The following is a 457,031-nucleotide window of genomic DNA, read 5'->3' as shown; positions in this document are numbered from 1 at the left end:
GGACTCTTACTCATCCGATAAGACTCGCATGCAAAACTGCCCGATCACGGTACCCGAAGGGCCACACGTCACTCCGGGAGTAGTACTAGTACTCGATCCCGGCCTCAGCAGGTATGTTCAAGGCAGACCCCTGTTGCGACGTCCGTGATAAACCGCCCCGGACTTACTGGGTGCCGAGCCCCGGTGGCGCCTGCGGAGCCTACGGCTACCCGAGCCCCGGCGTAGCCGGCGTAGCCGGTGTAGCCACAGCCGCAGCCGGCGCCGGCCCGGTGGAGGCACGGACCGTAAGGTGGGTGGGCATCACGGACCGGCTGCGGGTGCCGCCGCCGGCCAGCGGGTTCAGCTGGGCCAGCAGCATGGACACCGCCACCCGGCCCGCCTGTTCGATCGGGGACGCCATGGTGGACAGCGGCGGATTGCAGAAGTCGGCGCCGAAGATGTCGTCGCAGCCCACAATGCTCATGTCCTCCGGAACCCGGATGCCGCGTTCGCGAAGGCGTTGGAGCATGCCGATGGCGATGAGGTCGTTGAACGCGATGCAGGCCGTCACTCCGCTGTGCACGGCGGCGTCCGCAGCGGCTGCGCCGGACTGCGTCTTGGGGGCGAAGGGTCCCAGCCGGCGCACTTCCACGCCGCGTTCCTCGGCAGCGACGGACAGTGCGGTCCAGCGGCGTTCGCTGGACTGCGAGGTGGGTGGCCCGGCCATGTAGGCGATGCGGGTGTGGCCCAGCGAGATGAGGTGGTCCAGGGCCTGGCTAGTAGCTGACGGGGTATCTATGAGGACGGCGGGGACGCCGGGGACGTCGCGGTTGATCGTCACCATCGGCATCTTTGCCGCAGCCGCGAGCAAGGCGTCGTCGCTCAGCCGGGAGGCGGCCACCACAATGCCGTCGGCACTCTTGCGCAGCTGCTCCATGGTGCTGGCCTCCACCTCGTCGGATTCCTCCGTATCCACCAGCAACTGGGTGTAGCCGGCCGCCTTGAGCTGGAGCTGGGTTCCCCGGATGAGGTCGAAGTAGAACGGGTTGGTGATGTCCGGGACCAGCACTCCCACCGCGCCGGTGCGGCCGGAGCTCAGTGCCTTGGCCTGGCTGTTGGGGATGTAGTTCAGCTGCGCTGCGGCCGCCTCGATCCGCTGCCGCGTCCTGATGTTGACGCGGTCCGGCGTGGAGAGGGCCCGGGACACAGTGGAGGCCGCCACGCCGCAGAGCGCGGCAATGTCGTGGATGGTGGGCGGACGGTCCACAGCTGCTGGTTGCGTCGTAGCCACGGCGCTCCTCTCTGAACGTGGTGGCCGGGTCGGGTGGGTGGGCCTGTGACTGCCACCACAGAACCGTTCTGCAAAGAATGCCATAGATTGTCAAAGTTTGGCAACCGGTTGTCATTGATGACCAGGCTGGCTAAACTGGGCTGGACACCGTTTGTGAACTGCGTCACCGCACTGGAGCCTGATCAAGCTGCCCGGCGCGGCGGCCGCGAACCCCAGGAGATCCGCGTGAGCGAAACAACAACCGCAGTCTGGCCCCTCTCAGGTTTCGGGGACGAGATAGATCCGGATCCCGCGGTGCAGGCGGCGGTCCTGCTGGCGCTGGGCGCCAGCCACATCGAGGTGCGCAGCGCCTGGGGCACCAACGTCTCCGAACTTGAAGCGCCGCAGGTCGCGGCCCTCAGGGGCATCCTTGATGAGAAGGGCCTCAAGGTCTCGGCAGTCGCCAGCCCCATCGGCAAAGTGGACGTGAGCCTGCCGGTGGAACACGAACTGGACCGGCTGCGCCAGATCATTTCCGTGGCCAAGGGCCTGGACACCAAATACATCCGGATCTTCTCCTTCTACCGCGCCGAGGACCAGAGCGCCGAAGACATCCGCGACGACGTCATGGTCCGCATGGGTGCGCTGGCAGCGCTGGCTGCGGAGTCCGGCGTCGTACTCCTGCATGAAAACGAAAAGGGCATCTTCGGTGACACCCCCGAGCGGGTCCTGGACATCATGAAAACCGTGGATTCCCCGGCGCTGCGCATCGCGTGGGACAACGCCAACTTTGTCCAGGTGGGCGTCAAGCCGTACACCGACGGCTATGCCATGCTGCGGCCGTACCTTGAGTACTTCCAGGTCAAGGACGCTCTGGCCGGCACCGGCGAAGTGGTTCCCTCCGGCGAGGGCGACGGCGAACTGGATGCCACCATCGCCGCCCTGAAGGCGGACGGCTTCACCGGCTTCGCCTCGCTGGAACCGCACCTGGCCAGCGCCCACGAGCTGGGCGGCTTCTCGGGCCCGGTGGCGTTCGGCATCGCCGCCCGGGCCTTCGCGGCGCTCGCTGCCAAGAACGGGGTTGAACTCTCTTGAGCACGACGGCGGCAGTCATCGGCTGCGGCGATGTTTCCGCCGTGCACTTTGAGGCGGTGGCAAAGCTCGACGGCGCCACGCTGGTTGCGGTCTGCGATTCGGATCCGCAGCGGCTGGCCGCCGCGGTGGCCGCCTACGGCGTCCCCGGCTTCGCCGACCACCTGAGCCTGATCGACGCCGTCCGGCCCGACGTGGTGCACATCTGCACCCCGCACGACCAGCATGCCTCGCTGGCGGCGGACTGCCTGGAACGCGGCGTCAATGTGATCGTGGAAAAGCCGCTGGCCCACACGCTGGCGGAAGGCCGGCGGCTGGTGGGGGCCGCCTCGGCGGGCACCGCAAAAATCGCGGTGTGCTTCCAGAACCGGTACAACGCGACGTCGCAGGCCATGCACTCGCTGCTCCGGTCCGGCGAGCTGGGCGCGGTGGTTGGGGCGTCCGCAACGGTCATGTGGCAGCGCTCCGCCGAGTACTACGAAAGCCGGCCGTGGCGCGGAACCTGGGCGGGTGGCGGCGGCGGGCTGATGATGAACCAGGCCATCCACACCGTTGACCTGCTCCAATGGCTGGTGGGCGACGTTGTCAGTGTCACCGGCAATGCCTCCACGCGCTTCCTCGGCGGCGCCATCGAGGTGGAGGACACCGCGGAATTCGTGGCGGAACATGCCAACGGGGCCCGGAGTGCGTTCTATGCCACCCTGGCGAATGCGTACAACGCGCCCGTGACGCTGGATGTGGTCACTGAAAAAGCGGTCCTCAGCCTGCGCGGCGACCTCACGGTGACGCATGCGGACGGACGCGTGGACGTCATTCCGGAGCGCACCAGCGAATCCGGCGGCAGATCCTATTGGGGAGTCTCGCACGAGCTGCTGATTGACGACTTCTACGCTCGCCTGGACGACCCGGAGCCGTTCTGGATCAGTCCGGCGGAGGCCGAAAAGTCGCTGGGCATCATCAAGGATGTCTACCGGCAGAGCTACCCGGAGTCGGCCGACCACGTGTCTTGAAGCCATTGAAGCAACCGGTTGTCGGACATCAGATGGCCTGAGAACGTTTCATTCCAGCCCTCGAAAAGTAATTCTGCAACATCTTTGACAATCGGTTGCCAAACGAAGCAACAATGCGTACTGTGAGTCTCACAAGGCCGGTGTGGCCCACGCCACACCGGCCTTACTCTGCAAGTCTCCCGTTCCACAGATCCAAGGAGCCAACAATGAAGTTAGGTCCCAAGGCGGTAGCAACCGCCCTCACCGTCAGCGCGGCGCTCGCCCTGACCGCATGCGGCGGAACGGCAAACTCCGGCCCGAAAGCCGCTGCTGCCACTGCGCTGACCATCGGCACCATCCAGGACGTACGCTCCTGGGACCCGGCCCAGGCCCACGTGGGTCACGTCCTGCAGCCCTACCAGGCTGTGTACGACACCTTGATCCTCCGCGAGCCGGACGGAAAGCTCAGCCCGATGCTTGCCACCGAGTGGAAGTACAACGAGGCCAACACCAAGCTGACGGTTGACCTGCGCACGGACGTCACCTTCAGCGATGGCGCCAAGTTCGACGCCGAAGCTGCCAAAGCCAACATGGACCACTTCAAGAAGGCCAACGGCCCGCAGATGGCCCAGCTCGCATCAGTCTCCGACGTGGCCGTGGTGGATGCGGACACCATCGACATCAACCTTTCCGTCCCGGACCCTGCCCTGGAGTACTTCCTCAGCCAGGCTGCCGGCCTGATGGGCAGCCCCAAGGCACTCGGTACCGAAGGCATCAAGACCGAGCCCGCAGGCTCGGGACCGTATGTCATGGACAAGGCCGCTTCGGTCAAGGATTCCCAGACTGTGTTCAATGCGCGCAAGGACTACTGGAACAAGGACCTGCAGAAGTACCAGAAGCTCACGTTCAAGATCCTGACGGACATCACGGCGCGCACCAATGCACTGGTCTCCGGCCAGGTGGACGCCACCATCCTGGACCCCAAGACGGGCAAACAGGCCGAGGGTGCCAAGATGAAGCTCGCCGCCAACGAGGTGGACTGGCAGGGGCTGCTGCTGCTTGACCGCGACGGCACCAAGAACCCTGCGCTCAAGGACGTCAAGGTCCGCCAGGCCATCAACTACGCGTTTGACCGCAAGACCATCCTTGACCAGGTCATGCTGGGCCAGGGCACTCCAACGTCGCAGCCGTTCGGCAAGGCCAGCGGAGCCTGGACCGAAGAGCTGGAAAACCACTACAGCTACGATCCTGCAAAGGCCAAGCAGCTCCTCAAGGAAGCCGGCTACGAAAACGGCTTCACGATGGAAATCCCCGCCGTCCCGAACTTCGAAACCCAGATTTCCGTGGTCAAGCAGCAGCTGGCTGACGTGGGCATCACGCTCAATGTCGGCGCTGCGATCACGAATACCTTCACCTCGGATGTTGCAGCCCAGAAGTTCACCACCATGTACTTCTCCCTTTTCCAGGGCGAGCCGACCGTTGCCATCAACCAGATCATCTCCACGAAGGCGCTCTACAACCCGTTCAAGAACGCCAACCCGGAGCTGGACACGGAGATCGAGGCAGTGCGCGCCGGTGGAGCCGACGCCGGCAAGCTGGCCCAGGACGTCAACAAGTACGTGGTGGAGCAGGCATGGTTCGCGCCGCTGTTCCGTGTGAACCAGATGTACTACCACAACTCCAAGGTTGAGGTAACGCCTCAGATCCAGCAGGCTGTCCCGTCCATCTACAACTACTCACCCGCCAAGTAGGGCACCATGATCAGGTTCATTGCGAAAAGGCTGGGCAGCGGGGCGGTGGTGCTGCTTGTTGTCTCTGCGCTCACGTTCTTCCTGCTGTATATGTCCAGCGGCAGCATCGCCCGGAACATCCTGGGCGACCAGGCCACCGCTGAACAAGTGGCCTTGAAGGAACAGGAGCTGGGCCTGGACCAGCCACTCGTTGTCCGCTACCTCGCCTGGGTGGGCGATGCCCTGACTGGAAACCTTGGCGCATCCTGGTTCACCTCCGAACCGGTGGCCAACTCCCTGGCCAGCCGGATTCCGGTCACCATGACCATGGTTTTCGTCGCAATGATCCTGATCGCCATTTGCGCCGCACTGATCGGTGTAGCCGCTGCAGTCAAGCGCGGCTGGGTGGACAGGGTGGTCCAGGTTGGCGCCATCATCGGCGACTCCGTTCCGGGGTTCGTCATCGGCGTCATCCTGGTCACCATCCTGGCCATCCAGCTGGGCCTCTTCCCCGCCACGAGCACCATCTCACCGGACTCCGGCGCAGACGCCTGGGTCTACTCGATGTCCCTCCCGGTGATCGCCCTGCTGATCAACGGAGTCACCGGCGGCGCGCAGCAGATCCGCAGCGCCGTCATCAAGCAGCTCGAGCGGGACTATGTCCGCACGCTGCGAAGCCGCGGCATCGGCGAGCGCGAAATCCTGTTCAAACACGTGCTGCGGAGCGCCGCCCCGGCCGGCCTGACCGTGCTGAGCCTGCAGCTGATCGGCATGCTGGGCGGCGTGGTGATCATCGAACAGATCTTCGCCCTCCCGGGCATGGGGCCGATGGCGGTCACGGCAACCACCCAGACGGATCTTCCGGTGGTGATGGGCGTCGTGATGTACACGGTGGTCGTCGTCATTGTGGTGAACCTGCTGGTGGACATTCTTAATGGCTGGCTCAACCCGAAGGTACGTGTGTCATGAGCGAAACTGTAGAAACAGCGGCTGTCGCCGACGGCACCGGCGCCGTCGCCCCGCCCACGGGCCAGTCCGGCACCGTGGTCCGCTCCACCGTGATCCGGCGCCTGGTCAGGAACCCGCTCGGCATCGCCGCGCTGCTGATCCTGGCGACCATTTCCGTGCTCGCCGTCCTGGCTCCCGTCCTGGCGCCGTTCGATGAGAACTACGCGAATATTGCCAAGACCCTGGCCGAGCCGGATTCCGTGAACATCCTCGGCACGGACAGCGCCGGCCGCGACGTCTGGAGCCGGCTGCTCTTCGGCGCCCAGCTGACGCTCCTTTCCGCCTTGCTCTGCGCCGGGGTTGCCATCACCATCGGCCTGCCGGCCGGGCTGATCGCCGGCTACTACTCCGGGAAATTCGAGGCAGTCTCTAACTGGATGGTCAGCATCACCATGAGCCTCCCCGGCCTGATTGTGTTGCTCACCATCCGGGCCGCTTTCGGTCCGTCGGTTTGGATTTCCATGATTGCCTTCGGCATCCTGATCAGCCCGGCCTACTTCCGGCTGACGCGGACCGCCGTCCAGTCGGTCCGCAACGAGCTGTACGTCGACGCCGCCCGGGTATCAGGGCTGTCTGACTGGAGCATCATTGCCCGCCACATCTTCTCCGTTGTCCGGGCACCGATCATCATCCAGACTGCAGCCATCGCCGGCGTGGCCATCGCCATCCAGTCAGGCCTGGAGTTCCTTGGCCTGGGCGACCCTTCCAAAGCCACCTGGGGTGTGATGCTCAGCGAGGGCTTCAAGAACGTCTACCTGAACCCGACACTGCTCTTCTGGCCGGCGCTGGCCATGGCGCTCACCATCGGCGGCCTGGTGCTCCTGGGCAATGCCATCCGCGATGCCCTGGAAGACGGCGAGAAGATCAAGCACCGCAAGAAGAAGGTCCATGCAGCCGAAGACGCTGCTTCAGCCAGCGCCTCGAAGGTAGCGCGCAAGACCCTTGCCGCCGTTGAAGCCGGAACCGAACACCACCTGGTCAAGGTGACCAACCTCGGCGTCGGGTACCCGCAGGCGGACGGCTCGGTCAAGAAGGTAGTGGACGACGTCTCCTTCCACGTGGACCGCGGCGAAATCCTGGGCATCGTGGGCGAGTCCGGATCGGGCAAGTCCCAGACGGCGTTCTCGATCCTTGGCCTGCTGCCTGACACCGCCCGTATTGTGGGCGGCGCCATCCAGTTCGACGGCAACTACACCGTGGCCCCGGGCGACGACAAGGTCAACCAGGACCGGCTGTCCAAGCTTCGCGGCAAGCGGATCTCCTACATTCCGCAGGAACCCATGAGCAACCTGGATCCGGCGTTCACGATCGGCTACCAGCTGGTCACGCCGATGGTGCGCGTCCTGGGAATCTCCAAGGCGGAAGCCGCCGAGCGTGCCATGAAGCTGCTGTCCGACGTCGGAATTGTCCACCCCGACCGCACCTTCAGGGCGTACCCGCATGAAGTCTCCGGCGGTATGGCACAGCGTGTGCTCATCGCCGGCGCCATCAGCTGCGAACCGGACCTCATCATTGCCGATGAACCCACTACGGCCCTGGACGTCACCGTGCAGGCCGAGGTCCTGGACCTCATCCGTGACCTTCAGCGCCGCCTCGGCGTCGGCGTGATCCTGGTGACGCACAACTTCGGCGTGGTGGCCGACCTTTGCGACCGCGTGGCCGTGATGCAGAACGGCCGCCTGGTTGAGGAAGGATCCGTCCGCGACATCCTCCGCCACCCGAAGGAGCCCTACACCCAGACCCTCCTGGCGTCGATGCTGGAAGGCAAAACCCCCATGTCCATGCTTGTATCCAGCCAGAAGGAGCCGGTCGCGTGAGCACTGTTGAAGTCAACGAAATTGCCCCGCTCCCGACGGGCCCGCTCCTGACGGTGGACAACCTGGTTGTCGAATACCTCAGCAAGAAGTTCCGGGCCAAGCCCTTCCGGGCCCTGACTGACATCAACATCACCATCGGCCGGGGCGAGACCCTCGGCCTGGTGGGGGAGTCCGGTTCCGGCAAGACCACCCTTGGCCGTGCGGTCCTGGGCCTGGCCCCGGTGACGGGCGGCAAGATCACCTTCGAAGGCAAGGACATCAGCCACGCCACCCGCAGGCAGCGGCGGACCCTGAGCCGTGACCTGCAGGTGGTGTTCCAGGACCCGTACACCTCGCTCAACCCGGCCCTGGAGATCGGCGCCATCCTGGCCGAACCACTTGGCGTGCAGGGCATGGAACAGGCTGCCGCCAAGAAGCGCGTCAAGGAACTCCTGGACCAGGTGGGGCTGCCTTCGGATGCCATCCACCGCCTGCCGCGGGAGTTCAGCGGCGGTCAGCGCCAGCGCGTGGCCATTGCCCGGGCACTGGCCCTTTCGCCCAAGCTGATCGTCTGCGACGAACCCGTCAGCGCGCTTGACCTCTCCACCCAGGCACGCGTGCTGGACCTGTTCCTTCAGATCCAGAAGGACACCGGAGTTTCGTACTTGTTCGTCTCGCACGACCTTGACGTGGTCCGGCACATCAGCCACCGTGTGGCAGTGATGTACCACGGCGAAATAGTCGAGCAGGGACCTGCCGAAGTGGTGACCCGCGACCCCGAACATCCCTACACCCAGCGTCTCCTGCTGGCGTCCCCAGTACCCGATCCGGACCGGCAGGAACAACGCCGGGCGGATCGCCACCGCCTGCTGGACATCCAGCGGCAACAGACCGAACAGGCCGGCGCGCTCGCCTGACACCGGGCGTCAGCCACGGCAGCAGCAGCAAGACCAGCAAAGCGGCCCTCGAGGGTCCGGAACATTACGGAGGAACACAGTGGCCAAAATTGGCGTACAGGCGATGATGCTCAAAAACAGCTTCGCCGAGGTGGGGGCGTTCGAGACGCTCCGCAAGGTCAGCGCGATCGGTTACAACGCCGTCGAGATTTCCCAGATCCCGATGACCCCGGAGAACGTCGCCGAGCTGGACCGCTCCCGGACCGAACTGGGCATGGACATCGCGGCGCTGTCCGTGGCGACGGAAACCCCAAAGGGCCGCCCCGGCGACTCCCTGGCAGAGCACTTCGACAAGATCGTGGACGACGCCAAGCGGCTGGACTCAAAGCTCCTGCGGATCGGCATGCTGCCCTTCCCGGCCATGAAGTCGATCGGTGCCGTGGTGGATTTCGCCAAGCAGGCCAACGAATACGCTGAGCGCCTGCAGGAGCAGGGCCTGGGCCTGTACTACCACAACCACCACATCGAGTTCGCGAAGTTCGACGGTAAGTACATGCTGGACATCATCGCCGAGAACTCCCCGGCCATGGGCATGGAAATCGACGTGCACTGGGTGCAGCGCGGCGGGCTTGACCCGGTCCGCACCCTGGAAAAGTACGCCGGCCGCACCGCCATGGTGCACCTGAAGGACTACCGGATCGGCGAGCTGCCCGAAGCCTCCTTCGACATGCTGGATTCCGGAGACATCATGGGGTTCATGGCCGAATTCAAGAACGTTGTCCAGTTCGCGGAAGTGGGCGAAGGCAACCTCGACTTCGCCTCCATCATCCCCGCCGCGCAGGCTGCCGGCGCCAAGTACATGCTGGTGGAGCAGGACGAGCTCTACGGCCGCACCGTCTGGGACGCTTTGCAGACTTCGTACGACAACCTCGTGGCTCTGGGCCACTCGAACCTTTTCTAGACCCCACCGACTGACTACGGAGAATCAGCACATGAGTAAGAAAGTACGCCTCGGCATCATCGGCCTGGGCCAGCAGGGCGGCGCCTACGCCAAGTTCATCACGGACGGCATGGTCCCGAACATGGAGATCGGCGCCATCTGCGACACCGACCCGGCGAAAAAGGAAGCCGCTGCGGCCACGTACCCGGACGCGCCGTTCTACGACGACTACATCGCCATGCTGGAAAGCGGTGACGTGGACGCCGTCGTCACCTGCGTGCCGCACTTCCTGCACCCCGAAATGGGCATCGAGACGCTCAAGCGCAACATCCACGCCCTCGTGGAGAAGCCGGCCGGCGTGTACACCAAGCAGGTCAAGGAGCTCAACGAGTTTGCCGCGAGCAAGCCCGAGCTGTCCTTCGCCATCATGTTCAACCAGCGCAACAACCCGCTGTACCGCAGGCTCAAGGAGATCGTCGAAAACGGCGAGATCGGCGATATCCGCCGCACCAACTGGATCATCACCAACTGGTGGCGTCCGCAGGGGTACTACAACTCCAGCGAATGGCGCGCCACATGGGGCGGCGAAGGCGGCGGCGTCCTGGTCAACCAGGCACCGCACCAGCTGGACCTGTGGCAGTGGATCTGCGGCGTCCCCAAGTCCGTCTACTCCAAGGTTGCCTACGGCTTCCGCCGCGACATCGCCGTGGAGGACGAGGTCACCGCGGTGGTGGACTACGGCAACGGCGCTACCGGCGTCTTCGTCACCGCCACGCATGACATCGTGGGCACCGACCGTTTCGAGATCCTGGGCGACCAGGGCAAGATCGTCGTCGAAAATTCCAAGACCGCAACGGTGACCCGCCTAAAGAAGCCCGAACGTGAACTCAGCGACGCCATGGACATGGACGATGTCCGCAAGCTCTTCATGGGCGAGCTGAATCCCGAGGAGTACTACAGCACCGAAGTCATCGAGTTCGAGTCCGTCTGGGGCGGCCAGCACGCCGGTGTCCTGGAGAACTTCGCCGCCAACATCCTGGACGGCACCCCGCTGCTTGCTCCGGGATCGGACGGCATCAACGGCGTCCGCCTGGCCAACGCCATCCACCTCTCCAGCTGGACCGGCACCGAAGTGGGCCTCGACTTCGACGAGGACGTGTTCCTGGCCGAGCTGAACAAGCGCATCGCGGACGAGGGCAAGTTCCCCGAGCGTTCCTAGCCCAACGTTCTCTCACTTTTCGGCGCCGTAACGCCAACGGTCTCTCACTTTCCTGACGAAAGTGAGAGACCGTTGGCGTTAAAGGCACCGAAAGTGAGAGAGGGTCTGGCAACCGTCCTGCTGTTTGTTGCCATGCCGCACTACGATGGAGCCGTGACTGAACCCAAGACTCCGGCCGCTGCCGCAACAACAGCGCCCGCCAAAAAGCACTCCCGGGACGGCAAGCCCAACGCCACGATCTACGACATTGCCAAGGTGGCCGGCGTCAATCCGTCCACGGTGTCCCGTGCGCTCAGCAAGCCGGGCCGGGTCAGCGCCAAGACGCAGAAGCTGATCGAGGACGCCGCCGCGGAGCTGAACTACCAGGTCAACCCGTTCGCCCGGGCGCTCCCCACCGGCCGCACCAACACCTTTGGGCTGATCGTCGCGGACATCACCAACCCCACCTTCTTCGACATCATCCGCGGAGCCGAAACCACGGCCACCCTGCGCGACTACACCCTGGTGCTCGCCGAATCCGCCGAGTCCGCCGTCACCGAGCTGACCGCCGCCCGCCGGATGATGGCCACCGTGGACGGCCTCATCCTGGCCAGCCCGCGCATGGACGACGACGACATCCGCACCCTCGCCCGCGACAAACCCGTGGTGGTCATCAACCGCGAAGTGGACGGCGTGCCGTGCGTGGTTCCCGACGTGAACAAAGGCATCAGCGAGGCAGTCCGCAGCCTGGCCGCCAACGGGCACACAAAGATTGCCTTTGTTGCCGGGCCGGCGCAGTCCTGGATGTCCGCCCGCCGCTGGGAAGGCGTCCAGGCAGCCTGCGAGTGGTCCCGGCTCGAGGCCGTGCGGCTGGAATCCACCAAACCCACGGTCGACGGCGGCCGCCAGGTGGCGCGCGACGTCCGGGCCAGCGGTGCCACGGCCGTGCTGACCTACAACGACCTCCTGGCCATCGGACTCATGCAGGAGCTCCAGGCAGCGGGCATGGTGGTGCCGGACCAGATCAGCATCGTGGGCTTCGACGACATCTTCGGGGCGGATTTCACCACGCCGCCGCTCACCACCGTCCGCTCGCCGCTGGGGGAGTGCGGCTCCGGTGCCACCACCCTGCTCCTTGACCTGCTCCACGGCACGGGGGAGCCGGCGGGGACGCTGCGCGTCGAAACGGAGCTGGTGCTGCGGGGCTCCAGCGGACGGCTCCTCCCCGCGGGCTGAGGCCGGGCAGCCCCGCCACGCCGGCCGCCCGGCCGGGGGCCGTTCCCGCCACCCACCCCGACCACCCCGCAACTTAATGGCAATTTATGGCAACCGGTTGACAAATGCCCTTGGCAAGCCGGACCATTGACCTATGTCACAGTCGATTGCCGCCAACCCAGACCGGCTCCTGCCCGCGGATCCCGGAACGCGCAGCATTGCGCGCGACCTCCTGCAGCGAGTCCAGGACCTCCCCATCATTTCCCCGCACGGGCACGTTGACGCCGCTGTCATCGAGCACAACACCCCCTTTCCGGACCCGGCAGCGCTGCTGGTCAGTCCGGACCACTACGTCACCCGCCTGATCCACGCCAGCGGCGTTCCGCTGGACCGGCTCCGGGACTCCAACACCACCCAGCCCGATTCCCGCGCCGTCTGGCACGAGTTCTGCAAGGCCTGGCCTCTGTTCGAAGGCACCGCCTCCGGCTACTGGCTCCGCACGCAGTTCGACAGCGTGTTCGGCCTCCAGCAGGAGATCAGCGCCGAGACCGCCGATGCCAGCTACGACGCGATTTCCGCCAAGCTCCTGGAACCGGGCTTCCGGCCGCGCCAGCTCTTCAAGGACTTCAACATCGAGGTCCTGGCCACCACCGATGATCCCCTGGACAGCCTGGCCAGCCACAAGGCAATCGCCGACGACCCCACCTTCCACGGCCGCGTCCTGCCCACGTTCCGGCCGGACCAGTACCTGAACATCGCCCACCCCGCGTGGTCCGCCAACGTTGACCGCCTCATCGCGGCAGCGGGCGACGGCGGCACCGGCTATGCCGGGTACATCACCGCGCTGGAAAACCGGCGTCGTTATTTCGTGGAGCACGGCGCAGTTTCCGCGGACCACGGCGTCCGCACGCCGTCAACGCTCAAGCTTGACGCCGGCGATGCGGCAAAGCTGTTTGACCGGGCCCGCTCCGGCCAGGCCACTGCGCAGGACCGCGAAGACTTCGAAGCCCACATGATGTACCAGATGGCGCGGATGTCCGTGGAAGACGGCCTGGTCATGACCATCCACCCGGGCTCGTACCGCAACCACCACGAACCCACCTTCAACACTTACGGCGCGGACACCGGCCACGACATCCCGTTCGCCGTCAACTACACCGAGGCGATCCGCCCGCTGCTGCAGGACTTCGGCACCGCCAAGGACTTCCACCTGGTGCTGTTCACCCTGGACGAGACCGTGTTCTCCCGCGAACTCGCGCCGCTGGCCGGCTTCTACCCGTCCGTGTACCTCGGCGCCCCGTGGTGGTTCCTGGACGCCCCGGACGCCATGCTGCGCTTCCGCTCGGCGGTCACCGAGACCGCCGGCTTCTCCCGCTCGTCCGGCTTCATCGACGACACCCGCGCGTTCTGCTCCATCCCCGCCCGCCACGACGCCTCCCGCCGGATCGAGGCCTCCTTCCTGGCCCGCCTGGTAGCGGAGCACCGCGTCAGCGAGGACCGCGCCCACGAACTGATCGTCGACCTCGTCGACGGCTCGCCCCGAAGGGTCTTCAAGCTGTGAGCACCGAACTGCAACCTGAAGCGGCCGTAGAAGCTGTGGACCTGCCGCGGCTGAACCGCCGCCTGCGCCCGTCCGCCAAAGCGCCCGTACGCATCGTCCACCTGGGGCTGGGCGCCTTCCACCGCTCGCACCAGGCCTGGTACACCCACCAGGCGTCGGACGCCGCGGACTGGGGCATCGCCGCCTTCACCGGCCGCCGCCCCGATGCGGCACTGGCCCTGGCCGAGCAGGACGGGCTGTACACCGTGGTGGAACGGGCCGACGGCGGCGACACCTTCGCCGTGGTCAGCAGCATCGTGGAGGCCATCGACGGCGCCGACGTCCAGCGCCTGGCGGAGCTGATCGCGGCTCCGGCCACGGCCGTCGTCACCCTGACCATCACCGAAGCGGCCTACCGGCTCGGCGCGGACGGGCACCTCGACGCCAAGGCGCCCGACGTCGTCGCTGACCTTTCGCTGCTGGCCGGCAACGGATTCCCGACGACGCCGCTGGGCCGGCTGGTGCTGGCCCTCGCCGCCCGCCGGGCTGCCGGAGCGGGACCGCTGGCCGTGGTCTGCTGCGACAACCTCTCCAGCAACGGCACCGTGGCGCACAACGCCGTGGTGGGCATGGCCGGCGCATGGGATGCGGGCCTCGGCGACTGGATCGATGCCAACATCAGCTTCGTCAGCACCTCGGTGGACCGCATTACACCGCGCACCACGGAGGCGGATGTCGCCGCCGTCCAGGCCGCGTGCGGCTACTGGGACACTTCGCCCGTGGTTGCCGAACCCTTCGCCAACTGGGTGCTTAGCGGGGATTTCCCCGCCGGCCGTCCCCGCTGGGAGGACGCAGGCGCGGTCGTCGTGGCGGACATCGAGCCGTACGAGAACCGCAAACTGTGGCTCCTGAACGGCGCACACTCACTGCTGGCGTACGCGGGCCAGCTCCGCGGCCACACCACCGTGGCGCAGGCCCTGGCGGATCCGCTGTGCCTCCGGGCCGTGGAAAAGTTCTGGGACGAAGCCGAAGCGAACCTCTCCGGGCCGGGCGGAAACGCCGCCGAGCTGCAAATCCCGGAGTACCGTGCCGCCCTGCTGGCACGCTTCAGCAACGCCAGGATCGCCCACCACCTCGCGCAGATCGCCATGGACGGCAGCACCAAGCTCCGGATGCGCGCCGTTCCGGTACTGCAGGCCGAGCGTGCCGCGGGCAGGACCGGGGCGGCCGCCGCCCTCATGATTGCCGCCTGGATGGACTACAGCGCGGCCGCCGCCGCGTTCCAGGATCCCCTGGCCGAGGCCGTGGCCGCGGCCAACCTGCTCGACGGCACCGAACGGATCCGCGCCCTGCTGGACATCGTGGATCCGGTCCTGGCCGGGGACGGCGCCGTCGTTGAGCTGATCGAAGACCTGTGCGGAACGTTCGGGGAGCTGGCTGTCTCCCGTTAGCGTCCTCCGCACGCGCCGCTGCCCGGCTCCCGGATCCCCGGGACCCGGGCAGCGGTGTTTAATGAACTTTCAACAAATATTATGGCAACCGCTTGCCATTTGATTGCCAAGTGATTAGGATTACAACAAGAGCAAGGACCGGCGCACCGCCGGACTCCCCAGAATCCCCCTCCCGGCAGAGACCGCAAAGACGCGATAGGACCTCCAGATGCTGAAGCCCCAAGCCAGCGAAACGCGCGAACTGGTCAACCTCGACGGCCTCTACGCTTTCAAGGTGGACTTTGACCGCGCCGGCCACCGCGAGGAATGGTTCAAGGCGCCCCTGGACACCGGGCTGGAAATGGGCGTCCCCGCCAGCTACAACGACGTCTTCCCGGACAAAGCCATCCGCGACCACGTGGGCTACGTCTGGTACCAGCGCGAAGTCCGCGTCCCGCGCGGCTGGGCAGGGGAGCGCGTCCACCTCCGCCTCGACTCGGCAACGCACGAGGGCATGGTGTGGGTGGACGGGATCCTCGTAACCCGGCACACCGGCGGCTACATGCCGTTCAGCGCGGACATCACGGACTACGTCACCCCGGGCAAGACATTCCGGCTCACCGTTTCCGTCAACAACGAGCTCACCCAGGCCACCATTCCGCCGGGCAGCATCACCGTCACGGAAGACGGCCGACGCCAGCAGAGCTACCTCCACGACTTCTACAACTACGCCGGCCTGCACCGCAGCCTCTGGCTGTACAGCACCCCGGCGGTCACCGTGGACGACATCACGGTGGTCACCGGCTTCGACGGCCCCACCGGCACGGTGGACTACACGATCGCGACGGCGGGCACCACCGCTGGCGGGACGGGTAGCGAAACGGTGACCGTTACGCTCAAGGACGCCGACGGCGTCGAGGTTGCCCGTGCGGACGGCGCCAGCGGCGCGCTGGTGATCAACGACGTCGTGCTCTGGCAGCCCGGCGCCGCCTACCTCTACAGCCTGACCGCCGAAATCCGCGAAGGCGGCCGGCTGCTGGACAGCTACACGCTGCCCGTCGGCGTCCGGACCGTGGAGGTCCGCGGCAAGGAATTCCTGATCAACGGCGAGCCCTTCTACTTCACCGGCTTCGGCATGCACGAGGACCACGTCACGGTCGGCAAGGGCCATAGCAACGCCCAGATGGTCAACGACTTCAAGCTCCTGGACTGGGTGGGCGCCAACTCGTTCCGCACCTCGCACTACCCCTACGCCGAGGAAGTCATGGAGTTCGCCGACCGCCACGGCATTGTGGTCATCGACGAAACCGCGGCCGTGGGCCTCCACCTCGGCTTCGGCGCCGTTTTTGGCGGCATCGCCAAGAAGACCTACGAGGACGGCGGCGTGGACGCCAATACGGCGGCCAACCACCGGCAGGCGATCACCGAACTCGTGGCCCGGGACAAGAACCACCCGTCCGTGGTCATCTGGTCCATCGCCAACGAACCCAACGGTTCCGAGGAAGGCGCACGCGAGTACTTCCAGCCCCTGGCGGAACTGACCCGCGAGCTGGACCCCACCCGCCCCGTCGGCTACGTCAACGTCATGTTCGACACCCCGGACAAGGAACTGCTCGGGGACCTCTTCGACGTCATCATGCTCAACCGCTACTACGGCTGGTACCTGAACAACGGGGACCTCGAAACAGCGGAACAGGTCCTGGAAAAGGAACTGCGCGAATGGGAAGCCAAGTACGGCAAACCCATGATCATGACCGAGTACGGCCCGGACACCATGCCCGGCTTCCACTCCATTTATGAGCAGCCCTGGAGCGAGGAATACCAGGCCGCCTTCCTATCCATGTACCACCGGGTGTTCGACCGGGTGGACGCCATGGTGGGCGAGCAGGTCTGGAACTTCGCGGACTTCCAGACGTCCAACGGCATCATGCGCGTGGACGGCAACAAGAAGGGCGTCTTCACCCGCGACCGCCGGCCCAAGCCCGCCGCGTACGCCCTCCGCCAGCGCTGGACCGCACTGGCCGGCACCAAGAATGCCGCCCCGAACAGCAGCATCACCACCCCGTAGCATTTCTGACCATTTTTTCGCCGGCTCCACGGAGGCGGCACCGGGTAAAGGAGCCCAATCATGAAAAAACCCAGCAAACTAGGAAAGCTCAGCATCCTCGGCTACGGCGCCGGCGATGCCGCCAACAACCTCGCCTTCACCACGGCCACCATGTTCCTCCTGGTCTACTACACGGACGTTGCAGGAATCTCGGCCGCAGCGGCAGGCACCCTGCTGCTGGTGGTCCGGATCTTCGACGCCTTCGCCGACGTTTTCGCCGGCCGCATGGTGGACCGCACCTTCAGCAGGCGCTTCGGGAAGTTCCGTCCGTTCATCATGTTCGGCTCCATCCCGCTGCTGCTCCTGAGCGTGGCAACTTTCTCCGTCCCGCAGCTCGGCGAATCCGGCACCCTGCTGTACGCCTACGTCACCTACGCGGCACTCGGCCTGGCCTACAGCCTGGTCAACATCCCCTACGGCTCCCTGGCCGGCGCCATGACCCAGGACCCGGGGGAGCGCGCCAAGCTTGGCTCCGCCCGCATGGTGGGCGGCCTGCTGGTGGGTTCGGCCCTCGGCATCTTCGTGGCACCGCTGATCAAGCCGGGCGCTGACCTGCAGTCAACCTTCACCACCATCACCCTGGTGTTCGTCGTTATCGGCGCAGCCCTGTACTTCTTCACCGTCATGACCGCCAAGGAACGCGTCCACCGCGCCGTCCCGAACGTTTCGGTCAAGCAGAGCATGGAAACCCTGAAGGGCAACAAGCCCCTCCTGATGCTGTGCATCAGCTCGTTCTTCTTCCTCTCCGGCTACCTGGCACTGACCTCGGTGCAGCTGTACTACCTGCGCGACGTCCTCGGAAACCTGGGCCTGTACCCGGTGCTGTCCATCATCCAGCTGGCCGCCACCTTCGTGCTGGCCGGGTTCATGCCCAGGCTGGTCCGCTCCATCGGCAAGAAGCGCGTCTACATCTACTCGTCGGTGCTCACCGTCATCGGCGGCACCATCATCTTCTTCACCCCCGCCAGCCAGGTCTGGATCGGTTTTTCCGGCCTCGTGATCAGCCTCGTGGGCGTCCTCGCCGTCAACATCGTGGTGTGGGCCCTGGAAGCCGACACGGTGGAGTACGGCGAATGGAAGACCGGCGTCCGCACCGAGGGCATCACCTACGCGCTGTTCTCCTTCACCCGCAAGACCGGCCAGGCCGTAGGCGGCGCCCTCGCCGCCTACGCCCTGGCACTGGGCGGCTACAAGTCCGGCGGTGCACAGACTGCCGACGCCCTCTTCGGCATCCAGCTTGCAGCCGGCGCCATCCCGGCAGTGCTGACTATCCTCGCCGTCCTGGTCATGTCCAAGTACAAACTGACCGACGCCATGCACGCCGAGATCCTCAACGAAATCCAGGCACGCCGCACCGGCGAAGAAGCCGCAGACGCCGCCAAGCCCCTCACCACCTCCAACTAAGCCTCGACCTACTCCTCGACCCAGCCCCGCTCGAAAGGAACAGCTGTGAAAATCATTGCCGCGGAAGTCTTCGTGACAAGCCCGTCCCGTAACTTCGTGACCCTCCGGATCACCACGGAGGACGGTGTGACCGGCATCGGTGACGCCACCCTGAACGGCCGCGAGCTCGCCGTCGCCGCATACCTCAAGGAACACGTCGCACAGCTGCTGATCGGCAAGGACCCGCACCGGATCGAGGACACCTGGCAGTTCCTGTACCGCAGCTCGTACTGGCGCCGCGGCCCGGTGACCATGGCCGCCATCGCCGCCGTGGACATGGCGCTGTGGGACATCAAGGGCAAGGTGGCCGGCATGCCGGTGTACCAGCTCCTGGGCGGTGCCTCCCGCAACGGCCTGCGTGCCTACGGCCACGCCTCCGGCGCGGACATCCCCTCCCTGTTCGACTCCGTCCGCGAGCACCTGGAACTCGGCTACAAGTCCGTCCGCATCCAGACCGCCGTTCCGGGCATCAAGGCCGTTTACGGCGTCGCAGCCCAGGCCCAGGCCTCCGGCGAACGCTACGACTACGAGCCCGCCGGCCGCGGCGCGTTCCCGGTGGAAGAGGACTGGGACACCCGGGCCTACCTGCGCCACCTGCCCACCGTGTTCGAGGCCGTCCGGAACGAATTCGGTCCGGAACTGCCGCTGCTGCACGACGGCCACCACCGCATGACCCCGATCCAGGCCGCCAAGCTGGGCAAGGCCCTGGAACCCTACGACCTGTTCTGGCTCGAGGACTGCACCCCGGCCGAGAACCAGGAAGCCCTGCGCCTGGTCCGCCAGCACACCACCACTCCGCTGGCCATCGGTGAAATCTTCAACACCGTGTACGACTACCAGACCATCATCAAGGAACAGCTGATCGACTACGTCCGGGCAGCCTCCACGCACTTCGGCGGCATCTCACCGCTGAAGAAGGTCATGGACTTCGCCGCGCAGTACCAGATCAAGTCCGGCTTCCACGGCCCCACCGACATCTCCCCGGTCGGTTTCGCCGCGCAGCTGCACGTGGGCCTGGCCATCCACAACTACGGCATCCAGGAATACATGCAGCACTCGGACAAGACCAACGAGGTCTTCCAGCAGTCCATGACCTTCAAGGACGGCTACCTGCACCCGGGCGACAAGCCCGGCATCGGCGTCGAATTCAACGAGGAGGCAGCGGCCGCGTTCCCGTACCAGCAGGCCTACCTGCCCTACAACCGCCTGGTTGACGGCACCGTCCATGACTGGTGAGGCACGAGTCGTGACAGAACACCCCGTGACAGGACACCCCGTGACACAACACGGCAGCACCAAGCACCGCATCATTGTTATGGGCGTCTCCGGCTGCGGCAAGACCACCATCGGCGACCTGGTGGCCCGCGAGCTGGGCGTGCCGTTCCTCGACGGCGATTCGCTCCACCCCGTGGCGAACGTCGCCAAGATGGCCGCCGGCACGCCCCTGACGGACGAGGACCGCTGGCCCTGGCTGGCCACCGTGGGTTCCGAACTCGCAGCCGCCGGCAACGGCGGGCTGGTGCTGGCGTGCTCGGCGCTCAAGCGCAGCTACCGTGACGCCATCAGGGAACAGGCGCCGGACACCGTGTTCCTGCACCTGCACGGCAGCAAAGAGGTGCTGAGGTCACGGACTGAAGGCCGCTCCGGGCACTTCATGCCGCCTGCCCTGCTGGATTCCCAACTCGCAACGCTGGAACCGCTCGACGCCGACGAAGCCGGCATCGTGGTGGACATCGCCGCGCCCGTGGACCACGTGGTGGCCGAAGCGCTGGCCGGGATCGCCGCCGTCGTGCGTTCCACCGCTCCGGCGGGTACCGCCGACGGTGCCGCGGGCACCCAGCCGCGCCAGTTCGACGTCGACCTCCAGGCCGCGCCGTTCAACCTCGACGACGCAGCGGTCCAGTGGGTGAACAGCACCCTGGAGTCGATGAGCCTCGAGGAAAAGATCGGCCAGCTGTTCATCAACCACAACAACGACTACTCCCCGGAGTACCTCGACGGTGTGCTGGAGAACTACCACGTGGGCGGCATGCGCTACCGGCCGGGCCCCTCCGCCGCCGTGCAGGAGCACATCCGCTACGCGCAGTCCAAGACCCGGATCCCGCTGCTGGTGGCTTCCAACCCGGAAATGGGGGGAGCCGGAAGCTGCGACGACGGGACGTTCGTGTCGACGCACCTGCAGGCCGGCTCGCACCCGGACAAGGCCATCGCCCGGCAGATGGGCCAGGTGGCCGGCGTCGAAACCGCCGCACTGGGCTGCAACTGGGCGTTCGCGCCGATCGTGGACATCCACTACAACTGGCGGAACACGGTCATCTCCACCCGAGCCTTCGGCAACACGCCGGAGATCGTGGTGGAGCGGGCCAAGGAGTACTTCGACGGCATCAGCGAGTCACCCACCGCCTGCGCCATGAAGCACTTCCCGGGCGACGGCATGGACGAGCGCGACCAGCACGTGGTCACCTCGTACAACACCCTCGGCTATGAGGAGTGGAACCGGAGCTACGGGCACGTCTACCGGGAAATGATCGGGCACGGCGTGCAGTCCATCATGATCGGCCACATCGGGGCGCCGGAACTGTCCCGGCACTTCCGTCCCGGCCTGGCGGACAAGGACATCCGCCCGGCCACGCTGGCGCCGGAACTGCTCCAGGACCTGCTCCGCGGCGAACTCGGCTTCAACGGACTGATCCTCACCGACGCCTCACAGATGATCGGCCTGACCCAGGCCATGAAGCGCCGTGACCTGGTGCCGGCCACCATTGCGGCCGGCTGCGACATGTTCCTGTTCTTCCGCAACCCCGCGGAAGATTTCCAGTACATGCTGGACGGCTACAAGTCCGGCGTCATCACCGAGCAGCGCCTGCATGACGCGCTGCGCCGGATCCTTGCCCTCAAGGCATCGCTCGGTTTGCACCGGAAGGCACGCAACGAGCTAGTGCCGCCGGTGGAAGCACTCGCCGTGATCGGCAGTGACGCCCACCGCGCTGTCGCAGCCGACATCGCGGACAAGACCGTCACCCTGGTCAAGGACACCGCCAACAACCTGCCCATCACGCCGGCGACGCACAAACGGATCCGCCTGTACGGCATCTCCGGAGGTTCGGACTTCACCCGCGCCGACCCGCTGGCCTACCTGGACACCGTCAAGGCGGAGCTGGAAAACGCCGGCTTCGAGGTGCACCTGTTCAAGACGGCGGACCAGCGCGAGGCGGCAGGGGAGACCGGCGTGAACTTCATGTCGGTCATCTCCGAGGAAGCCACCGGCGACTACGCGGACAAGTACGACGCCGCGTTCGTGTTCGCCAATGTGAAGGGCTTCGCCCAGGAGGCAGCCATCCGGATCAAGTGGTCCACCCCGATGGCCGCGGAGATCCCGTGGTACGTCACCGAGGTCCCCACCGTGTTCGTCTCGCTCAACCAGCCCAACCACCTGATTGACGTGCCGATGGTGAAGACCGCCATCCACGCCCACGCAGGGTCGCCCGAGGCCATTCGGGCGACCATCCAAAAGATCATGGGCAGCTCGGAGTTCCAGGGAACGTTCAACGAGAACGTGTTCTGCGATTCCTTCGACACCCGGCTCTGATCCGGTCCAGGCAGGACACCAAGGCCGCACGCGCAGCAATTGCGCGTGCGGCCTTTGTGTGTCCGGCGTAGCGTGGGTGCATGGAGCAAACGGGGTGCGTTGTTGCCGGCGGAGGGCCGGCGGGGATGATGCTGGGCCTATTGCTGGCCCGGGCCGGTGTGGAAGTCACGGTGCTCGAAAAACACGGCGACTTCCTGCGGGATTTCCGCGGCGACACCGTGCACGCCTCCACCATCAGGCTGATCGACGAACTGGGACTCGGCGACGAATTCCGGAAGCTCCCGCAGAGCAGGTTGAACGCCGCCGCCTTCCCCCTCCCCAACGGCGGGATGCTGACGCTCGGCGATTTCGCCTCCTTGAAGCCGCCGTACAACTACATCGCCATGATGCCGCAGTGGGACTTCCTGAACTTCCTGGCCACCGAGGCCGCGCGCGAACCCACGTTCCGGCTGCTGATGAGGCATGAAGCCACATCGTTGATGTTCGACGACGGCCGCGTCACCGGCGTCCGCTACCGGACCCGTGGGGGCAGCGAAGAGGCAAGTACCGAGGGAGCGATCCACGCGGACCTCGTGGTGGCCACGGACGGGCGGCATTCGGTGCTGCGCCGCTCCGCCGGCCTGCAGTCGAAGGAATACCCCGTTCCCTTCGACACCTGGTGGTTCAAGCTCCCGCGCCACGCGTCGGAAAAAGGCGCCGTGGCGGGCATCGTCCCGGCCTTCCGGGGCCGCGAAGCCATGATTGCGCTCTTCCGCGACGACTACTACCAGATGGGGTACCTCGGCCCCAAGGGAACGGATGCCCGGATCCGTGCCGAGGGAGTGGAACGGTTCAGGGAACGCGTCGCCGCGCTGCGGCCGGACCTGGCAGACCGTGTGGATGCCATCCGTTCATTGGATGACCTTCACTTCCTGGATGTGCGGCTGGACCGGCTGCGGCGCTGGTACGTGGACGGGCTGTTGTGCATTGGCGACGCCGCCCATGCCATGTCCCCGGCAGGCGGGGTGGGCATCAACCTGGCCATCCAGGACGCGGTGGCCGCGGCCGCGCGGCTGGCCCCGGGCCTGCTGCAGGGGCGGGTGACAGTGCATGATCTCGCCGCGGTGGAACGGCGGCGCCGGATGCCCACCGTTCTGCTCCAGACCGTCCAGCGCGTCATGCACCGGGCGGTTTTCGTCCCCCTGTTCGCCGGGAGGAGGGCCGGGGTTCCGTCAGTGGTGTTGTTCCTTGCCAGGCGCGTTCCGGCGCTGACAAGGCTCATGCCGCGGCTCATCGCCTTCGGGCCAAGGCCGGAGCACGCGCCCGGCTTTGCCCGCCGGGCCCAGCGCTCAGCCGCGTAAGGCGACGTAGTCGATCAGGCCCTTCACCGTGGCCACGGAGGCGTAGTCGCGTTCAGGGATGTCCACGCCTGTGGCCTCATCGATGGTTTCCACCAGCCTCAGGAAATCCAGCGAATCCAGCTCAAGGTCCTGCCGCAGCCTGGACCCTTCGTCGAGGCCGTCCAGCTCCACGTCCGGGGCCACCTGGTTGATGGCCGCGCGCACGGCCTGCCGCGCCTCCTGCTCATTCATAGCTCCTCCGGTTTTTGCAGCAGTTCGTCGATCTGGGCCAGGAAGCGGGCACCCCGGAGTCCGTCGCTCACCCGGTGGTCGGCGGACAGTGTGGCGGTGACGGCGGGCCGCACGCCCAGCATGCCGTCCTGCGCCCAGGGCTGCTCCACCACCTTGCCCAGGCCCACCATGGCCACCTGCGGCGCGTAGATGACGCCGTACACAGACTCCACTCCAAGATCGCCCAGATTCGTGACCGTGATAGTGGGATCGGCCATTTCCGCGCGCTGCAGGCGCCCCGCCCGGGCCCTGCCCACCAGGTCCCGGAGCTTCTGCATGAGCACGTCCACGGCCAGGGTGTCGGCATCGTGGATGGCAGGTGCCACCAGGCCTCCGTGCCGCAGGGCCACGGCCACCCCGAGGTGCACGGTGCTGCTCGGCCGGAACACCCCGTCCGTGAAAAAGCCGTTGACTTCCGGGATCTCGCGCGCGGCCACGGCTGTCGCCTTCAACAGCAGGGCGGACGGAACCAGCCGCGAGGCCACCGGACGCTGTTCGTTGACCTGTTGCATCCACCCGATGGCGGCGCGGAGGTCCAGCGTGGTGCTGACGTAGTAGTGCGGGATGGACTGCTTGGAACGGGTCATAAGCGAGCCGATGGACCTGCGGAGGCTGGACAAGCGGTCCTGCGCGTCCGACGGCGGCGCCTCCTCCGCGGGCTGCGCCTCTGCTGCCGGCGCCTCCGCTGCCGTCGCTTCCGCCGAGGCGGCACCTGCCACGGAGGCGGGTGCCCCGGCTCCCTGCACGGCGCGCTGGATGTCAGCTTCGGTGACGGCGCCGTCCGGGCCCGTCCCCGGCACTGTGCCGATGTCGACGCCGAGCTGGTCCGCCAGCCGCCGTGCCCGGGGCGAGGACCGCACCCGGGTCCCGCGGGGTGCCGGGCCAGCAGCCGGAGCCGGGGCAGCTTCAGGAACCGGCGCGGCTTCAGGAACCGGCGCGGCTTTTGGCACCGGCCCGGCTTCAGGAACCGGCCGATCCGGCTGCACGGCCGCCGCGCGTTCCACGTCGGCGCGGGTGACCGCGCCGTGCTTGCCTGTGCCGCGGATTCCGGACGGGTCCACACCAAGCTGGTGGGCCAGGTGCCGGACCGGGGGAGGAACCTGTGCCGCGGCTGCTTCCGGACCAGCCTGTGCCGCCGGCTGCCCCCCTGCCTGGCCGGCGCCGTCGTCCGGGGTCTGGGTGATCCGGGCCAAGGGGGTGCCGATGGGAACAGTGGTGCCAACATCCACCAGGAGCTCGGCCACCACGCCCTCTTCGAAGGTCTCCACGTCCATGACGGTCTTGTCCGTGTCCACCACGGCCACCACATCTCCGCGGTGCACGTAGTCGCCGGGCTTGATCAGCCACTCCACCATCTTGCCGTGCTCCATGTCCGCGCCCAGGGACGGCATCCTGAAATCACCCACGCGCGCCGACCGCCTCGCGGGCCGCGGCGGCGATGCGTTCCGCCGTGGGCAGTGCAGCCAGCTCCAGGTGTTTGGCGTAGGGCAACGGCACTTCGGCGCTGCAGACGCGGCCCACCGGTGCGTCCAGGTCGAAGAAGGCGTTCTCGGTGATCCGGGCGGACAGCTCTGCGGAGATGCTGCCGCTCCGCCAGCCTTCGTCCACCACGACGGCGCGGTGGGTCCGGGCCACACTCCCCAGGACGGCGGCGTCGTCGAGCGGGCGCAGCACGCGCAAATCCAGCACCTCAGCGTCGATTCCCTCGGCTGCCAACTGCGTGGCGGCGTCGAGCACTGCCGGCAGCGTTCCGCCGTAGGTGATGAGCGAAATGTCCTTGCCGGGGCGGCGGACGGCGGCCGTGCTGATATCCACCGGGCCGGCGTCGTCAGCGAGGTCTCCGGCCACGTTATACAGGGTTCCGTGCTCGAAGATCAGCACCGGATCCGGGTCTTCCAGCGCCGTCCACAGCATCCCGCGGGCGTCCTCGAAGGTTGCGGGGGTGAGGATCCGCAGCCCCGGGATGTGGGCGTACCACCCCTCCAGGCTGTGCGAATGCTGGGCTCCCAGCTGGCGCCCGGCGCCCGTGGTCATCCGGATGACCAGCGGCACGTTGAACTGCCCGCCGGACATGTGCAGCAGAGTAGCGGCGTTGTTGACCAGCTGGTCCAGCGCCAGCAGGCTGAAATTGACGGTCATGATCTCCACAATGGGCCGCATCCCGCCCAGGGCAGCCCCGATGCCGGCGCCCACAAAGCCGGATTCGGACAACGGAGTGTCCCGGATCCGCTCCGGACCGAACTCCTCGAACAGGCCAAGGCTTACGGCGAAGCATCCGCCGTACGCGCCAACATCCTCGCCCATGAGGAACACCCGCTCGTCGCGCTGGAGGGCGTCCCGGATGGCTGCCCGCATGGCTTCGCGGTAGGTGGTCTTCATTGCGGGCGCCGTTCGCTGTACACGAACCGGGTCAGTTCCTCCACCGGCTCCAGCGTGCCGGCTTCGGCAAACTCGACGGCGGCCTTCACCTCCGCGTCCACGTCCTGCTGGATTTTCTTCCAGTCCTTCTCCGTCAGCTGGCCGGCGTCTTCCAGCGCTTTCCGCAGCGTGTTGATCGGATCGCGTTCCATCCAGCGGGAGACCTCCGTTTTTTCCCGGTACCGTTCGGGATCGAACATGGAGTGGGCCCTGAACCGATAGGTCCTGAGCTCGAGGAAGTGCGGTCCGCCGCCGGACCGGACGGCGTCCACGGCGCGGCGAGCAGCCTCTTCGACGGCGAGCACATCCATCCCGTCCGCGGACCACGAGGCGATTTCGTAGCTGGCCGCCTTGAGGGCAATATCGGTCTGCGATTCGGAGCGGGCCAGGGCCGTGCCCATGGCATACAGGTTGTTCTCGCAGCAGAACAGGACCGGCAGCTGCCAGAGCGCGGCGAGGTTCAGGCTCTCGTGGAATTCCCCTTCGGCAACGGCGCCTTCGCCGAAGAAACAGGCGGTCACCCGGGAACGGCCGGACATCTTGTCCGCGAGCGCCAGGCCAACGGCCAGCGGCAGTCCGCCCGCCACGATCGCGTTGCCTCCGTAGAAGCGGGTGGCGGCGTCGAACAGGTGCATGGAGCCGCCGCGGCCGCGGCAGCAGCCTTCAACATAGCCGTACATTTCGGCCAGGATGGCGCCCGCGGACACGCCGCGCAGCAGCGCATGGCCGTGTTCCCGGTACGTTGCCACCACGGCGTCGTCCGGAGCCAGGGTGCTCATCACCCCCGCGGCTACCGCTTCCTCGCCGATGTAGACGTGCAGGAACCCGCGGATTTTCGCGGCACTGTAGAGCTCCACACACTGCTCTTCGAGCCGCCGCACCCGCAGCATCTGATGGAGCAGGTGGCGTGTATGGTCGGAGTCCGCGCTTCCGGATCCCCGCGCTGCTGTGCCGCTCACGCCGGCGCTCCGGGGTAGGTGCCGGCCGGCGTCTCGATGGTTGACGTGTCACCCTCGGGGAGGCCGAGTTCGCGGGCTTTCAGGAGCCGCCGGAGGATCTTGCCGCTCCGGGTCTTGGGCAGCGCGTCGGTGAAGTCCAGCAGCCGGGGGGCCACCGCCGGGCCGAGCCGTTTGCGGGCAAAGCCGATGATGTCCAGCTTCAGAGCCTCCGAGGGCTGCCACCCGGTGCGGAGTTCCACGAAGGCCTTGACCACTTCTCCGGCAACGGCATCGGGCACGCCGATCACCCCGGCCTCGGCCACCGCTTCGTGCTCCATCAGCGAACTCTCCACCTCGAACGGTCCGATCAGGTGCCCGGAGGACTTGATGACGTCGTCGCCCCTGCCGACAAACCAGAAGTACCCGTCGGCGTCCTGCCTGGCCAGGTCTCCGGTGAGGTACCAGCCCCCGGCGAAGCAGCGCCGGTACCGTTCGTCTTCATGGAGGTAGCCGCGGAACATGGACGGCCAGCCCGGCCGGAGCGCCAGTTCGCCCACCGCATCCGGTTCGGTGAGCAACACGGCCTCGCCGTCCCGGAGCACCGGTTTGCCGTCCGGGTCCCGGGCCACAATCGCGGCCTCAACGCCGGGCAGGGGCCGGCCCATCGAACCGGGCCGGATCTCCATGGCGGGGTAGTTCGAAATCATGATCCCGCCGGTTTCGGTCTGCCACCAGTTGTCGTGGACGGGCTGGCCGAAGGCTTCCTGTCCCCACACCACCACTTCGGGATTGAGCGGTTCGCCCACGCTCGCCACAAACCGCAGGGCGGACAGATCATGCCCGGCGGCGTGGCCGGCACCGGCCTTCATCAGCATGCGCAGGGCGGTGGGGGCGGTGTACCAGACCGTGACGTGCTGCTCGGCGAGGATCCGGTACCACCGGTCCGCGTCCATCTCCTCTTCGTCCACGATCGTGGTCACGCCGTGGGTGAGGGGAGCGATCACACCGTAGGAGGTGCCGGTGACCCATCCGGGGTCCGCCGTGCACCAGTAGATGTCGTCCGGGTGCAGGTCCAGTGCAAAGAAGCCGGTGGCGCGGTGGGCGGTGACGGCGTCGTGCACGTGGATCGCCCCTTTGGGGGTGCCGGTGGTGCCGCTGGTGAAGTGCAGCAGGGCCATTTCTTCGGCGCGGGTGGACGCCGTCTCCAGCGGCTGCGCGTCCCGCATGAGTTCGGCCAGGTCCAGGGTGCCGGGGTCCGGCTGGCCCTCGGCATCGATCAGGAGGACGTGCTCCAATTCCGGCAGCAGGTCCCGGATCTGCAGAACCTTCCGCCGGTACAGCGCCCGGGTGGTGACCAGGGCGCGGCCGGCCCCCAGCTGAAGGCGCTGGCGGACGGGTTCCGGGCCGAAGGCGGAGAACAGGGGGCAGAAAACGCTGGCGTTCTTGAGCGTCCCCAGTACCGCGACGTACAACTCCGGGCTGCGGCCCATGAGCGAAAAGACCCGTTCCCCGCGGCCGATTCCCAGCCCGTGCAGGACGCCGGCAAACCGTGCGGTCTGTTCGGCAAGTTCCGCGTAACTGAGGGAGCGTGCGGTGCCGTCGGCGCGGATGAACCGCAGGGCTTCGTGGCCGGCCCGTTCGCCTGCGGCATGGCGGTCCACGGCCTCGAAAGCTATGTTGACGCCGCCGTCCGGCAGCCCTGCCAGCTCATGGCGCGCCTCATCCCAGGAGAAAGCGGCGCGGCTGGCGTCGTAATCCACCATGTTGGGGCGGACGGCCAGGCCAAGGACGTCCTTCGGGATTGCGGGCCAGCGGGTCGATGGAGCGGTTCCGGCCGTCATGGTTCAATCGGACTCCTCGCCGGGAGAACTGGATAGAGTAGAAAGTCCCGTGGGACGCCCCCTGCCCGCTCTCCTCCCTGTTCTCCTGCCTGTTCTCCTGCCTGTTCTCTGCCGGGGCAGGACGCGCCGTCACAAACCGCGGAGCCACTAAACTGGACCCCATGACTGCCACCAGCCCCCGTGCAGCTGACGCTGCTGCCGCCCGTGCCCGCCTGCTTGAACTCATCAAGGAACTCGCCGTTGTCCGCGGCAAGGTGATCCTGTCCAGCGGGGCCGAGGCTGACTACTACATCGACCTCCGACGTATCACTTTGCACCACGAGGCGTCCAAGCTGGTGGGCCAGGTCATGCTCTCGCTGATCGACGACGCCGGCATCGACTTTGAGTGCGCGGGCGGCCTCACCATGGGCGCCGATCCGGTGGGCACCGCTGTGATGCATGCCGCCGTGGATGCCGGCCGCACCGTGGACGCGTTTGTTGTGCGCAAGGCCCAGAAGTCCTACGGCATGGGCCGCCAGGTGGAAGGACCCTCCGTCGAGGGCCGCAAGGTCCTGGTGCTCGAGGACACGTCCACCACCGGCGGATCCGCACTGACCGCCGTCGAGGGTGTCCGCAAGGCCGGCGGCAACGTTGTGGCTGTCGCCGTGATTGTGGACCGCGACACCGGCGCCAAGGAAAAAATTGAAGCGGAGACCGGCGTTCCCTACCTGTTCGCGTTCGGCAAGGATGAGCTCGGCCTGAGCTAGCGTGCGGGCCGGCGGCAGCGCGCTCTGCAGCAGCGCGATTCAGCTGCATGATTCAGCCGGGAGCTAACCCCGCTTGAATGGCCTAGAGGCGGGACCCTACAATTTGCGTAGCTCAAATTCAAGTCACGCACCTGGAGAGACCGCGCCATGCTCCCGTCCAACCCAGCACCGAACCCAGTTCCCAACACCGTCGAACAGATCCAGAACCTCATCCTGGAGAGTGCCGACTTCGAGGAATTCCTCAACGAACTGGCGCGGTTTTCCGCGCACCAGATGGCGGGCGACGGTGACGACGCCCTCTGCGGCATCACGCTGCTCCGGGATCGCAAGGCGGCCACCATCGGCTGGAGCAGCGATTCGGCGCGTGAGGTGGACGAGATCCAGTATTCGCTCTCGCAGGGGCCCTGCCTGACGGCTGCCGAGGAGGAGCGGGAGGTCCACGTCCCGGACCTTTTCGAAGAGGACCGCTGGGGCCCGGACTACGCCGACGCCGTTGCCTCGCACGGACTGCGTTCGGTGTTGTCCCTCCCGTTCCACCTCCAGGGCGATGCGAAGGCCGCCCTGAACCTCTACTCGGATGTCCCGCACAAGTTCGATGAGAAGGCGGCGGCGCGCGCCCGGGGGTACACACGCGAAGTGTCGCAGGCGCTGCGCCTGGCCGTCAGGTTTTCGCTGCACACGGACAGCGCCACCAACCTCCGGGCAACGCTGGAGTCCCGGACCACCATCGACATCGCCGTGGGCATCGTGATGGCGCAGAACCGCTGCAGCCAGGAAGCGGCAGTGCAGATCCTGACGGACGCGTCCAGCAACAGCAACGTCAAGCTGCGGGACATCGCCAAGTCCCTGGTGGATTCCGTCGGCGGGGCGGGCACCCGGACCCACTTCGAGGAGCCCAGGCAGGGCAAGTCCCGGGTGGGCTGACCGCAGGCAGGCCCGGGACAGGCTGACCCGGGCCGCACTGCGGGGCTTGTGTTGCCGGCGCGCGGAAGCTACGCTGTCCGAGGTTGAGCCGTCGGCCATAGACACCCTTTTTTGGAGTACCTATGGACCGCAAACTTCACGCCCTCGTTAAGCTGGACGTCGCCGCCGACGTTGTTCGGATCGATGTCCGGGGCAGCCTCAACCAGGAATCCCGACCCGCCTTAGTGCACGTCATCCGCCGTATCCGCCGGATGGGTGTCACTGCCCACATCCGGGTGGATCTCTCCCAGGCCGCGTTCGTGGAATCGCCCGCTTTGGTGGGGCTCCGCAACGACCTCAACGCGGTCGACGGCGGCACCTCCGACGGCGGTTCAGCAGCGGGTTCCGGCGTTTCACTCGAATTCATGCCCAGGCTGGACAGCATGGGCCCTGATGCCGGACCCGGTGTGAAGACTGTTGAAATCACCGGTGAATTCGCCGCCTCCATCGACCCCTCCGGTTGCGGACCGCTGGCCCAGTACTCCGACGACGAACTCCTGGCTGCCAGCGACTCGGTCTTCGGGTTGCTGGACGATCCCGCTGCCATTGCCGGAACAGAGTTGCTGGCACAGTATGACGCGATCGGGGTGGAAATTTCGCGGCGGGAGAATGCAGAAGCCGGCCGGAACGCCGCATCGGAGGCCCTGCGGGCCCTTCCGGCCGAGCCCGCGAACTAGCCGGTTTCGCTCGTTTCATATCCGGCTTCCGCTGTGGCTACGGTAGAGGTGTGCCGCAAGTCCAGGAGCCACCACAGCCTGAGGGCGGCCCCGGATCAGCCGAGGGCCGCCTCCTCAAGCATGCAGCAGAACTCAGGCGGTTTTCCCGGCGCAACTTCCTGGCGGGGGCGGGTGCGGCAGCGCTGCTGGCCACCGACATGTTTTTCACCCGGTACGTCCAGGCCGAGCGCCGCACCAACAGGATCCTGACGGTGGGCGATGATTTCGCGGAGAGCTACTACCCGAACGCCAGCTGGATCCTGTTTCCCGGCTACAAGACCAGCTGGGAGGAAGCGCAGTGGATCCTCAATTCCCTGCGCGGTGCACTGCGCCAGCGCGGCCAGCTGGCCGCCGTCGGCTATTCCAACCAGGGGCTGGACATTGACCAGATCGTGATTGCGGTGATTGAGCATGTCCGGGCGAAGCAGCTGACCAGCCTGTATTTCTATGGCCACAGTTTCGGCGGCATGGTGGCAACCCAGGTTGCTGCCCGGCTTCGCGAACTGCACGGCGTGGAGGTGGAATTCATCCTGCTGGACTCCAGCCCGTACAGCAAGTACGACGTCCTGGACCAGAGCTGGTTCGAAGGCGTGGTGGTGCTCTACGAGGGCGGATTCCGGGTTCCCACGGTGCTGCGCGGCGGGTACGAGCTGGGCGAACGCATCGTGCACAAAGATGAACGGTCCTGGCGCCAGGTGGTGGACCAGAGCCTGGAGCAGCTTTCACCGATCGCGCCGTCCAGTGTGCTGATCCAGTCCGAATCCGCCTACATCTACCACTTCGACGCCACCCGGTTCGCGGACAAGCTGGGCGGGACGCGGATGGCCTTCATCGGCAATCCCCGGGACGGCACCGTGAATTACCAGACAGCCCGCGAATCGTGGTCGCGGACGTTTGCGGCCAACATGGTGTCCAATGACCGCCGAACCGACGACGCCCTTCCGGCGCATGCCAGCCCCCAGTGGAACCCGTTTGTCTACCGGCCCATCCTGGAGGAGTTGCAGGATGAGATCTTCCCGCTGCCTACCGGCGGCCCCAAGATGACCGCATTCTGACCTGCTGCCCGGATCCTGCCCCCGGAGCCTGGCTAGATCTGGCTCTTGAGGTCAGCCACCGAGTTCAGGATCTGGTTGGGCCGGAACGGGTAGGCGGCAATGTCGTCCTTGTGCGTGATTCCGCTGAGGACCAGCACGGTGTGCAGCCCTGCCTCCATCCCGGCGATGATGTCCGTGTCCATCCGGTCGCCGATCATGGCGGTGGTCTCGGAGTGGGCGTCGATCTGGTTCATGGCCGAGCGGAACATCATGGGGTTCGGCTTGCCCACAATGTAGGGTTCGCGGCCGGTGGCCTTGGTGATCAGTGCTGCGATGGCGCCGGTGGCGGGCATGGGGCCGTCCTTGGACGGGCCGGTGGCGTCCGGGTTGGTAGCGATGAAGCGGGCGCCGGCAAGGATCAGCCGGATCGCCATGGTGATGGCCTCGAAGGAGTAGGTGCGGGTTTCGCCGAGCACCACGAAGTCGGGGTTCTGGTCGGTGAGGATGAAGCCGGCCTCGTGCAGCGCCGTCGTGAGTCCTGCTTCGCCGATGGTGTAAGCGCGGTTCCCGGAATCCGAGCCGCGCACCTGGTCCTTCAGGAACTGGGCGGTGGCCAGTGCCGAAGTCCAGATGTTCTCCTCCGGGATCTCCAGGCCGGAAGACTTCAGCCGTGCGGCCAGGTCGCGGGGCGTGAAGATGGAGTTGTTGGTGAGCACCAGGAAGCGCTTGGACGTGTCCACCCAGCGCTGGATCAGTTCCGCGGCGCCGGGGATGGGCTGGTTTTCGTGGACCAGCACGCCGTCCATGTCCGTCAGCCAGCATTCGATCTCCTGGCCGCTCCGGTAGAGCGCTGCCGATGAACGTACTTCGTCTGACTTTGCCATGCTGATCCTCCAACGGTGATGGGCCGGTTCCGGCTCCCAGTCTGTCATTTTTGGCGCGCCGGAACATCCGGAACCGAAGAATGACGGACCGGGCCGGCCGCTGGAAACTGGACGGCTACGCCGCGGCTAAAGTTGAACCGTGACTGACCCCCAGACCCCAGCAGCGCCCGCCTCCCCGCCTGGTTCCCCCTCCGGCGAGGAACCGGAGCCCAAGGCGGAGGTCGGCGTCGGGCCCTGGGAAGGCGAGCTTCCCGAAGGGGAACACTGGGACCCGGACCTCCTGGCCGACGGCGACCGCCGCAACGTGGTGGACAAGTACCGCTACTGGAAGCACGAGGCGATCGTGGCGGACCTGGATTCGAAGCGCCACGACTTCCACATCGCGATCGAAAACTGGCAGCACGACCTCAACATCGGCACCGTGGTGCGCACCGCCAACGCGTTCCTCGCCAAGGAAGTGCACATCATCGGACGACGCCGGTGGAACCGTCGCGGGGCCATGGTCACCGACCGCTACCAGCACGTCCGCCACCACCCCACCGTGGAGGACTTCGTGGCGTGGGCGCAAGGGGAGGGGCTGGCGATTATCGGGATCGACATCTTCCCCGATTCCGTGCCGCTGGAAACCTACGACCTCCCGAAGAACTGCGTCCTGGTGTTCGGCCAGGAAGGTCCGGGCCTGACACCGGAGGTCCACGAGGCGGCCCTGGACACCCTGTCGATCGAGCAGTTCGGCTCCACCCGGTCCATCAACGCGGCGTCCGCGGCCGCCATCGCAATGCACGCCTGGATCCGACGGCACGTCTTCAGTCAGTCCGTCTAGTCCCTTCGAAGTGCCACCTCGCGGAAGCGGGCCAGTGCAAAGTGTTACCCGGCCAGTGACCCGAAACACTGCCGCTTCGCAGAAATGGCTAGGATGGGTGCTAGCCGACGAGGTTCACTCCAGGGTCAACACAACCCGTAGACGAAATTCACTTTAGGAGTCAGCATGCCCATTGCAACCCCAGAGATCTACTCCGAGATGATCGACCGCGCCAAGGCGGGCGGCTTCGCATTTCCGGCCGTGAACGTCACGTCCTCGCAGACGCTGAACGCGGCCCTGCGCGGCTTCGCCGAGGCTGAGTCCGACGGCATCGTCCAGGTTTCCACCGGCGGTGCAGCCTACTGGTCCGGCGCCTCCACCAAGGACATGGTTGCCGGCTCCCTGGGCTTCGCCGCGTTCGCCCGCGAAGTCGCCAAGAACTACGGCGTGAACATCGCGCTGCACACCGACCACTGCCCCAAGGACAAGCTGGACGGCTTTGTCCTGCCGCTGCTGGCAGCCTCCGAGGCCGAGGTCAAGGCCGGACGCAACCCGATCTTCAACTCGCACATGTGGGACGGCTCCGCCGAGACGCTGCAGGAAAACCTCCGCATCGCCCGTGAACTGCTCGAGCGCACCGCTGCTGCCAAGATGATCCTCGAGGTCGAGATCGGCACGGTCGGCGGCGAGGAAGACGGCGTCGAGAACGAGATCAACGAAAAGCTCTACACCACGGTGGAAGACGCCCTGGCCACCATCGAAGCCCTCGGTGCCGGCGAGAACGGCCGCTACATCACGGCCCTGACCTTCGGCAACGTACACGGCGTGTACAAGCCGGGCGGCGTGAAGCTGCGTCCGGAAATCCTCAAGGACATCCAGGCCCAGGTCGGCGCGAAGATCGGCAAGGACAGCCCGTTCGACCTGGTCTTCCACGGCGGTTCCGGTTCCTCGGACCAGGAAATCGCGGACGCCGTTTCCTACGGCACCATCAAGATGAACATCGACACCGACACCCAGTACGCCTACACGCGCCCCGTGGCGGACCACATGTTCAAGAACTACGACGGCGTGCTGAAGGTTGACGGCGAGGTCGGCAACAAGAAGACCTACGACCCGCGCGTCTGGGGTGCCTCCGCTGAAGCCGGACTCGCCGCCCGCGTGGTGGAAGCCACCAAGCAGCTCGGCTCGGCCGGAAAGACGTTCTAATCATGTCCGACGAATTCCGCAGGAACCTGATGGGCCCGGAGCCCACGCTCCTGCCCGCGGAGTCTGAGATCTACCAGCACCTGGCCCTCGGCCAGGAGGCACTGGATCTTGTGGCGAAGCACCCCACGTCCTCGCTCCTCTGGGCCATCCTGGCCGAGGAAGCCTGGAACGAGGGCCGGGTTGTCGACTCCTACGCCTACGCCCGCGTGGGCTACCACCGGGGCCTGGATTCGCTGCGGCGCAACGGCTGGCGCGGAGTGGGACCCATCCCGTGGGAGCACGAGCCCAACCGCGGCTTCCTGCGCGCCCTGTACTCCTTGGGCCGTGCAGCGTCCGCCATCGGCGAGGCGGAGGAACCGGAGCGCATTGAGAAGTTCCTCAATGACTCCGATCCCACTGCCAAGGCAGCCATCGGCGAAAACCTCAACTGAACAGACGACGGCGGCTCCCCACCTTTCCGGGTGGGGAGCCGCCGTCGTTGTTGGTCCAGGGGGTGCTAGTTCGCCTTGGTGAGGCCGGTGCGGGCCATGGCGTCAGCGTACGCAACGTGCATTTCGTCGAGGTACTGCTGCTGGCGGGCCTCGGTGCCGGCAAAGGCGCGGCCGCTGAGTGAACGGACCTTGTAGGTCTTCAGGCCGCGGCGCCAGAGCAGCGGCACTTCGGTCTTTAGGAGCAGCTGGGCCAGGCGGTTGGCCTCGGTGCCGTGCGCCACGATGACGGAGGCGCGGGGCACCAGTGCGAGGAACTTCAGCAGCGGCTTGAGGCCGGCCGAAATCTGGTCAGGCGTGAACTTGCCGTTGGGCTCGCCGGGAATGTGCCACGGGTGTACGTTCCAGGGCATGACGAATTCGGGGCGAAGGCCCAGCTTCCACTGCACGCCGAGCATGCGGGTGGCGGCTTCGCTGTCGCCGGCGGTGATGAAACCGGATTCATCGGCGGTGCCGATGTTGGAGTACAGGCTGATGATGCGGCACTCGTCGACGTCGTGCATCGGGTCCACGTACGGGACCACGGTGTCCGGCTTGAGGCTCTGGAAGGTGTCGCACAGCTCGTTGACAACTGCGACGTTGGGTTCGTAACGGCGGCTCAGAAGCTGCTCGCGGAAAGATTCAGTAGCCAGGGCTGTCATGTATTGCTGTGTCTCCTGCGGGATCGGTGACGCTGCCAGACCGGATTAAGGCATGCCAAGTACCGGGCACGCCATATACGGTGTGGTTTGAAAATGTGGTGAGTGGACCGATTCCTGATCGATCCTTACCAGTCTATCAAGCCCAGCGAAATGCCGGGCGGCGGCAGCGCCTGGGCACTTTGCCGCCCCCGATGCAGGCTCAAATCCCGGCCCCGGCGGGAAGCCGCTCCGCCAACAGGCGAAAGCGGTGCTTGTCACTCATATCGGCTAAACTTGGGTGGTAAGAGCCCCGGAACTCTTGCGTTGCGCGTGACGGTCAGCAGGCCGGAAAGGCGCGGCAGTGGAATTCGGGGCATTCTCATGAACGGCGCTGTCCCCTGGCGGTCACCTCGGTGAACCGGCTGCGGTGCGGCCCGAACGAATGGGGGAGGATCCCATGCCAGCAATCGTGATCGTCGGAGCCCAGTGGGGCGACGAAGGCAAAGGTAAAGCCACTGACCTGCTTGGCGGCCGCGTCGACTACGTGGTCAAGCCGAACGGCGGCAACAACGCCGGGCACACCGTCGTCGTAGGCGGTGAGAAGTATGAGCTCAAGCTCCTTCCTGCCGGCATCCTGAGCCCGAACGCGGTTCCGATCATCGGTAACGGCTGCGTGGTGAACCTCGAAGCCCTGTTCCAGGAAATTGACGGCCTGGAGGCCCGCGGCGCCGACACCTCCAAGCTCCGCGTCTCCGCCAACGCCCACCTCGTGGCCCCGTACCACCAGGTGCTGGACAAGGTCACCGAGCGGTTCCTGGGCAGCCGGGCCATCGGCACCACCGGCCGCGGCATCGGCCCGGCGTACATGGACAAAGTGGCCCGCCTGGGCATCCGCGTCCAGGACGTTTTTGACGAGTCCATCCTGCGCCAGAAGGTGGAAGGATCGCTCCGCCAGAAGAACGAACTCCTGGTCAAGGTCTACAACCGCCGCGACATCGAGGTCGAGGAGATCGTCAGCTACTTCCTCTCCTTCGCCGAACGCCTGCGCCCGCTGGTCATCGACAGCACCTTCGTCCTGAACAAGGCACTGGACGAGGGCAAGGTTGTGCTCATGGAGGGCGGCCAGGCCACGTTCCTGGACGTGGACCACGGCACCTACCCGTTCGTGACGTCCTCAAACCCGACCGCCGGCGGCGCGTCGGTGGGCTCGGGCATCGGCCCCACCCGGATCTCGCGCTCCATCGGCATCATCAAGGCGTACACCACGCGTGTGGGCGCCGGGCCGTTCCCCACGGAACTGTTCGACGAGATGGGTATGTACCTGCAGAAGACCGGCGGCGAGTTCGGCGTCAACACCGGCCGCCCCCGCCGCTGCGGCTGGTACGACGCCGTGCTGGCCCGCCACGCCTCGCGCGTGAACGGCTTCACCGACTACTTCGTCACCAAGCTGGATGTGCTGACCGGCATCGAACAGATCCCGGTCTGCGTGGCCTACGACGTGGACGGCGTGCGGCACGACGAAATGCCCATGACCCAGACCGAGTTCCACCACGCCAAGCCCATCTTCGAGTACTTCGAGGGCTGGACCGAGGACATCACCGGTGCGCGCACCCTGGAGGACCTCCCGGAGAACGCCAAGAACTACGTGCTGGCACTCGAGAAGCTGTCCGGCACGCGATTCTCGGCCATCGGCGTCGGCCCGGACCGCGACCAGACCATCGTGGTCAACGACTTGATCAACGACTAACGGCTCTGAACTGACGGGCACGTATGACGTTCGACGGCGGCGGGTCACCTTGAAGGTGGCCCGCCGCCGTCGTTAACCCGTCTGCCGGCAACCGTGGGTGCCGGCTAGGCGTCCGACTGCTTGTTGCGGATCTGAAGCAGGTGCTGCTGCAGTTTTGCTTCGGCATCCCGCCGCCGGCTGGCCTGCTCGCGCATGGCCCGCGTCGCGGCGGAACCCAGTGGATTTATCAAACCGGTCACATGTTTGGGGGTCGCTGCCGGACCGGCGGCAGGGACGGCCATCACTTCCTCGCTCATGCCGGTATCCTGACACCCGCGCCCGCCCCACGAAACCCCCGGCACGGGAGCGTTACAGGATCGGAACCTGCCCCCGGTCCGGACGAGCCGCGGCTACCCATGCCGCCTGCTGCGGGGTGATGCGTAGTGGTGCTCATGATGCAGGTGGTGGCGGGTGTGTTTCGGGTAGCGGCCACTCGTGACCGTCCCCGCCCTTCCTCCCTATCTTGGACTCACCGGCGCTGCGCTGGAAGTGGACTTCCACAGGCAAGTCGCCGGACCGCTAACGGGAGGGGATGGACGTTATGGGTCTCAGCGTGAAGTCAGGAAAGAACAAGACCGCTCCGGAACCAGGGCAATCTGACCGGGCCGCAACGCTGGAGCAGGGGCCGCGGCGGTACCGAGCCCGCATCAACAGGGCCCCGGTCCTGGACCCCATGCGCGTGCAGGAGCTTGCCGGGGACATCCATTCCCAAAGCCGGCTCCTTGAATTCCTTAACCTTTTCCTGGTCCTGCTGCCCTCCAGGGTGAACAATGTGGCAGGTGCCTTGGCCAGCGGAGACCCTCAGGCTGCGAGCGCGGCCGCCCAGAGCCTTGCATCGTCCGCCGCGATGGCCGGAGCAGCCCGGCTGGAACTCGTTGCCCTGCTCGTCGACAGCGATCTCCGCATCGGCCGGATGGACCGGGCCCGCGAGACCGGCCGGCGCCTCGGACCGGACGCCGCCGAGCTGGCATCAGCCCTGTCCCGGCTGCTGACAGGCCGCTGACAGGCCCTCAGGCAGCAATCCGGAGCTGCCCGGAATGCTGGTGCTGCCCGCGCTGCGGACCCTATTCAAAGCGTGTGGCCGTCACCGCTGTGTTGCCGCGGATGAGGCTGAATGTCGCGATGACCGCTCCGAGGGCCAGGACCAGGCTGAGGCCCAAGGCCAGGAAATACTCGGGCGCAGGCCACGTCACCCGGTACGTGTCGTCAATGAAGGCCACCATGAGCCAGGCCACGAGGAACCCCAGGCCGACCGAGAGAAGCACCACGGTCAGGAGCGGGACGGCCGCCTCACGCGTGATGACCCGGCGCAGGACCGAGACGGGCATCCCCATCAGCCGCATCAGGCCGAGAACTCTCTTCCGGTCCAGGATGGCGGAGGCGGTGGCGACGGCCAGGGACAGTCCGGCTATGGCGATTGCGACAAACATGCCGAGGTAGGCGAGCACCGCCAGGCCCTGGACCAGGCGCGTGGAGGACTGCAGTTGGAGGTCCAGCCGGGCAGTGGCCGGGATGGCCGTGACGCCTGACCCGTTCAATGCCGTGCGGCCGCGGTCCATGGCTTCGGGGGTCCCGTCGGTGCCGAGCACAATCACCACCGGCACCATTCCGTCCAGGGTGGCGGCCGGCGCCGGGGTCAGCGCCAGTGGCTGCGTCGTCCAGTACTGGAGGAACGAGGAATCGACTGCGACGGTTTCTGTTGCCGGGATGTCCTCGAACCCGAGACCGGGAGCGTCCGCGGCGCGAAGGTAGATTTCCGGGCCGGCATCCCGTTCGGAGAGGGCTGCCGGGCCGTAGCCGATGGTGGCGTTCCGGATTCCCGGCAGTTCCCTGGCTGCGCGGACGGCGTCCGCGACCTGGCCAGGAGTGTGTCCGGCGGCCACGGTCGCGTGGAGGCTGGTGGGCTGGAGGAGGCCGGGCCGGGCAGGAGGCGCCTCCGTTGACTCGACGATGCTGGATCCTCCGGCGAACACGGACACGACGAACACGGCGATCACTAGCCCGGATACGGAACGGAAAGTCGCCACCGGGGTCTTTTGGATCCGGCTGGCGGCAATGACTCCCGCCGCGCTCCGTGCCCGGCGCAGCCCCAGCCGGCTCACCAGCCGGGTAAGCCACGGGCCGATGACCACGATGCCGACGAGGACCAGCACGAAGCCGCCGATAAGGAGCGGGGACTCCAACCACGGCAGCCGCACCGCCATGACCCGGATCATCAGTACAGCCGTGATCATGGCGGCCAGGCTGGCCAGCAGGGGAACGCTCCGCCACCTGGTGGGGGTCTTTTCGTGCACCGCCCTCGTCACGCCCAAGGGGCCGATGCCTGCATGGGCAGTGCGGTGCGCGGCGACGAGCGCCGAGGCGGTGACCACCACGGCGACGACGGCTGCGGTCACCGCCCAGCCGGGGGTCAGGTCCGCGGCGAACATCCTGCTGCCGTTGACCGGTATCTGTGCGGCAGCTGGCCGCAGGACGGCGGCCAGCACGACGCCGAGGACTGCCCCGATCAGGCTGGGGACAGCGGTTTCGACGGCGGCGATCCCGGAGATTGCCTGCGGGGAAGCGCCAATGAGTCGCAGGGTCGCGAAGCGTTCCCGGCGCTGGGCAGCACCCAGGCCGGTGACAATGCTGATCAGGAGCAGAACGGGGAAGAACACCGCGATGGCCCCGATGGATAGCACGGTGTTGTAAGCGGCGGCGCTGCCACCGTAGGGGTTGGTCGTGAAGTCTGACACCAGGAAGGCCCTGCCGTTCTGGCGGAGGTGGGCTTCCCCTGTTCCCGTGACGATGACCAGGGAATCAGGTCCCGGCAAGGCAGCATCATCGATCGTGCCGGCGAACGTCCCGAAACGGTCGCCAAGCTCGTCCCGGGGAGTTGACTCGATCAGACCCTGCAGCGCCGGGGATGCAAAATAGCTCCCCGGCTCCGGAGGGCTGCCGATGCCGGGGATCTTGACGGTGGTCGCTTCGAGGCCCGCGACGTCGCGGCGGTTGATTAGCCGGTCGCGGAAGACCTCCACCGGGTTCGCCTCCATGAGCACCGTGTCCGCGGTCAGCGGCACCGGCGTCGCGGGCGCCGAAGCGGTCGGATCGTCTGTCAGGGGAGCGGCCACGGAAGGCAGGCCGGTTTCGCGCAGCCAGGCGCCGCGGTCATCACGTGCGCTCAGCCCGTTGGCGCCGCCCCACAGCAACAACAGCAGGCAGACTCCGACGGCGACCCCTCCGGCGATTCCGGCGACCCTGCCGTAGGCGGACCGGCTGCCGACGACTGCCAGTTTGAGCAACCCGGGATTCACGCCGTCACCCGGTATCCCGCACCGATACCGCCGTCCCGCACGATGACCTCCCGGTCAGCGTAGGCGGCGGTACGGGCATCGTGGGTGATCATCACCACGGTGGTGCCCGCTTCGCGGACAAGCTCGAGCATAAGAGTCAGCACGTTTTCGGAAGCGAGGGAATCCAGCGAACCCGTGGGCTCATCCGCGAACAACACGGCAGGGGATGTCACCAGGGCGCGGGCAACGGCGACGCGCTGGGCCTGGCCTCCGGACAGTTCGCCGGGCAGCCTGGCGGCCATCCCGTCCAGGCCGAGGCGCTCCAGCAGTTCCGTGGACCGGCGCAGCGCCTCCGGCCGCCGGGTCCCGGCCAGCAGGAGCGGGAGGCTGACGTTGTCCGCCGCCGTGAGCTCCGGCAGCAGCTGGCCGAACTGAAACACGAACCCGAAATCGGTCAGCCGCAGCCGGGTCCGTTTCGGCTCCCCGAGGGCGCTGGTCTCCATCGGTGACCGACCGGCGGGGCGGTAGGTCACCGAACCGCCGTCGGGGACCAGGACACCGGCCAGGCAGTGCAGCAGCGTGGATTTGCCGGACCCTGAGGGGCCCATGACGGCGAGCACTTCGCCGCGCTGGACGTCGAGGTCGATTCCGCGCAGGGCCCTGGTCTGCCCGAAGGAGTGGTGGAGGCCGCGGGCACTGAGAATAGGTGACGGGGTGCCAGTCATGCGCTCTGGAGCTCCTTCTTGAGTTGGGCCAGGCGGGCGCCCGTAAGGTCGATCCAGCGCAGATCGGCTTCGATGTGGAACAGGCCGTGGTCGCACATCAGGACCTGAAGCAGGTCCGCGTCCTTTTTCAGGCGGGTCAGCTCACGCATACGGGCCATGTGTTCGCTGCGCTGCACATCGAGCAGCCGGTCGGCGTCGTCGTCGAGCAGTAAGGCGATCACGGTCTTGGCAAACAGGTTGCTTTGGAGGGACTCCGAGGGAACGTCGGGCGTGAACAGCCACTCGTGCACCTTGACCTGGCCGGCGGCAGTGATTTCGTACTTCTTCCGGTCCGGTCCGGCGCCAGTCTCCCCGCCCAAGGCGTTGATCAGTTCGTCGCGAACCATGCGGGCGAGGGTGGAATACACCTGCCCAAAGGCCAGGGCCTTCCCGGTTCCGAAGTAGCGGTCGTAGGAATGCTTGAGGTCGTAGCCGTAGCTGGGCTGGCGGCTGAGGAGGCCCAGCAGCGTGAGGGAGTTGTTCACACGTCCATCTATACACTGAGTGCATACCTGAATGCCAGCATGCGATGAGGCGGTTCCGGCCGTGTCGCAGGCAGGCTGTTCCGCCCCTGATCCGGCGCCGGAACGGGGCCCGGACGGGGGCTGAAAACTTTTTTGAAAGTTTTTTGGATTCCGCGTAACCCTGGACCGTGCCGTGACGATTACCACTATGAAAGCGCCGGGTTCGAAGTTGTCCCCCATCAGGTTCGAACCTGGCGCTTGACTGCAAAAAGAGAGCCGGGCCGGAACTGTCCCCCATCATGTTTCCGGCCTGGCTCTTTTTTGTCCGGGGCCGGTTCAGCAGGGCGCCTGCCCAGGAGTGCGCGGTCTTTGTGGGCTTTCCCCTTCTTTACCCGGGGTAAAGTTGTTGAGCGGGTTCAACCCACAGCCGCCACATGATGGCCATACAATGATGTAGCCATCTCCCTTGAACGAAAGCCCACGTCCGTGACCGAAGCACTGACCGACGATGCCTTGCGGGCCCTCAAGGGCCGAGATGGCGAGTTGTTCAACCTGGTCTACCGGAGCTATGCGTCGCAGGTACTGGGATACCTGACCGCACGTGGCGTCGAGGATCCGGAGGCCACCATGCAGGATGTCTTCCTGGCTGTCCTGCCCCGGATAGACACCATTAGCGGCGGCGCCAGCGGGCTGAGGACCTTCCTGTTCTCGGTGGCCCATGCCCGGATGGTCGACGATCACCGAAGGCAAAGCCGGACACCGCCGAAACAACCGTTCGAACCGGAATTTGACCGGCGGGAAGCCACCTCGGCTGAAGCCGCGGCAATGCTGCTGGTAGCGCCGGGAGAAGTGCTTGAGCTGCTTGGGGTCCTGGGGGAGGACCAAAAAGAGGTGCTGACCCTGCGGATCATTGCTGATCTTACGGTGGAGCAAGTGGCCGAAATCATGGGGAAGAGTGCCGGAGCCGTCAAACAGCTTCAGCGACGTGCTTTGGACAGACTCCGTGAACATTCGGCCGTAAAGGACTATGTAGCGCCATGACAACCAGGGATGACTTTTCTGGTGGGACCGTTGACCGGCTTCTCCTCGACGCCGGCCACACGGACGTGCCCGAACTCAGGGCCGCCCTCCTGTCCATAGCTTCGCTGGCACAGATGCCGGTTCCCGCTCCCGGGGCCGAACTTGCTGCCATGCTGGCCGGTCCGCGGGATGAACTGACCCGGAAGCGTTGGCTGCGCCAGCACCGCCCCACGGTCGTGGGCCTTGCCGTTCTTGCCGGCATGGGTCTCGGAGTGACCGGTGTGGCCGCCACCAGCCAGGTATCGGAAGACGGCTCCGGCCTCTGGTCCGTCCAGCAGCTGACGACGGACTGGGCCCCGGACTGGACGCTTCCCCTCGCCCCGGCCGCTACTGGCCAGGACGGACCGGCGGGGTGGGTTTCTCCGCTCTTCCTGCAGCTTGACCACGAGGGTCCTTCAGCCGTAGACGGGCCGGCCGAACCGCCGGCAGCCCCGGCGGCCCAGGAGCACGCCAAAGGACAATCGGCAGCAACGCCGCCCGATACCCGCGAGCTTCCGCCTGTGAAGGGTTCGGATTGGGCTCCCGGCGCGGCTTCCGGCCATGGCAAAGCAGGGCAGCCGGATGCCGACAGCCCACGCGCAGGCAAGAGTGATGCTTCAGCGGACGAACAGTCCGGTCAGGGCTCCCTGCAGGAGGGTGGCATGCTCTCGGAACAAGCCGCTCCGGCTCCGGAGGAAGGCAGTGAGGTTCGCGGCGAGTCCGGCCGGAAGAAGGAAAAGTCCAGCACGGGCCTGCTCGACTCCGCGCTGGACTCTTCCCTGGATCCGATCAGCCGCTGGCTCGGCAAGCTGCGGTAGACGCCAGGCGGCGGGGGCCGCTTTAGGCCAGTACCTGCCGCTTGGAGGAAATAACGCCTGTGTCGAAGCCTGCCAGGTGGAGCCCGCCGTGGAAGCGTGCGTGCTCGATCTTGACGCACCGGTCCATCACGACGTCGAGCCCGGCGGCTTCGGCTTCCTTGGCCACGTCCTCGTGCCACGAGCCCAGCTGCAGCCAGAGTGTCTTGGCGCCCGCGGCGACGGCCTCGTCCAGGACGCCCGGGAGGTCGTCGTGCTTGCGGAACACATCCACGATGTCCGGGCTCTCGGGAAGGTCGGCCAGGGAGGCGTAGGTAGGCTGGCCAAGGATCTCCTTAACAACGGGGTTCACGAAGTACACCTTGTACCGCGTGGAGGACTGCAGGTACGTGGCCACGAAGTAGCTGGCCCGCGACGGCTTGTCAGAGGCGCCCACAATGGCAATGGACTTTGCCTGCCGGAGCAGGTTCAGCCGTTCCGGGGCGGTAGGGCCTTCCCAGGTCCTGGATTCTGCGCTCATGCGATTGCTCCGATCGTGCAGGTTTCGACAGGCTCAACCACCGAGGAGGACGCCGCCTCCAGCGCCTGGTCCAGGTCCCACAGGATGTCGTCGATGTCTTCCAGGCCCACGGAGATGCGGACCAGGTCTTCGGGGACGCCGGCGGATTCGAGCTGAGCGGGGCTCAGCTGCTGGTGGGTGGTGGAACCCGGGTGGATCACGAGGGTCCGCGAGTCGCCCACGTTGGCCAGGTGCGAGGCCAGCTGCAGGGACTCGATGAACTTCTGGCCCGCAGTCCGTCCGCCCTTCACGCCGAAGGAGAATACCGAGCCGGGCCCCAGCGGCAGGTACTTCCGTGCCCGCTCAAAGTGCGGGTGCGAGGGCAGTCCGGAGAAGTTCACGTAGGCCACCCGCTCGTCGGCCTCAAGCCATTCGGCCACGGCCTGGGCGTTCTTCAGGTGCTCGTCCAGGCGCTGGGGGAGGGTTTCCACGCCCTGCAGCAGCTGGAAGGCGGACTGCGGTGACAGGGCCGGACCGATGTCGCGCAGCTGCTCGCAGCGGAGCTTGGTCAGGAAGCCGTACTCGCCGAAGTTGCCCCACCAGGAGACGTTGCCGTAGGAGGCCACGGGCTCGGTCATGGTGGGGAACTTGCCGTTGCCCCAGTTGAAGCGGCCGCTTTCGACGATCACGCCGCCCAGCGTGGTGCCGTGTCCGCCCAGGAATTTGGTGGCGGAGTGGATCACGATGTCCGCCCCGTGTTCGATCGGCCGCACGAGGTACGGCGTGCTCAAGGTGGCGTCGACCACGAGGGGGATGCCGGCGTCGTGCGCCACCTTTGCCAGCCCGTCAAGGTCCTGGACTTCCGAGGACGGGTTGGCCACCACCTCGACGAAGATCGCCTTGGTGTTCTCCCGGACCGCGGCGGCGTAGTCCGCCGGATCCGTGCCCGGGACGAACGTGGTGTCCACCCCGAAACGGCGGAGGGTCACATCGAGCTGGGTGACGGTGCCGCCGTACAGCTGGGAGGCCGCCACGATGTGGTCGCCGGCCTGGGTCAGTGCGGCGAAGGTGATGAATTCCGCGGCCATGCCGGACGACGTCGCAACAGCGCCGATGCCGCCCTCCAGGGAAGCGATGCGCTCTTCGAACGCGGCCACCGTGGGGTTGCCGATGCGGGAGTAGATGTTGCCGTACTTCTGCAGCGCGAAGAGGTTGGCGGCGTCCTGGGTGTCCTTGAACACGAAGGAGGTGGTCTGGTAGATCGGCACTGCCCGGGCGCCGTGCTCGGCGTCAGGGGTGCCGCCGGCGTGCAGCGCGCGGGTGCGGAAACCAAACTTGCGGTCAGCCATTACGCGGCCACCCCCACGGAAGCAACGGGGGTCTGGGAAAGGTCCAGTTCGGTGCCGTGCTTACAAGCAAGGTCCGCCTCGAGTTCGCGGACGATCGGCAGGATGTCCTGGCCGAAAGCGGCCACTTCCTCCTGGAAGTGCAGGTAGCCGGTGAGGAACAGGTTCACGCCGATCTTCTTGTACTCCACGATCCGTTCGGCGATCTGCTCGGGGGTGCCGATCAGCTGGGTCTTGAAGCCGTCGTTGTACTGGACCAGGTCCTCGAAGCTTGAGTCGGCCCACATGCCCTTGCCGTCCTTGGTGGACGCGCCGGCTTCCTGGACGGCGTCGCGGAAGCCCTGGACTGCGGGCTTGTGCGCCTTTTCCACGATTTCGCGGAGGGTGTCGCGGGCTTCCTTCTCGGAGTCGCGGGCGATGACGAAGCCGTTGAGGCCAAACCGCGGAGAGGGCAAAGCGGCTGGCAGACCGCCCTCGGTGCCGCGCCGGGTCTCACCGGAAGCAGCAACCACGCCCGCAATGTTCTCCTTGAAGCCCTCCAGGTCCTTGCCGTTGGAGAAGTACCAGTCGGCCACGCGGCCGGCCGTGGCCTGGGCCGCCGTGGAGTTGCCGCCGAAGAAGATCTCCGGGTGGGCCCGGCCCGGAACGTCCACCGGCGCCGGGTTCAGGGTGAAGTCGGTGATGTTGTAGTACTTGCCGGACTGGCTGTATTCCTGCTCGGTCCAGAGGCCGCGGAGCACCTTGATGAATTCCTCGGTGCGGACGTAGCGTTCGTCGTGTTCGAGCCATTCGAGGCCGAAGTTGGTGAACTCGTTCTTGAGCCAGCCGGAGACGATGTTGACGGCGGCGCGGCCGTTGGAGATGTGGTCCGCGGTGATGATGTATTTGGCGAGCACACCGGGGTGCCACATGCCGGGGTGGACGGCCGAGATGACCTTGAGCCGCTCTGTCGCCGCCAGCAGCGCCAGGCTGAAGGACGTGGCTTCGTGCTGCTTGTCCGCACCGTAGGAGGCGGCATACCGGGTCTGCGTCAGGGCGTACTCGAAACCGGAGTTTTCGGCGATCCGTGCAAGCTTCTTGTTGTAGTCGAAGTCCCAGCCGGTGCGCTGTTCGATCGTGGAGACCACCAGGCCGCCGGAGACGTTCGGCACCCAGTAGGCGAACTTGAGCGGCTCGGAAAGACGGGCAACGTTGCTGATGTCGTTCATGATGTGTCCTTTACTTCTGTCCGTTGAGGGGAGATGCCGGGACGGTGGCGGCGTAGCCGGCCAGGGCATCCTGGATGCCGGCGATTGCCGGCTCGTTCTGGAGTGAGGTGGTGTCGCCGAGGGCGGTTCCCTCGAAAAGCTGGGTGAGCAGCCGGCGCATGATCTTGCCGCTGCGGGTCTTGGGCACGTCCGGAACCACGACGACGTCGCGCGGCTTGGCGATGGGCCCGATCTCTTTCGCGACGTGGTTGCGGAGGTCGTTGGCCACCTCTGTTGGAACCCCGCCCTTCAGCACCACGAACGCGACGATCGCGTGGCCGGTCTTGGGGTCTGCCACCGGACAGACGCCCGCTTCCACGACGGCCGGGTGGGAGACGAGCGCGGACTCGATTTCGATCGTGGACAGCAGGTGGCCGGAGACGTTGAGGGTGTCATCCACCCGCCCCAGGATCCAGATGTCGCCGTCGTCGTCGTATTTGGCCCCGTCTCCGGCGAGGAACCAGCCCTGCGCGGCGTACTTGCGCCAGTACGAATCGAAGTAGCGCTGCGGGTTGCCCCACACGGTGCGGGCAATGGCCGGGCCGGGGGAATCCACCACAATGAAGCCCTGGACGCCGGGCGGCACGGTGTTGCCGGCGTCGTCCACGATCCGGGTGCTGACGCCGGGCAGCGGACGGGCGGCGCAGCCGGGTTTGAACTCGGTGTCCGTCGGGGCGGGGGAGAGGATGGTGGCGCCGGTTTCGGACTGCCACCAGGTGTCCACCACGGGGGCGGTGCCGGCGCCGACGTTCCGGCGGAGCCAGCGCCAGGCCTCGGGGTTCACGGCTTCGCCCACGGTGCCCAGCATCCGGATGGAGGAGAGGTCGTAGCTGTCCGGCACGCCGTCCGGGAACCAGCCCATGAGCGAGCGGACCAGGGTGGGCGCGGTGTAGTACTGGGTCACGCCGTAGCGCTCGATGATCTCGAAGTGCCGGCCCGGGTGCGGAGTGTTCGGGGTGCCTTCGAAGATCACCTGGGTGACGCCGTTGGAGAGCGGGCCGTAGATCTCGTAGGTGTGGGCCGTGACCCAGGCGAGGTCGGCGGTGCACCAGTGCACGTCCCGGTCCCGGAGCGCCGGGTCCGGGTTGCTGAACAGGTGCTCGAAACTCCAGGACGCCTGCGTCAGGTAGCCGCCGGAGGTGTGCACCAGGCCCTTGGGCTTACCGGTGGTCCCGGAGGTGTACATGATGAAGAGGGGCGTCTCGGCGTCGAACGCTTCGGGTTCGTGGTTGTCGGAGGCCTGCCCGACGGCGTCGTGCCACCACACGTCGCGGCCGGCGGTCATGGGGACGGTTGCGAGCTGTTCGGCAGGGGTGGTGCGGTTGACCACCAGGACGTGCTCGATTGCGTTGTCCCCGGCCACAGCGGCGTCCGCGTTGTCCTTGACCGGCACGGACACGCCGCGGCGGAACTGGCCGTCCGTGGTCACCAGCAGCTTGGCCCCCGTGTCCTCGACGCGGAACTTCAACGCCTCGGCGGAGAAGCCGCCGAACACCAGGGAATGGATGGCGCCGATGCGTGCCACGGCGAGGGTGATGATGACTGTTTCGGGGATGACCGGAAGGTAGATGACCACGCGGTCGCCCTGGGCGATGCCCAGTGCCAGGAGCGCGTTGGCAGCCTTGGCCACTTCGCGCTGCAGTTCGGCGTAGGTAATGGCCCTGCGGTCGCCGGGCTCGCCCTCGAAGTGCAGCGCCACCTTGTCGCCGCGGCCTGCCGCAACATGGCGGTCCACGCAGTTGTAGGAGACGTTGAGTTTGCCGCCTTCAAACCAGGTGATGTCCGGGCCGGTGCCGGCGTCCAGGTCTGCCGGCACGCGCCGGTGGGCTGTGTGCCAGGGCTCAGCCCAGTCGAGGCGGAGGGCCTGTTCTTCCCAGAATTCAACCTGGGTGGTACTGCGGTGACGCGCCGGTCCGTCAATGGGGACGCCGTGCACTGCGCCGTCCGTGGGCTCGGTCAGGGACCATCCCGAAGAGCCGCGAGAGGAGCCGGGCGCGTCACGCAGCCCTGCTTCGTTCGCCGTCGCGTCCGAAGTGGATTGTGGGGTTGCCTCGGACGGAATCCGGGCAAGGGTGGGCAGGGCGGAAGAAATCTCTGGGGTCATTGCAGCACTCCATCGGTCCTGGCAGTAGCACCCGTAGTTCCCTTGGTTCCCTCGATCTTCATCGAAAGAGAATGGAACAGTTCCGTGGGAATGGTCGTCTCACGTCACCGGGGGTTGCTGCGGCTTCATCGATCCAGGTCTCTCGGCCGCTCGGGATGGTCATTACCTACTAGAGCCGAGATGCACGATTTCACAAAATCCGGGGCTTTCGGGCTGTAATATTCGTTCATCGCCCGGGCATGCCGGTTCCATTCATTCATATATTCGGGGATTGGCCGGAATCGCCGCAGGAGTAAGGTTGATACATGGCCCACGTTAACGATCCGGCAGTCATTGAGCGACTCATGCGAACCAAAGGCACCTGGGCGGTGGTGGGCCTCACCACCAACGAATGGCGCTCGGCGTATGACGTTTCCCTCTACATCCGTGACCGGATGGGCATGGAAATCATCCCGGTCAACCTTCCCGGCGACGACGTCCACGGCGAGAAGGGGTACCGATCGCTGGCGGACATCCCCGCGGAAAAGCATCCGATCGACGTCGTGGACTGCTTTGTGAACTCCCACAGGGTGGGGGCCGTCATCGACCAGGCCATTGCCGTGGGTGCCAAGGCGGTGTGGCTGCAGCTCGGCGTCTTCGACGACGCCGCCGTGGAGCGGGCGAAGGAAGCCGGGCTGGACGTGGTGGTCAACGAGTGTCCCGCCCGCGAAGGCTGGCGCGTGGGCATCTGATGCCCTGTCTGATCCACCAGGAGTCCGGATAGGCTCGTGCCATGGACGTTGCCACCCTCCGCGCGATCTGCCTGGGCTTTCCGGGCACTTTTGAAGACTTCCCGTTCGGGCCTGAAACATCAGTCTTCAAGGTGAGGGCGGCGGTGCCGGGCGGGGCGCGGCACGAGGCCAAGATGTTCGCGGCGTCCGCCATGGACCCGGCGGACTGGACCGTGAGCCTTAAATGCGAGCCTGCGCTGGCCGAACAGCTGCGGGCGATCCACCCTGAGATCACCGGTGCCTGGCACATGAACAAAACCCACTGGAACGGGGTCAGGCTGGACGGATCACTGCCGGACGACATGATCCGGGACATGGTGGAGGACTCGTACGACCTGGTGGTGGCCACGCTGAGCAGGAAGCAGCGCGAGCAGCTTGGATGGGCAGGGCTCGCCCGGGGTGACAGCGCATGAGGCGTGGCCGCGGGGAGGGCCGAACCGGCAGCCTCCGCCTGGGTCGCGGCGCCCGCCGTTTTGCCCGGGGCGGCCTGGATTACCCCGGCATCGGGTCCACCGAACATGGCCGGCCGCCGGACGGCATGCCCTGTGTGGTCACGCAGGCCTACCTCGGCGAAGGGCCGGCGCTTTACCGGAGGGTGGCCCAGGGCATCCTGGCCTGGCAGCTGCAGAAACGGTCCGGGCTGCGCGTCCGCACTGATTCCGACACCGTGAGGCCCGGCGCTCGCGTGGTGAGCGGATTCGGCGTCGGGCCTTTCCGGATCAACGCTCCCTGCGAGGTGGTGTGGGTCCGGCGCCCGGTGCCCGGCGGCGGTCCGCAAAGCGCCGGTTTCGGCTACGGAACGCTGCCCGGCCACCCGGTGCAAGGCGAGGAAGCATTTGAAGTGGAGCTGGACGGCCAGGGCCGGGTGTTCCTGAAGATCACAGCGTTCAGCCGGCCGTCGAACTGGTTTTTCGCTGCCGGCAGCGCCGTCACGGCCCGTGCACAAAGGCATGTCACTTCCCGATACATTGGGAGTGCACACGAACTGGCCGCAGGTGAAAGCTGAGCAGGAGCAGGTGGATGCTGGAACAGAAAACCCTTGACCAACTGTGGAATTTTGATGACCCCGCCGGATCGGAAGTCCGCTTCCGGACGGCCGCTGCAGACGAACAGTACGACGCCGACGAACAGGCGGAACTCGCCACCCAGGTGGGGCGGGCGATCGGCCTGCAGGGCCGCTACGAGGAAGCCGATGCGCTCCTGGATGCGATCGACGCCGACGAGCCCACCGTGGCCGTGCGGGTGCTGCTGGAGCGCGGCCGGCTGCTGAACTCCAGCGGCCATGCCGCAATGGCCGTTCCGCTGTTTGAACAGGCCGCAGAACTCGCGGACCATCTCAGCGAGGAATTCCTGGCCGTTGACGCGCTGCACATGCTGGCCATCGCCGACCCTGCGCATGCCGAGTCCTGGACCCGCAGCGCCCTCGAGTACGCCTCAACGGTTCACGAACCGCGGACCAAGCGCTGGATGGTCTCGCTGCACAACAACCTCGGCTGGACGCTGCACCAGGCCGGGCGCTTTACCGAAGCGTTGGTGGAGTTCCAGCTGGCCGAGCAATGGGCGGAACGCATCGGCACTCCCCAGCAGCAGAAATGGGCCCGTGAGGCGATCGAGGAGTGCGAGCACTCCCTTGCCGGCGGCCTGACAGCAGAAACACAACGAAAGGCATAACCCCCGTGATCTTTATTGTCGTCAAGTTCAAGGTCAAGCCCGACTGGTCGGAGAAGTGGCTGGGCCTGGTGGAGGACTTCACCCAGGCGTCGCGGCAGGAGCCGGGAAACCTGTGGTTCGACTGGTCCCGCAGCGTGGATGACCCCGACGAGTTCGTCCTCGTGGAAGCCTTCAAGGACGACGCCGCGGGCGACCACGTCAACAGCGCACACTTCCAGAAGGCCATGGCGGACATGCCGCAGGCCCTCGCGGAAACGCCCCGGATCATCAGCCGCCAGCTCGACGGCGACGGCTGGGACCGGATGGGCGAACTCACCATCTGACGTCATCGTTTGCGAGGCGAGGATGCCGGTGGGGGGCAATGGATAGGCTTATGGCATGTGGATCGGATGGATCGAATTCGACATTCTCCTGGGCGACGTTCACAGCCTCAAAGAGAAGCGTTCCGTGGTGCGTCCCCTGCTGGCGGAGCTGAAGCGGCGCTTCGAGGTTTCCGTTGCCGAGGTGGGTGACCACGAACAGTACCGGCGGACACAGCTGGGAGCGGGCCTGGTGGCAGCAGACCGCGCGCACCTCGTGGAGGTGCTTACCGCCGTCGAACGCTTCGTGGCCTTCCGCCCGGAACTCGAGCTCCTCAGCGCCCGCCAGCGGGAGCTCCGCAGCGACGACTGACCAGCCCTTAAGCGCGAACGGACACTTGAGGCCCTGGAACAAGGGGCCTCAAGTGTCCGTTCGCGCTTAGCCGTTCGCGCTTGGTGGTGCAGCGGGATTAGTCGAAGTACTTCGGCAGCGTGGCCTCGTGGGCTTCGCGGAGGGCGGCGAGGGACAGGGTGTCCACGCCGTTGATCTCCAGCTGACCGCTGGCTGCGTCCACCACGCCGATGCGGGTGTGGGCGAAGCCGCGGGCGGTGCACATGTCCGTGAAGCGGACTTCCTCGGAACGCGGCACACCAACAACCGCGCGGCCCTGCGTCTCGGAGAACAGCGCCGTGAACAGGTCCACGCCGTCGCGGTCCATGACGTCCTGCAGTGCAATCCGCGCACCCACGCCGTAGCGCAGCGAGGACTCCACCAGGGCTGCCGCGAGGCCGCCTTCGGAGAGGTCGTGGGCGGAGTCCACCATGCCGTCACGGGAGGCGTTGATCAGGATTTCACCCAGCGCGCGTTCGGCGGCGAGGTCAACCTTGGGCGGCAGGCCGCCGAGGTGGCCGCGCATGTTCGCCCATTCGGATCCGTCCAGTTCTGCCGCGGTGGTACCCAGCAGGTAGATGGCCTGGCCGTCCTCGCGCCAGCCCGACGGCGTGCGGCGGGCGACGTCGTCGAGCTTGCCCAGCACTGCCACCACGGGGGAGGGGTGGATCGGCGTGGTGCCGGTCTGGTTGTACAGCGAGACGTTGCCGCCGGTGACCGGAATGCCCAGCACCATGCAGGCGTCGGACAGGCCGCGGATGGCCTCGGCGAGCTGCCACATGACATCCGGATCCTCGGGGGAGCCGAAGTTCAGGCAGTCGCTGACGGCCATCGGAACGGCGCCGGAGGTGGCGACGTTGCGGTAGGCCTCAGCCAGGGCGAGCTGTGCGCCATGGTACGGATCAAGGTAGGTGTAGCGGCCGTTGGCGTCGGTGGCCAGGGCCACGCCCAGTCCGGTTTCCTCGTCCACGCGGACCACCCCGGCGTCGTCCGGGAACGCCAGCGCGGTGTTGCCGCCGACGTAGCGGTCGTACTGGTTGGTGATCCAGTCCTTGCTGCACATGTTCGGCGAGGCAATGAGCTCGGTCACGGCAGCGGCCAGTTCCGCGGAGGCGGCGGGCCGGCCGGCGTCCTGGACCGATCCGGTGAAGGAGTCGGCCTGGACGGAGTCCTGCCATTCAGGGCGTGCGTACGGACGGTCGTATACCGGGCCGTCGTGGGCAACGGTGCGCGGGTCGACGTCGACAATGACTTCGCCTTCCCACGTGATGATCAGGCGGCCGGTGTCGGTCACCTCGCCCAGCCAGGAGTACTCCACGGCCCACTTGTCCATGACCGCTTCGAAGGCGGCGATGTTCTCGGGGGTCACCACGGCCATCATGCGTTCCTGCGACTCGGACATCAGGATCTCGCCCGGGGTCAGCGTGGGGTCGCGGAGCAGCACCGAGGTCAGCTCGACCTGCATGCCGCCGTCGCCGTTGGAGGCGAGCTCGGACGTGGCGCAGGAGATGCCGGCGGCGCCGAGGTCCTGGATGCCCTCAACGAGGGAACCCTTGAACAGCTCCAGGCAGCACTCGATCAGGACCTTCTCCGCGAAGGGGTCGCCCACCTGGACGGCCGGGCGCTTGGAGGGCTTGGTGTCATCGAAGGACTCCGAGGCCAGCACCGAAGCGCCGCCAATGCCGTCGCCGCCGGTGCGGGCACCGAACAGCACCACCTTGTTGCCCTTGCCGGAGGCGTTGGCGAGGCGGATGTCCTCGTGGCGCATAACGCCGACGGCCAGCGCGTTGACCAGCGGGTTGCCCTGGTACACGGAATCGAAGACCATTTCGCCGCCGATGTTCGGCAGGCCCAGGGAGTTGCCGTAGCCGCCGATACCGGCGACGGCACCGTGCATCACGCGGGCGGTGTCCGGGTGGTCGATGGCGCCGAAGCGCAGCGGATCCATCACGGCCACCGGGCGGGCGCCCATGGAGATGATGTCGCGGACGATGCCGCCGATGCCGGTGGCGGCACCCTGGTAGGGCTCCACGAACGACGGCGAGTTGTGGGACTCGATCTTGAACGTCACGGCCCAGCCGTCGCCCAGGTTGGTGACGCCGGCGTTTTCGCCGATGCCCACCAGCATGTCCTTCTTCATCTCGTCGGTCACCTTTTCGCCGAACTGGCGCAGGTGGTTCTTCGAGGACTTGTAGGAGCAGTGCTCGCTCCACATCACGGAGTACATGGCGAGCTCGGCGCCGGTGGGGCGGCGGCCCAGTACCTTGACAACCTCGTCGAACTCGTTCTGCTTCAGGCCCAGCTCGGCCCAGGGGAGTTCGGTGTCCGGGGTCTTGGCAGCGTTCTCGACCGTGTCGATGTTGAACTTCCTGCCAACGGTTTCAGCTGAGGTACTCACTTGGCGCCTCCCACAATCTTGTTCAATACGGAGGTGAAGAATCCGAGGCCGTCGGTGTCGGAACCGCCGACCCCGTCGAGGGATGAGGGGCCGAAACCGGCCTCCACGGCGTGCTCCGGGTGCGGCATAAGGCCCACCACGTTGCCCGCGGCGTTGGAGATGCCCGCGATGTCGCGGCGTGAGCCGTTCGGGTTGAAGCCCACGTAGCGGAACACCACGCGGCCTTCGGCCTCCAGGGCATCCAGGACCTTCTCGTCCGCGATGTACTGGCCGTCCTGGTTCTTCAGGGGAACGGTGATTTCCTGGCCGGCCTCGTAGTCGAGCGTCCACGCAGTGTTGCTGTTTTCAACCCGCAGGACCTGGTCACGGCACATGAACTTCAGGTGGTCGTTCTTGATCATGGAACCGGGCAGCAGGTGCGATTCGGTCAGGATCTGGAAGCCGTTGCAGATGCCCAGCACGGGCAGCTTGGCGTCGGAGTTGGCCGCGTCGATGATCTTGGACATCAGCGGCGCAAAGCGGGCAATGGCGCCGGCGCGGAGGTAGTCTCCGTAGGAGAATCCACCGGGAATCACGACGGCGTCGACGTCGCCCAGCGCGCTGTCCGCGTGCCAGAGCGGCACTGCGGTGCCGCCGGCCAGCCGGACTGCACGGGCGGCGTCGCGGTCATCCAGGGTGCCGGGGAAGGTGACGACGCCGATCTTCGCACCGGTGAGCTTGCGAACACCGGAATCGTGCGCGGCGACGGCGATTGCCTCGCCGATCAGGGGGAGTTCAGTCATCTCAGGCCTCGACGACCTCGACGTTGACGACATCCTCGATGACGGGGTTCGACAGCAGGGTTTCTGCGGCGTTCCGGGCCTGGGCCAGGATTTCCTCGGTCACCTCGCCGTCGACAGTGAGTTCAAAGCGCTTGCCCTGGCGGACAGAGCTAAAGGCAGTGAAGCCCAGCCGCGGGAGTGCACCCACGATGGCCTTCCCCTGCGGGTCCAGAATCTCGGGCTTGGGCATGACGTCGACGACGATCCGGGGCATCCGGTAACTCCTGTGCGTGAGCGTTGGGTAAGGGCGCAGCGGAGTGATGCCGTCTCACGCCGGTCTGCTGCTGTATTCACAGCCACTGCGGACTCCAAACATAAGACCAGCGGCATCAGAACAGCGGGGAACGAGCGCTCCGCGAGCTTGCCTGCCCATTCTACCGGGCGCAATGCGTCAAGCCGCATTCGGCCGTGGACTGTGAAATGGGGCACTCGCCGGAGTGTGAAGAACGACGCCGGCTCTGGTGGTGCGCTGATGCGCTCAGTAGGATTGCGGCATGGCTCAGAAACCCAGATCCGTCCTTCTTCCGGTCATGGCCGCGGCAGTGTTCGCAGGCCTGGGCCGAATGGTCATCCAGAAGATCAAGGCCGATCGCGCGGCCCGCGAAACAAACGTCGCCGGCCCCATCGACGAGAAGACACGCGAGTGGATCAGTGAGGTTGTCAGGACTCCGCGCCAGTAAGGCCCGCTTCCCGAAGTCTTGAACTGAACTTCTGAACTGAATATTTGACGTGAACTGAGGGCGGTTTCCATCGCGGAAACCGCCCTCAGCCATGCCCGGGGCAAGCCTCGAGATGACAAAAGCAAAACGATACTTGTGTCCTATGTCATATCCGGCTCTCACTCTGTACTGTTTGACTCGGCTGGTCTCGCCGGATGACAGGAACTGTCGATCCGGCTGCCATTTCCCAGCTGACCGAGTCCGGCCGCACCGCCGGACCCGTACCTCATGAAAGGTTTCAGTCGCTCGTGAAATCACACAGAATAAGCCTTGTCCGGGGCGGGGGACTCCGGAAGGCTGCAGCGTTGGCTGTTGGCCTCCCGCTGCTGCTCTCCTCCGTTGCAGTGGGTCCCGCTACCGCGGCGCCCGCCGAACCCAGCGGGGTTGAACAGGCAAAAAACGTCAACCCGACAGATTACAAGGACGGCCGCTACATCGTCGTCCTGGCTGAGAAAGCCGCGGCCGCCTACGAGGGCGGAACGGACGGCATCGCGGCAACTAAACCGCAACAGGGCCGCAAGCTGGATGCCGGGAGCCAGAACTACAAAGCGTACGACGCACACCTCCGCAAGGCCCAGCGTGACGTCGCGTCCAAGCAGGGCGTCACCCCGTCCAAGCAGTTCACTGGCGCGCTCAACGGCTTCGTCGCTGAGCTCACTGCGCTGCAGGCAACCGAACTTGCCAAGGACGCCAATGTGCTCCTGGTGGCTCCGGATGTGGAGAACGCCCCGGACTACACCACCACTGACTTCCTGAAGCTCACGGGCAGCGAGGGCGCCTGGGCGAAGCAGTTCGGCGGCGAAGCCGGTGCCGGCAAGGGCGTGGTGGTCGGCGTGATCGACTCCGGCTACGCCCCGGATAATCCTTTCCTGCAGGGGGATGCGGTGCAGCCGCTCAAGGGCAAGGCCGAGGTGGGCGTCCCCTATCTCACGGCGAATGGCACGATCGCCATGCTCAAGTCGGACGGCACCACCTTTGAAGGCGAATGCCAGAAGGGCATCGAATCGGGGGCCTCGTTTGACGGCACGCTCTGCAACTCCAAGGTGGTCGGCGCACGCTACTTCGCCGACTCCTTCCGTCAGTACGTGACGCCCGAACACCGGGCCCCGGAGGAACTGATCTCCCCGGTGGACGTTGGCAGCCACGGCACGCATACGGCCACCACCGCTGCCGGCAACGCCAACGTGGAACAGGTCATCGACGGCGCCAGCTTCGGCAAGAGCTCCGGCGTTGCCCCGGCCGCGAAAGTCTCCGTCTACAAGGTCTGCTGGGAAGACGATAATCCCGCAACGGGCGGCTGCTACTCGTCCGCCTCGGTCGAAGCTGTTGACGCGGCCATCAAGGACGGGGTGGACGTCCTGAACTACTCCATCTCCGGAAACACCAACAGCACTTCGGATCCCGTTGCGCTGGCCTTCCTGAACGCAGCCGCCGCCGGTGTATTCGTTTCGGCCTCGGCCGGCAACTCCGGCCCCACCGTTTCCACCGTGAACCACGCCTCGCCGTGGCTGACCACCGTCGCAGCCTCCACCTTCCCCAGCGACCTGCTGGGCACGGTCAAGGTATCCGACGGCAGCATGTACCGCGGTGCGTCCATCATGAAGACCGAAGTCAAGGACGCCGGCGTGGTGGTTGCCGCCGACGCTGCGGCACCGGATGCGCCAACGGCCGCGAACCTGTGCGGCCCGGGAACCCTGGACGCCGCCAAGGTCAGCGGCAAGGTCGTCGTCTGTGACCGCGGCGTCGTGGACCGCACGGCCAAGAGCCTCGAGATCCAGGCAAAGGGCGGCGTGGGCATGATCCTGGTCAACCTGTCCTCCAGCTCCGAGGATGCAGACAACCACGTCCTGCCCACCGTCCACGTCAACGCCCCCAAGAGCCTGGAACTCAAATCCAAGCTTGCCGCCAATCCGGCCCTGACGGTGAGCCTCCTCAAAGGTGACCTCACCGGCCAGCCGCTCTCCCCGGCGCCCCAGGTGGCAGGATTCTCCTCCCGGGGACCCAGCCTGGCCTCCGGCGGCGACCTCCTGAAGCCGGACATTTCGGCTCCCGGCGTGAACGTCCTCGCGGGCGTTTCCACTATCGGCAACAACGGCGCGCAGTTCGGCTTTATGTCCGGCACCTCCATGGCTGCCCCGCACATCGCCGGCTTCGGAGCCCTGGTGCTCAGCAAGCAGCCCAAATGGTCGCCTGCCACGGTCAAGTCCGCGATGATGACCACCGCCTACCCGCTGGTCAACGCCGACGGCACTCCCAACCGGAACCCGTTCGAAGGCGGCGCCGGACATATTGACGCCACCCGCGTCCTGGACCCGGGACTCGTGTACAACTCGGACATCAAGCAGTGGCTGGCCTTCCTGAACGGCCAGGGCGTGGCGACCGGTGCACCCCAGGCCGGCACCATTGCCGCGCGCGACCTCAACCTGCCCTCCATTGCACTGGGCAGCCTCGTGGGCGAGATCCAGGTCAAGCGCCAGATCACAGCTCTGGTGCCGGGAACCTACCGGCCCGTGGTAGACATGCCCGGCGTCAGCGTCCACGTGGAGCCGCAGATGCTGAACTTCGCCAAGGCAGGGCAGACCCGCGAGGTCACCCTCACCATCAAGAACGTCAGCGCGCCGGTGGGCAAGTTCACCACGGGCACCCTGACGTGGAAGGGCCCGCGCACGGTCAGCTCGCCTATTGCCGTCCGTCCGGTGGACGCGCAGATCGCACCGTCATTCGCGTTCAGCTCGGCCACCGGCACCGGCAGCGGAACCTTGGACCTGGTTTCCGGCTCGGACGCCCCCATCGCGGTGGGAGTCGAAGGGCTTGCGCCCCTGGCCGAGACGGCCATCACCAAGACGCCCGGCGCCTACGCGGCCAAGAATGACGAGCACAACGCACTCGTCAAGGTGGACGTTCCCGCCGGCGCCACCTTCGCCCGGCTGGGCATCCAGGCCGGAACGGACGACGTCGACTGGGATATGGTGGTCTACGCGCCCAACGGGAGCGGCGGCCTTGTAGCAACCCAGGTCGCAACGGCGTCCGCCAGCGAGTTCCTGGATCTTGAATCGCCGCGTGCAGGCACCTACTACATCGTGGCGAACCTCTACTCCACCCCGGACAACGGACCCGCTTCCGCGGTCGTCCAGGCGGTTTCGTTCCCCGGAAAGCCGGAGACGAAGCTCGCTGTCAACCCGAATCCAATCGTTGCCCCCAACGGCACGGCCACCACGGCGACAGCCAGTTGGACCGGCCTGGAATCGGGATCCTACCTGGGACGCCTGAGCCTGGGCGGAAACGGGATCAAGACGTGGGTCAACGTCAAGGTGGGTGCCGCAGCGGTGTCCAACCCTGCCGGAGCTCCGGCGATCACTGCCGCTGACGCCGTTCCGGGGTCCTAATCCCGAACACCTACTGTAAGCAGCAGTAAGGAACGTCCCGGCAGCCGCGAGGCTCCCGGGACGTTCCTGTGTGGTGCGCCTGTTCGCTCAGACCTGGCCGGTGGATCCGGGTGTGCCGCCGAAGAGCGGCGCGAGGGACCGCCAGCGCGCAATTTCGCACCCGTCGGTCAGGCTGAAGTGACTGTTGACCGGGCGGCCATGGAACATCCCCGTCACCACGGCAACCTGCGGGCCGCCGTACTGCTGGGTGCAGAGCATGTCGGCCCGCCGCGGCGTGAAGAAGGCTTCCTCACCAAAACGTTCGACGGCGGCAATCGCCGCCGCAGGGTCCGGTACCGTTGAGCCGGTGGCCGCAGTGTCCGGCACCGTTCCCCGGCGCACCACCAGGCGGAACTCATGCGCCGGCGCGCCCGGAGCCTCGGTGAGCCGGACCGTGAGGTCCACGTCCGGGTCCGCGCCGGCCGTCATCCGCCGTCCCCAATCCGGTCGAGCAGCGGCGCCAGGGCGTCCAGCAACCGGCCCCGCAGTTCCTGCGCCTCGGCGGAGAATCCCCGCTGGTATTCAACGTACTCCGCCTTGCCGGCGGCGGTTTCAATCGGAATGGGCGGGTAGCCCCACTCTTCCAGGTCGTAGGGGGAGGCCTGCATATCCATGGCGCGGACCCGCCACGACAGTTCAAAGCAGTCCATCACGAGGTCACTGGGCAGGGCAGGCGCCAGTTTGTAGGCCCACTTGTAGAGGTCCATGTTGGCGTGCAGGCAGCCGGGCTGCTCCATGGACCGCTGGTTGTCGCGGCTCGGAGTGAGTTCGTTCAGGGGTGTGGCGTCGGGCGTGTAGAAGCGGAAGGCATCAAAGTGGGAGCACCGGATCCTGTTCTCTTCCACCACCTGGTCGGTGCCTGCTGCCCCGAGGCGCAGCTTCAGGTATTCGTGGCGGAGCTCGAACTTGTCCTGGCGGTACACCATCGCCCACTCGTGCAGGCCGAAGCAGCCAAACTGGGCGGGTCGCAACGCGGTGCCGCGCAGGATGATCCCGGCGAACTCCAACGCTTCCCGGCGCTCGGCCAGGAACAAGGCGAGGTCAACGGTCGCGGCCGTGGTCCCGGCCGGCAGGCCTGCGGCGGCAAGGCCGCCGTCGTCGAGCATTTTGTAGTATTTCCAGCCGGAGCGGGCGGCGGCTTCCGGCCCGGTCAGGACGACGCCGGCGCCCGGGTGCCAGCGCAGGAGCTGGCCGGGTTTCTGGGTGTAGTAGGTGAAAAGGAAATCCTCAACAGGGTGTTTCTTGCCCGCCGAACGGCGGGCAAGGTAGGGGTCGGCATAGCGCTGGACCCGGGCCTGGTGGGCTTCTTCGAGGTGCTGCCAGGCGTCCGCCGGCAGCGCCTTCTGCTGGCCGTGCTTCAGAATCTGCATCAGCCTAGGAAACTCCTCCTGCGGAGCCCAGGATGTCCTTGGCCGCGTTCCACAGGCCGATTTCGCAGCCGTCCCTGCGGGCGAAGGATGAATCCACCGGGGACCCGTCAACAATCCCGGTGACAGTGGCCTCCTGCGGGCCGCCATATTGCTGGGTGCAGGCCTGGTCGGTGCCGCGGGGAGCGGGGCTCAGGACAGCCGGGTTGTCCTTCAACGCGGTGCAGGCCGCGGCGGCTGAGGGGTGGCTGCTTTCGTCGGTCGGAACGCCGTCTTTACATACGAGTGTGTAGTTCAGTGCGGCTTCCGATTCCGACGGCTTGACCATGATGGCGAGCTCGGCGTCCCCCTTGCCCGGCCCTGACGTGGCGGCCGCCGACGACGGCGGGGGAGAGGGTGCCGGGACCGTTGTTTCGGTGTCCGGTGACGGCGTGGCAGTGGGGCTGGCAACGCTGGAGGTGGCCGAGGGGGAAGGTGTCGGGCCGCCACCGCCCGGCGAGCAGGCAGCGAGACCGGCGACGGATACCAGAACGAGCGCGTGAATCCATGCCTTACGCATTACCGGTCCTCCTCATTTTGGTCCATTCTATCGCCGCAGCCCCACGATGAACCCTGCCGTTCGGCCCGGCCGCCGCGGTGTGCCCCCGGCCCAGGCGCACCGTGGGGGCCGGGAGATTAAATCTGTCCCGAACATCTCGATTCCGCGGCCCCACTCCGGTATGTTTCTCACATCACTGGATGTATGGCCTCACGCCCACGTTTCGCCGACGTGGACGGATGCATCCGGGAGGTGGGACCGGCTATGCCCCCGGTCCGGCAACCTAGGAGGCCGTACATCATGACTCACCCGCCTGTGGACTCCCGCCTTCAAAGCAGAAAACCGGCCATGCGCCTTGGCGCCGCCGTCGCGTTGGGAATCGCACTCATGTTCGGCCAGGGGCTGGCGGCGCCAGTGCGGGCGGCCGCGGACCCTGTGGCGGAAGACACGCCGTCACTGGAGGCCGGCCGCTACATCGTGATGCTGAAGGACAAACCCCTGGCTGCCTACACGGGCGGCATCGAAGGCATCCCCGGGACGGCAGCGTCCAACGGCAGAAGGCTCGACGCCGACAGCGCTGAGTCCCAGCGCTACTCGGCACACCTGGAGTCAGAGCAAGGCAGACTGGCCGCGGAGGAGGGCGTGGCCATCGACGACAGCTACACACTGGCGGTGAACGGCTTCAGTGCGGAGCTGTCCGCAGAGCAGGCCAGCACACTCAGCAAGGACGGAAGCGTCCTTGCTGTCGTTAAGGACAGCCTGAACAAAATTGACTACTCCAGCACCGAGTTCCTGGGCCTGCCCGGACCCGACGGGCTCTGGGCGCAACAGTTTGCCGGCGCAGCCAACGCCGGCAAGGGAACTGTCGTGGGTGTCCTGGATACGGGCTACACCCCGGGCAATCCGTTCTTTGCCGGCGAACAGGTGAAGCCGCTGGCCGGAGCGCCCCAAGTGGGCGAACCCTACCTGTCGCCCACAAACCAGATCACCATGCTGAAAGGGGACGGCAGCAATTTCGCGGGCGTTTGCGAGGCGGGCGTCCAATTCGCCGGAACAGAGTGCAACAGCAAGGTTATCGGCGCCCGGTACTACGATGAAGCCTTCAAGGCAGGCGTACCGCCGGGGCTGCGCTCGCCGAAGGAAACGTTCTCGCCACTGGACATCAACAACCACGGCTCACACACCGCCAGCACCGCCGCGGGAAACACCGATGTCAGCCAGGCTGTGGGCGGCCGGGACTTCGGCAAGGGTTCGGGCGTTGCCCCGGGCGCAAAGCTCGCCATCTACAAGATCTGCTGGGAGGGTGCCAGCCCTGCAACTACCGGCTGCTTTGCCTCCAGCGCAGTCGAGGCCATTGAGGATGCGATCAGGGACGGCGTCGATGTCCTGAGCTACTCCATCTCCGGCACCAACAACTCCGCTGCGGACCCGGTGTCCATTGCCTTCCTGAACGCCGCAGCGGCCGGGATCTTCGTGGCCGCGTCGGCCGGCAACTCCGGACCGGCGGCCGGCACCGTCAACCATGCCGCTCCTTGGATTACCAGCGTGGCTGCCTCAACCCACAGCAGCAGCCTCCGCGGCACAGTGGAACTGTCCAGCGGAGAGAAGTTCGCGGGCGCCAGCATCATGGCCACTGAGGTTGCGGATGCGCCGATCGCGCTCGCGGTGACGGTGAAGGCCGCAGGTGCCCTCGACGCCAATGCCGCACTGTGCGCGCCCGGCACGCTGGACCCGGCCAAGACAACCGGGAAGATCGTAGTCTGCGACCGCGGCGTGGTGGACCGGACGGCCAAGAGCATGACCGTGGCCCAGGCCGGCGGCGTCGGCATGGTCCTGGTCAACCTGACAACCAACTCCCTGGACGTGGACCTGCACAGCGTTCCCACGGTCCACCTCGACGATCCCGCCATCAAGGAGGCGGTAGGGGCGGACGCGACGTTGACGGCCAGCCTGGTGTCCACCGACACCACGGGCCTTGACCCGCCGCCGGTCCCGCAGATCGCCGGGTTCTCCTCCCGCGGGCCCACCCTTGCGGCCAGCAGCGACCTCTTGAAGCCGGACATTGCAGCTCCCGGCGTGGGCGTCCTTGCTGCTGTCTCGCCGGCCGGTTCCAACGGGCAGAACTTCGGTTTTCTGTCCGGAACGTCCATGGCAGCGCCGCATATTGCCGGTCTCGGGGCGCTGTTGCTGGGCAAGAACCCCCTGTGGTCCCCGGCGACGGTCAAATCAGCGATGATGACCACGGCCTACGATCTGGTGGATGCCGAGGGATCTCCCGTCCACGACGTCTTTGCCCAGGGTGCCGGACAGATCGATCCGGCCCGGATGGCAACGCCGGGGCTGGTGTACGACGCGGGCCCCAGCGACTGGCTCGGTTTCCTGCAGGGCCAGGGCTATCAGCTGGGCGTTGCTCCGGTGGCCGCCAAGGACGTGAACCTGCCCTCTATTGCGATCGGCGGGCTCACGGGCACGCAAACCGTGACGCGGACAGTGACCGCGCTATCGGCCGGAAGCTACAGCGCGGAAGTCGACGTCCCCGGGATCACGGCTGAGGTCACCCCGGACGTGCTGACCCTGGCCGAAGGAGAAAAAGCCACCTTCACGGTGCAGTTCACGAATTCCGGCGCCGCCCTGGACACCTTTGTGGGCGGATCGCTGACCTGGACCTCGGATGAAGCCACTGTCCGTGCGCCGGTGGCAATCCGTTCAGTGACCGCTGTTGCGCCGGCGGTGGTTAATGCCGCTTCCGCCGGCGGCACGGGCAGCATCGTCATTCCGGTAACGTCCGGCAGCCCCGAGCCGATCGACGTCACCGTAAAGGGGCTCGCCAAGGCAAACTCAACGGCGATCAGCCTGGTTCCCGGGCCGTACACCGGGGTCAAGGACGCCGCGAACGACGTGCAGATCGTCACCGTTGCGGCAGGTTCCTCCCTGGCCAAGTTTGCCGTGACCTCCGCCAACCCGGCAGCGGACTTCGATTTGTACGTGGTTTCCCCGGCTGGGCTCCTGTATCCGGGGGCCACGCCTGCTGCCAACGAGGCAGTCACCATCACGGATCCCGTGGCGGGCGACTGGAAGGTGACCACCAACCTGTTCGCCAGCCCCGGCGGCGCGGCGACGGCAGCTTCGGTTGAGGTGATGGTCCTTGGCGGAGACGCGGGAAACCTGACGGTGAGCCCCAACCCCCTCAGCATTGAAAACGGCACCACCGGTGAGCTCACTGCCAGTTGGGCCGGACTGGCGGCGGGCAACTGGGTGGGCCTGATCAAGTACGGAACGGGGCCCACAACGCAGCTGAACGTCGGCGTAACAGCGCAGTGATTGCCAGCCGCACTGCCTTCCTGGCCGGGGGGCAGGGCGGGCGGGGCGGGGCTAGGCCCCGGCGGTATCCCCGTCCGTGACCAGATCGGCTGCGTCCCGTTCGCCTGCATCCCGTTCGGCTGCGGACCTGGTGGCGGCGATCAGGTCCATCATCGCCTGGTGTAGTGCGCCTACCTGGTCGCGGGTCAGGCCAAGGCGTTCCATCATGGTGCCGGGAACTGCCGTCGCCCGCTGCCGGAGCGCGGCTCCGCTCGGTGTCAGCCCCACTGCCAGTGCGCGCTCGTTGCCGGCAGCCCGGCCGCGGGTGATGTAGCCGGCTGCTTCGAGGCGGCGCAACAGCGGCGAGATGGTGGCCGGTTCCTGGGCCAGCGCATCGCTGATGTCCCGCACCGTGCGGGGGCTGGATTCCCACAGGCACAGCATCACCAGGTACTGCGGGTGGGTCAGTCCCAAGGTGTCCAGGACCGGCTTGTACGCGCCCACGACGCTACGGGACGCCACCGTGAGGGCGAAGCAGAGCTGGTGTTCCAGCAGGAGGTCTTCGTCAGGGGCTTCGATGGCTTCGGCCGAGCGCTGGTTCATCGGCGTCCTCTCAATCGTTAGTGGGCTAATCATTAGCGTACACTGGATTGGACTCGACCGTTCTGAAGGGAACCCGCAATGGCTAACAAGGAAAACGCCTCCCAAAGGTTCATGCGCGCCACCGGCAAGCTCCGTGCCATCTTCGGGCCGGCCAACCGCAGTGCCCTCGGCCATGAGATGACCGACGAGAACAAAGCCCTGCTTTTGCGCCGGGAAGCGGAGTCCCAGCAGTGGGAAACGATCCGCAGGCCGGACGGCAGCACGTACGTGGTGCCCAGGAATCCGGAGGACAAGTCCCTTCGCTAGTCTGCGAACCGCGCTAGTCTGCGAACCGGGGTGCCGCACAGTGGCGTGCGGGCCGGGGCCTTTTTCTGTCCCCGGGCGTAAAATATGGGCACAGATACCAACCGGCCAATGCATCACTGCTTGACCCGAGCAAGGGAAAGGGGGTGGGAATTGTGGCAAAGGCGATACAGCGCTTTATGAGGAAGACTGACAAGCTGCGGTTCTTCTTTGGACCCGCCACACGCGGTGATCCAACAGTCCCCGTTGTTCACAGGCACGACGACTTTGAGGCTGCTTCCGAAGAGGACCTGGCCCATTTCGAGGTAGAGACAGACTCTGAGGGACACCACTACGCAGTCCGCAAGGAAGACATCACTTAGCCCCCTTGCGGCGCAACGGAACTGCGACCCCGTTGTGCAGCACACCAACGCCAAAAGGAACGGCACCGCGGGATTTCCGCGGTGCCGTTCCTTTTTGGCGTACTTCAGTGCTGGTCCTGGGACCGGGGCGGGCCTGCCTTAGCGGCCGGTGCCGCCGTAGACCGTTGCTTCGTCTTCGCTGTCCAGGTCGAATGCCTTGTGGATGGCCCGGACTGCATCATCCAGCAGGTCGGCGTGCGTCACCACGGAGATGCGGATTTCCGACGTCGAGATCATGTTGATGTTGATGCCGGCATCGGAAAGCGCCTTGAAGAACGTGGCGGAGACGCCGGGGTGGGAACGCATGCCGGCGCCGATCAGCGAAAGCTTGCCGATCTTTTCGTTGTACTCGATGCTTTCGAAGCCGATTTCCGGCTGGGCGGCACGGAGGGCGGCGAGGGCGTCGGCGCCTTCCACGATGGGGAGCGTGAAGGAAATGTCCGTCCGGCCCGTGCCATGCGTGGAGACGTTCTGGACGATCATGTCGATGTTGGAGTGTGCGTCGGCGATCACCTGGAAAATCGCGGCGGCCTTGCCCGGGATGTCCGGGACGCCCACCACGGTGACCTTGGCTTCGGAACGGTCGTGTGCAACGCCGGAGATGATTGGCTGCTCCAAGGCAACTCCCTCTTGAGTCTTGATCTTGTCGTCGGCTCCGGGCATGACCCAGGTGCCTTCGTTCTGGCTGAATGACGAACGAACGTGCAAGGGCACGCCGAATCGCCGCGCGTATTCCACGCAACGCAGGTGCAGGATCTTGGCGCCGGACGCTGCCAGCTCCAGCATTTCTTCGCTGGAAATGCGGTCGATCTTCTGGGCGGAGGGCACAACGCGGGGATCCGCCGTGTAGATGCCGTCCACGTCCGTGTAGATCTCGCAAACATCGGCGTCCAGGGCTGCGGCCAGCGCCACGGCGGTGGTATCGGATCCGCCGCGTCCCAGGGTGGTGATCTCGTTGGTGGTGCGGCTCATTCCCTGGAAACCGGCAACGATGGCGATGTGGCCCTTGTCCAGGGCGGTGCGGATGCGGTGCGGGTCGACGTCGATGATGCGCGCCTTGCCGTGGATGCCGTCGGTGATCATGCCGGCCTGCGAGCCCGTGAACGACTGGGCGGAGGCGCCGAGCTTGTTGATGGCCATGGCCACCAGGGCCATCGAAATGCGCTCACCGGCGGAGAGGAGCATGTCCATTTCACGTGCGGGGGCAGCATCGGTGACCTGTGCGGCGAGGTCCAGCAGTTCGTCGGTGGTGTCACCCATGGCGGAGACCACCACGACGACTTCATTGCCGGCCCGCTGAGCGTCGACGACGCGCTTGGCAACCCGTTTGATGCCGTCAGCGTCGGAAACCGATGAGCCGCCGAACTTTTGCACGATGAGCTGCTTGGTGCGGGCGGTAGCGACAGGCAGCACGCCGGGCTGGTTCTCGGTTTTCACTTCGGTAGTGGGCATACTCATGCGCGCACCCTCACTGCATCAAATCGGGGTTCCGGGGCCAAGCAACCAAAAACGGCGCGACGGCGTAACTGATGTGCCCAGTTTATCGCCGGGAATAGCGCCGCGCTGAATTGTGACCGCATGGTGGCCTCCCGTTAGTCATCTTCAACGAGGTGCCACGCCGCACGGTCAAGACGGTAGCGCCACGAGGCCAGCCCCTTGCCATGGGTATCCTGGGCGGCGGTGAAGTAGTGATCCTGGACGAAGCCGAGACCTTCCAGGAGGCGCCGCGAAGCAGTATTCGGTTCGTAGACGCCGGCGTAGATGGCGTTCGTTCCTCGCCTGGTGAAGAGCCAGCGGACCAGAGCCCCGGCGGCTTCGCTGCCGTACCCCTTGCCGTGGTGGTCCGGGTGGATGAGGTAGCCGAGGCTGGCAAAGTCCGCAGGAATGCCGCCGGGCAGAGGCGGCTCGGCTGTGTTCCATGTGCGGGCGTCGCCGATCACCGTGCCGGTCGAGCGGAGCACCACCGCCCAGGCGTAGTGGAACCAATCGGCCGTGGAGCGTTCAGCACGGACCAGGAGTTCAGCGAGGAGCCGGTCTGTCTGCCCCGCCGTCAGAGGATGGTGCGACAAATAGCGGACCGCGCCGGGATGACCCCGGAATCCTCGGAGCGCGGCGGCGTCGGCTTCCGCCACGAGGCGCAGTTCCAGGCGTTCAGTGACGATGGCGGGAAACAGTTCCATGGTGTGCCGTCGCTATCCGGATCAACTCAGGGCGTTGCGGCGGCCCTCGAAGGCGCGCCCCAGGGTGACCTCATCGGCGTATTCCAGGTCTCCGCCCACCGGCAGGCCCGAGGCGAGCCTGGTGACAGTGATGCCGATCGACTTCAGCATCCTGGCCAGGTAGGTGGCGGTGGCCTCGCCCTCGAGATTGGGGTCGGTGGCGATGATGATTTCCTGGATGGCGCCGTCGTTCAACCGGGTAAGGAGTTCCCGGATGCGCAGCTGCTCCGGACCGACTCCGGCGATGGGGTTAATCGCTCCGCCCAGGACGTGGTACCGGCCCCGGAAGGAACGTGTGCGCTCGACAGCCAGGACGTCCTTGGACTCCTCCACAACGCAGATGACCGACGGATCCCGGCGCGGGTCGCGGCAGATGTTGCACAATTCCTGCTCCGTGACGTTGCCGCAGACCGTGCAGAACTTCACCCGTTCCTTCACCGTGGTGATGGCCTCGACGAGCCGCTTCATGTCCTGCGGGTCCGCCTCGAGGATATGGAAAGCTAGCCGCTGGGCGGATTTGGGCCCCACGCCGGGGAGCCGGCCCAGTTCGTCGATCAGCTCTTGAACTGCACCTTCGTACACAATGTCCTCGTTCGTTTGACTCGTTTGTTGGAAGGATTCCCGGATATCCCGGGTGGCAGTCTAGAAGCGGGGCGCGATCGGGCTGCCGTCCAACGACCGCTCCTCCACCAGTTTTCCGCCCAGAATACGCTCGACGGCGGCGCGTCCAAACACGCTTGATTCCTCGATTGTTTCGTCGTCCGGGCTGGGTGTGTCCTGGACATAGGTCTTGACCGCCTCGGCCTGCCGCGCAGGGGCCTTGGCCCGGCCGGCTTCGGCCTCGGGGCTGTTGGACAGCCGCTGGTACAGGCTTTGCTTCACCGCGCCGGGCGCGGTTGCGGGGGCCGGGGCAGCCTGGGCGGGGGCGGACGCGTATGACGACGGCGCAGCCGCGGGCGCGATGCTCCGGACATCCGGGCCGGCCATTGCTGTCGACGGGTCAGTGGCCGCGGCCGGAACATACTGCGCCGAGGTTGCCCAGCCTGCACCGGCGGAACTGTTCGCACCAGCAAGTGCACCCACCGGCTGCCGGATTTCGGCCGGGTGCGGGGAGTCGTCCGGTTGGCGGGTCGAAGCGTCGTCAGGCATCCCGGCGGGCCGGGGGAACTGGGCCGTGGCCGGCTCGTATCGGGGCGCCTGGGGTTCCGGAACCACGGGCATGCCGGCGCGGTCCGGATCTTCCACGGACTTGCCGACGTTCGACTCGGCACCCACGGTCCAGACGCCCGGAGCCTCTTCCTTCGCACGGGACCATGGATCGTCGTTCGACAGTTCGGCTGCGGCACGTGAAGAGTCTGCGGCACTTGAGCGCCCGGAAGGCTGTTCGCTGGAGTTCCCGCTATTCGTGCGTGCACGTTCCGGTGCGCCGGGAGAGGTCCTGCGGGACTGCGCCGGAGCGGACTGCGCCGGAGCGGACTGGGCCGGACCTGGTTGCGCCGGAGCGGACGGAGCCCAGTCCATGGGCGGCTCCTCGTCCAGCGGGGGAGCGTCTTCGTCCAGGGGCGGGCCCCAGTCATCGTCGGGGTAGCTGTAGGAACCGGACGCGTCATCTTGCGGCCGCGGTGCCGGGGGGACCTGCGCGGACTCACGCTCGTTGGCAGCGCTGGCAGCGCTGGCAGCGCTGGCAGCGCTGGCAGCGTTGGCAGCGTTGGCAGCGCTGGCGGCGTTGGCCATGGCGGCCGCGTTGACCGCGTCGGCAGGTTCGGCTGCGGCGGCGGAACGGGCCGGAGGTGTGTCCGCGGCCTGACCGCCGGCAGGCGTGGCGGCCGGGCGCTGAACCGCAGGGCTTACCGCGGGTCCGGCGGCCGGCGCGGCGGGCGCCGGGGCAAGACCCCAGGCAACGTCGGCGGACGTTGCCTGAGCTTGCTGGCTGAGTGCCGGAGCTTCCGGGCTAGCGGGTGCTTTTGGGTTTGGCTCAGAGCTCGCTGAGCTGCTGGCGCCGCCGGCCACTGCATTGATCTGGCAGTCGATCCCCACGGTCTTGTGGATTGCCTGCCGAAGATTTTCTGAATGGTCGGCCCGGCCGAAGGCCCCGGCCAGTCCGGACGTGGTGAAGGCCAGGGTGAGCACTTGGCCGTCGAACTGGCTCACCTGGGCGTTGGGTTCCACAAGGGCCCAGGTGCTGCGCTTGATTTTGCTCAGGGTCTGCAGGACGTCAGGCCAGGCGCGGCGCAGTACCTCGACGTCGCCGGCGGGACCGTGGGCTGCAGGAATGCCTGCCGCAGCCGGCTGGCCCGCTTCGGACTTCAGGGGTGTGCGCTCAGCCGCCGCCGGTTCAGCCGGTGTTGGCGTTGCGGGCGTGGAAGCCGCAACAGCCGCAGGCGGGACCTGCTGAGCGGCGGAGCGGGAGGGAACCTGGCCGGCCGTGCCCCGATTTGCCGCGGAGGGCTCGTCAACGGGCCAGTCGGTGGTGGAAACCCGCGGCGGAGTGATGGTTTCGCGCGCGGGCGCCTCGCTTCGTCCGGCGGCGGGTTCCGCCACTCGGCCGGGTGCCTGAACCGGCGGTGCCTGAACCGGCGGTGCCTGGACGGGCAGGGCCTGGACGGGCGGTGCCTGAACCGGCGGTGCCTGAACGGGCGCGGCCGGAGCGGGTTCCGGTGCGGCGGCCGGCGCTGGGGAGGCTGCAGGCCCAGCGGAAGCCGCCGGGGCGGCAACAGGTGCCGCTGCGGCTGCGGCCGGCTGTGGTGCGGCCGGCTGTGGCGGGGCCGACGCCGAAGCGGCGGCGGGGGCACCGACGTCGTTCCCGCCGTAGTTCAGGCGCCTCTCCACGCGGTCGATCCGGGCGGCGATCCCGCGTTCGGTCTGCTCGGAATTGGGGAGGAGGATTCGGGCGCACAGCAGTTCAAGGTGCAGGCGCGGCGACGTTGCCCCGGTCATCTCGGTGAGCGCAGTGTTGGTGACGTCAGCCGCCCGGGACAGCTCGGCCGCGCCCAGGTTGTGGGCCTGGTTCTTCAGCCTGGCAATCTGGTCAGCTGGCATGCCGCGCAGGATCGACTGGGCACTCTCCGGCATGGCCTGGACGATGATGAGGTCGCGGAAGCGTTCCAGCAGATCCTCCACGAAACGGCGTGGATCGTGGCCGGTCTGGATCACCCGGTCCACGGCGCGGAAGACAGTCGCGGCGTCCGACGCTGCCACGGCCTCCACGACGTCGTCCAGCAGGGACGCGTGGGTGTAGCCCAGCAGGGCGACGGCGAGTTCGTAGTCCAGTCCCGTGGGGCCGGCACCTGCCATCAGCTGGTCCAGGACCGAAAGCGAATCCCTGACGGAACCGCCGCCGGCCCGGATAACCAGGGAGAGCACTCCCGGCGCCACGGGAACGTTTTCCTGGTTACAGAGCAGCTCAAGATAGGCCATGAGGGGCTCGGGCGGGACCAGCCGGAACGGGTAGTGGTGGGTCCGCGAACGGATGGTGCCGATCACCTTGTCCGGCTCCGTGGTGGCAAAGATGAACTTGATGTGTTCCGGCGGCTCTTCCACGATCTTGAGCAGGGCGTTGAAGCCCGCCGAGGTGACCATGTGGGCTTCGTCGATGATGAAGATTTTGTAGCGGTCCCGGACCGGAGCGTACGTGGCGCGTTCGCGAAGGTCGCGGGCGTCGTCCACGCCGCCGTGGCTGGCGGCGTCAATCTCGATCACGTCGAGGGAACCGGAGCCGCCGCGCGCAAGCTCAATGCAGCTGGGGCATGTGCCGCAGGGGGTGTCCGTGGGGCCTTCGGCGCAGTTCAGGCAACGGGCCAGGATGCGTGCCGAGGTGGTCTTGCCGCAGCCGCGCGGACCGGAAAACAGGTAGGCGTGATTGACGCGGTTCTTGCGCAGCGCCGTCATCAGCGGCTCCGTGACGTGTTCCTGCCCGATAACGTCAGCAAAGGAGTCTGGACGGTATCTGCGATAAAGGGCGGTTGTAACACTCACAGAGAAAACCCTACCAATCCGGGCTGACAGTTTGCCGCCCTGTGGGGGAATAGTAAAGACCCCCCATGCACCCGCCAGAGCCCATTTACCCTTGCTACCTTCCGGTCCTGGGGGAGTTCAACAGGATGACGCCACATGAGGGGCCGTCAATGAGTTTACCCGATGATTTGGTGTGCCCCGAATCGGCGCCTGGAGGCCCCCTGGAGGCCCGCCGCCGCCCGCTCCGGCTACCTCCGGGGCCCCTCCCGGGCTGTTGAGGAGGGGTGCCCGTTGACCGCCCAGCTCATCAGCGCGGGCTCCTCATAGGGGTGGGCCAGGCGGAGGGCGGCCACGACGGCGTCGAGCATGTCTTCGTCAACAACGCATTCGATCCTTACCTCCGGGACCTGCTCGCTCCGGCCTTCCGAGCCGATAAACGGGCGGGAGTCGGCGAGCGGAGTGAACCGACCGGTGCCGGGGGAGGTGAACGCACAGTGTGAATAATTCCCGATCCTCCCGGCGCCCGCATCGCCCACGGCAGCAAGGACAGCCTCCGCGTGGTCTGCGGGAACGTAGGTCACCAGGGCATGCAGTTGCGACATCCAACCATCTTCTCAGTACCCCGCAGAAGGGCAGCGGCGCAGAGGGGATAACGCCACAAGTCGGTAACGGTCCGCCGATAATGCGGTAGGAACCCTTGCTTATCAAAGGCACAAAGCGGACGATGGATATGTACACCGATTGGGGCAATCTCAACTTGAACTCAAGGTTGTGAGCTGCAGGGCCTGGCGCGAGGGCCGGACCCGGCAGCTCAACGGTGTTCCGGAAGAGTGGGCGCATTGGGGGCGTCCATTTTTGCGTTAAGCGGCGCTTTCGGTCAGCCGGATTGGCCTTGCGGCGCAGGGGCCTGGGCGGCCACCGGCCGTGCAGCCTTCACGCTCAATCCGGCTCAATTGGGTGATGCCGGGAAGTTCAGGTATTCTAGTATCTGCTTTTGATTCAGAAGCTACTGGAGAATTCGCCTAGCGGCCTATGGCGCACGCCTGGAACGCGTGTTGGGTTAACGCCCTCGGGGGTTCAAATCCCCCATTCTCCGCGTATTGGCCCCGGTCCTTGGACCGGGGCCTTTTTGCGTTCCGGAGCCAACCGGCAAATCCCCGTCGGGACCCAACCGGCAAACCGTTCCGGACTTAGGCGGCAAATCCCAGGCGGCGAAGCCGCCGTCGTGCGGCCTGCTCGCTCGGTCCCATCCTGCCGCCTGGACGGACCCCGCCCAGTGCCACCCCGACGACGGCAAGCGTCACTTTGGTGCCGAACCTCACCGGAAGCGGAACAGGGCCCAGCCGAGGCGCCCGAAGTCCCAGCATGTCCCGGTATTTCGGTTCGAGGCTTGAAACCGCGGCGGCAAACAGCATCCGGTATCCGGGCCGCAGTGACGGGTGAAGCGGCGGATTACGGATGAAGGCCACAATTTCGGCCACCCTTTCATCGGAGCGGAGATCGCCGGCGTCGTACCAGCTGTCCAGCTGTGCCCGCATCTCCGCCTCGCTGAGGGGCGGCGAATCCACTCCCATCAGCCGCCCGGCGTGAGCCCACTCCCGGACGTAGGCATCCGGGCCGCCGGGGATGGGCCGGCCCCAGATCTTGTGTGCCGAGAGAAACGCGTCAGTGAAGGCGATGTGCACCCATCGGAGCAGTTCCGGGTCGTTGGCCGCGTAGCTCCTGGCGATGCCATGGGCGTCCACGTAGTCTCCCTGCACCGATTCGTGCAGCCGCAGGACGAATCCGGATGCCTCATGCGCGGCGGACGTGGAGCCATAGGACACGGTGAAAATCCAGCGGATTGTTCCGGCAAGCCGCCCCAGCGGATCCTCGCGGAACCGTGAATGGTCCTGGACGCCGGCAAGGGCGCCCGGGTGGAGGGCCTGCATCAGGAGGGCGCGGATTCCCGCCACAATGGTGGTCATGGAGCCGTGGACAGCCCAGACGGCGGATCCCGGAAGGTGATAGCCGGCGTCGTCACCCTCTTCCAGCCGGGGCACCCAGCCCGGCACTGCACCCCGCGTTCCGGTGAATGTTTGCCGGAGCTCGGCCCGCCACTCCCTGAGGACATTGCGCATGGTCCATTCTTGCGCATTTGGGTCCCAAGTAGTCGGCCGGAGCCCGCAACGGCGGATCCTCAACAACCCCGGCACCTGTGAATCAGCTGGGAATTCCGGCCGGAATTGGCGGAATCCCGGGGGAGCGTAGTGACCGGCACGATGTTGGGGGTTCACAGACGGGAGGGGGCTGTGTTCCCATAGGAATCGTAAGTCCGTCGAGATTGGGGTCTGGCGGGCCTATCGCAGGAGTCAGCACGTGGGAAATCACTGGGGATATGGACACGACGAACATCCCGGCAGGCCTTGCCTCGTCGCTGCACGGATACTTGGCGTCTGCGCCGTTTCCACGCTTGGCGTGATTGCCTTGGGCCTCCAGGGGCCCGCCTCGCCGCCGTCGGCAGCGGCTGGTGCAATCGCCCAGCAGGCCCCGATGGGCGGTGCGGGAAATGCGCCTTGGTGGCCGGAGGCCTTCATGAAACCGCTGGGCATCGCGCCGGCGGCAATCAACGTCAATGCGAATGCCCTGATTTCCTACAGCCGCAGCGACATCCGGACCATCTCCAAGAGCGGCAAGCGTGAACTGAACGTGGCCTCCGAAGAAGCGCGGCGGCCACCCGCCGGTTCTTTGATGGCCCCCCTCGAAGTGCTGACCGAAACCTCAGGCTTCGGCCTCCGGGTCAGCCCTCTGACCGCTACTGCGGGTGAGTTCCACTGGGGGCAGGACTTCGCGGCTGACTGCGGCACCCGGGTCTACGCGGCCGACGCCGGTGTGGTCAGGGCCGTTGGCTGGCACCCCTGGGGCGGCGGCAACCGCGTGGAGATCGACCACGGCAACGGGCTGATCACCACCTACAACCACCTGGAGGGGATTGCCGTCAAGAAGGGCGACTCCGTCCAGGTGGGCGAGGTCATCGCGAAAGTCGGCACCACAGGGTCATCCACAGGGTGCCACCTGCATTTCGAGACCATCCTCAACGGCGTCCATGCGAACCCGTTGGACTGGACGCTCCTGCCCACCAGGCAACTGGATGAGCTCGGGAACATCGACATGATCAGTTACGTCCCCGGGGCTGGCGCCCCTGCGGGTGATCCCACCTGGGCCATTCCCGTCTCTGCGAGCACCTCGCACGCGGTGGAGGGCGGGGACGCGGAAGCACCCGTTCCGGGGACGCCTTCAGCGCCGGCCACTGCGACGCCTTCCACCTCGGCAACGCCTTCGCCGACTCCTAGTGCAACGCCGAGTGCGACGGCGACGCCGTCGGCCACTCCGGGAAGTTCGACGACGACCACAACGCCTCCACCCACGGGCAGCACGACGGCAACACCGTCAGCCACTCCTTCACCCACTCCTTCACCCACTGAAACGCCCTCGCCAGCGCCGTCGCCCACCCAGACCGAACCGTCCACCGCGACGGCGACTCCGACGGAGACCGTGACGGCTGAGCCCCCGGCCGAGCCCACGTTCACGCCCCCGGCCGAGCCCACGTTCACGCCTCCGGCCGAACCCACGCTCGCGCCGACCGCCGAGCCCACTCTCGCCCCGACTGCCGAGCCCACGCTCACCCAAACAGCAGGGCCCGAGCCGACAGCCACTGCGGAACCGTCGCCAACCGGGACAGCCACCCCCACGCCCTGACAGCATCTCCTATCACCGGCTGAAAGCCGGCCGCCGAACTCACTCCGGGCACCAACCCATACACTTGGCCGTTGTCAACGAATAGCAGCCATGACCAGTTTCTTAAGGAAGCCCTCCGTGAATTCGATCCACTCCATTCCGCTGACCCTCAACGACGGTACGAAGACTGATTTTGGCCGCTTCAAGGGAAGCGTGGTGTTGGTGGTCAACGTGGCCTCCCAATGTGGTTTCACGCCGCAGTACGCCGGCCTGGAACTGCTGTACGGGAAGTTCCGCGACCGCGGATTCGAGGTCCTGGGCGTCCCGTGCAACCAGTTCGCCGGGCAGGAGCCGGGCAACGACGACGAAATCGCCGAGTTCTGCGAACGCAATTTCGGTGTCACCTTCCCGCTGACTGCGAAGGCAGACGTGCGCGGCAAGGACCAGCACCCGCTGTACACCGAACTCACCCGGTTTAAGACCGGACTCCTTCCCGGCCTCGTGAAGTGGAACTTTGAAAAGTTCCTGGTAAACCGCGACGGCGTGGTGGTGGCACGCTTTGCTCCCACGGTGGAGCCCGACTCACCCGAGGTCATCGCCGCCATTGAAGATGCACTGGCCTGACCGGCTCCGGCCGGAGCGGGTCGGCTCCGGCCGCTAGGGCCCAACGGCCCCTGTTCCTAAGTATGCTTACCGCCTAGACTGGCCGAACCCTCCCATCTGTCCAGCACGGCCGCGGCTTCCCGGTGGCGGCACTGCGGACGGCGCGGCCGGTCAATACCTGCCCGGGAGGGCGCATCAAAACTTCGTGAATCACACTGGGCACCCTTCGTGGCGCCGTGAAAACAGGAGGAAAGAGATGACAGGGAACAAAGCCGTTGCCTACAAGGGACCGGGCAAAGTCGAACTGATCGACATTGACTATCCCAGCTTCGAACTCAAGGACGGGCCGGGCGTCAACCCCGCCAACGTGGGCCGTTCAGTACGTCATGGCGTCATCCTCAAGACCGTCGCCACCAACATCTGCGGCTCCGACCAGCACATGGTTCGCGGCCGGACCACTGCGCCGGCAGACCTCGTGCTGGGCCACGAAATCACCGGTGAAGTGGTGGAAGTGGGGCCCGACGTCGAATTCATCAAGGTGGGGGACGTTTGCTCCGTTCCCTTCAACATCGCCTGCGGCCGCTGCCGGAACTGCAAGGAACGCAAGACCGGCATCTGCCTCAACGTCAATCCGGACCGTCCGGGAAGCGCCTACGGCTACGTCGACATGGGCGGCTGGGTGGGCGGCCAGGCCAACTACGTCCTGGTGCCCTATGCGGACTGGAACCTGCTGAAATTCCCGGACAAGGACCGGGCCATGGAAAAGATCCTCGATCTGGCCATGCTTTCGGACATCTTCCCGACGGGATTCCACGGCGCAGTCAGTGCCGGCGTTGGCGTGGGTTCAACGGTCTACATCGCCGGCGCGGGCCCGGTGGGCCTGGCAGCGGCGACGAGCGCCCACCTGCTCGGCGCCGCCGTTGTGATCGTGGGCGACCTGAATGAGGGTCGGTTGGCGCAGGCGCGCAGTTTCGGCTGCGAAACCGTCGACCTGTCCGAGGGTGGCCCCGCCGAACAGATCGAACAGATCCTGGGTGTTCCGGAAGTCGACTGCGGCGTCGACGCGGTCGGATTCGAGGCCAGGGGCCACGGACACGACGCCAAGGAGGCTCCGGCCACGGTGCTGAACTCGCTGATGGAGATCACCGCAGCCGGCGGCGCGCTGGGCATCCCCGGGCTCTACGTCACGGGAGACCCGGGCGGTGTTGATGAGGCTGCCAAGAAGGGCGCGCTGTCCCTCAGCCTGGGAACGGGCTGGGCCAAGTCGCTGAGCTTCACCACGGGCCAGTGTCCCGTCATGAAGTACAACCGGCAGTTGATGATGGCGATCCTGAACGACAAGGTGCATATCGCCAAGAACGTTAATGCCAAGGCAATCACCCTGGAGGAGGCGCCCAAGGGCTACGCCGAGTTCGACGCCGGCGCCGCAACGAAGTATGTCCTGAACCCGAACGGCTACCTGAGCTAAGCCGTCAGGGATCGAGTAACCACGTGCCGGCGGACACATTCTGAGCACGGAGTGTGTCCGCCGGACTACTCGTTTTTTCGGTATTTTCAAACATGCCTACTGGAGTTTGCACATTGTTGGCCGAATGTCTGGTTGGATAGATCTTACTGAGAGGGACACTGGAAGCACCGGCTTCCAACCAACCACGAAGGCAGTAATGGAGCTCATCGAGGCCGAACACCCGCGGCCGCGTCATTTTCTTCTCCACCTGAGCGACCCCCACCTGTTGGGAGGTCCGGATCATCTTTATGGCGCAGTAGACAGCGAAGCCCGCCTGAAGCAACTTTTTGAGGAAGTCATCGCCTCAGGTGCCCGCCCGGAAGCCGTGATTTTCACCGGCGATCTTGCCGACCAGGGTGAGCCCGAGGCCTATGCGAAACTCCGGGCCATCGTTGAACCCGCGTGCAAGGCAATGAACGCGCAGGTCATCTGGGCCATGGGAAACCACGACGACCGTGAGAATTTCCGGACCGGGCTGCTGGGCCAGACCGGCAACGACGCACCGGTGGATCACAGCTACTTCATCAACGGACTCAGGGTGATCACCCTGGATACCTCCGTGCCGGGATTCCACCACGGCGAACTGAGCCAGGCGCAGCTCGACTGGCTTGCCGAAGAGCTCTCCACACCCGCCCCGGACGGCACCATCCTGGCCCTGCACCATCCTCCGGTGCCGTCAGTGCTGGACCTTGCCGTCCTCGTCGAACTCCGGGGCCAGCCGGCCCTCGCTGCAGTGCTCCGCAACTCGGATGTCCGCACCATCCTGGCCGGGCACCTGCATTACTCCACCACTGCCACCTTCGCCGGTATTCCGGTATCGGTGGCCTCCGCCACCTGTTACACCCAGGACCTGAACGTCCCCGTGGGCGGCACCCGGCCGCGCGACGGCGGACAGGCTTTCAACCTGGTGCACGTGTACGAACACACCATCGTGCATTCCGTGGTGCCGATCGGCAGCGCGGCGGCAGTGGGCGAAGTGGTCAGTGCGGCCGAAACCCAGCGCCGGCTGGCCGCGGCCGGCATCCGGATCCCGCGTCAGGCCAAACACGGCAACCCGCCAACGCAGACCATCCCCATGATCAGCGCGGGCCGCTGACCAGCCCTGGCCTGACCCGTCCTGCTTTTTCGCCCTACTTTTCCCAGGGCGCCTTGATGGGGTAGTACTTTTCCAGGAAGTCCGTGACCAGTTCCGCGCGCTCCTCGGCCTCCACTTCGGGGAAGCTGCCGTCATTCAGGCAGAAGAAGTCCATGTTGCGCTTGGCCAGGAGCTTGGGCAGGTAATTCAGGCCGGACCGCATGGTGGTGTCCACGTACCGCACCTTGGCCGCCGTCTGGGTCACCGCCCGTCCGGTCAGCAGAGCGTAGTAGTGGTAGAACGAATTCGTCACGGAGATGTTGTCCGCCGCCCGGAACCGGCTGGCGGCCGTCTTGGCGAACTCCTGCGGGAATTCCTTCTCCATGGTGGCCACCACGCTGCGCCGCAACGGAGCGGCGGTGTGCTCCAGATGGCGGGTGGTGATGCGGCCGAACCGGTCCCACAAAAGCTTGCGGTTCACCCTGGCCGCATTTTCGAAACCGCTTCGCTCGGCGTCGTTGTCCCCCAGCCCGATGCGGGTTTCCGCCTCGATGAACTTGGTGACACCGCCCGGGGTGAAGAACATGTCCGGGCCCACGGCGCGGCCAAAGAACATATCGTCGTTGGAGTACAGGAAGTGCTCTGAGAGTCCTTCAATGTGGTGCAGCTGGCATTCGACGGCCTGTGAATTGTGCGTCGGGAGTACGGACGGGTCCGCGAAGAACTCCTCGCTGCGCACAATGGTCACTGAGGGGTGGTCAGCCAGCCACTCGGGTGCGGGCGAGTCCGTTGCGATGAAGATTCGCCGCACCCACGGCGCGAACATGTACACCGAGCGCAGGGCGTACTTCAGTTCGTTGATCTGGCGGAAGCGGGCCTCGTGGTCATCTCCTTCGCCCACCACGACGCCGGCCATCCGCGCCCGCCGTGCCGCGATGTACTCCGGCGAGCTGCCGTCCACCCAGGAAAACACCATGTCAATATCGAAACTGATGTCGCTGGCGTGGTCAGCGAACATGTTCTCGATGGTGGGCCAGGTGTGGCCGTACCGCTCCACGGTGCCACGCTTGGCATCGGTGGTGAGCATGGTGCGGCGGGTGAGCGAGTTTTCGATCGGCAGGATCAGCTGGTTGCCTTCGAAGCTCCACAGTTCGATCTGCACGCCGGCGGACGACCCGAAGTCGAAGCCGCCTTCGGGTTCCACGCGCGGGCGGTAGAGCCGGAAGATCCGTGCCTGGCGGTTGGGGGAGAGCTCGCCGTCGGCAACCAGGACGGAGGATTTCTTCTTGGCATCCACCGTCATGGAGTAAACCGGCTCGTCCCGGCATGCCTCAACGAGCGCGTCCCGGAGCTTCTTCCGGTTCTCCCAGTCCAAGGCAATAACGGGCCGGTGATTGTTGCCGCGGACCAGCAGGTAGTCCAGGCCCGCGTTGGCGAGGACGCCGCGGATGAACAGCAGGTCCTCCACCATTGCCTGGTACGGGGTGCGGGTGGAATTGATCAGCGCATAGCGCCCCCGGTGGCGGACCACGTCGGGGCGGTTTTTCAGCCGTGCGACAGCGGCCGCCGACGTTATCTCGGCATGGCTCCTGCCGTCGTCGGATGGCTGGCCGCCGTAGTAGATCTCATCCTGTACCAGTGCGTCTGTAATGGTGTTTCTCCGAGCTTTTGTTTATAGAGGTCCTACCTGCATGATAACCCGCCTAAAAAAACTGGACTAATCCGGACTTAGCCAGCCAGCGCGTCCCGCCAGCTGCGCAGGAACGCCCCGCCGGCGTCGTCGTGGATCACGTCGTCTGCGAGACCCAGATCGGCGGCAGTCAGTACTTCGTACGGCTTGACGGGCACTCCGTCCGCGGGGCGGACGTCCACATGCTTCACGTCGTGGTCGTTGTGGTGCAGCCAGTCGGCCATGGCGTAATCGGTGCGTGAATCGCCCACCGTGCGCCATGCGAGGGGGCGGATGCCCTGCGCTGCGAGCATTTCGACGGCCCGGCTGGCTCCCAGGTCCTTGCCCAGGCGGACAGACTCGATGTCCGTGGAAATGATGGTGGGGTCGACGCGGTAATCCACCTGGTCGTCCGAATCGGGCGCGTGGTGGTCCAGCCGCACCACGCCCAGGCCGTGGCGGGCCATCAGTTCCATGGCGTCGGCGTCGAACAGTTTCTGTTCTTCGAGGTAGTCCTTGCTGGCCACCTCGATATGCTGCTCCACGGACACCATGGCACGCTTGGTTTCGTCGTAGAACATGTGTTTCGCGTAGTCCTCGGAGACCAGCCGGCGGACGTCATCGCCGTAGGCGCGGGGGACCGCGAGTTCGTGGTCCACATGGACGGGACCGGGTCCGGCGGCCGTGTAGCTGAACCAGACGGCACCCTTTTCGCAGATGGCGTGGATGATGGTTCCGGCGGGCATCCCGGCAGCGATCATCGGTTCCATCACCTGTTCGCGGATGAACGCGTCCGAGCGTCCCGTGTTGAAGATGACGGGAATTCCCGCGGTGGCCAGCGCCACCATGTCCGCAATGATCTCCGGTTTGACGTCGCGGGTGACGGGACTCGCCACCGGACCGTCGACGTCGAGCAGGAGGGCAAGGGGAGGGGCCGACGGCGACGCGGCCGCCTGGTTTTCGGGTGCAGTCATGGCTCCATTCTCTCAGCCCGGGGCGGCCCGGCGCAGAATGTTGCCTTGAGGTTTGCGGCCGGCCAATGGTCACTGTTTGGCTACAACCTTGGAACTGTGCGCGGTCATTCGTTCCCTTGGGCGGGCAACGTCCTTAGGCTTGCAGGGTGATATTCAAAGCTGTGGGCGAGGGCCGCCCTTACCCCGACCATGGTTACAACACTCCCAAGGAGTGGGCCGCCCTTCCTCCGCGCCCTGTCAGGCTCGATGAGCTGGTGACCACCAAGCGCACCCTCGACCTCGAGGCCCTCCTCGCCGAGGACTCCACGTTCTTCGGCGACCTCTTTCCCCACGTTGTGCAATACCGGGGAACCCTCTACCTCGAGGACGGCCTGCACCGTGCCGTCCGGACCGCACTGCATCAGCGCACCGCCATCCACGCCCGTGTGCTGGTGATAGATGGCTAGGAAACCCAAGGACATCACCGTCCTGCACGGCCACCGCGTAGTCTCCGGGCAGGAACTCAGGGCCACGTTCGTTGAACATGACGACACCGAGGACAACCCTGTCCGGCTGCGCCGGCGGATCCTGCACGGAGTGGTGCTGGTCCTGCTGGTGGGGCTGATCATCTCCGCGATCGTCGTAGCGCTGGCCATTATCAACGGACAGATCAAGCTTCCGACGGCGGAGCGGAGCCCGTCTGCCGTCTCGGCGTGTCCCGCAACAACGTTCGACTACACACCGAACGACAAAGTCAGCCTCAACGTCTACAACGCCACGAACCGGCCCGGGTTGGCGCGTTCCGTGGCCGACGAGTTCCTGGCCAGGAAATTCGCGGTTGCCGTGGTGGACAACACGCAGTCCGGTTACCGGGGTGTGGCCGCAGTGGTTTCGGGGGCTGCCGGCCAGGCGGCCGCCTTCAGTGTCCAGCGGAACCTGCCCAAGTCGGACTACTTCCAGGACGGCCGTTCGGACGGCAGCGTGGATGTGATCCTCACCGGAGAATTCAAGGAACTGACCGCGCCGGCCCTCGTGGACCAGACGCCCGGCCGGCTCAGCTGCCCGCGGGAGAGCCGCCGGATCGTCGACAGCGCCAAGTGGCCGGTGATCCCGAAAGCGGGCTGAGCCAGGATGCCGAGCCTGGGAGGCTGAGCCAGGCTACGGTGCGGTGAGCCTGACGGGGCGGCCGTCGTCGTCGAACCGTGCCCCCGCGCCCAGCTGGATGAACCGTACGGTGCGGAGCACCGCTTCGGGGGTGCCGTCGCCGCGGGCGGCACTGGAGGACAGCGTGCCGTGGATGAGCTGCGCCAGCTGGGTGATGTCCGCCTCGGGAAGGTAGCCCTGCGCCATCGCGTCCCGCAGGATGTCCTGCAGGAGGAGGCTGAGTTCGCCCACGTGGTCCGCCAGCTTCGAAAAGGACGTCGGCGACAGCACGGCGGCCATGGCCGGACCCGGCGGCAGGTGGCGGCGGCTCAGGTCCTCCACCTGGGTCCGGACGTACAGCGCCAGGCGCTCCACCGGGTTCTCCAGGGACTGCAGCGACTCCCGCAGGCCGTCGAGGAAGCGCTCGGTTTCATCCAGCGCGTAGGCGATCAGCAGCTCTTCGATGTCCGCGTAGTAGTTGTACACGGCAGTGCGTCCGATGCCGGCATGGCGGGCAACATCGGTCATGGTGAGCCCGGGCAGGCCGTGGGTGAAGAGGAGCTCGCCGAAGCCGGTCAGGATGCGGCGTTGGGTCTCGGCTCGTTGGGCAGCATTCGTGGCGGCCGAAATCCTAGGCATACAGACACTTTACAGTGATCTGTCAGCAAACCACGGCCGCCGGCGCCGGGGAGTCAGATGGCGCAGCCGTCGGGGCCGCAGGCTTCCGCGCCGCCGTCGCTGCCATTGCCGCCTTCGCTGCCCGGAGCGCCGGCGCCGGCCATGACCAAGGGCTGCTTTTCCTGCCATGCCTGGTTGAGCGCCTGGCTGAACATCGCCGACGGCTGGGCGCCGGACAGGCCGTACTTGCGGTCGATCACGAAGAACGGCACGCCGCTGATGCCCAGGGCGCGGCCCTCTTCGAAGTCGAACCGGACGTCGTCCGCGTACTTGTCGGTGGTGAACAGCTCGTCCAGTTCGCCGGCGTCGATCCCCAGGTCCTGTCCCAGGGACGTGAGGTATTCGCGGCTGCCGATGTCCTTGCCGTGCTCAAAATGGTCGCTCAGCAGGCGCTCTTTGGCGGCATCCTGCTTGCCGTGGGCGGCAGCCAGGTGGATCAGCCGGTGGGCCGTGAAGCTGTTGGCAACCACGACGGCGTCAAACCGGTAGTTGAGGCCCTCGCCCTTGGCCTGTTCCGCCACATGGTCGAACATCTGCGAGACCTGGGCCGGTGCCATGCCCTTGCGGGTGCTGAGGTACTCCAGCTCGGTACCGTCGTAGTGCTCGGGAAGGGTGGGGTCCAGCTGGTAGCTGCGCCACTGCACCTCCACGGACTCGCGGTGCGGGAACTCGGCCAGGGCGGCTTCGAAACGGCGCTTGCCGATGTAGCACCAGGGACACGCGACATCGGACCAGATCTCAATCTTCATGCTGGCGACAACCGCGTGCTTACCGGGTCCATTCCCCGGCAGGCATGTCACGTTCGTCACTGGGCAGCTTGGGGGTGGGGGACCGCCCGCTCCATCACGAAGTCGTGCTCCACCGTGGTTCCCAGGTTGAACGATTTGGTGCCGACCTTCCGGAAGCCGGATTTCTCGTAGAAACGGATGGCCTTGGCGTTCTGGCTGTTGACGCCCAGCCACATGCCGCGGGCTCCGGATGCTGCGGCCTGGCCGAGGCTCGCGTGCATGAGCTCGGCCGCGGCACCGAGCCCGTGATGGTCCGGGTGGACATAGCATTTGCTGAGCTCCGCCGAGGGCAACAGGGTCAGCGCGGCGGCAACGTCCGGATCAGCGGCCGGCCGGTCCACGAGCATGCTGTAACCGCGGAGGTCCCCGTCGGAATCGATCACCAGGACCGTGATGCCGGGGTCCGCCAGATAGCTCCGGAAGTTCGCCTCGCTGAGGGTGTTGGCAAGGTGCGCCGCGATATCGGCGGGGGAGGACTGCGGCGGGCAGGCCAGCGGAAAGGTGACGGCGGCGAGCCCTGCCAGCGACCCGGCGTCGTCCGCTGTTGCTTTGCGGATGGTGTGCGTCATGCCCAAAATCCTAGCCCGCGACCTCCGCGAGGTAGGTCCTGATGCTGTCGACCACCAGTTGATGGTCGTCGTCCGAGGACAGCCCGGAGGCCGTGACTGCGGCCACGACGCCCGTGCCCCGCACCCGGACAGGGAAGGAGCCTCCGGCCAGCGTGTAGTCCTCCGGCGTGAGCCACCCTCCTTGTGTGGGATCGGAGGCCTTGGCCGAGAACTCCTCGGACAGCAATGCCGTGCTGTGCTCAAAGCGCAGCGTGGACGCCGCTTTGCGGCGGATCCATTCCTCCTGGTCGGCTGTGGCGCCGGGCAGGACGCAGCGGAACAGCACTATGTTGTGGCGCCGGATATCGATGGCCACGGAATGGCCGGCGGCGATGGCGCGGTTGGCGATGAGGGAGCCGAGGCGCCAGGCGTCGTGATGGTCAAAGCCCGGGAAAACGAGCTCTTCCTCGTGCCGGCGCAGTTCGGTGATCCGCGGTGATTCGCTGTCAGTCATTAGGAGTCCCCTGAACGGCAACGTCGGCGTCGTAGCTGAGCCCGATCTGGCGGCGGATTTCGTCCATCGCCGCCATAACGGCCACTGATTCACTTGGAGGAAGGATGGTGCCGGCGGTATCGCCCGCTCTGATGAGGCGTTCCAGCTCTGCAGCCTGGTACTGCATGCCGCGGCTGGCGACGGGCTGCTCGTAGCGTTCAATGACGCTGCCATCCACGGCATGAACGGTGAAGGGCACGGGGTTGTACCAGGTGGATTCGAGGTCGATCCACCCTTCGGTCCCGATGACCATGGCCCGGTTGGCGCTGGCGGCGTCCAGTTCGCAGTCCACAATGGCCTGCTGACCGCCGGCATAGTCAAAGATCGCTGCAGTCTGCCGGTCCACACCCGTCGCGGTCATCGAGGCACTGGCGCGAATGGTCTCCGGGGTGCCCAGGATGTCGAACGCAAAGGAGACCGGGTAGATGCCGAGGTCCAGCAGCGCTCCGCCGCCCAGTGCAGGATCGTTTAGCCGGTGCGCAGGATCCTTGGGCAGGCTCTGGTTGTGGCTGGCCACCACTTTCCGGACCTCGCCGATGGTGCCTTCCTGGATGATTTCGCGGAGGCGGACCATGTGCGGCAGGAACCGGGTCCACATGGCTTCCAGCGCCACGAGTCCCTTGGATTCCGCGAGGCCAACAATGTCCCGGGCCTCGCGGGCGTTCATGGTGAACGACTTCTCCACGAGCACATGCTTGCCGGCATTCAACGCCAGTAGCGCGTTCGCGTGGTGGAAAGGGTGCGGCGTGGCGATGTAGACCACGTCAACCAGCGGGTCCGCCACCAAATCCTCATAGCTGCCGTGCGCGGTTGCCACGCCGTACTGCTCGGCAAACGCTTTGCTCGAGTCCAGCGAGCGTGACCCGACGGCCTGGACCGTGAAGCCGTTCTCGTTCAGGTCCTGAGCCTGCAGCCCGGCGGTGAAGCCGGTGCCAAGGATGCCCCAGCGGATCGCTCCGTCGGAAGTGCCGGTGGGTTGATTAGCCACGAACGTTGTCCTTTGATGGGTTGGTGTTGGCCAGCGGGTACGCCACAAACGCAAAGCGCCTGGAATCCGGCGACCAACTGTTGACGTTGAGGGTTCCCTGGCCGCCGAAGAGGGGCCAGATGTGCAGCGGTGCGGTCCAGTCGCCGGTGGAGACAAGCACGACGGCGACCGGCAGGTCCGCGGGGTGGCCCTCCGTGCCTGCGGGGAAGCGGATGTAGCTGGCCAGCTCGCCGTTGTGGGAGAGATGCGGGAACCAGTCGACGGTGTGGCTTTCAAGGAGGCGTTCGAAACCGCTGCCGTCAACCTGCACGCGGGCAAGCTGTGCATGGCCGGGGAGGGCGCTGAAGGACTCCGTGTTCAGATAGAGCCACTTGCCGTCGGGCGAATATTCCGGCCCGTCGCAATGGCCGGGGCCGACATCAACGCCGGCGGTAGCGCCGCCGTCGGACGGTATGGTCCTGAGCCGGCCCGGCAGCGTAAAGTCGCCCGCCTCGATACCCACGTAGGCTAGTTCGCGGCCGTCCGGGCTGACGCCGTGGAGGAAGTGGAAGGAGCCGTCGTCGTCGGTGATCCGCTCCGCCTCGCCGCCGCCAAGCGGGGCACGGTAGATGTGCCCGTCGTTCGCCGAGAGGTAGATCGCCTGCCCGTCGGGCGCCAGGACGTGGTCGTTGTTGAGATCCGGGCTGCCGCCCAGGGGGACGTGGCTGAGCCTCCCGTCCGCCACATCGAAGCTCCACAGCTTCCCGTCCCCGTTGAGGATCAGGGCCGAGCCGTCCAGGGTCCAGTTCGGCGCTTCGAGGAGGAGTTCGTCGGTGCTGTAGACAAGTTCGGATTCGCCCGTGGCGGACGCTATCCACACTTCGCAGCGCTGGCCGGGCTGAAGGGTGCGCAGCATGCTCAGAGCTCCTTGATCCGGATGTTCCGCCACCGGCACTGCGCGCCCTTGCCCCAGCGGGCTTCGCCGAACATGGAGTCGTTGTCGTGGACTTCCAAGGCGATATGCCCGCGCTCGCCGAGGACACCCAGGACATCCGCCGGGTTGTAGTTCGGCGAGTCCAGCGTGGCGGTGTCCAGTTCGGCGATCTTGAGTCCGTTGACCCAGGTGGTGATGACCGGCAGGGCACCGACGCAGCGGATGCGGAGTTCGTTCCAGCCGCTCCAGCGCCAGACGTCGAGGAAGTCCCCGACGTCGGCGGCGTGCTTCAGGCGGGCACGCTTTTCCTCCGTAACAGGCTCCACCGAGGTGGCCGGGTTGTCCGTAATCAAACCGGTTGGCCGGCCGTCAGCGTCCATTGCCACATTGACGGCGAAGGGGACGGCGGAGAAGCTCGCCAGCCCGTTGCCGAAGAACCCGCCGATGCCGCCGGAGGGGCGGTGGTCCACGAGAACCTGGAAACCTTCCCATGTATCCGGCCGGCGCCGGATCATCACGCCGGTGTCTGCCGGCCAGTCAGGGCGCATGTCCAGCACGAGTTCGAAGTCGCCGAAGGCCTGCTCGCTCACCAGGTAGCCGCCGTAGCCGCTGCCGGGGGAGTCCTGCTCGCCCACCAGGACGCCGTCTTCCACGAACCAGCGGGCCGGGTGCTTCTCGGGTTCCACAGGTGGGGTCAACCCCAGGGCGGCAAAGCGTTCCGAGAGGGCCGGGCCGCCCGGATACTCGGTGCCATAGACGCGTGGCACGGATCGCCACCCGGCCAGGGTGGTGCCGTCGAACAGCGGCACAAAACCGTCGTCGCCATCGTGCGTTGCAGTGCCTGCCATGAACTAGTCCTTGCTGCTGAAGGCGGCGTCGAAGCTGGTCTGGGAGGCGGGGAAGTCGAACTTTTTGAGGGCGGCGAGGGCTTCGGGGGCGCCGTGGAGGCGGTCCATGCCGGCGTCTTCCCATTCGACGGAGATCGGGCCGTTGTAGCCGATGGCGGTGAGGGCGCGGAAGGACGATTCCCAGGGCACGTCGCCGCGTCCGGCGGAGACGAAGTCCCAGCCGCGGCGCGGGTCGCCCCAGGGCAGGTGCGAGCCCATGACGGTGTTCCGGCCGGTGGGGCGGAGCTTGGTGTCCTTGCAGTCCACGTGGTAGATCCGGTCCTTGAAGTCCCAGATAAAGGAGACGGGGTCGATGCCCTGCCACATGAAGTGGGACGGGTCCCAGTTCAGGCCGAACGCTTCGCGGTGTCCGATCGCTTCGAGGGTGCGGACGGTGGTCCAGTAGTCGTAGGCGATCTCGGACGGGTGGACTTCGTGGGCGAAGCGGACCCCGCATTCGTCAAAGACGTCCAGGATGGGGTTCCAGCGGTCCGCGAAGTCCTGGTAGCCGGCCTCGATGACCTTCTCCGGCACCGGCGGGAACATCGCGACATACTGCCAGATGGAGGAGCCGGTGAACCCGACGACCGTGTCCACGCCGAGGGCTTTGGCGAGCCGGGCAGTGTGCTTCATTTCCTCGGCGGCGCGCTGGCGGACGCCTTCGGGGTCCCCGTCACCCCAGACTTTGGACCCGACGATGGCTTCGTGACGGAAGTCGATCGGGTCATCGCAGACGGCCTGGCCCTTGAGGTGGTTGGAGATGGCCCAGACCTTCAGGTTGTACTTCTCCAGGACGGCGAGTTTGGCTTCGACGTAGCCGGGTTCGTCCCAGCGCCAGGCGTCCAGGTGGTCCCCGGAGACGGCGATTTCGAGGCCGTCATAGCCCCAGCCGGAAGCCAGCTTGGCGACTTCCTCGAACGGGAGGTCTGCCCACTGGCCGGTGAACAGGGTGTACGGGCGGGGCATGTCAGGCTCCTTCAATGGCGGGGACGGGGGAAGCAGTGAGCTGGATGATGGAGGACTTGGCGTTTGCGGATTCTTCGATGGCGGCCAGCACCCGCTGCACGGCCAGGCCCTCATCGAACGACGGCGAGGGCGGGGTGCCGCCGTCGATTGCGGCAAGGAAGTCGCGGATTTCGTGCGTGAAGGTGTGCTCCCAGCCGATCACGTGCCCCTGCGGCCACCAGGCGGCCATGTACGGGTGCTCGGGTTCGTTGACCAGGATCCGGCGGAACCCCTGCTCGCGGACCGGGAGGGTGGCGTCCAGGAAACCGAGTTCGTTGATGGTTTCCAGGTCGAACAGGAGGGAGCCCTTGTCCCCGTAGATTTCCAGCTTCAGGGAGTTCTTCTGGCCCGTCGCCATGCGGGAGACCTCCACCGAGGCGATGGTCCCGGAGTCCAGGGTCAGCGTGGCCCAGGCGGCGTCGTCGACCGTTACCTCTTCGGGGCCGTCCGCCCCCGGGCGGCTGTTCACGAAGGTGTGCAGCCGGCCCGAAACCTCCGTGACGGTGCCGCCGAGCAGGAACATGACCTGGTCGATGGCGTGCGAGGCGATGTCGCCCAGCGCGCCGGACCCGGCGGTTTCCTTGTTCAGCCGCCACGTCATGGGGGAGTCCGGGTCCACCAGCCAGTCCTGCAGGTACGCGGCGCGGACGTGCCGGACGGTACCGAGCCGGCCTTCGGCGATGAGCTCTTTCGCGAGGGCCAGGGCCGGGACACGGCGGTAGTTGAAGCCGATCATGGACTGCACACCGCGTTCCCGGGCGGACCGGGCGGCATCCGCCATGGCTTCAGCCTCGGCCAGGGTGTTGGCCAGGGGCTTCTCGACCAGGACGTGCTTGCCGGCCTCCAGCGCCGCGACGGCGATCTCGGCGTGCATCCAGCCCGGGGCGCAGATGTCCACGATGTGAATGTCGTCCCGCTCCAGGACCGAGCGCCAGTCGGTCGCTGTTTCCGCCCAGCCGTATTTCTCGGCGGCGGCCGCGACCTGCCCGGCGTCCCGGCCGACGAGCACTTTCTGCTCGAAGGCCGGGACGTCGAAGTAGGACGCGACGTTCCGCCAGGCGTTCGAGTGGGCCTTGCCCATAAACGCGTAGCCGATCATCGCCACACCCAGCGGTGGGTTGTCGGGATTGGTGCCGTCCGTGCTTTCGGGGGAGTTCATTGCCTGGTTCCTAGAGGGTGGAAGCGGTGGGGTCCCAGTCCTCGGGGAGGGCAGGGGACGCGGGCGCGGAGCTTTCGACGTTGACAAAGGCGCCGGACTCAACGGATTCGGAAATCGAGACCATGGTGTCCAGCACGTGGTAGGCCAGGTTGCCCGTGGCGCGGTGCGGAACCCCGGCCCGGATGGAGCGGGCCATGTCCAGCACGCCCATGCCGCGGCCGTTGGACGGTCCCGTTGCGGGGACGACGGTCCACTCCTCGTCGCCCGCGCGCCAGAGCCGCACGTCGCCGTCGAAATAGTTCGGGTCCGGGAGGGAGATGGTGGCTTCCGTGCCGGTGATCTCCACGAAGCCCATCCGCTGGCGGGGTGACTCGAACGAAAAAACGCTGTGCGAGGACTGGCCGCCCTCGAACTGGGCCATCGCGGACACGTGGGTGGGGACCTCCACGGTGAACTCCTCGCCCAGTTTGGGTCCGGACCCGATGACGCGGACTTCCTTGGCTTTGGAACCGATGGCCGCCACGCGGCGCACGGACCCGAAGGTCTGGACCAGCGCGGTGAGGTAGTAGGGGCCCATGTCGAACAGGGGGCCGGCGCCGTACTGGAAGAGGAACGCCGGATTCGGGTGCCAGGATTCCGGTCCCGGGGTCTGAAACGTGGTCATCGCGGTCAGCGGGGTGCCGATGTCGCCGCGTTCAATCAGCCGCCGGGCGGTCTGCAGCCCCGCGCCGAGGAACGTGTCCGGGGCGCAGCCGAGCCGCAGCCCCGCAGCGTCGGCTGCTTTGAGCAGCCCCAGCCCCGATTCGCGGTCCAGCGAGAACGGCTTTTCGGTCCACACGTGCTTGCCTGCGTTGACGGCGGCCGTTGCCACCTCCACGTGCGCCGCCGGGATGGTCAGGTTGACGATGATTTCGACGTCGGGATGGTTCAGTGCCGCGTCCACCCCGCCGGATTCGGCGATCCCGTATTCCTTTGCCCGGGCGGCCGCGGCATCCTCGAACAGGTCGGCGATGACGTGGACCTTGAGGTCCGGGAAGGTGGTCAGGTTGTCCAGGTACTGCTTGCTGATGTTGCCGGCGCCGATGACGGCGACGCCCACCGGACCTCGCTTCGTGGAGGGGGTGCTCATGCCCGTGCTCCTTCACTTGCTTCGGTGTTTGCTTCGGTGTTCAGGAACGCCAGGGACTGGGCGATGCCGTCGAAGATGTCGCCGGAGTAGTCGTCGAACTCCACGACGCCCACTTCGAGGGACTTGGCGGCCCCGATGACGTCCCACACGGCGATCTTGCCCTGGCCGGCGGGCTGCTGGGCCTTGGTGTCGGTGGTGGCCGGGCCGTCCTTGATGTGGATGAACTTCACCCGGTCGCCGAGTTTGGCGAGGATGTCCACGGGATCCTGGCCGCCGACGGCAACCCAGTACGTGTCCACTTCCAGGACCAGTTCGGGGTCCAGGAGGTCAGCGAAGTATTCCAGTGCCGTACGGCCGTCGATGATGGACTCCAGCTCCCAGGCGTGGTTGTGGTATCCGACGCGGATGCCGTATTCGGCGCCCTTCTTGGCTGCAGCGTTGAGCTTTGCGGCGGTGGCCTGGATGTCCTCGGCCTTCTGCCAGTGCTCGGCCGGCAGGTACGGATCGATGACGGTGCTGATGCCCAGTTCCCTGGCAGCTGCAAAGATTTCGTCCTGGTCCTGGCTGAGCAGGGGTGCGTGGCCGGACGGTGCGGTGAGGCCGTTCTCCTTGAGCGCGGCACCGAGTTCGGCTGACGTGGCCACGAAGTTGTAGGGCTCAACCTGGGTGAAGCCGATCTCAGCTACCTTCCTGATGGTGCCGGGCAGGTCTTCCTGGATGGCATTGCGCAGGGTGTACAGCTGAAGCGAGTAAGACATGATCGTTCCTTTGCGGGAGTTTTCTTTTCGGAAGTGCGGTTCTGGGGGAGGGCCTGGACCTAGCGGCCGGCGAGGGATCCGCCGATGCCGCCGACGCTGAAGTACTTGTTCAGGGTGGCGAAGACGATGATGGGCGGGAGCATCATGACCACGGCGAGTGCCATAACTGAGGTCCAGTCGGTGGCGTTCTGCTGGAAGAAGGACTGCACGCCCATGGGGAGGGTGAAGATCTCGTTGGAGCGCAGGAACACGATGGCTACGAGGTAGTCGTTCCAGGCCAGCAGGAAGGCGAAGATCGCTGTGGAGAGGATGCCGGGAAGCGAGTTGCGGAGTACCACCTTGGTGAACGATCCGAAGACGGAGCATCCATCGATCCAGGAGGCTTCTTCGAGGCTGATCGGGATGGAGTCGAAGTAGGCGGCCATCATCCACGTCGCGACGGTCATGGTGGAGCCGACATAGATGATGGTGATGCCCAGCAGGTTGTCCACCAGTCCCATGGCTGCGAAGAGGATGAACAGCGGCACCACTGAGGTGATGATCGGCAGGGACTGCATGACGAACAGGAGCAGGGAGTAGCCGGAGACCGCTTTGGACCGGCCGCGGGAAAGGACGTAGCCGGCGGGTGCGGCCACGGCTACGGATACCAGCACTGTGGACAGGGTGGTGATCAGGCTGTTCTGCAGCCAGGTGGCGGCGAGCGTGCCGGAGAAGACGCTGGCGAGGTTCTCGAATGTCAGGCCCGTTGCGGTGCTGTTGGGTCCGGGGGTGAAGGCGAGCACCACCGTGACCATGATCGGAACCAGGACTATCGCGGTGATGAGCAGGATGGCGGTGAACCGCCACCAGCGGCCGCGATCGCCCGCTTCGGAGAGGACGCGCTTGTTCTTGGCTGGTCCGGCGACGCCGAGGACGGGCCCGGACTGGGGATGGGCGTGGACTACTGCGCTCATTATTCGACGCTCGACTTTCGGATCTGGCGGTACAGAAGAACGGAGATGACAACCAGGGTCATGGTCATGAGGAAGGCGATGGCCACGCCGGGTCCGGTGGCGAAGTCCTGGAAGACCGTACGGTAGGCCAGGACCACCAATGAGGTGGTGGCGTTGACCGGGCCGCCGCCTGTCAGCAGGTAGATGGTGGGGAAGTCATTGACGCAGAAGATGGTCATCAAGATCCAGGAGATATACGTGGACCGGGCGATCAAAGGAAGCGTGATCTGGCTGAACTGCTGCCAGCGCGTGGCGCCGTCCATGCTGGCCGCTTCGTAGACGGTGCTGTCCACAGAGGCGAGGGCCGCCGAGATCATCATCATCATGAACGGGAAGCTGACCCAGACTTTGAACACCATGACCGTTATGGCCGCGAGGTTGGGATCAGCCAGGAACAGCGGAGTGCCAAGCCCCAGATTGCGGAACAGGGACGGAATCAGGCTGTCCGGGGTTGCCACCAGCCAGTTCCACGCGGTGGAGGACACCACGATCGGCACCACCCAGGGCAGCAGGAGGAGGACCTTGAAGGTGCCGCCGGCGGGGATCTTCGTCCGCAGGAGGAGAGCGAGTCCAAGGCCGACCAGCCACGATCCGAAGACACCCACGATGGTGAACATCAGGGTGAATTGCGCCGCTTTCCAGAATGCCGGGGAGGACAGGACCTTGGCGAAGTTATCGCCTGCGACGAAGTCTCCAGTTTGCAGGAGGTCTCCGTCATGCGTGGCTTGGACTGCCGCGTGGATAAGGGGATAACCGTGGATCAGGACCAGCAGGACCACGGACGGGAGCAGGAGCCAGAAGAAGGTCCTGGTGGTTTGAGCGGACAGCTTGCTCTTGCGGTTGCCGCTCCCGGTCCCGCTGGGAGCGATTCCCTTGCGGGCCCGGCTAAGTCCGGACTGCGCTGTAGTGGTTGTCATGTACCGGCCGCTCTACTTTTTCAGAACCGATTCGAGGGCGGACTGGAAGGTTTGCAGCGCGGTCTTGGCATCAGACTTGCCTGTAATGATGGTCTGGCTGAACTGGTTCAGTGCCTGGCCGCCGTCGAGAGCTGCGAGGTTCGCGTTCAGCGTGTTGCCCTGGGAAGCGAAGGTCTTGGCGATGGGCTGCCAATCCTTGACGATCTTCACGTTGTTGGGGTCCGAGGCAAACTCGGGCAGTTCGGTGATGGACTTGAAGACCGGAAGGGCGGACATGAGCTTCTGGCGCCACAGTTCCTTGAGCTGGCCCAGGTAGTAGACCAGGAACGCCTCGGAGGCCTCCTGCGACGGGGTGTTCGTGTACATCATGATGTTGTTCGGGAAAACGATGGTTGCCTTGTCCCCGTGCGGGCCTGTGATGGGGTCCGCGACGAGCAGATCACCGGAGGTGTCGCCGACGCGCTGCGGGACATTGGCCTGGAACAGGCCGTATCCGGCCTTGCCGTCCTTCCACTGGGCGGACATGTTGTCGGTGGTGTAGCTGACGGCAGCGGGATCGACGATTCCGTTGGACACCAGTTCCAGGACGAATTCCATGGCTTCGACGTTGCGGTCGTTCATCAGGTCAAGTTCGCCGTCCTTGGTGAAGACACCGCCGCCGTTGTTGACCATCATCATGATCATGGAGTGGTTGGCGTAGTTGTTTCCTGACCCGGCACCGGTGGTGAAGCCGAACGCGCCGACCTTCTTGAGTGCCTTGCCGGCTTCGAGGAGGGACGGCCAGTCGGTCGGAAGGGCCACGTTGGCCTTCTCGAACAGCGACTTGCGGTACCAGAACACCCGCATGTCCAGCTGCCACGGAACGGCTACGTACCCCTTGTCTGACTTGAACGGGTCCAGCACACCCGGCAGGAAGTCGTCGAACTGGCCGTTCTTCTTCAGCGTCTCGATGACCTTGTCCGCGTAGGCAATCTGGCCCTGCTTCTCGAACTGGAAGGCCTGGAAGCCGCCGCCGGTGGACACCGCGGGGCCGGTCTTGGACGCGATCGCCGAGGAGAACGTCTGGTAGAAGTTGTTCCACTGGATGATCTGGTAGCTGGCCTTGCTGTTGGCTCCGGAGAAGCCTTCGGCGATCTTCTTGGCGGCGTCGTTGTAGGCGGGGGTGGCCCACGGCATGTCCCAGAACTTGATGGTTCCGCCGGCTCCGCCGCCTCCGCCCTGCGAAGCTGAACCGCCGCCACAGGCGGCGAGGAGGGGAACGGAGGCCGCGGCGGCAGCGAAGCCCAGGAACCCCCGCCGGGAGAAGGCGGAAGATGCGATGGAGGGTTTGGTAGACACGATGGTTTCCTTTCAGGGCCCGGAGTGACTGAATGCCCGGGCCCTTCTCGACAATGAGTGGATGCTGACTGGAAGAGCGGGAACTGCTGGTGGTTCGGTAAGGCTGTCTAGCTGGTGAGTTGGCTGACGAGGGACAAGACAGTGGAGAACTGGGCCAGGTCGGTGGCCGGAATCCCGGACGAAAGATGCGAGTGGACCCTCGACCAGCTGGTCCGGTGGGACGATTCGTACAGGGTGGGAAGCGCCGTCGCTCCTTCTTTGGTTACAGCCCGGACCACGGCCGGCCATGCCGCTGCCGGGTCCGGCAGCACGACGTCGGCACGGCCGGTTGAGGTGAGGATCGAGACACTGGCCGTGGCCGGCAGCGCGGAGGTGAGGATGCCCTGCAAAGCGACCGGTGCGCCGCTGGCCAGGACTCCGGCAACCGTGTAGCCGTTTGCGTTGCGCTGTACCATCCGCACGTTCTGCACCGCTATCCCGCATTGGACCAGCACGGAGAACTGTTCCGTCAGCAGGTCCCGGGGGTCCGTTCCGGGTACCCCAATGGCAACCGAGTCGAGCAGGACGGCATCCTCGAGGGCAGCGGCGATGACGCCGTGCACGTTCTCGCTGGAGCCGGACAGCGCCAGGTTGCCGGCCCACGGCTGGTCGAGCACCACCACGGAGCCGGCGGCTTCGGCGACACCGATCAGTGCGGCGGGATCTTCAGCCACCGGCGAGGACACCACAATGCCCTTGGCTCCCTTGCGGACCGCGGCGGCCGCCCGTTCGGTCCAGCCCGCATGGCCCGAGACCGCGGTGATGTCCGGCGCGGAAGCCTCCGGCACTGAAGCTGCCGGGGCGGCGGGGCCGGCGGGGGCAAAGGACAAGGGCAGGGAAGCGACGACGGCGGACACCGCACCTGCTGCTTCAGCCTGCGGATCCGCATACACGGACAGCTGCGTGGTCATGCGTTGACCTCCTGGTCTTCTGTTGTCCCGCTGGCGGCGCTGCCAGCATCAACCCGGCCAGCATCAACCCGGCCTGTATCTACCCGGCTTGCGGCCGCTTCGGCGATTGCCAGTGCAAACTCAAGGTCATGGATCAGGGTCTCGGCGGACGGGGGCTGGCCGGTGCCGCCGGCCAGTTCCGCCAGTTTTCGCCACTCGCCCTCGTAGCCGTTGTGGCCGAAGGGGCCAAGGACCGTGGTGCGCCCGGCCGTCCGGATCCGGGCGGTTGCCGAGCCGGCCTGGACGTAGGACGGGGTGAAGTCGATTTTCAGGGCCGCGTCGTCGCCGATGGCCTCAAACTCCCAGGCGGGCTCCCACGTGGCGTTCATGGCTGCACGGAGCTCGATGGTTACGTTTCCGGCCCGCAGGGAGATGACGTAGCCGAAAGGGCGGACGATTTCAGCATGCAGGACCTCCACGTCAGCGAAGTCCGGGGTGAAGCGGCGGACCAGCGGAAGGTCGTGGATGGCCAGGCCCATCACCCCGCCTGTGAGCATGGCCTTGATGACTTCCGGGTCGGTCGGGTCACTGGACGGCAGGGACACGCGGCCCACGATCTCGGTGGCAAAGTCTTCGAAGCGAGGGTTCGGCGGAAGGACGATGGAGGACCGGACGGTGTGCACCTGCTCCGGCAGGTCGCCCCAGGCACCTTCCGCCGCGAGCCAGCCGGGATCGAAGGTGTGCATGGCTCCGACGATGATGGGGACGCCGGTCTCGGCTGATACAGCGGAGATTGCGGCGGCCTCTTCGCCGTTCATGGCAAACGGCTTTTCGCACAGGACGGCCTTCTTGCCCGCCCGGCAGGCCGCGATGACCTGGGCTGCGTGGAACTGGTGCGGGCTGCAGATGGCCACGATGTCCACGGCGGTGTCTGCGAGGAGTTCCTCCATGCTGGTGCTGAAGCGTGCTCCTACCCTGCCTGCCACCGATGCTGCCACTGCGGGGTCGACGTCCATGATGTGGCGGACTTCCAGGATGTTCCCCAACCGTGCAAGCGACGGCAGGTGGATGGCCTGGGTAACAGGTCCGGCGCCCAGAATGCCGACGCCCAGGAGGGCCGGTGATGCCTGTGCTTGGCTCGACAAGTTGCTTACCTCTTTGTAGTAGCTGGAGCGTGGTGGCCGGCGTCCGCTTTCAGTGACACCGCTCACAGATCAAGCTAGAACTACTTTTGTCGATCGTCAAGCAAAAGTTGAAAAGTTCCCGACAATCTTTCGGCGGCGTGACATGCATAAGAGCTTCGTGCTATCACTGACTCATGAATCCCACGCCTGGAAAAGAGTCCGGCACCGAAGCAGGACCGGACGCCGCCCCCGATGGTGCGGGCAGTCTTTCCCGGGCCGGCGACCTCTTCCAGCTGCTCCGCGACGGCAAAGCCCGCACCCGGGCCGAACTGGCCCTGACCACCGGGCTGGCGCGGTCCACCGTGGCCGCCCGCATCGACGCCCTGATCTCCTCCGGGCTGGTGGGCCCCGCCGGTGAGGCGAGCTCCAGCGGCGGCAGGCCGCCGTCGCGCTTTGCCTTCAATCCCGCCGCCCGCGCCGTCCTGGCGGTCGACGTCGGGGCCACGCATGTGATCGTTGCCGTCACCGACCTTGGCGGCAATGTGCTGTCCGAACGCCGCCTGGCCCAGGACGTCGCCGACGGCCCGGAAGCAGTCCTGGGCCGGGTGGTCGAGGAGGGCAAGGCACTCCTCGGTGAAGCAGGCAGGACCACTGCGGACCTCGCCGGCATCGGGATCGGGCTGCCGGGCCCCGTGGAGCATGCCACCGGGATGCCGGTGAAGCCGCCCATCATGCCCGGCTGGGACGGGTTCGACGTGGTCCGCTACGTCCAGCGCTCGCTGCCGGTTCCGGTGCTGGTGGACAACGACGTCAACATCATGGCCCTTGGCGAACGCACCGCCTATTGGCCCGAGCACGACAACTTCCTCTTCATCAAAGTGGCCACGGGCATCGGCGCGGGCATCATCAGCAGCGGGGAACTCCAGCGCGGCGCCAACGGAACAGCAGGAGACCTGGGGCACGTGCGCGTTCCGCGCGGCGACGACGTCCTGTGCCGCTGCGGCAACTACGGCTGCCTCGAAGCGCTGGCATCCGGCCCCGCCGTCGCCCGGGAACTGGCACGCCAGGGCCTTCCAGCTGAAAAGGGCGGTGATGTCCTGCGGCTCGTCGGCGAGGGCAACCTCCAGGCAATCCAGGCGCTCCGCCAGGCCGGCAGGGACGTGGGGGATGTGCTGGCCATGGTGGTCAACCTGCTGAATCCGTCGGTGATCGTGATCGGCGGCAGCCTCGGCCAGGCCGGCGACCACCTGATGGCCGGAGTCCGCGAGGTGGTTTACCGGCGGTCCCTGCCGCTGGCCACGTCACACCTGCGGATAGCGCTCGCGATGGCCGGCGACCAGGCGGCGATCCTCGGTGCCAGCCAAATGGTCACCCAACATGTGTTGTCACCTGCCGTGATCGAGGCCACCCTGCAGGCAACGGGATAACGCCCGTCATCTTGCCGCGGGCATGATAGCAATGAATGGATGAAACCGATTTCCAGCTTCCGCACCCAGCCGCAGCCCGCCTTATGACGGCGAATTTCCTGGCCAGGGTTCCGCGCGGCTGGATCCTGCTGGCGAGCATCGGACTCATCGCACTCAACATGCGCGGCCCGTTCGTGGCGGTTGCCCCCGTGGTGGGCCCGATGCAGCAGGACCTTGGGTTCTCGCCGGTGGAACTGGGGCTGCTGACCGGCATTCCGGTGCTGTGCTTTTCCCTCGCGGCGCCCCTCGCGTCGTTCGCGGGCAGGAAATTCGGGGCTGAGTTCGCCATCATGCTCACCCTCCTGGGTGTGCTGGCCGGCGTCGTCGTCCGCTCCGCCGGCAACGGCGTCCTGGTGCTGTTCGGCACCGCGATCATCGGCCTGGCCATCACCATCGGCAACATCGCCGTGCCCCTGATCATCCGGCGCGACTTCTCGCCGCGGCGCCAGGGGACTGCCATGGGCATCTACACCGCGGCACTGAACATCGGATCCTTCCTGACCTCGGTGGTCACCGCGCCGCTGGCCGAGCTGGCCGGGTGGCGGCTCTCGCTGGCCGCCAGCGGGCTGTTCGCCGTCGCCGCCATCGTTTTCTGGGTGCTGGCCGCCGGCTGGCAGGCTTTCGTGCCCGCCGCCGTAGAGGACTCAGACCCCCGTCCGGCCGGCGGCAGGCCGGCGTCGCGCTGGATCACTGTGGGGCTCACGGCCGGTTTTGCCGGGCAGGCGTTCTCCTACTACGGCGTCACGGCGTGGCTGCCCACCTTCCTGATCGACGAACTGGGCATGGCGCCCTCCGCCGCCGGCGCCGGGTCCTCGCTCTTCCAGATCCTCGCCATTGTGGGCGGCCTCGGCGTGCCCATGGTGGCCAGGTTTGCCAGTACGACGGCGGTGGCGGTCACCTTGGGCGTTATGTGGCTGACCGTTCCCCTTGGCCTGCTGCTGGCGCCGGAACTGTGGTGGCTCTGGTCCTCCCTGGGCGGCGCGGCGCAGGGCGGCGGCATCACCGTCATCTTCATTGCCATCATCAAACTGGCCCGCGACCAGGCGTCCGCTGGCCGGATGTCCGCGGTGGTCCAGGGCGTGGGTTACTCCGTTGGCGCCACTGCGCCGACGCTCCTCGGCTACGTCCACGGGCTGTCCGGATCATGGACCAACCCGCTGCTGCTGATCCTCGGCTCGGTGGCGGCGTTCTTCCTGGGCACCACCCTCTCCGTGCGGAAGGTGCCGAAGACCCGCTAACGGGTCCCGCCGTCGTCGTACTCCCTGTTATGCGTCCCCACGCGCGAACGTACACTTAAGCCCCACGCAAAAGCGCGAACGGACAGTTGTGGCCCCTTGAACAAGGGCCGCAACTGTCCGTTCGCGCTTAATGGTGCTTCCGTTGCCGGGCCGCCGCCCCGGATTTCGGGGGTGCCTGTTGCGAAGGGCGTGGTTGCCCGGCGAACGGAAATCTCGGCTGGACTACCGCGGGGTCAGGCGGCCACCAGCGCCGCGTCCTCGACGGGGTCCTCTGACCGGTCCCGAGCCTCGTGCAGGAAGCGGGCGTAGGCAGGCAGGGTCAGGAACGTGGGGAACGCGTCGGCCAGGGTGACTTCCTCGAAGATGTCACGCGCGTCGGCGAAGCGGTCGCCTTCGAAGCGTTCCAGCCGGGTGAACTCCTCGTCCAGCAGGTCCTCCACCCACTCGCGGGTGATGATTTCGCCGTGGTCGGTGATGGCGTGGGAGTAGATCCACTGCCACAGCTGCGAGCGGGAGATCTCCGCGGTGGCGGCGTCCTCCATGAGGTTGTGGATGGCCACAGCCCCGTTGCCGCGCAGCCAGGACTCGATGTAGCGGATGCCCACCTCGATGTTGTTCCGGATGCCCTGCTCGGTGATGGTGCCCGTGGTGGAGGCAATGTCCAGCAGCGCGCGGTCGTCAGGGGTGACGTCCTCGCGGAGGCGGTCCAGCTGGTTCGAGCGGTCGCCGAGGACGCCGTCGAACACTTCGCGGCACACCGGGACCAGGTCCGGGTGGGCCACCCAGGAGCCGTCAAAGCCGTCGCCGGCCTCGCGGGTCTTGTCCGCGCGGACCTTCTCAAAGGCGGTCGCGTTGGCTTCCTCGTCCTTGCGGTTGGGGACAGCTGCGGCCATGCCGCCGATTGCCATGGCGCCGCGCTTGTGGCAGGCGCGGACCAGCTGCTCGGTGTAGGCACGCATGAAGGGGGCCGTCATGGTCACCTGGACGCGGTCCGGCAGGACGAAGCGGGGGCCGCGGGTGCGGAAGTTCTTGATCATCGAGAAGATGTAGTCCCAGCGTCCGGCATTCAGGCCGGCCGCGTGGTCGCGGAGCTCGTAGAGGATCTCTTCCATCTCGAAGGAGGCCGTGATGGTCTCGATCAGCACGGTGGCGCGGATGGTGCCCTGCGGGATGCCCAGCAGGTCCTGCGCCAGGATGAAGATGTCGTTCCACAGGCGTGCCTCGAGGTGGTTTTCGATCTTCGGCAGGTAGAAGTACGGGCCCTTACCCTGGGCCAGCAGGCGGCGGGCATTGTGGAAGAAGTACAGGCCGAAGTCCACGATGCCGCCGGCGATCGGGGTCCCGTCGATCAGCATGTGCTTTTCCGGCAGGTGCCAGCCGCGGGGGCGGACCACGATGGTGGGCAGTTCGTCCGCCGGACGCAGCTTGTAGTCCTTGCCCTCCGGGGAGGTGAAGTCGATCCGGCGTTCCAGGGCATCGGTGAGGTTCAGCTGGCCCTGGATGACGTTGCGCCACGACGGGGTGGACGAGTCCTCCATGTCGGCCAGCCACACCTTGGCGCCCGAGTTCAGCGCGTTGATGGTCATCTTCTTGTCCACCGGGCCGGTGATCTCCACGCGGCGGTCCTCGAGGCCCGGGGCCGGGGGAGCGACGCGCCAGTTCGGATCGTTCCGGACGGACTCGGTCTCGCGGAGGAACCGCGGGTCCAGTCCCTTGGCGATGTCCGCACGCCGGGACCGCCGGGCCTGCAGCAGCTCCTGGCGCCGCGCCGCCGTCGCCCGGTGCAGCTTGGCCACAAAAGCCAGGGCGTCCGGAGTAAGAACCTCGCCCTGCCGGCAAATAGGCTGCGCGGTCAGCGTGATCCCGTTGATAGTGAAGTTGTCAGTGAAGCTGTTCATGAGAGTTCTCCTGGTGCAAGGCCCAACTGAGTCGCAGTAGGTGTCGTTTTGAGCCTCCAAAACGACACCTACTGCTATCTAGCTGGGGAAGAATTAGTGGAACTGGCCCTCTTCGGTCGATCCGACCAGGGCGAGGGTGGATGCGTTCGGGTTGAGCGCAGTGGCGATGTCGTCGAAGTAGCCGGTGCCGACTTCGCGCTGGTGCTTGGTCGCGGTGTAGCCGCGGGACTCGGAGGCGAATTCCTTCTCCTGGAGCTCGACGTAGGCGCTCATGCCTTCACGGGCGTAGCCGTGGGCGAGGTCGAACATCGAGTAGTTCAGGGCGTGGAAGCCGGCCAGGGTGATGAACTGGAACGTGAAGCCCATGGCGCCGAGTTCACGCTGGAACTTGGCGATGGTGGCGTCGTCCAGGTGCTTGCGCCAGTTGAACGACGGCGAGCAGTTGTAGGAGAGCATCTGGTCCGGGAACTCGGCCTTGACGGCCTCGGCGAACTTCTTGGCAAGCTCGAGGTCCGGGGTGCCCGTTTCCATCCAGATGAGGTCGGAGTACGGGGCGTAGGCCTTGGCACGGGCGATGCAGGGTTCGATGCCGTTGCGGACCTTGTAGAAGCCTTCGGCCGTACGCTCGCCGGTGATGAATTCCTGGTCGCGCTCGTCGACGTCGGAGGTGATCAGGGTTGCGGCTTCGGCGTCAGTGCGGGCGATGACCACTGACGGGGTGCCGGCGACGTCGGCGGCCAGACGGGCCGCGTTCAGGGTGCGGACGTGCTGCTGGGTGGGGATGAGCACCTTGCCGCCGAGGTGGCCGCACTTCTTCTCCGATGCGAGCTGGTCCTCCCAGTGAACGCCTGAGGCGCCGGCCTGGATCATGGACTTCATCAGCTCGTAGGCGTTCAGCGGACCGCCGAAGCCGGCCTCGGCGTCGGCGACGATCGGCACCATCCAGTCCTCGACGGTCTGGATGCCTTCGGAGAACTCGATCTGGTCGGCGCGGAGGAGGGCGTTGTTGATGCGGCGGACCACGGTGGGAACGGAGTTGGCCGGGTAGAGCGACTGGTCCGGGTAGGTGTGGCCGGAATTGTTGGCGTCGGCGGCGACCTGCCAGCCGGAGAGGTAGATGGCGCGGAGGCCGGCCTTGACCTGCTGCACGGCCTGGTTGCCGGTGAGGGCGCCGAGGGCGTTGGTGTAGCCGCCGGTCTTGTGCTCTTCGGTGAGCTGCTTCCAGAGCTTCTCGGAACCGCGGCGGGCCAGCGTGTGCTCTTCGGAGACGCGGCCGCGGAGGCGGACGACGTCCGTTGCCTTGTAGTCGCGGGTCACACCTTCCCAGCGCGGGTTGGCGGCCCACTCGAGCTCCAGTGCGGCGGCCTGCTCTTCGGGCGTCTGCTGGGTGGGCTCAAATGCTGCAGTCATCTTTGTCTCCTTGTTTGTGCTCCGGATGTCCTGGCCGGTCCCCTTCCCTGCGCCGTTGCAGTTGGGGGACCGGTTGGACCGGTGCGGTGTTTCTTTCCGTGAGATCTACTTTTCTGCACTTTCAAGCGGGTTGCTAGAGAAAAAGTCTGGAAAGAAATGCACTTCTTCGCGTATTCTCAATAAATGTCGCCTACGAGCTGGAATCGCACCGCCGCCACCCCGCCGTCGTCCCCTTCGGTCCCCGAACTTGACGTCATCAGCCTGGGCCGCCGCGTCCGCCACCTGCGTAAAGCGGCGGCCATGACCCTCGATGACCTGAGTGCCGCCGTCGGGACCGCGCCGAGCCAGCTGAGCCTGATCGAGAACGGGAAGCGGGAGCCCAAACTGGGGCTGCTCCAGCAGCTGGCGGCCGCCCTCAATGTCAGCATCGACCAGTTGCTCGGGGCCGAGCCGCCGAACCGTCGTGCGGCGCTGGAGATCGAGCTGGAACGCTACCAGCGGAGCCCCCTCTACGAGTCCCTGAACCTGCCGAAAATCCGCATCAGCTCGCGGCTTCCGATGGATGTGCTGGAGTCCATGGTGGGCCTGCAGCACGAGCTGGAGCGCCGGCTCAATGAGCAGGCGGCGACGCCGGAAGAGGCCCGCCGTGCCAACGGCGCGCTGCGTGCCATGATGCGCGAGCGCAACAACTATTTCCCGGAGTACGAGGCGGAGGCGCAGAAGGTCCTGGCGTCGGTGGGTCACACCAGCGGCCCGCTGTCCCACCACGTCATCGCGGACATCGCCGGGCACCTCGGGTTCAGCCTCCACCACGTGGGCGACCTGCCGCATTCCACCCGTTCGGTGACGGATCTTAAGAACCGCAGAATTTATCTCACGCAGAACCAGCGCACCGATCACGACCCCCGTTCGGTGCTGCTGCAGGCGCTGGGACACTACGTCCTGGGCCACCAGACGCCGTCCAACTACGGGGACTTCCTGATGCAGCGCGTGGCCACGAACTACTTCGCCGCGGCGCTGATGCTGCCGGAGCAGGCCACCGTGGAGTTCCTGCAGAAGGCCAAGCAGGCCAAGGAAATCGCCGTCGAGGACATCCGGGACGCCTTCGCCGTGTCCTACGAGACCGCCGCACACCGGTTCACGAACCTGGCCACGCAGCACCTGGACATCCGCACGCACTTCCAGAAGACGCACAAGAGCGGCATCATCTACAAGGCCTACGAGAACGACGGCGTGACGTTCCCGCAGGATCATACCGGCGCCATTGAGGGCCAGCCGTCGTGCAAGAACTGGACGTCGCGGGTGGTTTTCGACGTGCCGGACAAGTTCAGTGCCTACAGCCAGTACACGGACACGCCCTCGGGGACCTACTGGTGCACCGCGCGGACGGAGCGCTCCGCCACCGGCGAGTTTTCCCTCTCCGTTGGCGTCCCGTACGCCCAGGTGAAGTGGTTCCGCGGACGGGAAACCACGGAGCGGTCCAAGTCCACCTGCCCCGATGAGAACTGCTGCCGCCGGCCGCCGGCTTCGCTGACCTCCGAGTGGGCGGGCAATGCCTGGCCGTCGGCGCGGGCGCACTCGCACCTGCTGGCCGCCATGCCGCCGGGCGCTTTCCCCGGCGTGGACGAGACCGAGGTGTACAGCTTCCTGCAGGCGCACTCGGGGAGCTAACCTTACCGGGACGCTCTCTCACCTAACGCGGGTTTTCCCGGGACGCTCTCTCACTCTCTTGAGGAAAGTGAGAGAGGGTTGCCGCGTTTGTTGCATTAAGTGAAAGAGCGTTGCCTAGCCGTGCAGTTTCCGGTAAGCGGCGGCGGCTGCCGGGTGCAAGGGCAGTCCGGCGGTGTTGATCAGCGATTCGGGGCTCAGGAACTGGACTCCCAGGCTGGAGCGAGGGATCAGTTCCTCGGCATGGCCCACCAGCAGTTCGACCGTCCTCTTCACGGTGCGCTCATCCAGGTCACTGCGGCACAGGAGCAGGTTGGCCACACCTACCGCCCAGACAGCCGGGATGCCCTCATAGGCGCCTTCCGGGATCAGCACCCTGTCGTAGAACGCGCCGTACTTGGTGCGGAGCTTCGGGAGCAGCGGGGAGAGGTCCAGGAATCCGAGCCCGACCTGGTTGTTGGTGGCGGCAATGGCGGCTGTGGGCACACCGCCGGACCAGAACAACGCATCCACTGACCCGTTCTGCAGGGCAGCAAGCCCCGCGTTGAGTCCGAGGTTCATCACGGTGACCGTTTTTTCGACGCCGGCGGCGGGGGAGGCGCCCACAGCCACAGACGCCAGCCCGGCAGCCTCAATCAGGCGCGGAGTGGTCAGCGAGGTCCCGGAACCAGGCTCACCGACAGCCACGGTCCTGCCGGCCAGTTCCGTGAGATCGCGGATGCCGCTGGCCTTCCGGACCACGCAGTGGACGTAGTTTTCGTACACTCGTCCGAGGGCCGTGATGCCACCCTTTGATGAGCTGTTCCCTTCACTGGTTTGAGCCGCGGCATCCGCCAGTGCGACAGCCAGCGTGGCCTGCCCGGTCAGAAGCTGCTCCAGGTTGTCCAGGCTGCCGCCGGTGGTCAGCGCTGTAGCGTGGCCGGCTACGCCGTGGCGCTGGAGGGACTCCGCCAGCAGCGTTGCGAATTCAAGATAGAAGCCGCCCGGTTCGCCTCCGGCAACCGTCACGGTGCCGGGCCTGTCCTCAGCGGTGCAGGCGTTGAGGGCCGGGATGAGCAGCCCGGCCAGCCCGGCGGCCAGCCCGGCTTTGAGGGCGGCCCTCCTCGGCGGAAGGGCTGCTGTCAGCTCAGCCCTGCCGGTCATGAAAGGGCCTCCGGCCCGTCGTCATGATCCGGCCCGTCGTCATGATCCGGCCCTTGGCCATGGAAAGCACGCGGAAACTCGAGGCCCGCCATCAGGCCGTGCGGCGAGGCTTCCGTCAGCAGCAAGCGGCCCCCGTTGGCTCCCGCCAGTTTGTCGACGATGGTCATGCCCAGGCCGTTGCCGCGGATCTCCCGGGCCTGCGGGGAGCGCCAGAACCGGCTGGTGGCAGCAGCCCGTTCCACAGCGGAAAGCCCGGGGCCGTCGTCGGAGATTTCCACGGTGACCGTGTCCGGACGTGCGTGGACTGCCACGGAGATCCGGGCACGGGGTGCGTATTTGATGGCGTTGTTGATCAGTTCCCCCACCATCTGGGCGAGTTCGGCGGCATTGCAGGCAATGTGCACCGCCGGGTCCGGCGGGTCCGCCAGCAGGATCGTCGAGCCGCTGCGCCTCGCGGCGGGTCCCGCGCGTTCGGTTTCTTCCTGCAGGACCGGGTATGGATCGATGACGGCGGGGCGCCCGCGGGAAGGGGTCCCCAGCGGCCCTCCGGCGGAGTCTTCGAAGGCCCGGTGCTCGGCGGTCGCGAGCCTCAAGACGCCGTCCAGGATTTCTTCCACCCGTTCCAGCTCCGCGAGGACGCCCGCCGCCGCTTTGTGTTCCCGGGCTGTCTGCAATTCAAGCTGCAGCAGGTCGATCCTCAGCCGCAGGGCGCCCACGGGATTCCGCAACTGATGCGACGTGTCGGCAATGAGCTGGCGCTGGGAGTCGATGCTGGCGCTGACTGTCCGGGCCATCCGGGTGAAGGAACGGCTCAGTTCCCTCAGTTCCGGCGGTCCGTCCTCCGGTAGCTGGCCGGTCCGGCCCGTCGCCTCAAGCTCCGTCACGGCGGCATTCAGGCGGTGCACGGGACGCAGCACCCAGCCTGTCACTCGGGCGGCACCGAGGAGGAGCACCGCAGTCAGTACGGCCGCAGCCAGTCCGACGAGGAGCCACCGTTCCCGCAGTTTCTGCCGGGCCGCGTCCAGGTTGACCTCCAGGACCGCTTCGCCAAGAACCTGGCTTGCACTGCCGAAGGAACGTGAAATCACTTCGGAACCGGTGCCGAATGGCTGGAGCGGACTGAGGGTGGTGTCATTCAGGTTCAGCTTTGCCCGGGCAACTGCATCGCGGACGTCCGCCCTGTCCTCGCTCAGGCCCCCCGAGCGCAGGGTGCCCTGCTGGAGGCCGATCAGCACCCCCTCACCGTAGAGTTCCGAGTATCTGTCCATCTCCGCCTGCAGCTGCGTGGATTCCCCGTCGGTCGCGGCGTCGAACGCCACCTGCGCCAGCCTGTTGAGGGCGGCCGCCCTGTTGATCTGGAGTTCCTGGGTGAGCTCCCGGCTGGCGGAGGTCAGGATGGCAGTGGAGGCGAAGACGACGATGAGGACGGACAGCACACTCAGGATTCCGAGGACACGCAGCTTCACGCCGGATCCGCCTCGACCCGGTAGCCCACGCCGCGCACGTTGATGATGAAACCGGGAAGTTGGAGCTTGGCCCGGAGGCCGGTCAGATGCACGTCAAGGGACCGCGACGAGGCCACGAAGGCGTCTCCCCAGAGCGCGTCCAGGATCTGTTCCCGGGTGACCACCGACCCCGCGTGCTTGGCCAGAAGGGCGAGGAGGTCGAACTCGGTGGCCGTCAGGGGCAGGACCTTGGGGCCGACGGCGGCCACTCGCCGTTCGAGGTCCACCTCGAGTTCCCCCAGCACTATGCTCTGCTGACGGCTGTCCTTTGCACGGCCCGAACGCCGCGTCACAGCCTCGATGCGGGCCAGCAGCTCAACCAGTTTCACCGGTTTGACGAGGTAGTCATCGGCTCCGGACCGCAGGCCAAGGACCACGCTTCGCTCGTCGTCGCGGGCGGTGAGGATCAGGATCGGGACCGGGGTGACCTGGCGGAGCTTCCGCAGCACGTCGAGGCCGTCCATGTCCGGAAGCCCCAGGTCCAGCAGGATGACCTCGAACCGGCGGTGCTCCAGGAGGGCGTCAGCCCCGCGGGCAACCCGGGACGCCGTGTGTCCGGCGGAAACCACTGCTGCGTCGAGGGCGGACGCCATGGCGTCGTCGTCCTCGACGATGAGCACATCCATTGCCTGGTCCTGTTCGTTGACGGGGCATCTTCGATCTGCCCGCTGTGGAGATTATCCCTTGTCCCGGCGAAACCTAAGGAAGTGTTAGGAATTCCCCTTTCACGTAGGTAGTGGGGTGGATCACCCATAGCGTGGATGGGTCCTCGGCTTTCGGAGGACCGTCAATGTCGAGGAGGAACCATGAGCAATGTTGCCATGGACAGCACAGGAATATGCCCGGAACGGTTCCCGGGAGCACAGTCAAGCGAGGTTCAGCGATGAGCACCCAGCAAGCCGAAATCCAGAGTGAGTCAGCCCAGACCCGCCGCGCCGTGAGCAACATCCTCAAAGGCTCTGCCGGCAACCTGGTGGAGTGGTACGACCTCTACGTCTACACAGTTTTTGCCGCCTACTTCCAGTCCCACTTCTTCAACTCCAAGGACGAGCTGCAGGCCGGCCTGGAAGCGATGGCCGTCTTCTCGACGTCGTTCCTGATGCGCCCCATCGGCGCCTGGTTCTTCGGCCGCTACGCGGACCGCAAGGGACGCAAGGCCGCGCTGACGCTCAGCGTCACTCTGATGTCCGCGGGCTCCTTCGCCATTGCGCTCCTGCCCACAACGCAGCAGGTCGGCGTCTGGGCCCTGGTGCTGCTGATCCTCATCCGCCTGATCCAGGGGTTCTCCGTGGGCGGCGAATACGGCACCAGCGCCACCTACATGTCCGAAGCCGCCACGTCCAAGCGCCGCGGCTTCTTCTCGAGCTTCCAGTACGTCACCCTGATCGGCGGCCAGATGCTGGCCCTTCTGGTCCTGGTCATCCTGCAGAACGTCATGCCCAAGGGCGACCTGACCGAGTGGGGCTGGCGCATTCCGTTCGCGATCGGCGGCGTGGCTGCGCTCGTGGTCCTGTGGCTGCGGCGCTCGATGGAAGAAACCGTATCGGCCGAGCAGGTCCGGGCTGCCAAGGCACCGGTCACGGCCGGCGAAGCACAGCCTGGCACCATGAAGCTGCTGTTCACGCAGTACTGGAAGCCGCTGCTGATCTGCATCGGCGTCACACTCGGCGGCACCGTGGCGTTCTACACGTACACCAACTTCATCCTGAAGTTCATGAACGATACGTCCGGCATCGCCAAGACCGACACCTCGGTGATCAACTTCTGGGCCCTCTTCATCTTCATGCTGCTCCAGCCCGTCTACGGCCTGATCTCGGACAAGGTGGGCCGCAAGCCGCTGCTGCTGTGGTTCGGCATCACTGGCGTCCTCTTCACCTGGCCGCTGCTGTCCACGCTCTCCAACACCAAGGACCCGTTCACGGCGTTCCTGCTCATGATGGGCGGCCTGCTCATCGTTGGCGGCTACACCTCCATCAACGCCCTGGTGAAGGCCGAGCTGTTCCCCGCGTCCATCCGGGCACTCGGCGTCGGGCTGGGCTACGCGATCGCCAACTCGCTCTTCGGCGGCACCGTCCCGCTGATCGGCGCCGCGTTCCAGAAGGCCGAGCGGGTGGACCTGTTCTTCACCTACGTCACGGTGGCCATTGCCATCTCGCTGGTGGTCTACATCTTCGCGCTGAAGAATAAGAAATCCACCCATCTTGATCACGAACAGGGCCACGCCTGGTCGCAGACCCGCAAGGACGACGACAAGGACAAGGACCTCCTGAACGTCTGATCCCGGTTCAGTCCGGTAAGAGTACGACGGCGGCTGGCCGGCCCGGCGGTGACCTTCCGGTCGCCGGGGCGGCGGCCGCCGTCGTCGTTCCCGTCCAAAACCTGGGAACGGCGCCAAGGTGGGCGGACTATATTGGCCCTGTCAGCTCATCGGACCCGATCGCGGGAGTGTGCACTCATGGCCAAGGAACTCGCCACCCAGCTCGTTGAACAACTCCAGGCTGCCGGAGTGCAGCGCATCTACGGGATCGTGGGCGACAGCCTCAACCCGATAGTCGATGCGGTCCGAAAAACCGGCGGCTCACAGCAGGGCGGCATCGACTGGATCCACGTCCGCCACGAAGAGGCAGCCGCCTTCGCCGCCGCCGCCGAAGCCCAGCTGACCGGAAAGCTGGCCGTCTGCGCGGGATCCTGCGGCCCCGGCAACCTGCACCTGATCAACGGCCTGTACGACGCGAACCGCTCAGGGGCACCCGTCCTGGCGATCGCCTCGCACATTCCGAGCAAGCAGATCGGCAGCGGATTCTTCCAGGAAACCCATCCGGACCGGCTCTTCAACGAGTGCTCGGTGTACTCGGAGCTGATCAGCACGGCAGAACAGGCGCCCCGGGTCATGCACAGCGCCATCCAGCACGCCGTCGGGCTCGGGGGAGTCGCCGTCGTTACGCTTCCCGGCGACATCGCCGGACTGGAAGCCACCGGCGAAACGCCGCTGCCGGCAACGTTCCGGCGCGCCACGCTGACTCCGGACGCTGCGAGCGTCCGGGAGCTGGCTGACGCGATCAACGCTGCCAACAAGGTCGCCATTTTCGCCGGTGCGGGAACGCAGGGTGCCCACGACGAGGTGGTGGCGCTCGCCGAAGTGATCGGCGCCCCGATCGGCCACTCGCTGCGGGGCAAGGACTTCATGCAGTACGACAACCCGTACGACATCGGCATGACCGGGCTGCTCGGCTACGGCGCCGCGGCCGAGGGCATCGAGGACGCCGACCTGCTGATCCTGCTCGGCACGGATTTTCCGTACGATCAGTTCCTTCCCGGCACCCGCACGGCCCAGGTGGACCGCGCCGCGCACAAGCTGGGGAGGCGGACCGACGTCGACATCGCCGTCCATGGCGACGTGCTGCCCACGCTCGCCGCGTTGAAGCCGCTGGTCGCAGCGAAGAAGAGCCGCCGGTTCCTTGACCAGATGCTCAAGAAGCATGACCGGCTTATGAACAAGGCAGTGGGCGCCTACACCCGCAAGGTGGAAAAGAAGCAGCCGATCCATCCGGAGTACGCCGCATCGCTGTTGGACCAGGTAGCCGCGGAGGATGCCGTTTTCACCGCGGATACGGGCATGTGCAACGTCTGGACTGCCCGGTACATCAATCCGCTGGGCACGCGCAGGCTGATCGGGTCGTACCTGCACGGCTCCATGGCCAACGCCCTGCCGCACGCGATCGGCGCCCAGCTGGCCTATCCCGGCCGCCAGGTCATTTCGGTGTCCGGAGACGGCGGCCTGTCCATGCTGCTTGGCGAACTGATCACCGTTGCCGCGCACCGGCTTCCCGTGAACGTGGTGGTCTTCAACAACTCAACGCTGGGCATGGTCAAACTGGAGATGCTGGTGGACGGGCTGCCTGATTTTGGCGTGGACGTGCCCGACGCCGATTACGCGGCCGTCGCCCGCGCGCTCGGCTTCCACGCGGTCCGGGTCACGGATCCTGCCCGGATCGAGGGCGCTTACCGGGAGGCTTTCGCCCACCCGGGGCCGTCGCTGGTGGAGCTCATCACGGATCCGAAGGCACTGTCGATCCCGCCGAAAATCACGGGTTCGCAGGTCCTCGGCTTCGCGACCGCCATGTCGAAGGTGGTCCTGAACCGGGGCGCCGGCGAGGCCGTGAGCATGGCCAGGAGCAACCTGCGCAACATCCCGCGGCGGTAGTTTTCTGACGACGACGACGACGGCGGCGGCGGACGGCCGCCGTCGTCCGCTCGCTATGTGGGTGGGGTACCGCGGCGCTCAGCCGCCAGCAGGGCAGCGGTTCGTTCAATCAGCCCGTAAGGAACCGGCTTGCCCAGCGGGAATTTCAACGTGCCCTTGGCTGAGCGGTACGGGTCGATGTCAGCCTGGAAAGCGGGATCGCCTGACGGCACCGGATACACGGAAATGTGGTGCGCCCAGCCGGCAAAATACACCACGTACTTTCCGTTCAGTGTGACCGTGGGAATGCCGTAGCTCATCATCTCGCCGGAGTCCGGCACGGCGGCCCTGCACCGGCGCCGGACTTCCCGGAGGATGTCCTGCACGTCGGCCGGGAAGGACGTGATGTACTCCTCGACGCTTGTCAACCTCTTTACCATCCGTGCTCCTTCGACGTGTCTTGAGGATACGCCGCGGCTGTCCGTGCGTGAGCGTTTCCCGAAACGTTGCAGCAATCGAGAGAGGGTTCCCCGGGCGAGACCAAAACGACGGCAAACCGTGACCCTACGGGCATCGTGCTGCAGCGGGCAGGCTGGTTGACTGAAGGGGACAGGCGGATTCCCGCCGAGTGCCGGCATGGCATTTCCAAGGGGGAAACATGAAAACGTTTCGCGTGGCCCGGCTCGCGACGGCAGGTGCGCTGGTGGCGCTCACCGCGTGCTCGGCGTCGTCGTCTCCGGAGATCCTGAAGGCCGACGGCGTGCAGCGGGTTTCGGTGGACGGTGCGGCGTACGCCGCTGAACTGCGCTCCTTCCGCACCTCCGCTTTCGGGCTCGGCGGAGCCCTGCTGGCCGACGGCGGCGACGGCGCCCAAGGGAACGTGGTGTCCTCGCCCGGGAGCCTGCTGATAGCCCTGGCCATGCTTCGAGCCGGTGCTACCGGCGGTACGGCCGCGGAGATGGATGCTGTCCTGAAACTCCCCGCCGAGAACCGCGACGAGGCGATGAACGCGCTGCTCGCATCACTGGAGAAGTTCGACGGCGATCCGGGCGCGGTGGACGAGGAGAACCCGCCGCGAAAGCCCGTGATGCACGCCGCCAACGGCCTGTTTGTGGACAAGGGCGTCCCCACTGGTAAGCCGTTCCTGGACACACTGGCCCGGCACTACGGAACCGGGGTGTACCCCGTGGACTTCAAGGACGAGGGCGCAACGAAGCCCGCCATCGATGCCTGGGTCAACAGGAACACCGGCGGCCGGATCAAGCAAGCCCCGGCAAAATACGACCGGGACAACACGTTCAGCCTGCTCAACTCCCTGTACTTCGCGTCCGCCTGGAGCGCGCCGTTCGACCCGAATGACACGTCGGATCTGCCCTTCACCACGGCCGCCGGCGAGGAAATCGAGGCACCGGCAATGCACAACGAGCTGAAAATGAAGTATGCGGAAGGGACCGGGTGGCAGGGCGTGGACCTTCCGTATGCCGACGGCTTTGTCATGCGTCTGGTTCTGCCGGAGGCCGGCGCGGACGCCGCATTGGGTGCTGCAGCACTCACGGACATCGCGGACGCGCTGGACAGCGCCCCGCTGGAGACCGTGCAGATCCAGCTGCCGCGCTGGGACCACAAGTGCAGCTTCGACCTGCGCAAGGTGTTTGAATCGCTCGGCCTCCGGAAAACCCTCGCCACCACCGAGGACTTCAACAACATCCAGCCCAGGATGATGATCACCCAGGCCGCGCAGGCTGCCAACATCACTGTTGCCGAAAAGGGCACCGTCGCCGCGGCGGTCACGCAGATCAACGGAGCTGTCACCAGTGCGCCGCCGGAGCCTGAACGGACCATCACCTTCGACCGGCCGTTCCACTACCAGATCGTGCACGTGGAAACCGGGCTGCCGCTCTTCATGGGACGGGTGGCCGACCCCCGCTCCTAACGCCAAGGCTTGGCAGGGGTTAGCGTGGGCCGCCCTGCCAGAGGGCGTCGAACGGTGCGCCTGAGGCCACGCGGTTGCGGATTCCGGCGGTGACGAAGGCCTTGGCCGTGCGGGCAGCCTCGAGCGGGGTCGCGCCCTTGGCCAGTTCGGCCGTCACTGCGGCAGCGAGGGAACACCCGGCACCGGACACGGCCACTTCGCCCACCTTGGGGGCGGAGAGGATTTCCAGGGTGTCGCCGTCGTAGTAGACGTCGACGGCGTCGGGCCCGGCCAGGCGCACGCCGCCCTTGGCCAGCACCGCCGCGCCGCTCAGCTCATGGATACGGACGGCCGCGGCCTTGAGGGACTCGACGTCGGTGATCTCCAGCCCGGACAGCGACTCCGCCTCGAAATGGTTGGGCGTGACGAAAGTGGCCAGCGGCAGGATTTGCGCCTTGAGTGCCTGGTCCGTGTCCAGTGCGTGGCCCGGCTCCTGCCCCTTGCAGATCAGCACGGGATCCAGCACCACGTTGGTGAACCCGCCGTCGGCCAGGGCGGAGGCCACGGTCGAAATGGTGGCAGGGCTGCCCAGCATGCCGATCTTCACGGTGTCCAGCACGGACGGTGCGCCGGAAGCGGCACCGTAGGCCGCCGTCGTCGCCTCCAACTGATCCGCGATGACCTGCTGGTCTACCGGGACGAAACGGTGGTTCCAGTTGTCGTTCGGGTTGAAGGAGACGATGCAGGTCAGGTTGGCGATGCCGAAGACGCCAAGTTCCTGGAAGGTCTTCAGATCGGCCTGTGCGCCTGCGCCGCCCGTCGCCTCGGAACCGGCAATGGTCAGGGCAACGGCGGGGAACGTGTCAACAGCTGCAGAAGTCATCCACCCATACTGCCACCGCCGCCGAACGGGCCGCATTGTGCGGATGACCAATGTGAACGCATGCTTCGGGCAGGGCCCGCCTGCCCGAAGCATGCGTTCCGCCAGCGGGGCTGTAATGGTGCGAGAATGGGAGACGGTTCCGGCGGAAGCACTTCGCGGGGGCCGTCTCCCAGTGCTAATACAGCCGGCCGCCGCCGCGGTTCATCACCGCGACTTACCGTGCAGCCGAGCGAACCACTCCGAATGGATCACCCATGACCTCCGCCAAGACTTTCCCGGCCTCCGCGGCGCCGAAATTCGCTTCGATCGGTTCCCCCTATTTCGGCATCATGCTGGCCTGCATGGCCGTGGTGCTGATCCTGTCCAATATCGGGGCATCCAAAGGCGTGGCGATCGGTCCGATCATCACCGACGGCGGATTCTTCCTCTTCCCGCTGGCCTACATCCTGGGCGACGTCATCAGCGAGGTCTACGGGTTCAAGGTGGCACGCAAGGCCATCATCACCACGTTTGCCCTGTCCGTGTTCGCCTCCCTCTGCTACTGGGTGATCATCGCGCTGCCCGGGTTCGACGACGAGTTCGGTGCCTCCAAGCAGGCCGCCCTCGAAGGGGCGATGGGGCCGGTTCCGCAGATTGTGCTGGCCTCGCTGCTCGCATTCTTCGCCGGGCAGACCATCAACTCCTGGATCCTGGTCCGGATGAAGGCGCGCACCGGCGAGAAGTCGCTGTGGGCGCGCATCATGGGCTCGTCGGTGGCCGGTGAGTTCGTGGACACGCTCATCTTCTGCAGCATCGCGGCGTCGGTCATCGGCATCACGGACTTTGGCATGTTCGTGAACTACGTGCTGGTGGGCTTCCTCTACAAGACCCTGGTGGAGTTCCTCTTTGTGCCAGTGACCGCCCTGGCCATCGGCTGGATCAAGAAGCGCGAACCCAGCTACGGTGCCCCGACGGCAGCGGTGACGAACGTCGCGTAGCTGCCGCCCGGCGTCGTACCTTGTAGCCGCATCCATTGCTCCGTAACGGCCGTTTTGAGCCTTCAAAAGGGCGGGTAGGGAGCAAACGATGGGGCTGCCCGCCGAACGTCAGCCCTTGAGCGTCCCGTCGAGGAGGTTCCGAAGCTCGCGGAAGTGCCGCTCCGTGGCCTCCGCATGAAAGGCCGAGGTGTCCGCCATCGAATAGCCGTGCGGTGCGCCCGCGTAGATCTCGTTGGCAGCCTCGAGCCCGGCGGCGTGAAGAGCATGGCCCAGGCGGGCAACGGCGTCGGGATCCATGCTCCGATCGTGATCCGCGTGGCCGAACACGAACCGGGCCCGGGCGTTGCCGAGTCCGAGATGAGGGCTGTCGGGAGCCTCGCTCGCCAGACCGCCGCCGTGGAAGCCACCGCAGGCTGCCACCGCTTCACCGTGGGAGGTTGCCGTGCGCACGGCAAGGCGTGCGCCCATGCAGTAGCCGCCGGCGCCGATCGGCCCGGGCGCTACGCCGTCCAGCTTCCTCAGCGCATCCACCCAGGCATCGATGTCCGGCAGCGCTTTGTCCGTAGTAAGCCGGCCCACCCGCGGGAACGCGGCCGCGCCTGCGGCTTCGCGGCCGGCCGGAGTGGTCATGTCCGTTTCCGGCGCCAACTCCTCTGCCGTTCCTTCGCGGTAGAAGACGTTCGGGGCCAGGACAATGTAGCCCCAGTCGGCGATTCGCTGCGCCATGTCGTGGATCCGGGGGCGCAGGCCGAACGCGTCCATGTAGAGCAGGACGCCCGGGAACGGACCCTCGCCGGTGGACGGGCGGGCGACTACGGCTTCGGCAACGCCTTCTGCGGCCGGGATCTCGATGAGCATCCGGTCAGGATATCGGAGGACGACGGCGGGAGGCGCCTTTTCGACGACGGCGCCCCCGGCCGGTGCCCCGACGGCGCCCGGCGGCGCGGCTCAGGCGTAGTAGCGCCCCAGGGTCTCGGCCTTGAACTCGAAGAAGTTGCCGGCCTCGATGGCGAGCCGGGCGTCGTCGACCATCTTCACCACAAAGCGCTCGTTGTGGATGGAGATCAGCGTGGCCGAGACCATCTCCTTGGCCTTGAACAGGTGGTGGATGTAGGCGCGCGAGTAGTTCAGGCAGGCGTAGCAGTCGCAGCCTTCCTGCAGCGGGCCGAAGTCGCGCTTGTATTTGGCCCCGGACAGGTTGAACCGACCGTCGGGGTGGTAGAAGGCCGAGTTGCGGGCCACCCGGGTGGGGGAGACGCAGTCGAAGGTGTCCGCGCCGTTCTCGATGGCGGTGAAGATGTCGTCCGGCTCGGAGATGCCCAGCAGGTGCCGCGGCTTGTCCTCCGGCAGTTCCTCGTTGCACCAGCGCACGATCGTGCCGAGGTTCTCCTTCTCCAGTGCACCTCCGATGCCGAAGCCGTCGAAGTTCATGGCGCCGAGGTCCCGGCAGGCCTTGCGGCGCAGGTCCTCGTACTGGGCACCCTGGATCACGCCGAACAGCGCCTGGTACGGCTTGCCGGTGCGCTCGGACGTCAGCCGGAAGTGCTCGGTGATGCAGCGTTCGGCCCAGCGGCGGGTGCGTTCCAGCGACTCCTCCTGGTAGCCGCGGGAGTTCTGCAGCGTGGTCAGCTCGTCGAAGGCGAACATGATGTCCGCACCGATCTGGTGCTGCACACGCATCGAAATCTCCGGAGAAAAGCGGTGCCGGTCCCCGTTCAGGTGCGATTTGAACCAGACGCCGTCCTCGTCCACGTGGGCCAGCCGCTCCTTGCCGGGTGCCACGGCGTCGTCCGGGCCGGAGGAGTCAACAGACTTCATGTCGATGACCTTCTTGAACCCGGAGCCAAGGCTCATTACCTGGAACCCGCCGGAATCGGTGAAGGTGGGCCCGCGCCAGTTCATGAAGGCGCCCAGCCCGCCGGCTTCGTCCAGGATGTCCGCCCCCGGCTGGAGGTACAGATGGTACGCGTTGGCCAGGACCGCCTGCGCACCAAGCTCGGCGACGGACTCGGGCAGCACGGATTTCACCGTGGCCTTGGTGCCGACGGCGATGAAGGCGGGAGTCTGGATCTCGCCGTGCGGGGTGCTGATGGTGCCGGTCCTGCCCAGGAACCTACCGCCGTTGGCGGCGACCTGCTCCGGCGTCGGAGAGCAGGTTTCACTCAGCCGCTTGCCCACGGTGAAGGAAAACTCGGACTGCAGGGCTGCGGCACCGGGCTCGAGAGGCGAGAGTGAAGGTTCAGTATTGGCTGGCACGGTTCAAGTGTGCCAGCTTGGCTCCCGGAAACTTAGCCGGCGGTCAGTGCACGGGGTCCGATGTGGGATAGTTCTCAGCCCGCCAGTTGTCCCAGCCGGTGCGGATTTCCTCCAGCCGGTGCGCCCCCAGGTCGTAGGTTGAGATGATCACCATCGACCCGCCGTCGGGCCTTACCTCGGCAATGGGCGGCTGGTCGGCCACAATCAGCAGGCCGTCGCCGTGCTCGGCGTAGCTGTGGACCGTGAGCCCCACCTGGTGGTTGGTCCGGTACCAGACCTTGCCGGAGATCTCCTCGCCGGTTGGAAGCGTCAGCGAGTACGGCTCACCCCGTTTGGGAAGATCTGCCAGGCCGAGCTTGTCGATCGCGGAGCCGTCCCCGCCCGGAACGGAAAAGAAGGCAGTGCGGCGTTTACCGTGCGGGTGGTGTTCCAATGCGAACCGGAGCTGCTGGAGGAACGTCAGCCAGCTTTGGGTGATGTCCTCGTCCCAGGCGGCCCACTCCGAATTGTGGTCCAGGGCGGCCCGTGTCACGCTGACTTCGGTGCCGCTGGGAACGGGTTTCAGGTTGAACTCGTCCCCGCCGTCCACGGTCAGGCTGGTGTGGTCCGGACCTTCGACCACGGTGTCCTTGAAGTAGATTTCGTTGATTTCGGCGGCAAGGTCGTCGGCCTCCCAGCCGTGCCACTGGGCCACCTTGGCCGGTTCACGCAGCATTGTCCAAACCTGCTGCGCATCGGAATTAATCACAACGCTCAGATTGTTCGTCATGGGGTGAATCTACAACTCCCGGAGCCCGCGGGGTAGGGCCTAACGGGTGGCGCACAGCCCTCAAGCCCGCACAGACTCCAGTTCGTTGCCGATCCGGCGGTCCAGTTCCTTGAGCCCGATCGTTTCCGACCCGCCGTGCGCCCGCAGGAACATCAGGGCCTCAAGCCGCAGCAGCCGCCATTCGCGTTCGGCGTCCGGGTTGGAATTGTCGATGGCCCGGAAGATTTCCTTGTCATACAGGTTGGGCTCGTTCAGCGAGCGCTGGCGGACCTTGGCGTTCATCCGGGCTTTGAACGGGTCTGTTTCCATCGCTTCGGGGGCCCGGAGGAGCTTTTCGTACACGTCGGCACGGTCCTCCTGCCCGGTCTGCCGGCAGATGTAGCTGGACAGGGAAAGCGCCGCCTCGACCGACGTCCACCGGCCCGGATTGCCATCGAAGGGCAGGACGTTGAGGAGGTCCGCAACGGCCAGGGCGTTCTCGGCGTCCTTGAGGACGACGAACAGTTCGTGGGCGAGGTCGTTGAGGTCCTTGAGGCAGCTGCCGGACTTGGTGTTGATGCCCTTGGCCAGGCGGTCGCTCAGCAGCATCACGCCCAGCGCGTCCGGATGGGCGGCCGCGGCTGCCTCCACCACCGACTCGGGCGTTCCCGACGGCGCCGGGATCAGCGCCAGCTCTTCCTCGCTCGGGCCGCTCGGGCCGGCCGGGACGGCCGCTGCGGCCGGGGTGGTGGCCGGGAGGGGAGGAACGACGACGGCGGGAGTCGCCGGGGCGGCGCCCTCCCGGGCAGACTCTGCCCCGGCGGCGGGGGACTCAACGAGCTGAAGGGAGGTGGCGGCGTCGGACTCTTCGGAAACTGCTGTTTGTTCGGGACCGCCGCTGACAACGGCAGTGTCGGGGGAGGCCGCCTCCACGCCCTCACCGGGGCCTGCCACGAGGACCGTGGACCCGGCAGCGATGCGCAGGATCCCGCCGCCGGTGAGCGTTGCCAGGACCACAGCCGGTGTGCCGAAATCGTCTTCCTCGACGAGGACGCTCTGGATTTCGGCGGACCGTTCGCCGTCGGGGAGCAGCAGCAGGTGGCCGGTCTGCAGAGAGCCAGCCTTGAGCTCGCTGTAGTGCTGGGCGGCTGGGCGGTGGGTCATCGGGAGTCCTTAAGTTCTCTTGCGGTCCGCCCTACAGTCTACAAAGGAGCCTGCCGAAAATCGGGGACGCCCGGGTTCCTTCGAGCGTCCCCGGTGAAGCCCGTGGAACTTAGCTGCCGACGCCCGCGAACGCGAGAGCCTGCCGGACCAGCGCGCCGCGGCCGCCGCTGAATTCCAGCTGCACGTCCGGGCTCAGGACCTCTTCCGGCGTCATCCAGGTGAGCTCCAGGGCGTCCTGCCGGGGTTCGCATTCGCCCGTGACCGGGATGATGTACGCCAGCGAAACGGCGTGCTGGCGGTCGTCCGTGAAGCCCGTGTGCGACGGCGCCGGGAAGTATTCGGCCACGGTGAACGGCACCGGGCTGATGGGCAGCTGCGGGAACGCCAGCGGGCCGAGGTCCTTCTCCATGTGGCGGAGCAGGGCGGCCCGGATGGTCTCGCGGTAGAGGACGCGGCCGGACACGAGGGAGCGGACCATGGTGCCGTCCTCGTCGGCCTGCAGCAGCGTGCCCACTTCGTTCACGAATCCGAGGGGATCAAGGCGGACGGGTACGGCTTCCACATAAACCATGGGAAGCCGGCCCCGGGCTTCGAAGAGGTCCTCATCGGACAGCCAGCCGGGATTCGGGTCAGGAGTGCGCACGTTCATGCTTAAGTTCTACCCCATCCCTGCCCGAACCCCGCGCCGGAGCTTCACGCGTCCCGAATGCTGGCCCCGCAACCATGCCCCCGTCAGTGCCGCGAAGAAACCCAAAGCGCAGGAACGTCCCTGCCTGCGGCGTCGGGGTTGGCCACGTGCAGGGTCCGGCCGAAGGCCTCTTCCGTCATGGTCACTTTGGTGCCCGCTGCGTCCAGCCGGTCCCGCAGCACCGAAAGCTCGCCCGTGTACTCGAATCCCAGCCCGGTCCGCGGAGCGCCGCTGGCGGGGCGCACCATCAGCACGCCGCCGTTCTTGGCGGTGAAATCCGCCGTTTCGTCGTCATCCGGCACCGGCCGGAGCCGCGCGCCCATGTTCCGCAGGGTCTGCGCCGCCGCCGCTGCCTCCGGCGTGAACCAGACTTCGACGACGGCGAGTCCCGGATCGGCGTCCGCGCACTGGGCGCCGTGGGCGGCTTTGTCCGCGAAGAAGCTGAAACCGTCCTCGCCGGTGATCCGGCAGGAGGCCCCGTGGTCCGCGTCGACCAGCTCGGCTGGCGTGTTCCCGTCCTCCACGGAGGCCGCGTTGGTCCGCCGGGCGAATTCGGCGAGGTCGCCCACTTCGGCGCCGAACGCCGTCGTGCCGTCCTCGGCGGAACCGGCTTCGGCGGCGTGCAGCGCCAGACGGCCCGAACCGGCGTCGTACTCTTTCCAGGGACCGTCATCGACGGTCTTCACCATTCCCAGCTGCGTGAGGAGCTGCTCCCACTGGTCCGGACGGGACGTGAAATGGACGGGACGGACACGCAGCATGGGGCTCTCCTGGGCTGGCTTTGCGGTGGCGTTGACGGCGACACTGCCATGATGCCACGCCTTGATTAAGGAATCCCGGGTAGCAGAATGGTGCCATGGCCATCGAACTTGAAGAACTGCTGGTGAAGGACGCCGCCGAGTGGCGCAGCTGGCTGGAACAGCACCACGCCACCAGTCCGGGGGTCTGGCTGGTGCTGCACAAGAAGGGCGGCAACACCACAGAGCTGGACTACGAGGCCGCGCTGCAGGAGGCGCTGTGCTTCGGATGGATCGACGGCCAGGGCAAAAGGCGCGACGACGACAGCTCCTTCCAGCGGATGACGCGCCGGGGCCCCAAGAGCGTATGGTCGGCGCGGAACGTGGACCGGATCGAAAAACTCGAAGCAGCAGGCAGGATGACCGCGGCCGGCCGGGCCGTCGTCGAGGCCGCCAAGGCGGACGGACGCTGGGAGTCGGCCTATTCCGGAGCGGCTTCCGCCGAAGTCCCAGCGGACCTGGCAGCTGCCATCGCCGCCGAACCGCGGGCGCAGGCCATGTTCGATGTGCTGACGTCGGTGAACCGCTTCGCCCTGATTTACCGCACTAACTCGGTCAAGCAGGCTGCCACCCGGGAACGGAAGATCGCCGGATTCGTGGAGATGCTGGCGCGCGGCGAAACCCCGTATCCGCAGAAGAAGCGCCCCGCGGAGTAGCAGGCCTCAGGCGGTGGCGTCCTCGTCCATCGGGAAGGCCACGGCTTCGCCCACCACGCGCAGGCAGAGCTCCATGCCCGGCCGCGCGATGGAGGCGTTCCAGTGCCGGATGGTGATCACTTCGCCGCCGCCCGGGAAACGGTGGTCCGGGATGGCGCCGGCGGCCAGTTCCGGCGGCACGGCCAGTTTCAGGCGGACCGTGGTTTCCGGGCCGAAGTAGTCCGTGTCAACCACCACGCCGCGGATGGGGCCGTCCTCCGCGATGCGGATCTGCTCGGGCCGCAGCATGAGCTGCACGCGGCCCTGCGCCGGGGGCCTGCGGACCGGGATGCCGCCCAGCGAACACGTGGCCAGGGAACCTTCCATCCAGGCGTCCAGGATGACGGCGTCGCCCAGGAACTCCGCCGTTGCCCGGTCCGCGGGGCGGGTGTAGACCACGAAGGGGTTGCCGATCTGGGCCAGCCTGCCGCCGCGCATCACGGCTACCTGGTCCGCGAAGGAGAGCGCCTCGGCCTGGTCGTGCGTGACAAGGATGGTGGTCACCCCGGCTTCGCTGAGGACCTTGGCCACGGCGCGGCGGGTGGCCACGCGGAGCCCGGCGTCCAGTGCGGAGAAGGGCTCGTCCAGGAGCATCAGCTCCGGCTCGCGGGCCAGGGCTCGGGCCAGGGCAACGCGCTGTTGCTGACCGCCGGAAAGCTGGTGCGGCCGGCGCTTGGCCATGGACGGATCGAGGGAGACCATCTCCAGGAGCTCGCCCACCCGGGCCGCGATCTCGCGGCGCCCGCCGGACAGGTGGCTGGCGCTGAGGCCGAAGGAGACGTTCTGGCCAACGGTGAGGTGCGGGAACAGGGCGCCGTCCTGCGCGACGTAGCCGACGTGGCGTTTGTGCGCCGGCACCCAGAAGCCCTCGCCGGCCACCTTGGTGCCGTTGAGCGAAATGCTGCCGGTATCCGGATGCTCGAAGCCTGCGATCAGCCGCAGCAGGGTGGTCTTGCCGGAGCCGGAAGGGCCGACGATCGCGGTGGTTCCGCCCTTGGCCACGGACAGGTTGACGCCCTTGAGGACCGCCTGGGAACCGAAGTTCTTGGTGACGGCCTCGATCTCCAGGTGGCTGTTGGTGCTGGGCGCCACGGACGCGGCGATCCGCGGTTCCGGAAGCCTGGAGGGGGCATCGCGGGAAGTGTAGGAATCGGTCACTGTCCGGCCACTTTCTTGGACTGCTGGAAAAGAAGGTAGGTCATGGGGGCGGAGATGAGGATCATCAACAGCGCATACGGCGCCGCGCCGGCGTAGTCGATCTCGCTGCTCTTGCTCCAGAATTCGGTGGCAAGGGTGCGTGTGCCGTTGGGCGAAAGCAGCAGGGTGGCGGTGAGTTCGTTGACGATGGCCAGGAACACAAGCGCCGCGCCGCCCGCCGCTGCGGGCGCGGTGAGCCGCAGCGTGACGCGGACGAAGGACACCAGCGGTGGCTTGCCCAGCGCCTGGGCGGCTTCGTCGAGTTCCTTGGGCGCCTGGGCCAGCCCGGCCCGGATGTTCACCAGTGCCCGCGGCAGGAACAGCAGTACATAGGCCGCAATCAGCAGCACCGTGGTCTGGTAGAAGCCGGGCGCGACCCTGATGCTGACGGTCACGAAGGCCAGGCCCACCACGATGCCCGGCATGGAACTGGTGATGTAGTTGGACAATTCCAGCGCCTTGCTGAACCAGCTGGGGTGCCGCACGGCCAGGTAGGCCATGGGGAAGGCCACCACGGTGGTTGCCAGGGCACCGGTCAGGCCGTAGCCCATGGTCTGCAGCAGGGCGGGAAGGAATTCGTCGGCCACCCAGATGTCTGCCCCGCCGGCGAAGATCCAGCGCAGCACGAACATCAGCGGAAGGCCGAACGCCAGGGCGGTGAGGCCGGTCAGGAAGAGCTGCGCCGGAACCTGGTAGGCGTGCAGCGGCAGGCGCAGCGCCCTGGCCTGTGCGCCCGAACCCACCCGGGCGTAGCGTGCGGTGCCGCGGCTTCGCACCTCAACCAGGAGCAGGATCAGGCAGAAGAACACCAGGACGCTGGCCAGCATGTTCCCGGCGGTGCCGTTGAACGTGGACTGGTACTGCACCATGATCGCGGTAGTGAAGGTGTCGAAGCGGATCATCGCGAATGCGCCGTATTCGGCCAGCAAGTGCAGCGAGACCAGCAGCGCACCGCCGGTCATGGCGATGCGGAGCTGGGGGAGGACCACCCGGAAGAAGGTGCGCCACGCGCCCAGGCCCAGCGACGCCGCGGACTGCTCGATCGCGGGGTCAAGCCGGCTCAGTGTGGCCGCGGCCGGGATATACACCAGCGGGAAGTAGGACAACGTGGCGATCAGGACGCCGGACCAGAGCCCGCCCAGGGACGGCACGGCGGAAACCCAGGCATAGCTGTTGACGAAGGCCGGGATGGCCAGCGGCGCGGCCAGCAGGACGGCCCACCATTTGTGGCCGCGCAGCGTGGTGCGTTCCACCAGCCAGGCTCCGCCCACGCCCAGGACCACGCAGAGCGGCACGGTGATGGCCATCAGCAGCACAGTGTTGAGGAGTAGCTCCCCGACGCGCTCCCGGAAGATGAGCGCGACGGCGGTGTCCCACCCCGTGGCGGCCGTCATCACGATGACGTACCCCAGCGGGATCAGTGAAAACAGGGCAATGAGGACGGCGATGACGGATACTGCGGAAACGCCGAAAGGCGGGCGGGGGCGCTTGCCCCTGCCCGCCGTCGTCGTGCTTCCGGAAGTGTCCGGTGCCGCTAGGTCAGTTGGCACTGATTTACAGGAGTCCTGCCTTGGTCATCAGCTCGGTAACCTTTTCGGAATTGAGCTTGGCCGGGTCAACGGTGGGCGCCTGCAGTTCCGTCAGCGGAACCAGCTTGTCGTTGGCCGGGACATCGGAGGCAATGGCGTACTCGAAGGAAGTGCCCTTCTGCAGGACCTCCTGGCCCTTCTTGCCGGTGATGAATTTCAGGAAGGACTGGGCCGCCGCCGCATTCTTGGAGGACTTCAGCACGCCGCCGCCGGACACGGAGACGAAAGCGCCCGGGTCCTGGTTCTTGAAGTAGTACGGCGTGACGTTCTTGGAGTTCTCGCCGGTCTTGGCCTGGTCGCCGTAGTAGTAGTAGTGGTAGATCAGGGCGGCGTCGACTTCGCCGGCGTTGACGGCCTTCATGGCCGTGCTGTTGCCCTTGTAGGCCTTGAAGTTTTCCTTCATGCCCTTGAGCCATTCCTCGGCTGCGGCTTCGCCCTTGAGCTCAAGCAGCGCGGAAACGATGGCCTGGAAGTCGGCGCCGGACGGTGAAGCGGCCCACTTGCCCTTCCACTCCGGCTTGGCCAGGTCCAGCATGGACTTGGGCAGCTTGTCTTCGCTCAGCTTGGCCTTGTCGTAGACCAGGACCGTGGAGCGCGCGGCAATGCCGGTCCATTTGCCGGTGGAGGGGCGGAAGTCGGCAGGCACCTGGTCGATGGTGGCCTTGTCCACGTCAGCGAACAGTCCGGCGTTCTCGACCTGCGCCATTGCGGGTGAGTTTTCCGTCAGGAACACGTCGGCCGGGGAGGCTGCGCCTTCCTGGATGATCTGGTTGGACATTTCCGTGTCCGAGCCCTGGCGCAGGGTGACCTTGACGCCGGTCTCCGCCGTGAAAGCGTCGATCCATTCCTTGGTGAGGCTTTCGTGCTGGGCGTTGTAGACGGTGATTTCGCCGGCAGCCTTGCCGTCCGCTGCCGCAGTGCTGGCGGCGGGGGTGGAGCTTCCGGAGCCGCAGGCGGCCAGGCCGAGGGCTGCGGTGGCGGCGAGTGCGATTCCCGCCAGCGCGTTGGTGCGGATCTTCATGGGGGCTTCTTTCTGGAAAAAAGTCTTGGTGGACCGGAGTCCGCGTGAGGGGGAAGTTAGGGCATGCTCACTGCCAAAAACTGTAGGTTAGCCAAACCTAAGAGACCAAGTCGAAGCGGCCTTAAGTGATCAGGATCACATCAATTACGGAACTTTTACGTGACTTAATTCTGGATGGCCCAGACGGCGGCTGCGGCTTCCAGGATCATCCAGGCCTGCAGCTGGGTGGAAAGTTCGACGGCGGCACCGGCCGGGTAGGAGCCGCTCGCCGGCGTCTCGGGAAACACCGGGAACACGAGGTGCGCACCGTGGCGCGCCAGCGGCTCCCCGGTTCCCACCGTGCGGCGCCCCTCCCAGAGTGCCTGCGCGGTTTCGATGACCAGGGCTGCCGCGGTGGCCCTCGTCCGGTCGGAGAGCCGTCCGTCCACTGCCGCCAGCGCAAGGTACCGCGCCAGGATCCCGGTGAACAGGCCGCCGTCGCCCGTTCCGTCACAGCGGAGCACGGCGGCGGTCTTGCCGTTTGCCAGGATGGCGGGGCGGGTCAGGTTGCGGGACACGGCGTCCACCAGGCTGGCCGCCCGGTCAAGGTTCGGCTGGCCGCCGAGCTCCAGCAGCGCCCCCAGCACGGGTCCCTGGTTGTACGTGTAGATGGCGGCTTCCAGCGCCACCTCGCCGCCGGGGCCGATCCGCAGGCCGTCCTGGTACATGCCCTGGGCGGGGTCGAACAGTTTGGCGTGAAGCCAGTCCACCAAGGCCTGCGCCTTGGCCGTGTTCCCGGTGCGGGCGTAGTAGAGCGCCACCGGCGCCGTGGCAGGGGTGTTCTTGAAGTCCCGCTTGGTGCTCCAGAAGGTGCCGCCGCCCAGGTCATCCGTGGACGCGGAATCGAACTGCAGCGTGAGGCTTTTCCGGATCCGGGCGTGGCGGCGGGCGCCGGGCTTGCGTGTCTGTTCGGCGAGCTTCGCCAGCCGGAGGGTGGATAGGGCGAGCCAGGCCATGTCGTCGTAGTAGTTGTTGACCACGGTCAGGAAGTTGCGCAGCCGGATGCCGGTGACCAGCCGGGAGGCCAGCCGTCCGGCGCTGGGCCGGCTCCCGCCGTCGAACCGTGCGCCTTTCGCCAGCTCCCGGCGTCCGGCATCCACCAGGCAGTCCACGTAGTGCGCCTGCCACCAGTAGTGCCAGGGACGCCTCAGGTTCTTCAGCCCGCCGGAGGGGCGTTCAATGGCCGCGATATGCGTTCCGGGCAGGAAGAACAGCCGTTGCCCGAACATCCTGGTCACGGACCGGGCGGCCTCGTCGGCGCGGGCAGACCAGTCCGCGGTGGTGGCGTCGTCCGGGGAGATCATGGTGTCAGCCTAGCCCGGAGTCCGATCGGGGCGCAGGCGGGATGACCGCGCGGGGCGCGTCCGGGGCGGCGGCCGGGTGTGCGGTTTGCTTTCATTCCAGTTAACATTCATTAACTAGCGTTACGCCGGGGTTCCGGTTCCACATCAAGGAGGATGCATGGACATCAAAGGTACTGTCGCGCTCATTACGGGCGGGGCCTCCGGGCTGGGCGCCGCAACGGCACGGCGCCTGTTCGACGCCGGCGCCTCGGTGGTGCTGGTGGACCTGCCGTCCTCGCGGGGCATGGAGTTTGCAGCCGAGCTGAACGGCCTCGGCGGGGCCGGAACGGCTGTTTTCGTTCCGGCCGACGTCACCAGCGAGGACCAGGTGCAGGCCGCCGTCGACGCCGCCGTTGCGCTGGGGCCGCTGCGGATTGTGGTGAACTGCGCGGGCATCGCCACACCGGGGAAGGTCCTGGGCCGTGACGGCGTGCTGCCGCTGGACACCTTCAGCCGCGTCATCCAGATCAACCTGGTGGGCACCTTCAACGTGATCCGCCTGGCGGCCGCTGCCATGGCCGCCACCGAGCCCGTCTCGACCGACCTTGGCGGACCGGAGCGCGGCGTCATCATCAACACCGCCTCCGTGGCCGCATTCGACGGCCAGATCGGCCAGCCCGCCTACGCCGCTTCGAAGGGGGCCGTGGCGGCGATGACCCTGCCGATCGCCCGCGAACTGGCCCGCTCCCTGATCCGCGTGGTCACCATCGCGCCGGGCATCTTCGAGACGCCCATGATGGCCGGACTGCCGCAGGACGCCCAGGATTCGCTGGGAAAGCAGGTCCCGCATCCGTCCCGGCTGGGCCGGCCGGCCGAATACGCCAGCCTGGCCGCGCACATCGTGGACAACGCCATGCTCAACGGCGAGACCATCCGCCTCGACGGCGCCATCCGGATGGGGCCGAAATGATGCCGGCAGCCATGCCGGGAGTGCCGGCTGCGAACGCTCTGGATTCACTGCCTACGGCCGACTTCTTCGGGTTCGAATCGCTGCTCAGCGAACGGGAACGGCTGAAACTGCAGGAGCTGCGGGAATTCCTGGCGGTCGAGATCGCGCCATTCGCCACAGAGTGGTGGAACAACGCCGAATTTCCAGCCCATCTCCTGCCCAAGCTGGCGGCCCTGGAACTGAGCGCACCGGCCCAGCGCGGCTACAGCCACCTGTTCGCGGGCCTGGTGATTGCCGAGATCACCCGGGTGGACACCTCCATTGCCACGTTCTTCCTGGTGCATCATGACCTCTTCGTGGAGTCGCTGTACGGATTCGGCTCCGACGAGCAGAAAGCCCGCCTGCTCGACGACGCCGCCAACCTCCGCACCACCGGCGCCTTCGCGCTGACCGAGCCGCACCACGGCTCCGACGTGGCCGGCGGAATGGAAACACGGGCCCGCCGCGTGTCCGGCTCGACGGGAGCTGCCGACGGCGGCGGGGACGTCTGGATCCTCAACGGAGCCAAACGCTGGATCGGCAACGGGACGTTCTGCGACTACATGCTCGTGTGGGCGCGGGACGAAGCCGACGGCGCCATCCGGGGATTCATCGTGGACGCGGCGCTGCCCGGGGTGAGCCGGAGCCGGATCGAGAACAAGATCGCCCTGCGCACGGTGCAGAACGCGGACATCGTTTTCCGGGATGTGCGGGTGGCGGAGGCAGACCGCTTCGCCGGCATCGGAAGCTTCGAGGACACCAATGAACTGCTCCGCGGCTCCAGGATCATGGTGGCGTGGCAGGCGGTGGGCCAGCAGCTGGCGGCGTTCGATGTCGCCCGGCAGCACGCCGTCGAACGCCAGCAGTTCGGCCGCCCGCTGGCCAAATTCCAGCTGATCCAGCAGCAGCTGGTGACCATGCTGGGAAACGCCGTGGCCAGCATGGGCATGATGGTCCGGATCGCCCAGCTGCAGCAGGAGGGCAAGGCGGACATGGCGCAGGTGGCGCTGGCGAAGTCCTATACGAGCGCCCGGATGCGCGAAACCGTGGCCATGGGACGGTCCATCCTGGGTGGCAACGGGATTGTGTCCGATTTCCGGATGGCCAAGATCTTCGCCGACGCCGAGGCCATTTACACCTATGAGGGGTCGTTCGAGATCAACACGCTGATCGTGGGCCGCGCCGTCACCGGGGTCTCCGCGATCGTCTAGGTGCCTCCCGGTCAGTCGGCGATCATCGGGTCCTTCTCGCCGGCTTCGATCCGGTAGTCCAGGCTGTTGTTCTTCACCGGCATGGGGCAGGTCCCGAAGGGCGTGAAGGCGCTCGGGTAGTTGATGGCGCGGTTGAAGTCGAGGGCCACGGAGCCGTCCGGGCGCGGTTTTGTAGTGGACACCTTGCGCCAGTCGTCCGTTGAGTCCCCGTTGGTTTCATCGTGGAACGTAACGGTCAGGGCGCCGAGCTTCTCTTCTTCGGCCTGCAGGTGGAACTCGTGGTCCTTGCCGGGCAGCCGGAACACCAGTTCGCCCACAGTCCGGTGCACGCCGTCCACCAGCGGATTCGCGGTGCCGATCGGGACGTCCACGGGCTCCGGATAGGGGCGGAAACGTGCTTCGACCACCAGATCGGGGCGGTACTCAAAGGTGGGCACGCCGTCGAACTCGGTAAACACCGGCGACATCGAATCCCTGGTGCGGATGGCGTACTTGTCCGCCCGCATGGCCAGTTCCACCACTACCTGCTTGCCGTCGTCGCCGCCGAACTGCACCCACATCAGCGACTCTTCGTCCGCCAGCACGGCGGAAATGGTGCCGTCCACCGGCTGCCCTGAGTCCACCAGCGTCAGTCCGTCCGCCGCCTCGGCGGTGAGGAACGCCGTCGTGCCGTCCGTTGACCAGAGTCCCGGGGCGAGGTCGACGGCGGCGGGCTGGCTTTCCAGCCACTGGAACGACGTGAGCGTCAACCAGCCGTAGTCGCCGGCCAGAGCCTTGTTGCGGTTGGCGCGGAACCGGTTCCAGCGTTCCACGAGGGCGTCAGGGGCAGTGGTCATTGTTCCTCCAAAGCGGGCGCGGGCGTCGCGGCAACCTTACTCCGCGGTGCCCAAGCTTGCAGCTATCAGGCGGGAGGCGGCATCCCGGGCCGTCTCGGCGGCCTCCGGGTCACCGTCCAGCACGCCGCTGGCCAGGCCGCCGTCGAGGATCAACGAGAGGCTCCGTGCGAGCCGGTCCGGACGCGCGGCGCCCGCCTCGGCAGCCAGCCCCTGCATCCACGCCAGCACAGCCCTCTTGTGCGCAACCGTGCGTTCGTGAACAGGGGTCCCCGATGCCGACTCGGCCGCAGCGTTGATGAAGGCGCAGCCCCGGTAGCCGTCACGGCGGCAGGCTGAGGTGAGGGCATCGAACAGCCCGACGAGCTGCGCCGCCGGGTCCGGTCCAGCGGCCTCTGCGGCAGCGTGGAGCTGGCCGGTCCAGATGGCGTCGACCCTGTCCAGGTAGGCGAGGATCAGTTCGTCCTTCGCCGGAAAGTACTTGTAGAACGTGGCCTTGGAGATCCCCGACTCGGCGATGATGGTGTCAATGCCGGCGGCGCGCAGGCCGTGCGCATAGAACAGCCTGAAGGCGGTGGCCAGGATCTTCTCCCTGGCGGGGCCGGCGGAAGTTCGGGCAGCCTGCGGTGCAGAGGCTGCTGGCGTCGTCATACGCCAATGGTACACAGACAAGTCTGTCTCACGCCGGGTGGCCCGGGGCAGGGCGCGGGTCACGCCGGGTGGCCAGGTCAGGGGCGGGTACCCAGGCCGTTCACCAGCAGCTTCCACACCGCCGTCAAATCGTCGTGGATCGCCGGATCCGCCCACTCCGCGGCGTGCAGCGGGTGGTGGAAGCGGGCGGTGGCGTACAGGACCGCGCGGCCGGCAGTGACCGCGTCCGTTCGGGCGAACTCGCCGGTTTCGATGCCGTCCGCGATGATTTGGGTCAGCTGCGCGGCGAGGTGGTCCACGTGGGCGGCCACCACTTCCCTGGCTTCTGCGGTCAGCTGGCTGAAGGTCGCGAACAGTTCAGGATCTTCCAGGGCCATGCCCTGTTTGATGGCCGCGAGCCGCTGAAGCCAGCGAAGGAGGCGCTCGGCAGCCGGGCCGGCGGTGTCCAGCGACGGATCCAGGGGTTTGATGATCCGGTCAAGCCACCTCCTTGCCACCGCGTCCCGGAGGGCCACTTTCGTAGGGAAGTGCCGGTAGACGCTGCCGTGGCTCACGCGGAGGACCTTGGCAACGTCCACCACGGTGGCCTTGGCCAGGCCGAAGCGGCGGAGGACGTCCTCGGCGGCGTCCAGGATGCGTTCTTCCGTCAGTACGACGGCGGCAGGGCTCACTTCCGCTCGCTGTCGAGCATGGCCATCTGGCCTGCGTCGTAGCGGGTGCCGGCTGCGGCGTCCGCGGGAACGGCCGCTTCGATGTCGGCGAGATCCTGGCTGGAGAGGGTCAGCGCGGCGGCGCCGAGGGACTCGGCCAGCCGGTCGCGGCGGCGGGCGCCCACCAGGGGGACGATGTCCTCGCCGCGCGAGAGCACCCAGGCGATGGCCACCTGGGCCACGGTGGCATCCTTGCTGTCGGCAATAAGGCGCAGCCGCTCCACGAGCTCGAGGTTGCGCTGCAGGTTTTCGCCGGAGAACCGGGGGAGGTGGGCGCGGAAGTCCCGGCGGTTGCCCTCGGCCTGGGCGGGCCAGTGACCGGAGACGAGGCCGCGGGACAGGACCCCGTAGGCGGTGATTCCGACGCCCAGCTCACGGGCTGCGGGCAGGATATCTTTTTCGAGGCCGCGGGAAATCAGTGAGTATTCGATCTGCAGGTCTGAGACCGGGTGCACGGCGTGCGCGCGGCGCAGCGTTTCAGATCCCACCTCGGAAAGCCCGATGTGGCGGATAAGTCCCTGTTTCACGAGCTCGGCCAGCGTGCCCATGGTTTCTTCGACGGGGACGGCGGGATCGAGGCGGGCGGGCCGGTAGATATCGATGTAGTCGGTGCCGAGGCGGCGCAGCGAGTAGGCGAGGAAGTTCTTGATGGCTGCCGGCCGGGTGTCGACGCCGTTCCAGCCGCCGCGCGCGTCCCGCAGGACGCCGAACTTGACGCTGATCTGCACGTCTTCGCGGCTCCGGCCGCGGATGGCATCGCGGAGCAGGAGCTCGTTGTGCCCCATGCCATAGAAGTCGCCCGTATCCAGCAGGGTGACGCCTGCGTCGAGGGCAGCCTGAATCGTGGCGACGCTCTCGGCGTCGTCCGCGGGTCCGTAGAGGTCGGACATGCCCATGAGGCCCAGTCCGATGGGGGCGGTGGCGGGTCCTGCGGAGCCGAGGGTGCGGCGGGACGCCTGCATGGAAGTGGTCATAAAACGAGAATACAACAATCAGCTGACAGATTTCAATAATTGTCAGCCAATACCACTTTGCCTTCAGTCGATCCCTTGCGGTGCTCAGGTGGGCCTGATAGCGTCAGGCCCACCGGTAGACGGACCTGTCTACCCCGAGATCCCAAATGCCCAGAGGATGAGGACGCCATGCAAATTGCTGTACTAGGAACCGGGACCGTTGGCCGGACCATGGCCGGAGCGCTGGCAGGCCTCGGCCACGAAATCGTCATCGGAACCCGCGATCCGAAGGCGACCCTGGCCCGCACGGAGCCGGACTCCATGGGTGCGGCTCCCTTCAGTACGTGGCTCCAGGAGCACCCCCACGTCCACCTGGCTGCATACGCAGACGTGGCCGCCGGGGCGGAGCTGGTGGTCAACGCAACTGAAGGCGCGAGTTCCCTCGCTGCGCTTGCTGCCGCCGGTGCGGAGAATCTTGCCGGCAAGATTCTCGTGGACATCTCGAATCCCCTGGATTTCTCCCATGGCATGCCGCCGACGCTCAACCCGGTCAACACGGACAGCCTGGGCGAGCAGATCCAGCGGAAGTTCCCCGACGCCAAAGTGGTCAAGACCCTCAATACGATGAACGCGAGCCTGATGGTTGACCCCGGCCGTGCGGCTGGAGGGGACCATTCCGTGTTCGTCTCGGGCAACGATGCCGACGCCAAGCACGAAGTGGTCACGCTCCTCAAGAGCCTTGGGCATCAGGACGTGATTGACCTGGGCGACATCACTACGGCACGCGGCACCGAAATGCTCCTGCCGGTCTGGATCCGGCTCTGGGGGGCGCTGGGTACCGCAAACTTCAATTTCAAGATCGCACGCTGAGTCAGGGGCGGGGCATGGATGCACTGCTCACCGTAGTGGCCTGCCTCGCGCTTGTTGCCGGGTTCACCCTGGCGGGGATATCCGTCTTGAAGCGTCGCGGAAGCGCCAAGGGGGCACCGGGAACGCTGGGCAGTGTTCTGGGCATCCTTGATGCCACCGGAGCCCCCACCCGCACGGAATCTGCGGCCGCCAGGGAAGAGCTGAAACAGCGGCGGCACGAGTCCGCGCAGTCCGGTAAGGGTCCCGACCACAACGAGGCCTACACCGGAAAAATCACCATCAGGGCTGTCCGGCCGCCCGCGGCGGCACCTGAGCAACCCGCGGCGGCACCTAATAAAACAGGGGCCGCCGCGGACGTCAAGGGCACGAACACTATCTGAGACAAATTCCCACGCCGCAACAGTGCCGGGTAACATCCCATAGGAACACGTAACCCGGCTCACAGTATCCAGCGCAGTGTACGAGCCAAGTCCGAACCCTCGAAAGATAGTTTCCATGGCTGACACTGCAGTAAATCCAGGCTCCCATCTCGCAGCAGGCGCTGACCCGGCAGGCTCCGATGCCAGTAGCGATCTTGCGTCCGAACTCCGGGCGGATGTCCGCCGCGTCTCCACCCTGCTGGGCGAATCGCTGGTCCGCCAGCACGGGCCCGAGCTCCTCGACCTTGTGGAGCAGGTCCGCCTCCTGACCAAGGAATCCAAGGAAGCCGCCCGCGGCGGCGCCGATGCCACCGGCCCCTGGAGCTCGCACGACGTCGTCGCCCAGGTCCGCGAGCTGCTCGGTTCCCTGCCGATTGACCAGGCCACCGACTTGGTCCGCGCCTTTGCGTTCTACTTCCACCTGGCCAACGCCGCCGAGCAGGTCCACCGGGTCCGCGGACTGCGGACCCGCCAGGAAAAGGACGGCTGGCTGGCCAAGGCCGTGGAGGAGATTTCCGGCCAGGCCGGACCGGCCGTGCTCCAGGAAGTGGTCAACGAGCTGGACGTCCGTCCCATCTTCACGGCCCACCCCACCGAAGCGTCCCGCCGCTCCGTCCTGGACAAGATCCGCCGGCTGTCCGACGTCCTGGCAGTTTCCACCGAGGAAGGCACCTCTGCCCGCCGGCGCCAGGACCGCCAGCTCGCCGAAGTGATCGACCAGATGTGGCAGACGGACGAGCTCCGCCAGGTCCGGCCCACCCCGGTGGATGAGGCCCGCAACGCCATCTACTACCTCAACAGCATCCTCACCGACGCCATGCCGGAGATGCTCTCCGACCTCTCCGAGCTGCTGGCCGACCACGGAGTCACGCTGCCGTCGCAGAAGGCCCCCATCCGCTTCGGCTCCTGGATCGGCGGCGACCGCGACGGCAACCCGAACGTCACCGCCGCCGTCACGCGGGAGATCCTCCAGATCCAGAACCAGCACGCCGTCCGGATCAGCATCGCCATGATCGACGAGCTCATTGCCATCCTGTCCAACTCCACGGCACTGGCCGGGGCGGACCAGGAACTGCTCGACTCGATCGACACTGACCTCAAGAACCTGCCGGGCCTGGACCGCCGGGTGCTGGAACTCAATGCCCAGGAGCCCTACCGGCTCAAACTCACCTGCATCAAGGCCAAGCTGCTCAACACGGCCAAACGCGTCGCGGCAGGCTCCGCGCACGAGCCGGGCCGGGATTACACCTCAACCGCGGGTGTCCTCGCGGAGCTTGGCCTGCTGGAGGAATCCCTCCGCAACCACCACGCCGGACTGGCTGCCGACGGTGCCCTGGCGAGGGTGCGCCGCGCCATCGCCTCCTTCGGGCTGCACCTGGCCACCCTGGACATCCGCGAGCACGCCGACCACCACCATGACGCCGTCGGGCAGCTCATGGACCGCCTGGGCGGCCCCGGTGTGCGGTACTCCGAACTCAGCCGCGCCGAACGCCTGGAAGTGCTGGGGGCGGAACTGGGCTCCCGCCGTCCGCTGTCCGGCCACCCGATCAAGCTCGACGGCGTCGCTGACGGCACGTACGACGTCTTCCGTGAGATCCGCCGCGCCCTGAAGACCTACGGCCCGGACGTCATCGAGACGTACATCATTTCGATGACCCGCGGTGCGGACGACGTCCTGGCCGCTGCGGTGCTGGCCCGCGAAGCAGGGCTGGTCAGCCTCTTCGGTGAGGCGCCGTACGCGAAGATCGGTTTTGCGCCGCTGCTGGAAACGGTGGAGGAGCTGCGGGCTTCGGCGGAGATCGTGGACCAGCTGCTGTCCGATCCGTCCTACCGGGAACTCGTCCGGCTGCGCGGCGACGTGCAGGAAATCATGCTTGGCTACTCGGACTCGAACAAGGAATCCGGCGTGATGACCAGCCAGTGGGAGATCCACAAGACCCAGCGGAAGCTGCGTGACGTCGCGGCCAAGCATGGCGTGCGGGTGCGCCTCTTCCACGGCCGCGGCGGATCCGTGGGCCGCGGCGGCGGGCCCACCTACGACGCGATCATGGCCCAGCCGAACGGTGTCCTCGAAGGTGAAATCAAGTTCACCGAGCAGGGCGAAGTCATCTCGGACAAGTACTCGCTGCCCGAGTTGTCACGCGAAAACCTGGAGCTTTCGCTCGCCGCCGTCATGCAGGGTTCTGCGCTGCACCGGACCCCGCGCACCTCCGAGGACCAGCGCGAGCGCTACGGCCACGTCATGGAGACCATCTCCGACGCCGCCTTCGCCCGGTACCGCTCGCTTATTGACGACCCGGACCTGCCGGCCTACTTCATGGCCTCCACCCCCGTGGAACAGCTCGGCTCGCTGAACATCGGCTCGCGTCCGTCCAAGCGGCCGGACTCGGGCGCCGGGCTGGGCGGGCTGCGCGCCATCCCGTGGGTCTTCGGCTGGACCCAGTCGCGGCAGATTGTGCCGGGCTGGTTCGGCGTAGGTTCCGGGCTGAAGGCCGCCCGCGAAGCAGGCAACACGGAACAGCTCGTGGAAATGATGGAGGGGTGGCACTTCTTCCGCTCGGTCCTGTCCAACGTGGAAATGACGCTGGCCAAGACGGACATGGACATTGCCGGCTACTACGTTTCCACGCTGGTCCCGGAAGAGCTGCACCACCTGTTCCGGGCCATTCGGGACGAATACGAACTCACCGTCACCGAGATCCAGAACCTCACCGGCGAACACGTGCTCCTCGACGCGCAGCCCACCCTCAAGCGCTCCCTGGAGATCCGCGACCAGTACCTGGACCCCATCAGCTACCTGCAGGTGGAACTGATGCGCCGCATCCGGGCCGAAGGTTCCGAGGGCGAGAGCATCTCCGGTGCAGAGATTGACGAGCGCCTGCAGCGGGCCATGCTCATCACCGTCAACGGTGTAGCAGCCGGCCTCCGCAACACCGGATAATGCCCAACGCTCTTTCACTTCCTGTGGGGATTCCCCCAACGCTCTCTCCCCGGTGAGAGAGCGTTGGGGGAAAAGCCCCGAAAAGTGAGAGAGCGTCGTGGGGTGAGGTTAGGGTTGCATTCATGCCTTCGTTCCAGACCAGACTCAAGATCACCGGGCTGAAGCCTGGCAACGCTCCCGAGGCCGTGATGGCTGCCGCCGTCGAAGCCCTGGGAACAAGGCACCACGTGGAATCCAACCAGCTGCAGATCGCCGGCGGAGTGCCGGAACTGAACCTCCGCTTCCTGGTGGAGGCGACCGGGTACACCGGGGAGAACAACCAGGCGCGGGAATCGGCAGCGATGATGCGCGACGCCGTCGAACGCGTTGCGGTGACCGGTGCACTTCTGGTGCTCCGCCGCAGCCGCGGCCGCTGGGCTCCCGTCTGACCTGGGCTCCAGTCTAGCCCGAAGGCGCCGTGTCCGGGCTGGGGTCCTCCGCCGGCTCGTCCACCGGGGACCGGCTGCCGCGGCGGCGGGTGACAATCATGCCCACCACCGCTCCGATCACCAGTCCGAGGGCGACGCCGATCAGCGAGCTTGCCCAGAACGGCAGCTTGGTGGCGGAGCCGGTGAAGTAGCCGAGCCCCGTGAGCCAGGTGCCCCAGAGAACTCCGCCCACGGCCGCGCAGAAGCTGAACGCGCGGGTGGTGACGTCGGCGATGCCGGCAGCGGCCGACGTCGCCAGCCGGCCGCCCGGAATGAACCGGACGCCGATGATGGCCCCGTAGGTGGTGGAACGGCCTGCCTTGGCGATGGCCGCGTGGATGCCGCGGTGGAATTTGCGGCCCCACCGCCACCGGTCCAGGACATGGCCCAGGCGGCGCTTGAACAGCTGGAACACCACTACATCGCCGATCCACGACGCCAGCGCGGCAAGGAAGCCCACCAGCAGGAAATTGGCCCGGCCTTCGGCGGACAGAGCTCCGCCCGTGATCACCACCATTTCGGAGGGGACGGGCGGGAAAATGGCGTCGCCAAGGACGATGGGGATGATCCAGAAATAGATCGCGGCGCCCCAGGTGTCAGCGTTGGCGAGGTCCATGGGCACAAGGTACCTCATTTTTGCGCCTCGGGCGGGCCGGGGAGGTCTTACTACGCCAGTCTTGGCCGGGCCTACGCAGGAGCTTCGCTCAGCCGGAGCCGGCTGCGGTATTCCACCGGCTGCTTGGTGATGGGGTCCACGAAACGGATCCCGCGGGCCAGCAGCTGGAGCGGCCTGGTGTAGTCGTCCGGAGCCTTGTCCAGCAGGTCCGGGTAGAACGCATCGTTGACGATCCCCAGCCCCAGCGACGCCATGTGCACCCTGAGCTGGTGGGTCTTTCCGGAGTGCGGTTCAAGCCGGTACAGTGCGCGCCGTTCCGGGGCACGTACTGAACCCGCGGCACCTGCTGAAGTGCCGGCGTCGAACGTTTTCATCACGTCAATGCGGGTTTCCGCGTTGGGTTCGCCGTCGATGACTTCGGCGAGCAGGTAGCTGCGGGACTTGGTCATGCGGTTCCGCACCACCACCGGGAAGTCGACGGCGGGATGTCCCGCTGCCGGTTCGGCGGCGGACACGCACTCGTACTCCTTCTGGACCTGGCGCTTTTCGAACAGCACCTGGTACCTGCCGCGGGTCTCCGGGTTGGTGGAGAGCAGGAGGATGCCGGCCGTCATCCGGTCCAGGCGGTGCATGGGGATCAGGTCCGGGAGGTCCAGCTGGTTCCGGAGCCGCACCAGGGCCGACTCCTGGATGTAGGTGCCGCCCGGGGTGGTGGGCAGGAAGTGTGGCTTGTCCACCACCAGGATGTGGTCGTCCTGGTGCAGGATGCTGAGCTCAACCGGCAGCCGCGTCTCCGGCGGCAGCGTGCGGTAGTACCAGATGAAGGTGTGGTCCTCGAGCCTGGTCCGCCTGTCCAGGGGGACGCCGCCCTCGCCCACGATCTCGCCGGCGTCGAACCGGTCCTCGATGCCCTGCGGGTCGATGTGGCCCCAGCGGTGCATCATGTAGTCCATCGCGGTGTCCCACGGCCCCTCGTCCGGGAGGCGCAGGCGGGTCGCGTTCACGCCGTCGCGCACGGGAAGGGGGGATTGCATCACCGGTCCATTCTACTTGGCTGCCTCCCGGCGCCGACGGTAAAAAAGTTCTTGACAAATAAAATTGTCGGTGACGATACTTAAACCATGTTGGACATCGAAGTGATCGAGGACCCGGCAGCGGCGGAAGCCTCGCTGGACCCCATCCGGACCCGCATCCTCCAGGAGCTTGCGGAGCCCGGCTCGGCCACCCAGCTCGCCGCGAAAGTGGGGCTGCCGCGGCAGAAGGTGAACTACCACCTCAAGGCGCTGGAGCGGCACGGCCTGGTGGAGCTGGTGGAGGAGCGCCGCAAGGGCAACGTCACCGAACGGGTGCTCCAGGCCACGGCCGCTTCCTACCTGATTTCGCCGGTGGCCCTGGCCTCCGTGGCCCCGGATCCGCACCGTTTCGCGGACCGGTTCTCCGCCTTCTGGCTGCTGGCGCTCGCCGGGCGCATGGTCCAGGAAGTGGGGAAGCTCATCGCCGGGGCCGCGGCCGCACGGCAGAAACTCGCCACGTTCGCGATCGACGGCGAAATCACCTTCCGCACCGCCGCGGACCGGGCAGCGTTCGCCGAAGAGCTCGGCGTCGCCGTCACCCGGCTCGTGGACAAGTACCACGACGGCGGCGGGACGGGCGGGCGGAAGCACCGGCTCGTCGTCGCGCTTCACCCGGCACTCAAAGAACCAAAACAAACCACCCCGTCCGGGGATAAGGAACAGGAGCAGGACAATGACTGACAACCGGAAATTCGAGATTGTTTACGACACCGAGCTGCCCGGCACCCCCGAGCGCGTCTGGGAAGCCGTTACCAACGGGACGCCCGGCTGGATGTTCCCCACGGACCAGTGGCCGGCCGTGAAAACCGTGGAGGAGTATCCGCAGCACCTGGTCTCGCGCATGGACGGGCCGGACGGCTGGTTCAACCAGCTGGAGCACGTCCTGGAACCGCTCGACGGCGGCCGGGCCAGGCTGCATTACGTGCACAGCGGCATCTTCGCCGACAACTGGGACGGGCAGTACGACGGCGCCAGCAAGCACACCGAGTTCTACCTCCACACCCTGGGCCAGTACCTGGAATACTTCGACGGCCGGCCCGTGGTGTTCACGGACATCCAGGGCCCTGCCGCATCACAGGTCCCGGACGGCTTCGTGCAGCTGAAGAAGGCGCTGGGCGTCGACGCCGCGTCGCAAGGGGACACCTTTGATGTGGAGCTCGACGGCGTCGGGCGGCTGACGGGGCAGGTTGACTTCGCCAACGAGAACTTCCTGGGCCTGCGCACCGCCGACACCATGTACCGCTTCTTCGGCCGCAACGCCTTTGGCGCACCGGTGGGCATGACCGTCCACGATTTCAGCGGCCGCGGGGATTCCGAAGCCACAGCGAAGGCCTGGGGAGACTACCTCGGGAAGGTCTACGCGTAGGCGGCACGTCGACGCGCAGGACGCGACACGCAAACTGGCTGACGCTACGCAAAATGCCTGACGCTACCGGAATACGGGCCGCGTCAGGCATTTTGCGCGTCATTAATGGATGCCCGCTCAGGCGATGGCGACGGCGGGTGTGTGCCGGAGGCTGCGCCGGAGCTGCGGTGCGGCGTCGAGTTTCTCCTGGGCCGAGCGGAGGGCCCGCACCGCTGTCTCCAGTTGCCCGGGCGGAAGCGTGAAGGGGAGGCGCAGGTAGTGTTCGAAAGCCCCGCCGACGCCGAAGCGGGGCCCGGCCGCGAGGCGCACCCCGAAATCCGGGCCGATGACCGTCAGTGCCGTGCTAACAGGTGTCGGGAGCCGGCACCACACGCTCAGCCCGCCGTCGGGCCGTTCCGGCTGCCAGTCGGGGAGGATGCCGCCGATCAGGTCCAGCAGCGCGGCCCGGTTTTCGCGAAGGTCTGCCAGCCGGGCCGGGAGCGGTTCGTCGAGGGACCGGACCAGGTGGGCCGCGGCCAGTTGTTCCACCACGGGTCCGCCCAGGTCCATGGTGGTGCGGGCAGCGGCGAAGCGCCGGATCAGCGAACTGCCTGCCCGGATCCAGCCGGTCCGCAGCCCCGCCCAATGCGACTTGCTCAGGGAGCCGATGGTGACCACTTCCGGGCTGAAGGCCGCCAGCGGGGCGGTACCCACGGCGTCGAGGTTAAGTTCGCGCAGTGTCTCGTCCACTACCAGCACCGTCCCCGCCGCGGCCGCGGCCCGCACCAGCCGGCGGCGCTGGGGGTCGGACATCAGCCGGCCCGTCGGGTTGTGGAAGTCCGGCACCACGTACGCCATCTTGGGGCGCTGCTGCATCATGGCGGCTTCCATGCCGGACACGTCCCAGCCGCGCCCGTGGGGGAGGGCCACCGGCACGGGCCTGCAGCCGCTGGCCCGGATGGCATCGAGGGCGTGCGGGTATGTGGGGTGGTCGACCAGAACTTTGTCCTGCCGTCCGGCCAGGGTCCGGAGCACGATATTCAAGGCGTGCTGCGCGCCCGAGGTCACCAGGATCTGGTCCGCCGTGGTGGGGACGCCGGCTTCCATGTATCGGGCAGCGATCGCCTCGCGAAGGGGTGCGATGCCGATGGCGTCATAACCGAACCCCGGCAGCAGGGCCGGTAGTTCCGTGAGTGCGGCGGCGAAGGCGCGGTGCACCACCTCGCCGCTGGCCGGCAGGGACGCGTAGGCGAGATCGAGCAGGCCCGGCGGCGCCGCCAGTCCCGGCGCACCGGCCAGGGCGGTGGGGCTGATCAGCTCGGTGGCTCCCGGCCCGCCCGCGCCCGCGGGAATCTGCCGGGGGATGCAGGTCCGGCCGCGGCTGCCTTGGCGGCTGCTCAGGAACCCCTGCTCACGGAGGCTCGCATAGGCGGCCGTCACCGTGGTCCGGCTGACTCCCAGCGTTTCGGCCAGGGCGCGCTCGCTGGGCAGCGCCATATCCAGGGGGACGCGTCCGTCCAGAACCAGGAGGCGTACGACGTCGGCCAGTTCCCGGTACGCCGGGGCGGCGCCCCGGTTCCATCCGCCCAGGAGACGCATCAAGGCGGTGGGGTTCAGGGAGCCGGACATGTAGCCAGTATCTCAAACTGGATATGGATTGCAAGGCCAGTTCTAGCGGAGGATGGATTTCATGATGACTCGCAGACTCCTCCAACTGTTCACCGGCCTGGCCATGTACGGCATCTCGCTGGCCATGTTCATCCGTGCCGGCCTGGGCCTCGATCCCTGGGATGTCTTCCACCAGGGTGTGGCAGGAAAGACGGGCCTCTCCATTGGAGCGGTGGTGGTCATCGTGAGCTTCCTTGTCCTGCTCCTGTGGATTCCGCTCCGCCAGTGGCCCGGGTTCGGCACCTTGTGCAACGCCGTGCTGGTGGGTGTCTTCGCTGATGTGGGGCTGGCGCTGATTCCGGAGTTCTCACATCTGGGCGGCCAGATCGGCATGCTGGCGGGGGCCGTACTGCTCAACGGGATCGCGTCGGCCTGCTACATCGGCGCACGCTTCGGCCCGGGCGCCCGCGACGGCCTCATGACCGGCCTGGCGCGGCGGACCGGGTGGTCAGTGCGGACGTCCCGGACGGGCATCGAAATCGTTGTCCTGGCGACAGGCTGGCTGCTGGGCGGATCCGTCGGTGTGGGCACGGTGGTCTACGCCTTGGCCATCGGCCCCCTGGTGCAGCTGCTGCTGCCGCGGTTCACGGTGCCGGAGGCTTCCCGCCCGCTGCCGCCCGGGTCAGGCCCGGATCAGCCGGTTCCCGCAGGTGGCGGCTGGCAGCTCGGGCACCAGTAGATGTCCCGTTCCTCGGTGCCGGCCTGGGTGGCCAGTACGCCGTGGCGGACGGGCGTGCCGCATTTCAGGCACGGCCGGTGCTCACGACCGTATACCCAGTATCCAGGCCGGCCGGACATCCGGCCCACCGGCGTTCCGCGCGGGCTGAGGACGGTGGTGCGGCGGCCCGGTCCGAGATTGGCCTCCAGCAACTGTTTGGCGGTGGCCATCATGGCGGGCAGGTCGGTCACGTGGGAGACCGGCGCGGCGGGGTGGATGCCGGACAGGAAACAGGCCTCGCAGCGGTAGATGTTGCCGATGCCGGCGAGGTTGCGCTGGTCCAGCAGGGCTACGCCGATGGCAACGTCCGGCGCCGCGCGCAGCCGCCGTTCGGCCTCCTCCATGTCCCAGTCCGGGCCCAGGAGATCCGGCCCGAGATGGCCGACGACGGAATCCTCGTCAGCGGTCCGGACCACCTCCAGGATGCCGAGGGAAAAGCCGACGGCGTCCGCGGTGGCAGTGCGGAGCACGCACCGGGCAGTGAACCCCGGTTTCCGCCAGCGTCCGCCGGGCGGGTAGACCTGCCACGCACCCTCCATCTTCAGGTGCGAATGGATGGTCAGCCGTTCGTCATCGGGGCTTCGAAGGCGCATGAGGAGGTGCTTGCCGCGGGGCACCACTTCGTCCACGGTCCAGCCGGCCAGCTTCAGGGTGGCGAACCGTGGCACGCGGAAATCGGAGGCTGTGAGCTGTTGCCCGGCCAGGGCGGCGTGAAGCTGCGCGGCCGCCCGCCAGACGGAGTCGCCTTCAGGCACGGATTCTCAGTCCTTTCGGAGTGGAATAAGCGCCGGCGTGCGTCAGTGCGGCGGCCACGGGCGTGTCCAGGATGCCGTGGCCGTTGACCTTCTCCATGATGAGCTTGTCCACGGCACCGCGCTGGACTACGCCGACCAGCGCGGCCGCGGCGGCGGCCAGTACCTCCGGCTCGTCGTCGAAGGCGAGCAGCGTCTTGCCGCCGCGTTCCACGTAAAGCGCCAACGCGCCGTCGACCATCACCACCAGGGCACCGGCCTTCCTGCCAGGGCGGTGGCCGCTGCCGGCTTCGACATTGAGGGCTGGCCACGGCAGGGCCGCGCCGTAGGGGTTGGCGGGGTCCGTCGCCGCCAGCGCCAGCGCCACGGGCTCCGGCTTCGCCAGCTGGGAGTCATCCGAGTATGACCGCAGCCGGTCCACCGTGGCCGGAACAGCGAACTGGGCGGCGCCGAGGTGTTCGATGAAATAGCCCCGGCGGCAGCGCCCGGCCTCTTCCAGCCTGGCGAGGACTTTGTACATCAGGCCGAATCCACCCAGGATGTTTTCCGCCATGACGGAACCGCGCGTCACGACGCCGTACCGGTCCAGCAGCAGTTCGGCCGTGGCACGGGCATGGATGGTGGGGTCCAGCTCCGGCGACGGGAGGGCCGACCACCTTCCGGCTGCCAGCGGCGGGGTGGGAGCGGCGCCGGTCACGGACCCGTAGCGTCCGCCGGTCAGCCCGGCGGATCCCATCAGGCCCGTGCCGTGGGCGCGTCCCAGCCTGCTCAGGCGTGGTGCGCGGGCCCGCGGCGTCCGGGCTACCTGCCGGTGCGCCGTGTGGCCGCCGGCGATCATGGCGCGGACCGGAGCGAAGGTATCGCCGGTGATGCGGCCAGCCCAGGCAAGGTCCCAGAGGGCGGCCACCACATCCTGGTCGCTCAGCACCGAGTCCATGCCGCCGGCAATATCCTTCAGCTGGCGGAAGAAATAGCCGCCGCCGTTGTCCTGCAGGTGCTCCAGCAGCCGCTGCTGAGCGTCCCCGGGCTCGTAGTCCGGGGCAGGGTTGAGGGTGAGTTCGGCGGAGTCCGCGAGGTGCAGGCTCACCCAGCCGTCATTGCCGGGCAGCGCGCCGGCGCCGGACCAGAGGACTTCTCCGGCGGCCATCAGTTCATCCAGCATGGCGGGCTGGTAGTCACTGACGCGGCTGGCGAGGATCAGCGGTTCCCACGCGGAGGCCGGAACCGGTACACCGGAGAGCTGGTCGACGGCAGTAATGATGCCGTCCAGACCCCGCAGGGCGGACTGGCCCCGGCCGCGTCCGGGGATCCGGACGTTTTGCCAGGCCGGGAGGAACCGTCCGTAGGCGGCGCCGTCCACCGGCTCCACTTCGGCCCGAAGCGCGGCCAGCGAGCGGCGGCGCAGTTTTCGCAGCACCTCGGCGTCGCACCATTCACTGGTGCCGGCCAGCGTGGTGACGGAGGCTGGCGGCGAGGCAGGGACCGCAGCCTCGCCTGGTACTTCGGTTTCGACGGCGGGGGCGGTGGCCTGTCCGGACTGCTGTTCCGGCAGCTGTTCCGGCAGCGGGGCATGCGGGCGGAACTCGCCTTCCACCGCGCGGCCGTCCGCGGCCAGCCGCTTGAGCGCGGTGCCGACGACGGCGACGCCGAGTCCCAGCCGGGCCGCGGCTTCCGCCGCGGTGAACGGCCCGTGGGTGCGGGCGTAGCGGGAGACGAGGTCGCCCAGGGGGTCGGCCACAGGCTCGATGAACGCGAGCGGCACGCCCATGGGCAGCGGCACTCCGATGGCGTCCCGCAGGCGGGCGGCGTCCTCCACGGCCGCAAAGCGTTCGACGCCGCCGATGTTCACCTTGAGTGCGCGGTTGGCCCGTTGCAGCGCGGTGAGGTGGGCGACGGCGTCCGCCACCGGGGCGGGCGCAACACCAGGGGTCTCGGCAGGCTCGACCACCGCGGCAGGCTCGACCACCGGGACAGGCTCAACCGCCGGCTCCAGCCGGGCAGCAACCTCCTCCGGCGTCAGCGGTCCGAGCAGGCGCAGCAGGTCCGCGACGCCTTCCATTCCGCGCACACGGCGGTCCGGGGCCAGCCGCTGCAGTTCACGCTCGGTGGCTTCGATGACCTTGGCGTCCAGCAGTTCGCGCAGCTCCACCCGGCCCAGGAGTTCGTTGAGCAGGGTCGAATCCAGGGCCAGCGCCGCGGCCCGGCGCTCCGCGAGCGGCGAGTCGCCCTCGTACAGGAACTGGGCCACGTAGCCGAACAGCAGGGACTTCGCGAACGGGGAAGGCTGCTGGGTGGTGGTCTCCAGGATCCGCAGTTCGCGCCGCTCAATGGACGCCGCGATGTCCTTCAGCGCCGGGAGGTCGTAGACGTCCTGCAGGCACTCGCGCACTGTTTCCAGCACGATGGGGAACGTTGGATATTTCCGTGCCACGTCCAGCAACTGTGCGGACCGTTGGCGCTGCTGCCACAGGGGCTGCCGCTTCCCGGGGTTCTGCCGCGGCAACAGCAGGGCCCGGGCGGCGCACTCGCGGAAGCGCGAGGCGAAGAGCGCACTGCCGCCCACCTCCGCCGTCACGATCTGCTCCAGCTCGTCGGGTTCGAAGAGGAACAGCTCGGCGCCCGGCGGCTCGTCCTCCATCATGGGCACCCGCAGCACAATGCCGTCGTCCGCGGCCATGGCGGAGCCGTCCATCCCGTAGCGTTGGTGCAGCCGCTGGCCCACGGCGAGCGCCCAGGGTGCGTGCACCGGCATGCCGAAGGGGCTGTGCAGCACCACCCGCCAGTCGCCCAGCTCGTCATGGAACCGCTCCACCACCAGGGTGGTGTCGCTGGGGACCACTTCGGTGGCGAGCTTCTGCTCCGCCAAGTACTGGATCAGGTTGTTGGCGGCGAAGTCGTCCAGGCCGCTGGCCTTGCACCGCTCGGTGGCGGGGCCGACGTCGGACGCGGACAGTTCGCGGACGAACGCGCCGAGGGCCCGGCCCAGGTCAACCGGCCGGCCCAGCGAATCACCCTTCCAGAAGGGGAGCTTGCCCGGCTGCCCGAAGGCCGGGGAAACGAGGACGCGGTCGTGCGTGATGTCCTCGATCTTCCAGCTGGTGGCGCCCAGGGCAAAGATGTCGCCCACCCGGGACTCGTAGACCATTTCCTCGTCGAGTTCGCCCACGCGCCGCCCGCCCTTGGCGGCCGAAGCACCCGGGCTGGCGGCTTTGCCCTCGGTGGAGGGCGACGCGGAGCCTTCCACCTCGGTACCGATGATGTAGACGCCGAACAGCCCGCGGTCCGGAATGGTGCCGCCGGAGGTCACGGCGAGCCGCTGCGCCCCCGGCCGGCCTTCGATGGTGCCGGCATTGCGGTCCCAGATGATCCGCGGCCGCAGCTCGGCGAATTCGTCGGACGGGTAGCGGCCGGCCAGCAGGTCCAGGGTGGCCTCGAATGCGGAGCGGGGGAGGGACGCGAACGGTGCCGAGCGGCGGACGGTGGAGAACCATTCCTCCACGTCGATGGAGCCCAGCGCAGTGGCGGCCACGGTCTGTTGTGCCAGGATGTCCAGCGGGTTGGCGGGAACGCTGAGCCGTTCGATCTTGCCGCCCAGCATGCGTTCCACGGTGATGGCGGTGTGCACGAGGTCGGCGCGGTGCTTGGGGAACAGGACGCCCTGCGAGACTTCACCCACTTGGTGACCGGCGCGGCCCACCCGCTGCAGCCCGCTGGCCACGGACGGGGGCGACTCCACCTGGACTACCAGGTCCACGGCGCCCATGTCGATGCCAAGCTCCAGGGAGGACGTGGCAACAACGCACCGCAGCCGGCCCGACTTGAGGTCGTCCTCGATCAGCGCACGCTGGTCCTTCGAGACGGAGCCGTGGTGGGCCCGCGCCAGGACGGGGTCGGCGCCCGCGGTGCTGCCTGCCTGTGCCATCATGTGCGCGGGCGTTGCCGTGGACGTCGGCATGCCGGCCCCCGCCGATGGCCGTCCGGCCGGCACCGCAGCGAAATCCGGGGCCCCGGCGCCGAATTCACCCCAGCCGCCCGCCGCCACCAGCTGGCGTTCGGCGTGGATCTCGTTGAGGCGGGCGGTCAGCCGTTCAGCCAGGCGCCGCGAGTTGGCGAACACGATGGTGGACTGGTTGGCCATCACCAGGTCCACTATCTTTTCTTCGACATGCGGCCAGATGGAGGCCTGCGGCTGCAGCCCGGAGGCAGGACCGGAATCGAAGGCGCCGGCGGCCCCTTGCAGATCGGACATGTCCTCCACCGGCACGGAGACCGTCAGGTCCCAGTTCTTTTTCGACGGCGGTGCCACGATTTCCACCGGGGCTGAACCTGCCAGGAACTGGGCCACGAGTTCGCGGGGTTCCACTGTGGCCGAGAGGCCGATCCGCTGCGCCGGCTTGGGCAGCAGCGCATCCAGGCGTTCCAGCGAGACAGCCAGGTGCGCGCCGCGCTTGGTGCCGGCGACGGCGTGGACTTCGTCCACGATGATGGTGTCCACCTCGGCCAGTGTTTCCCGGGCCCTGGACGTGAGCATCAGGAACAGGGATTCCGGGGTGGTGATGAGGATGTCCGGCGGGTGGCTGAGCAGCGCGCGGCGGTCCGCCGTCGTCGTATCTCCTGAACGTACGCCCACGGTGATGAGCGGGGCTGGCAGGCCCAGCCTTTTGGCGGTCTGGGTGATCCCGATAAGCGGCGCACGGAGGTTGCGTTCGACGTCGACGCCAAGCGCCTTGAGCGGCGAAATGTACAGGACGCGTGTTTTCCGCTTGGGTGCCTTCGGTTTCCTGCCTTTTGCTGCCGGGTCGAGGCCCGGCAGGGCTTCCGGTTCGGCGGGAGCGGATGACTGGAGGCGGTCCAGCGCCCAGAGGAATGCCGCGAGGGTTTTGCCGGAGCCCGTCGGGGCGACCACCAGAGCGTGGGAACCGGAGGAGATGGCCTGCCAGGCGCCGATTTGCGCGGGAGTGGGCGCGGAAAACGCGCCGAGGAACCATTCCCGGGTGGACTGGCTGAACCTGTCCATGGTCCGCGCGGATGAAGGCCCGCCGGCCGGCGTTCCTGATGGTGTGCCGCCTGATGGCGTTGCCCCCGGTGTCTCACCGGATGCGTCCCCGGCGGGCTCCTTCCCCTGCATTCCTCCATCATGCCTTACACCACTGACACTCTTGGCGGCACCCCCAGCGGGCTCGGGTGCCGCTCCCGCCGGGTCAGTCAATCTGGCGGAGGTTGCGGGTGGCTGGTCCTTCCAGCACCGTCCCGTCGCTGCTGAAGCGGGAGCCGTGCAAGGGGCAGTCCCAGGACTTCTCGCTGTCGTTCCAGCGCACGATGCCGCCCAGATGGGTGCAGACCGCGGACAGTGTGCAGCGGGCGCCGTCGACGGTGGATACGGCCACGGGCTTCCGGCCGCGGCGGGTCACCAGGCCTGCCCCTTCGGACGGCTGCTCGAGGGACTCATCCAGGCGCTTGAGTCCCACCTGACCCCAGTCTTTTGCCACGGTGGCCGCAACGGCAGCATTAAGGGAGACGGCGGAGGCTGCCCCGGCCGGGGACGTGACCCGGTGGTGGATGATGCTGGCCCAGGGGAGCCGCGAGCCGAGAATGTCGGCGGTGATGTCCAGCGCCGCGCCGACGGCGTTGGCCATGCCCCATTTGTTGTAACCGGTGGCGAAATAGACCCGGCCCTGCCCGCGCGGCAGCTTGCCGAAGAACGGCATCAGGTTGGTGGCCTGGTAGTCCTGCGCGGACCACGAGTGGGTGAGTCTGGCACCCGGGAACTGGGCCGTCGTCCATTCGACCAGGGTGTCGAGGTAGGCCTGTGCTGACCTGGCGCGGCCCACAGGGTGCCCGTTGCCACCGACCAGGAGGAGGCGGCGGCCGTCGCCGGGGTAGTCGCGCAGGGAACGGACCGGCTGCTCAACCGAAAGGAACATGCCGTCCGGGACGGCGGTTGTGCCCGGCAGTTCGAATGCCGCCGCATAGGACCGCAGGGCTTTGAGCTTGGCGAAATAGAGCCCGCGGTCCAGGACAGGTGTGCCGGTGGCGAGCACCACCTCCCGGGCGCGAACGGGGCCGTGGTCGGTCTGGACCACCGCCGGACCGGGCCCCGTCAGTCCACGGAGCCCGTTCAACCGCACGCCGGAGACGATCTGTCCGCCGTGCGAGCGGACGTCGTCCACGAGGGCATCGATGACCTCCAGGGGATGAATCTGGGCCTGTCCGGGAAGGCGGATGGCACCTTTGACCGCGAAAGGCAGTCCGGGATCGGTAACGTACTCGGCCTCAAGTCCGGCGGCCCGGGCAGCGGACAATTCGAGGCGGAGGGTTTCGGTTCCGTCCGTTGAGGTGGCATAGGTGTAGGCGTCGCGATGCTGGAACGGCACACCCCGCTCCGCCAGGTACCGCAGCAGCCACGCCTGGCCTTCGCGGTTCATCTCGACGTAGGCGCCCACGACCTTCTCTGAATACTGCTGGCGCAATGCCGAGAGCACCGTTCCCTGCAGCAGGGAGACCTTCGCTGTGGTGTTGCCGGTGGTGACGGCGCCCGGACTCCGGGCTTCGACAACCAGCACTTTCTTGCCGGACCGGGCCAACAGCAACGCGGTCACCAGTCCGGTCAGCCCGGCCCCTGCCACCACCGTGTCAACCGTGCTGCGGGGGTGGAACTGGTCGCTGCGGAAGGCGTGGTCACGGTCCAACCAAAGCGAGATCACAGTCCTGCCTGCCTTTCCCGGTCCTGCGAAGGCCCGTGCCGTTGCGCTGCCGGCGGGACTCCGAAGGGGTTCGTAAGTAGACTTATCATGTCATGAGCAGCTTGACCGGGGAACAGGAGCGGCACCATGAAATCATCCGAAGCCGCCAGGGCCCGATTCGGCTTGCGGAAGAACGTCCAGAAGTCATCACTTCTCGCCGGAGCGGCGGTATTTGTGCTGGGCGTGCTGGGGTTCATTCCGGGCGTCACCGCAAACTACGGCACGCTGGCGTTTGCCGGACACGGCTCGGAGGCAATGCTCCTTGGGGTCTTCCAGGTGTCCGTGCTCCACAACCTCATCCACTTGCTGTCAGGAGTGGCAGGCGTGCTGATGTCACGGCGTCCGCTGCCGGCCCGGAATTTCCTCATCGGCGCCGGGGTCACCTACATGGTCCTTTGGAGTGTGGGGCAGTTCCTGGCACTGGACTCGCCGGTGAACATCCTTCCCGTGAACAGCGCCGACAACTGGCTGCACCTTTTTCTGGGCATGGCGCTGATCGGGTTCGGGGTTGCGTTCTCCCGCGATGCGCCCGCAAGATTACGGGAATCCCGGGCGTAAGGCCGGCAAGTCCCGGCAGGGCCTACGCGGCGTGGAATGCCCCGATGGTCAGCAGTTCGATCGCCTCGTTGCCGCACGCGGTCCGGGGTTCGGCGAGGAACAGCGAGGCGGTCTCCTCCGGTGGATAGACCCGGTAACCTGCAGCCTGGGTGGGCGTGCAGTCGCTGTAGTTTCCTGCCTGCGTGTAGCGCATTTCGGCGGCTCCCGCCTGCCCCGGAGCGAGGAGGACGTCCGCAACGGGCGAGGACCCGTCCTGCCGGGCGGGGGCCCCTATCGGGGCGCCGTTGGCGTCCGCGGTGAGGGATACTCCCGGGAAGCCCCGCAGAAGGCATGCCTCGGTGCCGGAGTTGGTAAGGATGAGCTTGGAGTACACGCTGCCGGCCGCGCCGCCGCCGGCGGAATCCGAGGACACCGTCAGGTTTCCTGCCTTGCACCGTGACGGTCCCGCGGACGACGGCGGCGTCGCCGACGACGACGCCGGGGTGCTGGCCGCCTCGCTGCCGGCCGGGGTGGACGTGGCGGGAGCGGCGCTGGACGTGGAGGCGCCCGCGGAGGTTCCCTGGGGCTGCGGCTGGCTGGGCCCGCAAGCGGTGAGCAGGAAGGCGGCGGCCGCAACCGCCGTCGTGATGGCAAGTCCGTTCTTGAATGGCTGAGACCTCATGGGTCACACTTTATGCCCGCCGTTGCCTGAGTCAACGATGCCACGACCGCTGCCGCGGATTGATGCCCGGATTGTGATTTCCGGGCATCAATCCGGTGCGCTATTTTCGGGGTTCCGAAGAGGTTTCTGCGACGGCGGCCGCGGCGGGTTTCCGGCTCCGGCTGCGCATCAACGCCACCCCGCCCAGGGCGAGTCCGCCGACGCCTGCCACCAGGCCGGCCCAGCTGCGCGCCTGGGATCCGTCGTCCGTCACCGAGGAGGCCTGGGCGGTGCCTGCCGCTGTGTCCGTCTCCGCCGACGCATGGCTGCCGTGTCCGTCCGCGGCGGCGGCCGTGACGGTGAGCGAGGGCGCAGGCGCCTCGAGCGAGTGCGGGTCCTGGCCGTCCTTGGCGATCTCGGACCAGTCCGTCTGCCCCTGCTCACAGTTCTGCAGGGTGGGGAAATGGAGGGTCTTGCCGGCGGCGTCGGGAAGCTTGACCGAGAGCACCAGGGCGTCCCGCAGTTCGGGGTCCAGCGGAGCCTTGGCGGTGTAGACGATCTTGCTGGTCCGCTTGGTGATGGTGGCGCCGTCGGCCAGCTTTTTCGGTTCGGACAGCTGCTCCACCACTTTCTCAACGGCCCAGTTCGGATTCACCGTGGGCTGGGCGTCGTTGAGCTCTTCGGGCAGCGTGATGGTCACCTTGGTGGTGCCCGATTCATCGCAGCCGTGCGGAATCCCGAAGGTGAGCAGTGCGTAGGAATTGGCGTCGGTCTTGTCCGGCGTGACGCCGACGTGTGCGGAGGCGGCCGCGACTCCCGCCAGCATGAGGGCTGCGGTGCCGCCGGCCGCAGCCGTAACGGAGAGGGCGCGGCGGAAGGGCATGCGTGATGACTTTTTCAATGGGGGCCTTTCAGGGGTGCACGTCGCGCAAAAGGCGGTGCACAAAACGATTGATGGGGCGTCCGGGCGCCGGGCCGATACCGCCCTAGCGGGCGGATCAGCAGGCAGGGCGGAGCCAGGAAAAGAATGTCAGGAATGTGAAAGCACGACGACGGCGGGCGGGCCCCGCGGGCAGTCAGCCCTGAGGTTTCGCCAGGGGAGGGGAGCCGAATCGGCCGGCCGGCCGGCGGCGGCAGGTGCGGCGACGACGTCGGGCATGGCCGCTTCGGGAAGTTGAATGAGTGGCCGAAGCCAGGCTGCGAGCGACCACAGGGCAGCTTCGCTCTTGGCCAGCAGGAGGGCGCACGCGAGGGTGGCAAGGGCGTGTCCGCCGAGCATGAGGCCGGCGGCCCAGGCGGAATCGAACTGGTGCAGGTGGCCGGCGGTGCCGCCGGCGGCGTCCAGCCGGATGCCCGGCGGCCAGGCCGCGGAGTGGTGCCCCGGTGCGCCTGATAGTCCGGTGCCGGCGGGAGAGCTGAAGGCGCTGAACGCCTCGTGGAGGACAAGTTGCCCGGTCCCCAGCAGCGACGCCATCGCGGGGAAGTTCAGTTTGAGCCGGGTAGCCGCAGTGGCCGCCATGACGGTGAGGGCCAGCACGGCTGCCATGATGACCGGGGCGGGCAGTTCGCCACCGCCAAAAACGTGGGCCGAAGCTGCGAGGGTCACCATCGTCACGGCGACCATGGCCGCGCGGACGGAATGGAAAGGAGTCCGGGCGTTGTGAGTGCGCACGGAGTCCTCCCTCGGTTCGGTTCGTTGCCTGTAATTCTAGCGGGGAGAAGTGCTGGCCCGGTTAGTCCGTTTCGGGCCCGAACAATAGTGGCAGTCGTCCTCGCAGTGCGTGGTGCCGGAGGCGGGCTGCCGCGGGGCGTCCAAGGCTGGAGTGCTGCTCACCAAATTGTCCTGCAAAGTCACGATGGTCCCCGATGCCGTTTCTGAAGCCTGGTTGAATTCCGGTGCCGTCGACTGGTGGTCAGCGCCGACCTGATCCATCTAAGCGGCCGGCCGCGGACGCGCTCAATGGATGAAGTGCTGAGGCGGACGGGAGCGGATTGTGCACGCGCCCAGCAGCACTATCCCGCGCCGGGAGCCCGGCCTAGACTGCTGGCATACGCAGCCAACCTCCAGGAGGCAACCATGGACTATGCAGGTACGGGCAACGAGAAAGCCGTTGCGGCGGGAGAGCTTAACCGGACACACATCGGGCACACGGTCAGTTTCCAGCCGGACGAGTTCACGCTGGTGTTCGGCCGGATCGGGGCCATTGCGCGCAAAGAGGGCGGAGTAACCATCGCGCTCGACGGCGTTGAGGGTGCGGGAGGCCTGCAGTCCCATTACAGCCTGCCCCCGACGCAGACTGTCTACGTCCAGCCGGACATGCTCACGAATACGGAGTCCACCATCAAGGATCTGTTCGGCAAGGTCCAGGACAACCTGCGCGGACACAAGGGGGACCAGCGCCCGGACGCTCCGTAGCCGCCGGACGCCCCGTAACGGCCGGCGCCGCTCAGTCCGGGGTAGCGGGGCCCGCATCGGCGACGGCGGCGGGGAACGAGGTGCGGAGCGCCGCCAGCAACTGGCTGAAAACCTCGTCTTCGGTGCCCGTGCCGTCCACGCTCAGGAGGATTCCGCGTTCTGAGTACATCTCGGCCACCGGTTCGGTCTCCCGGTAGTACAGCTTCAGGCGGTGCCGGATGACTTCCTCGGTATCGTCACTGCGTCCGGTAACGGTGGCGCGTTGGAGGACCCGGCGGACCAGCTCGGCGTCGTCGGCCGTCAATTGCAGTGCGACGTCCAATGACTGCCCGGCGGCGGTAAGCATCGTGTCCAGTTCAGCCAACTGGGCCGTATTGCGGGGATATCCGTCCAGCAGGAAGCCGTTCCGCACGTCGTCCTGGTCAAGGCGGTCCCGCACCATGCGGTTTGTCAGGCTGTCGGGGACCAGATCGCCGCCGTCCAGGTGCTCCTTGACCTCTTGACCAAGCGGCGTCAGGTTTTTCACATGTTCCCGGAAGACATCACCGGTGGACACTCCGGGAATGCCGAGGTGCCGGGACAAGCGGTCCGCCTGCGTACCTTTTCCGCAGCCCGGAGGACCAATTATCAGCATTCGCAACATTGAGCCCGCTCCCTGGTGCCGTCGAAAGGTGTCCCACTATGGTGTCCGCACGGTGGCGGCAGCACAAGGGTCGGACGCGGCAGCAAGCGGCCGCATAAGGGGCCGCGGCGGGGCGCGCCGCCTGTTCCGTGTCCCAATTGTGAGCAAATCTTTCGGCGATCCTGCGCCGGGCGGACGTTTGCATGGGTAGCTTCGGTACACCACTAGATGGAAGGTGTACCGAAATGACGATCACTGACTACTTCTCAGGCGTAGCCATCATGCTTGGATCCCTGCTAGCCGCTGCGGGGCTATCCGCCGGGATCATCCGCGCCAGGTCCCACCACTAGGCGAGCCTCCCTGTCCGTCGCCATCGGGCGGGAGGCATCTGCCGGGGGCAATCCAGGCAAAGCAAAGGCCCCGGGTTTTCATCGAAGAAAACCCGGGGCCCTGCTACTTGGCGGTGACGGTGGGATTTGAACCCACGTTGGCTTTGACACCAAACAACATTTCGAGTGTTGCACCTTCGGCCGCTCGGACACGTCACCAACCTGAATAGGTTACCGGAGCAAGGCGCCCTTCCCCAAAACGAGGGCGCGCCGGGCAGCCAACGTCTTCCCCGCGCCCGCGCCGGGGACTAGATTCGTAAGCAAGATGATCAACTCCCAGCAGCACCCACAAGCGGACTCCCAGGCCCGCGCCTATTGGACCGTCGGCCATGAAAAAGGCGAGCTCCGCGCTGAGGACCTGCCCGCGCCGGGCCCCGGTGAAGCCCTTGTCCGTGCCCTATATTCGGGAATCAGCAAAGGCACCGAAACAGTGGTCCACTGCGGCCACGTGCCGCCACGGGTCGCCGAAAACATGCGGGCGCCGCTTCAGGAGGGCTCCTTCCCGTCGCCGGTGAAGTTCGGCTACCTCTCCGTGGGAATCGTGGAAGCCGGCCCCGACGAATGGGTGGGCCGCACGGTGTTCTGCCTGCACCCGCACCAGGACCGCTACGTTGTTCCAGTCGAGTCCCTGACCGTGGTCCCGGAGAATGTTCCGGCCCGCCGCGCCGTGCTCACCGGAACTGTGGAAACCGCCGTCAACGCCCTCTGGGAAGCCGGACCTCGCCTGGGCGACCGTGTCGCCGTCGTTGGCGCGGGCCTGGTGGGCGGCATGGTGGCCACGCTGCTGCGGACGTTCCCGCTGCAACGGCTCCAGCTCATCGACGTCGATCCCGGGAAGCGCGCTTTCGCCGACGCCCTCGGCGTCGAATTCAGCCACCCCGACGACGCCCTGGACGACTGCGACATCGTCATCCACTGTTCAGCATCCCAGGAAGGGCTCGAACGGAGCCTGCAGCTGGTGGGCGACGAAGGGGACGTCATCGAGATGTCCTGGTACGCCGACCGCAAAGTCACCATCCCGCTGGGGGAGGACTTCCACGCCCGCCGGCTTTCCATCCGCGCCAGCCAGGTGGGCGTGGTGGCCCGCGCCCGCCGCCACCGACGTACCAACGCGGACCGCCTCGCGCTCGCCGTGTCCCTGCTCAGCGATCCCGTCTACGACACGTTCCTGACGGGGACGTCCCCCTTTGCGGAACTTCCAGCCGTCGTCCACGAACTGGCCGACGGGCGCCTGGACGCGCTCTGCCACGTCATCGAATACCCGGCCGAAAACCCTGCCGAACATCCCGACAAAGACACGAGGTAGCCCTTGTTCAGCCTGACCGTCCGCCGCCACTTCATGATTGCCCACAGCCTTCCCCGCGCGGTCTTCGGACCCGCCCAGGGCCTGCACGGTGCCACCTTCGTGGCGGAGGTGACCTTCCGCCGTCGGGCGCTGAACGACGACTCAATCGTCCTGGACATCGGTGCGGCCGGCGGGCTCATTGAAGAAGTGCTGGCCGGCCTGAACTACAGGAACCTGGACGAGCACCCTGACTTTGCCGGGAAGCTGAGCACCACCGAGGCGCTGGCGCAGTACATTGCCGAGGCCGTCGCAGCCAAAGTCCGTGGCGGCGGGGACGGGCGGGAACTGGCCGGCCTGGCCGTCACCCTGCGCGAGAACCCGGATGCCTGGGCGTCGTTCTCCCTCGACTTCGACGCCTGACCGTGCGCCGCGTACGGCTGCTTGTTCCCGGCAATATCCGCCACAGCTCCGGCGGCAACGTCTACAACGCGCACCTGGTTGACGGCCTGAAGGCACTCGGGGAGGACGTGGAGGTCACCGCGGTTGAAGGCGCGTGGCCCGATGCCAGTGCGCATGAACGACGCCGTCTGGGGAGCCTGCTCGGGGCATGGGGACCGGGGGACCGTCCCGGGCCAGTCGTAGTGGACGGACTAATAGCCGTAGGTGTCGCCGACGAACTGGAGTTCGCGGCAAAGGCCGGGCGGCAGACCTGGATCCTGGTGCACATGCCGTTGCCGGATACCTCATTGGCCGCTTCGCTAAGGAGGGAGGCACGAGCACTTCGCTCCGCAACCGGGGTGATCTGCACGAGTTCCACGGCGGCGACCACGCTCGCGGCGCGCGGCCTGGAGGGCGTCCTGGTAGCGCTGCCCGGCACGTCCGCGGCTGCGCTTGCCTCCGGATCTGACCCGCTCCACCTGGTAGCAGTTGCAGCCCTGCTCCCGAACAAGGACCAGCTCCTGCTCCTGGAGGCGCTCGCCGGGATCAGGGACCTGCCCTGGACCGCGTCCCTGGTGGGATCCGTTTCGGCCGATCCCACCTATGCGGAGGCTGTCCGGGGCGCCATCATCAGACTGGGGCTCACTGACCGGGTCTCGGTCCGTGGGGAGCTCAGCGGGCAGACCCTCGACGCGGAGTGGGACCGGGCGGATCTCAGCCTGCTCATGTCACAGGCGGAGGCGTACGGGATGGTGGTCACCGAATCCCTGGCCCGCGGGATCCCGGCAGTGGTCCGGGACGGCACCGGCGCTGTCGAAGCGCTCGCGGCGGGGTCGCCCGGCGGATCGGAAGCTCCCGACGCCGGCGGCCCGCCCGCCCTGCCGGGCGCCGCCGTCGTGCTCGGCACGGACCCCGCCCCGCTGGAATCTGCCCTGCGCACCTGGCTGACGAATCCCGGGCTTCGCTCCCGCTGGCATGACGCGGCGCTGGCTGCGCGGACACGGCTGCCGGGCTGGGACGTCACGGCCAGGACCGTACTGGACGCCATTGCCTCAAAGGCACCCGGAAATTGAATCGTCCCTCCTCATTCCGTTGACGCACCGGCTGATGGACAATGGCCGCTATGACCAGCGAGCCGCTCACTGTCGAGACTCCGCCTGCACGGACGCTCACCGCGGAACGCCTCCGCGCCTGGGCCTGGCACCGGCAAGGACTCGACGGCAGCCTCGCCGGCGAGAGCCCTGCAGGGGTGCTGGCCAGGGCCGGCTGGGCACGTTCCCTGGGCGGCGCCAACCCCTACCTCACGTTGTTCGCCCGTGCCGGAATCCGCCGCGAACAGGTTGATGCCGACGTCCTGGCGCTGCGGATCTCCGAACTCCCCAGCGCCCGCGGGTGCACTTACATCCTGGGCGCCGAGGACTTCGCCTGGGCGTTGCAGCTGGGCAAGGTGTCCGCCGAGGTCTTCAAAGTGCTTGGCAGGCTGGGGGTGGACCGCGCTGAACTCATGCTGCTCGAGGAGCAGGTGCTGCATGCCCTGGCCGAGGCTGGCCGTCCGCTGGATCCCAAGCAGCTCAAGGACGAACTGGGTGATTCCGTCCGGAGCCTGGGCGAGGAAGGGAAGAGGCAGGGTCTATCCACCACCCTCCCCACCGCCCTTGGCCTGCTCCAGCGCGACGGCCGGATCCGCCGCGTCCCCGCCAACGGACGCCTCGACCAGCAGCGCTACGCCTACACTCTCTGGGACCTGCCGCCCAGCCCGTTGGACATCGATTCCGCCCGCACTGAGCTGATCCGCAAGTACCTGGGCTGGACCGGCGGCGCCACGCTCAAGCAGTCGCAGTGGTTCTCCGGGTTCACGGTCGCCCAGAGCAAAGCGGCGCTGGCCGCCGTCGGCGCAGTGGAACTGCCCGCCGTTCACCCTGCCGCCAGGGGCGAAGCGCTGTGGATGCTGCCCGACGACGTCGAGCGCCTCGCCGCTTTCGAGGTCCCGGCGGAGGAACAGATCCAGCTCCTCGCCGGGACGGACTCGCTCGTCATGCAGCGGCGGAACGCCGGGGAATTGTTCGCGGGCGGCGACGGGGATGCGGAACTGCTCGGCGCAACCCTGGCGCAGCAGGCAGACCTGCCGGACCACCCGATCCTGGACCGCGGCCGGATCATCGGGCTCTGGCAGTACGATCCCGCGGGGCAGCGGATCGCCCACTGGCTGTTCGCCGGCCCCACGCCCGGCGTGCTGCAGCGGATCGAGGACGTGGAGTCCTGGATCCGCGCGGACCTGGGTGATTTCCGGGCCTTCAGCCTCGACTCGCCGGCGTCGCGGCAGGAGCGGATTGACGCCCTGGACGCGGCAAATGCCGGCTAGCTGACCTGCCGGTGTCCGGCGAAGAAATCCCGGAGCAGGGTGGCGCACTCCTGCTCGCGGACTCCGGCGTATACCTCAACCCAGTGGTTGAGGCGGCGTTCGCGAAGGATGTCGAACACGGATCCCGCAGCCCCTGCCTTCTCGTCCCATGCCCCGAACACCACCCGTGGAATCCGGGCCAGGACGATCGCGCCGGCGCACATGGCACAGGGCTCCAGGGTCACTACGAGGGTACAGTCCGCCAGCCGCCAGCCGTCGCCTCCGCCGCCGGTTGCCTGTCCCAGCGACTGGAGCCGGGCGGCTGCCTCGCGGATAGCCACCATCTCGGCGTGCGCGGTGGGATCACCGTGCGCCTCCCGTTCGTTCCTCCCTGTACCCAGGACTTCGCCGTCAGGACCGATCACGACGGCGCCGATGGGCACGTCTTCGGTGCCCAGCGCGCGCCGTGCCTCGGCGAGGGCAAGGCCCATCCATTGGGCATGGCGCGGCTCCGGGGAAGTCATGGCTCAATGATAGTTTCGAAGATACGGCAGGCGCAGACGACGGATAAGCTCGGGAGACGCAGTGAAAACCTTGACTGACCGCATTACCGACCGGTGGGGGCGGTGGGTTGTGCCGTACGCAGCCCTCTGGATCACCATGCTGATTGGCGGCGTGATCGTGGTGGCGCTGGCAGTGATGGGCGCGGAAGTTTACGACAACGTGGTGGACGACGCTGGCCTGGCCAACCTGGACAAGCCTGCGCTGGCGCTCTCTGAGGACCTCCGGACCCCTTGGCTCAATTCCGCCGTCACGGCCTTCACCAATATCGGCGGCGGGATCGGGATGCCGATCGTCGGCAGCATCCTGACTGCGTGGCTGACGTGGGCGGGGCGCACCTGGCGGCCCCTCATCCTGGTGGGCGGCGCCGCCGCTGTTTCGGTCTCCGCGACCACCTTTGGCAAGAAACTCTTTGGCCGCACCCGGCCGGACCATGCAGACGCTGTTCCGCCCTATGAATCCTCGCCCTCGTTCCCCAGCGGGCACACACTCAACACCACTGTCGTGATCGGACTGGTGGTCTATCTGGCCTGCCTGCAGATCCAGCGGACCGTGGCGCGGGTGTCCATCATCACGGCTGGTTCGATCTTCATCATTGCCATGGGTCTGAGCCGGGTATTCCTCGGCCATCACTGGCTGACCGACGTCATCGCCGGGTGGCTCCTGGGCCTCGCCTGGGTGGGAATCGTGATCCTAGCCCACAGGCTCTTCCACGTGATGCGGCACCGCGAGCATGCCGGGCCCGCCCCGACGTTCGACCACCCGGTGCTTCGGGAGGAACTTGGCGCCCACCGCAGCGCCCACCACGGCGAGGGCCATCCGGAGGAGCCCCATGGATCGCGGGGCCGGGACACCACCTCCGGGTGATAGTTTTGACGCATGCGCACACTCGTCGTGGACCACCCGCTGGTCGCTCACAAGCTCACCGTTCTGCGGGACAAGAACACCCCTTCTCCGGTCTTCCGGCAGCTCACCGAGGAACTCGTCACCCTTCTCGCCTATGAGGCAACCCGGGACGTCCGCACCGAGCCCGTGACCATCGAAACGCCCGTCAGCACCACCGTCGGCACCGCGTTCACCAAGCCCACGCCCCTGGTGGTCCCCATCCTCCGCGCCGGCCTCGGCATGCTCGAGGGCATGACCAAGCTTGTGCCCACGGCCGAGGTCGGTTTCCTGGGCATGGCCCGTGACGAGGAAACCCTGGACATCATCACGTATGCGGAGCGCCTGCCGGAGAACCTGACGGACCGGCAGATCTTTGTCCTGGACCCCATGCTCGCCACTGGCGGTACATTGCGCGAAGCCATCAAGTTCCTCTTCAAGCGCGGCGCCTCCGACGTCACGTGCATCTGCCTGCTGGCAGCGCCCGAGGGCCTGGCCAAGCTGGAGGAAGAACTCGCGGACGCGAACGTGACCATCGTCCTGGCATCCATTGACGAGAAACTCAACGAAAAGTCCTACATCGTGCCCGGACTCGGGGACGCAGGCGACCGCCTCTACGGCATCGCCGGCTAACGGCAGAGCTGGTTCTTCACTACGTGGGTGCGGGCCGGGGGCGGCGTTCCGAAACGCAGCCCCCGGCCCGCACCCACGTTCTCGCGAAGCGATTGCCCCCTTCCGGTTTTCGGCGGCCGCAGCTAGCCTGTGGCCCATGGACTGGAAACTTGAACTGGTGTTTGTCCCTGTGTCCGATGTGGACCGGGCCAAGGATTTTTACGTCAACAAGGTGGGCTTCAATGCTGACTACGACGAGCGGCCCACGGAAGGCATCCGCTTCGTCCAGCTGACCCCGCCGGGATCGGCCTGTTCCATCGCCATTGGCGAGGGCCTGAACGATGCCCCTCCCGGCAGCGCCCCGAGCCTGCAGGTCGTGGTCAGTGACATTCAGGCCGCGCACAAGCAGCTCAAGGACAATGGCGTCGACGTCAGCGACATCGACGTCCAGGACTGGGGCCACTTCGTGTACTTCGCGGACCCGGACGGCAACAAGTGGGCGGTGCAGTACCTCCCCCAAAGGCCGAACGGCTAAGTCACAAAATCCTTCGCCTCCCCGGCGTGGGGCAGGATGGAAGCATGAGCTTCCACCCAGACGCCGCCGTATCGCCCATCGCCGCGTCGTCGGTCTCCACTGTTTCTGCCAGAGCCGTACTTTTCGACATGGACGGCACCCTGGTTGATTCCACGGCGATTGTGGAGCAGGTATGGGGCGAGTTTGCGGCCCGTTACGGACTGGACATCGCCGAGATCCTCCGCACCTCGCACGGCGTGCAGGCAGGGGACACGGTGCGCCGGTTTGCTCCCGCCGGCACCGACGTGGTGGCCCTGACCGAGGAACTGGGCGCCATGGAGCGGGTCCGGACGGAAGGGATTGTCGCCTTGCCCGGGGCCGCTGAACTTCTGCGCAGCCTCCCGGCGGATGCCGTGGCGCTTGTGACTTCCGCCGACCGGATCCTTGCCGATATCCGGATGGGCGCAGCCGGGCTGGCCATGCCGGCCACCGCCGTCACGGCCGACCTTGTCACCCGGGGCAAGCCGCACCCGGAAGGCTACCTCCGGGCCGCCGAACTGCTCGGTGTGGACCCGGCCGACGCGCTGGTCTTTGAGGATGCCCCCGCTGGCATTGCGGCCGGGCTGGCCGCCGGGATCCGGACCGTTGCCATCGGGCCCAACACCGGCCCCCTGCCGGACGGTGTTCTGCACCTTGCGGACTACTCCGGCGTGTCCGTGACCACGGACGTGGACGATTCCGGTGCCAGGAGGATTTCCTTCCGGTTCTGACCCCAAACCGGTTTTCGGTCCAGTAGTCTCGGGAGGGACGTCTGAAACTATCTTGGGGGGATAGGATGACCGAAATCCCGATTGCCGGCAATAGAGGTATCGTTCAGCTGCACACCGGAGTTTTGCATGTGCAATGGATTCCAGGCCTGGCTATTTGCGAGGAAGCTGCCCTGGCTGTCATGGCGGCTGTCAACGACCTGAGCGGCGGGCGGTCATTTCCGATGCTGGTGGATATGGCCGCGACGGCGTCCATGAGCCGCGGGGCCCGGCGGGTCTTTGCCAGTCCCAGCACCGTGGCAAGGGTAGCGCTCCTCGGATCGTCCCCGGTGGACCGGGCCATGGCCAATTTCTTCCTCAGCATTAACGCTCCTGCCGCCCCAACGCGCTATTTCACCTGCCCCAAGGCAGCCATGGCGTGGCTCAGGGAAGCGTAGCCGTCGCAGTAAAGGGACCTAAACCCGGGCGAGATCGGCGCGAAGCTCCCGTACCGGAATGCGGCCCGTCGCAAGGTCGCGGGTCAGGCGGCACATGCCGCGGAGGTCTGCGATGGCCGTTTGCACCAGGTCCACGCCCGCGTCGGCACCGCTCGTCCAGTCAACCGGTACCTCGTGCACGCGGAGTCTGCATCTTTCCGCCATGATCAGCAGCTCGGTGTCGAAAAACCACTCGTTGTCCGCGGTGTGCGGAAGGAGGCGGCGGGCAACGTCTGCGCGGATTGCCTTGAATCCGCACTGCGCATCGCTGAAATGTGCACCCATCAGCACGTGCAGCAGAAGGTTGTAGCCGCGTGAAATGAACTCACGCCAAGGGCTGCGGACCACCTGCGAATCGCGCGCCAGCCGGGTTCCGATGGAGAGATCGGAGTGCCCGGACATGAGTGGCGCCACCAACGGGGCGAGCGCCGCGAGGTCGGTGGAAAGACTCACGTCCATGTAGGCAAGAACGGGTGACGGCGAAGCCAGCCAGACACTGCGAAGGGCGTTGCCGCGCCCCTTCGCGGGCAGCCGGACCACGGTGACTTCGCGGAGCTCACGGGCTATGCGTTCAGCTGCTTTGAGCGTGCCGTCGGTGCTGGCATTGTCGGCCACGGTAATCCGGAACGCGTACGGGAAGGTGCCGAGCAGATAGGCGTGCAGGTGCCGCAGGGATCGCTCCAGGTCCCGCTCCTCGTTGTAGACAGGGATGACCACATCAAGAACGGGGAGGGCAGTTCCTGCATCCCCCGGGGTTCTGGCGTCGATGGGTGCGCGGCGGGTCTGCCCCGTTGCGGGCGGCGAAACGCTGCCGGACGGAAGATCGACGGCGGCCCGCGGCTGCGATTGCGGTTGGAGTATGGATCCCGCGGCCTGGTCAGTGAGCGTCATGGTTCCACTATGCGACCGGCGGATATGAAGGATTTAGGCCAAAGCTGTGCAGCTCCTGTGGGATTTTGCCGTTGTCTGGAAACGGGCAAGGAGACGGCGGCGGTGCATCCACCGTCATTGGTGGACGCACCGCCGCCGCGGATGGTGCGTCAGGGCCCCAACAGCGAGCAGATGTTCGTTGCCGTGCCGGCCCCGGAGAATCTCCGCAATTCGTTGCCGTCGGAGTCCACGGAGAAGTTGACATTCCCCCGCGTGAGGACGAGCCCGTCAGGGGAGGGGAGTTGGAGGAGGTTATTGCCGGTCGCTCTCACTTCGACCACATTCTCGCTGGGGAACGAAAAGAAGAGGACTCCGGTGATGACCAATTTCAGGGGCTTTCCGTTTGGCCCCGTCAGGGTGATCTTCAGCCCGGGAGAAGTGCTGATGATGTCCCCTGAGGGAGTCGTGATGTTTTTGGCCTTACCGGTGACTTCACCGGTGACGAGAAAACCACAGTTCATGAATGAAGCGGGTCCGTCCACAGTGATCGGCGGGCCGGAAGGGGCTGCAACGGCCGGACTGGCAGCCGCGAAGATTGAGGCCAGGACGGCCGTCGGAACTAACCATTTTTTCATTGTTGTGCTCCCTGCATCTTGACGACGGCCCGGGGGCCGGCCGCCGCTTGGAAGACGATGGAAAGCGGCGGCGACCCAGAGTCACTCCACAACCTTGTGAAAACCTTGTGGCCCCGGGAACGGGGGCGCAGCGATCGGAAGAACTAGCCGGAGCCAAATCCCGCAAAAAAGCCGAAGGCCCCGAATCACGTGGATTCGGGGCCTTCGGCTCATGCGGACCAAGTCCGGCGAGGGTGCGCCGGCTTAGTACCAGTTGTTGGCGTAGTGGAAGTTCAGGGCGCCACAGGGGGAACCGTACCGTTCCTTCACGTAGTTCAAGCCCCAATTGATCTGGGTACGGAAGTTGGTCAGGTAGTCGGATCCGGCGCTGGCCATCTTCTCGGCCGGCAGGGACTGGACAATGCCGTACGCGCCACTGCTGGCGTTCGTGGCTGTAGTCTTCCAGTCGGATTCCTTGGTCCACAGGGTGGTCAGGCACTGCATCTGGTCGGCCGCCCAGCCGTAGGTACCGAGCTGCGAGGCGGCGTACGCCTGGGCAGCTGCGGGGTCGTCCACGGCTACTGGCGGTGCCGGGGCAGGAGCCGGTGCCGGGGCCGCAGCAGGTGCGGGTGCAGGCGCGGGTGCCGGTGCTTCCGGTGCGGACTTCTCCTCCGGTGCCGGCTGCACGTCGGACGACTGAGCTGCCAGGCTGACGGACGCCGGGGCGGGCATGGCCGATACCAGGATCTTTTCGAACGCGAGCTTCGACTCGGCGTTTGCGGTTGCGGCGCTGGCTTCGCCGGTTGCAGACGTAGCCGGGGCTGCAGGTTCTGAAGCCTGGCCGGCGGCGCCGACTCCGATCAGGACGGCGCAGGCCGTGGCTACTACAGCGGCGCGGCGGCCGGAACCCTGCAGTCCGGCAGCAAGCCGGGCCAATGGGGATGCGGTGGTGGCTGGCTCGGCGCGGTGGCGCGAACGTTCCGCAGGCGTCTTGGACTCGTCGGAAGCGCGCTCCGGACGTACTTCTAGCGTGGATTTAGTCATGGTTGCCTCTCGATGCCGGCGGAGTTAGCTGTCGGGTTCGGATGAGGTCATCCGGCCGCACGGAACTTCACGTGTCGGCTTCACCCCGAGGGCGGCTGTGCAAGATGCCCGGAGACCTGGGTCCCCCGCCTCTGCCTAATCATGAGGAAATCCGGGTAGCGGCAGAGTTTGGCGTCCATCCGGATATGCGGCTAGAACGGTGGCCGCACTCTAAAAACGGTACAGGAGTATCGCGCTTAAGTCACATTTCGGTAACGAGGATCACGACGGCGGCGCGTTGACTTGCGCCGGAACGGCTGGCTCGCCGCTCTGGAACCGGAGTTAGGCTGCCGGCGGCTCGCAGGGCAGGCGGAGGGCGAACTCGGTGCGGCCCGGGCGGGAATTTACCTCGACGGTTCCGCCGTGCGCTTCCACGATGGACTGCACGATCGACAGGCCCAGCCCGCTGGTTCCTTCGGACGCGGCTGCGCCGCCGGCGCCCGCACCTGAAGCGGAGCGGGCCGGACTGGTGCGGGCGGCGTCCGCCCTGGCAAAGCGGGCAAAGACCCGGTCGACGAACTCCGGCGGTATCCCCGCACCGTTGTCCGTCACCGTCACCACGGCACTGCCGTCGGCGGACCGCATCACGCCGGTGACCACGGTGGTTCCGGGGTCCGTGTGCTTGCGGGCATTGGAGAGGAGATTGGCCAGGACCTGGTGCAGCTGCTTGGCGTCGCCGCGGACCACAACGGGTTCGTCCGGCAGTTCAAGCTGCCAGACGCGGTCCGGCGCCATGACCTTCTCGTCGCTGACGGTTTCCACCACCAGTTGCGTCAGGTCCACATCGCTGATCTTGAGCGGCTGGCCTTCGTCCAACCGGGCCAGCAGCAGGAGATCCTCCACCAGGGTGGTCATCCGTTCCGACTGGCTCTGTACCCTGGCGAGCGATTTCTTGCCGTCAGGCGTGAAGTCCTCGGTCATCCGCATCAGTTCTGTGTAGCCGCGGATGGCAGTGAGCGGCGTGCGCAGCTCGTGCGAAGCGTCCGCCACGAACTGGCGCACCTTCGTCTCACTCTGCTGCCGGGCCTCGAGTGCCTTGGACACGTTGTCCAGCATGAGGTTGAGGGCGTGGCCCACGCTGCCCACTTCAGTTCCGGGGTGCGCGTTCGACGGCGGTACCCGGACCGCCAGTGCCACTTCGCCGGCGTCGAGCGGCATGTTAGAAACCTGCGTGGCCACCTCAGACAGCTGCTCGAGCGGTTTCATGGTGCGGCGGATGAGGACCGTTCCGGCCAGTCCGATCAGGACCAGCCCTCCCAGCGACACGATCACCATGGTCCACACCAGTGAGTTGAGCGTGTTTTGCTTTTCATCGAGGGGGAGCCCGGTGACGATCACGTCCCCGTACTGCGCTTCCACGGCAACCAGGCGGTAGGAGCCGGTGGACAGTGTCCGGTCAACCGGGCTTGCGTCGTGCCGGAGGGCCAACAGCACCTGGTCGTCCTCGGCCGAGAGCGATGCGGTCGTGGCGTCGTTGGCCAGGAACCCGGCGGTGCTGACATTTCCGTTGTCGATCCGGGCAATGAGGGTTCCGATTCCTTGGCCCTTGCCCTCCAGCGGGTCGGGCCTGCCGGCCGGGTTGCCGAGGCGTGGCCTGCCCGCTTCGTTGGAGAGCCTTGAGGCCTGGCTTAAGCGATCGTCGAGCTGCTTTGTCAGGAAGGAATCCATGGACGCGTAGCTGAACAGGCCAATGGCGCCGCAGATGGCCACCAGCAACGCCATGGCCACCAGCACCAGCCGGGTGCGGAGGTGCCACGTGGACGGATCGAGCCAGCGGCGGCGGTCCTTGCGGATCTCGCCGGAAAGCGTGGGCACCTCAGTCCGCCGGTTTGATGACGTAGCCTGCGCCGCGGACGGTGTGGATCATGGGCGGGTGCGTGGCATCCACCTTCTTGCGCAGGTAGGAAATGTAGAGCTCCACGATATTGGCCTGGCCGCCAAAGTCGTAGTCCCACACACGGTCCAGGATCTGGGCTTTGCTGACCACGCGCTTGGGGTTTTCCATGAGGTAACGGAGGAGTTCAAACTGCGTGGCCGTCAGCTGCAGTTCCTCGCCGGCGCGGGTCACTTCACGAGTGTCGATGTTGAGGACGAGGTCGCCCACCACCAGTTCGGCGGTGTCCATGGCGGCCACCCCGGAGCGCTGGACCAGCCGGTGCAGGCGAAGGAGCACCTCCTCCATGCTGAATGGCTTGGTGACGTAATCGTCGCCGCCGGCCGCCAGGCCGAGGATGCGGTCCTGGACGGCATCCTTCGCCGTCAGGAAGAGCGCAGGCACCTCCGGCGCGAAGGCGCGGATCCTGGTGAGCAGCTCGACGCCGTCGAACCCCGGGAGCATCACGTCCAGCACCAGGACATCCGGGCGGAACTCCTTGGCCAGCTTCACGGCCTCGGGACCGTCTCCCGCGACGGCTACGGACCAGCCTGCCATCCGCAGGCCCATGCTCATAAGCTCGGAGAGGCTGGGCTCGTCGTCCACCACCAAAGCCCGGATGGGGGAGCCGTCCGGGTGGGTGAGCTGGGGAAGGTTGTTAGTCATGGAGTGCGAAGTGGCCATGGGACAACTCTCCGATCTGCGGTTGAGCCGGCGCTATGGGGATCCTGTGTGCCAGCTGTGAATCCCAGCCTAGCGAGCTGAACGCGCGGACGGGCCCTTGTTTGGCCGACCGGTGCGGATCGGCCGGCTTCGCGAGGCGGAAAGGGGTATTGGAAAGGTCACAGCTTGACCTCTTGTCCCGCACAGGCCCCGCACAGGAACCCTTCGGAGTCTGGAGTGGACCAAGCCCCCTGCACCAGGAGAACGCCATGAACAACAACCACCCCGCGCCTGTACCGGAGAGCGATGCTGACGGGACAACGGAAGGCAAGCCGCTTCAGGATGCCAGCGCTGTGCGCGGCCTTGCCAGCAGCCCCGCGGGTGGCGGGCAGGGCGGTGGGTGGGGAACGCCGTCGTCGGCCGCTGTCTCCGGTTTCCCGCCGGCAGCCGGATGGGGCTCGCCCGGGCAGCCCGGCGGCTGGCCTACCCCGGACGGCACTTCGAAACCGTGGACCATGAAGCGCGGGGTGGTGGTGGCCGGAGCGGCGGCTGTCCTTGCGGGCGGGGCCGGCGTGGGAATCTATGCCTTGACGACCAGTTCCGCGTCGGCCGACGCCGCCGACGGCACGGCCGACGCAGGCGCATTGCAGGAAACGCTGCCGGGCGCCCGTGGCGGGGCGCAGGGCGGGTTTGCCGACGGCGGGATGCCGGCCCAGGGCGGCGGTCCCGGAAACTTCGCCCCGGAAGGCCTCGGTGGAATGGGCAGCGGAGTATCTGCCGCCGTCCACTCCGAGTACGTCATCCTCCAGGACGGCGCCTACGTCACCAAAGTTGAACAGCAGGGGACGGTCACGGAGATCAGTTCCGGCGCCGTGACTGTCAAGAGCACCGACGGGTTCAGCCGCACCTATTCACTGGATTCGGACGTGGCGGTGAGCAATCAGCAACAACGGCGTCAACAGGCTGGCGGGACGTCCGCCAGCACACTGACCGTGGCCGATATCGTGTCCGGTGCCATGGTAAGGATAGTTGCCGCAAAGGATGGTGACAGCTTCCCTGCGGAGTCCGTCCAGCTGGTGGCCGCGACGCTCGCCGGGCAGTCAAACTGACCTGGCATGCTGCGCGGGCAGGAATTTTTCTGCTGGGCCCGGCCAGGGGCTGGACATGTGCCACTAGGGAGCGTTGGTATTTCAGCAATACGGTACGGGCTGAATTTTTGTGCCGAAAAGGTTCGTTTTGAAGAAGAAAATTCGGAATTTTGGGAATTCCGATCGATCGTTCTGAAAAACACCTGTTATTTTATTGGCATTTCAGAATCGTGATTTGGGCCACAATGTGGGCTTTTGTCTCACGATGCGGACGATTCCGTCCATTGTTACTTGCAAGTTTTCATTGTTACGTTGCACACTTCAATTGTGAACAAGAACTCAACAGCACCTGCAGCCGCAGAATCCTGGACCAGCCCACCCGCTGGCGAAGACATGCGCTGTTGTCGAATGCACGCCTAACTTTCCCACCCCGAGAAGTTTTTAGGCATTCGCCCCTAGCCCAGCGTCGGGCGCCCCTCCCCAGATCTCATTGCGGGGAAAGCCAGCATTCGAGCCGCGATGACGGCCATTCACATTGAGGTAAGCATTCCATGTCAGTTGCATCTGGATACGTCCACATCTCCGTCCGAAACGCCAACAAGGGCGGCCAGCCTTCCGGCCTCCGCCAGGGCTTCGGTGCCCGTCCGGCGTTCGCCCCGGCAGCCCCCGGCAACAGCTTCCCGGCCCCCGGCTATGCGCCGCAGGGCTACAACCCGAACTCGTACGGCCAGCTCCGCGCTGTTCCCGCCGCCGAGTCCGCTCCCCAGACGGCGCCCACCCCGGTGATCGCCCCGGCCAACGGCAGCGCCGTCCGCCCCGTCGCCAACGAAAATGTTGCCCGTGGATTTGTGCTCTACATGGGAATCGATGAGGAAACCGCTGCAGCAGCCGGCACCTCAATTGCCAAGCTTGCCCAGGAAATCCGTGCCTACGCCCAGTCCCTCGTCTCCGGCGCGGAGAGCTACGCCGCGGTGGCGGTTGCCCCTGCCAGCGCCCCGGGTTCCGCGCTCGACGTCGTTCGGTCTACCTTCGGTGACCCCACCGTCAACTCCCGCCAGCGCACCGAGACCACCCGGCTGCCGCAGCCGCAGGATCCCCGTCCGTCCGGCGTCCTCATCGACCTGGCCCGCCGCGAGGTCCACCTTGACGGCGAATCCCTGAACCTCACGTTCAAGGAGTTCGAGCTCCTCAACTACCTCGTGGAGAACGGCACCCGCACCGTGGGCCGCGACGAACTCCTCGAGGGCCTGTGGCGCAACGCCGAAGAGGTTCCCAACGAGCGGACCATCGACGTCCACATCCGCCGCCTCCGCTCCAAGCTGGGCCGCCTCGCCAACACCGTGCGCACCGTCCGCGGCCAGGGCTACCGGTTCTACGAGCACCCTGAAGTTGTGGTCTGGGCCGCTCCGGAATACTCCATCTAGTCTTTAGGTCTGCGCAAAGCGTCCGTTCCCTTGACTGGGGACGGGCGCTTTCGCTTTCGCGGCACGATCCCTCGGCGCCTGCGCTCGTTCCTCACGCAACAACGGCGCTTTCGGGATGTGCCGCTACGCTGCAGCGCCCTCACTTGGCTGGACGGCTCTTTGCGCGTTCGGACCTCTGTGTATGTGCCTCCGCGGCTTAGTTCATATGGCCCAATGGCCCTGTTGGCCTGGGGTCCGGCGGCGTAGGCTCTGATCGTTTATCCGACTATCAGGAGGAACTATGTCTGTAGCACGCATTACCACCCTGAGCGCAAATTCCAAGACGTCGTTTGATGCCGCCATCAAGGAGGGCATCGAACGCGCCAACAAGACACTTCGGGGTGTCACGGGGGCGTGGGTCAAGGAGCAGAAAGTCGAAATCGCTGACGGCGCCGTCGTCGCCTGGCACGTCGTGCTGGAAGTGACCTTCGTCCTGGACGACTAAACCCTTTGCAGGGCGGCCGTGCCCTGCGGGGCAGGGCCGCCGCACTAGGATTGATGCATGAGCGAGCATCACATCAGGCGTTTGATCCTCATGCGGCACTCCAAGGCAGACTGGCCCGGAGGCGTGCCGGACCACGAGCGTCCGCTGGAAGAGCGCGGACACCGTGAAGCTCCGCTGGCCGGCAAATGGCTGCGCAAGCACGGAGTGATTCCCGATTTCATCCTCTGCTCCAGCGCGCTCCGGACCCGGCAGACGTGCACGTGGGTGTGCGCTGAACTGGGGGACCAAGCCCCGACGCCGAAACTCGAGGACGGCCTCTACGGCGCCTCCGCGTTGCGCATGCTGAAGGTCATCAACCATGTCCCGGACACCGTGACCACGCTGATGGTGATCTCCCACATGCCCGGCGTCCAGGACCTTGCCATGCACCTGGCGTCCCGCGATTCCAACCACGACGCTTACATGGACGCCGCCACCCGGTTTCCCACCAGCGGACTGACCGTGCTGGAAACGGAAAAAACCTGGGCTGAACTGGACGGCCAGGACGCCCGGCTTACGCGGTTCAAGGTGCCCCGGGCGCATTAGGAAAACCCTGCCCGCTGGCGTGCGGTTCATGGCCAGTGCGGGGTTTGTGATGTTTACTGGAGATATTCATCAGTGCCCCGGTTAAGAGGAGAACAACGTGGACTCAGGACAGCTTGTGGGGATCATTATCGGTGTCGTGGTGGTGGCTGCGATCATTGCCGCGGTGCTGTTCTTCAACCGGAAGCGCAAGCTGGAGGCGGACCGGAACCGGGCCGCGGAGATCCGTGAAAAAGCCATGGCCGACGAGCTTGGAGCGCGGGAACGCGAGGCCAAAGCAGCACGTGCCGAAGCCGACGCCAAGCAGGCCGAAGTCGAGGCAGAGCGCCTGCGCCGCGACGCCCGCGAGAAGCAAGCAGAAGCCGAACGCGTCCGGGCCTCGTCGCAGGAGCAGCTGCGTAAAGCCGACGAGGTTGATCCGGACGTAGTCACCGCTGAGCGGCCCGATGCCGACCGGCACGACTCGGACCGGCACGATGCCGACCGTCACGACACGGACCGCCATGACACCGATCGCCATGACGCGGACCGGCACGACGCCGACCGGCACGTTGAGACCACACCTGCCGAGCCGCAGACGCGCGCCGAAGCCGGAACCCGCGGGCGCGGGGACGCCGTCCCCGCCGCACCCGGTACCACTGAACCGCGCACCGCTCAACCGCACACCACCGAGCCGGGCACACCTGAGACGGGCACACCTGAGACGGGCACACCTCGCCAGCGTGAGGCTGCCGACCGTGATGCGACGGAGCGCGACGTTGCCGACCGCGACTCGGCCCGTGGCGACGACGTGCCTGACCGCCGTGGGGACGGGACTCCCGGAGAGCGGCCCCGGAATCTCTGAGAACGCGGCCGGTGACACGGACTTCCTGAACCCGCAGCCCGCAGAATGAACTTTCGACATTCCGCACTGGCGGTCCTTGTGGCCGTCCTGTGGGGCGCCAATTTCGTTGCGATCGACCTTGGCCTGCACGCAGACGGCATGGAAGTGCCGCCCCTGCTTTTTGTAGCCATGCGCTTCATCCTGGTTGTCTTCCCCTGGATCTTCTTCATCCGCAGGCCCGCTGTCAGTTGGCGGGCCATCCTCGGCGTCGGCCTCTTCATGAGTGCCGGACAATTCGGGCTCCTCTACCTGGCCATGGCGCTGGGCATGCCTGCAGGGCTGGCCTCCCTGGTACTCCAGGCGCAGGTGTTGCTTACCGTTCTGCTGGCTGCCGGAATCCTGGGGGAACGTCCCAGCGGCAGGCAGTTCACCGGCGTCGTCCTCGGGGTGGCCGGCCTCGCGGTGGTGGCAGTGGGCCGCAGCATGGTCGCCCCTGTCCTTCCCCTGATCATTGTCCTGGCGGCGGCGCTGTCCTGGGCGGCCGGCAACATCATTGCCCGGCAGGCCAGGGCATCCTCCGGCCTGGGGCTCGTTGTATGGTCCGGTGCGGTGGTTCCGCTGCCCCTGATCGGCCTCTCACTGCTGATCGACGGCCCGGCCGCCGTGGGCGGGACCCTGGCCGGCCTGCAAGTGGTCACCATCCTGAGCGCCATCTACACGGCAGTCCTCGGGTCCCTGGTGGGTTACGGAATCTGGAACTGGCTCCTGGGCATGTATCCGTCGTCGGCGGTGGTTCCCTTCACCCTGCTTGTCCCGGTGGTGGGAATGACGACGGCGTGGCTGGTCCTGGGCGAGGTCCCTTCACCGGCCGAGGTGGCTGGCGGACTCCTCCTGCTGGCCGGGGTTGCTATCGCCGTACTCCGGCCGGGCCGGAACGGGGCCACCCCGGGCCAGCGACGATGGCATGCTCAACGCCGTGATGCGGCCTTTGCCGGGGATTTAGGCGACTTGGCCGCCGCCGACGGGGCCCGCTTGGCCGCCGGAGCGCGGACGGCACCTGAACGGGACGCGGGGACGCGCCCGTAAGTGGTGCCCGCGGCCGGACGGGGCGTCTGCCGGGCCGCTGGCCGCCGGGCAGCGGTTGCGGGCTTGCGCCGGACCGGCTGCGTGCGCCCGGACTGATCGCGGCCGGACCGGAGCCGCTTGCCGGCCGGCCACACAGCGCCGGCGAAGAGCACCAGGAGCGTTCCGACGCCGGAAACAGCGGCGAGGTAGAAGTAGATGTCGGAGTCCTGGGTGGTGACAGCCGCTCCCAGCGAGTCCGGCTCGGCCGTGAACGCCAGTCCCCACATGCGGAGGAAGGCGATGGCGAACCCGATGAACAGGCTGGTCCCGACGCCTCCCGCCAGGAGGGCCAGGTTGCGTCCCCGGGCCACCACCTGGATGACCGAGGCAAGGTATCCCACCGCCACGGCCCCGAGGAACGTGTACAGCACGGCCTCTTCAAGCGTGATCGCGGAGAGCACCAGGAGGACCGCAGCGGCGAAAGCCGCAACGATGGCTGTCCTTCCGCTGTTACCCATGTGGCGCATGTGACTAATCTTCCCCGATGCGGGCTACTTCCGGACGTAGCCACGCATGATTGCCATAATGGCCGCAACACTTTGTTCGCGGGTGCGTTCGGGGTTGTAGGTCTGGCGGTCCAGGCCCACCACGAAGCAGGCGCCGAAGATGGCCGTTTCCAGGCTGCCCCGAGAGATGGATTCATCCACGGGGTACTGCGCCGCGACGCGCTCGATGGCGGCGCCGATCACTTCGAGGAGGCGGCCGCGGAGCTCGGCAAAGGTGTCCTGCCATTCGCTGGGAATCCGCCAGTTCTCACTGACCCAAAGCCGGGCAAAGGACGGGTACTCGGCCATGAAGTCCATGGCCTGGCCGATCATTCCGTCCATGGCCGCCAACGGATCGGCAGAGGAGTCCTGCACGCTCAGCAGCCGGGCATGCAGGATGTCCACGCCGTGGCGCAGCAGCTGGGCGATCAGATCTGACTTGCTGCCGAAGTTGTAGTACACGGTGCCTTTGGAGACGCCGGCTGCCGCCGCGATCTCGTCCACGGTGACCCCGGCCGCGCCACGCTCTCCGATCAGCTCCATGGAGGCATCGAACAACTTCTGCTTGGTGGCATTCGTACGGGCCGGCCGGAGCTTCTTTTCGCCGGCTTCCTGCATGCTCATACGGCGATCTCCGGTTTCAGGGACTTCAAGGTCCAGAACTTGTGCTTGTGGACGGCCAGCGTTGACAGCGCGGCCCCCAGCACAGTGTAGCCAAACAGGCCCGCCACGGTTGGCAGGATCATGGACAGGTCCGCGCCGTAGATCAGGTGCCGCATGCCGGTCACCACGTAGCCCATGGGGAGGATCTCGTGCACCACGTGCAGGGGCGGGGGAGTGGTCTGCCAGGGGAAGGTGCCGCCGGATGACACCAGCTGGAGTACCAGCAGGATCAGCACCACCAGCTTCCCCGGGGACCCAAGCAGTGCGACGACGCCCTGGATGATGGCACTGAACGCCATCGCGGCCGCCAGCATGAACAGCCACATCAGCACCGGGTGGGCGGGGTTGAGGCCCAGCGCCACGTCCACCACCAGGGTAAGCAGGCTCGCCTGGACGACCGAGACGGCGAGGAACGGCAGCCAGCCGCCCAGGGCGATCTTCCATGACGGCGCGTTGGACGCCAGTGCCCGCTGCGTAATGGGCCGCATGGCCTGGATCAGCATGAAGATGCCGATCCAGAGGGCAAGGGTAAGGAAGAAGGGCGCCAGGCCTGCCCCGTAGGACCCGGCTTTCGCCTGCGAGATATTGCTGACGGCCACGGGATCGGCCATCACCTTGGACAGGCTGCTCTTCTGCGCGTCATCGGGGTTGGGCACCTGGCCGGCCCCCTTGGCCAGTTCCGAGGCAAGGGTGCCTGCCCCGCTGGCGGCCGTGGCGGCGCCGTCCTCAAGCTGTGCCGCACCGCCGTCGAGCGCGCCGGCACCTTCGGCGAGCTTCGCGGTGCCGTCAACGGCACTTTGTTCGCCGGCCGCCAAGGCAGAAGTCCCGGTATGGAGCTGGTCCGCGCCGGCGGACGCCTGGGCGATGGCGCCGGTCAGGGCCGGCGTGGCCGCTGCCAGTTTGGCGGCACCGGCACTGACGGCGGCGGAGCCGTCCGCGAGCTGCTGGATCTGCGCGGCGTCGGACTGGATCTTCGCCTTGGCGTCAGCCACCGGCCCGGAGGCTGCTGCTGCGTCGAAGTCCGCGAGGATGCTGTCCGCCTGCGCCTGGGTGATGATTCCGGCGGCCAGCAGCCTGCCGTTTGACTCCACCACACGGTTCCGCAGCCCCTGGTCCGCGGCGTTCAATTGACCGACGACGTCCTGCACCTTGGTGTTCAACGTGGCGTTTCCGGCTGCGACCTGCGCGGCACCGTCGGCCAGCTTTTGTGAGTCTGCGGGGAGCGAGGCTGTCTTATCTTTCAGTTGCCCGAGTCCGTCGCTGAGCCGGGCCGCGCCGGCGTCCAGCTGGGTGGCGCCGTCGCGCAGCTTGAGCTGTCCGGCATAGAGCTCGCCGACGCCGGCGCTCAGCTGCGAGGTGCCGTCATGCAGGGTGACCGTGCCGTCGCGGAGCCTGGTCACGCCGTCAGAAAGCTGGCCGGCGCCGTCGGCGGCTTTGACCATCTGGGTGTGGATGGTGCCGAAGCCGGTGAGCAGCTGGTTGGCGGTTTCCTCGCCCACTTCCTTGGCCACGCTTGAGTGGACGACCGTGGTCAGCTTGTCCACGATGGTGCTCAGGAGGTAGTTGTTGGCGTCGTTGGTGGTCACGTTGAGCATGGCCTGGTTGGCGGCGTCAAAGCTGCCGGGGGAGACGAGGTTGGCGGAGAAATCCTTTGGAATCTTGAGGGCGAAGGCATACTTGCCGCTGCTGACGCCCTGGTCAGCCTGCTCGGCGGAATCCACGGACTGCCAGTTGAACACGTGCCCGTCCACCAGGCTGTCCGCCACGGTCCGGCCCGCCTGCAGCTGCGTTCCGTCGCTGGAGGTGGCGCCGGTGTCTTCCACCACCAGGGCCGCATCGATTTGGTCCAGGTTGCTGTACGGATCCCAGTTGGCATACAGATATACCGCGCCGTACAGGAGCGGAACCATGGTCAGGGCAAGGATGGTCAGCTTGGGCAGCAGCCCGCCGGTCATGCGCTTGAGTTCGGAGCGGGCCAGCCGCAGCACAGTCACTTTGCGTCCTCTGTTTCGTTTTCGGGGCTGGAGTCTTTGTCCGGCACAGCGTTGCCGATCACCGCGCCGGGGCCCGTCCAGGTCTCCGGGAGGGCAGCCACGGTGGCGACGACGGCGAGCGGCCGGCCGCCGTCGTACGCCAGCTCCCGGAGCCGCGGCAGCCAGTCCGCGGGATCCGCGCTATGGCGGTCGGGGGAGTCCACCACCAGAAGGTCCGTGTGCGGGTTGGCGAGCGCGAGGGCGGTGAGCAGTTCGATGCGCTTGGCCGGGGCCAGCTGTTCCGTCCAGAGGCCGGCGATGTCCTCGAACCGGTTGACCTTGAGCCACGGTTTGCTGAGGAGTGCGCCGCGATAGCGCCGCGGGATCAGCGCAAGGTCTTCCGTGACGAGATCCCGCACGCTCAGGTGCTGTTCCGGTTCGTTGACGCCCGGCGCGTCCACGAGCGAGCTGGCCGCCCGGAGGTGCTTCGTCTTCGCCCGGCCGTCCCACAGGAGCTCGCCGGAGGAGAGCTTCATCCGCCCGCTCAGGGTGAGTGCCAGTGCGGTCCTCTGGTCCTGGCGCGTGCCGGAAACCAGGAGCAGTTCGCCGCGCCGAGCCTGGAGCGACGTGGGAGGGAGCAGATCGTCCCGCCGGCCGTTCACGTGAAGCTGTCGAACCGAGAGCATGGAAGCCTTTCGCAGTGGGTGTCTGCTACAAGGCTAACTAAACTGACTGGTCAGTTCAAATAGATTGACCGAGGTGTGACCAAACAGTCAGAGTCCGTACTCCTCCAGCAGGCGCAGCCACACTTCGCTGACCGTGGGATAGGACGGCACGGCGTGCCACAGCCGGTCCAGCGGCACCTCGCCCACCACCGCGATGGTGGCGGCGTGCAGGAGTTCCGCCACGTCCGGGCCGGCGAAGGTGGCGCCGAGGAGCACCTTCCGGTCCTCGTCCACCACCAGCTGGGCCCAGCCTTCGTAGTGTTCCGAATGCAGCGAAGACCCCGCGACGCTGATGGGAAGCTCCACTGAGGAGACCCGGTAGCCGTCCTTCTGTGCCTGCTCCGCGGACCGGCCCACGCTGGCCAGCTCAGGGTCGGTGAACACGACGTTGGGCACGGCATGCTCGTTGGCGGTCTGCGCGAAGCGGCTCCACGGCTCCGGCGCCCCCTTCAGCTCGCCTTTGGCCCGCGCCGCGATGGCATCTCCCGTAGCCCGCGCCGAATATTTGCCCTGGTGCGTCAGCATCACCCGGCCGGCCGCGTCCCCCACGGCGTAGAGCCAGCCGCCGTCGCCGTTGCCGTCGCCGTCGCCGTCGTCGATCCCCGCCACCAGGCCCGTGGTGTCCGTACGGAGCGGCGGCACTTTGCCGTCGGTGGAACCAAGCCCCACTGTTTCCAGCCCCAGCCCGTCCAGCGCAGGGTGGCGGCCGGTGGCAACGAGGAGGCGTTCAGCCGTGACGCTGTCGCCGTCGGCCAGGTCAACGGTGAAGGAGCCGCCTCCGCCCTTGCTGACCCGCTCCGTGCCGGTGTTGAGGCGGACGTCCACGCCGTCGGCCCGCAAACCGGCCAGCACCAGGTCTGCGGCATCCTTGGGATACATGCTGAGCAGCCCGCCGCGCGCCACGAGCGTCACGGCGCAGCCCAGCCGGGCGAAAGCCTGCGCCAGCTCCGTCCCGGCCACCCCGCCGCCGAGGACCACCAGGCTGCGCGGAATGCTGCGTGCGGACGTGGCCTCGCGGGTGGTCCAATATCCCAGCCCTGCCAGGCCGGCAACCGGCGGCGCCGTGGGGGCAGAACCGGTGCAGAGCACGACGGCGTGCCTCGCCGCGAGCTGGTAGCTGACACCGTCGCGCCCGGCTACTTCGACGGCTCGCGGACCGGTAAGGCGGCCGCGGCCCCTGATCAGTTCGATCCCGGTGTCCTCGAGCCATTTGACCTGGCCGTCATCCTGCCAGTTCGACGTGAAATAGTCGCGGCGCTTGAGGACGGCGGAGGCGTCCAGGGTGCGCGTGACGGCCTCCCCGGCGCCGGGCACCGTCTGTGCGCCATGGAGGGCCGTCCCAGGGCGCAGCAGCGCCTTGGACGGCATGCAGGCCCAGTAGGAGCATTCGCCGCCCACCAGCTCCGCCTCGATGATGACCGCGGTCAGGCCGCCCTGGACCACGCGGTCCGCGACGTTTTCCCCCACGGCTCCGGCGCCGATCACAATGACATCGAATGCTCGTTCAACTCTGGCCGTCATGGCACCAGACTACGCCCGGCGAAGGCCCCGATCCGCGGGATGAATCGCAGGGGATGGGCGCGGGGAACCGGGACAGTGTTTAGCGCGGGAACTTAACAGAAGGTGGGACATCCAATATTGTTTGCTGTGACCCACTCAGCACAGTGGTTCAGGACACTCGGTTAGGGGAACCATGACTACATCAGGCGTCGCTTCGAAGGCGCGCTTCAGCGCCCAGGCCCGGCTCCGCGCTCTGCAGGCGGACATCATGGACCTCATCCTGGAGCGCGAGCTTGAGGCGGGTGACCCGCTTCCCACCGAAAACGAACTGGCCCTCGCGCTGGGCGTGGGCCGCAATACCCTTCGTGAATCCCTCAAGGTCCTGCAGGCGCTCGGCGTCGTCGAGATCCGCCACGGATTCGGCATGTTCGTGGCGCCCAGCAACTTTGATGCGCTGGCGGACGGCATGACATTCCGTGGCAGGCTGTCGCTGCGGCATAAGGGCGATGAGGCGCTGGAGCTGGTGGATGTCCGTCAGGCGCTGGAATCAGGCCTGATCGGCAGCGCGATGGACAAGATGACCGCCGGCCAGCTCGCAGCGGTTGAGGAGTCCGTGACCCGGATGGAGGAACTCGCCGCCGCCGGGGAGCCGTTTGTGGAGGCTGACGCGGAATTTCACCGGCGCTTGTTCGAGCCGCTCAACAACGCCCTGCTGATCAGCCTGCTGGCCGTCTTCTGGAAGGTGTACCGGCAGATCCATCTGGAGGTCGGCACCGGTGCCGAGGACCTCAGCGAGATGGCGGCAGTGCACCGCCGCATCTACGAGGCCGTGGCAGGCGGGGACAAGGCGCTGGCCGCTGAACGGCTTGCCCACCATTTCGACGGCATCCGCCACCGCATCTACGAGGTCATAGAGAAGTAGGCAGCCGGAGGGCGCCGCACCGGTCCGTAGCTGAAACAAACTGAAACAAAAAAAGATCCGCACCGGCGAACCGGTGCGGATCTTTCTTCTTCTGTGCGCCCAAAGGGATTCGAACCCCTGACCTTCTGTTCCGTAGACAGACGCTCTATCCAGCTGAGCTATGGGCGCATTCTCGGCTCCGGGAGTTTTTCGTTCACCCCCGAACCTCGAATTACTTTACGCGAGTTCCGGTGGAGTTCCAAATCGAAACGCGTGTAATCTGCACGACTAGACCGGTCTATGTGACCTTACTCACAAAAAGGGGTGAATTGCTAGATCTGTTTCCTTGATTTTCCGCGGTTTTTGCTTTTTTGCCGCCCGGACATCCCATGTCTGACTCAAAATATGCAGTGGTCTAGAGCCCTAGCATTTAGGACACACCACTGAACCCGAGGAAGGGAACCGCAATGGGCGATCTCGCACGACTGCCGCTGCTTGAGAAAGCACCCACCACACATGCTGGCCTGCTGGCATGGGTCGAAGAGGTTGCAGAACTTACCCAGCCCGACCGGATCCACTGGGTTGACGGAACGGAAGAAGAGAACACCCGGCTGACGGATGAACTCGTGGCGGCGGGAACGCTGACCAGGCTGAACCAGGAGCTGTTCCCGAACTCCTTCGCTGCGTTCTCCGATCCTGCGGACGTGGCACGCGTTGAAGAGCAGACGTTCATCTGCTCCGAGAACAAGCGTGACGCCGGCTTCACCAATAACTGGATGGCACCGGCCGAAATGAAGCAGAAGCTTCGCGGCCTGTTCGCGGGCTGCATGCGCGGCCGCACCATGTACGTCATCCCCTTCGTTATGGGCCACCTGGATGCCGAAGATCCCAAGTTCGGCGTGGAGATCACGGACAGCGCCTACGTTGTCGCCTCCATGCGCATCATGGCCAACATCGGCACTGAGGTGCTGGACAAGATCACGGCGACGAACGCGTTCTTCGTTCCCGCCCTGCACTCCCTGGGCGCCCCGCTGGCCCCCGGCCAGGCCGACGTCGCGTGGCCCTGCAACCCGGACAAGTGGATCGTGCACTTCCCTGAGGAGCGTTCCATCTGGTCCTTCGGCTCCGGCTACGGCGGCAACGCCCTGCTGGGCAAGAAGTGCTACGCCCTGCGCATCGCCTCCGTGATGGCCCGGGACGAGGGCTGGCTCGCTGAGCACATGCTCATCCTCAAGCTCACCTCGCCGGAGAAGAAGTCGTACTACATGTCCGCGGCCTTCCCCTCGGCCTGCGGCAAAACCAACCTCGCCCTGCTCGATCCGACCATCGAGGGCTGGGAAGTCGAAACCCTTGGCGACGACATCACCTGGATGCGGATCGGCAAGGAAGGCGAACTGCGCGCCACCAACCCGGAGGCGGGCCTGTTCGGCGTAGCCCCGGGCACCGGCTGGGGCACCAACCCCAACGCCATGCGCGCCATCGCCAAGGGCCACAGCATCTTCACCAACGTTGCCCTCACGGACGACGGCGGTGTGTGGTGGGAGGGTATGACCGACGACGTTCCGGCGCACCTGACCGACTGGCAGGGCAACTCCTGGACTCCGGATTCGGACAAGCCGGCCGCCCACCCGAACTCCCGCTTCTGCACGCCGATCTCGCAGATCGACATGCTGGCCGAGGAGTACTTCAGCCCCGAGGGTGTTGAGCTCTCCGCCATCCTCTTCGGCGGCCGTCGCAAGACCACTGTGCCCCTGGTGACCCAGGCGCGCAGCTGGACCAACGGCATCTTCATGGGTTCCACACTCTCCTCGGAGACCACGGCCGCCGCTGCCGGACAGGTCGGAGTGCTCCGCCGCGACCCCATGGCCATGCTGCCGTTCATCGGCTACGACGCAGGCGATTACCTGAAGCACTGGATCAGCGTCTCAGGCAAGGCCAACCCGGAGCGCCTGCCGCACATCTTCCTGGTCAACTGGTTCCGCCGCACCGCCGACGGCGGATTCGCCTGGCCCGGATTCGGCGACAATGCCCGTGTCCTCAAGTGGGCCATCGAGCGTCTGGAAGGCAAGGCGGACGCCATTGAGACCCCGATCGGCTTTGTGCCGACCGGCGACTCGCTGGACCTCATCGGCCTGGACCTGACCCACGCCCACGTTGAAGACGCCGTCCGCGTCGACCGCGAGGAGTGGGACGCCGAGCTGGCCTCCATCGAAGAGTGGTACGCGAAGTTCGGCGACTCCCTGCCCGAGGCCCTGCGCTCCGAGCTGGAAGGCCTGAAGGAACGCATGGCGGACCACAGCTAATCAGCTGGGGACAAACAGAGACAACGACGGCGGCGCCGCACCTTTTCCGAAAAGGTGCGGCGCCGCCGTCGTTCCCGCCTCTGACTCTAGGAAGCGAGCCAGATGTCCGGGCCGAAGACTTCGTAGTGGATCTTCGTCGCGGGGATGCCGGCGTTAATGGCCTCGTTGCGGATGTGCTTCATGAACGGGAGGGGGCCGCAGAGGTACAGCGAGGCATTGGCGGGCAGGTCCACTTCGCGCAGCGACATAAAGCCGGCGTTCGCACCCGCCTGCGGCTCTTCCAGCCAGAGCTGGAGGTCGGCACCCTCGAGGCGCTCGACGTCGTCCGTCATCTGCCCGCGCAGGGCCCAGCTTTCCAGCGTGCTTTCCGCGTGGAGCACCAGTACCCGGCGGTCGGAACCGGCCTCAGCCAGCGACCGCAGGATGGACGCCGTGGGCGTGCAGCCGATGCCGGCCGAAGCCAGGACCACGGGCCCGTCGCCCTCCTTGAGCGTGATCTCGCCGTACGGGTTGGAGATCTCCAGGATGTCGCCGACCTCGACGCCGTTGTGCAGCACGGGGGAGACCTCGCCGCCGTCGTCGAGCTTGGTGGTGAAGGTGCGGCTGGTGCCGGCGTCGTCGGAGAGGGAGTACTGGCGGACCTGGCGCAGGCCGTCCGGGAGCTGGACCTTGACGCTGACGTACTGGCCGGGAAGGGCGGGCGTGATCGGGGTGTCGTCGGCCGGTTCCAGGGTGAAGGTCATGGCGCCGGTGCCGGCGGGCGTCTTCGCGGCAACGCGCCACGGGGTCCACATCTTGTCGTTGGCCTGGATGGCGTAGAGGCCCTTTTCGATCTTGATGAGGGCGTCGGCCATGAGCCAGTAGACCTCGGTCCAGGCCTCGGCGATTTCCGGGGTGATGACCTCGGCGAGGTCCTCCGCGATGGCGGCGAAGAGGTGCTCGTAGACAACCTGGTACTGGGGTTCGGTGATGCCCAGGGAGGCGTGCTTGTGGGCGATCCGGGAAAGCACGGTTTCCGGGAGGGTTCCGGGGTTGTTCACCAGGTGCGTGGCGAAAGCGGCGATGCTTCCGGCCAGGGCCTGCTGCTGGTTGCCCGACCGCTGGTTGGAACGGCTGAACAGTCCGTCCAGCAGTTCCGGGTGCGCGCCGAAGAGCCGTGCATAGAACTTGGGGGTGATGTCGCCGATCCGGGATCCGACCAGCGGCAGGGTGGCCTCAATGACAGGGCGGGATTTGTCCGAGAGCATGTATACTCCTGAGGTAAGGGCCCGGGTCTTTGTCCGGACCGCGATCAATACATGTATTTGAAATACGAGTATTTATACCTAAGTTCTACACGTCGTAGAAAAGAATTCAAAATCGGCGGGGAATCAGAGCCCGGGGCGCAGCCCGATCGCCTGGAAAACCGGCGCCATCTGGCGCGTACCGGGGAGGGTGGACACCACGATGTCGTCGAGTTCGCGGTAGAAAGCCTCGCGTGCCCGTGCCAGGGCGCCGCGAAGCTTGCATTCGTTGATCAGCGGGCAGTCGCCATTCACGGAATGGCAGTCGGCCGGATCGGCCCGGGTATTCAACTGCCGCAGGAGCTGCCCGACGGTGGCCCGCCGTCCGGCGTCATTCAGCCGCGACCCGCCGTTACGTCCCCGTTCGACGTCGATCACGCCAAGTTCGCGGAGCTTCGCCATGGCCTTGCTGACATGGTTGTAGGGCGTTCCCACGGCATCGGCGATGCTCTGCGTGGTCAGCAAGGTGCCCTGCGGGGCCGCCGAGAGCACCATCATGGCGCGCAGGCTTACGTCCGCGAACGCATTGATCTTCATGTCAGCAACCCACTGGAGGTCTAGTCCACCCAGATCGCGGGTTCGCTGGAATCAGCTGCAAGCTGTCCGAACTCCCATTCGTGTGACTCGGCGTTGGGCTCGTAGGGCAGCACCGCGGCGAAAACAGATCCGTCACGGTGCTCGGCCGCCACGTGGATGGCGTCCGTGGCTTCTTCCAGCAGGGTGATGTCACAGACCACCGCCGCGGCCCGGAAGTCGTCCCGGTTCTGCCGGAGCAGTTCCGTGAGGTCGCTGATCATCGTATCGGCGTCGAAGTCGCCCTCGGCACCGTCCTCAGCGTCAGCCGGAGTGACGGCGACCAGGCGGACCTCGCCGTCGTTCTCCACCACCAGGGCGAACGGCAGGAAACCGCCGTTGCGCCCCAGCTGCTCCTGGGCAGCGCCGACGCCGGTGCCCAGCAGGTTTTCCAGGTCGGTGGCCGTAGCTTCTGGCACCGTGTCCCGCCAGGACGTGCCGGAACGTTCAGTCATGCGGGCGGCCTAGCCGTTGACCAGGGCAAGCACGCGGTCGCGGATGCGTTCCATGGTGGGCCGGTCCGTGGCCTCGGCGTTAAGGCGGAGGAACGGTTCGGTGTTGGAAGGGCGCAGGTTGAACCACCAGCTGCCGTCGCGGGCCGTGAAGGTGCTGCCGTCCAGCATGTCGACGTCGACGTCTTCACCGGCAAAATCGGCGCGGACCCGCTCGACGGCGCCGGCTTTGTCCTCGATTTCGGAGTTGATTTCGCCGGAGGAAATGTAGGGCTCGTACTCGTGACCGAGTTCGGACAGCGGACGGTCCTGCTCACCGAGGGCGGCCAGGACGTGCATCGCGGCGAGCATGCCGGTGTCCGCGTTCCAGAAATCGCGGAAGTAGAAGTGCGCGGAGTGCTCGCCGCCGAAGACGGCGCCTTCCTCTGCCATGACTGCCTTGATGAACGAGTGGCCCACGCGCGTGCGGACGGCGCGGCCGCCGTCGTGCGCCACGAGTTCCGGCACCGCCTTGGAGGTCAGCAGGTTGTGGATGATGGTGGGCGTTTCCTCGCCCTGGGCCTTGGCGCGGGCGATCTCGCGGCGGGCCACCATGCCGGTGATGGCCGACGGCGACACGGGGTTGCCCTTCTCGTCGATGACGAAGCAGCGGTCGGCGTCGCCGTCGAAGGCCAGCCCGATGTCCGCACCGTGTTCGACGACGGCGGCCTGCAGGTCCAGGAGGTTCTCCGGCTCGAGCGGGTTGGCCGGGTGGTTCGGGAAGGACCCGTCCAGCTCGAAGTAGAGGGGAATGATGTCGAACGGCAGCTTGGGCAGCAGGGCGTCGCCGAGGACCGCCGGGGTGGTCAGGCCGGCCATGCCGTTACCGGCGTCGACTACCACCTTCAACGGGCGGGATCCCTTGAGGTCCACCAGCTTGCGGAGGTATTCGGAGTAATCCTTCAGGACATCGTGAACCCCGATGAGGCCGCGCTTGCCTGCGGCCGGGATGGAGCCGGCGTGGAGGTAGTCCTCCGCGCGGGCCTGGATTTCCTTCAGGCCGGATTCCGACGAAATGGGCTGGGCGCCGGCCTTGGACATCTTGATGCCGTTGTATTCGGCGGGGTTGTGGCTGGCGGTGAACGTTGCCCCTGCGGCCTTGAGCGCACCGCAGGCGTAGTAGAGCTCGTCGGTGGAGATGAGGTCCAGCAGCTGGACGTTGGCTCCGCGGGTGGCCGCACCGTTGGCGAATGCCTTGCTGAACTCGGGGGAGGAGGGGCGCATGTCGCCGCCCACCAGGACCGTCTGGCCCTCGAGCTTCAGGACATCCACGAATGCGGCGCCTACGGCTTCGACGATTTCGGCGGTGATTGACTCGCCCACAATGCCGCGCACGTCGTAGGCCTTGAACGATGCCGAAAGGTCAAAAGTCTTTGTCTGGTCGCTAGTCACGCGTTCCATCTTACGGTGAAGCGCAAAATGGCTGTGGAGGAGTAGTTGCATTACGCGGGCGCGCCGTCCACATGGCCCGGTACCCGGCTTCGCGGCTGTCGGAGGGGGCTGGGATACTGAATCAATGGCCAATAACCAGAATGCTGCTGTCCTTTCCGCTTCCGCCGATCTCCCCGCGGGTGGACAGGGGACTCATGCCCAGGCCCTGGAAGTTCTTCGCGGCCTCGTAGGACATCCCGAGGCCAGCTTCCATGACGGCCAGTTCGAGGCGATTGAAGCACTGGTCGACGGCGGGCGCCGCGCCCTTGTGGTGCAGCGCACCGGCTGGGGAAAATCGGCCGTCTATTTTGTGGCATCGCTGCTGCTCCGGCGCCGCGGGGCCGGTCCCACGCTGATCGTTTCGCCGCTGCTGGCCCTGATGCGGGACCAGGTGGCGGCAGCTGCCCGGGCAGGAGTCCGTGCAGTTGCCATCAACTCCGCCAACCAGCTCGAATGGGATACCGTCCGCGAGCAGCTGGCCGCGGACCAAGTGGACGTGCTGCTCGTATCCCCGGAGCGGCTCACCAACCCGTCGTTCCGGGAGAACCAGCTGCCCGAACTGATCCGCCGCACCGGGCTCCTGGTGATTGACGAAGCACACTGCATCTCCGACTGGGGCCATGACTTCCGTCCCGACTACCGGCGCATCGCGGACCTCATCACGCAGTTGCCGGACACCGTCCCCGTGCTGGCCACCACAGCCACCGCCAACTCCCGGGTGGTCCATGACATCGAAGAGCAGCTGGGCGACGGCGTGCTGACCATCCGCGGCGCCCTGGGCCGTGAATCGCTCCGGCTCGGCGTGCTGCAGCTGGCGGATTCCCGCGACCGGCTGGGCTGGCTGCTGACCCATCTGGCGGACCTGCCCGGCAGCGGCATCATTTATACCCTGACGGTCTCCGCGGCGGAGGACACCGCCCGGCTGCTCGCCGAAGCCGGCCATGAGGTCCTCGCCTACACCGGCCGCACCGATCCCGCGGACCGCGAACGGGCGGAACAGCTCCTCAAGGACAACCAGGTCAAGGCGCTGGTGGCCACGTCGGCCCTGGGCATGGGATTCGACAAACCGGACCTGGGCTTCGTGGTGCACCTTGGCGCCCCGTCGTCTCCGGTGGCCTACTACCAGCAGGTAGGCCGCGCGGGGCGTGGCGCGGCCAACGCCGACGTCCTGCTGCTGCCCGGCTCCGAGGACCGTGACATCTGGCAGTACTTCGCCACCGCATCCATGCCGTCGGAGGAAAAGGCCGCGGCCGTCCTGACCGCGCTGGCCGAGGCCGGTTCGGCTGTGTCCACAGTGGCCCTCGAAGCGCGCGTGGACCTGCGGCGCACACCGCTGGAACTGCTGCTCAAGGTCCTGTCCGTGGACGGGGCCGTGGAGCGGGTGGGCGGCGGCTGGCGTTCCACCGGCCAGCCCTGGAGCTACGACGCCGACCGGTACACCCGCATCGCCGAGGCCCGTGTGGACGAGCAGGACTCCATGGTGATCTACCAGGACACCGCCGGCTGCCGGATGGAATACATCACCTCCGTCCTGGACGATGAAACAGCCCGTGCGTGCGGCCGCTGTGACAACTGCGCCGGACGCTGGTTCCCGTCCGACATCGCATCCGCGGCCACAGAAGCGGCCGGCCAGACGCTCAGCCGTGCCGGCATGGCACTGGAACCGCGGCTGCAGTGGCCCAGCGGCATGGACCGGCTCGGGGTCACCGTCAAGGGCAAGATCAAACCGGAGGAGAGCCTCGCCGAGGGCCGCGTGCTGGCCCGCCTGACCGACCTCGGCTGGGGCGGCGCCCTGCGGGAGATCTTTGCCTCCGGCGCGGGGGACCGCGAGGTGGACCCCGCCATGCTGCAGGCCTGCGTGCAGGTGCTCCGCGAATGGGGCGCCGGGAACGGACGCAGCCCCGGCTGGAGCGGCGTCGGACGCCCGGCAGCCATCGTCAGCATTCCGTCGCGCAGCAAGCCGGCCCTGGTCGATTCGCTGGCGCGCGGAATTTCCGGTATCGGCCGCATACCCTACCTGGGCCAGCTGCAGCTGGAACACGGCGGGCCCACCGGCGGACGCGGGGGCAACAGCGCCTACCGGCTGGCCGGAGTCTGGGACCGGCTCGTTGTGGGACCGGAGCTGGAGGCCGCCATGGCCGGCATCCAGGGTCAGAGCATCATGTTGGTGGATGACCTTACGGACAGCCGCTGGACGGTCACGGTTGCAGGCCGGGCACTGCGCCGCGCCGGTGCCGGTGCCGTCCTTCCCCTCGTGCTGGGACAGGCCGGGTAGGCCCCCTCCGGCGGTCCGCGTAAGGGGCGGACTTATTCTGGCACCGTGCCTGGCACGCCTATAGGATCGGCGAATGAGTCCAGGCCAGGAGCCATGAGCGAATCCCAGAGCAGCGCCGCGTCGGCTGTCCGCCAGGAGTGGCAGCCGCGGCTGGCCCTGCTGGTTGCAGCCACGTTCTTCATGGAGTTCCTGGACGGCACCGTGCTGACCACCGCCATCCCCAGCATCGCGGCAGACTTCGCCGTGGCTCCGGCCGACGTCAACATCACCATGACGGCCTACCTGATGACCGTGGCCATGGGCATTCCGGTCAGCGGCTGGCTGGCCGAGCGCGTGGGTGCCCGCCGTGTTTTCTGTGCCGCCATTGCGGTGTTCACCGTCGCCTCGTTCCTGTGCGCGGTGAGCCAGGACCTCACCATGCTCACCGTCAGCCGTGTCCTGCAGGGTGCAGGCGGGGCCATGATGGTGCCGGTGGGCACGCTCGTGGTGCTGCGCAGGACACCCAAGGAGGACCTTCTCCGGGCCACCGCCTACCTTGTGTGGCCCGGGCTGCTGGCGCCGGTCCTGGCGCCGCTAGTGGGCGGGGCGCTAACCACCTTCCTGTCTTGGCACTGGATCTTCCTGATTAACATCCCGCTGGGCCTTGCCGCGTTTATTGCGGCCCTTCGCCTGGTTCCGCAGGGAGCCGGGGACCAGTCCCGCCGCCTCGACTGGGTGGGGCTGCTGCTGACGACGGCCGGTGTCGGGGCCCTGGTGGTGGGGCTCGAACTGGCCACGGCGCACCCCTCCGGACCGTTCGGGGCGATCAGCGTGGCCGCGGGCCTGGTGTTTATCGCCGGGGCAGTCCTGTGGTTGCGGCGCACCACCAATCCGCTGTTCCAGCTGAATGTTTTCGGCACCCGGACGTTCCGCGCAACGTCCACCGGCGGGTTCATATACCGCCTGACCATCAGCGCGGTTCCGTTCCTGCTGCCGCTGATGTTCCAGGACGGCTTCGGCTGGGATCCGCTGCACGCCGGCGTTATGGTGGCGGCGGTGTTCATCGGCAACATCGGCATCAAACCCGCAACCACGCCGCTGATCCGCAGGTTCGGTTTCAAGCCCGTCCTCGTCTTCGCATCCCTTGCCTCGGCCCTCACTTTTGGCCTGTGCGCGCTGCTGGACGGCGGGACCCCGGAGCCGCTGATCTTCGCCCTGCTGGTCTGCAGCGGCGCGTTCCGCTCCATCGGATTCTCGGCCTACGCCTCCATCCAGTACGCCGACATCGTTCCCGGACAGCTGCCGTCGGCCAACGCCATTTCGGCCACACTCGTCCAGCTGGCGGCCGGTGCGGGCATCGCCGTCGGAGCCTTGTTCCTCCGGCTCTTCGCCGCCCCCGGCGCCTTCGGAGCGGACCCCGTTGCTCCGTACCGCGGCGCGTTCCTGGCCATCGCGGTGCTGATGCTGCTGAGCACCGCGGACAGCCTGGCCCTCCACCGCCAGGCCGGAGCGGACGTCAGCCGCGGGCGTTCAGGCGCACCCAAGCCAGCGAATCCCTAGGACGTCAAACCCTAGGACGTCAAACCCTCGGACTCCAGCGCCTCGGACTCCAGCACGGCCATGGCTGCATTGTGGCCGCCGATGGCGCTCACCGCCCCGCCGCGCCGGGCTCCGGAGCCGCACAGCAGGATGCGGGGATCGTCGGTGGACACGCCCCAGCGCCGGGCGGGAGTGTCCCGCGGGGCGTCGTCCTCCATGAACGGCCAGTCGAGTCCGCCGTGGAAGATGTTGCCGCGCGGCATGCCCACGGCGCGCTGGATATCCAGCGTGGTCCTGGTTTCGATGCACGGCGTTCCGTCGGCGCCGGTCAGCAGCAGATCCTCGATCGGTTCCGCCAGCACAGAGTTGAGGGATTTTACGACGGCGGCCTGCAGCGCCGTCCGCATCGCCTCGTTGTTCTCCGCAGTGACCAGCCTGTCCGGCACGTGGAGTCCGAAGACCGTCAGGGTGTGGGCGCCGGAGGCCTGCAGCTCCGTGGAGAGGATGCTGGGATCGGTCAACGAATGGCAGTAGATTTCGCAGGGCAGCGGGTCCGGGACCGTTCCCTGTTCGGCGGCCCGGTAGGCGTCGTCCAGTTGGGTCCAGGTTTCGTTGATGTGGAAGGTGCCGCCGAAGGCCGCCTCCGGGCTGATGCTGCGGTCCAACAGCTGAGGCAGGCGCTTCAGCAGGAGGTTTACCTTGACTTGTGAACCCTCGCGGAGGTGGTTGGGGTTCACAGGTGCCGCCGCCGCGGCGGCACCGGCACTGGCACCCGCACCCGCACCCGCGGCGGCACCGGGGCCCGGCATCGGCTCTGGCGAGCGCAGCCGGTCCAGCACCACGGGAGCCACGTTGGAGAGCACCCAATCGGCGGAGGCAGAGCGTTCCTGGCCGTCGTGGCGGTAATGAACTGTGCCTCCGGGCCGGACGCGGGTCACCTCGGCGGCGGTCAGGATGGTGGCGCCGGCCTCGCGGGCGGCCCGCTCCAGTTCGCCGGAGACAGTCCCCATGCCGCCTATGGGCACATCCCAGTCTCCGGTTCCGCCGCCCAGGAGGTGGTACAGGAAGCAGATGTTCTGCTGCAGGTCCGGGCTGTCTGCCCTGGCAAACGTACCGATCAGCGCATCCGTCAGCACCACGCCGCGCACCAGGTCACTTTGCAGGCCGCGGGTGATGGCTTCGCCGATGGGCCGCTCGATGACCGACTCCCACACATCATCGGCACCGGCGGCTTCAGCGAGTTGCCGGGCCTCGGAGCGGGTGGGCAGGGGCGACGTCATGGTGGGCCACAGCGCCCCGGTGAGCTTCCGGCACTCCGCATAGAAGCGATCAAAGGCCGCGGCTTCGGCAGCCGGGGCACCCACTGATGCGAAGGACGCCGCCGTGGCCGCCGCATCCCCGTTGTCGATCAGGAGGCCGCGGCCGGGGCTGCCCGGGTCCGGCGTGTAGGACGAGTAGCGGCGCCGCGCCAGCCTGATGCGCAGTCCCAGGTCGTCAATGATTTCCTGCGGCAGCAGGCTCACCAGGTACGAATACCGCGAAAGGCGGGCGTCGACGCCGTCGAACGCCCGGGCGGAGACGGCCGCTCCGCCGGCGTGGTCCAGTTTCTCCAGCAGCAGGACGTCCTGTCCGGCCCTGGCCAGATAGGCGGCAGCCGCCAGGCCGTTGTGTCCGCCACCGATAATGACCACGTCGTGATTGCTGTTCTCCGCCATGGGCCCATCCTGCCACCCCGGCCGGCGCGCAGCCGGACACGCAACCCGCCGTAGAAACGCAAAAGGCCCCGGTCCAGGGACCGGGGCCAAACGCGGAGACGGGGGGATTTGAACCCCCGGTGGAGTTGTGCCCCACACTTCATTAGCAGTGAAGCCCATTCGGCCGCTCTGGCACGTCTCCAATTGCTATTCCTAGCCCACCAAGGATACGCAGAACGGGGCAGTCAGTGCAAAACGGTGCTAGTAGTCGGAACGGCCCGCCAGCGAACGCCAGAGGAAATGCTGGCTGCGGCTCTGCAACGCGGCCGCCTGCCGGTTGTCGGAGGCACCGGCGTGCCCGCCCTCCAGCGCCTCGTGGAACCAGACGTTGGGGATGCCCATGGCCTGCATCCGGGCCGCCATCTTGCGGGCCTGCACGGGACCCACCCGGTCATCTGAAGTTGCGGTCCAGATGAACGTCTCCGGGTAATCCACGCCGTCGCGAAGGAGGTGGTACGGCGAGAACGTCCGGATGAACTCCCAGTCCTCGGGCACGTCAGGGTCCCCGTATTCGGCGATCCACGAGTACCCGGCGGACAGCTTGGTGTAACGGCGCATGTCCAGCAGCGGCACACCGCAGGATACAGCGCCGAACAGTTCCGGGTACCGGGTCAGCATGTTGCCCACCAGCAGCCCGCCGTTGGAGCCGCCTACACAGCCCAGCCGCTCCTTGGAGGTGACTCCCCTGGAGATCAGGTCCCTGGCCACTGCAGCGAAGTCCTCGAACGCGCGGTGGCGCTTTTCCTGCAGCGCGGCGCGGTGCCACGAGGGTCCGTATTCGCCGCCGCCGCGGATGTTCGCCACCACGTAGACGCCGCCGCGGGTGTGCGTGGCGCTGCCTTCGCCTTCACCGGCCGCGCCTTCACCGGCCGCGCCCTCACCGGCGCCGCCGCGTTCGCCGCCGGTGTCGGTCCGGCCTGTGGCCGGGCCCCCGGCGTCGGTCCGGCGTTCCAGCCAGGCCCGGCCGATCGCGCCGCTGTAGGCAGGCGTCCGGGAAACCTCGAACCCGCCGTAGCCGGACAGTTGCGTGGGGTTCTGGCCGTCAAGCACCAGGTCCTTGGACGCCACCTGGAAGTACGGCACCCGGGTGCCGTCGTCGGACACGGCGAAGTGCTGCTGGACCTCGTAGGCCGAGTCGTCAAAGTAGGACGGCGAGGTGCGGATCACCTCGTGCTCGCTGACCACCTGCCCGACGCTGCCGCGGCGCAGCGTTCCCCGGGTGAGCGTGCTGGGCGTGGTGAAGCCGGTGGCCACGAGCCAGAAGTCGTTCCCCGCGCCGGGGGCTTCCCCTTCCGGCACCGGCACATTGCCGCCGGTACCGTCGTCGTCCGTGCCGTCGTCGTCCATGCCCGTTGCCTCGTCCTCGTCGTCAACGGCGAAGGCGTTGACGTCGTGCAGCGGCGGGCAGGCGTCCAGCAGCGTCGAAGCCCATGCGGCCTCTGTTCCGGGCCGTTCCGGATCCAGGACGCGGATCTCCGAGGACACATCCCGCAGGAGGTTGAGCAGCAGGAAGTTGCGGGTCCAGCTCCACGACTGCAGCGATGTGTGCGCGTCCGGGGTGAACAGGACCGCCAGTTCGCGGCTGCCGGCAAGGTAATCCTCGAACCTGGCGGCGAGCAGCGAACCGGCGGCGTACGTGGTTCCGTCGACGTCCCAGTCGCCCTGCGGGCGGAACAGCAGCCACTCCCGGTGCACGCTCAGGTTCACGTCGGTCGGGGCGTCGATGACCACCCAGGATCCGTCCCGCAGGACCGACGTGCTCTTGTTGAAGAAGCTGATCCAGTCCATGGCGAAGGTCCGCTCGAACCCGGGCGTGGAGTCATGCGCCACCAGCGCCATCATGTGGTCTTCGGGGATTTCAAACAGCCGTTCGGCTGCCGCGAGCGATCCGCCGCGGGCAAGCCGGACGGCGGTGCGCGCGTAGGACGAGGTGGTGCTGGGCAGGCCTTCGGCGGTGGTGGACACCAGCAGCGTGTCCCGGTCCAGCCAGGAAGCGTTGCCCTTGGCCGTGGGCAGGTCGAAGCCGCCCGACGCCGGGTCCACGAATGTCCGGGTCTCGACGTCGAACTCGCGGTAGCGGTTGGCGTCGCCGCCGTCGGGGGAGAGGGCCACCAGCGCCAGCCGGTGCGGTTCGCCGGGCGCAGGGCGGAGGAAATTGGCGCCGTGGAAAACCCACTCTTCGCCTTCGGCGGCGGCCAGCGCGTCGACGTCCAGCAGCACATCCCATTCGGGCTCCCCGCTCCGGTAGCTCTCCCAGGACGTCCGGCGCCACAGCCCCTTCGGGTTCTGGCCGTCCCGCCAGAAGTTGTAATACCAGTCGCCGTGCTTGCCCACCATGGCGATCTTGTCCGTGGAGTCCAGCACCTCCAGGATGCGGCTTTCGAGCGCGGCATAGTCGGCGTCTTCGAGCAGGTCCTCGGTGCGGGCGTTCTGTTCGCGGACCCAGGCCAGCGGCTCCTCGCCGTAGATCTCCTCAAGCCAGATGTTTTCGTCGGTCGGTTCGGGCGCTTTCCCGCCGGGGGAAGAGGCACCGGACACGGGCTGGTGATCAGCTGCTGTGGTGGTCATGGCCCTACGAAACAGCATCCGCGCGCGGCTAGCAAGTCACATGCAGATACTCTGGAGGGTGTGGGCACATCGCAAAGCATCCGGACAGCACTAATAGGGGCCGGACCCCGCGGCACCAGTGTCCTGGAGCGGCTCCTCGCCAACTGGCGGCTCAGGAACCCCTCCGATTCGGCATCTTCGGGGACTTCCGGACCGCATGGCACCGCGAGCCACTCCGCATCCAGCCTCCATATCGACGTGGTGGACCCGTACCCGGCCGGGCCGGGCCACGTGTGGCAGCCCGGCCAGTCCCGGCTGTACCTGATGAACACGCAATCGTTCTATCCCACCGTCATTCCCGAGGACCCTGAGCTGGCGGCACCCGTGGCCGGCAACACCTTCGAAACATGGCGTGCGGCGCAGCAGGACAGCCCGCACCCTTCGCTGACCGAGGATGAACGCCACGAACTTGCCAGCCTCGGATCCCGCGATTTTCCGAGCCGCGCCCTGTACGGCTGCTACCTCCGCTTCACCCTGGACGAGCTGCTCGCGCACCTTCCGGAAGGCGTCACCGTCCAGTTCCACCGCACCACCGCCACCGCTGTGCGGCCGGCAGGAAACGGAACGTTCGACGTCGAACTCGAGGACGGCGGGCCGCTCACCGTCGGGTCCGTGGTGCTGGCCCTGGGCCATCTTGAGTCCAGGCTCAACGCCGAACAGCGCGAGCTCCAGGCAGGGGCCGCCCGGCTGGGCCTCCTGTACCTGCCCCCTGCGGTCCCCGCCGACGTCGACTGGTCTGTGGTGCCAGCCGGCGAGCCCGTCCTGGTCCGGGGCATGGGCCTGAACTTCTTTGACGTGATGGGCCAGCTGACCGAGGGCCGGGGCGGGAGGTTCGTTGCGGCAGAAGGCGACGGCACGGCGGACGGCGTCCCCGGGCAGGGGAGGGCCGGTCTCGAATACGTCCCGTCCGGCAACGAGCCCCTAATCATCGCGGCGTCCCGGCGCGGGACCCCTTACCGGGCCAAAGCGGACCTTGCAGGATACTACCCGTCCGGCGTGACGCTGCGGTACTGCACCGAGGCCGCCGTCGGAAGGTTCGCGGCCGCGGGAATCACCCCCGCCTTCGACCACGACCTCTGGCCCCTCCTGCAGCGCGACGCGCTCTGGGCCTACTATTCCACCTTGGTTCGGACCCGTCCGGACGCCGTCAACGAGCCCGAGGCGTTCCTGGCCCTGCTCCAGGAGGCGATGCGGCCGCACGCCCACAGCGTCTCCCGCTGGGAAGCCGAAGCGGATGACCTGGTGGCCAGGCATGTGGCGCCGGACCAGCGGCTGAACCTCCCGGGCCTGGCAGCTCCCCTGGCCGGCCGGAACTTCGCGTCGCAGGCTGAGGTGGATGCCGCCGTCGTCGACTACCTGCTCGATGACGCCCGGCGTTCGGCACTGGGGGAGGACGACCCCGTGAAAATGACCATCGGGGCGCTGCACCACGGGCGGGCGGTGCTGAAATCGGTGGTGGCCGACGGCGGCATCACCGATGAGTCCTGGGTCGCCGGCCTGCGGGGCTGGTTCGAGTCGTTCGTCGAAGGGCTGGCCAGCGGCCCGCCGGCCATCCGGGCCGAGCAGCTCGCAGCGCTCGCCAGGGCGGGCGTGGTCAGCTTCGTGGGCCCGGATCCGAAGTTTTCGCTCGACCGCGCGGCCGGTTCCTTCAAGGCCGTGTCGCCGTGGGTCAACGGCGGGGCCATCCACGCCCGCACCATGATCGAGGCGCTCGCTCCGGCCAACCGGGTTTCCGTCAATGTGTCGCCGGTGCTGGAGCAGCTGCTCGCCGACGGCCTGGCCCGGCCCCGGCTGATGATGACTGTGGAGGGCGCGCCGGTGGAGACCTCCGGACTTGACGTCAGCCCGCACCCGTACCGGCCGGTGGGCGCCAACGGATCCGTCTCGGAAGGACTGTACGTACTGGGACTGCAGCTGTCCGCGGCGCAGTGGGGCACGGCCATCGCCGCGGAGGCGAGGCCGCAGGAGGGGCCGGTGTACCGCAGCGGCCAGCGCACCCTCCGCGACGCCGACGAGATAGCCCGCCACATCCTCGACCGCTGACCTCCCGGACACGAAAATGCCCCGCGTCCGGGGCCGGAATCCGAAGGGATTTCCAGCCCCGGGGCGGGGCAAGTTCAGTTACCGTCAGGCCGGGAAACTAGCCTTTCAGGCACTTCTGGTACTGGATCCAGGCCAGGCCGTACTTGATCCAGCCTGCAAAGTCGTACCACTTGGTGGGCGGGACGGGCGCGGTGCAGACCGGCGGCACCGGTCCGCTGGAAGCAACCAGGACAGCCGTTTTGACCACGGTGCCCGATTCAGCAGCGGTGAGCACCAGGGTTCCGGCGCCTGAGGCCACGCCGGCCGGAACCTTCACGTCCACTGCGGCAGCCCCGGCGGACACCGGGATGGTGCCGAGCTGGGTTACGGTGCCCGCAGCGTCCGTGAAGGAGGCCGCCAGCGACGTGTTGACCGGGCTGCCCAGCGACGTGAGATCCAGCTTGGAGACGGCCAGCGTGATGGAGTCGCCGGCCTTGACCTCGGCCGCCGTCGTGTTCACCACGGCAACAGTGCGGCGGGCAAAGTCCGGCGCTGCCGGGTTGTGCTCCTGCAGGTACTTGATCCAGGCGTCGCGGTCCACGAGCCCTGAATCCTTGGTGCCGGTTCCTTCCTTGAAAATCCGGAAGTTGTCGCCGCCGGTTGCGAGGAAGCTGAAGGTGCCGACGCGGTAGGACCTGGCCGGATCGATGAGCGAACCATTGACCCGGATGGACGTGATGCGGTCACCCGCGGCACGTGCGGCATCGTAGGTGTAGTTGACGTTCTTGGACAATCCCAGCTGCTGGTAGGCGCGGCTTGGGACCGTGCCGTCCGGGTTGGTCTGCCACTGCTGTTCCAGGAGCGTCTTGAACTGTGCCCCGGTCAGGGACGTGGTCCAGAGGTTGTTCACGAACGGAAGCACGGCGTTCGCCTCCGCATAGGTGATGGTTCCGTCCGGCGCGAAGTACAGCTCGTTGCGCAGGCCGCCGGGATTCACGACGCCGATTTCGGCGGCGCCGAGGTCCGGAGCCTTGAGTGCGTCCACCAGTGAGTCCGCCACCAGGTTGCCCAGGGTGGATTCGCTCGCACGGTCGTCACGGGACGCCGGGCTTGTTGCCGTGGCGGGCGTGAAAGCCGTGGTGATATCAGCGGTGACCTTGCCGACCGGCTGGTTGCCGATGACGGCAGCGTCGGCGACAGCCTTGTCAACGATTGCCTTCACGGCTGCCACCCGCGGGTACTTGGTCACAAGGTCCGCGGCCGTCTCCGTGGTGGTGGGGACGGTGCGCTTGACGTTGCCCGCTTTGTAGCCGGTCACCTGCATGGTCTTGGTGTCGATCGTCAGCTGGATCTGGCCGATGAACTCGCCGTAACTGCCGGTCTGGACAATGGGGCGCGTCCTGCCCGTCGGCTGGCCGTTGCCATCCAGCACCGGAGCATCCCAGGCGTACTGCTTGTGGGTGTGGCCGGTGAAGATGGCGTCCACCTCGGGAGAGGTTTCGTTGACGAGTTTGGCGAAGGGGCCGCCGGCTGCGACTTCCTGTTCCAACGTGGAGCCTTCGGGAGCGCCGGACCCGGCGCCGTCGTGGTTTTCCACGATGATGACGTCGGCGAGCTTGTCCGCGGTGATCTTCGCCGCAACGCGGTTGATCGCTTCCACGGAGTCACCGAACTCAAGTTCGGTGATTCCGGCAGGCGTGACCAGCGATGGCACTTCCTGGGTGACGGTGCCGATCACGGCCACCTTCACGCCGTTCATCTCCAGCACCGTGTATTCGGGCAGGGCCGGTTCCGTGGTGCCCTTCTTGTAAACGTTGGCGCCGAGATACGGGAACTTGGCGTTCGTTCCGCCGGCGACGACCCGGTCCCGCAGGTCCGTCCAGCCGCCGTCGAACTCGTGGTTGCCCACGGCGGACGTCTGCAGCTCCAGGGCGTTCAGCACATCGATGGTGGGCTGGTCCTTGGCGACGGCGGAAGCGAACAGCGAGGCTCCGATGTTGTCTCCGGCGGACAGGAAAGCCGTGGCGCCCGGTGCCGCGGATTCGCGGAGCTTTTCGATGGTGGCGGCAAACAGGATCGTGTTGGAATCGATGCGGCCGTGGAAATCGTTGATTCCCAGGAAGTTCAGGTCAACGCTCGGCGGCAGGACCGGTGCGGCCGGCAGATCAAGGCCCACCACCACGGGATCGTGGTCGCTTGCCCTGAACTGGTCCGGCGCATAGTAGTTGGTCACATTGTTGTTATACCGGCTGTACTCCAGCGCCACGGACTCCACGGAGTTGATGTTCCAGATGTCGGCGCCGGTGACCACCGAATTGGCGGCCGGCGAGGCAAGGACGTGGTCCAGGGAACCCACCAGGCCGCCGAACAGGTAGGAGTGCTTGGCGGAGCCGTCAGCGTTCTTGGCCTTCTCGTCCTGGTTGACGTAACCGGCAGCCGTGAGGACGTTGATGGGGTCTTCCTTGGCGTAGGAATTGAAGTCGCCCAGCAGGAAAACCTTGTCCGTGCCCTTCGAGGACTGAAGGTCGTTCGAGAAGCTGAGAAGTGACTTGGCCTGCTCGGTGCGGGCAAGGTTCGAGGCGCCCTGGCCCTGGTCGGTGTCCTCAGGAGTAGCGGCAGAGCCCTTGGACTTGAAGTGGTTGGCGATGGCAATGAACTTCTTGTCATCGGAGGCACCAACCGGCTTGAACACCTGAGCGAGCGGCTTGCGGGCGCTGGCGAAGGCCACGGTGTCGTTGTGGATGATGGATTCGCCCACCGGTTCCGCAGCAGCCTTCTTGTAGATGAACGCGGTCCGGATCATGTCCTCGTCAGCCAGCGGCGGAGCGTTGGAGGGGGTGCGGACGTAGTCCCAGATCCCCGGCGTGGCAATGTTCAGAGCCTCCACCAGCTTTGCCAGGGCGTCGTCGCGGTCTTTGCCGAACTGTGCCGAGTTCTCTACTTCCATCAGGGACACGACGTCGGCGCCGGACTTGCCGATGGCGGCCACGATCTTGTCCTGCTGGCGCTTGAGGTTCTCGGCGTTGGCGGCACCGCGGGCGTCGCACCCGCCGCGGACCGTAATGGGGTTGCCGTCGCGGTCGGTGTAGAAGGTGCAGCCGGCCAGCATGTCGCCGGTGGTGGGGAAGTAGTTCAGCACGTTGAAGGAGGCAATCTTGAGGTTGCCTCCGACGGCGCCGGGGGCCTCGGCGCGGGTGGCGCCGAAGGTGGCCGGCTGGATGATGCCGGCGTTTTCCGGCGTCAGGTGGGTCAGCGGCTGGAACTTCCAGGAGTTGTTGGCGTAGCTGAGCACCACATCGGTCTGGAACGTCACGGCTGATCCGACGCGGACCGGATCCGACGTGGTCAGGTACGGCAGCACCTGCGCCTTGGTGGCGGCGTCCTTGAGGAAGTTGGTGGTGGCGCCGTCGTCGAGCTTGATGCCGCGGGCGGCGTTGGCGGCAACGGTTGCCGTGTACTCGGCCGAACCGTAAGGTGCCACGGCGGTGGGCTGTTCAAGTGGAGTGGTGCCGCCGGCCAGGCCGATTTCGCCGTACTGGTTCAGGGAGTAGTTGTCAGTGACCGTCACCGGTCCCTGCGGTGTCAGCAGCATGCCTTCGAGGGATTCACGGAACGCTTCATCCGCCGGGAGGGAGAAGCCGGTGGACTTCACCTCCGGCGCCGCCTCGGCGAGCTTCGTCAGCCCGGCCGCATCAGCAACACTCACCTGGGTCATGCCAAAGAACTCGCTGACGGCGCCGGTGATTTCGACGTAATCACCGATGGCGACCGAGCCGACTGTTGCGGGCGAGAAGACAAAAACAGCGTCCGACGCCGTGTGGTTGGCTGGCGTCAGATCGCCGCCGGTCCCGGGGGTCTGGACGTAGAAGCCGGAGAAGCCGCCGGTTGGGTACGCCGCGGTCACCTTGCCCCGCGTCGTGACACTGGCGCCGACGAACGGGCTGGCCGCACCGGAGCCCTGGATCTCGGCGATGGTCTTCGTGGCGGGCAAAGGCGGCGGATCCACGGGATCGGGGTCGACAGGCCCGGGGTCCACACTGCCGCCGGCCGCCGTCGGGGTGATGGTGGCGCTAAGGGCGAAGTCGGCCGCGTTGCTGTTGGAGTCCGCTCCGTTGGTGCGGTTCAGGCTCTTGACGTCGGTGTTGCCGTCGGGCGCTGTGGCAGCCTGAGTTTCGAACGTGTTGGACGTGCCGTACCCCAGCAGGTCGGCCACGTTGGCGGGCTCGATTACCGAACCGGTGGCCAGCGAAGTGATCGCAGTGGCCTGCCTGGCCAGGACCAGGGTGCCAGTGGTTCCGGACGGGTTCAAGCCGCTAGCCACCAGGTCCGGAGTGGGCAGGTCGGCGCCGGCGGGGGTGGGCGCTCCGTTCGCCCCGCCCTGGACCAGATAATAACCCTTCGCCGGGATACTGCCCTTGAGGGCCGCCACTCCGTTGGGTGCGGCCGTTCCCGTGCCCGAGCGGTACTGAAGGGACCAGCCATCCAGCGAAACCGGCGCATCTGACGCGTTGTACAGCTCTACGAATTTGTTCTTGTAGGCCGCTCCGGAGCTGCCTCCGCTGAGGTACGCCTCATTGATGACCACTGGCGACGTGCCCGCAGCGGCTGGTGAGACCTCCACTGCGAACGCCGGGACGGCTGCCAACGGGGCGGCGATAAGCCCCGCTGACAACGCCGTGCCCAGCGTAATTTTCCATGGTGTGCGTTTCATCCGCTCTAACTCTCATTAGGGTGCCCCGGGTAAGGGCTCGGTGGAATGTGTCCGGCTTTTTGGCGCGGACAAAAAGGGCCCGGACTTTACTCCTGGTCAAGCAGTTTCCGGCACAGCAAAACAGGGTCGAATGAACGTGTGATTGATTCAGCGTGCATTCTGCGAGACGTCCCCCAGCGAAACGTTCACCGCCGGCCGCAGGGCAGCATGGGCCCTGTCCCGGCAACGGTGTTCTGCGGCAGTGCTTTGATTGTGTGCATGTGCCGGCTCACCCCATGTGCCGGACATGGCAAAAGAATACCGGCCAGTAGCTCCGATGGAAGCGGCTGGCCGGTATTTTTTAGATCAATTTACTTAAATGGCATGCTGCGGCTCGTTAGGCCCCGGTGGTGTCTCCTGAGTCGGCCGGATCGCCGGTGCCCTGGCGGGTGTCGGCAACGATCTTGAACATTGCCCCGGTGGGGTCGGCCAGGGTTGCCAGGCGGCCGAACGGGGTGTCGTCCGGTCCGTCGATCACCCGCGCGCCAAGGCCGACGGCCTTTTCAATGGACGCGTCGGCGTCCTCCACGGCGAAGTAGACCTGCCAGTTGGACGGGACTTCCGCCGGGAGGTAGGCGGAGGCATCCATGATGCCCGCCTTGGCTGAGTCTCCCTTGCCCAGGGTGGTGTAGCGGAAATCGGGCGTGTCGCTCATGACGTCCGTGTCCCAGCCGAAGACGTCCTGGTAGAACTTGACGGCGGTGGCGTAGTCCTTGGTGTGGAGTTCGTGCCAGGCCGCGGCGCCGGGCTCGGCCACCAGTTCGAAGCCGGTCATTTCGCGGGGCTGCCAGACGCCGATGGCCGCGCCGGTGGCGTCGCCGAACATGGCCATGTGGCCCTGCTCCGGGACGTCCATCGGCCCCATGAAGACCTGTCCGCCGTGCGCCGTGACAGCTTCGGCGGTGGCGGCGGCGTCGTCTGAACGCAGGTAGGTGGACCAGGCGTCAGGGAAGCCCGCCATCGTTTCATCCTTTTGCATGAGCCCTGCCACGGACTTCCCGTTTTTCGAGGCTGTGATGTAACCGCCGTATTTTTCCTCGTCGCCGGTCTGGAAGTCCCACCCGAACAGTTCTCCGTAGAACTGCTTGGCTTTGGCGGCATCCGATGTCATGAGGTCGATCCAGCAGGGTGCGCCGGGAGTGATGTCAGGGCTGGGCATTGTGGCTCCTGTCGGTGGCCGCGGCAACGGACCGCGGCGGAGGGGTGGTCAGTGAAGACAAACCAGACACTATTCCGGAGCACCGACAGTTTCAATGGTCCCGGCCCAAACAGGCCCTTAACCGGGATTAACGGAAAATGTCCGGGCCCTGATTGCTCAGGACCCGGACATTGTTCGCGGAAGGTAAGAGATTCGAACTCTTGGTACGGGGTTACCGCACACTGGTTTTCAAGACCAGCTCCTTCGGCCGCTCGGACAACCTTCCTTACCGAGTAGTGTTTCATAGGCAGTTGGCTGCGACAAAAACCGTCCGGAGTGTTTGCGGGCACGCGCGGCCGCTGCACACTATTTTTTGTGGCAGGAAGCAGCTAGGAATCGGGAGTTTTCCATGAAGGCCGTCTACGTTAGCGAGGCCGGCGGGCCTGAGGTGCTCGAAGTGCGCGAGGTCCCGGCTCCGGTTCCCGGCCCCGGCGAGGTGCTGATCGACGTCGTCGCCGCGGGACTCAACCGGGCCGATGTCCAGCAGCGCAGGGGTTTCTACCCGCCGCCGCCCGGGGCCTCGGACATCCTTGGCCTGGAAGTTTCCGGCCGGATAGCGGGCTTCGGCCCCGACGTGTCCAAGCCGTTTTCGGTGGGGGACAAGGTGGTGGCACTGCTTTCGGGGGGCGGTTACGCCCAGCAGGTGGCCGTCCCTGCCGAACAGGTCCTGAGGATTCCCGACGGCGTGGATCTGGTCACTGCCGCGTCCCTCCCCGAAGTGGCGGCCACCGTTTACTCGAACCTGATCATGACGGCGCAGCTTCAGCCGGGTGAGACCGTGCTGGTCCACGGAGCCACGGGCGGAATCGGCACCATGGCCATCCAGCTGGCCAAGGCCTTTGGCGCAACGGTTGCCACCACGGCCGGAACTGCCGAGAAGGTGGGCACCGCCAAAGCCTTCCTCCATGCGGACATCGCCATCAATTACACGGAGGAGGACTTTCCCGAATCCCTCCGTGCGCAAAACGGCGGACACGGTGCAGACGTCATCCTGGACGTTGTAGGCGCCAAATATCTCGGGCAGAACGTTGACGCCCTCGCGGACTACGGCCGGCTGATCGTGATCGGACTCCAGGGCGGCACCAAGGCGGAGCTTGACCTGGGAAAGCTCCTCAGCAAGCGGGCCGCCATCATCGGCACAGCGCTCCGGCCACGGCCGGTGGCGGAGAAGGGCGTGATCATGAATGCCGTCCGGGATGCGGTGTGGCCGCTCCTGGCGGATGGACGCATCCGCCCCCTGGTGGCCAAGACGTTCCCGCTGGACCAGGTGCGGGCGGCCCATGAATACTTCGACTCCGGCGACCATGTGGGGAAAGTCCTGCTGGTCATGTAGCCGGACACCGGCGTCGGAATGAATACCCGGTATTGCCTTCGTGCCGAAATCACGTTACTGTAATTCCATACGCGGTATGCACGCGTCTTGGGGGCGCGTGTATGCCGTCGTCTTTGCGACATCAGGGGGCAGTATGTCCATTCGCCATAGTCTCCTCGCCCTGCTTCAGGACAAGCCCCGTTACGGGTACCAGTTGAGGGTCGAGTTCGAGGACCGCACCGGCTCCGCCTGGCCGCTGAACATCGGGCAGGTCTACACCACCCTGGACCGGCTGGAACGGGACGGACTCGTCACGAACGATGGCGGCGACGGCGAAGGCCACGTCATCTACAGCATCACCGACGCAGGCCGCAGCGACGTCGCGGACTGGTTCCAGGCCCCGGTGGCCCGCAGCAATCCTCCCCGGAACGAACTCGCCATCAAACTTGCCCTCGCCGTGACCATCCCCGGAGTGGACGTCCCGGCCGTCATCCAGGCCCAGCGCACCGCGTCAGTGAAAGCGCTCCAGGACTACACCAAAACCCGTCGCGAGGCGTCCGCCAGCCTGCGCCGGGCCGACACCGCATGGTTGCTCGTCCTCGATTCACTGATTTTCCAGACCGAAGCGGAGGTCCGGTGGCTGGACCTCTGCGAGGCGCGGATGGCGCAGTTGAACACGCCGGCACCCTAAGCTGCCTGCCGCTCAACGCTCCCGTCCGACCGTTCAGCGAGGGCCTCAAGAGCGGCGCCCCCAAAGCAGTATCCCTGCGTCCGGGGCGTTGATATGGTGCGAAGGGGAGATCACTTTCCAGCTGGGGTTCTCGAGGAGGAGACATGGGCAAAATGCCGGATGGCAAAGCACGGACTGCATTATCGGAGGACGCGCTAGAGCCTGATCCAAAGCTTCCGCCAACGTCGGTGGACGACGCGGTGCGGGAGGCCGAAGAGCGCAAATGGACACCGACGAAGATCGCCATTTGGGCGGCGATTTCGCTGCTAGGCGGGGTCTCCTGGTTCATGCTGGCCATCATCCGAGGCGAAACGGTCAACGCGATCTGGTTTGTGTTCGCCTCGGTCTGCACGTACCTGATCGGCTACCGCTTTTACTCCAAGGTGATCGAGCGGTACATCACCAGGCCCAACGACCGCCGGGCCACTCCCGCCGAGTACAAAGCGGACGGCAAGGACTACGTCCGCACCGACCGCAACGTCCTGTTCGGCCACCACTTTGCCGCCATCGCCGGCGCAGGCCCCCTGGTCGGGCCCGTCATTGCGGCCCAGATGGGTTACCTCCCCGGCACCATCTGGATCATCATCGGCGTCGTACTGGCCGGAGCGGTGCAGGACTACCTCGTCCTGTTCTTCTCCATGCGCCGTGGCGGCCGCTCGCTGGGCCAGATGGCCCGTGAGGAACTCGGCGTGATCGGCGGCACCGCCGCCCTGATTGCCACCCTGCTCATTATGGTGATCATCGTCGCGATCCTGGCGCTCGTCGTCGTGAACGCGCTGGGGGAAAGCCCCTGGGGCGTGTTCTCCGTGGGCATGACCATCCCCATTGCCCTCTTCATGGGCGTTTACCTCCGCTTCATCCGCCCCGGCAAGGTCATGGAAGTGTCGCTGATCGGCTTCGTGCTGCTGATGGCCGCGATCATCGGCGGCGGCGCCGTGGCCGGGACCGAGTGGGGCGCGGCGTTCTTCCACCTGGACAAGGTCACCATTGCCTGGGGCCTCATCGTGTACGGCTTCATCGCTGCGATCCTTCCGGTGTGGCTCCTGTTGGCCCCCCGGGACTACCTCTCCACGTTCATGAAGATCGGCGTGATCGTTATGCTGGCGCTGGCCATCATCGTGGTCCGCCCCGAAATCACCGTGCCGGCCTTCAGCGAATTTGCCAGCAGGGAAAACGGGCCGGTGTTCCCCGGAGCGCTCTTCCCGTTCCTGTTCGTCACCATTGCCTGCGGAGCGCTATCCGGCTTCCACGCCCTGATCTCCTCCGGAACCACCCCGAAGCTGATCGAAAAGGAACGCCAGGCCCGCCTGATCGGCTACGGCGGCATGCTGATGGAGTCCTTCGTGGCCATCATGGCCCTCGTGGCAGCCATCTCCATCGACCGCGGCCTGTACTTCGCCATGAACTCCCCGGCCGCCCTGACCGGCGGCACTGTGCAAACGGCAGCCACCTGGGTCAACAGCCTGGGACTTGCCGGGGTGAACATCACTCCGGACCTCCTGGCCGAGACAGCCAGGAACGTCGGCGAGGAAAGCATTGTGTCCCGTACCGGCGGTGCTCCCACACTGGCCGTCGGCCTTGCCCACATCATGCAGCAGTTCATCGGCGGCACGGCCATGATGGCGTTCTGGTACCACTTCGCCATCATGTTCGAGGCACTGTTCATCCTCACGGCAGTGGACGCCGGCACCCGCGTGGCACGCTTCATGCTGCAGGATTCCATCGGCAACTTCATCCCCAAGTTCAAGGAGCACTCCTGGCGGCCCGGAGCCTGGCTCTGCACGGCCGTTATGGTCCTCGCGTGGGGAGCCGTGCTGCTGATGGGTGTCACGGACCCGCTGGGCGGCATCAACACGCTGTTCCCGCTGTTCGGAATCGCCAACCAGCTGCTGGCAGCCATCGCGCTGTCGGTCTGCCTGGCCATCGCAGCAAGGCGCGCCTCGTTCAAGTACCTCTGGATTGTGGCCGTTCCGCTTGCTTTCGCGGCAGTCGTCACCATCACTGCCAGCTTCCAGAAGATCTTTTCGCCGGTTCCGGCAGTGGGTTACTTCGCCAACAACGCGGCCTTCTCCAAAGCCCTTGCAGACGGCAAGACGGAATTCGGCACTGCCAAGACCGTTGCGGCCATGGAGGCCGTGGTCCGCAATACCATGATCCAGGGGTGGCTGTCGGTGATCTTCGTGGTGCTGAGCATCATTGTGATCATCACGGCGATGGTGGCCACGGTGAAGGCGTTCCGGGATGCGAAGCAGGGCGTTGCCCACGCGGATCACGAGGACCCGGCCGTGCCGTCCCGCGCCTACGCGCCTGCGGGATTCATTCCCACGCCTGCTGAGCGGGAACTCGTGGCCGAGTGGAACAAACTCCCCGCCGACCTGCGCCTCGAAAAGTCCGCGCACCACTGATGCGGAGCTGGTCATGAACGCGATACTCGAAGGGTTCCGTGGCTTCGCCCGCTATTTCGGCGGGGTCATGGGAGCGGACGCCTATGCGAAGTACCTGGAGCACCACGAGGCCTCAGGGCATGCGGAAGCGCCCATGACCGAGCGGGAGTTCTGGCGGGACCACACGGACCGCCAGGACAACAATCCCCAAGGCCGCTGCTGCTGAAAGGCCGCGGCCGTTGAAAACACCTGCGCCGGGGGCGCCGTCGGATCTTAGGGTCCAACGGCGCCTCCTGCGTTTTCGGGGCACCGCCGGACCCGCCGGGGTCAACTGGGTTCACGGACTCGCGCCCGGGCTCGCAGCCCGTGAGAGTATGAAGCCATGAGCGATCCGAACGACACTCAGCCAGCTGATGATGCCCCTGTAGAGGGCACCACCCTCGACGACGAGGTCTCTTCCGGTACGGCCCCGAACCACGGCGCGGGAACCCGGCCGAAGGGGAGTAACCTCCAGGACCTGGTGGACGAGCCCGCCAAAGTGATGCGGATCGGCACCATGATCAAGCAGCTGCTGGACGAAGTGAAGTCGGCACCGCTCGATGACGCCGCACGCGGGCGCCTGGCTGCGATCCACGAACGCTCCATCAAGGAACTTGAGGACGGGTTGGCTCCCGAACTCGTCGAGGAGCTGGAACGGATCAGCCTGCCTTTTCCCGCACAGGCTACGCCGTCCGACGCGGAACTCCGGATTGCCCAAGCACAGCTGGTCGGCTGGCTGGAAGGGCTGTTCCACGGCATCCAGACGGCCATCGCAGCCCAGCATGCCGCCCGCGAACACGCGGCGGCACAGCGGCAGCTGCGCCAGCTGCCGCCGGGGACAGTGATAGCTCCGGGTGTGGTGATCGGCGAGGACGGCGAGCCGCAGCGCGCCCGGCTGCCGCATCCCGGCTCAGACAAGCCGGGCGAAGCGGAAGATCCGGACCACGGTCCCGGCCAGTATCTCTAGGGGCGGCGTGGCATTCTTCGCAGCCGCCCGCCAGGGGCGAAAAGACGACGCCGAGCTCGGCAAAGGGCTGTGGCGGCGCGCCCATGACCGTTTCCTTCGCGGGCTTGACCGGTTCCACCAAGTCCTCGAAGGGGTGGAGGACGACGTGCTGTATGCCGAACTGGTGGAGATCGCCAACGACCTTGCCGGCCTCGCCGTCAGGGTCCGGCAGGTGTGCGTCGAAGCCCAGCGGCGTTCGCCCAGTGACGGCCTGGATATCCCGGGCGCATTGGCCGGCGTCCACCGATCGCTGTCCAAAGCGGGCAACTCCCTGGCGACCACCGCGGAGGCGGCCGCGATGTTGCGCCTGGCCGTCGGGCCGGTGCCGGTAGGCGCCGCCTCGGTCCGCCGCAGGGCTGAGTCAGTCTTTGAACAGATCGCCGACGCCGAACGCCGCCTTGCCGAACAGCCGCAGGATTCCTAGCTATTCCCGGTTAAGCGCCTAGCTTAGCCGGCTGTTTTTGCTGGCCGGGCGCTGCCGGCGTTGGCAGTATGAAGTAATGACTTTTTCTCCTGAACTGACTTTCAACGACGGCAACACCATTCCCCAGCTCGGCTACGGAGTGTGGCAGGTTGAGGACGACGTAGCGGAAAAGGTAGTGGTCCAGGCCTTCGAGGCCGGGTTCCGCCACATCGATACCGCCAAGATCTACGGAAACGAAGCAGGCGTAGGCCGCGCCATCGAGCGCTCCGGATTGAAGCCTGAGGACATCTTCATCACCACCAAGCTGTGGAACGCGGACCAGGGGTACGAGTCCACCCTGGCGGCCTTTGAGGCGTCCATGGAGCGCCTGGGCCTCGAAACCCTGGACCTGTACCTGATTCACTGGCAGCAGCCGCAGCAGGACAAGTACGTGGACACCTGGAAGGCCCTGATCGAGCTGCAGAAGCACGGCCGGGTCAAGTCCATTGGCGTCTCCAACTTCACCACCGAGGGACTCCAGCGGATCATCGATGAGACCGGTGTTGTTCCGGCCATCAACCAGGTGGAACTGCACCCGTTCTTCAACCAGGCTGAACTGCGCGAATTCAACGCCTCCAAAGGCATCCTCACGCAGGCATGGTCGCCGCTGGGCCAGGGCGGCGAACTCCTGGAGCACCCGGCCGTCGCGGAGATCGCGGCCAAGCACAGTGCCACCCCGGCGCAGGTGGTCATTGCCTGGCACCTGGCCCTCGGCAACGTGGTGATTCCGAAGTCCGTCACAGAGTCCCGCATCCGCGAAAACTACGCGGCCCTGGACGTGACGCTGGATGAGGCCGACATCGCAGCCATCAACGGGCTGGACCGGACGGCGGAAGGCTCCGGCCGCATCGGCCCGGACCCCGCTGTCTCCGACTTCGCCTAAGCGGCTGCAGAGGCCCCGCACTCACAGAGTGCGGGGCCTCTGGCGTTTTCTCAGGCCGCCAGCCGTCCCTGCTCTGCGGGCACGGCGTCGATAACGGCCCAACCCTGCTCATCGAAAATGCTCCGGTTGGCGAATCGCTCCGCCGCGGGCAGGGAATCGAACGTTTCCGTGCGGATCAGGCCGCAGTCGGTATCAAAATAGGTGACGTGGAATTCCCGGGGCTCCGGTGCGTCGCCGCCGAGGTTTCCCCGCGTGGCCGCCTGGCTGGTGCTGAGGTTCGTATCCATGAATCCAGTGTGCAGCCGGCCTCCGACAGTAAAGGCGACTCAGTCCGGCGTGTTGCGAAGCCGGAGCACTCTCTCCCTCGCGAGCACTTCGGCCCGCTGTCCCTTTTCCGCGGCGCGGGCGGCCAGTTGCATCTGGGCGGCCGCGGACTCCCGCCGCCGCCGTGCAAGCTCGAACTCCTCTTCCACCGTCTTGAGGCGCGCGCGGAGGCTCCGGGCTTCGTCGCCCAGCCGGGTCAGTGCCGTTTCAGCTTCGTCGAAGTTCGCGGTGCGTTGCCGGGCTTCCTCCGCCGCCGACCGGGCGGCTTCTTCCGCCTCGGACAGGCGGGCCGCGGCGCGCTCGACCGCCGACGGCGCGGGAGCCGGCCGTTTCGTCCCGACGGCCTTCAATCGCGGTCTTTCGGCCGTCCCTACAACAGGCGGGCTGTCCGGCGGCGCGGCCTTCGGGAGGCCGTGTTTCGGTGTCCCGGGCGCCCCCTGCGCTCCCGCACTCAGGCCACTGCCCGACGTCGGCACTGCCGGCTGCGCGGGCGCGCCGGGGACCGCCACGGCATCCCGCAGGTCCACGCGGTCCACGCCGTCGGCCGACAGTACCCGGAGCAGGCGGCCGCTCCGCACGGCTGACGCCGCACCTTCGTCCACGGTGGCGGCCCGCAACGTGGCTTCAACTTCGGCTGCCACGGCGGCACTTATTTTTCGTCCCTGCTGCTCCGCCACCTCACGTGCTGTTCCCATCACGCGGGTGAGCAGTTGCCGGCGCTCCTGCGAGAGCGCGCGGAGGGCGCCGGCGTCGAGCTCTTCCTGGGCGCTGCGCATGGCGGCGCCAAGCGTCTCCAGCTCACTGAGCGCGTCCGGCCGGTGGACCGCCAGCATGTTCACCGCCCAGGCCGCGGCCGAGGGCTTGGGCAGCGACCGGACGGAATCGGCGAGATCCCGCCCGCTGTCCGCGGCAGCAGTTTTGGCCGCCGCGGTTCTGGCGGCCACGAATCCTTCGAGCGGCAACCGATAAAGCGCGGAGGCAATATCGGCTAATTGTTGCTCTCCCATGCGAGCATCATAGGGGTCCGGTTAAGGCGCACGTGCGCCGGCGCGTCAATCCATCCGTGACCTGATGTTGTAGTGGAGGAAATCGAATGATCGAAATTGCGGGGCTGCCTGCCCACATCCTGCTGATCCACGGCGTCGTCGTACTGTCTCCGCTGGCGGGGATCGCTGCAATCGTCTACGGCGTGTGGCGTGCTGCGCGGGATTACCTGGTGTGGCCGCTGGGCGTGCTTTCCCTCGGTCTGGTCCCGTTGACGCTTATCACCGCACAGGCAGGCGAACAGTTGGAGAAAACACTTCCGGCGTCGCATCTCCTCCACGAGCACGTTGAACAGGGCGACCTGTTGAAGTACCTTGCCGTGGCGTTCTTTGTGGTCATGGCCGTGATGCTGGCTGTCACCCACGAACCCTTTGCGCGGCGGCTGGGATCCATCGGACGGCTGCAGGACAATCGCGCGGTTCGGATCGCCGCGATGACGGTTGGGGCCCTGGCGGGCGCAGCCCTGATCTACCAGAGCATCATCACGGGCCACTCCGGGGCCGCGTCGGTATGGGCGGGCCGCTGAGCCGACGCCGGACAGGGGCCGTAGGCCCCTTGCGCCGTCCCGCCCGGTGGGCAAGGGTGGGGGCATGTGGGTGACAGCGCCATGACGGATGCCCCTCGACAGGCGGCATCCCCCGATGCCGTCCCCTGGCACCTCCGTGAGGCGGCCGAAGCCGTGGCCGCCTGCGGTGTTGACCCCGCGACCGGCCTTTCCTCGGCGGAAGCCTCCCGCCGGCTTGAGCGAGATGGGCCCAACGAACTCGAGTCCGCGCCGCCGGCACCCTGGTGGCGGCGGGTCGTTTCCCAGTTCCAGGATCCGCTGATTTACCTGTTGCTGGCTGCGATCGCCATTTCAGTCGTAGCCTGGGCAGCGGAGGGTGCCGGCGGCGTTCCGGTCGATGCCGTCGTGATCAGTGCCGTGGTCCTGTTCAACGCGGTGCTGGGCTTCGTCCAGGAAAACAAAGCCGAGACGGCCGTGGCGGCACTGCAGGTCATGACGGCGGCCAACTCCACTGTCCTGCGCGACGGTCAGCTGAAGACGGTGCCCTCAGCGGGGCTTGTTCGCGGCGACATCCTTGTCCTGGGTGAGGGCGATGCCGTAGGGGCGGATGCCCGCCTGGTCACCGCCACGTCGCTTCGTGTCAGCGAAGCCTCGCTGACCGGAGAGAGCGAGCCGGTCTTCAAGAACCCGGGAACCTTGTCCGGTGTTGTTCCGCTGGGCGACCGGCTCAATATGGTGTTCAAGGGCACTGCCGTGGCCCAAGGCGTGGGACGGGCGGTGGTGACCGGAACGGCCATGGACACCGAAGTCGGCAACATCGCCGGGATGCTAGAGCGGACTGTCGCCGAGCCGACGCCGCTGCAGAAGGAAATTGCGGGCGTGAGCCGGCTTCTGGGCACCACGGTGATCGTCATCGCCGTCGTGGTTATGGTCACCGTAGTGGCCGTTAACGGCGTCACCTCACTCAGCGACCTTGTGACCGTCCTGCTGCTCGGTGTGTCGCTCGCGGTGGCGGCAGTCCCGGAGGGGCTGCCCGCCATCCTGTCTGTTGTGCTGGCGTTGGGCGTGCAGCGCATGGCCCGGCGCAACGCCGTCGTGAAGCAGTTGCACTCGGTGGAGACACTCGGCTCCGCCACGGTGATTGCCTCGGACAAGACCGGAACGCTGACGCGGAACGAGATGACTGTGGGCCGGATTGTCACGGCTTCGGGCGAGGTGGAACTAACGGGCGTCGGCTACCGGCCGGAGGGCCGCGCCCGCCAGGAGGGCAGGGACGATATCGATCCGGCCGTGCTGCTGGAGGTGGGCCTTGTCCTTGCCGGCGGCACCTTCGCGAACAACGCCCAGCTGGCAGAGCACGACGGCGAGTGGGAGATTCAGGGGGATCCCACCGAGGCGGCCTTCCTCGTCGCGGCCCGCAAGCTGGAAGGCGTCACGGAGCGCGTCGGCGAATATGAACGTCACGGTGAAGTGCCGTTCACTTCGGAGCGGAAGCTGATGTCAGCGGTGGCGCACCACAAGGAACTGGGCACCCTGTCCCTGGTCACCAAGGGTGCACCGGACGTGCTGCTCGGACGCTGCACCGGTCTGCAGGTGGGTGAAAGCATTGTTCCGATGGACGGGGTGCGCCGTGACCAGGCGCTGGCAGCGGTGGACGCTTTGTCCGCGCAGGCCTTCCGGACGCTCGGCGTCGCCTACCGCCGTTACGGCGAAGAGGACCGACACGAACTTGAGGTGCTGGACGAAGCTGATGAAAGCACGCTGGTGTACCTCGGAGTGGTGGGGATCATCGACCCGCCCCGGGAGGAGGCCGCCGCTGCGGTGGCCGCGGCGCAGAATGCCGGAATACGGGTGCTGATGATCACCGGCGACCATCCGCTCAGCGCGGCCCGGATTGCCGGCGACCTGGGGATAGCGGTAGCGGGGGAGCGTGCGGTCACCGGGGCGGAGCTCGATGCGCTGGATGAGGCAGGGCTGCACGCCGTCACGGCCGCCACCTCCGTTTACGCGCGGGTGGCACCGCAGAACAAGCTGCAGATCATTGATGCGCTCCAGGCACAGGGCAACGTGGTGGCCATGACGGGGGACGGAGTCAACGACGCACCGGCGCTGAAGTCGGCGGACATCGGCATTGCCATGGGCATCGCGGGGACAGAGGTCACAAAGGAGGCGTCCAAGATGATTTTGGCCGACGACAACTTCGCCACGATTGTCTCGGCCGTCCGCCAGGGCCGCATCATCTTCGAAAACATCGAAAAATTCCTGCGCTACCTCCTGTCCTCCAACATGGGAGAGGTCTTCACGGTCTTCCTCGGCGTCGTTTTTGCCGGGGCGCTGGGCCTGGCCGGTGCCCCGGGCGAGGCTGTTGCCCTGCCCTTGCTCGCCACCCAGATCCTCTGGATCAACCTGGTGACGGATTCCGGCCCGGCGCTCGCCATGGGGGTGGACCCCGAGATCGACGACGTCATGGCGCGCCAGCCACGCAGGAGCACCGAGCGGATCATCGGCCGGCGGATGTGGTCCGGGATACTGTCGGTGGGCCTCGTCATGGGGCTTGCATCCCTGTTCGCCATCGACATCTTCCTGCCGGGCGGGCTGGTGGAAGGCGACGATTCCCTGGAGGTGGCACGGACCGCAGGGTTCACCACCCTCGTGTTCGCCCAGTTGTTCAACGCGTTCAACTCCCGGTCCGAGACTTCCAGCGCGTTCCACCGCCTGTTCGTCAACAAATGGCTGTGGGGTGCCGTCGCGCTGGCTGTGGTCCTGCAGGTGGCCGTGGTTGAGGTGCCATTGCTGCAGCGTGCTTTCGGCACGGCATCCATGGATGCGTACCACTGGGGAGCCTGCGTCCTCCTGGCATCCGCAGTCCTGGCTTTCGGTGAACTCCGGAAACTGTCATTCAGGTTCCGGACCATGGGCGGACTCCGGGGCGGGGCCGGTCCGGCGTGACCTGATCACGGTTACCAGCAGCAGGACCGTCGCAACCGCCTGCAGGGCCGCCACGGCAACAATGAGGGCCGGGCGGGAACCGTAAAGCGCGCCGTACAGGGCGCCGCCGGCGAGTGCGCCGCCTCCCTCGAAACCGGCGAAGATTCCGTATGCCGTTCCCTGCTTCGCCGGGACCACCAGATCGGCCACCAGTGCCTTCACCGTGGAGTCCTGGATGCCCGTGGCGGTTCCCCACACGAACACTCCGGCCAGGACCAGTCCCGCCCCCGAGGAGAAAGCCAGCACCGGGATCACGGCCACGAGGGCCGGCAGGACCAGAAGCACGGCGCCGCCGGCGCGGTCGTAGGCGTAGCCGCTGGCGAGGGCTCCCAGGGCGGCGGCTGCCATGCCGCCGGCGTAAACCAGCGGGACGGCGGCCACGGGAACGCCAACAGTGGACGTCAGGTGGAACGCGACGACTCCGAAGGCCACCAGACCGGCGCTCCAGAAGAAGGCGGAAACGGCGAAGAGGACGAATACCGCGGAAAGGCGCTCCTTTTGACGTGCGGCAGAGGCCCCGGCGTCCGAATCTGTCTGCGCGTCCAGCATCCCCGGCACACGTGGTCCGTGTGGATCGGGGATGCGGCGCCGCATCCGGAACAGGAGGGCCATGGCAAACGCGGCAGGAATCGCCAGGACCGCGAACGCCGGCCACAGTGCGCCGGTGGCCGCGATGACAGCGGAGGCGATCAGAGGCCCGGCAAATGCGCCGGCAAGGTCCAGGGACTTGTGCACGGCAAAACCGCGTCCACGCCCGATTGGCTCGGCAACGGCGGCCAGCAGGACGGTCTTCGCCGGGCTGCGGACAGCCTTGCCCACGCGATCGCCAATGATGAGGGCGGAGGCCAGCATGAGCCCCGCGGCACCCAATGCGGGCGCCACGGCGAGCAGCGGGATGCACAGCGCCGTGAGGGCATAGCCGGCCAGCGTGAACGTCCAGTACTTCCCGGTTCGGTCCGCCCAGGGCCCGAAGACGAGCCGGAGCCCCTGGGCTGCAGCCTCGGCGCCGCCGGTGACCAGCCCGATCACCAAGGCGGAGGCACCCAACTGGGCAAGGAGCGGTCCGGCGAGCGGGCGCGCGCCGTCGGACACGGCATCGACGGCCAGGCTGACCAGCCCGAACCTGAGCACCATGCCCCACGGTGTGGCCGGAGGGGCCCCGCGCCGGGGAGCTGTCCGGCCAGACGAGCCTTGTTCCACAGCTCAAGAGTTTCGGACGGCCTGCCGGATTTCAATAGCGCCGGCTTCCGCTCTGCGGGTGCCCTGCAGCTGCCAGCGGATAAGATCGCAGGGTGACGAACTCACCGGGAGACGAGCGCTACGTTGTCCGCCGGTGGTGGAGGGGGCGGGCGCTGCCTTGGGCAGGGCTGGTCGGCGTTTCCATCATCCTGACAGGCATTTCCTTGGAGCGGACATTGTTGTTCGCCTACGAGCCGGTGCCGGAGTTTGTGGAGCGGCTGCGTGTGGGCCGGCTGTTCATGCTCGCCGGGTCGGCTGCCTCCATTGCAGCGGCGGTCTGGTCCCAGATCAGGCAGTACCCGCTATGGGTGACGCTCTGCGTTGCGGCGCCGGTGGCACTGGTGGGCCTGGCGACCATGATCACCACGCCGCCGTCGTTGATGCCGCAGATCTTTGGTTTGTTCGCCCTGCCGGCCGCGCTCGCAGGGCTCATCGGAGGGGTTACGTTCAAGCGGCGGTGACCGGCGCCTCCCACGGCATCGTCAGGAAACCCCGGTCACCAGCCAGCTGTCATACGGCCGTGTAGCCGCCGTCCACCAGGTAGTAGCCGCCCGTCATGAACGACGCTTCCTCGGAGAGGAGGAAGCTGACAAGGTGGGCAACTTCCTCCGCCGTGCCGAGCCGGCCCAAGGAATGCTTTCCCTCAAGGGCCTTCCGGACTTCGGGGCTGAGGCTACTTTCGACAAGCGGTGTCTTGATGTAGCCGGGGCCAACAGAGTTGATGCGCAGACCCTGGGGACCGTACTCGGCGGCGGCGTTCTTCGTGATTCCGACGACGCCGTGCTTGGCTGCGGTGTAAGCGCCGTTGCCCAGTGCCGCGACGGTGCCGTGGATGGAGGCCATGTTCACGATGGCGCAGTTCCCGCCCCCCGCCTCGAGCATCTGCGGGATCTGGTAGCGCATCCCGTAGAGCACGCCGTTGAGGTTGATGCCGATGACCTTGTCCCATTCGTCCAGGTCCGTCTCGCCTGCGGGGGCCTGCTTGCCGCCGATGCCGGCGTTGTTGACCGCGAAGTGCAAAGCTCCGTACGTGTCCACGGCATGGCGGACAACCATCTCGGCGTCCTCCTTTTTTGCCGTGTCCTGCCGCACCGCTGAGGCGGTGCCGCCGGCATCCACAATTTCCCGGGCAACCCGCTGCGCTGCGTCCAGGTTGATATCGGTCACGACAACCTTGGCGCCTTTCGCCGCGAGTTCCTTGCTGATCGCTTCGCCGATGCCTGAGCCGCCTCCGGTGACCAGGGCGACCTTGCCGGTGAACTGAGCCATAGTGGGGTTCCTCTCCGTAACGTGCCGCAGAAATTCCGTCTGTCCCTACAGTCGCTCATCCTACTCATCGGCTTGTTGCGGTTCGCCAAAGAGCATCCGCCGCCGTTGACCAGACCGGCAGACTGCCGTAGCTTATCGATTGTCATTATTAACGACTGTCGATAACTCGTGGGGGAATGATGAAAGCAACGCAAGACCAGGGCAGGCCGCAGCGCGGATGGACGACGATTGTCTCCCGAAAAGAGGCGACCATCGTGATGATCTCCTCGGCCGCTGCCGCAATACTCACAACCGCTCTGTCCGTAGCGGGAATCGTAGGGTATTTCACCGGACCCGTGACACTGGAGCTTCCGCTTGCCGGCAAAGACCAGTTGGTCCCCGGCCTGGAGCTGGAATCTACTGGGCATTACACGTCGCTGGAGGCCACCATTTCCGAACTTCCGGCCGGTCCCGCGGAGCTCCTGGCCTGGGGCGCGGTGCTGAACCAGGTGGGCGTCCTGGCCGTTCTGGCACTGGTATTCCTGCTGGCCTACCGGCTTCGGAGTGCTGTCCTGTTCACCGCAGAATCGGTCTGGATGGTGGGTGCCGGCGGCGCCCTTCTGGCGCTGGCCGGCACGTTCGGCCAGGTCCTCGACGGGTGGGCGCTGGGCCGGGTGGCGGAGATGATCGCAGCGAACGGGCGCACCCCGGGGCTGTCACACGGTTTCGCGGCGGAGATCAACGCCACCCCGTTGACGATTGGCCTGGTCATGGTGCTGATCGCCGGGGTCTTCCAGTATGGCCGCCGCCTCCAGCAGGACACCGAAGGGCTGGTTTAATGCCGGCCGATGACGAGGGTTCGGATATTCACTGCCGCCTCGATGAACTCCTCGAGGCGCGGGGGATGACCCTGACGGAGCTAAGCAAGCAGGTCGGTGTGAGCCTGGTGAACCTATCAGTGCTCAAGAACGACCGGGCGCGGGCCATCCGGTTTTCCACGCTGACGGCGATCTGTGACGCGCTGGACTGCCAAGTGGGTGACCTGCTGGTGACGGGCAGGGCGTCCTCCTGAGCGGATCAGGAGCATGGCTCCCTGAGTTGCAGTCTGCCGGTGAATTATCCCGCGGCCCAGCATGCATATGCGCGACACTCCTACAGACCATGGATAGTGTTGCCCCCAGACGCGGGAACCCATATTCCCTCGTCCGCCGCAGAGGCCTTACTCAGTGAGGCCGAGGCGGTTGGCTTGTTTCCGCATTGACGAAAGGGCAAGACTATGGCTGTTTCCATTGAACTGGGCAAAGCACTCGACAAGGCGTACGAGAATTCGACGCTGGACGAGGTCCTGGCCGCGCCACCATCGGCCCTTGCCGGTCTCACCGAGAAGCACGACGAACTGCTGGCCGGCCTTGGCATCAACACGGTCCGCGAACTGGGAGGCAACAAGTTCTTCGCCCTGGCAGGTGTCCTGGTGGCACTGTCCGGCAAAGTCGACTGACACCTGACACTGACGTCAGTGAACTAGGCGGCAGAGAGCCCGGTCGGATCTACCCGGCCGGGCTCTGTGCTGCAGTGATGAACCGCATCCAGAAGTGCCCCGCTCAGAACAGGTAATTCTCGACGTGGTCTTGCGTGTCCGGGGGTAGATTCAGGCGGGGGCGACGTGGTGCGCCGAGGAAGGGTTGATATGGGATTCTTTAGGCGCAAGGCCGCTCCGGCCTCCGTACATCCAATTTCAAAATTCTGGCAATGGTGGACATCGGAAGGTGCGGCCCGATTCAGTGCCGCAGCGGCAACCGGTCAATGGGGTGATTTGCCCAACGAGATGAGCCAACAACTCGCTGCCGTAGACCCGGACCTGGCATGGGACACCGGACCCGGGCGCACGTCCCGCAATCTCCTTGCCGTCAGCTCCGAAGGCGATGCCGCTCTGCGGCGAATCGCGGAACAATGGCTTCGGTCGGCTCCGGCCGCGGATGAATCCTGGGAGTACGCTGCCGCCCGCCAGCCAGCCGAGGGTGTGCTCGGCAACGTCATCGAGATCGATGGCCACCGGCTTCGCCTTGGCGATGTCCGCTTCGGTCTAAAGGTGGACTCCGAAAGTGAATGCCTTGACATAGACGTTCATCACCCGCTCTTTGTGGAAATGACTGAGGACGGGCCCCTCCGGGTATCCTTCCTGCTCCTCGACTGGATTCTCGGCGAGGATGGGGTCGAACGATGGGTGCGCGCCATAGAAATAACCGACAACGGAGAGACGGCCACCGCCACCGCATCAGATCTCACCGCGGCCATCGACGCAATGGCCGCACAAGTCCAGGCGGACAAATGGGTTCTGATGGAGGGAATGACACACGGCGGCGAAAGGGTCATCGTAAGCGCCCGCCGGCCCCTGCGATGGATCGACTACCCTCTCTTCGACCTGCATACCGAAATACGCATCCCGTATGACGACAAGCGGGACGACGGGCTGCCGACGGTGGACTCTCTGGATTCTCTCCGCGGAATCGAGGATGACATCTCCGCGGCACTTGGACCGCGGGGGATCTTGGTCGCCCTTGAGACAGCAGCCGGTGCAAGGCTGCTGCACTACTACTCGGACTCCGAGGACCAAAACGGACGCGACGCCATCGAGACCGCGGCTCGTGTGGCCGGCGGGGCCACCCGCCACGATCCTGACCCCGGGTGGAAGCACGTACGTCGGTTCGCATGACAACTTAGCGCGCCGGGAACAAACATTGGGGGACTCTTTTGACTCATCAGAACTTCGCACGGGGGAGACTGAAGGCTAGTCGGGTCAGGGGGACACCCGTCGGCATCGGCGCTCTGGTTGCCACCGCCCTGTCTCTCGTGCTCGTCATGACTTCCTGCGCCAGGGCCTCCATCGAGGAAATGGGACGCAACGCCATCCGACAAGAGGCGGCCGAAGGCAAAGACTGGTTCATCCGGTTCACGGCAGCCGCCGATACGAGCAACCGGGACCTGGTGGTCTCCAGACTCGGAGACCTGAGCGACAACCGCGACCCTTACGCCTTCGGCTGGGACACCGAGGGGAATTTCCATACCGATCACTATTACCGTGAGCACGTGACGACCAGCGGAGGCTTCTGGGGCGAGCAACGGACGGTCAGCGCCTGCGTCCGTTTCGAGGTGGACCTGGGTTCGGTGATTGCGACGTCCATCGACTGCCCCGACCGACCTCCGTTCTCCGACTACACCGACGAATGGGTCGTAGTGGCTTGAGCCGGGGTGAACACGTGCACCCCGCGATCGTGAAGGGTTCAAGTCCTCGGCGCTGACCGGCGCAGGCCCATTCTGCGCCTTGCCCCCAGTGGGGGTCTTTTGGGCTTAACCAGCGAAAAGACCCCCCAGAAACCTTGATTTCTAGGGGGTCTATCCCGAGCTTCCTATCAGAATCGAACTGATGACCTTTTCATTACGAGAGGAAGTGCTTTCTCTTACATATCCTGGGAAGAATCGCAGTAGGGTGACGAAAAACTGACGGGCTAGTTCCAGCCCAGGTTCACGAGCGCGCCGTTCAATCGCTCCGCGCTGTCATGAAGATCGTGGTCGAAGAGGCCCGCATAGGTGTCGAGTGTCATGGTTGCACTCGCATGGCCCGCGATTCGCTGGACAACTTTCACGTTGGCCCCCTGGCTGATCGCAAGACTAACGGCAGTGTGGCGCAAGTCGTGAAACGTAGGCCGTTGGAATGAGGGATCCGCTGCCATGACCTTGGCGATGGCGGGGGCGTAGTGGCGCTTCGTCCAAGTGTTGTTACGCAGGACAGAGCCGCGCCCACCAGTAAAGACGCGTTCACTTCCGAGGTTCGTGCCGGCCATTTGCTCGCATCGACGGGCAATGAGGCGGGGGAGCGGGACAACTCGGCTTTTCCCTCCCTTCGTCGGCCCGAGCACAAGTTTTCCCCCTACCTCCGAGAAGGCCCGACGAACCGCTACCGAAGGTGTCACCCCGAATTCAAAGTCGTCGAAGGACAACGCTGTTATCTCACCCCAACGAAGGCCACCGGTTCCCGCCAGCATTACGAAGAGCTCGAAGCCCTCACATTCACGAGCCAGTGCTGTGAGCTGGGGCATGGTCAGATATACGTGCTGCCGCTGCTTCTCTTTGGCAGGCACGTAGTCCGTTTGGCCAAGTGGGTCTTTTGTCGGGTTGCTGGGGAGTAGTCGCTTCTTCACCGCGTGGCCCATGAGACGGCCGAAATACAGCCCGACCTCACGGCGCGTAGTAACGCCCGCTGGGCGGCCATCCTGCCCCTTTAAGGTCGTGATCCATTCGGCGACGTCATCGTAACGGACGTTGCTGACGGGCGTGTGGGCCCACCTGGGAGCCACATAGTTTTCGTAGCAGCGGCGGTAGTTGTCCACAGTCTTGGGGCTGGCGGGCTTTCGACCGTTGGCGCCGACGTTTGCGATGCGCTCGATCCATTCGGTGTAGAGCTGGGAAACGGTGACTTTACTTGCGGTACGCGGGTCTATAAAAGTACCGCCGCGGATGGCCCGCACTGTCGTGTGGAGGAAGTCTTCGGCTTCCCGCTTCGTAGCAAACCGCTTCCGCTGGCGGATGCCGTCTGCTGTTGTCCAATCAGCTTGCCACCTTTTGACTCCGCTAGAGAGCTTGTTAATCGCCACCGGGCGACCTGCCTTTCTTCATGCTTTCCCAAATTGCCGATGCCCTCTCCTCGAAGTCGGGTCCGATCGTCGTCTTACTCCCTTTGCCCACCAGCATCCCCTTCGCCTTTGCGCGGCGAATGCGCGCCGACCAAGTTTCAGCGCTTTGATCCGTTAGGTGCTCCAACTGTTTCAAGGGTTCCAATGACACTTGGCAGAGTGCCTGGTACGCCGTTGCTACATGGAGATAATCACCGTCCTTCTCAACGCGAGCTGGCAAGGGCATGATGGCCCGGGCAACACCGGCAACCGACAGTTGCTCAAACCGTTCCCGCATCAATGCGCGGGCGTGAGCCATGGGCAGCGCGCGCAAAAGCGCTGTTGTGATGCCCTCGAATGGGGCTGCCCCCTCCTGGCCGTAGCCGAGGCCGTAGTCAGTTGAGTCGAAGTGAATGTTCAGTTCGTTGGGGTGCCTGAAGTTGCCCATCTCGTGCCCGACGATCCAGCCTATGCTGACCCGCAGCCCGTGCACGCGGTAATCCGCGCGGAGGGCCGGGAGGGTCAGGTTTGCATCTTTGGCTGTGTACTCCGCTGGGCCATCGGGCGGGCCTATGTATTCAATGCCTGGCGCTAGCGCTGGCAGCTTGCTCATGTCCATAGTCAAAGCATAACAAGTTCTACTTGCCAAGACGTTTGTGTTGCCAGGCAAAAGTTACTAACATTCAAAGCACGGTCTTGTTGACAAGCAAATAGTGCTTTCGGCCGCATTGAATTAGGAGTGCTTTGAGCACACAATTACGAGCCGGGGTTGCCGGCGCTCAGCCCAAGCAGGATCGGCTCGAATCCCCGTTCCTCACCAGACGTGAAACTGCTGAGTACCTCCGAGTTTCCGAAAAATGGCTTGCGCAGTCGGGGCGTGCTAGCGGCCCGAAGTTCTACAAGTTTGGAGCGCTCTGCCGCTATCGGCTTGAAGATGTCGTCAGTTGGGCCCGTCAGCAGCAGGTGGCGGCTTGAAGGATCTGCCGTCGACGACGCCATGCCAGGATGTGCCTGTCCGGGGCGGTGCCTCCGCTATCGCAAAACCCCGCACGGGGCTGCACCCAGAACTGCGCTTTGAGAGCATGATCAGGCGCTTGCCGGGAGGCTGCCACCTATGGATGGGGCGCCGCACCGTGGGCGGCTATGGTCAATTTCGTGCCGGGACTATCGTCTATGCCCACCGTTACGCATACGAGCGGGTGCACGGGCCGATTCCCAAGGGTATGCAGATTGACCACATCTGCAACCTACGCTTTTGTGTCAATCCTATGCATCTGCAAGTAGTGACGCCTCAGCAGAACAGCATGTTGATTGGGATAAGGACTGGCGATTCTGAGATCTACATGTGGGAACGTGCCCTTGACGAAGGTCTGGCCGTTGAGCTCTCGGACCTTGAACCTGACGGTCGGCTGGCGCTCAGGGCGGCTGCCCGTGCTGAATGGTGAGGTTTGGGCACGACTCCGAGCGCTGATTTCTGGACCGGAACTGACGGGTCGGATTCGGGGTACCTGCTTCTGCCCCCCGTGGGGACGGAGGACAGCGTGTGGAATCCAGAAAATTACCGCGCTGCCATTGACCGGGCAGGGCTGAGATCTCCAGTCAAGCGAACTCTACATGCCATGCTTATGGCAGGAGGCGGGCAGTTCACAACCGTTGATCGGGCGACCCTGTGCGAGCTGACCGGTGTAAGGCGAGAAGCTACGATCACAGCGCACTGGCGCCAAGCACGCGGCGCTGGGCTGCTAGTGAGCAGAGCACGATACAACCGGAGCTCGATCCATCGATTCACAATGCCCGAGCATTGTGACTTTGACAGCAAGACCCCTTGGATCGGATTTGCTTTGAAGCCTCACCAATGGACGGCGGAAGAGTTGGCATGGTGGCAGCGTCAACGCCCGGAATCACCTAGTCCTCCACCTTGGGGGAGCGACAGTGCCCCGTTTTAAACCGCACTCTATATAAAGCGAAGCCATAGCCGAAGGCTTGCAGAGCTTTGTGCGATATCGCGATACCGCAGAGGGGCGGGCCATCGAGCCCGCCCCGGCATCTACATGGTGATCAGTTCCAACAGCAACCAAAGGTTCTCATCGTCGCTGCTCAAGCAAAGAGCAGCGGCTCGACCTCTCAGACCTTCAGCGCCGTGGAGGTGGAAGACGACGTTGAGCTTTGGAGCTCAACGTCCAGCCGTGGCCCAATGGTCGGTCGTGCGTGCGTCGGCAGCCACGTAGGCTGCCGCGCGAACCATCAACTCTGGGTCGTCGGCAAAATAGCCCAGACCAAGATTGCAGCTGTCACACAGAAGCCCTCTAATGCAGTTACCGCACGTATTTGTTCCAGGGCAGCACGAATGATCGTGGTCCACTGCCAGCGGCTTGCCACGGTCCGAAGTTCTTGGGCAAAGGGCACAGGTTCCTCCCTGACGGAGGAGCATTGCTTCATAGTCTGCACGTTCCAGGCCATAGACATTACGGATCCTGTTGAACATGCGGCAGGTCTTGCAGAACTCGGAAAGCCCATCAACGCGGAAGCGGTTAATGGTGAACGTCGTGATGTCCTGCCACGTTGAGCAGCCGTGGCAGTACTTATTTCCATCTGCGTCACGTTCCGTGGCTGAAATTGGGGAGCGCCGGTCAGATGCCAGTGGCCCTAACGGCGTACCGATCGTGAGCTGGTTGTAATGTGCCGTGCAGAGATCCCTACAGTACAACTCCTTGTTGCACGTGGGGAATGAGCACTCGCCCCGCGGATCGTCGGAGTGGCGGTAGGGCTTTAGGGGCTTGAGTTCGACGCCTGCTTTCTGTTGTTCCTGGTGGCTCCAGCAGAGTCCCGTCCTTTTGAAGCGCGCGAGGCGGTCACATCCTGCGTCTGAAAGTCCTGGGCCAATGCATAGTGCGTCAGAATCTATCACTGTGCGCTTACGGAGGACCGTGAGTGTCCGACCCTTGCGCATCTGCGTATCGTGTGACGAACAAAGCCCAGTCGCCCGATTGTGCACTTGGATTCCGCAGAGCTGCCCGTCATGCCCCGGACCAGCACAGGGCAAATTCTTGTTGGAGCGATTTCGGAGTGGTCGGAGTTCAGTGCCCCGACTGACCTGACTGTGGTGACTCTTGCAAAGGCCTGTTATCAGAACTGCGACCACGTTGTCGCAGTGGTCCTGGCCATTCCGGCCTGGGCCTGCACACATCTCCTCTGCTGCTTTTGGTGCTGCGCTGCCGTAACCGATTTCCTCGGCCATCATGGCCCTTCTAACAGTCCCGTCTATGTATGTATCACTAGTTGAGCAGACAAGACTGACATTATTGCGTGACATGGAGGAATGCCTGCAAGACCTAACCAAGCGACCGATGCGCAGAAGGCGCGGTGGCAGGAGAGGCGAAGCTCTACAGGAGCGCGTATCCGGGAGCTGCGGCTGGCCCAAGACCTCTCGCAGGAGGCCCTTGCTCTTGAGTCCGGCCTAAGCCGGAACATGATAATAGGAATCGAATGGGGGAGGAAGAGCGTGGCCTACGAGCGGCTTTGGGACATAGCGGATGTGCTTGGTATCCCTGTCGCCGAGCTTCTTACGGATTCGGCAGCGCCGCCGGAGCGAGTTCCTTACCGGGGTGGACGGCGGGCGATGGGGTCCAAGAGCTAAGGCAATGCCATTCAGTGAGGGCGCCGCGGGATACGCCGCGCTCAATTCAGTCGATCTAGTCCGCGCCAACCGTCTAAACTGAACGGCAGTAGCGCTAGCCCTGATTGCAGGTCCGGGGAGGGGGAACGATAGTGAGCAACTTAGGCCTTTACGAATGGATTACTACCCAGGCGAAGATCGAGGGTGGGGTGGAAAACTTGATCAAAACCATTGAATCGGGTGCTGCGAAGAAGGCCTTGAAGGAGGCCGGTCCGGTGCTGGTGGGAGTAGGTGTTTTGGTTGGGGCCGTCGGGATAAAGAGCATTGATGCCGGGAAGGATGCTTGGGCTAAGTACAAGCAAAGTCAAGCCGCTGCGGCCGAGGCTAAAGAGCGCCTGAGGGCTGTCGTTGACGAGTCGATGAAATCCGAGGAAGCGCTGGATGGCGGCACGGACGATATCAGCGACGACAACTAGAGGCGACTAGAGGCGACGCCGTTCAATTACGGCTCCTCGGGATACATCTCGATGTATCGAGAGGACCTCGTTCGCTAGCACCTAACTGAACGGCCATGCAGCCATGCGAATTATCGCTCCAGGTTGCCCGCTCCCTTTTTTGGCTTCCAGGTATTCCAGCCGGGGACGGCCGAATTGATGGCGGCAAGCATTTCGTCGGTCATTCGGCCGTTGAGGGCGTTTTGCCGTTGGGCATGAAGCCAAACGCCCAGTTGACGTTCCGCTGAGTCGGTGAAGTTCCGGTACGAGGGCCATCGAGCCGACGTGGTCATGAACGAAGCGAGTGTGTTCATGCGCCCATGCCAATTGGCCATGTCGCGCTGAACCCGGGCTGGGCTGCTCCAATCGCCGGCCTCGTCGAGCCGGCTCTTCCGTTCCTTATCCAATTTGCCTTTGGTAAGGGCGTATCGCTGACGGGCCAGCCATCTTCCTAGTGAAGCCTCTGCGTCATCGGATGCCTGCGTGAACGGCAATCTGCCGTTTGACGACATGAACTCTATGAGCTCTTGATATCGCTCGCACCATTTGACGGAGATGACCGGAGGCCGGGATGGTACGCGCTGCTTGTGCTCGGCAGCCAGTGAAGGGTCCCGACGCTTGCTCCAGGCAAGGGCACGGACCACGCGATCAACTGGAGCATCACATAGCCTCGCGATCACTGTGGCACTCAAGCCGCGGCGATACATGAGCGTCCATTCGTCAGAGCTCATGTTGCCCCCGACTAGCTTGCGCCCCAAAGCCACCTGCAACCTGTTCCGACGCAACATGCCGTGCTGTTCGGTCGTAAGCGTCAGCGATGTAGCTCTCAAGGTCGTCGGCGCCGATGCGCCAAAGCTGACGCCCCCCTACCTGGAATCCTCTCAGTTCGCCTGACTTTAGAAGTGACCGAACCAGCGGCACGCCGACGTTGAGTTCCTCTGCGACTTGTTCGATTGTCAGGAATCGGCTTGGAGTGGCTTGCTGGGGTGACATGCTGCAATATTAGTAACTCTGCCGGCCGTAGTCTTAGTGCGGCCCATTCGGCTGTGATTAGTTACTTACCAACGTTTCGCTGCCGAACGCGATTCTGCTGGCAACGTGCTTTCCCTGCTGCCCGAGCAAAGGACGACGACCTCATTGCGTGGCATTGAACCGAAAGCTTTCTAACCCGTTCGACTAGAGAGCCGCTATCACGAGCGGGGGCGGCTGCCCAGCGTGACGGGGTCCACCCCCCACCCCGGTCATGTCCCTTGGCAACCCGCCCGCCCGGTTACAGTTGTCACGATGCAAATGGTGGCCGGTTTAGTGATGATCGCTACAGACAATGGGGGGACCGATGGACGGCTCTAGCAAGTTCTGGGAGATCATGGCTACGGTTATCCCGGTCATTGCTCTGGCCTTCGTTGTCGAAGTCCGGTACCTCCGACTCGATGAAATGGGACCCTTTAGGCGACTGGCCACATCTTTGGCCCATGCAGCAACGATCCTAGTTCTGCTGTTCAGTGAAATTGCCGCTCTCAATAGCTTGGCAGGAATGCCTCAGGCCCGGTGGGCAGAGGTGGTGGCTCTGAACGGCTGTGCAGCAGGTCTGGCCGTGGTCCTGTCTGCACCTGCCGTCAAATTCCTATTCATCGGCATTTACGGCACGCATCCTGTAGCTTACAAGGGCTACTGGCAGGTGTCCCGACTACTCCGAAAAAATCGGAAGCAGGTCAAGCAGCTGTATCGCCTTCTAGGCGAAAATGCGCGTCAACAAAAGCGCCTCCAGGGTGGGATAGCCCTTTTGGAGGAGAAATCGGCGGGACTCCCCGCTCGTGACCTCCAAACGGTGTGGGCCAAGGAAAATCACGAGGATCTTCTCGGGACCGCCCGTGCCGTGCTGGCTCAGGTTGAGGATGGACGATCGAGTATCGTCCAACAGATTGTCACTGCTAAGAAAAGCCAACGGAAGACTGAGCGCAGGATAGTCAAGATGGCTGGGCGCAAGACAAGGCAAATGCTGCGTGAGTTCGAAAGAACTCAAACCTAGTCGCCTCATTGTCCGGTTGTCTCACTACCCGTGGAATTCTATCCAGTCCGCATGGGCAGCTGTAAAGTGTTCACAACCATTGATTTCCAGAGTGTCACAGGATCAAGGGGGTGGGCTACATGGAACGCCGGAGTCTTATGTCCCGTCGCTGGTTGAAGATCAGCCTGCTCGTGCTGGTGTCTGGATGCTTATTGGTGATTCTCGGCCTTACGGGCGTTGTTCGGTACGCTGGTAGCGGCTGCTGCTACTTTGCGGAGGAGGGAGGGCTCGTCATCCTGACGGGTCTCATCACCGCTTTGGCTGGCCTAATTTCCTCGCTGGCCGCCTTGTTGACGGCGTTGGTCACTTTGCGCAAAAAGGCTCCCCCCGCCACCGCAGACCTGCCTGTAAAACAGGACCCACAACCATAACCGCGAGCGGGATGGGCTGTCCATCAGCACACGCCATGACTGACTCGCCAGACCTGCTAGGAAACGCCGCTGGCTCCGACGGCTGTAGACCGCATGTTTTCACCAAGTTGGGCGTGTGCAGATCGCCGGAAGTGAACATGGTACGCTCCGCTGCTCGGCTCGAATGTCCCAGGCGGGTCACCGGTAAAAGATTGCGGCTACCTAATTTGCATATGTCCGCTCCCAGGGGCACCGCCGCATTTCCCCCATGCTGTCGGGACCACGTACCACGTCCCGCGCGATTGCGCTGTAGTGTCTCCCAACCCAAGAGTTTGTAGACGCTCACATCTTGCGGCGCAAGGTAACTCCAACCATGCCTATCGTCGTTCGCTAGGGCTGTTTGACGCTTCTTCTCCCCGGCGGCCGGTTCGCACGCCTCGAGAAATTGCCATACAGGTAGCGGACACTCTATAGCTCGTCCAATTTCTGTTGCTATACCTGCCTAAGGCAACGTCGGAGAAGCGCACGGGGCGCGGGTGTCGTTTATTGCAGTGCTTCCTCAGCCGCCTGTAGACCGGCTAATCGAAGGAGCGCGCTTTGCAACTCAGTCAGATTCACCCGAGATCCAGTGGCCACCGACGACAGCGGAGATGCTGGCGGGCCGTTCTAACGGTGCCCCTACTGCTCTGCGGATTCCTGATTGGAAATGCGGCACCGTCCGGCGCCATCACCAACGGCCAACCATCCGATCGAGCAAGCTTTCCTTTTCTAGTCAAAGTATTCACGCCCAACAGAGGTGGCGACATAAATGACCCTCATGTCATAGGGGGAAATTGCACGGGATCGCTAATACGATCCAATGTGGTTTTGACAGCTGCCCACTGCGTTGTTGGGTATGGGGATACGAGCAAAGTCACATTTCATTACGGGTTCGCGGACCCAAAGAGCGTGTTTGCAAAGTCGTTTGTCCACCCCGCGTACCGTTCCGGCGGTTTGTCGGCCGACGACATAGCGCTTCTGGTCCTTGAATCCTCAGCCACCGAACCGGTAATTGAGCTCGCCAATGCTGATCCTCAAATCGGTGAGCCGGTGACGATCGCCGGGTATGGACTTACGTCACTCAAGCCGCAAGACCTGCCGACTCAGCTATCCCAAATGCAGACGAACGTCGTTGACCCGTCTTATTGTTCCAAAGCCGACCCCTTGATGCATTTTTGCACCCACTCAGATACGTCCACGACTTTGATAGGCGACAGCGGTGGCCCCGTCATGTCAGTCATCGATGGTGTCTTCCGACTAGTTGGCGTAACGGACACAGGAGAACCGGTCGGGAAACCGATCTATGACGGTGCGACATCCGTCGCTCGTGAGCGGTGCTGGATCGAGCCCATGTTGGAAATGATCGCCAAACAAATAACGCCCGATCCGTTGAAGATATCGAAGCCCGCACCGTGCATGGACGAAGTGCGGGCAGCGCATACTGCCACCGAGTTGAACGACGGGCGCGTCATTGCAGTAGGCGGTGTCGGCGGAGACAATATCGCCGGCTTCGAGAATGGGGCCGAGATCTACAATCCGAAGTCCAATACCTGGTCATCGACGGGGCGCATGATCCAAGGGCGAGATGGCCACACGGCCACTGCGCTCAAAGACGGAAGATTGCTTGTCGCCGGCGGTCTTGGCCAACACGGACCACTAGCCAGTGCTGAAATCTACGACCCTGCCACAGGCAAATGGTCTGTCACTGGATCCATGTCTGCACCTCGGGAAAACCACACGGCGACGCTGCTCGAGGACGGAAGAGTTCTAGTCGCGGGCGGCCTGAGGCATCCTGATTACGCCAGGGCTGAACTGTACGATCCGAAGACCGGGGTGTGGACCCCAACAGGATCCATGGTTGCCGGCCGCGCCAGTCACACTGCAACACTGCTTCCTGGCGGAAAAGTACTCGTCACAGGAGGCGTGCTGGTCGGCACACAAACGTTCCTTTCGACCTCAGAGATATTCGACCCAGCAAATGGCACTTGGTCCGCAACCGGGTCTATGTCGATCCCTAGTTCCTCGCACGCCGCGGTTCTGATTGGTGGGAAAGTGCTCGTGGCCGGAGGACTCAACAGCGAGGCATTTTTGGCGCGCGCCGAATTATACGATCCGGCCACGCGGACCTGGTCGGTAACAGCTCCAATGGGCTCCGCCAGAATTGGGCACACGCTCACCGAAATGAGGGGTGATCGGGCCCTAGTCGTCGGCGGTGAAGGCCAGGCAAGAAATTCTATTTCGGCAACCCAAATATTTAACCTCAAGACGCGCACCTGGGCGAACGGGACGAACGTCTACCCGTCACGGGCTGTCCACACGGCCACTGCGCTCAAGGACGGTTCAATACTTATCGCAGGTGGGCTTCAGATGTTCTCAGGATCTGGGACTCCGCTCTCTGCCGCCTACGTCTACAAGTAGGCGAGTCAGTGTTTCGTGGCCACAAGGGCAGCCCCACTCCAATTGGCATGGCGGCTCCCGAGCCATGCAATGGGCAATTCCGGATGATGTCTTCACTATTTGCGAGGCAACGGAGACAGCGGCGGCCGCGTGCTCGATATGAAGGTTCTGAATCCTCCGCTGGTGAGAAGGGTGGTCATATCGTGTTGCTGCCCCCTGCTGGAAGCGGGCCGCCACAATGACCCAGTCTCGACCGTCACCGACAGCCTGGCTGTCTCGCGGCGCGTGGGTGGGCCGGCCATCACCAGATGCGGGATCTCCGCTCGGTCTCTAGGACGGCCTCCATGCATGCCCGCGTCATATTGTTGTCGTCCGGACTTGTCAGACGCGGAACCTGCGGCTTCCCAACCCCTTCGCGTAGGGAGCGGCTATCACGAGCGGGGAACAAGGTGTTCCCCTTGGGGGTCCTACCCCCGCCCCTGGCGACCCCAATCGGTAAGCGAGATTTCCTGTCTGCGCCAGCGAAGAATGGCTTGCCGTAAGTGCATCGAATCAATGTGGGCGAGGTGCTCCGTTTCGGACGCTTGGCTAAGGTAGGCGGTATCCGTCAGTCGCAACAGCGCTTGAACCCTCGGGCTATTCCGGCCAGAGTCGTAGCGGCTGGGTCTGAAGGACCCGTTCAACTCAGTCGCTATAGCGAGGAGCACAAAGAAGCCTGCGGTATGTTCCGGTCCCCAGCTACGGTCTGAGATCTTCCGCGCCATCTCCGTTGCATCAGCTCTGATTCGTAATCCCATCATCACGTTCACGTCGGTTCTGGGAATCCCGGACCAGGGCCGCTTTTCGTTTGGACCTGATTCCGTCAAGCTTCTGAGGAACGTAGAACCGAGCCCCGATAGGGTCTCGTCTCGGTAAGAAGACCGCCCGTAAATGAAGTCGTCAACCAAGTCGCCCGAAATCACGCTTTCCATGTCGAAGTCAGCGATGTAGGACAGAACTACAGATTCCCGAGTGAATACTGAGTTCCAGGGAATCAGTCGCAAGGCAGCGGTCCAATGGATTAGGCCCGATGCAAATGCCGCAGCGTGGGCGAGCCAGCTAGCGGGCTGGTCGCCGACTCGTGCGTAGAGGACCGTCAGTAGCTCGGACAGGGCTCCGGTTTCGAGTGTTCGTGTCACATCCGGCGTGCTGTCCAATTGTTCCCCGATCAGGTGGAACAAATAGGCAGTGGTGACAAAAGTTCCTACCGGATCGGAAGCCCATGAAGAGGCGTCGCGCGCTTGATCCAGCACTAGGCGAAACTGAGCTTCATTACGTACCGCAAAACCGACCAACGCGTGCAGCGCAGGTTCAGCCTGAAGCGTCGTTAGCTGCGCAGTGGAAGCTGGCTCGGTCTCGTCGTCTAGGCTGTCGGGGTTCTGCAGTCGAATCGCCTTCGAGAAGTCGCCTTTTCCCAGGGCCTCGAAACTATCCTCATCCATGGCGTCCGAAGCACGTCGTGATTCTTCGTGAAGGCTGCTGAGGTTAGCTCCGCGGATAACATCCGGAAGACTATCCATATACAGCTTTATGACAGCATCCGTGAAGCGGGCATCTACCGATCTTGTGAAGTCCACAAATTCTCTGAGACTCGCACAAAACATAAGCAGATGCAGAGCATCTAGGGGAGTGCTCTCGGAGATATTGTCGAGCAAGACCTCGCCGAACTTGGAGGCGCCGCCATCTCTGTATGTATTCCATACCGAAACAGTTATCTGGGCAACCGACCAGCCGTTCATGCGAATGAGTCGTTCTCGAACTTTCGCAAATAGCTCTTGCGCGGTTTCGCTGGCTCTGGCCAGCTGAACAGCTGAGAAGTATTCCAAGAAAGACTGGTGAACAAACCCGAATCTTGGTTGATTTGAGCGATCGCGGCCTACCTCCGTGATCACCCATGCACGGCCTGACCATGCACTCACCAGCGTCTGTGCCTGGTCGCGTGCGGCATCAAGTGAAATGGTCGAGTGCTCCTGAAAGAAGCTTTGCAATTCTTGGACTAGACGGGCATTTGGCATTCCCTCGCGCCTGTACTCCGCATTATTGAGGATGACCGATGCGATATGGAACAATGCCGGACGCAAGTCGTGGCGCCAAACGCCAGGATCTTCCAGTCCGCGCATGACGCTCCACTGCTGGAACATCAAAGTGGCACACCGTTCATACAGCTCAGCCAGAGTGCGGGGGATGTCTCCCTGGTGGTAAAAGACACTACAGAGCAAACTCAGCATCAGCGGGTTCGCGCGTAGATCTGCTGCATATTTCTCGGTTTCTGACAGAAACGAGGAAATTGTCCCTTCGTTGTCGATCACGCCAATCAAAGGCCGGCTGGCAAACCATTTTTTAGCGTAAAGATCTACTTGGTTCGACTGAAAGTCGTTGATCGCGACGTGAAGAAATTCGTTAGGCGTGAACGCGATAGCGGTATAGCCAATTATTCGGGTCGTCACGATCACTGCCGAAGCGGGATAAAGGCGGGCAAAGCTGAGGATAGCGTCTCTGATCACGACGCGGTCCGCGCTGCTGAGAACCTCATCGTAGCCGTCAAAGAAGACAGAGGCCCTGCCGGTCAGGAGCATGTAGTCGATCCACCCGTCGGGTGGAGTATGTTGCATCATTTGGGTGACGCCCCTGACGAGATGCTCCTTGAACAGGACGGAGTCCGCCATCGGCCGGGACTGGTAATGCTTGAGTTCTAAAACAAATGGAATCGGCGGGTCTTCGGACTCATCCCTTGTGATCATTTGTACGGCATGTTTGACTAAAGTCGATTTGCCGACGCCAGCCGGACCTAAGATCACAGTGCGAGACGACTTGGCGAAGGCCTCTCGGATGGTCAACTCATCACTTGTGACGGGGGCGTCGTGTATGCGCCGGGGGATGCCAGCCATCGGACTTGAGGCTTCCGAAAGTGTCGGCTCTACGTAGATACTCGAGAGTTCGATAGGCGGGGAATCTTGGCCAAGATGCTGAAGCGAAACATAACCATAATTCGACGCCATAGTTCGTCGGTAGCGTTCAGAGTAGTCCCTGTAGGCTGCAAGGCTCGGCTCGCCTAGTGCGCTGAACAAGTCAGTCCGAGCCTCTGCATCAGAAAAGAGAAATAGCGCTGGCGGCTTGTCCGCGGAGCGTGCGATCGAAGATCGGCCCTCTTGGCGGACTTGTAAACCGGCAGACATTCGAAGTATATGAGTGAGTACCTCCGTCACTCTGTCTAGCTCTGGGCCGGGTATGCGGGCCTCAAGGGCCAGATGAGCACGGAGTTCCTTCTCAAATGCCTCTTCGTAGGTCCTAATCTCACTGGACGATCCGTCGGCCTGAACTTCGCTACTTTGTGCAACGTAAGCCAAATACATCAGGTAGGACACCGAGCCGTTATGTACGAGAAATTGTCCGACCTTCTCAGCTGTCGCTGCACTTATCCCCGTGGTCTCCAAGATGGCCTGTGCTTTCAGGTTCCGATCCCTTTGCACAGATGGCGGTACAGCGCGGCCACGGCCTCGGCGCATGGATGCGGACAACCGGCCCATTCCAGTTTGCGTCAGATTAGCCGCTACTGAAGAGGCGTATTGGACTATGAACGAAACCTGGTCGGGATCGAGGTTGAACATGTTCTCGCTTTGCTATCGTGATTATGGAATGAGTAACTGTCGAACTGCGAGCAATTACGCAGCATTTCCCGTTGCTCAGGGCAGTACGACGGTGCCGAAGCGGCCTTATCGGTTGCCGCGTATCCTTTCTTGGAATAGCCCGGGTATCGGCCAGGGCTCAGGACGGATCACATCCAACCCGGCTCTCATCTGTGGCACACCTTCCCAGAACCGTGCTATCTCGTCTAGCTCCCGTTGAATATCTTCTTCAGATGCGGCGATTATCTTTACACCGAGATCGACGCCGTCGTGGGTGACAGGCAGCCAGCGGTGGGCAGGAGTGCCTCCCGTGGCCACAACGCCGTTGCCGACCTCGCGAACCGGAGTGACTCCGCCTGCTTCAAGGCGCCGAATCAGGTCGCTGCAATCTTGTCGGTGTCTCTCATGCTCCTGCCCTCCGTAGTGACGGTACGCATTCAGCAAAGTTTCACCTTCCGTGGCCGCCACCTCTTGGAGGCTGGCATCGCCGGCTACTCGGAAGCCTGCTTTTCGCGTGATGACCAATGCCGTGTCGAGTTGACCATCGGGCACCCCCAACGTCACATGTCGCGTTCCGGGCGGCACCCATGCGAGGAGTTCCTCGAGAGACATGATTTCGGTCCGTATGCCTCGTTGCCTGCTCGCAAGTTGCTGTGCGGCTTGCGAAGCTCCCATAGTGCTGACGAGCCATCCGGCAACAGCTCCTACGTCGGCTAGGGTTTGCGCGAATTGCCCGACGTCGTTGACATCCAGCTTCTTGTTGTAGCGCTTGCAGTCGATCACCAGTGTTGCGTCGCCCAGGCCAAACATCGGGCCGCGAACGAGTATGTCAATTTGTCGGGGCGCGCCGGACTGCATACCCGCCATATGTACGTCTCGCTCCACCGTCACTTCGTGCCCTGCGAGAAAGCTAACAACGTCCGCTACCGCGCTCTCGTATTCTTTGGAGAGTCCCTTCGAATCGACCATGACTGAAGCCTATCCGTCTCGGGCCCACCAGCCGACGACGAGACTCCCGCACGACGTACGACTGGAACATGCTGGAATCCGGAAGGCCGCCGCGTCCAATATCACGGCGACCGCAACGCCTAGTGCGATCTACTTTGGTTGCGACAACGAGTCCAAAGCTCACTTCGTCGTTTCGGTTCTCAAAAACGATCCTAATTTGAGTGTGAGAATCAGCGACCAGCCGTGGGCGCCTGGGCCCCGTCGATTAGGAGAATTTGTGTTCTCATAACTGGTCGCATAATCTAACTATCAAAACTGTCGGATTGGTTGAGTTAATGAGAATGGAGCGGGAAGTGGCGTTGGTTGGATACATGCGGGTTAGCACGGTAGATCAGAATACGGACGGTCAGCGCGACGCGCTGACCGCCGCAGGCGTCAAGGATGATGCACGCCACATGTTCCAAGATCAAGGCGTGAGCGGTGCCAAGGCCACCCGTCCCGGCTTTGATAAGTGCCTAGCGTCCCTCAGGGAGGGCGACACATTGGTAGTCGCCAAGCTGGACCGCTTGGGGCGGTCCCTTGGGAATCTGGTTCACCTGTTCCAGGAGTTGGCAGATCTTGGCGTGGGCGTCCGTGTGCTGGATAACCCTATGCTCAGCACGGATGGCAACAAAGCCCAAGCAAAGCTCATGCTGGGCATTTATGGGGCATTCGCAGAGTATGAGCGCGACCTGTTGCGGGAGCGTACGAACATTGGGCTGGCAGCCGCCCGCGCACGCGGCCGCAACGGAGGCCGTCCTAAGCTCCTAGACGGCGCGAAAACTAACCGGGCGAAGGAACTACACGCGGCGGGCATGATGAGTCCCCAAGAAATCGCAGACGCGGTTGGCGTCTCTGTGGCGACGCTGTACCGCTACCTCGCCAAGTGATTTAGGGGCGTACTGAATTTTGTGTGTCCCCGCATAGGGGTCTAGTCGCCCATACCTGGGATATTTAGTTGCTTGTCACGCTTGAGCATGTAGCCGTCGTCCCACGACAACTCGAACATTATTTTGAACATACCAACATCCCTGGCGTCGGCAAGCTCGAATGGTTGCACCGTGTTGGCAGGAATTGAATGCCAGAACCCGCCGCCGACGACTGCGTGGCCGTCATCCACAGGCTGCAAGTAGACGTGACTTGCATCGCCAGGTCCCGAGTTCTGGAGCCCGAGCGTACCGTCGCGCCGAACGAAGCTTAGGTTAGCTGGGAGCGACGGCGTTCTATTTGGAATGGTGCTGTCGGCGATGTTTGTGGAGGGTGACATGCCGTTGATTGGTCTTGAACCGCTGGCTTTGAAATCACTAGCCAGGGGAGCCTCGGGAGGTACTGAAGCGCTTGTCTGCGCGCGCTGCTGTGATTCCTCTGCGGTCGGAGCCGATGAATGGGCTGCGGGGACCGTGGGTACTAGTGCGGGTGCGGGGGTCTTAGGCATCTCGACGGTTGCGATTTCGTCCGCTTCCTCCGAGGGGATGGCAACGGTGGGCTTCTCCGGGATCTCGGGATGTGGCAAATCAAACTCCGAGAAGGGGATGACGAATGTGACGTGCTGGGCCATCACCAGTGCATCATCCCAGTGTATGTCCAGGCGTGTTCCGTGTACGTCCCGATCGGGAATCCGTCCGACGCTCAGCCGTATGGTCTTGCCCGGTCGGATCTTCCGTCGCCTCTTCGTTTTCCCGTCCGGCCACCTCTCCGAGCGAACTCTGACGGTGAAAGCTGTTGAATCTGCACGGTTGCTCAGAAGTAACTTCTCGGGCTTGCCCTCCTTGCGGACGAGAAACCAGCGGAGGTAGCAGTCGATGTCCACATCGGAGGGATGGTCGTCCGTCAACTTGCCCGTGACAAAGCGCTGATGCCAGTCTGTGTATTCACGGCGCTGCATGCGACTAGCAACCTCATCTCGGTCACGCCGCGACTTATAGTTGGTGACCATGATGGTCCCGATTGTGATCGGGACAGCCGGCCAAAAATTGGGGGCTATCCAGAGCCAGAAATCCAGCACCGCCTTGAGTACCACACCAACTATTTCCATCTGTCTGTTGACTCCGTCAGTTCCGAGGAAGGTCTAGCCTTGGGACAAAAGTTCGCGGACATGGCGCGCGTCGAGTAGACCCATTTCCTTCGGCTCAATCTTGCGCAGGCCACCGCCGTATGCTCGACCCCCGCTGCGCAGGTCATGAGCCGTCAGTTTCAGAAGCGCCTCGTGCACGCGCTCCAGCCCGTCGGATCGCGACTTAATGTATTCAGCAACTTCGGTTTTTGGGTATAACAGCAAGAAGGTATTCGTCGCCGTCGCGTTGGATTCATTGCGAATGAATTTGAACGGACGGTTTTCGTCTAGGCCGCGACCCATGTAGGTGCAGAGGATAGGGGCTGAAGGTCGTTGCTCCTGCTTGTACCAAGGTTTGCGCTGCCTGATCAAGAAAGCATCACGGACGGTCTCGTCTGCGCTATCCAAATATGCGGCAAGTGCAGGGTCCGCCGTTGCCAGATCCTCAGGAGCCAGTCTGCAGTCAATCAGACCGAGTTGGGTATCCAACAATGGCCAGCCGTCATCGCCCGCCTGAATGGCGTCAGTTTTTAGGTATCTTGCACTCGGCAGGACCGGGGTGATGTTTTCGTCCTGGATGCCCAGGGACCGTAGTTCGGCTCTCGGGCGGACAAAGAACTTGTTAGCCCCGGTTGCGATGCCACGACGAACCTGGAAAAGGTCCCCCAGAACCTCGGTGACTTTTGAAGCAGACGCGTCAGGGGGACTGAAGTGCTTGATCCACTTTTGATCGGGGTCGAGCTTCGATGACTTTACGCGATTCACTTGACGGGGTTCGTGAACAGAGCCCCCCAACGTAAACCTGACCACGCTGGTAGGCGAGGGTTTCCGGTTACGGAAGACGACAACGGCAGAACTGACGAGAGCGTCATCGAACTGTGCATCATGCGGGTCGAACCTGTGGACCTTAATTAGTTCGACATTGCTCGTCAGGTAGTGACGAAGGGCGGTGCCATAGTTCACGTCCATGAACTCCGTGGGAATCAACCATGCCGAGATTGCGTCTGGGGCCAGCACACGGTGACTCAACATCATGAAGTAGATGTAGAGACCCGCCAGCCCAGATACTTTGACGCCCGTCGTTTGAAGCGCTGCGAGGCCTAGAGCTTTCTTGTTTGCTGACTCCATGTGGTGATGGCGGACATATGGTGGGTTGGCCACGAGAAGATTCGGCCGAAAGTCCGTGTGGCGGACCCACTCGAGATAGTCCCCTTCAACGATCTCCGAGTGACCATCCCACAATCTCCGCGCAAGGCCAGCAAACCGTTCATCGAGCTCTATGCCCAAGGCTCGATCCACCCTCTCCGGCGCGCAATTTCTGTAGAGAGCGCTTATGAATGAGCCTGACCCGCAGGACGGCTCAAGAAACCTGACACGATCCGTGTGCAGTTCTGAAAGAGCGAATTCCATGATGTCGTCCGCCAAGACTGCAGGCGTGGCAAATTGGCCCATTTCATTGCGCTGTCGTGCCGTGCGCTGCCCGTCAAGGAGGTCTTGGCCGACGAGTCGATCCGCCTCTATGGTCAGAAATTTCTCAGACACCAAGCTTCTCCAAATCATCGATGCGGTGTTCCCAAACCCAGTCCAGGCCCTCGGCCGCCGAGTAGCCCAAATAGCCTCCATCGAAGTACCCGCATAGGAACAGGGTTAGGGATATGTCGCCGTAGGTGTCCTTGAGCTGGTTCAGCTTCTGGGCTTCTTCCTTACGGCGCTTATTGGTGTTGGTGAAGTCACCTGCGCTTTTGGCCTCGATCAAATAAGGCAAACCATTGCTGGATGGTTCATGAGGTTGAATGACGACATCAATCGGGATGTTAACGCTGCGGTCGCTGCCAACGACGACGTTCTGCCGAAAAGAAAATGTGCCAGCTCGCATCTTGCGCAACGCCGCGAGGTTCCGCAGGGCTGTCGTCGGGGTAAACGTCTGCTTCACGTAGCCGCGCTTCAGTAGCCACCGTTCGATCAATTCAAGTTGGCGTTTCTCTTGGGCGTTGCGAACGATGGGGTTAGCAATGGCTCCACATAACCGGTCGGCCACCACAGTGGCGGCCATCTCCGTGTCGCGCTCAAGGGGAGCTCCAGGGCTATCCAGCCATGAAAACAAATCTCGGTCCAGAAGTTCACTTACAACGGCGCAAATCCTGTAGAGCGACGTATCGACCGTTTGAGCAGTTGCCAAGCGACTAATCTTGCCGCTCTCTAGGTTAGCCACAAAGCTCTTCGAGACGCCTGACAGGCCCACCAGACGATCGACGGCTAGTGGGGGCGCCGTGCTCATTCTGAGGGCAGACACAATACCTGGGTTTGCTCGTATCAGCTCGGGCGATATTGCCGTCATGTTTTGCGACCACTCAAAGGCCTGCCTGATGGTCTCAATAGAGTCGGCGCGCGTGTCACGGTATGCCTTAGGCGCGGCCTCCATGAACCATCGGTTGTACATCGCCACGGACGCGGCGGTGTCCTCTTTCCAGAGCTCGGGCCGGTTTCGGTTAATCATAGGCCTGATTCTATTGGCGCGGAGGGACAGAAGCCGGTTGTACGGGAGGGGCGTGGGCTTGGACTTGTGCGATTTGATTGAGATCTCCCGGTGAAGTAATGAATCCACTCGGTGACACTCGCAACGACAGGTATGGCCGGTCCTGTCCTTGCACAGATGGTATGGGTTCCTGTGGCAGTCGGCAGGCCCGGCTACCGCCTCCTTGTTTGCCCGGTGCACTGCACAGCCCTCGCAGGCTCCTGCGCGGTCGGCAAGGAATTCTGGACGAACCATCTCGGTCACGCACCAGCCGCACCATTTCGCAAGCACGACGCCTCCTCTTCCTAGCGCTGCCTTCAGGGAAGGCTACGCGCCGTTACGGACAAACCCGCTACTAGCAGCTGACCCAGCCAAGAAGAATGAGGCCTTGGGGCCGAACCCTGAAGCCACCAGTACCGGTGTGCTTCTAGTGACGAAAAAGTGACGAACAAGTCGGGAATCGAAAGGAAAAGCGGGGAATGCATAAGATTCCCCGCTTGTCCAGAACCAGCGAAAAGACCCCCCAGAAACCTTGATTTCTAGGGGGTCTATCCCGAGCTTCCTATCAGAATCGAACTGATGACCTTTTCATTACGAGTGAAACGCTCTACCGACTGAGCTAAGGAAGCACCGCACAACAAATCCCGGAAGAACCGGGCGGATCATGCAAGAGACAACTGTAATAGAGTCCCCTGCCCGGGTCAAAATGAGCGAACCGGACGTCCGCAGAATGGCCGTTGCGGACGTTATTTGGATGTTCACCCTGCCGTCGGTGCGGGTTCAGCGCGGGGTCCCGGAGCGCCTGCACTGTGGAACGACCAAACGCGGCCGCGTCGGCGGCCGCATGTCAGCGAAGGGGCTTGGCCATGACTCCGGACACAGCAGACGCATCAGCACCGGAAGCCGCTCTCCGCGGCAGCTTTCCCGGCGCCGCCCACGAGGTGCGGCTGGCCGTGCTTGCGATGGTGGGAACAACAGTTTTCGACGGCGGCCTGCTGGAACGCGCCATGACCCGCACCCTGGCGGACCAGGGTGTGGGGGAAGGATCGGCGCAGTTCGAGCGCATGCTTCGCTACGCCAAGGACACGGCAGGCATGTCGAAACTCGCTGTGTTCAGCCAGCTGTTCGAGGACCGGCACCGGGCCGCCGCTGCCAACACCTTTTTCGAACGCAGCTGCGACGAGCTGATAGCGGACGGCGTCATCCAGGCGGTTCCCGGCGCGGAAGACGCCATCGCCTGGCTCCGCGAAGCGGGCATCATGGTCTGCCTTGCCACCGGCTTCGGCCGCCACACGCAAAACATGGTGCTGGAGAGCCTGGGCTGGATGGGGCTGGCGGACCTGAGCCTCTGCCCGGCGGACGCCGGGCGGGGCAGGCCCTATCCGGACATGATCCTGACAGCCGTCCTGGCCCTGGACCTGGATGACGTGCGCAAGGTCGCCGTCGTGGGGGACAGCTGTGCCGACATCCAGTCGGGCCTGCGGGCAGGCGCCAGCACAGTGGCCGGTGTCCTCACCGGAGCGCACGGGGAGCCGGCACTGCGCGCGGCCGGGGCCACCGCCGTCGTACAGTCCATCCGGGACCTGCCGGTGCTGCTGGAGCCCCGGTCCAACTAATCAGGCCTCCGGCCGCCCTAGCACTCCGTGTTGTCCGCGGGCGGCTCTCCGGTCAGGAGGTAGCCGTCCACGGCATCGGTGACGCAGCTGTTCGAGCGGCCGTACGCGGTGTGGCCCTCGCCCTTCCACGTCACCAGGGAGGCGTTGCCCAGCTGCTTGCGCAGGGCCCCTGCCCATTCCACGGGGGTCGCGGGGTCGCCGGTGGTGCCCACCACCACGATCGGGGCCGAGCCCGGGTACTCCACGGGTGCCGGTGTGCGGGTGCTCTTGTAGGGCCAGTCCTGGCAGTTCGTGCCGCCGTAGGCGAAGAAGTAGCCCAGGGTGGGGGAGTCCTGCCGCAGCTTCTGCTCTTCGGCCCGCATGGCAGCCGGGTCACTCACCATGGGGTAGTCCAGGCAGTTGATGGCATTGAAGGCGAAGGCGCTGTTTGACGTGTACTTGCCGCTCGGATCGCGGTCGGCGCCGAAGTCTGCCAGCCGCAGCATCGGGGAGGCGTCGCCCTTCAGGGCGGCGTCCAGGGCCTGGGTCAGCAACGGCCAGTTGTCGTCGTTGTACAACGGCAGGATCAGGCCGCTGACAAAGGCCGAGCCGGTCACCATCCGGCCGTCCTGGGCACGCCGCGGGTTGGCGTCCACGGACTGGACGACGTCGCGGATCTGCTGGACGCCGCTGTCCACGGTTCCGCTCAGGGGGCAGCCGTTGTCACCGAGGCACTTCTCCACGTAGGCGCGGATGGCCTTCTCAAAGGCGCGGGCCTGGCCGCTGGTGAGCTCCTCGTTACTCAGGGACGGGTCCAGGGCGCCGTCGAGCACCATGCGGCCTACGTTGTCCGGAAACAGCGAGGCATAAGTGGAACCCAGGAACGTGCCGTAGGAGTAGCCGAGGTAGTTCAGTTTGGCGTCGTTGACCACGGCGCGCAGGATGTCCATGTCCTTGGCGGCGCTGACGGTGTCCACATGTCCCAGCACAGGGCCGGTCTTTTCGGCGCACTTGGCTGCCGTTGCCTTGTTGTCCGCGAGAGCGGCCGCCAGTCCGGCGTCCGAGCTGAGGTCATAGGTCTTTGCCCGGGATTCGTCGCGTTCCTGGTCCGTGAGGCAGGTGACGGGGGAGGACCGCTTCACTCCGCGGGGGTCGAAGCCCACCAGGTCATAGCTGGCGCGCACTTCACTGGAAATGTTGGTGGCGCCGGCATCCTTGACGAAGTCGTAGCCGGAACCGCCCGGGCCGCCGGGGTTGACCAGCAGGCTGCCGGTCTTTTTGCCCGTTGCCTTCATTTTGAGGGCCGCGATCTCGATGCTGTCGCCGTCGGGCTTGCTGTAGTCCAGGGGCACCTTGATTTTGGCGCATTCGAGCTTGTCCTCGCAGGACGTCCAGGAGACCTCCTGCGAGTAGAAGTTCCGGAGCTCTTCGGGAGCCGCTTCGGCGATCGAAGGGTCAGCCTTGGCGGTGCTGCCGCCGCCCGATCCGCCGTCGGGCTGGCCGAACAGGGTGCAGCCGGTCAGTGCGAGCAATACGGCCAGGGAGCCAGCAGCTGCCTTGGCGGCGGTCGATCCGGACCGTAACCGCAGGGGCAGACGTCGGGCAGGCTTCATGCAGGACTCCTTGAAGGACTTGGCGTGGGCTCGGGCGAACATACGGCGGCGGGACGGGGCTGGGCGGGGCTGCACTAGATCAGGCTCGCGGCCATGGATTCGATCGCCAGCAGGGGTGCAACGTTGGTGGTGGTGATTCGCTGGCGGGCCTTGTTGATCGCATCCATCCGGGCGAGCGTTGCCTCCGCACTGGACCGCCCCGCAAACTCGGCCAGCTCGCTCCTGAGTTCAACGTTTACCAACTCTACGGCGTTCCCCATCTGGATGATGAGGACGTCCCGGTAGAACGAGAGCAGGTCCGTGAGCGTCCGGTCCAGGGAATCGGTGATGGAGCGTTTGGCGCGCCGCTTCTGGTCGTCCTCAAGCTGCTTGAGCTGGCTTCTCATGGCGGGCGGCAAGGTGCCGCTTTCGGGCGCGCCAAGGGTGGCCAGCAGAGCTGCCTTTTCCTCGGCGTCACGCACTTCGTTGGAGCTGTTGGCTTCCTCCGTGGCGATCTTCACCAGCTTTTCAGCCATCAGGACGGCTGCGGTGATGCCCCGCAGCCCCAGCGGGAAGCGGACTGTCTCCATGCGCCGTTCGCGGGCGTCGGCGTCCCGGGCGAGCCTGCGGGCAATGCCGACGTGGCTCTGTGCCGCGCGGGCCGCGCGTTCGGCGAGTGCCGGATCCACGCCGTCGCGCCTCACCAGCAGCGCCGCGACGTCGGCAGCCGGCGGAAGCCGCAGCGCCACCGGGCGGCAGCGGGACCGGATGGTAACCAGGACGTCCGCCGGTGAGGGCGCGCACAGCATCCATACGGTGCGGGGAGTGGGCTCTTCAATGGCCTTGAGCAGCACGTTCGTGGTGCGTTCCGCCATGCGGTCGGCGTCTTCCACCACAATGATCCGCCACCGTCCGGAGGAGGGGCGGTTTCCGGCGGTCGAGACCAGGTCACGTGCTTCATCAATGGTGATGGTGACCTTTTCGGTGCGAACGAACGCAACGTCAGAATGTGTTTCGCCCAGGATGGTCAGGCAGGCCGCACATTCGCCGCAGCCGCGCCTGGAAACGTCCTCCTGGTCGCAGTTGAGGGCGGCGGCAAAGGCTTTCGCGGCGTTGGACCGGCCGGATCCGGGCGGGCCGGTGAACAGCCAGGCGTGCGTCAGGCCTTCGCCCTGGGCGGCCTGGCGGAGCTGGGCGACGACGGCGGGTTGGCCCTGCAGATCGTCCCAGACAGTCACGGGGCCACGCCTTCCCTGGAACCCTGGCGGGACACGCTCCTGGAACCCTGCCTGGACCGGATCAGGGTGTCCACCCGGTCCAGGATGAGCCCTGCCAGTTCGGCGACGGGCAGGTGGGCGGCAAGCACCAGGTAATGGTCCGGGCGGTCCGCGGCGAGGTCCAAAAACGCGCCACGGATCTTCGCGTGGAATTCGTCGGCTTCGGATTCCATCCGGTCTTCGGCAGCGTCACCCGCGGTCCGGCGGAGGCGGCCGACGGCGGGGTCGACGTCGAGCAGCACCGTCAGGTCCGGCTGCAGGCCCGAGGTGGCCCATTCGTTCAGGTCCCGCACGGCAGCGGTTCCAAGGCCCCGTCCGGCGCCCTGGTAGGCCACCGAGGAATCGATGTAGCGGTCCGTCAGCACGATGTCGCCGCGTTCCAGTGCAGGCAGGATGACCTGGTCCGCGTGGGCCGCGCGGGACGCGGCAAAGATGAGGGCTTCGGTGCGGGCATCGATATGGCCGTGCCCGTGGTCCAGCACCAGGGACCGCAGTTTTTCGCCGATGGGGGTGCCGCCCGGTTCCCGGGTGCGCAGCACGGTGAAGCCGCGCGAATCAAGGGCCCCGGCCAGTGCCGCGGCCTGCGTGGACTTGCCTGCGCCGTCGCCGCCTTCGAAGGCGATGAACAGTCCGGGGTTCTGGGTACTCACTTAACCAGCCTACCGACAATCACTGACACCGCAGGTGCCGGACCGTAACGGCTTTCCTGCGCTGCGGGCCTCCCACGTAGTCTTTGAGCATGAGTCTTTCCGAACAGCAGGCCGCCGCGCTGTCGGCTGAAACGGTGGTTGTGGCCGCCGGCCGGCCGCCCCGCAAACGCGATGCGCCAGTTAACCAGCCCATCGTCCTGTCCTCCACCTACTTCGGGACCGGGCCGCTCGCAGACGGCGACCGTGGCTACGGCCGCTACTCCAATCCCACCTGGGACCCGTTTGAAGAAGCGCTGGGCCAGCTTGAGGGCGCATCCCTTCCCGGCCTGCTGTACGCCTCAGGCCTGGCCGCCGTCAGTTCAGCGCTGTCCCTCATCCCGGCCGGGGGAGTGCTGGTCATGCCCTCGCACAGCTATGCAGGGTCCCTGGTGATGGCCACCGAACTCGCGGAGAAGGGGCTGTTCGAACTCCGCACCGTGGACATCGCGGACACTGACGCCGTGAAGGAGCTGCTGGCTCCGGCGGACGGCAAACCCGCCAGCATGCTCTGGCTGGAAAGCCCCACCAACCCGATGCTCGGGATCGCGGACATCCGCGCCCTCACCGCTGCCGCCCACGACGCCGGAGCGATCGTTGTCACTGACAACACCTTTTCCACGCCCCTGGTCCAGCAGCCGCTGAGCCTCGGGTCCGACGTTGTCCTGCACTCGGTGACCAAATACCTGGCCGGGCATTCCGACGTCGTCCTCGGCGCCCTGGTCACCTCGGACGCCGCGATCCGCGCGACGCTGCTCCACCACCGCATCATCCACGGCGGCATTGCCGGGCCGTTCGAGGCGTGGCTTGCACTCCGCGGACTGCGGACCCTGGCCCTGCGCATCGAACGCTCCCAGGCGTCGGCGGCCGTCCTCGCCGCCCGGCTGAGCGACCACCCCCGGATCGAGAGCATCCGGTTCCCCGGACTGGAAACCGATCCCGGCCACGAACGCGCCAAGTCACAGATGAAGAGCTTCGGTTCGGTGCTGTGCATTCAGATCGCCCCGGCCGGCGGACTCAACGGTGCCGATGCGGCGGACAAGCTGGTCCGTGCGCTGCAGCTGTGGCTTCCCGCCACGTCTTTGGGCGGGGTTGAGTCCCTGATTGAGCGACGACGGCGCCACGCGGCTGAGCCGGTCAGCGTGCCGGACAACCTGGTCCGCCTCAGCGTGGGGATTGAAAATGTCGAAGACCTTTGGGCCGATTTGGAGCAGGCACTGGACGCTCTGGGCGGCTAGGCTGGGGACGTGGACGGAAAAGTGTTGATTAACTACGTCGAGACCGGGGTCTATTTCCTCATGGCGCTCGTGGCGTTTGGTCTTGAAGCGTGGGCACTGTTTGATTGCCTTCGCCACAAGGCGAACGCCTTCGAAGCTGTTTCCAAGCGGACCAAGACGTTCTGGCTGGCACTGACCGGCGGCGCCGTGTTCATCGGCGGCCTGTCACTGTATGGCGCCGCCCAGGCCATGGGCGCCCTGGCCTATGGCGGTGGCGGCGGCGGTTTCGGCACATTCGGGCTGTTCGGGCTTGCGGCAGTGACCGCAGCCTCCGTTTACCTGGCCGACGTCCGGCCCGCCGTGAAAGACGCCGGCCGCGGCGGCAGCCGCAACATGGGCCCCTACGGGCCCTGGTAACCGGAAAACACCTCTTGCCTGCCGCCGCCGACTGAAGCGGCAGCATTTATCAGGTGGCCGGGGCCACCGTATCCCAGCCCACCGTCAACTCGCCCAGCCGCCAGCGGGACGTTCCGTCCTGGACCGGCCAGCCGCCGTCGAGCATGGACCGGCACATGGCCGTCCACCGTTGTTTGTTCCCGAACGCGGCAAGTGGCGCCGCCTCCAGCCAGGCCTTGTCCAGGGCCTGAAGGAAACCGTGGATCCTTTCGCCGGGCACGTTCCGGTGGATCAGGGCCTTCGGCAGCCGTTCGGCGATCTCCGAGGGCAGCGCAAAGCCGCCGAAGCGCATGGAGATGCTCAGGCTCAGCGGGCCTCCGGCGTCGAGGGCCACCCACGTGACGCGCCGTCCGATTTCGTCGCAGGTGCCGTCGATGAACAGCCCGTTGGGGCCGAGCCGGCCTCGGACCAGGGTCCAGATCGCCTCCACGTCCGCTTCCTCGTACTGCCGCAGGACGTTGAACGCACGGACAATCACCGGCTGCCCGGACACCGGCAGCTCGAAGCCACCCACATGGAAGCTCAGCCCGGCCTCCTCCAGTGCCTTGGCCGCCCGGACGCGTTCGGGTTCGATTTCTATCCCGGCCACCCTGACATCCGGGCGCACAGCAGACAAGCGGTGGAAGAGCTCGACGGCGGTGGCCGGTGAGGCGCCGTAGCCGAGGTCGATGACGAGTGGGTCGGCTGCCCGGCGCAGCCGCCAGGCCTGTGTCCCGGTGAGCCATCGGTCCAGGCGCCGCATCCGGTTGGGGTTGGTGGTGCCGCGGGTCACGTTGCCAACCGGCCTGCCGCTTCTGCCCGCGCTTGCCGCGCCCACCCGTTCCGCTTTTTGCACCACCGGACAAGCTTAACGGTGCGGCCCCGACCTTAACGGTGCGGCCCGGTGGCCGGGCACTGACCCTTGAGTGAGGGGGAGCGGCAGTGTGATGTAACGCTCGGCGGCACAGCCACCTGCTCGGCTAGGATGAAAACCATGACTTACAAGCTGATTCTGCTGCGCCACGGCCACAGCGAATGGAACGCCAAGAACCTGTTCACCGGCTGGGTGGATGTCGATCTCAACGACCAGGGCCGCGAGGAAGCGGCACGCGGCGGCGAGCTCCTGGTTGAGAACAATGTTCTCCCGGACGTCCTGTACACCTCCCTCCTGAAGCGGGCCATCAACACGGCCAACATCGCCCTGGACAAGGCAGACCGCGGCTGGATCCCGGTCAAGCGCGACTGGCGCCTGAACGAACGCCACTACGGCGCGCTGCAGGGCAAGGACAAGGCGCAGACGCTGGCCGAATACGGTGAAGAGCAGTTCATGGAGTGGCGCCGTTCTTACGACACCCCGCCGCCGGCCCTGGACGACAGCAGCGAGTTCTCCCAGGCGCACGATCCCCGCTACGCCGGCCTGGGCGACGCCCTCCCGCGCACCGAATGCCTCAAGGACGTCCTGGTCCGCCTGATGCCCTACTGGGAATCGGACATCAAGGAAGACCTCAAGGCGGGCAAGACCGTGCTGGTCACCGCCCACGGCAACTCCCTGCGCGCGCTGGTCAAGCACCTTGACGGCATCAGCGACGAAGCCATCGCCGGCCTGAACATCCCCACCGGCATCCCGCTGGTCTACGATCTCGACGAGAACTTCAAGCCGCTGAACCCGGGCGGCACGTACCTCGACCCCGAGGCCGCTGCCGAGTCCATCAAGGCTGTGGCCAACCAGGGCAAGAAGTAGGGCAACGCTTTAACGAACGACGGCGGGCTGGTCACCAATGGTGACCAGCCCGCCGTCGTTCTTCCGGTGACCGGAAGTCAGCTGATTTCGGTGCTGTGCGGGTGCCACGCGCCGGTGACCAGGTACGTGACCTTCTGGGCTACTGAGACGCCGTGGTCCGCGAACCGTTCAAAGTAGCGGCTGGCCAGGGCAACGTCCACCGTGGTGGCCGGCGACTCGTTCCAGTCGCTGCGCGCGATGGCCTTGAAGACACTCAGGTGCAGGTCGTTGACGGTCGCGTTCGCCTTGAGGATGTCGCGGGCAACTTCCAGATCGCGCGTTTCCAGCAGTTCGGTGAGCTTGTCCGCAATCAGCTGGTCCTGCTCGGCAAAGCTCTTGAACGTGTCCGCGAGCTGCGGCGGAATCACGTTGGCCGGGTAGCGGAGCCGCGCCAGCTGGGCGATGTGCCGGGCGAGGTCTCCCATGCGCTCCAGCGAGGCGCTCATCCGCAGCGAACCCACGATCATCCGAAGGTCGCTGGCCACGGGCCCCTGCAGGGCCAGAATATCGATGGCCCGCTCGTCCAGGCTGTTCTGCAGGAAGTCGATCCTGGCATCAGCGGCGATGACATCCTGGGCGAGGTCGACGTCGGCCCCTTCGAAGGCCGTCGTGGCCTTGTTGATTGCCTCGCTGACGAGCTTCGAAATCTCGACGAGCTGCTCGCCCACCTGTGTGAGCTCCTCCTGAAAAACCTTGCGCACTACGCGTCCTTTCCTTGGAAATCCGGCCCCACCGGGTGGCGGCCGGATTTCGTGTCACCGCTCTGCAGTCCAACCAATAACTCTGTCAGTGCCCGGTGAACTGTTACGCACCTATAGGTGAACGTTAGCTGAACCCCGCGGTGAATCGCATCAGATTCGCTTCCGGGGCCCGGGCCAGAGCATAAGCTGGAGCCGTGGATCCTATGCTCATCGGTGTCATCGCAGGCCTCGTCGGCCTGTCATTCGGCATCTTTGGCGTGCTCGCGTTCCGGGTCAGCGAACAGCAGCGCAAGCTGGTGGATGTTGAGTTCGACGAACCGGCACTGCCGCCGGGCGCCGCGGAGGTGCTCGCCGTCGTCGGCCGTGCTTTCGTTGTGGTTGACGCGATCGACGGCGTGGTGCGGGCGAGTCCCGCGGCCTACGCCTTCGGCCTGGTCCGCGGCCACACCGTGGTCCACAGACAGCTGCTGGACATGACCGCGAAGGTGCGGCGGGACGGCGTGATCCTCGAGAATCAGTTTGAACTGCCCCGCGGGCCGCTGGGGCAGGGCACCATCATCGTCCAGGTCCGGGCAGCCATGCTTGGCGAGGAATACATCCTGCTGCTGGCGGACGACCGCACAGAAATCACCCGCACCGAGGAAATCCGGAACGACTTCGTGGCCAATGTCTCCCACGAACTCAAAACGCCCGTGGGTGCCATTTCCCTGCTGGCAGAGGCGCTCGAATCGTCGGCGGACGACGAAGTGGCGGTCCGCCGCTTCGCCCAGCGCATGCAGAAGGAATCAAAGCGGCTCGCGGCGCTGGTGCAGGACATCATCGAGCTGTCCCGGCTGCAGGGCGCCAGCGTTGCGCAGCAGGCGCACCCGGTGGACATCAACTCCGTGGTCACCGAAGCCGTTGACCGTTCGCAGCTGCCCGCCGAAAGCAAGAACATCTCCATTGTGGTGGGCGGCCGCGTGGACGCCATGGTCTACGGCGACCAGGACCTGCTGGTGACCGCCCTTCGAAACCTGATCGACAACGCCATCCGCTACTCCCCGGAGAACACCCGCGTGGGGATCGGCGTGCGCTCCAAGGAGGGCCTGGTCTCCATCTCGGTCACGGACCAGGGGGAGGGCATGAGCCCCGAGGACCAGGAACGGGTTTTTGAACGCTTTTACCGCGTGGACGCCGCCCGGTCCCGGCAAACCGGCGGCACAGGCCTGGGCCTGAGCATCGTGAAGCACGTCATCTCCAACCATGGCGGGGAAGTGACGCTGTGGTCGCAGCCCGGCCAGGGGTCCACCTTCACCATCCGGCTTCCAGAGATGGAAGGGCAGGACGACGGCGACGCCCCCGCGGCGCCGGCAACGGCCGCCCCCAGCAACCCACCACACAGTAACGACGCCACCGGCGTCCATGAGCAAGGAGCCAGCGCTTGAGCAGGATTCTCATAGTCGAGGATGAGGAGTCGTTCAGCGACCCTCTGTCCTACCTTCTGGGCAAGGAAGGATTCGAGGTGGAAGTCGTGGACAACGGCCTGGACGCAATCACGGAATTCGACCGGAACGGCGCCGACCTCGTGCTCCTGGACCTCCAGCTGCCCGGCCAGTCCGGCACCGAGGTCTGCCGGCAGCTGCGCCAGCGCTCCTCGGTGCCGGTCATCATGCTGACCGCCAAGGACGCTGAGATCGACAAGGTGGTGGGGCTGGAACTCGGTGCCGACGACTACGTCACCAAGCCCTATTCGTCACGGGAACTCGTTGCCCGCGTCAGGGCGGTCCTCCGCCGGCAGGGCGAGCCCGAGGAGCTCATCACCAACACGGTCCAGGCCGGCCCCGTCAGGATGGACGTCGAACGCCACGTGGTGAGCGTCGACGGCGAACAGGTGTCGCTGCCGCTGAAGGAATTCGAACTGCTGGAGATGCTGCTGCGCAATTCAGGCCGCGTATTGACCCGGGGCCAGCTCATCGACCGGGTGTGGGGATCGGACTACGTGGGTGACACCAAAACCCTGGACGTCCACGTCAAGAGGCTCCGCAGCAAGATCGAGCCGGACCCGTCAGCACCGAGGTACCTTGTGACGGTCCGAGGCCTGGGCTACAAGTTCGAGCCGTAGGCCGCACCCCGGCAACACCGGGATATGCCGGGCCGCACGCCCGGTGCGGCAAGCCCGGCACGGCAAGCCCGGGATCAAAGAATTCAGACGCAAAAGGAGGGCCCCCGCGCGGCGGGAGCCCTCCTTTTTGCTGTGCCGGTCTGCTGTGCCGGCTAGTGGCCCGCGCTGCTCGAAGGCGTCGGCGACGGCGTGGCTGACTCCGAGCCGGTGGGCTCGCTGCCTTCCGGCAGGTACTCCTTGTACTCGGGGAGGGTGGCGTCCAGGACGGGCACCTTGACCTTGGCGGTCTGGTTGGTGCCGTCCTCGGAGATGGTGACCTCGGACAGGGAGCCGGGCTTTGCGCCCGTGCTGCTGAGGATCGCCGGATCCGTGGACTCGTTGAGGAGCGTGTAGGAATTCTTCTTCACGGACACCTCCGTCCGAGAGCCGCCCGCACCGTTGATGGTCAGCTTGACGTCGCTGGAAGAGGAGTTGTACACGGCGCCGACCACGCGGCCCGGCTTGTCCTCGCCAGTGGAAACGATCATGAAGTTACGGATCTGGAGGGGACCGAGGTCTTCCCGGGTTCCGTCCGACGCAGAGTACTGCTCAGAGGTCTGCTGCGGGTTGATGTAGCCGCAGCCGGTCACGGACAGCAGGCCGATGGCAAGTGCTGCCGTTGCCATTGCCAGCTTGCCGCGCTGGCCCCGGTTCATCGCAGTGAAACGCACGTCACGCACTCCTTGAGAGTCTTGAAACATTATTCAGCCATAGCCTATCCTCTTGCGGTCTCAAACAAGGATTCGGGCAGTACACATTCACGTCCGGAAAGCAGTCCCCTCCCGGCCGCTCACTGCATGGCCGGGCGTGCCGGAACCCGGCCGGCGACTGGCCGGACCCGCCCTTGGCACAGCCTTCCTCATGCACTAATATCTGCATCCGTCAAGGGGTTGAAGGGGGTCGATTGGCCCCATTTTCCTTGTATTTCCGCGGTTCGCGGCCCCGATCCGTGCCAGTTGTATGCCTGAATCGTGATAAACTGGTCTGCGGGAAAGGGGAAAGTCCACATGGTTTTTGAGGTCGGCGAGACAGTAGTTTACCCTCACCACGGTGCAGCAAAAATTGAAGAAATCAAGATGCGCACTATCAAGGGCGAAGAGAAGATGTATCTCAAGCTCAAGGTGGCTCAGGGTGATCTGACCATTGAAGTTCCAGCAGAGAACGTTGACCTGGTTGGTGTTCGTGACGTAGTGGGCAAAGAAGGTTTGGAGCATGTCTTTGACGTGCTGCGGGCCGAGTTCACTGAAGAGCCTACCAACTGGTCGCGTCGTTACAAGGCAAATCTGGAGAAGCTTGCTTCCGGGGACGTCATCAAGGTGGCAGAGGTCGTTCGTGACCTGTGGCGCCGTGATCACGACCGCGGCCTTTCCGCAGGTGAGAAGCGTATGCTGGCCAAGGCCCGCCAGATTCTGATTTCAGAACTGGCGCTGGCTGAAAAGACGGATGAAGAGAAGGCTGCAAGCGTTCTCGACGAAGTCTTGGCTTCCTAAGAATTGAACCCCGGTGGCTCAACAGCCGCCGGGGTTTCTTTTTGCCCTTTTTTAGGAGAATGCCGGGATTTTGCCGGGCGCCGCATGCGTGCAGGCACGTAGTGTTGTGCCCATGAGTGCAACAGAATTTTCGGCCGGATCCGGGCCGGAGGCCGGGGCCCGCGCCGTCAGCCCCGTCGTCGCCGTCGTGCTGGTGGCGGCCGGATCAGGGCAGCGGCTTGGTTACGGCATGCCCAAGGCCAGGGTTCCCCTCGGCGGAGAGCCCATCCTGATGCATGCCCTTCGCGGGATAGTGGCGTCCGGCGTCGCGCAGCAGGTCTGCATAGCCCTGCCGGCCGGCGATAGCGCACTGCGGCGGATGTGCGATGACTTCAAGGCCGAACTCGTCGACGGCGGGCCGCTGCTGACGGTCGTCGACGGCGGCGCGACGCGGGCCGACTCCGTGCGGTCCGCATTGGAGGCGCTGGAAGACGGCACCCAGGCGGTGCTGGTCCACGACGCCGCGCGCGCCCTGACGCCCGAGTCCGTTTTCCACCGTGTGGTCGACTCCCTGGCGGCAGGCGCCCTGGCAGTCATCCCGGTGATACCCGTGGTGGACACCGTCAAAACCGTGGAAGCGACGACGGACGAAGATGCCCGGATCGCGCCGGAGGTCGTGGTGGGCACGGCGCCGCGGGAGAAGCTCCGGGCCGTGCAGACGCCGCAGGGATTCGACCTTGCCACGCTGCTGAAGGCGCACCGGGAGGTGGCAGGGTTCGACGAAGCCCAGGCCGCCGCCATCACCGATGACGCCATGCTGGTGGAACGCCTGGGCGTTCCGGTCCATGCTGTCCGCGGCGCCAGCCAGTCACTGAAGATCACCACTCCCTTGGACCTCATCATTGCGGAGGGCCTCCTGGAAGGTCCCCTGGGCGCACGCTGGGTGGAAGGCTGACCATGGCGGCTCCCATCATTCCCAGGACCGGAATCGGCATCGATGTCCACGCGTTCGCTTCCGAAGACGACCCGCGGGAGCTGTGGCTCGGCGGACTGCTGTGGGAGGGCCAGCAGGGCCTGGCCGGACACTCCGACGGCGATCCCGTAGCCCACGCGGCAGCTGACGCACTCTTTTCGGCCGCCGGGATCGGGGATCTCGGCACGCACTTCGGCACGGACCGGCCCGAATTCGCGGGTGCCTCCGGAGTGACCCTCCTGGCCGAGGCTGCCCGCATTGTCCGGACGGAAGGCTTCGAGATCGGCAACATCGCCGTGCAGTTCGTAGGCAACAGGCCAAAATTCGGTCCCCGCCGGGAGGAGTCCCAGGCGGTCCTCACCGTGGCGGCGGGTGCGCCCGTCAGCGTCAGCGCCACCACCAGCGACGGCCTCGGCTTCACCGGCCGCGGCGAAGGCATCTCGGCCCTCGCCACAGCACTGGTGTACCGGGCGGGCTGAGGCGGAGCGCGCGTTTCGCCTAGGCTTAAGGGATCCATTCCTCAGCCGAACACCCAGGAGAACCCTCGTGAAGAAGCCGATTGCCGCCGTCGTACTCGTTGCAGGGTTGCTGCTGAGCGGCTGCGGCACGCCGAAGATGAGCGTCGAGGAAAGCTGTAAATTCCTCAACGGGGACACGTTCGTGCCAACCGGAAACCAGCAGCAGCAGGCTGACCAGATCGCCAAGCATTACCAGGAAGTGGCGGACAAGGTCGCCCCCGAGGTTGCCGAGCCCATCCAGAAAATGGCCGACATCATGAAGAAGGTCGCAAGCACTTCGCTGGGTACCAAGAGCGCCGAACAGACTGCGCAGCTGAGCGAGCAGAACAACAAGATCGGCGAAGTCTGCAAATAGCCCGCGGTGGGCCCCGGCGCGAAGGCCATCGGCTAATCTGGAGCGGTGACCCTGCGCTTTTACGACACAGCATCCGCCGAAGTCCGCGACTTCGTCCCCCTGATCCCGGGCAAGGTGAGCCTGTACTACTGCGGTGCGACGGTGCAGGGCCTGCCGCACGTGGGGCACATCCGGTCCGCCATTGCCTTTGACCAGCTCACCCGCTGGCTGGAATACCGCGGTTTCCGCGTGACGGTGGTCCGCAACGTCACCGACATCGACGACAAGATCCTCGCCAAGTCCGCCCTCTCCTTTGAACAGGACTTCGAGGAAGGCCCGGACGACATCCGCGAAGAGGAGTGGTGGGCACTGGCCTACCGCTACGAGCAGGCGTTCCTCAAGGCCTACGACACCCTGGGCGTGTCCCGACCCACCTACGAGCCGCGCGCCACAGGTCACATTCCGGAGATGCATGCACTGATCCAGCAACTCATCGACCGCGGCCACGCCTACCCTGCCCTCGACGATTCCGGCGACGTCTATTTCGACGTCCGCTCCTGGAACCGCTACGGGTCGCTCACGCGCCAAAAAATCGATGACATGCAGGGAGCTCCCGACGCCGACCCCCGGGGCAAGAAGGACCCGCGGGACTTTGCGCTGTGGAAGGGGCATAAGGAAGGCGAGCCGACGACGGCGAGCTGGGTTTCGCCCTGGGGCACCGGGCGTCCGGGCTGGCACCTGGAGTGCTCGGCCATGGTCACCAAATACCTTGGCACCGAGTTCGACATCCACGGCGGCGGCCTGGACCTCCGCTTCCCGCACCATGAGAACGAGATGGCCCAGTCCCAGGCGGCCGGCCACGCCTTCGCCAACTTCTGGATGCACAACGGCATGGTGACCTACCAGGGCGAGAAGATGTCCAAGTCCATCGGCAACACCGTTAGCCCCGCGGAAATGCTGGAGCTCGCCTCGCCGCGCGTGGTCCGGTACTACCTCGGCCAGGCGCAGTACCGGTCGGTCCTGGACTACCAGCCCACGTCGCTGCAGGAAGCGGCGGCCGCCATGGAGCGGATTGACGGGTTCATCGCCCGCGCAGTGCGGACCTTGTCCGACAGCGTTGTTTCCGGCGCGGCCGGCCTCCTGTTCGGCAGCTACGGCCAAGTGCCGGACGCCTTCGCCGCGGCCATGGACGACGACCTGAACGTTCCGCAGGCGCTGGCTGCCCTGCACGACACCGTGCGTGCCGGGAACACCGCCCTCACCGCCGGCGACAACGCGGCGGCCAGCGCTGCCCTGCATTCCGTCACCGACATGCTGCGCGTCCTGGGCCTCAACGACGTCGCGGCGCCCGCCCGGGACGACCAGGCGGACACAGCCCTGGGCGTCCTCATCGAAGCCCAGCTTGGCGCCCGGGCACAGGCGCGGGCCACCAAGGACTGGGCGGCGTCCGACGCCATCCGGGACACCCTCGCGGCGGCGGGCGTCTTGGTGGAGGACGGCCCGGACGGTGCCAGCTGGAGCCTCAAACGCGGCTGAGCTGCGGCAGGCAGGATGCCCCGCAGGGTGACAACAGAGCGTCGGGCGGGCCCCGGGCGGGCGATTTAACCTGAGTAAGTAGACTGGAGGTCAGACTTACTCAACAAAGCAAGGGTGAAACTCATGGCCAACAACGGTCGCCGGTCGGTCAAAGCGAAGAAGGGCCCCACCATCGGAACGGGTGGCCACGGCCGCAAGGCCCTCGAGGGCAAGGGCCCCACTCCCAAGGCGGAGGACCGCCCGTACCACAAGGCCCACAAGAACAAGCAGCTCGCCGAGCGGTCCGCCGCCAAGCGTCCGGGCGCACCCCGCGGCGCCGGCGCCCGCTCAGGTCCGAAGGGCCGTGCCACGGAGGAAGTCGTCACGGGACGCAACTCCGTTGTTGAAGCGCTGCGCGCCGGAATCCCGGCCAAGGCCCTCCACGTTGCCATCCGCATCGAAATGGACGACCGCGTCAAGGAGTCCCTCAAGCTTGCGGCCGAACGCGGCATTCCGCTGATGGAAACGGGCAAGCCCGAGCTGGACCGGATGACGGACGACGCCATCCACCAGGGCCTTGTGCTGCAGATTCCGCCGTACGAGTACCAGGACGCGTACGAGCTCGCCGAGGAAACCGTGGAGGCCTGGAAGAAGGGCCACGTGTCCAACGCGCCGCTCTTCGTCGCCCTGGACGGCATCACGGACCCGCGCAACCTCGGCGCGATCATCCGGTCCGTATCGGCTTTCAGCGGTCACGGCGTCATCGTTCCGGAACGACGCTCAGTCGGCGTCACTGCCTCAGCCTGGAAGACCAGCGCCGGCGCAGCAGTCCGGGTTCCGGTGGCACGTGCCGCCAACCTGAACAACACCCTCAAGGCGTTCAAGAACATGGGCATTTACGTGCTCGGCCTGGACGGCGACGGCGACGTGTCGCTGCCGGACCTCAGCCTGGCCAAGGAACCCGTGTGCATCGTGGTTGGTTCCGAGGGCAAGGGCCTGAGCCGCCTGGTCCGCGAAAACTGCGACCAGATCGTCTCCATCCCGATCGACTCCGCCATGGAATCGCTCAACGCCTCCATGGCCGTCGGCATTTCCCTGTACGAAGTCTCCAGGCAGCGCTCAGCTAAGTAGGCTTTCGGAGGGCGGCACGGCCGCCCAACGCTCTATCGCCGCCCCGGAACGCTCTCTCACTTCCTGCGGGTCAAACAGCAACGCTCTATCACCTGGTGATAGAGCGTTGCTGTTTTTGTGGCGAAAGGTGAGAGAGCGTTGCTGTTTTTTAGAACGTGTGGCGGTTGGCCAGGACCGGCAGCTTTGCCCGGGCTTCCTTGACGACGGCGGGGTCCAGGTCAGCGAACAGCAGCCCGGTCCCGCCGTCGAGCTCTGCCAGGACCTCACCGAGCGGGGACACGACAGCGGAGTGCCCCACACCGGTGGGCGCGGAGCCCTTGGTTTCGATGCCTTCGGTGGCAGGATCGCCCTGGCCGCAGGCCAGCACATACGTGGTGGTGTCCACGGCGCGGGCGCGTGCCAGGAGGCGCCACTGGTCGACTTTCCCGGGCCCGGATCCCCAGGAAGCGCACACGATGTTCGCTTCGGCGCCGCGGTCGGCATTGGCGGTGAACAAGGCCGGGAACCGGATGTCGTAACAGGTGGCCAGGCCGAAACTGATGCCGCCGAGCTCGAACGTCACCGCCCGCGTACCGGCCTCCACGGTGTCTGATTCGGCGAATCCAAAGGCATCGAACAGGTGGATCTTGTCGTAGCTCGCCTCCACGCCCGGACCGGTGGCCAGCAGGGTGTTGCGCACTTTCCTCGTGCTGTCGCCGGAGCCGTCACCTGACTGGCCCGGGGTGAACATGCCCGCCACGATCACGATGCCGATTTCGGCGGCAATGCCGCGCACCCGGGTCGCCCAGGGGCCGTCCAGCGGCTCGGCAATATCCACGAGCGAATTACCGAATGCGCGCATGGTGGCTTCAGGGAAGACCACCAATTCGGCACCGCCTTCTTTCGCCTTGCGGGCGAAATTTTCCAAAATGTCCAGATTCGCGGAAATATCGCGGCCTGTAACTACCTGAGCAAGTGCAACTCGCACAATTACCTCCAACGTGGCGTCTCACTTCAGTATGCAACCCGGGACGGGACGCTGAACAAGGCCAGCCCTTTTACCGACACATTGCGGAGAATATCGGACATTTGTGTGGCACAGCTAATATTTAAGCAATGGTTATGCCACTCCTAGACACAGCCTCAACCGTGGACGCCTCCAGGCCGTTTCCACTGGGCATCAGCGTTCCGCGCACGGGCTCCCCGGCAACGGACGATCCTCAGAGTGCCTGCGCCAACGTCGCCGTCTACGCGCCCGGGGTGGCCACGCTGGAAATCGCCTACTGCGCGCCGGGCGGAACGTGGCAACTGAAGACCCTCCCGAACATCACCAACGACGTCCACCATGGCATTGTGGACGGCTTCCCGGTGGGTTCGCGCTACGGCTTCCGCTCCTCGTCCGAGGACGATGCCCTGCCGGTGTCAGTGCCAACCGTGGCTTTCGACGACGACGGCGAGCAGCCGCTGCTGCTGGATCCCTACGGCCGGGCAGTTGATCAGAGCGACGGGTTCCTCAGCAATGTGCGCATGTCCAGCGGATTCGACTGGGGCGGGGACCGCAACCCGCACGTCTCGTGGCGGAACACCATCATTTATGAAGCCCACGTCCGCGGCCAAAGCATGCTGCACCCGGACATTCCTGAGGACCTCCGCGGCACGTACGCCGGGATGGCGCACCCGGCAATGATTGAGCACCTCACGGGACTGGGCATCACCTCGGTCCAGCTGTTGCCTGTCCATTTCCACCTGGACGAACCCCATCTCCAGAACCTGGGCATGACCAATTACTGGGGCTACAACACCGCGGCCTTCTTCGCCCCGCATCCTGACTACGCCACCCAGGCCGCCCAGGCGGCCGGCCCGCAGGCAGTGCAGGATGAATTCAAAGGCATGGTCAAACTCCTGCACGCAGCGGGGCTGGAAGTCATCCTGGACGTTGTGTACAACCACACCGCCGAAGGCGGTCCTGACGGCCAGACGCTCAGCTTCCGCGGGCTGGGGGAGAAGCAGTACTACCGGAACGACGGCCACGGCCGGTACATCGACACCACCGGATGCGGCAACAGCCTGAACTTCGGCCACCCCCGCGTTGTCCAGCTGGTCCTAGACTCGCTGAGGTACTGGGTGGAGGAGTTCCACATCGACGGTTTCCGGTTCGACCTTGCGGTGACACTCTGCCGCAACGCCGCGAACGACTTCGACCCGCACCACCCCTTCCTCGTGGCCATTGCCGCGGATCCGCTCCTGTCCTCCGTCAAACTGATTGCCGAGCCGTGGGATGTGGGTTACGGCGGCTGGCAGACCGGACGCTTCCCGCCCGGCTGGGTGGACTGGAACGACCACTACCGCGACGCGCTGCGCTCGTTCTGGGTAGGGGACCGGGCCGCGATCGACGCAGGCGGCCAGGGCGGCTCCGTCGCCCGCCTCGCCGATTCCATCTCCGGCTCAGCCGGCCTTTTTGCGGAATCGGGACGCTCCCGCATGGCATCGCTCAACTTCTTCACGTCGCACGACGGTTTCACCCTGGCTGACCTCGTGTCCTACGACCGCAAACACAACGAAGCCAACGGCGAGCAGAACCGGGACGGCCACGGCGACAACCGCAGCTACAACCACGGCTTCGAGGGACCGACTGAAGACGAGGAAATCCTGGCGCTCCGGGCGCAGACCAGCCGCAACCTGATGGCCACCCTGATGGTCTCCATGGGCATCCCCATGATCACCGCGGGCGACGAGATCGGCCGGACACAGCAGGGCAACAACAACGCCTATTGCCAGGACAACCCCATCACCTGGCTGGACTGGACCAGCACACCGGAATCCCACGCCATGCTCCGGAGCACCAAGCGGGTCATCCGGCTCCGGAAGGAATTCCTGGCGGGCCAGCCGCACCACTATCCCTCCCGGGACAAGCAGGCCTACCTGCACTGGTTCGACGAGCACGGCAAGCCCATGTCCATGGACCAGTGGAACGATCCGCAACACCGCGTGGTCCAGCTGCTGCTGGGCTCGGACGACGGCCAGGTGGACGGACTCGTGGTGGTGAACGGCAGCGCCCACGACATCAAGATCACCCTGCCCGACGTCAGCAACGACGACGGCACGGGCAAGCGATTGTTCGAACTTCGACTGACCACCTCCGAACTCCATGACCGCCGTCAAGGGGTCAGGGTAGCCGCCGGCGAACGCGACGTGGCGCAGTCCAACACCATCAGCATTTACCGCACGTAGGGTTCAGCAGATGGGGACGTCATGAGGGGGATCGGGAGGCTCCTGGCGCTGGCCGCGGTCCTGGTGCTGGTGGTCGGCCTGGGCATGGTGCTGTCCAGCACGCAGGAGGGCCCGGTCAGCCCGCCCGTTCCCGCGGGCTCGACGGCGGCGTCCGCGCCCGTGCGTTCGACGGCGACGTCCGCGCCCGCCGTCGATGGTTCCGGCCTGGAAGCCGTGCCGGCGTCCAGCCTGCCGCCGGAGGCGCGGGAGACGCTGGCCCTGATTGCCCGCGGCGGGCCGTACCCGTATTCGCGTGACGGCGCGGTCTTCAGCAACTTTGAGCGGCTGCTGCCCCGGAAGCCGAGCGGCTACTACAAGGAATTCACGGTCAGGACCCCCGGTGAATCGGACCGGGGCGCCCGCCGGATCGTGGTGGGTGAAAGCGGCGATAAGTACTACACGCCGGACCACTACGAATCTTTTTTTCATATTCTGGAAGGCAAATAGAGGCACGAATGAAGATTTACTCCGCTGATACCTGGACCATTGATGAGCTCCGCGACCAGGCGTCCGACGCCGGCCGCCGGGTCCTGGTGATCCCCGCCGCCGATACCAAGAAAGCAGTGCTGCAGACGTTCGGGGAAATCCTGGATTTCCCGGAACACTACGGAGTCAACCTTGATGCACTCAACGATTCGCTGCACGACTTCGCGGACACGGTCACGGACGATGGCAAGGAGCCGCTGACGTTCATCTGGCAGGTGCCCGCCGTCTTCCGCTCGGACCGGTCGTTCGGCATCATCTGCGAAATCCTGCAGGACGCGGAGAGCTATGCGGGCAAGAGCCTGTCCGTGATCACCGTCTGCCTCTAACCGGATACCAGGATCCTCTCTCACTTCCCGTTGCGTAAAACCGGACCCTCTCTCACCTTTCGCTGTTAAAGACGTAACGCTCCCTCACTGTGAACTGAGTGAGGGAGCGTTACGGTCGACGGCGGATCAGGCGTTGACGATCAGTCCAAGTTCCGCCCGCGACGCGAGGGCCGGATGCTTGGGCAGGACGCGCACCGTGTAGCCGAAGGACCCTGACCGGTCGATCAGCAGCGAACCGCTGAAGAGGAAGCGCCCCTTGCCGAGGTCCTCCTTGGGCACCAGGTCCGCCACCGTGACGTCGGCCAGTTCGTCGCTTTCCTCGGCGCGGCCGAATGCAACCTCCACGGCGACGTCGTCCGGATCAAGGTTGTGAAGCGCGATGTAGGCGTTCACCTGCAGGGTGTCGCCGATCTGGGGGTCCTCGGACACGCCAACCGAGTCGACGTGCTCCACCTGGATCTGGGGCCACGCGGCACGGATCTGTGACGTCCAGGCCGCCAGGGACTTCGACTGGGCGAAATTGTCCGCGACGGCCCGGCGCCCGGCGATCGCCGCGGGACGGTACAGGATGTTCACGTAGTCGTGGAGCATCCGCTCGGCGGAGACCGCCGGGCCCAGGTGCGCCATGGTGTGCTTGATCATCGATACCCAGTGCGTCGGCACCTTCTGCGGTCCGGGTTCCGAAGGCCCTGCCGCTCCGGCGCCGTCGGACACGGTGAGTCCGTAAAACCGCGGAGCCACCTGCGTTTCGAGCAGCTCGTACAGGGCCGCCGCTTCGATGTCATCCCGTTCCTCGGGCGACGCGTTGTTGTTGGCCGTGGGGATGGCCCAGCCGTTTTCGCCGTCGTACATCTCATCCCACCAGCCGTCCAGCACCGAAAGGTTCAGCGAACCGTTGATGGCCGCCTTCATGCCGGAGGTGCCGCAGGCTTCCAGCGGGCGCAGCGGATTGTTCAGCCACACGTCGCAGCCGGGGAAGAGCGTGCGCGCCATGGCGATGTCGTAGTTGGGCAGGAACGCGATCCGGTGGCGCACCTCGGGATCGTCGGTGAACCGGACCAGGTCCTGGATCATCTTCTTGCCGGCATCGTCCGCGGGGTGGGACTTGCCGGCAATCACGAGCTGGATCGGGTGTGTCTCGTGCAGCAGCAGGGCCTTGAGCCGGGCGGGTTCCCGGAGCATCAAGGTAAGCCGCTTGTACGTAGGCACACGCCGGGCGAAGCCGATGGTGAGGATGTCCGGGTCCAGCACGGAGTCGGTCCAACCGAGCTCGGCGTCTGCCGCCCCGCGCTTCTTCCACGCCGCGCGAAGGCGCTTGCGGACGTCCTCCACGAGCGAGACCCGCATTTCCCGGCGGAGCGCCCAGACGTCCTCGTCGCTGACGTTGTAGGCGAGGTCCCAGCGGCCCGTGGCTTCCGCCTCCGCACCGAACTGGTCACGGGCCAGCTTGGAGACACGGCTGTCCACCCAGGTGGGGACGTGCACTCCGTTGGTCACGGAGGTGATGGGAACTTCCGAGTGGTCGAATCCCGGCCAGAGGGCCGAGAACATCCCGCGGGACACCACGCCGTGGAGCTTCGCCACACCGTTGGCCCGCTGTGCCAGCCGCAACCCCATCACGGCCATGTTGAACACTGCGGGATTGCCGTCTGCAAAGTTCTCGCGGCCCAAGTCCAGGATCCGGGACACCGGAACGTCGGGAGCGAGTCCGGCCTCGAAGAAGTGCTGGATCTGGGACACCTCGAACCGGTCGATGCCTGCCGGGACCGGAGTGTGCGTCGTGAAGACCGTGGAGGCACGGCCCGCCGCGAGGGCTTCCTCCCAGGTCAGCGGGCTGTCCGACGACATTAGTTCCTGGATGCGCTCAACGCCGAGGAAACCGGCGTGGCCCTCGTTGGTGTGGAACACCTCCGGTGCCGCGCACCCCGTCAGGCGCTGGTAAACGCGCAGCGCCTTCACTCCGCCCATGCCCAGCAGCAGCTCCTGCTGGAGGCGGTGGTCACCGCCGCCGCCATAGAGCCGGTCGGTGATGCCGCGGGCGGCGTCGTCGTTGCCCGGCACGTTTGAATCGAGCAGCAACAGCGGGACACGCCCGACGTCGGCACGCCAGATGTGTGCCAGCAGCCGGCGGCCGTGGGGGAGCGGCAGCGAGATCTGGATGGGTTTGCCGTTGCCGTCGGGGGCGTCCTCCCGGAGGAGTGTCAGCGGGAGGCCGTCCGGGTCGAGGACCGGGTACGTTTCCTGCTGCCACGCGTCCCTGGACAGGGACTGCTTGAAATAGCCGGCCTGGTAAAGCAGGCCGACGCCGATGAGCGGCACGCCGAGGTCCGATGCAGCCTTAAGGTGGTCGCCCGCCAGAATTCCCAGGCCGCCGGAATATTGCGGCAAAACTTCGGTGATTCCGAATTCCGGTGAGAAGTAGGCGATACAGGACGGGGCGTCATCACCCAGGCCCTGGTACCAGCGGGGCTGGTCCAGGTAACGGTCCAGGTCTTCAGCGGCAGCGTGCACGCGCCGGACGACGTCCTGGTCCGCGGCCAGCCGCTGCAGCTCCTCGCGGCTCACCAAGCCGAGGAAACTTACGGGATCATGGGCGCTCTCGTCCCAAATTGCGGGGTTCAGTCCCTCAAAAAGCTCCCTGGTGGGGCGGTGCCACGACCACCGCAGGTTAGTGGCCAATCGGGCCAGCGGCCGGATAGATTCCGGAAGTACGGTTCGGACAGTAAATCTGCGGATAGCCTTCACCTGCGTCACACTAACGGACAAGATGGGCCGCAGGAACAGGTTTTGGTTTCTTTTAGGTAAATGACGGATTGCTCGGAGAAAAACGGAAGTTCCCTTAGCAAAACGGGGGATTTCTCGATAACGTCGAGTTTGTGACGACTAATACGCGAACCAGTGCCGGATCCAGCAAAAAGCCTAAGGCCCTGATCACGGAAGGCCTGCGTTTTGGCCGGTTCCCGATCACTGCCGTGCAGCCCGTCGTGGACGGAGGGACGTTTCCGGCGAAGGCGCTGCCGGGTGAAGGGCTCGTCGTAGGAGCGACCGTATTCCGCGAAGGACACGACCAGCTCGGCGTCAGCGCGGTGCTGTTCGATCCGAAGGGCAAGGAACGCCAGCGTGTCAGGCTGGCCCCGCCGCGCGGTGACCGCGGAAAGGGCACGGACCGCTGGGAGGGCATCATTACGCCTGCAGCCACGGGCAACTGGTCGTTTGCCATTGAAGCGTGGCATGACCGGTACGGGACCTGGCACCACAACGCCGAGGTCAAGGTCGAGGCGGGCATCGACGTCGAACTGATGCTGGCCGAAGGCGCGGCACTGCTGTCCCAGGCCGCGGAAGACCCGGCCCGCCCCTCCGCCGACAGGCGGACGCTCCGGACGGCCGTCGTCGTCCTGTCCGACACCTCCCTGTCCCCTGAGGAGCGGCTCGCCGCCGGGTTCGGAACAGAGGTGACGGACGTCGTCGCCCGCCAGCCCATCCGTGAACTCGTCACGGTTTCGGAGCGTTTCCCCCTCCTGGTGGAACGCGATCTGGCCGGCCGCGGGGCCTGGTACGAATTCTTCCCCCGTTCGGAGGGAGCCGTCCGCAACCACGCAACCGGCGAGTGGCAGTCCGGCACCTTCCAGACGGCAGCCAAGCGGCTCGATGCCGTCGCTGAAATGGGCTTCGACGTCATCTACATGCCGCCCATCCACCCGATCGGCATCCAGCACCGCAAGGGGCCCAACAACACGCTTATTGCCGGACCGCACGATCCCGGCTCCCCCTGGGCCATCGGTGCCAAGGAGGGCGGACATGACGCCATCCATCCGGACCTCGGCACGTTCGAGGACTTCGACGCGTTCGTGGCCCGGGCCCGGGAGCTCGGCCTTGAGGTTGCCCTGGACCTGGCGCTTCAGGCGGCTCCGGACCACCCCTGGGTGACGTCGAACCCGGAATGGTTCACGACGCGCGTGGACGGCAGCATTGCCTACGCGGAGAACCCGCCGAAGAAATACCAGGACATCTTCCCGCTGAACTTCGACAACGATCCCGAAGGCCTGTCCAAGGAAATCCTCCGGGTCGTGCTGCTCTGGGTCAGCCATGGCGTCAAGATCTTCCGCGTGGACAACCCGCACACCAAGCCGGTGTGGTTCTGGGAGTGGCTGATCGCCAAGGTCAACAAGAAGCACCCCGACGTCGTTTTCCTCGCCGAGGCTTTCACCCGCCCGGCCATGATGCACGCCCTGGGACGTGCCGGTTTCCAGCAGTCCTACACGTACTTCACCTGGCGGAACACGAAGAAGGAACTGGAGGAGTACTTCACCGAGGTCAGCCAGAAGTCCCCGGCCTATTTCCGTCCGAACTTCTTCGTGAACACCCCGGACATCCTTACCGAGTACCTTCAGTTCGGCGGTCCGGCCGCCTTTAAGGTCCGTGCCGCGCTCGCAGCGACAGCCAGCCCGCTGTGGGGCGTCTATGCCGGCTACGAACTCTACGAACATGTGGCCCGGCCCGGCGCCGAGGAATACATCGACAACGAAAAATTCGAATACAAGGCACGGGACTGGGACGCCGCTGCCGAATCCGGCCGGACCCTCGCCCCGTACCTAACGAGGCTCAATGAAATCCGCCACACCCACCCGGCGCTGGGGGACTTGCAGAACCTGACGCTGCACCACAGCACCGACGACGCCACGATTGTCTACTCAAAGCACAAGACGCTGCCGGACGGCACCAAGGACACCCTGATCATCGTGGTGAACGTGGATCCGCACAGCACCCGCGAGAGCACCGTCTCCCTGGATCTGGCGGCACTCGAACTCGACCCGGCGGACCTGACGCACAACGGCGGCTTCAGGGTGGATGATTTGCTGACCGGCGAGAGCTGGGAATGGGGCGAATACAACTACGTGCGGCTTGATGCCCACGTGGAGCCGGCACACATCCTGAACATCCGGAGGTAGCATACGTGAGTTTCAGTCCGCAGAACCCGAGCCAGCATTTCACCCCCAAGGGCACGTTCGAACTCAACGCCCCCGGCCTGCAACACGATCCCCTGTGGTACCGCAAAGCAGTGTTCTACGAAGTCCTGGTCCGCGGCTTTGCTGACGGAAACGGTGACGGTTCCGGCGACTTCCACGGGCTCATCGAGAAACTGGACTACCTCCAGTGGCTCGGCGTCGACTGCCTGTGGCTGCCGCCGTTCTTCCAGTCTCCGCTCCGCGACGGCGGCTATGACATCTCGGACTACAACTCGGTCCTGGACGAATTCGGCACCATCAGCGACTTCAAGCGGCTGGTTGCCGAAGCCCACGCCCGCGGCGTCCGTGTGATCATCGACCTGCCGCTGAACCACACGTCGGACCAGCACCCGTGGTTCCAGGAGTCCCGCAAGGACCCCGACGGGCCCTTCGGTGACTTCTATGTCTGGAGCGACACGGACGAGAAGTACCAGGATGCCCGCATCATCTTCGTGGACACGGAGGAATCCAACTGGACCTTCGATCCCATCCGGCGGCAGTTCTTCTGGCACCGGTTCTTCAGCCACCAGCCTGACCTGAACTTTGAGAACCCCAAGGTCATCGACGCCCTTTTCGACGTCGTCCGGTTCTGGCTGGACCAGGGCATTGACGGCTTCCGCGCGGACGCCATCCCGTACCTCTTCGAGGAAGAGGGGACCAACTGCGAAAACCTGCCCGCCACCCACGATTTCCTGCGGGCACTGCGGAAAAGGTGGACGAGAACTACCCCGGCAGGGTCATCATCGCGGAGGCCAACCAGCCGCCGGTCGAGGTGGTGGAGTACTTCGGGACCGAAGAGGAACCCGAATGCCACATGGCCTTCCACTTCCCCATCATGCCGCGGCTCTACTACGCGCTGCGGGACCAGAAAGCGGCACCCATCATCGAGACGATGAAGGAAACGCCGGACATTCCGGAGGGCGCCCAATGGGGCACGTTCCTGCGGAACCACGACGAGCTCACCCTGGAAATGGTCACCGCCGACGAACGCGCGGCCATGCTGGGCTGGTATGCGCCGGACCCCCGCATGCGCGCCAACATCGGTATCCGCCGCCGGCTGGCACCGCTGCTGGACAACTCCCGGTCCGAGATTGAGCTGATCAACGCCCTGCTGCTTTCGCTTCCGGGCAGCCCCTTCCTGTACTACGGGGATGAAATCGGCATGGGCGACAACATCTGGCTCGAAGACCGCGACGCCGTCCGCACACCCATGCAGTGGAACCCGGACCGCAACGCGGGCTTCTCGCACGCTGATCCGGGCAAGCTGTACCTGCCGGTCATCCAGTCGCTCGTGTACAACTACGGCATGGCCAATGTGGAAGCGGAGGCCGCGCATTCCGGGTCGCTGCTGAGATGGACCCGGCAGATCCTTAGCGTCCGGAAGAACCATCCCGCGTTCGGGCTGGGTGCCTTCAAGCATGTCGAAGCAGATCACGACGTCGTCCTGGCCTACCTGCGGGAACTGGCCCCTGACAACGCGGCGGGCGAGGACGCCGAGTCGATACTGTGCGCCTTCAACCTGTCGCAGCACCCCGTGGCCACCACATTGCGGATTCCGCAGTATGCCGGCCGCGGCCTCCGCGACGTTTTCGGTGGCCAGCCGTTCCCGGCCATCGGCGACGACGGCCGGCTCACGCTGACGCTGGGAAGCCACGATTTCTTCTGGCTGCGGATTCGCTCGGCCGCCTCCAACCCGGCGTCGCCGTTTACCCAGGCCCTACCGGTCCTGTCCATCGAAGGCTGAAATGACCCAATCCACGCTCAACCCCTCCCTCTCTGAACTGCTCCGGGCCTGGCTCCCGCGCCAGCGCTGGTTCCCTGTCAAGACAGGCGACTTCACGCTGTCTCCTGTCGGCGGCGTGCGCTTGGACGACGGCAGCGGCGAGGTGGGCATTGAGGTGTTCCTCGCGGCGGTCACCTATCCCACGGCCGACGGCGGCAGCCGCACCGACGTCGTGCAGGTCCCGCTCAGCCACCGGATTGAGCCACTGCCGGGCAAGGAAGCGGCCCTGGTCGGCGAGGGCGGCGACGCCCGCGGGCGCCGGTGGATCTACGATGGCGTCCATGACCCCGTATTCGTGTCGGCTTGGCTGGAATTGATGCGGAGCGGCGGCACTTCGGCGGAAGGAAACGCCGTGGGCCACCTGGTGCCTTCCGACTATCCGCTGCCGACGGCCACCGGGACCGTCAAGGTCCTCTCCGGTGAGCAGTCAAACAGTTCGGTGATAGTGGACGACGGCGGCTCTGCGGCGATCGTCAAGTTCTTCCGTGTGCTGTCCGAAGGACGTAACCCGGAAGTGGAAATCGGCGCTGCCCTGACGCAGGCAAGGACGTCGGAGGTTCCGGCCACGCTCGGCTGGGTCACGGGGGAGTGGCAAGATCCGCTGGGCGGCGGCGACGATAGGCCGCGGACCGTTCAAGGCGAACTCGCGGTCGCGCATGAGTTCCTGGCCGGCGGCCGCGACGCCTGGCGGCTGGCCGTTGACGCCGCAAGTTCCGGCACGGACTTCTCCGCCGAAGCACATGCCCTCGGCGTGGCGACTGCAACAGTGCACCGGCGGCTGGCCGAGGCGCTCGGCCTTGCGTCGGAATCCGCGCCGGGGAAGGACATCGCCCCCGGAGTAGCCCAGCGCGTCCGGCAGTCCTGGGCGGAAGCAGGCCCCGCCGTCGGGCAGTATGACGACGCCCTGGCCGGCCTGCTCGATCAGCTTGAAGGCAGCAACGCCGGCGCACTGCAGCGGATCCACGGCGACCTCCACCTGGGACAGATCCTGCAGGTGCCGGGGCGCCCGGGGGAGCACGAACGCTGGGCCATCCTGGACTTCGAGGGCGAACCCCTGAGGCCCATCGCGGAACGCAACTTTCCGGACGTGCCGCTGCGCGACGTCGTCGGCATGCTGCGGTCCTTCGACTACGCCGCCGGTGCCGCCGAACGCGAGCGGGAAGGCGTCCACGTCCCCGCTTCATGGGTGGACGACTGCGCCGAAGCGTTCCTGGCCGGGTACGGCGAAATTACGCCCGGGACCATTGACCGCGGCTCGCCCTTGTTTGTGGCATTGTGGCTGGACAAGGCGTTGTATGAAGTTGTCTATGAGTTGCGCAACAGGCCCGGATGGCTGGACATTCCGGTAAATGCTTCACGGCGTCTCCTCAGCAGTACAGGCTCCGGCGCTTCAGCCGCAGCCGCAGCGGAAGGTAACAAAATGACAGGCTCAGCACGTACAGATCGGCCCGCGCCTCTTCAAGTGGACCCGGAGACGCTTTCGAAGGTGGCATCAGGCGAATATCACGCCCCGCACTCCGTCCTGGGCGCACACCTTGACGACCACGGCCATGTCACCGTCCGCACCGTCAAGCACCTTGCATCGGCTGTGTCGGTTGTGACCGCCGCGGGCTCGGTGCCCATGACGCACGAATCGAACGGTGTGTGGGCCGTCGTGCTCGACCCCCTTCAGCCGGGCCATGTTCCCGACTATCGTCTGGAAGTCACCTACGAGGGAGTGGCCCCGCAGGCCACGGACGATCCGTACCACTACCTGCCCACAGTCGGGGAGGTGGACCTGCACCTGATCGGCGAAGGCCGCCACGAGAAACTGTGGGAAGTGCTGGGCGCGCACGTCCAGCATTACAAGTCTGCCCTTGGCGACGTGGACGGCGTCTCGTTCGCCGTGTGGGCGCCCAATGCACAGGCTGTCAGGGTCAAGGGCGACTTCAACGCGTGGGACGGCCGGGAGAACTCGATGCGTTCGCTGGGCTCGTCGGGGGTCTGGGAACTCTTCATCCCGGGCGTTTTAGCAGGGGCGTGCTACAAGTTTGAAATCAAGACCAAAGCGGGCCACTGGGTGGAGAAGGCCGATCCACTGGCATTCGGAACCGAAGTCCCGCCGCTCACCGCATCACGGGTGGTTGAGTCGGCCTACGCCTTCAAGGACGAGGAGTGGATGACGGCCCGCGCCGAGCGGGATCCGCACAATTCGCCCATGAGCGTCTACGAGGTCCACCTTGGCTCCTGGCGCCTCGGACTCGGCTACCGCGAGCTGGCCAAGGAACTGGTGGAGTACGTCAAGTGGCTCGGTTTCACCCACGTGGAGTTCATGCCAGTGGCCGAACACCCCTTCGGCGGGTCATGGGGCTACCAGGTCACGTCCTACTTCGCGCCCACGTCAAGGTTTGGCCACCCGGACGAATTCAGGTTCCTCGTGGATGCGCTGCACCAGGCGGGCATCGGCGTCCTGCTGGACTGGGTGCCGGCGCACTTCCCCAAGGATGCCTGGGCCCTTGCCCAGTTCGACGGCGAGGCCCTGTACGAGCACGCAGACCCGAACCTCGGCGAGCACCCGGACTGGGGCACGCTGATCTTCGACTTCGGCCGGACGGAAGTCCGCAACTTCCTGGTCTCCAACGCCCTCTACTGGCTCGACGAATTCCACATCGACGGCCTCCGGGTGGATGCTGTGGCGTCGATGTTGTACCTCGACTACTCCCGTGAAGAAGGGCAGTGGCAGCCCAACAGGTATGGCGGCCGCGAGAACCTTGAAGCGATCTCCTTCCTGCAGGAGGCCAACGCCACGGTGTACAAGACCCACCCGGGTGCGGTGATGATCGCGGAGGAATCAACGGCATTCCCCGGGGTGACAGCCCCGACGAGTGTTGGCGGCCTGGGCTTCGGCCTGAAATGGAACATGGGCTGGATGCATGACTCGCTCAAGTACGCCTCCGAGGACCCGGTAAACCGCAAGTGGCACCACGGAACCGTCACGTTCTCGATGGTCTACGCCTTTACTGAGAACTTCCTCCTGCCCATCAGCCACGACGAAGTTGTGCACGGCAAGGGCTCCATGCTCCGGAAGATGCCCGGTGACCGCTGGCAGCAGCTGGCCAACCTCCGCGCATTCCTCGCGTACCAGTGGGCCCACCCCGGCAAGCAGCTGATCTTCATGGGTACCGAATTCGGCCAGGAAGCTGAATGGTCCGAACAGCACGGCCTGGACTGGTACCTGGCTGAAATCCCCGCCCACCGCGGCGTCCAGCTGCTCACCAAGGAACTGAACGAGCTCTACGCGTCGACCCCCGCACTCTATGAGCGGGACAACGAACCCGGCGGATTCCAGTGGATCAACGGCGGCGACGCCGACCGTAACGTCCTGTCGTTCATCCGGTGGGATAAGGACGGCAACCCGCTGGTATGCGCCATCAACTTCTCCGGCGGCCCGCACCAGGGATACACCCTCGGGGTTCCTGTGGCCGGCGCCTGGCAGGAGGTCCTCAACACGGACGACTCCAGCTACGGCGGGTCCGGTGTCCTGAACCAGGGTGCGCTCGCCGCCACGACCGAGGGGCAGGACGGCCAACCGGCGACGTTGACCGTCACGCTGCCTCCGTTGGGTGCCGCTTTCTTCAAGCCAGCCAGCTAGCGCCGGCGGCAGGTGTTTCGAAAAAGCCCCGGATCCTTGGGATCCGGGGCTTTTTCGGCCCACATTTAGGGCCGCTTTGTGTCCTCGCAAAAGTGGTGGTAGAGTTTATTTCCGCGCTGCTCCCCGGAGTTGGCCAGCAAAGACTACACGGAATGCCACAGGCAAAGTGAGTCGGGATGGCCGATTTGACTCGGGTGAAGCAAGCGGGTAAGTTTGGAAAGTTGCTCCGGAGCGATCCGCGACTGAATGGCCTGTTGGTCTGGTTGTGGTGGTGCCGGGTGTGTCTGTTGTTTGAGAACTCAATAGTGTGCCAAGTTTGTTGATACCAATTTTTTGTATTGAATTGGTTGAATTGACTGGATTGTCCACCCCGTGGATGGTCTGGTTTTTACAGCTGGTTTCAAATTTTGTGCATTGTGTGCATCCCGTTTTCCCGGGGGCGCATGGTGTGTCTGTTTTACTTCAACGGAGAGTTTGATCCTGGCTCAGGATGAACGCTGGCGGCGTGCTTAACACATGCAAGTCGAACGATGACCTCCAGCTTGCTGGGGTGATTAGTGGCGAACGGGTGAGTAACACGTGAGTAACCTGCCCTTAACTCTGGGATAAGCCTGGGAAACTGGGTCTAATACCGGATATGACTCCTCATCGCATGGTGGGGGGTGGAAAGCTTTTTGTGGTTTTGGATGGACTCGCGGCCTATCAGCTTGTTGGTGAGGTAATGGCTCACCAAGGCGACGACGGGTAGCCGGCCTGAGAGGGTGACCGGCCACACTGGGACTGAGACACGGCCCAGACTCCTACGGGAGGCAGCAGTGGGGAATATTGCACAATGGGCGAAAGCCTGATGCAGCGACGCCGCGTGAGGGATGACGGCCTTCGGGTTGTAAACCTCTTTCAGTAGGGAAGAAGCGAAAGTGACGGTACCTGCAGAAGAAGCGCCGGCTAACTACGTGCCAGCAGCCGCGGTAATACGTAGGGCGCAAGCGTTATCCGGAATTATTGGGCGTAAAGAGCTCGTAGGCGGTTTGTCGCGTCTGCCGTGAAAGTCCGGGGCTCAACTCCGGATCTGCGGTGGGTACGGGCAGACTAGAGTGATGTAGGGGAGACTGGAATTCCTGGTGTAGCGGTGAAATGCGCAGATATCAGGAGGAACACCGATGGCGAAGGCAGGTCTCTGGGCATTAACTGACGCTGAGGAGCGAAAGCATGGGGAGCGAACAGGATTAGATACCCTGGTAGTCCATGCCGTAAACGTTGGGCACTAGGTGTGGGGGACATTCCACGTTTTCCGCGCCGTAGCTAACGCATTAAGTGCCCCGCCTGGGGAGTACGGCCGCAAGGCTAAAACTCAAAGGAATTGACGGGGGCCCGCACAAGCGGCGGAGCATGCGGATTAATTCGATGCAACGCGAAGAACCTTACCAAGGCTTGACATGGGCCGGACCGGGCTGGAAACAGTCCTTCCCCTTTGGGGCCGGTTCACAGGTGGTGCATGGTTGTCGTCAGCTCGTGTCGTGAGATGTTGGGTTAAGTCCCGCAACGAGCGCAACCCTCGTTCCATGTTGCCAGCGCGTAATGGCGGGGACTCATGGGAGACTGCCGGGGTCAACTCGGAGGAAGGTGGGGACGACGTCAAATCATCATGCCCCTTATGTCTTGGGCTTCACGCATGCTACAATGGCCGGTACAAAGGGTTGCGATACTGTGAGGTGGAGCTAATCCCAAAAAGCCGGTCTCAGTTCGGATTGGGGTCTGCAACTCGACCCCATGAAGTCGGAGTCGCTAGTAATCGCAGATCAGCAACGCTGCGGTGAATACGTTCCCGGGCCTTGTACACACCGCCCGTCAAGTCACGAAAGTTGGTAACACCCGAAGCCGGTGGCCTAACCCCTTGTGGGAGGGAGCTGTCGAAGGTGGGACTGGCGATTGGGACTAAGTCGTAACAAGGTAGCCGTACCGGAAGGTGCGGCTGGATCACCTCCTTTCTAAGGAGCACCTACAAGCACCGTGCCTCATGTATGTGAGTGTGGCGGGTTTGTCAGGAGTAACGCCCGTTGCGCAGACGATTGTTCTGCGGCGGGTGCTCACGGGTGGAATATCAACAAATAGCGGCCGCTGGTTTTTTGCCGGCACCCAGTACGGACCTGTTCTTCGGAGCGTGTCCTGGAACGGTGCGGGTGAGGGGGCGGCGGTTTAGTGTTTGGCACACTGTTGGGTCCTGAGACAACAGGACCGGGAGGGAACTTCCGGTACTTGTTTGTTTCTGGTTTCCTGGCTGCATCGATCACATGGTTGCCTGGTCCCTTTGGGGCGGGTGTGTGTGGGGTGTGTGGTACGGGGTTGTTGTTTGAGAACTACATAGTGGACGCGAGCATCTTTTATAAGAAGCAATTTCCAAGAATATGAACCTGGATCTGGCTGCGCGTGATGATGGCATTCCTTTGGGGGTGTGGTTGTTGGGTGTGGTTGGTTTTCGTGGTTCTCTCGAAAATTAGTTTTTTTGATCTTTTGTGGTCAAGTTTTTAAGAGCACACGGTGGATGCCTTGGCATTAGGAGCCGAAGAAGGACGTAGGAATCTGCGATAAGCCTGGGGGAGTCGATAACCGGACTGTGATCCCAGGGTGTCCGAATGGGGAAACCCCGCCAGGGGCGCGAGCTGCCTGGTGACCCGCATCTGAACACATAGGGTGCGTGGAGGGAACGCGGGGAAGTGAAACATCTCAGTACCCGCAGGAAGAGAAAACAATAGTGATTCCGTTAGTAGTGGCGAGCGAACGCGGATCAGGCTAAACCGTTCCATGTGTGATAGCCGGCGGGCGTTGCATGGTCGGGGTTGCGGGACTTTCCGTGCTGTCTCTGCCGGGACAGCGAGGTGTGATGTGCAGGCATAGGTGAACGGTCTTGAAAGGCCGGCCAGAGAGGGTGTGAGCCCCGTAACCGTAATGTTGTGTACCGCCTGGGAAGTATCCCAAGTAGCACGGGGCCCGAGAAATCCCGTGCGAATCTGTCAGGACCACCTGATAAGCCTAAATACTCCCTAATGACCGATAGCGGACCAGTACCGTGAGGGAAAGGTGAAAAGTACCCCGGGAGGGGAGTGAAACAGTACCTGAAACCGTGTGCTTACAATCCGTCGGAGCCAGTCTGATTCTGGTGACGGCGTGCCTTTTGAAGAATGAGCCTGCGAGTTAGTGTTACGTCGCGAGGTTAACCCGTGTGGGGCAGCCGTAGCGAAAGCGAGTCTGAATAGGGCGTTGCAGTGGCGTGATCTAGACCCGAAGCGAAGTGATCTACCCATGGCCAGGTTGAAGCGACGGTAAGACGTCGTGGAGGACCGAACCCACTTCAGTTGAAAATGGAGGGGATGAGCTGTGGGTAGGGGTGAAAGGCCAATCAAACTTCGTGATAGCTGGTTCTCCCCGAAATGCATTTAGGTGCAGCGTTGCGTGTTTCTTACCGGAGGTAGAGCTACTGGATGGCTAATGGGCCCTACAAGGTTACTGACGTCAGCCAAACTCCGAATGCCGGTAAGTGAGAGCGCAGCAGTGAGACTGTGGGGGATAAGCTTCATAGTCGAGAGGGAAACAGCCCAGACCACCAACTAAGGCCCCTAAGCGTGTGCTAAGTGGGAAAGGATGTGGAGTTGCGAAGACAACCAGGAGGTTGGCTTAGAAGCAGCCATCCTTAAAAGAGTGCGTAATAGCTCACTGGTCAAGTGATTCCGCGCCGACAATGTAGCGGGGCTCAAGTACACCGCCGAAGTTGTGGCATTCACATTTTATCCAAGCCTTTGTGGTTCAGGAGTGTGGATGGGTAGGGGAGCGTCGTGTGGGCAGTGAAGTCGCGGTGTAAACCAGCGGTGGAGCCTACACGAGTGAGAATGCAGGCATGAGTAGCGAAAGACGGGTGAGAAACCCGTCCGCCGAATGATCAAGGGTTCCAGGGTCAAGCTAATCTGCCCTGGGTAAGTCGGGACCTAAGGCGAGGCCGACAGGCGTAGTCGATGGACAACGGGTTGATATTCCCGTACCGGCGAAAAACCGCCCATGCTGAACAGGGGATACTAACTGCCCGAAGCCTGACCAATCACCCTTGTGGTGTGCGGTTTTTGGTGGAGCGCGGGACCTGATCCTGGGAGGTAAGCGTATTAACAGGTGTGACGCAGGAAGGTAGCCGAGCCGGGCGATGGTTGTCCCGGTCCAAGGATGTAGGGCGAACGGTAGGCAAATCCGCCGTTCATGATGCCTGAGACCTGACGGGACCCCCGTATGGGGGGATTCGGTGATCCTATGCTGCCTAGAAAAGCATCGACGCGAGGTTTTAGCCGCCCGTACCCCAAACCGACACAGGTGATCAGGTAGAGAATACTAAGGCGATCGAGAGAATTATGGTTAAGGAACTCGGCAAAATGCCCCCGTAACTTCGGGAGAAGGGGGGCCCCAACCTTGAACACCACACGCTGGTGGGAGGGGATCGGGGCCGCAGAGACCAGGGGGAAGCGACTGTTTACTAAAAACACAGGTCCGTGCGAAGTCGCAAGACGATGTATACGGACTGACTCCTGCCCGGTGCTGGAAGGTTAAGAGGACCGGTTAGCCGCAAGGCGAAGCTGAGAATTTAAGCCCCAGTAAACGGCGGTGGTAACTATAACCATCCTAAGGTAGCGAAATTCCTTGTCGGGTAAGTTCCGACCTGCACGAATGGAGTAACGACTTCCCCGCTGTCTCAACCATAAACTCGGCGAAATTGCAGTACGAGTAAAGATGCTCGTTACGCGCAGCAGGACGGAAAGACCCCGAGACCTTTACTATAGTTTGGTATTGGTGTTCGGAGTGGCTTGTGTAGGATAGGTGGGAGACGTTGAAGCCCGGACGCCAGTTCGGGTGGAGTCATCGTTGAAATACCACTCTGGTCACTTTGGACATCTAACTTCGGCCCGTAATCCGGGTCAGGGACAGTGCCTGATGGGTAGTTTAACTGGGGCGGTTGCCTCCTAAAAAGTAACGGAGGCGCCCAAAGGTTCCCTCAGCCTGGTTGGCAATCAGGTGTCGAGTGTAAGTGCACAAGGGAGCTTGACTGTGAGAGAGACATCTCGAGCAGGGACGAAAGTCGGGACTAGTGATCCGGCGGTACATTGTGGAATGGCCGTCGCTCAACGGATAAAAGGTACCTCGGGGATAACAGGCTGATCTTGCCCAAGAGTCCATATCGACGGCATGGTTTGGCACCTCGATGTCGGCTCGTCGCATCCTGGGGCTGGAGTAGGTCCCAAGGGTTGGGCTGTTCGCCCATTAAAGCGGTACGCGAGCTGGGTTTAGAACGTCGTGAGACAGTTCGGTCCCTATCCGCTGCGCGCGCAGGAAATTTGAGAAGGGCTGTCCTTAGTACGAGAGGACCGGGACGGACGAACCTCTGGTGTGTCAGTTGTACTGCCAAGTGCACCGCTGATTAGCTACGTTCGGATGGGATAACCGCTGAAAGCATCTAAGCGGGAAGCTCGCTTCGAGATGAGATTTCCATACACCTTGTGTGTGAGAGGCCCCCAGCCAGACCACTGGGTTGATAGGCCGGATGTGGAAGCGAGGACTAACGACTCGTGAAGCTGACCGGTACTAATAGGCCGATAACTTACACCACACACCACCCCGCAAACCCGACTTCAAAAGGGGTTTGCACCCAAGGGGTGGTACAAAGAAACAAGACTGCTTGCGTCCACTATGTGGTTCCCAACCAACAAACCCGTTGCGTTGCAGGAACAAAACACAACAAAATAACAACACCACAACTGCGATAACACCGCAGAAAAGTTGTAACCACCAGATTTCCCACCACCACCCCCACGGGGCCGGCCGGTGCGGAGCAAGGGTTACGGCGGTCATAGCGTGGGGGAAACGCCCGGTCCCATTCCGAACCCGGAAGCTAAGACCCACAGCGCCGATGGTACTGCACCCGGGAGGGTGTGGGAGAGTAGGTCACCGCCGGAACACCATTCAGGTCGAGAGCCCCAACCACACGGTTGGGGCTCTCCCACTTTAACCACCACACACAACCCACTCCCGGAACTTTCACCCCCCCAGGGCAACCCACTCCCACTCCCCGGGCCCCTCAGACGAACCCACCCGCACCGCCCGGCCACGCCGGCCAGGCACCCAACCCCCACCACCGCCGTCGAACCCCCCGGTGAGAGAGCGTGAGGTTGGAACCCGCAGGAACTGAGAGAGCGTTGCCGAGGCGGGCACGAAAGGCGAGAGAGCGTCCGGGTAAAGTTGTTGATCATGGACAACCTCTTTAGCCACGCTTCCCCGGCCGACGAAGCACCGGATCCCGTGGATGCCCTGGGCGCCGTCGTGCACACCGTGGTGGTTCCTGGGCCGGTCTCCAAAGCGTTCATCGGGTTCACCGAACACACCCATCTCTGGTGGCCCCTCGAGGACCACAGCGTGTTCGGCGCGGGTTCCTACGTTGAATTCGAAGAGAACCTGGTGCTGGAAACTGCCGACGATGGGCGTACCGCGGTCTGGGGCAGCATCGATGACTGGCAGCCACCGCTGTCGTTCCACGCCAGCTGGCACCCCGGGACCACGGCGCTGTGGTCCACCGAGCTTCGCGTTGCCTTCAGGGCTGTTGAAGGGGGCACGGAGCTCCGGCTGGTGCACGACGGCTGGGAGGGCGCTGAAGACCCCGCCAGGACCAGGGCCGAATACGATGCAGGCTGGCCGGGCGTACTGGCCCGTTTTGTGCGGTTCATGGGTGGTTCAGTTGGCTAGCGTCCGGCGCATGACTGGGGACGAATGGGAGTCGCTTAGGGCCGTGCGGCTGGAGATGTTGGCCGATACGCCTACTGCCTATGTCGAATCCCTGGCGTCGGCCGAGGCGCAGACGGTAGGCCAATGGCGGAGCCGCGCCGCTGCGATGACGGCCCCGGGCAGTGTGACTTTTGTGGCTGAGGACGACTCTGCGGCCAATGGGTTTTGCGGTCTGATGCGGGTGGTTGTTAAGCATCCCCAGGATCCGGGCCGGCCGCGTCAAGCAATGCTGATCAGCGTTTACGTGGCTGCGGCATTCCGCGGAAGCGGGATTGCGGGCAAGCTGCTGGGCCATTCGGTTGCAGCGGCAGCCAGCGAGCTGGGTGCCGGGCTGTTGCAGCTCGGGGTGCATGAGGACAATACCCGGGCCCTCCGCTTCTACGCGCGCCACGGCTTCCATGACACCGGCCTCAGGGAAGCCTACGCACTGGATCCGGCCAAGAAGGAATTCATCATGGAGCGGAAGCTGTAAGGGAGGAACCTAGCGGACTGGCACCGTATCTGCCGGTGGTACGGACGTGCTGGACCTGACCACGAACTTGGTGGGAAACTCCGTGTCCGTTGCGCCGCCGTCGGCCGCTTCCTCAAGCCCGGCGAGCAGCAGCCGGACCGCCAACGCCCCCTGGCCCCGGGCGTCCTGGTCGATAGTGGTCAGCCCGAACACCTCACCAAGCTCATGGCCATCAATACCGATGACCGACAAGTCGTACGGAATCCGCAGGCCGAAGTCGCGGGCGGCCAGGATGGTTCCGATGGCCATTTCATCCGAGGCCGCGAACACCGCTGTGGGCCGTTCGGACGCTCCGCCAAGCAGCTGCCGGGCACTCGCATAAGCGCCCTGGATGGTGAAGTCCGCGGAGACCTGCCATTCAGGACGGACTGCAATCCCGGCCGCCGCCATGGCTTTCTCAAAGCCGCCCTGTCGCGTGCCGGGGAGCCGGAAATCCTGCTGGTAGGAGGCGTCGCCGGTCATGTGGGCGATCCGGGTGTGCCCCAGCCGGAGCAGGTGGTTGGTTGCGGCCTCGGCAATGCCGGAGTCGTTGATCCTGATGGTGGAGGCACCAGGCAACGGACCGCCGATTCCCACGATGGGGCGGTGGATGGCGAGCAGCTGCTGTATTTCGGCCTCACTGAGTTCGAGGGACACGGCGATGACCGCATCCACCCGTTTCCGCAAGAGAAAATCGTTCAGCACGCTGTGCCGGCGGTCGGGCCCTTCACTGACGTTATACAGGGTCAGGTCGTAGCCGGCGTCGAGCAATGTCGCGGACACTCCCTCCACCACCGACGAGAAAAACCAGCGGTGGACCGAAGGAACAACCACCCCCACATTGTGGTTCCGGCCTGAAGCCAGGCTGGAGGCGTGGTAAGACAATACGAAACCGAGCTCAGCCGCTGCTGTCTGCGCGCGTTCGCGGCTGCGGGGCGAGACGTTGCCTTTGCCGCTCAGCGCCCGCGACACGGTAGCGATGGATAGGCCCGCACGCTCAGCTACGTCCTTGATGCCGGGCATGTTCAGTTCTCCGTGTTCCTCACTGCTAATTCAACGACAGCCGGATCACCCAACTGGGAGGTTCAACCAGACCGTCTCACCCGAGCCTAGCTGATGACCGCCGTCGTACGTTTCCGGTGACGCCGAATACTGCTCGGCTGACTCCGGGGAGCTGCGCAGCAGCATCTGCCCCGGCGGGAGATCCAACGGATCCTGCCCCACGTTCATGACCACCAGCGTGGTCCCGTTGACGTAGGCGAGGGAAGTATCGCTGCACCAGTTTTCCAGCCAGGCCAGCGAGCCCCGGCCCAGGTCCAGCTGCCTCCGCATGGCCAACATCCGGCGGTAGAGGTTCAGATGCGACGTCGGCTGTTCAGTCTGCACATCTCGTGCCAGTTCGGCGAAGCTCGCCGGCTGCGGCAGCCAAGGGTCCTGGCCGGACCCGAAACCCGTGTGCGGCTCCGCGGCACGCCAAGGAAGCGGCACCCTGCAGCCGTCGCGGCCCAGCCGCTCTCCGCCGGTGCGCGCGAAGGTGGGGTCCTGGCGCTGGCTGTCTGGGATGTCGATGCCGTCCGGAAGGCCCAGTTCCTCGCCCTGGTAGAGGTACGCCCCGCCGGGAAGCCCCAGCATGAACATGGAGGCAGCCGCCGCCCGTTTCCTGCCCAGGGCAGAGTCCGGCTGACGGTCAAAGGTGCCGATCCCGTCGCCGTCGCGCGGTGCCGGGCCGTCGTAGCCGAAGCGGGTGGCGTGACGGACGACGTCGTGGTTGGACAGTACCCAGGTGCTGGGCGCGCCGACGGCGTCCAGCGCCACCAGCGAGTCCGTGATCACGCCGCGCAGGCGGTGAACGTCAAGCCCCGCGTGGAGATAGGGAAAATTGAACGCCTGGTGCATTTCGTCCGGACGCACCCAGTCGGCGAGACGGGGCAGCGGATCCACATTGGCTTCGGCGCACAGGATGCGGTCCGGACCGTACTCCGCCAGGATGCGGCGCCAGGCCCGGTAGATGTCGTGCAGGGCAGGCTGGCCGAACATCGGGGCGTCGTGGCCGGGGTAGCCGTCACAGCTGTTGCCGTCTGCCCGGCCGCCCCACTCAGGCAGCCCGGGAGCTTTTACCAGGGCATGGGCAACGTCCACGCGGAACCCGGCGACGCCGCGGTCCAGCCAGAAGCGCAGCACCCGTTCGAACTCATCGTGGACTGCCTGGTTGTCCCAGTTGAAGTCGGGCTGGGAGGTGTCGAAGAGGTGCAGATACCACTGCCCGGGCTGGCCGTCCGGTTCGGAGATACGTGTCCAGGCCGGTCCGCCAAAGTGGGATTCCCAGTTGTTGGGAGGCTCTTCGCCGAAGGGTCCGCGGCCGTCCCGGAAAATGAACATGTCCCGCTCCGGACTTCCCGCGGGGGCGCCGAGGGCGGCCTGGAAAGCGGCGTGCTGGTCCGAACAGTGATTGGGAACAAGGTCCACGATCACCCGCAGGTTCAGGCGGGCTGCCTGTGCCATCATGGCGTCGAAGTCGGCCAGGGTGCCGAAGAGCGGATCCACGTCGCAGTAATCGCTGACGTCGTAGCCGGCATCTTTCTGCGGTGAACGGTAGAACGGCGACAGCCAGACGGCATCCACGTCAAGCCGGGCCAGCTGGGGGAGTTCGGCGGTGATGCCGGCCAGATCGCCGATGCCGTCCCCGTTCAGGTCCCGGAAGGAGCGCGGATAAACCTGATAGATCACTGCGGAGCGCCACCAGCCGGCAGCTTCATCTGCAGTGTGGACCAGGGTCAGTGGCCCGGCTGCGATGGCGGGGGCTTTGAGCATTGAGTCAACGGACATGCCGGTAATCGTAGAACGGAATTGTGCCAAATTGAAAACGCTTCCAATTGTGACGTGCGCCTCACTGCCGTCGGAGAACCTTCCGGTTCAGCCCTTGATTGCAGGTGTTTAGCGCCGCCAGCTTCGTGCTGGAGCCGTAGGCCGGCATTTTGCCCGCAGCCCTACTGCCAAGTAGGGTGACTTTCCAACATGGGTCAATCCGTGTACTTTGGAAGCGCTTGCAGCTGTGAGCCACATCACCGACGATGCCACAGGGCCCCAGGGGCCGACGCGTGGATGCAGGATTTTTTATGAAAGGGACACCAATGAAGGTGCAGAACACCCTCACGAGCGGGACCAGCCGCCGCGTCTTTACGGCGGGCGCGCTCTCCGTCGTTGCAGCCCTGGCGCTCAGCGCCTGCGGCGGCGCATCGGCGACCGCACCGGCGACTGCCACCGCCAAGCCGGATCTGAAGTCCGCCGGTGCCGGCACCATCACCATGTGGGTCGACGCCGAACGCTCACCGGCACTCAAAGACATCACGGCCAAGTTCCAGGCCGATACCGGCATCGAAGTGAAGCTGGTGGTCAAAGACTTCGCCGCTGTCCGCGATGACTTCATCACCCAGGTCCCCACGGGCAAGGGGCCGGACCTGATTGTGGGCCCGCACGACTGGGTGGGCAAGTTCGTCCAGAACGGCGTGATCGCTCCGATCGAACTCGGCGACAAGTCCTCGGCCTTCCAGGAATCCTCCGTCAAGGCCATGACGTTCAACGGCTCCGTCTATGGCGTCCCGTACGCCATCGAGAACATCGCCCTGCTGCGCAACACCGACCTCGTGTCCGACAGCGCGGAAACCCTTGATGAAGTGGTGGCCAACGGCAAGAAGGCCGTGGCGGACGGCAAAGCCAAGTTCCCGTTCCTGGTGGGCATGGATCCCAAACAGGGCGACCCGTACCACCTCTACCCGCTGCAGGCTTCCATGGGTTCGCAGGTCTTCGGCCAGGCGGCCGACGGCGGCTACGACCCCAAGCAGCTCCTGATCGGCGACGCTGCCGGCGTCGAATTCGCCAAGAAGCTCGTGGCCTGGGGCGATACCGGTGAGAAGATCATCAACTCCAACATCACCGGGGACATCGCCAAGGAGAAGTTCCTGGCCGGCGAATCCCCGTACTTCCTGACGGGCCCCTGGAATGTTCCGGATGTCCAGAAGAAGGGCATCAAGTTTGCGGTGGACGCCCTGCCGACCGCCGGTGACAAGCCTGCCCAGCCGTTTATCGGCGTCAACGGCTTCTTCATCAGCGCCAAGAGCGCCAACGCCCTGGCCACCAACGAGTTCGTGACCAACTACCTCACCTCGGAAGCAGCCCAGGATTCCATGTACAAGGCCGGCGGCCGCCCGCCGGCGCTGAAGGCGTCCTTCGAGAAGGCTGCCAGCGACCCCGTCGTGGAAGCGTTCGGCAAGATCGGTGCCACCGGTGTGCCCATGCCCGCCATCCCGGAGATGAGTGCGGTCTGGGCTGACTGGGGAGCCACCGAACTGGCCCTCATCAAGGGCCAGGGCGATCCCGCTGCCGACTGGGCCAAGATGGCCGCCAGCATCAAGGCGAAAATCGCCGGCTGACCAGTAGCCGGTCTACTACCGGCAGCACTGGCCGGGCAGATTAATGCTGCCCGGCCGGTTGCCGCTCGAACCCGCGCTGACCACCGCCCCCGCGCAGCGCCCGCAATCTCCACGGCCCGCTTCTCCCAAGGACCATAGACAGCCATGCCCAAAACCGATCTTTTCCAGGATTCCCCGCAACCCCCGTCGCCATCATCGTTGCCAGGAGCATCGCCAGCAGCTTCGCCAGCACGGAAGGGCACCACGCAAGACCAGCCGGGCGGGGTCCGTAAAGGCCGCTTCGGCCAGGATTCCACCAAGGGAATCGTCGCCAAGATCGTGCTCCTGGGCCTTGTGGACGCCCTGGCCGTCTACGTCCTGATGATGCTTTTCCTCAGCCAGTCCTGGGGTGCGCTGGGGGTCTCCTCCGCCGTCGTGCTGGCCATTAACTGGATCTACCTCCGCAAGGGGGGACTGCCCGCCAAATACCTGGCCCCGGGCGTGCTGTTCCTGCTGGTGTTCCAGGTCTTCGTGGTGCTGTTCAGCGGATACATCGCCTTCACCAATTACGGCGACGGGCACAACAGCACCAAGGATGACGCCATCGCGGCCATCCAGCTCACCGCGCAGAAGCGCGTTCCGGACTCGCCCGCATACAAGGCAGCTGTGCTCACCAAGGGCAACGACTTCTACCTGCTGTTCACCGATCCGGACGGCAAGGCCACGATCGGCAGCACCGGCACCCCGCTGAAGGAAGTGCCCGACGCCGGAACCGACTCCGCCGGCAAGGCCAACTCCGTCGACGGCTACCAGACGCTGACCTTCCAGGAAATCGTCGCCAACCAGCAGGAGATCCTGGCCATCACCGTACCCGTCTCGGACAACCCGGCTGACGGCACGCTGCGCACGGCAGACGGAAGCAACGCCTACGAGTTCAAACCGGCGCTGACGTATGACGCCGCGGCGGATACCTTCACCGACACCGACACGGGGGCCGTCTACCGCGACAACGGCAAGGGCGCCTTCGCGGACGGCAACGGCGAAACCCTCACCACGGGCTGGAAGATCGACGTCGGCATGGAAAACTTCGCCCGCGCCTTCACCGATCCGAGCCTGCGCGGCCCGCTGCTGGGCGTCATCCTGTGGACGTTCACCTTCGCCGTCACGTCGGTGGCACTGACCTTTGCGCTGGGCCTGTTCCTGGCCGTCACGTTCAACCGCGAGGACCTGCGCGGCAAGAAGGTGTACCGGATCCTGATGATCCTGCCCTATGCGTTCCCCGCGTTCCTGTCCGGCCTGGTCTGGTCCGGCATCCTCAACCCGCAGTTCGGCTGGCTCAACCAGACGCTGCTGGGCGGAGCAACGATCGGCTGGCTCACCGACCCCTTGCTGGCCAAGGTCAGTGTCCTGGTGGTCAACCTCTGGCTCGGCTTCCCGTACATGTTCCTGGTCTGCACCGGCGCCCTCCAGTCGCTGCCCACCGAACTCGACGAAGCCGCCCGGATGGATGGGGCCGGCCCGTGGCGGGTGTTCCGGTCCATCAAGCTGCCCCTCCTGCTGGTCTCCATCGCCCCGCTGCTGATTTCCTCGTTCGCCTTCAATTTCAACAACTTCAATGTGATCTACATGCTCACCGGCGGCGGACCGCGCTTCGCCGACACGGACCGGGACATTGGAGCCACTGACATCCTGATCACCCTCGTGTACAAGGTTGCCTTCGGGCAGGGAACCGGCCGTGACTACGGCCTCGCCAGCGCCCTGGCGATCATCATCTTCATCATCGTGGCCACAGTTTCGGCCATCAGCTTCAAGCAGACCAAAGCACTCGAGGACGTGAACTCATGAACGGGTCAACGGCACGCACACGCACGACGGCGGCACCCGCCGCAGGCTCCACCGTCACCGCTGGTGGCACCGCAGAAGGAGCCACCGACGTCGATCAGCTGAGGCTGCTGCACCGGCGGCGCACGTTCGGGGCCTGGTTCAAGGACAAGGGCTGGCGCCACCTTGTGGGAATCGCGGTCACCATCTTCGCGATCTTCCCGCTGCTCTATGTCTTGTCCGCCGCGTTCAACTCCACCGGCACCCTCGTGGGCTCGAACGCGCTTTTCAGCAAACTCGACCTCGGCAACTTCACCGCTTTGTTCAACGACCCGTCCCGGCCGTTTGGCCGCTGGTTCGTGAACACCATGGTTGTGGGTGTGGTGACCTCGGCAGCGACGGTGTTCCTGGGGGCAATGGCCGCCTACGCCTTTTCCCGCATGCGGTTCAAGGGTCGCCGGATCGGACTGCTGAGCCTGCTCCTGCTCCAGATGTTCCCGCAACTGCTGGCCGTGGTGGCCATCTTCCTGCTGCTGAGCGGAATCTCCGAGGTCATTCCCGCCCTGGGCCTGGGCAGCCAGCTCGGCCTGATCATGGTGTACCTCGGCGGGGCACTCGGGGTGAACACCTACCTCATGTACGGCTTCTTCAACACCGTTCCGCAGTCCCTGGACGAGGCGGCGAAGATTGACGGCGCCAGTCACGTGCAGATCTTCTTCGGCATCATCCTGCGCCTGGTCACGCCGATCCTCGCAGTGGTGGGGCTGCTCGCCTTCATCGGCATCTCCAGCGAATTCGTGATCGCCAGCGTGGTGCTGACCGATCCGGACAGCCAGACGCTCGCGGTCGGACTCTACTCCTTCGTCGCCCAGCAGCGCTCTGAGAACTGGGGAGTCTTCGCCGCCGGTGCCGTGCTCGCCGCCGTCCCGGTGATGGCACTGTTCCTGTTCCTGCAGCGCTACATCGTCAGCGGCCTCACCCAGGGCTCGGTCAAAGGCTGAGCATGGCGTCATACCTCCAGCCCGGCCCGGCCGCGCACTGCCCCCTCCCGCACCACGACGGTTCGCCGCTGCATGCGCCCCAGCACACCGCACTGGGCGATACCGCCCGGCTCCGCATCAGGGTCCCCGCAGCGTGGGGGCATGCGGCCCGGGTCTGGGTGCGGTCGGTCCAGGACGGCGAGCCGCGGTACGACGCCGCCCGCAGCCTGGGGGAGTCGGACGGCTGGACCTGGTGGGAATCCGAAATGACAGTCACCAACCCGGTGGCGCGGTACCGGTTCCTGCTGGAAGTCGCGGCCGTCCAGTACGACGGCGGGACGCCCGGTAGCGGGACGCCCGGTGCCGGGCGTCCCGGAACGGTGACAGCAGCCGTCGGCCAGGGGTACTGGAGCCTCAACGCCCAGGGACTGTTCCGCCGCGACGTCTCCGACTATGCGGACTTCCGGCTGACAGCGTTTCCCGCTGCGCCCCAGTGGCTGCACCGGGGAACGATGTACCAGGTGTTTCCGGACCGCTTTGCACGCTCCGCGGACGCCGGCTCGCACCCGGCGCCTGACTGGGCCATCCCGTCCGGCTGGGACCACACACCCGTGCAGGGAACCGGGCCGGCCACGCCGTTCCAGTTCTACGGCGGGGACCTCACCGGGGTGGCCGAAAAGCTGGACCATATCCAGGGACTCGGCGCCGACATCATCTACCTGACGCCGTTCTTCCCGGCACGTTCCAACCACCGCTACGACGCCTCCACCTTCAACGCAGTGGATCCCCTGCTTGGCGGGGACGATGCCCTCGTGAAACTGGTGGAAGCGGCACACGCCCGCGGTATCAAAGTGATGGGCGACCTCACCGCCAACCATTCCGGCGATGCCCACGAGTGGTTCCGGCAGGCGCTCGCCGATCCGGCATGCCCTGAATCCGGCTACTACTATTTCACCGGATCCAGGGAGCAGGGCAGCGGGCAGCAGGGATCCGGGGAGCAGGGTGCCCGGACCTACGAGGCCTGGTACGGCGTTGCGTCGCTGCCCAAGCTCAACTGGTCCTCCGACGAGCTTAAGCACAAGTTCGTCCTGGACGACGACTCCCCGGTGGCCCGCTGGCTCAGGCCCCCGTTCAACCTGGACGGCTGGCGGATCGACGTCGGCAACATGACCGGCAGGCTGGGCGCCACCGACCTCAACCGGGAGGTGGCCCGGCTGATCGCTGACCGGGTCCGGGACATTAACCCCGAAGCCGCCTTGCTGGCCGAAGCCACCAACGATGCCGCACCGGACTTCACCGGCGAACACTGGCACGGCGCCATGACCTACGCCAATTTCACCCGTCCGCTGTGGTCGTGGCTGGCCGGGGACGCCGCCCACGTCAATTTCTTCGGCACCCCCCTTGCCGGCCCCAACCGGATGGGCGCCGAGGATTTCCTCGCCACCCACCTGGACCTGGCGGCAGCCTTCAGCTGGGACCTCCGGCTCCAGAACATGAACGCCCTGAACAGCCATGACACCGCACGTGCCGCCACAGTGATGATCGACGGCGGGCAGCTGCTCGGGGCCGTCATGATGTTCACCCTTCCCGGTGTTCCTGTGGTCTTCGCGGGGGACGAGTTCGGACTCACGGGACACAACGGCGAAGACGCCAGGACGCCGATGCCGTGGGATGACCCCCGCCGGGTCGAGGCGGACCTCCGCGCCAGCTATTCGTCCCTGGCCTCCCTGCGCCGTGGTCATCCGGCGCTCACCGAGGGCGGCATCCGCTGGCTGTACGCCGACGGCGACGCACTCGCCTATGTACGGGAGACGGCGGAAAGCGCGGTCCTGGTGTTCGTGGCACGCGCAGCCGCCCGGGCGGACCTCGCCGCCGGCGCACTGTCTCCGGCCCAAGTCGCCGCACTCGGTGCAGAGGCTGCCTTCAGCACAGGCGACGTCAACACCGGGGCGGGGAACGCTGGCGTTAGCCTCAGCGCCGGCGACGCCGCGGCCGCGGTCTGGGTGCTTCCGGGGACGGCCGTGCCTGCCGTTTAGACTGGAGGCCGGATTCGACGGACCTGGAGGCCGCATGAGCAACATTGTTGACGAGCTCAAAACCATCCTGGAGCCAGGCAAGCTGGCCGTGGACGAAATGACTTTGGCCCGTTACGCCGTGGACCAGGCACCGGTTGTGGACTACCAGCTGCCGCTGGCCGTCGTCTGGGCCGAAACTGTCGAAGACGTCCAGGCTGTGGTCGGTGCGTGCGCCAAGCACGGTGCGCCCATAGTTGCCCGCGGGGCCGGCACCGGGGTTTCCGGCGGTGCACACGCCAGCCCGGGATGCATCGTGCTGAGCCTTGAACGCATGAACCGCATCCTCGCCCTGAACCCGGACGACGAGACCGCCGTCGTCGAACCCGGCGTGATCAATGCCGACCTTAACGACGCAGCAGCGGTCCACGGGCTGATGTATGCCCCGGATCCCGCGAGCTTCCGCACATCAACCCTCGGCGGCAACGTTGCCACCAACGCGGGCGGCCTGCGCTGCGCCAAGTACGGCGTCACCCGCGATTCGGTGCTGGCCCTCGACGTGGTCCTGGCGGACGGCTCCCTCATTCACACCGGGCACCAGACATTCAAGGGCGTTGCCGGCTACGACCTGACCGGGCTGTTCGTTGGCTCGGAAGGAACACTCGGCATTGTGGTCGGGGCGACGCTGCGGCTGAAGTACCTGCCCCGCGAAGTGCACACCATCGCCGGGTTCTATCCTGACTTCCGCAGCGCCGCGGCCGGTGTCCTGGCCGTGGGCAAGGCGCGCGTGCAGCCGGCCATCATGGAGCTGCTCGACGGCGGTTCGCTGCATCAGCTCGATGAGATCCATGGCTCGGACCTGAGCTCCCGGGGCGCTTCGCTCCTGCTGATCCAGACGGACGGCTTCGGGGCTGCCGCGGAAGCCGATGTGGTCCGCGAGGTCCTTGCCGCCGGCGGAGCCACAGTGACCACCGAAGCCAGCGCGGAAGCCGAACAGCTGGTGGAACTGCGGCGAAACAGCCGCGGCGTTGAAGTGGACGACGAATACCGGGTGGGGGAGGACGTGGCCGTGCCGCGCTCGCGGCTTGTGGACTACATCGGCGAGCTTGAAGCGATGGCCGTGGCCCACGGCGTGCAGCTCAAAGTGGTGGCGCACGCCGGCGACGGCAACCTGCACCCTACCTTCTGGGTGGACCGCGTGGACCACCAGGTGGACGCCGACGCCATGCAGCGGCTGGGCGAATGCCTGGACAGATCAATCACGGTGGCCCTGGCGATGGGCGGAACCATCACCGGCGAGCACGGGATCGGACAGTACAAACTGCGGTGGCTCGGCCTGGAACAGCCCGAACCCGTCAGGGAACTGCAGCGCCGGATCAAACATCTCTTCGATCCGGCCGGCATCCTGAACCCCGGAAAAGCGATCTAGGGGCAGGCCAGCCTAGTCGTCGGAGTCGGGGTACTCGTCGATGTCCTCGTCGCCGTACCGGGACTGCTCGGTTTCCACTTCGAGGATCTTGAGCAGCTCGGTGTCCGGGTTGAGCATGATCGCTGCCTCGTCGCGGCGGTGCCGGAGGATGGAGTCGATGTAGGACTGCACGGCCTCCGCCAGCGGAATGTGCCGTTCCTGCTTCTCGGACATGTACCAGCGGTGTTCCAGCACTTCATGGACTGCTTCCGCCGGTTCCAGCTTGCCTGAGAGGTCGCGCGGAATTGAGCGCACAATGGGCTCGAAGATCTGGCTGACCCACAGGTGGGCGCTGTATTCCTCATCCATCTTCGGGTTGTTGTCCGCGCGGAAGGAGTCCATGTCGTTGAGCAGGCGGCGCGCCTGGTTCTCCTGGGCATCCAGTCCGGTCAGCCGCAGCAGCCGGCGCTGGTGGTGTCCGGCGTCCACCACCTTGGGCTGGAGCTGGATGGTGGTGCCGTTCTGGGTGGTCTTGATGGCGTATTCCTCAACATCGAATCCCAGCTCGTTGAGTTTCCGGATCCGGGCGGCCACACGCCAGCGTTCGCCGATCTCGAAGGATTCCTTCTCGGTAAGCTCGGTCCAGAGGCGCCGGTAGCTGTCCATGATGAGCTCGCTGGTGGCCACCGGGTCCACCTTTTCTTCGATCAGACCGCCGTCCAGCAGGTCCATCAGCTCACCGGCGATGTTGACCCTGGCAATCTCGAGATCGTACTCGCGCTGGCCGGTGGACAGGTCCGGGTACAGCTCGCCCGTCTCGGCGTCCACGAGGTAGGCGGCGAAGGCTCCGGCGTCGCGCCGGAAGAGGGTATTGGAGAGCGAGACGTCGCCCCAGTAGAAACCGATGAGGTGGAGGCGAACCATCAGCAGCGCCTGGGCATCGATCAGCCGGGTGAGGGTGTCTTTGCGCAGCATCTGTGAGAACAGCGCCCGGTAGGGCATGGAGAACTTCAGGTGCCGCGTGACCAGCACCGGATTCAGGGGCCTGCCGTCCGGTGTGGTGCGGCCGGTGATAACAGCTACGGGCTCCACGCAGGGCACGTCCAGGCGCGCCAGCTTGCGGAGCATGTGGTACTCGTGGCGGGCCACATGTTCGGAGGTTTCCTTGATGGCGATCACCGAACCGCCCAGGTGGGCGAAGCGCACGATGTGCCGGGAGATGCCCCGGGGGAGCGCTGCGAGGTATTCCGCAGGCCAGTCCTCCAGCGCGATGTGCCAGGGCAGATCCAGGAGTTCGGGATCAGCAGCGGCCGCGGTGATGCTCAGGTTGCTTGAGACGTTGGAACTCTTGTCGTCGTTGGCACTGGCCGCTTCAAACCGAGGTAGTTTGCCGATCTGGCCGTAGTCGGTGGGTTCGTCGTGCCATTGGGCGTTGCTTTCCTCGGTCATGTGCCAATTCTTCCGTACGTAGGGGCAGGCGGCCTAAACAAACGTCAGGAAACCGCGCTTAAATCACGACGGCGGCCCGTCCAGTGAGGAGGGGCCGCCGCCGTTCAGTGCAAAGGCTAGTCGCCGAGGCGCAGGCCGGTCTTGGTGTCGAACAGGTGCACGTGTCCGGACTGCGGGCGAACGTAGATGGACTCACCCTTCATCGGAGGACGGCGGCCGTCGACGCGTGCCACGATGTCGTGGCTCTTGCCGTCCAGCGTGGTGTGGCCGTAGACGTAGGCGTCGGCGCCGAGTTCTTCGACGACGTCGACCTCAACCTGGAGGCCTTCACCGGCGGCGACCTGCTCCAGGTCCTCCGGGCGTGAACCGAGGGTGACAGTGGCGCCGTGGGCCTCTTCGAGGATGTTGCGCGGTACCGGGTAGACAGTCCCGCCGAACTGGACGCCGCCGTCGACGACGGGGAGTTCCAGCAGGTTCATGGCAGGGGAGCCGATGAAGCCGGCGACGAAGACGTTCTTGGGCTTGTCGTAGAGGTTGCGCGGGGTGTCAACCTGCATCAGCAGGCCGTCCTTCAGCACAGCCACGCGGTCACCCATGGTCATGGCCTCGACCTGGTCGTGGGTCACGTAGACCGTGGTGACGCCCAGGCGGCGGGTCAGGGATGCGATCTGCGTACGGGTCTGGACGCGGAGCTTGGCGTCAAGGTTTGAGAGCGGCTCGTCCATGAGGAAGACCTGCGGGTTACGCACGATGGCGCGGCCCATGGCAACACGCTGGCGCTGACCGCCGGAGAGTGCCTTCGGCTTGCGGTCCAGGTACGGCTCGAGGTCAAGAAGCTTGGCTGCTTCGCGGACACGCTCGGCGCGCTCTTCCTTGCTGACGCCGGCGATCTTCAGCGCGAAGCCCATGTTGTCCGCAACGGTCATGTGCGGGTACAGGGCGTAGTTCTGGAAGACCATCGCGATGTCGCGGTCCTTCGGCGGAACATCGGTGACGTCGCGGTCTCCAATGAGAATGCGGCCTGCGTTGACGTCCTCAAGACCTGCGAGCATGCGCAGGGAGGTGGACTTGCCGCAGCCGGAGGGTCCAACGAGGACCAGGAATTCGCCATCGGCGATGTCGATGTTGAGCTTATCGACGGCGGGCTTATCGGTGCCCGGGTACAGACGTGTTGCGTTATCAAAAGTAACTGTAGCCACAGTTATCAATCCCTTCACCGGCAGGTACGTGCCGGACGATCCGTTGTGAATGGTTCATGTTTATTCAGTTGTCCACGGTCTTTCAGCCGTGTACTCCCCGGCCGAAGCCGAGGAGTATCGCGTGACGCCGCACGGTGTCTGTGCGCCACATCACAAACAGAGTATGTCAGATTTTATGCAATTGGGTGCAAATGTTACGGGCGTCACATGTGAGATTCGCGACCCCGCCCGTGCCGGGCGGTGGTTTTACGACGGTGCTAAGCGGATTCCGCCAGCGCCAGGGTGCGTTCGCGGAGCAGTGTTTCCAGTAGTTCGGCGATGTGCACGGGCGCCTCGACGCGGAACTGCGCCTGCGTGAAATCGAGCCCCACCTTCACGCCCACGTCGCCCGGATACAGCCGTCCCAGGGCGTCTTCATCCGTGGTGTCGTCCCCCGCGAACACCACCGCTGTGGCGTCCGTTGCCTGGCGCAGGAAGGCCATTCCCTCACCCTTGGAAGCGTGGACGACGGACGTCTCCAGTACGCGGTTGCCGTTCTTCAGGTACACGTCCGGCCGGTCCTGCAGGGCAGCGCGGGCAGCGGCGACGGCGTCTTCGGCCACGTCGTCGGCGGCCAGGCGGGTGTGGAGCACCACGCCGGCCGGTTTGTCCTCCAGCAGGGTTCCCGGCGCCTGTTCCACGATCTCTTCCAGGATGTGGCGGACTTCTGCCAGCAGGGTCAGCTGGTCCGGGTCCAGGGTGAGCTCGGAAGAACCCGGCCCCAGCCAGGCCTCGGCACCGTGGCTGCCGATGAGGAGCGTCTCCGGTGGCGGCGAAGCGACCGACCGGAGGCTGGCGAGGGCACGGCCCGAGATGAGTGCCGTCGTCGTTCGCGGGAGGGCGGCCAGAGCGGCGAAGGCGGCCGCGGACCGGGGGAGGGGACGGGCATCAGCCGCGTGGTCAACGAGCGGGGAGATTGTTCCGTCAAAATCCATGGCAACCAGGAGCTGCTCGGTGGCGGCCACTTTCTTGAGGGCCGCCAGGAGTTCCGGCGGAAGCGTGAGGGGCGTCTTGTCCGGGGCTGCCTCAGGTGTCATCACGGACCACTTTCTCTTTGAGCGCTGCAAGGAAATCGGCTGACCAGTGATCGACATCGTGGTCCAGGATCTGCTTGCGCATGGACCGCATCCGGCGGCCCGCCTCGGCCGGTTGCATGTTGACGGCCCGCATGATGGTGTCCTTGAGGCCGTCGATGTCGTGCGGGTTCATCAGCAAGGCCTGCTTGAGCTGGTCCGAGGCACCGGCGAATTCGCTGAGCACCAGGGCGCCGTCGTTGTTGGTGCGGGCGGTCACGTACTCCTTGGCGACCAGGTTCATGCCGTCACGCAGTGCCGTGACCAGCATGACGTCGGCCGCCAGGTACAGGGCCACCATCTCGTCGATGGGGTAGCTGTGGTGAAGGTAGCGGACCGCCGTGTTTTGCATGGTGTCGTAGGTGCCGTTGATGTGGCCCACGGTGCCCTCCACCTCCTCGCGCAGGAGCCGGTACTGCTCCACCCGCTCCCGGCTGGGGCTCGCCACCTGGATCAGGGCCGCGTCCTCCACCGTAACCTTGCCGTCGGCCAGCAGTTCCTCGTAGGCCTTGAGCCGGTGCCGGATGCCCTTGGTGTAGTCGAGGCGGTCGACTCCGAGGAGGATGGTCTTCGGATTGCCAAGGTCCCGGCGGATCTGGTGGGCGCGCTCGATGATCTCCGGCTGGCGGGCCAGTTCGCTGATCTGCTTGACGTCGATGGAGATGGGGAACGCCTGCGCCCGGGCAATGTGGGTTGTTGCGCCGTCCGGGCCCTTGACGTGCACCTGCTGCTGCTTGACGCTGGCGCCGAGGAAGCGGCGGGCTGAACGCATGAAGTTGCCGGCGTCGCTGGGGCGCTGGAAGCCCACCAGGTCGGCCCCGAGGAGGCCGTCAATAATGGCCTGGCGCCACGGGAGCTGGGCGAAGATTTCCGGCGGGGGGAAGGGGATGTGGTTGAAGAACCCGATCTTGAGGTCCGGGCGCGCTTCGCGGAGCATCTTGGGTACCAGCTGCAGCTGGTAGTCCTGCACCCAGACGGTGGCTCCCTGGTCGGCGTGCCGGACCACGGCGTCAGCAAACCGCCGGTTGACCTTCCGGTAGGAATCCCACCAGGTCCGGTGGAATTCCGGCGGCGCAATCACGTCGTGATACAGCGGCCAGAGCGTGGCGTTGGAAAAGCCCTCATAGAAGAGTTCGACGTCGTCCGTGCTCAGCTGGACCGGGACCAGGTCCATGCCTCCATGGCTGAAGGGCTTGACGGTCTCGTCCGGGGCGCCGTGCCAGCCCACCCACGCGCCGTCGGTCTTGGTCATCATCGGAGCCAGGGCGGTCACCAGGCCGCCCGGCGACCGGCGCCAGCCGCCGTCGCAGCCCCTGTCCTCCGGGGCGCAGCGGTCAACCGGGAGCCGGTTGGACACGACCATGAAGTCATACAGCGCGGCAGCCTCGTGGCCATCGCCGTGCGCGGGTTTTCCTGCAGCTGTTGCTTCGGATTTGTCACGGTGCGTAGTGTGCATTGGTGCCCCTTGGGTTGCTAATGGCTCGAAGTCAACCCTAGTCGGCTGGAATCTTCCGTGCTATCCATCCGTTGGGCAGACGGACGGAAACTTGAAGGCGCAAGCTCTCAGGTTTCTCCCCTAAACTGACAAAGTTGCCACTGATGTGGTCCGCACCTGGCCGATCGACCCGAGGAACTGATGAGCGCCGCAAACGAACCCCGCAAGTCCAAAGCAGAACGCACTGCCGAGGCCCGCGAGAAAGCCCGTGAAATCCGTGAGGCGCAGCTGAAAAAGGACAAGCGCAATAAGCTCCTCATCGGCTGGGGCATTGTGGTGGCTGTTGTGGCCATCCTCGCAATCGTTGCACTGGTAGTCAGTTCCAATATCAGGAACAACGCTCCCGTGGCAGACGAAGGCCCCACCCCCGCCAACGGCAACATCCACGGCGGCGTGACGCTGCTGGCAAACTCCGAGGTAGTGAAGTCCGATCCCGCCACGGTCAACGTTAAGGATGTCCCCAGCAAGCCGGAAACCCCGCCTGCAGAGGTCAAGGCACCCGGCGCAGAGGCGGAAGCCGGCAAGCCCGTGAAGGTGGTCGTTTATATCGACTTCATCTGCCCCGTCTGCAAGCGGTTTGAAACCACTTATAACGAACAGCTGACCAGCCTCCGCAACGAAGGCAAGATCTCGCTGGAGTACAGGCCGCTGGGCTTCCTGGACCTGCAGTCCACCACCAACTACTCCTCCCGCGCGGCCAACGCTGCGGCCTGCGTAGTCAACGAATCGCCCGAAAAGTACTCCGACTTCGTCAACGCACTCTTCGAGAAGCAGCCCGCAGAAGGCAGCGCCGGCCTTTCGGACGACGATCTGAAGAAGATGGCCACAGACGTGGGCGCCAAGAGCATCGACACCTGCGTGGAAGAGAAGAAGTACCGGCCATACGTAAAGGTGGCCACGCAGGAAGCTGCTGCCATCGGTGTGACCGGCACTCCGACGGCCTTCGTGGACGGCAAGCAGTGGGGCAAGGGCGACTCCGCCAATACCGACCTGATCCCGTTCATTCAGGCCGCAATCGACGCCAAGGGCTGACACCCCCTCGCACATCAGGCCAGCGGCCCGGTACCGGAACCATCCGGCACCGGGCCGCTGCCGTTTTTACCAGCGGGGCGTCCTTGGGCTAACCTTATCTAGCACTGCACCCAGTGCCTCCGTTGCGCCTGATCCGTCAGGCAGAAACAGGCACGCCTCCTTAGCTCAGTTGGCCAGAGCACCGCTCTTGTAAAGCGGGGGTCGTCGGTTCGAATCCGACAGGGGGCTCCACGAAGGTCCTGATCTGAGGTTTGTCACCCCAGCTCAGGGCCTTTTGCGGTTTAAATGCACGGGTAGCTTTAGGGGGCCGGGTGCCGCACGGCGCCGTTAGGCAGAATCATTGCAAACTTAGGTATGAAACCGACATAATGCTGTTAGTCTGGTTTCCGCACCTAGAGAGAGTGAGCAACGATGCTTCTCGAAAGAGACCTCATCCAGTCCGTCGGCTTCCGCAATGTCACTGAGGGCGGCCGCGTGACCGGCTTCCAATTCCGGGTCCGGATGCCTTCCTACCGGGGCATGGCGGCGTCCCTCATCGACGGCATCGCCGTTCGGGTGGGCAACGTCGTCGACGTCGGCCCGGGCGTTCCGCTCTGGACCTTCGGGGGCCGGACTTACAGCCTCCAGCAGCTTTGGGACAGCGACGGCGTGCGCTGGCCCCTCGAGGAAGCGGCCGTGGTCACCGTTCCGTTCGACGGAGGCCTGCCGCAGGGTGTCCATCAGATCACCATCGAGCTGCGGCTGCGGATGTCCTACATTCCGGTGGAGCACCAGCCCACCATTCACCGGGTCAGCCGCAACGTGACGCTGGCGCCGGAAGGCGGCGAGGGCACCTTCCGGTACGGCGTTTCCCTCTACAGCTTCATGGGCGACTATGGCACGGTAATGGACTTGGAAACAGCCCTGGCCGCGGTTGCAGATGTGGGCGCCACCGGCGTCGAAATCCTCGGCGAAGGCCACATTCCCAACTATCCGGAACCCTCTGCCGGCTGGACCGATAACTGGTTCAGCCTGCTGGAGAAGTACTCGCTCGAGCCCACCAACTATGGTTCCTGGATCGACACGCGGCTGCACCCGGGCCGGAGCATGACCGTCGCCGAGGGTGCGGCTGCGCTGCAGCGGGACCTGAGGCTCGCCAACCAGCTGGGGTTCGGGTTCGTGCGCCCCAAGATCGGAGTGGTGTCCGGCGACCTGGTTCCGGACCCCATCTGGACCGAATCCGTGGAGCGCTCCCTGGACCTTGCCCACGAGTTGGGGATCGTCATCTGCCCTGAGATTCACTCGCCCACCCCCATCAAGCACCCTGTGGTCGATGACTACATCGGCCTGATCGAACGGACCGGCACCAAAAACTTCGGCCTCCTGATCGATACCGGGATCTTCCAGGACCGGCCGATCCCGCTGCGGAAAGGGGAGGCCCGCGAGACGCGGCCCGCCTTCCTTGACGGCATCGGCGTCGATCCTGCCGACTTCGCCGCCATCGCCCAGTACGTGGTGTTTGTCCAAGCCAAGTTCCACGACATCAACGAGCAGTTGGAAGACCAGCAGATTCCCTGGCTGCCCGTACTCAAGGCGCTCAAGGACTCCGGCTACACCGGCTACCTGTCCAGCGAATACGAAGGAGAACGGGAGCCCTGGCGCGCCATCGAACAGGTGCGGCGCCAGCATGCCCTGATCCGCCGCGTCACGTCCGACCTCACCTGACCCATCCCACCTCCCAGCGAAGGGAACACCCATGCCCAACGGACTCCTTGACGATTCAAGCCTCCGCACCCACCCCGAAGGCCTTGCCCTGGCCCTGACACTCCCGTGGTACCGGAGCTTGTGGCTCTCTTCGGTCAGCACCCTCCGGCTCACCGTCAACGGCCAGGACGTCCCCGCGGAGGACCTTTTCCTGGAACTGGGCGGCGTCCGTTACGCACTCGCGGACCTGCCGGCCCAAAGCCAAACCCTCTGGTACCTCCAGGAACACCCGCTGCTGATAGCAAGGCGAGATAACACTGTCTCCCTGGGGGAGAGGGTCCGGGTCCGGCTGATCGGGGAACTGCGCCTGCCCTACATGCAGATTGCCCCGGGCCAGGACGGCGGCCCCGGCATGTACGTCCCCAACTTCGTGGACCAGACACTCGACCTGGCCGTCACGGACAGGGCAGCGCGGGCGCCGGAACTGACCGCGGCAGCCACGCCGGCCCCGCCGAAGGCCGAAGAAGATCCCTTCTCGCTGGGGCTCACCCTCTACTCGGCAAGTGCCGAGTTCCGGGCCGGCTGGTACGACTTCGATGGTCTGCTGAACCGTGTTGCCGAACTGGGCATCGGCCCCGGCATTGAAATCGTGGCATCCCAGGTCCTGCCCACCTATCCGAACGTGACAGACGACTTCGTGCGCTCCTGGCACGCGGCTTTCGACAAACACGGCTTCACCGCTAGCTCCTTTGGCGCCAACCTGGACATGGGCCGCCGCCGGGACCGCGACATGACCCCGGACGAGGAATACGAGTTCACCGAGACGCTGTTCCACGGCGCCAAAAAGCTCGGCTTCCCGCTGGTCCGGATCCAGAGCGCCAAGCCCGAACTGCTTCGCAGGCTCCTGCCGCTCGCCGAGAACCTGGAACTCAAGCTCGCGTATGAGATCCATGCGCCGCTGGGGCCGAATTCCCCGGAGATCATGAAGGTCCGGGACGTGTACGCGGAGCTGGACTCACCGCTGCTGGGGTTCGTGGCCGACTTCTCCTCCACCATGCACAGCATGTCCCCGACGCTCCTGCGCGCGGTCCGCCGCGCGGGGCTCGACGACGAAGCCATTGAGAAGCTGCAGGCCATCTGGGCCACCGACGCCCCGATGCGGGCACGGCAGGAGGAGTTCATCGGGTACCTGCGGGGACGTGACTTCGACCCCGCGCGCCTTGGTTCCTTCGCACACCTGGCGTTCAACATGCACGGCCGCGTCAGCCCGAAGGATTGGGCCGACATCATGCCGCAGATCATGCATGTGCACGCGAAGTTCTACGACATCGACGAGCAGGGGAACGAGCCGGCCATTGACTATCCGGAACTGGTCCGCATTTTCGTCGACGGCGGGTACCGCGGCTACTGGTCAAGCGAGTGGGAGGGCCACGCCTTTGCTGAGCTCGGCGAGGTGGACCCGCTGCTGCTGGTCCGGAAACAGCACGATCTCATCCGTAAGAGCATGCGGGCAGCGTTGACCCCAGCCTGAGCTGCATGACCGAGTAGCCTCGATGCCCGTCCACTCTTGTGGCGGGCATCGAGGTGCTTAACCGGTTTCCTTGGCTGCGGCCGCTGCCACGATGTCCCCGGCCTCCTTGAAGAGGCCCCGCATCCACTCGTGTTCGGAGTCGCGGTTGTGCACCGGGTGCCACCACAAGGCATTGACCAGCGGTGTGGCATCGAAGGGCAGCGGCAGGACCCGCACGCCGCCGACGCGCAGCGCGAACGGTACCAGTGCCGCCTGAATGAGGGCGATCCGGTTGGTTCCCACCACAAAGTGCGGCAAGGACTGGAAACTTTCCACCACCACGTCCACGCGCGGCTCAACGCCAAGCTGCATGATCTGGCGTTCGGCCGACGTCGAGGCTGAGCGCGTCTGGTAGGTCATCACCCAGGGCAGCTCGGCGATGTTCTCCATGGTGATGTGCTCGCCGACGGCGTCATTGGACGTGGAGACGACCGCCACCCACCCGTCCCTCCACAGGTCCAGGTAGGGGAGCCCGGTCAGGAAGCCGTGCGGAATGACCATGCCGTCCACGGAGCGAAGGCGGTTGGCGGCATCCTCCACCACCATTGGATTGTGCAGCATAAAGCGGAACCTGACTCCAGGTGCGCGTTCGGCTGCAAGCTCGGAGGCGACCCGGCCAATGGTCGTAAAGCCGTAATCGGAGCCGTAGATGGAAAACTCCCGTTCGGACTCGGCGGGCTCCCAACTTGCCTGGCTCTCAAAGACGCGCCGTGCCGCTTCGAGTGCAGTAGTGGTGTGCTCCGCCAGCCGCAGGGCGAACGGCGTCAGTTCATAGGCATTCCCGCGGCGGGCCAGGATGGGGTCCCCGAAATGGGAGCGGAGCCGCGCAAGGGAGGCGCTGAGGGCCGGCTGGCTCAGATGAAGCCTCTCCGCCGCCCTCGTGACGCTCCGCTCCGTGATGAGGGCATCCAGCGAGATCAGCAGGTTCAGGTCTAGCCGGGAAAGCAGGACGTGGTTCGTCACGGCGGGCATTCTTTCGACGGTGAATTAAGTTCCCTGAGTGTATCAGTGGCATCGATACATTGGATGATGCACATAACACTCTTCTATGCAAGAGGACTGCTCCGACCCCCGTGAAACTTATGTCTGTCATCGGCAAGACTTATGTGCTTTTTCTACACATCTCCTGCATACTGATGAGTGACCGGGGTCACGGCTCCCGGAATTCTTCGACAATGAAGTCAGAAAGGCTGGACATGACACAGCACCGTCGCTACTCGGGCATAAAGGTCGGCGCCCTCGCCGTCCCAACGATCGCAGCCCTCGTCCTCACAGGCTGCTCGGCCCCCGCCAGCAGCAGTTCACCCGCAGGAGGGGCGCAGGAATTCTCCCTGTCGTTCGCCACCTCGAACACCATCGAGAGCCCGTTCCAGGTACTGGCTGAGAAGTACATGGCGTCGCATCCCAACGTGAAGATCACGTTCAACCCGCAGCCCAATGACTCCTACGACCAGACTCTTCGCACCCAGCTCCAAGCCGGAAACGCGTCCGACGTCGTGGTGACCTCGCCGGGTTCCGGCACCGGCCGCAGCATCCTGCCGCTCGTTCAGGCAGGTTTCCTTGAGGCCTTGGACGAAAGCGCCAAGGAACTGGTCCCCGAGGGCAGCGAAGCGCTCTTCGGAACCGACGGGAAGGTCTACGGCCAGGCGCCGGAGATCACCGTGGTTGGTTTGGTCGCCAATGAAACAGCTGCCACGGCGGCCGGTGGGTCCGGCTTCCCGTCAGACTTCGCCGCCCTCGAGGACCAGTGCAAGTCGCTCGCGTCGTCCGGCAAGTCGTTCATTGCACTGGCCGGATCCGCCGCTCCCAACACCGGCCTGATGGCGATGTCCCTCGCGGCGTCCCGCGTCTACGCCGGGGACCCGAAGTGGAACGAAAAGCGGGCAGCCAAGGAGACCACCTTCGCAGGATCGGACGGCTGGAAGGCATCGCTGGAGGCAGTGACTGCACTCAATGACGCAGGCTGCTTCCAGAAGGGCGCAGCGGGTGCCGGATTCGACGCCATCACCAAGGGCCTTGCCAGCGGAAATTCTGTTGCCGGCTTCATCCCGGGCCCGAGCTGGAAGCAGCTGAAGACCGCAGCTGCCGGTTCCGAATTCAATGTGCGGGCGCTTCCGGCGGAGGCGAGCTCCGAAGGCTTCGTCTACGCCAGCGCCAACTACGCATTTTCCATCAACGCAGCGTCCAAGAACAAGGATGCTGCCAAAGCGTTCCTCGACTGGGCGGCTGAGCCTGAGCAGACCAAGGCCTTCGCGGAAATCGACGGCGCCCTCCCTGTCACCGGCCTCGACAGCTATGACTTCAACGGCGGCGCCTACAAGAACGTCGGTGACCTGATCAAGGACGGCAAGTACGGCCCGCTGCCGAACAGCCAGTGGCCCAACTCCGCCGTGTATGACGCCCTCGCCACCGGCGTCCAGGGCCTCATCACCGGACAGAAAACTGCCGACCAGGTACTCCAGGCCATGGATACAGCCTGGGGACAGTGACAGCTCCGGATCACCACAGTTCCAACGACTCCAAGGGACAAGCAAGGAATACCATGACTGCGACGATGCAACCGAAAAGCGAAGCAGCTAAAGCACCCCTGCGAGGCAGGCGTGCTCCGGGGGAAGGGGAAACCCCCCGTCCCCGGAGCACGGGCCTGCAGTTGGGACATTGGTGGTGGGCGCTGCCCGGGATCGTCCTGGTCATCGCCATCCACTACGTGGCAACGGGTATCGGCGGCTTCTTCGCCTTCACCAACTGGACCGGCATCGGCTCGTTCAAGATTGTGGGCTGGCAGAACTTCGAAGCCATCTTCAAGGACCCCACCAAGCTCGGCGCCCTGACCAATACGCTCTTCCTGGCCTTTGGTTCAGTGCTTCTCGGCAACGTCGGCGGGCTCATCATCGCCCTCGGCCTCAACCGGATGCTGAAGACGCGGTACATCCTCCGCACCCTCTTCTTCATGCCCGTGGTGCTCAGCCCGCTGGCCACTGCCTACGTCTGGAAGTACATCTTCGACTTCGACGGCCCCATCAACGTCTTCCTCACCTCAATAGGCGCCGGCGACCTCGCCAAACCATGGCTCGCCGACCCCCAGTGGGCGGTCTGGACAGTGCTGGTGGTGCTTGTCTGGGGATCCACAGGTTTTGCCATGGTGATCTTCATGGCCGGACTTGCAGGGGTGCCGGTGGAAGTCGAGGAGGCGGCCGCCATCGACGGCGCGAACCTGTGGCAGCGCTTCCGGAACGTCACCCTGCCGGCCATCCGCCCCGCCATTGCAATTGCCACCACGCTGGGAATCGTCCAGGGCCTCCGGGTCTTCGATCCCATCATGGCCCTGACCAACGGTGGACCCGCCGGCGCCACCGAAACCCTGGCCACCCAGGTCTACAAGCAGGCATTCGCACTCGGAAACTTCGGTGGCGGTGCCGCCCTCGCCCTGGTGCTCGCCGCCATCATTCTGTTCTTCGCCGTTATCCAGCAGCGGCTGACGCGATCGAACCCCGAGGACTGACCATGTTCCGCTACACGAAACTCACCCTGCTCCGCGAAATTGGCCTCTGGGCCCTGGCGCTGATCTTCCTCGCCCCGTTCTACTTCCTGGTGACCACCGCCCTGAAGCCGGACAGCGAGATGTACACCACCTCACCCCTGGCGCTCCCGAAAAACCCGGACTTCAGCAACTTCGTGGCCGTCCTGACCGCCACGGGTAACTCCAACGTCGTCCTGGGCCTGGTAAACAGCATCATCATTACCGCGGGGAGCATCGTCGGGCTGATCGCGCTCGGTTCAATCACGGGGTACGTCATTTCCCGCAGCACCCGTCGCTGGAGCAAGGGTGCGTACTACCTTTTCCTGATTGCCATCATCCTTCCCGGCCAGCTCGGCGCCGTGCCCCTCTATATGGGTGCACGCGCCATGGGCCTCACAGGATCCGCGTGGGGCCTGATCGTCCTCTACACCGGCATGCTGCTGCCGCTGTCGATCTTCCTCTACTCCAACTTCTTCCGGGGGCTCGGCACGGACTACGAGGAAGCGGCAACCATTGACGGTGCCAGCAGGTCCCAGATTTTTGCCAAGGTGGTGCTGCCCATGATGGCTCCCGCCACCGGAACTGTCACCATCTTCGCGGGACTCATTGTGTGGAACGACTTCTTCACCTCGCTGATCTTCCTGGGAGGCTCGGCCAACCAGACGCTGCCGGTGGCCATGTACTACTACATCGGGTCCCTGGTTTCAGAGTGGAATTCGATCTTTGCGATCGTGATCGTGTCCATGATTCCCATCCTGGCGCTGTTCCTCTTCGCGCAGAAGCGCTTCATCCAGGGCTTCTCCGGCGGTCTTAAGGGCTGACCTCAACGATTGACTACCGCGCAGCGTCCTGACGCTTCGTGGCGATCCTCCACACCCAAAAACGGTCCGAACCCCCAAGTTTTAGTCCACCCCCTCTACTTCCCAGGAGATACCCATGTATCAACTTGCGCCCAATATCGATCTTTTGTTCTCAGAAGCAGGCGACAGCGCTGCCGACCGGGTCCGCGCCGCGGCTGCCGCCGGCTTCGACGCCGTCGAAATGTGGGGCCCCACGGGCAAGGACATCCCTGCCCTCAAGGACGCCCTGGAGGAAACCGGAATCCAGCTCACGGCCCAACTCGCCGAACCGCGCATGCAGTTCATGATCCCGCCGAGGAACCACGAACCCTTCTACGAAGGCCTCGACGCCGGCGTTGCCGTGGCCCGGCAGCTGGGTTGCCCCCGGATCGTGGTGGGCAGCGGCACCGGCTTCGGTGGGCGAAAGCGCCAGGACCAGCTGGACGAACTGATTGAGATCTTCACCCGCGGCGTGGCACACATCGAGGGTTCCGGCATCACCCTTGTCCTGGAGCCGGTGAATATCAGGGTGGACCACCCCGGGGCGCTCCTCGACCGGACCTCAGAAGCCGTCTACATCGCCAAAGGCGTCAACTCGCCCACCTTCGGTGTCCTCTACGACCTCTACCACTCGACGGTCGAAGGCGAGGATGTAGCCGCCGAGCTCGGCAACGCCGGCAACCTGATCAAGTACGTTCAGATCGCTGATGCGCCCGGACGTGGCGAACCGGGCTCGGGATCCATCGACTGGCATGCCCGGCTCGCAGACCTTCAGGCCAGCGGCTACGCCGGCCCGATCGGCCTCGAGTATTACCCCACCATCGACTCGGCCAAGTCTGTCCAGTGGATCCAGGAACTGGTGGCGCGGTGAGCCCAACCAGGTACCCCGCCGTCGTCGACGTCGCCATCGTCGGCAGCGGACCCACCGCCTCGGCATACGCGCGGATCCTCAGCGAGGAAGCGCCCGGCGCCACCATCGCCATGTTCGAAGTGGGCCCCACGGTCAGCAACCCGCCCGGTGCCCACGTCAAGAACATCGAGGATCCTGAGCGCCGCAGCCTCGCCCAGCGCGCATCAGAAGGGCCGGGCGCGGGCGCCGAAACCGTCAACTCGCCCGGCGCCGTCAAGAGCGGGGAGCGCAGGGCCCGGCCCGGAACCTACCTGCTCCCGGACGGCTACGCGTTCCCCGGCGAAGACGGCATGCCCGTGGCGGCAATGTCCAGCAACGTGGGCGGCATGGCCGCCCACTGGACTGCCGCCTGCCCGCGTCCGGGCGGCAGGGAGCGCATCGCGTTCCTGCCCGATCTGGAGGAACTGCTCGACGACGCCGAACGGCTCCTCGGCGTCACCACCCACGCCTTCGACGGCGCCCCGTTCTCCGACTTCGTCCGCGGCCGCCTCGCAGCCGCGGTGGATGCGGGCCGCAGCCGGGCCTACCGCGCCCAGCCCATGCCGCTCGCTGTGCACCGGCGGGAGGACGGCGGCCTCGTCTGGTCAGGGTCCGACGTCGTGATGGGGGACGTGACCCGGGAGAACCCGGCGTTTGAACTTTTTGATGAGTCGCTGGTGACCCGCGTGCTGGTGGAGGACGGCGTTGCCGCCGGCATCGAGGTCCAGGACCGCCGCAGCGGCGAAACCCACCGGGTGGCGGCCCGATACGTGGTGGTGGGCGCGGACGCCCTGCGCACGCCGCAGCTGCTGTGGGCCTCCGGCATCAGGCCCGCCGCCCTGGGCCGCTACCTCAACGACCAGGCGCAGGTGGTGTTCGCCAGCAGGCTCCGCGACGTCACGGGCGGGGACGCGCAGCGGGCAGCGGCCGGTGCTCTCAGCGAGCAAAGCGGCGTGCAGTGGGTTCCGTACACGGACGACGCGCCCTTCCACGGCCAGATCATGCAGCTGGACGCATCCCCGGTTCCGCTGGCGGAGGATGACCCCGTCGTCCCCGGCTCGATCGTGGGGCTGGGCCTGTTCTGCGCCAAGGACCTCCAGCGCGAAGACCGTGTGGCGTTCGACGACGCCGCCCCCGATTCGTACGGGATGCCCGCCATGCGCATCCACTACCGCCTTACGGAGCAGGACCACAACGTGCTGGACCGCGCCAGGCAGGAGATTGTGCGGCTGGGCAGGGCCGTGGGCGAGCCGCTCGATGAGCGGCCGTTCGTCCTGCCGCCGGGCTCATCGCTGCATTACCAGGGCACCACACGCATGGGCGCGGCGGACGACGGCGAGAGCGTCTGTTCGCCGGACAGCCAGGTCTGGGAGCTCCCCGGCCTCTTCGTGGCCGGCAACGGGGTCATCCCCACCGCAACCGCCTGCAACCCCACGCTGACGGCCGTGGCGCTCGCCGTACGCGGGGCACGCAGAATCAGCGAAGAACTCACCAGTTCTTTACTTATGTCTGAATCAGACAATAGACTGTCTAAATAATGAAGAAGCGGCAGTTGCCTTCTTCACCCAACGATTTGCTCAAGCACAGGCATTTGTTCAACAGCAGGCAAAGCATGCCGCAGACAAGGAGGTCTCGATGATTGCCGACCGCATTATCGAGCACGGAACACTGACCACCCAGGACGGCCGCACCGCCGTCGAAGTCCGGATCCCGTGGTACCGGGCCCTGCCCGGCTCGTGCATCGCAGGAGCCGCACTGACAGTGGACGGCGTCGCCGCGCCTGAGGGCTCGCTGCGCTGGACCATGAACAACCGCACGTTCAGCTTCGGGGAGCTCGTGGACGAGACCGGCGAATGGTGGTTCCCCCTGGACTCAGCCGTTCTTTCCGGCGACCTTCCCGTAGCGGACGACCAAGCCGAGCACGAGGTCCGCGTGGATCTGAAGCTCTACATTCCGTACATCATCACCGACCACGGCGTGCTGCATATCGAAGAGCACGACACCAAGACCATGAAGGTGGCACAGCGATGACCAGCCTCGGCACGCCGATCCAGGGCGTCACCCTTTACAGCTTCACCCGGGCCTCCCACGCCCGGCAGTACGACCTCGATGGCCTGATTCGCAAAGTGGCGGCCGAAGGCTTCGGCCCGGGCCTTGAGGTCATCGGATTCTCCAGCCTGCGAGGCTTCCCGGACCGGATCGACGACACGTTCGTTGGCCAGTTCCGCGACCTTGTTGCCGAGGTGGACCTGGTTCCCACGTCGCTGGCGGTCAACGTTGACACGGGCATCCGCCGCGACCGGCTCATGAACCACGACGAGCTGGTCGAATACATGGCCAAGCAGATCGAGGTGGCGTCCAGGCTCGGCTTCCCCATTGCCCGGGTGCAGATTTCGCTGACGCCGGACGCGATGGAAAGCCTGCTGCCTGTGGCCGAGAAGTACGGGGTTACCCTTGCCCTCGAAGTCCACGCCGACCAGCACGGCGCGCACGAGCGCGTCCTCGCCCTGCGTGACCGCTACGAAAAACTGGATTCCCCGCTGCTGGGCTTCACCGCCGACTGGGGTGCCACCGTCACAGGCTTCGCACCTTCCCTGCTGGAGGCCTACCGCCGACGCGGCGCTTCGGAGGAACTGCTCCGACAGGTGGTTGACCTGTGGAACGGCTTCTACGCCGAAGGGCCGCCCAACACGCAGAAAGTTCACGGCGAGCGCTTCGGTGCTTTCATTGGCCTGGCAGCCCGCAATGGACGGCCGGACCTGGGCATCGACTTCGCCATCAACGGAACCGGGCTGTTCGGGCCGGCCGCCGTAGACACCTGGCTGGAGATCATGCCGTGGGTGCGCCACGTTCACGGCAAGTTCTTCGGCATCGACGAAAACGGCGAAGAGCCCTCGGTCCCCGTACGTGGTTTGGTTCGCCAGCTCGTGGAGAACGGTTACTCCGGTGCCATCTCCAGCGAATACGAAGGGTGGCACTGGAACAACTGGCAGGACCCGTTCGACATCATCCGGGGCGAGCAGGCCGTCCAGCGTTCCGCCGCAGTCAACGCCGGCTCGGCCATGATCACGGACGCCGCCGAAGCACGCCGCATCCTCAACAGCCACCTCGCCCAGCCCGTCCGCGGCTGAAACAGAAGGAAAACAACATGTCAGAAGGCATCGCAGGCTCGGGCATCGAGCTCGGCATCACCCTCTATTCGCTAACCTCCGAGTTCGCCGCCGGACTCTACACTCCAGAAACGCTGATCAAGGCCGTTGCCGACGAAGGCCTCGGTCCCGGCGTCGAGTTCAACATCGCCCAGATGCTGCGCACTTATCCCGATGTGGACGACGATTTCATCCGCCTGTGGCGCGACAGCATGGACCGTTACGGCCTTACCCCCAGCGCAGTGGGCACCAACCTGGACATGGGCCGCCGCAAGGACCGGGACATGACCCCGGACGAGGAATACGACTTCTTCGCCGCGCAGCTGAACACCGCCAACAAGCTCGGTTTCCACCGCGTGGTGATCCGCTCCGCCGGCAAGGAACTGCTCCGCCGGCTCCTTCCCCTGGCCGAGAAATACGACCAGAAACTCGGCTACGAGATCCACGCGCCGCAGGGCCCCAACGATCCCAAGATCCTGCAGATCCGCGAAATGTACGCGGAGCTGGGCAGCGACCGGCTCGGGTTCACGGCAGACTTCAGCTCCACCATGCACAGCCTCTCCCCGACGCTCTTCCGCACGCTGACGCAGATGGGGCTCCCCGAGGAGCATTTTGCCGTGATGCAGGACATCTGGCGCAAGCCGCTGCCGATGCAGGAGCGCAACCAGGAGTTCGAGGACTACCTCAGCTCGAACAACTTCGACCCCGCCCGCCTGGGCCCGTTCACCCGGCTGGCCTTCAACATGCACGGGCTGGTTCCGCCGGAGGAATGGCTGGACATCATGCCGCAGATCTTCCACGTCCACGCGAAGTTCTACGACATCGACGGCAACGGCAACGAACCGGCGATGGACATTCCCCGCATTGTGCGGCAGTTCGTCAAGGGCGGCTACCAGGGTTACCTCTCCAGCGAATGGGAGGGCCACGCCTTCGCCGACCTCGGCGAATCCGACCCGATCGACCTCGTCAAGAAGCAGCACACGCTCATGCGCCGTGCTATCGAAGAAACCGTTGACTCCAACGCAAGCATTTTCCACCCGGCCCTCATCGAGACAGGTAAGTAAGGCCCATGGCAACTCACAATTCGCTGTTCCAGGACGCCGACGTCCGCAGGCACCCCGAAGGCATTGCCGTGTCAGTGCAACTGCCCTGGTACCGCAGCCTGTGGCTGTCCGCCGTTGACGACGTCGTTGCATCCGTCAACGGTGACGAAGTCCCCAAGGAGTCCCTCCGCTTTGAACTGCAGGGAAAGTCCTACTCCGTTGCCGAACTTCCCGAGCAATGGGAAACCCTGTGGTTCGTGGCTGACAAGCCCGAGGTCATCATCCCGCTGGACCGCATCCCCGACGCCGGCGAGGAGCTCGACGTTGAGGTCATCCTCACCCTCCGCCTGCTCTACATGCAGATCGCGCCCCAGCGTTATGTGGGCAACCGTGTGGCGGTGGAGCGGAAGGTAGTGCTCGCATGACAACCCTGCGCGTGGCCATGATCGGCCACGGCTTTATGGGTGCCGCACACTCCCAGGGCTGGCGCACGGCCCCCCGGACCTTCGACCTGCCGGCCGAGCCCGAGATGGCAGTCGTGGTGGGCCGGAACGCAGAAGCGGTAGCGGCGGCCGCCCGAAAGTGGGGCTGGGCTGAGCCAGCCACAGACTGGCGCGAAGTAGTCGCCCGGGATGACATCGACGTCGTCGACATTGTCACCCCTGGCGACTCCCACGCCGAGATTGCGATCGCCGCACTGGCGGCGGGGAAGCACGTCCTGTGCGAGAAGCCGCTGGCCAACACGGTGGCGGAGGCCGAAGCGATGGCCGAGGCCGCCGAAAAGGCAGCCGCCCGGGGTATACGCGCGATGGTGGGATTCACCTACCGCCGCGTTCCCGCCGTCACGTTCCTCCGCAACCTCATCGCCCAGGGCGCCGTGGGCCGGATCAATCACGTGCGCGCCGCCTACCGGCAGGACTGGCTGGTTGACCCGGAGACGCCGCTGGCCTGGCGGCTGCAAAAGGAGCACGCCGGGTCCGGTGCCCTCGGGGACATCGGTGCCCATGCGATCGACCTGGCCCAGTTCGTGACCGGCCTGAGGCTGGAGAAGGTGTCCGGCGTCATCGACACCATCGTGAAGGAAAGGCCTCTGCTCGATTCCGGTTCGGGCCTTTCCGGCACTGGGTTGTCCGGCACTGCCGGTGTTGGCAAGGGCAGGGTGACCGTGGACGACATTGCCATCTTCACCGGCCGCTTCGAATCCGGGGCGCTGGCATCGTTCGAGGCCTCACGCTTTGCCACCGGCCGGAAGAATGCGCTGGAGATCGAAATCTCCGGGGACAAGGGTGCCCTGGCCTTCGACCTTGAGGACCTGAACAGCGTCCAGTTCTACGACCGGACGGCACCCGCGGACCGCCAGGGCTTCCGGAAAATCCTGGTCACCGAAGCTGAACATCCCTACGTTTCGGGGTGGTGGCCGGCCGGCCACATGCTCGGCTACGAACATGGCTTCTCCCACCAGGTCAAAGACCTCGTGGAGGGCATCGTGGCCGGCATCGACCCGCACCCCACGTTTGCTGACGGGCTGGAGGTACAGCGGGTGCTCGACGCCGTCGAACGCAGTTCCGAGAATGATTCCGCCTGGGTGCGCATCGCCGTCCCTGTGCGGGCACTGTAAGGAAGGGAAAGTACGTGGCACGACCAATTACCTTGTTCACGGGCCAATGGGCCGACCTGCCGTTTGAGGAGGTGGCCCGTCTCGCCGGCGAGTGGGGGTACGACGGGCTGGAGATCGCCTGCTGGGGCGACCATCTGGACCCCTGGCGCTGGGACGACGACGCCTATGTACAGGGCAAGCTGGATATTCTTGAACGCCACGGCCTCAGAGTCTGGACGATCTCGAACCACCTCAAGGGCCAGGCAGTCTGCGACGACCCCATCGACGAACGGCACCGGGGAATCCTGCCGGACGTCGTCTGGGGCGACGGAGATCCCGAAGGGGTCCGCCGTCGCGCCGCCGAGGAACTGAAGAACACCGCCCGGCTCACGGCCAAACTGGGAGTCAAGACGGTCACCGGGTTTACCGGATCCTCCATCTGGAAGTACGTGGCGATGTTCCCGCCTGCCACCGAAAAGATGGTCGACGCCGGATACCAGGACTTTGCGGACCGGTGGAACCCCATCCTGGACGTCTTTGACGAGGTGGGCGTGCGGTTCGCCCACGAGGTGCACCCGTCCGAGATCGCCTACGACTACTGGACAACGCAGCGCACACTCGAGGCGATCGGGCACCGCGAGGCCTTTGGGCTGAACTGGGACCCGAGCCACATGGTGTGGCAGGACATCGATCCGGTGGGGTTCCTGTGGGACTTCAAGGACAGGATCTACCACGTGCACTGCAAAGACACGAAGAAGCGGCTGGTCAACGGCCGGAACGGGCGTCTGTCATCCCACCTGCCCTGGGCAGATCCGCGGCGCGGGTGGGACTTCATCTCCACCGGGCATGGTGACGTGCCCTGGGAAGATGCGTTCCGCATGCTCAATGCCATCGACTACCGCGGGCCGCTGTCCGTGGAGTGGGAAGACGCTGGCATGGACCGGCTGGACGGCGCGCCGGAGGCGCTTGACTTCGTGCGCCGACTCTCCAGCTACGAACCCTCCGCAGCCGCATTCGACGCAGCGTTCAGCACGAAGTAGTACCGCACGAAGTAGCACCAACGCAGAACGGCTGGCCCGCGATTTCCAGGGCCAGCCGTTTTGCTGTGTCAGCCGGTGATTGAGCCTGTCGAAATCAGGTTGTCGACGGGCTGGGCCAAAGCCGTCTCCGCCAGCGCCAGATGCCGCCGCGTCATGTCCGTGGGGTCGTCCTGCAGCCATTCGTGGCCGCCCCACTCGCTGGTCAGCGTGCCGGTGAAACCGTTCCTGCCGAGGAGGCCGCCAAGGTCACGCAGCGGCTGCGAAACCCGGCTGGAGTCGTCGTCCAGGTCCCAGAACTTCAGGTGGAAGGCGCCCACGAGGGGGAGGACGTCCTGAAGGTCGGCGGCGTCGCTGCGGCCAAAGCGGATGAGCAGGTTCATAAAGAGGGTATGGATGCGCGGCGGAACCTGCCCTGAGCGGAGCAGGGCCGTGACTGCGTCATGGGTGGCGGGATCCTGCCAGTCATTTTCCAGGCGCTCCAGAAGGTCCGGGGCAACTCCTCCCCGGCGCAGCTCTTCGAGGTAGCTGACAGGAAGGGCCGGCATCAGCATGCTGATGTCCACGAGGACCCGCACACGATCATCGGCAAGCCCGGCGATCGCCTTCAGTGCCGGAGCAACCGCCGGGTTGCCAGGAGTCTGCTGGCCCTGGATCTCCTCGTAGAGCACCAGGTCGAGCTCATGCAGCAGCGGCTGCACGAGCGCGAGGAGTTCCGTGCCTGCCTGGCCGATCGGCAGCCGGACCCCGACAGCACCCGCGCGGCGCGCGGCCTGGAGCTGGGGGACAAGGAAGTCCAGGCGCTCCTGCAGGGTGCGGCGCCCGGTTGGAGAGGTGAAGACGTCCAGGCTGGCGCCGACGATGCTGACGCGTCCTCCTCTGGATGCCAGCCCATGGCGCAGTGCGTCAACCTCGCCGTCCTGCGGAGCGGGGAAGGACCGCCACAGCAGTCCGGGTTCGATCTCGATTGTTTTTGTTACTGAGTCCGCGATGCCGGTGACGATGTCCTGGGCCGTTCGGGCGGCGGCGATGATTTCGGGGGTCCAGTTGAACGAGCTGGCGCAGAGGGTCCAGCCGTTGGGAATTTCGAGGGCCATTCGGATGCCTTCCCATTTATGCTTGATAATGACAAACTTATGTCAGTTTTAGGATAAAGGATGAAAGTCATGTTGCACACCGCTTTGCGCCAAGATGCGCTGAAGGCCACACCCGGGGGATTTGAGCTTCGTGTTGGCCTTCCCTGGATACGGTCGATGCCCCTGTCCAGCTTCACTGGCCTGGCGGTTGAAGTGGACGGCGTTCCGCTGGCGTCGGGGGAGCTGACGGTGGCGCTGGGGGCCCGCGACGTGCCGGCAGAAGCGCTCCGCGGAGAGTCCGGCTGGTGGTTCGTGCAGGACAGGCTGGTCCTGAAGGGCCGGCGCGAGCTCGGTGGTGGCGTCCACGCCGTGGCCGTCGACTTCCAGATGCTGGTGCCCTACCTCCAGGCGGGCCCCGATTCCCCGCTGGTCCTGCCGTTCCACCTGGAGGCCCGGCTGGCTCCTGACGGGGCGCCGGTGCCCAGTGTGTCCCGCGACGTCGCCTGAGCGGACCTTGCGGAGCCGGCCTAGGCGGGAACGGCAGTCCGCTCAGGGGAGGGCCGGCCGGCGGCGAACCATCGGGGGAAGGTGACGTCGAACAGCTGCTCGCGGGCCAGTTCGGCTCCGCCGCGCAACGGTTCGCGCTCATCGTTGACCGAGAGCGTGATGGTGAGGTCGCGCGTGGCAAGTGGAAGTGACAGTTCGTAGACCCGCTGGCGCACCTCGGCCAGGAACACCTCGCCGGCGGATGCAATGGCGCCGCCGATCACGATCACCCCCGGATTGAACATGTTGACCAGGGCTGAAATGGTTTCGCCTGCCACCCGTGCCGACTTTTGAATGAGGGTGATGGCCAGGGAGTCCCCGGCCTGGGCGGCGAGGGTGATGTCCTCAAGCGTCAGTACATCCTTCCCGGCCCGCGCGGCAAGCGAGCTGGGAGCGCCTTCCTTGATGGCTTGTTCGGCATCGCGGACAAGGGCCCAGCCGCCGGCCACCGCTTCCAGGCAGCCGATCTTGCCGCAGCGGCACAGCGCATCCGAGTCGGAGACGCGGACGTGGCCGATATCGCCGGCGGCCCCGTTTGCGCCCCGGTGGATCCTGCCCTTGGACAGCAGGCCGGCGCCAACCCCTGAACCGATCTTGCAGTAGATCAGGTCCGCGTGGGAGTCGCGCCGCCGGGCGCGTTCGCCGAGGGCAAGCAGGTTTGAATCGTTGTCCACCCATACGGGCGCATTGAAGCGCTCTTCAAAGGGGGTGCGGACGTCGTAACCGTTCCACCCCGGCATGATCGGCGGCGCTACGGGCTGTCCGGTGGCGAAGTCCACCGGGCCGGGAAGCCCCACCACCACACCCCACACGGGCACAGTGGGGTCTTTCTTCAGCAACTCATCAATCAGCGGCATGACCGCGTCGATGGTCTTCTCCGGGCCCTGCGCGATATCCCAGCTGCGGTGCGTGTGTTCCAGGATGTCCCCGTCGAGCGCAGTGACGCCGACCCTCATATGGGCCGCTCCGAGGGCGCATACCACGATCCGCCCCTGCTCCGCCCGGAAGCGCAGGGTCCGGGGTGCGCGTCCGCCGGATGAGGCCCCGAACTCGCCATCGCCGAGGAAACCGATCTGGATTGCCTGATCCACGCGCTGGCTGACGACGCCCCTGCCCAGGCCCGTGACCTTGCCGATTTCAGGACGGGTTGTTGCCTCGCCCGTCCGCACCAGGTTGACGATCCGCAGGAGGCTCGTCACTTCATCCGTCTGTGCCCCAAAGCGGAGGGCGGAGTCTGTCGTCATGCTCACAATTCTCACACATTGGGGCCGACTAAAGTGCTAAGGGACGCGACTATAGCCAGAACCAACCTCACTTATGAATAATAGGAACATAAGAGGAGGGGCGACGATGCCTTGGAGCGTAGGAATACTTGGAGCCGGGCCGGGCGTCGCGGCTCTCCATCTGCCGGTGCTGGGAGGGTTGCGGGACCTGTTTCACATACGGCACGTTGCCGATGGCGGCAGCGGACGCGCCCGGGAACTGGCCGGGCGCTTGGGTGCCCGCTGGTCGGCGGGGGAGGCGGACCTGCTTGCGGACACAGGCGTTGACGTGGTGGCCGTCTGTAGCCCGCCGGCAGAACATGCCCGCCAAATCCTGGCGGCAGTGGCCGCGGGCAAGCGGGCGGTGTTCTGCGAGAAGCCGCTGGCCACCAGCCCGGAAGAGGCCGAAGCGGTCATAGCTGCGTGCAGGGCCGCAGGAACCGTCCTCCTAGTGGGGACCAACCATTTGTTTGATGCGGCGTGGGGGCGCGTACGGCATCACCTGATGGCCCTCGAGGGCCGGATTCAGGCAATTTCCGTGACGCTGGCACTCCCGCCCAACGACAGGTACCACGGGCTGGTCGCAGAGGGAGGTCCTTTCCAGGCAGCGCGGCGCGGGCGCCCCGGCGTGGAGGATCCCGCCGTGGCGGCCGAGGTTCTGCGGCAGCTCCTGACGGGCCTGGCGGTCCATGACCTTCCCGCCGTCAGGGACATTGCGCCGGGCATCGATGAGGTTATTTACGCAAGAATCGCTCCGCCGATCGGCTATCTGGTGGGTTACCGGTCAGGCGGCGTCCTTGTCCAGTTGGCGCTCACCATGCTTCCGGAAGGCCCCGATGCCCTGTGGCGGATGACGGTGGCCACCTCGCATGACCGCGTTGAGGTCAATTTCCCGCCGGCCTTCGTCCACGCCGGAAGCGCGTCCACGCGGGTGCGAAGTGTGGACGGACAGTGGACGGAGTACCGGCGGGATCCCGACGACGGCTACGTGGCGGAGTGGCGCCTGCTGGCATCGCTCCTTGAGGGCGTGGCTCCCGTGGAGTATGACGAACTGTTGGCCGACGCATGCTATGCACTCGAGCTCGGCTACGGTGCCGCCGCCAAGGTCCTCGAAGGAGTGTCCCCGTGAGCCTGATGCGCCAAAGGCGTGGCGTCTTAACTGCGTTGCCGGCCTACGCAGCCGCAACGGCGGAACTTCCCCGCACTGCCGCACCGGCCGATGGCGTCCAGGGTGCCGTTGCGGTAGTGCCCGGTTCCGGCGACTGGTGGCAGGGCTTGCTTGCGGCCCGTTCCGGGGGAGCCGTAGCGGTGGTGATCACGGACCCTGGCACGCTCCCGTGGGAAGCCCTGGAAGCCCGCCCCTGGCCCGGCGGCATCCCGGTTATTGTGGAGCGTCCCCGCCTCCGGTCCGACGTTGTTGCTGATGCGGGTCGGGCAAGGCGGGGCAGCCCGGCCCGGATCGTCATCGTTGAGTGCGCTGCCCCCGCTGCCAGCCTTGAAGGGGTCATCCGCGATGGCTTTGGCTGGGTGCGGTCCCTTGGCCAGGGGCCGCTGACGCTGCAGGCGGGCAGTGCCACGACGCAGGGCCGGATCGCATTGCTGAGCTCGGCAGGGACTGCCGGGGCACCAGTGCCCACCACCCTTGCGGCGACCGCGGCAGCCGCAGGCCCGCATGGCGGCGGCCTGCTTCAGGTACTCGCCCTCGGCGAAGTAAGGACTGAAATAACGGTGGACCAGCCCGCCGGGTTGATGCGATTGGAGACGTCCACTGAGGAGGGCATCTTGAGGGCGCCGGAGCGCTACGAATCGTCCGCCCGCCTTGCGCTGCGCCGGGCGCTCGCAGCCTGTTCGTCCGGCGAGCCGGTGGCGGACCTCGATGAGCTGCTCGAGGACATCAGTCTGGCGGCGGCGCTGCTCCGCAGTTAGCCCTCCAGCCTTTCAGGTCGCATTCAGACAATCTTTTGTTGCTTTCTGACTAAAGTGGAGTAGGATGTGTAATGGCGCCGGGGTTCCTACGGACCCGTTCTCCGCCGTGATGGTGCGTCGGAGGCACAATTCGTCGCGTCGACGGCCCGATCGTTCGGGTAGATCACTATGCCACTTTCGCCTTTGAGACTTCGTCTCCTTGTTATGTCCCTGCTCTCGGTCTCCTTCCTTGGGGCCCTGGACCATACGGTGGTGTCCACATCCCTCGCCACGATTGCCGGTGAGCTGGATGCGCTGGCACTGATGAGCTGGGTTGTTGTGGGCTATACCCTGGCCAGTACGGTGCTGCTGCCCGTGCTCGGCAAACTGGGCGATGTCCTGGGAGCCCGCCGAATCTTCGTCGGATCCCTGCTCGTGTTCCTGGCCGCTTCGCTGGCGTGCGGGTTCGCCCAGGACATGGCATGGCTCATCGCCGCCCGCGTCCTGCAGGGAATGAGCTCAGCCGGCCTGCAGCTCATGTCCCAAACGATCATTGCCCGGGTCACGACGCAGCGGGAACGGCCGCGTTACATGGCGATCATTGGCGCCGCTTTCCCCATTGCGATCCTTGTAGGCCCCGTCCTGGGCGGTGCGATCACGGATTACTGGGGCTGGCAGTGGGTCTTCTGGATCAATATCCCCGTTGGCGCCGCAGCCTTGGTTCTCGCGCTCATCGCTGTTCCGCACCTGGAGCCCGGCCCCAGGCCACGCCACTTCGATGTTGCCGGTGCGGCTGTTTTTACCACTGCCCTGGTGGCCCTGGTACTCGCCGTGACGTGGGCTGCAGAACGGAACGCCGGCATCGCCACAGCCGCGGCGCTCGCGGTCAGCATGGTGGGCTTCGTTGCTTTCTTTCGCATCGAGCGCCGGGCTCCCGAGCCCATCGTGCCGCTCCATTTGTTCACCAACCGCACGATTGCGGCAGGTACTGCGCTGTCGGCGATCATCGGCGTCGGGCTCTTCTCCATCACTGCCTATCTGCCCACGTACTTTCAAATGGCCTACCAAACCACCGCCACCGTGTCCGGGCTCGTACCCATCGCAACAGTGTTCGGCATGCTGATCAGCAACCTGCTCACAGGTTGGCTGGCCAGCCGGACGGGCAGGTACCGGGTCTTCCCGATCCTGGGGACGTCGCTGGGAGCGGCAGGTCTTTTCGTGATGGCCGCGCTGCCCGCGGGCCTCCCGCTCTGGGCACCCATGATTGTGATGGGTGTGGTCGGGATGGGCACCGGTGCCTTTATGAGCCTGATTGTCGCCGTGGTGCAGGGCGCGGCGCCGGCCAGCCAGACCGGAACCATCACGGCAACCATCAACCTGGTGCGGCAGGTGGGGTCAACCGTCGCCACGGCCATCATCGGCGGGGTGATCGGCTTCGGCGTGGCAGCCCTCCTGCCAGCAGGCCTTGACGCTTCCACGTTGACGCCCCAACTGGTCCACGCGGCCACGCCGGAGGTGCAGGCCAGCGTCGCGCAGGCCTACGGCTCCGTCTTTACGCCTGTCTTCATCGCTTTGGCCGCCACCTACGCCGTGGGCATTGTCGCGGCGCTCCTGCTTCCGCATGGCCGGCTGTCCGACGAACACGTTCCCGCCCCGCAAACAACTTCCGAATCCCTTTCGGCCTGATTTCAAAGGAGACATCATGTCCAACCCCACCATCGCCATCGTCGGCAGCGGGCCCGTTGGTTCCGCCTATGCACGGGTGATTCTTGAGCAGGTCCCGCATGCCCGGGTGGTGATGTTCGAGGCCGGGCCGCAACTGACGGAAGTTCCCGGTGAGAGCGTCCGGAACATTCCCGACGCCGTCGAAAAGGCCCGCGCACGGGAATTGTCGCAGGGGCCGCAGGCCGGCGCCTACCGCGAGTCGCTCGGCATCCCGGCCGGAACCGTCACCGAGGGAATGTTCACCGCGCGCCAGGGCACCCACCTGCTGGACTTCGGCGGCGCCGGCTCGGCCCACGCGCCAACCTTTCCCGCGGCGGCTGCGGCCACCAACGTCGGCGGCCAGGGGGCGCACTGGACTTGCGCGACGCCGTCGCCCGCCTTCAGTGAGAAGATCCCGTTCATCGCAGACAGCGAATGGGATGCGCTCGTCGAGGACGCCAAGCAACTGCTGCATGTGCACAGTGCGGCGTTCGCCGACTCCGCGGTAGGTGAAGCCATCAGGTCCCTCCTTGACGAGGAGTTCGGCCCGGAACTGCCGGACGGCTACGGCGTTGGCACACTGCCGGTTGCCGGCGATCCGCAGCCGGACGGTTCCGTGCGCTGGGCCGGTGCCGACGTTGTCCTCGGCCCCCTCCTCGACCGGGACAGCCCGCTCTCGAAGCAGTTCGAACTCCGTGACCTCACCCTGGTCCGGCGCGTGGAACTGGACGGTCACCGGGTCACCGGAGTCACCGTCCAGGACCTTCGCACAGGGGAGACATCGTTCGTTGCGGCGGACATCGTTGTGGTTGCCGCGGATGCGTTCCGTTCCCCGCAGCTCCTGTGGGCTTCGGGTGTGAGGCCGACGGCGCTCGGGCACTACCTCACGGAGCATCCGGTGGTCATCTCCACCGTCGCGCTGGACGCCGAGAAGATGCGCCGTTTCGCCACCGAAGGGGATCTCGACGCCGAACTGGCCCGACGCGCACTGAACCCCGCGGATCCCGTGGCCGCCGTCAACCGAATCCCGTTTTCCGAGCCGGAACACCCCTTCTCGGTCCAGGTCATGTACTCGGAATCGACTCCGTTCCCCATGGAACCCGGAACACCGTACGCCGAAAACCGCTGGGGCTACGTCAACATGGGTTACGGCATGCGCAAGCACCCCCGCTACGAGGACGCCGTCACTTTTGACGACAACGAACCGGACTACCGGGGCTTCCCGAACATGACCATCGAGTACGCGCTCACCGAACGGGAAGAGGCGGAGATCGCCGAAGCCACCGAGCGGCTGCGGCGCGCCGGCAAGGCCCTCGGCGCTTTCGTAGCCGAACCCCGCCTGATGCCAAACGGCTCGAGCCTGCACTACCAGGGCACCCTGCGGATGGGCGAGACCGACACCGGCACCTCCGTGGCGGACCCGTGGTCGCGGGTATGGGGCTACGAGAACCTGCTGGTGGGCGGCAACGCGCTCATTCCGACGGCGACAGCCATGAACCCCACCCTGATGAGCGTGGCCATCGCCGTCCGCGGCGCCCGCAAGGTTGCGGAGGAGCTTGGCTCCTGACGAACCGGGGACGGATGGAAGGTGCGGCCGCGGCATGCAGCCGCACCTTCCATCCGTCCCGCGAATACCAGCTATCCCAAATGCCTGATTCCCCGATACTCCAAGCCTTGCCACAGTGAGGGCAGTCACTTTCGCGCCTGACCAGCGACGATTCCTCCGTGACCATCAAGAGGCAAAGGAAGATTCAATGGAGAATATTCAGCTCACAGGTACTGAAACCAGGCACGGAATGCCCGGTGCCGGGCCGAAAGCAGCGGGACGGCTCGAAGCGGCCCTCCTCGTGGCCGGCAGTTGCATGCCGGTCCTGGGCGCAGTCTTGCTGGCACCCGTCCTGCCCACCCTGAACGAGGCATTCGCGGACACCCCGGGCGCCGCCATCCTTGTTCCGCTCACGCTCACGCTGCCCGCGCTGTTTGTGGCACTTTTCTCGCCCCTCGCCGGCTACGTTGCCGACAGGATGGGCAGGAAGCAGCTGCTGGTTTTTGCCATGCTGGCCTACGCCGCCTTCGGGACCGCGCCGCTGTGGCTGGACACCCTGGAATCCATCGCGCTGTCCCGGGTTGGCGTCGGAGTCGCCGAGGCCGCCATCATGACCTGCTGCACCACGCTCATCACCGACTACTATGCCGGACACCAACGGAACAAGTACCTGGGCCTCCAGACCATGGTCAGTGCGCTTGCCGCCACCGCCTTCTTCGCCCTCGGCGGCGCCTTGGGCAGCATCAGCTGGCGGACGCCGTTCTGGCTCTACGCCGTCAGTGCCCTGCTCGTGGTTCCCATGATCCTCAAGCTCCGGGAGCCGGCAAAGAGCCAGCGCACGACGGCGGCCAGGACACCGGTGCCATGGCGGCAGATCGGCGCACCAGCCGCCGTGACGCTCTTCGGCGGGATCGTGTTCTACGCCCTCATCGTGCACCTGCCTTACGTCATCACCGGCCTGGGGGTGGGCGATGCGGCACTGATCGGCCTTGCCGCAGCCATCGCCTCCCTCGCCACGGCGGCCGGCGCCATCTCCTTCCGATACTTGGCGAAGCTGGGCACGCGGAACCTCCTGGCACTCGCCTTCGGGCTGGCCGCCGTCGGACTGTTCCTGGTCTCCATCGCGGGCAGCGTGCCGCTTGCCATTGCAGGGGCGGTCATCGCCAGCGCCGGAACCGGCGTCCTGCTGCCCACCCTGCTGACATGGGCGGTCACCGGCCTCGAATTCCAGCAGCGCGGCCGCGGCACAGGCATCTGGACGGGAACGCTGTTCATTGGCCAGTTCCTGACCCCCATCGTCCTCGGCGTGGCTTCAGGGGCTTTGGGTGGTCTCAGCCTCGCCCTCGGTGCACTGGGGATCGCCTGTGTGGTGGCATTCCTGGCAGTCCTGGTCCGCGGGCCACGAATCGTGCCCGTCAGTCACTGAAGGGGGGGCGGCCTCGCGCCGCGGATAACCTATGGGTATGAAGAACCTGGACCTCAACCTTCTGCCCCAGCTGCAGGTCCTGCTCGAACTGCGGAACGTCTCGCGGGCAGCGGAGCGGCTCCAGCTGAGCCAGCCGGCCACCAGCGCGGCCATGGCCAGGCTCCGGCGTCATTTCGACGACGAACTCCTGGTCCGCAACGGCCGCACGTATGACCTCACGCCCTTTGCACAGTCGCTGGTACCGCTGGTTGATGAAGCCATGCTTCACATCCAGAGGGCCACTCGCGTGCGGTCCGGTTTCGACGCTGCCACGAGTGAGCGCGAGTTCATCATCGCCGCCTCGGACTACGCCGCGGCGCTGATTGTAGGCCCGCTGCGTGGGATCCTGCGCGAGGAGGCCCCCGGCGTGGCAGTGGACTTCGTGCCGACGGCGAAGTCCGGCATCCAGGGCCAAATGGCCGACTATTCAAAAATCGACCTGCTGGTGGGGCCGACGGGATACCACATGCAGGGCGCCAGCAAGCAGCTCTTCCGCGACAGCTTCGTGGCTGTCGCCGACGACGGGAACCCGCTGCTCCAGCAGCCCAGCCTCACCTTGGCCGACCTCAGCACCGTGCCCCACGCCGTCGGATATTTCGGAGAAGGCATCAGCACCCCGGCGGACAAGCTCTTCGAGTCGCGGGGCATCCAGCGCCGGGTGGCGGCCGTGGTGGCCGGGTTCCTGTCCCTGCCCCTCCTGGTCGAAGGAACTGACCTCGTGGCCCTGGTTCCGGGGATGCTGGCAGCACGTGCCCAGCGCGGCGCTGACATTGCGGTGCTGGAATTCGCCGAAGACGCCGAGGCGTCCCTGGTGGAGGCCATGTACTGGCATCCCTCACAGGCGGAGGACCCGGCCAGCGTCTGGCTGCGATCCGTGGTCCAGCGCGCCTGTGCCCGGCTGCACGAGCTATTCCCGGTCACGGCACACCCGGTCACTATTCGCGCGGCGGATACCACCTAGAACCAAAGCGCCGTTCCCCGTTCTGCCCATCCCTGCGAAAGTCGGAGAAACGAACTTCTCGAAGGGACCTTCCATGCCTGTCTCCAGCCACCGCCTCGCCGGCAAGACCGCCGTCATCACCGGAACGGCCAGCGGCCAGGGCAGGGCGGCCGCGCTCGCTTTTGCGGAGGCGGGTGCGTTCGTGGTGGGCTGCGACATGGACGACGACGGCGCCGCGGCCACCGTCGCGGCGGTCACCGCCGCCGGTGGCAGGATGAGCAGCCACCGGGTTGACCTGACGGACGACGCCGCCGTGGCTGTTTGGGCTTCTGATGTGGCCGCTGCTCACGGCCAGGTGCACATCCTGTACGCCAACGCGGCAGTCACCCGCTTCGCCCCGGTGGAGCAGCTCTCGTTTGCTGACTGGAGGTGGAACGTGGAACACGAGATGGACGTGGTGTTCCTGCCGGTCAAATACTTCTGGCCCCACCTGATCCAGGCACAGAACGCAGCCATCGTGCTGGTGGGGTCCACGGCGGGGGTCACGGGCTCCATGACCAACGGGCGGCTGGCCCACACCGCCACGAAAGGTGCCGTGGTGGCCATGACCAAGCAGCTCGCCGCCGAAGGTGCCCCGCACGGATTGCGGGTAAATACTGTCAGCCCAGGCATGATCCGCACCGCAGCCACCGAGGGCAACCTCCTCGCCGCCGACCACCCCATGCGCACCATCGCCGGCAGCATCCCGCTGGGCCGGATTGGAACTTCGGAGGAAGTGGCCAAGTGCGCACTCTTCCTCGCCTCTGACGAAGCGTCATACGTGACGGGCGCCAACCTGATGGTCGACGGCGGCTGGTCGGCGGTGCTCCCGGGCTGATCTCTGCACGCAGTACCCAACAAGGTAGCAGTAGGTGTCGTTTTGAGCGCTCAAAAGGACATCTACTGCTACCTAGTTGGGGCGGACGGAGGGGCGGGGGGAGGTCAGCGCAGGGCGTCGGAGACGGATTTGGCTCCGCCGTGACTGGATTGGCCGCCGTCCACCGGGATCTCGGCACCTGTCACGAAGGACGAGAGCGGGCTGAGGAGAAAGAGCACGACGGCGGCCACCTCCTCCACGCTGCCCGTGCGGCCTAACGGGGTCTCGGCCAGTGTGGCCTGTCTGAATTCCGGCCTGGCGCCCGCCGTCATGGGCGTTTCGATGAAGCCCGGATGGACAGCGTTCACCCGGATCTCCCGCGGGCCAAGTTCCAGGGCAGCCACCTGGGAGAGGCCCCGCAGTGCCCACTTGCTGGCGGTGTACGCGACCGGGTAATGGGCGGTCAGGCCAGCCACGGAGCCCACGTTAACTATCGAGGCACCAGGTCCCATCAGCGGCGTGAGAGTCTGGATTCCCAGGAGGCTTCCGGCAACGTTGACCTCGTAGACGCGCTGCAGGTCAGCTACTGAGGCATCCAGCAAACGGCTGCGCTGCGTGATGCCGGCATTGTTGACGAGCCCGTCCACCTGCCAGCCTTGGGAACGGATCCAGGAGGCGAGATCGGACCAGCCGGCAGCGTCGGCGACATCCAGTTGCCGGTACACCAGCGCACCGTTCGAAACTGACGGCGAAGGCACGGACGCAAGCTGGGCCGGCATCTCCGCCGCAAGGTCCGTGGCGATGACCCGCGCCCCGGCGTCCACCAACAGCCGTGTTTCGGCAGCACCCTGGCCCTGGCCGGCACCGGTGACCACCACGGTCCGGCCCTCGAACTGAAGGGAGACCACGCTACGTCCCGGACGTAGCCACGGGGGCAACCCTGTTGCGGGGCCTGACCCTGGCAGGGATGCGGGTCACGGCCTCACGCCGGGCACCCACCGTGTTCTCGATGCTGCCGATGCCCTCCACCGTCATCCGGACCACGTCGCCGGTCGTCAGCGGCGGGGGAGTCTTCGAGCCGTTCCGCCCCCAGAGTTCGGCGAGGCAACCGCTGCCGCACGTGCCGGAGCCCAGGACGTCGCCGGGACGCACCACGGAATCCTGCGACGCATAGGCCACCAGTTCTGCGAACGGCCACCCCATATTGGACAACAGGTCCTGGCCGATGGCTTCGCCGTTGACCTCGACGGACATGGAGATCGGCAGGAAACCCTCGGCGTCGTGCCGGTCCTCGAACTCGTCCGCGGTGACAATCCAAGGCCCGAGGGTGTTGGAGAAGTCCTTGCCCTTGCAGGGCCCCAGGCTGACTTTCATCTCGCGGCGCTGCAGGTCCCGCGCCGACCAGTCGTTGAGCACCGTGTAGCCGAAGATGTGCCGGTGCGCCGCCTCGGCTGTCAGGTTCCGGCCGTCGCTTCCGGGGACGCGTCCGACGACGGCGGCCACCTCAGTCTCAAAGTCCAGGTCCTCGCAACCCGCCGGAATGCCGATCACCTCGCCGGTGCCGGTCACCGTGTGGGGATTCGTGAAGTAGAAGGTGGGTGCCTCGTACCATTCGGGGACCACGCCGGCCACACCGTCGATGCTTTTCCGCACGCCTTCGACGTGTTCCTCGAATGCCACGAAGTCCCTCATGGTGGCAGGTACCAGCGGGGCAAGCAGTTGCAACTCCGCCAGCGGAACAGGCGATGTGGAACCGATGACGTCCCCGGCAAAACGCAGGGTTTCGTCCAGTCCGGCGTCGAGCAGCGACTGGACGCTCTGTCCCTCCGGCAGCGGGTAGCAGTTTCCGTCGTCAACGAAGCCGGACTGCGTCCCGCCGTCGTGATTCCAGCGTGCAATCTTGACCATTCGAGAATTCCTATCCGTTGGTGCGGGCGGTCAGGGCGGCCGCCGAGGTGATGCCCAGCGTGCGTGCGTTGACGCCCAAAACTTGGGCCTCGTCCTCGGCCGGGAGTCCGGCAGCTTGGACCTCGTCCACCGGAAGGTCGGAGCCCATGTCGAACGGATAGTCCGAGCCGAGCAGCACCTGTTCCGGTCCGGCGGCGGCCACCAGTGCCCGCAGTTCAGTGGCGCTGTGGACCAGGGAGTCGAAGTAGAGCTTCTTCAGGTACGACGACGGCGGTTCGGCGCAGCCGTGCGCCTCCGGCCGGACCCGCCAGGCATGGTCGGACCGGCCCAGGGTGGTGGGAAGGTAGCCGCCGCCGTGCGCTGCCAGGACTTTCAGGTCCGGGTGCCGGTCCAGGACGCCGCTGAAGACCAGGTGGGAAAGTGCCACCGCGTTTTCGGCAGGCTGGGAGACGGTGTTGGCCAGGTAGAACCGGTCCAGCCGCTCATCCAGCGAGCAGCCGAACGGGTGCAGGAACACCAATGCACCCAGCTCCTCGGCGCGGCTCCAGAACGGTTCCAGCCGGGGGTCAGAGAGCTCCACAGTGCTGCGCTCAGAATCTCCCGGGGTGGCGGCAAACGAGCCGATTTCCACCCCGAGCAGCCCGCACTCCAGCACGGCGTGCTCCAAGGCTTCCACCATCAAACCGGGGTGCTGGAGCGGGACCAGGCCGAGACCGTTGAGGCGTTCAGGTGCGCGGTCCACGAACTCACGGACCGCCTGGTTGGCTGCCCTGGCCAGCTGCAGGGCCAGTTCCGGCCCGGCGAAGTAGTAGAAATGCGACGGCGACGGCGAGACGAGCTGCACGTCTACACCTTGGGCATCCATGTCCGCGAGCCGGCGGTCAAGGTCAGTCAGCTGCGGCCACCGTTCCTTGATCATCCGGCCCGAAGCAGCCATCGACTCGGGCCCGTTGCGCCGCACTTCAAGGGCCTGCTGGGCTCCGAAGCCTTCGGGATCGGCCTCGGACACCAGCTGTTGCAGGGCAGGAAGCAGGATATGGGTGTGGACGTCCACCGTGGGATTTTCGCCCGGCCGGGTGCTCATGCGGGTTCCCTGACCAGGCTGGAGACTGAATGCATGAGGCCCGGTACGTTGGCGTCGCGGACGCCGTCGAGCATCCACTGGCCCAGCTGGACGGAGGCCTCGACCACAGCTTTTGCCCGGTCCAGTCGGCGGTCGGTGAATTCCTTCCAGAGTGTTTCGGTGACGTCCTCGGCGCTGACCAGGAGCTCGGCCAGCACTGCCGCATCTTCCATTGCCATGGCGGCACCTTGGGCAATGGTTGGCGGGCAGCTGTGGGCGGCGTCGCCGATGATGACCGTGCGGCCGCGGTTCCACGGGCCGTCAACCAGGTGGGTGGTGAACCACGTGTAGTTGATACGGGCGCTCTGGTCCAGGTTGGCGCGGATCTCATTCCAGGGGCCGCCGTAAGCAGCCGCCAGTTCCGCCATGACGCGCGGACCTTCCCCGTGCGTGCGCTCCTGCGCCTTTTCCACCAGGTACGCGTAAATGGTGTCCGGGCCGGTGGGGCAGTACCCGGCAATAAAGCAAGGGCCGCCGTAGGTGAGGTCGGTGCGGACCACGTCCGCGGGCCGCTCCACGAAGGCACGCCAGATGCCCATGCCGGTGGACTGGGGTTCGGCGTCAATGCCGATCGCCTTGCGGACAGCGGAATGCAGCCCGTCGGCGCCTATCAGGAGGTCGTAGCGGGCGGTTCCGCCGTCGGCGGTGCTCACGGTGACGGACGCGCCGTCGTCCTTTATTTCAGTGACCGTCTTGGCGTAGCTGATCCGGGCGCCGGCCTGCTCGGCGCGTTCGCGGAGGATAGCGGTGAGGTCGGGGCGGTACATGCCCAGGGTGGCGGGGAGGTCATCGCCGCCGGTTCGCATGTCATCCAACACGGCGATGACGGTGCCTGCAGGATCCGGGGCGCGCAGGCCCAGGGTGCTGAACGCGTAGCCCTTCGCCTCGATCTGATCCCATACGCCGAGCTGGCGAAGGACGCGCAGGGCGTTCCCCTGCAAGGTGATTCCCGAGCCGACGGTCTGCGGAGAATCGGCTTTTTCCAGGATTTCCACATGGATTCCGGCGTCGGCCAGGAGGATGGCTGCGGTCAGACCTGCGGCTCCCGCCCCGACGATTCCGACGTTCTGTACTGCTGCCATCGCTGACTCCTTTGTATTGACGGCGTAACTGCTGGTGGTTTGTTGAAGTGAAAGTTACCGGACTGCGATCGGGTTGACAGGTGAACCGACTGCTCCGGTGATGGGCAGAGGTGCTGCGGTGAGCAAGAAATCGTACCTTCCGTCCGACGCACACGCTTCCGCCAGGCCGTCCGGGTCCCACATCTCGCCCAGGAACAGCCCGAGGTTGGGGATGGCAATCTGGTGCAGGGGCTGGAAGGCGCCGTCAAACTCGTTGGGCCGGACCTCGAAACCCCACGTGTCGGTGGCGATCCCGGCAATTTCGCTCCGGTGCAGCCACGGTGCCGTGCTGAAGGACAACCCCGGGGCTGCGCCACCGGCGTAGTCTCCCCAGCCGTCGCGGCGGACCCGGGTGTGCTGTCCGGTGCGGACCACCACGATGTCGCCTCGGCCCGCCCTGGAGCTGGGCCCCTGGAGTTCAATAGTCCGTTCCAGGTGCTCCGGGGTGATGGCGAAGCCGTCCGGCAGCTCGCCGTCGGTCCTGCCAAGATCGGGGCCGAGCGCACGGCCGACGTCCAGCAGGACACCGCGGGTGACAATCTTGGCGGCGGCTGTCTCGATGCCTGTGACCAGGTCACCTTCGGAGGTAACGACGTCCCCGGCAGCACGGCCGTTCCATGCCTTGCCCTGGTCGAAGATGTGGCCCAGGCCGTCCCACTGGGTGGAGCACTGCAGCGGCATAGCGATCACGTCGTCCGCGCCGCCGAAGCCGTGCGGGAAGCCCTGGTTGCCGCGTTCGGCGTCCACGCCGGTGTCCGTCATGGTGTGGACGGGGTTGGTGCGGCGGCGCCAGCCCTTCTGCGGTCCGTTGGTGTCGAAGGGCTGGGACAGCGAGAATGCCTCGCCCGTCTTCACTAGGGCCGCGGCTTCGACGCGCTTGGCCGCATCGATGAAGTTCAGGGTCCCGAGGACGTCATCGGCACCCCAGCGGCCCCAGTTGTTGTGGGATGCGGCCATGGCGCGGATGCTGCCGAGCGGGTCGTCGCGCCGGATCACCGGGGAATCGGTGGCCGATTCCCCGGTGCCTGCGAAGGGCGCTGTGTACTGCGCGGTCACGACGCGCGGCCTTCAGCGTCAGCTTCATCCTTGCAGTGGATCAGCTGGGTACCGAGGCCGGTGATGGTGCCTTCCATGACGTCGCCGTCCTGGAGCAGCCGGCCCCAGTGCTGGCCGTTGCCGGCCGGGCTTCCGGTCAGGACCAGGTCGCCCGGGCGCAACGGCATAATCTGCGACGCTTCGCTGACCAGCTTGGCCACGCCGAAGATCATGTCCTGCGTGGATTCGTCCTGCATGGCCCGGCCGTTGAGCTTTAGGGTCACCCGGACGTCCTGCGGGTCACCAAAGAACTTGGCCGGCACCAGCAGCGGACCTGTGGGCAGGAAGCCGGGGGCGTTCTTGGCGCGGTACCAGTCCGAGCCGATCGCGGGCATGTCCTTGCGGAAGACGTACTCGCGCGTGGTGATGTCGTTGACCATGGTGTAGCCGAAGACGTAGTCCAAAGCCTCCTCGGGGGTGACCCGGAACGCTGTCCTGCCGATTACTGCCGCCAGTTCCAGCTCCCAGTCGTGGGAATCGGAGTAGGCAGGCAGGGTGAGGTCGTCCGTGGCGGACGCGATCGCCGTCGGCAGTCCGATGAAGAAGTACGGCGTGCCCTGGCCGGCGCGCTTGTCCATCATGGCGGCCGTCCTGGCGCGCACTTCGTCTTCGTCCTGGCCCGGTTCGCGGTGGGCCGCGGCGAGATCGATCACGTGCTTGCGGTAATTCGCACCGGTCTGCAGGACCTGCACCGGCTCCACCGGGGCGAGAATTTCGACGTCGGCCCGGGCCAGGCCGCTGTCTTTGCCTGCCGAGGCGGCGAGGGCGTCAAGCCCGGCCTCGGTGGTGTCCCAATGCTGGATAAGGGAGTTGATGTCCTCATCCAGCGGCAGGACGCGGTCTTCCACCAGCAGGCCCGCATGGGCCTTGCTGTCCCCGGCTTCCTGGAAGCGGATGAGTGCATATTTTGCTTCGGCCATGATTTCTCAGCCCCGGCCCTGCTTGGCGTACGGGTTCAGCAGGGCTTCCTTCATCTCGGGCGAGGCGCCTTCTTCGGTGGCGGTGAAGCCTTCGGCCGGCGGGAAGGATTCCGTCATGGAGTGAGGCATGGCACCGTTCTTGTAGAAGTTGTTGGAGCCTTCGGAAGGCTTCCAGGTGTTGGCCTCCCAGTCCGGCACGTAGTTGCGGTAGCCGCCGGAGTTCAGCTCCACCCGCAGGCCTGACGGTTCACGGAAGTACAGGAAGTTCTGCTCACCTACGCCGTGGATGGAGGGGCCGTATTCCATCGGGGTGCCGTTTTCCATCATCACGTCGGCGGTGCGAAGCAGATCCTCGGTGGAGTCAACCCAGAAGGCAATGTGGTTGACGCGGCCGGGGCGGTTGGAGGTGTCCAGGACAACGCCCAGGTCGTGCGACTTTTCGTTGGTGGTGAGCACGGAAAAAACAGTGATGGGTGCTTCGTCCAGGTCCACAAAAGCCATAACGCGGAAGCCCAGGGCCTCGTTGTACCACTTGGCGAAGCCGCGGACATCCGAGGTGGCGACGGTGACGTGGTCCAGGAAGCGGGGTGCGGCGGCGTGGCTGCTGCGGCGCTCCGGGCGGTCCGGGTAAGTGGACTCAAACCCGGATTCGGCGACGAACTTTTCCACGTCGTAGAAGAGGCGCATGTGGTGGCCGTAGGGACCGGTGAACTCGTAGGCCTTGCCGTAGCCGTGGCCCCCGGCGGTCCAGCTGCCTTCCACACCGGTTGCTTCGATGCGCTGGGCTGCGGCTTCGAGAGCCGCCTGGGAATTGGTGCGCCACGCCATCCGGCCGAGGGATGCTTCCGGTCCTTCGGTGACGACGAGGCTATAGCGGTAGTAGTCGCCCCAGCAGCGCAGGTACACGTTGCCGTCCACCCGGTCAATGATGCGCATGCCGAACTTTTCCTCGTAGAACCGAGCCGAGGCCTCGACGTCCGGGCTGGTGATCTCGAGGTGGGCGAGATGGGAGAGGGGAGTTTCCACGTTGAAGTCCTTCTGGTTACTGGCTGCTGTCGGTTGGGTGCAGGTCCTGTAACTACTGTGAGCGATTTCATGTATCTGAAGAAGGGCCGCTTTCGCATAGGAGCTATCCATGCGGCTGATAGTTGCGGCGTTGGGGCGTTTGACGGGGAACATGGATTACGCGACCGCTCCGGCCTTGTAGCGCCCGGTGCGCATTTGTGCTGTCGGCGCTGAAGAGCGAACCAGCTGGTTAACGTTTTCCGCTTTCAGTGCGGCTTCGCGGGCAAGGTGATGTGCAGCTTCCATTGCAGAGTCCGGCGAATTGTTCACGGCCCGGACTGTCAGCACCCTGCCGGCCGTGGGTGGAGACAGGGCATAGACCGATTCCTGTACGCCCGCAAGGTATTCGGCGGTCTCAGGGTCTTCCGGGCCGCCGATGAAAATGAGGGAGGGATTCAGAATGGCGACACAGGCGGCGAGGGCGGCCCCTACACGTCGGCCATCCTCACGGGTGTCGCGTGTGCCGGGTACATGACCAGCCGGGGATGCATGGCCGCCGGGCGGGTCAGGCGGCAGCGGCAGTGTGCCTGCCAGGCCGCCGGAGCCCCTTTGCACCACGCCGTCGACGACCCAGCTGGCATGCTGCGGCACGTTTTGGTCGACATAGATCACGTTCCGTCCCGCGTGGCCGGCTCCTGCCGCTGCCAGGATGGCGAGGGCGTCGCTCGTCCGGATGACAGCCAGGGGCAGTCCGGCAACCCTCCCGCTGGTCGGGTCTTCCCTCGGCTGCGCCAAGGGCGGGAGCCTTAAGCTTTCGGGGCGTCGCGGCTGGTCATCGATGAGCAGCGTGCCGGCCGCGAGAGTCGCACCCGCAGGCGCTGCCTTCCTGACGAGGTCAGCCCATGCTGCTGTAACCGTTGTCACCAGCTCGTCGCATGTGTTGATCGGCCGCGGACCCACTTCTGCTATCGGTTTTCCCGCAGCGGTTCGCAAGGCAACGCGGAGCGTGTTGCCGCTGGCTCGGCCGGTGAGGACGAGGATGTCCGCCCCGGACCTGACGGCATAGCGGCCCGCCGGACGCCCCCCGGATGAGGGAGCGGGGGCGGTCAGCGCAATCAGCCCCGCGCCCTCCAGCTCCCGCAGGCGGTCGCAGATCGTTGAACGGGCGAATCCTGACGCTGTACAGAGCTCGCCAACCGTCTTGGGCTGGCTTCGAAGATATTGCAGGACGTCGCCTGCGCTGGCACCTGCGCGCTGCCCTCTCATGTGCGGCGCCTGCTTCTTTCCATGACACTAAAGTACGCAATGCACATACTTTTGTACATAACAAACATAAGTGGGATGTTTCCACACCGCATGGAGCCTCGTGTCCTGCCGCTGTTGCCACTGCCAGGCTCCGGGCCGTTCGGCCCTTGGCTGATCCGTTCACACCGCGGAACCTTGGCGTATGAGCCAAGAGAAAAACGGGATCCGGCTGGTCCAGCGCCCCGAGCAACCCACCGCCGTCGTCCGCGAAAAAGTGCCCATGAACGCTCTGCCGGAATTCTTCGGCCGTGCTTATGGCGCCGTTATGGCCGCAGTGCAGAACCAGGCCGTGCAGATTGCTGGGCCGCCTTTTGGCCGGTACCTGAGCATGCCCACAGACACGGTCGATGTCGAGGCAGGATTTCCGGTGGCGGCGCCCTTCACCGGGTCAGGAGAAGTTGCGGCCGGAACACTGCCGGAGTGCCAGGCTTTCGAAGCCACCCACACGGGCCCGTACGACACGTTGAATGCCACGTATGACGCCATCCAGGAGCGGATGAAGGAAGAGGGGTTCAGCCCGGCCGGCTCAATGTGGGAATACTACTTGAGCGACCCCGCCACGGAGCCCGACCCGGCCACCTGGAAAACCCTGGTTGTGTGGCCTGTGGCCTAGGGTCCGTCCCTGGCGGTCGGTGTACGCCGCCTAGTCCTCGGCGTCGATCTTCTCGAGCAGGTCCTTCGCGGCCTTGGCGATGTCATGGTGGTTGTGTTGCGCAGCCCGGCTTTCCAGGGAAATGACCGCGCAGCGGTGGATCTTCTTGAAATCCCCGAAAGGAAAGCTCACGCTGCCTTTGGTTCCCTCCGACTCATCAGGGTCCAGGCCCAGGTGCCACGTGGCGAAATCCGAAAAGCCGTGCTTGTCGATAAACGCATTTTCCTGGTCCGCCGACGGCGCGTGCTCGCTCCAGTCGTCGCGGGTGTCGCGGACAACCTTCCCGTCCCTCACCAGGCTGCGGGCGTGTTCCAGGGCCTTCTTGTTCAATTTCGTGGCCATGACATACCTCCGGAGGTCTCGGATTTGTTGTGCATCAAGGTTAGGACCATGGTTCACGGACCGCCATAGCACTCCCGTCCCGAAATGTAACTCCGTGGAGACTGCGGCGAAACGTGCCCACAACATGGGGCGCCTACTTTTGGGGCTATGACACCACGCCTGTTCACCAGAATCGCTTCATGGTTCGAAGCCCGGACCTTGCCTGCAACTGCCTCACCGTCGGGCGACGGCGCCTGGGAACAGGGCGCCTGGGAACAGGGCAACGCCGCGATCGCCGATGTCACCAGGTGGGGCTGGCTGCCGGCACTCAGCGGGGTGTCCATTGCGGCCGATCACGCGGCGGCCGCACACCGGAAGAAGGCTGCCGCGGCAAGCAAGGGATAGCCGCCGGCCTGCCTGTCCAGGGAGCCTCGGGCCGGCCGGTGACGGACGATTTGTCGGGTTGAACACACTTTTCTTCCACAACCGGCATAATGTCCTAAACTGCTTCACTGAGGTGCCTGAAATGGCGCTGCGCAGCAACGAAAGTGAACCACGCCATGGCTACCGATTACGACGCCCCACGCAAGACAGAAGAAGAGTCTCCCGCTGAATCACTGGAGGCCCTTCAGGCGTCCCGCGGCGGCGGAGCCCAGACCGCCGTCATCGACCTTGATGAGAACGATACGGCTGAGGGAATTGACCTTCCCGGGGCGGATCTTTCCGGCGAAGAACTCACGGTCACCGTTGTCCCCGAGCAGTCCGACGAATTCACCTGCTCCTCGTGCTTCCTGGTCCGTCACCGGTCCCAGGTTGCCCGCGAAAAAAACGGCATGACGTACTGCCGCGACTGCGAGGGCTAGGCAGCCTCCAGCAACCGCCCCAAATTTCAGATGCACGGCACCGAGAGGCGCCGGCGAGCCGCAAGGCCCGCCGGCGCCTCGTCGTTATCCGGCATTACGGAAGCGGGTCCAATGACCTTCCGGACAGCCCCTGAATGCCGCTAAATGCGCCGCTGAATAACCGTCCCGTAACCTGCGCCGCCGCAATTTAACAGTTGGGCGCCGAAGGGATTTCGGCCCTCGTTTTAGCCTGTCACGGCTCCTACGCTTGAGTTATCTCAACACTTCCGAGGGTGGCTGAAATGAAGAAATTCCAAGTATGGCTGGCGGCAATCCTGATGGCTGCCGGACTCGGCCTGGTGGCCCCGGCACCTGCATCCGCGTCCTACTGCGACCTGGTGTGGGGGTCGTTGGCGAAATCCGAAGCCCCCATGGGAACCGGAAAGGTCACCAATGTGCGGACCGGGCAGCACTACTGCTTCGACCGCCTGGTGGTTGACCTCAACGGTCCGGTGAAGGGCTACACCGTGCGGTACGTCCCCACTGTTGTACAGGACGGTTCGGGGTTGCCGGTTCCCCTGCGGGGGCGGGCATTCCTCCAGATCACCGTCAATTCACCCGCTTATGACGACGGCGGCAACTCCACTTACAACCCGGCCGACCGGAAAGAACTGACCAACGTTGGCGGCTACCAGACCTTCCGCCAAGTGGCTTGGGCCGGAAGCTTCGAGGGCTACTCGAGCATGGGGCTGGGTGTCCGCGGACGGCTCCCGTTCAGGGTATTCACCCTGGACGGACCCGGAGCAGGGTCCCGGTTCGTGGTTGACGTTGCCCACTACTGGTGACCTGCACTAGCCAGACGTGCGGCAGGCCCCGCTCCGGATCTTCCGGGCGGGGCCTGCAGCCGTGTGGGTCCTCCAACGTGATGGTCCCTGCGTTACTCCGGGACCACCAGGGCCGGGGTGTCCTTGCGGATGGTTTCGCCGCGGAAGAACCCGGGACGCAGCCTGGCCATGATGAGCATGAACACGGCGCCCAGGGCAAGGATTCCCACCCCGAGGACGAAGACCAGCCCCACACCGAAGATCTCTGATCCGCTGCCGAACTCCGGTGCCCAGCTGTCAGCGGCCGTCTGCAGGAACACCACCAGCAGTCCCAGTCCGCCCAGCAGCGGGCAAAGCAGGCGCAGGACGAAGTTGCGGACGCTGCTGAAGACGCTGTTGCGGAAATACCAGGCGCACGCGAACGCCGTCAGCCCGTAGTAGAAGCAGATCATCAGCCCCAGGGCCAGGATGGTGTCGTTCAGGACGTTTTCGCTGACCACGTGCATCACCGCATAGAACCCCGCGGAGAGGACGCCTGCGGCAACCGTGGCGAAGCCCGGGGTCGCAAACTTCTTGCTCATGTGGCTGAACGGTTTCGGCAGCGCGCCGTAGTGTGCCATGGCCAGCAGGCTGCGGGACGGCGAGGTGAAGGTGGACTGCAGCGACGCCGCCGAGCTGGACAGGACCGCCAGGGACATGAGGATGGCGAACGGGCCCATGATGGGGGAGGCCAGCGCGGTGAAAATGTTCGCGTGGTTCTCTTCATTGTTCAGTCCGACGCCTTCGGTGCCCACGCCTGCGAACATCATGGTGGCGATGGTGACCAGCAGGTAGATGCCCAGGACCACCACCGCGGTGAGGGTGCCGGCGATGCCCGCGGTTTTCTTGCCGTTGGCCGTTTCCTCGTTCACGGTGAGGCAGACATCCCAGCCCCAATAGACAAAGATGGACAGCGAAATTCCGGCGGCAATCTGCCCGAACGTCTCGATCTTCGTGACGTCAAACCATTCCCAGCTGAACGGAATAGCGGTTTCCGAGGACGACCAGTTGGCGAAGGCCATGGCCACGAACAGCCCCAGCACCAGCAGTTGGAACCCCACCAGGCCGTACTGCACGATCTTGGTGGTGTGCAGGCCGCGGTAGCTCACCCAGACGGCCAGGGCCACGAAAACGAAGCATGTGGCGACGTTCAAGGGTTTGTTGGCGGCGAGGTCCGCAAGCTCCGGTGCGCCCGTGAGCTGGGCGAGGAAGAGGTAGAAGAAGTCCACCGCCACAGCTGCCAGGTTGGACAGCACGATGATGTTCGCGGCGAGGAGTCCCCACCCGCCCATCCAGCCCACCCACGGGCCGAAGGCCTTGGTGACCCAGGTGAAGGTGGTGCCGCTGTCCGGCGAGTCGGCGTTGAGCTCCCGGTAGGCCAGGGACACCAGGATCATGGGGATGAAACCAATGAGGAAAATGACCGGCAGCTGCAGCCCGGCCTCGTTTACGGTGGGACCGAGGGCGCTGGTGAGCGTATAGGCCGGTGCGATGGTGGAAATGCCAAGAACGACGACGGCGAGGAGGCCCAGCTGCCCGCCCTTCAGTCCCTTTCCGGTGATGCCGTGCGGGGTCCCGGGCGCGTCGGTGACAGATGCCGCTGTGCCGGCTGCTTGCTCGCCGGCCTGTGAGCCCTGGCGGATGGTTTGGGTCATGTCCGGACCTTTCAGGAAGTCAAAACTCTAGGGGACGCAGCGGGTTGCTGCTGGGTGATGCAGTGGATGCCTCCGCCCCTGGCGAACAGCTCGCGGGCGTCGATGCCCACGATCCGGCGGCCGGGGTAGGCATCGGCGAGGATCCGCAGCGCCTTTTCGTCGTTGGGGTCGGCGAACGTGCAGGCAATCACGCCGCCATTAACCACGAGGTGGTTGATGTAGCTGTAGTCCACGAAACCCTCGTGGTCCCTGAGGGTGACGGGAGCGGGGACCTCGATGATGTTCCACTCGCGGCCGGTGGCGTCCCGGGTGGTGGACAGGAAACTGATGATTTCGCGGCTAACTTCGAAATCCGGATGCTCCGGGTCCTGCTGGGAATGGACCAGCAGCGTGCCGGGCGAGGGGATGGCGGCCACGATGTCCACGTGGCCCCGGGTACCGAACCGCTCCGAGTCCCTGGTCAGGCCGCGCGGCAGCCAGACAGCGTGGGTGGCCCCGATGGTCCGGGCGAGTTCTGCTTCCACCTCGGCCTTGGTGAAGCCCGGGTTGCGGCCCGGATCCAGCTGCACGGTTTCGGTGAGCAGCACTGTCCCCTGGCCGTCCACCTGAATTCCGCCGCCTTCATTGACGAGCCCGGAGGTGATGTGGCGGGCTCCCGAGCGGCCGGCCACCTCCGCGCCGATCAGCGAGTCCTTGTCCCAGCGGGCCCAGTCCTGTCCGCCCCAGCCGTTGAACACCCAGTCGACGGCACCGAGGCGTCCGTCGTCATCGAGGACGAAGGTGGGGCCGATGTCCCGCATCCACGCATCGTTGAGCTCTGCCGTGAGCACCTCGACGGCGGGATCCAGGTAGCGCGCGGCGATCCGGACGTCGTCGGGCGTTACCACCACGGTGACCGGTTCGAATTCGACGGCGGCATTGGCGACCGCCGCCCAGGTGGTCCGCGCGGCGTGCGCCTCCTCCGCCGTGTCGCCGAGAGTGTAGCCGCCCGCGGGGAAGGCCATCCAGACCCGCTCCTGCGGGGCCGTCTCGGCGGGCATGCGCCAGCTGCTCACGCGGTCACCTCCATGTACACGGGGGCGGGACCGCCGAGCGGCTGGTCACGCCGCACCGGTTCGGTGAGCCGTGCATAGGTGTCCGGACGGCGGGTGGCCAGGAACGGGAACAGCGTCAGCCAGTCCCTGCGCTGGTCCAGGTCAAGGTCGGCGACGAGGACGGCGGATTCGTCGCGGGGCGCCTGGGCCAGGATCCGGCCGTAGGGGTCCGAGATGAACGAGGAACCGTAAAAGTTCAACGTTCCTTCGTTTCCCCAGCGGTTCGGGGCCACCATGAACAGTCCGTTGGCGATGCCGTTGCCTACGATCACCTGCTGCCAGAGTGGCTGGGTGTCGAAGTCCGGGTGGTCAGGCTCGGAACCGATCGCCGTGGGGTAGACCAGGAGTTCCGCTCCGCCCAGGGAGTACAGCCGGGCGAGTTCCGGGAACCATTCGTCCCAGCAGGTGGGCATCCCCAGCCTGGCACCGCCGAGTTCGGCGGGGGAGTGGACCTCGTAGGCTTCCGCGGACGCCGGGCCCTGGCGGAAGAACTTGTCCTCGTAGTAGCCGGCGGTCACGGGGATGTGCAGTTTGTGCGTGCGGGCCAGCAGTTCGCCGTCGGGAGACACCAAAATCGCAGTGTTCAATCCGAGGCCGTCGTCGGTGCCCTCGGGATTGTCCGCGCGCTGGTACAGGGACGCGTGGACGGAGATGCCGTGGCGGCGGGCGGCGTCGGCGGCGAAGCGGAACGTGGGCCCCGTCAGCAGGTCCTCAGCGAGGTCCGACGGGCGGGGACGGGCTGCCCAGGAGCGGGCGGTGTCATTTTCCGGGAGGGTGTCCGCCGGGTAGCGGGAGAGCGTCAGTTCCGGCAGGAAGACGACGGTGGCCCCCAGCCGGGCTGCGCGTCCGATGCCCTCGTCCAGTTCTGCGCGAAGCCGGGCAGGGTCGGCGTGCCAGCGGTGCTGGACCACGCCGACCCGCAGCGCGGGACGGGCTGAAGGCTGCGTCCGGGCCAGGGATGCGGGTGGTTCGAGGCAGGTAATTTCAATCATGGCGAATACTCCAGTGAGACGGCGGTCACTAAATGAATGACGTTCATTTAGTATCCACGTCACGCCGCCGCATGGCAAGGAAAAAATGAACAAACATCATTTTGTTAAGCCCCGCGCGAGAATCGGTGGCGCCGCTGTGGCGGCTGGGATAGTTTCGAATTACCCGAGAAACCGCTGACACCAGGAGGATCAATGAAGGCATCACCGACGCTGACCAACAATCTGCAGGCTGTGCTCGCGGACCTGATTGAGCTGCACATCCAAGGCAAGCAGGCCCACTGGAACATCGTGGGAACCAACTTCCGCGACCTCCACCTGCAGTTGGACGAAATTATCGATGCCGCCCGGAACTACGCCGACGACATGGCGGAGCGCATGCGGGCACTCCACGCCCTGCCGGACGGCCGCAGCACCACCGTTGCGGAAACCACCAGCCTGGCGCAGTTCCCCCAGGGGCTCATCAACACCAAGGATGCCGTGGACCGCATCGTCGCGGCGCTCGAAGCGGCCGTGGGCACCATGCGCAAAGTCCACGATGAAGTTGACGAGGAAGACCCCACCACGGCTGACCTGCTTCATGAGTTCATTTCGAAGCTCGAGCAGTACGCCTGGATGGTGGGCGCGGAGAACATGAAGGCGTCGGCCAGCGTGACCACGCCCGACAGTAAATAGGCACAGCAAGTAGGCTCGGCGGCCAAGAGCGCCGCAGCCAGGCGGACCGCGGGGACTCCGGCCGCCCGCCATCGCCAGGGAAGCCCGGCGCCGGACAGTGTTTCCGGCGCTGGGCTTCCCTGCTGCCGCGGGGGCTTCCTTTGGCTGCCCTTCGATCAAGCGCATAACCCTTGACTTCCGGACACTTCGGAGAATACTTAAGTATATGCTTAACAATCGTGAGGCGGGCGGCGCGGAACTCGACGCTATTTTCCAGGCGCTCGCCGACCCCACCCGCAGGGCCATCCTCATCCGGCTCTGCGAGGGACCGGCGTCCGTCTCGGAGCTCGCCAAGCCTTTCGCCATGAGCCTGCCCGCAATCGTTCAGCACCTGCAGGTACTCGAGCACAGCGGCATGGTCCGGACCGAAAAGATCGGCAGGGTCCGCAGCTGCAGCATCGAACCGGCGGCGGTCCGGCTGGCGGAAGACTGGCTGGGCAGGCGCAGGACGGGCCTGGAACGCCGCCTCGACCGGCTGGAAGCCTTCCTCAAGAAGCCCTAGCAACAAGAAACGAAGGAGTACGCCATGGCAACCCCCATCACGCACGCAAGCTTCAGCCTCGAACGCAGGCTGAACGCCCCGCCGTCGCGCGTTTTCCACGCCTTTTCCGATTTTGCGAGCAAGAAAAAGTGGTTCGGCGGCCCGCCTGAATGGACCCAGGGCGAGTCCAGCCTCGATTTCCGCGAGGGCGGCAGGGAAACCGATGTCGGAGGTCCGCCCGGCGGTTTCGTGTCCACCATGAACGCGGTGTACCAGGACATCGTGGAGAACGAACGGATCGTCTTCACCTACGAAATGCTGCTCGACGGACGCCGCATGTCCGTTTCGCTCAGCACGGTGGAACTGGCGCCCGACGGCGACGGCACCCTGCTCACCTTGACGGAGCAGGGTGCCTACTTCACCGAAGAGGACCAGGCCGCGGGCCGGGAGGAAGGGTTCAGCGGCCTGCTGGACGCCCTCCAGGCCTTCGTCGAAGGCTGAAGCGGGCGGTGCTACGCCGCCTTCGGCACTCCGCGGAGTACGACGGCGACAAGGACTGCCGCCCCCGCCATCAGCACCAGCCCGATGGACGCCGTCACGTGGACGCCCGACTCAAAGGCAACCCGGGCGGCGGACGTCAGGGCGTCCGCCAGCGGCCCGGGGAGCGAATGCGCGAGCTCCATGGACCCGGCGAGGGTCTCCCGGGCGTGGGCAATCCCCTCGGCCGCACCTCCGGGGCTGGAAGCAGCGAGTCCCTCCGGCAGGACCAGGTTCCGCTGGTACGACGCGGTCAGGATCGAGCCGAGCACGGCCGTGCCCAGCAGCGAGCCAATCTCGTAGCCGGTCTCTGAGATAGCGGCAGCCGCTCCTGACTTCTCCGGTGGCACGGACCCCAGGATCATGTCGTTGGAAATCGTCTCGGCTGCCCCCACGCCCAGGGCCAGGACCAGGAGCGCACCCAGCAAGAGGGCCGGCCCGCCCGAATGGTCCCCGAACGCCACCATGAAATAGCCGGTGGCGCTCAGGGAAAGGCCGCCGGCCACCACAAAGCCGGGCCGGACTTTCCGCACCAGCGGCACCACCAGCAGGCCGGCAACCACCGTGGCAACCAGTGCGGGGATCATGGCGATCCCGGCCTCCGTGGGCCGCTGGCCCTCCAGCAGCTGGAGGTGCTGGGCCAGGAACAGGATGAAGCCGTTGAACGAAAACAGGGCCAGCACGTTGGCGGTGATGGCCGTGCTGAAAATCCTGTTTCCGAAGAGGCTAATGTCCAGCAGCGGGCTGGTCAGCCTCTTCTGGCGCCGGACAAAGGCATATCCGATCACGAGTCCACCGCCGATGGCCGCGGCCGACGCGGCGCCGAAACCTTCCGTAGCCAATGACTTGATGCCGTAGACCAGCGGAACCATGGTCAGCAGCGAGAGGACGATGCTGGCACCATCCACCGATCCGGGCCGGGGATCCCTGGACTCGGGAATGAGGACGGGGCCGAGGACCAGGATGGGCAGCATGATGGGCACTGCCACCAACAGGATCGCTCCCCACCAGTACTGCTCCACGAGCCAGCCGCCGAAGATCGGTCCCAGTGCGGCGCCGCCGGAGAACCCTGCCGCCCAGATGGCGATCGCCAGCCGGCGCCGGTTTGCGTCCGGGAAGATGTTGCGGATCAGGGACAGGGTGGAAGGCATGAGCATCGCCCCGAAGAAGCCCAGTGCCGCGCGGCCGGCGATCAACATTTCCGCGCTCGGGGCGAATGCAGTGGCAGCGGACACCGCGGCAAAGCCGGTGCTGCCGATCAGCAGGAGCCGGCGGCGGCCGATCCTGTCACCGAAACTCCCCATGGCAACCAGTAGTCCGGCCAGGACCAGCGGGTAGGCATCAACAATCCACAGCAGTTGAACGCCGGTGGGTTCCAGGCTGCGGGCGATGGCAGGCAACGCAAATGTCAGCGCGGTGTTGTCCACGGCAACCAGCAGCACCGGGAACATCAGTAGCGCCAGGGCCAGCCAGTCGCGGCCCCGGTTCGTAGCGGCCGGCCGGCCGCCGGCAGCGGCAGGAGCGGCGGCAGGGTGCCGGGCCGGGCCGGCTGTGAGGTGACGGGTTGCCGGCGTCGAGGTTGAGGATGAGTTTCCCATGCCAATAACTGTACCGTCTGGACGGTATAGTTAAGAAATGAGCCCGGAGCACCGGGCATGATAGGAACCATGGCCAGAAAACCCGTCGCACGCGAAGCCGTGCTCGACGCCTTTGAATCCCTTCTGATCGAAGTGGGCGAGCGCGCCGCCACGCTGGATGCCGTCGCCAGGCGCGCCGGCGTGTCCAAGGGGGGACTGCTGTACCACTTCCCGAACAAGGAAGCCATGATTTCGGCCCTGCTCGAGCGCATGGACGTGCTGGTCGCGCGGGATCTGGACACCATGGCGAAGGCTCCGGAAGGAGCGGCGGCCTACTTCATCAGGTCCTCGCTCTGGGCGGACACTCCGTTGGACCGGGTCTTTGTGGCTGCCACGCGGCTCGCCGAAGTGGCGCACGAGGAGACGCTGCACCGTTTCGCGGCTGTCCAGGGGAGCTGGCTGGAGCTGCTGGCCGGTGACGTCGGCCCGGCCATGGCAAAGGCCGTGCTGTACATGGGTGACGGACTCTATTTCAATGCCATGCTGGCCAGCGGTCCCGGTGCCGCCCCGCCGGAAATGAGTGGCGACGTCGACAGCCTGCTGGCCGCCGTCGAGCGGCTCCGCGGCTGACCGCCGTGCCTGCCGAGGCCGCTGGCGGCCCGCTTCGCAACTCAGGCCGTAACGCGGCGGCGGGCGCGATGCGGAGTTTGCAGACTGGACTCCTACGTAGGACAATTGCAGCTGTGACTGTTGTCACCGCTAACTAAATATGCCTTTGATCTGCGGCGGGAGAGTTCTGCAAGTAGGTACAAGCAGGCGCCGTAGGAGCAAATCCTCCCCAGGAATCTCTCAGGCCCACGTACCGCCGCGGCGAGGCAACTCTGGAAAGCAGCAGGCTGTCCGTTGTGCCCCAACATTTGTTGGAGTCAACAACGCCGGACACGCCCTGCTCACCGACGGTGCAAGCTGAGCCATGCGAAAGCACGGCAATGCGGAAACTCTCAGGTCCAATACAGAGCGGGGAGGAACCCGGACCACTGCGGCGTACCCTGCGCCGCCATTAGTAATGGAGTTCCTTCGTGACGGTTAGTTCAGCCTCCACCACCTTCGTCGATCGGCACATTGGCGCCCGCCGCCAAGCCGACATCGACACCATGCTCAAGTCTGTCGGCTACGACACCGTTGACTCACTGGTAGACACCGCGGTTCCCAACGACATCCGCCAGGATGTTGCCCTCCGCCTGCAGGACGCCCTCAGCGAGGTTGAAGTCCTCGGCGAGCTGCGCAAGCTGGCTGCCAAGAACAAGACGGCCGTGCAGATGATCGGCCAGGGCTACTACGACACCGTGACCCCGCCGGTGATCCGCCGCAACGTCCTGGAATCCCCGGCCTGGTACACCGCCTACACCCCGTACCAGCCGGAAATCTCCCAGGGCCGCCTCGAGGCGCTCCTGAACTTCCAGACCATGGTTCAGGACCTCGTGGGGCTGCCCATCGCCAACGCCTCCCTGCTGGACGAAGCCACCGCTGTGGCCGAAGCCGTGCTGATGATGCGCCGCGCCAACAAGAACAAGACCGCCCACGACGGCAAGACCGTCCTCGACGCCGATGTGCTGCCCCAGACCATCGCCATCGTCAAGGGCCGCGCCGAGGCACTCGGCTTCGAGGTTGAGGTCGCGGACCTGTCCCTGGGCCTTCCCGACGGCGTCATCAACGGCATCGTGCTGCAGCAGCCGGGCGTTTCCGGCCGCGTGTTCGACCACTCCGCCGTCATCGCCGCCGCCAAAGAGCGCGGCGCCCTGGTCACCGTTGCGGCCGACCTGCTCTCCCTGACCCTGATCACGCCTCCGGGCGAGCAGGGTGCGGACATCGCAGTCGGCTCCACGCAGCGCCTGGGTGTGCCGCTGTTCTTCGGCGGCCCGCACGCTGCCTACATGGCTGTGCAGAAGGGCCTCGAACGCTCCATGCCCGGCCGCCTGGTGGGTGTGTCCAAGGACAACGCCGGCACCCCGGCCTACCGCCTGGCACTGCAGACCCGCGAGCAGCACATCCGCCGCGAAAAGGCGACGTCCAACATCTGCACCGCGCAGGCACTGCTGGCCATCGTCTCCTCGATGTACGCCGTCTACCACGGCCCCGACGGACTGAAGGCCATCGCCGAGACCGTCCACAACAGCGCCCGCACCCTGGCAGCATCCCTGAAGGCCGCCGGCCTTGAGGTCCTGCACGGCAGCTTCTTTGACACCATCACCGTCCGTGTTCCGGGCAAGGCCGTTGAAATCATTGCCGCGGCGGAGGCCAAGGGTATCAACCTGCGCGGCATCGACGCCGACACCGTGGGCATCTCCACTGACGAAACCACGACGCCGGAAATTGTCGCCGCTGTGGCTGCCGCCTTCGGTGCCGAGGTTGCCGGCGATGCGGCAGGATTTGCCCTCGAGGCCGCCGTCGAGCGCACCTCGGACTACTTGCAGCACCCGGTGTTCAACACCCACCGCTCCGAAACCCAGCTGCTGCGCTACATCCGCAAGCTCTCGGACCGCGACCTCGCGCTGGACCGCACCATGATCCCGCTCGGTTCCTGCACCATGAAGCTGAACGCCACCGCCGAGATGGAAGCCATCTCCTGGCCGGAGTTCGCCTCCATCCACCCCTTCGCCCCGGATTCCCAGACCGAGGGCTGGCGTGAACTGATCGATGGCCTGGAAGCGGACCTCGCCGAGATCACCGGCTACGACCAGGTCTCCATCCAGCCGAACGCCGGCTCGCAGGGCGAACTCGCGGGCCTGCTCGCGATCCGCGGCTACCACCTGTCCCGCGGTGACGACCAGCGCAACGTCTGCCTGATCCCGGCCTCGGCCCACGGCACCAACGCCGCGTCGGCCGTCCTGGCCGGCATGAAGGTTGTTGTCGTGGCCACCGCTGCCGACGGCACGATCGATCACGCCGACTTCCAGGCGAAGATCGAAACCCACAAGGACGTCCTGTCCGCGATCATGATCACCTACCCGTCCACCCACGGCGTATACGACGCCGACGTGCGCGAGATCTGCGACTCGGTGCACGCCGCCGGCGGCCAGGTCTACGTTGACGGCGCCAACCTGAACGCGCTCGTGGGCCTGGCCCAGCCCGGCAAGTTCGGCGGAGACGTGTCCCACCTGAACCTGCACAAGACCTTCTGCATCCCGCACGGCGGCGGCGGCCCGGGCGTCGGCCCGGTTGCAGCGAAGGCACACCTGGCGCCGTTCATGCCGGGCGACGCCAACAAGGCAGCGCACGAAGACGGGCACGGCGTTGCGATCTCCGCTTCGCGCTTCGGCTCCGCCGGTGTGCTGCCGATCTCCTGGGCCTACGTGAAGCTGATGGGCGGCGCAGGCCTGACCGAAGCCACCAAGTCGGCCCTGCTGGCGGCAAACTACATCGCCTCCCGCCTGAACGAGTTCTTCCCGGTGCTGTACACCGGCGAAGGCGGACTCGTGGCGCACGAGTGCATCCTGGACCTGCGTGAACTGACGGCACGGACCGGCGTCACCGCTGAAGACGTGGCCAAGCGCCTCATCGACTTCGGCTTCCACGCCCCCACCCTGGCGTTCCCGGTGGCCGGCACGCTCATGGTGGAGCCCACCGAGTCCGAGGACCTCGTGGAGATCGACCGCTTCATCGACGCGATGATCACCATCCGCCAGGAAATCGACCAGGTGGCCAACGGCGACTTCACCGTGGAGAACTCCCCGCTGCGCAACGCACCGCACACCGCGGCCGCCGTCGTTTCTTCCGACTGGAACCGCGAATACCCGCGCGAGCAGGCCGCCTTCCCGGTCCACCACCTCAAGCAGGACAAGTACTTCCCGCCCGTGGGCCGCATCGACGGCGCAGCAGGGGACCGCAACCTGATCTGCTCCTGCCCGCCCATCGAAGACTTCGAAAACTAAGGATTCCCCCGATGACTGAGAACTACACCGCGCTCTACGAAGAGCACAAGAAACTGGGCGCATCCTTCACCGACTTCGGTGGCTGGCAGATGCCCCTGAAGTACTCCTCCGAGCTGGCCGAACACCACGCCGTCCGCAACGCCGCCGGCCTGTTCGACCTCTCCCACATGGGCGAAGTCTGGGTTACCGGCCCGGACGCCGCAGCGTTCCTGGACTACGCCCTGGTCGGAAAGATCTCCGCCATGTCCGTGGGCAAGGCCAAGTACTCGCTGATCTGCCAGGAAGACGGCGGCATCATCGACGACCTGATCACGTACCGTCGCCCCGCGGCTGAAGATGGCACCGACAAGTTCCTGGTAGTGCCCAACGCCGGCAACGCCGTGGTGGTTGCCGCAGCACTGGCGGAACGGGCAGCGAACTTCGACGTCGTCGTACAGGACGCGTCCGCGGCGACCTCGCTGGTCGCCGTCCAGGGTCCGAAGGCCGAAGCCATCCTGCTTCGCCTGGTCCCCGCGGCACAGCACGAGCTGGTCACCGGCCTGAAGTACTACGCGGCCGTGGAAGTTCCCTTCATGGTGGCCGGCAGCAGCAAGGACCTCCTGCTGGCCCGCACCGGGTACACCGGTGAAGACGGCTTCGAAATCTTCGTGGACAACGATGACGCCGCCGCCCTGTGGCAGGCCATCGAAGCCGTCGCCGAGGAAGGCGAACTGGTTCCCGCCGGACTGGCGTGCCGCGACTCGCTGCGCCTCGAAGCCGGCATGCCGCTCTACGGCAACGAGCTCTCCCTCGAAGGCAACCCCTACGCAGCAGGCCTCGGCCCGGTTGTCTCGCTCGCCAAGGAAAGCGACTTCGTGGGCCGTGCCGCACTGGAAGCACTCAAGGCCGGCGGTGCCGGCTCCACGAGCGGGCGCAGGCTCGTGGGCCTCAAGGGCCTTGGCCGGCGTGCCGGCCGCGGCCACTACCCGGTCCTCAAGGACGGCAACGTGGTTGGCGAAGTGACCTCCGGCCAGCCGAGCCCCACCCTTGGTTACCCTGTGGCGCTTGCCTATGTCGACGTCGAGCATTCCGAGGTGGGCACCGCCCTGGACATCGACCTGCGCGGCAAGGCCGAGCCGTTCGAAGTTGTCGCACTGCCTTTCTACAAGCGCCAAAAGTAACCCGAGGCTGGCTGCGGGTCCCGGTGCCGCTCCTGGCTCCGTTTGGCCCGTCGGGGCTGACATCCTCCGCGTGCTTGGTCGCGTAGACGCCCGCTGGGCGGACGTGACGCTCCCTTGGACGCACGCTTCCGGATGCCAGCCCCGAGGGGGCCGGAGGCTCTCTTCTGCGGAACCGACACACCCGGACCCGCAACGGGTTCCGGCGCCTTCGCAAGCCAGAGGTGCTGGGGGATGTGCCGCCTGGCAAGCTCGATCATTGGGGGTTGAGCTTGCCGAAACCCGGGCAGCCTGCTTGGTGCTAGACCACTGTTTTATCTTTCAATGCCGTTGGTTCCCCACCGGAACTGACGGCCGGAGACGGCGGGTGAGCGGATTCCGGAAGCGTGCGTCAAAGCGACGAAGGAGCAGCACGCGGAGGAATTCGGTCACCCGCCTCCCCACCCGACCACACAAGTAACGAGATTAAGGAACACCATGGCAAAAGTAGCCGCTGAACTGCAGTACTCCGACGAGCACGAGTGGGTTGCCCGCGAGGCCGGCAACCTTGTGTCCATCGGCATTTCCGCCGTGGCCACGGACGCCCTCGGCGACATCGTCTACGTTGACCTGCCCGAGGTCGGCTCCACCGTGACCGCAGGGGAGACCTGCGGCGAGGTCGAGTCCACCAAGTCCGTCTCTGACCTGTACTCCCCGGTCACCGGCGAGGTCACGGAAACCAACTCCGCCGTCGTCGACGACCCCGCACTGATCAACAGCGATCCGTACGGTGCCGGCTGGCTCTTCAAAGTGGCCGCAGACTCCGACGGCCCGCTGCTTTCCGCTGAGGAATACGCTGCCAAGAACGGCGGCGAGCTGTGAGCGGCGCAACGGCCGCTGCAGGCACTGTCGCGTTCGAGCAGGTAGTCTCCCCGTCCCTGGACGCGGACCTGTCCGCCCTGGACCCGGAGATCGCGGCGAAGATCGACGACGAGCTGGGCCGCCAGCGCACCGGTCTGGAAATGATCGCCTCGGAGAACCACACCGCCAAGGCCGTCATGCAGGCGCAAGGCTCGGTCCTTACCAACAAGTACGCAGAGGGCTACCCCGGCAAGCGCTACTACGGCGGCTGCGAGCACGTTGACGTCGTCGAACAGCTGGCCATCGACCGGGTGAAGGCCCTGTTCGGTGCCGAGTACGCGAACGTGCAGCCGCACTCCGGTGCCCAGGCCAACGCCTCGGTGATGCACGCGCTGATCAAGCCGGGGGACACCATCATGGGCCTGAACCTGGCCCACGGCGGTCACCTGACCCACGGCATGCGGATCAACTTCTCCGGCCGCCTGTACAACGTCATCCCGTACCAGGTCCGCGAAGAGGACCACCGGATCGACATGGCCGAGGTGGAGCGCCTGGCCCAGGAGCACAAGCCGCAGCTGATCGTCGCCGGCTGGTCCGCCTACGCCCGGCAGCTGGACTTTGCCGAGTTCCGCCGGATCGCCGACTCCGTGGGCGCCTACCTGATGGTAGACATGGCGCACTTCGCCGGGCTCGTCGCCGCCGGACTGCACCCGTCACCGGTGCCCCACGCCCACGTAGTCACCTCCACCACGCACAAGACCCTCGCCGGTCCGCGCGGCGGCATCATCCTCTCCAACGACGCCGACATCGCCAAGAAGATCAACTCGGCAGTGTTCCCCGGCCAGCAGGGCGGCCCGCTGGAGCACGTCATTGCCGGCAAGGCCGTGGCCTTCAAGATCGCCGCGTCCCCGGAGTTCAAGGAACGCCAGGAACGCGTCCTGGCCGGTGCCCGGATCCTCGCCGACCGCCTGGTCCAGCCGGACGTCACCGCCAAGGGGATTAACGTGATCTCCGGCGGCACCGACGTCCACCTGGTCCTGGTGGACCTGCGCAACTGCGAACTCGACGGCCAGCAGGCAGAGGACCGCCTCGCGGAAATCGACATCACCGTGAACCGCAACGCAGTGCCGTTCGACCCGAGGCCGCCGATGGTCACCTCGGGACTGCGCATCGGCACCCCGGCCCTCGCGACCCGCGGTTTCGGCGAAGCAGCCTTCGCCGAGGTGGCGGACATCATCGCCGAGGCGCTGATTGCCGACGCCGGCGCGGACCTTTCCGGCCTGCGCTCACGGGTGGAGGCCCTCGCCGCCGCCCACCCGCTCTACCCCTCGGTTGCCAACCTCGCCTAGAGGCCGTATTACAGAAGTAGAGATCACGACGCCGGGCGGCCGCCATAAGCTGCCGCCCGTCGTCGTGTATCCGGCAGTGCGCCGCCGACCGGTTGGTGCGCTGCCTTCCGGCAGGACCATCTGCCGGACCACAGTTAGACCTAGTGAGGAAACCCCGGCCATGGCTGTTGGTGTGTTTGATCTTTTTTCCATCGGGATTGGGCCGTCGAGTTCGCATACGGTGGGTCCGATGCGTGCTGCGGCGGTGTTCGCCGAGGAGCTTCGGTCCTCCGGTGACCTGGCGAGGGTGGCGGGGTTGCGGGTGGATTTGTATGGTTCGCTCGCCGCGACCGGGCATGGTCATGGGACGATGACGGCGATCCTGCTGGGGTTGGAGGGTTTCCATCCGGAGAAGATCCTGCCGGCGGAGGTGGAGGAGCGGCTGGCGGCGATCGCGGAGTCCGGGAAGCTGCAGTTGGCCGGTGCTGTTGATGGTGGCGGGGTGGCCCTGGAGTACGGGGTGAAGGATATGGTGTTGCGGCCGTTGACGGTCCTGCCGCGGCATACGAACGGGATGACGTTTACGGTCACGGATGCTGCCGGTGAGGTGCTGCATGCGGCGACGTTTTTCTCGGTGGGCGGCGGGTTTATTGTCCGTGAGGGCGAGGAGGACGCGGCGCAGCAGGAGCTGGAGGAGTCGAAGAAGGAGCTGCCGTTGCCGTTCCGTACGGCGGCGGAGTTGCTGGGCCGGTGCCAGTCCAAGGGTTTGTCCATCGGGGAGATCATGTTCGTGAACGAGCGGGCGTCCCGGTCCGAGGAGGAGATCCGGGCGGGGCTGCTGCACATTTACTCCGTGATGGAGGAGTGTGTGGCGGTGTCGTTGAAGCGTGAGGGCCTGCTGCCCGGCGGGCTGAAGGTCCGGCGCCGGGCTCCGGACTGGCATGAGCGTTTGCTGAAGGAGACCCGGGACCAGGATGCGGGCCGGCAGGATCCGGAGTACCGGGATCCGAAGTACTGGCAGGAGTGGGTGAACCTGATCGCGCTGGCGGTCAATGAGGAGAACGCTTCGGGCGGGCGGGTGGTGACGGCGCCGACGAACGGGGCGGCCGGGATCATTCCGGCGGTGTTGTATTACGCGCTGCATTTCGCGCCGGGGATGGATCAGGCCACGCAGGCGGACCGGGATGATGTGGTGGTGAAGTTCCTGCTGGCCGCCGGTGCGGTCGGGGTGTTGTACAAGGAGCAGGCCTCGATTTCGGGGGCGGAGGTGGGTTGCCAGGGTGAGGTGGGTTCGGCGTCCTCGATGGCCGCTGCCGGGTTGGCGGAGGTCATGGGCGGCACGCCCCAGCAGGTGGAGAACGCGGCGGAGATCGCGATGGAGCACAATCTGGGGCTGACGTGTGATCCGATCGGCGGTCTGGTGCAGATCCCGTGTATTGAGCGGAACGCGATCGCGGCTGCGAAGGCGATCAACGCCGCGAAGATGGCGCTCTGGGGTGACGGGACGCACCGGGTGTCCCTGGACGAGGTGATCGTGACCATGCGCGAGACCGGCAAGGACATGTCCTCCAAATACAAGGAAACCGCGATGGGCGGCCTCGCCGTCAACGTCGTCGAATGCTGAAGCCGTAGTCTGTAGTCCGTTGCCCGTAGGTCGAGCCCGTCTGGACCTAATTGTGCAGGGCAGCCCACCAGTTCAGGCTCGTGGCGAAAACCAGCCAGGAGATATACGGCAATAGCAGTAAGCCTGCGGTCCGGCTGATGGGGCCGAAGTACAGGACCGTCACTGTGACAGCGATGACCAGGGCGATGATGATGACGAGCCCCAGCCAGAGTGCCGCCGTGCCCATCACCGGATAGAGGCTGAAGAACACCGGCGTCCACGACAGATTGAGCCCCAGCTGGGCCCCGTAAGCCGCCAAGGCGGGTCCGGTGCGTTGGGCGCGGGACCGCCAGACGAGCCAGGCGGCAACGGCCATGGCGGTGTAGAGCAGCGTCCAGACGGGGCCAAACACCCAATTGGGCGGTGACCACGGGGCCTTGTCAGCTGTGGCATACCAGCCGTCAACGTTGTTCAGGGTGGCAAAGGCGCCCAACCAGGCGACCAGGGCGGAAGCACCAAGGAAGACGGCCAGCCCCAGCAGTTGCGCCCGGGTGCTCCGGCGCTCGGCGACGGCGGCGGTCCCGCCGTCGGGGGCTGCTGTGGGCTGTTCGTGAGGTGCCTGCATGCTCCAACCCTTGCCAGTCCGGCATTCCTAGTCAAGCCGGTCTATTCACCCGCAGGGAGCAGTGCCACTATGGAGCTATGACTGGGGGATACGACCGGGACTTTTTGCGGGCACGCCTTGAGCTGCCCAGTCCGCCGGCAGCAACGCTTTTGCTTGACTACATTCATTTTTCCGTCCGGCTGCGCCCGTCACGCAAGCTGGCCGCCGTCGTCGGCGTGAACATCCACGGACGCGAACTGGTCCCGCTGGCCCGCGAAGGAACCTGGCATTTCGATCCCAGGGTCCCGAAGGAACAGCAGGCGGGCCCGGAGGTGTACAAGAACAACGCCTTCGACCGGGGGCATCTGGTCCGGCGGCTGGATCCGGTGTGGGGCGATCCCGAAACGGCCAAGGCCGCTAATCAGGACACTTTTGCCTTCACCAATGCCGCGCCCCAGGTTGATGACTTCAACCAGGGCAAGGAACTCTGGGTGGGGCTGGAGAACCACGTCCTTGACCACGCGGACCTCCACGACGCCAAACTGAGCGTGTTCACGGGGCCGGTCCTCGCCGACGACGACCTGCCGTACCGGGGCGTCCAGATACCGCGGAAGTTCTGGAAGGTCGCAGCCTGGACCACGGACGGAAAGCTCGCGGCCGCAGGATTCGTGCTGGACCAGTCCCCGCTGCTGGGGAAGGTGGACCTCAAAAAGGCTATCCGTGAACGGCTCCTTGCCGATGAACCGCCGCCGCTGGGCCCTTTCCGCACTTTCCAGGTCCCGATTGCCCAAATCGCCGAAATGACCGGACTGAGCCTGTCCCGGCTGGAAAATGCGGACCGGCTGGTCAAAAGCCAGCGCTCCCTCGGCAAGGAACCCCTGGCCGTGCGCCTCGAGTCCCTGGACCAGATCCGGCTCTGAGCGCCAATGCCGCGACGCCGGTGACTGGTCAGCGTCCTCCTAGGCAGGGCCGATAGACTTGTGGCTTGCATGCCCGGCATGCGACCGAAGCACAGACCGCAAAGATTGGACACCGCGCACTTGCGAGAATTTACTGCCCGCTTTGCCTCCGCCGAGGAGGTCGCCAACTGGGACAACCACGTCACTGCGAACCCGAACGGCGGAAACCTGCTTCAGTCCGAGGCCTTCGCCGAAGTCAAACAACACTTTGGCTGGAAGCCCCTCCACCTGGTCTACGAAACTGCGGACTACACGAGCTATAACCTGGTGCTGGAGAAGTCCTTTCCGGTCCTGGGCAAGCTCTGGTACCTCATCAAGGGACCGGATGTCGCAGCAGTCGAGGATATTCCGGGCATTGCCGCCGCGAACGCCGAATTCGTGAAACGCGCACGGCTGGGCGTCTTTGCCATCAAGATCGAGCCGGACATCATCCTTTCCGAGGACGCACAGCAGGTGATTGAGGGCGCAGGACTGGTCAAGACGCACAACCTGCAGCCCAACGACTCCACCGCCCTGCTGGACATCGCGCCGGAGGAAAACCAGCTGCTGCGGAACCTGCACTCCAGGGGACGCAACGCCGTGCGGCGGGCCATCCGCGAGGGAGTGGAAGTGCACAACGTGGAGCCCACGGAGGAGAACTTCCGGGCCATGTATGCGCTGATGACCACCACGGTGGAAGCGAAGTCGCAGGTCAGGGTCCGCGAGTATAAGTATTACCGGCAGTTCTGGACCAACTTCATCAACCGCGGCCAGGGCCGGCTCCTGTTTGTCTACGAAAACGGGGTGCCCTCTGTGGGCGCCTTTGTGATCAACTACGGCCGCAAGGGGACGTACAAGGACGGCGGCTCACTCCAGAAGCGCAGCCAGTACGGTGACTCCCATCTGGTGCAGTGGACTGCCATTAGCCAGGTCAAGGAACTCGGCTGCACGGAGTACGACTTCTGCGGCACCCCGCCGAGCGACAAACTCAAGGACACCTCCAACCCCTTCCACGGGCTGGGGCTGTTCAAGACCAGTTTCAGCAAGACAGTCACCGACTTCGTGGGCTGCTATGACCAGGTTCTCAGCCCGCTGAAATACAAAGCCTGGATGGCCGCCGGCGAACGCGTGGCCCGCCAGCTGTATACCCGGCGAACCGGCCAGCAGTTCTACTAAACCTTGTGAAGCCCCAGAGGAGGCCGCAATGACCAAAGCACCCGACGGTCGCCGCAGGCCGCCCACGGCGGCCCTGCCCCCGACCCAACCACTCACCGCCTCCCAGGTGCGGCAGAACGCTGCCGCCAAGCGCATGCTCCGCAGGCTGGTGCAGGGTGAAAACCCGCCCACCGCCCCCATGAGCATCGTGGACAGGCTCGCGGGAAGTCCGTATGCCAACCCCATGATCCAGGTAGGGGGAGTGGACACCTCCGCCCGCAAGACCATTGACTTCGCGCTCCACCTTGCCGAGTCGATGTTCCGCTACGGCGCCGGCGCCCTTGAAGTGGAAACCAGCATCATCGCCGTCACTGCCGCCCTGGGCCTGAAGCACATCGAAGTGGACATCACCAACCAGTCGGTGGCCATCAACTACGCACCGAAGGACCAGACTCCCATTTCGCTGCTTCGGGTGGTGCGGTCGTGGACCAACAACTACGCGGGCCTGGCCCAGGTGCACCAGCTGGTCACGGATATCGTGGCAGGCGGCGTCGGCCGTGACGAGGCAGTCCGCCGGCTGGATGAAATCATCCGCAGCTCCAAGCCGTTTCCGCGCTGGATGGTCACCGTTGCTTTCGCGGTGTTCGCTGCGGTCTTCGTCGGTGTGCTGGGCGGCGGACCGGGCGCGTCGGCCGTGGCGTTCGGCTCGAATATCCTGGTGAGCCTGCTCGCCCGGCAGCTGGGCCGCTGGCGGGTTCCGGACTTCTTCACCACGGCGTCATGCGCGTTCCTGGTCACGTTCATCGCCCTGCTGCTATGGCGATTCGGCAGCCCGGTGGGAATCCAGATTGCGCCCGCGATCGTGGTGGTAGGCGGAATCCTGCTGCTCCTGCCCACCGGCCGCCTCGTTTCGTCCGTACAGGACGCCATCAACGGCTTCCCCGTCACGGCGGCGGGCCGGTTCCTCTCCACCATGCTGACCTTCGGCGCCTTGGTGTCCGGCATCTCCGTCGCTTTTGTGCTCGGCTCGAAAATGGGGATGGAGGAAATCGACGTCACGGAAACATTCCCGCCTGCGTATCCGTTGTGGGCGCTCATCATCCTCGTGGCAATAGCCGTCGTCGCCATCGGCATCACCGAACAGACCGCCTGGATGCTGCTCTTGCCCACCGCGGCGGTGGGCGTGGTGGGCCATCTTGTGCTGCTCGGCGCGGACCTGATCGGCATGGGGGCCAGGTTTTCCCCGGCAGTGGCCGCGGTGGTAATCGGCCTGCTGGCCAGGGTGGTCGCCTTGAAGATGGGCGCGCCACAGCTGGTGGTGGCCGTCCCCGCTGCCCTCATCCTCTTGCCGGGCCTGACTATATTCCGGTCCATGTATGTTTTGACCATTGAAGAGTCACAGATTCTGATGGGCGCCGGGGGCATGCTGAACGCCGGGGCGATTGTGCTGGGAGTGGCGGCCGGAATCGTCCTCGGCGACACCTTGGCCCGTCCGCTCACGCGGAGCCTGGCCAGCAACGAACGCCGCCGCGCCCGGCGCCGCTAACCGGGGAAGGCTTTCCCGGAACCGGCCGGCTGGCTCCGGCCGGCTGGCTCCGGCCGGCTAGATCTGACCGGCTAGATCTGACCGGCTAGATCTGGCCGATGGGGAGCTTCTTTTCGGCCTGGAAGTCGTCCTCGACACGTCCGGCGGCCCAGTAGCCCGAAAGCGATACCTGCGCCCGTTCGAGGCCGCGCTCACGGAAGAAGACTTCGCGGAGGGACTTCATGTAGCCCCGCTCGCCGTGGGCGAAGACCTGTACCGTGCCCTCCGGCCACTCGGCCTCGCGCACGGCGCTGACCAGGAGACCGCTGGCGCCTGCAGGGGTGCCGTTGCGCGGCAGCCACTGGATCCGCAGGCCGGCCGGCGCCGTGATGGGCTGGATCTCGGCGTCGCTGTCCACTTCCAGGAACGCGAGTCCCCGGGCCTGGGGCGGAAGCGACTCAATGGCGGCGGCGATGGCCGGAAGGGCCGCCTCGTCACCGACGAATAGGTGCCAGTCGGCTGCCGGGTCCGGGTTGTAGCCACCCCCCGGTCCGGTGAGTACCAGGCTGTCGCCGGGACGGGCATTGGCAGCCCAGGGGCCGGCCAGGCCTTCGTCACCGTGGATCACGAAGTCGATGGCCAGTTCACGGGCCGCCTCGTCCACCCAACGGACCGTGTAAGTCCGCGTGTGCGGCCATTGTTCGCGTGGCATGGACTCACGGATGGCCCACAGGTCCAGGGGGAGCGGGTATTCAACGCCCGGCTGCGGGAAGGCGATTTTCACGTAACGGTCGACGTAATCGTTGTTCACATAGCTCGAAAAGCCTTCGCCGCCGGCCACGATCCGGACCATGTGCGGCGAGAGTTCTTCGCGCCGGAGGACCGTAAGGTTCGTCTGGGGGCGCGATTTTCGGCTGGCTGACGTGGCGGCGGGGAGGGAAGTCATGGAAGTAAGCCTAGGCTAAGAGACCGGCGGGAGCTCCCAGTCGACGGGCTCCGCGCCCTGCGAACGGAGCAGTTCGTTGGCCTTGCTGAACGGGCGGGACCCGAAGAATCCGCGCGCTGCCGACAACGGGCTGGGGTGGGCGCTGGCAAGCACCGGAGCGTCTCCCAGCAGGGGACGGACGCCCCCTGCATCCTTGCCCCACAGCACAGCCACGAGGGGCGCCGGGCTGCCATCAGGAGTGCGGCGCCCGGCAACGGCGGCGATTGCCGCCGTCGTAATCGGTTCCCAGCCCTTGCCCCGGTGGGATCCGGCCGCTCCCGCACGGACTGTCAGGACACGGTTCAGGAGCAGGACGCCCTGATCCGCCCAGCGGGTGAGGTCCCCATGGACGCGGGCGGGAAGATTGAGGTCGGATTCAAGTTCCTTGTAGATATTCGCAAGGCTCCGCGGAATGGGCCGCGTGTGCCCCTCCACTGCGAAGGACAGCCCGATGGGGTGCCCGGGGGTCGGGTACGGATCCTGGCCCACGATGAGGACCTTGACGCCGGCCAGGGGCTGTTGGAAGGCGCGCAGCACGTTCGACGGCGACGGCAGCACCTGGTGCCCGTCGGCCACTTCCGTAGCAAGGTACTCCAGGACGCTGCGCAGCCCGGCTTCGACCGGCGCCAGCGCCGCCGCCCAGTCCGGGGCCATCAGCCGGTCCAGCGGCATCTGAACCATCTCCGCGAAAGCCAAAGCCTCCACGGCAGGCTCCAGCTCGAACAAAGCTTCAGAATCAAACACGAGTCCATTCTCGCAGTGCTGGACTCCAAGAGGCTGGCGGGCCACATTTGCGTAGGCTCCGTTGTTGCGTGAGGAACGAGCGCAGGAGCCGGTGAATGGAGCCTGTCAGCCTCTCCACCCCCGCGTCACAGTGCGCAAATGACAGGCGTGTTATTCGCCCGTACCATGGAAAGAGACTTTGACCGGATCAAGTGAAGGAGTTTGCCGTGGCCGAACCTGTGCACGACGACGTCTCACTTGCGGCTGCCGGCAGCCAGGGCGCGGTGGCGAACGGCTTGGTGCCCGCTCCGCAGCAGGGCTCCGGGCTGAGTGAGCGGGACCAGCAAATGCTGGCCCTCGAGCGGCAGTGGTGGAAGTACGCAGGGGCCAAAGAACAGGCCATTCGTGAGCTGTTCGACCTCTCGGCCACCCACTACTACCAGATCCTCAACACGCTGATTGATACCGAGGACGCCCTGGCCCACGACCCCATGCTCGTGAAGAGATTGCGTAGACTACGTACGTCACGCCAACGGGCACGCACGGCGCGCCGTTTGGGCTCTGACGCCTAACAGTCGGGGCTGGGCAATCAGCAAAACCACCAAGGACATCGTGTTACCATGACCAAATACGCTCGGGATGAATTCGACAGGGTCCCGGAGGCCTCTTCACGACAGGGTGTCCACCGGGTCGCCGCCGATGCCCCCCGGCGCCGGCTGGGACCCATCCTGGCGGTCGGCGTTGTGGCGCTCGCCATCGGCCTGGTTGCCTTCCTTTTCCTGCCCAAGCTGGGGTTCGTTCCCACCGGCACCCCGCTGCTGGCGGCAGGGTCCGCCCAGCAAAGCCCCTCCGCCTCACCGTCCGCCGAGGCCACCCAGGGCGCCGGATCCCCGAGTGCTGCGCCCAGCGCAGAGCCAAGTGCGACGCCCTCTACCACTGAAGCGCTCGCGAACAGCGGCACTCCCTCCGCTGAACCCTCCGCCAACGCGCAGGCTGTTGACAAGACCCAGGCCGTGGCCGTCTACAACGGGACCACCACGGCCGGCCTGGCCGGCCGCGTAAGCGCCACCGTGGCCGGGGACGGATGGGCTTTGGGCCCGGTGGGCAACTGGGGCGGAATGCCGCAGCAGTCGTCGGTGATCTACTACAGCGGGGCTGGGCAAAAAGCGAACGCCGAAGCGCTCGGCGAGCTCCTGAACATCACCTCGCTGGTGGACTCCGCCGAGTTCCAGATACCCGTGGTCGTGGTCCTCGGGCCCGGTTTCCAGTAGGGAATTTCGGTTACGCCTGAATAACTATTAGGGGCTCGCAGGACAGGGTCCTGCCTCCGGCAAACGGCAGTGGCTAAAGTGATTCCGGACGCCGCATTTGGATGCGGACCGTACCGATGGCGCACAGTGACGTGGGCCGAACAGAAGCAACCGAAAGTGGGCACCATGGCATTGGGAACCGTCAAATGGTTCAACGCCGAAAAAGGCTACGGCTTCATCACTGTCGACGACTCCGGAGACGATGTCTTCGTCCACTGGTCGGCCATCGAGGGTGAGGGCTACCGTGCCCTGGATGAAGGGCAGCGGGTGCAGTTCGAAGTCGGCGAAGGTGAGAAGGGTCCCCAGGCAGAGAACGTCCGGCCGGCCTGATGCTGCCCGCGGCAGTGCACGGCCCAGGCGCTCCTGCCCGCTCCGCCCGGGTGCGGCCACGGTTGTTGTCGGCGGCGGTCCTTGGCGCAGCCACGGCGCTGGTCCTGGCCGGCTGCTCCGGCCAGAGCGGCAACGTGCGGGTTGATTCGGTCGACGCCAATGGCGACGGCACACTGCGCATAGGCATCATCCTGGACAACACCGGAAAACAATCCTTCCTGAACGCCTCCCAGCTTGCCGCCGCAAAACTCGCGGTCCAGGAGATTAACGCCGCGGGCGGCCACAAGGGGCGGCCGGTGGAGCTCCTGCCCGAGAAAATCAGCGAGGACACCGCGTCACAGGCCAAGGAACTCGTGGCGGCCAAGGCTGACGTGGTCATCGGTCCCACTGACTCGAGCCGCGCCCCGGGGGCAATAGATGTCCTGTCGCGGGCCAAAGTGGCCATCATTTCTCCGGCGAACGCCGCGCACGGCCTCACACGGTATAAGAGTGGCGGGTACTACTTCCGCACGTCGGCAGCCGACGTGGCCCAGGCGCCAGTGCTGGTCAAGCTGGCCAAGGACAGCGGCGCCCGGACCGTAGCGGTCCTTCACGAGGACAGCCTGTACGGCAAGGACGTCTCTGTGGCCGTGGCCGCCGCGGCCAAGGCAGCAGGCGTAGGCACGGTGGCCGAGGCCGGATTCACAGCCGGCCAGGCACAGCAGGCGGCCGCAGCCGCGAAGGCCGCCGGCCCGGACGCCGTCATCGTCGTTGCCCGCGCCGGCGCCCAGGGCGCCATAGCGGAACTCAACAACGCGGGCCTGGCGGGCAGCAAGCTGATCCTCAGTGACGGCGCCGTCAACCAGTACGGCTCCGCGCTGGGGTCCAAGGCCCTTGAGGGTGCCCGCGGAATTCTGCCGGGTGTCTTCCCCTCGGCGCATTTCCAGGGCGAACTGGTGGCGGTTGATCCAGGCCTTAAGGACATGACGTTCGCCGCGGAAACGTACGACGCCGTCAACCTGGCCGCCATCGCGGCCGTCGCGGCGCAGGACGACGCCGGCTCCTCCATCGCTGCCAAGCTGACCGCAGTCTCCGGACCGCAAGGCGCGGGCACGGCTGAACCGTGCAGGAGCTACAAGGACTGTGCCGACGCCCTCAAGGCCGGTAAGCCTGCGGATTACGACGGCGAGTCAGGGCAGATCGGCTTCGATTCCACCGGGGACGTCACCAGCGCCAACTACATGGTGTTCACCTATGCCGCAGATAACAGGGCCAGGATGAGCGGAAGCGAAACCGCCGCCCGTGCCGGCGGCTGATCGCTCCTAGCGTAGCCGGGGCTGCGGCAGGGCCTTTCCGCGCAATGCCTGCTTGCACTCTCCCCGGGGGAGTGCTAATTATTGACTTAGCACTCCCACGGACTGACTGCTAATTCCACGCCCGGTTCCGGCCGGCCGCGGAGAGCGGGAAGGACAAGGAGCGAAAGAAATACCTTGCTGGGGTGAGATCCCATCCGTGCGGCATACAGAGGCCGCCGGTGAAGGGTCGTCCGTCGCGGGCACCGCAGTGAAGGTTCATTCTTAACGACTGTCCCGAAAGGACTACTGCCGTTATGGCCAAGATCATTGCATTTGATGAAGAGGCACGCCGCGGTCTTGAGCGGGGCCTGAACATCCTCGCCGACGCCGTCAAGGTCACCCTCGGCCCGCGTGGACGCAACGTCGTCCTCGAAAAGAAGTGGGGCGCCCCCACGATCACCAACGATGGTGTGTCCATCGCCAAGGAGATCGAGCTGGACGATCCTTACGAAAAGATCGGCGCCGAGCTGGTCAAGGAAGTTGCCAAGAAGACGGATGACGTCGCTGGCGACGGCACCACCACGGCCACCGTGCTCGCACAGGCACTGGTCAAGGAAGGCCTGCGCAACGTCGCAGCCGGCGCTGACCCGCTGTCCCTGAAGCGCGGCATCGAGAAGGCTGTTGAAGCCGTCACCACCGAGCTGCTCGCTTCCGCCAAGGAAATCGAAACCAAGGAAGAGATCGCCGCCACGGCGTCCATCTCTGCCGGTGACGACGAAATCGGCGCGCTGATCGCTGAAGCACTGGACAAGGTCGGCAAGGAAGGTGTTATCACCGTCGAGGAGTCCAACACCTTCGGCCTCGAGCTTGAGCTCACCGAGGGCATGCGCTTCGACAAGGGCTACATCTCCGCTTACTTCGTCACCGACGCTGAGCGTCAGGAAACGGTCCTCGAGGATCCGTACATCCTGATCGTCAACTCCAAGATCTCCAACGTCAAGGAACTGGTTGCTGTCCTCGAAAAGGTCATGCAGTCCTCCAAGCCGCTGCTGATCATTGCCGAAGACATCGAGGGCGAGGCCCTGGCCACCCTGATCGTCAACAAGATCCGTGGCACCTTCAAGTCCGTCGCCGTCAAGGCTCCGGGCTTCGGCGACCGCCGCAAGGCGCAGCTCGCGGACATCGCCATCCTCACCGGTGGCCAGGTCATCTCCGAGGAAGTCGGCCTCAAGCTTGAGACCGCCGGCCTCGAACTCCTGGGCAAGGCACGCAAGGTTGTTGTCACCAAGGACGAGACCACCATCGTCGAAGGTGCCGGCGACGCCGACCAGATCGCCGGCCGCGTTTCCCAGATCCGCGCCGAGATCGAGAACTCCGATTCGGACTACGACCGCGAGAAGCTGCAGGAACGCCTGGCCAAGCTGGCCGGAGGCGTTGCAGTCATCAAGGCCGGTGCCGCAACCGAAGTTGAGCTCAAGGAACGCAAGCACCGCATTGAGGACGCTGTCCGCAACGCGAAGGCTGCCGTTGAAGAAGGCATCGTCGCCGGTGGTGGCGTTGCCCTCATCCAGGCCGGCGCCAAGGCATTCGCCAACCTGCAGCTCGAAGGCGACGAAGCAACGGGCGCCAACATCGTCCGCGTTGCCATCGACGCACCGCTGAAGCAGATCGCGTTCAACGCCGGCCTCGAGCCGGGCGTTGTTGTCGACAAGGTCCGCGGCCTGCCCGCCGGTCACGGTCTGAACGCCGCAACCGGACAGTACGTTGACCTGCTGGCTGCCGGCATCAACGACCCCGTCAAGGTAACGCGCTCTGCCCTGCAGAACGCTGCGTCCATCGCGGGTCTCTTCCTCACCACCGAGGCCGTTGTGGCCGACAAGCCGGAGAAGAACGCTCCGGCCATGGGTGGCGGCGACGAGATGGGCGGCATGGGCGGTTTCTAACCTGCCCAACCGCGCAAAGCGCACCTGAGTGCGGCCCCCTCATTGCGAGGGGGCCGCACTTTTGCGTTCGGAAGGACGTTCGCACGGACACTGGTGCAGCCACCGTCCGCCGTGGCCGTGCATCACCGAAAGCCACAATGTCGGGCAGGTCTGGCAGGATAGTGCGGTGACGATTACTGCAGCAGCCGACGGTTCGGCTTTAGGAAATCCCGGCCCGGCCGGATGGGCCTGGTATGTGAACGACGACTGCTGGCGGGCAGGCGGGTGGCCGCACGGCACGAATAACCAGGGCGAGCTGATGGCCGTGCTGGATCTTTTCCGTTGCACCGCGCACCTCCCCGAGGAGGAGCTGCATATTCTTTGCGACAGCCAATACGTCATCAACTCGGTCACCAAGTGGATGCCCGGCTGGAAGCGCAAGGGCTGGCGGAAGGCTGACGGCAAGCCGGTCCTGAACGTGGAGATCCTGCGGGAAATCGACCAGGCGCTGACTGGACGCAAGTACCGCTTCGAATGGGTCCGGGGCCACGCCGGGCACGATCTCAACGAGGCCGCCGACGACCGGGCGCGCGCTGCGGCAACCTCCTATCAGCAGGGCATTGCAGTACGGTCGGGACCGGGTTTTGTCCGCGCCGGCATTGTCCCCGAGGGAGGCGCCTCCACACAGGCCGCGCCCCGGGTGCCGCAGCGCCAGGAATCCCTCACCCTGGCCGGAAGCCGCAACCAGCCGGACCTTTTCACCGAGCCGGACCTATTCAGTGAGCTGGAGACGGACCCCTTCGCGCAGCCGGGCCCGGACGCAGCTCCCGAAGCCGTCGTTGAGGCACTGGAACGGGAACTGCTCAGCCCCGACACCCGCGCCGACATCGGGCGCACCGGCGTGCTGCTGCATCCGGAGTTTACGGAAATCGGCAGCTCGGGCCGGTTCTGGACACGCGATGCCATGATGATGGCCCTCGAGGAGAGCCCGGGCACTGCCGCCGAACTGGAGATCATTGGCGCCGACCGGGTGGGACCGCAGGCGGTCCTGCTGACGTACCGAAGTAAGGACCGGTCGGGATCGTCGCTGCGCAGTTCGCTCTGGGTGCTGGACGGCACCCAGTGGCGCCTGCGCTTCCACCAGGGAACCCCGGAGGCTTAGCCCGCTTCAGCTGAGCCCGTGAATCAGCTGAACCGCTGCGTATTGCCCTGCTCTGCCTGGGCGTACGTGGCGGCCGCTGACGTCAGGGCCATGTTGATCGAGGCGAGCGAAGCCTCCACTTTGCCCTGCGTGATGGTCCACTCGGTGATCAGCGCCTGGAAGTTGGTGGCCGCCGATCCGCGCCACGTGCCCTGCAGCTCATCCAGCCCCCGCTTCATGGCCTGGACGTCCGCGCTGATGCGGTCAACCGTGGCCTTCACGTTGGCTGATTTGAGCTGGAGCAGTTCGGTATCTACGGAGATGATGCTCATGGTGATTGCCCTTCGACGCTGTTCGCAAGCCGGGTCAAGCCTGCGGACGGACCGGGGTGTTCGGACCGCTACGTCGAGCCTAGGAAACTGGCGGAAAGCCGCGCCACATCCGCTGCCTATATGTGGACAACTTCGCCGGCTTCGCCGCCGTCGTTCCTACTGCCTGAGCCGTCGTTCTTACTGCCTAAATACTCGGCTGCCTCGTCCCGGAACGGCAGGCTGACCACCATCGTGGCGCCGCCGCCGTCCGTGGGGACCATGCGGACGGACCCCGAGTGTGAGCCCACGATGGCAGCAACGATGGCCAGGCCGAGGCCGCTGCCGCCCGTTTCCCGGGTCCGGGAGGTGTCCGCCCGGTAGAAGCGCTCAAAGATCCGCGACGCTTCGTCCTCCGGGATCCCGGCGCCGTGGTCGCGCACCTCGATGACGGAAAACCGTTGGCCCGCCTCGCCGGTGCGCACTCCGACGGCGAGCTCGATGGGCGTCCCGGCCGGGGTGTAGCGCAGGGCGTTTCCCATCAGGTTGCCCACCACCTGGCGCAGCTTGGCCTCATCGCCCAGCATCGGCGCGGGGGAGGGCGGTCCGCCGTCGAGGCCTGTCAGTGAAATCGTCCGGTCCCGGTCGCTGGCCTGGGTGTCCACCACGGCGTCGTTGGCGAGAAGCAGCAGATCCACGGGCTTCTGCTGCAGGGGGCGCTGCTCGTCCAGCCGGGCGAGGAGCAGAAGGTCCTCCACCATGGAGCCCATCCGTTTGGCCTCGCTCTCAATCCGGCCCATGGCCATGGCCACGTCCTCGTCCTTGGTCAGGGCGCCCTGGCGGTAGAGCTCGGAGAACCCCCGGATCGTCACCAGGGGAGTGCGGAGTTCATGGGAAGCGTCGGCGGCAAAGCGGCGCATCCGCTCTTCCGAGGCGAGCCTGGCCGCGAAGGCGGATTCAATGTGGCTGAGCATCGCGTTCAGGGAGCCGCCCAGCCGGCCCACTTCGGTGGCCGGATTCTCCACATCGACGCGGCGGGAAAGGTCACCGGCGGCGATGGCCGCGGCGGTCCTTTCCACGCGGGCCAGCGGACGGAAGGACCTGGACACTGTCCAAGTGGCAATGAAGAAGGCCAGCACCAGGGTCAGGAAGCCCACTCCCACCACCACCAGTGAAGCGTGTTCCACCACCGAGTCCACCGGGGCCAGCGACAGGCCGATGATGACGACGGCGTTGCGCTGGTTGCCGTCAACTACAGGCAGTGCCACGACGCGCCAGTTCCGCCCGTCGGTGCCGCGGACCTGGAACGGGGCGAGGTCGAGCCTGTTGGCTTCGGCCGGGGAGAGGCTTTCGATGTCCGGATGCGAGTCCTTGTTGCCGCCGAACGGGAACGGGTCCTGGTCCGGGCGCAGGAGCATGAGGGAGTAGTCGGTGGGAATGTTCGGATTCTGTTGCAGCAGCTGGTTGAAGGACTGCTGCTGCTTGACCGAATTGACGGCGACCTTGAGCTTGTCGTCCACCTGGCCCTGCAGATAGCTGTGCAGGAGGGTTAGTGTTCCCGAACCGGTCACGGCCAAGGCCACCAGCATAAGCGCCATCATGATGGCCACCAGCTGGGAACGCAGCGAGGCGGACTTCCAACGGTGCAGCAAGGTCAGCGCTTTTCGGCTGTCCGAAGTACGTAGCCCACACCGCGCTTGGTCTGGATGAGCGCCGGGGCATCGGGGTCGATGTCCACTTTGCGCCGCAGGTAGGAGATGTAGGACTCCACGATGGACGCGTCTCCGTTGAAGTCGTATTCCCAGACGTGGTCCAGGATCTGGGACTTGGAGAGGACCCGGTTCGGGTTCAGCATCAGGTAGCGCAAGAGCTTGAACTCCGTGGGGGAGAGCTCAATGACGGTGCCGCCGCGGCGCACCTCGTGGGCGTCGTCGTCGAGCTCGAGGTCGTCCACGCGGATGACGGCGTCGTCGTCGAGCAGGGGCTGGGTGCGCCGCAGCACGGCGCGGATCCGGGCCACCACCTCGTCCAGGCTGAAGGGCTTGGTGACATAGTCGTCGCCGCCGACGGTGAGCCCGGTGACCTTGTCCTCGGTGTCGTCCTTGGCCGTGAGGAACAGGACGGGGAAGTGCTTGCCTGAGGCGCGCAGCCGGCGGGTCACCGTGAAGCCGTCCATGTCCGGGAGCATGACGTCGAGCACCGCAAGGTCGGGGGCATGGAGCTCGGCGGCGGCGAGGGCGTCGCGTCCGTTGCCGGCCGAGACGACCTCGAAGCCTGCGAACCTCAAGGAGGTGGAGAGCAGCTCGCGGATGTTTGGTTCATCATCGACGACGAGCAGCTTGGCTTCGGGACCGTTCTTTTTCATACCTCCCATGATGCTCCCAGAATCTGGGAGTTTTCTGAATGAATGTTGAGTGTCCCATGTGTGGAACCCGGCACTAGGCTGCCGGTGGCGGCGCAAGCCGGCCAATTTCCTGCAGTGACCGGCGCAGTTCCCGGTACCGCCCGGTCCCCAGCGCCGCCTCCCAGCGCGTTTCGGTCTCGGCAATGATTGCCGTGGAAAGTTCGACGGCGGAGGTCCCCGAAGGCGTCAGCCTTACGATTTTTGCCCGGCTGTCCGAGGGGTCTGGCCGGAGCGCCACGTATCCCAGATTCTCCAGGTACTTCATGAACTGGCCGATTCCGGCCCTGGTGATTGCGGCCCGCTCGGCGAGTTCGGACAACCTCAGGCCGCCGCCCGGAATGAGGGACATAACGCGGTAGTGCGAGGGCCGGAGTCCAGGGAGGGTCCGCGCGTTCAATTCAGCCCGGAGGGAGTCGAAGGCCCCTGCAAGCAGGGCGGCGATGTGCTGGGGAGGCGCGTCTGCCTGGAACTCATTGACATCAATCATAAAGTTACTTTACCATTTTTGGTCTCAGGCCTTTCCAGAGGCCGCCCGGCTACCGAGGGGTAATCCATGAAGGCGCCACTGCTCGAAAACATGGATGCCCTGGGTGCTGCCGGGGCGGAGCCCGATGACTTGGCACTGCTGGCCGCTGCCGCCCTCGGGGAGCGGGACGTGGAGCTGCTGGGTGCCCGGGCCGACGCAATCGAGTTCCCCATGTTCAACATGACCACCGGAGGGCTCTGGCGGGTCGGCGGAACAGCCCGCACCAGTTGTGCCGGCGCTAGTAACACGGTCGGCGTCGCCCGCTTCAGCATGGTGGTCAAGGTTATCCAGTCGCCGTTGCTGTGGCAGGGCATCGGGCAGGTGCCGCCGCCATTCCGTGCTGCCCTCGCCGCCAACTATCTGTGGCGCACCGAGGCGCAGGTCTACGCTTCGGCGCTCGGCTCGGTGATGCCGCAGGGCGGTCGGCTTCCCGAGGTTTTCAAGATCGCGGAACTCGACAACCAGCGCACGGCGATCTGGATGGAGGACGTCGCCGAGGTCGCGGCGGCCGGCTGGACGGACCGGTGTTTCGTGGATGCAGCCAGATTCCTTGGCAGGCTGTCGGGAAGCTCCGAGGCGAGGGAATGCGTCGCTGCCATCCCGGATGCCAGCACTCCCGGCGCGCTCCGGTTCTTCGTGGAGGGTGTGGGCGCCAACGTCTTCATCCCCGCGATCCAGAGCGACTCCCTGTGGCGGCACCCGGCGGTGGCTCCTGCCGCTGATGCCGCTCTGGTCGCGGGCCTTCGGGACCTGGCGGACAGAGCGTTCGCGCTGGTGGAGGAAATGACCGCCCTGCCCCAGCTTCCCGCCCATGGTGACGCGAGTCCGCAAAACCTGCTGGTGGAGTCCCTGCCCGCCGGCACCGCCGCGGCGTCGTTCGCGGTTATCGACTGGGGGCGGTTCGGCCTGGCCTGTTGTGGCTTCGACCTGGGCCAGCTGCTCTCCGGCTGGGTCAACCAGGGCGTCATGGGCGGGGCCGAGCTGTACCGGCTGGGACCGCTGTGCCTGGAGGCGTACTGCGCCGGCCTGGCCGATGCCGGGGCTGACGTCGAGGAGGCGTCCGTCAGGCGGGGCCACGCGGCATCGATGGCCGTCTTCACCGGGTTGTCCGCAATCCCCACCCAGAAGCTGGCAGAGCAGGACTCAGACGCGCTCCGGGCCCTGGTGGCCGCGCGTGCGGACATGGCGCGGTTTGTCCTGGACCTGCTCGCGGCCACGGACTGAGGGGAACCCTTTTTGCGGCTAATTCGTTCGGGCCGCGGAGGGTTTCCCCTGCTACCGGCCGGTATTAGAGTGGGCGCACTGAGTCCATGAGGATTCGGGACCAATCGTTCATGCGGCACCCAATGAAGGGGAACAACCACCATGACGGAAATACAAGCGCCCGAGAGTACCCGCACGGCCGACCGCAGCATCCGCGACTGGGCAGACCTGGCTGAGGAAATGTGGTCCTACTTGACCGGCAAGGGCGCCGCGATCAACTACAACTTCATCGACATGACGGTGGAGGTTCCGCGCGACATCGGCCCGGACGCCCCTCGCGCCACCTGGAAGCTCAACGGCAGCCTCCGGGTGACCACCAGTGACAACGATGCTTCGGGGTCAGACGAGAACCGGAGCTGATCCGGACGTGAACGGATTCCGCCTCGACATGGATCTGGACTTTTCCTATACCGATGGGTCCGGAGCCGTAACGCGGGGAACAGCACAGGCCGGCGGCACCGAAGTGCGAATTGCCGTGGACGGCCTTGAGCCGTTCGGTTCCGGCGGCATGCCGTCGCTGGATGACATCCGGCCGCTGGCGAAGACCCTTGCGGAGCGGGGGCTTTCAGTGGTGGTTGACGGTCCGGACGGCCACATCGTGAGCCTCGGAGCCGTCGCCAGCCCGGCGTCGCAGCGGCTCATTACGCGCTCGCCGCACATCAAGCTGGGGAAGCTCGGCGCCCTGGCGCCACTCATGAAACGCGGACGGCGCGCGCCGCGGTTCTCGCTGCTGCCCCCGCAGACTCCGCTGCCGTTGATGCCGACAGTCAGGCGGAGCATCGTCCGCCGTGCCACCACCACCCACCACAGCCGGGGAAGCGGCCGGCCCCGGCTCATCTTCGTCCAGGACTCGGCAACGTGGAACGGCCAGGTGCCCCGCGAATACACACTGAGCAGGGAAATCGTAAGGATCGGCAGTGACGGGTCCTCGGACGTCCAACTGGACGGGCTGGACGGGCTCCATGCGGAAATAGTCCACAACGCGGACGACGAGTACGTACTGGTGCCGCACGGCAGGGTGACAGGCAGTGTCGCATCCACGGGTGAGTCCGTTCTTCGCACGGGCGCCCGGATTCAGATGGGGCAGTGGTGCCTTGCCTATTTCCGGGAGGAGTTCGCGGACCACGGACGTCCGTTCGGTGGCCGCAGCGGCGGCGAACTCGCCTATCAGGCACCGCAGCTTGACCCGCGGACAGGAACCACGGAACGGGACGGATCGTGGGGGATCAGCTGACTGCCACCCGCGGGTGACGTTCGGCCGCGGGACCCTAACGGGACAGGGTTCCGCGGAGGCCGGCGGCTGCCGCATCAGGTGGCCGAAGGATTCCGTCCCACGTCCTTGGCATCCATGATCCGGTAGGCATAGCCCTGCTCGGCCAGGAACCGCTGGCGCTTCGCCGCGAAGTCCTGGTCGAGCGTATCCCGTGCCACCAGTGAGTAGAACCGCGCAGCGCGGCCGTCCTGCTTGGGGCGCAGGAGCCGGCCCAGTCGCTGGGCTTCCTCCTGCCGGGAACCGAACGAGCCGGACACCTGGATGGCCACCGAAGCTTCCGGAAGGTCAATGGAGAAGTTCGCCACCTTGGAAACCACCAGGGTCTTCACTTCGCCTGCCCGGAAGGCTTCGAACAGCTTCTGGCGCTCCTTCACGGACGTGTCGCCCTTGATCACGGGGGCTTGGAGCCGTTCGCCCAGTTCGTCCAGCTGGTCGATGTACTGGCCGATGACCAGGAGCTGCTCACCGCGGTGCTGTTCCACCAGTTGCTCCACCACCGTGGTCTTGGTTTCGGACGTGGCACAGAGCCTGTATTTGTCGGCGTCCTCCGCCATGGCGTACGCAACGCGTTCGTCGTGGGGAAGATCCACCCTGACTTCCACGCAGTCAGCCGGGGCGATGTAGCCCTGGGCTTCGATGTCCTTCCACGGCGCGTCGTAGCGTTTCGGCCCGATCAGGCTGAAGACTTCGCCTTCGCGGCCGTCCTCGCGCACCAGGGTTGCGGTCAATCCGAGCCGGCGCCGGGCTTGGAGATCGGCCGTCATCCGGAAGATGGGTGCCGGCAGCAGGTGGACCTCGTCGTAGATGATCAGGCCCCAGTCGTGGCCGTCCACCAGTTCCAGATGGGGGTAGAGCCCACCCCGTTTCGTGGTCAGGACCTGGTAAGTCGCTATGGTGACCGGGCGGACTTCCTTGACCGAGCCGGAGTACTCACCGATCTCGTCCGCCGTCAGCGAGGTCCGCTTGACGAGCTCGTCCTTCCACTGCCGGGCGGACACAGTGTTGGTCACCAGGATCAACGTGGTGGTGGAGCTTGTGGACATGGCCGCCGCACCCACCAGCGTTTTGCCGGCGCCGCAGGGGAGTACGACGACGCCGCTGCCGCCGGCCCAGAAGTTCTCCGTGGCCAGTTTCTGGTACGGCCGGAGCTTCCAGCCGGACTCGTTGAGCATGATGGGGTGCGGCGTGCCGTCCACGTAGCCCGCCAGGTCTTCGGCAGGCCAGCCGATCTTGAGGAGCAGCTGCTTCAGCTGCCCGCGCTGCGAGGAATGGACCACGACGGTCTCGCCGTCGATGCGCGGGCCGAGAAGGGGCTGGATCTTCTTGGCACGGCAGACTTCCTCGAGCACGGGGTAATCGCTGGTCCGCATCACCAGCCCGTGCTGCGGGTCTTTTTCCAGCCGCAGCCGGCCGTAGCGGGACATCGTTTCTTCGATGTCGATCAGCAGGGAATGCGGCACCGGGAAGCGCGAATACTTCAACAGGGTGTCCAGCACGCGTTCTGCGTCCAGTCCGGCGGCGCGGGCGTTCCACAGCCCCAGCGGAGTCAGGCGGTAGCTGTGCACGTGTTCCGGCGCGCGCTCCAGTTCGGCGAAGGCGGCGATGGCGTGCCTGGCCTCGGTGGCAAGCTCATGGTCCACTTCGAGCAGGATGGTTTTGTCGCTCTGGACGATCAGTGGCCCGTCGTTCACGGCGCCCAGGCCCTGATGCCGCTGGTTTGTGGGGTGCTGGTCACTGCTAGGATCCCTCTTCCGCCTCAATGTCGGTGATCCGGTGGATCGAGAGCACGCGTTCGGTTTCGCGTGCGGGGTCGAAGACCCTCACCCGGCCGCCGTTCACAGAGACCGGAACAACCGTTTCCCTGCTGGAATTCCCTTGGCTGTCCACCACGTTCATTACGACTGCTTGCCGGAGCCGGATGGCCTTTTGCAGGGTTTCGAGCCCGAGCTGCGTTGCTTCCTCTCCCGTTGCCCCCGACGCCGGGCGGTGGCTTCCGTTGCCGTTCGGTCCATGGGCGGCTCCGTGGCTGCGGAGAATCGCCAGCTGGGCGTCGACGTCGGCCTCTGCCGGTGCGGTCCGCGGCGCACTGTACACAGGACGCCCGCTGCCCGGAACGGCGGTGGTCCGGCGCAGCCGGATCAGCCCTGACTCAGCCTCCTCGACGGCCGGTGATAAACCGAGTGCACGCAGGACCTGGGCGGTTTCCTTGGTGCCCGCGCGGGAAATCAGGACTGTGGGCGCAATGCGCACCAGCCCCAGCCCGGACGCGCTGGATTCCTTGACGAGTTCGAGCAGGGCGTCCTCGTCGTCGCTTTGGATGAAGCTGGACGCCACGCCCACCCGCAGCCTGCCGTGCCTGGCCGCGGTGTCCTCCACGAGGTATTCGAGTGGCTGCGGTACAGCGGTGGCAGAGTGCTCGCGCAGGAAACGCAACATGCTGCCGGCGTCGTGGCCGGCGTCGAGCGCCCGGCGGACGGACGCCACGGAGAACCGGTAGATCGTCGCGGGACCCTGGCCTTCGGCGTCGGCCATCACCAGCAGCTTCTCACTCAACTCGGGCGCCAGGTACCCCGGCGCTACGGCAGTGAGGTCAGCCTGCAGCAACACGTGGTTGAGGGCGGCCGGGAGATGTTCCCCCAGGATATCCAGCGCTTCATCGGGACGCTCCGCGGCGATGGCCGAGCCCAACTGGCTCAGCGCGCCCGAACCGATGAGGCCGAGCATCTCCGCTTCGGCCAGGACGCCGCGGATCAGCGAACTAAAGCGCCGTGCCATCCGGGGCTGGGTCCACTCTGCCCGTTGCAGCACCGCGGCTGCGTCCAGCACCGGCGCCTTGCCGTCGGCCTCAGCGGCCTCGTCCGTCAGTTCGTTGAGGATTTCCAGGATCCTCTTCCGGATGACGGGCGCGTCCGGCCGCTGGGCTTCAGCCGACAGCGCGTTGATGGTGGTGCCCGCCGCCGCACGGTGCGGGGCGGCCCCCGCGCCCGGACCGGTGACTGGCTGGCCCACCAGCGACGGGGCACGTTCGCTGGCCAGCCAGGCATTCACGAGCCAGAGCCATTGTTCCTGGCGCGGCAGCGTAAGCCACTCAAGCTGTTCCGGCTGCACCCAGGCGGAGCTGTCAACGTCCAGCCGGAGAAGGCCGGCCAGGGCGCAGAGTTCAACCAGCAGGCCGGCGGCGTGAAGGTCGATCCGGAGTGCGTCCGCCAGGCGTTTCATCTCGCGGACGCCGACGCCCCCGCTCCGCAACGTGACGAGGGGCTGCTCGCGCACGTTGTACAGGAGCTCTCCCGTCAGGCGGAGGGTTTCGGCAATGGCGCCCAAGGCGGCATTTCGCCGGAGCGCCGCTGTGGTCTGTCCTAGCCTGGGCACCGGGGGAGTCAGCGTGAAGTCCTCGATCACGGCCCCGCCGCGGAGGGCGATCCCCACGCTGTGCGGCAACTCCACGTGGGCGGCGTCCAGCGGTACCAGCAGGCCCCTCGCCAGGAGCCAGTCAACAGGGCCGACGTCGGGGCCTTCATTGAGGACGGAAGCCCGCCGCTGGGCCTGGGGCACCGCGCCCATGGCCCAGTTCCCGAAACGGGCCAGGAGCGCCGTGGTGCGCTCCGGGGCGGTGGCGAGGAGCCGTTCCAGGGCCTCGGGCGTGGCTGTCCAATGCTGCAATGACAGGGCGGCTTCCATGGGTGTTGTGGCGGGGTGGATGGAGGCGCCGCTGTGGTGCAGTTCGCCCACCAGTTGCACCACGCGCTGGGCGAAGGCCGGCTGCAGCCGGACAAGTTCCGTGTAACTCCTGCCCAGTCCCGCCGGATATATCCCTACGACGTCACGGAGGCTTCCTACCGGAAGGTAGTAGCGCTGGCGGGCCCCTGCCGGCAGTGCGATACCGTGCGGGGGCTCGGCGCGGTGCACGAGGGCGAGTTCTTCAAGGGAGTGCAGGATCCGTTCGATGGCGGACAGCGATGCGCCGCGGATGAGTTTCTTGAGTCCGGCGGCAGAGGCGCTGTGGGCTGTGTCCGTGTTGGTGCAGAGGTGAAGCGTCTCCAGGACCTGCATCTGCGGCCGGTTCAGGCGCTCCAGTGCACGCTGCACGCTGACCCTGGCGCTGGCCCGCGCCGCGAGGGCCGCAAAGTCCGGAACGTTGGGTGAGACCAGGTCCGGCCGCGCGGAGAACAGGGCCCGCAACGAGTCGTCGCTGCGTGCCTCCAGTTCCTTGCTGAGCGCGCGAATAAAGGACATCAGTCCAACGTTACCGCCCGCCGGACTTTCCTGCCCGGCGGCGGGCGGCGACGCCGTCGATCACCAGGAATATCATCAGGAGGAACGCCAGCGGCAGGCCGTACAGGGCCAGGGATGTCACCCACACCGGGGCGGCACTGCCGCCAAAGGCGATGGCCATGACGGCGCCCACGGCAGCCAGCGAAAAGACAGCAATAACCGCCGCAACTATCATCAGGGGCCGCCGGTAGCGGGAGGGTGTCATGGAAGTAACGCTAACAGCCCGGCTGAGCCCGTGCCGCAAAGCGGGAATCCGGGTCCCGGCAGGATAACCTTGAAGATACAGACCAACATGGTCCGGGCAGCCATACCCTGAACCCGCATATCAGTGCGGATGCGGTGGCCGCCGGCCGTGTCACAGGAAGTCCAGAACGAAGAAGGTTGATTACGTGCCTACCGGCAAGGTCAAGTGGTATGACAAGGAAAAAGGCTTCGGATTCCTCGCAGGTGAGGACGGCCAGGAAGTATTCCTGCCCAAATCCGCCCTGCCCGAGGGTGTAACGGAGCTCAAAGCCGGCACGCGCGTGGAGTTCGGTGTGGCCGACGGCCGCAAGGGAGCCCAGGCCCTCGGGCTGCGCGTGCTGGACAAGACCCCGTCCATCGCGAAGGCAAAGCGTCCCAGCGCCAAGGACCTGGCGCCACTCGTCCAGGACCTCGTGACCGTGCTGGACAACCTGTCCGGGACGCTGTCCGCCGGAAAGTACCCGGAAGGCAACAAGGCCAAGGCGATTGCAGCCGCCCTCCGTAAGGTTGCCGACGAGCTGGACGCTTAGGCATCCACATGACTTCCCAACCTGACCAGAGCACCCCCAAACCGGCGTCCAAGCCCCGTGCCGGCGTCCCCGTGTGGCGCGTCGGAAAACCGGATGCGGTGCTCGCTGCAGCCGTGGACTTTGCCCGGGCTGCAGTGGAGGGCATCGCCCCGGCCGAACAGATCGGACAGCACCTAGGTGCCAAGAGTGAAGGGGACCGCGTTGTCACTCATCTCTTCGAGTCCAAGCTGGCCGGGTACCAGGGGTGGCAGTGGTACGCGGTGCTCACCCGCAATTCCCGCTCCAAGGTCGTCACGGTGAACGAACTTGGCCTGCTGCCTTCGGAGGATTCCATCCTCGCGCCGGAGTGGGTGCCCTGGGCTGAACGGGTGCGCCCCGAGGATGCCCAGGAAAATGAACAGGACGCGGAGGCGCCTGTTGTGGACGCCGACGCCCAGGACACTGCCCCGGCGGGCTCCGGCGACGGCGCCGCGGTCTCCGTTGACGACGATTCCGACGATTCCGACGATTCCGACGACGACACCGACGACGATTCCGACGACGACAGTGACGCACCGGAGGAACAATCCGGCTCCGCCCGCGAGACCGACTAGAGCACTTAACGACGACGGCGTCGTCCGGGACCAAACCCGGACGACGCCGTCGGACGTTAACGCGTCAGCAGCAGCTGACTTCCTACTTCCGCAGTTCTCCCACGACGTAGTCGATGCTGGAGAGGAGGGCCGAAACGTCGTCCGGGTCGATCGCCACGAACGTGGCGATGCGCAGCTGGTTGCGGCCCAGCTTGCGGTACGGTTCGGTATCCACGATGCCGTTGGCGCGCAGGACCTTGGCAATTGCGGCTGCATCGATCGAATCATCGAAGTCGATGGTGGCGATCACGTTGGAGCGGTCTTCTGCCTTGGCAACGAACGGCGTGGCGTATTCGGAGGCCTCCGCCCAGTCATAGATGCGGCCGGCCGAATCGGCGGTCCGTGCCGCGGCAAACTCAAGACCGCCGCTGGCGTTCAGCCACTGCACCTGGGCGTCCAGGGTCACCAGGGTGGCCAGCGCCGGGGTGTTGTACGTCTGGTTGAGCCGTGAGTTGTCGATGGCGGTCTGCAGGTCCAGGAAATCGGGGATCCACCGGCCGCTTGCCTTGATCCGGGCGGCGCGTTCCAGGGCCGCGGGGGAGAAAAGCCCCAGCCACAGGCCGCCGTCGGATGCGAAGTTCTTCTGCGGGGCGAAGTAGTACACGTCGGCTTCCGAGACATCGACGTCCAGGCCGCCGGCAGCCGAGGTGGCGTCCACCAGGACAAGCGATCCTTCATCCGCGCCGGCAACCCGCTTGACCGGTGCTGCCACGCCTGTAGAGGTCTCATTCTGCGGCCAGGCGTAGACGTCCACGCCCGCCTCCGCGGCGGCTACCGGCCGCGTCCCGGGCTCGGCCTTGATGATGGAGGAGGCGTCCAGGAACGGAGCCTTATTCGTAGCCGAGGCGAACTTGGAGCCGAATTCGCCGAACGAGAGGTGCTGGGCCTTGCTGTCCACCAGTCCGAACGCCGCGACGTCCCAGAACGCCGTTGAGCCGCCCACTCCGAGGATGACTTCGTAGCCTTCGGGGGCGCGGAAAAATTCGCTGAGGCCGCTGCGGACAGATCCCACCAGGTTCTTCACCGGGGCCTGGCGGTGCGACGTGCCGAGGAGGGTGGCAGAGGCGGCAGACAGTGCTTCGATCTGTTCGGGGCGGACCTTTGATGGCCCGGCGCCGAACCGTCCGTCCTTGGGCAGGAGGTTGGCGGGGATAGTGATGCTGGTGTCACTCACAATGGCTCCAATTTATCGGCGTGGACGTGGTTTCCGGCGTGGACGTGGGCCCGGCAGTGCACGGGTTCCTGCAGGGGAATCCCCTATATTCTGCCTGACGTGCCTGCGGGGGAGGGAACGGCATCCGTCATAGTCCAGTCACTGAGACATCCCGGCGGCAGGTCAGAGCGATACGCTGAAGATTATCCGGAGTAATTCAAAATAGGCTAAGCTGGATGCTGTCGTACAGTGGGTCGCGAAGCCGGCCTGGCTGATCCCGTGGGGCTTTTCCCAGCGGCTGGTTGGTGGATGCAGGTCCACCCCGCCGAGGCCAACGTGGAAGCCTTTGCGCGGTACGGTGGGACTGACGCAAGGACTGTGCTCGAGGAGCTGAGCTGGATGACCGATCTGATCGACACCACGGAGATGTATCTTCGGACAATCTTGGAGCTTGAGGAAGAGAACATCGTGGCTCTCCGCGCCCGGATTGCCGAACGGCTGCGCCACTCCGGACCCACCGTTTCGCAGACCATCGGGCGGATGGAGCGTGACGGGCTGGTGGTTGTTTCGGGGGACCGGCACCTTGAGCTGACTGAAACCGGCCGGAAACGCGCCACCGAAGTCATGCGCAAACACCGCCTCGCGGAACGGCTCCTGGCCGATGTGATCGGACTGGACTGGGCATATGTCCATGACGAAGCCTGCCGTTGGGAACACGTCATGAGCGAGCGGGTGGAGCGTCGCATCTTTGAACTCCTCAACCACCCCACCGTTTCCCCCTACGGCAATCCCATTCCGGGACTGGCGGCGCTCGGCGGTCAGCCGACTCCCGCTTTCACCGACGGTGTGGTCAACCTCCTTGAAGCCATGACCGCGTACGGGGCCGACTCACGTATCACCGTGAGCAGGCTGGCCGAACCCATCCAGGTTGAGCCGGAGTTGCTGGTGCAGCTGGATGAAGGCGGAATCCGGCCCGGAGCGTCCCTGGCCCTGGAGCGCGTCGGCGAATACATCTCCGTGCGTGTGCCCGAGATCGAAGGCGCGCTGGAGCTGCCGCCCGAGGTTGCGGCCCACGTGTTTGTTACGGTCAGCTAACCGCCTCCTTGTAGGACCACCTACAACGTACTGAGACCCAGATAACGGAATTATTACCGCGCTGATTAATCGCCTATAGTTGAGCACTAGCGCCGATACAAAAGCGTTACCTGATCCGAAGCCGAGCTCTGCCAGCGGATCAGTGTCAGAACCATCTCCTGGCAGAGGCGGAGGAACCACAATCGGCCGTTGAAAACGGCCTTGGGGTGAAGTCCGTCAGCGGCAAGTCACCTCCGACGAAGGATTCCCTAGGGACACCTGTGCCGGATGCCTTGCAATGGCGGACCGGGTCTTTGCACTCTCTGACCCGAATCCGACAGCTAACTTCGCAGGCTCTCCAGAGAGGATAATTCTTGACCACGCAGACCGTCAGGGGCCGCCGCAGGGCGACCGGTCCCGCTTCGGAGTACCCCGTGGCCGAAGCCGTTATGACGGTCAGGCCGCGCGATGCGCACCGTGATGCACGCCGGCGCCGCAGCCTGTTCAGCCAGGTGACGGAGTTCGCTTCGGCGAGCGGCGTGGGTCAGAAGGCCGGCATGGCCCTGGCCGCCACCGGACTGGTGCTCACCGTGACCGTCCCGTCGACGGGCCCCATGATGTCCACTGCGGACACCGGGAATGCCGGCGTGGCCGCTTCGGTTGCGGCGCAGCCGGAGGTTTCCGCCGCTGCCGGCGCCAAAATCGACTTCAACCGCACCTACGTTGCCACCAAGGGCGATCCCGACGGCAAGCTCAAGCAGCTCCTGAGCGCGCAGTCCGCGGGCACCATCACCCGCGCGGCTTCCGCCGGGAGCCTTGGGGCACCGCTGGAACACCTGGTTTCCGCGTCGCCCTTCGGTTTCCGGGTCAGCCCGATAACCGGCGGAGCCGGTGAGTTCCACCGGGGCCAGGACTATGCGGCACAGTGTGGCACCAGCGTCCTGGCTGCCGCCAGCGGAACGGTCACGTTCACCGGCTGGCACCCCTACGGCGGCGGCAACCGCGTGGTGATCGACCACGGCAACGGCCTCGAAACCACGTACAACCATCTTTCGTCGTCAAGCGTCCAGGTCGGCCAGAAGGTCAGCCGAGGCGAGGTTGTGGCCCTCAGCGGGACCACCGGCGCCTCCACCGGCTGCCACCTCCATTTCGAAGTAATGGTCAACGGCGAAGTCGTCGACCCCACCGGCTGGCTCTGACCCAAACGATGGGTCGCTCTCGCATTCCTGTGACATGCCGTGACCTGAATGTGACATTCGTTCGGAATTCCTGTACCGTTTAGAGCACGCCAACTTTTCCGAAGTTGGCGCTCTTGAGTGGATTGCCTAACTCTGCCACCGCTCAAGGTCCGTTCGCATGACATCGTCTGGCAGAGGCGGGGGAACCAATTTTGGTCTTCGCAAGAAGACCTTGGGGTTAAGTCGCAAAAGCTTCCCAGGAAGCCGAGCGGCCGGGTGACTCCCATCCGAATCCGACAGCTCACCTCGTAGGCATTGGGAGAGGCTACCTTCGTGTCTACACGCAACACTTCTGCGCGCCACCGTGCGCAAACGGTTCGTACGAACCCGTTGAACTCCGTGTCCAGGGCTGTTACTGCCAACGCCGGGACCGTAGGTCGCCAGGCGGCTGTGATCGCAGCTGCGTCCGGACTGATCCTCAGTGTTGGCATGCCGGCAAATGCCGCCGATACCAACCTGGGTGTTTCCGCTTCGACGGAGTCCGGCTCTCAGTCAGCCCAGCTGGCCGTAACCGCTGAACCGACAGCGACTGTTTCCTTCGAGCGTCCGTCCGTCACCACGACGGCAGCGCCCAAGATTGAAACCGTCCGGGCACAGTCCACCGGTGCCGACGCCAGCGAGACCTCCGCAGCAGCTGACGGGGAAGCAAAGGCCGGCAAGCTTGCCGACGCCGCCTCCTCTGCAGCAGCATCGGGCCTCGCCGCCATCGCGTACACCGGTATTGGCAGCGCCTACGTCTGGGGCGGCACCACCCCCAGCGGCTGGGACTGCTCAGGCTTCACCCAGTGGGTCTACGCCCAGGCCGGCATCAGCATCCCCCGCACCAATGCATGGACCGCCATGACTCCCACCGCCACCCCGGCGCCGGGCGACCTGGTCATGCAAAACGGCGGTGCGCACGTTGGCATCTACGTCGGCAACGGCATGATGATCAGCGCGCTGAACCCGTCGCAGGGCACGATCCTGCACGCTGTGTCCGCCACGGGCACTTCCGCGTTCTACACGCTTCGCTAGAACACGCGGCGCTTCGCTCCATCACGGGTTTCCCGTCGCTGAAGCGCGCGTTCTTCGCTAAATAAACCTGTTCGGGCCGTTCCGGCTTACCCCCAAGATGCCGGAGCGTCCAAAAACCGCGGCCTGCCACGCAGTCTGAGGAAAACGAAAGAGAGAAATAATGACTACTCGTGCGATCGCACGGCACCGCGCCGAGGTTACCAAAACCAACTCGCTTGCTGTCATTGCCAAGGCTGTCGGCGACAACGCCGGCGGCATGGGCCGTCAGGCTGCGGTTATCGCTGCAGCTTCCGGCCTGGTCCTGACCAGCGGTATCGCAGCCAACGCTGCCGACACCAACGTTCAGCGCGAAGCAACCTCTGCTTCCACCCTGGAAGTGCAGTCCTCTGCTCCGGCCAACATCTCGGCCGCTTCCAGCATCGCCATCTCCTTCGAGAAGCCGGCTGTCTCCACCTCCCCGGCTCCGGTCGTCGAGGCTCCCAAGCCCGTCGTTGAGGTTCAGGAAGCTGCTCCCGAGGCTGCTCCGGTTGCCGTTGCCGCGACCGTGTCGGCCCCGGCCGCCCCTGCAGCTGCAGCCCCCGCCGCCGCCAGCGGAAACGGTGCCGCGATTGCCGCTGCCGCCTACGCCCAGCTGGGTGTCGCACAGGACTGCACCGCCCTCGCCACCAACGCGCTTGCAGCCGTTGGCGTCAACTACCACGGCTGGCCGGCAGGCTACCTGTCCCTGGGCCGCACCGTGAGCGCCGCTGAGGCACAGCCGGGCGACCTCGCGTACTACCAGAACGGCGGCATGGGCATGGCCCACATCGCTGTCTACGTTGGCAACGGCCAGGCCGTCCACGGCGGCTGGAACGGTGGAACCACCTCGCTGTTCAGCGTCAACGTTGGCTCCGGCCCGGTCTTCATCCGCGTCGGCGGCTAATACCCCGGTTCACGCGTAACAAAAGGACCCCTGCCTTCGGGCAGGGGTCCTTTTGCGTTTCCGGCAGGTGAATTTTTGCCGACACGGAGTCTATGGTAATGAGCCGATTCGGCGATAGGCCACTTGAGTGTTTACTCTTGTGTTGTCGATCCATAGCCCGGACAAGCAGAGGGCAGCCGGCCCTCGAGCCCCTGACGGGTGCGGCCGTGAAGAGGTATGTGCATGCGCACTCTCGTTCTTAATGCTGGATATGAACCGCTGGCGGTTGTGACCTTCCGCCGGGCGCTGGTTCTTGTGCTGACCGGAAAAGCTAGCGTAGTGGCCGAAGGCGACGATCCTGTCGTCGGGCCGCAGGAGATCCTGGGCCGTCCGTCCGTGATACTCCTGAACCGCTACATCCGGCCCCGGTACAACACCATCACTGCTGTGAGCCGCCGGGGCGTGTTGCGCCGTGATGGCCACCGCTGCGCCTACTGCGGGAAGGCAGCACACACCATTGACCACGTCCACCCGAAATCGAGGGGCGGTGCCGATTCCTGGGAGAACCTGGTGGCCGCCTGCCTTCGGTGCAACAACGTGAAGGGCGACCACACGCCCGCCGAGATGGGCTGGAAGCTCAGGTTCGTCCCCGCGCCTCCGCACGGCACCATCTGGCAGATCAAGGAACTGGAAAAGCCCACGCCCGCGTGGGACCCTTTCCTCCTGCCCGAATCCGCCGCCTAAGGTTTCACGGTTCCTAAGGCTGCACGGTTCCTAAGGCTGCACGGTTCCTAAGGCTGCACGGTTACGCGGTGTCGGCCTGCATGGCTAGGCTGGCACTGTGGAGTTTGATGCCTTAATACTGGCCGGCGGGCGGTCATCGCGCCTGGGTGGCGTGCCCAAGTCCCAGTTGGTGTACGACGGCGCCACCCTCCTGTCGCGGTCGCTCGCGGCAGCCGCGGGGGCGGAAGCGGCGGTGGTGGTGGGACCCGATCCCGGCGGACTGCCCGCCGGTGTCCTGTCATGCCGGGAGGAACCCGCGTTTGCCGGCCCGGCGGCGGCCATAGGCGCCGGCCTGGCCGCCCTGGACCGCGCACGCGGTCCGTTGCGCGCAGCGACGACCCTGATCCTGGCTTGTGACATGCCCAAAGCCGACCAGGCCGTTGCCGCACTTCTGCTCGCCCTGGCGGAGGACAGCAGCGCCGCGGCCGGCTCCGCGGGAGTCATGTCCGCTTCGCCTGATGGCCGCAGACAGCCGCTTGCCGGTTTTTATGGCACAGCTGCGCTACAACGTGCCGTGAACGAACTGGGGGAGAGTGGAGGCCTGGCAGGCGCTTCAGTCTTCGCCCTCCTTGCTAGGCTTGACGTGCGGACTGTTACCGTCCCCGCCGGTGCCACGGACGATGTGGATACCTGGGACGATGCCACCGCGCTAGGGGTATCCCGCCAGGGGTCATAAGCCACCGTTGGTGGGACCGGGCGGTGGTACTGCAACTGAATTTGAGTTTGGAGGCAACGGTGAAAAGCCAGGACGAAACGCTGGAGGACTGGTGCCGGGCATTGCTGCAAGCCTTCGAGCTGGAGGACGTCGAGGTGGACGTCAATGAAGTCTTGGCGCTGGCCGGGGTTGCGGCCCACTCTGTGGTCCGTCCTGCGGCGCCGCTGACCACGTTCATCGCCGGCTTCGCGGCGGGTATGGCGTCTGGTTCGGGGCAGGCCCCGGACGCGGTTTCAATGCAGGCCGCCATGGGCGTGGCGCGGGCGCTGGCGATGGATTACGCCGCGGCGGATTCCGCCGCGGCCACGCCGCAGCCCGATGACGGACCGGCCGTCAGCAGCGGGAACCCCGGCGCATGACGGCTGCGCCGCCGGGCGGCGGGGACGCCGCCAGCGACGTACCTGAAAACGGGGAACCCTCCGAGGGTCCCGGCACCGCGGAAACGGGGACTGCCGAAACCGGTACTGCCGACACCGGCCACACCCATTTGGCGCACACCTGGCAGGAGGCGCGGCAGGCGTCATTCGACTCCGCAACACCGATCCCGCCGGGGCCGGTGCCGCTCAGGACCGCGCTCGGCCGGACGCTTGCGGAGGACGTCACCGCGCTCCAGGACATGCCGCACTACGCTTCATCGGCCATGGACGGCTGGGCGGTCAACGGAAGCGGGCCGTGGATCCTCGCGGAGCCCGGCCACCGGTTGGCACCCCACCAGGCCAGTCCCATCGTCACCGGCGGCCTGATTCCCCCTGGTGCCAAGGCTGTGCTCCGCAGCGAAAGCGGCGCCATGGCAACGGATGAGGAAGGGCTCCCCGTGCTGGTCCTGGGCGGCGGGGCACGGCCCGGTGAACCGAGGAACGGCCAGCACATCCGGAAAGCCGGCGAGGAAGCAGCGGCCGGCGACGTCCTGATCGCCAGCGGAACTGTACTCAACCCGGCCCACCTGGCCCTCGCGGCGCTTGCCGGCCACGACTCCCTCCACGTCCAGGGAAAACCTGTGGTGCGGATCCTGCTCACGGGCTCCGAGGTGGTCACCTCAGGCCTGCCGGCGCCGGGTAAGGTGCGCGACACCTTCGGACCACAGCTTGGCGCCGTCGTCGAGATGATGGGCGGCATCAGCGCCGGGCAGGACAAAATCGGTGACAGCTACGACGAATGGCTCGCCGCCCTGGAAGACGACGCTGCGGAGGAGGCGCCTGCCGACGTCGTCATCACCACCGGCGGCACCGGCCGGTCCGGGACAGACCACCTCCGCCGCGCGGTCGCGGAACTCGGCGGCCGCCTGTTGATCGACGGCATCGCGATGCGGCCCGGGCACCCGGCAGTCCTCGCCGAACTGCCGGACGGCCGCTTCATCCTTGGACTGCCCGGCAATCCCCTTGCCGCGATGATGGCGCTCTGCACAGTGGGGGCTCCGCTGCTGGCCGCGCTGGGCCACGGGTCGCTGCCGCCGATCAGTGAGGTACCCTGCGGGACGATGATCGACGCTGAACCGGGAAGGACCCGGCTGATGCCTTTCAGGCTGCTCTACGGCATGGCATCACCTGCCCAGCATGCGGGGTCCGGGATGATGCGCGGCCTTGCGGCTGCCGACGGCGTCCTGGTTGTACCTCCGCACGGCATCCAGCTGGGGGAGGCCGCGCCCGCTTTCGCCCTGCCGTGGGGTGCCCCGATCCCGGCGGCTGAACCGGCCGCGGCGAAGGCCAAAGCGGCTCCCCGCAAGACCCCGCGGAAGCCCGCCGCATCAGACGGTCCGGTGGACTGGAGTGCTTTGCTCGGCTAAAACGGTCCCGGCTGGTGAAGGCCGTCCGGGCTTGCAATGATGGTCATATCCCGCACTAAAGAGGAGCGCATCGTGGCCCGCATGACGCAACGCCGCAAAATTCACAAGTTCGTCCTGGACGGTTCGCCGCAGTCCCTCGCATTCCCCGTGCGGCACCGGGAAGACGTACTTGCCGTGGAGGAACCGCTGGAAGTCCGGCTGGGATCCCTCCCGTTTACCGTCACCATGCGCACGCCCGGGGACGATTTTGACCTGGTGGCCGGGTTCCTGGTGTCCGAGGGCATCATCTGGGACCCCGAGCAACTCATCTCCCTGCGGTTTTGCGCGGGTGAGGACGAGGACGGCGTTCAGACCTTCAATGTTGTGGAGGCGCAGTTGCGGCCGGACGTCGTCCTCCCCGAGAGGGGCCGCAACATCTTCACGTCCAGTTCATGCGGCATCTGCGGCACCGATTCCATCGACGCCGTCCGCAAGTCATCGCATTTCAGCCCTGCCGGTGATCCGCTGACCGTCCCGGTCGAGACGCTCGCCGGGCTCCCGGACGAGCTTCGTAAGGCGCAGGCCGTCTTCGACGCCACCGGAGGGGTCCACGCGGCCGGCCTCTTCAGGATCACCGACGACGGCGGCACTGAGTTGCTGTGCCTGCGCGAGGACGTGGGACGCCACAACGCCGTGGACAAGGTGGTGGGCTGGGCGCTCCGCGAACGGCTGCTGCCGCTGGCGGGCACCGTGCTGCAGGTTTCCGGCCGTGCCTCCTTCGAACTGGTCCAGAAGGCGGCGCTCGCCGGGATTCCTGTGCTCGCTGCCGTCAGTGCGCCATCCAGCCTGGCCGTAGAACTTGCTGACGCCAGCGGCATGACACTGGCCGGCTTCAGCAGGGGCGCCACCCTCAACGTTTATGCCGGGCATCACCGGATCCAGGCACCGGCTCCGGTCCCCGGATAGGACAAAGTGCTTGGTTTATCGGGCCCGGCACAGTAGATTTTATCCATCGATTGGACGCGCCGATCCGCTCCTTCGGCAGTGTTCAAGGGCTTGCGCATAAGCTGAAGCCAACGCCAAGGCCAATACCGCGAGCCAGCCGTCAGCTTCCAGACCACGGGTATTAAAGAGGACCACATTGCACGACGACCGCCGCATCACGGAAGTCCGTCTTGACCGCTTCATGCGTGAACGCGTGGACCCCGCGGTGTACACCCGCAGCGTCCCGCTGAACCTGACCAGCTGGGACGTTCCGGACGAGCCTGTTTCCGTCATGGAAGCCCTCCGCCACGACTTCGCCCCGTTGGAACACGGAACTGCCTGGGGCAAGCCCTGGAGCACCAAGTGGCTGAGGCTGCAGGGCGAAGTGCCCGATTCCTGGGGGACCGCTCCGGATACCGCGGTGGAGATCGTGGTGGACCTTGGCTTCACCCGCGAACTGCCGGGATTCCAGTGCGAGGGAATTGCGTGGCGGCCGGACGGCACCATCATCAAGGCCATCTCGCCGCGGAACCAGTACATCCCCCTGAAGCTCCTCGGAAGCGGAATGGCAGTGGACTTCTATGTGGAGGCAGCTGCCAACCCGGACGTCGCGCAGGGATGGACCTTCGCAGCCATGCCCTACGGGGACAAGGAAACAGCGGGAAGCGAACCCAAATACCGGCTGGGCACCATCGCCATCGCCGAACTCAACCAGACCGTCTGGGAGCTTCAGCAGGACGTCTGGACGCTCAGCGGGCTCATGCACGAGCTGCCGATGGAACTGCCCCGCCGCCACGAGATCCTGCGCGCCCTGGAGCGGATGCTGGACGTCATGGACCCGGACGATGTCAGCGGCACCGCGTCGGCCGGCCGTGCAGCCCTGGCCGAGGTACTCTCCCGCCCGGCGTACGCCTCGGCCCATCAGCTGGTGGCCACGGGCCATGCGCACATCGACTCGGCCTGGCTGTGGCCCGTCCGGGAAACCATCCGCAAATGTGCACGCACATTCTCCAACGTCGTGGCGCTGATGGACGAGGCTCCCGATTTCGTGTTCTCCTGTTCGTCCGCGCAGCAGCTCGCCTGGATGAAGGAGTTCTATCCGGAGCTGTTCGGCCGCATCCGCGAGAAGGTCAAAGCGGGCCAGTTCGTGCCGGTCGGCGGCATGTGGGTGGAATCGGACACCAACATGCCCGGCGGAGAGGCCATGGCCCGGCAGTTCATCGAAGGCAAGCAGTTCTTCCTGGACGAGTTCGGCGTGGAGTGCCGGGAAGCCTGGCTGCCTGATTCCTTCGGGTACTCCGCCGCCCTGCCGCAGATCGTCAAGGCAGCCGGCAGCAAGTGGTTCCTGACCCAGAAGATCTCCTGGAACCAGGTCAACAGGATGCCGCACCACACGTTCAACTGGGAAGGCATCGACGGCACGCGGCTGTTCACGCACTTCCCGCCGGTTGACACCTACAACTCCGAGCTGAGCGGGCGGGAACTGGCGCATGCGGAGCGGAACTACCGGGACCACGGCCGCGGCACTGTCTCCCTGGTCCCGTTCGGCTACGGCGACGGCGGCGGCGGCCCCACCCGGGAGATGATCGCAGCAGCCCACCGCACGGCCGACCTCGAGGGGTCCCCGAAGGTGCGGATCGGAACGGCCGCGAACTTCTTCAGCCAGGCACAGGCCGAATACACGTCCCTGCCGGTATGGGTGGGGGAGATGTACCTGGAGTTGCACCGCGGAACCTATACCAGCCAGGCCAAGACGAAACGGGGCAACCGGCGAAGCGAGCACCTGCTCCGGGAGGCCGAACTCTGGTGCGCCACCGCGTCCGTCCGTACTGACGGCAGCTTCACCTACCCGGCAGCCGAGCTGAAACGCCTCTGGCGGCTGGTCCTGCTGCAACAGTTCCATGACATCCTGCCCGGCAGTTCCATTGCCTGGGTCCACCAGGACGCGGAGCGGAACTACGCAGCCATCTCGGATGCCCTGGAGTCCATCATTGCCGGCGCTGCCCGTGCCGTTCTCGGCGAGGGCAGCCGCGAGTTCCTGCTCAACGCCGCGCCGCACGAACGCAGCGGCGTGCCTGCACTGGCTGCCGCCGAACCCGTCCGCAGCGACCACCCGGTGACGGTCACCGAATCCAGCGGGGGATACATCCTGGATAACGGCGTGATCCAGGCCGTGCTGGACTCCAACGGACTCCTGACCTCGCTGATCGACCATGCCAGCGGCCGGGAAGCGATTGCCCCCGGCCAGTTCGGGAACCACTTGGAACTCCACCGCGACACGCCCAACGAATGGGACGCGTGGGACATTGACGAGTTCTACCGCCGCAACGTCACCTCACTGACCGAAGCGCATTCGGTGACGCTGGAGCGGGGCGGCTGGGACGCCGTCGTGGTGGTGGAGCGGCTGGCCGGAACATCAGCGATCACCCAGCGGATTTCGCTGGAGGCCGGTTCCGGCTCACTGGGCATCCTGACCTCCGTTGACTGGCAGGAACGGGAAAAACTGCTCAAGATCGGCTTCCCCCTGGACGTCCGCGCGGACCGATCAGCATCGGAGACGCAGTTCGGGCATGTCTTCCGGCCAACCCACACCAATACGTCCTGGGAAGCGGCCAAGTTCGAAATCTGCGCCCACCGCTGGATCCACGTGGCAGAGCCGGGCTATGGCGTGGCGGTCTCCAACGCCTCCAGCTACGGGCACGATGTCACCCGCAGCGTGAGGGACGACGGCGGCACCACCACCACCGTGCGCACGTCCCTGCTGCGCGCTCCCAAATATCCGGATCCCGGCGCCGACCGCGGGCGGCACGAGCTCCTGGTGACCATCAGGCCCGGGGCGGCCATCGCCGATGCCGTGGAAGAGGGCTACCGGACCAACCTTGCCCCGCGCATCGTGAAGGGCGCCAACGCCGTCAGCCCGCTGTTTACCGTGTTCAACCAGGGAATCGTGGTGGAAGCGGTGAAGCTGGCGGAGGACGGTTCCGGCGACGTCATTGTGCGGCTTTATGAGTCGCTGGGGGAGCGGTCCGAGGGTTTGGTGACGGCAAACTTTGACGCCAGGGAAGTGCAGGCGGTGGACCTGCTGGAGCGTCCGGTTGAGGACCCGGGCGTGACTGCCGGCAAGGACTCCGCAAAGCTGACGCTGCGGCCGTTCCAGCTGGTCACCCTGCGCTTTGCCCGCTAGGACGCCAGGGGTCCAGGGCGCTGGCCCGCGGCCATCCCGCCGTTAAACAGGCTGAGTGGGGGCGGTCCCCAACGGCCCGCCACCACTCATCCCCCCAATAGCGCTCAGTGGCCGGCCGGCGCCGAACGGATTATCCCCATTCACGACCCCAGCCCGCACCCACTTTCACACTTTCATGATTCTCTCACGTTCTAATGATTTTGTGAAAGCACTAAGTCTACTTTGCAGTAGATGACTTCCGGGTGCTCATTTGGGTCGCCCGGACCCGCGCAGCCCAAAAGGCGGCAAGGCCGAGGACAAAGCAGAGCGCGGCCCCGTAATTGATGATGAATCTGAGGAAGTGCCACTGTGCCGGAATGAAGGGGAAAAGCAGGCTTATGGCCAGCGAGATGCCGCCGACAGCCAGCAGAAGCGCCCCTGCCCGGACCAGCACCGGCAGCCGGCTGGCAACGGCCTTCGCCATGGCGGGGAGCAGCACCAGGGAGACATAGGCAGGATAGGCGCGCCCGGCGGCGCCATAATATTCGACGAGCCGGGCATTCCTCTCGCTGCTCTGGGACACAGCCACAAGCCCCGCCGATGAGCCGGACGAATCCATCATGGCGAAGAAGACGACCATGGCGGCAGCAATAACGCCAAGCACCAGCAGCCCGGGCATGCCCAGGAGCCACCGCCGCGCCCCATGGGCGCCGAAGCCCCTGATGAAACGCAGCCCGATGAAGAAGATGACGGCAAAGATGACGAACCGAAGGATGAGGTTGGCGACGTTGGTGCCTCCGAGCAGCCGGTCGATGGCAATGTACGGGCCATCGATGCTCAGGAGGATCGCCAGGGTGGCCAGTACGAAAATATAGAAAAGCGACCTGTTCTCACCCCTGACGGCGCTTGGAATTCGGGCCACGGCGGCGGCACAACAAATTGCCAGCGTGGACCATTGCAGGATCTCGATCATCCGAGGTTCTCCCAGATCGTTTTGGTTTGTTCGTGGTCTTGTTCCTGGCGCTTGAGGGTCTTCCCCAGTGCTTGCAGCCGGTCACCGGCCAGGGCGGCGAGCTCCCCATCGGACAACGCGTCCAGGGCTGCCTGCCGCGCCCCCCGCGGCCAGCCGGCCTCCGCCTCGGTGATCATGCCGGTGGCCACCAGCCCGCCGGTCAGGCCGGTGCCGGCCGCCTTGGCCGTGGCGATGGCCAGCTCGGGAGTCAGCCGGTTGGCGGTCAGCTGCGCGGAGTAGTTTTGCGGGGCGATTCCCGTGGCTGCCGACACCCGGTGCCGCAGCTCGCCGTCGTCGATTGCGTCCACCCAGTTCTTCACCGACGTCGCATGCGGAACGGGGGTCAGCGGCGGGGCCGGCTGCGGCTGGTCCGTGTCGCCCGCTCGCGCAGCCTCGGCGGAGCGGGCAATGACTGCCTTCAGCAAATCCATCGTGGCGATCTGGCTGACCAGCTCGGCGACGGTGGGAAGCAGCGGACTCCCGCCGAGCTCGCCGAAATTTTCAAAGGTGGCCAGTGCCGCCACGGGGTTGATGTTGAAGGCCCGGCTGATGCTGACAACGGTGCTTTCCGCCACTTTCCCGCGGACCAGCTGCTGCGCCAACGTGGTCCGCTTGACCCCCGAGATCCTGCAGATATCGGCAGTGCTCGCCTGGGGTGCAATTCCGTGAAGCCAGCGTTGGAACGCCTTGGCGGGGAGTGGCATGGATGGCTTCCTGCGGGGTGGGGCGGGCTGGATTCGTCGGTCGATTTTACGGCGGGGGGTATATGAACTATGCTAAATGGTCGAACCCGTTGGTCCGTACACCCCCCAAGTCCGGACCAGCGGGTTCCTCCATGCCCGGCGGGATTTCAGGCCGTTTTGGGCCGCAGTGAGAGGATGGACTAATGACTGCAACCCTAGTTGCCAAAGATCTTTCTGGCGGTCACGACCACCGCACACTCTTCTCAAAACTTTCCCTCACAGTGGCGCCCGGCGACGTCGTGGGCGTCGTTGGAGCGAACGGCGCGGGCAAATCCACCCTGCTGCGGCTCCTGGCCGGTGTGGACCAGCCACTGGCCGGCACGGTGAACCTGGCCCCGGCCGATGCCTTCGTGGGCTGGCTGCCCCAGGAACACGAACGCGTGGACGGGGAAACCGTGGCGGACTACGTTGCACGCCGCACCGGCTGCGCCCAGGCAACGGCGGACATGGAATCCACTGCCGAGGCCCTGGGGTCCGGGGCCCCCGGCGCGGATGACGCCTACTCCCTGGCCTTCGACCGCTGGATGGCCTCCGGCGCGGCCGACCTTGACGAACGGATTGCGCCGGTCCTGGCCGACCTTGGCCTGGACGTGGGACCGGAAGCGCTGATGACCGGACTTTCCGGCGGACAGGCCGCGCGGGTGGCGCTGGCGGCCCTGCTGCTGAGCCGTTTCGATGTGGTCCTGCTCGATGAACCCACCAACGACCTGGACCTCAACGGACTGGCCAAGCTGGAAGCATTCGTCCAGGGCCTCCGTGGCGGTGTGGTCCTGGTGTCCCACGACCGTGAGTTCCTGGCACGGTGTGTCACCACCATCGTGGAACTGGACCTCGCCCAGAATTCCGTGGCTGTTTACGACGGCGGCTACGAGGCGTTCCTGGAGGAACGCGCCGTCGCGCGGCGCCATGCCCGGGAGCGCTACGAGGAGTTTGAGTCCACGAAGGCGGACCTCGTCTCCCGCGCCAGGACCCAGCGCGAATGGAGCTCCCAAGGCGTTCGCAACGCCATGAAGAAGAGCCCCGACAACGACAAGATCCGCCGCGCGGCCTCCACGGAATCGTCGGAGAAGCAGGCCCAAAAGGTGCGCCAGATGGAGTCCCGGATCGCCCGGCTCGATGAGGTCGAGGAACCCCGCAAGGAGTGGCAGCTGCAGTTCAGCATTGGCCAGGCGCCGCGGTCCAGTGCAGTGGTGGCCACGTTGCGGGACGCCGTCGTGCACCAGGGCGATTTCACCCTGGGACCGGTGAACCTGCAGCTCAACGCCGGGGAACGCATCGGTATCACGGGCCCCAACGGGGCCGGCAAGTCGACGCTTCTCCGGCTCCTGCTCGGCATCCGGGAGCCTGATTCCGGCAACGCCGCCATGGGCGCCTCGGTGGCCATCGGCGAAATCGACCAGGCCCGCGGCCTGCTCGCCGGCCACCTCAACCTGGGTGACGCCGTCGAAGCCGTCCTGACGGACCTGACTCCCGCCGAGGTCCGCACCCTGCTCGCCAAATTCGGCCTCAAAGCCGACCACACCTCGCGTCCGGTCGACTCGCTTTCCCCGGGCGAGCGGACCCGCGCTGCGCTGGCGCTCCTGCAGGCCCGCGGCGTGAACCTGCTCGTCCTGGACGAGCCCACCAACCACCTGGACCTGCCCGCGATCGAGCAGCTCGAAGAAGCACTGGAAAGCTACGACGGCGCCCTGCTCCTGGTGACGCATGACCGGCGGCTGCTGGAAAATGTGCGCCTGGACGTCCGGTGGAACGTCGAGGACGGTGTGGTGACCGAACAACTCGCCGGCGCGGGATCGCCGCAAGGCAACGCGGGCCGCGCCAATGAACGTGCCACGAAAGGCCAGTCACGATGAGCATGGACCGGGTAGCGTGGAGCTCCCTTTACAACATAACGCGCGCCTCGAGCGGATCGAAGCCGTTCTCGAAGGCAACGCTCAAGCGGGTGTTCGGCTTCGCCCGTCCGCACAAGGGCAAGCTGATCGCCTTCGTGCTGCTTTCGATCGCCATGGCGGTCCTGGCTGTGGCCACCCCCGTCCTTGCCGGGCAGGTGGTGGATGCCATCATCGCCGGCGTGGGTGCCGACGTCGTGATCCGGCTGGCTGTCCTCATCGCCGTCGTGGCAGTTGCCGAGGCCGGACTGGGCCTGGTGACGCGCTGGCTGTCCTCCACCATCGGTGAGGGCGTCATCGTGGACCTGCGCACCAAGGTGTTCGACCACGTGCAGAAAATGCCGATCGCCTTCTTCACCCGCACCAGGACCGGTGCCCTCGTCAGCCGCCTGAACAATGACGTGATCGGGGCGCAGTCCGCCTTCGCAGGGACGCTGTCCGGCGTCGTGAGCAATGTCGTTGCCCTCGCGCTCACCCTCGTGGTGATGCTGGGCAAGTCCTGGCTCGTGACCGTGCTCGCCATGATCCTGCTGCCGATCTTCCTCATCCCCGCCCGCCGGATGGGCTCCAAGCTGGCCGACCTGCGCCGGGAAGCCGCGGAGCACAACGCCTCCATGGGCACCCAGATGACGGAACGCTTCTCCGCCCCCGGAGCCACCCTGGTGAAGCTCTTCGGCCGCCCGGACGAGGAATCCCGGGAATTCGCCGCCCGCGCCGGACGCGTCCGGGATATCGGCGTGCGGACGGCGATGCTGCAGTTCACCTTCGTGACCGCCCTGACGCTCGTCTCGGCACTGGCGCTTGCCCTGGTCTACGGGCTGGGCGGCTTCCTGGCGCTGCAGGGGCAGCTGGCCGCCGGCGACGTCGTGGTGCTCGCGCTGCTCCTCACCCGCCTCTATGCGCCGCTCACCGCCCTCTCCAACGCCCGGGTCGAGATCATGAGCGCCCTGGTCAGTTTTGAACGGGTCTTCGAAATCCTGGACCTCAAGCCGCTTATCCAGCAGAAGCCTGACGCGGTGTCATCGCCGGCCGGTCCGCTGTCCGTGGAGTTCGACGACGTCCGCTTCTCCTACCCGTCCGCAGACAAGGTCTCGCTCGCCTCGCTGGAGGACGTGTCCACGCTCGACACCCGCGGCGGCGAAGAGGTGCTCCACGGCATCAGCTTCCGGGTGGAACCCGGCCAGACGGTCGCCCTCGTGGGCTCCTCGGGCGCCGGAAAGTCCACCATCGCGCAACTGCTCTCCCGCCTGTACGACGTCGATTCCGGCGCCGTCCGCTTCGGCGGAACCACTCCGGGGACCGGGGTGGACGTCCGCGACCTCACCTTCGATTCGATGCGGCACACGCTCGGCATGGTGACGCAGGACGGGCACCTGTTCCACGAGAGCATCGCCTCCAACCTGCGCCTGGCAAGGCCGGAGGCCAGCGACGAGCTCATGTGGGATGTGCTGCGGCAGGCCCGGCTCGAAGACATGATCCGGACGCTCCCGGACGGCCTGGACACGGTGGTGGGGGAGCGCGGCTACCGGCTCTCCGGTGGCGAACGCCAGCGCCTCACCATCGCCCGCCTGCTCATTGCCCAGCCACGCGTCGTGATCCTGGACGAGGCCACCGCGGCCCTGGATTCCACCAACGAAGCCGCGGTCCAGGAGGCCCTGGGCGCCGCGCTCGAGGGCCGTACCGCCGTCGTGATCGCCCACCGGTTGTCCACCATCCGAGCGGCGGACATGATCCTGGTGGTGGAGGACGGCACCATCGTGGAGCGCGGTACCCACACCGAACTCCTCGCGGCGGAAGGCCGGTACGCGGAGCTGTACCGCACGCAGTTTGCCGAGGCGAGCGCCGTCGTGGAAGAGGCTGTGCCGGAGTTCTAGCCCGGGAAGCTACCTGCCGCCGGCGGCGAGGGCAGGCAGGACGTGGTCCGTCAACAGGGGCGCAAGATCGGCCGGCAGTTCGCCGGCCAGGTCCAGCCAGCGGATTTCCGCTATCTCGGCGGACGGGTGCGCTTGCCAGGTCCCGGGGGCAGTGAAAACCGTGGCCTCGATATCCGTGGCGGCCTCGTTGGCGGCGTCGGCCAGCCATACGCCCATGAGCTGGAGATGTTCCGGCGCCACGATGATGCCCACTTCTTCCAGCAGTTCACGGGAGGCTGCCTGGGCTGCCGTTTCGCCGGGTTCGGGTTTGCCGCCCGGGTGCATGAACTTGTCCGTGCCGCGCTTGCGGACGGTCAGCAGGCGGCCGGCGCGGTCATAGACGCAGACGGCGGACACAACAATGCGGTCTTTCACGGCTACGACCCTAGCCCATCCGCGTCCGGGGCGAGCCGCCGCAGCACTGATTCCAGGAGCAGGTCCTTCCGGGGCCCCTGGACGTCCCAGGAATAGCTGAATTCGTCGGGTCCGCGGAGGGCGTACGTCACGCGGTAGGTGTCCGGATCACACCAGTGGTTGTCCTGGCTGGCCGTTTCCCGGAAGCTCATGCGGTGGAACGGCCGTCCGTCGGGGAACGTCATGTCCATCGCGTCGGGGGAATCGGCAGGCTGCAGGATGTAGTTCCGGCTTGCCGGGCCCGTGAACACGCCGCCGTCCGGAGTAGGCCAGCGCATGGTGCCTTCTTCGTGGAAGTCAAGGCCGTCGTCGTCCGCGGGGGAAAACAGGGCGACGCCGGTGAAGGTCCCCCGGGTTCCGGAACTGCGGTCCCACAAGGTGCGCTCCACGGACCAGCTGCCCAGCAGGTACGCGCGCAGGTGGAAGTTCAAGTGCCCTCGATTGGAATCGAACCAACGACACCGGCTTTAGGAGAGCCGTGCTCTATCCACTGAGCTACGAGGGCGGGCGTCCGAAGCGGTTGGCACAGGCCGTCCTGTTCGGGCACGGATACAAGCATACAAGGTACGGGCCCGTACTACGCTCTTGGCATGACTGCAGCAACACCAGCAACGTCCTACCGGGCCGGGTTCCTCCCGGATATCGCCTCCGCCCGGGAGTATTTCGGGGCGTGGGCCAAGCTGAGCGTGCTGCAATACTTCGTGGCGGAATCGGCCGTGATCGCGGCGTGGGCGGGGCCGGAACCCTACGACCGCCGGACCGGCTACATCAGTGACCTTGGGGCCGTGCACTGCGGGATCTACGAGGACCGGGACGTCTGCTCGCCCCTGCACGCGCTGATGAACGCCTCGTTCGTGGTGCAGGGGCTGGGCATGCTCGCGGGGGCATTGCTCCTCAGCTCCGCGCTCTTGTGCGTGGCAGCCCGTCCCGGTATACGGATCGCTTTCGGCCCGGGCCACCGCGCTCCCTGGCTCACCGCCCTCGCTGCCAAGGTCCTGACTTTCACCGCCGGAACCGGGACAATCATCGTGGGGCTGGTGCCCGAAGACGCCGGCTTGTTTGCCGTGCATCTGACCGGCGCCCTGATGTATTTCATCGGGGGCGCGCTGGCACTGCTGCTGCTGGGGGTGCTGTGGCTGCGGCAGTCACCCCTGGGCTGGTTCATCTTCGCCTGCGGGGCAGTTTCCTTCGGTGCCCTGGTGGCCGGCGGCGTCACCGGGATGGCCGTGCCCGAGCCGGGCACGCTGGAGCGCTTCATGGGCTACCCGGTGACGATCGGCCTGGCCACGGCGGGGCTGGTCATCGCCCAGCGGGTGCGGCAGGAGCTGAGGGCGCGGAAGGCGGCGCGGGCCGCTGCCCCGGGAGCTACTTCCGCGGCTTCCGGCCGATAAACACCGCAGCACCGCCGGCCAGCAGGCTCAGCACGAGCAGCACGCAGCCGGAAACGGTGAGCACGGACGCTAGTGCAACCTGGCCGGCGTCGGCCGTTGACGCGGACATCATCGAATCAATGGCGGCGTTCCCCCACAACCGGACCGCAGCGAACAGCAGCGGGAGCGCCCAGAGCGCCCAGCGTAGGGGTTTGCGCGCAACGTTGGTCCCGATCAGCAGCAGCCAGGTGAAGGCGAAGATCAGCGGAAACAGGGTGCCCGCCGTCTTGTGGAGGTAGTTGAGCTGGCCGCGGGCGTCCTCGTTCATGGCCGCCCTCAGCTGCTCCACGAAGCCCTGGTCAAAGCCCCCGATCAGCGAATCGGGCATGGGCAGGCCGCCCGAGAGCTGGGTGAGTTGGTTCAGCGTCAGCAAGTGCAGGTACCAGAACAGGAAGAGGCTGGCCACCACGCCCGCGATCAGGATCAGGCTGCTGTTGCTCTGCGCCTTCTCCGGCGTCCGCCGGGTGGTCGGGTTGATCACCGGCGGCAGATGATGCTGGGGAACGGACGCCCTGGCGCCGTGTTTCTTGATCCGCTGTGCTGGTGTCTTGGCCATGCGTTCATTATCGCTGGTTCTGTTCCTGTTCCTGTCCCTTGCGGGTGGCCCCGGATAGGCTGGGACGCGTGACGGAACTAGGAAGACACAAACTTGGCAGGCACAGCGCGGCTGAACTCAACGCGGGCCTGGACGACTACCAGCTGGCCGAGGCCCTGGTCAGGGAAGCCGGGATGCTGGCGCTTATGATGCGCCAGGGCGGCCTGGAAGGGCAGCAAAAAACATCGGTTTCCGATGTTGTCACCGCCGCCGACCACGCCGCCGAAGCCTACGTCCTCGACCAGCTGCGCCGCTGCCGGCCGGACGACGGCATCCTGGGGGAGGAAGGGGCGTCCGTCCAGGGCAGCAGCGGCCGGACCTGGGTGATCGACCCCGTGGACGGCACGTACAACTTCCTGCACGGCTCCACGTACTGGTGCTCCGCGCTCGCCCTCAAGGACACTGCCGGGACCGTGCTTGGTGCCATTTTCCAGCCCGAAGAGGACAAGCTGTGGCTCGGCGGAACCACCCGGCCCGCAACCCTCAACGGAGAACGGATCACCTCCTTCCACGAAGACGGCGGGGCCAGGACCCGGAAACCGCTGGCCGAGCAGGGTGCCGCAACCTACATCCACCCGTCCTGGCTCGCGGACCCGCTGTGCGCCATGCCCTGGCACGCCGCGGCCACCGCTGCAGCGGCGCTGCGGATGTTCGGCTCTGGCTCGTGCGACCTGGGCCGGGTGGCCGACGGCGAACTGGACTGCTGGTTCCAGCACAGCTGCCCCGAATGGGACTGGCTCCCCGGCCAGGCGATCGTGATCGCCGCCGGCGGCGCCGCCGAGACAGTCCGTGTGAACGGGCTCGAATGGTTCATGGCAGGCGGAACGACGGCGGTCCGGCAGCTCCGTTCGGCCCTCGAAGCCGGCTCGGTGGAGTAAGCCCGGACGTTAGTGTCGGCCCCACCGCCTAGACTTATAGCACCATGGATATGTTGTTTGACCCCTACGCTGACGGACCGTTCAAGGCTGCCCCGCGAGCGGCAGCGCTCACTAAGTCGCGCCCCGGGGGCGGGGAAGATCCTGCACGGTACGGGAGCGGCGGCCAGGAATCCGACCGGGAACGGGCGCACCCGCGGCTGCCCGGAGCGGATGAACTCCTGCAGGGCCTCAACCCCCAGCAGGAGGAAGCGGTCAAGCATTCCGGCAGCGCGTTGCTCATCGTTGCCGGAGCCGGATCCGGCAAGACCCGGGTACTCAGCAACCGGATCGCGTACCTCATCGCCACCCGGCAGGCGCATCACGGTGAGATCCTGGCCATCACCTTCACCAACAAGGCGGCCGCGGAAATGCGGGAGCGCATCCAGGCGCTGGTTGGCGGCAAGGCCAAGATCATGTGGATCTCCACGTTCCACTCGTCCTGCGTGCGGATCCTCCGGCAGGAGGCCGCTAACGTCGGACTGAAGTCCAACTTCTCCATCTATGACTCCGCGGACTCCCTCCGCCTCGTGACCCAGGTGTCCAAGAGCCTGGACCTCGATCCCAAGAAGTTCGCGCCCAAGGCCATCCAGCACAAGATCTCGGCCCTGAAGAACGAGCTGATCGACGCCGACTCCTACGCCCTGTCGGCCAACCACAACGATCCCTTCGAATCAGCCGTGGCCGATGTTTTCAAGGGCTACACCCAGCGGCTGCGCCAGGCCAACGCCATGGATTTTGACGACCTCATCGCCGAGACCGTCTACATGTTCCGGGCCTTTCCGGCGCTCGCCGAGTCCTACCGGCGGCGCTTCCGGCATGTCCTCGTGGACGAGTACCAGGACACCAACCACGCACAGTACGCACTGGTCCGCGAAATTGTGGGCGAGGGACCCGGGGCCTCCGAACTCACCGTGGTGGGCGACTCGGACCAGTCCATCTACGCCTTCCGCGGCGCCGACATCCGCAACATCGTGGAGTTCGAAAAGGACTACCCGAACGCCCGCACCATCAAGCTGGAACAGAACTACCGCTCCACCCAGAACATCCTCTCCGCCGCCAACTCGGTGATCTCGCGCAACCCCAACCGGCCGGAGAAACGGCTCTGGACCGCCGAGGGCGAGGGCCACAAAATCATCGGCTACGTGGGCGAGAACGAACACGACGAAGCCCAGTTCATCGCCAAGGAAATCGACAGGCTGCAGGACGAGGACAACCTGCGCCCCGGCGACGTCGCCATCTTCTACCGCACCAACGCCCAGTCCCGCTCGATTGAAGACGTCCTGGTGCGCGTCGGGTTGCCGTACAAAGTGGTGGGCGGCACGCGCTTCTACGAGCGCAAGGAAATCAAGGACGCCCTCGCGTACCTGCGCGTCCTGGTCAACCCCGACGACGACGTCAACCTCCGGCGGGTGCTCAACGAGCCCAAGCGCGGCATCGGCGACCGCGCCGAGGGCGCTGTGGCCGCCCTTGCCGAACGCGAACGCACGTCGTTCATGGCCGCCGCCCGCCGCGCGGACCAGGCTCCCGGCATGGCCACCCGCTCGGTCAATGCGGTGCTGGGCTTCGTGAAGCTGCTGGATGACCTCGCGGAGGTGGCCACCGGCTCCGGCGCGGCGGCAGCCCTGGAAGCCGTCCTGGAACAGACCGGCTACCTGGCCGGCCTGCGGTCCAGCACGGATCCCCAGGACGAGTCCCGCGTGGAGAACCTCGCCGAACTCGTCGCCGTCGTGCGCGAATACGAGCAGGAAAACCCGGAAGGATCCCTGGGCGCCTTCCTGGAGCAGGTCTCGCTCGTTGCGGACGCAGACCAGATCCCGGACGCCCCCGGCGCGGATATCGATGCCGCCGTCGCGGAAGCCAAACGGCTGGGCGTTGTCACGCTGATGACCCTCCACACGGCCAAGGGGCTGGAGTTCCCGGTGGTGTTCCTCACCGGCATGGAGCACGGACTCTTCCCGCACCAGCGGTCCGCCACGGATCCCAAGGAGCTCGCGGAAGAGCGCCGGCTTGCCTACGTGGGCCTGACCCGTGCACGGAAGCGCCTTTACGTGACCCGCTCGGAGGTCCGCAGCATGTGGGGCCAGAGCCAGTACAACCCGGCCAGCCAGTTCATCGAGGAGATCCCGGCCGAACTGGTGGAATGGCGGCGCGAAGGCACCAGCCGCCAGGTCGGCGGCTGGGGGAGCGGCGCCGCCATCGGATCCAGCCGGTACAGCGGCTCGTTCTGGGGCGCCGGCACAGCCCGCGGCAACGCTGCGAGCCCTTCCGCCGGCTTCAAAGCCGACGTGCCCGCCGCCGTCGCGAAGAACCGCGTGCAGCCGCAGAAGGAAGTGGTGGCCGTTAGCGTGGGGGACAAGGTCAATCACACAAGTTTCGGCAACGGCACGGTCCTGGCCGTTGAAGGCGCCGGCGACAAGACAGTCGCGAAGGTGAAGTTCAGCGTTGGCGAGAAGCGGCTATTGCTAAGGTACGCGCCGCTGACCAAACTGGACGCATAGCGCCGCAGTCTCGCGGCGCGGAGCCGCTCAGGCTCAAAGCGAGTCCGGGGGGACCATGAAGATCCTGTTCGCCAGCCAGGCCATTGAGGGCCACTTCAATCCGATGACCGGCGTTGCCGTGCGGCTCAGGGAGCGCGGCCACGACGTCGGCTGGTACACAGGACCTGTCTTCGCGGACAAACTGCGCAAGCTCGAGGTTCAGCACTTCCCGTTCCGCCGCGCCATTGAGCACCGGGGCGACAACCTGAACGAGCTGTATCCGGAACGCGCCAGGCTCAAGGGCCCCCGGGCCATCGGCTTCGACGGCGAAAAGATCTTTGCCAGCAACATCAGCCACTTCTTCGAGGACATCCGGGAGCTCCGCGGCGACTTCCCGTTCGACGTGGCCGTGGTGGACAGCTCCATGTTCATCCAGCGGCTGGTTTCCCGGTTGATGAGCACGCCGGTAGTGACGTTTGTGGCGATTCCCAACATGGAAAGCGACCCCCTGGTGCCGCCGCTCTTCTTCGGGTTCAAGCCGTCCCGCAACCTGGCAGAAAAAGCCGCCCAGGCCGCGGCGGGGCTGCTGTCAGACAAGGTCATCCTCCGGCCTGCCAGCCAGAGCTACAGACGGCAGCACGCGGCGTACGGCCAGGAGGTCCCCCGCCGGGGACGGCTGACCGATGAACCGTACCGCTGCGCGGCTGCCGTCATCCAAACGGGCCCGGAGTCGCTGGACTTCCCGCGCCGGACCGTCAATCCGAAGGTCCATTACGTCGGCGCGCTTCTTCCCTACCGGGCACCGGAGGCTGTCGGCCCCGGGGCGGACGGTGCCCGCTCAGCAGAGGTGGTGCCGGGCGACGACGGGGCACGGCCGCGGTCCTACCCGGCCACCATCGTGGTGACGCAGGGAACCGTGGACAACATCGACCAAGGCAAGCTGATCGTCCCTGCGCTCGAAGCCGTGAAGGACCTGGACGCGCTGGTGATCGTTGCCACCGGCGGCCGTGGCACCGAGGAATTGAAGGCCCGGTATCCGCAGCCCAACATCATGGTGCGTGACTACGTGGATTTCGCCAAAGTCTTCGAGCACACCGATGTGTTCATCAGTAACGGCGGTTTTGGCGGCGTGCAGCTGAGCCTGTCCAAGGGCGTTCCGCTGGTGGTGTCCGGCATCAACGAGGGCAAGAGCGACGTCAACGCCCGCGTCGAATACGCCGGCGTGGGCATCAGCCTGCGGACCGAGGCGCCCAGGTCCGGCGACATTGCCCGGGCGGTGGCTGACGTCCTGGGGGATCCTGCCTGGAAAAGACGGGCGGCGCAGATGCGTGAGCAGTTTGACCAGGCGGACCCGGCCGAGGCGGCTGCCGCCGTCGTCGAAAGTGCAGGACCTGCCGCCGGCTCCTAGCCGGTGACGGCATAATGGAGGCCATGCGACGGACTGTACCGGGGATCCTGGCCGCCCTCATCCTGCTGGCCTGCACTGCGTGCACCATCACCCGGGAGGACCCGGACTACGTCCCGCCGCCGCCGCTTTCCGCGCTGGAACAGCTCAAGCAGGCCCCGGTGGCGGACGCCGCCCCGTTCTCCGCAGGGGAAGGCGTGCTGAGCTTCGTCACTGCCGATCACAGCGCCGTCTGTTCGCTGACGTCGCAACGCGGCGAGCACATCAACCTGCCGTACGAGCAGAACGCCTACAGCGACGCCGCCAACAACAAGCTGGCCATCGTCCCGGTGGCGCACTGCGAACTCGCCGTCTACCCCAAACCCGAAGCCGCCGACGTGACCGACGACTGTGCCGGCACCGGCCTGGGCTACCTCGGCGGCGCCGCGCTGCTCACCCCGGACAAGGCGACGTACGGGGAATGCCGCTCCGGTGTAACCCGGATGGAAGCGGAATTCGGGCCCAAGGGCACTAAAGCCGGCTCCATCTCCCAGCTCCCCGTCCTGGCGGACGGACAGAACCTTGAGCGGAACGGCCTGCGCTGCTCGGCCTACAACGACGGTGTGGCCTGCGGAAACGTCTCGGCCGGCGTTGCTTTCTTCATTTCGCGGGACCATTACGAACTAGTTTCCGGAGCGGGCGCGGACCCCTCCGCAACGCCCTCAGTGGCGCCAAAATCCCCGTAATCTAGGGGTTTTTCTACGCTCCATAGAATAGTGTCCTTACTCACATAACGGGTACTCTGGAACGGGCCGGTCCGAAGAAAGGACTAGAGTTCCGAGAGGAGCATTGCGCCGTGTGGCTCGTTTCCTAACCTGTCGCAGGGTGCGTTTATTCCGCAGCCCGGTAACCACGATTACGTGGGGTCCGGCTGTACAGAAACTACTTCGACGTAGAAGGACACTAAACCGTGGACCTGTTTGAATATCAGGCGCGCGATATGTTCGAGGCGCACGGTGTACCCGTGCTTGCTGGCATCGTGGCGCACACCCCTGAAGAAGCAAAGGCAGCTGCCGAGAAGATCGGCGGCGTAACTGTCGTCAAGGCACAGGTTAAGGTCGGTGGCCGCGGCAAGGCCGGCGGCGTTAAGGTCGCTAAGACCGCCGATGAGGCGCTGGAGCACTCCACCAACATCCTGGGCATGGACATCAAGGGCCACACGGTCAACAAGGTCATGATTGCCCAGGGCGCGGACATCGCCGAGGAATACTACTTCTCCGTCCTCCTGGACCGGGCCAACCGCAACTACCTGGCCATGTGCTCGGTAGAAGGCGGCATGGAAATCGAACAGCTCGCCGTCGAACGCCCCGACGCCCTGGCCAAGGTCGCCATCGATCCCGCAGTGGGCATCGACCAGGCCAAGGCCGACGAAATCGTTGCCGCTGCCGGCTTCGCTGAGGAACTGCGCGGCAAAGTCGCCGACGTCATCCTGAAGCTCTGGGACGTTTTCAAGAAGGAAGACGCCACCCTGGTGGAGGTCAACCCGCTGGTCAAGACCGGCGCCGGCGACATCGTTGCCCTTGACGGCAAGGTGACCCTGGACGAAAACGCCGATTTCCGGCACGCCAAGCACGCACTCCTGGAAGACAAGGACGCTGCTGACCCGCTCGAGGCCAAGGCCAAGGCGCAGGACCTGAACTACGTCAAGCTGGACGGCGAAGTCGGCATCATCGGCAACGGCGCCGGCCTGGTCATGTCCACCCTGGACGTCGTTGCCTACGCCGGTGAAAACCACGGCAACGTCAAGCCGGCCAACTTCCTGGACATCGGCGGCGGAGCCTCCGCCGAGGTCATGGCAGCCGGCCTGGACGTCATCCTGGGCGACGAGCAGGTCAAGTCCGTGTTCGTCAACGTCTTCGGCGGAATCACCGCCTGCGACGCCGTGGCCAAGGGCATCGTCGGAGCACTGGCCGAGCTGGGCCACTCCGCGAACAAGCCGCTGGTCGTCCGCCTCGACGGAAACAACGTCGAGGAAGGCCGCCGCATCCTGGCCGAGGCCAACCACCCGCTGGTTACCCTGGCCGCCACCATGGACGAGGGCGCCGACAAGGCCGCCGAGCTCGCCAACGCAGCTAAGTAAAGGGACGCACCATGTCGATCTATCTGAACAAGGACTCCAAGGTCATCGTCCAGGGCATCACCGGCGGCGAAGGCACCAAGCACACCGCCCTGATGCTCAAGGCCGGCACCAACGTTGTTGGCGGCGTCAACGCACGCAAGGCCGGCACCACGGTCCTGCACGGCGATAACGAAATCACCGTTTTCGGCACCGTCAAGGAAGCCATGGCCGAGACCGGCGCCGACGTCTCCATCGTCTTCGTCCCGCCGGCATTCACCAAGGACGCCGTCGTTGAAGCCATCGAGGCCGGCATCGGCCTGGTCGTCGTCATCACCGAAGGCGTGCCGGTACAGGACTCCGCCGAGTTCTGGGCGCTGGCGCAGGCAACGGTTGACGCCAACGGCAAGCAGATCACCCGCATCATCGGACCGAACTGCCCCGGCATCATCACCCCGGGTGAGGCCCTCGTAGGCATCACCCCGGCAAACATCACGGGCAAGGGCCCCATCGGCCTGGTCTCCAAGTCCGGTACCCTGACCTACCAGATGATGTACGAGCTGCGCGACCTGGGCTTCTCCACCGCCATCGGCATCGGCGGCGACCCCATCATCGGCACCACGCACATCGACGCGCTGGAAGCCTTCGAAGCCGACCCCGAGACCAAGGCGATCGTGATGATCGGCGAGATCGGCGGCGACGCCGAAGAGCGTGCCGCTGACTACATCAAGGCTCACGTCACCAAGCCGGTTGTCGGCTACGTGGCAGGCTTCACCGCTCCGGAAGGCAAGACCATGGGCCACGCAGGCGCCATCGTCTCCGGCTCCGCGGGCACCGCACAGGCCAAGAAGGAAGCCCTCGAGGCTGCCGGCGTCAAGGTCGGCAAGACGCCGTCCGAGACCGCCAAGCTCCTCCGCGAGGTCTTCGCGACCCTCTAGGTCACGCCCCCTGCCCGCAGGAATGTTTTAGAGTACGACGGCGTCCGGCCGCCTTCCCCTTGGAAGGTGACCGGACGCCGTCGTACTTTTCTTTTAAGCGGCGTAAGCGGCTTAAGCGGCGGACCCGGCGGGGGACCGGCCGAGCAGCTCGTCCAGATGGTCGTAGCCGGCGGCGATGCCGGATTCCATGCCGTCGGCAAGGAACCTCTCGCGGGCCTCGACGCTGGGATACACGGAACGGCCGGTGAGCCGGGAGCGTCCGCCCGGCAGATCCTGGAATGTTGCGAATTCCAGGGTCACGGTGTCCGGGTAGCCCTCATACTCAAAGGTCTGCAGCACGAAGGCGTTCTCGCGGACCGTATGGAAGACACCGCGGAACGCGTGCTGGCGGCCGTCCCGCCCCTCCTGCACGAAGCGGTACGTTCCGCCCGGGCGGCAGTCGAAGACGTCGATCCTCGTGCTCAATTCCCGCGGTCCGATCCACTGCCGGAACACCTCCGCATCGGAGTGGGCGCGGAAGACAGCTGCCGCCGGGTAATCGAACTCGCGCTCGGAGTCCACAAACGGCACGTTCTCCGGGGCCAGGAGTTTCAGCGCGTTGCTCATGCCGTCACCTTTCCTGCCTTCCGCTGGCCCGTGCTGGACGTGTCGGTGGCCGCGCCGCTGAGGAGCTCGTCGAGCCGCTCGTAGCCCTCCGTCATGCCGCCTTCCATGCCGGACTGCGCCATGCCGTCGCGGGCCTCCTGGCTGGGGTAGACGGAGTGCCCTGTCAGGCGGCACCGGCCGCCGCCCAGGTCCTCGAAGGTGAGGTACTCGATGCTGACCACGTCCGGATAACCGTCGAATTCGAAGGTCTGGACGGCGAACTCATTGTCCCGGACGGTGTGGAAGATGCCGCTAAAGCCGTAGCTTTGGCCGTCTGGTGCCGTATGCGTGTAGAGGTAGCTTCCGCCCGTGCGGAAATCGTAGTGGTCGATGTCCATCCGGAGTCTGCGGGGGCCCAGCCACTGGGCGATCAGCTCCGGCTCCTTGTGGGCGCGGAAGACATCCGCAACCGGGAAATCGAACTCCCGCTCGTACTCGATGAAGGGCTGCCCCTCCGGAACGGAGAGTTTCAAGGAATTGCTCATCACGAATCCTTTGCCTGAGTGCCGCGTGGAGCGGCGTTTGCGTGGAGCACGGCATCAAGGCTGCGGAACTGCCCCTCGCGGACCAGCCTGTACTGGTCGATCCATGCGGTGAGCGCCTCCAGCCGTGCGGGGTTCAGGTGGACGGGCCGGCGCTGGGCGTCACGCGTGCGGGTGACCAGCTGTGCCTGCTCGAGGACCTGGATGTGCTTCGAGACCGCCTGCTTGGTGATCGCGAAGGGTTCCGCCAGTTCGTTTACGGTGGCCGGGCCCCGGCTGAGCCGGGAGATGATGCGGCGGCGGACCGGGTCGGCCAGGGCCAGGAAGGCTGCGTCGAGCAGTTCGTCGTCGCCGGTGTCCATGGCCTGCCAATCACCCCGTCCGTTGCCAGTTGTCAAAACAGTGAATATGTAATCAATCAATTGCTTTATCAACCTTTTGGTTGTTTAAGGCTACGCCCGGAACGGGATCCGTGGCAAGGGGTCATTTCCGACGGGCCTTGTCCTTCGTGGATGTACTTTGTTAGCATGTCAGGACAAACTACTTAAGGAGCTAATGTGCCGCTGGTACGAATTGATGTGAACCAGGGGCGCAGCCCCGAGGATCTGAGCCGCCTCAGTCGGGGGATCCACGATGCGATCCTGGCCGAGTACGGGATTCCGGAGCGCGACTATTTCCACGTCCTCACCGAACACCCCCGCGGGCAGATCTTCGCCCAGGATGCCGGACTCGGCTTTGAGCGCACGCCGGATGTGGTGATGATCCAGATTTTTACCCAGGGCGGCCGGAGCCAGGATGCGAAGCAGTCCCTCTTTGCGGCCATCGCCGGGAGGCTGGCGGAGCTGGGTGTGGCCGGTGAAGACGTGTTCATCGGGTATGTGGAGAACACTGCCGGCGACTGGTCTTTCGGCTTCGGGCGGGCCCAGTATGTCACCGGCGAACTGGCCGTTCCGCGCAAATAATCGCCGCACTTCAGCCCGCGGGGTGCGGCCCGGAGGCTGCCATTTCACCGCGCTATGCCAAGTTGTAAATATGTCAGTACAAACCTTTGACAGGACAATAATTCTAGGGCAAAGTAGTGGTTGTGGCCCCGCTCACGGGGGTCCGCCAGGAACCGGAGCTCTATCTGTTCAGAGGTACAGAGTTCAAACCAGAAAGGTCCGCGATTACCGTGACCCACGAACTGCTCACGATCGGGCGCATCAGCGTTGATATCTACCCGAATGACATCGGGGTTGATCTGGAGGACGTCACGTCCTTCGGAAAGTACCTCGGTGGATCACCTTCCAACGTGGCTGTCGCAGCCGCCCGGCACGGCCGCCGGACCGGAGTGATCACCCGCACCGGCGATGACGCCTTCGGAAAGTACCTGCACCGCGAACTCCACAAATTTGGTGTTGATGACACGTTCGTTGCACCGGTGAAGGAATGGCCCACCGCGGTGACGTTCTGCGCGATCAAGCCGGCCACGGACGAGTTCCCGCTCTACTTCTACGGACGCTTCCCCACGGCACCGGACCTGCAGATCAAGGCCGACGAGCTGGACCTTGACGCCATCCGGGACGCCGGGATCTTCTGGTCCACCGTCACCGGCCTGTGCCAGGAGCCCAGCCGCGAAGCCCACATCAAAGCCCACGAAGCGCGGGACCGGGACAAGCTGAGGATCGGCCAGTACACCATCCTGGACCTGGACTACCGCCCCATGTTCTGGGCGTCGGAAGAGGAAGCCCGGGCCCAGGTCGCCAGGATCCTGCCGCATGTCACGGTGGCGATCGGCAACGACAAGGAATGCGCCGTGGCTGTGGGTGAGGGCACCCCGGACGAGCAGGCCGACCGGCTCCTGGCTGCCGGCGTCGAAATCGCCGTCGTCAAGCTCGGCCCCGAAGGCGTGATGGCCAAAACCCGCACCGAGCGCGTAGTGTCCGCCCCCGTTCCGGTGGAGACCGTCAACGGCCTAGGTGCCGGTGACTCGTTCGGCGGAGCGTTCTGCCACGGACTACTGTCCGGCTGGAGCCTCGCCGAAGTCCTCGACTACGCGAACGCCGCCGGCGCGATCGTCGCCTCCCGCCTCTCCTGCGCCGACGCCATGCCGACGCCGGAAGAGGTCACCTCACTGCTGGCCGAGCGCGGCCGCCTGGTTCCCGGTCAGTTCGCCACTGAAGGAGCAGCACTGTGACCCTCACACCCATCGCCTCGAACAATGCCCTCGACGACGATCCCCGCCGCTACGCCCACCTGAGCACCATCCGCCTGGAGGACCCGGAGGCTGTGGCCCGCGCCGCCAAGGCCCGGCGCCGGCACCCCGGCCTCAAGTACGGCCGGCAGAACTTCATCGTCGCGGCGGACCACCCGGCCCGCGGCGCCCTCGCCGTCGGCAATGATCCCGTGGCCATGGCGGACCGCCGCCAATTGCTGGACCGGCTGCAGATCGCACTGGCAAACCCGGACGTGGACGGCGTGCTGGCCTCCCCGGACATCATGGACGACCTGCTGCTGTTGGGCGCACTCGACGGCAAGCTGCTCTTCGGATCGATGAACCGCGGCGGGCTCTCCGGCCTGGTCAACGAATTCGATGACCGCTTCACCGGCCACACCGCCGCCGCACTGGAAGCGCTCGGGGCCGACGGCGGCAAGATGCTCACCCGCATCTGCCTCGGCGACACCGACACCGTGGCCCTGCTGGAAGCGACAGCCAAGGCCATCGACTCCCTCGCCGAACGCAAGCTGATCGCCATGGTGGAGCCTTTCCTGTCCGTCCGCGAAAACGGCAAGGTCCGCAACGACCTCTCCACCAACGCCGTCATCAAATCCATCGCCATCGCCGAAGGCCTCGGCTCCACCAGTGCCTACACCTGGATGAAACTCCCCGTGGTGGCCGAGATGGAGCGCGTGATGGCCGCCACCACCATGCCCACCGTGCTGCTGGGCGGAGACCCGGAAGGCACCCAGGACGAAGTGTTCGCCACCTGGGAAGCCGCCCTGGCCCTCCCCGGCGTGCAGGGCCTCACGGTCGGCCGGACCCTCCTGTACCCGCAGGACGGCGATGTTGCCGGCGCCGTGGCCACCGCCGCCTCCCTCCTGCACCACACCGCATCAGCCCACACCGCAGAAGTATCGGAGTAATTCCCATGGGGATCAGAACTGGCAACGCCGCCGGAACCCGTCGAATGACCGTGGCCCAGGCCGTGGTGGAGTACCTTTCCAAGCAGTACACCGTTGATTCCGTCGGCGGGCTGGACTACCGGGAGCGCCTGATCCCCGGAACGTTCGGCATCTTTGGCCATGGCAACGTTGCCGGCGTCGGCCAGGCCCTCAAGCAGTACCAGGCTGCCGACCCGACGATCATGCCGTACTACCAGGGCCGCAACGAGCAGGCGCAGTCCCACCAGGCCGTGGGCTACGCCCGCCACACCCGCCGCCGCCAGACGTTCGCCATCAGCACCTCGATCGGGCCCGGCTCCTCGAACCTGCTGACCGGCGCGGCCCTGGCCACCACCAACCGCCTGCCGGTGCTGCTGCTGCCCAGCGACACCTTCGCCACCCGCGCCGCGGACCCGGTCCTGCAGCAGCTTGAACAGCCCTACGCCTACGACATCACGGTCAATGACGCCTTCCGGCCGCTGTCCAAGTTCTTCGACCGGGTCAACCGGCCCGAACAGCTGTTCTCCGCGTTCCACCACGGTCTCCGCGTCCTGACGGATCCGGCCGAAACCGGCGCCGTCACCATCTCGCTGCCGCAGGACGTCCAGGCCGAAGCCTTTGACGTGCCCGAGGAATTCCTGGCCGAACGCGAATGGCGCATCCGCCGCCCCGACGCCGACGACGAGGACATCCGCCGGGCTGCCGTTGCGATCCGCGCCGCGAAGCGCCCGCTGATCATCGCCGGCGGCGGCGTCCTGTACGCCTTCGCCAACGATGAACTCGCCAAGTTCGCCGACCTCACCGGCATCCCGGTGGGAAACACCCAGGCCGGCGTCGGCGTCCTTCCGTGGGACCACAAGTTCTCCCTCGGAGCCATCGGCTCCACCGGCACGACGGCGGCCAACGCCATCGCGGCCGAGGCGGACCTGATCATCGGGATCGGCACCCGCTACGAGGACTTCACCACCGCATCGCGGACCGCGTTCCAGAACCCGGACGTGAAGTTCATCAACATCAACGTCGCTGCCATCGATGCCTACAAGCACGGCACCACGCTGCCGATCGTGGCCGATGCCCGCAAGGCCCTGATCAAGCTCAACCAGGCGCTGGGCGGCTACCGCGTCGGCGCCGACCTTGAACAGCAGGTCGCTGCGGAGAAGAAGCGCTGGGACGCCACCGTTGACGAAGCGTTCGACACCCGGTTCACGCCGCTGCCGGCCCAGAACGAAATCATCGGAGCCACCAGCCGGGCCATGGATGCCCAGGACGTCGTCATTTGCGCCGCCGGTTCGCTGCCCGGTGACCTGCACAAGATGTGGCGCGTCCGCGACGCCTTCGGCTACCACGTGGAATACGCCTACTCCTGCATGGGCTACGAAATCCCCGGCGGCCTGGGCGTCAAGCGCGCCGCCCTGGCGGAAGCCGCCGCCGGCGGTGCCCAGCGCGACGTCGTCGTGATGGTGGGGGACGGCTCCTACCTGATGATGCACACCGAACTGGTCACCGCCGTCGCCGAGCGGATCAAGCTGATCGTGGTCCTGATCCAGAACCACGGCTACGCCTCCATCGGGTCCCTTTCGGAATCCCTCGGTTCACAGCGCTTCGGCACCCAGTACCGCGCCCTGAACGAGGAACAGCACAGCTTCGACGAAGGCGAAACCCTCCCGGTGGACCTGGCCCTGAACGCCGAAAGCCTCGGCGTGAAGGTGATCCGGATCGAACCGGGGGAGAAAGTCATCGCCGAACTCGAACAGGCCATCCGCGACGCGAAGGCCGCACCGGAGCGCGGCGGACCCATCCTGATCCACGTCGAATCCGACCCCCTGCTGGATGCCCCGAACTCCGAGTCATGGTGGGACGTTCCCGTCTCCCAGGTCTCCGACCTGGACTCCACGCAGCAGGCCTTCAAGACCTACACCGACCACAAGAACCGCCAGCGCAAGCTGCTCGGCTGAATTTCCAGACACGCAGCCCTCTTTCCCCACAGACCAAGGAAGTCCCACACCATGTCAACGACGACCGTCACCACCACGATCAACCACTTCATCAACGGGGCCGAAACCGCCGGCGAAGGCACCCGCACCCAGCCCGTCTACAACCCCGCGACCGGCGCCGTCTCGGCAGAGCTGCGTCTGGCCAACCGGGCGGACCTGGACGCCACCGTGGCCGCGGCCCGCAAGGCCGCCGATTCCTGGGGCGACATCTCCCTGGCCAAGCGCACCGCGGTGCTGTTCAAGTTCCGCGAACTCGTCGCCGCGCATGTGGATGACCTCGCCGAACTGATCACCGCCGAGCACGGCAAGGTGCTCTCCGACGCGAAGGGCGAGATCGGCCGCGGCCTGGAAGTCATCGAGTTCGCGTGCGGCATCCCGCAGCTGCTCAAGGGCGACTACTCGGACCAGGTCTCCACCGGCATCGACGTGTTCTCCTTCCGCGAACCGCTCGGCGTCGTCGCCGGGATCACCCCGTTCAACTTCCCGGTCATGGTGCCGCTGTGGATGGCACCGATGGCCATCGCCACCGGCAACGCCTTCATCCTCAAGCCCTCCGAGCGCGACCCCTCCGCCTCCATGCTGCTGGCCAAGCTGTGGAAGCAGGCCGGCCTGCCCGACGGCGTCTTCCAGGTCCTGCACGGCGACAAGGAAACTGTTGAGGGCCTGCTGACCCACCCGGACGTGGACGGCATCTCCTTCGTCGGCTCCACCCCGATCGCCCAGTACGTCCACGAGACCGCCACCAAGCACGGCAAGCGCGTCCAGGCCCTGGGCGGCGCGAAGAACCACGCCATCGTGATGCCCGACGCCGACCTCGACAACGCCGCCGACCACCTGGCTGCCGCCGCGTTCGGTTCCGCCGGCGAACGCTGCATGGCCATCTCCGTCGCAGTCGCCGTCGGCGATGCCGCCGAACTGCTGGTCAAGAAAGTCGAAGAGCGCGCCCTCGCCGTCAAGGTCAACAACGGCACCGCGCCCGGCGCCGAAATGGGCCCGGTCATCACGCCCGCCTCCAAGGAACGCATCGTCAAGATCGTCACCGAGGCCGAAGCCGCCGGCGCTGCCATGGTGGTGGACGGCCGCGACCTGGTGGTCCCCGGCCACGAGGACGGCTTCTGGGTGGGCCCCACGGTCCTGGACCACGTCAAGACCGAAATGACCGCCTACACCGAGGAAATCTTCGGCCCCGTGCTCGTCGTGGTCCGCGTGGAGGACCTGGACGCCGGCATCGCGCTGATCAACTCCAACCCGTACGGCAACGGCACCGCCATCTTCACCTCCTCCGGAGCCAACGCCCGCAAGTTCCAGCGCTCTGTGACCGTGGGCATGATCGGCATCAACGTGCCGCTGCCCGTCCCGGTGGCCTACCACTCCTTCGGCGGCTGGAAGGCTTCACTGTTCGGCGACAAGCACATCTACGGCCCGGAAGGCGTGTCCTTCTACACCCGTGGCAAGGTAGTCACATCACGCTGGCCGGAGCCCACCCACGCCTCGGGTGCCTCCTACAACTTCCCGTCCAACTAACACCCAGAGAGACAACGCTGTCATGACTGAGAACAAACTGATCATCGGCACCGCACCGGACTCCTGGGGCGTCTGGTTCCCGGACGACCCCAAGCAGACCCCGTGGGAGCGCTTCCTCGACGAAGTGGCCGAATCCGGCTACAAGTGGATCGAACTCGGCCCCTACGGCTACCTGCCGACCGACCCCGCCCGGCTGGCCGAGGAGCTCAAGGCCCGCGACCTGAAGGTCACCGCCGGAACGGTCTTCACCGCCTTCCACCGCGGCCTGAACCAGTGGGAATCCGCCTGGGAGCCCGCCCGCAAGGTCGCCGAGCTCACCGCTGCCATGGGCGGGGAACACATCGTGGTCATCCCGGCCATGTGGCGCGATGACGTCACCGGTGAAGCCGTGGAAAGCGGCCAGCTCACCGAGAAGGCCTGGAGCGACCTGTTCGCCGGGCACAACCGGCTGGGCAAGACCCTGCTGGAGGACTTCGGCCTCAAGCAGCAGTTCCACTCCCACGCCGATTCCCACGTCGGAGCCCAGGAGGACATCGAAACCCTCCTGGCCGCAACTGACTCGAAGTACCTGAACCTCTGCCTGGACACCGGCCACGCCGAATACTGCGGGGCCTCCAGTTTGGAGCTCATCAAGAACTACCCGGACCGCATCGGCTACCTGCACCTGAAGCAGATCAACCCGGACATCCTCAAGAAGGTCAACGAGGAAAACATGACCTGGGCCGCAGCCAACCTTGCCGGCGTCATGACCGAGCCGCCGAACGGGCTGCCCGACCTGCGCGCCGTCATCGAAGCAGTGGAGGCACTGAACCGGCCCATCTTCGGCATCGTGGAGCAGGACATGTACCCGGTGGCCTTCGACGTCCCCATGCCGATCGCCAAGCGTACCCGCAACTACCTGCTGTCCTGCGGCTCCCGCACGGCAGTCAACTAACCGCCGCCCAGGCACCCGAAACGTAAGGAAAAGAACAATGACTGAAACCCTTCGCGTCGCCGTCATCGGCGCCGGCCGCATGGGCGCGGACCACATCCAGCGCCTCAGCAAGCGCATCCACGGCGCTGAAGTCGCCGCGGTAGTCGACGTCGACCTTGCGCGTGCACAGGCTGCCATCGAAGGCATCCCGGGCGCAGTGGCCCTGGCCGACGCCGACGAAGCCCTCAACAACGGCGACGTCAACGCCGTCCTGATCGCCACGCCGGGCTTCCTGCACGAGGACATCCTGCTGAAGGCCCTCGCCAAGGACATCCCGATCCTCTGCGAAAAGCCGCTCACCCCGGACGCCGCATCAGCATGGAAGATCGTCGAGGCCGAGGAAAAGCTGGGCCACAAGCGCATCCAGGTGGGCTTCATGCGCCGCTTCGACGCCGAATACGCAGCCCTGGGCCAGGTCATCCGCGACCACGAACTCGGCGAACTGCTGATGCTGCACCACCAGCACCGCAACCCCACCACCCCTGCCGGCTTCACCAACGAGATGCTGATCAACGACTCCGTGGTGCACGAATTCGACGCCATCCGGTACTTCACCGGAGAGGAAATCACCAGCGTCCAGGTCCGTCTGGGCAAGGCCACGAAGAACGCTCCGGCCGGCCAGCACGATCCCCAGCACGTCCTGGTGGAAACCGAGTCCGGTGTCCTGGCCGACGTCGAAATCTACGTCAACGCCAAGTTCGGCTACGAAGTGGCCACGCAGGCCTCCTTCGAAGACGGAATCGTCAGCATCGGCGGCGACAAGGGCCCCTACACCCGCAGCGCCGGCCGTTGGGGCGGCAACGTGACCCCCGGCTTCGAAGAGCGCTTCGGCGCGGCCTACGACGTCGAAATCCAGTCCTGGGTGGACGCCGCCCTCCGCGGCGAAATCGGCGGCCCCACCGCCTGGGACGGCTACGCCACCGCAGCATGCTGCGAGGCCGGCGTCGAGGCGCAGAAGAACGGCGAAAAGGTCGCCGTGAAGCTGAACGCCAAGCCCGCCCTCTACAGCTAGGAGGAAAGGGAAGGGGGCCGCGGCTCCCTTCCCTTTCCGTCCCGTCCCTCGCACAACCTGACTCATCCACAATGGAGTGTTCCACGTGAAAATCGCACTTGATCCAACGCCGTTCCACCACTCGCACGGCCTGCTCGAATTTCCCCGGGTGGTGGCGGACCTCGGCTACAAGTACATGCAGATGACCCCGCACGCCGACTTCATCCCGTTCTACAACCACCCGAAGGCCGACGACGAACTGGTGGGCCAGCTGAACAAGGCCTGCAAGGATGTGGGGATCGAAATCGCCTCGGTCCTGCCGGTGCTCCGCTGGTCGGGTCCGGACGAGGATGCCCGCGAAGCCGCCGTCCGTTACTGGAAGCGCGTCATCCAGATCACCGTGGACCTCGGGGTCAGCACCATCAACACCGAGTTCAGCGGACGCCCGGAGAAAGCCGAAGAATCCGAGCGCGCCTTCTACCGCTCCATGGAAGAGCTGCTGCCCATCATCGAACGCGAGGGCATCGACCTGCTGATCGATCCGCACCCGGATGACTTTGTGGAGGAGGGCCTGGCCGCCATCCGCGTCATTCGCGGCCTGAACTCAAAGAACGTGGGCCTGGTCTACGTGGCATCGCACAGCTTCCACATGAAGAACGCACCCCTGGACATCATGCGCGCCGCGGGGGACAAGCTCCGCCTGGTCCACGTGGCAGACACCATGAACCACCACGCCTCGCACGGCCTGCGCTACATCACCAACCCGCCCGGCAACGCGGTCCGCGTCCACCAGCACCTGAAGATCGGCGACGGCGACGTGAACTGGGAAGAATTCTTCGGCGGCCTGCAGGAGATCGGCTTCCTGGACCGCCAAGACACCGTGATGGTCTCCAGCGTGTTCGCCGAGGACGAGAACGCCGCCGAGGTTTCCCGCTACCAGCTGGACACGATGAACAACTACATCGCGAAAGCCCGGTAGCGGCCGCCCTATGAAGCAAACGGAAAATACACTTCCCAGTACTTCGGCCCGGCCGCAGGCCGGCCCGGCGGATTCTGCCGCAGCAACACCCAATCCCAAGGGATTCATGCGGCGTGTGGCCCTGTTTTCGACGTTCGGCGGCCTGCTCTTCGGCTACGACACCGGCGTCATCAACGGTGCCCTGCCGTTCATGCAGCGGGACCTCGGGCTGACCCCTCTGACCGAGGGCCTGGTCACCTCGACCCTGCTGTTCGGCGCGGCGTTCGGCGCCATCACCGCCGGCCGGCTGTCCGACCGGTTCGGCCGCCGCAAGACCATCATGGCGCTGGCGATCATCTTCGCGCTCTCCACCATCGCCTGTTCCCTGGCGCCCACCACCGAACTGCTGGTGCTGGCCCGCACGGTCCTGGGCCTGGCCGTGGGCGGGGCATCGGTGATCGTGCCGGTGTACCTCGCGGAAATGTCGCCGGCCGCCCAGCGCGGCCGGATCGTGACGCAGAACGAGCTTATGATCGTCACGGGACAGTTCCTGGCGTTCACCTTCAACGCAGTCCTGGGCAACGCCTTCCCGGAAGCCTCCCACGTGTGGCGCTGGATGCTGGTCATCGCAACGCTGCCCGCCGTCGTCCTCTGGTTCGGCATGCTCCTCCTCCCCGAGAGCCCCCGCTGGCTGGCGTCCGCCGGACGCTTCGGCGAGGTCCTCGAGGTGCTGCGCAAGACCCGCGCCTCGGCCGACGTCTCCACCGAATTCGATGAGGTGCGGCAGGCGGCCCGCGAGGACTACCAGTCCAAGCTCGGAACGTTCCGGGACCTCACCGTGCCATGGATCCGCAGGATCTTCGTGGTGGGCCTGGGCATGGCGGTGATCAACCAGATCAGCGGCGTCAACGCCATCATGTACTACGGCACGTCCATCCTCTCCAGCTCCGGTTTCGGTGACCAGGGCGCCCTCCTGGCCAACGTGGTCAACGGTGTGACGTCCGTCGTGGCCGTCATCATCGGCATGTCCCTGATGACCAAGGTGCGCCGCAAGTCCATGCTGGTCGTGGGCCTGGCCGGCACGGCATCGTCGCTGCTGGCGATCGGCCTGATCTCCATGCTGATCCCGGAAGGCACGCTCCGCGGCTACCTGGTGCTGCTGTTCATGGTGACCTTCCTGGCTTCCATGCAGTCCTGCATCGGCACGGTGACGTGGCTGACGATGTCCGAAATCTTCCCGCTGCATGTCCGCGGCATCGGCATGGGCATCTGCGTGTTCGTGCTGTGGATGATCAACTTCCTGATCGGGTTCTTCTTCCCGCAGATGGTGGCTTCGATCGGCGTTTCGACCACCTTCTTCATCTTCGTTGCCATCCAGCTGGCGGCCATCGTCTGGGTGAAACGGGTAGTGCCGGAAACCAAGGACAAGAGCCTCGAGGACCTGGAGCACTACTTCAAGAACGCCGCTGCCGAGAAAACGGCGGTCAAGGATCCGGCCGACGTGAAATAAGGCCACGCACGGAAGCAAGGCCACACAGCAAAAGCCCCGCGGGCGCGCTTCGGCGCGGCGCGGGGCTTTTGCGTTGTCTGCCTAGGCGTGTGCGTGCAGCCTGGGCAGGGCGTCGACCAGCGGGGCTAGCTCCGGGATCTCCTGGGCTTCGGCGAGGGCCCGCTCCAGGGTGGCGTCGTGGGCAGGACGTGCCTCGTCCAGCAGCTTGATGCCGCTCTCCGTCAGTTCGGTGTAGATGCCGCGGCGGTCGTCCGCGCACAGGATCCGCGTCAGCAGGCCGCGGTCCTCGAGCCGGTTGACCAGCCGCGTGGTGGCGCTGGCGCTCAGTGCGGTGGCACGGGCCAGCTGCTGCATGCGCATGTGCCAGCCGTCCTGCCGGCTCAAGGCATCGAGCACGGTGTATTCGACGACGGACAGCTGGGCTTCGGCCTGCAGCGAGCGTTCCAGTTCCGACTCGATCAGTCCGTGCAGGGCCGCGAGGGTCCGCCACCCTTGCGCGCGGACTTCAACGGCGTCGTCCTTGATGCCCATGTGTACTTCCCTTCGAAATGGCGTACCCCGCGGATGTGTGAAACGGGGCACAACAAATAATAGTTGCTTGCGCGCTGTATCTGCTTGTGCAACAATAAATAACGCGTCTGCAACTACTAGCTTACGCGCCCTACCCCATTCCGTACAGTTTTGAAGGAGCTTCGCCATGCCTATTGGCCTGTTAGCCCTCGCCCTCGGCGGGTTCGGGATCGGACTCACCGAGTTCGTGATCATGGGCCTGCTGCCCGAGGTTGCTGCCGACTTCGGTGTCAGCGAGGCCACGGCCGGCTGGCTGATCTCCGGCTACGCCCTCGCTGTCGTCGTCGGCGCCCTGCTGCTCACCGCGGCAGTGACGCGCTTTGAACGCAAGCCCGTGCTTGCCGTCCTGCTGGTGCTGTTCATTGCCGGCAACCTGATCTCGGCCATCGCCCCCGGCTACTCCATGATGATGGTCGGCCGGATCGTTGCCGCACTGGCCCACGGTGCGTTCTTCGGTATCGGTGCCGTGGTGGCCGCTGACATGGTTGCCCCCACCAAAAAAGCCGGTGCCATCGCCTTTATGTTCACCGGACTCACGGCCGCCAACGTCCTGGGCGTGCCGTTCGGCACCATGCTGGGGCAGGCCGCGGGCTGGCGCTCCACGTTCTGGGCCATCACGGTCATCGGCGTCCTCGCCCTGATCGGCATCCTGACCCTGGTGCCCAGGACCGGCCACGGCGACGCGGCTGCCCAAGCCTCCTCCGGCGGCCTCCGGGGCGAGCTGCGCGCCTTCCGCTCCGGCCAGGTCTGGCTGTCCATCCTGGTCACCATCCTCGGTTACGGCGGCATGTTCGGCGCCTTCACCTATATCGCCTTCACCCTCACCGAAGTTTCCGGATTCGCAGCCTCCACGGTGCCCTGGCTCCTCATCCTCTTCGGCGTCGGACTGTTCGTCGGCAACACCGTGGGCGGCAAGGCCGCGGACCGCAATGTGGACCGCACCCTGCTGGTTGTCCTTGCGGTGCTGGTGGTGGTCCTCGTGGCCTTCGCCCTGACTGCCGGCAACCAGCCCCTCACCATTGCCTCCATCGTGCTGATGGGCGGCTTCGGATTCGCCACGGTCCCCGGACTCCAGATGCGCGTCATGAAGTACGCCAGCAGCGCCCCCACCCTGGCGTCCGGTGCCAATATCGGTGCCTTCAACGTGGGGAACGCCCTTGGCGCCTGGCTCGGCGGCGTGACCATCACGGCCGGGCTCGGCTACACCTCACCGATCTGGGCCGGTGCGGTGATCACCGTCCTCGGGCTCGGTGTGATGGCTTTCGCCGCCGCCAAGGCCGGCAGGCGCGCCGACAACGGTACGACGGCGGCAGTCCCCGCACCCGCTGGTGGCGACTCACCCGCCGCTGTTGAAGCACCCGCCGGTGTTGAAGCGCCCGCCGGTGCCCGCTGACTTGAAGACCACCAACACAGGAGTAGCCATGACTTCCATACCCTCCGTCACGCTCAACAACGGCGTGGAAATGCCGCAGCTCGGCTTCGGCGTCTTCCAGGTGCCCGACGACGAAACCGCGGCGGCGGTCAGCGCCGCCCTTGCCGCCGGCTACCGAAGCATCGATACGGCGTCCATCTACGGAAACGAGGAAGGCGCCGGCCGCGCGCTGGCTGGGTCCGGCATCACCCGCGAGGAGCTGTTCGTGACCTCCAAGCTCTGGATTGACGACCTCGGCCGCGAGGCCACCCTTGCCGCGTTCGACGCAAGCCTGGCCAGGCTCGGGCTCGATTACCTTGACCTCTATTTGATCCACTGGCCTGCTCCGGAATCCGGCAGGTACGCCGACTCGTGGCTGGCCCTGGAGCAGCTCCTGACGGACGGCAGGGTCCGGGCCATCGGAGTCTCCAACTTCCTCCCTGAGCATCTGCAGCGGGTGATTGAGCTGGGCGGAACAGTTCCTGCGGTCAACCAGGTGGAGCTCCACCCTGCCCTGCAGCAGCGCGACGTCCAGGCGTTCGGTGATGCGCACGGCATAGCCACCGAGGCCTGGAGCCCGCTGGCGCAGGGTGCGGTGCTGGACCACCCCGCCGTCGTCGATATCGCAGCACGGCATGGCCGTAGCCCGGCGCAGGTTGTGCTGCGCTGGCACCTGCAGCAGGGGAGGGTTGTCATTCCCAAATCGGTGACCCCCGCCAGGATCCGGGAGAACCTGGATGTCTTCGGGTTCACCCTCACCGTGGAGGATTTGGAAGCCATTGACGCCCTGGAACGGGACGGGCGCACCGGGCCGCATCCCGCCAGCTTCCACGGCTGAGGAGCGTGCCCCCAGGGCTGATCAAGGGCTCTCACCGCGGCGCCGGGGATGTCGGCATCAGCCGTCATCCCCGGCGTTTTTGGTGTCTTATGCCAGCGTTTCACGTCAAAACATCCTAATGTCAGGACAAACTATTGACATTAGTGAGCTGAATCACCATGATCTAGGTAGACAGTGCTCCGGCGGCTGCAGAGTGGCAGCCCGGAACCTGAGATCAAAGGAGATTAACGTGGCAAAATTTTCCTGGCGCAAGGCGGCTCTCGTTGCGGCGGTGGTGCCGATGATGGCGCTGAGCGCTTGCTCAAGCACGGGCGGAAAGCCTGCCGAGAGCGGTGGCGGCGCAGGCGGCGGCCAGGTGGCCACCACCGAGCGCATCAAGATCGCCCTCATCACCCACGCCGCAGCGGGGGACACCTTCTGGGACATCGTCCGCAAGGGCGCTGAGGAAGCCGCCGCGAAGGACAACGTGGAACTGCTCTACACCTCCGATCCGGAAGGCGGCCGCCAGGCCCAGCTGATCGAACAGGCCGTTGACCAGAAGGTGGACGGCATCGCGGTCACCCTGGCCAAGCCGGACGCCTTGAAGGATGCCCTGAAGAAAGCCACTGACGCCGGCATCCCCGTCGTCAGCCTCAACGCGGGTGAAGACGCTTCCAAGCAGCTCGGAGCCTTCACCCACTTCGGCTCAAACGAAAAGCTCGCCGGACAGGCAGTCGGTGAGAAGCTGGCTTCGCTGAACTTCAAGCACCCCATCTGCATCATCCAGGAGCAGGGCCACGTGGGCCTGGAAGCGCGTTGCGCGGGCGTGAAGGCGAAGGTAGCCGGCACCGAGATCCTGTATGTCAACGGCCGCGACATGACCGAAGTTTCCTCCACCATCACGGCCAAGCTGCAGGCCACCAAGGACGCTGACGCGATCATCGGCCTCGGCGCCCCCATCACCCTGACCGCGCTGAAGTCCATCGCCGACTCCGGCAGCTCCGCGAAGGCGGCGTCGTTCGACATGAATGCCGACCTGGCGCAGAAGATCGTGGACGGAACGGTCCTGTTCACGGTGGACCAGCAGCCCTGGCTGCAGGGATACGGCTCCATCGATGCGCTGTGGCAGTTCAACCGTGGCGGCTTCGAAGTGGGCGGCGGACTGCCTGTCCTGACCGGCCCCACTGTTGTGGACAAGGACTCCGCCGCCGACGTCCTCAAATTCGCCCAGCAGGGCGTCCGCTAACCAGCAGGCATCCCTGGCCGCGGGAGGGCCGGCCATCGGTTCTCCCGCAGCCAGACCAACAAGGAGTTTCCATGACACAGACGTTAGCCAAGCCGGCCCCGCTGGCACCGGATGAGCGGATCGGCCGCCGCAGCCCGTTCCAGAAGCTGCTCGGGCGGCCCGAAGTCGGCGCCCTGGTAGGCGCAATAGTCCTGTTCGTTTTCTTCTCAGTGGTTTCATCCACCTTCATCCAGCCGAGCTCGTTCGCGACTGTGCTGTACGGATCCTCCACCATCGGCATCATGGCGGTGGGCGTGTCACTGCTGATGATCGGCGGCGAGTTCGACCTCTCCACCGGTGTTGCAGTGATCAGCTCCGCACTGACCGCCTCCATGTTTGCGTGGTACTTCTCCCTCAACGTCTGGGTCGGTGTTGCCCTGGCCCTGGTGGTGTCACTCACCATCGGTTTCATCAACGGCTGGATCCTGGTGAAGACCAAGCTGCCCAGCTTTATCGTCACGCTGGCCACGTTCCTGATGCTGACCGGCCTGAACCTGGCCCTGACCCGCATGATCTCCAACGGTGTATCGTCCCCGTCGATCGCGCAGATGGATGGCTTTGCCTCGGCCCGGGCGGTCTTCGCTTCGTCGGTGAACATTGCCGGTGTTGAAGTGAAGATCACCGTGTTCTTCTGGATCGTCCTGGTGGCCGTGGCGTCCTGGGTGCTGCTGCGCACCAAGGTGGGCAACTGGATCTTCGCCGCCGGCGGCGACGCCAACGCCGCCCGCGCCGTGGGTGTTCCGGTCACCAAGACCAAGATCGGCCTGTTCATGGCGGTCGGTTTCTGCGGCTGGGTCCTGGGCATGCACAACCTCTTCGCGTTCGACTCCGTGCAGTCCGGTGAGGGTGTGGGCAACGAGTTCCTCTACATCATCGCCGCGGTGATCGGCGGCTGCCTGCTGACCGGCGGCTACGGCTCGGCGGTGGGCGGCGCGATCGGCGCGTTCATCTTCGGCATGGCCAACAAAGGCATCGTGTACGCGCAGTGGAACCCGGACTGGTTCAAGTTCTTCCTGGGCCTGATGCTGCTGCTGGCCACCATCGTCAATCTCATCGTCAAGCGCCGCGCGGAACTGAAGTAAAGGGGCCTCCGAGAACATGAATGCCAAAGAGATCGACCAGCAGACCCTGCTGCAGAACGAAACGGACCCGCTGACCCACACCCCGGTGCACCTGCTCGCCCTGGAAAAGGTCGGGAAGAACTACGGCAACATCGTCGCGCTCAGCGATGTGACCATGGCCGTGGACAACGGCCGCGTCACCTGCGTCCTGGGCGACAACGGCGCCGGCAAGTCCACCCTGATCAAGATCATCGCCGGCCTGCACCAGCACGACCACGGCGTCCTGAAGGTCATGGGGGAGGACCGGAAATTCACCTCCCCGCGTGACGCGCTCGATGTCGGCATCGCCACCGTGTACCAGGACCTCGCCGTCGTCCCGTTGATGCCGATCTGGCGGAACTTCTTCCTCGGCTCCGAACTGACCTCCGGGTTCGGGCCGTTCAAGAGCCTGGATGTGCAGCAGATGAAGGACATCACCAAGCATGAACTGGCCGAGATGGGCATCGACCTCCGGGACGTGGAGCAGCCCATCGGCCAGCTCTCCGGCGGTGAACGCCAGTGCGTCGCGATCGCCCGCGCCGTGTACTTCGGCGCGAAGGTCCTGATCCTGGACGAACCCACCGCGGCCCTGGGCGTGAAGCAGTCCGGCGTGGTGCTGCGCTACATCCTGCAGGCCCGCGACCGCGGCCTGGGCGTCATCTTCATCACCCACAACCCGCACCACGCCTTTCCCGTCGGTGACCGGTTCCTGCTCCTCAAACGCGGCAAGTCCATCGGCTACTACGACAAGAAGGACATCACCCTCGACGAGCTCACCGCGCAGATGGCCGGCGGCGCGGAACTGGCCGAACTCGCCCACGAACTCGAACAACTCGGCGGCCACAGCGAGGTTGTCAAGGAAGTCAAGAGCGAAGTGGCCGACGTCGCCCAGACCACCGGCAAAGCGTACAGCTGACCCAACGCCACGGGCAGGGCCCGCCCACCCGGGCCGGCCCTGCTCAGCCATGCAATGGCCAGGCAGCAGCCGGGCAGAAGCATCTTCGGACCAATTGAAAGGACCGGCCACTTGGCCTACATCACTCAACACTCTGCCGGAGTCCCGGCGCCGGTGCGGATCGGACTCATCGGCTCGGGCTGGATGGGGGCATTCCACGCCGACAGCATCGCCCGCCGCGTTCCGGGCGCCGTCCTTGCGGCCATCGCCGACCCCAACGTGGAATCCGCGGAAGCCCTGGCCCGGTCCCTGGGCGCCGCCAAGGTCACCCCCAACGCCGAGGACATCCTGGCGGATCCCGAGATTGACGCAGTGATCATCGCGAGCCCGGCGCGTTTCCATTCCTCCCTCATCGCCCAGGCAGCCGCCGCCGGCAAGCACGTGTTCTGCGAGAAGCCCGCCGGCCAGGGGCTTGAGGAGCTGGACGCCGCCCTCGCCGCGGTGCAAGCATCGGGGGTCCACTTCCAGGTCGGTTTCAACCGCCGGTACGCGGAGGATTTCCTGGCCGCCAAGAAGGACCTTTCCGCCGGCGTGGCCGGAACACCGCAGCTCCTGCGGTCGCTGACCAGGGATCCCGGGAACGGAAGCATCCCGAACGCAGCCAGGGTCCCGGCCTGGACCATTTTCCTTGAAACCCTCATCCACGATTTCGACACGCTCAACTGGTTCAACGAAGGCGCCGAGCCCGTGGAGGTCTACGCCGTTGCCGACGCCCTCGTGGAGCCAGGGCTGCGGGACCAGGGCTTCCTGGATACAGCCGTTGTGACCATCCGCTACAGCAACGGCGCCATCGCCGTGGCTGAGGCAAACTTCAGCGCACTGTACGGGTACGACATCCGCGGCGAGGTCTTCGGCTCAAAGGGGATGGTGCAGGCCGGCCGTGCCACGGAAACGGCGGCCCGCCGCTTCACGTCCGAGGGAATGTCCGCCGACACGCCGCGGCTCAACGTTGAACTGTTCCGGCAGGCCTACACGGATGAACTAGCTGACTTCGCTGCTGCGGTGCGTGCCAGGCGCGACGGCCTGCCGCCGTCGTCGTCCGACGTCACCCTCACACCCGGTGCATCGGACGCGAGGCGTGCGCTGGCGATGGCGCTGGCCTGCATCGAATCGGTCAAACACGGCGCCCCGGCGCCCGTGCCGGCTCCGGCAGCATCAACCGTCGCATATGCAGGGGAGAAATCATGAAGGACGTCATTCTTGGCCTGGTCGGAGTGGGCCGGATCGGCGTTATGCACGCCAACAACATCGCCGCGCTGAACGGCGTCCTCAATCCGGGCGGCATCAACGTGAGGCTCCGGCTCACCGACGTGGCCGAAGACCACGCGCGGACCGTTGCAGCAGGGCTGGGCGCCGAGTTCCTGCCCTCGGTGGAAGCGCTTTTGTCCTCCGGGCTGGACGGCCTGGTCATTGCCACGGGAACGGCCACGCACCCTGAGCTGATCAAGGCGGGCGTGGATGCCGGGATCCCGGTCTTCTGCGAGAAACCGGTGGCATTGAACGTGGCGGATGCCGTACCGGTACTCGACTACATCCGCGACAACAACGGCGTGGTCCAGATCGGCCACCAGCGCCGCTTCGACGCCGGCTACCTGGAGGCGCGGCGCGCCTACCAGGCCGGTGAGCTGGGCTGGATCCATTCGCTGCGCGCCGTCACCTGCGATATGGCACCCCCGCCGGTGGAGTTCCTGGCCAGCTCCGGCGGCCTCTTCCGGGACTGCTCGGTCCACGATTTCGACATCCTGCGCTGGCTGACCGGCCGCGAAATCGTCGAGGTGTATGCCAGGGGATCGAACAACGGCGACCCCGCCATCGGGGAGGTGGGGGACGTGGACACCGCCCTCGCGCTGGTGACGTTCGACGACGGCACGGTGGGGACCGTCTCTGCCACCCGGTACAACGGGGCAGGCCATGACGTCCGCCTCGAAATCCAGGGTTCGCGCCGTTCGCTGATGGTGGGGCTGGACGACAAGACCGCGATCGCCTCGGCCGAACCCGGCGTCGGTTTCCCGGCGGGCGAGCCGCACAAGACCTTCGCCGAACGCTTCGACCAGGCATACCGGTCCGAGATGGAAGCCTTCGTGGAGCTGATTCTGGGCCGCCGGGAGAACCCGTGCACCCCGGAAGACGCCGTCGCGGCCTCACGAGTGGCCGACGCCGCCCAGGAGTCGCTGGCAACGGGCGTCCCGGTCCGCGTGGCGCAGAAAGTCGCCAGCTGAGCCGTGCCGGCTGCGCCAACAGGCCGCGCCAGACAACTGATGCCCCCACCGCACGCGGTGGGGGCATCAGTAGTTTTGCCGGAACCTAGGCGCCGAAGGGAAGCCGCGGGTCCACGTCCTGGCCGTCCCAGGTCTGGCGAATCCAGCCGTGGTGGGGGTCGTCGCTGATGAGCCATTCCCGGACCGGGCCGGGGCCGGCCATCACGTTCAGGTAGTACAGGTCGTACCCCGGGGCGGCCATCGCGGGCCCGTGCCAGCCGTAGGGAACCAGGACGACGTCGCCCGTGCGGACCTCCGCCGAGACGTCGATGGGTCGTTCGTCGGAGGCGTACACGCGCTGGTAGCCGATCGCGTCGCCCTGCACGCCTGAGCCGGCGGCGGCCGGTCCGTCCGGCGCCACACGGGTCTCGAAGTAATAGATTTCCTCGAGGTTGGTCTCGCCGTCCTTTTCCTCGTCGTGCTTGTGCGGGGGATAGGAGGACCAGTTACCCGCGGGAGTGAGAACTTCGCAGACGATAAAGCGGTCGGCCTCCAGTGCGGCGGGGGTGCCGAAGTTGTGCACCTGGCGGGAGCAGTTGCCGGCGCCCCGCAGCTCCACTGGCGTCTCGGAGGCTGTGACGAGGCGGGTGGGGTAGGAGGCCTTTGCCGGTGCCGTGGCCACGGCAACCCTGCCGCCGGCCTCCGAGCTGATGGTGACTGCCGTGTCTGTGCCCGTGTACAGGACGTCGCTGGGACCGTGGAAGACGCTCGCCCTGCCGGCCAGCCGGTAGTCCTGGCCGTCGACGGTGGCGGTGAAGGATCCGCTGAGCGGAACCACGATGCGCTCCTCGCCGGCAGCGGGGAGTTCGACGGCGGCACCTGGTGCCAGCGTCGCGACTTTGATTCCGGTGTGGGCCCAGCCGTCCACCTCAAGGGCGGAATCGGAGGTTCCCAGGGAGACGTCCCACTTGCCGTCGGCGGCGGAACCCAGCGGATATACCCAGTTGGCCATAGATTTTGTTCTTTCGTTTAAGTGCTTGCTGCCGCAGCGGTTAGCGCTGGCGCCTATCGCTGGACAAGGGTCATTTCAAAGCTGTACGAGTCTGCCCGGTAGACGTGGTGCCCGGTTTCCACCATGCGCCCCGTATCGTCCACGGCCGTGCGTTCCATGGTGACCAAGGCCAGCCCGGGTTCGGTATCCAGCAGCGGTGCCTGGTAGTCGTTCGCCACCATGGCGCCGATGCGCTGCGAGGCCAGGCGGAAGTTCACTCCGCCGTTGCGCAGGATCGCGTACAGGCCCTGGGCGGCGAGCTGGGCTTCATCGATGGTGGTGATGTCGTCTCGGACCCAGTTTTCCATCAGGGCCAGCGGCTTGCCGCCCACTTTGCGCAGGCGCGTGAAGTGGTAGACCTTCGCGCCGGCCGGGAGCTGCAGGGCTGTGCGTGTGGCGGCGTCGGCCTCGATGTGGGAGAAGCTGAGCACCTCGGTGGTGGGCTTGCTCCCGTTGTTGGTGAGGTCGTCGTAGAGGCTGGAGAGTTCCAGCGGCCGCCGGACCTGGCTGGAAACCACCTGTGTTCCCACCCCGCGCTTGCGCACCAGGAGCCCGGAACGCACCAGCTCGTCCATGGCCTTGCGCATGGTGGGCCGGGACAGGTTGAGCTGGGCGGCGAGGTCGATCTCGTTGTCCAGCCGGCTGCCCGGCGGGAGGAGTCCGGTGTGGATGGCGGCCTCGATGCCCTGAACCACCTGATGGTAGAGGGGCACCGGCGAAGAGCGGTCGATGCTGAGATTAAGTTGATTCGCCACTGAGCGCTCCCTTGTGCTCCGCGGCCTCCGAGGGTGCCCGGGTGCCGCGTATGTCAGCCTATGTTCTCTTGATAGGACATACTGCCGTTTTGACGATAATAGCAGGCATCCACGAATGCCCGGAAGGGTGCAACACGTTCCTCGGCCGGGAGTTCCAGCACTTCGGGGTGCCACTGAACGGATGCCACCCAGCGGGCGGGATCCTCCAATGCTTCCACGGTGCCGTCGCCGGCGACCGCCGTGACGATCAGCCCGTCGGCCACCCGCGCCACGGCCTGGTGGTGGCCGGAGGCGATCCTGACCGTCAGGCCGTGCGCCGTGCCTTGCGATGCGTAGAGGCGTCCCACCTTGGACCCGGGAATAATGTCAACGTCGTGCCAGGCCCACGCTCCCGCGCCGCCGCCTTCACCGCCGCCAACCGCCGCGTCACCCGCCGCCGGCTCGTGGTGCGTTACGGGACCGTCCGCCATGTCCTGCACCAGGGTGCCGCCGTAGAGGACGTTGAGGAGCTGGTGGCCGCGGCAGATCCCGAGCAGGGGCAGGCCGGCATCGATGGTTCCCCGCGCCACCGCCACATCCAGCGCGTCCTGTGCGACGTTGACGTCATAGCAGGCGGCGCCCGGCTCTTCCCCGTAAAGTCGCGGGTCCAGGTCCCCGCCGCCGGGAAGTACGACGCCGTCCAGCTCCTTGAGCTGTTCGGCCAGCCCGCCGCCGTCGGAATCGGGGGTGAGCAGCACAGGCTCCCCGCCGCCGTCACGGACCAGATCCACGATGTAAGCGAACAGCTCGTTGGCCTCCCCGACCCGCGGGTCGGCGTCCCGGGAATTGCTCAGGCGGACCGGGATTCCGATCCGGGGACGGCCGGGCGGGGGCGGGGGAGGAGTGCGCATGACTCATTCTGCAACAGCCTGGAACGGTTAGGCTTGCCGGATGAACAACAGATACCTTGTGTCCCGCCAGCGCTTCGTCGCGGCCTCACCCGAGGCCATTTTCGAAGTGCTGGCAACGCCCGCGCTGCACAGCGTGATCGACGGGTCGGACACGGTGAAGGCGGCGCAGCCTCGCGGTCCGGAGCGGCTGTCCGCCGGGGCCAGGTTCGGCATGGAGATGAACGTGATGGTGGACTACAAGATCCTCAACACCGTCTGTGAGTTCGAGGAAGGCAAACGCATTGCCTGGCGGCATTTCTTCGGGCATGTGTGGCGCTATGTGCTTGAGCCCTCCACCAACGCCGCCGGCACTCCGGGCACGCTGGTCACCGAGCAATGGGATGCGCGGAACGTCCGCGGAAAGCTGTTCCTCCGGCTGGCCGGCTACCTGCGCCGCCACCCCGCCAACCTGGAGGCAACCTTGGCGAAGCTGGACCAGTATGTCGCCGGTTCCGGCCATGATGCTGATCAGGACCGCATCCGACAGTAATGTTGAAGGGACCCGAACCGCGGGACAAAACCGAGGGCAGGAGCCAGGATGGGCCGCAGGACACTCGTTGACGACCTCGTCGACGGCCTGCTCGATGACATCCTCGACGGCAAGCTGAAGCCGCACGATGCCATCCCTCCGGAAGCTGACATTGCGAAGGCCTACGACGTCAGCAGGCTGACCGTCCGCGAGGCCCTTAAGGCCCTGAGGGCGCAGAACATCCTCTACGTCAAGGCCGGCCGCGGAACATTCGTCAATCCCTCGGACAACTGGACCGGGCTGGACGCGATCTTCAAGGCCGCCTCGCATGGAAACGGTGCGGACCAGGTTTCCGTGGGGCTGATCGAAATGCGGCGCATGGTGGAAACCGGTGCCGCTTCCCTGGCCGCCAGGCGGCATACTCCCGAGCATGCAGAACAGATGCGCGGGTGCATCGCGGACATGAAGCGCTTCCATGAGGCCGGGGACCTGGACCGCTTCGTCGAAGCTGACATCGCGTTCCACGACGTGGTGCTGAAGGCCTCGGGGAACCCCTTCGTCCGGGCGCTGTTCGCCCAGCTGGGACAGTTGCTCTACATGACCCGGCGGGAAACGTCCGCCGTCCCCGAAATCCAGCTCCACGCCATCGAGTACCACCAGAAGGTCATGGACAGCATCCTCAGCGGAGACGCCGAACTGTCCCGGCGAACCATGGATGAACACATGGAGCAGACGTACCGCGACTACGAACGCTACGTCCACCACTCCCAGCCCTGACGCCGCAGCCCCCGCGGGCTTGACGTAACCCAGATCACGCTTCTATGATCTTTTTCATGTTCTTCCGTCAGATGTCAGACATCAGACTTAGCTAGTCGCCCGACGGATTCCCCCCACATTTCCATCGGACCGCGCCGCCCGTACCCGGGTGCCGCCTCCGTCAAACAGAAGGTCGATGATGACTTCACTCTCCATGCAGTCCGCAGGGCTCGGCGAGCTCGGTGAGCGCACGCTCCGCAAGGTCCGCCGCCGCGTTATGCCGCTGATCGTCCTGCTCTACTTCGTTGCCTACCTTGACCGCAACAACGTGGGCTTCGCCAAACTCACCATGAGCGAGGACATCGGCCTCAGCGCTGCGGCCTACGGGCTTGGCGCCGGCATCTTCTTCCTCGGCTACGCCCTGCTGGAGGTTCCGAGCAATGCCGGCATGTACCGCTTCGGCGCTCGCAAGTGGCTCGCCCGGATCCTGATCACCTGGGGCATCTTCGCCACGGCTATGTGCCTGGTCAACGGGGAAAGCACCTACTACATCATCCGGTTCCTGCTGGGTGCGGCCGAGGCCGGGTTCTTCCCCGCCATCCTGTTCTACCTGACGCTGTGGTTCCCGGCCGCGCAGCGCGTCACCGTCCTGGGTATCTTCATCCTGGCCCAGCCCGTGTCCAACGCACTCGGCGCTCCGGTGTCCGGACTGCTGCTGCAGATGGAGGGAATTCTTGGCCTGCACGGCTGGCAGTGGCTCTACATCATCGAAGGCATCCCCGCGATCCTGCTGGGCCTGCTGACCCCGATCCTCATGACCGACCGCCCGCGCGACGCCAAGTGGCTCAATACTGACGAGCGCGAATGGCTCGCCACCACCATGGATGCCGAACTGGCCGCCAAGTCCAAGGGCGGAAACCACAACTTCCTGGCCGGCCTCAAGGACAAGCGCACGCTGGTCTACTCGGCCCTGTACTTCGGCCTGGTCTGCGGCATCTATGGCCTCGGCCTCTGGATGCCCACCATTGTTGCCGCCCTGGGCAAGTTCTCCACCGCCGAAGTGGGATTCATTGTCTTCATTCCCTACGCCATCGCCGCGGTCTTTGTGTACTTCTGGAGCAAGCGTGCGGACCGGACCGGAAAGCGCGCCTGGCACACCGCCGTCAGCATGATCCTTGCCGGCATGGGCCTGCTTGCTGCCGGGTACCTCCTCCCGGTCAACCCTGTCCTGGCCCTGATCGCCCTGACCGCGTCAGCAATGGGGATCTACGGCGCCATCGCCCCCTTCCTGTCGATGCCGTCCGCGGCGCTCACCGGCGCAGCAGCTGCGTCCGGGCTGGCCCTGGTCAACTCGCTCGGCAACCTGGGCGGATTCGTGGCTCCCTACGCCGTCGGCATGCTCAAGGACGCCACGGGCAACAACCAGAGCGGCCTGCTGTTCCTGTCCTTCTGCCTGTGCGTCACCGCGGTGGCCACGTACCTCTACGCCCGGAAGCGGCCTGAAGGTGATGCCGCACTGGATCCCGCAGTGGCTGCCGCAGCGGCCGTGAACGCAGCAAAAGCCCGCTCCTGACCGACCGACCATCGACCTGACACCCGACGAAAGACACATCATGACAATCACCCCGTTTCCCGCTGAACGCACCGTTGTACTGACCGGGGCGGCGTCAGCCCGCGGCATTGGCCGGGCGGCAGCAGACCGGATGGCCAGCGAAGGCTGGTCCATCGCCATCCTGGACATCAACGCGGAGGATGCCAAGGCCGCCGCCGCCGAAATCGGCTCCAACCGTGCCGTCAAGGCCATCGGCGTCGGCGCCGACGTTTCCGACGCCGCCTCTGTGGACCGTGCCATCAGCGAAATCGAAGAGTCCCTGCCGCCGATCGTCGCCCTCGCGAACCTGGCGGGAATCAGCTCGCCGACGACGTTCATGGAGACCACCGTGGAGGAATGGGACAAGGTTTTCGCCATCAACATGCGCGGCACCTTCATCGTCTCCCAGCGCGTGCTCAAGGGCATGATCGAACGCAAGCTCGGACGCATCGTGAGCATCTCCTCAATTTCCGCCCAGCGCGGCGGCGGTACGTACTCCAAGGTTGCGTACAGCGCATCGAAGGCCGGAATCATCGGCTTCACCCGTGCGCTGGCCAGGGAAGTGGGCGAGTTCGGCGTCACCGTCAACGCGATCGCACCGGGCCCCATCGACACCGACATCATGGGCGGTACCCTGTCCGACGAACGCAAGGCCCAGATGTCCGAGGGCATCATGATGGGGCGCGTGGGTAGCCGTGAGGAAGTCGCGGCACTGATCTCCTTCCTGCTCGGCCAGGATTCCGGCTACATCACCGCTGCCACATACGACATCAACGGCGGCCTGCAGGTCTCCTGATCCGCAGCTGAAAATGTCCCCACAGGAGTGCCCCCGGTGAATTTCACCGGGGGCACTCCTGTGTGTTTGTTGCGGACTAGGCTGGCAGCATGAACGCCGCCCGCAGCCTCAGTCCCAGCCCCAGAACGCTTGAGGTTGAAAGCCTGGACAGCTTCGACCGGCTGGTGAAGGCGGGAGTCCGCAGCATGCAGGGCTGGCACGCCCAGTCCCTGGACCTTCGCGGCCGCTCCGCGCCGCTGCAAGCCATGGACGCGCAGGGCGCCATCTTCCTCGGCTGCACGTTCGACGACGGTGTGGAGGACACGCTCCGCGGCCGGGGTGCGCTCATCTTCCCCAAGCTGGCCAGCGTGCCCTTCAATCCGTACCGCGGGCAGCTCTATTCGCCGCAGGAGCTCTACTCCGGTCCCGCCGGCGGGCGGTACGAATCAACACTGGACGCCCGGATCTACCAGTGGAGCATCCGGCCCGGCCAGCGGCACCGGCTGGATGCCACGCTCGCCGCAGCCCTGCATGACCACTCGGTCGGTGACGCCCTGGATGAGCTGACCCGCTCGGACCTGTGCCGCGGCCGCCCGATGGTGGGCGTGATGGGCGGCCACACCGCAAGGCGCGGGACACCGGCGTTCGAGGAGGCCGCCATAGCTGGCCGGCTCCTTGCCGCAAGCGGCAGGGTAGTGGCCACCGGCGGCGGGCCCGGTGCCATGGAGGCCGCCAACATGGGCGCCTACCTCAGCGAACTGCCGGACGCGGACTTCCACGCAGCGCTGGCACAGCTCGAAGCCGTACCCGGGTTCCGCCCCTCGGTGTCGGCGTGGGCGCGGACCGCGGCCGCCGTCGTCGAACGCTATCCGGACGGGACGCCGTCGCTGGGGGTTCCCACCTGGTACTACGGCCACGAGCCGCCCAACTTTTTCGCCACCCATATCGCCAAGTATTTCGCCAACGCCATCCGGGAGGCGGTCCTGCTGGAGCTGTGCAACGGCGGTGTGATCTTCCTGCCGGGGTCCGCCGGCACCCTGCAGGAAATCTTCCAGGACGCCTGCGAAAACTACTACGGTGCCTCCGAAACCATCACGCCCATGGTCCTCGTGGGCGTCGAGCACTGGCAGCGCCGGTATCCCGCCTGGCCGCTGCTGCAAAGCCTGGCCGTGGGCAAGGCAATGGCAGGCCGGATCTTCCTGGTGGAGACGGTAGAGGAAGCGCTCGAGGTCGTGTCAGGCTAGCAGCGGCCGGCCGGCAGCGGCGGGCTTACAGGTCTTTACGGCAGGTGGTCTTGCCCAGCTGGTAGAGGCCATTGAGGTCGCCCGCGGCAAGCCCGTCCGGGGTGCCGATCTCCGGGTACATCAGCTGCCGGGGGTCATCGACATGTTCGAGCCCCATGACGTGGGACAGCTCGTGCAGGATCACGGCGGTGGCGTACGCGGAGCCTTGCGGCCGCTCGAGTTCCCCGGTGATTTGCGGGGCGTCGAGGTCCAGGCTGCCGGTGACGAAGGTCTTCGCGCCGCCGTCGAAACTGTAGTGGGTGCTGCCGCCGGTGCCGATCACCTGGCCCTTCAGCTTAGGGGAGGCCTCCGGAGTGGTCCATGCGATGAGGAGCGGCGCCCATCGCTCGCCGTACCTCTCAGGCTGGTAGGGGTCCCGGTCCTCGGAGGGGGCTTCGGTGGAGGGGCCGTCGTTGATGAACCTGATCCCTGTGGCACGGGAAATCGTGCCGACGGCATCTTCCACCAGGTTTTCCGCGCCCGCCGGAGCCAGCGCGGCATTGACAACATAGTGCAGCGGGCGGCATGGCGAATAGCCCACCGGTGTGCCGTCGTCGTTCGTGGCCAGGAACTCAAAGGAATCGCTCGGCGCGGGAGGCTCCTCCGCGACCAGAAGCGGCGAGTCCGCTTCTTCCAGTCCCGGGGGAGGCGCGTCCGAACTGACTCCCTCGGCGGCGGCGGTTCCGGGCTGCTGGGCGGCCGCCTGTCCGTTGGGGACCGTGCTGTTCCGGAGCTGGAAGAGCCCCACGAAACGGGGGTCGCCGTAGAACAGGCCGGCAGCCGTGAAGGCAGCGGCGGCGATCACGGCCGTGAGCGCCGCTGTTCGAAGGATGCGGGCCACCGTGCCCGGCCCGCCGGCATGCCGTGGCCGGCGTTGTTCCGGCCGCGGACCCTCCACTAGGCGACCACCGCGCCAAAGGCCATCCCGAGGAGGTAGGTGACAGCGGCCGCGCCAATGCCGATGGCGAGTTGCCGGAAACCGCGGCTGGTGGGCGACGTCCCGGACAGCAGGCCGACGACGCCGCCCGTCACCAGGAGCGCGATGCCCACAAGGACCGCCGAAACCGCCAGTGCCGCGACGCCGGTCATGCCGAGAAGGAAGGGAATGATGGGAATGATGGCGCCGGAGGCGAAGAAGCAGAAGCTTGAGGCGGCCGCACTCCACGCGGTGCCCACGGCTTCGTGCTGGTCCTGCGCCTCAGGGAGTTCGGGCTGCAGCGACAGGCTGGGATCGCAGTCGCAGCTCAGCAGGCCCATGCGTTCAGCGACGCGGTGTTCGGCGGCTTCCCGGGACATCCCGCGGGCCAGGTACACCAGCAGCAGTTCGTTGTGCTCAATGTCCAGCCGTGGAGCGGCGGACAGGGTGATCTGGGTGGGCCGCGTTGCGGCCAGCAGTTCCCGCTGGGAACGGACGGAAATGAATTCGCCCGCCCCCATGGACAGGGCGCCGGCAAGGAGGCCCGCCACGCCGCTCAGGAGTACCACCTGGCTGCCGACGCCGGACGCGGCCATGCCCATCACCAGGGAAAGGTTGCTGACCAGGCCGTCGTTGGCTCCGAACACGGCGGCCCGGAAGGAACCGGCCAGCCGGTTCCGGCCGCGGGTGGCGAGTCCGCGGACAACTTCCTCGTGGATCTGTTCGTCGGCCACCATGGCAGGCGTCGCCGTGGGGTCCGAGGCATACGGGGAGCGGCCCTCCGCGCGCTGGGCCAGTGCCAGGACGAACACCGAGCCGAAGTGGCGCGCCAGGAATCCCAGGAGCTGGCTGCGCAGAGACGCCTGCCGCGGCTTCCCGGCGTGGTCGCCGAGGAGCCGGAGCCAGTGGGCTTCGTGTCGCCCCTCGGCCTCGGCGAGGGCAAGGAGGATGTCCCGTTCCTCGCCGCGGCGGTTCTGGGCGAGGTCGCGGTAGACGCGGGCCTCGGCGCGTTCGTCGGCGAGGTACTGGCGCCACCGCTTAATGTCGGCCGGGCTGGCGCTGGTCCCTGCGGGTCCGGCTGCTGCGGCTCCTGCTGCGGTGGTTTCGGGGATGCCTGCTGCCGGCTTGTCGGCGGGAAGGGCATGGCTGCGGTCAGATTTAGCGTGCTGAGACACGAACACTCCTGGGCTTGATAGGGCATGAATCGGCCCCATTGCAGCTCCAGCCTACCGCGTATTTCCGCGGATTTTCGGCTGGTATTCCTCACCGGCAGGTTTAGGCGGACCTCAAACCGGGCCCGGTCCGGCGCCTCCGGCCGCGGGCACTGGAGGCGTTGCGCAGGCCGGCAACGGACCGCCTATTGACCGCGGCGGATGCCGGTGTTGTGATGATTGCCAGGGCAGGTGCTTCCGTAGCCCGGCACCTGGCCGCACAACCAGACACGGAGGTTTGCACCATGGACACCACCGGATCACACCCCACCCAGCCGGAACGGGACACCCTCGAATCCGATCCCGCCTACGACTTTGCCGAGGACGCTCCCGTCGACGACGCCGGGGAGAGCGAGGAAGAGGAACTGTTCGAAGAAGCCGACCGGCTGGTTCCCCTGGGCGCGGAGGATTTCCTCGGCGACGAGAAGCCCGTGGTGCCGTTGGCGGAGGAAGAATTCCGTGAGCCCGGGGAAGCCGAATAGGTAGCGTCCGTTCCCAACGCACGACGGCGGTGCCTCCCCGCGCCGGGAGGCACCGCCGTCGTGCGTTTTTCTGCAGTACTGGTTGGCCGTATTAGTTGGCCGGAACCGGAACCTGTTCTTCTTCGGGGACGTTTCCGGCCACGCGGTCCTGCCAGTTCTTCATGACCTTGGGGTCGGTGGGCTTGGTAGCGACGGACACCACGAGGTACACCAGCGCCGAGGCAATGAGGCCGTAGTAGATGGGCTCGTTTGCGTAGATGCCGTCCAGTGGCGCCGCGGCGTTGATCTCAAGGTAGATCATGGTGCCGAGCGTGATGACCGAACCGACGGCCATCGAAGCTGCCGCGGCTGCGCCCGTGCCCCGCTTCCAGACGAGGCCGCCGAGGATCGCGACCAGGAGCCCGCCCACCAGGATGTCGTAGGCGATGGTCAGGGCCGCCACGACGTCCTTGGTGATGATCGCGATGAGGATGGCCACGATGCCCAGGCCCAGGACCCACATGCGGTTGGCCTTGACGTCGTGCTCGGGGTTGTCGGTGTCGTCAGTGTTGATGTCCTTGCCGAACCAGCTGGCCACGAAGGGCAGGACGTCGGCGCGGGCAACTGTTGCAGCGGCGATCAGGGCGCCGGAAGCGGTGGACATCATGGCCGCGACGGCCGCTGCGAGCACCAGGCCGCCGATGCCGATGGGCAGCAGGTTCTGGGCCACTTCAGCGTAGACAACGTCCTTGCCTGCAGTGGCCACGTCGATTTCCGGGAGCGCCACGCGTGCGCCCAGGCCGATCAGGGCGCCGGCCGCGCCGTACAGGATGCAGTAGATGCCGGCAGTTGCGCCGCCCCAGCGTGCAACGGTGGGGGTCTTGGCGGTGAACACGCGCTGCCAGATGTCCTGGCCGATCAGCAGGCCCAGGGTGTAGACCACGAAGTAGGTGATGATGGTCTGGATCCCGATGCCGTCGATCTGGAAGAAGCTGTCCTCCACGCGGCTGCGGATCCCGTCCAGGCCGCCCGCGGCGTTGAGCGTGAACGGCAGCATCAGGAAGAAGATTCCCACCGTCTTGATGACGAACTGGACCTGGTCGGCGAGCGTGATGGACCACATGCCGCCGATGGTGGAGTACACCAGGACGATGGCGCCGCCGATGGCGATGGCCAGGGCCCGGTCCCACCCGAACAGCACCACGAAAATGGTGGCGTAGGCGCCGGTGGAGGTGGCGCACAGCATCAGCGTGTAGGCCAGCATGACGATGCCGGATGTCTGGGTGGCGCGGCTGCCGTAACGAAGCGTCAGCATCTGGGACACCGTGTAGATCTTCAGTTTCTGGATGGTGCCGGCAAACAGCAGGCTCAGGAGCAGCACGCCGGCGCCGATGGCCACCACGAGCCACATGCCGGAGATGCCGAACTTGTAGCCGAGGCCCACGCCGCCCACCGTTGAGGCTCCGCCAAGCACGACGGCCGCCATGGTTCCGGTGTAAAGGAAGGGGCCCAGCCTGCGGCCGGCCACCAGGAAGTCGCTGTTGTTCTTTGTGCGGGATTTGCCCCACCAGCCGAAGGCCAGCATGGCGATCAGGTACACCACCACAATGGCGATGTTGACGAAGTTTGCGTCCATTTAATGGGCTCCTTGGAGCGAGTCGGCAGCAGGGCGGGAATTCGCGGCAAGTACGTGGGCCACGCCGGAATTCCGCTGCTATAGAGCGGGGATGCAGGGGGAGATCCCTGATGATGACAGGCTGACTGTCGTAGTGTTTACCTAGGGGATTGCCTATTAGACAACACTTGTTGCCTCAAAGGTTATGCTGTGATCCGGGTAACAGTCAAGCGGATGACACCATGGTCCGTTCCGGCGTCACAAGGTAGGTATCCCGCTAGGATGGCTCCAGCAATGGGGCCGTGCGGCCGGCTGTGAAAGGTTCGTAAATGAAGGCTCTACCAGTTGAACCGAGCAACATCCCGGTTGCCATCGGTTCGCGCATCCGCGCTGCCCGCCAGTCACAGCGGCTCACCATTGAACAGGTTGCAGACGCGACGGGCCTCACCAAGGGATTCCTCAGCAGGGTGGAACGCGACCTGACGTCACCGTCGGTGGCTTCCCTGGTGACCCTCTGCCAGGTCCTGTCGATCTCGATCGGAGACCTGTTTGCCGCACCGGAAACCCACCTTACGAAGAAGGACGAGGGGCCCCGGATTTCGCTGGGCGGCGAAGGCATCATCGAGCGCCTCCTGACCGCCCGCTCGGAACGCCGCGTCCAGATCATCCAGGCCGTGATCGAACCGCGCGGCCGCGGCGAATCCGAACTCTACGCCGTGGACTGCGACGTCGACGTCCTCCATGTCATCAAGGGCCGGATCCGGCTGATCCTCACCAACGAGGAATACGAGCTCAGCACCGGCGACACCGTCACGTTCCCCGGCCGGGAGCCGCACACCTGGATCAATCCCACCGACGACGCCGTCGAGGTGCTCTGGGTGCTGGTCCCCGCCGCCAGCCGCTGACGTAGCCGGGTTCGCGAGGCAGTCGGGGTCCGCGGACAGGCGGGGTCCGTGGACAGGCGCGGCAGGCGGGCCGGGCGCGCCGGGCCTCAGCCCACGTGGACCCAGGGCCGGCGGGTGACGTCAGGCTCCGCCTCGCGCAGCACTTCCCGGGTGACGGGGGCGATCTCACCCTCGCCGAAGAGCAGGAAACGCGTCAGGTTGGTGAGCGGGTTGCCCTCGGTCCAGCGGAAGTAGATGTGCGGCATCAGGCCGGTGACATCGCGGAGGTGCAGCAGGACGGCCGCCAGCGTGTTGGGCACGTTGTTGCTGTGGACTTCCAGAATGCGGAAGCCGTGCCGGATCTTCCCGGTGACCAGGAGCTCCTGTTCGAAGTCCGAGCTGTCGTCCACCAGGATCTCGATGAAGATCGCGTCGCTGTCCGCGGGAAGGTGGTTGGCCAGCTCGGCGTGCTCCAGCTTGGCCCGGTATCGCGCGGCGCTAAGGCGTTTGGGCTCGTGCGCGATCAGCCGGATGGGCCCCTCTTCGCTGGCGGCCATGAATTCCAGGGCACGTTCGTCCAGCCGGATGTGCGTGGCGCGCAGTTCGAAGGACCGCCGGACGCGGGACGCGAAGCTGACCATCACAATGCCCAGGATGAACAGGGCCGCGATCTTCAGGCCGTCGGGACGCTCCACCACATTCGCCACCGTGGTGTAAAGGAAGACGACGGCGATCGCGCAGAAAGCGGCCGTGCGGCCGCGTTGCTGCTTGCGCCGCGCGGACAACGTGACGGCGATCGACGCGGACGTCATCAGCACCAGGACGCCGGTGGCGTAGGCGCCGCCCTGGGCCTCGACGTCGGCCTCGAACACCACCGTGATGAGGAAGGCGACGGCGGTGAACACCAGTACCAGCGGCCGCACGGCCCGGGTCCATGCCGGCGCCATGCCAAAGCGCGGAAGGTAGCGCGGCACCAGGTTGAGCAGGCCGGCCATGGCGGAGGCCCCGGCGAACCAGAGGATGGCGATCGTGCTGAGGTCGTACACGGTCCCGAATCCGTCGCCCAGGTACTGGTGCGCCAGGAATGCCAGGGCCCGGCCGTTGGCCTTGCCTCCCGGCTGGAACTCGGCTGCCGGGATGAGGAAGGTGGTGATGAAGCTGGACGCGATGAGGAATGCGCTCATGATCAGGGCGGCCGTTGTCAGGAGTTTGTGCGCGCCGCGGATCCGGCCGGCCGGCTTGGCCTCAGTGTCGTCGGGGCTGCCCTGGATCTGCGGCATGACGGCCACACCCGTTTCGAAGCCGGAGAGTCCCAGGGCGAGTTTGGGGAAGACCAGCAGGGCGATGCCGATCATCACCAGCGGGTTGCCGTGCTGCTGGTTGAGGGCGGTCCACCAGTCCGTCACCACGTGGGCTTCGCTGTACACATGCGCGAGGCCCACCAGCACCACCACCGCGTTGAGGAGGAGGAACACTGCCACCAGGACAACGGCCACGTTGATGGCTTCCTTGAAGCCGCGGAGGAACACAATGCCCAGGCCCGCAATCAACGCCAGCGTAATGGCCACTTCCTGGCCATGGAGGAACTCCGGCGCAAACGGGTTTTCGATGGCGTGCGCGCTGGCATCGGCGGCGGAGAGCGTAATGGTGATCATGAAGTCCGTTGCCGCGAACCCCAGGAGAGCAAGGACGAACAGTTTGCCGCCCCAGCGCGGCAGGAGCCGTTCGAGCATGGCGATGGAGCCTTCGCCGCGCGGGCTTTCCGAAGCCACCCTGCGATACACCGGAAGGGCGCCGAGGAGCGTGACTGCCACCAGGACAACGGTGGCCAGCGGCGAGACCATGCCTGCGGCGAGCGCGGCGATGGCCGGCTGGTATCCCAGCGTGGAAAAATAGTCCACGCCCGTCAGGCACATGACCTTCCACCAGGGCTGGGGCGTATGGTTCGCCTGCGGCTGGCCGTGCGGCCCCTGGCGCTTCCCGGATCCTTCGGGCATGCCCTCCAGCAGCCAGCTCTTCAGGCTGTGGGGCTTGCGGTTGTACCTGTCCGAAGGGTCGGCGGGCGGCCTGGTCAGCGTGGTCACGGTTTCCTTTCGCGCAGCGTTCCCTGCGGCCGTGCGGGCCCGGTGTGCTGCTCCTGTTGGGAGCGTAGGCCCGGAAAAGGGTGCGGAACGGCGGCTTTAACGAAACCTTTACGCAACCCGTGACGGCCATCACCAGCCGGTGAGATGTACGTCACATTTTGGAAACCTGCCGGAAACCAGGAATTCATCCCCGGCGCCGCTGTTTAACGTGCCGGAAAAACAGCTCGGCCCTGGCGGTAACACCGCCGTTGTAGCGTCGGATAACGAGCGGCTGAGGAGCCCTGAAAAGCTGTCGATGCTCAATGGCTGTCTCGTTGTGTTGAATGGTCTCGTTTTGATTGGTCTCGCCGTAGTTGGCGCCCAGGAGCGCCACTTCCAGAGGAAGGCTCCCAAAATGAACATCTCCCTACTCAGCGTGGGCATGGCAGTGGATCCCACGGCGCTGGACCCCGGCGCCACAGCGTGGATGCTGGCGGCGTCCGCCTTGGTCCTGCTGATGACTCCCGGTCTGGCGTTTTTCTACGGCGGCCTCGTGCGGATGAAATCCGTCCTGAACATCATGATGATGAGCTTCGGTGCCATGGGTGTTGTTGCCGTGGTCTGGGCACTGTGGGGCTATGGGCTGGCGTTCGGCCCTGACACGATGGCCGGACTCGTCGGGGACCCCTTTGCCAACCCCGGCCTGAGCGGCCTGACCAGCAGCATCGGCGGAAAAGCGCCGGGCCTCCCGGACATGGTGTTCATCGGTTTCCAGGCCACGTTCGCCATCATCACCGTCGCTCTGATCAGCGGAGCTGTGGCGGAGCGGGTCAGGTTCGGGCCGTGGCTGCTGTTCGCCGCCTTGTGGGTGACCCTTGTCTACGCCCCGATCGCGCACTGGGTCTGGGGCGGCGGGCTCTTCGGCGCCACCGGCATCGTGGGCAGCAAAATCTCGGCGCTCGACTTCGCCGGGGGAACCGTTGTGCACATGAATGCCGGCATCGCGGGGCTGATGCTCGCCGTCGTGCTTGGAAAGCGCCTTGGATTCATGAAGGATCCCAACATCCGTCCGCACAACCTGCCGTTCGTGATGCTCGGCGCCGGGCTCCTGTGGTTCGGCTGGTTCGGCTTCAATGCGGGCTCTGAACTCGCCGCCGATGCCACCGCGGGACTGGCCTGGACCAACACCCTGCTGGCCACGAGTGCGGCACTCCTGGGCTGGCTGCTCGTCGAGCGGCTTCGGGACGGCCACGCCACCTCCCTCGGTGCCGCCTCGGGAGCCGTGGCGGGCCTGGTTGCCGTGACGCCGGCCTGCGGCTTCGTTGACCCCGTCGGCGCCATCCTGATCGGGGTGGTGGCCGGAGTGCTCTGTGCGCTCGCGGTTGGCCTCAAGTTCCGGATCGGCCTCGACGACTCCCTTGACGTAGTGGCCGTCCACTTTGTTGGCGGGCTGTGGGGGACGCTCTCGCTGGGATTCTTCGCCGTGCCGTCGGCCAAGACCGAAGGCGGGCTCTTCTATGGCGGAGGCCTGGCGCAGTTCTGGCCCCAGTTCCTCACCGCGGTGATTGTCACGGCCTGGAGCGCCATCATGACCACGCTGATCGGTTATGCCATCCACAAGACGATGGGCATGCGCGTAACCGAAGCCAGCGAGCGGAACGGCATTGACGTCACGGAGCATGCCGAAACCGCGTACGAGCTCCTCATGGTGGGGGGCACCTTCCACCCCGGCGAACACCACGCCAAGGCCGCACCCGGTGGTGCAGACCCTGCCGCGGACATTCCGGCGGAACTCCCGGCGGGTGTTCCGGCGGCCAGCCAGGGCGAGCGGGGCAAGGTGCGGACATGAAACTCATCACGGCCATCGTCCGGCCGGAAAAGGTTGAAACGGTCCGGGCCGCCCTGGAAGGGTTCGGCGTCAGTGGCATGACCGTCAGCCAGGCCAGCGGCTACGGGCAGCAGCGCGGCCATGTGGAGGTGTACCGCGGAACCGAATACAGCTCGGACCTGCTGCCGAAGGTCCGGGTGGAAGTCCTGGTGACCGAGGATGCCATGGACGGTGTCATGGCGGCCATCGAAGCGGGTGCCAGCACCGGCCGGTTCGGGGACGGCAAGATCTGGACCGTCTCCGTTTCCGATGCCGTCCGGGTGCGGACGGGGGAGCGGGGCGTGTCCGCGATCGACTGACCTGCGCGGTGGATTGGTAAACACTTGATGCACACTAGGAAACTAGCGTGTATGATGGGTGTCACACTACCGATCCATCCTCGAAGGAGAGGCGTTCCTTTGGAAGAGCTGCGCATCGAGGCCAACGGCAACCTTGGCCCCATCGATTCATCCCGCATCCCCCGCTATGCAGGGGCCGCAACCTACGCCCGCCTGCCGCGCCTGGACCAGGTGGCCAAGGCGGACATCACGGTGGTGGGAGTGCCCTTCGATTCCGGCGTCTCCTACCGCCCCGGTGCCCGCTTCGGCGCCAACCATGTCCGTGAGGCCAGCCGGTTGCTGCGCCCGTACAACCCCGCATGGGACGTCAGCCCCTTCGAGAATGTCCAGGTGGCGGACGCCGGCGACATGGCCGTCAACCCGTTCAACATCAACGAGGCCATCGAAACCATCCAGCAGAACGCCCTGGACCTGACGGCCGGCGGCAGCAAGCTGGTCACCCTTGGCGGGGACCACACCATTGCCCTGCCGCTCCTCCGGGCGGCCGCTGAGCGCGCCGGCGAGCCGGTGGCCATGCTGCACTTCGATGCGCACCTGGACACCTGGGACACCTACTTCGGTGCCGAATACACCCACGGCACCCCGTTCCGCCGCGCTGTGGAGGAAGGAATCCTGGACACCGAAGCCATCAGCCACATCGGAACCCGCGGTCCGCTCTACGGCAAGAAGGACCTCGACGACGACCACCGCTTCGGCTTCGGCATCGTGACCTCCGCGGATGTCTACTACCAGGGTGTCCTGGAGACGGTGGCCAAGGTCCGGGACCGCATCGGCAACCGTCCGCTCTACATCTCCGTGGACATCGACGTCCTGGACCCCGCGCACGCGCCGGGTACGGGCACGCCGGAGGCCGGCGGCATCACCAGCCGTGAACTGCTGGAGATCATCCGCGGCTTCCGCGGCATGAACCTCGTCGGCGCGGACATTGTTGAAGTGGCGCCGGCCTACGACCACGCAGAAATCACCGGCGTCGCTGCCAGCCATGTCGCCTACGAGCTCGTTACCCTCATGGCGGACTCCGCCGTCGAAGGCAACAGGTTCGGCGCGGCCAACGGCTACGCCGCCCAGGCCCTCGGGCAGGAGAAGAGGCACCAGGCCGGCTTCGCCGCCGCTGCCCAGTCCGCCGGAATCATCCGACCGGCCGTCGAGGAGTTCTCCAAGTGATCGATTTTGATCCGGGCGCGGCGGCCGCCACCGGCGTCCGCAACGGCGGGGATCTCGTCGTCGAAACCCTCGAAGCGCTGGGCGCCAAGACGGTCTTCGGCATCCCGGGCCAGCACGCGCTGGGCCTTTTTGATGCCATGGGCCGGGGAAACCTGCACTTCGTCTCCTCCCGCGTGGAAAACAATTCCGCGTTCGCGGCCGACGGCTACTCCCGCGCCACGGGAGAAGTGGGCGTGCTGTTCCTGTCCACCGGTCCCGGTGCGCTGACGTCCCTGGCCGGGCTGCAGGAAGCCTATGCCACGGGTGTGCCCATGGTGGTGGTGGCCAGCCAGATTCCGCTGGACGGCCTGGGCGCACGCCGCAAGGGCATGCTGCACCAGCTCGATGACCAGAAGGCCTCGGCCGCCAACGTCACCAAGAGCCAGCGCCTGATCCAGCACGCGTCCGGCATCCCCTCGGCCATCCAGGATGCCTGGACCGAGGCGATTTCCTCCCCGCAGGGACCTGTCTGGCTGGAGATCCCGCAAAACGTGCTCCTGGACCCCATCATGGTCCCGCCGGTTGAAGACGCCCTTGCCGAAGCGGCGGACAACCCGCCGCGTGTGGAACTGGTCCGCGAGGCAGTGAAATGGCTGTCGACGGCGGAACGTCCGGCGATCATCGCCGGCGGCGGGACGCGCCGCGGCCGGGCGGAGAAGTCACTGCTGTCCATCGCGGAAAAGCTGCGCGCACCGGTGATCTGCACTCCCGGCGGCAACGGCGCCTTCCCGTGGAACCACGAGTTGTCGCTGCAGTCCTGGATCGAGGACCGGTACATGACGGACCTGCTCGAGGACGCGGACGTGCTGATTGTCATCGGCTCCTCCCTCGGCGAAGTCACGTCCAACTACTTCACGTTCGAGCCGCGCGGCCGGATCATCCAGATCGACGCCGAACCCCGGGTCCTGGAGTCCAACCGGCCCGGCCTGGGCATCCGTGCCGACGCCGGACAGGCCCTCGCTGCGCTGGACGCCGCGCTGACCGAACCGCACGGGGAACGGGCCGACTGGCACGGCACCTCACCGGAGGCGCTGGTCAAGGAATCCCTGGCCAAGGTCAAGGCCCGGCTGGAGTCCCAGGACCTCGGCAAGGAACTGAAATTCATGGCCGACATCCGGGAAGCCGTCCCCGCGGACATGCAGACCTTCTGGGACATGACCATCTCCGCGTACTGGGCCTGGAGCTGCTGGGACGCCCGCGAGGGGCAGTTCCATTCCGCCCAGGGCGCCGGCGGGCTGGGCTTCGGCTTCCCCGCGGCCATCGGCGGGGCCGTAGGACTGGAGACCACGGGAAGGTCGGGCCGGTCAGCCCGCGTCCTTGCTGTTTCCGGTGACGGTTCGGCCATGTACTCCATTTCCGAACTGGCCACGGCCAAGCAGCACAACGTCCCGGTCACCTGGCTGATCGTGGACGACGGCGGTTACGGCATCCTGCGCGAATACATGGTGGGCGCCTTCGGCAAGGCCACCGCAACGGAACTGGCCCGGCCCGACTTCGTCAAACTCGCCGAAGCGTTCGGCGTCCCGGCCGTCCGGGTAACCCCGGAAAACGTGGGGGACGCACTGAAGGCGGGCTTCGCCGCGGACGGACCCAACGTCGTCGTCGTCGAAACCCTGCTCAAAATGTTCGGCCCCACCCACATGGGCGTCTAAGCAGCAGGCCCCAACCCAGCCAGCACCACCAGACCAACACCACCACCAGACCAGCACCACCACATAGCGCGAACGTACAGTTGAGGCCCCAAAAGCGGGGGCCTCAACTGTACGTTCGCGCTTGGCGTTTAAGGTGCCGCTTGCCCCGGCCGCACCGGCCGCTCGCTGGTTAGTTTCCCAAAGCAACCATTTTCGGATATAGTTGCTTAGGGCAAGCAAAGGGGTTATTCGCCATGGCAGTCGCACCAGAAACCGCAGCCGATCTCGTGTACCAGATCTTCGACCTCCAACGGGCTGTCCGCTGCGTCGCCATCTCCAGCACGCGCGGGCAGGACACCGGGGTGGCGCTCCAGGGCGTCCTGCGGTTCGTGGGGGAGGGGGAGTCCCGGGCCACGAAGCTTGCCGCCAGGCTCGGCGTCAGCGCTCCCGTCCTGAGCCGGCATATCGCCGATCTGGAAGAGCAGGGCCTGGTGGTCCGCCGTCCGGATCCTGAGGACGGGCGTGCCCAGCTGGTGGCGCTCTCGGAAGCGGGGGAGGGCAAGCTGCACGAAATAGAACAGCAGCGCACGGCAACGCTTCAGGGCTACCTGCAGGACTGGAGCCAGTTCGACGCCGAGGAGACCGCGAAAATCCTGAAAAAACTTGCTGAATCCCTCAGGGACTCAGCCCGGGCAACGACGGCCGGATCCACCGAAACAATTCCAACCGTTTAAGGAGCTGCACATGGCCAGCCACGCTACAGCCACCGGTCCGTCCCGGGCCCTGTCCACGACACCAACACCATCGCAGCCGTCGGCACCGGCGCCCCAAGCGGCGATGAGCCACCGCCAGATCATGGAGGCCCTCACCGGCCTGCTGGCCGCATTCTTTACCGCCATCATCAGCAGCACCATCGTCGCGAATGCGCTGCCCACCATCATGTCCGAGCTCAAGGGCACCCAGACGGACTTCGCCTGGGTCATCACGGCGGCCCTGCTGGCCAACGCGGCCACCACACCGATCTGGGGAAAGCTCGCCGACCTCTTCGACAAGAAAGTGCTCGTCCAGCTGAGCATTGTGATCTTCGTGGCCGGTTCCGTCATGGCGGGCCTGTCCGAAACGATCCCGCTCCTCTTGACTGCCCGCGTCATCCAGGGTGTCGCCATGGGCGGCCTGACGGCTTTGGCGCAGGCCATCATCGGCTCCATCATCCCGCCCCGCGACCGCGGCAAGTACTCCGGTTACATGGGCGGCGTGATGGCCGTGGGTACCGCCGGCGGCCCGCTGCTGGGCGGATTCATCGTGGACAGTCCGCTCGGCTGGCGCTGGACCTTCTTCGTCTGCGTACCGTTGGCCGTCATCGCCCTGATACTGCTGCAGATCACGCTGAAGCTACCCCACGTCAAACGCCACGCGAAGATCGACTGGCTCGGGTCCATCCTGCTCACCTCCGGCGTCAGCCTGCTCCTGATCTGGGTGTCCTTCGCCGGCAACCCGGACTACTACGACTGGTGGTCCTGGCAGACAGCGGCCATGGTGGGCGGCGGCGTACTGCTCCTGGCCCTCCTGGTCGTCGTCGAATCCAGGGTGGAGCAGCCCATCATCCCGCTCAAGATCATCAGCGAACGCACCACGGCCCTGGCCATCCTGGCCTCCGTCGCAGTGGGCGTCGGCATGTTCGGATCCTCCGCCTTCCTGGGCCAGTACTTCCAGGTGGCCCGCGGGGCCACCCCCACCGAAGCCGGCCTGCTGACACTGCCCATGATCGCCGGCAACCTGATCGGCTCGGTACTGTCCGGCCAGCTGATCAGCCGGACCGGCAAATGGAAGCGCTACCTGATTGCCGGTTCCATCCTGTTGATCGGCGGCCTGGGACTGGCCGGCACCATCGACCACACCACCGAACTCTGGCTCACCGGCGTCTACACCGCAGTCCTTGGCCTGGGCCTCGGCCTGCTGATGCAGAACCTCGTGCTGGCGGTGCAGAACACCGTCCGCGCCACGGACATCGGCACTGCCAGCGCCTCCGTGGCATTCTTCCGCTCGGTGGGCGGCGCGATCGGCGTGTCGGTGCTCGGCGCCGTCCTGGCCAACCGTGTCAAGGAACTGGCTGCCGAAGGCCTCGCCGCCGCCGGGATTCCTGTTACGGGCGGATCAGCCGGTGCCAGCATGGACCTTCAGGACATGCCCGCCCCGGTCCGGGACATCATGCGGGCGGCCTACGGCGACGCGACGGCCGAGATCTTCCTGATCTCCGCGGCCATCGGCATCATTGCCCTGGTTGCCATCCTGTTCATCAAGGAGCAGCCGCTGCGCCGCACCGTGGACATCGTGCCGGCAGCAACCGCGGCCAACGCCGCTGGGAGCAAAGCCCCTGAGGCCAACGCCTCTGAGGCCAACGCCCCTGTTGCCAATGCCGAGCCGGGCACGGCAGGCGGGCCCGGAATCGTGGACCTGGACCGGGAGTTCATCGAGGTCCTGAGCAGGCAGCGCGCCCAGGAATCCCGGTTCCCCGACGCCGCACGCCTGGACCGAGACGTTACTCGCGACGAGCACGGCCTCCGCGGCGGCGACACCCCGGCGGCAGGCAGGGAAGGCTTCCGGGAGCGTTCCCGGACCATGGTGGCGGACCCGCGGCCTGAAGCTGCCGACGTCTTCCCGCTCCTCCTGCAGACCCAGCAGTTGCTGGCGGAGCAGCAGCTCCAGCTGGCAGAGGCATTGCGGGCCGTCCACGAGCAGTCGGCGGAGCAGCGTGAGATCGCTGCCGAACAGTCACGCATCAGCGAGCAGCTCACCACCCTGCGGCGGCAGCTTGCCAAGGAGCGGAAGCTGCAGCGGGCGGCGGCGGACTACATCGCAACGCACGGGCGGCACCGGAGCGAGTAGCAGCAGCCACTAACGTCCGACGGCGACGGCGGCTGAGTGCCGCCGTCGCCGTTGCGATGTGGTTGCCATGCCGTCGTCGTCAGGGCTCAGGATTCAGGCTCAGGGCTCAGGGCTCAGGGTTCCGGGACCGGGGACGCGACCACCACCACGTTCTTGCCCCAGGGGTCTTCCGTGTAGCAGCTGATGAGGACCAGGCGGTTGGGAAAACCGGTCCAGATGGGACTGTCCTTCAGGCTTGACTTCACGTAGGTGTCCACCGAATCCACCCGGTACCGCATGGTTCCCGTTGCTGTGGTGACTTCCAGGATGTCCCCCGGGGAACTCGATGCGCTGAGCCGGTTGAACGGGGCGTCGCGGCCCTCCCAGCTGTGTCCGAGGATGTAGGTGCTGTTGGTGGACCCGGCGCCGGGCATGCCGAAGTTAGTCACCCAGTAACCGTCCACAGTGATCGGCGGCACGATCGCCTGGGATTCCAGTTCCTCCGGCGCCGGGGTGAGCGGATGGATGGTGACGTCCAGCCCTGCAGAGGGATACACGATCCGGGTGGGCGCCGCGGCCGGTGGATAGTTGGGAACGGCCGGCGTGGGCTGCTGTGCCGCGGGCGCCGCAGCCGGTGATTTCCTGCCAGCCTGGGCCGCCGAGCCCTTGCCGCTCCAGGCGAACGTATCCGGCGGGACGGCATTCCCCGGGATGGCGGACCGTGAATACGGAGCAGCTTCCAGATGGAGTCCGGTCCCGCCAGAGGAGTTCCCGGCGCTGAGGAGGCCCGGCAGGAACGTCAGGGCGAAGAAGGCCGCAACGCCGGCAAGCAGCAACAGCCGGTCGCCACGGTTAAGTGACAGGCGTTTCAGGAAGGGCAGCTTGCGGGCAAGATGGCTGAGCCGCCAGCCTGCGGCGGATTGGCGCTCGCCGGCAGCGGGGCTAGGAATAGCCGTGGGGGATTGGCTCTCGCCCGCCTCCGGGACAGCGGTCCGGCTGCCAAGGGGCGGGCTGTCTGCGGGCTTGTTGCCGGGGAAGGACATCTGAACTCCTCCAGGGAGAGTGGTATGGACGGGCATCGCACCGCGATGGCGGATGCCCGTCCTCACCGCAGGATCGGCCCTATTTGGATCCGGGCACGTCCTGCAGGCGTCCCCGCTGCCTCAGGGCAATCAGCCCCGTCGCCCCGAGGAGCGCTGCCAGGCCGCCGAACCAGGCCGGCATTCCGGCGTCGGGCTGGCTTCCGGCCGCAGTCTGGGCGTTAAAGCCCCGGTTGACCACGGGTACCGCTGCAGCCGCCCCGACCGGTGCCGCTGCAGCTCCTGTTGGAACCTGTGCCGGCGGAGCCACTGCTGGTGGTGTCACTGCCGGTGGTGTCACTTCCGGAGGTGTTACCACCGGCGGGACTACGACGGGCGGTACAACGACCGGCGGCTTCTCTTCCTCTTCCTCTTCATCTGCGACGCAACCACCGGCCGGGACCGGGTAGATGTCGGCGCGGCCGTTGTGTCCGTCCTTGTGGCCGTGCCACCAGGCCTTTTCCGGAATCGTGATGACAACGTACGGGTTCTTCTCGGATCCCGTGGCGTGGCAGATCGTGATCTTGTCCGGACCGTGGCCCGAGTCGTCGTCGTCATCATCCTTGCCGCCCGGGCAGCCGTACGCCGGCGCCGGAATCAGGTCGCCTTCATGCGAAGCATGGCCGCCGTTTCCGTTGACCGCGTTTTCGCTGACGGTGATGTGGGCATACGGGTTCGATTCCGAGCCCGTTGCGTGGCAAATACTGACTTTTTTGTCGTTGTCATCGCCCTTGTCGCCGGCATTTGCCGGCGCCGTGACGCCAATTAACGCAATGCCGGCAACTCCGGCAGTTGCGAGGATTCTCTTCATGGGATTCTCCATCTGGATCATTTTGGACTGACCAGACTGCGGGAACGGGAGGCCCATGGAGGAGCCGACCGTTGTTCGTAGATGCCCAGATCACCTGCGACTCTCCTGCAGAGTTGTCAACTATCTGACCACTTCACGCTAAGCCTCAAACACTGCGTAATCGCGAGTGGCCGGTACTTGACTGGGCACTCGTTTTCCACAGCCAATCCCCTTTGAACCGAGGGGTGACACCCGTTTCTCCCGTAACAGGGTGCACGTGTGCACGCTGCACTGCGACTGCGACTGCGACTGCGACCGCGACTGCGCCTGGGGCTGCAGCGGCGCTGCGGCCCCTGCAAACCGGCCGACAAGACGGCCCTTGGCCGGTACGCCGTTCGGATGATATTTCCCGGGCGTTGTTTCGCCGAGGCAACGAATTTCGTAGAGTGGGAAGGCTGAGAGTGTCAGTCCCCGCTGGTATTACTTTCTTGCATACACTTCGCGCACTTTCCAAAGGACTCCCGGGCATGCTTGTCACCCTCATACGGCGCTATTCCAAGCCGTATTTGCCGTATATCGCGGCAGTCATTCTTTTCCAGCTGGCATCCACCATCGCTGCCCTCTACCTGCCCAGCCTGAACGCCCAGATCATCGATGAGGGCGTCTCCCGCGGCGACACCGACTACATCTGGAGGACGGGCGGGCTGATGCTCGGCGTTGCGCTGGTCCAGGTGGCCACCGCCATCACCGGCGTCTACTTCGGTTCCAAGGCAGCCATGGCATTCGGCCGGGACCTCCGCCGCGGTGTCTTCCGCAAAGTGACCAGCTTTTCGGCCAAGGACGTCAACGTTTTCGGCGCGCCCACCCTGATCACGCGCGGCACGAACGATGTCCAGCAAGTGCAGATGCTCGTGCTGATGGGCCTGAACTTCATGGTGGCAACGCCCATCATGTGCATCGGCGGCATCATCATGGCCCTGCGCGAGGACCTGAGCCTGTCCTGGCTGGTCTGGGTTTCCGTCCCCGTCCTGATTGCCGTGGTGGGCTACCTGGTGGTCCGCCTGATGCCGCTCTTCCGCTCCATGCAGACGAAAATCGACCGCATCAACGGCATTCTCCGCGAGCAGATCATTGGCATCCGCGTGGTCCGGGCCTTCGTCCGTGAACCGCACGAGACGGAGCGTTTCGGCGAAGCCAACCGCGATCTCACCGACGTCTCGCTGAAGATTGGCTCCCTGTTCGTCCTCATGTTCCCGGCCATCGGCATGATCCTGCACGTCTCCACCGCAGCCGTGCTGTGGTTCGGCGGCCAGCGCGTGGATGCGGGGGACATGCAGGTGGGCTCGCTGACCGCCTTCCTGCAGTACCTGCTGCAGATCCTCATGGCGGTCATGATGGGCACATTCATGGCCATGATGATTCCGCGGGCCTCGGTCTGCGCGGACCGCATCGGTGAAGTGCTCGACGTCGAGCCCTCCATCCATGAACCGGCCGTGCCCGTCGCGCCCGCCCGGCGGACGGGACGCGTGGAGTATCGCAACGTCTCCTTCGCCTACCCGGGAGCCGAGGAACCTGTCCTGAGTAACATCAGCTTCACGGCCGAGCCCGGCCAGACCGTGGCCATCGTCGGGTCAACCGGGTCGGGCAAGACCAGCCTGCTGTCGCTGCTGCCGCGGCTCTACGACGTCGAGTCGGGTGAAGTACTGCTCGACGGCGTCCCCATCACCAACCTGGAACGCTCCGAAATCACCGGCCGGGTGGCCATGGTGCCGCAGCGCCCATACCTCTTTTCCGGGACCATCGAGCACAATCTGCGGTTCGGCAAGACGGAGGCCACGGACCAGGAGCTGTGGGACGCCCTCACGGTGGCCCAGGCTGCCGACTTCGTCCGGGACAAGAAAAACGGGCTCGAATCCCGGATCGCCCAGGGCGGCACCAACGTCTCGGGCGGCCAGCGCCAGCGCCTGTGCATCGCCAGAGCCCTGGTGACCCAGCCCAAGGTGTACTTGTTCGACGACTCCTTCTCGGCGCTCGACGTCGCCACGGATGCCCGGCTGCGCCGTGCGCTCAAGGCAAAGACGGCGGACGCCACCGTCATCATTGTGGGCCAGCGCGTGTCCACCATTGCCGATGCCGACCAGATCCTGGTGCTGGACAACGGCCGGATCGTGGACCGGGGAACGCACGATGAACTGCTGCTGAGTTCCACCACCTACCAGGAAATCGTCGAGTCCCAGCTGACCGCGGAGGAAGTGGCATGAGCACCAACGAAAAACTCGCGGCCGGCCAGGACACGGTTCCCGCGGAAGAGGACGATTTCTACGAAGAGGAATACAAGCCCACGGAGGCCGACGGCGACATGTTCGGCGGGACGCCGGCGAAGAAGGCAGAGCACTTCTGGCCCTCCGCCAAGCGACTGATGGGCTTGCTGAAACCCGAGGCCGCCGGCATCGCCGTGGTCCTCGCAATGGTGACAGTCGCCGTCGTGCTGAACGTCGTTGCCCCGAAAATCCTGGGGCAGGCCATGGACGTCATCTTCGGGGGAGTGGTGGGCAAGCAACTGCCCTCCGGAGTCAGCAAGGACCAGTTTGTCGACGGTCTGCGCGCCCAGGGCGAGAACAACTTTGCGGACATGATCGCCAAGATGGAACTCGTCCCCGGTGTGGGAATCGACTTCCAGAAGCTGTCGTTCCTGATCAGCGTGGTGCTGGTGATGTACTTCGTGGCGAACATCTTCACCTGGCTGCAGGGCTACGTTTTGAACGTGCTCGTGATGCGGGTGGTCCGCAAATTGCGTGACGACACCGAGAAAAAGCTCAACCGGCTCCCGTTGAACTACTTCGACACCCGCCAGCGTGGCGACACCCTGTCCCGCGTCACCAACGACGTCGACAACATCCAGCAGGCGCTGCAGCAGGCCTTCGCGCAACTTCTCAGTTCCGCGCTGACGGTGCTCGGCATCGTGATCATGATGTTCGTTGTGTCGTGGCAGTTGGCCCTCATCGCCCTGGTCGCCCTCCCTCTGTCCGGCGTGGCCGCCGGCATCATCGGCTCGCGCAGCCAGAAGCTGTTCGCCGCGCAATGGAAGAACACCGGCCAGCTCAACGGCCAGATCGAGGAATCGTTCTCCGGCCACGACCTCGTGCGGGTCTTCGGCCGCGACGCGGACATCCTGGCAAGCTTCGACGAACGGAACGAAGCCCTTTACAAGGCCAGCTTCGGCGCCCAGTTCGTCTCCGGCATGATCATGCCGGTCATGCAGTTCGTCTCCTACCTCAGCTACGTGGGCATCGCGGTGGTCGGCGGGTTGCGGGTGGCTTCCGGCGGTATGAGCCTGGGTGACGCCACCGCCTTCATCCAGTACTCGCGGGAGTTCACGCAGCCACTGGGCCAGATGGCAGGCATGGCCAACATGCTGCAGTCCGGCGTTGCCTCGGCGGAACGCGTCTTCGAATTCCTGGATGCGGACGAACAGGATGCCGAAACCGCCACCGAGCACCTGCCCGCCAAGACCGACGGCCACGTCGATTTCAGGCACGTGACGTTCAGCTACTCGGCGGACAAGCCCTTGATCGAGGACCTTTCGTTCACCGCCGAGCCGGGTCACACCGTGGCCATCGTCGGACCCACCGGCGCAGGCAAGACCACCCTGGTCAACCTGGTGATGCGGTTCTACGAGCTCAGTTCGGGAAGCATCACGCTGGACGGCGTGGACATCACGCACCTGAGCCGTTCCGAGCTGCGCGCCAAGGTGGGCATGGTGCTGCAGGACGCATGGCTGTTCGGCGGCAGCATCTACGACAACATCAAATACGGAAACCTCAACGCCACCGAGGACCAGGTCATGGAGGCCGCCCGGGCAACGTTCGTCGACCGGTTCGTCCGGGCACTGCCGGACGGCTACAACACCGTCATCGATGAGGAAGGCAACAACGTCAGCGCAGGTGAGAAGCAGCTCATCACCATCGCACGGGCTTTTGTGGCCAACCCGTCCCTGCTCATCCTGGACGAGGCAACCAGCTCCGTGGACACCCGAACGGAAGTCCTGGTCCAGAAAGCCATGGCAGCACTGAGGACGGACCGCACCAGCTTTGTGATTGCGCACCGACTGTCCACCATCCGCGACGCCGACACCATCCTGGTCATGGAGGCCGGGCGGATTGTGGAACAGGGCAACCACCACGACCTGCTCGAACTCAAGGGCGCCTACCACCGCCTCTACATGTTCCAGTTCGCCGGCGAGGACGCGGGCGCCGCTTTGGCGGATTCCGCCGACAACACGACGGCGGTCCGAAGCTGAGCGCCGCCGCCCGGACCGTGACAGGCGGCCGGCGCATCGAGGTCCAGGTGCCCATGCGCTGGGGAGACATGGATGCCTACGGCCATGTCAACAATGTGCAGATCGTGCGGATCCTGGAGGAAGCCCGCATCGCGGCCTTCGGACCGCCCCGCGGCGCCGGCCTGCCCGGCATCGAGCCGCAGGTGTCCCTCTTCAACGACGTGGCAGAGGGCACCATGGCTTTGGTGGTGGAGCACAAGATCCGGTACGTCAGGACGCTCGACTACCGGAATGTTCCGGCTGTGGTCCAGCTGTGGATCGGTGCCGTCAAAGGTGCCAGCTTCGACATCCACTACCTGCTGCAGGACCCGGTGACCAGGGAGGACTGCGTCAAGGCCACCACGCATCTGGCCTTCGTGGATGAGGCTACCGGCAGGGTGCTGCGGCTGACCCCGGAACAGAAGGAGCGCCTGGCCCCGTACACGGCCTGAGCCCAAAGCCCCTACCTTGGGGCGGGGCGGCGTCCCTATGATCGTCACTACAGGGGCGCCAGGACAACGCACCAAGTCCACCAACGGATCCAGTCCAACAACGCACCAAGTCCAACAACGCAACAAATCCACGAGCAAGGGAGCATCGGCCATGGCCACTCAGAAAAAGAAGAAGAAGTCCTGGAAGGAAATGCCGCCGCTCGCACGGTTCGGGACCCTGGTGGCGGCGGCCGTGCAACTCTCCCTCCTGATCGCGGCCCAGCGGGACATTTCCCGGCGGCCCGCGGAGCAGATCCGCGGCAGCAAGGCGTTGTGGCGTGCCGTCACGCTGATCAACTTCGTCGGTCCGGGAAGCTACTTCGCGTTCGGACGCAAGAACCTGCCCGCCAGCGCTAAGCGCTGACGTTCGGGATCAACCGCCACCGCGCCGTCAGCGTCACGCGCCGCGCCGCGCCGTCAGCGTCACGCGCCACCGCGTGGCTTAGGTCGGTTTACGTCCTCGAGTCGTTGCTCAGCCACGACTCGAGGTAGATGCGGTTTGTGGTGCTGTCCGGCAGGAGTATCCAGGCCCAGATGTAGAACGTGACGGCAGGGCCCGGTATCAGGGAAAGCACCAGGAAAACGATCCTGGCCGCGTTGGGGTCCACGCCAAGCTTGGCTGCGATTCCGCCGCAGACGCCGCCGATCCACCTGTCCGGTCCGCGGCTGAGCCCCGTTGCCCGGATCGCCGCGAATGTCTTTTGGGTCAGCTCGTTAAAAGTCATGGCACGCTCCTCGTTGTGCCGCCAGACTATGGCCGTCCCCGCCGCCCTTCCTAGGGCCGAAAGCCACGGATGCCGGGCGTGGCCAAGGACGCCAACCAGGCGCGACCCGGCGGCGCCGCCATGTAAACATACATAATGGCCAAAGCCCTACCGGGCAGTAACTTATAGTGCCCCGTGGTGCTGCCGTTCAGGTTAAGCCTGTAAATTTGAACGCATGACCCCCACCGCGAAGCCTGCCATGACCCGCGCCCCCGGAATCTCCAAGGAGATCGAGGACGCGGCGTGGTTTGTCCTCGGGGCAGGCCTGCAGGGAAAGCCGTCAGCACTGGACGGACGGACCCAGACATGGACCACCGCAGCTGCCGGCGAACTGCTGGAGCGGCTGGAGCGGGGCGTCGCGGATTCCAAGGCGCCCATGATGACCAACCTGCGGCAAAACCTCTCGGATGCCTCCCGCGCAGCCAAGCAGCTGGCGGTCGAGCTGCTGTTCCTGCAGTCGCTGCCGCTGGCGCACGAGGTCAAGTCGCTGAAGGTCAAGCGTGCCCGCGTGGCTGAAGCGGCCTCCTGGCTGGAGCCTCCGCTGGAACTCCCGGACGAGCTCTACGAAGGCATGACGGACCACGGCGTTATCCGCGACCGCACCGCCGAGTTCAACTGGACCATCTGGGACCACCTGAAGTGGCTGTGCCGCTTCGTGCAGCATGTTGACCAGCAGTCCACGAATGCCGTGACCAAGGCCTTGAAGGACCCCCTCGCATTCCATCAGCTCGCGTCCGGAACCCCGGACGACCAGCCGGCCATCCGCCGCAGCATTGAGTACCTGGCCTGGCCAAGTTACTTCGAGCCGGTGGTGGCTGACGTGGAGCGGCAGGAAATCCGGGACGCGTTCGCCTCCCTGGTGGGAGGCGCCAAGGGTGACAGCGAAGCCGAAATTACCGCTGACATCCACCGTATCCGCCTCTACCTGGACAAGCAGGCCGGCCAGCGCATCGACTGGTACGCCCGCCAGCTGGTGAGCCAGTGGCGCAAGGTGGGGGACCCGGGCCGCCGTGCCTGGCTCCTGCGCACGCACCATGACGTGAAGGACCTCCTGGCGGCGTGGCACGGGGAGGAGAAGGTGACGCTCGACGTCGAGCATCTGCGCCTCCTGGATGCCGGCGTCACTGCGGGCGTTGTGCAGCACGCCGTGGACGAGGACTACAAGCACCTCGGCTACGTGGAGCGCGAGGACAACAAGACCGCCGTCTTCGCCTTCCTCACGGTCATGAAGCCGGGCGACCTGGTCCTGTACCAGCACGCCGGTGCCGTCCGACTGGGCGGGGTGCTCGGCGAGCCCGAGCACAACGAGGACAACCGCCGGATGCGCCGCAAGGTCCGCTGGTTCGACGACGCGCACAGCATGGCGGACCTTCCCCGCCACGTCCAGCGCCAGCTGGCCACGCCCGGGGTCATCGTCGATGTCACCCGGGTAGTGCAGGCGCTACAGGCGCTGCTGCCCGCCGAAGCGGAAGCGGAGGCCGACGACGCCGCCGAGCCGGCCGCCGTCGTCGAACCCGTCCCGGAGGGGTTCCGTCCGCTGACGGAGGAGTTCGCCGCGTCCCTGCACATGGACCTGGAGCCGCTGCAGGAAATTGCCGAACTCCTGGAGGAGAACCGGCAACTGGTGCTCTACGGTCCGCCCGGAACAGGCAAGACCTACCTGGCCAAGCACCTCGCGGCCGAACTTGCCGGGGACAGCACCGACGAGCGCGTCAAGCTGGTGCAGTTCCATCCGTCGTACGCCTATGAGGACTTCTTCGAAGGCTTCCGGCCGGACAAAACGGACGAGGGGCAGGTTTCCTTCAAGCTGGTGGCCGGCCCGCTGCGCCGCCTCGCGGAAGAGGCTGCCAAACCCGGCAACGAGAAGAAGCCCTACTTCCTGATCATCGATGAGATGAACCGTGCCAACCTGGCCAAGGTGTTCGGCGAGCTCTACTTCCTGCTGGAGTACCGCGACGACCGGATTTACCTGCAGTACAGCCCCAACGAGCCGTTCACGCTGCCGGACAACCTGTACATCATCGGCACCATGAACACCGCGGACCGGTCCATCGCCATGATGGATGCGGCCATCCGCCGGCGGTTCTCCTTCATTGAGCTGCACCCCAAGACTGAACCGGTGAAGGGTTCTTTGCTTCGCTTCCTGCAGGCCCGGAACCTGGACACCACCCCGGCGCTCCTCCTGGACGCCCTCAACGACGCGATTGATGAGTGGGACCGCGACCTCATGATCGGGCCGTCGTACTTCATGAAGAAGGCCGCCCAGACTCCTGCGGGCCTGCGCCGGATCTGGAAATACGAGCTCATGCCGCTCCTTGAAGAGCACTACCATGGCCAGCTGAACCGGGCCCAGCTGCAGGAGCGCTTCGGGCTGGAGCAGCTGCTGGGCCGCCTTGCGTCCCGCTAACGAGTTGCTGCCGGCTCAAGGCTTAAGGCCCGCCGCCGCGGTTCCGCCACTGCCGGCGCGGCAGCCGTCCAGCGCCGGCAAGGCCGTCCGCCACATTGTCCTGGACGAGCTGTCCGGCGGCGTGGTGGACAAGCTTGACGCCGCCAGTGCCGCGTTCCTGAACGCCAGCGGCCTGGCCAAGGCGTCCCCCATGGGCATGGGCCTGTTCAGGATCGAGCCGGTGGGCATGGTGGGGTCCGTGCGGACGCCCACGGTGCAGCTGGAAGTGCGGCCCAAAGACCGCCTGGGCCTCAGCCGGCTGCTGTTCCTCCTCAGCTATGCCGGGAACCAGGGCTTCCGTGATGACCCCGTGGCCGCCGTCGAGGACTCGGACCTGTGGAGCGCGCTGGCTGAATCGCTGGCACAGCTGGCGGACCGTGCCCTGAGTCGCGGGGTCCTGCAGGGCTACCTCACAGTGGACGAATCGCTGCGGACCGTGAAGGGCAGGATCCGGATCTCGGACCAGATCTCGCGCCGCCCCGGCATGCTGGTGCCGCTGGAAGTTTCGTATGACGAATTCACCGAAGACATCGCCGAGAACCGCATCCTGCGGGCCGCCCTGGAGCGCATGGCCCAGGTTCCGCGCGTGCGGCCGGACGTCCAGAGCCGCCTGCGGCAGCTGAAGGGAAAGCTCGACGCCGTCACGCGGCTTCAGTCCGGAGCGCCCCTGCCGCCGTGGCAGGCGACGAGGATGAACGCGCGGTACCACGCGGTGCTCCGCCTCTCCGAGGTGATCCTGCGCAACGCCTCAGCCGAAGCCGGCGACGGAAAGCAGCAGACGGCGTCGTTCGTTGTGGACATGGGCCAGGTTTTCGAAGACTTTGTGGGCACTGCCCTTCGCGAAGCCATGGCTGCGTATCCCGGCGAGATGCGGCTGCAGTACAACGCCCTGCTGAACGAGGCGGTGCGCGACTCGGACCGGCTTACCGTGAATCCGGACGCAGTCCACCTCCTGGGCGGCCGCCCCGTGGTGGTCTACGACACCAAGTACCGGGCGGCCACGGACCAGGGCGCGTCATTGTCCGCTGACCACTTCCAGATGCTGGCCTACTGTACGGCCCTACGCGTGCCCACTGCCTGGCTTGTGTACGCAGGCTCGGGGGAAATGAAACTCCGCCGCATCCTTCACACGGACATCGACGTGGTGGAGTACCCGCTTGATCTGTCCCTGCCGCCGTCGGACATCCTGGCAGCTGTTGCTGACCTGGCACAACAGTCCTGGGGCGAAGTGGTGCGGCAGGCAGGACTTAATCAATGACTGCGGGCGCGGAGCGGCCCGGCATTGACATGAGGTGCATGAGCAAGGCCCTCTCAGGGTTGCCCCGGTTTTTGTTGAGGCAACGGCGCAGCTGATTGCGGTTTTCTGACCCCTCCGGGTCATTGTCCGTCAGGATTGCATTGATGATTTCCCACGATTGGTGGCGAATCGGCTCAAGATTCACGCGCCCGCGTACGGGCCCCCCAACGGCATGGATCCCGGACCGCGCCTGCCACGGATCCCCCTGATGGGACTCTGCGGCTGACAGCAATTTCTTCGGCATCTCTTACCCTCCTGTGGCACAAGCGCTCTGGCTCAAACGCCTGGGAATTCGACCGACCGGAATGTAAAGAATTTTATCTCAGACAGACAAGTCTGTCTCCCCTTTGCGCTAGACTATTTGTAGTGAACCCCACGCCAGACCACTCAGTGATTGAGCCTGCCCCGGAGGCCGAGGCTGCGATCAGCCTCGCCGACGCGAGGCAGCGGATCGTGGACACGGCATACCAGCTGTTCGCACGCCGGGGTATCCGCGATGTGGGCGTCAACGAGCTGATCAGCAGCGCGGGCGTAGCCAAGGCAACGTTCTACCGGCACTTTGCCTCCAAAGATGAACTCGTACTTGCCTTCCTGGAGCAGCGCGACCGAGTCTGGACCGTGGACATGATCGTCGCGGACGCACGGCGCCGCGGCGGCACGCCCACCGAGCAGCTACTGGCCATCTTCGACGTCTTCGGCGACTGGTTCAGTCGCGACGATTTTGAAGCATGCTCCTTCATCAACGTCCTGCTGGAAATGGGCGCCAACCATCCGCTGGGACGGGCAAGCATCGACTATCTTGCCAGGATCCGCGGCCACGTCCAGCAGCTCGCCGAGGAGGCGGGACTCCGCGACACCGAGGATTTCTCCCGCTCGTGGCACATCCTTATGAAGGGGTCCATCATCTCCGCGACGGAAGGCGATGCCGGCGCCGCCAAGCGTGCGCAGGCGATGGCCCGGACTCTGATTGAGCAGTACCGGCCGTAGGCCTGACCGCGGCCAGCAGGCCGGCGGTCGGAGCGCCGTGTCCGGCGGTCTCGGACGCCCGGGTAGGCAGGCCGCTAGACCGGCACCCTGACCGTGAACGTGGTTCCTTCTCCCAGCGTGCTCCGCAACTGGATGCTGCCGCCATGTGCTTCAACAATGGCCTTGCTGATGGACAGG

At 65.8% G+C, this 457,031-nt stretch carries 404 protein-coding genes, 8 tRNA genes, 3 rRNA genes, 1 other RNA gene, 1 pseudogene and 4 riboswitches (1 of these 421 cut by a window edge); of the genes and pseudogenes, 239 read left to right on the top strand and 178 right to left on the bottom strand.

From position 1 onward, the window contains the following. Positions 1-205 precede the first annotated feature (205 nt). The gene (locus AC6JAC_RS19560) at positions 206-1,270 is read right to left on the bottom strand and encodes a LacI family DNA-binding transcriptional regulator (protein WP_231511355.1); all 1,065 of its coding nucleotides are present in this window, start codon (positions 1,268-1,270) and stop codon (positions 206-208) included. 225 nt (positions 1,271-1,495) lie between these two features. On the opposite strand from AC6JAC_RS19560, the gene AC6JAC_RS19555 reads away from it, so the two are divergent. The 16 genes from AC6JAC_RS19555 (at position 1,496) to AC6JAC_RS19480 (ending at position 23,562) form a co-directional block, all read left to right on the top strand. Next, positions 1,496-2,344, top strand: a complete 849-nt coding sequence (locus tag AC6JAC_RS19555; RefSeq protein WP_347895745.1) for a sugar phosphate isomerase/epimerase family protein — start codon at positions 1,496-1,498, stop codon at positions 2,342-2,344. Continuing rightward, positions 2,341-3,351, top strand: coding sequence for a Gfo/Idh/MocA family protein (locus AC6JAC_RS19550; protein WP_497966201.1), 1,011 nt, complete (start codon positions 2,341-2,343; stop codon positions 3,349-3,351). Before AC6JAC_RS19555 ends, AC6JAC_RS19550 begins: the two co-directional genes overlap by 4 nt. Positions 3,352-3,557: 206 nt before the next feature. After that, positions 3,558-5,081, top strand: coding sequence for an ABC transporter substrate-binding protein (locus AC6JAC_RS19545; protein WP_347895743.1), 1,524 nt, complete (start codon positions 3,558-3,560; stop codon positions 5,079-5,081). Positions 5,082-5,087: 6 nt separating this feature from the next. Beyond that, complete coding sequence (locus AC6JAC_RS19540; protein ID WP_347895741.1) at positions 5,088-6,029, top strand: ABC transporter permease; 942 nt, start codon at positions 5,088-5,090, stop codon at positions 6,027-6,029. Further along, entirely contained in the window at positions 6,026-7,885 is a 1,860-nt protein-coding gene (locus tag AC6JAC_RS19535) for a dipeptide/oligopeptide/nickel ABC transporter permease/ATP-binding protein (RefSeq protein ID WP_497966198.1), read from the top strand. The genes AC6JAC_RS19540 and AC6JAC_RS19535 overlap by 4 nt, the downstream gene beginning before the upstream one ends. Then, positions 7,882-8,781 carry an ATP-binding cassette domain-containing protein gene (locus tag AC6JAC_RS19530; protein WP_497966196.1) on the top strand — a complete coding sequence of 300 codons (900 nt, stop codon included), beginning with the start codon at positions 7,882-7,884 and terminating at the stop codon, positions 8,779-8,781. The genes AC6JAC_RS19535 and AC6JAC_RS19530 overlap by 4 nt, the downstream gene beginning before the upstream one ends. 79 nt (positions 8,782-8,860) lie before the next feature. Beyond that, on the top strand, positions 8,861-9,721 hold the full coding sequence (locus AC6JAC_RS19525; RefSeq protein WP_497966194.1) for a sugar phosphate isomerase/epimerase family protein: 861 nt from the start codon (positions 8,861-8,863) through the stop codon (positions 9,719-9,721). Between the two features lie 31 nt (positions 9,722-9,752). After that, positions 9,753-10,919 carry a Gfo/Idh/MocA family protein gene (locus AC6JAC_RS19520; RefSeq protein ID WP_347895735.1) on the top strand — a complete coding sequence of 389 codons (1,167 nt, stop codon included), beginning with the start codon at positions 9,753-9,755 and terminating at the stop codon, positions 10,917-10,919. A 153-nt stretch (positions 10,920-11,072) separates the two neighbouring features. Further along, entirely contained in the window at positions 11,073-12,134 is a 1,062-nt protein-coding gene (locus tag AC6JAC_RS19515; RefSeq protein WP_497966191.1) for a LacI family DNA-binding transcriptional regulator, read from the top strand. A gap of 133 nt (positions 12,135-12,267) precedes the next feature. Then, positions 12,268-13,674 (top strand): glucuronate isomerase, encoded by a 1,407-nt coding sequence (gene uxaC / locus AC6JAC_RS19510; RefSeq protein ID WP_454697529.1) that lies wholly within the window; start codon positions 12,268-12,270, stop codon positions 13,672-13,674. Continuing rightward, positions 13,671-15,104, top strand: coding sequence for a mannitol dehydrogenase family protein (locus AC6JAC_RS19505; protein ID WP_497966189.1), 1,434 nt, complete (start codon positions 13,671-13,673; stop codon positions 15,102-15,104). Before uxaC ends, AC6JAC_RS19505 begins: the two co-directional genes overlap by 4 nt. 208 nt (positions 15,105-15,312) lie before the next feature. After that, complete coding sequence (gene uidA / locus AC6JAC_RS19500; RefSeq protein ID WP_497966187.1) at positions 15,313-17,151, top strand: beta-glucuronidase; 1,839 nt, start codon at positions 15,313-15,315, stop codon at positions 17,149-17,151. Between the two features lie 60 nt (positions 17,152-17,211). Next, positions 17,212-18,594 (top strand): glucuronide transporter, encoded by a 1,383-nt coding sequence (uidB, locus tag AC6JAC_RS19495; RefSeq protein WP_028272271.1) that lies wholly within the window; start codon positions 17,212-17,214, stop codon positions 18,592-18,594. Between the two features lie 45 nt (positions 18,595-18,639). Next, positions 18,640-19,869 carry a D-mannonate dehydratase ManD gene (gene manD, locus AC6JAC_RS19490; RefSeq protein ID WP_028272270.1) on the top strand — a complete coding sequence of 410 codons (1,230 nt, stop codon included), beginning with the start codon at positions 18,640-18,642 and terminating at the stop codon, positions 19,867-19,869. Positions 19,870-19,948: 79 nt separating this feature from the next. Then, positions 19,949-22,222 carry a gluconokinase, GntK/IdnK-type gene (locus tag AC6JAC_RS19485; protein WP_497966877.1) on the top strand — a complete coding sequence of 758 codons (2,274 nt, stop codon included), beginning with the start codon at positions 19,949-19,951 and terminating at the stop codon, positions 22,220-22,222. Between the two features lie 80 nt (positions 22,223-22,302). Beyond that, the gene (locus AC6JAC_RS19480; RefSeq protein ID WP_497966184.1) at positions 22,303-23,562 is read left to right on the top strand and encodes an FAD-dependent oxidoreductase; all 1,260 of its coding nucleotides are present in this window, start codon (positions 22,303-22,305) and stop codon (positions 23,560-23,562) included. Here the strand turns inward: AC6JAC_RS19480 and AC6JAC_RS19475 are convergent. The 5 genes from AC6JAC_RS19475 to acsA are packed head-to-tail and all read right to left on the bottom strand — an operon-like array spanning position 23,551 to position 29,029. Next, positions 23,551-23,793, bottom strand: coding sequence for an acyl carrier protein (locus tag AC6JAC_RS19475; protein ID WP_028272267.1), 243 nt, complete (start codon positions 23,791-23,793; stop codon positions 23,551-23,553). The two genes, AC6JAC_RS19480 and AC6JAC_RS19475, sit on opposite strands and share 12 nt — an antisense overlap. Further along, positions 23,790-25,238: a dihydrolipoamide acetyltransferase family protein gene (locus AC6JAC_RS19470; RefSeq protein WP_497966182.1), complete on the bottom strand. Its 1,449-nt coding sequence runs from the start codon at positions 25,236-25,238 to the stop codon at positions 23,790-23,792. The genes AC6JAC_RS19475 and AC6JAC_RS19470 overlap by 4 nt, the downstream gene beginning before the upstream one ends. Further along, complete coding sequence (locus AC6JAC_RS19465) at positions 25,231-26,211, bottom strand: alpha-ketoacid dehydrogenase subunit beta (protein WP_497966180.1); 981 nt, start codon at positions 26,209-26,211, stop codon at positions 25,231-25,233. Before AC6JAC_RS19465 ends, AC6JAC_RS19470 begins: the two co-directional genes overlap by 8 nt. Beyond that, the gene (pdhA, locus tag AC6JAC_RS19460; protein ID WP_347895718.1) at positions 26,208-27,209 is read right to left on the bottom strand and encodes a pyruvate dehydrogenase (acetyl-transferring) E1 component subunit alpha; all 1,002 of its coding nucleotides are present in this window, start codon (positions 27,207-27,209) and stop codon (positions 26,208-26,210) included. Before pdhA ends, AC6JAC_RS19465 begins: the two co-directional genes overlap by 4 nt. Beyond that, a complete protein-coding gene (gene acsA / locus AC6JAC_RS19455) occupies positions 27,206-29,029 on the bottom strand; it encodes an acetate--CoA ligase (RefSeq protein ID WP_497966178.1) in 1,824 nt (607 codons plus the stop codon). Before acsA ends, pdhA begins: the two co-directional genes overlap by 4 nt. 161 nt (positions 29,030-29,190) lie before the next feature. Here acsA and pyrE point away from each other — a divergent pair, with 161 nt between their 5' ends. From pyrE to AC6JAC_RS19435, 4 genes are all read left to right on the top strand, one after another. Then, complete coding sequence (gene pyrE / locus AC6JAC_RS19450) at positions 29,191-29,775, top strand: orotate phosphoribosyltransferase (protein ID WP_028272262.1); 585 nt, start codon at positions 29,191-29,193, stop codon at positions 29,773-29,775. Between the two features lie 147 nt (positions 29,776-29,922). Then, entirely contained in the window at positions 29,923-30,699 is a 777-nt protein-coding gene (locus AC6JAC_RS19445) for a GAF and ANTAR domain-containing protein (RefSeq protein ID WP_028272261.1), read from the top strand. A 122-nt stretch (positions 30,700-30,821) separates the two neighbouring features. Continuing rightward, the gene (locus tag AC6JAC_RS19440) at positions 30,822-31,415 is read left to right on the top strand and encodes a hypothetical protein (RefSeq protein WP_497966175.1); all 594 of its coding nucleotides are present in this window, start codon (positions 30,822-30,824) and stop codon (positions 31,413-31,415) included. A 50-nt stretch (positions 31,416-31,465) separates the two neighbouring features. After that, the gene (locus AC6JAC_RS19435) at positions 31,466-32,509 is read left to right on the top strand and encodes a thioesterase domain-containing protein (protein WP_347895709.1); all 1,044 of its coding nucleotides are present in this window, start codon (positions 31,466-31,468) and stop codon (positions 32,507-32,509) included. 32 nt (positions 32,510-32,541) lie between these two features. On the opposite strand, the gene AC6JAC_RS19430 is transcribed toward AC6JAC_RS19435, so the two are convergent. Continuing rightward, the gene (locus AC6JAC_RS19430) at positions 32,542-33,372 is read right to left on the bottom strand and encodes an HAD-IIA family hydrolase (protein ID WP_028272259.1); all 831 of its coding nucleotides are present in this window, start codon (positions 33,370-33,372) and stop codon (positions 32,542-32,544) included. Positions 33,373-33,511: 139 nt separating this feature from the next. Here AC6JAC_RS19430 and AC6JAC_RS19425 point away from each other — a divergent pair, with 139 nt between their 5' ends. From AC6JAC_RS19425 to AC6JAC_RS19415, 3 genes are all read left to right on the top strand, one after another. Further along, positions 33,512-34,195, top strand: coding sequence for a TrmH family RNA methyltransferase (locus tag AC6JAC_RS19425; protein WP_028272258.1), 684 nt, complete (start codon positions 33,512-33,514; stop codon positions 34,193-34,195). Positions 34,196-34,360: 165 nt separating this feature from the next. Next, positions 34,361-35,380, top strand: coding sequence for a class II fructose-bisphosphate aldolase (fbaA, locus tag AC6JAC_RS19420; RefSeq protein WP_028272257.1), 1,020 nt, complete (start codon positions 34,361-34,363; stop codon positions 35,378-35,380). A 2-nt stretch (positions 35,381-35,382) separates the two neighbouring features. Further along, entirely contained in the window at positions 35,383-35,811 is a 429-nt protein-coding gene (locus AC6JAC_RS19415) for a DUF3151 domain-containing protein (protein ID WP_028272256.1), read from the top strand. 65 nt (positions 35,812-35,876) lie between these two features. Here the strand turns inward: AC6JAC_RS19415 and AC6JAC_RS19410 are convergent, their stop codons facing one another. Continuing rightward, entirely contained in the window at positions 35,877-36,509 is a 633-nt protein-coding gene (locus AC6JAC_RS19410; RefSeq protein WP_028272255.1) for a uracil-DNA glycosylase family protein, read from the bottom strand. 436 nt (positions 36,510-36,945) lie between these two features. Between AC6JAC_RS19410 and AC6JAC_RS19405 the strand changes: the two genes are divergently transcribed. Next, the gene (locus tag AC6JAC_RS19405) at positions 36,946-38,235 is read left to right on the top strand and encodes an adenylosuccinate synthase (RefSeq protein WP_028272254.1); all 1,290 of its coding nucleotides are present in this window, start codon (positions 36,946-36,948) and stop codon (positions 38,233-38,235) included. Between the two features lie 104 nt (positions 38,236-38,339). On the opposite strand, the gene AC6JAC_RS19400 is transcribed toward AC6JAC_RS19405, so the two are convergent. Next, complete coding sequence (locus tag AC6JAC_RS19400; RefSeq protein ID WP_028272253.1) at positions 38,340-38,531, bottom strand: hypothetical protein; 192 nt, start codon at positions 38,529-38,531, stop codon at positions 38,340-38,342. A gap of 296 nt (positions 38,532-38,827) precedes the next feature. Here AC6JAC_RS19400 and AC6JAC_RS19395 point away from each other — a divergent pair, with 296 nt between their 5' ends. Beyond that, complete coding sequence (locus AC6JAC_RS19395) at positions 38,828-39,277, top strand: Hpt domain-containing protein (protein WP_497966171.1); 450 nt, start codon at positions 38,828-38,830, stop codon at positions 39,275-39,277. A 61-nt stretch (positions 39,278-39,338) separates the two neighbouring features. Here the strand turns inward: AC6JAC_RS19395 and AC6JAC_RS19390 are convergent, their stop codons facing one another. From AC6JAC_RS19390 to AC6JAC_RS19380, 3 genes are read right to left on the bottom strand one after another with little or no spacing between them, the layout of a single operon-like run. Next, positions 39,339-41,570 carry an ABC transporter permease gene (locus tag AC6JAC_RS19390; protein ID WP_497966169.1) on the bottom strand — a complete coding sequence of 744 codons (2,232 nt, stop codon included), beginning with the start codon at positions 41,568-41,570 and terminating at the stop codon, positions 39,339-39,341. Then, positions 41,567-42,274: an ABC transporter ATP-binding protein gene (locus AC6JAC_RS19385; protein WP_497966167.1), complete on the bottom strand. Its 708-nt coding sequence runs from the start codon at positions 42,272-42,274 to the stop codon at positions 41,567-41,569. Before AC6JAC_RS19385 ends, AC6JAC_RS19390 begins: the two co-directional genes overlap by 4 nt. Beyond that, complete coding sequence (locus AC6JAC_RS19380) at positions 42,271-42,798, bottom strand: PadR family transcriptional regulator (RefSeq protein ID WP_497966165.1); 528 nt, start codon at positions 42,796-42,798, stop codon at positions 42,271-42,273. The genes AC6JAC_RS19385 and AC6JAC_RS19380 overlap by 4 nt, the downstream gene beginning before the upstream one ends. A 465-nt stretch (positions 42,799-43,263) precedes the next feature. Between AC6JAC_RS19380 and AC6JAC_RS19375 the strand changes: the two genes are divergently transcribed. Then, entirely contained in the window at positions 43,264-43,818 is a 555-nt protein-coding gene (locus AC6JAC_RS19375; RefSeq protein WP_497966163.1) for an RNA polymerase sigma factor, read from the top strand. Beyond that, positions 43,815-44,654 carry a hypothetical protein gene (locus AC6JAC_RS19370; protein ID WP_497966161.1) on the top strand — a complete coding sequence of 280 codons (840 nt, stop codon included), beginning with the start codon at positions 43,815-43,817 and terminating at the stop codon, positions 44,652-44,654. Before AC6JAC_RS19375 ends, AC6JAC_RS19370 begins: the two co-directional genes overlap by 4 nt. Positions 44,655-44,676: 22 nt before the next feature. Here AC6JAC_RS19370 and AC6JAC_RS19365 read toward each other — a convergent pair whose 3' ends face one another. The 4 genes from AC6JAC_RS19365 to acs are packed head-to-tail and all read right to left on the bottom strand — an operon-like array spanning position 44,677 to position 49,847. Beyond that, a complete protein-coding gene (locus tag AC6JAC_RS19365) occupies positions 44,677-45,171 on the bottom strand; it encodes a CoA-binding protein (protein ID WP_028272247.1) in 495 nt (164 codons plus the stop codon). Beyond that, positions 45,168-46,499 carry an O-acetylhomoserine aminocarboxypropyltransferase/cysteine synthase family protein gene (locus AC6JAC_RS19360; RefSeq protein WP_497966159.1) on the bottom strand — a complete coding sequence of 444 codons (1,332 nt, stop codon included), beginning with the start codon at positions 46,497-46,499 and terminating at the stop codon, positions 45,168-45,170. Before AC6JAC_RS19360 ends, AC6JAC_RS19365 begins: the two co-directional genes overlap by 4 nt. After that, complete coding sequence (gene sfnG / locus AC6JAC_RS19355) at positions 46,499-47,704, bottom strand: dimethylsulfone monooxygenase SfnG (protein ID WP_497966157.1); 1,206 nt, start codon at positions 47,702-47,704, stop codon at positions 46,499-46,501. Before sfnG ends, AC6JAC_RS19360 begins: the two co-directional genes overlap by 1 nt. A gap of 10 nt (positions 47,705-47,714) precedes the next feature. Further along, positions 47,715-49,847, bottom strand: a complete 2,133-nt coding sequence (gene acs, locus AC6JAC_RS19350; protein ID WP_497966155.1) for an acetate--CoA ligase — start codon at positions 49,845-49,847, stop codon at positions 47,715-47,717. A gap of 305 nt (positions 49,848-50,152) precedes the next feature. On the opposite strand from acs, the gene AC6JAC_RS19345 reads away from it, so the two are divergent. From AC6JAC_RS19345 to AC6JAC_RS19320, 6 genes are read left to right on the top strand one after another with little or no spacing between them, the layout of a single operon-like run. After that, entirely contained in the window at positions 50,153-50,578 is a 426-nt protein-coding gene (locus AC6JAC_RS19345; RefSeq protein ID WP_497966153.1) for a CoA-binding protein, read from the top strand. A 41-nt stretch (positions 50,579-50,619) separates the two neighbouring features. After that, positions 50,620-51,030: an MmcQ/YjbR family DNA-binding protein gene (locus tag AC6JAC_RS19340; protein ID WP_497966151.1), complete on the top strand. Its 411-nt coding sequence runs from the start codon at positions 50,620-50,622 to the stop codon at positions 51,028-51,030. Next, positions 51,027-51,623, top strand: coding sequence for a DUF1990 domain-containing protein (locus tag AC6JAC_RS19335; protein WP_497966149.1), 597 nt, complete (start codon positions 51,027-51,029; stop codon positions 51,621-51,623). Before AC6JAC_RS19340 ends, AC6JAC_RS19335 begins: the two co-directional genes overlap by 4 nt. 14 nt (positions 51,624-51,637) lie before the next feature. Further along, positions 51,638-52,288, top strand: coding sequence for a hypothetical protein (locus AC6JAC_RS19330; RefSeq protein ID WP_497966147.1), 651 nt, complete (start codon positions 51,638-51,640; stop codon positions 52,286-52,288). 5 nt (positions 52,289-52,293) lie between these two features. Then, complete coding sequence (locus AC6JAC_RS19325) at positions 52,294-52,611, top strand: putative quinol monooxygenase (RefSeq protein ID WP_454697546.1); 318 nt, start codon at positions 52,294-52,296, stop codon at positions 52,609-52,611. Between the two features lie 55 nt (positions 52,612-52,666). Continuing rightward, complete coding sequence (locus tag AC6JAC_RS19320) at positions 52,667-52,960, top strand: DUF503 domain-containing protein (protein ID WP_028272239.1); 294 nt, start codon at positions 52,667-52,669, stop codon at positions 52,958-52,960. Positions 52,961-53,057: 97 nt separating this feature from the next. Here the strand turns inward: AC6JAC_RS19320 and purL are convergent, their stop codons facing one another. From purL to purS, 3 genes are read right to left on the bottom strand one after another with little or no spacing between them, the layout of a single operon-like run. Then, positions 53,058-55,376: a phosphoribosylformylglycinamidine synthase subunit PurL gene (gene purL / locus AC6JAC_RS19315; protein WP_497966144.1), complete on the bottom strand. Its 2,319-nt coding sequence runs from the start codon at positions 55,374-55,376 to the stop codon at positions 53,058-53,060. Further along, on the bottom strand, positions 55,373-56,158 hold the full coding sequence (gene purQ, locus AC6JAC_RS19310; RefSeq protein ID WP_028272238.1) for a phosphoribosylformylglycinamidine synthase subunit PurQ: 786 nt from the start codon (positions 56,156-56,158) through the stop codon (positions 55,373-55,375). Before purQ ends, purL begins: the two co-directional genes overlap by 4 nt. A gap of 1 nt (position 56,159) precedes the next feature. Next, positions 56,160-56,411 (bottom strand): phosphoribosylformylglycinamidine synthase subunit PurS, encoded by a 252-nt coding sequence (gene purS, locus AC6JAC_RS19305; protein ID WP_011690410.1) that lies wholly within the window; start codon positions 56,409-56,411, stop codon positions 56,160-56,162. Positions 56,412-56,691: 280 nt separating this feature from the next. Between purS and AC6JAC_RS19300 the strand changes: the two genes are divergently transcribed. Both AC6JAC_RS19300 and AC6JAC_RS19295 read left to right on the top strand, forming a co-directional pair. Further along, positions 56,692-56,877, top strand: a complete 186-nt coding sequence (locus AC6JAC_RS19300; RefSeq protein WP_028272237.1) for a hypothetical protein — start codon at positions 56,692-56,694, stop codon at positions 56,875-56,877. 287 nt (positions 56,878-57,164) lie between these two features. Next, positions 57,165-60,302, top strand: a complete 3,138-nt coding sequence (locus AC6JAC_RS19295) for a S8 family serine peptidase (protein ID WP_028272236.1) — start codon at positions 57,165-57,167, stop codon at positions 60,300-60,302. An 87-nt stretch (positions 60,303-60,389) separates the two neighbouring features. Here the strand turns inward: AC6JAC_RS19295 and AC6JAC_RS19290 are convergent, their stop codons facing one another. From AC6JAC_RS19290 to AC6JAC_RS19280, 3 genes are read right to left on the bottom strand one after another with little or no spacing between them, the layout of a single operon-like run. Further along, entirely contained in the window at positions 60,390-60,770 is a 381-nt protein-coding gene (locus tag AC6JAC_RS19290; RefSeq protein ID WP_028272235.1) for a hypothetical protein, read from the bottom strand. Further along, the gene (locus tag AC6JAC_RS19285) at positions 60,767-61,711 is read right to left on the bottom strand and encodes a 3-methyladenine DNA glycosylase (protein ID WP_497966142.1); all 945 of its coding nucleotides are present in this window, start codon (positions 61,709-61,711) and stop codon (positions 60,767-60,769) included. Before AC6JAC_RS19285 ends, AC6JAC_RS19290 begins: the two co-directional genes overlap by 4 nt. A gap of 4 nt (positions 61,712-61,715) precedes the next feature. Beyond that, the gene (locus AC6JAC_RS19280) at positions 61,716-62,267 is read right to left on the bottom strand and encodes an SSI family serine proteinase inhibitor (protein ID WP_454697549.1); all 552 of its coding nucleotides are present in this window, start codon (positions 62,265-62,267) and stop codon (positions 61,716-61,718) included. A 279-nt stretch (positions 62,268-62,546) separates the two neighbouring features. Between AC6JAC_RS19280 and AC6JAC_RS19275 the strand changes: the two genes are divergently transcribed. Then, a complete protein-coding gene (locus tag AC6JAC_RS19275; RefSeq protein ID WP_497966139.1) occupies positions 62,547-65,567 on the top strand; it encodes a S8 family serine peptidase in 3,021 nt (1,006 codons plus the stop codon). A 51-nt stretch (positions 65,568-65,618) separates the two neighbouring features. Here the strand turns inward: AC6JAC_RS19275 and AC6JAC_RS19270 are convergent, their stop codons facing one another. Beyond that, on the bottom strand, positions 65,619-66,149 hold the full coding sequence (locus tag AC6JAC_RS19270; protein WP_454699893.1) for a MarR family winged helix-turn-helix transcriptional regulator: 531 nt from the start codon (positions 66,147-66,149) through the stop codon (positions 65,619-65,621). A gap of 78 nt (positions 66,150-66,227) precedes the next feature. Here AC6JAC_RS19270 and AC6JAC_RS19265 point away from each other — a divergent pair, with 78 nt between their 5' ends. After that, complete coding sequence (locus tag AC6JAC_RS19265; RefSeq protein ID WP_028272231.1) at positions 66,228-66,455, top strand: hypothetical protein; 228 nt, start codon at positions 66,228-66,230, stop codon at positions 66,453-66,455. A gap of 176 nt (positions 66,456-66,631) precedes the next feature. Next, positions 66,632-66,814, top strand: a complete 183-nt coding sequence (locus AC6JAC_RS19260; RefSeq protein ID WP_156037185.1) for a hypothetical protein — start codon at positions 66,632-66,634, stop codon at positions 66,812-66,814. A 138-nt stretch (positions 66,815-66,952) separates the two neighbouring features. Here AC6JAC_RS19260 and AC6JAC_RS19255 read toward each other — a convergent pair whose 3' ends face one another. The 6 genes from AC6JAC_RS19255 to AC6JAC_RS19230 form a co-directional block, all read right to left on the bottom strand. Further along, positions 66,953-68,311 (bottom strand): aspartate kinase, encoded by a 1,359-nt coding sequence (locus AC6JAC_RS19255; RefSeq protein WP_028272229.1) that lies wholly within the window; start codon positions 68,309-68,311, stop codon positions 66,953-66,955. A gap of 134 nt (positions 68,312-68,445) precedes the next feature. Continuing rightward, complete coding sequence (locus AC6JAC_RS19250; RefSeq protein ID WP_454697551.1) at positions 68,446-69,033, bottom strand: GNAT family N-acetyltransferase; 588 nt, start codon at positions 69,031-69,033, stop codon at positions 68,446-68,448. A 21-nt stretch (positions 69,034-69,054) separates the two neighbouring features. Then, positions 69,055-69,654 (bottom strand): recombination mediator RecR, encoded by a 600-nt coding sequence (gene recR / locus AC6JAC_RS19245; RefSeq protein ID WP_028272227.1) that lies wholly within the window; start codon positions 69,652-69,654, stop codon positions 69,055-69,057. A gap of 60 nt (positions 69,655-69,714) precedes the next feature. After that, positions 69,715-73,047 (bottom strand): DNA polymerase III subunit gamma and tau, encoded by a 3,333-nt coding sequence (locus tag AC6JAC_RS19240; protein ID WP_497966136.1) that lies wholly within the window; start codon positions 73,045-73,047, stop codon positions 69,715-69,717. Positions 73,048-73,098: 51 nt separating this feature from the next. Next, an RNA gene (gene ffs, locus AC6JAC_RS19235) (signal recognition particle sRNA small type) lies at positions 73,099-73,195 on the bottom strand. Between the two features lie 79 nt (positions 73,196-73,274). Then, a complete protein-coding gene (locus tag AC6JAC_RS19230) occupies positions 73,275-73,628 on the bottom strand; it encodes a YqfO family protein (protein WP_454697553.1) in 354 nt (117 codons plus the stop codon). 409 nt (positions 73,629-74,037) lie between these two features. Here AC6JAC_RS19230 and AC6JAC_RS19225 point away from each other — a divergent pair. Continuing rightward, positions 74,038-74,122 (top strand) — tRNA-Ser (locus tag AC6JAC_RS19225). Positions 74,123-74,216: 94 nt separating this feature from the next. Here AC6JAC_RS19225 and AC6JAC_RS19220 read toward each other — a convergent pair. Then, positions 74,217-75,146 carry an oxygenase MpaB family protein gene (locus AC6JAC_RS19220; RefSeq protein ID WP_028272920.1) on the bottom strand — a complete coding sequence of 310 codons (930 nt, stop codon included), beginning with the start codon at positions 75,144-75,146 and terminating at the stop codon, positions 74,217-74,219. A 238-nt stretch (positions 75,147-75,384) separates the two neighbouring features. Here AC6JAC_RS19220 and AC6JAC_RS19215 point away from each other — a divergent pair, with 238 nt between their 5' ends. From AC6JAC_RS19215 to AC6JAC_RS19200, 4 genes are all read left to right on the top strand, one after another. After that, positions 75,385-76,764 (top strand): M23 family metallopeptidase, encoded by a 1,380-nt coding sequence (locus tag AC6JAC_RS19215; RefSeq protein ID WP_497966134.1) that lies wholly within the window; start codon positions 75,385-75,387, stop codon positions 76,762-76,764. A 117-nt stretch (positions 76,765-76,881) separates the two neighbouring features. Then, positions 76,882-77,367: a glutathione peroxidase gene (locus tag AC6JAC_RS19210; protein ID WP_028272921.1), complete on the top strand. Its 486-nt coding sequence runs from the start codon at positions 76,882-76,884 to the stop codon at positions 77,365-77,367. A 235-nt stretch (positions 77,368-77,602) separates the two neighbouring features. Continuing rightward, positions 77,603-78,814, top strand: coding sequence for a formaldehyde dehydrogenase, glutathione-independent (gene fdhA / locus AC6JAC_RS19205; protein ID WP_028272922.1), 1,212 nt, complete (start codon positions 77,603-77,605; stop codon positions 78,812-78,814). A gap of 196 nt (positions 78,815-79,010) precedes the next feature. Beyond that, entirely contained in the window at positions 79,011-79,949 is a 939-nt protein-coding gene (locus tag AC6JAC_RS19200) for a phosphodiesterase (RefSeq protein WP_043439880.1), read from the top strand. Positions 79,950-79,983: 34 nt separating this feature from the next. Here the strand turns inward: AC6JAC_RS19200 and AC6JAC_RS19195 are convergent, their stop codons facing one another. Continuing rightward, a complete protein-coding gene (locus AC6JAC_RS19195) occupies positions 79,984-81,459 on the bottom strand; it encodes a stealth family protein (protein ID WP_231511441.1) in 1,476 nt (491 codons plus the stop codon). A 197-nt stretch (positions 81,460-81,656) separates the two neighbouring features. Then, a complete protein-coding gene (locus AC6JAC_RS19190; protein WP_347898312.1) occupies positions 81,657-82,571 on the bottom strand; it encodes a Cof-type HAD-IIB family hydrolase in 915 nt (304 codons plus the stop codon). A gap of 146 nt (positions 82,572-82,717) precedes the next feature. Between AC6JAC_RS19190 and AC6JAC_RS19185 the strand changes: the two genes are divergently transcribed. Beyond that, complete coding sequence (locus AC6JAC_RS19185; RefSeq protein WP_028272925.1) at positions 82,718-83,017, top strand: type II toxin-antitoxin system VapB family antitoxin; 300 nt, start codon at positions 82,718-82,720, stop codon at positions 83,015-83,017. Next, the gene (locus AC6JAC_RS19180; RefSeq protein WP_347898310.1) at positions 83,010-83,675 is read left to right on the top strand and encodes a LytR C-terminal domain-containing protein; all 666 of its coding nucleotides are present in this window, start codon (positions 83,010-83,012) and stop codon (positions 83,673-83,675) included. The genes AC6JAC_RS19185 and AC6JAC_RS19180 overlap by 8 nt, the downstream gene beginning before the upstream one ends. 33 nt (positions 83,676-83,708) lie before the next feature. Here AC6JAC_RS19180 and AC6JAC_RS19175 read toward each other — a convergent pair whose 3' ends face one another. The 16 genes from AC6JAC_RS19175 to AC6JAC_RS19100 all read right to left on the bottom strand — a co-directional run bounded on the left by AC6JAC_RS19175 (position 83,709) and on the right by AC6JAC_RS19100 (position 98,420). Continuing rightward, positions 83,709-84,332, bottom strand: a complete 624-nt coding sequence (locus tag AC6JAC_RS19175; protein ID WP_347898308.1) for a TetR/AcrR family transcriptional regulator — start codon at positions 84,330-84,332, stop codon at positions 83,709-83,711. Between the two features lie 53 nt (positions 84,333-84,385). Beyond that, positions 84,386-85,120: a DsbA family oxidoreductase gene (locus AC6JAC_RS19170; RefSeq protein ID WP_454697557.1), complete on the bottom strand. Its 735-nt coding sequence runs from the start codon at positions 85,118-85,120 to the stop codon at positions 84,386-84,388. A 56-nt stretch (positions 85,121-85,176) separates the two neighbouring features. Continuing rightward, the gene (locus tag AC6JAC_RS19165) at positions 85,177-85,728 is read right to left on the bottom strand and encodes a GNAT family N-acetyltransferase (RefSeq protein ID WP_497966129.1); all 552 of its coding nucleotides are present in this window, start codon (positions 85,726-85,728) and stop codon (positions 85,177-85,179) included. Positions 85,729-85,738: 10 nt separating this feature from the next. Next, the gene (locus tag AC6JAC_RS19160) at positions 85,739-86,221 is read right to left on the bottom strand and encodes a heme-degrading domain-containing protein (RefSeq protein ID WP_497966127.1); all 483 of its coding nucleotides are present in this window, start codon (positions 86,219-86,221) and stop codon (positions 85,739-85,741) included. After that, a complete protein-coding gene (locus tag AC6JAC_RS19155; RefSeq protein WP_497966125.1) occupies positions 86,214-87,248 on the bottom strand; it encodes a Gfo/Idh/MocA family protein in 1,035 nt (344 codons plus the stop codon). The genes AC6JAC_RS19160 and AC6JAC_RS19155 overlap by 8 nt, the downstream gene beginning before the upstream one ends. Further along, positions 87,241-88,143, bottom strand: coding sequence for a TolB family protein (locus AC6JAC_RS19150; protein ID WP_497966123.1), 903 nt, complete (start codon positions 88,141-88,143; stop codon positions 87,241-87,243). The genes AC6JAC_RS19155 and AC6JAC_RS19150 overlap by 8 nt, the downstream gene beginning before the upstream one ends. A gap of 2 nt (positions 88,144-88,145) precedes the next feature. Further along, positions 88,146-89,009, bottom strand: coding sequence for a 3-keto-disaccharide hydrolase (locus AC6JAC_RS19145; RefSeq protein WP_497966121.1), 864 nt, complete (start codon positions 89,007-89,009; stop codon positions 88,146-88,148). 3 nt (positions 89,010-89,012) lie between these two features. Beyond that, the gene (locus tag AC6JAC_RS19140) at positions 89,013-90,014 is read right to left on the bottom strand and encodes a sugar phosphate isomerase/epimerase family protein (protein ID WP_497966119.1); all 1,002 of its coding nucleotides are present in this window, start codon (positions 90,012-90,014) and stop codon (positions 89,013-89,015) included. 1 nt (position 90,015) lies between these two features. Continuing rightward, a complete protein-coding gene (locus tag AC6JAC_RS19135; protein ID WP_497966117.1) occupies positions 90,016-91,212 on the bottom strand; it encodes a Gfo/Idh/MocA family protein in 1,197 nt (398 codons plus the stop codon). Between the two features lie 10 nt (positions 91,213-91,222). After that, positions 91,223-92,341 (bottom strand): Gfo/Idh/MocA family protein, encoded by a 1,119-nt coding sequence (locus AC6JAC_RS19130; protein ID WP_028271140.1) that lies wholly within the window; start codon positions 92,339-92,341, stop codon positions 91,223-91,225. Further along, entirely contained in the window at positions 92,338-93,099 is a 762-nt protein-coding gene (locus AC6JAC_RS19125) for a sugar phosphate isomerase/epimerase family protein (RefSeq protein WP_028271139.1), read from the bottom strand. The genes AC6JAC_RS19130 and AC6JAC_RS19125 overlap by 4 nt, the downstream gene beginning before the upstream one ends. A 59-nt stretch (positions 93,100-93,158) precedes the next feature. Continuing rightward, the gene (locus AC6JAC_RS19120; RefSeq protein WP_497966114.1) at positions 93,159-94,052 is read right to left on the bottom strand and encodes a carbohydrate ABC transporter permease; all 894 of its coding nucleotides are present in this window, start codon (positions 94,050-94,052) and stop codon (positions 93,159-93,161) included. After that, entirely contained in the window at positions 94,052-95,008 is a 957-nt protein-coding gene (locus AC6JAC_RS19115) for a carbohydrate ABC transporter permease (RefSeq protein WP_497966112.1), read from the bottom strand. Before AC6JAC_RS19115 ends, AC6JAC_RS19120 begins: the two co-directional genes overlap by 1 nt. 12 nt (positions 95,009-95,020) lie before the next feature. Further along, positions 95,021-96,346 (bottom strand): ABC transporter substrate-binding protein, encoded by a 1,326-nt coding sequence (locus AC6JAC_RS19110; protein WP_497966110.1) that lies wholly within the window; start codon positions 96,344-96,346, stop codon positions 95,021-95,023. Positions 96,347-96,453: 107 nt separating this feature from the next. Beyond that, positions 96,454-97,296, bottom strand: coding sequence for a hypothetical protein (locus tag AC6JAC_RS19105; RefSeq protein WP_497966108.1), 843 nt, complete (start codon positions 97,294-97,296; stop codon positions 96,454-96,456). Next, positions 97,293-98,420 (bottom strand): Gfo/Idh/MocA family protein, encoded by a 1,128-nt coding sequence (locus AC6JAC_RS19100; RefSeq protein WP_497966106.1) that lies wholly within the window; start codon positions 98,418-98,420, stop codon positions 97,293-97,295. The genes AC6JAC_RS19105 and AC6JAC_RS19100 overlap by 4 nt, the downstream gene beginning before the upstream one ends. A 173-nt stretch (positions 98,421-98,593) precedes the next feature. Between AC6JAC_RS19100 and AC6JAC_RS19095 the strand changes: the two genes are divergently transcribed. Further along, positions 98,594-99,826, top strand: coding sequence for an ROK family transcriptional regulator (locus tag AC6JAC_RS19095; protein ID WP_347898281.1), 1,233 nt, complete (start codon positions 98,594-98,596; stop codon positions 99,824-99,826). 83 nt (positions 99,827-99,909) lie between these two features. Next, positions 99,910-101,103: an MFS transporter gene (locus AC6JAC_RS19090; protein ID WP_497966875.1), complete on the top strand. Its 1,194-nt coding sequence runs from the start codon at positions 99,910-99,912 to the stop codon at positions 101,101-101,103. Positions 101,104-101,336: 233 nt separating this feature from the next. On the opposite strand, the gene aceB is transcribed toward AC6JAC_RS19090, so the two are convergent. Continuing rightward, a complete protein-coding gene (gene aceB, locus AC6JAC_RS19085) occupies positions 101,337-103,001 on the bottom strand; it encodes a malate synthase A (RefSeq protein ID WP_497966104.1) in 1,665 nt (554 codons plus the stop codon). 93 nt (positions 103,002-103,094) lie between these two features. Then, positions 103,095-104,411 carry an isocitrate lyase gene (gene aceA / locus AC6JAC_RS19080; protein ID WP_028271131.1) on the bottom strand — a complete coding sequence of 439 codons (1,317 nt, stop codon included), beginning with the start codon at positions 104,409-104,411 and terminating at the stop codon, positions 103,095-103,097. 183 nt (positions 104,412-104,594) lie between these two features. On the opposite strand from aceA, the gene AC6JAC_RS19075 reads away from it, so the two are divergent. Beyond that, entirely contained in the window at positions 104,595-106,082 is a 1,488-nt protein-coding gene (locus tag AC6JAC_RS19075) for a helix-turn-helix transcriptional regulator (RefSeq protein WP_028271130.1), read from the top strand. A gap of 114 nt (positions 106,083-106,196) precedes the next feature. Here the strand turns inward: AC6JAC_RS19075 and AC6JAC_RS19070 are convergent, their stop codons facing one another. The 3 genes from AC6JAC_RS19070 to AC6JAC_RS19060 are packed head-to-tail and all read right to left on the bottom strand — an operon-like array spanning position 106,197 to position 109,353. After that, entirely contained in the window at positions 106,197-107,222 is a 1,026-nt protein-coding gene (locus AC6JAC_RS19070) for a TAXI family TRAP transporter solute-binding subunit (RefSeq protein WP_497966101.1), read from the bottom strand. Continuing rightward, positions 107,219-108,688 (bottom strand): sensor histidine kinase, encoded by a 1,470-nt coding sequence (locus AC6JAC_RS19065; RefSeq protein WP_497966099.1) that lies wholly within the window; start codon positions 108,686-108,688, stop codon positions 107,219-107,221. Before AC6JAC_RS19065 ends, AC6JAC_RS19070 begins: the two co-directional genes overlap by 4 nt. Beyond that, the gene (locus tag AC6JAC_RS19060) at positions 108,685-109,353 is read right to left on the bottom strand and encodes a response regulator transcription factor (protein ID WP_028271128.1); all 669 of its coding nucleotides are present in this window, start codon (positions 109,351-109,353) and stop codon (positions 108,685-108,687) included. The genes AC6JAC_RS19065 and AC6JAC_RS19060 overlap by 4 nt, the downstream gene beginning before the upstream one ends. A gap of 257 nt (positions 109,354-109,610) precedes the next feature. Between AC6JAC_RS19060 and AC6JAC_RS19055 the strand changes: the two genes are divergently transcribed. After that, complete coding sequence (locus AC6JAC_RS19055; RefSeq protein ID WP_497966097.1) at positions 109,611-111,005, top strand: MFS transporter; 1,395 nt, start codon at positions 109,611-109,613, stop codon at positions 111,003-111,005. Positions 111,006-111,182: 177 nt separating this feature from the next. After that, complete coding sequence (locus tag AC6JAC_RS19050) at positions 111,183-112,931, top strand: pyruvate dehydrogenase (RefSeq protein WP_347898941.1); 1,749 nt, start codon at positions 111,183-111,185, stop codon at positions 112,929-112,931. A 53-nt stretch (positions 112,932-112,984) separates the two neighbouring features. On the opposite strand, the gene AC6JAC_RS19045 is transcribed toward AC6JAC_RS19050, so the two are convergent. After that, a complete protein-coding gene (locus AC6JAC_RS19045) occupies positions 112,985-113,350 on the bottom strand; it encodes an iron chaperone (protein ID WP_497966095.1) in 366 nt (121 codons plus the stop codon). 218 nt (positions 113,351-113,568) lie between these two features. On the opposite strand from AC6JAC_RS19045, the gene AC6JAC_RS19040 reads away from it, so the two are divergent. Beyond that, positions 113,569-114,843 carry a serpin family protein gene (locus tag AC6JAC_RS19040; RefSeq protein ID WP_497966093.1) on the top strand — a complete coding sequence of 425 codons (1,275 nt, stop codon included), beginning with the start codon at positions 113,569-113,571 and terminating at the stop codon, positions 114,841-114,843. 19 nt (positions 114,844-114,862) lie between these two features. On the opposite strand, the gene AC6JAC_RS19035 is transcribed toward AC6JAC_RS19040, so the two are convergent. Beyond that, entirely contained in the window at positions 114,863-115,705 is an 843-nt protein-coding gene (locus AC6JAC_RS19035) for a hydroxymethylpyrimidine/phosphomethylpyrimidine kinase (protein ID WP_028271123.1), read from the bottom strand. Between the two features lie 254 nt (positions 115,706-115,959). Between AC6JAC_RS19035 and AC6JAC_RS19030 the strand changes: the two genes are divergently transcribed. Continuing rightward, positions 115,960-116,682: a queuosine precursor transporter gene (locus AC6JAC_RS19030; protein ID WP_497966090.1), complete on the top strand. Its 723-nt coding sequence runs from the start codon at positions 115,960-115,962 to the stop codon at positions 116,680-116,682. A gap of 108 nt (positions 116,683-116,790) precedes the next feature. On the opposite strand, the gene AC6JAC_RS19025 is transcribed toward AC6JAC_RS19030, so the two are convergent. The 6 genes from AC6JAC_RS19025 to AC6JAC_RS19000 all read right to left on the bottom strand — a co-directional run bounded on the left by AC6JAC_RS19025 (position 116,791) and on the right by AC6JAC_RS19000 (position 122,299). Then, complete coding sequence (locus tag AC6JAC_RS19025; protein ID WP_497966088.1) at positions 116,791-117,540, bottom strand: dienelactone hydrolase family protein; 750 nt, start codon at positions 117,538-117,540, stop codon at positions 116,791-116,793. A 90-nt stretch (positions 117,541-117,630) separates the two neighbouring features. Then, positions 117,631-118,938, bottom strand: coding sequence for a tRNA guanosine(34) transglycosylase Tgt (tgt, locus tag AC6JAC_RS19020; RefSeq protein ID WP_454697584.1), 1,308 nt, complete (start codon positions 118,936-118,938; stop codon positions 117,631-117,633). Positions 118,939-118,981: 43 nt separating this feature from the next. Beyond that, on the bottom strand, positions 118,982-119,707 hold the full coding sequence (locus AC6JAC_RS19015; protein ID WP_028271119.1) for an SRPBCC family protein: 726 nt from the start codon (positions 119,705-119,707) through the stop codon (positions 118,982-118,984). Between the two features lie 60 nt (positions 119,708-119,767). Next, the gene (locus AC6JAC_RS19010) at positions 119,768-120,850 is read right to left on the bottom strand and encodes a DUF6707 family protein (protein ID WP_497966085.1); all 1,083 of its coding nucleotides are present in this window, start codon (positions 120,848-120,850) and stop codon (positions 119,768-119,770) included. Positions 120,851-120,959: 109 nt separating this feature from the next. Further along, positions 120,960-121,499, bottom strand: coding sequence for an NUDIX hydrolase family protein (locus AC6JAC_RS19005; RefSeq protein ID WP_028271117.1), 540 nt, complete (start codon positions 121,497-121,499; stop codon positions 120,960-120,962). 83 nt (positions 121,500-121,582) lie between these two features. After that, positions 121,583-122,299, bottom strand: coding sequence for a VOC family protein (locus AC6JAC_RS19000; RefSeq protein ID WP_497966083.1), 717 nt, complete (start codon positions 122,297-122,299; stop codon positions 121,583-121,585). 95 nt (positions 122,300-122,394) lie between these two features. Between AC6JAC_RS19000 and AC6JAC_RS18995 the strand changes: the two genes are divergently transcribed. Next, the gene (locus AC6JAC_RS18995; protein WP_028271115.1) at positions 122,395-122,991 is read left to right on the top strand and encodes a YdeI/OmpD-associated family protein; all 597 of its coding nucleotides are present in this window, start codon (positions 122,395-122,397) and stop codon (positions 122,989-122,991) included. Between the two features lie 6 nt (positions 122,992-122,997). Here AC6JAC_RS18995 and AC6JAC_RS18990 read toward each other — a convergent pair whose 3' ends face one another. From AC6JAC_RS18990 to AC6JAC_RS18975, 4 genes are all read right to left on the bottom strand, one after another. Continuing rightward, positions 122,998-124,188 carry an ABC transporter ATP-binding protein gene (locus AC6JAC_RS18990; RefSeq protein WP_028271114.1) on the bottom strand — a complete coding sequence of 397 codons (1,191 nt, stop codon included), beginning with the start codon at positions 124,186-124,188 and terminating at the stop codon, positions 122,998-123,000. Further along, entirely contained in the window at positions 124,185-125,777 is a 1,593-nt protein-coding gene (locus tag AC6JAC_RS18985; protein ID WP_497966080.1) for an ABC transporter permease, read from the bottom strand. The genes AC6JAC_RS18990 and AC6JAC_RS18985 overlap by 4 nt, the downstream gene beginning before the upstream one ends. A 4-nt stretch (positions 125,778-125,781) precedes the next feature. Then, on the bottom strand, positions 125,782-126,837 hold the full coding sequence (locus tag AC6JAC_RS18980) for an iron ABC transporter substrate-binding protein (protein ID WP_028271112.1): 1,056 nt from the start codon (positions 126,835-126,837) through the stop codon (positions 125,782-125,784). Positions 126,838-127,001: 164 nt separating this feature from the next. Further along, positions 127,002-128,180, bottom strand: coding sequence for a glycoside hydrolase family 76 protein (locus AC6JAC_RS18975; RefSeq protein WP_497966078.1), 1,179 nt, complete (start codon positions 128,178-128,180; stop codon positions 127,002-127,004). 157 nt (positions 128,181-128,337) lie between these two features. Here AC6JAC_RS18975 and AC6JAC_RS18970 point away from each other — a divergent pair, with 157 nt between their 5' ends. Beyond that, positions 128,338-129,129: an SDR family NAD(P)-dependent oxidoreductase gene (locus tag AC6JAC_RS18970; protein WP_028271110.1), complete on the top strand. Its 792-nt coding sequence runs from the start codon at positions 128,338-128,340 to the stop codon at positions 129,127-129,129. Continuing rightward, positions 129,126-130,358: an acyl-CoA dehydrogenase family protein gene (locus AC6JAC_RS18965; RefSeq protein WP_497966076.1), complete on the top strand. Its 1,233-nt coding sequence runs from the start codon at positions 129,126-129,128 to the stop codon at positions 130,356-130,358. The genes AC6JAC_RS18970 and AC6JAC_RS18965 overlap by 4 nt, the downstream gene beginning before the upstream one ends. An 11-nt stretch (positions 130,359-130,369) precedes the next feature. Here AC6JAC_RS18965 and AC6JAC_RS18960 read toward each other — a convergent pair whose 3' ends face one another. From AC6JAC_RS18960 to AC6JAC_RS18945, 4 genes are all read right to left on the bottom strand, one after another. Continuing rightward, positions 130,370-131,194: a DUF1684 domain-containing protein gene (locus tag AC6JAC_RS18960; protein WP_497966074.1), complete on the bottom strand. Its 825-nt coding sequence runs from the start codon at positions 131,192-131,194 to the stop codon at positions 130,370-130,372. Between the two features lie 36 nt (positions 131,195-131,230). Further along, entirely contained in the window at positions 131,231-131,842 is a 612-nt protein-coding gene (locus tag AC6JAC_RS18955) for a TetR/AcrR family transcriptional regulator (RefSeq protein WP_347898907.1), read from the bottom strand. Positions 131,843-131,919: 77 nt separating this feature from the next. Continuing rightward, positions 131,920-132,513, bottom strand: coding sequence for a TetR/AcrR family transcriptional regulator (locus AC6JAC_RS18950; RefSeq protein WP_497966072.1), 594 nt, complete (start codon positions 132,511-132,513; stop codon positions 131,920-131,922). After that, positions 132,510-133,526, bottom strand: coding sequence for an aldo/keto reductase (locus tag AC6JAC_RS18945; RefSeq protein WP_497966070.1), 1,017 nt, complete (start codon positions 133,524-133,526; stop codon positions 132,510-132,512). Before AC6JAC_RS18945 ends, AC6JAC_RS18950 begins: the two co-directional genes overlap by 4 nt. Positions 133,527-133,694: 168 nt before the next feature. Here AC6JAC_RS18945 and AC6JAC_RS18940 point away from each other — a divergent pair, with 168 nt between their 5' ends. The 4 genes from AC6JAC_RS18940 to AC6JAC_RS18925 all read left to right on the top strand — a co-directional run bounded on the left by AC6JAC_RS18940 (position 133,695) and on the right by AC6JAC_RS18925 (position 138,163). Further along, entirely contained in the window at positions 133,695-134,375 is a 681-nt protein-coding gene (locus tag AC6JAC_RS18940) for an NADPH-dependent F420 reductase (RefSeq protein WP_028271104.1), read from the top strand. A gap of 14 nt (positions 134,376-134,389) precedes the next feature. Then, a complete protein-coding gene (locus AC6JAC_RS18935) occupies positions 134,390-134,755 on the top strand; it encodes a hypothetical protein (RefSeq protein WP_497966068.1) in 366 nt (121 codons plus the stop codon). Between the two features lie 115 nt (positions 134,756-134,870). Continuing rightward, positions 134,871-137,735 carry a phosphoenolpyruvate carboxylase gene (gene ppc / locus AC6JAC_RS18930; protein ID WP_497966066.1) on the top strand — a complete coding sequence of 955 codons (2,865 nt, stop codon included), beginning with the start codon at positions 134,871-134,873 and terminating at the stop codon, positions 137,733-137,735. Positions 137,736-137,857: 122 nt separating this feature from the next. After that, a complete protein-coding gene (locus tag AC6JAC_RS18925) occupies positions 137,858-138,163 on the top strand; it encodes a hypothetical protein (RefSeq protein ID WP_497966064.1) in 306 nt (101 codons plus the stop codon). Positions 138,164-138,176: 13 nt separating this feature from the next. On the opposite strand, the gene AC6JAC_RS18920 is transcribed toward AC6JAC_RS18925, so the two are convergent. Both AC6JAC_RS18920 and AC6JAC_RS18915 read right to left on the bottom strand, forming a co-directional pair. Beyond that, positions 138,177-138,836, bottom strand: coding sequence for a DedA family protein (locus AC6JAC_RS18920; protein WP_028271100.1), 660 nt, complete (start codon positions 138,834-138,836; stop codon positions 138,177-138,179). Positions 138,837-138,889: 53 nt separating this feature from the next. After that, positions 138,890-139,852, bottom strand: coding sequence for an RluA family pseudouridine synthase (locus tag AC6JAC_RS18915; RefSeq protein ID WP_497966873.1), 963 nt, complete (start codon positions 139,850-139,852; stop codon positions 138,890-138,892). Between the two features lie 87 nt (positions 139,853-139,939). Between AC6JAC_RS18915 and AC6JAC_RS18910 the strand changes: the two genes are divergently transcribed. Both AC6JAC_RS18910 and AC6JAC_RS18905 read left to right on the top strand, forming a co-directional pair. Further along, positions 139,940-140,572 (top strand): winged helix-turn-helix domain-containing protein, encoded by a 633-nt coding sequence (locus AC6JAC_RS18910; protein WP_028271098.1) that lies wholly within the window; start codon positions 139,940-139,942, stop codon positions 140,570-140,572. Continuing rightward, positions 140,565-141,257 carry an SRPBCC family protein gene (locus tag AC6JAC_RS18905; RefSeq protein WP_497966062.1) on the top strand — a complete coding sequence of 231 codons (693 nt, stop codon included), beginning with the start codon at positions 140,565-140,567 and terminating at the stop codon, positions 141,255-141,257. The genes AC6JAC_RS18910 and AC6JAC_RS18905 overlap by 8 nt, the downstream gene beginning before the upstream one ends. A gap of 117 nt (positions 141,258-141,374) precedes the next feature. Here AC6JAC_RS18905 and yczR read toward each other — a convergent pair whose 3' ends face one another. Continuing rightward, positions 141,375-142,865, bottom strand: coding sequence for a MocR-like transcription factor YczR (gene yczR, locus AC6JAC_RS18900; RefSeq protein ID WP_497966060.1), 1,491 nt, complete (start codon positions 142,863-142,865; stop codon positions 141,375-141,377). A 61-nt stretch (positions 142,866-142,926) separates the two neighbouring features. On the opposite strand from yczR, the gene yczE reads away from it, so the two are divergent. Further along, positions 142,927-143,583, top strand: coding sequence for a membrane protein YczE (gene yczE / locus AC6JAC_RS18895; protein WP_497966058.1), 657 nt, complete (start codon positions 142,927-142,929; stop codon positions 143,581-143,583). On the opposite strand, the gene AC6JAC_RS18890 is transcribed toward yczE, so the two are convergent. From AC6JAC_RS18890 to AC6JAC_RS18880, 3 genes are all read right to left on the bottom strand, one after another. Further along, on the bottom strand, positions 143,538-144,377 hold the full coding sequence (locus AC6JAC_RS18890; protein ID WP_497966056.1) for a DNA-formamidopyrimidine glycosylase family protein: 840 nt from the start codon (positions 144,375-144,377) through the stop codon (positions 143,538-143,540). The genes yczE and AC6JAC_RS18890 overlap by 46 nt on opposite strands. Then, on the bottom strand, positions 144,370-149,391 hold the full coding sequence (locus AC6JAC_RS18885) for an ATP-dependent helicase (protein ID WP_497966871.1): 5,022 nt from the start codon (positions 149,389-149,391) through the stop codon (positions 144,370-144,372). The genes AC6JAC_RS18890 and AC6JAC_RS18885 overlap by 8 nt, the downstream gene beginning before the upstream one ends. A 184-nt stretch (positions 149,392-149,575) precedes the next feature. Beyond that, positions 149,576-151,078 (bottom strand): FAD-dependent oxidoreductase, encoded by a 1,503-nt coding sequence (locus AC6JAC_RS18880; protein ID WP_497966054.1) that lies wholly within the window; start codon positions 151,076-151,078, stop codon positions 149,576-149,578. 126 nt (positions 151,079-151,204) lie between these two features. Here AC6JAC_RS18880 and AC6JAC_RS18875 point away from each other — a divergent pair, with 126 nt between their 5' ends. Continuing rightward, positions 151,205-151,675: a DUF4383 domain-containing protein gene (locus AC6JAC_RS18875; protein ID WP_028271091.1), complete on the top strand. Its 471-nt coding sequence runs from the start codon at positions 151,205-151,207 to the stop codon at positions 151,673-151,675. A gap of 22 nt (positions 151,676-151,697) precedes the next feature. Here the strand turns inward: AC6JAC_RS18875 and AC6JAC_RS18870 are convergent, their stop codons facing one another. From AC6JAC_RS18870 to AC6JAC_RS18860, 3 genes are all read right to left on the bottom strand, one after another. Further along, the gene (locus AC6JAC_RS18870) at positions 151,698-152,336 is read right to left on the bottom strand and encodes a DUF4232 domain-containing protein (protein WP_497966052.1); all 639 of its coding nucleotides are present in this window, start codon (positions 152,334-152,336) and stop codon (positions 151,698-151,700) included. Between the two features lie 100 nt (positions 152,337-152,436). After that, positions 152,437-153,198, bottom strand: a complete 762-nt coding sequence (locus AC6JAC_RS18865) for a YcnI family copper-binding membrane protein (protein WP_497966050.1) — start codon at positions 153,196-153,198, stop codon at positions 152,437-152,439. A 147-nt stretch (positions 153,199-153,345) separates the two neighbouring features. Next, a complete protein-coding gene (locus AC6JAC_RS18860) occupies positions 153,346-153,987 on the bottom strand; it encodes a hypothetical protein (protein ID WP_497966048.1) in 642 nt (213 codons plus the stop codon). Between the two features lie 405 nt (positions 153,988-154,392). On the opposite strand from AC6JAC_RS18860, the gene AC6JAC_RS18855 reads away from it, so the two are divergent. Next, the gene (locus tag AC6JAC_RS18855; protein WP_028271086.1) at positions 154,393-154,731 is read left to right on the top strand and encodes a hypothetical protein; all 339 of its coding nucleotides are present in this window, start codon (positions 154,393-154,395) and stop codon (positions 154,729-154,731) included. Between the two features lie 31 nt (positions 154,732-154,762). On the opposite strand, the gene AC6JAC_RS18850 is transcribed toward AC6JAC_RS18855, so the two are convergent. Together AC6JAC_RS18850 and AC6JAC_RS18845 are read right to left on the bottom strand one after the other, a co-directional pair. Then, positions 154,763-155,374, bottom strand: a complete 612-nt coding sequence (locus tag AC6JAC_RS18850; protein ID WP_347899907.1) for an adenylate kinase — start codon at positions 155,372-155,374, stop codon at positions 154,763-154,765. A gap of 437 nt (positions 155,375-155,811) precedes the next feature. After that, positions 155,812-155,901: transfer RNA gene (locus tag AC6JAC_RS18845), tRNA-Ser, on the bottom strand. Positions 155,902-156,007: 106 nt separating this feature from the next. Here AC6JAC_RS18845 and AC6JAC_RS18840 point away from each other — a divergent pair. Genes AC6JAC_RS18840 through AC6JAC_RS18825 form a run of 4 tightly spaced genes read left to right on the top strand, consistent with a single transcriptional unit; the run spans position 156,008 to position 159,827 of the window. Then, positions 156,008-157,048, top strand: a complete 1,041-nt coding sequence (locus tag AC6JAC_RS18840) for a zinc-dependent alcohol dehydrogenase (RefSeq protein ID WP_497966045.1) — start codon at positions 156,008-156,010, stop codon at positions 157,046-157,048. 3 nt (positions 157,049-157,051) lie between these two features. Then, entirely contained in the window at positions 157,052-157,447 is a 396-nt protein-coding gene (locus tag AC6JAC_RS18835) for a 6-pyruvoyl trahydropterin synthase family protein (protein WP_497966043.1), read from the top strand. 2 nt (positions 157,448-157,449) lie between these two features. Further along, the gene (locus AC6JAC_RS18830; protein ID WP_497966041.1) at positions 157,450-158,538 is read left to right on the top strand and encodes a glycosyltransferase family 4 protein; all 1,089 of its coding nucleotides are present in this window, start codon (positions 157,450-157,452) and stop codon (positions 158,536-158,538) included. Positions 158,539-158,588: 50 nt separating this feature from the next. Next, a complete protein-coding gene (locus AC6JAC_RS18825; protein WP_497966039.1) occupies positions 158,589-159,827 on the top strand; it encodes a DNA glycosylase AlkZ-like family protein in 1,239 nt (412 codons plus the stop codon). Here AC6JAC_RS18825 and tadA read toward each other — a convergent pair. Continuing rightward, positions 159,824-160,330, bottom strand: a complete 507-nt coding sequence (tadA, locus tag AC6JAC_RS18820; RefSeq protein ID WP_347899912.1) for a tRNA adenosine(34) deaminase TadA — start codon at positions 160,328-160,330, stop codon at positions 159,824-159,826. The genes AC6JAC_RS18825 and tadA overlap by 4 nt on opposite strands. A 136-nt stretch (positions 160,331-160,466) precedes the next feature. Between tadA and AC6JAC_RS18815 the strand changes: the two genes are divergently transcribed. The 5 genes from AC6JAC_RS18815 (at position 160,467) to AC6JAC_RS18795 (ending at position 163,579) form a co-directional block, all read left to right on the top strand. Further along, positions 160,467-161,234, top strand: coding sequence for a phosphatase PAP2 family protein (locus tag AC6JAC_RS18815; RefSeq protein WP_497966869.1), 768 nt, complete (start codon positions 160,467-160,469; stop codon positions 161,232-161,234). Between the two features lie 12 nt (positions 161,235-161,246). Next, positions 161,247-161,882, top strand: coding sequence for a uracil phosphoribosyltransferase (upp, locus tag AC6JAC_RS18810; protein ID WP_028271079.1), 636 nt, complete (start codon positions 161,247-161,249; stop codon positions 161,880-161,882). Between the two features lie 136 nt (positions 161,883-162,018). Then, positions 162,019-162,396, top strand: a complete 378-nt coding sequence (locus tag AC6JAC_RS18805; RefSeq protein ID WP_347899913.1) for a glyoxalase superfamily protein — start codon at positions 162,019-162,021, stop codon at positions 162,394-162,396. A 44-nt stretch (positions 162,397-162,440) separates the two neighbouring features. Next, the gene (locus tag AC6JAC_RS18800) at positions 162,441-163,145 is read left to right on the top strand and encodes an HAD-IA family hydrolase (RefSeq protein WP_028271077.1); all 705 of its coding nucleotides are present in this window, start codon (positions 162,441-162,443) and stop codon (positions 163,143-163,145) included. A gap of 128 nt (positions 163,146-163,273) precedes the next feature. Continuing rightward, positions 163,274-163,579: a DUF7793 family protein gene (locus tag AC6JAC_RS18795; RefSeq protein WP_231511233.1), complete on the top strand. Its 306-nt coding sequence runs from the start codon at positions 163,274-163,276 to the stop codon at positions 163,577-163,579. A gap of 18 nt (positions 163,580-163,597) precedes the next feature. On the opposite strand, the gene AC6JAC_RS18790 is transcribed toward AC6JAC_RS18795, so the two are convergent. Then, positions 163,598-164,509, bottom strand: a complete 912-nt coding sequence (locus AC6JAC_RS18790; protein ID WP_497966036.1) for a dolichyl-phosphate beta-glucosyltransferase — start codon at positions 164,507-164,509, stop codon at positions 163,598-163,600. Between the two features lie 357 nt (positions 164,510-164,866). Here AC6JAC_RS18790 and AC6JAC_RS18785 point away from each other — a divergent pair, with 357 nt between their 5' ends. Then, entirely contained in the window at positions 164,867-165,145 is a 279-nt protein-coding gene (locus tag AC6JAC_RS18785) for a hypothetical protein (protein ID WP_497966034.1), read from the top strand. Positions 165,146-165,366: 221 nt separating this feature from the next. Here the strand turns inward: AC6JAC_RS18785 and AC6JAC_RS18780 are convergent, their stop codons facing one another. The 3 genes from AC6JAC_RS18780 to AC6JAC_RS18770 all read right to left on the bottom strand — a co-directional run bounded on the left by AC6JAC_RS18780 (position 165,367) and on the right by AC6JAC_RS18770 (position 168,742). Continuing rightward, a complete protein-coding gene (locus AC6JAC_RS18780) occupies positions 165,367-166,146 on the bottom strand; it encodes an aggregation-promoting factor C-terminal-like domain-containing protein (RefSeq protein WP_347899916.1) in 780 nt (259 codons plus the stop codon). Beyond that, positions 166,146-166,320, bottom strand: a riboswitch (cyclic di-AMP (ydaO/yuaA leader). Its footprint overlaps the gene before it by 1 nt. Positions 166,321-166,467: 147 nt before the next feature. Continuing rightward, positions 166,468-168,000, bottom strand: coding sequence for a HAMP domain-containing sensor histidine kinase (locus tag AC6JAC_RS18775; RefSeq protein WP_497966032.1), 1,533 nt, complete (start codon positions 167,998-168,000; stop codon positions 166,468-166,470). A gap of 1 nt (position 168,001) precedes the next feature. Next, positions 168,002-168,742, bottom strand: coding sequence for a response regulator transcription factor (locus AC6JAC_RS18770; RefSeq protein ID WP_028271072.1), 741 nt, complete (start codon positions 168,740-168,742; stop codon positions 168,002-168,004). A gap of 248 nt (positions 168,743-168,990) precedes the next feature. Between AC6JAC_RS18770 and AC6JAC_RS18765 the strand changes: the two genes are divergently transcribed. The 6 genes from AC6JAC_RS18765 to AC6JAC_RS18740 all read left to right on the top strand — a co-directional run bounded on the left by AC6JAC_RS18765 (position 168,991) and on the right by AC6JAC_RS18740 (position 174,208). Then, a complete protein-coding gene (locus AC6JAC_RS18765; protein WP_497966030.1) occupies positions 168,991-169,830 on the top strand; it encodes a hypothetical protein in 840 nt (279 codons plus the stop codon). Positions 169,831-170,360: 530 nt separating this feature from the next. Then, positions 170,361-171,233 (top strand): winged helix-turn-helix domain-containing protein, encoded by an 873-nt coding sequence (locus tag AC6JAC_RS18760; RefSeq protein WP_028271071.1) that lies wholly within the window; start codon positions 170,361-170,363, stop codon positions 171,231-171,233. A gap of 280 nt (positions 171,234-171,513) precedes the next feature. Next, positions 171,514-171,717 (top strand): dodecin family protein, encoded by a 204-nt coding sequence (locus AC6JAC_RS18755; protein ID WP_028271070.1) that lies wholly within the window; start codon positions 171,514-171,516, stop codon positions 171,715-171,717. 57 nt (positions 171,718-171,774) lie between these two features. Then, positions 171,775-172,302: a SixA phosphatase family protein gene (locus tag AC6JAC_RS18750; protein ID WP_028271069.1), complete on the top strand. Its 528-nt coding sequence runs from the start codon at positions 171,775-171,777 to the stop codon at positions 172,300-172,302. Between the two features lie 97 nt (positions 172,303-172,399). After that, positions 172,400-173,143 (top strand): hypothetical protein, encoded by a 744-nt coding sequence (locus AC6JAC_RS18745; protein ID WP_497966027.1) that lies wholly within the window; start codon positions 172,400-172,402, stop codon positions 173,141-173,143. A gap of 45 nt (positions 173,144-173,188) precedes the next feature. Next, positions 173,189-174,208, top strand: coding sequence for an EamA family transporter (locus tag AC6JAC_RS18740; protein WP_454697616.1), 1,020 nt, complete (start codon positions 173,189-173,191; stop codon positions 174,206-174,208). Here AC6JAC_RS18740 and AC6JAC_RS18735 read toward each other — a convergent pair. From AC6JAC_RS18735 to AC6JAC_RS18715, 5 genes are all read right to left on the bottom strand, one after another. Further along, entirely contained in the window at positions 174,091-174,714 is a 624-nt protein-coding gene (locus tag AC6JAC_RS18735; protein ID WP_497966025.1) for a hypothetical protein, read from the bottom strand. The genes AC6JAC_RS18740 and AC6JAC_RS18735 overlap by 118 nt on opposite strands. A gap of 24 nt (positions 174,715-174,738) precedes the next feature. After that, positions 174,739-175,356, bottom strand: coding sequence for a TetR/AcrR family transcriptional regulator (locus AC6JAC_RS18730; RefSeq protein ID WP_028271067.1), 618 nt, complete (start codon positions 175,354-175,356; stop codon positions 174,739-174,741). Next, positions 175,353-177,389, bottom strand: a complete 2,037-nt coding sequence (locus AC6JAC_RS18725; RefSeq protein WP_497966023.1) for a YhgE/Pip family protein — start codon at positions 177,387-177,389, stop codon at positions 175,353-175,355. Before AC6JAC_RS18725 ends, AC6JAC_RS18730 begins: the two co-directional genes overlap by 4 nt. Then, positions 177,386-178,054, bottom strand: coding sequence for an ABC transporter ATP-binding protein (locus tag AC6JAC_RS18720; protein ID WP_497966021.1), 669 nt, complete (start codon positions 178,052-178,054; stop codon positions 177,386-177,388). Before AC6JAC_RS18720 ends, AC6JAC_RS18725 begins: the two co-directional genes overlap by 4 nt. An 87-nt stretch (positions 178,055-178,141) precedes the next feature. Beyond that, entirely contained in the window at positions 178,142-179,614 is a 1,473-nt protein-coding gene (locus AC6JAC_RS18715) for a dihydrolipoyl dehydrogenase family protein (RefSeq protein WP_497966019.1), read from the bottom strand. Between the two features lie 172 nt (positions 179,615-179,786). Here AC6JAC_RS18715 and AC6JAC_RS18710 point away from each other — a divergent pair, with 172 nt between their 5' ends. Then, positions 179,787-180,515 (top strand): FadR/GntR family transcriptional regulator, encoded by a 729-nt coding sequence (locus tag AC6JAC_RS18710; RefSeq protein ID WP_028271063.1) that lies wholly within the window; start codon positions 179,787-179,789, stop codon positions 180,513-180,515. A gap of 94 nt (positions 180,516-180,609) precedes the next feature. Here AC6JAC_RS18710 and AC6JAC_RS18705 read toward each other — a convergent pair. Next, a tRNA-Arg gene (locus tag AC6JAC_RS18705) sits at positions 180,610-180,683 on the bottom strand. Between the two features lie 278 nt (positions 180,684-180,961). On the opposite strand from AC6JAC_RS18705, the gene AC6JAC_RS18700 reads away from it, so the two are divergent. After that, complete coding sequence (locus AC6JAC_RS18700) at positions 180,962-182,797, top strand: phosphoenolpyruvate carboxykinase (GTP) (RefSeq protein WP_497966017.1); 1,836 nt, start codon at positions 180,962-180,964, stop codon at positions 182,795-182,797. An 86-nt stretch (positions 182,798-182,883) separates the two neighbouring features. On the opposite strand, the gene AC6JAC_RS18695 is transcribed toward AC6JAC_RS18700, so the two are convergent. From AC6JAC_RS18695 to AC6JAC_RS18680, 4 genes are all read right to left on the bottom strand, one after another. Beyond that, entirely contained in the window at positions 182,884-184,044 is a 1,161-nt protein-coding gene (locus tag AC6JAC_RS18695) for a globin domain-containing protein (RefSeq protein WP_028271061.1), read from the bottom strand. A 123-nt stretch (positions 184,045-184,167) separates the two neighbouring features. Next, positions 184,168-184,617 (bottom strand): RrF2 family transcriptional regulator, encoded by a 450-nt coding sequence (locus tag AC6JAC_RS18690; protein WP_454697623.1) that lies wholly within the window; start codon positions 184,615-184,617, stop codon positions 184,168-184,170. Positions 184,618-184,637: 20 nt separating this feature from the next. After that, positions 184,638-185,108 carry a hypothetical protein gene (locus AC6JAC_RS18685; RefSeq protein WP_497966014.1) on the bottom strand — a complete coding sequence of 157 codons (471 nt, stop codon included), beginning with the start codon at positions 185,106-185,108 and terminating at the stop codon, positions 184,638-184,640. A 9-nt stretch (positions 185,109-185,117) separates the two neighbouring features. Then, the gene (locus AC6JAC_RS18680; protein ID WP_497966012.1) at positions 185,118-186,536 is read right to left on the bottom strand and encodes a phosphomannomutase/phosphoglucomutase; all 1,419 of its coding nucleotides are present in this window, start codon (positions 186,534-186,536) and stop codon (positions 185,118-185,120) included. A 124-nt stretch (positions 186,537-186,660) separates the two neighbouring features. Here AC6JAC_RS18680 and AC6JAC_RS18675 point away from each other — a divergent pair, with 124 nt between their 5' ends. Both AC6JAC_RS18675 and AC6JAC_RS18670 read left to right on the top strand, forming a co-directional pair. Further along, a complete protein-coding gene (locus AC6JAC_RS18675; RefSeq protein WP_347899439.1) occupies positions 186,661-188,850 on the top strand; it encodes a RecQ family ATP-dependent DNA helicase in 2,190 nt (729 codons plus the stop codon). A 93-nt stretch (positions 188,851-188,943) separates the two neighbouring features. Next, a complete protein-coding gene (locus AC6JAC_RS18670; protein ID WP_497966010.1) occupies positions 188,944-190,389 on the top strand; it encodes an MFS transporter in 1,446 nt (481 codons plus the stop codon). An 11-nt stretch (positions 190,390-190,400) separates the two neighbouring features. Here AC6JAC_RS18670 and AC6JAC_RS18665 read toward each other — a convergent pair whose 3' ends face one another. The 3 genes from AC6JAC_RS18665 to AC6JAC_RS18655 all read right to left on the bottom strand — a co-directional run bounded on the left by AC6JAC_RS18665 (position 190,401) and on the right by AC6JAC_RS18655 (position 194,690). Continuing rightward, on the bottom strand, positions 190,401-192,083 hold the full coding sequence (locus AC6JAC_RS18665; RefSeq protein WP_497966008.1) for a phytoene desaturase family protein: 1,683 nt from the start codon (positions 192,081-192,083) through the stop codon (positions 190,401-190,403). A gap of 93 nt (positions 192,084-192,176) precedes the next feature. Then, positions 192,177-192,264, bottom strand: a tRNA-Ser gene (locus AC6JAC_RS18660). 59 nt (positions 192,265-192,323) lie between these two features. Beyond that, positions 192,324-194,690 (bottom strand): prolyl oligopeptidase family serine peptidase, encoded by a 2,367-nt coding sequence (locus AC6JAC_RS18655; protein WP_497966006.1) that lies wholly within the window; start codon positions 194,688-194,690, stop codon positions 192,324-192,326. 60 nt (positions 194,691-194,750) lie between these two features. Here AC6JAC_RS18655 and AC6JAC_RS18650 point away from each other — a divergent pair, with 60 nt between their 5' ends. Next, a complete protein-coding gene (locus tag AC6JAC_RS18650) occupies positions 194,751-196,772 on the top strand; it encodes an FAD/NAD(P)-binding protein (protein WP_497966004.1) in 2,022 nt (673 codons plus the stop codon). 97 nt (positions 196,773-196,869) lie between these two features. Here the strand turns inward: AC6JAC_RS18650 and AC6JAC_RS18645 are convergent, their stop codons facing one another. From AC6JAC_RS18645 to AC6JAC_RS18635, 3 genes are all read right to left on the bottom strand, one after another. Further along, positions 196,870-201,462, bottom strand: coding sequence for an ExeM/NucH family extracellular endonuclease (locus AC6JAC_RS18645; RefSeq protein WP_497966002.1), 4,593 nt, complete (start codon positions 201,460-201,462; stop codon positions 196,870-196,872). A 376-nt stretch (positions 201,463-201,838) separates the two neighbouring features. Next, complete coding sequence (locus AC6JAC_RS18640) at positions 201,839-202,660, bottom strand: VOC family protein (RefSeq protein ID WP_497966001.1); 822 nt, start codon at positions 202,658-202,660, stop codon at positions 201,839-201,841. A gap of 177 nt (positions 202,661-202,837) precedes the next feature. Beyond that, positions 202,838-202,925 (bottom strand) — tRNA-Ser (locus AC6JAC_RS18635). Between the two features lie 123 nt (positions 202,926-203,048). On the opposite strand from AC6JAC_RS18635, the gene AC6JAC_RS18630 reads away from it, so the two are divergent. The 7 genes from AC6JAC_RS18630 to AC6JAC_RS18600 all read left to right on the top strand — a co-directional run bounded on the left by AC6JAC_RS18630 (position 203,049) and on the right by AC6JAC_RS18600 (position 209,516). After that, positions 203,049-204,032, top strand: a complete 984-nt coding sequence (locus AC6JAC_RS18630; protein ID WP_497965999.1) for an NAD(P)H-quinone oxidoreductase — start codon at positions 203,049-203,051, stop codon at positions 204,030-204,032. Positions 204,033-204,165: 133 nt separating this feature from the next. Beyond that, entirely contained in the window at positions 204,166-204,702 is a 537-nt protein-coding gene (locus AC6JAC_RS18625) for a PadR family transcriptional regulator (RefSeq protein ID WP_028271050.1), read from the top strand. Positions 204,703-204,845: 143 nt separating this feature from the next. Further along, on the top strand, positions 204,846-207,146 hold the full coding sequence (locus AC6JAC_RS18620) for a carbon starvation CstA family protein (RefSeq protein WP_028271049.1): 2,301 nt from the start codon (positions 204,846-204,848) through the stop codon (positions 207,144-207,146). Between the two features lie 13 nt (positions 207,147-207,159). Then, positions 207,160-207,351 (top strand): YbdD/YjiX family protein, encoded by a 192-nt coding sequence (locus tag AC6JAC_RS18615; protein ID WP_028271048.1) that lies wholly within the window; start codon positions 207,160-207,162, stop codon positions 207,349-207,351. Positions 207,352-207,507: 156 nt separating this feature from the next. Next, positions 207,508-208,131 carry a bacterial proteasome activator family protein gene (locus AC6JAC_RS18610; RefSeq protein ID WP_028271047.1) on the top strand — a complete coding sequence of 208 codons (624 nt, stop codon included), beginning with the start codon at positions 207,508-207,510 and terminating at the stop codon, positions 208,129-208,131. A gap of 7 nt (positions 208,132-208,138) precedes the next feature. Then, entirely contained in the window at positions 208,139-208,594 is a 456-nt protein-coding gene (locus AC6JAC_RS18605; protein WP_028271046.1) for a hypothetical protein, read from the top strand. A 76-nt stretch (positions 208,595-208,670) separates the two neighbouring features. Continuing rightward, on the top strand, positions 208,671-209,516 hold the full coding sequence (locus tag AC6JAC_RS18600) for an aldo/keto reductase (RefSeq protein WP_497965995.1): 846 nt from the start codon (positions 208,671-208,673) through the stop codon (positions 209,514-209,516). A gap of 50 nt (positions 209,517-209,566) precedes the next feature. On the opposite strand, the gene AC6JAC_RS18595 is transcribed toward AC6JAC_RS18600, so the two are convergent. Together AC6JAC_RS18595 and AC6JAC_RS18590 are read right to left on the bottom strand one after the other, a co-directional pair. Beyond that, positions 209,567-209,803, bottom strand: a complete 237-nt coding sequence (locus AC6JAC_RS18595) for a hypothetical protein (protein WP_043438487.1) — start codon at positions 209,801-209,803, stop codon at positions 209,567-209,569. 39 nt (positions 209,804-209,842) lie between these two features. Then, positions 209,843-210,784: a hypothetical protein gene (locus AC6JAC_RS18590; protein WP_497965993.1), complete on the bottom strand. Its 942-nt coding sequence runs from the start codon at positions 210,782-210,784 to the stop codon at positions 209,843-209,845. Positions 210,785-210,933: 149 nt separating this feature from the next. On the opposite strand from AC6JAC_RS18590, the gene AC6JAC_RS18585 reads away from it, so the two are divergent. Together AC6JAC_RS18585 and AC6JAC_RS18580 are read left to right on the top strand one after the other, a co-directional pair. Further along, on the top strand, positions 210,934-211,410 hold the full coding sequence (locus tag AC6JAC_RS18585) for a hypothetical protein (protein ID WP_497965991.1): 477 nt from the start codon (positions 210,934-210,936) through the stop codon (positions 211,408-211,410). An 81-nt stretch (positions 211,411-211,491) separates the two neighbouring features. Continuing rightward, complete coding sequence (locus tag AC6JAC_RS18580) at positions 211,492-214,338, top strand: cation-translocating P-type ATPase (RefSeq protein ID WP_497966867.1); 2,847 nt, start codon at positions 211,492-211,494, stop codon at positions 214,336-214,338. On the opposite strand, the gene AC6JAC_RS18575 is transcribed toward AC6JAC_RS18580, so the two are convergent. Continuing rightward, positions 214,285-215,511, bottom strand: a complete 1,227-nt coding sequence (locus AC6JAC_RS18575; RefSeq protein ID WP_497965989.1) for an MFS transporter — start codon at positions 215,509-215,511, stop codon at positions 214,285-214,287. The two genes, AC6JAC_RS18580 and AC6JAC_RS18575, sit on opposite strands and share 54 nt — an antisense overlap. Before the next feature lie 158 nt (positions 215,512-215,669). Here AC6JAC_RS18575 and AC6JAC_RS18570 point away from each other — a divergent pair, with 158 nt between their 5' ends. Beyond that, complete coding sequence (locus AC6JAC_RS18570) at positions 215,670-216,077, top strand: hypothetical protein (RefSeq protein WP_051628873.1); 408 nt, start codon at positions 215,670-215,672, stop codon at positions 216,075-216,077. Positions 216,078-216,126: 49 nt separating this feature from the next. Here the strand turns inward: AC6JAC_RS18570 and AC6JAC_RS18565 are convergent, their stop codons facing one another. Then, positions 216,127-216,885, bottom strand: a complete 759-nt coding sequence (locus AC6JAC_RS18565) for an SDR family NAD(P)-dependent oxidoreductase (protein ID WP_347899320.1) — start codon at positions 216,883-216,885, stop codon at positions 216,127-216,129. A gap of 179 nt (positions 216,886-217,064) precedes the next feature. On the opposite strand from AC6JAC_RS18565, the gene AC6JAC_RS18560 reads away from it, so the two are divergent. From AC6JAC_RS18560 to AC6JAC_RS18540, 5 genes are all read left to right on the top strand, one after another. Continuing rightward, positions 217,065-217,703 carry a hypothetical protein gene (locus AC6JAC_RS18560; protein ID WP_497965986.1) on the top strand — a complete coding sequence of 213 codons (639 nt, stop codon included), beginning with the start codon at positions 217,065-217,067 and terminating at the stop codon, positions 217,701-217,703. Further along, positions 217,703-217,936, top strand: a complete 234-nt coding sequence (locus AC6JAC_RS18555; RefSeq protein WP_028271037.1) for a helix-turn-helix domain-containing protein — start codon at positions 217,703-217,705, stop codon at positions 217,934-217,936. The genes AC6JAC_RS18560 and AC6JAC_RS18555 overlap by 1 nt, the downstream gene beginning before the upstream one ends. Positions 217,937-218,140: 204 nt before the next feature. Next, a complete protein-coding gene (locus AC6JAC_RS18550) occupies positions 218,141-218,362 on the top strand; it encodes a hypothetical protein (RefSeq protein WP_028271036.1) in 222 nt (73 codons plus the stop codon). Between the two features lie 327 nt (positions 218,363-218,689). After that, positions 218,690-219,577 carry a DUF695 domain-containing protein gene (locus AC6JAC_RS18545; protein ID WP_497965984.1) on the top strand — a complete coding sequence of 296 codons (888 nt, stop codon included), beginning with the start codon at positions 218,690-218,692 and terminating at the stop codon, positions 219,575-219,577. A 146-nt stretch (positions 219,578-219,723) separates the two neighbouring features. After that, a complete protein-coding gene (locus AC6JAC_RS18540; protein WP_497965982.1) occupies positions 219,724-220,107 on the top strand; it encodes a hypothetical protein in 384 nt (127 codons plus the stop codon). Positions 220,108-220,370: 263 nt separating this feature from the next. Here AC6JAC_RS18540 and AC6JAC_RS18535 read toward each other — a convergent pair whose 3' ends face one another. Further along, positions 220,371-221,516: a tyrosine-type recombinase/integrase gene (locus tag AC6JAC_RS18535; RefSeq protein ID WP_497965980.1), complete on the bottom strand. Its 1,146-nt coding sequence runs from the start codon at positions 221,514-221,516 to the stop codon at positions 220,371-220,373. Continuing rightward, positions 221,506-222,147 carry a hypothetical protein gene (locus tag AC6JAC_RS18530; RefSeq protein WP_497965978.1) on the bottom strand — a complete coding sequence of 214 codons (642 nt, stop codon included), beginning with the start codon at positions 222,145-222,147 and terminating at the stop codon, positions 221,506-221,508. Before AC6JAC_RS18530 ends, AC6JAC_RS18535 begins: the two co-directional genes overlap by 11 nt. Before the next feature lie 358 nt (positions 222,148-222,505). Between AC6JAC_RS18530 and AC6JAC_RS18525 the strand changes: the two genes are divergently transcribed. Further along, positions 222,506-222,979, top strand: coding sequence for an HNH endonuclease signature motif containing protein (locus AC6JAC_RS18525; protein ID WP_497965976.1), 474 nt, complete (start codon positions 222,506-222,508; stop codon positions 222,977-222,979). A gap of 728 nt (positions 222,980-223,707) precedes the next feature. Here AC6JAC_RS18525 and AC6JAC_RS18520 read toward each other — a convergent pair. After that, positions 223,708-224,019, bottom strand: a complete 312-nt coding sequence (locus AC6JAC_RS18520) for an endonuclease domain-containing protein (RefSeq protein ID WP_497965974.1) — start codon at positions 224,017-224,019, stop codon at positions 223,708-223,710. Positions 224,020-224,853: 834 nt separating this feature from the next. Here AC6JAC_RS18520 and AC6JAC_RS18515 point away from each other — a divergent pair. Further along, complete coding sequence (locus AC6JAC_RS18515; RefSeq protein WP_497965972.1) at positions 224,854-225,171, top strand: helix-turn-helix domain-containing protein; 318 nt, start codon at positions 224,854-224,856, stop codon at positions 225,169-225,171. Positions 225,172-225,302: 131 nt separating this feature from the next. Continuing rightward, a complete protein-coding gene (locus tag AC6JAC_RS18510; protein WP_497965970.1) occupies positions 225,303-225,626 on the top strand; it encodes a hypothetical protein in 324 nt (107 codons plus the stop codon). A 110-nt stretch (positions 225,627-225,736) separates the two neighbouring features. Here AC6JAC_RS18510 and AC6JAC_RS18505 read toward each other — a convergent pair whose 3' ends face one another. Next, the gene (locus AC6JAC_RS18505; protein ID WP_497965968.1) at positions 225,737-226,375 is read right to left on the bottom strand and encodes a helicase associated domain-containing protein; all 639 of its coding nucleotides are present in this window, start codon (positions 226,373-226,375) and stop codon (positions 225,737-225,739) included. Then, positions 226,365-226,637 carry a helix-turn-helix domain-containing protein gene (locus AC6JAC_RS18500; RefSeq protein ID WP_497965966.1) on the bottom strand — a complete coding sequence of 91 codons (273 nt, stop codon included), beginning with the start codon at positions 226,635-226,637 and terminating at the stop codon, positions 226,365-226,367. Before AC6JAC_RS18500 ends, AC6JAC_RS18505 begins: the two co-directional genes overlap by 11 nt. A gap of 343 nt (positions 226,638-226,980) precedes the next feature. Here AC6JAC_RS18500 and AC6JAC_RS18495 point away from each other — a divergent pair, with 343 nt between their 5' ends. Next, entirely contained in the window at positions 226,981-227,673 is a 693-nt protein-coding gene (locus tag AC6JAC_RS18495; RefSeq protein ID WP_497965963.1) for a hypothetical protein, read from the top strand. Positions 227,674-228,734: 1,061 nt separating this feature from the next. Continuing rightward, a complete protein-coding gene (locus AC6JAC_RS18490) occupies positions 228,735-230,519 on the top strand; it encodes a Kelch repeat-containing protein (RefSeq protein WP_497965961.1) in 1,785 nt (594 codons plus the stop codon). A gap of 446 nt (positions 230,520-230,965) precedes the next feature. On the opposite strand, the gene AC6JAC_RS18485 is transcribed toward AC6JAC_RS18490, so the two are convergent. Together AC6JAC_RS18485 and AC6JAC_RS18480 are read right to left on the bottom strand one after the other, a co-directional pair. After that, positions 230,966-233,425 (bottom strand): NACHT domain-containing protein, encoded by a 2,460-nt coding sequence (locus AC6JAC_RS18485; protein ID WP_497965959.1) that lies wholly within the window; start codon positions 233,423-233,425, stop codon positions 230,966-230,968. A gap of 825 nt (positions 233,426-234,250) precedes the next feature. After that, complete coding sequence (locus AC6JAC_RS18480) at positions 234,251-235,132, bottom strand: restriction endonuclease (protein WP_497965957.1); 882 nt, start codon at positions 235,130-235,132, stop codon at positions 234,251-234,253. Between the two features lie 332 nt (positions 235,133-235,464). Here AC6JAC_RS18480 and AC6JAC_RS18475 point away from each other — a divergent pair, with 332 nt between their 5' ends. Beyond that, the gene (locus AC6JAC_RS18475) at positions 235,465-236,040 is read left to right on the top strand and encodes a recombinase family protein (protein WP_497965955.1); all 576 of its coding nucleotides are present in this window, start codon (positions 235,465-235,467) and stop codon (positions 236,038-236,040) included. Positions 236,041-236,081: 41 nt separating this feature from the next. Here the strand turns inward: AC6JAC_RS18475 and AC6JAC_RS18470 are convergent, their stop codons facing one another. The 4 genes from AC6JAC_RS18470 to AC6JAC_RS18455 form a co-directional block, all read right to left on the bottom strand. Next, positions 236,082-237,185, bottom strand: coding sequence for a hypothetical protein (locus AC6JAC_RS18470; RefSeq protein WP_497965953.1), 1,104 nt, complete (start codon positions 237,183-237,185; stop codon positions 236,082-236,084). A gap of 33 nt (positions 237,186-237,218) precedes the next feature. Continuing rightward, positions 237,219-238,745 (bottom strand): Eco57I restriction-modification methylase domain-containing protein, encoded by a 1,527-nt coding sequence (locus AC6JAC_RS18465; RefSeq protein ID WP_497965951.1) that lies wholly within the window; start codon positions 238,743-238,745, stop codon positions 237,219-237,221. Then, positions 238,738-239,700 (bottom strand): XamI family restriction endonuclease, encoded by a 963-nt coding sequence (locus AC6JAC_RS18460; RefSeq protein ID WP_497965949.1) that lies wholly within the window; start codon positions 239,698-239,700, stop codon positions 238,738-238,740. Before AC6JAC_RS18460 ends, AC6JAC_RS18465 begins: the two co-directional genes overlap by 8 nt. 574 nt (positions 239,701-240,274) lie before the next feature. After that, positions 240,275-240,347, bottom strand: a tRNA-Thr gene (locus tag AC6JAC_RS18455). A gap of 237 nt (positions 240,348-240,584) precedes the next feature. Here AC6JAC_RS18455 and AC6JAC_RS18450 point away from each other — a divergent pair. Beyond that, positions 240,585-241,334, top strand: a complete 750-nt coding sequence (locus tag AC6JAC_RS18450; RefSeq protein WP_028271034.1) for an HAD family hydrolase — start codon at positions 240,585-240,587, stop codon at positions 241,332-241,334. Between the two features lie 17 nt (positions 241,335-241,351). Here the strand turns inward: AC6JAC_RS18450 and AC6JAC_RS18445 are convergent, their stop codons facing one another. The 3 genes from AC6JAC_RS18445 to tmk form a co-directional block, all read right to left on the bottom strand. Beyond that, the gene (locus tag AC6JAC_RS18445; RefSeq protein WP_497965947.1) at positions 241,352-242,926 is read right to left on the bottom strand and encodes an alpha/beta hydrolase; all 1,575 of its coding nucleotides are present in this window, start codon (positions 242,924-242,926) and stop codon (positions 241,352-241,354) included. Between the two features lie 74 nt (positions 242,927-243,000). Continuing rightward, positions 243,001-244,143, bottom strand: a complete 1,143-nt coding sequence (locus tag AC6JAC_RS18440) for a DNA polymerase III subunit delta' (RefSeq protein ID WP_436056694.1) — start codon at positions 244,141-244,143, stop codon at positions 243,001-243,003. After that, positions 244,140-244,832, bottom strand: a complete 693-nt coding sequence (gene tmk, locus AC6JAC_RS18435) for a dTMP kinase (RefSeq protein ID WP_497965945.1) — start codon at positions 244,830-244,832, stop codon at positions 244,140-244,142. Before tmk ends, AC6JAC_RS18440 begins: the two co-directional genes overlap by 4 nt. 89 nt (positions 244,833-244,921) lie before the next feature. Here tmk and AC6JAC_RS18430 point away from each other — a divergent pair, with 89 nt between their 5' ends. Together AC6JAC_RS18430 and AC6JAC_RS18425 are read left to right on the top strand one after the other, a co-directional pair. Continuing rightward, positions 244,922-246,106: a trans-sulfuration enzyme family protein gene (locus tag AC6JAC_RS18430; protein ID WP_454697640.1), complete on the top strand. Its 1,185-nt coding sequence runs from the start codon at positions 244,922-244,924 to the stop codon at positions 246,104-246,106. Between the two features lie 9 nt (positions 246,107-246,115). Continuing rightward, entirely contained in the window at positions 246,116-246,502 is a 387-nt protein-coding gene (locus AC6JAC_RS18425; protein WP_497965943.1) for a DUF2516 family protein, read from the top strand. 49 nt (positions 246,503-246,551) lie between these two features. Here AC6JAC_RS18425 and AC6JAC_RS18420 read toward each other — a convergent pair whose 3' ends face one another. Further along, positions 246,552-247,379 (bottom strand): class I SAM-dependent methyltransferase, encoded by an 828-nt coding sequence (locus AC6JAC_RS18420; RefSeq protein ID WP_497965941.1) that lies wholly within the window; start codon positions 247,377-247,379, stop codon positions 246,552-246,554. Positions 247,380-247,514: 135 nt separating this feature from the next. Here AC6JAC_RS18420 and AC6JAC_RS18415 point away from each other — a divergent pair, with 135 nt between their 5' ends. Beyond that, on the top strand, positions 247,515-248,261 hold the full coding sequence (locus AC6JAC_RS18415; RefSeq protein ID WP_028271027.1) for a phosphoglyceromutase: 747 nt from the start codon (positions 247,515-247,517) through the stop codon (positions 248,259-248,261). 77 nt (positions 248,262-248,338) lie between these two features. On the opposite strand, the gene phoU is transcribed toward AC6JAC_RS18415, so the two are convergent. Then, the gene (gene phoU / locus AC6JAC_RS18410; protein ID WP_055800618.1) at positions 248,339-249,001 is read right to left on the bottom strand and encodes a phosphate signaling complex protein PhoU; all 663 of its coding nucleotides are present in this window, start codon (positions 248,999-249,001) and stop codon (positions 248,339-248,341) included. A gap of 203 nt (positions 249,002-249,204) precedes the next feature. Here phoU and AC6JAC_RS18405 point away from each other — a divergent pair, with 203 nt between their 5' ends. Both AC6JAC_RS18405 and AC6JAC_RS18400 read left to right on the top strand, forming a co-directional pair. Next, a complete protein-coding gene (locus tag AC6JAC_RS18405) occupies positions 249,205-250,425 on the top strand; it encodes a sensor histidine kinase (RefSeq protein ID WP_497966865.1) in 1,221 nt (406 codons plus the stop codon). Next, the gene (locus tag AC6JAC_RS18400; protein WP_011690590.1) at positions 250,422-251,102 is read left to right on the top strand and encodes a winged helix-turn-helix domain-containing protein; all 681 of its coding nucleotides are present in this window, start codon (positions 250,422-250,424) and stop codon (positions 251,100-251,102) included. The genes AC6JAC_RS18405 and AC6JAC_RS18400 overlap by 4 nt, the downstream gene beginning before the upstream one ends. A 152-nt stretch (positions 251,103-251,254) precedes the next feature. Here the strand turns inward: AC6JAC_RS18400 and AC6JAC_RS18395 are convergent, their stop codons facing one another. Next, positions 251,255-251,797 carry a hypothetical protein gene (locus AC6JAC_RS18395; protein ID WP_028271024.1) on the bottom strand — a complete coding sequence of 181 codons (543 nt, stop codon included), beginning with the start codon at positions 251,795-251,797 and terminating at the stop codon, positions 251,255-251,257. A gap of 351 nt (positions 251,798-252,148) precedes the next feature. Here AC6JAC_RS18395 and AC6JAC_RS18390 point away from each other — a divergent pair, with 351 nt between their 5' ends. The 6 genes from AC6JAC_RS18390 to rlmB all read left to right on the top strand — a co-directional run bounded on the left by AC6JAC_RS18390 (position 252,149) and on the right by rlmB (position 257,081). Next, positions 252,149-252,631 (top strand): CarD family transcriptional regulator, encoded by a 483-nt coding sequence (locus AC6JAC_RS18390; protein WP_011690592.1) that lies wholly within the window; start codon positions 252,149-252,151, stop codon positions 252,629-252,631. A gap of 112 nt (positions 252,632-252,743) precedes the next feature. Beyond that, the gene (ispD, locus tag AC6JAC_RS18385; RefSeq protein ID WP_051628870.1) at positions 252,744-253,565 is read left to right on the top strand and encodes a 2-C-methyl-D-erythritol 4-phosphate cytidylyltransferase; all 822 of its coding nucleotides are present in this window, start codon (positions 252,744-252,746) and stop codon (positions 253,563-253,565) included. 2 nt (positions 253,566-253,567) lie between these two features. Next, the gene (gene ispF / locus AC6JAC_RS18380; RefSeq protein ID WP_497965938.1) at positions 253,568-254,062 is read left to right on the top strand and encodes a 2-C-methyl-D-erythritol 2,4-cyclodiphosphate synthase; all 495 of its coding nucleotides are present in this window, start codon (positions 253,568-253,570) and stop codon (positions 254,060-254,062) included. A 67-nt stretch (positions 254,063-254,129) separates the two neighbouring features. Beyond that, positions 254,130-254,456, top strand: a complete 327-nt coding sequence (locus tag AC6JAC_RS18375) for a hypothetical protein (RefSeq protein ID WP_028271021.1) — start codon at positions 254,130-254,132, stop codon at positions 254,454-254,456. A 45-nt stretch (positions 254,457-254,501) separates the two neighbouring features. After that, complete coding sequence (gene cysS / locus AC6JAC_RS18370) at positions 254,502-255,971, top strand: cysteine--tRNA ligase (RefSeq protein WP_497965936.1); 1,470 nt, start codon at positions 254,502-254,504, stop codon at positions 255,969-255,971. 123 nt (positions 255,972-256,094) lie between these two features. Beyond that, a complete protein-coding gene (gene rlmB, locus AC6JAC_RS18365; protein WP_028271019.1) occupies positions 256,095-257,081 on the top strand; it encodes a 23S rRNA (guanosine(2251)-2'-O)-methyltransferase RlmB in 987 nt (328 codons plus the stop codon). Between the two features lie 148 nt (positions 257,082-257,229). Here the strand turns inward: rlmB and AC6JAC_RS18360 are convergent, their stop codons facing one another. After that, positions 257,230-258,048, bottom strand: a complete 819-nt coding sequence (locus AC6JAC_RS18360) for a carbon-nitrogen hydrolase family protein (protein WP_497965934.1) — start codon at positions 258,046-258,048, stop codon at positions 257,230-257,232. Between the two features lie 128 nt (positions 258,049-258,176). On the opposite strand from AC6JAC_RS18360, the gene glgX reads away from it, so the two are divergent. Genes glgX through AC6JAC_RS18345 form a run of 3 tightly spaced genes read left to right on the top strand, consistent with a single transcriptional unit; the run spans position 258,177 to position 261,142 of the window. After that, positions 258,177-260,291, top strand: a complete 2,115-nt coding sequence (gene glgX, locus AC6JAC_RS18355) for a glycogen debranching protein GlgX (protein WP_497965932.1) — start codon at positions 258,177-258,179, stop codon at positions 260,289-260,291. A gap of 21 nt (positions 260,292-260,312) precedes the next feature. Further along, positions 260,313-260,777: a guanyl-specific ribonuclease gene (locus AC6JAC_RS18350; protein ID WP_497965930.1), complete on the top strand. Its 465-nt coding sequence runs from the start codon at positions 260,313-260,315 to the stop codon at positions 260,775-260,777. Between the two features lie 8 nt (positions 260,778-260,785). Further along, the gene (locus AC6JAC_RS18345; protein WP_028271015.1) at positions 260,786-261,142 is read left to right on the top strand and encodes a barstar family protein; all 357 of its coding nucleotides are present in this window, start codon (positions 260,786-260,788) and stop codon (positions 261,140-261,142) included. Between the two features lie 126 nt (positions 261,143-261,268). Here the strand turns inward: AC6JAC_RS18345 and glgP are convergent, their stop codons facing one another. Then, entirely contained in the window at positions 261,269-263,887 is a 2,619-nt protein-coding gene (glgP, locus tag AC6JAC_RS18340) for an alpha-glucan family phosphorylase (protein ID WP_347899336.1), read from the bottom strand. Positions 263,888-264,018: 131 nt separating this feature from the next. Here glgP and AC6JAC_RS18335 point away from each other — a divergent pair, with 131 nt between their 5' ends. From AC6JAC_RS18335 to AC6JAC_RS18300, 8 genes and pseudogenes are all read left to right on the top strand, one after another. Further along, on the top strand, positions 264,019-266,091 hold the full coding sequence (locus AC6JAC_RS18335; RefSeq protein ID WP_497965927.1) for an alpha-1,4-glucan--maltose-1-phosphate maltosyltransferase: 2,073 nt from the start codon (positions 264,019-264,021) through the stop codon (positions 266,089-266,091). Between the two features lie 5 nt (positions 266,092-266,096). Next, a pseudogene (gene treS / locus AC6JAC_RS18330) lies at positions 266,097-267,892 on the top strand (maltose alpha-D-glucosyltransferase). 1 nt (position 267,893) lies between these two features. Continuing rightward, positions 267,894-271,562 (top strand): 1,4-alpha-glucan branching enzyme, encoded by a 3,669-nt coding sequence (locus tag AC6JAC_RS18325; protein WP_497965925.1) that lies wholly within the window; start codon positions 267,894-267,896, stop codon positions 271,560-271,562. Between the two features lie 462 nt (positions 271,563-272,024). Continuing rightward, positions 272,025-273,550, top strand: a 16S ribosomal RNA gene (locus tag AC6JAC_RS18320). Positions 273,551-274,077: 527 nt separating this feature from the next. Continuing rightward, a 23S ribosomal RNA gene (locus AC6JAC_RS18315) occupies positions 274,078-277,203 on the top strand. A gap of 230 nt (positions 277,204-277,433) precedes the next feature. Further along, positions 277,434-277,550 (top strand): 5S ribosomal RNA (gene rrf, locus AC6JAC_RS18310). Together the 16S, 23S and 5S rRNA genes form the textbook arrangement of a ribosomal RNA operon. A gap of 291 nt (positions 277,551-277,841) precedes the next feature. Next, positions 277,842-278,333 (top strand): SRPBCC domain-containing protein, encoded by a 492-nt coding sequence (locus AC6JAC_RS18305; protein ID WP_497965923.1) that lies wholly within the window; start codon positions 277,842-277,844, stop codon positions 278,331-278,333. A 10-nt stretch (positions 278,334-278,343) separates the two neighbouring features. After that, positions 278,344-278,844: a GNAT family N-acetyltransferase gene (locus AC6JAC_RS18300; RefSeq protein WP_497965921.1), complete on the top strand. Its 501-nt coding sequence runs from the start codon at positions 278,344-278,346 to the stop codon at positions 278,842-278,844. A gap of 9 nt (positions 278,845-278,853) precedes the next feature. Here the strand turns inward: AC6JAC_RS18300 and AC6JAC_RS18295 are convergent, their stop codons facing one another. After that, on the bottom strand, positions 278,854-279,885 hold the full coding sequence (locus AC6JAC_RS18295) for a LacI family DNA-binding transcriptional regulator (RefSeq protein WP_497965920.1): 1,032 nt from the start codon (positions 279,883-279,885) through the stop codon (positions 278,854-278,856). Between the two features lie 45 nt (positions 279,886-279,930). Continuing rightward, entirely contained in the window at positions 279,931-281,688 is a 1,758-nt protein-coding gene (locus AC6JAC_RS18290) for a glycoside hydrolase family 13 protein (RefSeq protein WP_497965918.1), read from the bottom strand. A gap of 305 nt (positions 281,689-281,993) precedes the next feature. On the opposite strand from AC6JAC_RS18290, the gene AC6JAC_RS18285 reads away from it, so the two are divergent. The 5 genes from AC6JAC_RS18285 to AC6JAC_RS18265 all read left to right on the top strand — a co-directional run bounded on the left by AC6JAC_RS18285 (position 281,994) and on the right by AC6JAC_RS18265 (position 289,513). Beyond that, a complete protein-coding gene (locus tag AC6JAC_RS18285; protein ID WP_028271389.1) occupies positions 281,994-283,292 on the top strand; it encodes a sugar ABC transporter substrate-binding protein in 1,299 nt (432 codons plus the stop codon). 144 nt (positions 283,293-283,436) lie between these two features. After that, a complete protein-coding gene (locus AC6JAC_RS18280; protein ID WP_497965916.1) occupies positions 283,437-285,116 on the top strand; it encodes an ABC transporter permease subunit in 1,680 nt (559 codons plus the stop codon). Beyond that, on the top strand, positions 285,113-286,093 hold the full coding sequence (locus AC6JAC_RS18275; RefSeq protein ID WP_497965914.1) for a sugar ABC transporter permease: 981 nt from the start codon (positions 285,113-285,115) through the stop codon (positions 286,091-286,093). The genes AC6JAC_RS18280 and AC6JAC_RS18275 overlap by 4 nt, the downstream gene beginning before the upstream one ends. Positions 286,094-286,095: 2 nt before the next feature. Continuing rightward, complete coding sequence (locus AC6JAC_RS18270; protein ID WP_497965912.1) at positions 286,096-288,108, top strand: glycoside hydrolase family 13 protein; 2,013 nt, start codon at positions 286,096-286,098, stop codon at positions 288,106-288,108. A 34-nt stretch (positions 288,109-288,142) separates the two neighbouring features. Further along, a complete protein-coding gene (locus AC6JAC_RS18265; RefSeq protein WP_497965910.1) occupies positions 288,143-289,513 on the top strand; it encodes an FAD-binding oxidoreductase in 1,371 nt (456 codons plus the stop codon). Positions 289,514-289,525: 12 nt separating this feature from the next. Here AC6JAC_RS18265 and AC6JAC_RS18260 read toward each other — a convergent pair whose 3' ends face one another. The 4 genes from AC6JAC_RS18260 to AC6JAC_RS18245 all read right to left on the bottom strand — a co-directional run bounded on the left by AC6JAC_RS18260 (position 289,526) and on the right by AC6JAC_RS18245 (position 294,708). Further along, on the bottom strand, positions 289,526-290,941 hold the full coding sequence (locus tag AC6JAC_RS18260) for a DUF4032 domain-containing protein (RefSeq protein ID WP_028271385.1): 1,416 nt from the start codon (positions 290,939-290,941) through the stop codon (positions 289,526-289,528). Positions 290,942-291,057: 116 nt separating this feature from the next. Then, positions 291,058-292,140: an ABC transporter ATP-binding protein gene (locus tag AC6JAC_RS18255; protein ID WP_028271384.1), complete on the bottom strand. Its 1,083-nt coding sequence runs from the start codon at positions 292,138-292,140 to the stop codon at positions 291,058-291,060. Positions 292,141-292,397: 257 nt separating this feature from the next. Continuing rightward, positions 292,398-293,216, bottom strand: coding sequence for a trehalose-phosphatase (otsB, locus tag AC6JAC_RS18250; protein WP_497966862.1), 819 nt, complete (start codon positions 293,214-293,216; stop codon positions 292,398-292,400). Further along, complete coding sequence (locus AC6JAC_RS18245; protein ID WP_028271382.1) at positions 293,206-294,708, bottom strand: alpha,alpha-trehalose-phosphate synthase (UDP-forming); 1,503 nt, start codon at positions 294,706-294,708, stop codon at positions 293,206-293,208. Before AC6JAC_RS18245 ends, otsB begins: the two co-directional genes overlap by 11 nt. Before the next feature lie 180 nt (positions 294,709-294,888). Between AC6JAC_RS18245 and AC6JAC_RS18240 the strand changes: the two genes are divergently transcribed. The 4 genes from AC6JAC_RS18240 (at position 294,889) to AC6JAC_RS18225 (ending at position 298,993) form a co-directional block, all read left to right on the top strand. Continuing rightward, positions 294,889-295,779 carry a DsbA family protein gene (locus AC6JAC_RS18240; RefSeq protein ID WP_454697654.1) on the top strand — a complete coding sequence of 297 codons (891 nt, stop codon included), beginning with the start codon at positions 294,889-294,891 and terminating at the stop codon, positions 295,777-295,779. 154 nt (positions 295,780-295,933) lie between these two features. Then, a tRNA-Thr gene (locus AC6JAC_RS18235) sits at positions 295,934-296,010 on the top strand. Positions 296,011-296,190: 180 nt separating this feature from the next. Further along, positions 296,191-297,483 carry a C-glycoside deglycosidase beta subunit domain-containing protein gene (locus AC6JAC_RS18230; protein ID WP_497965907.1) on the top strand — a complete coding sequence of 431 codons (1,293 nt, stop codon included), beginning with the start codon at positions 296,191-296,193 and terminating at the stop codon, positions 297,481-297,483. 31 nt (positions 297,484-297,514) lie between these two features. Next, positions 297,515-298,993 (top strand): C-glycoside deglycosidase beta subunit domain-containing protein, encoded by a 1,479-nt coding sequence (locus AC6JAC_RS18225; protein ID WP_497965905.1) that lies wholly within the window; start codon positions 297,515-297,517, stop codon positions 298,991-298,993. Positions 298,994-299,050: 57 nt separating this feature from the next. On the opposite strand, the gene AC6JAC_RS18220 is transcribed toward AC6JAC_RS18225, so the two are convergent. Then, a complete protein-coding gene (locus tag AC6JAC_RS18220) occupies positions 299,051-299,995 on the bottom strand; it encodes a LysR family transcriptional regulator (RefSeq protein WP_043438706.1) in 945 nt (314 codons plus the stop codon). Positions 299,996-300,228: 233 nt separating this feature from the next. Here AC6JAC_RS18220 and AC6JAC_RS18215 point away from each other — a divergent pair, with 233 nt between their 5' ends. From AC6JAC_RS18215 to AC6JAC_RS18165, 11 genes are all read left to right on the top strand, one after another. Then, the gene (locus tag AC6JAC_RS18215) at positions 300,229-301,521 is read left to right on the top strand and encodes an ABC transporter substrate-binding protein (protein WP_497965903.1); all 1,293 of its coding nucleotides are present in this window, start codon (positions 300,229-300,231) and stop codon (positions 301,519-301,521) included. A gap of 53 nt (positions 301,522-301,574) precedes the next feature. After that, entirely contained in the window at positions 301,575-302,534 is a 960-nt protein-coding gene (locus tag AC6JAC_RS18210; RefSeq protein WP_028271376.1) for a carbohydrate ABC transporter permease, read from the top strand. Between the two features lie 2 nt (positions 302,535-302,536). After that, on the top strand, positions 302,537-303,373 hold the full coding sequence (locus AC6JAC_RS18205; protein ID WP_454697658.1) for a carbohydrate ABC transporter permease: 837 nt from the start codon (positions 302,537-302,539) through the stop codon (positions 303,371-303,373). A 115-nt stretch (positions 303,374-303,488) separates the two neighbouring features. Then, positions 303,489-304,262 (top strand): TIM barrel protein, encoded by a 774-nt coding sequence (locus AC6JAC_RS18200; protein WP_454697659.1) that lies wholly within the window; start codon positions 303,489-303,491, stop codon positions 304,260-304,262. Continuing rightward, entirely contained in the window at positions 304,259-305,818 is a 1,560-nt protein-coding gene (carA, locus tag AC6JAC_RS18195) for a c-glycoside 3-oxidase CarA (protein WP_497965900.1), read from the top strand. Before AC6JAC_RS18200 ends, carA begins: the two co-directional genes overlap by 4 nt. 97 nt (positions 305,819-305,915) lie before the next feature. Then, positions 305,916-306,311, top strand: a complete 396-nt coding sequence (locus AC6JAC_RS18190; protein ID WP_028271372.1) for a C-glycoside deglycosidase beta subunit domain-containing protein — start codon at positions 305,916-305,918, stop codon at positions 306,309-306,311. Continuing rightward, the gene (locus tag AC6JAC_RS18185; RefSeq protein WP_028271371.1) at positions 306,308-307,411 is read left to right on the top strand and encodes a sugar phosphate isomerase/epimerase family protein; all 1,104 of its coding nucleotides are present in this window, start codon (positions 306,308-306,310) and stop codon (positions 307,409-307,411) included. The genes AC6JAC_RS18190 and AC6JAC_RS18185 overlap by 4 nt, the downstream gene beginning before the upstream one ends. Before the next feature lie 17 nt (positions 307,412-307,428). After that, entirely contained in the window at positions 307,429-308,493 is a 1,065-nt protein-coding gene (locus AC6JAC_RS18180; RefSeq protein ID WP_454697662.1) for a sugar phosphate isomerase/epimerase family protein, read from the top strand. 5 nt (positions 308,494-308,498) lie between these two features. Further along, positions 308,499-308,897: a C-glycoside deglycosidase beta subunit domain-containing protein gene (locus AC6JAC_RS18175; protein ID WP_028271369.1), complete on the top strand. Its 399-nt coding sequence runs from the start codon at positions 308,499-308,501 to the stop codon at positions 308,895-308,897. Further along, a complete protein-coding gene (locus AC6JAC_RS18170) occupies positions 308,894-310,090 on the top strand; it encodes a Gfo/Idh/MocA family protein (RefSeq protein WP_497965897.1) in 1,197 nt (398 codons plus the stop codon). Before AC6JAC_RS18175 ends, AC6JAC_RS18170 begins: the two co-directional genes overlap by 4 nt. Before the next feature lie 14 nt (positions 310,091-310,104). Continuing rightward, positions 310,105-311,109, top strand: coding sequence for a sugar phosphate isomerase/epimerase family protein (locus AC6JAC_RS18165; RefSeq protein WP_497965895.1), 1,005 nt, complete (start codon positions 310,105-310,107; stop codon positions 311,107-311,109). A 68-nt stretch (positions 311,110-311,177) separates the two neighbouring features. Here AC6JAC_RS18165 and AC6JAC_RS18160 read toward each other — a convergent pair whose 3' ends face one another. Then, positions 311,178-312,203 (bottom strand): restriction endonuclease subunit R, encoded by a 1,026-nt coding sequence (locus tag AC6JAC_RS18160; protein ID WP_497965894.1) that lies wholly within the window; start codon positions 312,201-312,203, stop codon positions 311,178-311,180. A gap of 60 nt (positions 312,204-312,263) precedes the next feature. Between AC6JAC_RS18160 and AC6JAC_RS18155 the strand changes: the two genes are divergently transcribed. Then, on the top strand, positions 312,264-312,689 hold the full coding sequence (locus AC6JAC_RS18155; protein ID WP_497965892.1) for a C-glycoside deglycosidase beta subunit domain-containing protein: 426 nt from the start codon (positions 312,264-312,266) through the stop codon (positions 312,687-312,689). A gap of 20 nt (positions 312,690-312,709) precedes the next feature. Here the strand turns inward: AC6JAC_RS18155 and AC6JAC_RS18150 are convergent, their stop codons facing one another. Then, positions 312,710-313,972 carry an ROK family protein gene (locus AC6JAC_RS18150; protein ID WP_497965890.1) on the bottom strand — a complete coding sequence of 421 codons (1,263 nt, stop codon included), beginning with the start codon at positions 313,970-313,972 and terminating at the stop codon, positions 312,710-312,712. 106 nt (positions 313,973-314,078) lie between these two features. On the opposite strand from AC6JAC_RS18150, the gene AC6JAC_RS18145 reads away from it, so the two are divergent. The 7 genes from AC6JAC_RS18145 (at position 314,079) to AC6JAC_RS18115 (ending at position 322,427) form a co-directional block, all read left to right on the top strand. Then, positions 314,079-315,119 carry a Gfo/Idh/MocA family protein gene (locus AC6JAC_RS18145; RefSeq protein ID WP_497965888.1) on the top strand — a complete coding sequence of 347 codons (1,041 nt, stop codon included), beginning with the start codon at positions 314,079-314,081 and terminating at the stop codon, positions 315,117-315,119. Positions 315,120-315,124: 5 nt separating this feature from the next. Then, positions 315,125-315,916, top strand: a complete 792-nt coding sequence (locus AC6JAC_RS18140) for a hypothetical protein (RefSeq protein WP_497966860.1) — start codon at positions 315,125-315,127, stop codon at positions 315,914-315,916. A 204-nt stretch (positions 315,917-316,120) separates the two neighbouring features. Next, complete coding sequence (locus AC6JAC_RS18135) at positions 316,121-317,581, top strand: MFS transporter (RefSeq protein WP_497965886.1); 1,461 nt, start codon at positions 316,121-316,123, stop codon at positions 317,579-317,581. Positions 317,582-317,597: 16 nt separating this feature from the next. After that, a complete protein-coding gene (locus AC6JAC_RS18130; protein ID WP_497965884.1) occupies positions 317,598-319,166 on the top strand; it encodes a GMC oxidoreductase in 1,569 nt (522 codons plus the stop codon). Positions 319,167-319,353: 187 nt separating this feature from the next. Continuing rightward, on the top strand, positions 319,354-320,571 hold the full coding sequence (locus AC6JAC_RS18125; protein WP_497965882.1) for an MFS transporter: 1,218 nt from the start codon (positions 319,354-319,356) through the stop codon (positions 320,569-320,571). Between the two features lie 37 nt (positions 320,572-320,608). Then, positions 320,609-321,571, top strand: a complete 963-nt coding sequence (locus AC6JAC_RS18120; RefSeq protein WP_454697670.1) for a LysR family transcriptional regulator — start codon at positions 320,609-320,611, stop codon at positions 321,569-321,571. Between the two features lie 73 nt (positions 321,572-321,644). After that, on the top strand, positions 321,645-322,427 hold the full coding sequence (locus tag AC6JAC_RS18115) for an SDR family NAD(P)-dependent oxidoreductase (protein ID WP_497965880.1): 783 nt from the start codon (positions 321,645-321,647) through the stop codon (positions 322,425-322,427). Between the two features lie 104 nt (positions 322,428-322,531). On the opposite strand, the gene AC6JAC_RS18110 is transcribed toward AC6JAC_RS18115, so the two are convergent. The 8 genes from AC6JAC_RS18110 to AC6JAC_RS18075 all read right to left on the bottom strand — a co-directional run bounded on the left by AC6JAC_RS18110 (position 322,532) and on the right by AC6JAC_RS18075 (position 330,844). Then, entirely contained in the window at positions 322,532-323,314 is a 783-nt protein-coding gene (locus AC6JAC_RS18110) for an SDR family NAD(P)-dependent oxidoreductase (RefSeq protein ID WP_497965878.1), read from the bottom strand. A 1-nt stretch (position 323,315) separates the two neighbouring features. Continuing rightward, a complete protein-coding gene (locus AC6JAC_RS18105; protein ID WP_497965876.1) occupies positions 323,316-324,314 on the bottom strand; it encodes a fumarylacetoacetate hydrolase family protein in 999 nt (332 codons plus the stop codon). A 10-nt stretch (positions 324,315-324,324) separates the two neighbouring features. After that, complete coding sequence (locus AC6JAC_RS18100) at positions 324,325-325,398, bottom strand: amidohydrolase family protein (protein ID WP_497965874.1); 1,074 nt, start codon at positions 325,396-325,398, stop codon at positions 324,325-324,327. Next, on the bottom strand, positions 325,395-326,519 hold the full coding sequence (locus tag AC6JAC_RS18095; RefSeq protein ID WP_497965872.1) for an FAD-dependent monooxygenase: 1,125 nt from the start codon (positions 326,517-326,519) through the stop codon (positions 325,395-325,397). Before AC6JAC_RS18095 ends, AC6JAC_RS18100 begins: the two co-directional genes overlap by 4 nt. A gap of 54 nt (positions 326,520-326,573) precedes the next feature. Beyond that, entirely contained in the window at positions 326,574-327,614 is a 1,041-nt protein-coding gene (locus AC6JAC_RS18090) for a cyclase family protein (protein ID WP_497965870.1), read from the bottom strand. Beyond that, positions 327,611-328,573 carry a fumarylacetoacetate hydrolase family protein gene (locus AC6JAC_RS18085; protein ID WP_497965868.1) on the bottom strand — a complete coding sequence of 321 codons (963 nt, stop codon included), beginning with the start codon at positions 328,571-328,573 and terminating at the stop codon, positions 327,611-327,613. Before AC6JAC_RS18085 ends, AC6JAC_RS18090 begins: the two co-directional genes overlap by 4 nt. A 6-nt stretch (positions 328,574-328,579) precedes the next feature. Further along, positions 328,580-329,599: a VOC family protein gene (locus AC6JAC_RS18080; protein ID WP_497965866.1), complete on the bottom strand. Its 1,020-nt coding sequence runs from the start codon at positions 329,597-329,599 to the stop codon at positions 328,580-328,582. Positions 329,600-329,755: 156 nt separating this feature from the next. After that, entirely contained in the window at positions 329,756-330,844 is a 1,089-nt protein-coding gene (locus AC6JAC_RS18075) for an ArsR family transcriptional regulator (protein WP_497965864.1), read from the bottom strand. Positions 330,845-331,025: 181 nt separating this feature from the next. On the opposite strand from AC6JAC_RS18075, the gene AC6JAC_RS18070 reads away from it, so the two are divergent. Next, positions 331,026-331,496 (top strand): GyrI-like domain-containing protein, encoded by a 471-nt coding sequence (locus AC6JAC_RS18070; RefSeq protein WP_028271348.1) that lies wholly within the window; start codon positions 331,026-331,028, stop codon positions 331,494-331,496. A gap of 30 nt (positions 331,497-331,526) precedes the next feature. Here the strand turns inward: AC6JAC_RS18070 and AC6JAC_RS18065 are convergent, their stop codons facing one another. Continuing rightward, positions 331,527-331,877: a hypothetical protein gene (locus AC6JAC_RS18065; RefSeq protein WP_028271347.1), complete on the bottom strand. Its 351-nt coding sequence runs from the start codon at positions 331,875-331,877 to the stop codon at positions 331,527-331,529. Between the two features lie 147 nt (positions 331,878-332,024). Here AC6JAC_RS18065 and AC6JAC_RS18060 point away from each other — a divergent pair, with 147 nt between their 5' ends. The 3 genes from AC6JAC_RS18060 to AC6JAC_RS18050 all read left to right on the top strand — a co-directional run bounded on the left by AC6JAC_RS18060 (position 332,025) and on the right by AC6JAC_RS18050 (position 333,543). Continuing rightward, on the top strand, positions 332,025-332,261 hold the full coding sequence (locus AC6JAC_RS18060) for a hypothetical protein (protein WP_497965861.1): 237 nt from the start codon (positions 332,025-332,027) through the stop codon (positions 332,259-332,261). Positions 332,262-332,416: 155 nt separating this feature from the next. Further along, on the top strand, positions 332,417-332,719 hold the full coding sequence (locus tag AC6JAC_RS18055; RefSeq protein ID WP_497965859.1) for a DUF4193 domain-containing protein: 303 nt from the start codon (positions 332,417-332,419) through the stop codon (positions 332,717-332,719). Positions 332,720-333,000: 281 nt separating this feature from the next. Then, entirely contained in the window at positions 333,001-333,543 is a 543-nt protein-coding gene (locus AC6JAC_RS18050; protein WP_497965857.1) for an AMIN-like domain-containing (lipo)protein, read from the top strand. Between the two features lie 92 nt (positions 333,544-333,635). Here the strand turns inward: AC6JAC_RS18050 and AC6JAC_RS18045 are convergent, their stop codons facing one another. The 3 genes from AC6JAC_RS18045 to AC6JAC_RS18035 are packed head-to-tail and all read right to left on the bottom strand — an operon-like array spanning position 333,636 to position 337,302. After that, positions 333,636-335,216, bottom strand: coding sequence for an APC family permease (locus tag AC6JAC_RS18045; protein WP_028271344.1), 1,581 nt, complete (start codon positions 335,214-335,216; stop codon positions 333,636-333,638). A gap of 11 nt (positions 335,217-335,227) precedes the next feature. Further along, positions 335,228-336,271 carry an agmatine deiminase family protein gene (locus AC6JAC_RS18040; RefSeq protein ID WP_497965855.1) on the bottom strand — a complete coding sequence of 348 codons (1,044 nt, stop codon included), beginning with the start codon at positions 336,269-336,271 and terminating at the stop codon, positions 335,228-335,230. Continuing rightward, positions 336,268-337,302 (bottom strand): nitrilase-related carbon-nitrogen hydrolase, encoded by a 1,035-nt coding sequence (locus AC6JAC_RS18035; RefSeq protein ID WP_347899454.1) that lies wholly within the window; start codon positions 337,300-337,302, stop codon positions 336,268-336,270. Before AC6JAC_RS18035 ends, AC6JAC_RS18040 begins: the two co-directional genes overlap by 4 nt. Positions 337,303-337,494: 192 nt before the next feature. Between AC6JAC_RS18035 and AC6JAC_RS18030 the strand changes: the two genes are divergently transcribed. The 3 genes from AC6JAC_RS18030 to AC6JAC_RS18020 all read left to right on the top strand — a co-directional run bounded on the left by AC6JAC_RS18030 (position 337,495) and on the right by AC6JAC_RS18020 (position 338,995). Then, complete coding sequence (locus AC6JAC_RS18030) at positions 337,495-337,974, top strand: Dps family protein (protein ID WP_347899453.1); 480 nt, start codon at positions 337,495-337,497, stop codon at positions 337,972-337,974. Between the two features lie 205 nt (positions 337,975-338,179). Continuing rightward, positions 338,180-338,515: an ArsR/SmtB family transcription factor gene (locus AC6JAC_RS18025; RefSeq protein WP_028271340.1), complete on the top strand. Its 336-nt coding sequence runs from the start codon at positions 338,180-338,182 to the stop codon at positions 338,513-338,515. Between the two features lie 24 nt (positions 338,516-338,539). Beyond that, positions 338,540-338,995, top strand: a complete 456-nt coding sequence (locus AC6JAC_RS18020; RefSeq protein ID WP_028271339.1) for an SRPBCC family protein — start codon at positions 338,540-338,542, stop codon at positions 338,993-338,995. Positions 338,996-339,006: 11 nt separating this feature from the next. Here AC6JAC_RS18020 and AC6JAC_RS18015 read toward each other — a convergent pair whose 3' ends face one another. Continuing rightward, positions 339,007-340,629, bottom strand: a complete 1,623-nt coding sequence (locus AC6JAC_RS18015; protein WP_028271338.1) for an MFS transporter — start codon at positions 340,627-340,629, stop codon at positions 339,007-339,009. 69 nt (positions 340,630-340,698) lie between these two features. On the opposite strand from AC6JAC_RS18015, the gene AC6JAC_RS18010 reads away from it, so the two are divergent. The 6 genes from AC6JAC_RS18010 (at position 340,699) to AC6JAC_RS17985 (ending at position 349,489) form a co-directional block, all read left to right on the top strand. Further along, the gene (locus AC6JAC_RS18010; RefSeq protein WP_028271337.1) at positions 340,699-341,238 is read left to right on the top strand and encodes a TetR/AcrR family transcriptional regulator; all 540 of its coding nucleotides are present in this window, start codon (positions 340,699-340,701) and stop codon (positions 341,236-341,238) included. 146 nt (positions 341,239-341,384) lie between these two features. Beyond that, positions 341,385-341,483, top strand: a riboswitch (glycine riboswitch). A gap of 204 nt (positions 341,484-341,687) precedes the next feature. Further along, positions 341,688-344,540, top strand: a complete 2,853-nt coding sequence (gene gcvP / locus AC6JAC_RS18005; RefSeq protein ID WP_497965851.1) for an aminomethyl-transferring glycine dehydrogenase — start codon at positions 341,688-341,690, stop codon at positions 344,538-344,540. 11 nt (positions 344,541-344,551) lie between these two features. Further along, positions 344,552-345,700: a glycine cleavage system aminomethyltransferase GcvT gene (gene gcvT / locus AC6JAC_RS18000; protein ID WP_497965849.1), complete on the top strand. Its 1,149-nt coding sequence runs from the start codon at positions 344,552-344,554 to the stop codon at positions 345,698-345,700. Between the two features lie 474 nt (positions 345,701-346,174). Beyond that, positions 346,175-346,558 (top strand): glycine cleavage system protein GcvH, encoded by a 384-nt coding sequence (gene gcvH, locus AC6JAC_RS17995; protein ID WP_028271334.1) that lies wholly within the window; start codon positions 346,175-346,177, stop codon positions 346,556-346,558. After that, entirely contained in the window at positions 346,555-347,886 is a 1,332-nt protein-coding gene (gene glyA, locus AC6JAC_RS17990; protein ID WP_028271333.1) for a serine hydroxymethyltransferase, read from the top strand. Before gcvH ends, glyA begins: the two co-directional genes overlap by 4 nt. Positions 347,887-348,046: 160 nt before the next feature. Then, the gene (locus AC6JAC_RS17985; protein WP_028271332.1) at positions 348,047-349,489 is read left to right on the top strand and encodes an L-serine ammonia-lyase; all 1,443 of its coding nucleotides are present in this window, start codon (positions 348,047-348,049) and stop codon (positions 349,487-349,489) included. 46 nt (positions 349,490-349,535) lie between these two features. Here the strand turns inward: AC6JAC_RS17985 and AC6JAC_RS17980 are convergent, their stop codons facing one another. Then, entirely contained in the window at positions 349,536-350,093 is a 558-nt protein-coding gene (locus AC6JAC_RS17980; protein WP_497965846.1) for a TspO/MBR family protein, read from the bottom strand. A 77-nt stretch (positions 350,094-350,170) separates the two neighbouring features. Between AC6JAC_RS17980 and AC6JAC_RS17975 the strand changes: the two genes are divergently transcribed. The 3 genes from AC6JAC_RS17975 (at position 350,171) to AC6JAC_RS17965 (ending at position 353,711) form a co-directional block, all read left to right on the top strand. Continuing rightward, positions 350,171-350,992 carry a DNA/RNA non-specific endonuclease gene (locus AC6JAC_RS17975; protein WP_347898954.1) on the top strand — a complete coding sequence of 274 codons (822 nt, stop codon included), beginning with the start codon at positions 350,171-350,173 and terminating at the stop codon, positions 350,990-350,992. Positions 350,993-351,112: 120 nt separating this feature from the next. Further along, a complete protein-coding gene (locus AC6JAC_RS17970; RefSeq protein ID WP_497965844.1) occupies positions 351,113-352,186 on the top strand; it encodes a lipid II:glycine glycyltransferase FemX in 1,074 nt (357 codons plus the stop codon). 28 nt (positions 352,187-352,214) lie between these two features. After that, a complete protein-coding gene (locus AC6JAC_RS17965) occupies positions 352,215-353,711 on the top strand; it encodes a threonine/serine exporter family protein (RefSeq protein WP_454697688.1) in 1,497 nt (498 codons plus the stop codon). 85 nt (positions 353,712-353,796) lie between these two features. On the opposite strand, the gene AC6JAC_RS17960 is transcribed toward AC6JAC_RS17965, so the two are convergent. Beyond that, the gene (locus AC6JAC_RS17960; protein ID WP_454697689.1) at positions 353,797-354,636 is read right to left on the bottom strand and encodes a siderophore-interacting protein; all 840 of its coding nucleotides are present in this window, start codon (positions 354,634-354,636) and stop codon (positions 353,797-353,799) included. A gap of 15 nt (positions 354,637-354,651) precedes the next feature. Then, positions 354,652-355,419 (bottom strand): uracil-DNA glycosylase, encoded by a 768-nt coding sequence (locus AC6JAC_RS17955; RefSeq protein ID WP_028271326.1) that lies wholly within the window; start codon positions 355,417-355,419, stop codon positions 354,652-354,654. 263 nt (positions 355,420-355,682) lie between these two features. On the opposite strand from AC6JAC_RS17955, the gene AC6JAC_RS17950 reads away from it, so the two are divergent. The 6 genes from AC6JAC_RS17950 to AC6JAC_RS17925 all read left to right on the top strand — a co-directional run bounded on the left by AC6JAC_RS17950 (position 355,683) and on the right by AC6JAC_RS17925 (position 361,396). Further along, positions 355,683-355,970 (top strand): DUF3263 domain-containing protein, encoded by a 288-nt coding sequence (locus tag AC6JAC_RS17950; protein ID WP_051628911.1) that lies wholly within the window; start codon positions 355,683-355,685, stop codon positions 355,968-355,970. 48 nt (positions 355,971-356,018) lie between these two features. Continuing rightward, on the top strand, positions 356,019-356,669 hold the full coding sequence (locus tag AC6JAC_RS17945; protein ID WP_028271324.1) for a LytR C-terminal domain-containing protein: 651 nt from the start codon (positions 356,019-356,021) through the stop codon (positions 356,667-356,669). A 165-nt stretch (positions 356,670-356,834) separates the two neighbouring features. Then, complete coding sequence (locus tag AC6JAC_RS17940) at positions 356,835-357,038, top strand: cold-shock protein (protein WP_156037126.1); 204 nt, start codon at positions 356,835-356,837, stop codon at positions 357,036-357,038. Further along, the gene (locus tag AC6JAC_RS17935; protein WP_497965840.1) at positions 357,038-358,333 is read left to right on the top strand and encodes an ABC transporter substrate-binding protein; all 1,296 of its coding nucleotides are present in this window, start codon (positions 357,038-357,040) and stop codon (positions 358,331-358,333) included. The genes AC6JAC_RS17940 and AC6JAC_RS17935 overlap by 1 nt, the downstream gene beginning before the upstream one ends. Before the next feature lie 293 nt (positions 358,334-358,626). Beyond that, positions 358,627-360,255: a chaperonin GroEL gene (groL, locus tag AC6JAC_RS17930; protein ID WP_028271321.1), complete on the top strand. Its 1,629-nt coding sequence runs from the start codon at positions 358,627-358,629 to the stop codon at positions 360,253-360,255. A gap of 166 nt (positions 360,256-360,421) precedes the next feature. Continuing rightward, entirely contained in the window at positions 360,422-361,396 is a 975-nt protein-coding gene (locus AC6JAC_RS17925) for a ribonuclease HI family protein (protein ID WP_028271320.1), read from the top strand. Between the two features lie 23 nt (positions 361,397-361,419). Here the strand turns inward: AC6JAC_RS17925 and AC6JAC_RS17920 are convergent, their stop codons facing one another. The 4 genes from AC6JAC_RS17920 to AC6JAC_RS17905 form a co-directional block, all read right to left on the bottom strand. Further along, positions 361,420-361,707, bottom strand: a complete 288-nt coding sequence (locus tag AC6JAC_RS17920) for a WXG100 family type VII secretion target (protein ID WP_028271319.1) — start codon at positions 361,705-361,707, stop codon at positions 361,420-361,422. Between the two features lie 116 nt (positions 361,708-361,823). Then, entirely contained in the window at positions 361,824-363,335 is a 1,512-nt protein-coding gene (locus AC6JAC_RS17915) for a sensor histidine kinase (protein ID WP_454697692.1), read from the bottom strand. Positions 363,336-363,337: 2 nt separating this feature from the next. Then, positions 363,338-364,048 carry a response regulator transcription factor gene (locus AC6JAC_RS17910; protein WP_028271318.1) on the bottom strand — a complete coding sequence of 237 codons (711 nt, stop codon included), beginning with the start codon at positions 364,046-364,048 and terminating at the stop codon, positions 363,338-363,340. A gap of 73 nt (positions 364,049-364,121) precedes the next feature. After that, the gene (locus tag AC6JAC_RS17905; RefSeq protein ID WP_497965836.1) at positions 364,122-364,574 is read right to left on the bottom strand and encodes a MarR family winged helix-turn-helix transcriptional regulator; all 453 of its coding nucleotides are present in this window, start codon (positions 364,572-364,574) and stop codon (positions 364,122-364,124) included. 66 nt (positions 364,575-364,640) lie between these two features. On the opposite strand from AC6JAC_RS17905, the gene AC6JAC_RS17900 reads away from it, so the two are divergent. From AC6JAC_RS17900 to AC6JAC_RS17890, 3 genes are all read left to right on the top strand, one after another. Then, positions 364,641-365,837: a phosphotransferase gene (locus AC6JAC_RS17900; protein ID WP_497965834.1), complete on the top strand. Its 1,197-nt coding sequence runs from the start codon at positions 364,641-364,643 to the stop codon at positions 365,835-365,837. Positions 365,838-365,978: 141 nt separating this feature from the next. Then, positions 365,979-366,236, top strand: coding sequence for a hypothetical protein (locus AC6JAC_RS17895; protein ID WP_028271316.1), 258 nt, complete (start codon positions 365,979-365,981; stop codon positions 366,234-366,236). Positions 366,237-366,243: 7 nt separating this feature from the next. Continuing rightward, entirely contained in the window at positions 366,244-367,110 is an 867-nt protein-coding gene (locus tag AC6JAC_RS17890) for an FHA domain-containing protein (RefSeq protein ID WP_497965832.1), read from the top strand. A gap of 74 nt (positions 367,111-367,184) precedes the next feature. On the opposite strand, the gene AC6JAC_RS17885 is transcribed toward AC6JAC_RS17890, so the two are convergent. From AC6JAC_RS17885 to AC6JAC_RS17875, 3 genes are read right to left on the bottom strand one after another with little or no spacing between them, the layout of a single operon-like run. Beyond that, on the bottom strand, positions 367,185-368,840 hold the full coding sequence (locus AC6JAC_RS17885) for a DNA repair helicase XPB (protein ID WP_028271314.1): 1,656 nt from the start codon (positions 368,838-368,840) through the stop codon (positions 367,185-367,187). 46 nt (positions 368,841-368,886) lie between these two features. Then, entirely contained in the window at positions 368,887-371,385 is a 2,499-nt protein-coding gene (locus tag AC6JAC_RS17880; RefSeq protein ID WP_497965830.1) for a helicase-associated domain-containing protein, read from the bottom strand. 10 nt (positions 371,386-371,395) lie between these two features. Then, positions 371,396-371,629, bottom strand: coding sequence for a hypothetical protein (locus AC6JAC_RS17875; RefSeq protein WP_028271312.1), 234 nt, complete (start codon positions 371,627-371,629; stop codon positions 371,396-371,398). A gap of 184 nt (positions 371,630-371,813) precedes the next feature. On the opposite strand from AC6JAC_RS17875, the gene AC6JAC_RS17870 reads away from it, so the two are divergent. Beyond that, positions 371,814-372,197: a cold-shock protein gene (locus tag AC6JAC_RS17870; protein WP_011690655.1), complete on the top strand. Its 384-nt coding sequence runs from the start codon at positions 371,814-371,816 to the stop codon at positions 372,195-372,197. A gap of 8 nt (positions 372,198-372,205) precedes the next feature. Next, positions 372,206-372,790, top strand: a complete 585-nt coding sequence (locus AC6JAC_RS17865) for a DUF3027 domain-containing protein (protein ID WP_497965827.1) — start codon at positions 372,206-372,208, stop codon at positions 372,788-372,790. Between the two features lie 82 nt (positions 372,791-372,872). On the opposite strand, the gene serC is transcribed toward AC6JAC_RS17865, so the two are convergent. Next, positions 372,873-374,003: a phosphoserine transaminase gene (gene serC, locus AC6JAC_RS17860; RefSeq protein WP_028271310.1), complete on the bottom strand. Its 1,131-nt coding sequence runs from the start codon at positions 374,001-374,003 to the stop codon at positions 372,873-372,875. A gap of 378 nt (positions 374,004-374,381) precedes the next feature. Here serC and AC6JAC_RS17855 point away from each other — a divergent pair, with 378 nt between their 5' ends. The 10 genes from AC6JAC_RS17855 (at position 374,382) to AC6JAC_RS17810 (ending at position 385,637) form a co-directional block, all read left to right on the top strand. Then, positions 374,382-375,077, top strand: a complete 696-nt coding sequence (locus AC6JAC_RS17855) for an iron-dependent transcriptional repressor DtxR (protein ID WP_028271309.1) — start codon at positions 374,382-374,384, stop codon at positions 375,075-375,077. Positions 375,078-375,216: 139 nt separating this feature from the next. Then, positions 375,217-375,427, top strand: a riboswitch (cyclic di-AMP (ydaO/yuaA leader). Between the two features lie 3 nt (positions 375,428-375,430). Beyond that, positions 375,431-376,255, top strand: coding sequence for a M23 family metallopeptidase (locus AC6JAC_RS17850; RefSeq protein ID WP_497965825.1), 825 nt, complete (start codon positions 375,431-375,433; stop codon positions 376,253-376,255). A gap of 148 nt (positions 376,256-376,403) precedes the next feature. Next, a riboswitch (cyclic di-AMP (ydaO/yuaA leader) is annotated at positions 376,404-376,563 on the top strand. Positions 376,564-376,633: 70 nt separating this feature from the next. Beyond that, positions 376,634-377,308, top strand: coding sequence for a C40 family peptidase (locus AC6JAC_RS17845; protein WP_028271307.1), 675 nt, complete (start codon positions 376,634-376,636; stop codon positions 377,306-377,308). A 160-nt stretch (positions 377,309-377,468) separates the two neighbouring features. Next, complete coding sequence (locus tag AC6JAC_RS17840; protein ID WP_028271306.1) at positions 377,469-378,230, top strand: NlpC/P60 family protein; 762 nt, start codon at positions 377,469-377,471, stop codon at positions 378,228-378,230. Positions 378,231-378,452: 222 nt separating this feature from the next. Continuing rightward, positions 378,453-378,953, top strand: coding sequence for an HNH endonuclease (locus AC6JAC_RS17835; protein ID WP_028271305.1), 501 nt, complete (start codon positions 378,453-378,455; stop codon positions 378,951-378,953). A gap of 97 nt (positions 378,954-379,050) precedes the next feature. Beyond that, positions 379,051-379,668 carry a molybdenum cofactor guanylyltransferase gene (mobA, locus tag AC6JAC_RS17830; RefSeq protein ID WP_497965822.1) on the top strand — a complete coding sequence of 206 codons (618 nt, stop codon included), beginning with the start codon at positions 379,051-379,053 and terminating at the stop codon, positions 379,666-379,668. Between the two features lie 59 nt (positions 379,669-379,727). Further along, positions 379,728-380,066 (top strand): DUF6457 domain-containing protein, encoded by a 339-nt coding sequence (locus AC6JAC_RS17825; protein ID WP_028271303.1) that lies wholly within the window; start codon positions 379,728-379,730, stop codon positions 380,064-380,066. After that, complete coding sequence (locus tag AC6JAC_RS17820) at positions 380,063-381,490, top strand: molybdopterin molybdotransferase MoeA (protein ID WP_497965820.1); 1,428 nt, start codon at positions 380,063-380,065, stop codon at positions 381,488-381,490. Before AC6JAC_RS17825 ends, AC6JAC_RS17820 begins: the two co-directional genes overlap by 4 nt. A gap of 72 nt (positions 381,491-381,562) precedes the next feature. Beyond that, positions 381,563-382,435, top strand: coding sequence for a formate dehydrogenase accessory sulfurtransferase FdhD (gene fdhD / locus AC6JAC_RS17815; protein ID WP_497965818.1), 873 nt, complete (start codon positions 381,563-381,565; stop codon positions 382,433-382,435). Between the two features lie 175 nt (positions 382,436-382,610). Continuing rightward, positions 382,611-385,637: an alpha-mannosidase gene (locus tag AC6JAC_RS17810; RefSeq protein WP_497965816.1), complete on the top strand. Its 3,027-nt coding sequence runs from the start codon at positions 382,611-382,613 to the stop codon at positions 385,635-385,637. 217 nt (positions 385,638-385,854) lie between these two features. On the opposite strand, the gene AC6JAC_RS17805 is transcribed toward AC6JAC_RS17810, so the two are convergent. After that, positions 385,855-386,589, bottom strand: a complete 735-nt coding sequence (locus AC6JAC_RS17805) for a hypothetical protein (RefSeq protein ID WP_028271299.1) — start codon at positions 386,587-386,589, stop codon at positions 385,855-385,857. Next, complete coding sequence (locus AC6JAC_RS17800) at positions 386,586-387,332, bottom strand: hypothetical protein (RefSeq protein ID WP_497965814.1); 747 nt, start codon at positions 387,330-387,332, stop codon at positions 386,586-386,588. Before AC6JAC_RS17800 ends, AC6JAC_RS17805 begins: the two co-directional genes overlap by 4 nt. 182 nt (positions 387,333-387,514) lie before the next feature. Between AC6JAC_RS17800 and AC6JAC_RS17795 the strand changes: the two genes are divergently transcribed. Together AC6JAC_RS17795 and AC6JAC_RS17790 are read left to right on the top strand one after the other, a co-directional pair. Next, entirely contained in the window at positions 387,515-389,224 is a 1,710-nt protein-coding gene (locus AC6JAC_RS17795) for an ABC-F family ATP-binding cassette domain-containing protein (RefSeq protein ID WP_497965812.1), read from the top strand. Continuing rightward, a complete protein-coding gene (locus AC6JAC_RS17790; RefSeq protein WP_497965810.1) occupies positions 389,221-391,134 on the top strand; it encodes an ABC transporter ATP-binding protein in 1,914 nt (637 codons plus the stop codon). Before AC6JAC_RS17795 ends, AC6JAC_RS17790 begins: the two co-directional genes overlap by 4 nt. 9 nt (positions 391,135-391,143) lie before the next feature. Here AC6JAC_RS17790 and AC6JAC_RS17785 read toward each other — a convergent pair whose 3' ends face one another. From AC6JAC_RS17785 to AC6JAC_RS17775, 3 genes are all read right to left on the bottom strand, one after another. After that, positions 391,144-391,548: an NUDIX hydrolase gene (locus AC6JAC_RS17785; protein WP_028271295.1), complete on the bottom strand. Its 405-nt coding sequence runs from the start codon at positions 391,546-391,548 to the stop codon at positions 391,144-391,146. Positions 391,549-391,550: 2 nt separating this feature from the next. Then, a complete protein-coding gene (locus tag AC6JAC_RS17780) occupies positions 391,551-392,018 on the bottom strand; it encodes a DUF6314 family protein (RefSeq protein WP_497965808.1) in 468 nt (155 codons plus the stop codon). A 1-nt stretch (position 392,019) separates the two neighbouring features. Next, positions 392,020-392,092, bottom strand: a tRNA-Arg gene (locus tag AC6JAC_RS17775). An 85-nt stretch (positions 392,093-392,177) separates the two neighbouring features. On the opposite strand from AC6JAC_RS17775, the gene AC6JAC_RS17770 reads away from it, so the two are divergent. Further along, complete coding sequence (locus tag AC6JAC_RS17770; protein ID WP_497965806.1) at positions 392,178-392,978, top strand: DUF998 domain-containing protein; 801 nt, start codon at positions 392,178-392,180, stop codon at positions 392,976-392,978. Here AC6JAC_RS17770 and AC6JAC_RS17765 read toward each other — a convergent pair. Continuing rightward, positions 392,953-393,573, bottom strand: a complete 621-nt coding sequence (locus AC6JAC_RS17765; protein ID WP_497965804.1) for a hypothetical protein — start codon at positions 393,571-393,573, stop codon at positions 392,953-392,955. The genes AC6JAC_RS17770 and AC6JAC_RS17765 overlap by 26 nt on opposite strands. Before the next feature lie 68 nt (positions 393,574-393,641). On the opposite strand from AC6JAC_RS17765, the gene AC6JAC_RS17760 reads away from it, so the two are divergent. The 6 genes from AC6JAC_RS17760 to sucD all read left to right on the top strand — a co-directional run bounded on the left by AC6JAC_RS17760 (position 393,642) and on the right by sucD (position 401,444). Further along, positions 393,642-394,490 (top strand): inositol monophosphatase family protein, encoded by an 849-nt coding sequence (locus AC6JAC_RS17760; RefSeq protein WP_028271291.1) that lies wholly within the window; start codon positions 393,642-393,644, stop codon positions 394,488-394,490. Between the two features lie 44 nt (positions 394,491-394,534). Further along, positions 394,535-397,027: a DNA helicase PcrA gene (gene pcrA / locus AC6JAC_RS17755; RefSeq protein ID WP_497965802.1), complete on the top strand. Its 2,493-nt coding sequence runs from the start codon at positions 394,535-394,537 to the stop codon at positions 397,025-397,027. Between the two features lie 55 nt (positions 397,028-397,082). Further along, a complete protein-coding gene (locus tag AC6JAC_RS17750; protein WP_497965800.1) occupies positions 397,083-398,414 on the top strand; it encodes a glycosyltransferase in 1,332 nt (443 codons plus the stop codon). 14 nt (positions 398,415-398,428) lie between these two features. Continuing rightward, positions 398,429-399,136 (top strand): hypothetical protein, encoded by a 708-nt coding sequence (locus AC6JAC_RS17745; RefSeq protein WP_497965798.1) that lies wholly within the window; start codon positions 398,429-398,431, stop codon positions 399,134-399,136. A gap of 224 nt (positions 399,137-399,360) precedes the next feature. Then, entirely contained in the window at positions 399,361-400,530 is a 1,170-nt protein-coding gene (gene sucC, locus AC6JAC_RS17740; RefSeq protein WP_011690680.1) for an ADP-forming succinate--CoA ligase subunit beta, read from the top strand. Positions 400,531-400,541: 11 nt separating this feature from the next. Next, positions 400,542-401,444, top strand: a complete 903-nt coding sequence (gene sucD, locus AC6JAC_RS17735; protein ID WP_028271288.1) for a succinate--CoA ligase subunit alpha — start codon at positions 400,542-400,544, stop codon at positions 401,442-401,444. A 111-nt stretch (positions 401,445-401,555) separates the two neighbouring features. Here sucD and AC6JAC_RS17730 read toward each other — a convergent pair whose 3' ends face one another. The 3 genes from AC6JAC_RS17730 to AC6JAC_RS17720 are packed head-to-tail and all read right to left on the bottom strand — an operon-like array spanning position 401,556 to position 402,933. Continuing rightward, a complete protein-coding gene (locus AC6JAC_RS17730; RefSeq protein ID WP_028271287.1) occupies positions 401,556-402,050 on the bottom strand; it encodes an SRPBCC family protein in 495 nt (164 codons plus the stop codon). After that, complete coding sequence (locus AC6JAC_RS17725; protein WP_051628903.1) at positions 402,047-402,574, bottom strand: SRPBCC family protein; 528 nt, start codon at positions 402,572-402,574, stop codon at positions 402,047-402,049. Before AC6JAC_RS17725 ends, AC6JAC_RS17730 begins: the two co-directional genes overlap by 4 nt. After that, the gene (locus tag AC6JAC_RS17720; RefSeq protein ID WP_028271286.1) at positions 402,574-402,933 is read right to left on the bottom strand and encodes an ArsR/SmtB family transcription factor; all 360 of its coding nucleotides are present in this window, start codon (positions 402,931-402,933) and stop codon (positions 402,574-402,576) included. Before AC6JAC_RS17720 ends, AC6JAC_RS17725 begins: the two co-directional genes overlap by 1 nt. A 195-nt stretch (positions 402,934-403,128) precedes the next feature. Here AC6JAC_RS17720 and AC6JAC_RS17715 point away from each other — a divergent pair, with 195 nt between their 5' ends. From AC6JAC_RS17715 to AC6JAC_RS17675, 9 genes are all read left to right on the top strand, one after another. Further along, the gene (locus AC6JAC_RS17715) at positions 403,129-403,533 is read left to right on the top strand and encodes a tautomerase family protein (RefSeq protein WP_028271285.1); all 405 of its coding nucleotides are present in this window, start codon (positions 403,129-403,131) and stop codon (positions 403,531-403,533) included. Between the two features lie 209 nt (positions 403,534-403,742). Next, positions 403,743-404,747 carry a 5-dehydro-2-deoxygluconokinase gene (gene iolC, locus AC6JAC_RS17710; protein ID WP_028271284.1) on the top strand — a complete coding sequence of 335 codons (1,005 nt, stop codon included), beginning with the start codon at positions 403,743-403,745 and terminating at the stop codon, positions 404,745-404,747. Continuing rightward, entirely contained in the window at positions 404,744-405,694 is a 951-nt protein-coding gene (locus tag AC6JAC_RS17705; RefSeq protein ID WP_028271283.1) for a Cgl0159 family (beta/alpha)8-fold protein, read from the top strand. The genes iolC and AC6JAC_RS17705 overlap by 4 nt, the downstream gene beginning before the upstream one ends. 44 nt (positions 405,695-405,738) lie before the next feature. After that, positions 405,739-407,667, top strand: coding sequence for a 3D-(3,5/4)-trihydroxycyclohexane-1,2-dione acylhydrolase (decyclizing) (gene iolD, locus AC6JAC_RS17700; protein WP_028271282.1), 1,929 nt, complete (start codon positions 405,739-405,741; stop codon positions 407,665-407,667). A gap of 51 nt (positions 407,668-407,718) precedes the next feature. Continuing rightward, entirely contained in the window at positions 407,719-409,230 is a 1,512-nt protein-coding gene (locus tag AC6JAC_RS17695; RefSeq protein ID WP_028271281.1) for a CoA-acylating methylmalonate-semialdehyde dehydrogenase, read from the top strand. Positions 409,231-409,252: 22 nt separating this feature from the next. Beyond that, complete coding sequence (locus AC6JAC_RS17690; protein ID WP_028271280.1) at positions 409,253-410,164, top strand: sugar phosphate isomerase/epimerase family protein; 912 nt, start codon at positions 409,253-409,255, stop codon at positions 410,162-410,164. 37 nt (positions 410,165-410,201) lie between these two features. Next, positions 410,202-411,215: a Gfo/Idh/MocA family protein gene (locus tag AC6JAC_RS17685; protein ID WP_028271279.1), complete on the top strand. Its 1,014-nt coding sequence runs from the start codon at positions 410,202-410,204 to the stop codon at positions 411,213-411,215. A gap of 85 nt (positions 411,216-411,300) precedes the next feature. Beyond that, positions 411,301-412,173 (top strand): sugar phosphate isomerase/epimerase family protein, encoded by an 873-nt coding sequence (locus AC6JAC_RS17680; RefSeq protein ID WP_497965793.1) that lies wholly within the window; start codon positions 411,301-411,303, stop codon positions 412,171-412,173. 10 nt (positions 412,174-412,183) lie between these two features. After that, on the top strand, positions 412,184-413,662 hold the full coding sequence (locus tag AC6JAC_RS17675; RefSeq protein ID WP_347899797.1) for a sugar porter family MFS transporter: 1,479 nt from the start codon (positions 412,184-412,186) through the stop codon (positions 413,660-413,662). Positions 413,663-413,743: 81 nt separating this feature from the next. Here the strand turns inward: AC6JAC_RS17675 and AC6JAC_RS17670 are convergent, their stop codons facing one another. After that, positions 413,744-414,193, bottom strand: coding sequence for a MarR family winged helix-turn-helix transcriptional regulator (locus AC6JAC_RS17670; protein WP_028271276.1), 450 nt, complete (start codon positions 414,191-414,193; stop codon positions 413,744-413,746). Between the two features lie 166 nt (positions 414,194-414,359). On the opposite strand from AC6JAC_RS17670, the gene AC6JAC_RS17665 reads away from it, so the two are divergent. From AC6JAC_RS17665 to AC6JAC_RS17635, 7 genes are all read left to right on the top strand, one after another. Continuing rightward, a complete protein-coding gene (locus AC6JAC_RS17665; protein WP_028271275.1) occupies positions 414,360-415,625 on the top strand; it encodes an MFS transporter in 1,266 nt (421 codons plus the stop codon). A gap of 28 nt (positions 415,626-415,653) precedes the next feature. After that, positions 415,654-416,481 (top strand): aldo/keto reductase, encoded by an 828-nt coding sequence (locus AC6JAC_RS17660; protein WP_028271274.1) that lies wholly within the window; start codon positions 415,654-415,656, stop codon positions 416,479-416,481. A 229-nt stretch (positions 416,482-416,710) separates the two neighbouring features. Beyond that, on the top strand, positions 416,711-417,706 hold the full coding sequence (locus AC6JAC_RS17655; RefSeq protein WP_028271273.1) for a substrate-binding domain-containing protein: 996 nt from the start codon (positions 416,711-416,713) through the stop codon (positions 417,704-417,706). Between the two features lie 71 nt (positions 417,707-417,777). Further along, complete coding sequence (locus tag AC6JAC_RS17650; protein WP_454697722.1) at positions 417,778-418,827, top strand: ABC transporter permease; 1,050 nt, start codon at positions 417,778-417,780, stop codon at positions 418,825-418,827. Between the two features lie 16 nt (positions 418,828-418,843). Then, entirely contained in the window at positions 418,844-419,761 is a 918-nt protein-coding gene (locus tag AC6JAC_RS17645; RefSeq protein WP_454697723.1) for an ATP-binding cassette domain-containing protein, read from the top strand. A gap of 111 nt (positions 419,762-419,872) precedes the next feature. Then, complete coding sequence (locus tag AC6JAC_RS17640; protein ID WP_028272051.1) at positions 419,873-420,988, top strand: Gfo/Idh/MocA family oxidoreductase; 1,116 nt, start codon at positions 419,873-419,875, stop codon at positions 420,986-420,988. Further along, the gene (locus AC6JAC_RS17635) at positions 420,985-422,019 is read left to right on the top strand and encodes a Gfo/Idh/MocA family oxidoreductase (protein WP_347899362.1); all 1,035 of its coding nucleotides are present in this window, start codon (positions 420,985-420,987) and stop codon (positions 422,017-422,019) included. Before AC6JAC_RS17640 ends, AC6JAC_RS17635 begins: the two co-directional genes overlap by 4 nt. Before the next feature lie 85 nt (positions 422,020-422,104). Here AC6JAC_RS17635 and iolB read toward each other — a convergent pair whose 3' ends face one another. The 3 genes from iolB to AC6JAC_RS17620 are packed head-to-tail and all read right to left on the bottom strand — an operon-like array spanning position 422,105 to position 424,694. Further along, positions 422,105-423,010 carry a 5-deoxy-glucuronate isomerase gene (gene iolB, locus AC6JAC_RS17630; RefSeq protein ID WP_497965788.1) on the bottom strand — a complete coding sequence of 302 codons (906 nt, stop codon included), beginning with the start codon at positions 423,008-423,010 and terminating at the stop codon, positions 422,105-422,107. 53 nt (positions 423,011-423,063) lie between these two features. Continuing rightward, positions 423,064-423,804 carry a GntR family transcriptional regulator gene (locus AC6JAC_RS17625; RefSeq protein ID WP_028272054.1) on the bottom strand — a complete coding sequence of 247 codons (741 nt, stop codon included), beginning with the start codon at positions 423,802-423,804 and terminating at the stop codon, positions 423,064-423,066. Positions 423,805-423,857: 53 nt separating this feature from the next. After that, positions 423,858-424,694, bottom strand: a complete 837-nt coding sequence (locus AC6JAC_RS17620) for a gamma-glutamyl-gamma-aminobutyrate hydrolase family protein (protein WP_497965786.1) — start codon at positions 424,692-424,694, stop codon at positions 423,858-423,860. A gap of 40 nt (positions 424,695-424,734) precedes the next feature. Here AC6JAC_RS17620 and AC6JAC_RS17615 point away from each other — a divergent pair, with 40 nt between their 5' ends. From AC6JAC_RS17615 to AC6JAC_RS17595, 5 genes are all read left to right on the top strand, one after another. Next, entirely contained in the window at positions 424,735-425,223 is a 489-nt protein-coding gene (locus AC6JAC_RS17615; protein ID WP_497965784.1) for an SRPBCC family protein, read from the top strand. 48 nt (positions 425,224-425,271) lie between these two features. After that, on the top strand, positions 425,272-425,979 hold the full coding sequence (locus AC6JAC_RS17610; protein ID WP_028272056.1) for a FadR/GntR family transcriptional regulator: 708 nt from the start codon (positions 425,272-425,274) through the stop codon (positions 425,977-425,979). Positions 425,980-426,154: 175 nt separating this feature from the next. Beyond that, on the top strand, positions 426,155-427,531 hold the full coding sequence (locus AC6JAC_RS17605) for an MFS transporter (RefSeq protein WP_028272057.1): 1,377 nt from the start codon (positions 426,155-426,157) through the stop codon (positions 427,529-427,531). A 40-nt stretch (positions 427,532-427,571) separates the two neighbouring features. Next, positions 427,572-428,345: an SDR family NAD(P)-dependent oxidoreductase gene (locus AC6JAC_RS17600; RefSeq protein ID WP_028272058.1), complete on the top strand. Its 774-nt coding sequence runs from the start codon at positions 427,572-427,574 to the stop codon at positions 428,343-428,345. An 89-nt stretch (positions 428,346-428,434) separates the two neighbouring features. Next, on the top strand, positions 428,435-429,568 hold the full coding sequence (locus tag AC6JAC_RS17595; protein ID WP_497965782.1) for an LOG family protein: 1,134 nt from the start codon (positions 428,435-428,437) through the stop codon (positions 429,566-429,568). Between the two features lie 25 nt (positions 429,569-429,593). Here the strand turns inward: AC6JAC_RS17595 and AC6JAC_RS17590 are convergent, their stop codons facing one another. Together AC6JAC_RS17590 and AC6JAC_RS17585 are read right to left on the bottom strand one after the other, a co-directional pair. Continuing rightward, a complete protein-coding gene (locus tag AC6JAC_RS17590; RefSeq protein ID WP_043439172.1) occupies positions 429,594-430,448 on the bottom strand; it encodes a matrixin family metalloprotease in 855 nt (284 codons plus the stop codon). A gap of 56 nt (positions 430,449-430,504) precedes the next feature. Further along, positions 430,505-431,698: a VIT1/CCC1 transporter family protein gene (locus AC6JAC_RS17585; RefSeq protein ID WP_028272061.1), complete on the bottom strand. Its 1,194-nt coding sequence runs from the start codon at positions 431,696-431,698 to the stop codon at positions 430,505-430,507. A gap of 281 nt (positions 431,699-431,979) precedes the next feature. On the opposite strand from AC6JAC_RS17585, the gene AC6JAC_RS17580 reads away from it, so the two are divergent. Continuing rightward, the gene (locus AC6JAC_RS17580) at positions 431,980-432,216 is read left to right on the top strand and encodes a hypothetical protein (protein WP_028272062.1); all 237 of its coding nucleotides are present in this window, start codon (positions 431,980-431,982) and stop codon (positions 432,214-432,216) included. A gap of 91 nt (positions 432,217-432,307) precedes the next feature. On the opposite strand, the gene AC6JAC_RS17575 is transcribed toward AC6JAC_RS17580, so the two are convergent. Next, positions 432,308-433,831: a sodium:solute symporter family protein gene (locus tag AC6JAC_RS17575; RefSeq protein ID WP_028272063.1), complete on the bottom strand. Its 1,524-nt coding sequence runs from the start codon at positions 433,829-433,831 to the stop codon at positions 432,308-432,310. Between the two features lie 308 nt (positions 433,832-434,139). Between AC6JAC_RS17575 and AC6JAC_RS17570 the strand changes: the two genes are divergently transcribed. Further along, positions 434,140-434,715: a helix-turn-helix domain-containing protein gene (locus tag AC6JAC_RS17570; protein ID WP_028272064.1), complete on the top strand. Its 576-nt coding sequence runs from the start codon at positions 434,140-434,142 to the stop codon at positions 434,713-434,715. 86 nt (positions 434,716-434,801) lie between these two features. On the opposite strand, the gene AC6JAC_RS17565 is transcribed toward AC6JAC_RS17570, so the two are convergent. Beyond that, the gene (locus tag AC6JAC_RS17565; protein ID WP_028272065.1) at positions 434,802-436,778 is read right to left on the bottom strand and encodes an APC family permease; all 1,977 of its coding nucleotides are present in this window, start codon (positions 436,776-436,778) and stop codon (positions 434,802-434,804) included. A gap of 394 nt (positions 436,779-437,172) precedes the next feature. Here AC6JAC_RS17565 and AC6JAC_RS17560 point away from each other — a divergent pair, with 394 nt between their 5' ends. The 6 genes from AC6JAC_RS17560 to AC6JAC_RS17535 all read left to right on the top strand — a co-directional run bounded on the left by AC6JAC_RS17560 (position 437,173) and on the right by AC6JAC_RS17535 (position 444,703). Beyond that, positions 437,173-438,606, top strand: a complete 1,434-nt coding sequence (locus tag AC6JAC_RS17560) for an ammonium transporter (RefSeq protein WP_497965778.1) — start codon at positions 437,173-437,175, stop codon at positions 438,604-438,606. Then, positions 438,603-438,944: a P-II family nitrogen regulator gene (locus AC6JAC_RS17555; RefSeq protein WP_028272067.1), complete on the top strand. Its 342-nt coding sequence runs from the start codon at positions 438,603-438,605 to the stop codon at positions 438,942-438,944. Before AC6JAC_RS17560 ends, AC6JAC_RS17555 begins: the two co-directional genes overlap by 4 nt. A 99-nt stretch (positions 438,945-439,043) precedes the next feature. Beyond that, a complete protein-coding gene (gene speB / locus AC6JAC_RS17550) occupies positions 439,044-440,147 on the top strand; it encodes an agmatinase (protein ID WP_043439174.1) in 1,104 nt (367 codons plus the stop codon). Continuing rightward, positions 440,144-441,838: a thiamine pyrophosphate-binding protein gene (locus AC6JAC_RS17545; RefSeq protein WP_497965776.1), complete on the top strand. Its 1,695-nt coding sequence runs from the start codon at positions 440,144-440,146 to the stop codon at positions 441,836-441,838. The genes speB and AC6JAC_RS17545 overlap by 4 nt, the downstream gene beginning before the upstream one ends. A 233-nt stretch (positions 441,839-442,071) precedes the next feature. After that, positions 442,072-442,551, top strand: a complete 480-nt coding sequence (locus AC6JAC_RS17540) for a MarR family winged helix-turn-helix transcriptional regulator (RefSeq protein ID WP_028272069.1) — start codon at positions 442,072-442,074, stop codon at positions 442,549-442,551. A gap of 103 nt (positions 442,552-442,654) precedes the next feature. Next, a complete protein-coding gene (locus tag AC6JAC_RS17535; protein WP_231511325.1) occupies positions 442,655-444,703 on the top strand; it encodes an MFS transporter in 2,049 nt (682 codons plus the stop codon). A 113-nt stretch (positions 444,704-444,816) separates the two neighbouring features. Here the strand turns inward: AC6JAC_RS17535 and AC6JAC_RS17530 are convergent, their stop codons facing one another. Continuing rightward, a complete protein-coding gene (locus AC6JAC_RS17530; protein WP_081818962.1) occupies positions 444,817-445,725 on the bottom strand; it encodes a class F sortase in 909 nt (302 codons plus the stop codon). A 79-nt stretch (positions 445,726-445,804) separates the two neighbouring features. Continuing rightward, positions 445,805-446,572 carry a hypothetical protein gene (locus AC6JAC_RS17525; protein ID WP_051629008.1) on the bottom strand — a complete coding sequence of 256 codons (768 nt, stop codon included), beginning with the start codon at positions 446,570-446,572 and terminating at the stop codon, positions 445,805-445,807. A gap of 506 nt (positions 446,573-447,078) precedes the next feature. On the opposite strand from AC6JAC_RS17525, the gene AC6JAC_RS17520 reads away from it, so the two are divergent. The 4 genes from AC6JAC_RS17520 (at position 447,079) to AC6JAC_RS17505 (ending at position 451,724) form a co-directional block, all read left to right on the top strand. Then, positions 447,079-448,812, top strand: coding sequence for an ABC transporter ATP-binding protein (locus AC6JAC_RS17520; protein WP_028272072.1), 1,734 nt, complete (start codon positions 447,079-447,081; stop codon positions 448,810-448,812). Then, on the top strand, positions 448,809-450,851 hold the full coding sequence (locus tag AC6JAC_RS17515; RefSeq protein ID WP_497965773.1) for an ABC transporter ATP-binding protein: 2,043 nt from the start codon (positions 448,809-448,811) through the stop codon (positions 450,849-450,851). The genes AC6JAC_RS17520 and AC6JAC_RS17515 overlap by 4 nt, the downstream gene beginning before the upstream one ends. 53 nt (positions 450,852-450,904) lie before the next feature. Beyond that, the gene (locus AC6JAC_RS17510) at positions 450,905-451,321 is read left to right on the top strand and encodes an acyl-CoA thioesterase (RefSeq protein WP_028272074.1); all 417 of its coding nucleotides are present in this window, start codon (positions 450,905-450,907) and stop codon (positions 451,319-451,321) included. A 151-nt stretch (positions 451,322-451,472) separates the two neighbouring features. After that, positions 451,473-451,724: a PLDc N-terminal domain-containing protein gene (locus AC6JAC_RS17505; protein WP_347899347.1), complete on the top strand. Its 252-nt coding sequence runs from the start codon at positions 451,473-451,475 to the stop codon at positions 451,722-451,724. A gap of 88 nt (positions 451,725-451,812) precedes the next feature. Here the strand turns inward: AC6JAC_RS17505 and AC6JAC_RS17500 are convergent, their stop codons facing one another. Beyond that, positions 451,813-452,085 carry a PspC domain-containing protein gene (locus tag AC6JAC_RS17500; protein WP_454697734.1) on the bottom strand — a complete coding sequence of 91 codons (273 nt, stop codon included), beginning with the start codon at positions 452,083-452,085 and terminating at the stop codon, positions 451,813-451,815. Positions 452,086-452,299: 214 nt separating this feature from the next. Here AC6JAC_RS17500 and AC6JAC_RS17495 point away from each other — a divergent pair, with 214 nt between their 5' ends. The 3 genes from AC6JAC_RS17495 (at position 452,300) to AC6JAC_RS17485 (ending at position 456,854) form a co-directional block, all read left to right on the top strand. Beyond that, complete coding sequence (locus AC6JAC_RS17495) at positions 452,300-454,531, top strand: McrB family protein (protein ID WP_028272077.1); 2,232 nt, start codon at positions 452,300-452,302, stop codon at positions 454,529-454,531. A 100-nt stretch (positions 454,532-454,631) separates the two neighbouring features. Continuing rightward, positions 454,632-455,828, top strand: a complete 1,197-nt coding sequence (locus AC6JAC_RS17490) for an McrC family protein (RefSeq protein ID WP_043439192.1) — start codon at positions 454,632-454,634, stop codon at positions 455,826-455,828. Positions 455,829-456,290: 462 nt separating this feature from the next. After that, on the top strand, positions 456,291-456,854 hold the full coding sequence (locus AC6JAC_RS17485) for a TetR/AcrR family transcriptional regulator (protein WP_043439195.1): 564 nt from the start codon (positions 456,291-456,293) through the stop codon (positions 456,852-456,854). A 74-nt stretch (positions 456,855-456,928) separates the two neighbouring features. Here the strand turns inward: AC6JAC_RS17485 and AC6JAC_RS17480 are convergent, their stop codons facing one another. Continuing rightward, positions 456,929-457,031: the final stretch of a sensor histidine kinase gene (locus AC6JAC_RS17480; protein WP_028272081.1), read on the bottom strand. The gene runs 1,565 nt beyond the window's last position; 103 of the gene's 1,668 nt are visible here — the last part of the coding sequence; its start codon lies off the right edge, out of view; its stop codon occupies positions 456,929-456,931.

This window comes from Arthrobacter sp. KUASC02 (assembly GCF_059739395.1).
This window is presented reverse-complemented; position numbering and strand designations above follow the sequence as displayed.

Excerpts from the sequence above, each read along its gene's own strand:
- AC6JAC_RS18630 (WP_497965999.1), top strand. The coding sequence starts at position 203,049 with ATGAAGGCCGTCTACGTTAGCGAGGCCGGCGGGCCTGAGGTGCTCGAA.
- AC6JAC_RS18055 (WP_497965859.1), top strand. The coding sequence starts at position 332,417 with ATGGCTACCGATTACGACGCCCCACGCAAGACAGAAGAAGAGTCTCCC.
- AC6JAC_RS18595 (WP_043438487.1), bottom strand. The coding sequence starts at position 209,803 with ATGGATACGAACCTCAGCACCAGCCAGGCGGCCACGCGGGGAAACCTC.
- AC6JAC_RS19200 (WP_043439880.1), top strand. The coding sequence starts at position 79,011 with ATGGAGCTCATCGAGGCCGAACACCCGCGGCCGCGTCATTTTCTTCTC.
- AC6JAC_RS18800 (WP_028271077.1), top strand. The coding sequence starts at position 162,441 with ATGAGCTTCCACCCAGACGCCGCCGTATCGCCCATCGCCGCGTCGTCG.
- AC6JAC_RS19060 (WP_028271128.1), bottom strand. The coding sequence starts at position 109,353 with ATGGATGTGCTCATCGTCGAGGACGACGACGCCATGGCGTCCGCCCTC.
- AC6JAC_RS18390 (WP_011690592.1), top strand. The coding sequence starts at position 252,149 with ATGGTTTTTGAGGTCGGCGAGACAGTAGTTTACCCTCACCACGGTGCA.
- AC6JAC_RS19030 (WP_497966090.1), top strand. The coding sequence starts at position 115,960 with ATGACCTCCGCCAAGACTTTCCCGGCCTCCGCGGCGCCGAAATTCGCT.
- AC6JAC_RS17595 (WP_497965782.1), top strand. The coding sequence starts at position 428,435 with ATGAACGCCGCCCGCAGCCTCAGTCCCAGCCCCAGAACGCTTGAGGTT.
- AC6JAC_RS17945 (WP_028271324.1), top strand. The coding sequence starts at position 356,019 with ATGACCAAATACGCTCGGGATGAATTCGACAGGGTCCCGGAGGCCTCT.
- AC6JAC_RS17670 (WP_028271276.1), bottom strand. The coding sequence starts at position 414,193 with ATGGGCATCAAGGACGACGCCGTTGAAGTCCGCGCGCAAGGGTGGCGG.
- AC6JAC_RS18520 (WP_497965974.1), bottom strand. The coding sequence starts at position 224,019 with ATGTTCAACAGGATCCGTAATGTCTATGGCCTGGAACGTGCAGACTAT.
- AC6JAC_RS18645 (WP_497966002.1), bottom strand. The coding sequence starts at position 201,462 with ATGAAACGCACACCATGGAAAATTACGCTGGGCACGGCGTTGTCAGCG.
- AC6JAC_RS18020 (WP_028271339.1), top strand. The coding sequence starts at position 338,540 with ATGGCAACCCCCATCACGCACGCAAGCTTCAGCCTCGAACGCAGGCTG.
- AC6JAC_RS19410 (WP_028272255.1), bottom strand. The coding sequence starts at position 36,509 with ATGACAGCCCTGGCTACTGAATCTTTCCGCGAGCAGCTTCTGAGCCGC.
- AC6JAC_RS18555 (WP_028271037.1), top strand. The coding sequence starts at position 217,703 with ATGCCGGCCGATGACGAGGGTTCGGATATTCACTGCCGCCTCGATGAA.
- yczE (WP_497966058.1), top strand. The coding sequence starts at position 142,927 with ATGATGACTCGCAGACTCCTCCAACTGTTCACCGGCCTGGCCATGTAC.
- AC6JAC_RS18905 (WP_497966062.1), top strand. The coding sequence starts at position 140,565 with ATGACTGACAACCGGAAATTCGAGATTGTTTACGACACCGAGCTGCCC.
- AC6JAC_RS19005 (WP_028271117.1), bottom strand. The coding sequence starts at position 121,499 with ATGAACGTGCGCACTCCTGACCCGAATCCCGGCTGGCTGTCCGATGAG.
- AC6JAC_RS17980 (WP_497965846.1), bottom strand. The coding sequence starts at position 350,093 with ATGCAGGCACCTCACGAACAGCCCACAGCAGCCCCCGACGGCGGGACC.
- AC6JAC_RS17555 (WP_028272067.1), top strand. The coding sequence starts at position 438,603 with ATGAAACTCATCACGGCCATCGTCCGGCCGGAAAAGGTTGAAACGGTC.
- AC6JAC_RS17895 (WP_028271316.1), top strand. The coding sequence starts at position 365,979 with ATGACGGAAATACAAGCGCCCGAGAGTACCCGCACGGCCGACCGCAGC.
- AC6JAC_RS17665 (WP_028271275.1), top strand. The coding sequence starts at position 414,360 with ATGCCTATTGGCCTGTTAGCCCTCGCCCTCGGCGGGTTCGGGATCGGA.
- AC6JAC_RS18575 (WP_497965989.1), bottom strand. The coding sequence starts at position 215,511 with ATGGTGCTCAGGTTCGGGCTGGTCAGCCTGGCCGTCGATGCCGTGTCC.
- AC6JAC_RS19165 (WP_497966129.1), bottom strand. The coding sequence starts at position 85,728 with ATGACGCACACCATCCGCAAAGCAACAGCGGACGACGCCGGGTCGCTG.
- AC6JAC_RS18265 (WP_497965910.1), top strand. The coding sequence starts at position 288,143 with ATGAGCAACATTGTTGACGAGCTCAAAACCATCCTGGAGCCAGGCAAG.
- AC6JAC_RS19365 (WP_028272247.1), bottom strand. The coding sequence starts at position 45,171 with ATGAGCGCAGAATCCAGGACCTGGGAAGGCCCTACCGCCCCGGAACGG.
- AC6JAC_RS19230 (WP_454697553.1), bottom strand. The coding sequence starts at position 73,628 with ATGTCGCAACTGCATGCCCTGGTGACCTACGTTCCCGCAGACCACGCG.
- AC6JAC_RS18690 (WP_454697623.1), bottom strand. The coding sequence starts at position 184,617 with ATGAAGATCAATGCGTTCGCGGACGTAAGCCTGCGCGCCATGATGGTG.
- uxaC (WP_454697529.1), top strand. The coding sequence starts at position 12,268 with ATGTCACAGTCGATTGCCGCCAACCCAGACCGGCTCCTGCCCGCGGAT.
- AC6JAC_RS18245 (WP_028271382.1), bottom strand. The coding sequence starts at position 294,708 with ATGCACACTACGCACCGTGACAAATCCGAAGCAACAGCTGCAGGAAAA.
- AC6JAC_RS18125 (WP_497965882.1), top strand. The coding sequence starts at position 319,354 with ATGGAGAATATTCAGCTCACAGGTACTGAAACCAGGCACGGAATGCCC.
- AC6JAC_RS18915 (WP_497966873.1), bottom strand. The coding sequence starts at position 139,852 with ATGCAATCCCCCCTTCCCGTGCGCGACGGCGTGAACGCGACCCGCCTG.
- AC6JAC_RS19055 (WP_497966097.1), top strand. The coding sequence starts at position 109,611 with ATGAGCACCCAGCAAGCCGAAATCCAGAGTGAGTCAGCCCAGACCCGC.
- AC6JAC_RS17725 (WP_051628903.1), bottom strand. The coding sequence starts at position 402,574 with ATGAGCAATTCCTTGAAACTCTCCGTTCCGGAGGGGCAGCCCTTCATC.
- AC6JAC_RS17790 (WP_497965810.1), top strand. The coding sequence starts at position 389,221 with ATGAGCATGGACCGGGTAGCGTGGAGCTCCCTTTACAACATAACGCGC.
- AC6JAC_RS19330 (WP_497966147.1), top strand. The coding sequence starts at position 51,638 with ATGCTGGAACAGAAAACCCTTGACCAACTGTGGAATTTTGATGACCCC.
- AC6JAC_RS19160 (WP_497966127.1), bottom strand. The coding sequence starts at position 86,221 with ATGACTGACAGCGAATCACCGCGGATCACCGAACTGCGCCGGCACGAG.
- AC6JAC_RS18120 (WP_454697670.1), top strand. The coding sequence starts at position 320,609 with ATGAAGAACCTGGACCTCAACCTTCTGCCCCAGCTGCAGGTCCTGCTC.
- AC6JAC_RS18910 (WP_028271098.1), top strand. The coding sequence starts at position 139,940 with ATGTTGGACATCGAAGTGATCGAGGACCCGGCAGCGGCGGAAGCCTCG.
- AC6JAC_RS19265 (WP_028272231.1), top strand. The coding sequence starts at position 66,228 with ATGGCTAACAAGGAAAACGCCTCCCAAAGGTTCATGCGCGCCACCGGC.
- pyrE (WP_028272262.1), top strand. The coding sequence starts at position 29,191 with ATGACTGCCACCAGCCCCCGTGCAGCTGACGCTGCTGCCGCCCGTGCC.
- AC6JAC_RS17875 (WP_028271312.1), bottom strand. The coding sequence starts at position 371,629 with ATGACACCCTCCCGCTACCGGCGGCCCCTGATGATAGTTGCGGCGGTT.
- AC6JAC_RS18345 (WP_028271015.1), top strand. The coding sequence starts at position 260,786 with ATGAAGATTTACTCCGCTGATACCTGGACCATTGATGAGCTCCGCGAC.
- AC6JAC_RS19050 (WP_347898941.1), top strand. The coding sequence starts at position 111,183 with ATGGCCAAGGAACTCGCCACCCAGCTCGTTGAACAACTCCAGGCTGCC.
- AC6JAC_RS19140 (WP_497966119.1), bottom strand. The coding sequence starts at position 90,014 with ATGCCCCGCCCGTACACCCTGTTCACCGGCCAGTGGGCAGACCTCCCG.
- AC6JAC_RS18405 (WP_497966865.1), top strand. The coding sequence starts at position 249,205 with ATGCTCATCGGTGTCATCGCAGGCCTCGTCGGCCTGTCATTCGGCATC.
- AC6JAC_RS18065 (WP_028271347.1), bottom strand. The coding sequence starts at position 331,877 with ATGGCCACGAAATTGAACAAGAAGGCCCTGGAACACGCCCGCAGCCTG.
- AC6JAC_RS18720 (WP_497966021.1), bottom strand. The coding sequence starts at position 178,054 with ATGCTCTCGGTTCGACAGCTTCACGTGAACGGCCGGCGGGACGATCTG.
- AC6JAC_RS18870 (WP_497966052.1), bottom strand. The coding sequence starts at position 152,336 with ATGAGGTCTCAGCCATTCAAGAACGGACTTGCCATCACGACGGCGGTT.
- AC6JAC_RS19540 (WP_347895741.1), top strand. The coding sequence starts at position 5,088 with ATGATCAGGTTCATTGCGAAAAGGCTGGGCAGCGGGGCGGTGGTGCTG.
- AC6JAC_RS18075 (WP_497965864.1), bottom strand. The coding sequence starts at position 330,844 with ATGAGAGGGCAGCGCGCAGGTGCCAGCGCAGGCGACGTCCTGCAATAT.
- AC6JAC_RS19335 (WP_497966149.1), top strand. The coding sequence starts at position 51,027 with ATGAGGCGTGGCCGCGGGGAGGGCCGAACCGGCAGCCTCCGCCTGGGT.
- AC6JAC_RS19270 (WP_454699893.1), bottom strand. The coding sequence starts at position 66,149 with ATGAACCAGCGCTCGGCCGAAGCCATCGAAGCCCCTGACGAAGACCTC.
- AC6JAC_RS18885 (WP_497966871.1), bottom strand. The coding sequence starts at position 149,391 with ATGGACAGGTTCAGCCAGTCCACCCGGGAATGGTTCCTCGGCGCGTTT.
- AC6JAC_RS18240 (WP_454697654.1), top strand. The coding sequence starts at position 294,889 with ATGAGCGCCGCAAACGAACCCCGCAAGTCCAAAGCAGAACGCACTGCC.
- ppc (WP_497966066.1), top strand. The coding sequence starts at position 134,871 with ATGGCTGACACTGCAGTAAATCCAGGCTCCCATCTCGCAGCAGGCGCT.
- AC6JAC_RS19290 (WP_028272235.1), bottom strand. The coding sequence starts at position 60,770 with ATGACGGCCGGCGCGGACCCGGACGTGGACCTCACGGTCCGGCTCACC.
- yczR (WP_497966060.1), bottom strand. The coding sequence starts at position 142,865 with ATGTCCGGCTCCCTGAACCCCACCGCCTTGATGCGTCTCCTGGGCGGA.
- AC6JAC_RS17510 (WP_028272074.1), top strand. The coding sequence starts at position 450,905 with ATGCGCTGGGGAGACATGGATGCCTACGGCCATGTCAACAATGTGCAG.
- AC6JAC_RS19145 (WP_497966121.1), bottom strand. The coding sequence starts at position 89,009 with ATGGCAGGCACTGCAACGCACGATGGCGACGACGGTTTTGTGCCGCTG.
- AC6JAC_RS17795 (WP_497965812.1), top strand. The coding sequence starts at position 387,515 with ATGACTGCAACCCTAGTTGCCAAAGATCTTTCTGGCGGTCACGACCAC.
- AC6JAC_RS18925 (WP_497966064.1), top strand. The coding sequence starts at position 137,858 with ATGCCTTCGTTCCAGACCAGACTCAAGATCACCGGGCTGAAGCCTGGC.
- AC6JAC_RS17960 (WP_454697689.1), bottom strand. The coding sequence starts at position 354,636 with ATGACTTCCCTCCCCGCCGCCACGTCAGCCAGCCGAAAATCGCGCCCC.
- AC6JAC_RS18940 (WP_028271104.1), top strand. The coding sequence starts at position 133,695 with ATGCAAATTGCTGTACTAGGAACCGGGACCGTTGGCCGGACCATGGCC.
- AC6JAC_RS18600 (WP_497965995.1), top strand. The coding sequence starts at position 208,671 with ATGACTTTTTCTCCTGAACTGACTTTCAACGACGGCAACACCATTCCC.
- AC6JAC_RS18755 (WP_028271070.1), top strand. The coding sequence starts at position 171,514 with ATGTCTGTAGCACGCATTACCACCCTGAGCGCAAATTCCAAGACGTCG.
- AC6JAC_RS19010 (WP_497966085.1), bottom strand. The coding sequence starts at position 120,850 with ATGACCCACCGCCCAGCCGCCCAGCACTACAGCGAGCTCAAGGCTGGC.
- AC6JAC_RS18495 (WP_497965963.1), top strand. The coding sequence starts at position 226,981 with ATGGACGGCTCTAGCAAGTTCTGGGAGATCATGGCTACGGTTATCCCG.
- AC6JAC_RS18500 (WP_497965966.1), bottom strand. The coding sequence starts at position 226,637 with ATGTCACCCCAGCAAGCCACTCCAAGCCGATTCCTGACAATCGAACAA.
- upp (WP_028271079.1), top strand. The coding sequence starts at position 161,247 with ATGCGCACACTCGTCGTGGACCACCCGCTGGTCGCTCACAAGCTCACC.
- AC6JAC_RS18325 (WP_497965925.1), top strand. The coding sequence starts at position 267,894 with ATGACCCAATCCACGCTCAACCCCTCCCTCTCTGAACTGCTCCGGGCC.
- AC6JAC_RS17515 (WP_497965773.1), top strand. The coding sequence starts at position 448,809 with ATGAGCACCAACGAAAAACTCGCGGCCGGCCAGGACACGGTTCCCGCG.
- AC6JAC_RS18735 (WP_497966025.1), bottom strand. The coding sequence starts at position 174,714 with ATGCGCCACATGGGTAACAGCGGAAGGACAGCCATCGTTGCGGCTTTC.
- AC6JAC_RS17580 (WP_028272062.1), top strand. The coding sequence starts at position 431,980 with ATGGACACCACCGGATCACACCCCACCCAGCCGGAACGGGACACCCTC.
- AC6JAC_RS18945 (WP_497966070.1), bottom strand. The coding sequence starts at position 133,526 with ATGACCACTTCCATGCAGGCGTCCCGCCGCACCCTCGGCTCCGCAGGA.
- AC6JAC_RS17910 (WP_028271318.1), bottom strand. The coding sequence starts at position 364,048 with ATGAAAAAGAACGGTCCCGAAGCCAAGCTGCTCGTCGTCGATGATGAA.
- AC6JAC_RS17835 (WP_028271305.1), top strand. The coding sequence starts at position 378,453 with ATGCGCACTCTCGTTCTTAATGCTGGATATGAACCGCTGGCGGTTGTG.
- AC6JAC_RS18995 (WP_028271115.1), top strand. The coding sequence starts at position 122,395 with ATGGCCATCGAACTTGAAGAACTGCTGGTGAAGGACGCCGCCGAGTGG.
- AC6JAC_RS18470 (WP_497965953.1), bottom strand. The coding sequence starts at position 237,185 with ATGGAAATAGTTGGTGTGGTACTCAAGGCGGTGCTGGATTTCTGGCTC.
- AC6JAC_RS18035 (WP_347899454.1), bottom strand. The coding sequence starts at position 337,302 with ATGATTGAAATTACCTGCCTCGAACCACCCGCATCCCTGGCCCGGACG.
- AC6JAC_RS19175 (WP_347898308.1), bottom strand. The coding sequence starts at position 84,332 with ATGCCTAGGATTTCGGCCGCCACGAATGCTGCCCAACGAGCCGAGACC.
- AC6JAC_RS18185 (WP_028271371.1), top strand. The coding sequence starts at position 306,308 with ATGACCAGCCTCGGCACGCCGATCCAGGGCGTCACCCTTTACAGCTTC.
- AC6JAC_RS18155 (WP_497965892.1), top strand. The coding sequence starts at position 312,264 with ATGAAAGTCATGTTGCACACCGCTTTGCGCCAAGATGCGCTGAAGGCC.
- AC6JAC_RS17935 (WP_497965840.1), top strand. The coding sequence starts at position 357,038 with ATGCTGCCCGCGGCAGTGCACGGCCCAGGCGCTCCTGCCCGCTCCGCC.
- AC6JAC_RS18685 (WP_497966014.1), bottom strand. The coding sequence starts at position 185,108 with ATGACTGAACGTTCCGGCACGTCCTGGCGGGACACGGTGCCAGAAGCT.
- AC6JAC_RS17975 (WP_347898954.1), top strand. The coding sequence starts at position 350,171 with ATGACTGGGGGATACGACCGGGACTTTTTGCGGGCACGCCTTGAGCTG.
- AC6JAC_RS18190 (WP_028271372.1), top strand. The coding sequence starts at position 305,916 with ATGATTGCCGACCGCATTATCGAGCACGGAACACTGACCACCCAGGAC.
- AC6JAC_RS19105 (WP_497966108.1), bottom strand. The coding sequence starts at position 97,296 with ATGACCACGCAGCTGTCCGTGTATGCGGATCCGCAGGCTGAAGCAGCA.
- AC6JAC_RS17855 (WP_028271309.1), top strand. The coding sequence starts at position 374,382 with ATGACCGATCTGATCGACACCACGGAGATGTATCTTCGGACAATCTTG.
- AC6JAC_RS18790 (WP_497966036.1), bottom strand. The coding sequence starts at position 164,509 with ATGACGCTCACTGACCAGGCCGCGGGATCCATACTCCAACCGCAATCG.
- AC6JAC_RS19130 (WP_028271140.1), bottom strand. The coding sequence starts at position 92,341 with ATGAGCACCCCCTCCACGAAGCGAGGTCCGGTGGGCGTCGCCGTCATC.
- tadA (WP_347899912.1), bottom strand. The coding sequence starts at position 160,330 with ATGACTTCCCCGGAGCCGCGCCATGCCCAATGGATGGGCCTTGCCCTC.
- AC6JAC_RS17940 (WP_156037126.1), top strand. The coding sequence starts at position 356,835 with ATGGCATTGGGAACCGTCAAATGGTTCAACGCCGAAAAAGGCTACGGC.
- AC6JAC_RS18875 (WP_028271091.1), top strand. The coding sequence starts at position 151,205 with ATGAAATCATCCGAAGCCGCCAGGGCCCGATTCGGCTTGCGGAAGAAC.
- AC6JAC_RS19440 (WP_497966175.1), top strand. The coding sequence starts at position 30,822 with ATGGACCGCAAACTTCACGCCCTCGTTAAGCTGGACGTCGCCGCCGAC.
- AC6JAC_RS18750 (WP_028271069.1), top strand. The coding sequence starts at position 171,775 with ATGAGCGAGCATCACATCAGGCGTTTGATCCTCATGCGGCACTCCAAG.
- AC6JAC_RS19070 (WP_497966101.1), bottom strand. The coding sequence starts at position 107,222 with ATGACCGGCAGGGCTGAGCTGACAGCAGCCCTTCCGCCGAGGAGGGCC.
- AC6JAC_RS17600 (WP_028272058.1), top strand. The coding sequence starts at position 427,572 with ATGACAATCACCCCGTTTCCCGCTGAACGCACCGTTGTACTGACCGGG.
- AC6JAC_RS18785 (WP_497966034.1), top strand. The coding sequence starts at position 164,867 with ATGACCAATTTCAGGGGCTTTCCGTTTGGCCCCGTCAGGGTGATCTTC.
- AC6JAC_RS19035 (WP_028271123.1), bottom strand. The coding sequence starts at position 115,705 with ATGACTTCTGCAGCTGTTGACACGTTCCCCGCCGTTGCCCTGACCATT.
- AC6JAC_RS19535 (WP_497966198.1), top strand. The coding sequence starts at position 6,026 with ATGAGCGAAACTGTAGAAACAGCGGCTGTCGCCGACGGCACCGGCGCC.
- purS (WP_011690410.1), bottom strand. The coding sequence starts at position 56,411 with ATGCCCCGGATCGTCGTCGACGTCATGCCCAAGCCCGAGATTCTGGAC.
- AC6JAC_RS18295 (WP_497965920.1), bottom strand. The coding sequence starts at position 279,885 with ATGCCCGGCATCAAGGACGTAGCTGAGCGTGCGGGCCTATCCATCGCT.
- AC6JAC_RS18965 (WP_497966076.1), top strand. The coding sequence starts at position 129,126 with ATGATGCCGGCAGCCATGCCGGGAGTGCCGGCTGCGAACGCTCTGGAT.
- AC6JAC_RS17635 (WP_347899362.1), top strand. The coding sequence starts at position 420,985 with ATGAAGGACGTCATTCTTGGCCTGGTCGGAGTGGGCCGGATCGGCGTT.
- AC6JAC_RS19430 (WP_028272259.1), bottom strand. The coding sequence starts at position 33,372 with ATGGCAAAGTCAGACGAAGTACGTTCATCGGCAGCGCTCTACCGGAGC.
- AC6JAC_RS17750 (WP_497965800.1), top strand. The coding sequence starts at position 397,083 with ATGAAGATCCTGTTCGCCAGCCAGGCCATTGAGGGCCACTTCAATCCG.
- AC6JAC_RS19170 (WP_454697557.1), bottom strand. The coding sequence starts at position 85,120 with ATGAAGATTGAGATCTGGTCCGATGTCGCGTGTCCCTGGTGCTACATC.
- AC6JAC_RS18085 (WP_497965868.1), bottom strand. The coding sequence starts at position 328,573 with ATGGCCGAAGCAAAATATGCACTCATCCGCTTCCAGGAAGCCGGGGAC.
- uidB (WP_028272271.1), top strand. The coding sequence starts at position 17,212 with ATGAAAAAACCCAGCAAACTAGGAAAGCTCAGCATCCTCGGCTACGGC.
- AC6JAC_RS17905 (WP_497965836.1), bottom strand. The coding sequence starts at position 364,574 with ATGATTGATGTCAATGAGTTCCAGGCAGACGCGCCTCCCCAGCACATC.
- glgX (WP_497965932.1), top strand. The coding sequence starts at position 258,177 with ATGGTTATGCCACTCCTAGACACAGCCTCAACCGTGGACGCCTCCAGG.
- AC6JAC_RS19220 (WP_028272920.1), bottom strand. The coding sequence starts at position 75,146 with ATGCGCAATGTCCTCAGGGAGTGGCGGGCCGAGCTCCGGCAAACATTC.
- AC6JAC_RS18060 (WP_497965861.1), top strand. The coding sequence starts at position 332,025 with ATGACACCACGCCTGTTCACCAGAATCGCTTCATGGTTCGAAGCCCGG.
- AC6JAC_RS18865 (WP_497966050.1), bottom strand. The coding sequence starts at position 153,198 with ATGCCCTTCCGCCGCGCCCTCTCCGTTACGGCTGCGGCCGGCGGCACC.
- AC6JAC_RS18180 (WP_454697662.1), top strand. The coding sequence starts at position 307,429 with ATGTCAGAAGGCATCGCAGGCTCGGGCATCGAGCTCGGCATCACCCTC.
- AC6JAC_RS19015 (WP_028271119.1), bottom strand. The coding sequence starts at position 119,707 with ATGACGAACAATCTGAGCGTTGTGATTAATTCCGATGCGCAGCAGGTT.
- otsB (WP_497966862.1), bottom strand. The coding sequence starts at position 293,216 with ATGACACCTGAGGCAGCCCCGGACAAGACGCCCCTCACGCTTCCGCCG.
- AC6JAC_RS18805 (WP_347899913.1), top strand. The coding sequence starts at position 162,019 with ATGGACTGGAAACTTGAACTGGTGTTTGTCCCTGTGTCCGATGTGGAC.
- AC6JAC_RS18200 (WP_454697659.1), top strand. The coding sequence starts at position 303,489 with ATGTATCAACTTGCGCCCAATATCGATCTTTTGTTCTCAGAAGCAGGC.
- AC6JAC_RS18160 (WP_497965894.1), bottom strand. The coding sequence starts at position 312,203 with ATGGCCCTCGAAATTCCCAACGGCTGGACCCTCTGCGCCAGCTCGTTC.
- AC6JAC_RS17520 (WP_028272072.1), top strand. The coding sequence starts at position 447,079 with ATGCTTGTCACCCTCATACGGCGCTATTCCAAGCCGTATTTGCCGTAT.
- AC6JAC_RS17540 (WP_028272069.1), top strand. The coding sequence starts at position 442,072 with ATGGCAGTCGCACCAGAAACCGCAGCCGATCTCGTGTACCAGATCTTC.
- aceB (WP_497966104.1), bottom strand. The coding sequence starts at position 103,001 with ATGAACAGCTTCACTGACAACTTCACTATCAACGGGATCACGCTGACC.
- pcrA (WP_497965802.1), top strand. The coding sequence starts at position 394,535 with ATGGATATGTTGTTTGACCCCTACGCTGACGGACCGTTCAAGGCTGCC.
- AC6JAC_RS17720 (WP_028271286.1), bottom strand. The coding sequence starts at position 402,933 with ATGGACACCGGCGACGACGAACTGCTCGACGCAGCCTTCCTGGCCCTG.
- AC6JAC_RS19180 (WP_347898310.1), top strand. The coding sequence starts at position 83,010 with ATGGCTAGGAAACCCAAGGACATCACCGTCCTGCACGGCCACCGCGTA.
- AC6JAC_RS19120 (WP_497966114.1), bottom strand. The coding sequence starts at position 94,052 with ATGAGCGCAGTAGTCCACGCCCATCCCCAGTCCGGGCCCGTCCTCGGC.
- AC6JAC_RS19400 (WP_028272253.1), bottom strand. The coding sequence starts at position 38,531 with ATGAGCGAGGAAGTGATGGCCGTCCCTGCCGCCGGTCCGGCAGCGACC.
- AC6JAC_RS18700 (WP_497966017.1), top strand. The coding sequence starts at position 180,962 with ATGGGCGATCTCGCACGACTGCCGCTGCTTGAGAAAGCACCCACCACA.
- AC6JAC_RS19000 (WP_497966083.1), bottom strand. The coding sequence starts at position 122,299 with ATGCTGCGTGTCCGTCCCGTCCATTTCACGTCCCGTCCGGACCAGTGG.
- AC6JAC_RS19485 (WP_497966877.1), top strand. The coding sequence starts at position 19,949 with ATGGGCGTCTCCGGCTGCGGCAAGACCACCATCGGCGACCTGGTGGCC.
- AC6JAC_RS18280 (WP_497965916.1), top strand. The coding sequence starts at position 283,437 with ATGCCCAAAACCGATCTTTTCCAGGATTCCCCGCAACCCCCGTCGCCA.
- iolB (WP_497965788.1), bottom strand. The coding sequence starts at position 423,010 with ATGGCCAACTGGGTATATCCGCTGGGTTCCGCCGCCGACGGCAAGTGG.
- AC6JAC_RS19445 (WP_028272261.1), top strand. The coding sequence starts at position 29,923 with ATGCTCCCGTCCAACCCAGCACCGAACCCAGTTCCCAACACCGTCGAA.
- AC6JAC_RS18695 (WP_028271061.1), bottom strand. The coding sequence starts at position 184,044 with ATGCTCTCGGACAAATCCCGCCCTGTCATTGAGGCCACCCTGCCGCTG.
- AC6JAC_RS18460 (WP_497965949.1), bottom strand. The coding sequence starts at position 239,700 with ATGATTAACCGAAACCGGCCCGAGCTCTGGAAAGAGGACACCGCCGCG.
- AC6JAC_RS19405 (WP_028272254.1), top strand. The coding sequence starts at position 36,946 with ATGCCAGCAATCGTGATCGTCGGAGCCCAGTGGGGCGACGAAGGCAAA.
- AC6JAC_RS19360 (WP_497966159.1), bottom strand. The coding sequence starts at position 46,499 with ATGGCTGACCGCAAGTTTGGTTTCCGCACCCGCGCGCTGCACGCCGGC.
- AC6JAC_RS18715 (WP_497966019.1), bottom strand. The coding sequence starts at position 179,614 with ATGACGGCCAGAGTTGAACGAGCATTCGATGTCATTGTGATCGGCGCC.
- AC6JAC_RS17620 (WP_497965786.1), bottom strand. The coding sequence starts at position 424,694 with ATGCGCACTCCTCCCCCGCCCCCGCCCGGCCGTCCCCGGATCGGAATC.
- AC6JAC_RS18130 (WP_497965884.1), top strand. The coding sequence starts at position 317,598 with ATGTCCAACCCCACCATCGCCATCGTCGGCAGCGGGCCCGTTGGTTCC.
- AC6JAC_RS18430 (WP_454697640.1), top strand. The coding sequence starts at position 244,922 with ATGAGTCTTTCCGAACAGCAGGCCGCCGCGCTGTCGGCTGAAACGGTG.
- AC6JAC_RS17605 (WP_028272057.1), top strand. The coding sequence starts at position 426,155 with ATGATGACTTCACTCTCCATGCAGTCCGCAGGGCTCGGCGAGCTCGGT.
- AC6JAC_RS19040 (WP_497966093.1), top strand. The coding sequence starts at position 113,569 with ATGAAAACGTTTCGCGTGGCCCGGCTCGCGACGGCAGGTGCGCTGGTG.
- AC6JAC_RS18545 (WP_497965984.1), top strand. The coding sequence starts at position 218,690 with ATGAGCCAACAACTCGCTGCCGTAGACCCGGACCTGGCATGGGACACC.
- AC6JAC_RS18780 (WP_347899916.1), bottom strand. The coding sequence starts at position 166,146 with ATGACTAAATCCACGCTAGAAGTACGTCCGGAGCGCGCTTCCGACGAG.
- AC6JAC_RS17690 (WP_028271280.1), top strand. The coding sequence starts at position 409,253 with ATGACTGAGAACAAACTGATCATCGGCACCGCACCGGACTCCTGGGGC.
- AC6JAC_RS17820 (WP_497965820.1), top strand. The coding sequence starts at position 380,063 with ATGACGGCTGCGCCGCCGGGCGGCGGGGACGCCGCCAGCGACGTACCT.
- AC6JAC_RS18270 (WP_497965912.1), top strand. The coding sequence starts at position 286,096 with ATGGCGTCATACCTCCAGCCCGGCCCGGCCGCGCACTGCCCCCTCCCG.
- rlmB (WP_028271019.1), top strand. The coding sequence starts at position 256,095 with ATGGCCAACAACGGTCGCCGGTCGGTCAAAGCGAAGAAGGGCCCCACC.
- AC6JAC_RS18765 (WP_497966030.1), top strand. The coding sequence starts at position 168,991 with ATGAACAACAACCACCCCGCGCCTGTACCGGAGAGCGATGCTGACGGG.
- AC6JAC_RS17840 (WP_028271306.1), top strand. The coding sequence starts at position 377,469 with ATGACTACTCGTGCGATCGCACGGCACCGCGCCGAGGTTACCAAAACC.
- AC6JAC_RS19475 (WP_028272267.1), bottom strand. The coding sequence starts at position 23,793 with ATGAATGAGCAGGAGGCGCGGCAGGCCGTGCGCGCGGCCATCAACCAG.
- AC6JAC_RS18670 (WP_497966010.1), top strand. The coding sequence starts at position 188,944 with ATGAGCGAATCCCAGAGCAGCGCCGCGTCGGCTGTCCGCCAGGAGTGG.
- AC6JAC_RS18675 (WP_347899439.1), top strand. The coding sequence starts at position 186,661 with ATGGCCAATAACCAGAATGCTGCTGTCCTTTCCGCTTCCGCCGATCTC.
- AC6JAC_RS18145 (WP_497965888.1), top strand. The coding sequence starts at position 314,079 with ATGCCTTGGAGCGTAGGAATACTTGGAGCCGGGCCGGGCGTCGCGGCT.
- AC6JAC_RS18015 (WP_028271338.1), bottom strand. The coding sequence starts at position 340,629 with ATGGGAAACTCATCCTCAACCTCGACGCCGGCAACCCGTCACCTCACA.
- AC6JAC_RS19125 (WP_028271139.1), bottom strand. The coding sequence starts at position 93,099 with ATGTCTTACTCGCTTCAGCTGTACACCCTGCGCAATGCCATCCAGGAA.
- AC6JAC_RS17920 (WP_028271319.1), bottom strand. The coding sequence starts at position 361,707 with ATGAGCATCATCTCCGTAGATACCGAACTGCTCCAGCTCAAATCAGCC.
- AC6JAC_RS18210 (WP_028271376.1), top strand. The coding sequence starts at position 301,575 with ATGACTGCGACGATGCAACCGAAAAGCGAAGCAGCTAAAGCACCCCTG.
- AC6JAC_RS18150 (WP_497965890.1), bottom strand. The coding sequence starts at position 313,972 with ATGACGACAGACTCCGCCCTCCGCTTTGGGGCACAGACGGATGAAGTG.
- AC6JAC_RS17610 (WP_028272056.1), top strand. The coding sequence starts at position 425,272 with ATGGGCCGCAGGACACTCGTTGACGACCTCGTCGACGGCCTGCTCGAT.
- AC6JAC_RS17615 (WP_497965784.1), top strand. The coding sequence starts at position 424,735 with ATGAACAACAGATACCTTGTGTCCCGCCAGCGCTTCGTCGCGGCCTCA.
- AC6JAC_RS19025 (WP_497966088.1), bottom strand. The coding sequence starts at position 117,540 with ATGCTCATCGAGATCCCGGCCGCAGAAGGCGTTGCCGAAGCCGTAGTC.
- AC6JAC_RS18560 (WP_497965986.1), top strand. The coding sequence starts at position 217,065 with ATGAAAGCAACGCAAGACCAGGGCAGGCCGCAGCGCGGATGGACGACG.
- AC6JAC_RS17695 (WP_028271281.1), top strand. The coding sequence starts at position 407,719 with ATGTCAACGACGACCGTCACCACCACGATCAACCACTTCATCAACGGG.
- AC6JAC_RS18105 (WP_497965876.1), bottom strand. The coding sequence starts at position 324,314 with ATGGTCAAGATTGCACGCTGGAATCACGACGGCGGGACGCAGTCCGGC.
- ispD (WP_051628870.1), top strand. The coding sequence starts at position 252,744 with ATGAGTGCAACAGAATTTTCGGCCGGATCCGGGCCGGAGGCCGGGGCC.
- AC6JAC_RS19255 (WP_028272229.1), bottom strand. The coding sequence starts at position 68,311 with ATGAGTATGCCCACTACCGAAGTGAAAACCGAGAACCAGCCCGGCGTG.
- AC6JAC_RS18135 (WP_497965886.1), top strand. The coding sequence starts at position 316,121 with ATGTCCCTGCTCTCGGTCTCCTTCCTTGGGGCCCTGGACCATACGGTG.
- AC6JAC_RS17900 (WP_497965834.1), top strand. The coding sequence starts at position 364,641 with ATGAAGGCGCCACTGCTCGAAAACATGGATGCCCTGGGTGCTGCCGGG.
- AC6JAC_RS17505 (WP_347899347.1), top strand. The coding sequence starts at position 451,473 with ATGGCCACTCAGAAAAAGAAGAAGAAGTCCTGGAAGGAAATGCCGCCG.
- AC6JAC_RS19340 (WP_497966151.1), top strand. The coding sequence starts at position 50,620 with ATGGACGTTGCCACCCTCCGCGCGATCTGCCTGGGCTTTCCGGGCACT.
- AC6JAC_RS19285 (WP_497966142.1), bottom strand. The coding sequence starts at position 61,711 with ATGCAGATTCTGAAGCACGGCCAGCAGAAGGCGCTGCCGGCGGACGCC.
- AC6JAC_RS18980 (WP_028271112.1), bottom strand. The coding sequence starts at position 126,837 with ATGAAGATCCGCACCAACGCGCTGGCGGGAATCGCACTCGCCGCCACC.
- AC6JAC_RS18115 (WP_497965880.1), top strand. The coding sequence starts at position 321,645 with ATGCCTGTCTCCAGCCACCGCCTCGCCGGCAAGACCGCCGTCATCACC.
- AC6JAC_RS17800 (WP_497965814.1), bottom strand. The coding sequence starts at position 387,332 with ATGCCACTCCCCGCCAAGGCGTTCCAACGCTGGCTTCACGGAATTGCA.
- AC6JAC_RS19415 (WP_028272256.1), top strand. The coding sequence starts at position 35,383 with ATGTCCGACGAATTCCGCAGGAACCTGATGGGCCCGGAGCCCACGCTC.
- AC6JAC_RS18025 (WP_028271340.1), top strand. The coding sequence starts at position 338,180 with ATGCTTAACAATCGTGAGGCGGGCGGCGCGGAACTCGACGCTATTTTC.
- AC6JAC_RS18205 (WP_454697658.1), top strand. The coding sequence starts at position 302,537 with ATGTTCCGCTACACGAAACTCACCCTGCTCCGCGAAATTGGCCTCTGG.
- AC6JAC_RS17965 (WP_454697688.1), top strand. The coding sequence starts at position 352,215 with ATGACCAAAGCACCCGACGGTCGCCGCAGGCCGCCCACGGCGGCCCTG.
- fdhA (WP_028272922.1), top strand. The coding sequence starts at position 77,603 with ATGACAGGGAACAAAGCCGTTGCCTACAAGGGACCGGGCAAAGTCGAA.
- AC6JAC_RS18530 (WP_497965978.1), bottom strand. The coding sequence starts at position 222,147 with ATGAGCAAGCTGCCAGCGCTAGCGCCAGGCATTGAATACATAGGCCCG.
- AC6JAC_RS19150 (WP_497966123.1), bottom strand. The coding sequence starts at position 88,143 with ATGCTGCGCACCCTTCAGCCCGGCCAGCGCTGCGAAGTGTGGATAGCG.
- AC6JAC_RS18010 (WP_028271337.1), top strand. The coding sequence starts at position 340,699 with ATGGCCAGAAAACCCGTCGCACGCGAAGCCGTGCTCGACGCCTTTGAA.
- AC6JAC_RS19190 (WP_347898312.1), bottom strand. The coding sequence starts at position 82,571 with ATGACTGCACCCGAAAACCAGGCGGCCGCGTCGCCGTCGGCCCCTCCC.
- AC6JAC_RS17530 (WP_081818962.1), bottom strand. The coding sequence starts at position 445,725 with ATGTCCTTCCCCGGCAACAAGCCCGCAGACAGCCCGCCCCTTGGCAGC.
- gcvH (WP_028271334.1), top strand. The coding sequence starts at position 346,175 with ATGGCAAAAGTAGCCGCTGAACTGCAGTACTCCGACGAGCACGAGTGG.
- AC6JAC_RS17675 (WP_347899797.1), top strand. The coding sequence starts at position 412,184 with ATGAAGCAAACGGAAAATACACTTCCCAGTACTTCGGCCCGGCCGCAG.
- AC6JAC_RS18625 (WP_028271050.1), top strand. The coding sequence starts at position 204,166 with ATGTCCATTCGCCATAGTCTCCTCGCCCTGCTTCAGGACAAGCCCCGT.
- sfnG (WP_497966157.1), bottom strand. The coding sequence starts at position 47,704 with ATGAACGACATCAGCAACGTTGCCCGTCTTTCCGAGCCGCTCAAGTTC.
- AC6JAC_RS18140 (WP_497966860.1), top strand. The coding sequence starts at position 315,125 with ATGCGCCAAAGGCGTGGCGTCTTAACTGCGTTGCCGGCCTACGCAGCC.
- AC6JAC_RS18855 (WP_028271086.1), top strand. The coding sequence starts at position 154,393 with ATGGACTATGCAGGTACGGGCAACGAGAAAGCCGTTGCGGCGGGAGAG.
- AC6JAC_RS18615 (WP_028271048.1), top strand. The coding sequence starts at position 207,160 with ATGAACGCGATACTCGAAGGGTTCCGTGGCTTCGCCCGCTATTTCGGC.
- AC6JAC_RS19045 (WP_497966095.1), bottom strand. The coding sequence starts at position 113,350 with ATGGTAAAGAGGTTGACAAGCGTCGAGGAGTACATCACGTCCTTCCCG.
- AC6JAC_RS18505 (WP_497965968.1), bottom strand. The coding sequence starts at position 226,375 with ATGAGCTCTGACGAATGGACGCTCATGTATCGCCGCGGCTTGAGTGCC.
- AC6JAC_RS18230 (WP_497965907.1), top strand. The coding sequence starts at position 296,191 with ATGCTTCTCGAAAGAGACCTCATCCAGTCCGTCGGCTTCCGCAATGTC.
- AC6JAC_RS18415 (WP_028271027.1), top strand. The coding sequence starts at position 247,515 with ATGACTTACAAGCTGATTCTGCTGCGCCACGGCCACAGCGAATGGAAC.
- AC6JAC_RS18585 (WP_497965991.1), top strand. The coding sequence starts at position 210,934 with ATGATCGAAATTGCGGGGCTGCCTGCCCACATCCTGCTGATCCACGGC.
- AC6JAC_RS18655 (WP_497966006.1), bottom strand. The coding sequence starts at position 194,690 with ATGACCACCACAGCAGCTGATCACCAGCCCGTGTCCGGTGCCTCTTCC.
- AC6JAC_RS19385 (WP_497966167.1), bottom strand. The coding sequence starts at position 42,274 with ATGACTGGCACCCCGTCACCTATTCTCAGTGCCCGCGGCCTCCACCAC.
- AC6JAC_RS18305 (WP_497965923.1), top strand. The coding sequence starts at position 277,842 with ATGGACAACCTCTTTAGCCACGCTTCCCCGGCCGACGAAGCACCGGAT.
- AC6JAC_RS18975 (WP_497966078.1), bottom strand. The coding sequence starts at position 128,180 with ATGATCTCCCCGGACGACGCCACCACCGCGGACTGGTCTGCCCGCGCC.
- AC6JAC_RS19135 (WP_497966117.1), bottom strand. The coding sequence starts at position 91,212 with ATGAACTCCCCCGAAAGCACGGACGGCACCAATCCCGACAACCCACCG.
- AC6JAC_RS18840 (WP_497966045.1), top strand. The coding sequence starts at position 156,008 with ATGATCAACTCCCAGCAGCACCCACAAGCGGACTCCCAGGCCCGCGCC.
- gcvT (WP_497965849.1), top strand. The coding sequence starts at position 344,552 with ATGACTGAGAACTACACCGCGCTCTACGAAGAGCACAAGAAACTGGGC.
- AC6JAC_RS18515 (WP_497965972.1), top strand. The coding sequence starts at position 224,854 with ATGCCTGCAAGACCTAACCAAGCGACCGATGCGCAGAAGGCGCGGTGG.
- AC6JAC_RS19250 (WP_454697551.1), bottom strand. The coding sequence starts at position 69,033 with ATGGAACTGTTTCCCGCCATCGTCACTGAACGCCTGGAACTGCGCCTC.
- AC6JAC_RS18540 (WP_497965982.1), top strand. The coding sequence starts at position 219,724 with ATGACTTCCTGCGCCAGGGCCTCCATCGAGGAAATGGGACGCAACGCC.
- AC6JAC_RS17865 (WP_497965827.1), top strand. The coding sequence starts at position 372,206 with ATGACTTCCCAACCTGACCAGAGCACCCCCAAACCGGCGTCCAAGCCC.
- AC6JAC_RS19275 (WP_497966139.1), top strand. The coding sequence starts at position 62,547 with ATGACTCACCCGCCTGTGGACTCCCGCCTTCAAAGCAGAAAACCGGCC.
- AC6JAC_RS19115 (WP_497966112.1), bottom strand. The coding sequence starts at position 95,008 with ATGACAACCACTACAGCGCAGTCCGGACTTAGCCGGGCCCGCAAGGGA.
- AC6JAC_RS18565 (WP_347899320.1), bottom strand. The coding sequence starts at position 216,885 with ATGGCTCAGTTCACCGGCAAGGTCGCCCTGGTCACCGGAGGCGGCTCA.
- AC6JAC_RS19075 (WP_028271130.1), top strand. The coding sequence starts at position 104,595 with ATGTCGCCTACGAGCTGGAATCGCACCGCCGCCACCCCGCCGTCGTCC.
- AC6JAC_RS18730 (WP_028271067.1), bottom strand. The coding sequence starts at position 175,356 with ATGAGCATGCAGGAAGCCGGCGAAAAGAAGCTCCGGCCGGCCCGTACG.
- AC6JAC_RS18485 (WP_497965959.1), bottom strand. The coding sequence starts at position 233,425 with ATGGCTGGCATCCCCCGGCGCATACACGACGCCCCCGTCACAAGTGAT.
- AC6JAC_RS17575 (WP_028272063.1), bottom strand. The coding sequence starts at position 433,831 with ATGGACGCAAACTTCGTCAACATCGCCATTGTGGTGGTGTACCTGATC.
- AC6JAC_RS18760 (WP_028271071.1), top strand. The coding sequence starts at position 170,361 with ATGTCAGTTGCATCTGGATACGTCCACATCTCCGTCCGAAACGCCAAC.
- AC6JAC_RS19260 (WP_156037185.1), top strand. The coding sequence starts at position 66,632 with ATGAGGAAGACTGACAAGCTGCGGTTCTTCTTTGGACCCGCCACACGC.
- AC6JAC_RS17805 (WP_028271299.1), bottom strand. The coding sequence starts at position 386,589 with ATGATCGAGATCCTGCAATGGTCCACGCTGGCAATTTGTTGTGCCGCC.
- AC6JAC_RS18480 (WP_497965957.1), bottom strand. The coding sequence starts at position 235,132 with ATGGTCGATTCGAAGGGACTCTCCAAAGAATACGAGAGCGCGGTAGCG.
- AC6JAC_RS18770 (WP_028271072.1), bottom strand. The coding sequence starts at position 168,742 with ATGGCCACTTCGCACTCCATGACTAACAACCTTCCCCAGCTCACCCAC.
- AC6JAC_RS17495 (WP_028272077.1), top strand. The coding sequence starts at position 452,300 with ATGACCCCCACCGCGAAGCCTGCCATGACCCGCGCCCCCGGAATCTCC.
- AC6JAC_RS17985 (WP_028271332.1), top strand. The coding sequence starts at position 348,047 with ATGGCTGTTGGTGTGTTTGATCTTTTTTCCATCGGGATTGGGCCGTCG.
- AC6JAC_RS18920 (WP_028271100.1), bottom strand. The coding sequence starts at position 138,836 with ATGAGGTACCTTGTGCCCATGGACCTCGCCAACGCTGACACCTGGGGC.
- AC6JAC_RS17500 (WP_454697734.1), bottom strand. The coding sequence starts at position 452,085 with ATGACTTTTAACGAGCTGACCCAAAAGACATTCGCGGCGATCCGGGCA.
- aceA (WP_028271131.1), bottom strand. The coding sequence starts at position 104,411 with ATGACTGCAGCATTTGAGCCCACCCAGCAGACGCCCGAAGAGCAGGCC.
- acsA (WP_497966178.1), bottom strand. The coding sequence starts at position 29,029 with ATGACGGCCGGAACCGCTCCATCGACCCGCTGGCCCGCAATCCCGAAG.
- AC6JAC_RS19300 (WP_028272237.1), top strand. The coding sequence starts at position 56,692 with ATGGCTCAGAAACCCAGATCCGTCCTTCTTCCGGTCATGGCCGCGGCA.
- AC6JAC_RS19465 (WP_497966180.1), bottom strand. The coding sequence starts at position 26,211 with ATGAAGACCACCTACCGCGAAGCCATGCGGGCAGCCATCCGGGACGCC.
- AC6JAC_RS18740 (WP_454697616.1), top strand. The coding sequence starts at position 173,189 with ATGAACTTTCGACATTCCGCACTGGCGGTCCTTGTGGCCGTCCTGTGG.
- AC6JAC_RS17770 (WP_497965806.1), top strand. The coding sequence starts at position 392,178 with ATGACTGCAGCAACACCAGCAACGTCCTACCGGGCCGGGTTCCTCCCG.
- purQ (WP_028272238.1), bottom strand. The coding sequence starts at position 56,158 with ATGACTGAACTCCCCCTGATCGGCGAGGCAATCGCCGTCGCCGCGCAC.
- AC6JAC_RS19345 (WP_497966153.1), top strand. The coding sequence starts at position 50,153 with ATGGCCCACGTTAACGATCCGGCAGTCATTGAGCGACTCATGCGAACC.
- AC6JAC_RS17765 (WP_497965804.1), bottom strand. The coding sequence starts at position 393,573 with ATGGCCAAGACACCAGCACAGCGGATCAAGAAACACGGCGCCAGGGCG.
- AC6JAC_RS18175 (WP_028271369.1), top strand. The coding sequence starts at position 308,499 with ATGGCAACTCACAATTCGCTGTTCCAGGACGCCGACGTCCGCAGGCAC.
- AC6JAC_RS18215 (WP_497965903.1), top strand. The coding sequence starts at position 300,229 with ATGACACAGCACCGTCGCTACTCGGGCATAAAGGTCGGCGCCCTCGCC.
- fbaA (WP_028272257.1), top strand. The coding sequence starts at position 34,361 with ATGCCCATTGCAACCCCAGAGATCTACTCCGAGATGATCGACCGCGCC.
- AC6JAC_RS18350 (WP_497965930.1), top strand. The coding sequence starts at position 260,313 with ATGAGGGGGATCGGGAGGCTCCTGGCGCTGGCCGCGGTCCTGGTGCTG.
- AC6JAC_RS17880 (WP_497965830.1), bottom strand. The coding sequence starts at position 371,385 with ATGTCCTTTATTCGCGCGCTCAGCAAGGAACTGGAGGCACGCAGCGAC.
- AC6JAC_RS18710 (WP_028271063.1), top strand. The coding sequence starts at position 179,787 with ATGACTACATCAGGCGTCGCTTCGAAGGCGCGCTTCAGCGCCCAGGCC.
- ispF (WP_497965938.1), top strand. The coding sequence starts at position 253,568 with ATGGCGGCTCCCATCATTCCCAGGACCGGAATCGGCATCGATGTCCAC.
- AC6JAC_RS17560 (WP_497965778.1), top strand. The coding sequence starts at position 437,173 with ATGAACATCTCCCTACTCAGCGTGGGCATGGCAGTGGATCCCACGGCG.
- AC6JAC_RS18610 (WP_028271047.1), top strand. The coding sequence starts at position 207,508 with ATGAGCGATCCGAACGACACTCAGCCAGCTGATGATGCCCCTGTAGAG.
- AC6JAC_RS18225 (WP_497965905.1), top strand. The coding sequence starts at position 297,515 with ATGCCCAACGGACTCCTTGACGATTCAAGCCTCCGCACCCACCCCGAA.
- AC6JAC_RS18095 (WP_497965872.1), bottom strand. The coding sequence starts at position 326,519 with ATGGCAGCAGTACAGAACGTCGGAATCGTCGGGGCGGGAGCCGCAGGT.
- AC6JAC_RS18640 (WP_497966001.1), bottom strand. The coding sequence starts at position 202,660 with ATGCCCAGCCCTGACATCACTCCCGGCGCACCCTGCTGGATCGACCTC.
- AC6JAC_RS18275 (WP_497965914.1), top strand. The coding sequence starts at position 285,113 with ATGAACGGGTCAACGGCACGCACACGCACGACGGCGGCACCCGCCGCA.
- AC6JAC_RS17650 (WP_454697722.1), top strand. The coding sequence starts at position 417,778 with ATGACACAGACGTTAGCCAAGCCGGCCCCGCTGGCACCGGATGAGCGG.
- AC6JAC_RS19280 (WP_454697549.1), bottom strand. The coding sequence starts at position 62,267 with ATGCGTAAGGCATGGATTCACGCGCTCGTTCTGGTATCCGTCGCCGGT.
- groL (WP_028271321.1), top strand. The coding sequence starts at position 358,627 with ATGGCCAAGATCATTGCATTTGATGAAGAGGCACGCCGCGGTCTTGAG.
- AC6JAC_RS19520 (WP_347895735.1), top strand. The coding sequence starts at position 9,753 with ATGAGTAAGAAAGTACGCCTCGGCATCATCGGCCTGGGCCAGCAGGGC.
- AC6JAC_RS18395 (WP_028271024.1), bottom strand. The coding sequence starts at position 251,797 with ATGAACCGGGGCCAGCGCGGCAAGCTGGCAATGGCAACGGCAGCACTT.
- AC6JAC_RS18815 (WP_497966869.1), top strand. The coding sequence starts at position 160,467 with ATGCTGATTGGCGGCGTGATCGTGGTGGCGCTGGCAGTGATGGGCGCG.
- AC6JAC_RS18445 (WP_497965947.1), bottom strand. The coding sequence starts at position 242,926 with ATGAAGCCTGCCCGACGTCTGCCCCTGCGGTTACGGTCCGGATCGACC.
- AC6JAC_RS19370 (WP_497966161.1), top strand. The coding sequence starts at position 43,815 with ATGACAACCAGGGATGACTTTTCTGGTGGGACCGTTGACCGGCTTCTC.
- AC6JAC_RS17535 (WP_231511325.1), top strand. The coding sequence starts at position 442,655 with ATGAGCCACCGCCAGATCATGGAGGCCCTCACCGGCCTGCTGGCCGCA.
- AC6JAC_RS19320 (WP_028272239.1), top strand. The coding sequence starts at position 52,667 with ATGTGGATCGGATGGATCGAATTCGACATTCTCCTGGGCGACGTTCAC.
- AC6JAC_RS18100 (WP_497965874.1), bottom strand. The coding sequence starts at position 325,398 with ATGAGCACCCGGCCGGGCGAAAATCCCACGGTGGACGTCCACACCCAT.
- AC6JAC_RS18450 (WP_028271034.1), top strand. The coding sequence starts at position 240,585 with ATGACTCCGGACACAGCAGACGCATCAGCACCGGAAGCCGCTCTCCGC.
- AC6JAC_RS18170 (WP_497965897.1), top strand. The coding sequence starts at position 308,894 with ATGACAACCCTGCGCGTGGCCATGATCGGCCACGGCTTTATGGGTGCC.
- acs (WP_497966155.1), bottom strand. The coding sequence starts at position 49,847 with ATGACCCCAGAGATTTCTTCCGCCCTGCCCACCCTTGCCCGGATTCCG.
- AC6JAC_RS18550 (WP_028271036.1), top strand. The coding sequence starts at position 218,141 with ATGGCTGTTTCCATTGAACTGGGCAAAGCACTCGACAAGGCGTACGAG.
- AC6JAC_RS19545 (WP_347895743.1), top strand. The coding sequence starts at position 3,558 with ATGAAGTTAGGTCCCAAGGCGGTAGCAACCGCCCTCACCGTCAGCGCG.
- AC6JAC_RS18290 (WP_497965918.1), bottom strand. The coding sequence starts at position 281,688 with ATGTCCGTTGACTCAATGCTCAAAGCCCCCGCCATCGCAGCCGGGCCA.
- AC6JAC_RS19090 (WP_497966875.1), top strand. The coding sequence starts at position 99,910 with ATGACGGCGAATTTCCTGGCCAGGGTTCCGCGCGGCTGGATCCTGCTG.
- iolD (WP_028271282.1), top strand. The coding sequence starts at position 405,739 with ATGACCGTGGCCCAGGCCGTGGTGGAGTACCTTTCCAAGCAGTACACC.
- AC6JAC_RS18070 (WP_028271348.1), top strand. The coding sequence starts at position 331,026 with ATGAGCCAAGAGAAAAACGGGATCCGGCTGGTCCAGCGCCCCGAGCAA.
- AC6JAC_RS19480 (WP_497966184.1), top strand. The coding sequence starts at position 22,303 with ATGGAGCAAACGGGGTGCGTTGTTGCCGGCGGAGGGCCGGCGGGGATG.
- AC6JAC_RS17570 (WP_028272064.1), top strand. The coding sequence starts at position 434,140 with ATGAAGGCTCTACCAGTTGAACCGAGCAACATCCCGGTTGCCATCGGT.
- AC6JAC_RS18850 (WP_347899907.1), bottom strand. The coding sequence starts at position 155,374 with ATGTTGCGAATGCTGATAATTGGTCCTCCGGGCTGCGGAAAAGGTACG.
- AC6JAC_RS18935 (WP_497966068.1), top strand. The coding sequence starts at position 134,390 with ATGGATGCACTGCTCACCGTAGTGGCCTGCCTCGCGCTTGTTGCCGGG.
- AC6JAC_RS18045 (WP_028271344.1), bottom strand. The coding sequence starts at position 335,216 with ATGACCCAAACCATCCGCCAGGGCTCACAGGCCGGCGAGCAAGCAGCC.
- AC6JAC_RS18260 (WP_028271385.1), bottom strand. The coding sequence starts at position 290,941 with ATGACCGAGGAAAGCAACGCCCAATGGCACGACGAACCCACCGACTAC.
- AC6JAC_RS18620 (WP_028271049.1), top strand. The coding sequence starts at position 204,846 with ATGGGCAAAATGCCGGATGGCAAAGCACGGACTGCATTATCGGAGGAC.
- AC6JAC_RS19095 (WP_347898281.1), top strand. The coding sequence starts at position 98,594 with ATGAATCCCACGCCTGGAAAAGAGTCCGGCACCGAAGCAGGACCGGAC.
- AC6JAC_RS17745 (WP_497965798.1), top strand. The coding sequence starts at position 398,429 with ATGGAGGCCATGCGACGGACTGTACCGGGGATCCTGGCCGCCCTCATC.
- AC6JAC_RS17645 (WP_454697723.1), top strand. The coding sequence starts at position 418,844 with ATGAATGCCAAAGAGATCGACCAGCAGACCCTGCTGCAGAACGAAACG.
- AC6JAC_RS17525 (WP_051629008.1), bottom strand. The coding sequence starts at position 446,572 with ATGAAGAGAATCCTCGCAACTGCCGGAGTTGCCGGCATTGCGTTAATT.
- AC6JAC_RS17660 (WP_028271274.1), top strand. The coding sequence starts at position 415,654 with ATGACTTCCATACCCTCCGTCACGCTCAACAACGGCGTGGAAATGCCG.
- AC6JAC_RS18030 (WP_347899453.1), top strand. The coding sequence starts at position 337,495 with ATGAAGGCATCACCGACGCTGACCAACAATCTGCAGGCTGTGCTCGCG.
- AC6JAC_RS18300 (WP_497965921.1), top strand. The coding sequence starts at position 278,344 with ATGACTGGGGACGAATGGGAGTCGCTTAGGGCCGTGCGGCTGGAGATG.
- AC6JAC_RS18825 (WP_497966039.1), top strand. The coding sequence starts at position 158,589 with ATGACCAGCGAGCCGCTCACTGTCGAGACTCCGCCTGCACGGACGCTC.
- AC6JAC_RS18580 (WP_497966867.1), top strand. The coding sequence starts at position 211,492 with ATGACGGATGCCCCTCGACAGGCGGCATCCCCCGATGCCGTCCCCTGG.
- AC6JAC_RS17730 (WP_028271287.1), bottom strand. The coding sequence starts at position 402,050 with ATGAGCAACGCGCTGAAACTCCTGGCCCCGGAGAACGTGCCGTTTGTG.
- AC6JAC_RS18285 (WP_028271389.1), top strand. The coding sequence starts at position 281,994 with ATGAAGGTGCAGAACACCCTCACGAGCGGGACCAGCCGCCGCGTCTTT.
- AC6JAC_RS18050 (WP_497965857.1), top strand. The coding sequence starts at position 333,001 with ATGAAGAAATTCCAAGTATGGCTGGCGGCAATCCTGATGGCTGCCGGA.
- AC6JAC_RS18665 (WP_497966008.1), bottom strand. The coding sequence starts at position 192,083 with ATGGCGGAGAACAGCAATCACGACGTGGTCATTATCGGTGGCGGACAC.
- AC6JAC_RS18955 (WP_347898907.1), bottom strand. The coding sequence starts at position 131,842 with ATGACGACGCCAGCAGCCTCTGCACCGCAGGCTGCCCGAACTTCCGCC.
- AC6JAC_RS18960 (WP_497966074.1), bottom strand. The coding sequence starts at position 131,194 with ATGACCACTGCCCCTGACGCCCTCGTGGAACGCTGGAACCGGTTCCGC.
- AC6JAC_RS17685 (WP_028271279.1), top strand. The coding sequence starts at position 410,202 with ATGACTGAAACCCTTCGCGTCGCCGTCATCGGCGCCGGCCGCATGGGC.
- uidA (WP_497966187.1), top strand. The coding sequence starts at position 15,313 with ATGCTGAAGCCCCAAGCCAGCGAAACGCGCGAACTGGTCAACCTCGAC.
- sucD (WP_028271288.1), top strand. The coding sequence starts at position 400,542 with ATGTCGATCTATCTGAACAAGGACTCCAAGGTCATCGTCCAGGGCATC.
- AC6JAC_RS18970 (WP_028271110.1), top strand. The coding sequence starts at position 128,338 with ATGGACATCAAAGGTACTGTCGCGCTCATTACGGGCGGGGCCTCCGGG.